At 34.4% G+C, this 461373-nt stretch carries 423 protein-coding genes, 7 tRNA genes, 3 rRNA genes, 3 other RNA genes, 8 riboswitches and 3 other annotated features (2 of these 447 only partly in view); of the genes, 170 read left to right on the top strand and 266 right to left on the bottom strand.

What is annotated here, in order from left to right; all coding sequences use genetic code 11:
* The 4 genes from NBE98_RS09105 to NBE98_RS09090 form a co-directional block, all read left to right on the top strand.
* Positions 1–389, top strand: the 3' portion of a protein-coding gene (locus NBE98_RS09105; protein WP_250814632.1) for a DUF3793 family protein. Its footprint begins 247 nt before the window's first position; the window shows 389 of its 636 coding nt (coding positions 248–636); its start codon lies beyond the left edge, outside the window; it ends in the stop codon at positions 387–389.
* A gap of 111 nt (positions 390–500) precedes the next feature.
* Positions 501–1667 (top strand): iron-containing alcohol dehydrogenase, encoded by a 1167-nt coding sequence (locus NBE98_RS09100; protein ID WP_250814631.1) that lies wholly within the window; start codon positions 501–503, stop codon positions 1665–1667.
* 124 nt (positions 1668–1791) lie between these two features.
* The gene (locus NBE98_RS09095) at positions 1792–3042 is read left to right on the top strand and encodes an MFS transporter (protein WP_250814630.1); all 1251 of its coding nucleotides are present in this window, start codon (positions 1792–1794) and stop codon (positions 3040–3042) included.
* Between the two features lie 98 nt (positions 3043–3140).
* A riboswitch (purine riboswitch) is annotated at positions 3141–3241 on the top strand.
* A 253-nt stretch (positions 3242–3494) separates the two neighbouring features.
* The gene (locus NBE98_RS09090; protein ID WP_250814629.1) at positions 3495–4913 is read left to right on the top strand and encodes an NCS2 family permease; all 1419 of its coding nucleotides are present in this window, start codon (positions 3495–3497) and stop codon (positions 4911–4913) included.
* A gap of 304 nt (positions 4914–5217) precedes the next feature.
* Here NBE98_RS09090 and NBE98_RS09085 read toward each other — a convergent pair whose 3' ends face one another.
* On the bottom strand, positions 5218–5709 hold the full coding sequence (locus NBE98_RS09085) for a QueT transporter family protein (protein WP_250814628.1): 492 nt from the start codon (positions 5707–5709) through the stop codon (positions 5218–5220).
* 219 nt (positions 5710–5928) lie between these two features.
* Here NBE98_RS09085 and NBE98_RS09080 point away from each other — a divergent pair, with 219 nt between their 5' ends.
* The 7 genes from NBE98_RS09080 (at position 5929) to NBE98_RS09050 (ending at position 12617) form a co-directional block, all read left to right on the top strand.
* Positions 5929–6561 carry an HAD family hydrolase gene (locus NBE98_RS09080; protein ID WP_250814627.1) on the top strand — a complete coding sequence of 211 codons (633 nt, stop codon included), beginning with the start codon at positions 5929–5931 and terminating at the stop codon, positions 6559–6561.
* A 153-nt stretch (positions 6562–6714) separates the two neighbouring features.
* On the top strand, positions 6715–6951 hold the full coding sequence (locus NBE98_RS09075; protein WP_250814626.1) for a TIGR04540 family protein: 237 nt from the start codon (positions 6715–6717) through the stop codon (positions 6949–6951).
* Positions 6952–7051: 100 nt separating this feature from the next.
* Positions 7052–8458 carry an NADP-dependent phosphogluconate dehydrogenase gene (gene gndA, locus NBE98_RS09070; RefSeq protein WP_250814625.1) on the top strand — a complete coding sequence of 469 codons (1407 nt, stop codon included), beginning with the start codon at positions 7052–7054 and terminating at the stop codon, positions 8456–8458.
* Between the two features lie 105 nt (positions 8459–8563).
* A riboswitch (Lysine riboswitch) is annotated at positions 8564–8746 on the top strand.
* A gap of 164 nt (positions 8747–8910) precedes the next feature.
* Positions 8911–9756, top strand: a complete 846-nt coding sequence (locus NBE98_RS09065; protein WP_250814624.1) for a transporter substrate-binding domain-containing protein — start codon at positions 8911–8913, stop codon at positions 9754–9756.
* Between the two features lie 50 nt (positions 9757–9806).
* Complete coding sequence (locus NBE98_RS09060; protein WP_250814623.1) at positions 9807–10574, top strand: amino acid ABC transporter permease; 768 nt, start codon at positions 9807–9809, stop codon at positions 10572–10574.
* Between the two features lie 110 nt (positions 10575–10684).
* Positions 10685–11425 carry an amino acid ABC transporter ATP-binding protein gene (locus NBE98_RS09055; RefSeq protein WP_250814622.1) on the top strand — a complete coding sequence of 247 codons (741 nt, stop codon included), beginning with the start codon at positions 10685–10687 and terminating at the stop codon, positions 11423–11425.
* A 151-nt stretch (positions 11426–11576) separates the two neighbouring features.
* Positions 11577–12617, top strand: a complete 1041-nt coding sequence (locus NBE98_RS09050; protein WP_284703617.1) for an HD-GYP domain-containing protein — start codon at positions 11577–11579, stop codon at positions 12615–12617.
* A 65-nt stretch (positions 12618–12682) separates the two neighbouring features.
* Here NBE98_RS09050 and NBE98_RS09045 read toward each other — a convergent pair whose 3' ends face one another.
* Positions 12683–13420, bottom strand: a complete 738-nt coding sequence (locus NBE98_RS09045; protein WP_250814620.1) for an NADPH-dependent oxidoreductase — start codon at positions 13418–13420, stop codon at positions 12683–12685.
* Between the two features lie 153 nt (positions 13421–13573).
* Here NBE98_RS09045 and NBE98_RS09040 point away from each other — a divergent pair, with 153 nt between their 5' ends.
* The 9 genes from NBE98_RS09040 (at position 13574) to NBE98_RS09000 (ending at position 22934) form a co-directional block, all read left to right on the top strand.
* Positions 13574–14599, top strand: a complete 1026-nt coding sequence (locus NBE98_RS09040; RefSeq protein ID WP_250814619.1) for a threonine aldolase family protein — start codon at positions 13574–13576, stop codon at positions 14597–14599.
* 85 nt (positions 14600–14684) lie between these two features.
* Complete coding sequence (locus NBE98_RS09035; protein ID WP_250814618.1) at positions 14685–15395, top strand: pseudouridine synthase; 711 nt, start codon at positions 14685–14687, stop codon at positions 15393–15395.
* Between the two features lie 24 nt (positions 15396–15419).
* A complete protein-coding gene (mnmM, locus tag NBE98_RS09030) occupies positions 15420–15965 on the top strand; it encodes a tRNA 5-(aminomethyl)-2-thiouridylate-methyltransferase MnmM (protein WP_250814617.1) in 546 nt (181 codons plus the stop codon).
* A gap of 115 nt (positions 15966–16080) precedes the next feature.
* On the top strand, positions 16081–16962 hold the full coding sequence (locus tag NBE98_RS09025; RefSeq protein ID WP_250814616.1) for a MurR/RpiR family transcriptional regulator: 882 nt from the start codon (positions 16081–16083) through the stop codon (positions 16960–16962).
* A 190-nt stretch (positions 16963–17152) separates the two neighbouring features.
* Entirely contained in the window at positions 17153–18520 is a 1368-nt protein-coding gene (gdhA, locus tag NBE98_RS09020; protein ID WP_250814615.1) for an NADP-specific glutamate dehydrogenase, read from the top strand.
* A gap of 131 nt (positions 18521–18651) precedes the next feature.
* The gene (locus NBE98_RS09015; RefSeq protein ID WP_250814614.1) at positions 18652–19875 is read left to right on the top strand and encodes a BaiN/RdsA family NAD(P)/FAD-dependent oxidoreductase; all 1224 of its coding nucleotides are present in this window, start codon (positions 18652–18654) and stop codon (positions 19873–19875) included.
* A gap of 2 nt (positions 19876–19877) precedes the next feature.
* Complete coding sequence (gene aroH / locus NBE98_RS09010; protein ID WP_250814613.1) at positions 19878–20240, top strand: chorismate mutase; 363 nt, start codon at positions 19878–19880, stop codon at positions 20238–20240.
* Positions 20241–20304: 64 nt separating this feature from the next.
* Positions 20305–20970: a (d)CMP kinase gene (gene cmk / locus NBE98_RS09005; protein WP_250814612.1), complete on the top strand. Its 666-nt coding sequence runs from the start codon at positions 20305–20307 to the stop codon at positions 20968–20970.
* 50 nt (positions 20971–21020) lie between these two features.
* Positions 21021–22934 carry a bifunctional 4-hydroxy-3-methylbut-2-enyl diphosphate reductase/30S ribosomal protein S1 gene (locus tag NBE98_RS09000; RefSeq protein ID WP_250814611.1) on the top strand — a complete coding sequence of 638 codons (1914 nt, stop codon included), beginning with the start codon at positions 21021–21023 and terminating at the stop codon, positions 22932–22934.
* A gap of 90 nt (positions 22935–23024) precedes the next feature.
* Here NBE98_RS09000 and NBE98_RS08995 read toward each other — a convergent pair.
* The 3 genes from NBE98_RS08995 to NBE98_RS08985 all read right to left on the bottom strand — a co-directional run bounded on the left by NBE98_RS08995 (position 23025) and on the right by NBE98_RS08985 (position 23271).
* Positions 23025–23109: transfer RNA gene (locus NBE98_RS08995), tRNA-Tyr, on the bottom strand.
* Positions 23110–23114: 5 nt separating this feature from the next.
* Positions 23115–23189 (bottom strand) — tRNA-Thr (locus NBE98_RS08990).
* A gap of 5 nt (positions 23190–23194) precedes the next feature.
* A tRNA-Ile gene (locus NBE98_RS08985) sits at positions 23195–23271 on the bottom strand.
* Positions 23272–23449: 178 nt separating this feature from the next.
* On the opposite strand from NBE98_RS08985, the gene NBE98_RS08980 reads away from it, so the two are divergent.
* Positions 23450–24316 (top strand): GNAT family N-acetyltransferase, encoded by an 867-nt coding sequence (locus tag NBE98_RS08980; protein WP_250814610.1) that lies wholly within the window; start codon positions 23450–23452, stop codon positions 24314–24316.
* A 32-nt stretch (positions 24317–24348) separates the two neighbouring features.
* On the opposite strand, the gene NBE98_RS08975 is transcribed toward NBE98_RS08980, so the two are convergent.
* Both NBE98_RS08975 and NBE98_RS08970 read right to left on the bottom strand, forming a co-directional pair.
* Positions 24349–25542, bottom strand: coding sequence for a pyridoxal phosphate-dependent aminotransferase (locus tag NBE98_RS08975; protein WP_250814609.1), 1194 nt, complete (start codon positions 25540–25542; stop codon positions 24349–24351).
* 86 nt (positions 25543–25628) lie between these two features.
* Entirely contained in the window at positions 25629–26813 is a 1185-nt protein-coding gene (locus NBE98_RS08970; RefSeq protein WP_250814608.1) for an aminotransferase-like domain-containing protein, read from the bottom strand.
* Positions 26814–27207: 394 nt separating this feature from the next.
* On the opposite strand from NBE98_RS08970, the gene miaB reads away from it, so the two are divergent.
* From miaB to NBE98_RS08940, 6 genes are all read left to right on the top strand, one after another.
* Positions 27208–28539, top strand: a complete 1332-nt coding sequence (gene miaB / locus NBE98_RS08965) for a tRNA (N6-isopentenyl adenosine(37)-C2)-methylthiotransferase MiaB (RefSeq protein WP_250814607.1) — start codon at positions 27208–27210, stop codon at positions 28537–28539.
* A gap of 58 nt (positions 28540–28597) precedes the next feature.
* Positions 28598–31252, top strand: a complete 2655-nt coding sequence (gene mutS, locus NBE98_RS08960) for a DNA mismatch repair protein MutS (protein ID WP_250814606.1) — start codon at positions 28598–28600, stop codon at positions 31250–31252.
* Between the two features lie 17 nt (positions 31253–31269).
* Positions 31270–33141: a DNA mismatch repair endonuclease MutL gene (gene mutL / locus NBE98_RS08955; RefSeq protein WP_250814605.1), complete on the top strand. Its 1872-nt coding sequence runs from the start codon at positions 31270–31272 to the stop codon at positions 33139–33141.
* Positions 33142–33168: 27 nt separating this feature from the next.
* A complete protein-coding gene (miaA, locus tag NBE98_RS08950) occupies positions 33169–34107 on the top strand; it encodes a tRNA (adenosine(37)-N6)-dimethylallyltransferase MiaA (protein ID WP_250814604.1) in 939 nt (312 codons plus the stop codon).
* A gap of 72 nt (positions 34108–34179) precedes the next feature.
* On the top strand, positions 34180–34425 hold the full coding sequence (gene hfq, locus NBE98_RS08945; RefSeq protein ID WP_250814603.1) for an RNA chaperone Hfq: 246 nt from the start codon (positions 34180–34182) through the stop codon (positions 34423–34425).
* Positions 34426–34524: 99 nt separating this feature from the next.
* Positions 34525–35805, top strand: a complete 1281-nt coding sequence (locus NBE98_RS08940; RefSeq protein WP_250814602.1) for a methionine gamma-lyase family protein — start codon at positions 34525–34527, stop codon at positions 35803–35805.
* A gap of 28 nt (positions 35806–35833) precedes the next feature.
* Here the strand turns inward: NBE98_RS08940 and lexA (NBE98_RS08935) are convergent, their stop codons facing one another.
* Positions 35834–36442 (bottom strand): transcriptional repressor LexA, encoded by a 609-nt coding sequence (gene lexA / locus NBE98_RS08935; RefSeq protein WP_284703616.1) that lies wholly within the window; start codon positions 36440–36442, stop codon positions 35834–35836.
* A gap of 147 nt (positions 36443–36589) precedes the next feature.
* On the opposite strand from lexA (NBE98_RS08935), the gene NBE98_RS08930 reads away from it, so the two are divergent.
* Entirely contained in the window at positions 36590–36958 is a 369-nt protein-coding gene (locus tag NBE98_RS08930; RefSeq protein WP_250814601.1) for a hypothetical protein, read from the top strand.
* Between the two features lie 26 nt (positions 36959–36984).
* Here the strand turns inward: NBE98_RS08930 and NBE98_RS08925 are convergent, their stop codons facing one another.
* The 7 genes from NBE98_RS08925 to glsA form a co-directional block, all read right to left on the bottom strand.
* Positions 36985–37968, bottom strand: coding sequence for a tyrosine recombinase XerC (locus NBE98_RS08925; RefSeq protein ID WP_250817514.1), 984 nt, complete (start codon positions 37966–37968; stop codon positions 36985–36987).
* 897 nt (positions 37969–38865) lie between these two features.
* The gene (locus NBE98_RS08920; protein ID WP_250814600.1) at positions 38866–39588 is read right to left on the bottom strand and encodes a hypothetical protein; all 723 of its coding nucleotides are present in this window, start codon (positions 39586–39588) and stop codon (positions 38866–38868) included.
* A gap of 114 nt (positions 39589–39702) precedes the next feature.
* Positions 39703–40260, bottom strand: a complete 558-nt coding sequence (locus NBE98_RS08915) for a lytic transglycosylase domain-containing protein (protein WP_250814599.1) — start codon at positions 40258–40260, stop codon at positions 39703–39705.
* Positions 40257–40865, bottom strand: coding sequence for a dephospho-CoA kinase (coaE, locus tag NBE98_RS08910; protein ID WP_250814598.1), 609 nt, complete (start codon positions 40863–40865; stop codon positions 40257–40259). Before coaE ends, NBE98_RS08915 begins: the two co-directional genes overlap by 4 nt.
* A gap of 21 nt (positions 40866–40886) precedes the next feature.
* Positions 40887–43517, bottom strand: a complete 2631-nt coding sequence (gene polA, locus NBE98_RS08905; RefSeq protein WP_250814597.1) for a DNA polymerase I — start codon at positions 43515–43517, stop codon at positions 40887–40889.
* A gap of 13 nt (positions 43518–43530) precedes the next feature.
* On the bottom strand, positions 43531–44676 hold the full coding sequence (aroC, locus tag NBE98_RS08900) for a chorismate synthase (RefSeq protein ID WP_250814596.1): 1146 nt from the start codon (positions 44674–44676) through the stop codon (positions 43531–43533).
* A 153-nt stretch (positions 44677–44829) separates the two neighbouring features.
* The gene (gene glsA, locus NBE98_RS08895) at positions 44830–45747 is read right to left on the bottom strand and encodes a glutaminase A (RefSeq protein WP_250814595.1); all 918 of its coding nucleotides are present in this window, start codon (positions 45745–45747) and stop codon (positions 44830–44832) included.
* Between the two features lie 152 nt (positions 45748–45899).
* Here glsA and NBE98_RS08890 point away from each other — a divergent pair.
* Positions 45900–45985, top strand: a tRNA-Leu gene (locus NBE98_RS08890).
* 222 nt (positions 45986–46207) lie between these two features.
* On the opposite strand, the gene NBE98_RS08885 is transcribed toward NBE98_RS08890, so the two are convergent.
* From NBE98_RS08885 to NBE98_RS08860, 8 genes are all read right to left on the bottom strand, one after another.
* Positions 46208–46474, bottom strand: a complete 267-nt coding sequence (locus NBE98_RS08885) for a hypothetical protein (protein WP_250814594.1) — start codon at positions 46472–46474, stop codon at positions 46208–46210.
* A 14-nt stretch (positions 46475–46488) separates the two neighbouring features.
* Positions 46489–46623 (bottom strand): hypothetical protein, encoded by a 135-nt coding sequence (locus NBE98_RS22420; protein ID WP_284703615.1) that lies wholly within the window; start codon positions 46621–46623, stop codon positions 46489–46491.
* On the bottom strand, positions 46616–46756 hold the full coding sequence (locus tag NBE98_RS08880) for a hypothetical protein (RefSeq protein ID WP_250814593.1): 141 nt from the start codon (positions 46754–46756) through the stop codon (positions 46616–46618). The genes NBE98_RS22420 and NBE98_RS08880 overlap by 8 nt, the downstream gene beginning before the upstream one ends.
* A gap of 76 nt (positions 46757–46832) precedes the next feature.
* Positions 46833–46964, bottom strand: coding sequence for a CPC_1213 family protein (locus NBE98_RS22415; protein WP_284703614.1), 132 nt, complete (start codon positions 46962–46964; stop codon positions 46833–46835).
* A gap of 93 nt (positions 46965–47057) precedes the next feature.
* Positions 47058–47219, bottom strand: a complete 162-nt coding sequence (locus NBE98_RS08875) for a hypothetical protein (RefSeq protein ID WP_250814592.1) — start codon at positions 47217–47219, stop codon at positions 47058–47060.
* A gap of 60 nt (positions 47220–47279) precedes the next feature.
* Positions 47280–47684 carry a hypothetical protein gene (locus NBE98_RS08870; protein ID WP_250814591.1) on the bottom strand — a complete coding sequence of 135 codons (405 nt, stop codon included), beginning with the start codon at positions 47682–47684 and terminating at the stop codon, positions 47280–47282.
* A 113-nt stretch (positions 47685–47797) separates the two neighbouring features.
* Positions 47798–47950, bottom strand: coding sequence for a hypothetical protein (locus tag NBE98_RS08865; RefSeq protein ID WP_250814590.1), 153 nt, complete (start codon positions 47948–47950; stop codon positions 47798–47800).
* Positions 47951–47965: 15 nt separating this feature from the next.
* A complete protein-coding gene (locus NBE98_RS08860) occupies positions 47966–48115 on the bottom strand; it encodes a hypothetical protein (protein ID WP_250814589.1) in 150 nt (49 codons plus the stop codon).
* 406 nt (positions 48116–48521) lie between these two features.
* Between NBE98_RS08860 and NBE98_RS08855 the strand changes: the two genes are divergently transcribed.
* The 3 genes from NBE98_RS08855 (at position 48522) to NBE98_RS08845 (ending at position 55282) form a co-directional block, all read left to right on the top strand.
* Positions 48522–49022 (top strand): DUF4883 family protein, encoded by a 501-nt coding sequence (locus NBE98_RS08855; RefSeq protein ID WP_250814588.1) that lies wholly within the window; start codon positions 48522–48524, stop codon positions 49020–49022.
* 105 nt (positions 49023–49127) lie between these two features.
* Positions 49128–54017, top strand: coding sequence for a cytidyltransferase (locus NBE98_RS08850; protein ID WP_250814587.1), 4890 nt, complete (start codon positions 49128–49130; stop codon positions 54015–54017).
* Positions 54014–55282, top strand: a complete 1269-nt coding sequence (locus NBE98_RS08845) for a lactate/malate family dehydrogenase (protein WP_250814586.1) — start codon at positions 54014–54016, stop codon at positions 55280–55282. The genes NBE98_RS08850 and NBE98_RS08845 overlap by 4 nt, the downstream gene beginning before the upstream one ends.
* Before the next feature lie 66 nt (positions 55283–55348).
* Here the strand turns inward: NBE98_RS08845 and NBE98_RS08840 are convergent, their stop codons facing one another.
* The 6 genes from NBE98_RS08840 to NBE98_RS08815 all read right to left on the bottom strand — a co-directional run bounded on the left by NBE98_RS08840 (position 55349) and on the right by NBE98_RS08815 (position 60581).
* Complete coding sequence (locus NBE98_RS08840; RefSeq protein WP_250814585.1) at positions 55349–56758, bottom strand: aminopeptidase; 1410 nt, start codon at positions 56756–56758, stop codon at positions 55349–55351.
* A gap of 162 nt (positions 56759–56920) precedes the next feature.
* Positions 56921–57859 carry a magnesium transporter CorA family protein gene (locus tag NBE98_RS08835; RefSeq protein ID WP_250814584.1) on the bottom strand — a complete coding sequence of 313 codons (939 nt, stop codon included), beginning with the start codon at positions 57857–57859 and terminating at the stop codon, positions 56921–56923.
* Positions 57860–57895: 36 nt separating this feature from the next.
* A complete protein-coding gene (locus NBE98_RS08830) occupies positions 57896–58441 on the bottom strand; it encodes a 5-formyltetrahydrofolate cyclo-ligase (RefSeq protein ID WP_250814583.1) in 546 nt (181 codons plus the stop codon).
* Positions 58442–58446: 5 nt separating this feature from the next.
* Positions 58447–59349, bottom strand: a complete 903-nt coding sequence (hprK, locus tag NBE98_RS08825; protein WP_250814582.1) for an HPr(Ser) kinase/phosphatase — start codon at positions 59347–59349, stop codon at positions 58447–58449.
* Entirely contained in the window at positions 59321–59524 is a 204-nt protein-coding gene (locus NBE98_RS08820) for a DUF896 domain-containing protein (protein ID WP_250814581.1), read from the bottom strand. The genes hprK and NBE98_RS08820 overlap by 29 nt, the downstream gene beginning before the upstream one ends.
* A 19-nt stretch (positions 59525–59543) precedes the next feature.
* A complete protein-coding gene (locus NBE98_RS08815; protein ID WP_250814580.1) occupies positions 59544–60581 on the bottom strand; it encodes an FAD:protein FMN transferase in 1038 nt (345 codons plus the stop codon).
* A gap of 387 nt (positions 60582–60968) precedes the next feature.
* On the opposite strand from NBE98_RS08815, the gene NBE98_RS08810 reads away from it, so the two are divergent.
* The 5 genes from NBE98_RS08810 (at position 60969) to NBE98_RS08790 (ending at position 65297) form a co-directional block, all read left to right on the top strand.
* Positions 60969–62885: an FAD-dependent oxidoreductase gene (locus tag NBE98_RS08810; protein ID WP_250814579.1), complete on the top strand. Its 1917-nt coding sequence runs from the start codon at positions 60969–60971 to the stop codon at positions 62883–62885.
* 32 nt (positions 62886–62917) lie between these two features.
* A complete protein-coding gene (locus NBE98_RS08805) occupies positions 62918–63298 on the top strand; it encodes a NusG domain II-containing protein (protein WP_250814578.1) in 381 nt (126 codons plus the stop codon).
* A 10-nt stretch (positions 63299–63308) separates the two neighbouring features.
* Positions 63309–63851, top strand: a complete 543-nt coding sequence (locus NBE98_RS08800) for a Gx transporter family protein (RefSeq protein ID WP_250814577.1) — start codon at positions 63309–63311, stop codon at positions 63849–63851.
* A complete protein-coding gene (locus NBE98_RS08795; protein ID WP_250814576.1) occupies positions 63852–64817 on the top strand; it encodes a polyprenyl synthetase family protein in 966 nt (321 codons plus the stop codon).
* Positions 64818–65111: 294 nt separating this feature from the next.
* Positions 65112–65297 (top strand): aspartyl-phosphate phosphatase Spo0E family protein, encoded by a 186-nt coding sequence (locus NBE98_RS08790; protein WP_250814575.1) that lies wholly within the window; start codon positions 65112–65114, stop codon positions 65295–65297.
* 61 nt (positions 65298–65358) lie between these two features.
* On the opposite strand, the gene ssrS (NBE98_RS22585) is transcribed toward NBE98_RS08790, so the two are convergent.
* The 5 genes from ssrS (NBE98_RS22585) to helD all read right to left on the bottom strand — a co-directional run bounded on the left by ssrS (NBE98_RS22585) (position 65359) and on the right by helD (position 70018).
* Positions 65359–65560, bottom strand: a non-coding RNA gene (gene ssrS, locus NBE98_RS22585) — 6S RNA.
* Between the two features lie 83 nt (positions 65561–65643).
* Entirely contained in the window at positions 65644–66042 is a 399-nt protein-coding gene (locus NBE98_RS08785; protein ID WP_250814574.1) for a hypothetical protein, read from the bottom strand.
* A 76-nt stretch (positions 66043–66118) separates the two neighbouring features.
* Entirely contained in the window at positions 66119–66370 is a 252-nt protein-coding gene (locus NBE98_RS08780) for a DUF1292 domain-containing protein (protein WP_250814573.1), read from the bottom strand.
* A gap of 45 nt (positions 66371–66415) precedes the next feature.
* A complete protein-coding gene (locus NBE98_RS08775; protein WP_250814572.1) occupies positions 66416–67588 on the bottom strand; it encodes an FprA family A-type flavoprotein in 1173 nt (390 codons plus the stop codon).
* Positions 67589–67726: 138 nt separating this feature from the next.
* On the bottom strand, positions 67727–70018 hold the full coding sequence (gene helD / locus NBE98_RS08770; RefSeq protein ID WP_250814571.1) for an RNA polymerase recycling motor HelD: 2292 nt from the start codon (positions 70016–70018) through the stop codon (positions 67727–67729).
* Positions 70019–70162: 144 nt separating this feature from the next.
* Between helD and NBE98_RS08765 the strand changes: the two genes are divergently transcribed.
* On the top strand, positions 70163–70987 hold the full coding sequence (locus tag NBE98_RS08765; RefSeq protein ID WP_250814570.1) for an SDR family oxidoreductase: 825 nt from the start codon (positions 70163–70165) through the stop codon (positions 70985–70987).
* Positions 70988–71099: 112 nt separating this feature from the next.
* Positions 71100–72239 (top strand): aldo/keto reductase, encoded by a 1140-nt coding sequence (locus tag NBE98_RS08760; protein ID WP_250814569.1) that lies wholly within the window; start codon positions 71100–71102, stop codon positions 72237–72239.
* 47 nt (positions 72240–72286) lie between these two features.
* Here the strand turns inward: NBE98_RS08760 and NBE98_RS08755 are convergent, their stop codons facing one another.
* From NBE98_RS08755 to NBE98_RS08725, 7 genes are all read right to left on the bottom strand, one after another.
* Positions 72287–72817, bottom strand: a complete 531-nt coding sequence (locus NBE98_RS08755; protein ID WP_250814568.1) for an ECF transporter S component — start codon at positions 72815–72817, stop codon at positions 72287–72289.
* A gap of 95 nt (positions 72818–72912) precedes the next feature.
* Positions 72913–73380, bottom strand: a complete 468-nt coding sequence (def, locus tag NBE98_RS08750) for a peptide deformylase (protein ID WP_250814567.1) — start codon at positions 73378–73380, stop codon at positions 72913–72915.
* A 14-nt stretch (positions 73381–73394) separates the two neighbouring features.
* Positions 73395–75098, bottom strand: a complete 1704-nt coding sequence (locus NBE98_RS08745; RefSeq protein ID WP_250814566.1) for a B12-binding domain-containing radical SAM protein — start codon at positions 75096–75098, stop codon at positions 73395–73397.
* Positions 75004–75678, bottom strand: coding sequence for a class I SAM-dependent methyltransferase (locus tag NBE98_RS08740; protein ID WP_250814565.1), 675 nt, complete (start codon positions 75676–75678; stop codon positions 75004–75006). The genes NBE98_RS08745 and NBE98_RS08740 overlap by 95 nt, the downstream gene beginning before the upstream one ends.
* 99 nt (positions 75679–75777) lie before the next feature.
* Complete coding sequence (locus tag NBE98_RS08735; protein ID WP_250817512.1) at positions 75778–76482, bottom strand: zinc dependent phospholipase C family protein; 705 nt, start codon at positions 76480–76482, stop codon at positions 75778–75780.
* 44 nt (positions 76483–76526) lie between these two features.
* Positions 76527–77834, bottom strand: coding sequence for a PQQ-dependent sugar dehydrogenase family protein (locus NBE98_RS08730; RefSeq protein ID WP_250814564.1), 1308 nt, complete (start codon positions 77832–77834; stop codon positions 76527–76529).
* A gap of 65 nt (positions 77835–77899) precedes the next feature.
* Positions 77900–78460, bottom strand: a complete 561-nt coding sequence (locus NBE98_RS08725) for a ferritin-like domain-containing protein (RefSeq protein ID WP_250814563.1) — start codon at positions 78458–78460, stop codon at positions 77900–77902.
* A 246-nt stretch (positions 78461–78706) separates the two neighbouring features.
* On the opposite strand from NBE98_RS08725, the gene NBE98_RS08720 reads away from it, so the two are divergent.
* Complete coding sequence (locus NBE98_RS08720) at positions 78707–79822, top strand: aminopeptidase (protein ID WP_250814562.1); 1116 nt, start codon at positions 78707–78709, stop codon at positions 79820–79822.
* 61 nt (positions 79823–79883) lie between these two features.
* A complete protein-coding gene (spoVB, locus tag NBE98_RS08715) occupies positions 79884–81389 on the top strand; it encodes a stage V sporulation protein B (RefSeq protein WP_250814561.1) in 1506 nt (501 codons plus the stop codon).
* 9 nt (positions 81390–81398) lie between these two features.
* On the opposite strand, the gene NBE98_RS08710 is transcribed toward spoVB, so the two are convergent.
* From NBE98_RS08710 to NBE98_RS08695, 4 genes are all read right to left on the bottom strand, one after another.
* On the bottom strand, positions 81399–83012 hold the full coding sequence (locus NBE98_RS08710; RefSeq protein WP_250814560.1) for a putative polysaccharide biosynthesis protein: 1614 nt from the start codon (positions 83010–83012) through the stop codon (positions 81399–81401).
* A 13-nt stretch (positions 83013–83025) separates the two neighbouring features.
* The gene (locus NBE98_RS08705) at positions 83026–83982 is read right to left on the bottom strand and encodes an RluA family pseudouridine synthase (protein WP_250814559.1); all 957 of its coding nucleotides are present in this window, start codon (positions 83980–83982) and stop codon (positions 83026–83028) included.
* 76 nt (positions 83983–84058) lie between these two features.
* Entirely contained in the window at positions 84059–85231 is a 1173-nt protein-coding gene (locus tag NBE98_RS08700; RefSeq protein ID WP_250814558.1) for a M20 metallopeptidase family protein, read from the bottom strand.
* A gap of 201 nt (positions 85232–85432) precedes the next feature.
* A complete protein-coding gene (locus tag NBE98_RS08695; RefSeq protein WP_250814557.1) occupies positions 85433–87631 on the bottom strand; it encodes an ATP-dependent helicase in 2199 nt (732 codons plus the stop codon).
* A 264-nt stretch (positions 87632–87895) separates the two neighbouring features.
* Here NBE98_RS08695 and NBE98_RS08690 point away from each other — a divergent pair, with 264 nt between their 5' ends.
* Positions 87896–89374, top strand: a complete 1479-nt coding sequence (locus NBE98_RS08690; RefSeq protein WP_250814556.1) for a nicotinate phosphoribosyltransferase — start codon at positions 87896–87898, stop codon at positions 89372–89374.
* A 5-nt stretch (positions 89375–89379) separates the two neighbouring features.
* Positions 89380–89766 (top strand): hypothetical protein, encoded by a 387-nt coding sequence (locus tag NBE98_RS08685; protein ID WP_250814555.1) that lies wholly within the window; start codon positions 89380–89382, stop codon positions 89764–89766.
* Positions 89767–89783: 17 nt separating this feature from the next.
* On the opposite strand, the gene ndk is transcribed toward NBE98_RS08685, so the two are convergent.
* Together ndk and NBE98_RS08675 are read right to left on the bottom strand one after the other, a co-directional pair.
* A complete protein-coding gene (ndk, locus tag NBE98_RS08680) occupies positions 89784–90191 on the bottom strand; it encodes a nucleoside-diphosphate kinase (RefSeq protein ID WP_250814554.1) in 408 nt (135 codons plus the stop codon).
* Between the two features lie 120 nt (positions 90192–90311).
* Positions 90312–90536: a hypothetical protein gene (locus NBE98_RS08675; RefSeq protein ID WP_250814553.1), complete on the bottom strand. Its 225-nt coding sequence runs from the start codon at positions 90534–90536 to the stop codon at positions 90312–90314.
* 188 nt (positions 90537–90724) lie between these two features.
* Here NBE98_RS08675 and NBE98_RS08670 point away from each other — a divergent pair, with 188 nt between their 5' ends.
* Entirely contained in the window at positions 90725–91069 is a 345-nt protein-coding gene (locus NBE98_RS08670) for a hypothetical protein (protein WP_250814552.1), read from the top strand.
* Here the strand turns inward: NBE98_RS08670 and NBE98_RS08665 are convergent.
* Positions 91037–91675 carry an NUDIX hydrolase gene (locus NBE98_RS08665; RefSeq protein WP_250814551.1) on the bottom strand — a complete coding sequence of 213 codons (639 nt, stop codon included), beginning with the start codon at positions 91673–91675 and terminating at the stop codon, positions 91037–91039. The genes NBE98_RS08670 and NBE98_RS08665 overlap by 33 nt on opposite strands.
* A 22-nt stretch (positions 91676–91697) precedes the next feature.
* Complete coding sequence (locus tag NBE98_RS08660) at positions 91698–92597, bottom strand: DMT family transporter (protein ID WP_250814550.1); 900 nt, start codon at positions 92595–92597, stop codon at positions 91698–91700.
* 340 nt (positions 92598–92937) lie between these two features.
* On the opposite strand from NBE98_RS08660, the gene ltaE reads away from it, so the two are divergent.
* Positions 92938–93960, top strand: a complete 1023-nt coding sequence (gene ltaE, locus NBE98_RS08655; RefSeq protein ID WP_250814549.1) for a low-specificity L-threonine aldolase — start codon at positions 92938–92940, stop codon at positions 93958–93960.
* Between the two features lie 43 nt (positions 93961–94003).
* Here the strand turns inward: ltaE and NBE98_RS08650 are convergent, their stop codons facing one another.
* Positions 94004–94558 (bottom strand): hemerythrin domain-containing protein, encoded by a 555-nt coding sequence (locus NBE98_RS08650; RefSeq protein ID WP_250814548.1) that lies wholly within the window; start codon positions 94556–94558, stop codon positions 94004–94006.
* 263 nt (positions 94559–94821) lie between these two features.
* On the opposite strand from NBE98_RS08650, the gene NBE98_RS08645 reads away from it, so the two are divergent.
* Entirely contained in the window at positions 94822–96045 is a 1224-nt protein-coding gene (locus tag NBE98_RS08645; RefSeq protein WP_250814547.1) for a 6-phosphofructokinase, read from the top strand.
* Between the two features lie 35 nt (positions 96046–96080).
* Here the strand turns inward: NBE98_RS08645 and recX are convergent, their stop codons facing one another.
* Both recX and NBE98_RS08635 read right to left on the bottom strand, forming a co-directional pair.
* Positions 96081–96926 (bottom strand): recombination regulator RecX, encoded by an 846-nt coding sequence (recX, locus tag NBE98_RS08640; RefSeq protein ID WP_250814546.1) that lies wholly within the window; start codon positions 96924–96926, stop codon positions 96081–96083.
* 26 nt (positions 96927–96952) lie between these two features.
* Entirely contained in the window at positions 96953–98194 is a 1242-nt protein-coding gene (locus NBE98_RS08635; protein ID WP_250814545.1) for a M16 family metallopeptidase, read from the bottom strand.
* Between the two features lie 394 nt (positions 98195–98588).
* Here NBE98_RS08635 and NBE98_RS08630 point away from each other — a divergent pair, with 394 nt between their 5' ends.
* The gene (locus tag NBE98_RS08630) at positions 98589–98753 is read left to right on the top strand and encodes a hypothetical protein (protein ID WP_250814544.1); all 165 of its coding nucleotides are present in this window, start codon (positions 98589–98591) and stop codon (positions 98751–98753) included.
* Between the two features lie 1028 nt (positions 98754–99781).
* On the opposite strand, the gene NBE98_RS08625 is transcribed toward NBE98_RS08630, so the two are convergent.
* From NBE98_RS08625 to NBE98_RS08305, 65 genes are all read right to left on the bottom strand, one after another.
* The gene (locus tag NBE98_RS08625) at positions 99782–100696 is read right to left on the bottom strand and encodes a toll/interleukin-1 receptor domain-containing protein (protein ID WP_250814543.1); all 915 of its coding nucleotides are present in this window, start codon (positions 100694–100696) and stop codon (positions 99782–99784) included.
* Positions 100629–101744: a hypothetical protein gene (locus tag NBE98_RS08620; RefSeq protein WP_250814542.1), complete on the bottom strand. Its 1116-nt coding sequence runs from the start codon at positions 101742–101744 to the stop codon at positions 100629–100631. The genes NBE98_RS08625 and NBE98_RS08620 overlap by 68 nt, the downstream gene beginning before the upstream one ends.
* Before the next feature lie 298 nt (positions 101745–102042).
* Positions 102043–103206, bottom strand: a complete 1164-nt coding sequence (locus tag NBE98_RS08615; RefSeq protein ID WP_250814541.1) for a helix-turn-helix domain-containing protein — start codon at positions 103204–103206, stop codon at positions 102043–102045.
* Between the two features lie 29 nt (positions 103207–103235).
* On the bottom strand, positions 103236–104012 hold the full coding sequence (locus NBE98_RS08610; RefSeq protein ID WP_250814540.1) for a DUF5986 family protein: 777 nt from the start codon (positions 104010–104012) through the stop codon (positions 103236–103238).
* Positions 104013–104250: 238 nt separating this feature from the next.
* Positions 104251–104700 (bottom strand): hypothetical protein, encoded by a 450-nt coding sequence (locus NBE98_RS08605; protein ID WP_250814539.1) that lies wholly within the window; start codon positions 104698–104700, stop codon positions 104251–104253.
* A 244-nt stretch (positions 104701–104944) separates the two neighbouring features.
* Positions 104945–106540 (bottom strand): recombinase family protein, encoded by a 1596-nt coding sequence (locus NBE98_RS08600; RefSeq protein ID WP_250814538.1) that lies wholly within the window; start codon positions 106538–106540, stop codon positions 104945–104947.
* Positions 106533–106712 (bottom strand): hypothetical protein, encoded by a 180-nt coding sequence (locus NBE98_RS08595; protein ID WP_250814537.1) that lies wholly within the window; start codon positions 106710–106712, stop codon positions 106533–106535. The genes NBE98_RS08600 and NBE98_RS08595 overlap by 8 nt, the downstream gene beginning before the upstream one ends.
* A gap of 128 nt (positions 106713–106840) precedes the next feature.
* Complete coding sequence (locus NBE98_RS08590; protein ID WP_250814536.1) at positions 106841–107179, bottom strand: hypothetical protein; 339 nt, start codon at positions 107177–107179, stop codon at positions 106841–106843.
* 126 nt (positions 107180–107305) lie between these two features.
* A complete protein-coding gene (locus NBE98_RS08585; RefSeq protein WP_250814535.1) occupies positions 107306–110071 on the bottom strand; it encodes a bifunctional DNA primase/polymerase in 2766 nt (921 codons plus the stop codon).
* 20 nt (positions 110072–110091) lie between these two features.
* A complete protein-coding gene (locus tag NBE98_RS08580; protein WP_250814534.1) occupies positions 110092–110781 on the bottom strand; it encodes a hypothetical protein in 690 nt (229 codons plus the stop codon).
* A gap of 92 nt (positions 110782–110873) precedes the next feature.
* Positions 110874–111245: a hypothetical protein gene (locus NBE98_RS08575; protein WP_250814533.1), complete on the bottom strand. Its 372-nt coding sequence runs from the start codon at positions 111243–111245 to the stop codon at positions 110874–110876.
* A 219-nt stretch (positions 111246–111464) separates the two neighbouring features.
* Positions 111465–112301, bottom strand: a complete 837-nt coding sequence (locus NBE98_RS08570; RefSeq protein WP_250814532.1) for a hypothetical protein — start codon at positions 112299–112301, stop codon at positions 111465–111467.
* 283 nt (positions 112302–112584) lie between these two features.
* The gene (locus tag NBE98_RS08565; protein WP_250814531.1) at positions 112585–112893 is read right to left on the bottom strand and encodes a DUF960 family protein; all 309 of its coding nucleotides are present in this window, start codon (positions 112891–112893) and stop codon (positions 112585–112587) included.
* 1 nt (position 112894) lies between these two features.
* Entirely contained in the window at positions 112895–113425 is a 531-nt protein-coding gene (locus NBE98_RS08560) for a JAB domain-containing protein (protein ID WP_349305905.1), read from the bottom strand.
* 17 nt (positions 113426–113442) lie between these two features.
* Positions 113443–113913 carry a phage integrase N-terminal SAM-like domain-containing protein gene (locus tag NBE98_RS08555; RefSeq protein WP_250814530.1) on the bottom strand — a complete coding sequence of 157 codons (471 nt, stop codon included), beginning with the start codon at positions 113911–113913 and terminating at the stop codon, positions 113443–113445.
* A gap of 107 nt (positions 113914–114020) precedes the next feature.
* On the bottom strand, positions 114021–114422 hold the full coding sequence (locus tag NBE98_RS08550; protein WP_250814529.1) for a hypothetical protein: 402 nt from the start codon (positions 114420–114422) through the stop codon (positions 114021–114023).
* A gap of 28 nt (positions 114423–114450) precedes the next feature.
* Positions 114451–114828 (bottom strand): hypothetical protein, encoded by a 378-nt coding sequence (locus NBE98_RS08545; RefSeq protein ID WP_250814528.1) that lies wholly within the window; start codon positions 114826–114828, stop codon positions 114451–114453.
* A gap of 126 nt (positions 114829–114954) precedes the next feature.
* Positions 114955–115320, bottom strand: a complete 366-nt coding sequence (locus NBE98_RS08540) for a hypothetical protein (protein WP_250814527.1) — start codon at positions 115318–115320, stop codon at positions 114955–114957.
* Positions 115321–115464: 144 nt separating this feature from the next.
* On the bottom strand, positions 115465–115638 hold the full coding sequence (locus NBE98_RS08535) for a hypothetical protein (RefSeq protein ID WP_250814526.1): 174 nt from the start codon (positions 115636–115638) through the stop codon (positions 115465–115467).
* Positions 115639–115668: 30 nt separating this feature from the next.
* A complete protein-coding gene (locus NBE98_RS08530; protein ID WP_250814525.1) occupies positions 115669–115890 on the bottom strand; it encodes a hypothetical protein in 222 nt (73 codons plus the stop codon).
* Positions 115891–116081: 191 nt separating this feature from the next.
* On the bottom strand, positions 116082–117218 hold the full coding sequence (locus NBE98_RS08525) for a hypothetical protein (protein WP_250814524.1): 1137 nt from the start codon (positions 117216–117218) through the stop codon (positions 116082–116084).
* Between the two features lie 59 nt (positions 117219–117277).
* On the bottom strand, positions 117278–117658 hold the full coding sequence (locus NBE98_RS08520; RefSeq protein WP_250814523.1) for a hypothetical protein: 381 nt from the start codon (positions 117656–117658) through the stop codon (positions 117278–117280).
* A gap of 117 nt (positions 117659–117775) precedes the next feature.
* Positions 117776–117997, bottom strand: a complete 222-nt coding sequence (locus NBE98_RS08515) for a YdbC family protein (protein WP_250814522.1) — start codon at positions 117995–117997, stop codon at positions 117776–117778.
* Between the two features lie 68 nt (positions 117998–118065).
* A complete protein-coding gene (locus tag NBE98_RS08510; protein ID WP_250814521.1) occupies positions 118066–121086 on the bottom strand; it encodes a type I restriction endonuclease subunit R in 3021 nt (1006 codons plus the stop codon).
* Between the two features lie 16 nt (positions 121087–121102).
* Positions 121103–122371, bottom strand: coding sequence for a restriction endonuclease subunit S (locus NBE98_RS08505; RefSeq protein ID WP_250814520.1), 1269 nt, complete (start codon positions 122369–122371; stop codon positions 121103–121105).
* Positions 122361–123872, bottom strand: coding sequence for a class I SAM-dependent DNA methyltransferase (locus NBE98_RS08500; protein WP_250814519.1), 1512 nt, complete (start codon positions 123870–123872; stop codon positions 122361–122363). The genes NBE98_RS08505 and NBE98_RS08500 overlap by 11 nt, the downstream gene beginning before the upstream one ends.
* 417 nt (positions 123873–124289) lie before the next feature.
* Positions 124290–125747, bottom strand: coding sequence for a hypothetical protein (locus tag NBE98_RS08495; RefSeq protein ID WP_250814518.1), 1458 nt, complete (start codon positions 125745–125747; stop codon positions 124290–124292).
* Between the two features lie 207 nt (positions 125748–125954).
* A complete protein-coding gene (locus NBE98_RS08490; protein ID WP_250814517.1) occupies positions 125955–127121 on the bottom strand; it encodes a GmrSD restriction endonuclease domain-containing protein in 1167 nt (388 codons plus the stop codon).
* 488 nt (positions 127122–127609) lie between these two features.
* A complete protein-coding gene (locus tag NBE98_RS08485; RefSeq protein WP_250814516.1) occupies positions 127610–128713 on the bottom strand; it encodes a YPYG domain-containing protein in 1104 nt (367 codons plus the stop codon).
* A gap of 1173 nt (positions 128714–129886) precedes the next feature.
* Positions 129887–130240, bottom strand: a transfer-messenger RNA (tmRNA) gene (gene ssrA / locus NBE98_RS08480).
* Positions 130241–130391: 151 nt separating this feature from the next.
* Entirely contained in the window at positions 130392–130862 is a 471-nt protein-coding gene (gene smpB / locus NBE98_RS08475) for an SsrA-binding protein SmpB (protein WP_250814515.1), read from the bottom strand.
* Between the two features lie 134 nt (positions 130863–130996).
* Positions 130997–132193 carry a [FeFe] hydrogenase H-cluster maturation GTPase HydF gene (gene hydF / locus NBE98_RS08470; RefSeq protein ID WP_250814514.1) on the bottom strand — a complete coding sequence of 399 codons (1197 nt, stop codon included), beginning with the start codon at positions 132191–132193 and terminating at the stop codon, positions 130997–130999.
* Positions 132186–133562: a [FeFe] hydrogenase H-cluster radical SAM maturase HydG gene (hydG, locus tag NBE98_RS08465; protein ID WP_250814513.1), complete on the bottom strand. Its 1377-nt coding sequence runs from the start codon at positions 133560–133562 to the stop codon at positions 132186–132188. The genes hydF and hydG overlap by 8 nt, the downstream gene beginning before the upstream one ends.
* On the bottom strand, positions 133563–134609 hold the full coding sequence (hydE, locus tag NBE98_RS08460) for a [FeFe] hydrogenase H-cluster radical SAM maturase HydE (protein ID WP_250814512.1): 1047 nt from the start codon (positions 134607–134609) through the stop codon (positions 133563–133565).
* Positions 134609–134863, bottom strand: coding sequence for a TM1266 family iron-only hydrogenase system putative regulator (locus NBE98_RS08455; protein ID WP_250814511.1), 255 nt, complete (start codon positions 134861–134863; stop codon positions 134609–134611). Before NBE98_RS08455 ends, hydE begins: the two co-directional genes overlap by 1 nt.
* A 315-nt stretch (positions 134864–135178) precedes the next feature.
* Complete coding sequence (gene rnr / locus NBE98_RS08450; protein ID WP_250814510.1) at positions 135179–137416, bottom strand: ribonuclease R; 2238 nt, start codon at positions 137414–137416, stop codon at positions 135179–135181.
* Between the two features lie 141 nt (positions 137417–137557).
* Positions 137558–137791, bottom strand: a complete 234-nt coding sequence (secG, locus tag NBE98_RS08445; RefSeq protein ID WP_250814509.1) for a preprotein translocase subunit SecG — start codon at positions 137789–137791, stop codon at positions 137558–137560.
* 98 nt (positions 137792–137889) lie between these two features.
* Entirely contained in the window at positions 137890–139188 is a 1299-nt protein-coding gene (gene eno / locus NBE98_RS08440) for a phosphopyruvate hydratase (RefSeq protein ID WP_250814508.1), read from the bottom strand.
* A 70-nt stretch (positions 139189–139258) separates the two neighbouring features.
* Positions 139259–140791 (bottom strand): 2,3-bisphosphoglycerate-independent phosphoglycerate mutase, encoded by a 1533-nt coding sequence (gene gpmI / locus NBE98_RS08435; protein WP_250814507.1) that lies wholly within the window; start codon positions 140789–140791, stop codon positions 139259–139261.
* A gap of 16 nt (positions 140792–140807) precedes the next feature.
* On the bottom strand, positions 140808–141554 hold the full coding sequence (gene tpiA / locus NBE98_RS08430; RefSeq protein ID WP_250814506.1) for a triose-phosphate isomerase: 747 nt from the start codon (positions 141552–141554) through the stop codon (positions 140808–140810).
* A 71-nt stretch (positions 141555–141625) separates the two neighbouring features.
* Positions 141626–142816, bottom strand: a complete 1191-nt coding sequence (locus NBE98_RS08425; RefSeq protein ID WP_250814505.1) for a phosphoglycerate kinase — start codon at positions 142814–142816, stop codon at positions 141626–141628.
* 123 nt (positions 142817–142939) lie between these two features.
* Positions 142940–143956 (bottom strand): type I glyceraldehyde-3-phosphate dehydrogenase, encoded by a 1017-nt coding sequence (gene gap / locus NBE98_RS08420; RefSeq protein ID WP_250814504.1) that lies wholly within the window; start codon positions 143954–143956, stop codon positions 142940–142942.
* 92 nt (positions 143957–144048) lie between these two features.
* Positions 144049–145083, bottom strand: a complete 1035-nt coding sequence (locus tag NBE98_RS08415) for a sugar-binding transcriptional regulator (protein ID WP_250814503.1) — start codon at positions 145081–145083, stop codon at positions 144049–144051.
* 143 nt (positions 145084–145226) lie between these two features.
* The gene (gene rpoN / locus NBE98_RS08410; protein ID WP_250814502.1) at positions 145227–146594 is read right to left on the bottom strand and encodes an RNA polymerase factor sigma-54; all 1368 of its coding nucleotides are present in this window, start codon (positions 146592–146594) and stop codon (positions 145227–145229) included.
* A 146-nt stretch (positions 146595–146740) separates the two neighbouring features.
* Positions 146741–147676 carry an ABC transporter permease gene (locus NBE98_RS08405; protein ID WP_250814501.1) on the bottom strand — a complete coding sequence of 312 codons (936 nt, stop codon included), beginning with the start codon at positions 147674–147676 and terminating at the stop codon, positions 146741–146743.
* Positions 147676–148737 carry an ABC transporter permease gene (locus NBE98_RS08400; protein ID WP_250814500.1) on the bottom strand — a complete coding sequence of 354 codons (1062 nt, stop codon included), beginning with the start codon at positions 148735–148737 and terminating at the stop codon, positions 147676–147678. Before NBE98_RS08400 ends, NBE98_RS08405 begins: the two co-directional genes overlap by 1 nt.
* A complete protein-coding gene (locus tag NBE98_RS08395; RefSeq protein ID WP_250814499.1) occupies positions 148724–150253 on the bottom strand; it encodes an ABC transporter ATP-binding protein in 1530 nt (509 codons plus the stop codon). Before NBE98_RS08395 ends, NBE98_RS08400 begins: the two co-directional genes overlap by 14 nt.
* A gap of 94 nt (positions 150254–150347) precedes the next feature.
* A complete protein-coding gene (locus NBE98_RS08390) occupies positions 150348–151460 on the bottom strand; it encodes a BMP family lipoprotein (protein ID WP_250814498.1) in 1113 nt (370 codons plus the stop codon).
* A 322-nt stretch (positions 151461–151782) separates the two neighbouring features.
* Complete coding sequence (gene grdD, locus NBE98_RS08385; protein ID WP_250814497.1) at positions 151783–152943, bottom strand: glycine/sarcosine/betaine reductase complex component C subunit alpha; 1161 nt, start codon at positions 152941–152943, stop codon at positions 151783–151785.
* A gap of 28 nt (positions 152944–152971) precedes the next feature.
* The gene (gene grdC, locus NBE98_RS08380; protein WP_250814496.1) at positions 152972–154513 is read right to left on the bottom strand and encodes a glycine/sarcosine/betaine reductase complex component C subunit beta; all 1542 of its coding nucleotides are present in this window, start codon (positions 154511–154513) and stop codon (positions 152972–152974) included.
* Positions 154514–154614: 101 nt separating this feature from the next.
* A complete protein-coding gene (gene grdB / locus NBE98_RS08375; RefSeq protein ID WP_250814495.1) occupies positions 154615–155922 on the bottom strand; it encodes a glycine reductase complex selenoprotein B in 1308 nt (435 codons plus the stop codon).
* A 29-nt stretch (positions 155923–155951) separates the two neighbouring features.
* The gene (gene grdA, locus NBE98_RS08370; protein WP_250814494.1) at positions 155952–156422 is read right to left on the bottom strand and encodes a glycine/sarcosine/betaine reductase complex selenoprotein A; all 471 of its coding nucleotides are present in this window, start codon (positions 156420–156422) and stop codon (positions 155952–155954) included.
* Between the two features lie 62 nt (positions 156423–156484).
* Positions 156485–157771, bottom strand: coding sequence for a glycine/sarcosine/betaine reductase component B subunit (locus NBE98_RS08365; RefSeq protein ID WP_250814493.1), 1287 nt, complete (start codon positions 157769–157771; stop codon positions 156485–156487).
* Positions 157772–157861: 90 nt separating this feature from the next.
* Positions 157862–158194 (bottom strand): thioredoxin family protein, encoded by a 333-nt coding sequence (locus NBE98_RS08360; RefSeq protein WP_250814492.1) that lies wholly within the window; start codon positions 158192–158194, stop codon positions 157862–157864.
* Between the two features lie 121 nt (positions 158195–158315).
* Complete coding sequence (gene trxB / locus NBE98_RS08355) at positions 158316–159254, bottom strand: thioredoxin-disulfide reductase (protein WP_250814491.1); 939 nt, start codon at positions 159252–159254, stop codon at positions 158316–158318.
* A 28-nt stretch (positions 159255–159282) separates the two neighbouring features.
* Positions 159283–159663, bottom strand: a complete 381-nt coding sequence (locus NBE98_RS08350; RefSeq protein WP_250814490.1) for a GrdX family protein — start codon at positions 159661–159663, stop codon at positions 159283–159285.
* Positions 159664–159746: 83 nt separating this feature from the next.
* Positions 159747–159817, bottom strand: a riboswitch (glycine riboswitch).
* Positions 159818–159820: 3 nt separating this feature from the next.
* Positions 159821–160014: riboswitch (glycine riboswitch) on the bottom strand.
* A gap of 150 nt (positions 160015–160164) precedes the next feature.
* Entirely contained in the window at positions 160165–161004 is an 840-nt protein-coding gene (locus tag NBE98_RS08345) for a DegV family protein (RefSeq protein ID WP_250814489.1), read from the bottom strand.
* A gap of 14 nt (positions 161005–161018) precedes the next feature.
* Entirely contained in the window at positions 161019–161486 is a 468-nt protein-coding gene (trmL, locus tag NBE98_RS08340) for a tRNA (uridine(34)/cytosine(34)/5-carboxymethylaminomethyluridine(34)-2'-O)-methyltransferase TrmL (RefSeq protein ID WP_250814488.1), read from the bottom strand.
* 76 nt (positions 161487–161562) lie between these two features.
* Positions 161563–162381: a Cof-type HAD-IIB family hydrolase gene (locus NBE98_RS08335; protein WP_250814487.1), complete on the bottom strand. Its 819-nt coding sequence runs from the start codon at positions 162379–162381 to the stop codon at positions 161563–161565.
* 115 nt (positions 162382–162496) lie between these two features.
* Positions 162497–163525 (bottom strand): N-acetylmuramoyl-L-alanine amidase family protein, encoded by a 1029-nt coding sequence (locus NBE98_RS08330; protein WP_250814486.1) that lies wholly within the window; start codon positions 163523–163525, stop codon positions 162497–162499.
* Positions 163526–163723: 198 nt separating this feature from the next.
* Positions 163724–163806, bottom strand: a tRNA-Leu gene (locus NBE98_RS08325).
* A 5-nt stretch (positions 163807–163811) separates the two neighbouring features.
* Positions 163812–166082: a transglutaminase TgpA family protein gene (locus NBE98_RS08320; RefSeq protein WP_250814485.1), complete on the bottom strand. Its 2271-nt coding sequence runs from the start codon at positions 166080–166082 to the stop codon at positions 163812–163814.
* Positions 166079–167257 (bottom strand): DUF58 domain-containing protein, encoded by a 1179-nt coding sequence (locus NBE98_RS08315; RefSeq protein ID WP_250814484.1) that lies wholly within the window; start codon positions 167255–167257, stop codon positions 166079–166081. Before NBE98_RS08315 ends, NBE98_RS08320 begins: the two co-directional genes overlap by 4 nt.
* A gap of 1 nt (position 167258) precedes the next feature.
* Complete coding sequence (locus tag NBE98_RS08310) at positions 167259–168197, bottom strand: AAA family ATPase (protein WP_250814483.1); 939 nt, start codon at positions 168195–168197, stop codon at positions 167259–167261.
* 152 nt (positions 168198–168349) lie between these two features.
* Positions 168350–169774: a VanW family protein gene (locus tag NBE98_RS08305; protein WP_250814482.1), complete on the bottom strand. Its 1425-nt coding sequence runs from the start codon at positions 169772–169774 to the stop codon at positions 168350–168352.
* Between the two features lie 175 nt (positions 169775–169949).
* On the opposite strand from NBE98_RS08305, the gene NBE98_RS08300 reads away from it, so the two are divergent.
* Positions 169950–170990 carry a M42 family metallopeptidase gene (locus tag NBE98_RS08300; protein ID WP_250814481.1) on the top strand — a complete coding sequence of 347 codons (1041 nt, stop codon included), beginning with the start codon at positions 169950–169952 and terminating at the stop codon, positions 170988–170990.
* 48 nt (positions 170991–171038) lie between these two features.
* Here NBE98_RS08300 and NBE98_RS08295 read toward each other — a convergent pair whose 3' ends face one another.
* Positions 171039–172088: a hypothetical protein gene (locus NBE98_RS08295; RefSeq protein ID WP_250814480.1), complete on the bottom strand. Its 1050-nt coding sequence runs from the start codon at positions 172086–172088 to the stop codon at positions 171039–171041.
* Positions 172089–172388: 300 nt separating this feature from the next.
* Between NBE98_RS08295 and zwf the strand changes: the two genes are divergently transcribed.
* The 5 genes from zwf to NBE98_RS08270 all read left to right on the top strand — a co-directional run bounded on the left by zwf (position 172389) and on the right by NBE98_RS08270 (position 177872).
* A complete protein-coding gene (zwf, locus tag NBE98_RS08290) occupies positions 172389–173891 on the top strand; it encodes a glucose-6-phosphate dehydrogenase (protein ID WP_432432662.1) in 1503 nt (500 codons plus the stop codon).
* Positions 173892–173999: 108 nt separating this feature from the next.
* Complete coding sequence (locus NBE98_RS08285) at positions 174000–174623, top strand: TlpA disulfide reductase family protein (protein WP_250814478.1); 624 nt, start codon at positions 174000–174002, stop codon at positions 174621–174623.
* A 123-nt stretch (positions 174624–174746) separates the two neighbouring features.
* Positions 174747–176537, top strand: a complete 1791-nt coding sequence (locus tag NBE98_RS08280; RefSeq protein ID WP_250814477.1) for a stage V sporulation protein D — start codon at positions 174747–174749, stop codon at positions 176535–176537.
* 17 nt (positions 176538–176554) lie between these two features.
* On the top strand, positions 176555–176773 hold the full coding sequence (locus NBE98_RS08275; protein WP_250814476.1) for a DUF1450 domain-containing protein: 219 nt from the start codon (positions 176555–176557) through the stop codon (positions 176771–176773).
* Positions 176774–176904: 131 nt separating this feature from the next.
* Positions 176905–177035, top strand: a riboswitch (cyclic di-AMP (ydaO/yuaA leader).
* A 3-nt stretch (positions 177036–177038) separates the two neighbouring features.
* Complete coding sequence (locus tag NBE98_RS08270; protein ID WP_250814475.1) at positions 177039–177872, top strand: hypothetical protein; 834 nt, start codon at positions 177039–177041, stop codon at positions 177870–177872.
* 132 nt (positions 177873–178004) lie between these two features.
* Here the strand turns inward: NBE98_RS08270 and NBE98_RS08265 are convergent, their stop codons facing one another.
* From NBE98_RS08265 to NBE98_RS08230, 8 genes are all read right to left on the bottom strand, one after another.
* Positions 178005–179003 (bottom strand): serine hydrolase, encoded by a 999-nt coding sequence (locus NBE98_RS08265; RefSeq protein ID WP_250814474.1) that lies wholly within the window; start codon positions 179001–179003, stop codon positions 178005–178007.
* Positions 179004–179332: 329 nt separating this feature from the next.
* A complete protein-coding gene (locus NBE98_RS08260) occupies positions 179333–179671 on the bottom strand; it encodes an ATP-binding protein (RefSeq protein WP_250814473.1) in 339 nt (112 codons plus the stop codon).
* 81 nt (positions 179672–179752) lie between these two features.
* Positions 179753–180901 carry a tRNA uracil 4-sulfurtransferase ThiI gene (gene thiI / locus NBE98_RS08255; protein WP_250814472.1) on the bottom strand — a complete coding sequence of 383 codons (1149 nt, stop codon included), beginning with the start codon at positions 180899–180901 and terminating at the stop codon, positions 179753–179755.
* Positions 180898–182037 carry a cysteine desulfurase family protein gene (locus tag NBE98_RS08250; protein ID WP_250817508.1) on the bottom strand — a complete coding sequence of 380 codons (1140 nt, stop codon included), beginning with the start codon at positions 182035–182037 and terminating at the stop codon, positions 180898–180900. Before NBE98_RS08250 ends, thiI begins: the two co-directional genes overlap by 4 nt.
* Positions 182037–182807, bottom strand: a complete 771-nt coding sequence (lgt, locus tag NBE98_RS08245; RefSeq protein WP_250814471.1) for a prolipoprotein diacylglyceryl transferase — start codon at positions 182805–182807, stop codon at positions 182037–182039. Before lgt ends, NBE98_RS08250 begins: the two co-directional genes overlap by 1 nt.
* A 173-nt stretch (positions 182808–182980) precedes the next feature.
* Entirely contained in the window at positions 182981–184507 is a 1527-nt protein-coding gene (locus NBE98_RS08240) for a HAMP domain-containing sensor histidine kinase (protein ID WP_250814470.1), read from the bottom strand.
* Positions 184497–185192, bottom strand: a complete 696-nt coding sequence (locus NBE98_RS08235) for a response regulator transcription factor (protein ID WP_250814469.1) — start codon at positions 185190–185192, stop codon at positions 184497–184499. The genes NBE98_RS08240 and NBE98_RS08235 overlap by 11 nt, the downstream gene beginning before the upstream one ends.
* Entirely contained in the window at positions 185138–185836 is a 699-nt protein-coding gene (locus NBE98_RS08230; protein WP_250814468.1) for a phosphatase PAP2 family protein, read from the bottom strand. The genes NBE98_RS08235 and NBE98_RS08230 overlap by 55 nt, the downstream gene beginning before the upstream one ends.
* Before the next feature lie 391 nt (positions 185837–186227).
* Between NBE98_RS08230 and NBE98_RS08225 the strand changes: the two genes are divergently transcribed.
* Entirely contained in the window at positions 186228–187322 is a 1095-nt protein-coding gene (locus NBE98_RS08225; RefSeq protein WP_250814467.1) for a C39 family peptidase, read from the top strand.
* 124 nt (positions 187323–187446) lie between these two features.
* On the opposite strand, the gene NBE98_RS08220 is transcribed toward NBE98_RS08225, so the two are convergent.
* The 7 genes from NBE98_RS08220 to NBE98_RS08190 form a co-directional block, all read right to left on the bottom strand.
* Positions 187447–188385, bottom strand: a complete 939-nt coding sequence (locus NBE98_RS08220) for an ATP-binding cassette domain-containing protein (protein WP_250814466.1) — start codon at positions 188383–188385, stop codon at positions 187447–187449.
* Positions 188378–189421 (bottom strand): ABC transporter ATP-binding protein, encoded by a 1044-nt coding sequence (locus tag NBE98_RS08215; RefSeq protein WP_250814465.1) that lies wholly within the window; start codon positions 189419–189421, stop codon positions 188378–188380. The genes NBE98_RS08220 and NBE98_RS08215 overlap by 8 nt, the downstream gene beginning before the upstream one ends.
* A gap of 18 nt (positions 189422–189439) precedes the next feature.
* Positions 189440–190405: an ABC transporter permease gene (locus NBE98_RS08210; protein WP_250814464.1), complete on the bottom strand. Its 966-nt coding sequence runs from the start codon at positions 190403–190405 to the stop codon at positions 189440–189442.
* On the bottom strand, positions 190405–191349 hold the full coding sequence (locus NBE98_RS08205; RefSeq protein ID WP_250814463.1) for an ABC transporter permease: 945 nt from the start codon (positions 191347–191349) through the stop codon (positions 190405–190407). The genes NBE98_RS08210 and NBE98_RS08205 overlap by 1 nt, the downstream gene beginning before the upstream one ends.
* A 73-nt stretch (positions 191350–191422) precedes the next feature.
* A complete protein-coding gene (locus NBE98_RS08200) occupies positions 191423–193285 on the bottom strand; it encodes a peptide ABC transporter substrate-binding protein (protein ID WP_250814462.1) in 1863 nt (620 codons plus the stop codon).
* Between the two features lie 148 nt (positions 193286–193433).
* Positions 193434–194222 (bottom strand): TPM domain-containing protein, encoded by a 789-nt coding sequence (locus NBE98_RS08195; RefSeq protein WP_250814461.1) that lies wholly within the window; start codon positions 194220–194222, stop codon positions 193434–193436.
* A 3-nt stretch (positions 194223–194225) separates the two neighbouring features.
* Positions 194226–194801, bottom strand: coding sequence for a LemA family protein (locus NBE98_RS08190; RefSeq protein ID WP_250814460.1), 576 nt, complete (start codon positions 194799–194801; stop codon positions 194226–194228).
* Between the two features lie 206 nt (positions 194802–195007).
* Here NBE98_RS08190 and NBE98_RS08185 point away from each other — a divergent pair, with 206 nt between their 5' ends.
* Positions 195008–196015 (top strand): alpha/beta hydrolase, encoded by a 1008-nt coding sequence (locus NBE98_RS08185; RefSeq protein ID WP_250814459.1) that lies wholly within the window; start codon positions 195008–195010, stop codon positions 196013–196015.
* Between the two features lie 90 nt (positions 196016–196105).
* Here NBE98_RS08185 and NBE98_RS08180 read toward each other — a convergent pair whose 3' ends face one another.
* Positions 196106–196939: a TerC/Alx family metal homeostasis membrane protein gene (locus NBE98_RS08180; protein ID WP_250814458.1), complete on the bottom strand. Its 834-nt coding sequence runs from the start codon at positions 196937–196939 to the stop codon at positions 196106–196108.
* Between the two features lie 122 nt (positions 196940–197061).
* The gene (locus NBE98_RS08175; protein ID WP_250814457.1) at positions 197062–197199 is read right to left on the bottom strand and encodes a hypothetical protein; all 138 of its coding nucleotides are present in this window, start codon (positions 197197–197199) and stop codon (positions 197062–197064) included.
* A gap of 224 nt (positions 197200–197423) precedes the next feature.
* On the opposite strand from NBE98_RS08175, the gene NBE98_RS08170 reads away from it, so the two are divergent.
* Positions 197424–197499: transfer RNA gene (locus NBE98_RS08170), tRNA-Ala, on the top strand.
* Positions 197500–197535: 36 nt separating this feature from the next.
* Here the strand turns inward: NBE98_RS08170 and NBE98_RS08165 are convergent.
* Complete coding sequence (locus tag NBE98_RS08165; protein WP_250814456.1) at positions 197536–197778, bottom strand: hypothetical protein; 243 nt, start codon at positions 197776–197778, stop codon at positions 197536–197538.
* A gap of 296 nt (positions 197779–198074) precedes the next feature.
* Here NBE98_RS08165 and NBE98_RS08160 point away from each other — a divergent pair, with 296 nt between their 5' ends.
* Positions 198075–198797, top strand: a complete 723-nt coding sequence (locus tag NBE98_RS08160; RefSeq protein ID WP_250814455.1) for a DUF421 domain-containing protein — start codon at positions 198075–198077, stop codon at positions 198795–198797.
* A 127-nt stretch (positions 198798–198924) separates the two neighbouring features.
* Here NBE98_RS08160 and NBE98_RS08155 read toward each other — a convergent pair whose 3' ends face one another.
* From NBE98_RS08155 to NBE98_RS08125, 7 genes are all read right to left on the bottom strand, one after another.
* On the bottom strand, positions 198925–199419 hold the full coding sequence (locus NBE98_RS08155; protein ID WP_250814454.1) for a GNAT family N-acetyltransferase: 495 nt from the start codon (positions 199417–199419) through the stop codon (positions 198925–198927).
* An 85-nt stretch (positions 199420–199504) separates the two neighbouring features.
* Positions 199505–202441 (bottom strand): DEAD/DEAH box helicase, encoded by a 2937-nt coding sequence (locus NBE98_RS08150; RefSeq protein WP_250814453.1) that lies wholly within the window; start codon positions 202439–202441, stop codon positions 199505–199507.
* Between the two features lie 135 nt (positions 202442–202576).
* Positions 202577–203137, bottom strand: coding sequence for a class I SAM-dependent methyltransferase (locus NBE98_RS08145; protein ID WP_250814452.1), 561 nt, complete (start codon positions 203135–203137; stop codon positions 202577–202579).
* 193 nt (positions 203138–203330) lie between these two features.
* Complete coding sequence (locus NBE98_RS08140; RefSeq protein ID WP_250814451.1) at positions 203331–203960, bottom strand: TVP38/TMEM64 family protein; 630 nt, start codon at positions 203958–203960, stop codon at positions 203331–203333.
* A 362-nt stretch (positions 203961–204322) separates the two neighbouring features.
* Positions 204323–204475, bottom strand: coding sequence for a hypothetical protein (locus NBE98_RS08135; protein ID WP_250814450.1), 153 nt, complete (start codon positions 204473–204475; stop codon positions 204323–204325).
* A gap of 248 nt (positions 204476–204723) precedes the next feature.
* Entirely contained in the window at positions 204724–204921 is a 198-nt protein-coding gene (locus tag NBE98_RS08130) for a cold-shock protein (protein WP_250814449.1), read from the bottom strand.
* Between the two features lie 199 nt (positions 204922–205120).
* Positions 205121–205990, bottom strand: coding sequence for an SDR family oxidoreductase (locus NBE98_RS08125; RefSeq protein WP_250814448.1), 870 nt, complete (start codon positions 205988–205990; stop codon positions 205121–205123).
* Positions 205991–206145: 155 nt separating this feature from the next.
* Here NBE98_RS08125 and NBE98_RS08120 point away from each other — a divergent pair, with 155 nt between their 5' ends.
* The gene (locus NBE98_RS08120) at positions 206146–206313 is read left to right on the top strand and encodes a CDIF630_02480 family spore surface protein (RefSeq protein WP_250814447.1); all 168 of its coding nucleotides are present in this window, start codon (positions 206146–206148) and stop codon (positions 206311–206313) included.
* A gap of 89 nt (positions 206314–206402) precedes the next feature.
* Here NBE98_RS08120 and nifJ read toward each other — a convergent pair whose 3' ends face one another.
* From nifJ to NBE98_RS08105, 3 genes are all read right to left on the bottom strand, one after another.
* A complete protein-coding gene (nifJ, locus tag NBE98_RS08115; protein ID WP_250814446.1) occupies positions 206403–209927 on the bottom strand; it encodes a pyruvate:ferredoxin (flavodoxin) oxidoreductase in 3525 nt (1174 codons plus the stop codon).
* 185 nt (positions 209928–210112) lie between these two features.
* Positions 210113–210664 carry a hypothetical protein gene (locus NBE98_RS08110; RefSeq protein WP_250814445.1) on the bottom strand — a complete coding sequence of 184 codons (552 nt, stop codon included), beginning with the start codon at positions 210662–210664 and terminating at the stop codon, positions 210113–210115.
* A 277-nt stretch (positions 210665–210941) separates the two neighbouring features.
* On the bottom strand, positions 210942–211121 hold the full coding sequence (locus tag NBE98_RS08105) for an alpha/beta-type small acid-soluble spore protein (protein WP_250814444.1): 180 nt from the start codon (positions 211119–211121) through the stop codon (positions 210942–210944).
* A 222-nt stretch (positions 211122–211343) separates the two neighbouring features.
* Here NBE98_RS08105 and NBE98_RS08100 point away from each other — a divergent pair, with 222 nt between their 5' ends.
* The gene (locus tag NBE98_RS08100) at positions 211344–211955 is read left to right on the top strand and encodes a superoxide dismutase (RefSeq protein WP_250814443.1); all 612 of its coding nucleotides are present in this window, start codon (positions 211344–211346) and stop codon (positions 211953–211955) included.
* A 125-nt stretch (positions 211956–212080) separates the two neighbouring features.
* On the opposite strand, the gene NBE98_RS08095 is transcribed toward NBE98_RS08100, so the two are convergent.
* The 3 genes from NBE98_RS08095 to NBE98_RS08085 form a co-directional block, all read right to left on the bottom strand.
* Entirely contained in the window at positions 212081–213514 is a 1434-nt protein-coding gene (locus tag NBE98_RS08095) for an amidase family protein (RefSeq protein ID WP_250814442.1), read from the bottom strand.
* Between the two features lie 267 nt (positions 213515–213781).
* Positions 213782–214060, bottom strand: coding sequence for a hypothetical protein (locus tag NBE98_RS08090; RefSeq protein WP_250814441.1), 279 nt, complete (start codon positions 214058–214060; stop codon positions 213782–213784).
* A 133-nt stretch (positions 214061–214193) separates the two neighbouring features.
* A complete protein-coding gene (locus tag NBE98_RS08085) occupies positions 214194–215456 on the bottom strand; it encodes a D-alanyl-D-alanine carboxypeptidase family protein (RefSeq protein ID WP_250814440.1) in 1263 nt (420 codons plus the stop codon).
* A 168-nt stretch (positions 215457–215624) separates the two neighbouring features.
* Between NBE98_RS08085 and sigY the strand changes: the two genes are divergently transcribed.
* From sigY to NBE98_RS08055, 6 genes are all read left to right on the top strand, one after another.
* Positions 215625–216164 (top strand): RNA polymerase sigma factor SigY, encoded by a 540-nt coding sequence (gene sigY / locus NBE98_RS08080; RefSeq protein ID WP_250814439.1) that lies wholly within the window; start codon positions 215625–215627, stop codon positions 216162–216164.
* Complete coding sequence (locus tag NBE98_RS08075; protein ID WP_250814438.1) at positions 216161–216550, top strand: hypothetical protein; 390 nt, start codon at positions 216161–216163, stop codon at positions 216548–216550. Before sigY ends, NBE98_RS08075 begins: the two co-directional genes overlap by 4 nt.
* Complete coding sequence (locus NBE98_RS08070; RefSeq protein WP_250814437.1) at positions 216547–216771, top strand: sigmaY antisigma factor component; 225 nt, start codon at positions 216547–216549, stop codon at positions 216769–216771. Before NBE98_RS08075 ends, NBE98_RS08070 begins: the two co-directional genes overlap by 4 nt.
* 104 nt (positions 216772–216875) lie before the next feature.
* The gene (locus NBE98_RS08065) at positions 216876–217082 is read left to right on the top strand and encodes a PLD nuclease N-terminal domain-containing protein (protein WP_250814436.1); all 207 of its coding nucleotides are present in this window, start codon (positions 216876–216878) and stop codon (positions 217080–217082) included.
* Position 217083: 1 nt separating this feature from the next.
* On the top strand, positions 217084–218010 hold the full coding sequence (locus tag NBE98_RS08060; protein WP_250817506.1) for an ABC transporter ATP-binding protein: 927 nt from the start codon (positions 217084–217086) through the stop codon (positions 218008–218010).
* Positions 217997–218752 carry a hypothetical protein gene (locus NBE98_RS08055; protein WP_250814435.1) on the top strand — a complete coding sequence of 252 codons (756 nt, stop codon included), beginning with the start codon at positions 217997–217999 and terminating at the stop codon, positions 218750–218752. The genes NBE98_RS08060 and NBE98_RS08055 overlap by 14 nt, the downstream gene beginning before the upstream one ends.
* A 128-nt stretch (positions 218753–218880) precedes the next feature.
* On the opposite strand, the gene NBE98_RS08050 is transcribed toward NBE98_RS08055, so the two are convergent.
* The 3 genes from NBE98_RS08050 to NBE98_RS08040 form a co-directional block, all read right to left on the bottom strand.
* Positions 218881–219747 carry a DMT family transporter gene (locus NBE98_RS08050; protein WP_250814434.1) on the bottom strand — a complete coding sequence of 289 codons (867 nt, stop codon included), beginning with the start codon at positions 219745–219747 and terminating at the stop codon, positions 218881–218883.
* A gap of 267 nt (positions 219748–220014) precedes the next feature.
* Positions 220015–221238 (bottom strand): 6-phosphofructokinase, encoded by a 1224-nt coding sequence (locus NBE98_RS08045; protein ID WP_250814433.1) that lies wholly within the window; start codon positions 221236–221238, stop codon positions 220015–220017.
* A gap of 376 nt (positions 221239–221614) precedes the next feature.
* Entirely contained in the window at positions 221615–222001 is a 387-nt protein-coding gene (locus NBE98_RS08040; protein ID WP_250814432.1) for a hypothetical protein, read from the bottom strand.
* A gap of 167 nt (positions 222002–222168) precedes the next feature.
* On the opposite strand from NBE98_RS08040, the gene nfsA reads away from it, so the two are divergent.
* The 3 genes from nfsA to rpsD all read left to right on the top strand — a co-directional run bounded on the left by nfsA (position 222169) and on the right by rpsD (position 224349).
* Positions 222169–222906: an oxygen-insensitive NADPH nitroreductase gene (nfsA, locus tag NBE98_RS08035; RefSeq protein ID WP_250814431.1), complete on the top strand. Its 738-nt coding sequence runs from the start codon at positions 222169–222171 to the stop codon at positions 222904–222906.
* A gap of 20 nt (positions 222907–222926) precedes the next feature.
* Positions 222927–223658, top strand: a complete 732-nt coding sequence (locus NBE98_RS08030; RefSeq protein WP_250814430.1) for a DUF6062 family protein — start codon at positions 222927–222929, stop codon at positions 223656–223658.
* A 109-nt stretch (positions 223659–223767) separates the two neighbouring features.
* The gene (gene rpsD, locus NBE98_RS08025; protein WP_250814429.1) at positions 223768–224349 is read left to right on the top strand and encodes a 30S ribosomal protein S4; all 582 of its coding nucleotides are present in this window, start codon (positions 223768–223770) and stop codon (positions 224347–224349) included.
* Positions 224350–224397: 48 nt separating this feature from the next.
* Here the strand turns inward: rpsD and NBE98_RS08020 are convergent, their stop codons facing one another.
* Positions 224398–224799 (bottom strand): HNH endonuclease, encoded by a 402-nt coding sequence (locus NBE98_RS08020; protein ID WP_250814428.1) that lies wholly within the window; start codon positions 224797–224799, stop codon positions 224398–224400.
* Between the two features lie 472 nt (positions 224800–225271).
* On the opposite strand from NBE98_RS08020, the gene NBE98_RS08015 reads away from it, so the two are divergent.
* Both NBE98_RS08015 and NBE98_RS08010 read left to right on the top strand, forming a co-directional pair.
* Positions 225272–225829 (top strand): DsbA family oxidoreductase, encoded by a 558-nt coding sequence (locus tag NBE98_RS08015; RefSeq protein WP_349305981.1) that lies wholly within the window; start codon positions 225272–225274, stop codon positions 225827–225829.
* Positions 225830–225846: 17 nt separating this feature from the next.
* Positions 225847–226320, top strand: coding sequence for a rhodanese-like domain-containing protein (locus tag NBE98_RS08010; RefSeq protein WP_250814427.1), 474 nt, complete (start codon positions 225847–225849; stop codon positions 226318–226320).
* A 249-nt stretch (positions 226321–226569) separates the two neighbouring features.
* Here the strand turns inward: NBE98_RS08010 and NBE98_RS08005 are convergent, their stop codons facing one another.
* A complete protein-coding gene (locus NBE98_RS08005) occupies positions 226570–227448 on the bottom strand; it encodes an alpha/beta fold hydrolase (RefSeq protein WP_250814426.1) in 879 nt (292 codons plus the stop codon).
* A gap of 108 nt (positions 227449–227556) precedes the next feature.
* Between NBE98_RS08005 and NBE98_RS08000 the strand changes: the two genes are divergently transcribed.
* Positions 227557–228408 (top strand): YihY/virulence factor BrkB family protein, encoded by an 852-nt coding sequence (locus NBE98_RS08000; RefSeq protein ID WP_250814425.1) that lies wholly within the window; start codon positions 227557–227559, stop codon positions 228406–228408.
* A 44-nt stretch (positions 228409–228452) separates the two neighbouring features.
* Here the strand turns inward: NBE98_RS08000 and NBE98_RS07995 are convergent, their stop codons facing one another.
* The 3 genes from NBE98_RS07995 to NBE98_RS07985 form a co-directional block, all read right to left on the bottom strand.
* The gene (locus NBE98_RS07995) at positions 228453–228626 is read right to left on the bottom strand and encodes a hypothetical protein (protein ID WP_250814424.1); all 174 of its coding nucleotides are present in this window, start codon (positions 228624–228626) and stop codon (positions 228453–228455) included.
* 78 nt (positions 228627–228704) lie between these two features.
* Positions 228705–228974, bottom strand: coding sequence for a DUF1294 domain-containing protein (locus tag NBE98_RS07990; protein WP_250814423.1), 270 nt, complete (start codon positions 228972–228974; stop codon positions 228705–228707).
* 61 nt (positions 228975–229035) lie between these two features.
* A complete protein-coding gene (locus tag NBE98_RS07985) occupies positions 229036–229902 on the bottom strand; it encodes a DMT family transporter (protein ID WP_250814422.1) in 867 nt (288 codons plus the stop codon).
* 81 nt (positions 229903–229983) lie between these two features.
* On the opposite strand from NBE98_RS07985, the gene NBE98_RS07980 reads away from it, so the two are divergent.
* On the top strand, positions 229984–230178 hold the full coding sequence (locus NBE98_RS07980; RefSeq protein WP_250814421.1) for a hypothetical protein: 195 nt from the start codon (positions 229984–229986) through the stop codon (positions 230176–230178).
* A 12-nt stretch (positions 230179–230190) separates the two neighbouring features.
* Here NBE98_RS07980 and NBE98_RS07975 read toward each other — a convergent pair whose 3' ends face one another.
* The 17 genes from NBE98_RS07975 to NBE98_RS07895 all read right to left on the bottom strand — a co-directional run bounded on the left by NBE98_RS07975 (position 230191) and on the right by NBE98_RS07895 (position 251288).
* A complete protein-coding gene (locus NBE98_RS07975) occupies positions 230191–231618 on the bottom strand; it encodes an MFS transporter (RefSeq protein ID WP_250814420.1) in 1428 nt (475 codons plus the stop codon).
* 13 nt (positions 231619–231631) lie between these two features.
* Positions 231632–232687 (bottom strand): tRNA 2-selenouridine(34) synthase MnmH, encoded by a 1056-nt coding sequence (gene mnmH, locus NBE98_RS07970; RefSeq protein ID WP_250814419.1) that lies wholly within the window; start codon positions 232685–232687, stop codon positions 231632–231634.
* A gap of 155 nt (positions 232688–232842) precedes the next feature.
* Positions 232843–234012: an MFS transporter gene (locus NBE98_RS07965; protein WP_250814418.1), complete on the bottom strand. Its 1170-nt coding sequence runs from the start codon at positions 234010–234012 to the stop codon at positions 232843–232845.
* Between the two features lie 332 nt (positions 234013–234344).
* Positions 234345–235313, bottom strand: a complete 969-nt coding sequence (locus NBE98_RS07960; RefSeq protein WP_250814417.1) for a carbohydrate kinase family protein — start codon at positions 235311–235313, stop codon at positions 234345–234347.
* Positions 235314–235498: 185 nt separating this feature from the next.
* Positions 235499–236890 (bottom strand): asparagine--tRNA ligase, encoded by a 1392-nt coding sequence (asnS, locus tag NBE98_RS07955; RefSeq protein WP_250814416.1) that lies wholly within the window; start codon positions 236888–236890, stop codon positions 235499–235501.
* A gap of 92 nt (positions 236891–236982) precedes the next feature.
* Positions 236983–237225, bottom strand: a binding site (T-box leader).
* An 83-nt stretch (positions 237226–237308) separates the two neighbouring features.
* Positions 237309–238031 carry an NAD-dependent protein deacylase gene (locus NBE98_RS07950; RefSeq protein ID WP_250814415.1) on the bottom strand — a complete coding sequence of 241 codons (723 nt, stop codon included), beginning with the start codon at positions 238029–238031 and terminating at the stop codon, positions 237309–237311.
* 140 nt (positions 238032–238171) lie between these two features.
* Entirely contained in the window at positions 238172–238993 is an 822-nt protein-coding gene (locus tag NBE98_RS07945; protein WP_250814414.1) for a GNAT family N-acetyltransferase, read from the bottom strand.
* 90 nt (positions 238994–239083) lie between these two features.
* Positions 239084–239962 (bottom strand): SPL family radical SAM protein, encoded by an 879-nt coding sequence (locus tag NBE98_RS07940; RefSeq protein ID WP_250814413.1) that lies wholly within the window; start codon positions 239960–239962, stop codon positions 239084–239086.
* Positions 239963–240064: 102 nt separating this feature from the next.
* Complete coding sequence (locus NBE98_RS07935; protein WP_250814412.1) at positions 240065–241327, bottom strand: DNA polymerase Y family protein; 1263 nt, start codon at positions 241325–241327, stop codon at positions 240065–240067.
* A gap of 149 nt (positions 241328–241476) precedes the next feature.
* Positions 241477–242337, bottom strand: a complete 861-nt coding sequence (locus tag NBE98_RS07930; protein ID WP_250814411.1) for a damage-control phosphatase ARMT1 family protein — start codon at positions 242335–242337, stop codon at positions 241477–241479.
* A gap of 232 nt (positions 242338–242569) precedes the next feature.
* The gene (pepV, locus tag NBE98_RS07925; protein WP_349305904.1) at positions 242570–243946 is read right to left on the bottom strand and encodes a dipeptidase PepV; all 1377 of its coding nucleotides are present in this window, start codon (positions 243944–243946) and stop codon (positions 242570–242572) included.
* A gap of 148 nt (positions 243947–244094) precedes the next feature.
* Entirely contained in the window at positions 244095–245438 is a 1344-nt protein-coding gene (locus NBE98_RS07920; RefSeq protein ID WP_250814410.1) for an MFS transporter, read from the bottom strand.
* A 140-nt stretch (positions 245439–245578) separates the two neighbouring features.
* Positions 245579–247426: a molecular chaperone HtpG gene (gene htpG / locus NBE98_RS07915; protein ID WP_250814409.1), complete on the bottom strand. Its 1848-nt coding sequence runs from the start codon at positions 247424–247426 to the stop codon at positions 245579–245581.
* Positions 247427–247540: 114 nt separating this feature from the next.
* The gene (locus tag NBE98_RS07910; RefSeq protein WP_250814408.1) at positions 247541–248020 is read right to left on the bottom strand and encodes an LURP-one-related/scramblase family protein; all 480 of its coding nucleotides are present in this window, start codon (positions 248018–248020) and stop codon (positions 247541–247543) included.
* Positions 248021–248087: 67 nt separating this feature from the next.
* Positions 248088–249893, bottom strand: a complete 1806-nt coding sequence (locus tag NBE98_RS07905; protein ID WP_250814407.1) for a MutS family DNA mismatch repair protein — start codon at positions 249891–249893, stop codon at positions 248088–248090.
* A gap of 106 nt (positions 249894–249999) precedes the next feature.
* Complete coding sequence (locus NBE98_RS07900; RefSeq protein ID WP_250814406.1) at positions 250000–250947, bottom strand: metal ABC transporter substrate-binding protein; 948 nt, start codon at positions 250945–250947, stop codon at positions 250000–250002.
* A gap of 116 nt (positions 250948–251063) precedes the next feature.
* Positions 251064–251288 (bottom strand): hypothetical protein, encoded by a 225-nt coding sequence (locus NBE98_RS07895; protein ID WP_250814405.1) that lies wholly within the window; start codon positions 251286–251288, stop codon positions 251064–251066.
* Positions 251289–251461: 173 nt separating this feature from the next.
* Between NBE98_RS07895 and NBE98_RS07890 the strand changes: the two genes are divergently transcribed.
* Complete coding sequence (locus tag NBE98_RS07890) at positions 251462–251719, top strand: hypothetical protein (protein WP_250814404.1); 258 nt, start codon at positions 251462–251464, stop codon at positions 251717–251719.
* Positions 251720–251824: 105 nt separating this feature from the next.
* On the opposite strand, the gene NBE98_RS07885 is transcribed toward NBE98_RS07890, so the two are convergent.
* From NBE98_RS07885 to NBE98_RS07850, 8 genes are all read right to left on the bottom strand, one after another.
* Positions 251825–253255 (bottom strand): Gldg family protein, encoded by a 1431-nt coding sequence (locus NBE98_RS07885; protein WP_250814403.1) that lies wholly within the window; start codon positions 253253–253255, stop codon positions 251825–251827.
* A 16-nt stretch (positions 253256–253271) separates the two neighbouring features.
* Positions 253272–254135, bottom strand: coding sequence for an ABC transporter permease (locus tag NBE98_RS07880; protein WP_250814402.1), 864 nt, complete (start codon positions 254133–254135; stop codon positions 253272–253274).
* A gap of 15 nt (positions 254136–254150) precedes the next feature.
* Entirely contained in the window at positions 254151–255083 is a 933-nt protein-coding gene (locus NBE98_RS07875) for an ABC transporter ATP-binding protein (protein ID WP_250814401.1), read from the bottom strand.
* A 230-nt stretch (positions 255084–255313) separates the two neighbouring features.
* Complete coding sequence (locus NBE98_RS07870) at positions 255314–256057, bottom strand: cell wall hydrolase (protein WP_250814400.1); 744 nt, start codon at positions 256055–256057, stop codon at positions 255314–255316.
* 116 nt (positions 256058–256173) lie between these two features.
* On the bottom strand, positions 256174–256803 hold the full coding sequence (locus NBE98_RS07865) for an SOS response-associated peptidase (protein WP_250814399.1): 630 nt from the start codon (positions 256801–256803) through the stop codon (positions 256174–256176).
* 26 nt (positions 256804–256829) lie between these two features.
* On the bottom strand, positions 256830–259079 hold the full coding sequence (gene clpA, locus NBE98_RS07860; protein ID WP_250814398.1) for an ATP-dependent Clp protease ATP-binding subunit ClpA: 2250 nt from the start codon (positions 259077–259079) through the stop codon (positions 256830–256832).
* A gap of 47 nt (positions 259080–259126) precedes the next feature.
* Positions 259127–259426 (bottom strand): ATP-dependent Clp protease adaptor ClpS, encoded by a 300-nt coding sequence (locus NBE98_RS07855; RefSeq protein WP_250814397.1) that lies wholly within the window; start codon positions 259424–259426, stop codon positions 259127–259129.
* 110 nt (positions 259427–259536) lie between these two features.
* Positions 259537–260838: a DUF362 domain-containing protein gene (locus tag NBE98_RS07850; protein ID WP_250814396.1), complete on the bottom strand. Its 1302-nt coding sequence runs from the start codon at positions 260836–260838 to the stop codon at positions 259537–259539.
* Between the two features lie 134 nt (positions 260839–260972).
* Here NBE98_RS07850 and NBE98_RS07845 point away from each other — a divergent pair, with 134 nt between their 5' ends.
* Complete coding sequence (locus tag NBE98_RS07845) at positions 260973–261149, top strand: hypothetical protein (protein ID WP_250814395.1); 177 nt, start codon at positions 260973–260975, stop codon at positions 261147–261149.
* A 35-nt stretch (positions 261150–261184) separates the two neighbouring features.
* Positions 261185–262372, top strand: a complete 1188-nt coding sequence (locus NBE98_RS07840; RefSeq protein WP_250814394.1) for an anaerobic nitric oxide reductase flavorubredoxin — start codon at positions 261185–261187, stop codon at positions 262370–262372.
* A gap of 145 nt (positions 262373–262517) precedes the next feature.
* Here NBE98_RS07840 and NBE98_RS07835 read toward each other — a convergent pair whose 3' ends face one another.
* Genes NBE98_RS07835 through NBE98_RS07820 form a run of 4 tightly spaced genes read right to left on the bottom strand, consistent with a single transcriptional unit; the run spans position 262518 to position 266244 of the window.
* Positions 262518–262898 (bottom strand): zinc ribbon domain-containing protein, encoded by a 381-nt coding sequence (locus NBE98_RS07835; protein WP_250814393.1) that lies wholly within the window; start codon positions 262896–262898, stop codon positions 262518–262520.
* Positions 262899–262910: 12 nt separating this feature from the next.
* Positions 262911–264293: a vWA domain-containing protein gene (locus tag NBE98_RS07830; RefSeq protein ID WP_250814392.1), complete on the bottom strand. Its 1383-nt coding sequence runs from the start codon at positions 264291–264293 to the stop codon at positions 262911–262913.
* 14 nt (positions 264294–264307) lie between these two features.
* Positions 264308–265438, bottom strand: a complete 1131-nt coding sequence (locus NBE98_RS07825; RefSeq protein WP_250814391.1) for an AAA family ATPase — start codon at positions 265436–265438, stop codon at positions 264308–264310.
* Between the two features lie 29 nt (positions 265439–265467).
* Positions 265468–266244 carry a hypothetical protein gene (locus NBE98_RS07820; RefSeq protein WP_250814390.1) on the bottom strand — a complete coding sequence of 259 codons (777 nt, stop codon included), beginning with the start codon at positions 266242–266244 and terminating at the stop codon, positions 265468–265470.
* A 181-nt stretch (positions 266245–266425) separates the two neighbouring features.
* On the opposite strand from NBE98_RS07820, the gene NBE98_RS07815 reads away from it, so the two are divergent.
* Positions 266426–267343: a hypothetical protein gene (locus NBE98_RS07815; protein WP_250814389.1), complete on the top strand. Its 918-nt coding sequence runs from the start codon at positions 266426–266428 to the stop codon at positions 267341–267343.
* Between the two features lie 34 nt (positions 267344–267377).
* Here the strand turns inward: NBE98_RS07815 and NBE98_RS07810 are convergent, their stop codons facing one another.
* From NBE98_RS07810 to NBE98_RS07775, 8 genes are all read right to left on the bottom strand, one after another.
* Positions 267378–267704: a spore coat protein gene (locus tag NBE98_RS07810; RefSeq protein ID WP_250814388.1), complete on the bottom strand. Its 327-nt coding sequence runs from the start codon at positions 267702–267704 to the stop codon at positions 267378–267380.
* Between the two features lie 14 nt (positions 267705–267718).
* Positions 267719–267988 carry a hypothetical protein gene (locus NBE98_RS07805; protein ID WP_250814387.1) on the bottom strand — a complete coding sequence of 90 codons (270 nt, stop codon included), beginning with the start codon at positions 267986–267988 and terminating at the stop codon, positions 267719–267721.
* Positions 267989–268089: 101 nt separating this feature from the next.
* Entirely contained in the window at positions 268090–268284 is a 195-nt protein-coding gene (locus NBE98_RS07800; RefSeq protein WP_250814386.1) for an alpha/beta-type small acid-soluble spore protein, read from the bottom strand.
* A gap of 157 nt (positions 268285–268441) precedes the next feature.
* Positions 268442–269710, bottom strand: a complete 1269-nt coding sequence (gene murA, locus NBE98_RS07795) for a UDP-N-acetylglucosamine 1-carboxyvinyltransferase (RefSeq protein WP_250814385.1) — start codon at positions 269708–269710, stop codon at positions 268442–268444.
* 260 nt (positions 269711–269970) lie between these two features.
* Positions 269971–271488, bottom strand: a complete 1518-nt coding sequence (lexA, locus tag NBE98_RS07790; RefSeq protein ID WP_250814384.1) for a transcriptional repressor LexA — start codon at positions 271486–271488, stop codon at positions 269971–269973.
* A gap of 18 nt (positions 271489–271506) precedes the next feature.
* A complete protein-coding gene (locus NBE98_RS07785; protein WP_250817501.1) occupies positions 271507–272406 on the bottom strand; it encodes a 3'-5' exonuclease in 900 nt (299 codons plus the stop codon).
* 93 nt (positions 272407–272499) lie between these two features.
* The gene (locus tag NBE98_RS07780) at positions 272500–272712 is read right to left on the bottom strand and encodes a hypothetical protein (RefSeq protein ID WP_250814383.1); all 213 of its coding nucleotides are present in this window, start codon (positions 272710–272712) and stop codon (positions 272500–272502) included.
* Positions 272713–272798: 86 nt separating this feature from the next.
* Positions 272799–273440 carry a lactate utilization protein gene (locus NBE98_RS07775; RefSeq protein WP_250814382.1) on the bottom strand — a complete coding sequence of 214 codons (642 nt, stop codon included), beginning with the start codon at positions 273438–273440 and terminating at the stop codon, positions 272799–272801.
* Between the two features lie 335 nt (positions 273441–273775).
* Here NBE98_RS07775 and rsgA point away from each other — a divergent pair, with 335 nt between their 5' ends.
* Complete coding sequence (rsgA, locus tag NBE98_RS07770) at positions 273776–274849, top strand: ribosome small subunit-dependent GTPase A (protein ID WP_250814381.1); 1074 nt, start codon at positions 273776–273778, stop codon at positions 274847–274849.
* Between the two features lie 323 nt (positions 274850–275172).
* Here rsgA and NBE98_RS07765 read toward each other — a convergent pair whose 3' ends face one another.
* The 8 genes from NBE98_RS07765 to NBE98_RS07730 all read right to left on the bottom strand — a co-directional run bounded on the left by NBE98_RS07765 (position 275173) and on the right by NBE98_RS07730 (position 284301).
* The gene (locus NBE98_RS07765) at positions 275173–275361 is read right to left on the bottom strand and encodes a DUF4177 domain-containing protein (protein ID WP_250814380.1); all 189 of its coding nucleotides are present in this window, start codon (positions 275359–275361) and stop codon (positions 275173–275175) included.
* A gap of 134 nt (positions 275362–275495) precedes the next feature.
* Entirely contained in the window at positions 275496–276269 is a 774-nt protein-coding gene (locus NBE98_RS07760; RefSeq protein WP_250814379.1) for a CPBP family intramembrane glutamic endopeptidase, read from the bottom strand.
* A 464-nt stretch (positions 276270–276733) separates the two neighbouring features.
* Entirely contained in the window at positions 276734–278023 is a 1290-nt protein-coding gene (locus NBE98_RS07755) for an acyl-CoA reductase (protein WP_250814378.1), read from the bottom strand.
* 1 nt (position 278024) lies between these two features.
* A complete protein-coding gene (locus NBE98_RS07750) occupies positions 278025–279146 on the bottom strand; it encodes a LuxE/PaaK family acyltransferase (protein WP_250814377.1) in 1122 nt (373 codons plus the stop codon).
* Between the two features lie 605 nt (positions 279147–279751).
* Positions 279752–280786 (bottom strand): sensor histidine kinase, encoded by a 1035-nt coding sequence (locus tag NBE98_RS07745; protein ID WP_250814376.1) that lies wholly within the window; start codon positions 280784–280786, stop codon positions 279752–279754.
* Positions 280786–281463, bottom strand: a complete 678-nt coding sequence (locus NBE98_RS07740; protein WP_250814375.1) for a response regulator transcription factor — start codon at positions 281461–281463, stop codon at positions 280786–280788. Before NBE98_RS07740 ends, NBE98_RS07745 begins: the two co-directional genes overlap by 1 nt.
* Before the next feature lie 14 nt (positions 281464–281477).
* Entirely contained in the window at positions 281478–283535 is a 2058-nt protein-coding gene (locus tag NBE98_RS07735) for an ABC transporter permease (protein WP_250814374.1), read from the bottom strand.
* Positions 283525–284301, bottom strand: coding sequence for an ABC transporter ATP-binding protein (locus NBE98_RS07730; protein ID WP_490016184.1), 777 nt, complete (start codon positions 284299–284301; stop codon positions 283525–283527). Before NBE98_RS07730 ends, NBE98_RS07735 begins: the two co-directional genes overlap by 11 nt.
* A 293-nt stretch (positions 284302–284594) precedes the next feature.
* Between NBE98_RS07730 and NBE98_RS07725 the strand changes: the two genes are divergently transcribed.
* Positions 284595–285875, top strand: a complete 1281-nt coding sequence (locus tag NBE98_RS07725; protein ID WP_250814372.1) for an FAD-dependent oxidoreductase — start codon at positions 284595–284597, stop codon at positions 285873–285875.
* A gap of 51 nt (positions 285876–285926) precedes the next feature.
* On the opposite strand, the gene NBE98_RS07720 is transcribed toward NBE98_RS07725, so the two are convergent.
* Positions 285927–286379, bottom strand: a complete 453-nt coding sequence (locus tag NBE98_RS07720; RefSeq protein WP_250814371.1) for a CBS domain-containing protein — start codon at positions 286377–286379, stop codon at positions 285927–285929.
* A 158-nt stretch (positions 286380–286537) separates the two neighbouring features.
* Positions 286538–289174 (bottom strand): bifunctional acetaldehyde-CoA/alcohol dehydrogenase, encoded by a 2637-nt coding sequence (adhE, locus tag NBE98_RS07715; protein WP_250814370.1) that lies wholly within the window; start codon positions 289172–289174, stop codon positions 286538–286540.
* Between the two features lie 169 nt (positions 289175–289343).
* Between adhE (NBE98_RS07715) and NBE98_RS07710 the strand changes: the two genes are divergently transcribed.
* Together NBE98_RS07710 and NBE98_RS07705 are read left to right on the top strand one after the other, a co-directional pair.
* The gene (locus NBE98_RS07710) at positions 289344–290501 is read left to right on the top strand and encodes a M20 family metallopeptidase (protein WP_250814369.1); all 1158 of its coding nucleotides are present in this window, start codon (positions 289344–289346) and stop codon (positions 290499–290501) included.
* 55 nt (positions 290502–290556) lie between these two features.
* A complete protein-coding gene (locus tag NBE98_RS07705) occupies positions 290557–291390 on the top strand; it encodes a transporter substrate-binding domain-containing protein (protein ID WP_250814368.1) in 834 nt (277 codons plus the stop codon).
* A 39-nt stretch (positions 291391–291429) separates the two neighbouring features.
* Here NBE98_RS07705 and NBE98_RS07700 read toward each other — a convergent pair whose 3' ends face one another.
* From NBE98_RS07700 to NBE98_RS07685, 4 genes are all read right to left on the bottom strand, one after another.
* Positions 291430–292206 carry a hypothetical protein gene (locus tag NBE98_RS07700; protein WP_250814367.1) on the bottom strand — a complete coding sequence of 259 codons (777 nt, stop codon included), beginning with the start codon at positions 292204–292206 and terminating at the stop codon, positions 291430–291432.
* 125 nt (positions 292207–292331) lie between these two features.
* A complete protein-coding gene (adhE, locus tag NBE98_RS07695; RefSeq protein ID WP_250814366.1) occupies positions 292332–294929 on the bottom strand; it encodes a bifunctional acetaldehyde-CoA/alcohol dehydrogenase in 2598 nt (865 codons plus the stop codon).
* 381 nt (positions 294930–295310) lie between these two features.
* Positions 295311–296228 carry a tetratricopeptide repeat protein gene (locus NBE98_RS07690; RefSeq protein WP_250814365.1) on the bottom strand — a complete coding sequence of 306 codons (918 nt, stop codon included), beginning with the start codon at positions 296226–296228 and terminating at the stop codon, positions 295311–295313.
* Between the two features lie 14 nt (positions 296229–296242).
* The gene (locus NBE98_RS07685; protein ID WP_250814364.1) at positions 296243–296737 is read right to left on the bottom strand and encodes a hypothetical protein; all 495 of its coding nucleotides are present in this window, start codon (positions 296735–296737) and stop codon (positions 296243–296245) included.
* Positions 296738–296858: 121 nt separating this feature from the next.
* Between NBE98_RS07685 and NBE98_RS07680 the strand changes: the two genes are divergently transcribed.
* Positions 296859–297428 (top strand): hypothetical protein, encoded by a 570-nt coding sequence (locus tag NBE98_RS07680; protein ID WP_250814363.1) that lies wholly within the window; start codon positions 296859–296861, stop codon positions 297426–297428.
* Between the two features lie 100 nt (positions 297429–297528).
* On the opposite strand, the gene NBE98_RS07675 is transcribed toward NBE98_RS07680, so the two are convergent.
* The 5 genes from NBE98_RS07675 to NBE98_RS07655 all read right to left on the bottom strand — a co-directional run bounded on the left by NBE98_RS07675 (position 297529) and on the right by NBE98_RS07655 (position 306748).
* Positions 297529–298116: a hypothetical protein gene (locus tag NBE98_RS07675; protein WP_250814362.1), complete on the bottom strand. Its 588-nt coding sequence runs from the start codon at positions 298114–298116 to the stop codon at positions 297529–297531.
* A gap of 146 nt (positions 298117–298262) precedes the next feature.
* The gene (locus tag NBE98_RS07670) at positions 298263–302210 is read right to left on the bottom strand and encodes a 5'-nucleotidase C-terminal domain-containing protein (RefSeq protein ID WP_250814361.1); all 3948 of its coding nucleotides are present in this window, start codon (positions 302208–302210) and stop codon (positions 298263–298265) included.
* Between the two features lie 429 nt (positions 302211–302639).
* Entirely contained in the window at positions 302640–302810 is a 171-nt protein-coding gene (locus tag NBE98_RS07665) for a zinc-ribbon domain-containing protein (RefSeq protein ID WP_250814360.1), read from the bottom strand.
* 201 nt (positions 302811–303011) lie between these two features.
* Entirely contained in the window at positions 303012–304457 is a 1446-nt protein-coding gene (locus tag NBE98_RS07660; RefSeq protein ID WP_250814359.1) for a DEAD/DEAH box helicase, read from the bottom strand.
* Between the two features lie 104 nt (positions 304458–304561).
* Positions 304562–306748 carry a DNA topoisomerase III gene (locus NBE98_RS07655; protein WP_250814358.1) on the bottom strand — a complete coding sequence of 729 codons (2187 nt, stop codon included), beginning with the start codon at positions 306746–306748 and terminating at the stop codon, positions 304562–304564.
* A 144-nt stretch (positions 306749–306892) separates the two neighbouring features.
* Here NBE98_RS07655 and NBE98_RS07650 point away from each other — a divergent pair, with 144 nt between their 5' ends.
* Positions 306893–307765: a DMT family transporter gene (locus tag NBE98_RS07650; RefSeq protein ID WP_250814357.1), complete on the top strand. Its 873-nt coding sequence runs from the start codon at positions 306893–306895 to the stop codon at positions 307763–307765.
* A gap of 27 nt (positions 307766–307792) precedes the next feature.
* On the opposite strand, the gene NBE98_RS07645 is transcribed toward NBE98_RS07650, so the two are convergent.
* The 3 genes from NBE98_RS07645 to msrA form a co-directional block, all read right to left on the bottom strand.
* The gene (locus NBE98_RS07645; RefSeq protein WP_250814356.1) at positions 307793–308404 is read right to left on the bottom strand and encodes a glycerol-3-phosphate acyltransferase; all 612 of its coding nucleotides are present in this window, start codon (positions 308402–308404) and stop codon (positions 307793–307795) included.
* Positions 308405–308418: 14 nt separating this feature from the next.
* Entirely contained in the window at positions 308419–308967 is a 549-nt protein-coding gene (locus NBE98_RS07640; protein ID WP_250814355.1) for a histidine phosphatase family protein, read from the bottom strand.
* Between the two features lie 141 nt (positions 308968–309108).
* A complete protein-coding gene (gene msrA, locus NBE98_RS07635) occupies positions 309109–309657 on the bottom strand; it encodes a peptide-methionine (S)-S-oxide reductase MsrA (protein WP_250814354.1) in 549 nt (182 codons plus the stop codon).
* A 181-nt stretch (positions 309658–309838) separates the two neighbouring features.
* Between msrA and ssrS (NBE98_RS07630) the strand changes: the two genes are divergently transcribed.
* Both ssrS (NBE98_RS07630) and NBE98_RS07625 read left to right on the top strand, forming a co-directional pair.
* Positions 309839–310031: non-coding RNA, 6S RNA (gene ssrS / locus NBE98_RS07630), on the top strand.
* Positions 310032–310133: 102 nt separating this feature from the next.
* Complete coding sequence (locus tag NBE98_RS07625) at positions 310134–310760, top strand: flavodoxin family protein (RefSeq protein WP_250814353.1); 627 nt, start codon at positions 310134–310136, stop codon at positions 310758–310760.
* Between the two features lie 60 nt (positions 310761–310820).
* Here the strand turns inward: NBE98_RS07625 and NBE98_RS07620 are convergent, their stop codons facing one another.
* From NBE98_RS07620 to ric, 6 genes are all read right to left on the bottom strand, one after another.
* A complete protein-coding gene (locus tag NBE98_RS07620; protein ID WP_250814352.1) occupies positions 310821–311186 on the bottom strand; it encodes a DUF2512 family protein in 366 nt (121 codons plus the stop codon).
* Between the two features lie 195 nt (positions 311187–311381).
* Positions 311382–311498 (bottom strand): 5S ribosomal RNA (rrf, locus tag NBE98_RS07615).
* A 53-nt stretch (positions 311499–311551) separates the two neighbouring features.
* Positions 311552–314457: ribosomal RNA gene (locus NBE98_RS07610) — 23S ribosomal RNA — on the bottom strand.
* Between the two features lie 377 nt (positions 314458–314834).
* A 16S ribosomal RNA gene (locus NBE98_RS07605) occupies positions 314835–316337 on the bottom strand.
* Together the 16S, 23S and 5S rRNA genes form the textbook arrangement of a ribosomal RNA operon.
* A gap of 421 nt (positions 316338–316758) precedes the next feature.
* Positions 316759–317901, bottom strand: a complete 1143-nt coding sequence (locus NBE98_RS07600; protein WP_250814351.1) for a pyridoxal-phosphate-dependent aminotransferase family protein — start codon at positions 317899–317901, stop codon at positions 316759–316761.
* A gap of 273 nt (positions 317902–318174) precedes the next feature.
* Positions 318175–318885: an iron-sulfur cluster repair di-iron protein gene (gene ric / locus NBE98_RS07595; protein WP_250814350.1), complete on the bottom strand. Its 711-nt coding sequence runs from the start codon at positions 318883–318885 to the stop codon at positions 318175–318177.
* Between the two features lie 174 nt (positions 318886–319059).
* Between ric and NBE98_RS07590 the strand changes: the two genes are divergently transcribed.
* The gene (locus NBE98_RS07590; RefSeq protein ID WP_250814349.1) at positions 319060–320289 is read left to right on the top strand and encodes an FprA family A-type flavoprotein; all 1230 of its coding nucleotides are present in this window, start codon (positions 319060–319062) and stop codon (positions 320287–320289) included.
* Between the two features lie 84 nt (positions 320290–320373).
* On the opposite strand, the gene NBE98_RS07585 is transcribed toward NBE98_RS07590, so the two are convergent.
* Complete coding sequence (locus NBE98_RS07585; protein ID WP_250814348.1) at positions 320374–321087, bottom strand: Crp/Fnr family transcriptional regulator; 714 nt, start codon at positions 321085–321087, stop codon at positions 320374–320376.
* A gap of 16 nt (positions 321088–321103) precedes the next feature.
* Positions 321104–322372: a helix-turn-helix domain-containing protein gene (locus NBE98_RS07580; protein ID WP_250814347.1), complete on the bottom strand. Its 1269-nt coding sequence runs from the start codon at positions 322370–322372 to the stop codon at positions 321104–321106.
* Positions 322373–322561: 189 nt separating this feature from the next.
* Between NBE98_RS07580 and cls the strand changes: the two genes are divergently transcribed.
* Positions 322562–323998 carry a cardiolipin synthase gene (gene cls / locus NBE98_RS07575; protein ID WP_250814346.1) on the top strand — a complete coding sequence of 479 codons (1437 nt, stop codon included), beginning with the start codon at positions 322562–322564 and terminating at the stop codon, positions 323996–323998.
* A gap of 57 nt (positions 323999–324055) precedes the next feature.
* Here cls and NBE98_RS07570 read toward each other — a convergent pair whose 3' ends face one another.
* Positions 324056–324925 carry a DegV family protein gene (locus NBE98_RS07570; RefSeq protein WP_432432679.1) on the bottom strand — a complete coding sequence of 290 codons (870 nt, stop codon included), beginning with the start codon at positions 324923–324925 and terminating at the stop codon, positions 324056–324058.
* A 169-nt stretch (positions 324926–325094) separates the two neighbouring features.
* On the opposite strand from NBE98_RS07570, the gene NBE98_RS07565 reads away from it, so the two are divergent.
* Positions 325095–325694, top strand: a complete 600-nt coding sequence (locus tag NBE98_RS07565; RefSeq protein ID WP_284703608.1) for a uracil-DNA glycosylase — start codon at positions 325095–325097, stop codon at positions 325692–325694.
* Between the two features lie 72 nt (positions 325695–325766).
* The gene (locus NBE98_RS07560; RefSeq protein WP_250814344.1) at positions 325767–326543 is read left to right on the top strand and encodes a PAS domain-containing protein; all 777 of its coding nucleotides are present in this window, start codon (positions 325767–325769) and stop codon (positions 326541–326543) included.
* Between the two features lie 25 nt (positions 326544–326568).
* Here the strand turns inward: NBE98_RS07560 and NBE98_RS07555 are convergent, their stop codons facing one another.
* The 4 genes from NBE98_RS07555 to NBE98_RS07540 are packed head-to-tail and all read right to left on the bottom strand — an operon-like array spanning position 326569 to position 330045.
* Complete coding sequence (locus NBE98_RS07555) at positions 326569–327015, bottom strand: VanZ family protein (protein WP_250814343.1); 447 nt, start codon at positions 327013–327015, stop codon at positions 326569–326571.
* A gap of 30 nt (positions 327016–327045) precedes the next feature.
* On the bottom strand, positions 327046–327999 hold the full coding sequence (locus NBE98_RS07550; protein ID WP_250814342.1) for a zinc-binding metallopeptidase family protein: 954 nt from the start codon (positions 327997–327999) through the stop codon (positions 327046–327048).
* Positions 328000–328012: 13 nt separating this feature from the next.
* Positions 328013–329014 (bottom strand): M42 family metallopeptidase, encoded by a 1002-nt coding sequence (locus NBE98_RS07545; protein WP_250814341.1) that lies wholly within the window; start codon positions 329012–329014, stop codon positions 328013–328015.
* A complete protein-coding gene (locus NBE98_RS07540) occupies positions 329005–330045 on the bottom strand; it encodes a M42 family metallopeptidase (RefSeq protein WP_250814340.1) in 1041 nt (346 codons plus the stop codon). The genes NBE98_RS07545 and NBE98_RS07540 overlap by 10 nt, the downstream gene beginning before the upstream one ends.
* A gap of 148 nt (positions 330046–330193) precedes the next feature.
* Positions 330194–330442 (top strand) — a binding site (T-box leader).
* Between the two features lie 124 nt (positions 330443–330566).
* Between NBE98_RS07540 and NBE98_RS07535 the strand changes: the two genes are divergently transcribed.
* Complete coding sequence (locus NBE98_RS07535; protein WP_250814339.1) at positions 330567–331073, top strand: tryptophan transporter; 507 nt, start codon at positions 330567–330569, stop codon at positions 331071–331073.
* A 91-nt stretch (positions 331074–331164) separates the two neighbouring features.
* Here NBE98_RS07535 and NBE98_RS07530 read toward each other — a convergent pair whose 3' ends face one another.
* From NBE98_RS07530 to NBE98_RS07515, 4 genes are all read right to left on the bottom strand, one after another.
* A complete protein-coding gene (locus NBE98_RS07530; protein ID WP_250814338.1) occupies positions 331165–332391 on the bottom strand; it encodes an FAD-dependent oxidoreductase in 1227 nt (408 codons plus the stop codon).
* An 80-nt stretch (positions 332392–332471) separates the two neighbouring features.
* Positions 332472–333005, bottom strand: a complete 534-nt coding sequence (locus NBE98_RS07525; protein WP_250814337.1) for a YeeE/YedE thiosulfate transporter family protein — start codon at positions 333003–333005, stop codon at positions 332472–332474.
* A 34-nt stretch (positions 333006–333039) separates the two neighbouring features.
* Positions 333040–333267 carry a sulfurtransferase TusA family protein gene (locus NBE98_RS07520; RefSeq protein WP_250814336.1) on the bottom strand — a complete coding sequence of 76 codons (228 nt, stop codon included), beginning with the start codon at positions 333265–333267 and terminating at the stop codon, positions 333040–333042.
* Positions 333268–333295: 28 nt separating this feature from the next.
* Complete coding sequence (locus NBE98_RS07515) at positions 333296–333958, bottom strand: YeeE/YedE thiosulfate transporter family protein (protein ID WP_250814335.1); 663 nt, start codon at positions 333956–333958, stop codon at positions 333296–333298.
* Between the two features lie 220 nt (positions 333959–334178).
* Between NBE98_RS07515 and NBE98_RS07510 the strand changes: the two genes are divergently transcribed.
* Positions 334179–335087 (top strand): LysR family transcriptional regulator, encoded by a 909-nt coding sequence (locus NBE98_RS07510; protein WP_250814334.1) that lies wholly within the window; start codon positions 334179–334181, stop codon positions 335085–335087.
* On the opposite strand, the gene NBE98_RS07505 is transcribed toward NBE98_RS07510, so the two are convergent.
* Positions 335084–335305, bottom strand: coding sequence for a sulfurtransferase TusA family protein (locus NBE98_RS07505; RefSeq protein ID WP_250814333.1), 222 nt, complete (start codon positions 335303–335305; stop codon positions 335084–335086). The two genes, NBE98_RS07510 and NBE98_RS07505, sit on opposite strands and share 4 nt — an antisense overlap.
* Positions 335289–335450 carry a hypothetical protein gene (locus NBE98_RS07500; RefSeq protein WP_250814332.1) on the bottom strand — a complete coding sequence of 54 codons (162 nt, stop codon included), beginning with the start codon at positions 335448–335450 and terminating at the stop codon, positions 335289–335291. The genes NBE98_RS07505 and NBE98_RS07500 overlap by 17 nt, the downstream gene beginning before the upstream one ends.
* Before the next feature lie 145 nt (positions 335451–335595).
* On the opposite strand from NBE98_RS07500, the gene NBE98_RS07495 reads away from it, so the two are divergent.
* The gene (locus NBE98_RS07495; RefSeq protein ID WP_250814331.1) at positions 335596–336135 is read left to right on the top strand and encodes a hypothetical protein; all 540 of its coding nucleotides are present in this window, start codon (positions 335596–335598) and stop codon (positions 336133–336135) included.
* Positions 336136–336190: 55 nt separating this feature from the next.
* On the opposite strand, the gene NBE98_RS07490 is transcribed toward NBE98_RS07495, so the two are convergent.
* The 5 genes from NBE98_RS07490 to NBE98_RS07470 form a co-directional block, all read right to left on the bottom strand.
* Positions 336191–336904, bottom strand: coding sequence for a hypothetical protein (locus tag NBE98_RS07490; RefSeq protein WP_250814330.1), 714 nt, complete (start codon positions 336902–336904; stop codon positions 336191–336193).
* Between the two features lie 15 nt (positions 336905–336919).
* A complete protein-coding gene (locus NBE98_RS07485; protein WP_250814329.1) occupies positions 336920–337696 on the bottom strand; it encodes a hypothetical protein in 777 nt (258 codons plus the stop codon).
* Between the two features lie 33 nt (positions 337697–337729).
* Positions 337730–338437: an ABC transporter ATP-binding protein gene (locus NBE98_RS07480; protein WP_250814328.1), complete on the bottom strand. Its 708-nt coding sequence runs from the start codon at positions 338435–338437 to the stop codon at positions 337730–337732.
* Between the two features lies 1 nt (position 338438).
* Positions 338439–338816, bottom strand: coding sequence for a GntR family transcriptional regulator (locus NBE98_RS07475; RefSeq protein ID WP_349305902.1), 378 nt, complete (start codon positions 338814–338816; stop codon positions 338439–338441).
* Positions 338817–339045: 229 nt separating this feature from the next.
* Positions 339046–339121: transfer RNA gene (locus NBE98_RS07470), tRNA-Lys, on the bottom strand.
* 185 nt (positions 339122–339306) lie between these two features.
* Here NBE98_RS07470 and NBE98_RS07465 point away from each other — a divergent pair.
* The 30 genes from NBE98_RS07465 to infC all read left to right on the top strand — a co-directional run bounded on the left by NBE98_RS07465 (position 339307) and on the right by infC (position 377626).
* On the top strand, positions 339307–339741 hold the full coding sequence (locus NBE98_RS07465) for an MOSC domain-containing protein (RefSeq protein WP_250814327.1): 435 nt from the start codon (positions 339307–339309) through the stop codon (positions 339739–339741).
* Between the two features lie 178 nt (positions 339742–339919).
* A complete protein-coding gene (locus tag NBE98_RS07460; RefSeq protein ID WP_250814326.1) occupies positions 339920–341695 on the top strand; it encodes a sigma-54 interaction domain-containing protein in 1776 nt (591 codons plus the stop codon).
* Positions 341696–341979: 284 nt separating this feature from the next.
* Positions 341980–343197 carry a diaminopropionate ammonia-lyase gene (gene dpaL, locus NBE98_RS07455; RefSeq protein WP_250814325.1) on the top strand — a complete coding sequence of 406 codons (1218 nt, stop codon included), beginning with the start codon at positions 341980–341982 and terminating at the stop codon, positions 343195–343197.
* A 27-nt stretch (positions 343198–343224) separates the two neighbouring features.
* The gene (locus NBE98_RS07450; RefSeq protein WP_250814324.1) at positions 343225–344412 is read left to right on the top strand and encodes a YgeY family selenium metabolism-linked hydrolase; all 1188 of its coding nucleotides are present in this window, start codon (positions 343225–343227) and stop codon (positions 344410–344412) included.
* Between the two features lie 98 nt (positions 344413–344510).
* A complete protein-coding gene (locus NBE98_RS07445) occupies positions 344511–346094 on the top strand; it encodes an N-acyl-D-amino-acid deacylase family protein (RefSeq protein WP_250814323.1) in 1584 nt (527 codons plus the stop codon).
* Between the two features lie 29 nt (positions 346095–346123).
* Entirely contained in the window at positions 346124–347452 is a 1329-nt protein-coding gene (gene ssnA, locus NBE98_RS07440; protein ID WP_250814322.1) for a putative aminohydrolase SsnA, read from the top strand.
* Positions 347453–347514: 62 nt separating this feature from the next.
* Complete coding sequence (locus NBE98_RS07435; protein WP_250814321.1) at positions 347515–348882, top strand: nucleobase:cation symporter-2 family protein; 1368 nt, start codon at positions 347515–347517, stop codon at positions 348880–348882.
* A 132-nt stretch (positions 348883–349014) separates the two neighbouring features.
* Positions 349015–350403: a dihydropyrimidinase gene (gene hydA, locus NBE98_RS07430; protein ID WP_250814320.1), complete on the top strand. Its 1389-nt coding sequence runs from the start codon at positions 349015–349017 to the stop codon at positions 350401–350403.
* A 37-nt stretch (positions 350404–350440) separates the two neighbouring features.
* On the top strand, positions 350441–353062 hold the full coding sequence (gene xdh / locus NBE98_RS07425; protein ID WP_250814319.1) for a selenium-dependent xanthine dehydrogenase: 2622 nt from the start codon (positions 350441–350443) through the stop codon (positions 353060–353062).
* Between the two features lie 111 nt (positions 353063–353173).
* Positions 353174–353554: a RidA family protein gene (locus NBE98_RS07420; RefSeq protein ID WP_250814318.1), complete on the top strand. Its 381-nt coding sequence runs from the start codon at positions 353174–353176 to the stop codon at positions 353552–353554.
* 279 nt (positions 353555–353833) lie between these two features.
* Positions 353834–354310, top strand: coding sequence for a cyclic pyranopterin monophosphate synthase MoaC (gene moaC, locus NBE98_RS07415; protein ID WP_250814317.1), 477 nt, complete (start codon positions 353834–353836; stop codon positions 354308–354310).
* Positions 354311–354359: 49 nt separating this feature from the next.
* On the top strand, positions 354360–355427 hold the full coding sequence (locus tag NBE98_RS07410; RefSeq protein WP_250814316.1) for an XdhC family protein: 1068 nt from the start codon (positions 354360–354362) through the stop codon (positions 355425–355427).
* Between the two features lie 213 nt (positions 355428–355640).
* Entirely contained in the window at positions 355641–356366 is a 726-nt protein-coding gene (locus tag NBE98_RS07405) for a MurR/RpiR family transcriptional regulator (RefSeq protein WP_250814315.1), read from the top strand.
* 182 nt (positions 356367–356548) lie between these two features.
* Positions 356549–358138 (top strand): PTS transporter subunit EIIC, encoded by a 1590-nt coding sequence (locus tag NBE98_RS07400; protein ID WP_250814314.1) that lies wholly within the window; start codon positions 356549–356551, stop codon positions 358136–358138.
* Positions 358139–358153: 15 nt separating this feature from the next.
* Positions 358154–359482, top strand: a complete 1329-nt coding sequence (locus NBE98_RS07395; protein WP_250814313.1) for a 6-phospho-alpha-glucosidase — start codon at positions 358154–358156, stop codon at positions 359480–359482.
* A 288-nt stretch (positions 359483–359770) separates the two neighbouring features.
* Positions 359771–360718 carry a sugar kinase gene (locus NBE98_RS07390; RefSeq protein WP_250814312.1) on the top strand — a complete coding sequence of 316 codons (948 nt, stop codon included), beginning with the start codon at positions 359771–359773 and terminating at the stop codon, positions 360716–360718.
* A 463-nt stretch (positions 360719–361181) separates the two neighbouring features.
* Positions 361182–362690 carry a sugar ABC transporter ATP-binding protein gene (locus NBE98_RS07385; RefSeq protein ID WP_250814311.1) on the top strand — a complete coding sequence of 503 codons (1509 nt, stop codon included), beginning with the start codon at positions 361182–361184 and terminating at the stop codon, positions 362688–362690.
* A 60-nt stretch (positions 362691–362750) separates the two neighbouring features.
* Entirely contained in the window at positions 362751–363758 is a 1008-nt protein-coding gene (locus NBE98_RS07380; RefSeq protein ID WP_250814310.1) for an ABC transporter permease, read from the top strand.
* 62 nt (positions 363759–363820) lie between these two features.
* On the top strand, positions 363821–364843 hold the full coding sequence (locus NBE98_RS07375) for an ABC transporter substrate-binding protein (protein WP_250814309.1): 1023 nt from the start codon (positions 363821–363823) through the stop codon (positions 364841–364843).
* Positions 364844–364919: 76 nt separating this feature from the next.
* The gene (locus NBE98_RS07370) at positions 364920–365309 is read left to right on the top strand and encodes a hypothetical protein (RefSeq protein ID WP_250814308.1); all 390 of its coding nucleotides are present in this window, start codon (positions 364920–364922) and stop codon (positions 365307–365309) included.
* Between the two features lie 112 nt (positions 365310–365421).
* On the top strand, positions 365422–366873 hold the full coding sequence (locus NBE98_RS07365; protein ID WP_250814307.1) for a tagaturonate reductase: 1452 nt from the start codon (positions 365422–365424) through the stop codon (positions 366871–366873).
* Complete coding sequence (locus NBE98_RS07360) at positions 366870–368357, top strand: UxaA family hydrolase (protein ID WP_250814306.1); 1488 nt, start codon at positions 366870–366872, stop codon at positions 368355–368357. The genes NBE98_RS07365 and NBE98_RS07360 overlap by 4 nt, the downstream gene beginning before the upstream one ends.
* 20 nt (positions 368358–368377) lie before the next feature.
* Positions 368378–369391: a TRAP transporter substrate-binding protein gene (locus NBE98_RS07355; RefSeq protein WP_250814305.1), complete on the top strand. Its 1014-nt coding sequence runs from the start codon at positions 368378–368380 to the stop codon at positions 369389–369391.
* A gap of 63 nt (positions 369392–369454) precedes the next feature.
* Positions 369455–370933, top strand: a complete 1479-nt coding sequence (locus tag NBE98_RS07350; RefSeq protein ID WP_250814304.1) for a sensor histidine kinase — start codon at positions 369455–369457, stop codon at positions 370931–370933.
* The gene (locus NBE98_RS07345) at positions 370911–371675 is read left to right on the top strand and encodes a response regulator transcription factor (protein ID WP_250814303.1); all 765 of its coding nucleotides are present in this window, start codon (positions 370911–370913) and stop codon (positions 371673–371675) included. Before NBE98_RS07350 ends, NBE98_RS07345 begins: the two co-directional genes overlap by 23 nt.
* Positions 371676–371741: 66 nt before the next feature.
* Positions 371742–373148, top strand: coding sequence for a glucuronate isomerase (uxaC, locus tag NBE98_RS07340; RefSeq protein WP_250814302.1), 1407 nt, complete (start codon positions 371742–371744; stop codon positions 373146–373148).
* 18 nt (positions 373149–373166) lie between these two features.
* Positions 373167–374156, top strand: a complete 990-nt coding sequence (locus tag NBE98_RS07335) for a Gfo/Idh/MocA family protein (RefSeq protein ID WP_250814301.1) — start codon at positions 373167–373169, stop codon at positions 374154–374156.
* Positions 374157–374422: 266 nt separating this feature from the next.
* Positions 374423–374513: riboswitch (glycine riboswitch) on the top strand.
* Between the two features lie 128 nt (positions 374514–374641).
* Complete coding sequence (locus tag NBE98_RS07330) at positions 374642–375988, top strand: APC family permease (protein ID WP_250814300.1); 1347 nt, start codon at positions 374642–374644, stop codon at positions 375986–375988.
* Positions 375989–376151: 163 nt separating this feature from the next.
* Positions 376152–376643 carry a hypothetical protein gene (locus tag NBE98_RS07325; protein ID WP_432432678.1) on the top strand — a complete coding sequence of 164 codons (492 nt, stop codon included), beginning with the start codon at positions 376152–376154 and terminating at the stop codon, positions 376641–376643.
* Positions 376644–377080: 437 nt separating this feature from the next.
* On the top strand, positions 377081–377626 hold the full coding sequence (gene infC, locus NBE98_RS07320; protein ID WP_250814298.1) for a translation initiation factor IF-3: 546 nt from the start codon (positions 377081–377083) through the stop codon (positions 377624–377626).
* A 49-nt stretch (positions 377627–377675) separates the two neighbouring features.
* On the opposite strand, the gene NBE98_RS07315 is transcribed toward infC, so the two are convergent.
* Positions 377676–379262 (bottom strand): ABC-F family ATP-binding cassette domain-containing protein, encoded by a 1587-nt coding sequence (locus NBE98_RS07315; protein ID WP_250814297.1) that lies wholly within the window; start codon positions 379260–379262, stop codon positions 377676–377678.
* 228 nt (positions 379263–379490) lie between these two features.
* Between NBE98_RS07315 and NBE98_RS07310 the strand changes: the two genes are divergently transcribed.
* Positions 379491–380783 (top strand): NCS2 family permease, encoded by a 1293-nt coding sequence (locus NBE98_RS07310; RefSeq protein ID WP_250814296.1) that lies wholly within the window; start codon positions 379491–379493, stop codon positions 380781–380783.
* Positions 380784–380874: 91 nt separating this feature from the next.
* Here NBE98_RS07310 and NBE98_RS07305 read toward each other — a convergent pair whose 3' ends face one another.
* Positions 380875–382017 (bottom strand): DEAD/DEAH box helicase, encoded by a 1143-nt coding sequence (locus tag NBE98_RS07305; protein ID WP_250814295.1) that lies wholly within the window; start codon positions 382015–382017, stop codon positions 380875–380877.
* 198 nt (positions 382018–382215) lie between these two features.
* Here NBE98_RS07305 and NBE98_RS07300 point away from each other — a divergent pair, with 198 nt between their 5' ends.
* Positions 382216–383571, top strand: a complete 1356-nt coding sequence (locus tag NBE98_RS07300) for a GntP family permease (protein WP_250814291.1) — start codon at positions 382216–382218, stop codon at positions 383569–383571.
* A 55-nt stretch (positions 383572–383626) separates the two neighbouring features.
* Here the strand turns inward: NBE98_RS07300 and NBE98_RS07295 are convergent, their stop codons facing one another.
* On the bottom strand, positions 383627–383986 hold the full coding sequence (locus NBE98_RS07295; RefSeq protein ID WP_250814289.1) for a DnaA N-terminal domain-containing protein: 360 nt from the start codon (positions 383984–383986) through the stop codon (positions 383627–383629).
* A gap of 532 nt (positions 383987–384518) precedes the next feature.
* Between NBE98_RS07295 and NBE98_RS07290 the strand changes: the two genes are divergently transcribed.
* The 15 genes from NBE98_RS07290 (at position 384519) to NBE98_RS22525 (ending at position 403560) form a co-directional block, all read left to right on the top strand.
* Complete coding sequence (locus NBE98_RS07290; protein ID WP_250814287.1) at positions 384519–385424, top strand: Gfo/Idh/MocA family protein; 906 nt, start codon at positions 384519–384521, stop codon at positions 385422–385424.
* 33 nt (positions 385425–385457) lie between these two features.
* On the top strand, positions 385458–387194 hold the full coding sequence (locus tag NBE98_RS07285; protein WP_250814286.1) for an ABC transporter ATP-binding protein: 1737 nt from the start codon (positions 385458–385460) through the stop codon (positions 387192–387194).
* Positions 387187–389028, top strand: coding sequence for an ABC transporter ATP-binding protein (locus NBE98_RS07280; RefSeq protein ID WP_250814284.1), 1842 nt, complete (start codon positions 387187–387189; stop codon positions 389026–389028). The genes NBE98_RS07285 and NBE98_RS07280 overlap by 8 nt, the downstream gene beginning before the upstream one ends.
* 144 nt (positions 389029–389172) lie before the next feature.
* Complete coding sequence (locus tag NBE98_RS07275) at positions 389173–389667, top strand: DUF2975 domain-containing protein (protein WP_250814279.1); 495 nt, start codon at positions 389173–389175, stop codon at positions 389665–389667.
* Between the two features lie 21 nt (positions 389668–389688).
* On the top strand, positions 389689–389898 hold the full coding sequence (locus tag NBE98_RS07270; RefSeq protein WP_250814273.1) for a helix-turn-helix domain-containing protein: 210 nt from the start codon (positions 389689–389691) through the stop codon (positions 389896–389898).
* A 2-nt stretch (positions 389899–389900) separates the two neighbouring features.
* Entirely contained in the window at positions 389901–391382 is a 1482-nt protein-coding gene (locus NBE98_RS07265; protein ID WP_250814270.1) for a DUF4153 domain-containing protein, read from the top strand.
* A gap of 519 nt (positions 391383–391901) precedes the next feature.
* A complete protein-coding gene (locus tag NBE98_RS07260) occupies positions 391902–392375 on the top strand; it encodes a hypothetical protein (protein ID WP_250814268.1) in 474 nt (157 codons plus the stop codon).
* Positions 392376–392391: 16 nt separating this feature from the next.
* Positions 392392–393183 carry a DnaD domain-containing protein gene (locus tag NBE98_RS07255; RefSeq protein WP_250814263.1) on the top strand — a complete coding sequence of 264 codons (792 nt, stop codon included), beginning with the start codon at positions 392392–392394 and terminating at the stop codon, positions 393181–393183.
* Positions 393184–394470: a replicative DNA helicase gene (gene dnaB, locus NBE98_RS07250; RefSeq protein ID WP_250814260.1), complete on the top strand. Its 1287-nt coding sequence runs from the start codon at positions 393184–393186 to the stop codon at positions 394468–394470. It abuts the gene before it with no gap.
* Between the two features lie 129 nt (positions 394471–394599).
* Positions 394600–395184, top strand: coding sequence for a sigma-70 family RNA polymerase sigma factor (locus tag NBE98_RS07245; RefSeq protein WP_250814256.1), 585 nt, complete (start codon positions 394600–394602; stop codon positions 395182–395184).
* 295 nt (positions 395185–395479) lie between these two features.
* A complete protein-coding gene (locus tag NBE98_RS07240; protein ID WP_250814255.1) occupies positions 395480–397261 on the top strand; it encodes a glycoside hydrolase family 3 protein in 1782 nt (593 codons plus the stop codon).
* Between the two features lie 28 nt (positions 397262–397289).
* A complete protein-coding gene (locus NBE98_RS07235; protein WP_250814253.1) occupies positions 397290–400367 on the top strand; it encodes a glycoside hydrolase family 84 protein in 3078 nt (1025 codons plus the stop codon).
* A gap of 198 nt (positions 400368–400565) precedes the next feature.
* Positions 400566–401414 (top strand): DUF2268 domain-containing putative Zn-dependent protease, encoded by an 849-nt coding sequence (locus NBE98_RS07230; RefSeq protein WP_250814241.1) that lies wholly within the window; start codon positions 400566–400568, stop codon positions 401412–401414.
* Positions 401415–401626: 212 nt separating this feature from the next.
* Positions 401627–402262, top strand: a complete 636-nt coding sequence (locus tag NBE98_RS07225) for a biliverdin-producing heme oxygenase (RefSeq protein ID WP_250814235.1) — start codon at positions 401627–401629, stop codon at positions 402260–402262.
* A gap of 236 nt (positions 402263–402498) precedes the next feature.
* On the top strand, positions 402499–403560 hold the full coding sequence (locus NBE98_RS22525) for a GNAT family N-acetyltransferase (RefSeq protein ID WP_349305900.1): 1062 nt from the start codon (positions 402499–402501) through the stop codon (positions 403558–403560).
* Between the two features lie 231 nt (positions 403561–403791).
* On the opposite strand, the gene NBE98_RS07210 is transcribed toward NBE98_RS22525, so the two are convergent.
* Positions 403792–406368 carry a sigma-54-dependent transcriptional regulator gene (locus NBE98_RS07210; RefSeq protein ID WP_250814232.1) on the bottom strand — a complete coding sequence of 859 codons (2577 nt, stop codon included), beginning with the start codon at positions 406366–406368 and terminating at the stop codon, positions 403792–403794.
* A gap of 180 nt (positions 406369–406548) precedes the next feature.
* On the opposite strand from NBE98_RS07210, the gene NBE98_RS07205 reads away from it, so the two are divergent.
* From NBE98_RS07205 to NBE98_RS07185, 5 genes are all read left to right on the top strand, one after another.
* Complete coding sequence (locus NBE98_RS07205) at positions 406549–406968, top strand: PTS sugar transporter subunit IIA (protein ID WP_250814221.1); 420 nt, start codon at positions 406549–406551, stop codon at positions 406966–406968.
* A gap of 4 nt (positions 406969–406972) precedes the next feature.
* Positions 406973–407440 (top strand): PTS sugar transporter subunit IIB, encoded by a 468-nt coding sequence (locus NBE98_RS07200; protein ID WP_250814217.1) that lies wholly within the window; start codon positions 406973–406975, stop codon positions 407438–407440.
* Between the two features lie 27 nt (positions 407441–407467).
* The gene (locus NBE98_RS07195) at positions 407468–408229 is read left to right on the top strand and encodes a PTS mannose/fructose/sorbose/N-acetylgalactosamine transporter subunit IIC (protein ID WP_250814214.1); all 762 of its coding nucleotides are present in this window, start codon (positions 407468–407470) and stop codon (positions 408227–408229) included.
* Positions 408219–409043, top strand: coding sequence for a PTS system mannose/fructose/sorbose family transporter subunit IID (locus NBE98_RS07190; RefSeq protein WP_250814210.1), 825 nt, complete (start codon positions 408219–408221; stop codon positions 409041–409043). Before NBE98_RS07195 ends, NBE98_RS07190 begins: the two co-directional genes overlap by 11 nt.
* Positions 409044–409146: 103 nt before the next feature.
* Positions 409147–409956 carry a BtpA/SgcQ family protein gene (locus NBE98_RS07185; protein ID WP_250814205.1) on the top strand — a complete coding sequence of 270 codons (810 nt, stop codon included), beginning with the start codon at positions 409147–409149 and terminating at the stop codon, positions 409954–409956.
* A gap of 241 nt (positions 409957–410197) precedes the next feature.
* On the opposite strand, the gene NBE98_RS07180 is transcribed toward NBE98_RS07185, so the two are convergent.
* Positions 410198–411442, bottom strand: a complete 1245-nt coding sequence (locus tag NBE98_RS07180) for a hypothetical protein (RefSeq protein WP_250814195.1) — start codon at positions 411440–411442, stop codon at positions 410198–410200.
* Positions 411443–411636: 194 nt separating this feature from the next.
* On the opposite strand from NBE98_RS07180, the gene NBE98_RS07175 reads away from it, so the two are divergent.
* From NBE98_RS07175 to NBE98_RS07165, 3 genes are all read left to right on the top strand, one after another.
* A complete protein-coding gene (locus NBE98_RS07175) occupies positions 411637–412203 on the top strand; it encodes a TetR/AcrR family transcriptional regulator (protein ID WP_250814193.1) in 567 nt (188 codons plus the stop codon).
* Between the two features lie 11 nt (positions 412204–412214).
* A complete protein-coding gene (locus NBE98_RS07170; RefSeq protein WP_250814191.1) occupies positions 412215–413540 on the top strand; it encodes an alpha/beta hydrolase family protein in 1326 nt (441 codons plus the stop codon).
* A gap of 606 nt (positions 413541–414146) precedes the next feature.
* Positions 414147–415139, top strand: a complete 993-nt coding sequence (locus tag NBE98_RS07165; protein WP_250814189.1) for an ABC transporter substrate-binding protein — start codon at positions 414147–414149, stop codon at positions 415137–415139.
* Positions 415140–415194: 55 nt separating this feature from the next.
* Here the strand turns inward: NBE98_RS07165 and NBE98_RS07160 are convergent, their stop codons facing one another.
* Together NBE98_RS07160 and NBE98_RS07155 are read right to left on the bottom strand one after the other, a co-directional pair.
* The gene (locus tag NBE98_RS07160) at positions 415195–416100 is read right to left on the bottom strand and encodes a phosphohydrolase (RefSeq protein ID WP_250814187.1); all 906 of its coding nucleotides are present in this window, start codon (positions 416098–416100) and stop codon (positions 415195–415197) included.
* 71 nt (positions 416101–416171) lie between these two features.
* Positions 416172–417110 carry a helix-turn-helix transcriptional regulator gene (locus NBE98_RS07155; protein WP_250814186.1) on the bottom strand — a complete coding sequence of 313 codons (939 nt, stop codon included), beginning with the start codon at positions 417108–417110 and terminating at the stop codon, positions 416172–416174.
* 214 nt (positions 417111–417324) lie between these two features.
* Between NBE98_RS07155 and NBE98_RS07150 the strand changes: the two genes are divergently transcribed.
* Together NBE98_RS07150 and NBE98_RS07145 are read left to right on the top strand one after the other, a co-directional pair.
* Positions 417325–418275, top strand: coding sequence for a MerR family transcriptional regulator (locus tag NBE98_RS07150; RefSeq protein ID WP_250814183.1), 951 nt, complete (start codon positions 417325–417327; stop codon positions 418273–418275).
* A gap of 112 nt (positions 418276–418387) precedes the next feature.
* Entirely contained in the window at positions 418388–418582 is a 195-nt protein-coding gene (locus NBE98_RS07145) for a hypothetical protein (RefSeq protein WP_250814181.1), read from the top strand.
* 168 nt (positions 418583–418750) lie between these two features.
* On the opposite strand, the gene NBE98_RS07140 is transcribed toward NBE98_RS07145, so the two are convergent.
* Both NBE98_RS07140 and NBE98_RS07135 read right to left on the bottom strand, forming a co-directional pair.
* Positions 418751–419614, bottom strand: coding sequence for an NAD(P)H-dependent oxidoreductase (locus NBE98_RS07140; protein ID WP_250814179.1), 864 nt, complete (start codon positions 419612–419614; stop codon positions 418751–418753).
* Positions 419615–419649: 35 nt separating this feature from the next.
* Complete coding sequence (locus NBE98_RS07135; protein ID WP_250814177.1) at positions 419650–420555, bottom strand: LysR family transcriptional regulator; 906 nt, start codon at positions 420553–420555, stop codon at positions 419650–419652.
* 316 nt (positions 420556–420871) lie between these two features.
* On the opposite strand from NBE98_RS07135, the gene NBE98_RS07130 reads away from it, so the two are divergent.
* Positions 420872–421735: a DUF2268 domain-containing putative Zn-dependent protease gene (locus NBE98_RS07130; RefSeq protein ID WP_250814175.1), complete on the top strand. Its 864-nt coding sequence runs from the start codon at positions 420872–420874 to the stop codon at positions 421733–421735.
* A gap of 91 nt (positions 421736–421826) precedes the next feature.
* On the opposite strand, the gene NBE98_RS07125 is transcribed toward NBE98_RS07130, so the two are convergent.
* The gene (locus NBE98_RS07125; RefSeq protein WP_250814172.1) at positions 421827–422426 is read right to left on the bottom strand and encodes a metalloprotease family protein; all 600 of its coding nucleotides are present in this window, start codon (positions 422424–422426) and stop codon (positions 421827–421829) included.
* A gap of 345 nt (positions 422427–422771) precedes the next feature.
* Here NBE98_RS07125 and NBE98_RS07120 point away from each other — a divergent pair, with 345 nt between their 5' ends.
* The gene (locus NBE98_RS07120; RefSeq protein ID WP_250814169.1) at positions 422772–423401 is read left to right on the top strand and encodes a non-canonical purine NTP pyrophosphatase; all 630 of its coding nucleotides are present in this window, start codon (positions 422772–422774) and stop codon (positions 423399–423401) included.
* A gap of 66 nt (positions 423402–423467) precedes the next feature.
* Here NBE98_RS07120 and NBE98_RS07115 read toward each other — a convergent pair whose 3' ends face one another.
* The 9 genes from NBE98_RS07115 to NBE98_RS07075 form a co-directional block, all read right to left on the bottom strand.
* The gene (locus tag NBE98_RS07115; protein WP_250814167.1) at positions 423468–424007 is read right to left on the bottom strand and encodes a nitroreductase family protein; all 540 of its coding nucleotides are present in this window, start codon (positions 424005–424007) and stop codon (positions 423468–423470) included.
* 29 nt (positions 424008–424036) lie between these two features.
* Positions 424037–425809 (bottom strand): alanine--tRNA ligase, encoded by a 1773-nt coding sequence (locus NBE98_RS07110; RefSeq protein ID WP_250814164.1) that lies wholly within the window; start codon positions 425807–425809, stop codon positions 424037–424039.
* A gap of 58 nt (positions 425810–425867) precedes the next feature.
* Positions 425868–426124, bottom strand: a binding site (T-box leader).
* A 167-nt stretch (positions 426125–426291) separates the two neighbouring features.
* Positions 426292–426726, bottom strand: coding sequence for a hypothetical protein (locus NBE98_RS07105; RefSeq protein WP_349305899.1), 435 nt, complete (start codon positions 426724–426726; stop codon positions 426292–426294).
* A gap of 268 nt (positions 426727–426994) precedes the next feature.
* Positions 426995–427510: a DUF4358 domain-containing protein gene (locus tag NBE98_RS07100; RefSeq protein ID WP_250814159.1), complete on the bottom strand. Its 516-nt coding sequence runs from the start codon at positions 427508–427510 to the stop codon at positions 426995–426997.
* 102 nt (positions 427511–427612) lie between these two features.
* Complete coding sequence (locus tag NBE98_RS07095) at positions 427613–428461, bottom strand: hypothetical protein (protein WP_250814156.1); 849 nt, start codon at positions 428459–428461, stop codon at positions 427613–427615.
* Between the two features lie 89 nt (positions 428462–428550).
* Positions 428551–429261 carry a class I SAM-dependent methyltransferase gene (locus NBE98_RS07090; protein WP_250814153.1) on the bottom strand — a complete coding sequence of 237 codons (711 nt, stop codon included), beginning with the start codon at positions 429259–429261 and terminating at the stop codon, positions 428551–428553.
* 74 nt (positions 429262–429335) lie between these two features.
* Positions 429336–429518, bottom strand: a complete 183-nt coding sequence (locus NBE98_RS07085) for a hypothetical protein (RefSeq protein ID WP_250814150.1) — start codon at positions 429516–429518, stop codon at positions 429336–429338.
* A 65-nt stretch (positions 429519–429583) separates the two neighbouring features.
* Positions 429584–429772 carry a hypothetical protein gene (locus tag NBE98_RS07080; RefSeq protein WP_250814144.1) on the bottom strand — a complete coding sequence of 63 codons (189 nt, stop codon included), beginning with the start codon at positions 429770–429772 and terminating at the stop codon, positions 429584–429586.
* A gap of 35 nt (positions 429773–429807) precedes the next feature.
* The gene (locus NBE98_RS07075; RefSeq protein WP_250814140.1) at positions 429808–430002 is read right to left on the bottom strand and encodes a hypothetical protein; all 195 of its coding nucleotides are present in this window, start codon (positions 430000–430002) and stop codon (positions 429808–429810) included.
* A gap of 348 nt (positions 430003–430350) precedes the next feature.
* Here NBE98_RS07075 and NBE98_RS07070 point away from each other — a divergent pair, with 348 nt between their 5' ends.
* From NBE98_RS07070 to NBE98_RS07035, 8 genes are all read left to right on the top strand, one after another.
* Complete coding sequence (locus tag NBE98_RS07070; protein ID WP_250814137.1) at positions 430351–430833, top strand: flavodoxin family protein; 483 nt, start codon at positions 430351–430353, stop codon at positions 430831–430833.
* Positions 430830–431471 carry an NAD(P)H-dependent oxidoreductase gene (locus tag NBE98_RS07065; protein WP_250814134.1) on the top strand — a complete coding sequence of 214 codons (642 nt, stop codon included), beginning with the start codon at positions 430830–430832 and terminating at the stop codon, positions 431469–431471. Before NBE98_RS07070 ends, NBE98_RS07065 begins: the two co-directional genes overlap by 4 nt.
* A gap of 44 nt (positions 431472–431515) precedes the next feature.
* The gene (locus NBE98_RS07060) at positions 431516–433045 is read left to right on the top strand and encodes a phytoene desaturase family protein (protein WP_250814129.1); all 1530 of its coding nucleotides are present in this window, start codon (positions 431516–431518) and stop codon (positions 433043–433045) included.
* Positions 433046–433343: 298 nt separating this feature from the next.
* Positions 433344–434771 carry an ABC transporter substrate-binding protein gene (locus NBE98_RS07055; RefSeq protein ID WP_250814123.1) on the top strand — a complete coding sequence of 476 codons (1428 nt, stop codon included), beginning with the start codon at positions 433344–433346 and terminating at the stop codon, positions 434769–434771.
* Positions 434772–434860: 89 nt separating this feature from the next.
* Entirely contained in the window at positions 434861–435829 is a 969-nt protein-coding gene (locus NBE98_RS07050) for a carbohydrate ABC transporter permease (RefSeq protein WP_250814121.1), read from the top strand.
* The gene (locus tag NBE98_RS07045) at positions 435826–436665 is read left to right on the top strand and encodes a carbohydrate ABC transporter permease (protein WP_250814118.1); all 840 of its coding nucleotides are present in this window, start codon (positions 435826–435828) and stop codon (positions 436663–436665) included. Before NBE98_RS07050 ends, NBE98_RS07045 begins: the two co-directional genes overlap by 4 nt.
* Before the next feature lie 106 nt (positions 436666–436771).
* Entirely contained in the window at positions 436772–437788 is a 1017-nt protein-coding gene (locus NBE98_RS07040) for a LacI family DNA-binding transcriptional regulator (protein ID WP_250814115.1), read from the top strand.
* A gap of 74 nt (positions 437789–437862) precedes the next feature.
* On the top strand, positions 437863–439221 hold the full coding sequence (locus NBE98_RS07035) for a GH1 family beta-glucosidase (RefSeq protein WP_250814112.1): 1359 nt from the start codon (positions 437863–437865) through the stop codon (positions 439219–439221).
* Between the two features lie 133 nt (positions 439222–439354).
* Here the strand turns inward: NBE98_RS07035 and NBE98_RS07030 are convergent, their stop codons facing one another.
* Positions 439355–439936, bottom strand: coding sequence for a LysM peptidoglycan-binding domain-containing protein (locus tag NBE98_RS07030; RefSeq protein ID WP_250814100.1), 582 nt, complete (start codon positions 439934–439936; stop codon positions 439355–439357).
* 293 nt (positions 439937–440229) lie between these two features.
* Here NBE98_RS07030 and NBE98_RS07025 point away from each other — a divergent pair, with 293 nt between their 5' ends.
* The 6 genes from NBE98_RS07025 to NBE98_RS07000 all read left to right on the top strand — a co-directional run bounded on the left by NBE98_RS07025 (position 440230) and on the right by NBE98_RS07000 (position 448176).
* Entirely contained in the window at positions 440230–441936 is a 1707-nt protein-coding gene (locus NBE98_RS07025) for an AMP-binding protein (RefSeq protein WP_250814097.1), read from the top strand.
* Entirely contained in the window at positions 441929–442156 is a 228-nt protein-coding gene (locus NBE98_RS07020) for an acyl carrier protein (protein WP_250814095.1), read from the top strand. The genes NBE98_RS07025 and NBE98_RS07020 overlap by 8 nt, the downstream gene beginning before the upstream one ends.
* A 56-nt stretch (positions 442157–442212) precedes the next feature.
* Positions 442213–442701, top strand: a complete 489-nt coding sequence (locus NBE98_RS07015) for a 4'-phosphopantetheinyl transferase family protein (protein ID WP_250814092.1) — start codon at positions 442213–442215, stop codon at positions 442699–442701.
* A 110-nt stretch (positions 442702–442811) separates the two neighbouring features.
* Positions 442812–443516, top strand: coding sequence for an ABC transporter ATP-binding protein (locus NBE98_RS07010; protein WP_250814082.1), 705 nt, complete (start codon positions 442812–442814; stop codon positions 443514–443516).
* Between the two features lies 1 nt (position 443517).
* Entirely contained in the window at positions 443518–446769 is a 3252-nt protein-coding gene (locus NBE98_RS07005; protein WP_250814076.1) for an FtsX-like permease family protein, read from the top strand.
* Between the two features lie 30 nt (positions 446770–446799).
* Positions 446800–448176, top strand: coding sequence for a condensation domain-containing protein (locus NBE98_RS07000; protein WP_250814071.1), 1377 nt, complete (start codon positions 446800–446802; stop codon positions 448174–448176).
* A gap of 68 nt (positions 448177–448244) precedes the next feature.
* On the opposite strand, the gene NBE98_RS22520 is transcribed toward NBE98_RS07000, so the two are convergent.
* From NBE98_RS22520 to NBE98_RS06985, 3 genes are all read right to left on the bottom strand, one after another.
* Entirely contained in the window at positions 448245–449756 is a 1512-nt protein-coding gene (locus NBE98_RS22520; protein ID WP_250814069.1) for a hypothetical protein, read from the bottom strand.
* A 97-nt stretch (positions 449757–449853) separates the two neighbouring features.
* On the bottom strand, positions 449854–450498 hold the full coding sequence (locus NBE98_RS06990; RefSeq protein ID WP_250814066.1) for a class E sortase: 645 nt from the start codon (positions 450496–450498) through the stop codon (positions 449854–449856).
* 153 nt (positions 450499–450651) lie between these two features.
* Positions 450652–451308, bottom strand: a complete 657-nt coding sequence (locus NBE98_RS06985; protein ID WP_250814064.1) for a YpmS family protein — start codon at positions 451306–451308, stop codon at positions 450652–450654.
* 189 nt (positions 451309–451497) lie between these two features.
* On the opposite strand from NBE98_RS06985, the gene NBE98_RS06980 reads away from it, so the two are divergent.
* Complete coding sequence (locus NBE98_RS06980) at positions 451498–451854, top strand: DUF3221 domain-containing protein (protein ID WP_250814061.1); 357 nt, start codon at positions 451498–451500, stop codon at positions 451852–451854.
* Positions 451855–451940: 86 nt separating this feature from the next.
* On the top strand, positions 451941–452627 hold the full coding sequence (locus NBE98_RS06975; RefSeq protein WP_250814059.1) for a copper homeostasis protein CutC: 687 nt from the start codon (positions 451941–451943) through the stop codon (positions 452625–452627).
* Between the two features lie 100 nt (positions 452628–452727).
* Here the strand turns inward: NBE98_RS06975 and NBE98_RS06970 are convergent, their stop codons facing one another.
* A complete protein-coding gene (locus tag NBE98_RS06970; protein ID WP_250814054.1) occupies positions 452728–453909 on the bottom strand; it encodes a DUF5667 domain-containing protein in 1182 nt (393 codons plus the stop codon).
* Positions 453910–454041: 132 nt separating this feature from the next.
* Positions 454042–454130: riboswitch (cyclic di-GMP riboswitch) on the bottom strand.
* 195 nt (positions 454131–454325) lie between these two features.
* Between NBE98_RS06970 and NBE98_RS06965 the strand changes: the two genes are divergently transcribed.
* The 3 genes from NBE98_RS06965 (at position 454326) to NBE98_RS06955 (ending at position 458081) form a co-directional block, all read left to right on the top strand.
* Positions 454326–455924: a sensor histidine kinase gene (locus NBE98_RS06965; protein ID WP_250814052.1), complete on the top strand. Its 1599-nt coding sequence runs from the start codon at positions 454326–454328 to the stop codon at positions 455922–455924.
* A complete protein-coding gene (locus NBE98_RS06960; RefSeq protein WP_250814051.1) occupies positions 455917–456975 on the top strand; it encodes a response regulator transcription factor in 1059 nt (352 codons plus the stop codon). Before NBE98_RS06965 ends, NBE98_RS06960 begins: the two co-directional genes overlap by 8 nt.
* Before the next feature lie 140 nt (positions 456976–457115).
* Positions 457116–458081: an FMN-binding protein gene (locus NBE98_RS06955; protein WP_250814049.1), complete on the top strand. Its 966-nt coding sequence runs from the start codon at positions 457116–457118 to the stop codon at positions 458079–458081.
* A 122-nt stretch (positions 458082–458203) separates the two neighbouring features.
* On the opposite strand, the gene NBE98_RS06950 is transcribed toward NBE98_RS06955, so the two are convergent.
* Both NBE98_RS06950 and NBE98_RS06945 read right to left on the bottom strand, forming a co-directional pair.
* Positions 458204–458668 (bottom strand): DUF3189 family protein, encoded by a 465-nt coding sequence (locus NBE98_RS06950; protein WP_250814044.1) that lies wholly within the window; start codon positions 458666–458668, stop codon positions 458204–458206.
* A gap of 210 nt (positions 458669–458878) precedes the next feature.
* Positions 458879–460534, bottom strand: a complete 1656-nt coding sequence (locus tag NBE98_RS06945) for a GH3 auxin-responsive promoter family protein (protein ID WP_250814042.1) — start codon at positions 460532–460534, stop codon at positions 458879–458881.
* A 169-nt stretch (positions 460535–460703) separates the two neighbouring features.
* Positions 460704–460791: riboswitch (cyclic di-GMP riboswitch) on the top strand.
* Positions 460792–461002: 211 nt separating this feature from the next.
* Between NBE98_RS06945 and NBE98_RS06940 the strand changes: the two genes are divergently transcribed.
* Positions 461003–461373, top strand: partial view of a 3-oxoacyl-[acyl-carrier-protein] synthase III C-terminal domain-containing protein gene (locus NBE98_RS06940; RefSeq protein WP_250814040.1) — the beginning only. The gene runs 634 nt beyond the window's last position; only the first 371 of its 1005 coding nucleotides appear in the window; the start codon lies at positions 461003–461005; its stop codon lies off the right edge, out of view.

The raw sequence follows: 461373 nt of genomic DNA, 5'->3' as shown, positions 1-461373 counted from the left end.
TGTTCTATGATGAAGATAAATTGAACGAAACATTAAAGAAAAAAAACTGTACTAAATTTTTAAATAATTTTGGATATAAGGAAAAAGATAGCCTTATAAATTTTCTTCATGTATTAAAGGCAAGGTATAAAGAAGGGTGTCCTCATGAAGTTGGTCTATTTTTGGATATACCTCTTGATGATGTTCTTGGATTTATAAAGAATGATGGGAAAAATTATTTATACTGCGGCTATTGGAAAGTATATAGTAATGTTGATGGAGCAATGAAAACTTTCAAAAACTATGACTGGTCTAAGAAAGAAGTTATAAATCTTATAGCTGGGGGGAAAAATGCCTTTCAAGTATTTAAGCTATTAGAAGAATATAAGTTTATTGCTGTATGTAATTAGTCACAATTGAAACAACATAAAAAACTGTTTTAACTCATAAGCCTATAAGTATATTAACATTATTCTATGGAAACATAGATGTAGAAATTTATTAGAGGAGTGTGATAATCATTGGAGAATTTTAAATTTTATAATCCTACTAAACTTATATTCGGAAGAGATACTGTTAAAAATATAGGACCAGAAGTCAAAGCTGCTGGAATAAAAAAGGTTTTGCTTCTTTATGGTAAAGGCTCTATATTTAAAAATGGGGTTTATGATAATGCGGCGAATTCATTAAGAGAAAATGGCGTTGATTTTGTTGAGCTGGGAGGTGTCAAAGCAAATCCTGTTTTATCAAAGGTTTATGAAGCAGTTGAAGTCATAAAAAAAGAAGGTGCAGAGGCTATAGTTGCTTTGGGAGGTGGAAGTGTTATTGATACTTCAAAAGCAGTAGCTGCAGGCTATTATTACAGCGGGGACATATGGGATATGTTTGAAGGAAAAGGGCGAGTAGAAAAGGCTCTGCCAATATATACAATACTAACACTTTCAGCCACTGGCTCGGAAATGAATTCTGGAGCAGTTATAACTAAAGAGGAAGAAAAGAAGAAATGGTCCTTTGGATCTCCTTATACATTCCCTAAGGTTTCCATAATTGATCCCACAATACAGTTCTCTCTTCCTAACAATCAAACTGTTAACGGGGCAGTGGATGCCATGAGTCATACCTTTGAACTTTATTTTGATGGGACAAAAAACAGTGATATGCAGGATGAACTTTCAGAGGGTATAATTAGAACAGTGATGAAGCATGTTCAAATATTGCTTGAAAACCCATCAGATTATGCTTCAAGATCAGAACTTGCATGGTGCTCAACACTTGCTTTGAATGGAGTGAATGGCATTGGAAGGAATGGTGGAGATTGGGCATCACACGGAATAGAGCACTCTTTAAGTGCCTTTTATGATATAGCTCACGGTTCAGGACTTGCAATAATATTCCCCGCTTGGATGAAATACGTTTACAAGGAAGATTTAGATAAGTTTGGAAGGTTTGCAGAGAAAATATTTAACATTACCTTAGGTACCCCTGAGGAAAAAGCTTTAAAAGCTATTGAAGACTTAAGGGATTTCTATAAAAAGATAGGAGCTCCCATAAGCCTTAAAGATATAGGGGTTAAAGCCGAAGACCTTGAAAAACTAGCAGACAACGCTGCTATGTCAGCTCCTATGGGAACTTTAAAGAAGCTTCAAAGAGAAGATATTTTTGAGATTTATAAGATAGCCTTGGAATAAACAAAGGGTGGGCAGATGCTCATCCTTTTACTATTTTGCGGTTTTTCATCTTAATTACCAATGGTTGCATGTTTTTTAAATTGATGTATCATTAATATTGTAGTAAATTAAAGGGGATGACAGAGTGAAAAAATTAAGGTTTATAAATACTGTTAAGAATTTTGGAAGCAGCAATTTTCATGCATTAACTCACAAAAACTTTAGATATTTCTGGATTGGACAGTGTGTTTCTCTTATAGGAACCTGGATGCAGAACATAGGTCAGTCCTGGCTTGTATATACCTTAACTGATTCTCCATTTTTGCTAGGTCTTGTGGGAACTATTCAGTTTTTACCCGTAACGATATTTTCTTTGTTTGCTGGAGTTGTTGTTGATAGGTTTCCCAAAAAGAAAATACTTATAATAACACAATCTATATCAATGCTGCTTGCTTTTACACTTTCTTTATTGGTTTTTACCCATACAATCAAGTATCAACATATTCTAGTTCTTGCCTTAATATTAGGTTTTACAAACACTCTAGATATGCCTACTAGGCAGTCTTTTATGGTTGAGGTAGTAGGGAAAAGTGATCTCATGAATGCCATAGCTTTAAATTCTGCTACCTTTAATCTGGCGAGAATACTTGGACCAGCAATAGGTGCTATCGTAATGCAGGGTGTTGGAGCGGCTTGGTGCTTTTTCCTTAATGGATTGAGCTTTGTAGCGGTAATTTATGGCCTTTTGAAAATTGAACCTATAGCATATGTGAGGAAGAAGTCATCTGAAAAGAAGGTATTGCATGAAATATTAGATGGGCTTAAATATATATATAGAACTCCCGTTCTGTTTAAGACGGTACTTATGGTTACTGTTATGGGTATTTTTGCGTTTAACTACAACGTACTTCTTCCAGTGTTTACAAGAACTGTACTTCACAAGGAGGGTGACACATACGGATTTTTGATGTCTGCTTTAGGTATAGGTTCGCTAATTGGAGCTTTAACAGTATCTTTAAGAAGCAAATCTGGACCAAAGATTTCTATAATGTTTTATAGTTCTGTAATAGTATCAATAATGTTAATTCTTACAGGATTAAGCAGCTTGCAGTTTGCAGCAGCCTTGTCTTTAGCTATAACAGGTATATTCAATATAAATTTTTCTACTACAGCAAATTCAACACTTCAAATTAATTCTGAGGATGAATACAGAGGTAGAGTAATGAGTGTTTATGCTCTTGTTTTTGCAGGAAGCACCCCTCTAGGAAACATGTTCTCTGGCACTGCTGCATCTAACCTAGGGGCTTCATGGGCGTTTATCACCAGTGGAATAATAATTTTAGTTTTTATGGTTGTTTTAGCAGGTATGGCTGGTATACAAAGAAGATACAAATGATAAGTGAGAAAAAAACAAAAATGTCGAATAAAAAAATACAAAGCTCAAAAATTGTTCGTGATTGCTATTTACATACGTATAATTTCATGTTATTATAATTACATAATTTAATAACACCTCATATAATCTCGATAATTTGGTTCGGGAGTTTCTACTAGGCAGCCATAACTGCTTGACTATGAGTGAAGGTTTATTGATGTCTTATTTCTATTGGACAAGTAGTCTATTTGATATACTTTTCTTTAAATAGAGTAGCAGATAAACGCATGAATTCACTCAAAATTTTGAAGATTCATGCGTTTTATTTCTTTTTGGATATACATATAATCTAATGTGGACATCTTATTATAAACCGGCGATAGTTATGCTTAGTGGAAGTAAAACAATTCAAGAAGGAGGGAAATTAAATATCAACCTGTTAAAAACCATAAAATTTTAGGGGGAAAAGATAAATGAATGATTTCTTTAAATTGCAAGAGAACAATACCACAATAAAGACAGAAATTATTGCTGGAATTACCACTTTTATAACAATGGCTTACATTATTTTTGTTAATCCGAACATTTTATCTCAGGCTGGAATGAACTCAAAAGGTTTACTTTTTGGAGATGTTGCAAAGGCTGGCTTAACAGTTGGAACTGACCCTATTATAGGGGCTGTATTCGTTGCAACTGTTCTATCTGCAATTATTGGCACGCTAATAATGGGACTTGTAGCTAATGTTCCTTTTGCACAAGCAGCAGGTATGGGCTTGAATGCCTTTTTCACATTCTATGTAGTTGGAACAGCAAAGTATTCTTGGAAGGCAGCATTAGCAGCAGTATTTATTTGTGGTCTTATTAATGTTTTTATCACAGTTACTAAAATTAGAATAGCAATAGTAAATGCAATCCCTGAATCTCTTAAAAATGCAATTGGAGCTGGTATAGGTTTATTTATAGCGTTAATTGGCTTTAAGGAAGCTGGATTGGTTGTATCTGATCCTGCAACTTTAGTTGCCTTTGGAAATGTGAAAGCTCCAACAACACTGCTAGCGTTATTTGGACTAGTTGTTACAGTTGCTCTTATGGTGAAGAATGTTAAAGGGTCTATCCTTATTGGGATAATAATTACAACTATAGCTGGAGTTGTTGCTCAAGTTGGATTTGGTGCAAAGCTTGGATTATTCCTTCCGCAAAACTTTAATATTTTCTCAATGCCTCCAAGCATAAAGCCTACTTTAATGCAGTTAAGTTTCTCAGAGCTATTCACTGCTCAAACAGGAATACTTACAGCAATAACAATAATAGTTTCCTTCAGCTTGGTTGATACTTTTGATACAATAGGTACATTTATTGGAACTGGCGCGAAAACAGGAATGTTTGATGAAAAGAATGATGTGCCTAAGAAAGGGATGTTCCCAAGAAAGATAGATAAAGCTTTGTTTGCTGATGCTACAGCTACTTCGATAGGAGCACTTCTTGGAACAAGTAACGTTACTACTTATGTAGAAAGCGCCGCAGGTATAAGTCAAGGTGGAAGAACTGGTTTAACATCAGTAGTTGTTGCTATATGTTTCTTCTTATCCTTATTCCTTTCACCATTAGTTGGAATTGTTCCAGCTCAGGCTACTGCTCCGGCACTTATCATAGTTGGTGTGCTCATGATAAGTTCGATTATGAAAATTGATTTTGAAAATTTTGAAGAGGCTCTTCCTGCTTTCCTAACTGTAGTTATGATGCCATTTACCTACAGCATAGCTAACGGTATCGCATCTGGCTTTATATTTTATACAGTTGTTAAAATAGTTAGAGGAAAAGCAAAAGAAGTTCACCCAATAATGTATATTTTTGCTGTACTGTTTGTATTCAAATTTGTCCTACAGGTTTAAAATAAAAAAATCCGGCTGTATTTCAGCTGGATTTTTGCTTTAGATGAGGATAATAAAGAAAATATAGGTTTATCCCCAATAGGTTTTGGTGATGCATTTTTAATTTTGTATCCTCGATAAATTAGAAGTACTTCGATTATTAGTATAATAATCAGAGCTATCACTATTTTAGTAAATTTAGACATGGATACCCCCATAAAAATTGATGAAAGAAAATTATTCTTACTTTATTCTATGATAGATATACTAATGCTAGCATATAAAAAACGAAAGCTTCTGAAATGTTCAGAAGCTTTCGTTTTAACTATTTTAAGTAGTTCTTTAGTTTTTCATTTCTTTCAATTAACATAATTAAAGGTAAACCTAATACATAGCAAACTACTAACTCGCCAAAACCCACCTGAATGGCAGGAATAATAAATGGAATATTTGCAGTATAGCTTATTAAAAGTCCTATAATAACAGCATTAACTACTACAGCTGGTAATGGAGCAAGAAACCTTCTTAACTTAAAATTGCTCTTTCCAATGTAATATGTCATTATTGCAGCTATTAAAGTTGCAAGAGAGCCAAAGATCATATCTAATGGACCTATTGGACTTAAAATATTAGATACAATGCAACCTATAAAAAGTCCTAAAACAGAAAAACCTGAGAAAAAAGGTAATATAGTTAGAACTTCTGCAATTCTGAACTGAATTTCACCATAGCTTATAGGTGCTAAAACCATAGTTAAAGCTGCATATACGGCGCCAATCAAACCACCAAATACAATTTTACGAACATTAAACCTCATTTTTAATACCTCCTAGTTTTGTTTAGCGACAGGATGGTTTCGAACTGTCGATATCTCTTTTAGATACCTGTACATTTTAACAGCTTTATCTCCGTTAGTCAATTAATAACTAAGTGGAATTAGAGTTGATAAGTTATGCTGGATACATCCTTGTATTAATTTGATATTAAAGGTATCATAATTATGGATGACATTATAGAGTGTGAAAGGGGAAGAATTATGAATATAGACAGCATAATTTTTGATTTGGATGGTACCTTATGGGATTCCACAGATGGAGTTTTAAAATCTTGGAATACCATAATTGAAAATAATAAGGATATAAATGTTAAACTAACAAAGGAAATTTTAAAGGGAACAATGGGACTTCAAATAATAGATATTGGAAGAAAGCTGTTTCCTAATTTAAGCGATGATAGAATTAAAGAATTGATGAAGGACTGCTGTGAATTAGAGAATGAGTATTTAGAAAAGCATGGTGGAATTCTATATGATAATCTTGAGGAAACTCTTAAGGAATTATCAAGTAACTCTAAGCTGTTTATAGTAAGTAACTGTCAATGTGGTTATATAGAAGTGTTTTTAAAATATCATAACCTTGGCAAATATTTTCTGGATTTTGAGAACCCAGGCAGAACAGGACTTAGTAAGGGTGAAAATATAAAGCTTGTTGTAGAAAGAAATAAGCTGAAAAGTTCAGTTTATGTAGGAGATACAGAAGGAGACTTAAAGGCGGCAAAGTTTGCGGGTATTCCATTTATCTATGCTAGCTATGGCTTTGGCGAGGTAAGCGAATATGATTACTCAATTAAAAGATTTAATGAATTGCTAGAGCTTGTTAAGCAAGAATAATCAGTATTATCAATATAGAAAACGCACTGATTTAATGGTAGTGCGTTTTGTTTTATTCAATAAAAGTTATTAAAAAAGAATATTTGTGTTTGCAATATTTACACAAAAAATGTATCATATTAGTAATAAAGAAACTATAAAAGGAGAACGGACATGAAAGCAGTATATAAAAACCCGAGAGAACTAGCTACAAAGCTAATGGATTTAGTTGATACCTATAGAGAGGGATTAATTACGCAGGAGAAGTTTGAGGAAAGTATTATAGCTATAATTGAGAAAAATGAAGATAGAGTTTATAAAAATGGTTTTATGCCTGTTAAACTTATCAGTATCATAGGAGAGGATAGAAAAGCCGTTATAGATGAGGTATCAAAAAAACTTAACAACTAACTATGCCGCATAATTTATAATCATTAATGCGAATAATATTGTAGATTGCATAGTATAGTACATAATATTCCAAGGAAATTAAAAGAAAGGAGCTTATATAATGAGCAAACAGCAAATAGGAGTAATAGGACTTGCCGTTATGGGGAAGAATCTTGCTCTTAACATAGAGAGCAAAGGGTTTACAGTTTCTGTATATAATCGTTCAAGAGAAAAAACAGATGATTTTATGAGTGAGATAGGGAACAAAAATCTTGTGGGAACTTATTCTATTGAAGAATTTGTAAACTCCATTGAGACTCCAAGAAAGATAATTATGATGGTTAAGGCGGGAAAGGCTGTTGACGATACAATAGAACAACTTAAGCCATTTATATCTAAAGGTGATATTTTAATAGATGGAGGAAATTCATTCTTTGTTGACACAATAAGAAGAAATAAAGAGCTTGAAAAAGAAGGCTACAGGTTCGTCGGAACAGGTGTATCAGGAGGAGAAGAAGGAGCTCTTAAGGGACCGGCTATAATGCCGGGAGGACAGGAAGATGCCTATAGACTTGTGGAACCTATTCTTACAGCTATCTCCGCAAAGGTAGATGGAGAGCCTTGCTGCACCTACATAGGTAGTGATGGAGCGGGACATTATGTCAAAATGGTACATAACGGAATTGAATATGGCGATATGCAGCTTATTTCTGAGGCATATGTCCTTCTTAAAAATGTGATTGGATTATCAGCAAAAGAACTTCATGAGATTTTTGCTGAATGGAACAAGGGTGAGCTTGACAGCTATTTAATAGATATAACTCAGGACATATTTACAAAGTATGATGAAGAAACTGGGAAGCCTATGGTTGATGTTATACTTGATACAGCAGGGCAAAAGGGTACTGGTAAATGGACTAGTCAAAGCGCTTTGGATCTTGGGATTTCAACGCCAACTATTACAGAAGCAGTGTTTGCGCGCTGCATATCTGCCATAAAGAGTGAGCGTACAGCAGCAAGCAAGATATTAAAGGGATCAAAAGTTCCTGATTTTAATCGAGATAAAAACGATCTAATAGAAGCAATAAGAAAGGCTTTATATGCTAGCAAAATTTGTTCCTATGCTCAGGGGTTTGCACTAATGAAAGCAGCTGCTAAAGAATACAACTGGAATTTGAACTACGGTAGTATTGCAATGATATTCAGAGGTGGTTGTATAATAAGAGCTCAATTCCTTCAAAAAATAAAAGATGCTTATGATAGAAACTCTGAACTGGCAAATTTAATGCTTGATCCATACTTTAAGAATATACTTGAAAGTTATCAAGATGCATGGAGAGAGGTTATATGTACCGCCGTTAAATATGGTATTCCAACGCCAGGTTTTTCTAGTGCGTTAGCATACTTCGACAGCTACAGAAGTGAGTTTCTTCCTGCAAATCTTCTTCAAGCTCAAAGAGATTACTTTGGAGCACATACTTTTGAGAGAGTTGATAGAGAAGGGACATTCCATTATAAATGGTTTTAGTCAATGACTTTGAATTGTTTTGTTTTAAAAGTTTCAAAAAAGTGTTGACAGCATTGCTTTAATATAGTAAACTCTAAACATAATTTAATAAGACCTCACTTTTACTAGTGAGGTAGAGGCGCGATGTTTAACAGTCTTTAGTGGAGTTTGAGAAGGTGTTGATACTAAGGAGAAGGAAATATCGCCGAAGCTTGCAATATTCTCAGTGTTGCTTGCTGGGTCTGCAGTTAAGAGCTGCAGGACTGTCTTAATAGGCTACCCGGCTTATTAAGTTGTGCTATCTCATATGGGAAAAGAAGGGTTTAGGTCCAATTTGCGTATTGCGACCTGAGGTATCCTCAGGTCTTTTTTGCGTATAGTTTAAGGCCGCTGGCTCATAAGATAGCGCTATCCTCATAAGGGGATAGCGCTTTTTATTATCAAAATAATACTTATATTTAGGAGGAATAGTAATGAGAAAGAAGTTATCAGTGCTAATTGCAATGTCATTATCAGCAGTAATGCTTTTAGGAGGATGTGGGATAAGTAAATCTGAAAAGGATGCTTCTGCATCTGCACCAAAGCAGGAAACCTTTAAAGTAGGTCTTGAGGCAGGTTATGCACCTTTTAATTGGACACAAATGGATGCGTCAAATGGAGCTGTCAAGATTGAAGGTTCGTCAGAATATGCGGGTGGCTATGATGTTGAAATAGCAAAGAAAATAGCAGAAGGTTTAGGAAAGCAATTAGTAGTAGTTAAAACAGAATGGGATGGTTTAGTTCCAGCTTTAACCTCAGGAAAAATAGATGCAATAGTTGCAGGTATGTCACCAACAGCGGAGCGTAGACAGACTATAGACTTCTCCGACAACTATTATAAATCAAATTTAGTTATGGTAGTTAAGAAAGGTGGAAAGTATGAGGATGCTGCATCAATTCAGGAGTTTAATGGTGCAAAAGTTACTGCTCAATTAAATACCTTCCATTACTCAGTTATAAATCAAATTCAAGATGTAAAGCTGCAGTCAGCAATGGACAATTTTCCGGTTATGAGAGTTGCTCTTGAATCTGGAATGATTGATGGATATGTATCCGAACGTCCAGAAGGTATCAGCGCACAAGCAGCAAACAGCAACTTCAAAATGGTAGAGTTTAAGGAAGGTTTTAAAACTTCCGATGATGATACAGCTATAGCTGTAGGTGTTGCTAAAGGAAGCGATTTAACTGCTAAGATAAATGATACACTAAAGGGAATTACAGAAGATCAGCGTAAAGCAATAATGGATGCTGCGATCAAAAATCAGCCGGCAGCAAATTAAAATAATGTGCTGCATACGCAGTTTTATGAAAACGGAGGTTAATACAAGATATGAGTCTTGATTGGATAATTAAAATAGTTTCAAAAAATTGGCCTATGTTCCTTCGTGGTGCTGGAATGACTCTTCTGGTTGCTATGATAGGTACTATTGTTGGATCTCTAATAGGTTTACTGGTTGGGGTAATTCGTACAGTTCCAATGCCTGAAAGAGGGTTAAAAAAGTATTTTCTAAAATTCATAAATATTATACTTTCTGTTTATATTGAAATATTTAGAGGTACACCAATGATTGTACAAGCGATGGTAATTTATTACGGCTCAAAGCAAGCTTTTGGTCTTGATATGAATAAGCTAACGGCTGCAATCTTTATAGTGTCTATTAATACAGGAGCGTACATGGCTGAAATTGTCCGTGGAGGAATTGTATCAATTGACAAGGGACAGTTTGAAGCGTCACATGCTATAGGTATGAGCCACTTCCAAACTATGATGAATGTAATACTGCCTCAGGTTGTACGAAATATATTGCCAGCTACTGGTAATGAGTTTGTGATAAATATTAAAGATACCTCTGTGCTTAATGTAATTTCTGTATCAGAGCTGTACTTTCAAACAAAATCAGTTGCAGGAATGAACTTCCACTATTTTGAGTCTTTCTTTGTTGCTTGTGTACTTTATTTTGTAATGACCTTTACAGTAACAAGAATACTTCGTTATGTTGAAAGAAAGCTGGATGGTCCTGAAAATTACATTATGTATGCAAACCAAATGCAGGTTGAAACCCCTGAGGATGCAATTAGAAGAACACAAAACGGCTAGGGTAAATTATTATGGAAGAGAATTATAGCTCCGAATTATCTTTAGGGGCAATTGATATGTGGGACTAAGGTTGGAGTTTGGACCTGTCTCTATTAAAAGGAGGAATTTCAATGAGCAAAGTAATTGAAGTGCAGCATTTAAGCAAAGCCTTTGGATCTCATGAGGTACTAAAAGATATAGATTTCTCTGTAAATAAAGGTGAAGTTGTTTCTATTATAGGTTCATCAGGATCAGGAAAATCTACTCTTCTTCGCTGTATAAATCTTTTGGAAAAACCAAGTGGGGGAGAGATAATTTATAACGGAGAAAACATCTTAGATGATAGGCATGATATTCGTGTTTACAGAACAAAGCTAGGTATGGTATTTCAACAGTTTAATCTTTTTAATAATCATGATGTTTTAAGCAACTGTGTGGTTGGTCAAATCAAGGTTCTAAATCGCTCAAGGCAAGTAGCTGAGAAGGTAGCGCTTAACTATCTAAAAGTTGTTGGAATGGAACAATATATAAATGCAAAACCCAAACAGCTTTCTGGAGGACAAAAGCAGCGTGTAGCTATAGCTAGAGCTCTTTCTATGGAGCCGGATGTAATGCTGTTTGATGAACCAACCTCTGCTCTTGATCCAGAAATGGTAGGAGAGGTTTTAAAGGTCATGAAGGAACTTGCAGATTCAGGCCTTACAATGCTTGTAGTTACTCACGAAATGGGATTTGCAAAGGAAGTATCGGATCGAGTGGTATTTATGGATAAGGGAATTATTGCTGAAGAGGGCAGCCCAGAACAAATATTCAACAATCCAAGTCAGGACCGTACAAAGGAGTTTTTAAAGCGTACATTGAATCCGGTTTAAGTAATAGCTTAACATTAACTTTGTTTGTCGATAAATAAATCAATTACGACAAAACTAGTCACCTTTTGATAAAGGAATTATAATTTATATGTTGAAATTATAACTAATAAATCAAATTTTTGTTAGCATATAATTATAGAAGGTGACTAGAATGAAAAAGCTTTTATATGTCCATGAATTAGTTCCGGGTATGATTTCAACTAAGGAAATAGTAGCTAATGGCACTGTCTTAATTGGCAAAGGGGTTCCGATTACTAAATTTGCTATTGGTAAACTACGAGAGAATTATATTTATAATAAAGTTGAGATATATTATGAAGATAATAGTGAACATAGCAATGTAAAAACTGTTGAGGATGTAGAACAAAACTTTAATGAAATAGCTTTTGATATAAAAAGAGTATTTGAAAATATGGATGCTTTAAAACTATCAGAGATTGAAGAAGTAAGGCGTTTTGCAGCCCGAATACAAGATGAGTTGAAGTCAGTTAGTGCAGTTATAAAGAATATTGTGCTTTATGGCAGTGGAGGAGATATTATCTATAGGCATGGTGTTAATGTTGCTGCGCTAAGTACTATACTTGGAAAGTGGATAGGTCTTGGTGGAGCTGAATTGAATCTACTTACCTATGCGTCCATTCTACACGATTTTGGCAAGACTAAAATAGATAAAAATATTTTAAACAAACCAGACTCGCTAGATGATAATGAGTATAAACAAATAAAGTCTCATTCTGTAATAGGTTATAACTATGTAAAGGAAATACCGTTTTTGGACAAATCAGTAAGCTATGGTGTGCTTATGCACCATGAAAGATTGGATGGATCAGGATATCCATTAGGCTTGAAGGATACACAAATACATCAATTTGCAAGGATAATAGCTATTGCAGATGTATTTGATGCAGTAAATTCAGATAGGATATACAAAAAGAGAAAAAGTCCCTTTGAAGCTCTAGAGATAATAAAAAAGGAAAGCTTGGGAAAGTTGGATTATGAGTTTTGCAGTATATTTTTAAATCATATTATTAACTATTATGTAGGTGAAAGCGTATTATTAAATGGTAAAAAAATATGCAAAATAATTAAAATTGATTTAAATGATTTGATGAGACCCCTTCTTCTAGATGATTGTGGCTTTATCGATTTAAAGAATAATAAGGATTTATATATTGAAGCTTTAGTTAATTAGCTAAGACAATATATCCTAAAGAAAAAAGTCTGCTAGACTCATTTAAGCCATAGCAGGCTTTTGTGCTATTTATCGTTTTTGAAGCCTTGAGCTTTAATGCTAGGATAAACCTCCGGAAAATAAACCTGCTTGTAGGTTTCGGAAACTTGCTTGCTCCAGGTTGTAGATTTATCGCCTCTCTCCTTGTAATAATTAATCATTATTTCATCATACTCGTCTATGGCGTCTTTCACATCTTTCATATTATAGTTTTCATAGTGCACATAAGCTTTAAAAGGCATTCTAGGCTTCTTAGCTGACTCGTCTGCAGGATAACCAACAACTAGTCCTGCAATCGGATAGGTATACTCTGGAAGTCCTAGAAGCTTAATAATGTCATAAGGCTTTTTTCTAACCGCTCCAATAGGGACAATTCCAAGACCTAATGATTCAGCTGCGGCTATAGTTCCACCCATAGCTATGCCTGCATCAAAGGTCGCTACCAGAGTACCTTCCACGCTTTCGTGAATTTCTTGTGTTAAGTTATTTTTTTCAGCTGCTATTCTTGTTTTATAAAAATCTGCAACAAATACTAAAAACACTGGAGCTTGGGATATCCAAATTTGATTGCCTGCCAGCTCAGCAATTTTATTTTTTTTATCCTTGTCTCTAATTACAATTATAGAAAGCTGTTGCCCGTTAATAGAAGTAGGCATGGACTGAGCTGACAAAAGTATTTGATCCAGCATTTCCTGAGGAACATCCTTATCTAAATACTTTCTAATAGAACGATGGTTATGTATTGTTTTTAAAGTTTCATTCATTGTAAAGCCTCCAAAATATAGTAAAAAATTTATAACTATTATGTTACTATATTATTATTGATCTAACAATATATACTATACATTTTACAAGCTTTGATAAAATAGTTATAATTAAGTATAATTTTGTTAAATAAAACTTAGGGGTTGATATAAATGTATAGCTTTAAAAACGATTATAGCGAAGGTGCGCACCCAAGGATATTGAGTTCTTTAATAGAATCAAATTTAGAACAACATGAAGGTTATGGAGAAGACAAATACACTAAAGAGGCTATTGAACTTCTTAAAAAAAGAATGGATAACCAACATGTTGATGTTCACCTATTATCCGGTGGTACTCAGGCTAATTTGACAGCTTTATCTGCTTTTTTAAGACCACACGAAGCTGTTATTGCAGCTAATACAGGTCATATACTTGTTCATGAAACAGGTGCTATTGAAGCAACTGGTCATAAAATAATATCCATTGATACTGATGATGGCAAACTGACATCAATGAAGGTTAAGATGGCTTTAGATTATCATACAGACGAACACATGGTAAAACCTAAACTAGTATACATATCAAATCCAACTGAGATTGGATCGATATACACGAAATCTGAGCTCGAAAGCTTAAGCAGCTTCTGTAGAGAAAATAAGCTTATATTATATGTTGATGGAGCAAGGCTTGGTTCGGCACTTTGCTCAGAAGAAAATGATATGACTCTTCCAGAACTTGCAAGCTTAGTGGATGCTTTTTATATTGGTGGAACTAAAAATGGAGCCTTAATAGGAGAGGCTCTTGTAATTTGCTCAGATTGTCTTAAAGAGGATTTTAGATTTCATCTAAAGCAAAAGGGTGCACTACTTGCAAAAGGAAGACTTTTAGGAATACAGTTTTTAGAATTATTTAAGGATGAACTATATTTTGATTTGGCAAGGCATGCTAACAACATGGCTAAGCTTTTAAAAGAGGGTTTATGTAGTGAAGGGTATAAATTTTTAACTCATTCTCCATCAAATCAAATATTTCCTATACTCCCTAACAAGCTTATAGAAAAACTTGAGGAGAGTTATGCTTTTTACATATGGCAAAAGATTGATAAAGATAATTCGGCTATTCGTCTGGTTACTTCTTGGGCAACAGATGAGAAGGACGTATTAGGTTTGATTGAAAGTGTTAAGAATTTTAGATAGAAAAGTTAACAAGTTAACTTTTTATATTTTTATATTTTTATAAAGTTAACTTGTTAATAATAAATAAAAATATACAGGTGATGACATGTTAGAGAGATTGCAAAAATATATGGCAGACTGCGGTGTGGCCTCAAGAAGAAAGTGTGAAGAAATTATATTAGAGGGAAGAGTTAGGGTAAATGATATTGTTGTAAAAGAACTGGGTAGCAAAATAGAAAGAACTAAAGATACGATTACGGTAGATGAAAAGATAATTAGTCCTGAAGAGAAAAAAGTCTACATAGCCCTTAACAAACCTATTGGCTACGTGTCCACAGTTAAGGATGAAAGAGGCAGAAAAACTCTTATAGATTTAGTTAAAGTAGATGAAAGAATATACCCTATAGGCAGGCTGGACTACGACACTTCAGGGCTAATTCTTATGACAAACGATGGAGAGGTATACAATAGAGTTATTCATCCAAGGCAGCAAGTAAATAAAAAATACATAGCAAAGGTAGAGGGAACCCCCACACAGGAAGAAATAGAAAAATTTAAAACTGGAGTAAATATTGGAGACTATATAACTTCAAATGCTGGTTTTAAAATTTTATCCAAGGACAATAACACAACTACTGTGGAAATTATCATCCATGAAGGTAAGAACAGACAAATAAGGAGAATGTGCGAAGCTATAGGTCACCCTGTAATAGACCTAAAAAGAATGTCTGTAGGAAATATTAAACTTGGTGATTTAAAGCTTGGGGAGTGGAGAAACTTAACAAATCAAGAAGTTACCTATTTAAAAAATCTATAAGGTATTACTTAAGGAGTGAATAAATTGTATAATTACGTGGGAGACATTAGTAAACTTGCACAGAATATTGTTGTAAGTTATATGAAAAGCTTTAATGTTGCTGTGGATGCTACCTTAGGTAACGGGCACGATACTGATTTTCTTAGTGATAATTTCAAACGAGTTTTTAGTTTTGACATTCAAAAGAGTGCTATTGATAATTACAGTAGAAAAGAGAAAGAAAATGTTGTGTTGATTCATAACAGTCATGAAAGACTAAGTGACTTTGTAGACTGCAAGGTAGATTGTATTATGTACAATTTAGGTTTCATGCCTGGTGGCGATAAGACTATAACAACCCTTGCTGAATCTACAATTTCCAGCCTTAAGGTGGCCCTTGAACTTTTGAATTGTGGTGGAATTATAACTCTAGCGATTTACCCAGGCCATAAAGAAGGAAGAATAGAAGAAGAAGCAGTTTTAAGCTTTGTTAAAAATCTTTCAAAAAGAGAGTACGGAGTAATGCTTCATTCATTTATAAATAGAAATAACTCCCCTATGCTGCTTATTATTGAAAAAAATACGCTTTAAATCAAAAATATATGAATATCAATTGAAAGTTGTATTGAAAGTGTTTTCAATAGATGGTAAAATGAAATAAATTATTCATTTTTATTCAGATATACAAGAAAGGATTGAAAGTAAATTGGAAGAAAATAAGCAGGATTTGATGCGTACCATACAAATGAAGTTCCCAAGACTTAGTAAAGGACAGAAATTAATAGCTGAATATATCTTAAAGCATTATGACAAGGCTGCCTTCATGACTGCGGCAAAGCTTGGAATTAGCGTTGGAGTAAGTGAATCTACTGTTGTAAGATTTGCAAATGAATTAGGCTTCAGCGGATATCCAAAGCTTCAAAAAGCGCTGCAGGAGCTCATCAAAACGCGCCTTACAACTGTTCAAAGACTTGAGTTATCTAATGATTTTATAAGCGAAGAAAGCGCTTTAAAAGGGGTGTTAAAGTCTGATATGGAAAATATCAGGGCTACTCTTGAGAAAATCAATCAGAAAAACTTTGAAGAAGTGGTAAACAGTATTTTTGGAGCAAAAAAGATATATGTTATCGGACTTAGAAGTTCCACAGCTTTAGCTGAATTTTTAGGATTTTATTTAAATCTAATATTGGACAATGTAAAAATTGTAGGCTATGGTATAAGTGATATTTTTGAGCAAATAATAAACATATCAGAAGATGATTTGCTTATAGGTATAGGTTTTCCTAGATATTCTTCTAGAACAGTTGAGGCGTTAAACTTTGCGCAAAGCAGAGGAGCAAAGGTAGTAGCTCTTACAGACAGTCTTTTATCACCTCTTGCAGCAAAAGCAGATGTAACCTTAATCGCACAGAGTAATATGGCATCCTTTGTAGACTCTCTTGTTGCACCTTTAAGTGTAATCAATGCTTTAATTATAGCTGTGGGTATGAAAGAAAAGCAAAAAATATCAAATACTTTTAATGAATTAGAAAATATTTGGGAAGAATATAAAGTGTATTCATATGTAGAAAAAGAAGAGGATAACTAATATCCTCTTTCCTTTTATAAAATTTTATAAAAAAATTTTATAAAAAAGAAGGAATATTGCAATTTATATAGAATATTATATCTATGTAAGCAACTTAACATTCAATTATTACTACAAATGCAATATTATATTCATTTAGGAACGAATAGAGTTAGTTGCTCTCTGTTCCAATAAAAGGAGGAAATTTAAAATGGTTAATGAAAATTTAAGTCCTAAGGCCTATATTGAACAGGTTATTGAAAACGTTAAGAAGAGAAATGCTAACGAGCCTGAGTTTATTCAAGCTGTAGAAGAGGTTTTAGATTCGCTAGCTCCTGTTCTAGAAAAACATCCTGAATATATCGAAGCAAATCTTCTTGAGAGATTCTGCGAGCCAGAAAGACAAATAATGTTTAGAGTTCCATGGGTAGATGATAATGGTAGAACTCAAGTTAACCGTGGCTTCAGAGTACAGTTTAATGGGGTTATAGGACCTTTCAAGGGAGGACTTAGATTCCATCCATCAGTTTATATTGGAATAATTAAGTTCTTAGGTTTTGAGCAAATATTAAAGAATTCCCTAACTGGACTTCCAATAGGTGGAGGAAAAGGCGGGTCAGACTTCGATCCAAGAGGAAAGTCAGATGCTGAAATAATGAGATTCTGCCAAAGCTTTATGACAGAATTATATAGACATATAGGACCAGATGTAGACGTTCCTGCAGGTGATATCGGTGTTGGAGGAAGAGAAATAGGTTATTTATATGGACAATATAGAAGAATTAGAGGCGCTTTTGAAAACGGTGTCTTAACAGGAAAAGGCTTATCCTATGGTGGAAGCTTAGTAAGACCTGAAGCTACAGGCTTTGGAGTTACTTACTTCTGCAATGAAATGCTTAAGCATGAAGGTGAAAGCTTTGTTGGAAAAACTGTAGCTATATCAGGATTTGGTAACGTTGCTTGGGGTGCTTGCAGAAAGATAGAACAGCTTGGAGGAAAAGTTGTTACTCTATCAGGTCCGGACGGATATATTTACGACCCAGCTGGAGTTACAGGAGAAAAGATAGACTACTTAGCTGAAATGCTTAAAATAAACAAAGGTGCAAGAGTTAAGGATTACGCTGACAAGTATGGTGTAGAGTTCTTCCCAGGACAAAAGCCATGGGGGGTAAAAGCTGATATAGTTATGCCTTGTGCAGTTCAAAACGATATTCAGCTTGAACATGCTAAACAAATAGTTGCTAACGGAACTAAATTTGTTGCTGAAGCTGCAAATATGCCATGTACTAACGAAGCAGTACAGTACTTCCTTGCTAATGGAGTAATAGTAGGACCTGCAAAGGCTGCTAATGCTGGTGGAGTTGCTACTTCTGCTCTTGAAATGTCACAAAACAGCATGAGAATGGCTTGGACAGCTGAAGAAGTTGATGCTAAGCTTCATCAAATAATGATTAACATATACAACAACTGCAAGAATGCTTCAGAAAACTACGGCTTTGGTTACAACCTAGTTGCAGGTGCTAATATAGCTGGTTTTGTAAAGGTTGCAGAAGCAATGCATGCTCAAGGAAACTATTAGAAAGTAATTTTTGTAAAAGAGAGCTTATTGAGGCTCTCTTTTCTATTTTCTAGCACTTTTTAATATTTATTGTTGAATAAATTGTTCTATTATATTAAATTATAATAGTGAATATGAATGGTGGTGATTTATTGTCCAAAGTAATAGTAATTGGCGGAGGACCTGCAGGAATGATGGCTGCAATAGCAGCGTCAGATAAACATGAGGTTATACTGCTAGAAAAAAATGAAAAGCTTGGAAAAAAACTTTTTATAACAGGAAAAGGCAGATGCAATATAACCAATGCTAAAGAGATAAGTGAATTTTTTAATTATATACCAGGAAATCCTTATTTCTTATACAGCGCTTTATATACATACACAAACGAAGATACAATAAAGTTCTTTGAAGATTTAGGCGTTAAGCTCAAAGTAGAAAGAGGCGATAGAGTTTTTCCAACATCAGATAAATCTTCTGATATAATAGGCGCCTTTCAAAGAGAGCTTGAAAGGCGTAAAATTAAAGTTCTGCTAAATTCATCTGTAAAAAAAATGATTTATGAGAATAATAAGATAAAAGCAGTTTTTCTTTCTAATGACAAAATAATTAATGGAGATTACTTCATCTTGTGCACAGGGGGAATGTCATACCCTAGAACTGGATCAACTGGCGAAGGCTTAAGCTTTGCAAAGGAATTAGGACATAATATTGTAACTCCAAGACCATCTTTGATTCCAATAACTTCATCTGAGGATTGGATAAAAGATTTACAAGGATTATCTTTAAAAAATGTTGAATTAAGCATTGTTGATAGTAAAGGAAAGTCTTTGTTTAAGGACTTTGGAGAGATGCTCTTTACTCACTTTGGCATTTCAGGACCTCTTGTTTTAAGCGCTAGCGGAGTAGTTAGAGAAAATTTAAAGCTAAAAGCCGTTATAGATCTTAAGCCTGCTTTAGGTTTTGACGAGCTTGATAAAAGAGTTCAAAGTGATTTTGCAAAGTATTCTAACAAGGATTTTAGAAATTCATTGGATGAATTACTTCCTAAAAAGCTTATTGATGTCGTTGTAAGATTATCAGAAATAGATGAAGACAAAAAGGTTAATTTGATAACCCGGGAAGAAAGAAAAAATCTTGTAAAACTTCTTAAAAACTTCACTTTAAGTATAACCGGTGTAAGACCTATTGAGGAAGCCATTGTAACTTCAGGAGGAATTGATACAAAAGAAATAGATCCATCTACCATGCAGTCAAAGGTTATAGAAAATCTTTATTTTGCTGGTGAGGTTATAGATGTAGACGCTTATACTGGAGGTTATAACATTCAAATTGCGCTTTCAACAGGATTCCTTGCTGGAAGCAGGGTAGGTGAATAAAATTGTTATCAGTAAGAGGAGCTACGACTATTTCTTATAATTCTGAAGCGGAAATCAAAAAAGCTTCCTTAGAATTATTTGAAGAGATGATTAAACAAAATGATATTAATGTCGACGACATTACTTCTATATTCTTTTCCTGCACTCGAGATATAACTAAAGCTTATCCTGGCAAGTACGTAAGGGAGGCTTTTAATCTAAATAGAACTGCTATTATGCATTTCAATGAAATGCATGTGGAAGGTTCTTTAAAGCTTTGCATTAGGGTTTTAATCCTGTTGGACATAAAAGAAAAGAAAGATATAAAATACATATATCTTAATGAAGCTAAAAATTTAAGAAAAGATTTATTTGATATTAAATAAAGGATTTTAGAAATTTATATAGAATTACTATAAGGTTGGTATTTAGCTTATTCGGAAAGGAAGTATGGAATTGAGATTATCAGTAGCTATAGATGGTCCGGCAGGTGCGGGTAAAAGTACTATTGCAAAGATTTTAGCAAAAAGATTTAATCTTATGTATATAAATACTGGTGCAATGTATAGGGCTGTAACTCTAAGGGCAATGGAAGAAAATATTGCTCCAGAGGATAAAGAAAGACTATTAGACTTAGTAGACAGCCTTGATATGCACTTTAAAAATGATGATTTAATACTTAATAATGAGAATATCAGCGAACAGGTTTGCATGCCTTCGATAAGCAATAATGTATCAAATTATGCGGCAATTCCGGAAGTTAGAGAGCGGTTGGTTTATCTTCAACAAAAGATGTCCGAGAAATACAATGTTGTAATGGACGGGAGAGATATTGGAACCGTAGTATTAAAGGATGCGCCTTTTAAGTTTTACTTAACTGCAAGCGCAGAGGAAAGAGCTTCAAGAAGATACAAGGAGTTTTGCGAAAAAGGAATTGAAGTTAATTATGAAGAACTTTTAGAAGATATAAAAAGAAGAGACTACATAGATTCTCACAGAGAAGTTAATCCTTTAACTAAGGCAGAGGATGCTATTGAAATAGATTCTTCTAACTTAACCATTGAGCGGGTTGTAGATAAGATGGCAGACTACATCATTTCAAGGACTAAATTATAAAATATACAATAACGGAGGGAGTAAGGCTATATATCTTATAGCATGGTATTATGGAAGTATTTGTGGCAGACAAAGCAGGTTTTTGTTTTGGAGTTAAAAGAGCAGTAGATGAAGCTATAAAGGTAAAAGAGAATTATGAACAAAGAATATATACACTAGGTCCTCTTATACATAATAAAGATGTTGTTGAATACTTAAAAGGAAATGATATATATCCAATTGAGCTTACAGACATAGAGGATTTGACGGATAAAGATGTTGTAATCATAAGGTCGCATGGTGTTACTCCTCTGGTTTTAGAACAATTAAAAAGCAAAGGTATAAAGGTAGTTGATAATACTTGTCCTTATGTATCAAATATTCAAAGGAAGGTAAAGGAATACTCTGATGCAGGATATTCGGTAGTTATAGTAGGTGACAAGGATCATCCTGAGGTTGTTGGAATAAATGGCTGGTGTGATAACAAGGCTATAATAGCCAAGAGGGGAGAAGATCTTTCAAACTTGACTAGAAGAGTTTGCGTAGTATCACAAACCACAGAAAAGCAACAGAATTGGGAAAGCGTTTTACAAGCTATAGTTAAAAACTGCAAGGAATTTATTGCTTTTAACACTATATGCAATGCAACAGAAGTTAGACAAAAAACAGCAGAAGAGCTTTCAAAGACTGTAGATGCCATGATTATACTTGGCGGCTATAATAGTTCAAATACGACAAAGCTTTTTGAAATATGTAAAGGCAACTGTAAAGATACAATACATGTAGAAAATTTGAGCCAAATACCTGAAAACTTTTTATCGGGTAAAAAAATAAATAAAATAGGCATTACAGCTGGTGCATCTACACCAGATTGGATTATTAAGGAGGCGGTTTTAAAAATGAGCGAACAAAATAATATGGAAATGAATGAGCAACTAGCATTCATGGAGCAAAACCAAGCAAGTATATCCGTAGGTAAAATAGTAAAGGGTACAATAATTTCTGTAAATGAAAAAGCAGCTTATGTAAATATAGGCTACAAATCTGACGGATATCTTCCAAAGGAAGAAGTCACAAAGGATGATTCTATTAAGCTTACTGATATTTTAAAGGCTGGACAAGAAGTTGAAGTTAAAGTTCTAAACAGAGCTAATGAAGATGGATATGTAGTTTTATCCAGAATAGAAATTGAAAGGGAAGCAGCCAGAAAACAACTTAGAGCATCTTTCGAAAATGGAGAGGCTATAAATGTTACTGTAAAGGAAGCTGTTAATGGAGGCTTAGTTGCGAGCTTTAAGGGAGTAAGAGTATTTATTCCGGCTTCACATGTTGAGTTGTTTCATGTTAACAATTTAGAAAAGTATGTTGGACAGGATTTTGAATTGAAGATAATCGAGCTTAAGGAAGAAAGAAGAGGCAGTAAGATAGTTGGATCAAGAAGAGAGTTACTGAAGGGTGAAAAGGACAGAGTTGAAGCTGAAACATGGGGAACAATAGAACAAGGGCAAAAGGTTATTGGAGAAGTTAAGAGACTTACAAGCTTTGGCGCTTTTGTAGATGTAAATGGAGTAGATGGACTTCTACATGTATCCGAGATGTCTTGGGGAAGAGTTAACAAGCCTTCAGACGTTTTAAAAGTTGGAGATAAGATTGAAGTTTACATACTTGAAGCAGATAAAGAAAATAAAAAGCTTTCACTTTCTATAAAGAAGTTAATTGAAAATCCATGGGACAATGTTGAAGAAAAATATCCTGTTGGAAATATAGTTTTAGGCAAAGTTGTACGTTTTGCAGCTTTTGGAGCTTTTGTCGAGCTTGAGTCAGGTGTAGATGCTTTAGTTCACATATCTCAAATAAGCAATAAGAGAATTGAAACTCCTGCATCAGCACTACAAATTGGCCAGCAAGTAAAAGCAAAAATAGTTGAAGTTGACAAAGAAGCTAAGAAAATAGGTTTAAGCATAAAGGAAGTTGAAGAAGTTTAATAAAATAAAAGCATCATCTAGACTTAGATGATGCTTTTGTTTTACACTTTAAAAAATAGAAAATAAAAAAGCAGACAAAACGTCTGCTTTTGGTGGAGGAAGATGGATTCGAACCATCGAAATCACTGATAACAGATTTACAGTCTGCCCCCTTTGGCCGCTCGGGAATTCCTCCAAAAGTGGAGCTGGCAATAGGAATCGAACCTACAACCTGCTGATTACAAGTCAGCTGCTCTACCGTTGAGCCATGCCAGCAAAAATGGTGGACCTTCAGGGACTCGAACCCCGGACCAACCGGTTATGAGCCGGTTGCTCTAACCAACTGAGCTAAAGATCCATATGACATAAGTTATTATATAGCAGCTTGTTTTCTTTGTCAACATTAAGTGCTAAAAAAAATAATAGATAATATAATTTAATAAACAATAAATCTAATATTTGACTAAGTCCTTCATGAGATTTATACTTAAAATGTAAGAATTGGTATTATACTATCATAAATTACGAGGTATTATATGTATAATTGTGTTTCTTTAAGCAAGAAGAACTTAAAACCTGTATTTGAACTAAATAATCAGAGAAACCAATTTAATATGCTTAATGAGGATTTTGAGGAATATTATAATAGTATTACTTTTACCCAGCAATTTTTTGAACATAGACGAATTAAACTATTAATATATGAGAATAATATTGTAGGCTATATTTGGATTACAAAGCAAGATAAAAACAGTTTTATTATAAACTCTATGTACGTGTCTGGGGAAGATGATCTGACTAAAAAATATTCATCACTTTTAGAATGTTTTAACTATAGATCTAAATTTATTTACTGCTGTGAAAGAAATGCTATTAATTATGAGGTTTTATCTAGACTAGGATTTAAAAAGAAAGCAGGAACCTATGAGATGTATGCCGATGTGATTAATTCTGGTACATTATCAAATGATAATGACATAGTATTTGAGCAGTTTATTAAAGGCAAACATGAAGAAACAAGATGTCAGATACAAAATGAAGTTTTTAAGAATGATACACGGATACCTCTTCATAAAGATGATATTTATTATGATGAAATTCAATCCTATTATTTTGAAAAAGGCTCCATACTTTTAAGATTAGGAAATAAATACATAGGATATGGACAAATCATATTTAATGACAGCATTCCTACTATAGTCAATGTAGGAGTTTTAGAAGGCTATAGAGGAAAAGGATATGGCAGAGCTCTCATGTGCCATCTTTTTAAAATCTTAAATGAAGAGGGCGTTTGGGATGTAAAATTAAGGGTGGAAGTGAATAACGAAAGTGCAATAAGTTTATATAAAAGTCTTGGTTTTAGAGTGCAAGGCGAGATGCATACTTGGGAGTATAAAAAATAAATGAGTGATAAGTTCACTCATTTATTTTTGTATTATTTAATGTTCATATATCGTTTTAAAGCTATTGCAAGTATATCCATTGCATCCTTTAAATCTTCAGCTTTTAGGCAGTAGGAAAGTCTTATTTCATTCTTTCCTAATCCTTCAGTGGCATAGAAGCCTTCAGCAGGAGCAAACATAACAGTCTTGTTATCATAGCTGAAATCGGTAAGCATCCATTTAGCAAAGTGATCTGCATCCTCAATAGGAAGCTTAGCCATTATATAAAAGGCTCCTGTTGGCTTTTCGCAAATAACTCCAGGTATTTTTGATAAACCTTCATGCATAATGTTTCTTCTATTTTCATATTCCTGTTTAACTTCATCAAAGTAAGCCTTAGGAGTATTTATTAGGTTTGCAGCGGCCATCTGCTCAATAGTTGGGCAACAGAGTCTTGATTGACAAAGTTTTAGTATTTGATTCATAAGTTCATCATTCTTTGAAGCAACAAGACCTATTCTAGCACCACAGGCACTATAACGTTTTGAAATACTGTCTATAAGAATGATCCTATCAAGTACATCTTCCATATACAATGCAGAGGTGAATTTTAAATCATCATAAACAAATTCTCTATAAACCTCATCTGCAATTATATAAAGGTCATGCTCTTTAGCTATATCTGCAAGCATTCTAATCTCTTCATAAGTATAAACAACACCAGTTGGATTCCCTGGATTTGAAATTAAAATAGCTCTTGTTTTATCAGTGATTTTATTTATTATTGTTTGTTTGTTTGGTAAATGGAAGCCTTCTTCGGCCTTAGTTATAAAAGGTACAACATTAACTCCAGCAATCTCGGAGAAACCATTGTAGTTAGTATAGAAAGGCTCAGGAATGATTATTTCATCTCCTACATCGCATATTGCCATTAAAGCAAATAGTATTGCTTCGCTTCCTCCATTAGTTATCATCAGTTGATTCTTTTCAAAATGTATATTCCATTCTTTATAGTATTGTATAAAGCTATCAATTAAAGCGTCTATACCTTGAGAATTGGCATATTTTAAAACCGATTCATCAAATTTATTTAGCACTTCATAAAAGGTTTCAGGAGTTGCTATGTCAGGTTGACCTATGTTTAAGTGGTAAACCTTTATCCCTTTATTTCTAGCGGTTTCAGCGTAAGGTGTAAGCTTTCTAATGGGTGAAAATTGCATGTCTAGTACTCTTTTTGAGATATTCATTTTTGTCCTCCTTGTGTTACCTGTGGCATAAGAATAAAATATATTTCTTATAGCAACTAATAATTTATATAGCTGCGCAAATTTTATTAATAGTAATTACGCAGTACTTTGCCTAATCTTTTAATACCTTCAACAATTAATTGTTCATTCATGTTTGAATAGTTTAACCTGAAATGGTTTTCATTGCCTCCATTTGGGAAAAATGATCCTCCTGGGACGAAAGCCACTTTTTCTTTTAATGCTTCTTCTAATAATTGAGCAGCATTTAAATCTTTTCTGAGTTCAACCCAAGTAAATAGTCCGCCTTTAGGACATGTATACTTAACTTCAGAAGGGAAGTAGTCCTTAATAGATTGAAGCATAATGTCGCGTCTAATCTTATATATGGTTTTAATTTTAGCAATGTGTTCATCTAAATCATATTGCTGCATAAACATTGCTGTTTCTCTTTGTGCCATACTACTGCACTGCAAGTCAGCGCCTTGCTTTACAATAACATATTTTTGGAGTATTTCAGGATCAGCACACACCCAGCCAACTCTTAGACCAGGGCAGAAAGTCTTAGAGAAAGTGCCTAGATACACTACATATCCTTCAGTATCAAAGCTTTTAATAGAAGGATAAACTTCTCCTTCAAATATAAGTTCTCCATATGGGCAGTCTTCTATAACAGGAATACCATAAATTTTAGCCAACTGCGCAACTCTTTTTCTTCTTTCTACGGACATAGTCTTACCGCTTGGGTTTTGAAAGTCTGGGATTGTATAAATCATTTTGGCTTCTGGGTGAGCTTCCAGTGCTTTTTCAAGTTCATCCACTATCATGCCGTTGTCATCCATTGGTATTTCGATAAACTTAGGCTGATAAGCTTTAAAAGCATTTAAAGCTCCAAGATAGCTTGGACTTTCACATATGATGATATCCCCTTTATCTATAAAAATCTTTGCTGAAAATTCAAGTCCTTGCTGTGAACCGTGTGTTATCATTATATTATCTATGGTGGCACTTACACCTGCTTTAGGCATTCTCTGTCTTGCTATTATTTCTCTTAAAGGTACATAACCTTCGGTTGTACTGTATTGAAGAGCAGCCCTTCCATCTTCTTTTAATACTTTAACACTTACTTCTGCCATTTGCTCGATAGGGAAAAGTTCTGGAGCTGGAAGCCCTCCTGCAAAGGATATTATGTCAGGTCTTTCAGTAAGCTTTAATAGTTCTCTAATTTCGGAAGCTTTTATGCCTGATGTTCTTTCAGAAAAACGTAAATTCATTAAATTGCACCCCCCATGTTTTATACATCATATATTCTACATTTTATTGAAAACTCCTGCTTTCATTATATCAAAAATGAAGCATTAGTTTCAAGATGAATGTGATAATGTTTACAAAAATTCATTTGATAAAAAATTAACCACTTTGCGAACATTGATGAAATATTTCTTTCAGTCTGTTTGTATGAAAATAATACCAACATGTTGTTTGAAATATTTACAATTAAATTATTTATTATTTCACATTGAGATTTAATGATGTAAAAATACTTTAAAATTAATAATAAATTATATATAATAGTAATGTTAATTTATATATTAATATCACTACTTAACTAATATAATAATTTTATAATCAAATTAGATGTTTAGCTTTATACAAAGGAGAAATAGAATGGATAAAATAACAAGCTTAAAATATTTTATTGAAACTTGGGGCTGCCAAATGAATGAAGAAGATTCAGAAAAACTTTCAGGAATGCTTAAGTCACAAGGGTATACGAGAACTGAAACTAAGGAAGAAGCTTCAATTATAATCTTCAACACTTGTTGTGTAAGAGAAAATGCAGAGCTTAAGGTATATGGAAATCTTGGGGCTTTAAAAAGCTTAAAGAAGAAAAATCCTGATTTAATAATAGCTGTCTGCGGGTGTATGATGCAGCAGGAAGGAATGGCTGACAGTATTATAAAGAAATATCCATTTGTGGATATTATATTCGGTACACATAATGCTTACAAGTTTCCTGAATACTTGAACAGAGTTAAGCAGGAGGGAAGATCCGTAATCGAAATAATAAATAAAGAAGAAGGCATTGTTGAGGGACTTCCAGTAGATAGGGAAAGCAACATAAAAGCCTTTGTTACAATAATGTATGGCTGTAACAATTTCTGTACATACTGTATAGTCCCATATGTGAGAGGAAGAGAAAGAAGCAGAAAACCAGAAGAAATTGAGAATGAAATAAAATCTTTGGTAGCGCAGGGCTATAAGGAAGTAACTCTTTTAGGTCAGAATGTTAACTCCTATGGTAAGGGACTTGAAGGAAATATGAGTTTTGCTAGGTTATTAAATAGAATAAATAATATTGAAGGATTAGAAAGAATTAGATTTATGACTTCACACCCAAAAGACTTATCAGATGAACTTATTGAGGCTATAGCAGAGTGTCATAAAGTGTGTAATCATATCCACCTTCCTGTTCAATCTGGTTCTTCTAGAATATTAAAGAAGATGAACAGACAATATGATAGGGAGCAGTACTTAGAGTTAGTTCGTAAAATAAAAAAGGCAGTTCCTGATGTTGCTATCACCACTGATATAATTGTTGGATTCCCAGGAGAAACAGAGGAAGATGCAGAGGAAACTTTAAGCCTTGCAAAGGAAGTTGAGTATGATTCTGCGTTCACTTTCATCTATTCAAAGCGTAAGGGAACTCCTGCGGATGAAATGAAGGAGCAAATTGAAGACGGTGTAAAGCATGAAAGATTCAACAAACTAGTAGCTGTTATAAACGAGTCAAGCGCTAAGAAAAATAAAGAATATAAAGATAGAATTGTCTCAGTTTTAGTAGAAGGTTTTAGTAAAAATGACAGCACTAAGCTTATGGGAAGAACTACTTCTGCTAAGCTTGTCAACTTCACAGGTAGTGAAGATAGCATTGGAAAGATAGTAAATGTTAAGATAACAGAAGCGTTATCTTTCTCTTTAAATGGCGAGCAGGTTTAAACTTTTAAGAAGCTCTTTTAATTAAGAGCTTTTTTTAAAATTGAAAGGAGGTAACATCGTGGCATTAACTCCTATGATGCAGCAGTATCTGCAGGTTAAGGAAAAGTGTAAGGATTGTATTTTATTTTTCAGACTAGGCGATTTTTATGAAATGTTTTTTGAGGATGCTGAAACAGCTTCTAAAGAACTTGAACTCGTGCTAACAGGAAGAGATTGTGGCCTTGAGAAAAGAGCGCCTATGTGCGGTATACCATTTCATTCTGCTAATTCTTATATAAGCAGACTTATAAGCAAGGGCTATAAGGTTGCTATCTGTGAGCAAATGGAAGATCCAAGTGAAGCAAAGGGTATCGTAAAAAGGGATATAATAAGGATAGTGACACCTGGAACTTATACTGATGCAAGCTTTTTAGAAGATACTAAAAATAATTATGTAATGAGCATCTATATAGATAAAAAGTCAAATTATATGGGTATATGTCTAGCTGATATTTCGACTGGAGAGATTTATTGCACAGATTCAGTATTTCAAGAAGCAATTTTAGCTGATGAAATCTCTAAGTTTTCTCCAAAGGAAATCTTGCTTCAGGAAGATATAGATGACAGCATAGCAGCACTAATTAAAGATAGATTTGGCATCCTTTATACAATTAAGAAGGATGAGTTTTATACAACAAATGCAGAATTAAACATGCAGACTAATTTTACTGATATAAACATTAGTGGACTTAATAAAAATATAATTTACTCTGGTAACGGACTAATCAGCTATATAACTGAAACTCAAAAACAGAATTTATGTAATATAAGTAAGCTTGAATACTACAGTATTGAAGAATATTTAAATATAGATATAAATTCAAGAAGGAACTTAGAGCTTACTGAAACATTAAGAGATAAAAGCAAAAAAGGTTCTTTGCTTTGGGTACTTGATAAAACAAGTACGGCTATGGGAGCAAGACAGCTTAGAAGATGGGTAGATCAGCCGCTTATACAAAAGAGTAGGATTACAGATAGGTTAAATGCAGTAGAGGAACTTTCTAAAAAACTTTCATATCAGGAGGATTTGAAAGCAGAACTTTGCAATGTATATGATATAGAGAGAATTGTAGGAAAGGTAGCTTCAAAGGCTGTAAATGCTAAAGAGCTAGTTGCTCTAAAAAATTCATTAGGAAAGATACCATCTATAAGAAATGTCTTAAACAAATTCAATTCATCCTTGCTAAAAAAAATATATGAAGATATGGATGAATTAACTGATTTGTATGAGCTTTTAGATATTTCCATAATCGACAGCCCAGCCTTATCCATAAAAGAAGGTGGAATTATTAAGGAAGGGTATAACATAACAGTTGATGAGCTTAGAGAGGCAAAGGCTCATGGAAAGGAATGGATAGCTTCATTAGAAAGCGACGAACGAGAACATACTGGAATTAAATCGCTAAAGGTTGGATATAATAAGGTTTTTGGATATTACATAGAAATAACCAATGCTAATAAAGGTTTAATTCCAGATGGTAGATATATTAGGAAACAGACTTTATCAAATGCTGAAAGATATATAACTCCAGAACTTAAGGAAGTGGAGGATAAAATATTAGGCGCTGAGGAAAAGCTTACTAACCTTGAGTATGAACTATTTATTTCTGTTAGAGATATGGTAGAATTACGTACTGAAAGGATGAAAAAGACAGCAAAGCTTTTAGCAGAGCTTGATTGCCTACTTTCCTTGTCTATAGTAGCATTGGAAAACAATTACTGCAAGCCAGAAATAACCGATGACGGCATTATAAAAATTCTTGAAGGAAGACATCCAGTAATTGAAAGAATGCTTACAAGTGGCAGTTTTGTATCCAACGACACTACTATAGATACGGATAATCATAGAATGCTTCTTATAACAGGGCCAAACATGGCCGGAAAATCTACTTATATGAGACAGGTTGCACTAATAACTTTAATGGCCCAAATAGGAAGTTTTGTGCCTGCAAAGGCTGCTTCCATATCTGTTTGCGACAGGATATTTACTAGGATAGGAGCTTCTGACGATTTATCTGCGGGAAAAAGTACTTTTATGGTGGAGATGTGGGAAGTTGCTAACATACTTAGCAATGCTACAAGAAGAAGCTTGGTGCTTCTAGATGAGGTTGGAAGAGGAACAAGTACATATGATGGTTTAAGTATAGCATGGGCTGTTATAGAACATATATGCAATTCTCTAAGCCTTAGGTGTAAAACTTTGTTTGCAACGCACTACCATGAGCTAACCAAGCTTGAAGGCACTGTAGATGGAGTTGTAAATTATTCTGTAGCTGTAAAGGAAATTGGAAGTGAAATTGTGTTTCTTAGAAAAATTGTTAGAGGTGGAGCTGACCAGTCTTATGGTATTGAAGTAGCGAGGCTTGCAGGGCTTCCCGAATCTGTTATAATGAGAGCTAAGGAACTCTTAAACTCACTAGAAGAAAAACAGGGAGTTGGGTTAACAGATACTAATTCTATTAAACCTAATTCTAAAGCAACAGCGAAAGATAGTAATGAAGCTATAAAAGAAGCAGCTGTAGATAAGAGAAATAAGCCTAAGCAGGTAAGTTTTGAAGACTTGGAAAAAGATGCATTTATAAATGAAATTAAAAAATTAGATATATTAAATCTTACACCCATGGAAGGATTTAATAAATTATTCCAACTTATAAGCAAAGCTAAGTCTATTTAGCGTATGAAGGTGATAGATTGAAAAGAATTAATTTACTAGACATAGATACATCAAACAAAATCGCAGCTGGTGAAGTTGTGGAAAGACCTTTTTCCGTGGTTAAGGAGCTGGTTGAAAACAGTCTTGATGCAAATTCTAAAAATATAACTGTTGAGATTGCTGATGGCGGGCAAAAGACTATTAAGATTACTGATGATGGTGAAGGTATTCACCCGGAGGATATTGAGAAAGCGTTTCTTCCTCATGCTACAAGCAAAATAAGCCTCATAGAGGACATATACTCAATAAATACCTTTGGCTTTAGAGGAGAGGCTCTCGCAAGCATTGCAGCAGTTTCGAATACAATTTTAAAAACTAGGACTACTGATTTTGATTTTGGAAGTGAGATTTCAATTTCTGGCGGGAAAGTAAATAGTTTAAGAGAATGTGCCTGCAATGTTGGTAGTAGTATAGAGGTTAATGATTTATTTTATAACGTGCCTGCAAGACTCAAATTTATGAAGTCTACCCAGAGGGAAGCGGCCCTTATAATAGACATAGTTGAAAGGCTTGCCCTTGTAAACTCAAATGTATCATTTAAGGTTTACAGCAACAGCAATAAGGCTTTAACAACTTTCTCAAGTAATGATGTTACTGATACCATTCGAGCAATTTACGGTAAATCTGTTTATGAAAATATAATACCTATAGAAAAACATTCTGATATTGCATCAGTTCACGGCTATATAGGCAGCGCTGAAATAAGCAGGGGAAGCAGAAATAATCAAAGTATATTCGTAAATAAGAGATACGTTAAAAATAAGCTTATAACAACAGCAGTAGAAAATGCATTTAAATCCTTTTTAACAATAAACAAGTATCCATTTTTTGTTTTGTTTATTGATATTTTTCCTGAACTTATTGATGTGAATGTTCATCCAACAAAGTCTGAGATAAAATTTAAGGATGAGAGATTTATATTTAAGTTTGTGTTTGATGCTGTACATGAAGCTCTGCGGAAAAGTCTAAAAGACTCTTTTCGTATAGAACCTTTGAATTTAAATGATTTTGAGAGAGAAGAACGTAGTAATCTTAAATCTGTAGTTCAGATTCCTATAGATTTTAAATTAGATGTCAAAGAGCCTGGTATTGATTTTACTTCAAATAATGGTTTTGACAATACTAAAGAATTCATGAAAATTGAAACTAATAGAAATATTTATGGTGAAAGTATAGATACTCTGGAGAATGCTCTTTCTATTAAGGAAGCTTCGTATTCTTTGAATAAAGAACTTTCTGTTTACTTAGAGCAAAGTAAATTTGAAGCTAAACTTCCTGTTTTAAACATAATTGGACAATTTAACGATACATATATTCTTGCTCAAGGTGGAGAGGAGTTGTTTATTATAGATCAGCATGCTGCTCATGAAAAAATACTTTTTGAACAGTATACTGATAGTGTCAATAATAGAAAAGTTGTTGCTCAAATTTTAGCTTCGCCAGTAGTTATTGAGCTAAGCACAGAAGATTTTGTACTTTACTCAGAAAATATCAATATTTTTAAAACTACTGGATTTAATATTGATATTTTTGGACAGAATACTATAAGTATACGAGAGGTTCCTATAATTCTTGGAAACATTGAAATAAAATCTTTATTTTTGAGTATAATTGATAATTTAAAGGCTATGGGAAGTGGAGAGGCAGTAGAAGTGAAGTATAATAAGATTGCAACCCTTTCCTGTAAATCAGCAGTAAAGGCAAAGGATAAACTTTCTACGCTAGAGATGAAAGCGCTTATCGAAAGGCTTAGATTTATCAGAGAACCCTTTACCTGTCCGCATGGAAGACCAACTATTATAAAAATTACATTAACTGAACTTGAAAAGCGATTTAAAAGAATACAATAGAACCTGTAGTATGGAAGGAGAGGCAGTATGAAGGAATTGCTAATCTTGGCGGGTCCAACCGCTGTCGGCAAAACTGCTATTTCTGTTGAACTTGCAAAAAAATTAGAAGGTGAGATTATATCTGTTGATTCTATGCAAATATATAAATACATGGATATAGGTTCTGCTAAGATTGCAAAACAAGAAATGCAGGGCATACCTCATCATTTAATCGATTTTATAGAACCAAATGAGAGCTTTAGTGTTACTGAATTTAAAAAGCATGCAGAGAAAGCAATAGAGGAAATATATGAAAGAAAGCATTTGCCTATGCTGACAGGCGGAACTGGGCTTTACATAAATTCCTTAATTTATAATTATAGCTTTACGGAAGCTCAAAAGGATGAAACCTATAGGAACTATTTAACTTCTCTAGCAGATGAACGTGGAAAGGAATATGTTCATGGCCTATTAAGAGAAATCGACATAGAATCCTATGACAGACTTTATCCGAATGACTTAAAGAGAGTTATAAGGGCTCTTGAGGTCTATAGACTTACGGGTAAAACTATAAGCGAATACAGCAGAAATGAAGATATATACAATATACCTTACAAGGTTTATTATTTTGTTCTAACTATGGATAGAGAAAAACTCTATAATAGAATTAATTTAAGAGTTGATAAAATGATAGAGAACGGACTTATAGACGAAGTTATTAAATTAAAGGAAATGGGATATAATTCTGATATGCAGTCCATGAAAGGGATAGGGTACAAGGAAATTATGTTTTACCTTGACGGTAAGATAACTTTGGAAGAAGCAATAAATATGATTAAACAGGGGTCCAGAAACTATGCTAAAAGACAAATTACCTGGTTTAAAAAAGATGACAGGGTAATTTGGATAAACAAGGATGAATTTAATAATGATGGTGAAATTGTAGAGTATTTGATTCGAAAGTATAAAGAGTTAAAAAACTTATAACAATGAACAAGAGGAATTTTATAAGTTTTATAGAATATTTATCTAATAACATTTTATATGGAGGGGAACTAAATGAACAAAACAGCGAACAATCTTCAGGATATTTTTTTAAATGGGGCAAGGAAAAATAAAATACCTGTAACCATATATCTAACTAATGGATTTCAAATAAGAGGTCATGTGAAAGGTTTTGACAGCTTTACGGTAGTATTAGATGTTGACGGAAAGCAAATGCTCGTATATAAGCATGCGATTTCAACGATAACTCCTTTAAAGCCTATATTGTTTAACAATCAAAGTGGAGAAGATGATATATAATAAGGTTATACAAAAGATAGGTAATTAATTGCCTATTTTTTTTTTATGTGTTAAGATAGTTTAGTAATTTTATTTGCTGCATTTTATGGAGGTTTTTTTATGTTAGATATAACAGCTCAATTTCTAAAAAATAAATATAGAATTAACGATAATGTTTTAGACTTATACGAAAGAGCTCTCGAAGATATTAAAGGGCAATTTGAGTATTATGATAAAATAAGGGAATATAATCAACTGAAAGTTTTAAACGCGCTTCAAGAAGAAAGAATAAGCGATTCACACTTCACAAATTCAAGCGGATATGGCTATGGTGATATAGGAAGAGATGCTTTAGATAGAGTATACGCAAGAATATTTAACTGTGAAAGTGCCTTAGTAAGACCTCATTTTGTCAACGGCACTCATGCTATAGGGGCAGCTTTGTTCGGAAATTTAAGACCTGGAGATACGATGCTCTCTGTTTGCGGGACGCCTTATGATACACTTCATAATATTATTGGCATTAATAAAAATACCAATATTGGTTCTTTGAGAGAATACGGAGTAAAGTATAAGCAAATAGATTTAATAGATGGAAAAATTGATTTTGAGAGCATAAGAACAGAACTTGAGATAGATAAAACTATAAAATTAGTACATATTCAGCGTTCAACAGGATATGGCTGGAGAAAGTCTTTATTAATTTCTGAAGTAGAAGACATAATTAGCTTTGTTAAAACTATAAACCCAGAGGTCATAAGCTTTGTAGATAATTGTTATGGCGAATTTATTGACAAGGTTGAGCCAACAGATGTAGGCGCTGATTTAATAGCAGGATCACTAATTAAAAATATTGGTGGAGGAATTGCGCCAACTGGAGGGTATGTAGCCGGTAAAAGTCAGTATGTAAATCAGGCTTCTTATAGACTCACCATACCTGGAATAGGAGGAGAGTGCGGCTCGACTTTTGGAATTATGAGACTTTTATACCAAGGCTTATTTTTTGCTCCGCATGTATCAATAGAGGCTGTTAAAGGCGCTATCTTTTGTTCTAGGATAATGGAACTAGCGGGTTTTGAAGTACTTCCTAAGTTTGATGATAAAAGAAGTGATATAATTCAATCGGTTAAGTTTAATGATAAAATAAAAATGATAAATTTCTGCAAGGGTATTCAAGCTGGATCTCCTGTAGATTCCTTTGTACAGTGCGAACCATGGGATATGCCTGGGTATGAAGATCAAGTTATTATGGCAGCGGGCGCATTTATTCAAGGAGCATCCATAGAATTATCTGCAGATGCTCCTATAAGAGAACCATATATTGCATATTTGCAGGGAGGTTTAACTTTTGATCATGCAAAGACGGGAATATTGATAGCTCTATCAAAAATATTAAATTAATTAAAAAGAAGGAGAGATCTCCTTCTTTTTAATATGCTCTATATAATCCTGCAAGTTTGCCTATTATTTGGCAATCTTTTACTATAATTGGTTCCATAGTACTATTTTCAGGCTGAAGTCTTATGTAACCATCTTCTTTATAAAATCTTTTCAAGGTTGCTTCATTTTCGATGAGTGCTACAACTATTTCTCCGTTTTCAGCGCTATTAACTTTTTCTATTATAGCAAGATCCCCGTCTAGAATTCCGGCTTCAATCATACTTTCACCGGAAATTTTAAGCATAAACAGTTCTTTATTGCTTCTGATAAAATTTAAAGGTATAGAAAAAGTTTCCTCGATATTTTCTACAGCAAGAATAGGAAGTCCTGCAGTTACTTTACCTACAATTGGTATATCTACAATTTCGCGCTTTGTCACGCTTTCCTTCATGAGCTCTATAGCTCTTGGTTTAGTGGGGTCTCTCTTGATTAGTCCTTTCTTTTCAAGTCTTTCTAAGTGACCATGAACAGTGGAAGTAGACCTAAGTCCCACAGCTTCACATATTTCTCTTACTGATGGCGGATATCCTTTAGCTAATATAAAACTTTTCATAAATTCATAAATTTCTGTTTGCTTATTTCCTTTTACTTCTATCAAAAATTAACACCTCTCATTCGTTAATTAGATTATAGCATACAAATTTACAAATATCAAACTAGTGTTCTATATTTTTGTTGCATTATTAATTTGTTTCTGATATAATTTCTTGAGTATCTGGAAACTAATAGGTGAGGGTGATTTATTTTGAATAAAGCTGATAACAAAATGTTTAATAAAAATGATGATTTATATAGCTGCGATTTAAATTCTTCTAAAAGATGTAATAACTGCTGCAAATGTTTAGAGTTAGAGGGTTATGATATGAAGGCTATAGAAATTGACGACCTTTTTGATAATGATGATTTAGGCGAATATGAAGAGTTAGGTAAACTACATGATGAAGTAAACGAAGTGGATGGAACAGATGAAGAGCTTTGGAACTACATTGATGATATTAAAGATTTGAAGGATTTAATTGAGGAAGACTCTGAACTAAGCTTGCATGAAGAATATCCGGGATTATTCGTGTATAAAAAAGAAAAAGAAAATAAAGACTTAGAGTTAAATGAATAAAAAAGGAGAGAAGGTACTCTCTTTTTTTATTCATTTAGCGGATTTAATTTTACTGCTTCTCTTAGTCTGTCGTCATCCACGTGTGTGTAAATTTGTGTTGTTGAAATATTTTCATGCCCCAGAAGTTTTTGCAAACTCCTTATATCTACATTTCCGTATTTATACATAAGTGTTGCTGCGGTATGTCTTAGCTTATGAGGAGTGTATTTTGTACTATCTAAGCCGGATAATTTGATATATTTTTTTACTATTTTCTCAACAGTTCTTTTATTTATTCTGCATTTTCTTTCGCTTATAAAAAGTGCGTCTCTGTGTTCTTCTTTGATTTCCATTTGTGATCTCTCAATTAAATAGTCCGATATAGCTATAAGTGAAACTTTGTTTAGATACACAGTTCGTTCCTTATTTCCTTTACCAATTATAGTTAAAGTATCTCCTTTAATTCTTGAAACATCAATACCGCATAGTTCAGAAAGTCTAAGACCGCAATTTAAAAATAGTGTAACGATGCAAAAATCTCTTTTACTATATTTTTGGGTATCATCAATAGAGCTTAGGAGACCTTTGCTTTCATCAAGAGTTAAATATATAGGATTTCTTTTGTTTATTTTTGGTATTTCTAAGTCTGACGCGGGATTTTCATATAGAATCCTAGTCTTAGAATATAAATATTTGAAAAATGACTTTATAGAAGCTACTTTTCTTGCTCTAGCATAAGAACTGTTTGATCTAACATTTTCAACATAAGACAAAAATGCATATAAATCAGGAAGTTTTATACTCCTTATAAAATCATCATTAATATCAGTTATATAGATTTCGTCAAAATTTATGTTTGAAGGATACATACCTCGATATAGTTTTAAAAATTTAAAAAACAATGTTAAATCTATCTTATAAGCAGCTGTAGTATTGTTCGATTTTCCTCTAATAACAGATAAGTAATTTAAAAACTCTCTAAGTCGTTCGGGTAGATTTGAATAAATAGAATATGTATAATTACTTGTTATGCTATTCTGAGTAAAGTTGTAATTAGAGCTTAAGTTTGAATTAACATTAAAAACGTTATCATCAGCACCTGGCACATTAGTACTTTTTTCTTTAACGTTATCGATAGAGTAGCTAGTTTTAGTTAAACCGAGTTCTTTAAAAATAATCTGAATCTGCCTTGTGCTAACATTGAAAAGTTTAGCTATCTGGGATGTGGTATAATTATTTTTATAAAGCTTATAAAAGTCTTCAATTACTGATGAATACAACTTATTTTTAAGTTCGTATTTTAAAATGTTTATTGTTTCCTTTTCTTCAGGCTCCAATTGGGTATTATCAATTCTAGTCTTCACGGTGATATCATAGGATACTGAGCAATATCTGTTAACCATAGTAAAACCTCCATCCATAATCTAATTATACCCTATTATATTTCGTTAGTAAAGACAATTTCGCTAAATATACATTTAGCGAAGTATGAAAACGCGAAGTTAGTGTAATAAAAGCTATAAATTTAAATTTCTAGTATAAATTTATACTTATATCATGTTTTGAACTATAATTCCAAATTGTATAGCATAAGTTTTGTTTTTTATTTATTATTGTTGCGAATAAAGTTAACATTATAATAATTTTGAAAACAGGATTGCAAAAGACAACTTCGTAAGAAGCTGCCTAAACCTGTTATTTCCCAAATTAGGTGTAGTAGGTCGAAATGTTTTAATTCGCCCCTATAACCTCTATAATGAGTTTTGGCACATAACCGTAGGATAATTTTATAATAAGCAATAAACTGACTTGTTTTATTTGTTTTTTTTGCATCCTTTATATGATTTATTAATAAATTTATGTTTATGTCTGTTATGATAATAAAAGTAATGACCACTCCTAAAAAGAGTGATCATTACTTTTAAAGTTTAGATAAATATATCGTCACATTCCTCAAAGAATCCATTTTCGTACGGCCTAAAGTTATCTGCTGGGCAATTTGATATAGGCATCATATTATCATAAGCTTTAGTATTACATTTTTCATTGCATTTTGATTTTTTCTTTTTCGACTTAAGATAATGGTTGCAAGGTGGGCTCGATATAGGTTGCTGCATCATAATAGGCATCTGTATCGGCTGAATCACAGGTTGCACTAGCAGTTGCATCTTCGTAGGTTCCATAACAGGTTGTATTTTAAGTTGTAATGTTATAGGTTCCATTTCTATTGAACCCATTTTAGGTTTTATATTTAGCTCCATTGTACTTGGTTCCATCTTAGGTTGAAGATTTAATTCCATACTTTGAGGTTGCATATTAGGCTGAATGTTTAGTTCCATACTTTGAGGCTGCATATTAGGTTGAATATTTAATTCCATATTGTTAGGCTGTATATTTGGCTCAATGCTTACTCCGAAATTCTGGGGCTGAACCTGTGGTTGTATATTGAGTTTAATTGTAGTTGCATCCATTACAGGTTGAATTTTTACCTCTTGAATAGATTGGGGAATGACTTGGGGCATTTGAATTGGCGCTGTTTTATCCATTCTGTACATCATCATAGGGCACATCATTGGGTACTGGCAATCGTCGAACTCCTCTGTTTCATAATCATAATTGTCAAAGTCTTCTGTTGGATAGTTTGTATACATTACTTTCCTCCTATAAATAAAAGCTACATCACTTCATTATATGAAGCTTTCATAATAGTGTTAAATGTTTCATAAAAAATAACCTCTGTTTTCACAGAGGTATTGCTATTAAAATTAAAAGGTGTTTCTATATAAAAATTTATATATATTAAAGAACACCTTCACTCTTTTTACATATTTGTCAGTTTCTTTAAATGGTATATAATGAAGATTTTTACCATCTTTTGAGTGAGTCTCGTCAGCAAGCCATTTCTGTACGTTACCCCTTCCACCATTATAAGCTGCTAAAACTAGATCCATATCTCCGTCAAATTCTTTCTTAAGATTATCTAAATACCAACAGCCCATTCTTATATTATATTCAGGTTCTTGAAGTTGCTCGGCTGAAAAGTTTTCTAGCTTCATTTCCTTAGCGGCCCATTCTCCAGTAGAAGTTGTTATTTGCATAAGGCCAAATGCGTTTTTTGAGGACTTTGCTTTTGGTCTAAAGTTACTTTCAGTTCGTATCACAGCAGCAACTAAATAAGGATTTAAATTATATTTCTGCGAGTAGTTTTGAATATGCGCGGAGTAATATAGAGGAAAGTATAGTCTAGCGATTTTGCCAGCATTTATAAGTAATATCACTAGAATCACTACTACAAAAGAACGTATAAAAATTTTTGTTTTCATATCGTTACCTCAAATTCATATAATTTATTTAAAACGACTTCAAATTGTTCTTTTGTACTCTCAAAATTTCCTCTGTTGTCAATAATGAAATTTGCATAACTTTTCTTCTCATCAAGAGGCATTTGAGCCTTAATCCTATTTAAAATGTCTTCATTGCTTAGTTTGTCTCTGGTAAAAACCCTGCTTATTTGAGTTTGAAGGTCTACCCACACTACTATATTGACATCCATGTCGGTATGGAGCTTAACCTCTATAAGTGTAGGCGCATCGATAACGCATATTTTTTCCCCAGCTTTATTATACTCTTCGATTCTTTTAAATATCTCCTTTATTATAAAAGGGAGAGTTATTTCTTCGAGTTTTTTTCTTAGAGATGTGCATTTAAACACAAGATTTCCGAGCTCTCTTCTTTTTAAATTGCCCTGTTCGTCAAAAATATTTTCTCCAAACTGATGTCCTATTTCCGTTTTAGCTTCAGGATATATATTAAATATTTCTCTTGAAATAATATCGGCATCAATGACGGGTATATTATGCTGCAAAAATAAATTCGATACAGTGCTTTTCCCGCTGCCGATTCCCCCTGTCAATCCTACCTTTAACATAATATCACCACAATCAAAAATCTACTTTGCTTCGTACCAGGTATCTCCAATATTTATATCGACCTCAAGAGGCACTCTTAAGTTAAATACCTGTTCCATTTCTTTTTTTACTATTTCCTGAACTTCATTAATCTCATTCTTGTAAACATTCAATATAAGTTCGTCATGAACCTGAAGGATCAAAGTACTCATAAGATTCCTTTCTGTAAGTTGCTTATGAACATTAACCATAGCAAGCTTTATAATATCTGCTGCACTTCCTTGAATAGGTGTATTCATAGCAAGTCTTATTCCAAGAGCCTTAACCACCTTGTTTGATGAACTGATTTCTGGTATGTATCTTCTTCTGTTCAAAATAGTAGTAACAAAGGATTGGTCCTCTCCTACCCTAACTATGTCTTCCATATATTTTTTCACGTTAGGATATCTTTCGAAATAAGCATCTATATAGTTTTTTGCTTCTTTTTTAGTTACTTTTATATCTTTCGCAAGACTAAAATCCCCTATACCGTATACTATTCCGAAATTAACTGCTTTTGCTCTGCTTCTCATTAACGAGGTTACTTCTTCAATCGGAACTCTGAACACCTCAGAAGCAGTTTTTGTGTGAATGTCGCTGTGGTTTACAAAAGCATCTATTAAGTTTTCATCATCAGCTATGTGTGCAAGCACTCTTAACTCGATTTGAGAATAATCCGCTGATAAGATTACACTATTTTCGTTGTTTGATACAAAAATCTTTCTTATCTCTCTTCCCATTTCATACTTTATAGGTATGTTTTGAAGGTTTGGCTCCGTACTTGAAAGCCTTCCAGTTGTAGTTACAGCTTGATTTAGGCTCGAGTGAATCTTGTTATCAAAATCAATTACATTCTTAAGGCCTTCTACATAGGTTGAATGTAGTTTTGTAAGCTGTCTATAGTAAGTTATCTTATCTATTATAGGATGTTTATCTGAAAGCTCCTCTAAAACCTCTGCATTTGTGGAATAACCCGTCTTAGTTTTTTTAACAACAGGAAGATCAAGCTTTTCAAATAGTATTTTTCCAAGCTGTTTTGGTGATCCTATATTAAATTCATCGCCAGCTAATTCGTAAATTTCCTCTTGTACTTTATCTATTTCACTCCTAAATTTTTTTCCGAGTTCTTCTAGTTTTTCTTTATCTACCTTAAAGCCTTCTGTTTCCATAAAAGCAAGGACTTCTGTTAAAGGTAGCTCAACCTCATAAAAAAGCTTTTCCATGGAAAATTCATGCACTTTCTCTTCTAAAGCTTTTTTAATTTGTGGAAGATATGTAATAAACTTAACGTAAAGTTCTTCACCTTCACCTATTATATCAATTTTTAACAATTCTTGTATAAGTGTTGTTAATTCATACTCTCCCTTTGATGAGTCTATAAGGTAAGCTGCAATTTTTGTATCAAACGCAACTCCTTTCAATTTAATTCCATACTTTCTAAAAACAAGAAAGGTTGATTTATTATCGTGTCCAATTTTCATCAAAGTTTTATCTTCAAAAATAGGTTTTAGGACTTCTACTAAACTCTTTTCATCTTCTTCTTTAAGTTTTTTAAAATCGACCACATAATATTTACCTTGCGAATTTATATAAATTCTATTTATATCTGCTTTCGAATATATATGAAGATTCTCTGTTTCTAAGTACATGAAAAGTTCTTCCTTAATATTTTGTGCAGCTTTATTAAGTTTCTCTATAGTATCTACCGTCTCATACTCTACAAGCGCCTCTTCAGTCCTGCTTGTTGGAGTTTCACTTATCTCCACTTGAGGAAGTTTATCCAAAAGAGACTTAAACTGAAGCCTAAAAAACATTTGTCTTAAAGCAGTTATATCATATCGTTCATTTGACTTAATAGAATCGAGATCTATGTCTATTGGCACATTGGTTATTATCGTAGCAAGCTTTTTGCTAAAGATAGCCTGTTCTCTGTACTCTATAAGATTATTCTTTATCTTTGCACCAGATATGTTGTCAATATTTTGCAGAACATTTTCTACACTTCCATACTGCTGAATAAGTTTATAAGCAGTTTTTTCTCCGATTCCTGGCACTCCAGGGATATTATCAGAGCTATCTCCCATAAGTCCTTTTACATCAATAAACTGAGTAGGGGTAACACCAAACTCTTCTACCATTCTATTGGAATCGTAAATTTCTTTTTCGCTCATTCCTTTTTTGGTTATAACAACCTTTATATTGTCTGAAGCCAGCTGAAGTGCATCCCTGTCTCCTGTTACTATGTATACTTCAATATCCTTTTTCTCTGCAAATTTTGAAAGAGTGCCTATAAGGTCATCAGCCTCAAAGCCATCTATTTCGAATATATTTATAGACATAAGCTCTAAAAGTTCTTTAAGTACTGGAAATTGCTCTCCTAGTTCAGGAGGCATTTTCTTTCTTCCTGCCTTATAGTCCTTGTATTCCTCATGTCTGAAAGTAGGAGCCTTTCTATCAAATGTACAAACTATGTAATTAGGTTTTATTTCTTCTTGCATTTTAAAAAGCATAGCAGTAAATCCGTATAAGGCATTTGTGTGAAGTCCTTCAGCATTTGTGAGAGGCGGCAGAGCGTAAAATGCTCTATTCATAAGACTATGTCCGTCTAATATTATTAATCTTTCTTTTACCATCTAAAATCCTCCATCACTTTGTGTAAACTTCTCTTCTGTAGTCATAAATATTTTTTCTAAGCTCGTTAAAATCATCGCTTGGAAACTTGGTTAATATCTGTTTTAATATTTCATAAGCGCATATATTTTCAATAACTATGGAAGCTGGAACAACACCACATACATCAGAGCGTTCATATCTGTTTAACACATTTTCCTTAGTTTTTAAATTAACCGAACCAATACTTTTCCTAATAGTTGGGATAGGTTTCATATAGGCTTTTAATTCTATATTTTCACCATTAGACACACCTGCTTCTATGCCGCCGGAATTGTTACTGCTTCGCGTTATTTTTCCATCCTTGTAAGCAATTTCATCATTGAAATCACTACCTCTCATAAAACAATTTAAGCCATTGCCAAACTCCACAGCTTTTATTCCCTGAACTGACATAACTGCATAGCTTAATGCTGCATCTAGTTTCTTGTCCCATTGAGTATAGCTCCCTACACCAATAGGAATACCTTTCACGGATATGAAAATACTTCCACCAATAGTGTTTCCACTTTCTTTACAAATATCAATTTCTCTTTTTATTATTTGTTCTGTTTCTTTATTATAGCATCGAACTTCGCTTTGTTCTATTAAATTATAGTTAACATCCTCAAACATATTTACGGCTTCGTCATAAAACTCCCCTATGCTATTTACCTTGCTTCTTATTAGAATTCCAAGTTCTTCAAGCATATTTTTGCACAAGGCACCTACAGCAGTTCTTATAGCAGTTTCCCTTGCTGAAGTTCTTTCAATAACATCTCTAATATCGCCTGTGCCGTATTTAAAGTAGCCAACCATGTCTCCATGGCCAGGCCGTGGAATTTTTATTTTTTTATCTTCCTCTGCTTCGTTGCCTAAAATATCTATCCAGTTTTCATAATCTCTATTAAATATAACCATAGTTATAGGATTGCCAGTAGTTTTAATCCCCCTAAGCCCAGACCAAAACTCAACCTTATCCTGTTCAAGGCTCATCCTTGAGCCCCTCCCGTAGCCTCTTTGTCTTCTCTTAAGTTCTTTATTTATATAATTCATATCTATATTAAAATTAGATGGCAAGCCTTCGATTATAGCTATTAAAGCTTTTCCATGAGATTCTCCAGCATCTAAAAACCTAAGCATAAATATCTCCTCTATTTCTTAATTTATATTAAAAGAAGCCCTTTAAGGCTTCCTCTATTCATTATAAAAGATGGTGAATTTGTTTTAATATAACGTAAATTTTAGAGTTATACATCCTATTGTGCTAACTATCTCTATATAAATTCACAGTATCTAGAATATATTCAAATCAAGCTCTTTCGAAAGCTCAGCTAAAACCTTAATTCCTCCCATGCTATTGCCTTTTGAGTCTAATGCAGGACCTATAACTCCAATTCCCATGCGGCTAGGCACAGCAGCAAGTATACCACCTCCGACACCACTCTTGGAAGGAATACCAACTTCCACAGCAAACTGACCTGAAGCATCATAAAGTCCGCAGGTAACCATTATTGTCTTAACCATTATAGCAGTACTTCTAGAAACCACTCTCTCTCCACTCCAAGGAAGTACACCATCATTTGCAAGCATAGCGCCTATCCTTGCTATATCTTTACAGGTTGCCTCAATAGAGCACTGCTTAAAGTAAACATCTAAGACTTGTTCTACATCCTGCTCAATTACTCCTGTGCTTTTCATAAAGTAAGCAAGAGATCTGTTTCTGTCTCCAGTAGTTTTTTCAGACTTATAAACATCTTCATTTATACTAATACTTGGATTCCCAGTAATTTTCCTTGTAAAATTTAAAATTCTTTTAAAGCAATCTTCTCCATCCTTGCCTGAAATTAAGGAAACTGTTGCTATTGCACCAGCATTTATCATTGGATTTAATGGCTTTTGAGGACTTTTTGTCTCTAAATTTATTATTGAATTAAACGCGTCTGCTGTGGGTTCAACACCAACCTTAGAAAATACTCTTTCTCTTCCATTATCCAGTAGTGCAAGCATTAATGTAATTATTTTTGATATGCTTTGTATTGTAAATTTAGTTTCGTAGTCTCCGCCGTAATATTCCTCTCCATCTAGAGTTATTATCGAAACACCAAGAGTGTCTGAATTCATTTTAGCAAGCTCAGGTATATATGTTGCTAACTTTCCCTTTTGTGTCCAATGTCTATTATTTTCTATAACGCTTTCAAGTAGTTTGTTCATATTATCCTCCAATGCACACTGCAATTGATTACACAGGAAATATTTTATCACTAAATTATTTAAGTATAAAGCACTTAGAAAAATATCTTTTAATAATTTAAAATATGTATTGCATGTTATTGGCTTATATGCTAATATAGTTTATGTGATTCGCCGAAGTGGCGGAATGGCAGACGCACTTGACTCAAAATCAAGCGAGCATCCACTCGTGCGGGTTCGAGTCCCGCCTTCGGCACCAAAATAAATCCACACAATTTGTTGTGTGGATTTATTTTTGTATCAACTTTAAAAACTAAAAAAATTATTAACTTTCTAATTTCTAAAAAATCTTAATAAGGATTACTTAAACTTCTACGTCTTGGACCTTTATCGTCCTTCTCTTCATTAACGCTCACTCTATTAGGCTCTTTGTTTTTAGCTTTATGCTTATTTTCTTTCTTTGTCATAATAAAAACCTCCTTTAATCCCTCTCTTTAGTATCCCTTTTATTGTTTAGTTCATAAACAAAAGGTCTTATCTCAACTTCTTTAATACTACCATTTTCATTATAACCAATTTGCATTGTAGGTTTGTTTATTGTTGTTTCTTTAGTATAGGCAATATTGCTTACATTCCTGTATTCTTTATAATTTCTTATTTCGTCATTAGTAAGTTCTCGACCTTGCATCGAAGTTCTCACCAACATTTCATGTTTTGATTCTTCGTGATGATTTGTAGTTTCTGACATAACACCACCACCCTTTATTTTATTGGCTGTCCATTGAAATTTTCAAACTTTGGAGGAAGTTCTCTATTGCTTTCCTTACCTTTTGGTCTTCCGGTTTCCATTTTCTTATTTTCCTTATTTATTGCTTTATTATTTTCCTTATCACTCATCAAAATCCCCTCTTTCGCCTCTGATTAAACCCTCAGTTTTATGCTTCTCCATCTCAGCCATTTGAATTATTTCCGGCTTAGCTGGATGTTTATTTTCACTCTTAGTGGATTTTTTTGTTTCTCTATGTGACATAATTATAGCCTCCTTTATATGAGAATATATAAGCAGTTAAAGCTTATTATTATACAAAATAATTTAGCGCACAAATTTAATGCTTCATTCCTGGGTCATCAAATACTGCTCTTGAGCTTTCTGCTTGAGGATCATGCTTTATATTTTTCTTCTTAAACCTATCGTCTTGCTTTTTATTATTAACTGTATCTCTCATTTTACTATGCATATTAAACTCCCCTTTCACTAATTAGATTTACCACTCCTATATGATTTATGCTTAATAAATAATAACAAAAAAGAGCCAAAAGGCTCCATTTAATCATTTGTCATTATTGATATTTAATTCTTTATATATATCTTCAAGCGCAGTCTCCATTTCCTTTTCTTCTATTTTATATAAAGACGCTGTTCCATTAACTATATCAGAAGCACCCATATAACCATCTTCTACATTATTTACTTTTTTTTTGTTTTTTGACATAGCTAATCACATCCTTTCAGTTCTATTTTCTCCAAAAGGAAGATTTAAATTCTACAGCTATTATAAATTCTCTTTAACTTTTTTATAGGTCCATTTACTTACCTTAACAAAAATTACAATAAACAAATAAGTACCAAATATAACCAAGAAACCTTTTAACCCAATAGTAGCATCCTTGAGTTCCATGTTTCCTCTACCAGTAATCTTCTGCTGTATTTCCACAGCAAAAACAATAACAAATAAAATGGTAAAAGTATAAATAAAAGAGAGTGCAGATATACTTAACTTTGCAAGAGACTTAAAAACCATGTCAGTTAAAAAGTAGATTACAATACCAATTACTCCAATTACCCAAAAATGCATACCCTTATCTGTAAGCGTAAGACCAAAATGTTTAAATAAAAGTATTAGCATGTCGTGAATGTTGTTTACCATAGCAGCAAGCAGTTTAATAACTTGTCCCAATTTTGTGCACCACCTTAATAATCTATGACTATATTATACTGCAAAATCTACAATATTTCATCCTTGAATCATATAAGCTCCACGTAGTGTCAGAGCTTATATGATTCGCTTTGTTATTCATTTTCATTTTTCATGGCCATTATATTAAAATCTACACCAAATTCATAATTGAATTTACTTTCGAACTCTCTAAGTTTTTTGAGCTGCTGTTCAGATAATTTTGCATACTGAACATTTTCGAAGGCATTAATTTGTTTTTTATCCATAATTACTTATTCCTCCTAATTATTATTTAGTACTGTACTGCAAGCATTGCCTTCAATCTTTTCTTCGTTAATAATACAGAAGTCATCAGACTCCATAATTACTTCTTTTATTGATAGTCTTTTCTTTCGAGTTAAGCCTTCTGATTGCTTTTTCTTATTTTTCATTTTGATTTATACTCCTTTTTGTAAAGACTGTTAATCTGTACTCATTTTATATTTCCTCTATCGTTTCAAAGTTATATTTTCCTTAGAACTGATTTTTATTCTAGTTGTTATAATGAGAAGAGTTTATATAAGCACAATATATTATAATAGTGTCAGCATCTTATTCAATACTTTCTATGTAGTTGATTACCATTACTATAAAAAAATGCACATTATTTTATGCGAATATACACATTGCTACAAATCAAAATGTTGTTCTTATATATAACAGTAATAATGATCAAGTTTTAATCATATCTTATTTTAGGAATATGAAAAACAGGAAGCAATACTAATGTCCAGGAACAGGCAATATAAATGAAGTTTGAATCATGGATTGCAGATGTTTCCATGAAAGGGGGAAGTGATGACAAAGAAGATTATATACATAATTCTTATTTTGTTCTTAGTGTTTATACCTATTACACTAGCAGGCTGCAAAATAAAAATTGGTAGTTATACTGTAAATAATTTTACTATAACTAAAAAGAAACCAAATAATTTTTACTATACGAATAGTCTTGCAAAAAATCTCACACTGGAATCATCTATTAAAATAAAACTCATGGACACAAATTTTTATAAAGAAAAAGACTTGTCAATTGAAGATATTGATACTGTAAGAAACTTTACTAAAGCTCTGAAAAAAAACAATTTCATTGAAAAGCCGAAAGATTTGCCCGAAAAGCCTTTGTATAAACTTTTCTTTACCTTTAATAAAGAAAAATACGTTATTAATGTCTATAGCGAAAAATACATTTCAGTATATCCATGGGATGGAAATTACTCAATGGATTACATAGATATGGAAGGGATACAGCCTCTTTATAATCTTTGCGGTTTATGCAAATACTTAATACCAAGGTAAAATTCACCTTAAGGTTAACTGCCTTAAGGTTTTTTTATTTTGCCCCTATCAAAAAAATCATTGAAGATATATAATTTTAGTAAATATTTCTACTAGGAGGAAAACATGTATAGCATAACTTTTCAAAAACTATACAGTAAACTTACAAGAAAACTTTTAAGCGTTAGATGGCTGGAACGATTAAGCATAGATTTTAATATTATTGAAGAAGCAATTAAAAGCAACTATTTTATTGATAATCTAAACAACATAATAGAAGATAAGGATTACAGCTGTTCAAGAACTTTAAAGTTGTGCGAGAATATGTTAAATAAAATAAGCTACCCTAATACTCCAGAAAACTGGCTCATCTATATTTATCAGTATACTCTTAACAAGTCTTTTCCTGGGGCAGTTAGCATAATTTTATTAGATAGTCTTCAACCAGCCTGCGAACTATACCTAAGAGTTTTAAGGATCTTGTCAGATGCTCAAAAAATCTCTAAGGATAAAACCTGGCAAAGTCTCTATCCTTTATTTTTCTTAAACTCAGAGGAGGAAGAAAACCTTGAGCATCCTGAGGAATATAGAAAATTCATAAAGGCTTTTAAACATAATTTTACATACGAAATGATGAAACTTAATAGTGAGGTTTACGGTTATAATACATTAGATCATATTTGTGGTGTTCACTATCTATCATTATTCTTAGCGAGACAAATGAAATCTATAGGGTTACCTGTTGACTTAGGAAGAGTTTCAGGTGCTGCTGCAGGTCATGATATTGGCAAGTATGGCTGCAGGCCATCAGAGCTAAAAAGGGTGCCGTATCTTCACTATTACTATTCTGATCAGTGGTTTAAACACTACAACATAAATTATATAAGGAATATTGCCTTAAATCATTCAACTTGGGACCTAGAACTTGAAAATTTATCACTTGAATCCTTAATCCTTATTTATTCTGACTTTAGAGTTAAAAATAAAGGCAGCGGCAAGAATGTTCAAATGCATATTTTTTCGCTTAAAGACTCCTTTCAGGTAATTTTTGATAAATTAGATAATGTGGATGAAGCAAAAGAAAAGCGATATAAAAAAGTTTATGAAAAGCTTAAAGATTTTGAGAGTTTTCTTTTAAGTTTAGGAATTAAAACAGAGCTTAATAATGAAGTCACCCCTTCATTATTACATCCCTATAAGCAAAACTATTCCCTAGTCCAGGGGTATGAGATAATTCAAAGTATAAAATTCTTAGCTATTAAGCATAACATCAGCCTTATGTACCAACTTCGTGACGAATACTCCCTTGATATCATACTTGAGCAGGCCAGAAGTGAAAAGGATTGGAAAAACTTTAGAGAATATATAAGAGTTTTTCAGGAATATTCAACTTACCTCACTCAAAATCAAAAACTGCAGACTATTAGGTTTCTGTATGAAAACCTAGTTCATCCAGAAGATGATATAAGAAGGCACTGTGCTGAGCTTTTAGGTAATCTTATAGCAATATATGATGAGGATTATAGAAAGGAAATACCTGAAAATGTAAGACTTGAAGCACCTTCTGTAACAAGTTTTGATTTATTGGAAGAATATATGCAGCTTTTAATTTCTCCTGGGTATAAGGTTATTTCTGCTCATCGATTTTGGATTGGTTACTGCATGAGTATTATGGTTAATTCACTGTTTAAAAACTGCCAAAGAAAATTCGTGGATGGATATAGAAGAATAATTATGAACTTTTTTTCTGAAGGTATTACTAAAAACAGCGAAATACAAGTATTTTTGCTTGAAACTGTTAAAGATATTCCGCTTGAACCCTTAGAAGACAGTTTAAAGACATTATTTAGTTTTGTTATGGCAATGCTAAACAAACATAACAATACTCTAAGACTCAGCGCTTTAGAGGCTTCAAAGGAGCTTGTAAGGAAAATTCCTGAAGATAATTTCTTTTCTTTGCAGCTAAAGCATTATTTAATCAATAAAAGTAAAAAGAGCAGCGTTCCTTCTGAAAACTTACTTAGATACAATCTTGCAAAGTATTTAAAGCTTGAAGAAGCTTCATTAGTATTTTTTCACCATTGCAGACTTGATGATAACAAGATTTCTGACATTTTTTTAAGCAATTTGAAAACTGCTACAGATTGGATAAAGAAGCGAAATCAAATATCATTATTACTACAGTATACCTTAGATAATGTTGAATCTAGCGGTCTTCATACAGCGATTCACTTTTGCAATCTTTTAAAGGTAAGTGCAGTCGAAAATGTAAGAAATACAGCTGGTGCTGCGATATTTAAAATAATGCCTAAGCTTACATTAGCAGAAAGAAACGAAGTTGCTATCGAGCTTTTAAGAGCACTTGAAATTGAAGGGAACAGGTTTACAGAATATATACCCCATTATATAGGGCAAGTTATAATGTGGCTTCAACCTGTAGAACTTAATGAAATTATTGATGATCTTAAAATAAAGATAAAAAACTCCAGTAGCAATGTAAAATCTCTAGTACTTAAAACTATAGGAGTAGCCCTTTCAAACTATACTGACTATAAAAGCCGCTTTGATGAGAGCGAAGAAAACTATAATGAAAGATTAATATCAATGCTAGGAATTCTTTTAAATGGTCTTGGGGATTATCAGTTGCAAGTAAAGCAAACAGCTTTTAGTGTGATAGGTAAAGATATATTTGGAACAAGATTATTAACAATTGAAGATAAATCCAGTATATTTAAACTAATAGCTAAGAAGATACTGACTATGGTTGCAGATACGAAGGAAGAGGAACTTTTGTTTTTAGCAAATTCTGCTGCATTAAATCATATATATAGATTTATTTCAAACTATACTTTTATTAACGGTGATTTAAATATCCCTATCCCTCAAAATATTGCTTTTTTCCCTGGAACCTTCGACCCGTTTTCATTAAGCCATAAGGAAATAGCTAAATTTATAAGAGATAAAGGCTTTGAGGTATATTTATCCTTAGATGAATTTTCATGGTCTAAAAAAACCTTGCCTAACCTCTTAAGGCGTAAAATTATAAATATGTCAATAGCAGATGAACTTAATATCTTTGTATACCCTCAAGGCATGCCAGTAAATATTGCTAACCCAATTGATTTAAAGAAACTAAGAGACAGCTTTGATGGTTCAGAGGTTTACATAGCTGTAGGAAGTGATGTAATATTAAATGCATCATCATACAAGCTACCAAAGTCTGATCACAGCATACACAACTTCAATCACATAGTATTTGAGAGGATTAAAAACAACAAGCTTGATGAGGCGGTTAAAAATATAGATGGAAAGATTGAATGTATTACATTACCTTCAAAATATTTAGAGATAAGTTCTACTCAAATAAGAAATTATATAGATGAAAACAGGGATATATCAAGCCTCATAGATCCTTTAGCTCAGCAGTATATATACGAAAATGGCTTCTATCAAAGAGAGCCGTTGGAAAAAACCTCTATAGCTTCTTTGTGGCTAAAGATTGAGGTAGTTGAAGAAATTAAAGAAGATGTGATTGAAGGTATTTCACACATTACAAGGATAAATAAAGATAAGTTGGAGGATATTATTGGAGATACCCTTGGCAAACCATCAGGGAGATTAGTTCTTTTAAGGGATACTACAAATAATAACGAAGTAGTTGGATTTTCAATGTTTCATTGGGTACGCTCCAGTATGCTTTATAACGAACTTAAGGATACAAAAGTTTCGCAGTATATAAGGGAAACCAGCCTAGGTAGAATGATACTAATTCACGCAATTGGAGTAAAGAACAGCGATAAATACAAATCATTAGAGCAGATTATAATAACTGAAACCTTGGCATTTTGCCTTGCGAGAGATTACCAGTTTGCAATCTTTAAAAATATGATGAAGACACCTTGGTCTGCTACAATCTATGAATTGCTAGAGCTTCAGGGGTGCACTGAAATTTCTTCATCAAATTCAGAAAATCCTACTTATGTAGTTGATATGAGCACACCCTGCGTACTAAATCTTGATATTGAAAATATATTAAAAGAACCATTTAGAAGCAATCCTAAGGTTAAAGCTTCAATATCAGCTACAAGAAAAAGATTGCAAGTGGCCATGACTAAACTATATCCTGGAGAACTTGTATTAAGTTTTGATAGCAAAATGCTACATCAATCTATGATAAGAAAAATATGTGAGGAAAATGGTGTGCCTACAGAAACAGTTACTCCAAAGAGCCTAGGTTCAGCTATGTGTGTTCCGTACGGAGACATATTAGAAAGATATGCTATCCCTAATACAGTTACAAAAGCACTTCATACGGAAAAGTTTTTTGAACCATCCATGAAGGACTTCAGCATAAGGCCATATCCTTTTTATCTTGATTTAGAAACTCAAGTTAAACTGATAAAATCATTTGATAGACCTGTAATTCTAGTTGACAACATACTTCACAAAGGGTACAGAATGAAAGCTCTAGATCCTTTGCTAAAAAAGGAAGGTATAAAAGTTGAAAAAATACTCTGCGGCATCATGTCAGGCCGAGGCAAGGATCTAATGGATATACAAAGTAGAGAAGTAGATAGTGTGTATTTTATACCTAGGCTAAAGCTATGGTTTAACGAAAGCACTTTATACCCTTTTATAGGTGGGGATGCTTTATGGAGAGGAAACTTTCCAGAAAGAAATCTGCTTCCATCTATTAATCTAATACTGCCGTATACTTCACCTGATTTTATAAGAAATTCGTCTTATAGTGCAATTTATAATTTATCTGAAATATGTATTTATAATTCACTTGATATTCTTTCTGTTTTAGAAGATGAATATCATATACTACACGAAAGAAACTTAAACCTACTTAATTTGGGGCAGGTATTCACCGCGCCAAGATGCCCTGATAAGGGAAAAGACATGGACTATGATTTAAGCTTAAGTCCTTCACACTATATAAAGAATGATTTGGAACTTTTAACACGATTTACAAATATATTCAATTCTTTTAATGAAAGGAGCAAACCATGATATACTACAGAATTAACGGTAAAACTGTTTTATCCAAAATACCAAGAGACAGCTATGAAACAATTACAGAAGAGGAAGCCAAAAATAGTCAAGGTGTAATCTACTCGCTAACTAATATTGACCCTAGAAGAAGCAGGAGGAGTTTTTGCGTAACTCACCCTTCTCTTTTGTTTCTTGAAAAGGAGGGTTTGGAGCTTTTAAAAAAATCAGAAGCTTTCCTGGGAAGCTTACCCAAGTGGCTTATAGAAAAAATAAACCATAGAGAAGTGAAGTGCATAAATGCAACATTTCCAAATTGGGAGGAAGTTCTCAAGGAAGAATTTCCTACAAAGTGGAGAATTAACATAATCGGACTTGGAGATGTAGGCGGAAATTTAGCAGCTGGACTAAGACTTGTAGCTGGTGATTTTGTTTCTCGTATAGGAATATATGACATTGATAAAAACAGGATTAAGAGATGGAAGTATGAAGCAGGTCAAACTCTATCCCCTGCTGACAATCTTTTTCATCCCGAAATATATCCTTTAACTGAAGAGGAACTTTTTGATTGCGACATGTTTGTCTTTTGTATATCAGTCGGGGTGCCCGAGGTTGGGAAAGAGCCTGAAGATGTTAGAATAGCTCAATTTGAAGGAAATGCAAAAGTTCTTAAGGCATATTCAAAGCAGGCAAGAAATAAGAACTTTAAAGGTCTATTTATAGTTATGTCAGACCCAGTGGATCTATTAAGTCAAATAGCTTACAATTTCAGCAACATGGATGAAAATGGACATATGGATTTTAAAGGATTGTCTCCTGAACAAATAAGAGCTTATGGTCTTGGCGTTATGCACGGAAGGGCCGCCTACTTTGCTGAAGAAAAAGGAGCTCATCAATACCTTAAGGAAGGTAGATGCTTTGGTCCTCATGGAGAAGGTGTTATAGTTGCAGACAGCATAGAAAACTACAACGAAGAGCTTTCAGATTATCTTACTATTAGAACAAAAAATGCAAACTTAGACGTTCGAACATTTGGTTTTAAGCCATATATTGCCCCAGCTTTTTCCTCTGGAGTGTTCTCTTTTATAGAAACCTTCAAAGGAAATTGGCATTACAGTGCAACCTCAGTGGGAGGAGTTTTTATGGGCTCTCGAAATAGACTTCTATCTTCAGGTATAGAGCTTGAAACATACGATTTTCCGGAAAATCTTTATAAGAAGCTTCAAGACACCTACAATTATCTTTCCGATTGGTATGATAAGCCGATATTTCATAATAGTTTATAGATATTAATGGTATTTTTTAATACGTCAAAAAACAAAACTGCCAGGACTCCCTAGCAGTTTTGTTTTTTATGCTTCTAATAAGAAAGCATGATAAGCTTTAACAGCTTCATATATATCAGCCTTGCTTGCTACTTCCCATGGAGCGTGCATGTTGTGTAGCGCAACACCACAATCTATAACCTGCATGTTATACTCAGCAAGTATATAAGCTATTGTTCCTCCACCGCCCTGATCAACCTTTCCAAGCTCTGCAGTCTGCCAAATAACTCCATGCTTTTCCATTATAGCTCTGAGTTCAGCTATAAATTCTGGATTAGCATCGTTACAGCCACCCTTGCCTCTAGATCCAGTATACTTATTAAATACTATACCTTTGCCAAAGTAAGCAGAATTCTTTCTTTCCATTACTGATGGGAAGTTTGGATCATAAGCTGCACTAACGTCAGATGAAAGCATCTTAGAATTTGCAAGAGCTCTTCTAAGTTTTATTGAATTGTATTGTCCACAAAGATCCATTACTTCTGCAACTACATTTTCAAAGAATTTTGAATGCATTCCAGTTGCTCCAACGCTCCCAATCTCTTCTTTATCAACAAATAAAGCTACACAAGTCTTATCTGTATTTTGAATCTTAACTAAAGCTTCAAAGGAAGTGTATGCACAAACTCTATCATCATGCCCATATGCAAGCACCATGCTTCTGTCAAGCCCATAATCTCTTGCTTTACCAGCTGGCACTATTTCAAGCTCAGCAGAAACAAAATCCTCTTCAACGATTCCATATTTATCGTTAAATATCTTAAGAACATTTGTCTTAACTCTGTCCTTAGCTTCTTTGTCTTCTACAGGCATGCTCCCAACCAATATGTTTAAATCTTCGCCTTCTATACCTTTATCAAGCTTCTTTTGCATTTGATCAGCTGAAAGGTGTATTAAAAGGTCTGAAATTCCTATAACTGGATCATTTTCATCTTCACCGATAACAACATCAACTTTGGTACCATCCTTCTTGACAAAAACACCATGTATAGCTAATGGAATAGTAACCCATTGATATTTTTTTATTCCTCCATAGTAATGTGTTTCCATCATAGCAAGATCGGTATCTTCATATAATGGGTTTTGCTTTAAGTCTAATCTCGGAGAATCAACGTGTGCCCCTAGTATTTTCATACCATTTTCAAATGGTTCTGTTCCAATAACGAACATAGCAAGAGTCTTATCCATATTATTAGCATAAACCTTATCACCTGGCTTTATGGAACCATTTTGTTTAATAACTGTTTCAAGATTTACGTAACCTTCCTTTTCAGCTAAAGTTATGAAATCCTTTACGCATTCTCTTTCAGTCTTACATCTTGACATAAAGTCTTTGTATCTGTCGCTTAATGCAAAAACCTTGACTAAATCCTCTTGTGAGTATTTATCCCAAGCATATTCATACTTCTTGCTTAGATTCAGTTTGTTTTCAGCCATGTGTAATACCCCCTCATATTCATTTTAGAGCAATAAAGATTATAAATTTTTATGCTCTTGTATTAAATTAACATAAGAATGTAAATTGTTAAATCCTTATGTTCTTATATGTATAGAATTTCCTACTTTCTAATTCTACCAAATTGTAAACAAAAAGACAAATCATAACCACTTCTTTTTTTTGAATATATATAATAATCCTAAGGAAATTAATATCATTATCCCAGTAATAACGTAATAACCATGTTCAAGTTCAACAAAGGGAATATTTTTAAAGTTCATCCCGTACATACTTGTTATAAGGTTTAAAGGTAAAAATACACTTGCAATCAAAGTGAAAATTTTCATAAGTTCATTTGTCTTATTAGATATTTCCGATTCAAAGGCTTCCCTAACAAGAGCTAAGTCCTGTACTAAACTTTCTAGTGAAAGCATGAGCTTTTCTATCTTACTGCTTAAATCCTTAAAATAGCTTGCATGATTATGATCAATAATATTATTTTCATTGCTTATAAGACTGTCGCCTATATACCTAAGCGGATTTAAATACTTTCGTATCTTGTAAACTTGTCTTCTAAGGTGTATAAGCTCTTCGAGCTGCTCCTGTCTCGGGCTCCTTAAAATACTTATCTCTATTTTATCGGCCTGAGCTTCCAAATCGGATATAACATCATAATTTCGTAATATTATTCTGTCTAATATGTAGTAGAGCACCATTGAAGCACATGGGCTCTCTTTTAAAAGAAAAGTGTTTTTGCATTCTAAGATATCTTCGATTAAATCTTTAGTTATATTCAAGTCTTCCTTATATACTGTTATTATATAATCCTTGCTTAAAAATATATTAAGTTCTTTAGACATAAGCTCTGAATGGTTATACTGAAGTATATTAAATACAATAAATGTGTACCCAGAAAAAAAGCTAAGTTTAGGGAACTGATCCAAATTTACGCATTCCTGTAAGCTTTCTTCATCTAACGCAAGAATGTCGCGCATTTTATGCAGCTCATCAGCTTTAAGCAATATCCAATAATGACTTTTACCTATTTCAAAATCATACTTTATCTCTTTAAAGCTGTTTAAAATATCTAATATAACCACTGAAGTCACCAGCCTTAACTGTTGTAATATGAAAGCTTAATTAGTAATTAAGTTTTCTATAAAAATATCATGTGCTTCCATTGGAACCTTATCTAATATCTGTATAGAATATGACAATGCAATTTTTAATGCATCTTTTTTAACTTCTTTTAAGAAGCTATCATAATAACCAGCGCCATAGCCAAGTCTTCCTCCGAATTTATCAAAAGCCAAACCAGGTATTAGAATTAAATCTATGGCTTCTGGTGCTATAGATTTCTCAAGATTCTCGGGCTCTAAAACACCGAAGTTGCCTTGATTTAACTCCTCGAGACTATTTATTTTAACTGCCTTCATGCCTTCGGTCCTGTTTATTACTTTAGGTACGCATACTGTCTTATTGTTAGCTAAAGCATGCTCTATAATCTTATGTGTACATACTTCTGAACCAAAGCTTACATATGAAAATAGTATCTTTGCATTGGTGTAGTATTCGCAGTTTATTACTTTTTTATAAATAACTTCATCATACCGGGCTCTTTTCTCGCACGTAATAGAATCTCTAAGCTCCTTCATATGTTCTCTAAGCTCTTTTTTATTCATTTTCATTACCCCAATCCAATCCTGCTATTAATTGTATCAACAGGAGTAACCTTGGAATTTAAGCTGTATCTGTAATTTGCGGCAGCAGCTTCTATTATTACTGCAAGGTTTCTTCCTGGTCTTATAGGGAGCACCATTCTCCTTACCGGAACATTCAGTATGTCTATAAAAGTTTGGTCTATTCCAAGTCTGTCATAGTTTTCTTCATCCTTCCATTGCTCTAGGTAAATTACCATATGGATAGTCTTTTCATTTAAAACTGAACTCAATCCATAAAGAGCTGGAACGTCTATAATTCCCATTCCTCTAACTTCCATCATTCCAGAAGTAATATATGGTGCTTTTCCTTTTAATATTCCATCGATTTCTTTTATATCAACAGCATCATCTGCTACAAGTCTATGTCCCCTCTTAATAAGCTCAAGGGCAGTTTCGCTTTTCCCTATACCACTCTCACCTGTTATAAGCATCCCTATACCGTATACATCTACCAACACACCATGCATCCTAGTTTCAGGTGCTAGCTTGTCATCAAGATAAGTTGTAAGTTTACTTATAAAGCGAGTTGTAATACTATTTGTCCTCACTACCCATCGCTGATATTCCTTTGCAGCTTCAATAAATTCCGAGTGAAGCTCCAAACCTCTACTTACAACTATGCATGGAGTTTCAAATTGGAAAAATTTTTTCAATCTTTTTTTTCTGAGTTCTGGCTGCATAGCATCTAAAAAACTCCACTCAGCCATGCCTACAATTTGAACTCTCCCATTTGCAAAATAGTTATAAAAGCCTGAAAACTGAAGTCCAGGCCTATTTATGTCACTTAATGTTATTTCTCTGCTTTCTTTTCCTTGAACTATTATTTCAAGCTTTAGGTCCTCAATTAAATTTTCTATTGTTACTGCCATTATTATTTCCCTTCATTTCTATAGTTTCAAGTTGTTGTCTGAAATTCCTTTTAACATTGTCTATATATCTTTGTCTGAGCTCCTTTTGCTCTAATTTTTCTTCTTCAGTAAGTCCAACCTCTTGACTCTTTTTATACAAATAATTGATTCTTTTTATTACTTCTTCTATATTCATAGTATTCCCTTCCTTCTGTTTACTTAATAAGCTGAAAGCTAGAGTCTGTAAGCTCAAAATTATCTTTTAGTCCTGGGGTAATATAAATTTTATTGTCTTTAGTGATGAATATTGCATCTACATCCTTTAAGTTCTTAGCGTAATCCATACCTTTTTCTAAACCTAATGCAAATATCTTTGAGAATCCATCACCATCAACAGATTTATTTGTAATTATTGTAACACTTAATAGATTATTATCAACAGGGTATCCTGTATCTTTATCAATTATATGATGATATATTTTATCTCCCTCTTTTATATATCTCTCATAAATTCCAGATGTGACTACAGTCTTGTTAGCCACTTTAACTGTTCCAACATGATTCCCTCTGTTTGTAAAAGGATGTTGTATTCCAATTGTCCATTGTTTTCCATCAGGCCTTTCCCCTAGAGTCATAACATTGCCGCCTAAATTCACTATAGCGTGCTGAACACCATTTTCTTTCAAAACTCTAATAGCTTCATCTGCAGCATAACCCTTTGCTATTCCACCAAGATCAAGCATCATCCCTTCTCTTTTTAACATTACCGTTTTTTCATCTTTACTTATTAATACATCTTTATAATCTACTAATGAAAGCTTAGATTTTATTTCCGTATTATTTGGAACCCTCACATTATCAAAACCTATATTCCACAACTTTACAATAGGACCTATAGTAATATCAAACTTGTTATAAAGACTGCTGAAGTATAGCCCTTTTTCTATAACTTCGAAAGTATCATCAGAAACTTTAACATATTTCTTACCTGCAGCATTGTTAATATCAATTACTTCACTATTATCTTTATTTATAGTCATTTTAGCTTCAATTTCTTTCAATCTATCAAACACCTTATTAAAATTACTATCCGATATATGATCATAAAGTTTAACAGTGCATACAGTTCCAAGAATGGTCTCGGTCTTATCTACTGGCTGTTCTGCTCTATATCTACATCCAGATAGCGCTATAGGTAAAGCTATAATAGAAGCAATCACTATTGATTTATATACTTTAGATTTATTCTTCATTTAAGTTCCTCCGTTTAATTTATGACAAAATATACTTGCTTATTATATCACAATTCATGTATTTTTAAGTAATTTTATGTATAAAATAAGTCGTAAATATATACATCGATAAACTATTAAAACATTTTCATGTTATCAAGTACATACGATAAAATATTTTTTAACAAATTATAAAAGCTAAAATTTATTGCAAACATTATATGAAAACCTTTTTATATGCTATATATTTTGAAAATTTAATAGTTTTTTGATAAATCATTAATAATTTCTAAAAATCTTTGCTATTTACCATGGACATGCATTGAATTTTTGTTTAAAATAATAGATGAAGATAAGTGAACTTGAATAAAAATTTATCAAGCTGATTTTTAGCTGAGGAGGTCTAAAATGGGAGAGGTCAAAAAGATAGTCATACTCGGAACTGGGTATGCAGGTGTTCATGCTGCAAAGCTATTGAGCAAAAAATACAAGAAGAATACAAATGTAGAAATTACATTAATAGGAAAGGATCCTTATCACACTCTAATGACAGAACTTCATGAAGTTGCTGGTGGAAGAGTTGAACAGGACAGCGTACAAATAAGCCTAAAGAGGATATTTAGTGGAAGAAGAGTAAATGTTGTATTAGATGAAGTTACAGCTATTGACTTTGAAAAGAGAACTCTTACTTCAAACACTGAAAAATATAGCTACGATTACCTTGTTTTAGGTACAGGAAGCGAACCAGCCTTCTTCGGAGTGCCTGGAGTTAAGGAAAATGGATTTACTGTTTGGTCTTTAGAGGATGCTCTAAGAATTAGAGAACATGTAGAAAACATGTTTAGAAAAGCTCAAAAAGAAAAAGATGCTTCAAAAAGAAGACGCATGCTTACATTCGTTGTTGCAGGCGCTGGCTTTACTGGAATCGAAACTGTTGGAGAGCTTCTTGAATGGAAGGATAAGCTTTGCAGAAATTACGAAATAGATAAGAAGGAAGTAAGCTTATATGTTGTAGAAGCATTAGATAAGATTCTTCCAATATTAAACGATGGGCTTATAGCTAAGTCTGAAAGATACTTAACTAAACATGGTGTTCAAATATTAAAGAGCTCACCAATAACAAATGTGGAAAAGGAATCCATAACTTTAAAAAATGGAAAGCAAATTGAAACTAATTCACTAATATGGACATGTGGAGTTCAAGCGAGCAAGTTTGCAGCTAATTTGGGCCTTAAAACTGCTAGAGCAGGAAGAGTTCAAACTAACGAGTACATGCAATCTGTAGACTATGGTAATGTGTATGTAGTTGGAGATAACTCTTATATAGAAGAAGAAGGAAAAGGCCTTCCTCAAATAGTTGAAACTGCACTTCAAACTGCAGAAACAGCTGTTCATAACATAGTAGCTGATATGGAAAAAGGTCAAAAGAAAGCACATAAGTCAAACTACCATGGCCTTATGGTTTCAATTGGAAGCAGGTATGCTGTTGCGAGCTTAATGGGTATGTCTATGTCAGGTTTTATTGCAATGGCTATGAAGCACTTAGTAAATCTTCACTATTTATTTGGGGTTGCAGGTTTTAATGCAGTATGGGCATATATAACTCACGAATTCTTTAACATACAAGAAAGACGTTCCATTATTGGAGGTCATGCTTCAACTAAGGCACATGCTTTCTGGCTGTTCCCACTAAGAATATTTATAGGTATTATGTGGCTATTAGAAGGTGCTAAGAAATTCTTTGGTGAAGAAACTTGGAAGGCAGCTACTGAAAGCTTTGGTACTATAAAGAATTTATTTAATGGTATTGGTACTGACAGTTGGTTAAAAACCGGAAATGTAAAGATGCCTTTTGAATGGTTACAAGCTGCCGGAACTTCAGGAGCTTCAGCTGCTGCAGAAGCAACAAGTGGAGCTTCAGCTGCTGCTGGTGCAGCATCATGGCCAACTCCAATAATTAGTGAAATGCCTGGTTTCTTTAAGGCTATCATGAAACTTATGATTCCGAATGCTGATATAGCAGTTTGGTTCCAAAGAATGGTTGTATTTATGGAAATAGGAATGGGATTAGCTTTACTAGCTGGCCTATTTACTTTCCTTGCTAGTGCTGCTTCTGCATTTATGGTAACTAACTTTATATTATCAGCTATGGCTGGATGGGAAATTTTATGGTACTTCTTCGGTTCAATAGCTTTAATGGCTGGAGCTGGAAGAGTTCTTGGTCTTGACTATTATGTCATGCCATGGCTAAAAAGATGGTGGAATAATACATCAATAGCTAGAAAAACTTACTTGTTTGTTGAACATGATTTAACAGAGGACTAATATAATAATTATTGTAAAAGCGAGGATTTCTCATGAAACTAAAACCATTGGATTTTGTTGTAATAGTAGTTTTAGTATTTATAGCATTGGGTTCCTCAGCGGTTGCATTTATCAACTCTCATAAATCCTACAATACTAAATATGTAGAAATTGAAGTTAAAGGGAAGCTTTTCAAAAGGCTTCCCTTAGATAATAGCCGTAATGAGAAAATCCAGATTGAAACAGATTTAGGCAGTAACATTGTAGAAATTACAAATGGTAAAGTCAGGATCTCTGATGCGGATTGTCCTGATAAAATTTGTATCCAGGATGGTTCTATAAGTAAGCCTGGTGATATATTGGTATGTCTTCCCCATAAGGTTGTTGTAAATATTAAAGGACAAAATTCAGAAACTGATGCATTGTCATTTTAATGGAGGCCATATGAAAAAAACACAAAAGTTAACATTTATTGCTGTGCTTGTAGCGCAGGCACTCATACTTTACTTAATTGAAAGAATGCTTCCTATACCATTTATAGCTCCCGGAGCTAAGCTTGGCCTCTCTAATATTATTACTGTAGTCTGCTTATACTTATTTAATCTTAAGGATGCTTTTACTGTAATAGTACTTAGAATTATACTTTCTACCCTATTTGGTGGATCTCTTTCAAGCTTCTTATACAGTATATCTGGAGGACTTTTAAGTCTTATCTCTATGTACTTTATTAAAAGAATTGGAAGGGACAATATAAGTATTATAGGTGTAAGTATAACCGGTGCTTTCTTTCATAACCTAGGACAAATATTAATGGCTGCGGCAGTTATTCGTAATATAAATATTATAGTTTATCTCCCTATTCTATCTGCAGCAGGTATAGGAACAGGTTTTTTTGTAGGCATTACTGCTAGATATTTAATGCTCTACGTTAGAAGACTGCCATTTTACTCAACCGTAAACAATAATAAATCTTTTAAGGGTGATTAAATGAACAGATTTTGGGATAAATATCCTTCCATAAAAATAGAGCTTGAAAAAGTAGTAGCTATTATGAAAGAAAACGCAAAAAACCGTGAAAAGACTATTGAGAATTCTATTCTTGGATTGATAGATTCAGGTGGAAAGTTGTTGAGACCAGGTTTTCTTATAATTTCAGGCAAGTTTGGTGAGTTTAATTCAGATAAGCTATGCAATCTTGCTGCTGTAATGGAAATGCTTCACATGGCTACTTTAGTTCACGATGATATAGTAGATGAAGCAAAGACAAGACGCGGCAAAGAAACAGTCCAATCAAAATACGGTAAAGATTATGCTGTATATATGGGAGATTTATTGTTTTGCAGATGCTTTATGGCATTATCAAATAATACTTCAATGGAAAATATGAAATTGCTTTCTGAAGCGATTTATAATATATGTACTGGAGAAATAGAACAGCTTACTTCTCATTTCTCTCAAGATATTAGTACCAAAAAATATCTAAAGAGAATTGCTGCTAAAACTGCAGAACTTTTTTCTCTCAGCTTCTATGTTGGCGCTTATGAAAGTTCCTGCTCTAACGAAATGATTAATAATTTATCAAAAATTGGATATGATATAGGAATGGCATTTCAAATAATCGATGATATATTAGACTATAACAGCAGCTCTGATATAGTAGGTAAACCGACTGGCAATGATCTTCGTGAAGGTATCTATACTCTTCCATTGATATATGCATTTAAGCAGGATAAAATCCGCTTAACACCACTTTTATCAAAAGATAATTACAGCGATGAAGATATTTCAAAGATAATTAGTATTACAAATGAATTAGGTGGAATAGATAAGGCAAGGGCCTTAGCAAAGAGATATACTGATAGAGCTTTTATAAGAATGGAAAAGCTACCAGATGGCGATAACAAACAGCTGCTTATAGATATTACTCAAAAGCTTTTGTGGAGAGAATATTAATCAAAGAAGATAGTGATAGATGTAATTCACTATCTTTTTATTTTTTCTATACAAAAGTTTGACTTTCTTCGTCAATTCCAGTTATTTACATGTATGTTATTTCAACAGGTTTTCTTAATTTTAAGAACTTATCTTTCCCATTGTTTTGTACAATTTGTTGGAAAAATAGGTATTAATGTAAAAACATATACATTAATGGCTTATGATTATTCTTTAAATATAAGTTAAATCTGGTAAAATATATTTACAGAGAAACTTAAGCATAAAGCTTATTTACAAGCGAGGGAAAATGTTATGGAGCTTAATATGTTACTATTGAGAGAAAAGATAGAACGGCTTAGAAATTTGTTATATAACCTAATAGGCAGCAACAAGCAACTTACAGATAAAACTATAGTGGATTGCAGCCAGGAGTTGGACAAGCTTCTTACCGAATATGAAAGGCATAAAAATAATATTTCACCTCAGGACGCGGCATAAATAAGCTATCCAAAATAATAAGCCACAAGCATATGCTTGTGGCTTTAAATTACTTTGGATATATACTCCCGACATGCCGTTAAACCTATTTGTTCATACCCGCATACTCGCAGGTGGGTTCTGCTCAACTGTTCTCTGCCTACTTCAAAAATCTAACATAGTATAAACCATACTAGGAAGCCTGACATCCTGCAGTGTTGTTGCAAATCCCTGATTGTTACTGTGGTTGAACGTTATAAGTCTTGCGTACATCTCAGGATTAACTGTAATTATATTATAACATTTTAATGAAAATTTTCAACTAGTATAGAGCTGTAAATGTTAACTGCTTTTGAATTTATTATGACTACATTTCTAATTCATCCAAAACCTTCTCAATCTCTACAGCTTTGCCTTTAGGGGAAAATGCCGCTACAAATTCATTATAGTTGTATTCCTCTTCATCAATTTCATAAGAAACAAACTGTGCATCTATATCAAGGTCTTCCATTATTTCTTCTATTACTTCTCCAGCAGTATCTACAGCTATGTCAGACAAATAAGGAAGGAAAAATTCTTCAAACCAAACATTGCTATTTTCTTCATCTTCACTTTCATCATTGGCATATGCCCTAGCTGCTTCTATTTCGTCTTCGTCAAAATCGTAAAAAAACCTAAGTACAATTGAGCCCTCTTTGTATTCAATTTCTTCTACTTGGGATAATTCATTTTTTTCTAATATACCTATTATCGACTTTTTATCCAATGTTTATTCCTCCAACACATATTTATACATATAATTTTAATAGTCTATTTATTTTAATTCCCAATAAGTTAAAAATTTATTCCTGATTATAAAGCAAATTCTTGTATTCTTTATTAACCTTTAAAAATTCTTCATCATCCTCAACTAAATTTAATACTTCCTTGCCCTCTTCTTGATCAACTCTGAATACAAAAGCATCCTCTTCGCTACCTTCTACAGGTGCGAGTATAAGATACTTTTGTTCTTCTATATATATTTCTGCAATAGCTTCAAAGTCAACCTTATTACCATCTTCATCCTTAAATGACATTATCATCTTTTCATCCATTGTATTCTCTCCATTCATTATGCTTTAAAAAAGCACTATTCTCTACTAAAACAGTTCAATAAATTTATTAACAAATTCATCTGCATTTTTAAAGTCTTCCTCATTAGGGACAAAATTAAACCTAAAACCTTGATCTACTGTTTTAAATTTTAAAGATTTTAATCTATCAGTCATCATTTGAACGCTTTCACCACTCCAACCATAGGACCCAAAGGCACCAGCTGCCTTTCCCCTATTAGTAATAGCGCAGACCAAGGAAAGAACATCCCACACTGGTTTAACAGCATCCTGATTTATTGTAGGTGATCCCATTATAATACCTGATGATCTTTCAATTAGATCTACAACACCTTCAAGCCTCATAGATGTAATTTCATGCGCTTCTGCTTTTATATGAATTTCGCTTAATTTTTCAGATAAATACTTAGCCATTCTTTCAGTGTTTCCATACGCTGACACATATAGGATTGCGACCTGTTTTTCTTTTGGAATATCTTGAGTAGCCCAGGCTCTGTAAAGATTCTGATACTTTTCAATATCATCTACATGCACTGGTCCATGGCTTGGTGCAACCATATTGTAATCTAAGCCATCTATCTTTTCTAAAGCGCTTATAACAAATCTCTTAAATGGCCCCATTATTACATCAAAGTAGTATTTCATCTCGTCAAAGTATTCATCGCCTACAATATCTAATATATTACCTGCTGGACAGTAATGGCATCCCATAAAATCACAGGTAAATAGTATATTTTTATCTTCTACATATGTAAATATAGTGTCTGGCCAGTGTAAATTTGGTGCAGATATGAATTTTAGAGTAGTCTCTCCTAGGCTTACAGGTTCTTTAAATTCTTGACTGTTAAAATTGAAGTTTGTTATTTGCTTGCTATACATTATAGCAGCCTTAGATCCTACTACTACAGCCTCAGGATAGTCTTTTATTATCCTTGCTAAAGAACCACTATGGTCTAATTCTGTATGTTGTACTACTATATAGTCTATCTTTCTTTCACCTATTACTTCTTTAATATTTGCTATAAATTCTTCGTAGTAGCCATCTTTTACAGTATCTATCACAGCAACTTTTTCATCAACTATCAAATAAGAATTATAGGTTGTCCCTTTTTTTGTTTCCATTATTATGTCAAATACTCTTAGCTCTGGATTACAAACACCAACCCAATAAATATTATCTTTAAGTTTTACACTTCCCATTTAAATACCTCCTATATATTACAATTACAAACATATTTATAGTTAAAATTTCCTTACCTTTGATATTTTATCACAATACTCGTTTTTTTCAAAGCTTATGCCAAAATTTAAGGGGAAACATTAAGTTTCCCCTTAAATTTATAATATTATACTTGAAAGTGAACCGCTATAAAACACATATTGAAGATGCAGTGCTCTTGTTAGAGCTACATATAAAAGTTTCTTGTCAAGTTCATTATCCTTGTAATTCTCATCATTGCAATTAAATATTATACTGCAATCAAATTCCAATCCTTTTGTCATGTATGAAGGTATAATTATTTTGGCCGGATTAAGAGATTTGTCAGTGTCTTTAATTAAGTCCCATTTACTTTTGCTGTATTTTTTCATTATTTCTTTAATTTGTTTACATTCGTCGTAGGTGCGGCCTATAATTGCCATACTCCTTTTACCTGAGTTTTCAACTTCTTCAGCAATTAAGTCTACTTTTTTTGCAAACTCCTCTTTGTTCTTAAACTCTATAATTTCTGGAGCTTTGCCGTGTCTTAATACTGGCATTGCTGGCTTTAAACTATTATGCTGTTTTTTAAGTACATTATTTGCAAACTGAATTATCTCTACAGTTGACCTATAGCTTTGAGTAAGAGGGGTATAAAGAGCATCTTCATCAAATACATCTTTAATTACCTTGCTCCAATCTTCTATCCCTTTATAATAATATATTCCCTGACCTATATCCCCTACTATTGTTAAAGAATTGTTTCCTACAAGGCTTTTTAAAAGGTACAACTGAAACGGGCTGTAATCTTGTGCCTCATCTATTACTATATGCTGAAACCTGAACTTGTCAGGAACCCCTTCAATTTTAAATTTAAGATAAAGCATGCCTGCTAAGTCATCGCTGTCTATTATGCCTTTATCTTTGTTGTTATTTAGTTCATCTAAAATATATTTTATCAGCTTTTCTGGAACCTTTCCTCCACTGATTTCGTTAAATAAATCATGGTCATTAAAGAGATTAATATAAAGCCTCTCTGTATTAATTTCTCGCCAGGAATCAAAATAGGTATTAAAAGCTTCTTTTGATTTGTTTCTAATATACTCTTTTTTGATATCTCTCTCATCGTAGAGTTCTATGAGCTTTTTTCTTCTTTCCGGACCTTCTTCCATGGTTTTTTTAGCTCTGGCTATCATATATTCAAATGAAAAGTCAATCTTTTCCATTATGTTATTTATCTTTTCTGTTAATTTAAGAAGAAAATATCTTTTAATTTCATCTTTTCTTTTGTTTATTGGAAGATTAGACATATCCTTGCCGTATAATCTTTTTATTTCTTTGCTTTCAAATAGTACGTAACTATCTACTGTTATATCTGGCACATCTATATCCTTCTTCTCTAGATGTCTTACGTACCTGTCCATAAAAATTTTATAAGTCATCATACCTTTAAGCTTACTGCTTCTAGTAATATATTTATTATATTCTTCATCACTTGATTCCAATACCTCTGATAGTTTTTTATCTTTAGTTAACACTTTGCTTTTTATATTGAGAATCTCTAAGCACATTTCCTCAAAGGTTTTTTGCTTAACTTTATCTACTCCTAAATTAGGAAGAACTTCTGATATGTAATCCAAGAACAGCTTGTTAGGTGCTATTACAAGTATATCATCACCAGATAGCTTATCCTTATACTTGTATAATAGATATGCAAGTCTGTGAAGTGCTACAGTAGTTTTTCCTGAGCCAGCAGATCCTTGCACAATTAAAGCACCATTTTTGTCAGCTCTAATAATATCGTTTTGTTCCTTTTGTATTGTTGCTACTACTTCCTTAAGTTTACTACTTACACTTTCTTCTAAATTGACTCGCAGAAATTCATCTATAAGAGCATTACCTTCTACTGCAGTATTATTAAGTATTATTTCGTTTATACCTTCATCAAAAGCATCAGCTAGGTTATTATCTTTCATTAAAAATTTTCTTTTTAATGAAAGTTCCCCATTTATTACACCGATAGGTGCTTTGTAATAAGCTTCACCTTGAGTGCCGCTATAGTAAAGATCAGCGATGGGAGCTCTCCAATCAATAACTATTTCATCTCCAGTGCTGCTGTCTCCTAAACCAAACTTCCCTATGTAAAAGCTTTCTTTTTCTTTTCTGTATTCTCTAAAATCAATTCTAGAAAAATAAGGCTGAGGTAAGGCCTCATTGTAATTGTTAAGATTTTTACGAGTTATTTCATAAAGCTTTTGAGATGTTTCAAGTTCTTCATCATACTTTCCTTTAGCTTGTTTTTTTAGTATAGCTATTTTGGTCTGAAGCTGTGTATCATTATTTTCTATCAAGCCTATTTCTTTTTTAAGCCATTCTTTAGTAGAGTCAAGCTTATCTTTTTCATATTTAAATTCTTTTGCTTCTATAGTCAATTTATCACATCCCTCAGTATATTACACATAAAACATTATTTTATATTTAACACCCATAATTGTCAATATTGTTAATTGATTATTGAACACTCTCATATACTTTATTTATAAGAGTATAAAAAACAGTTTTAAAGGAGGCTATATATGAAGATTTTCATAACTGGTTCAGATGGTAATATAGGGAGATATTTTAGTAAGTACTTTTCCTCGAAACATCAAGTATTTAATTGTAAAACTGATTTTTTAGATATAACTAATAAGGTTAAGTGTATTGAGACTATAAAAAATGCTACACCAGATATAGTTATTCATTGCGCTGCACTTACAAATATTGATTTATGTGAAAGAGATGAAAGCACTGCCTATACTGTAAATACTATAGGAAGCTTAAATATAGCATACTGCTGCAGTATGCTTAATATCCCAATTATATATTTGTCCTGTAATTATGTATATGATGGAAACAAAAGTGGCATTTATTATGAGACTGATTTATGTACCCCAATTAATGTGTATGGCAGGACAAAGCTTGCTGGTGAGCAGCTAATAAGAACTATGTGCAGTAAATATTTTATAATAAGAACATCCTGGGTATTCGGTGGCAAAAACTGCTTTGTTAAGAATATTATCGAAAATAAAGAAGCATCTTTCTTTATAAGTACAACTGAGATCGCCTCACCTACATACATAAAAGATCTGTGCAGTGTTATTGAAACTATCCTGTCTTCAGATATATACGGAATATATAATTGTGTTAATTTAGGTGCCGTAAAAAAATCCTTGATGATTAAAACTAGTTTGAGTTATCTAAAAATTAAAAAGGATATTATTGAAATACCTGAAGAGCATATACCTAATAAAGCACTTCTTCCTAAATGTACAATAATGGATACATCTCTACTTAAAAACTGCTTTAATATAAATATGAGAACTTGGGAAGCTGCGCTTTTGGAATACTTGGATAAATAATTTGTTAAATTTGTTAAATTACTTTTTATTGATCTTATGATGATATATAATAATGTTTGGATGTTTACGTTTAAATTAACGCGACTTCAAATAACAATAGGGGGTAATTATTATGCAGTATAGAAAGTTTGGGAAACATGACTTTGAAGTTTCAGCGCTTGGTTATGGTTGTATGAGGCTTCCATTTGATGATGGCGACGATTCAAAAATAAATGAAGAAGAAGCTATTAAATTAATAAGATATTCTATTGATAATGGTGTAAACTACATAGATACAGCTTACCCATATCATAAGGGAAACAGTGAAGTTATTGTTGGCAAGGCTTTAAAAGATGGCTATAGAGAAAAAGTCAAGATTGCTACAAAATCTCCTGTTTGGCTTGTAAAATCTTATGAGGATTTTGATAAATATTTAGATGAGCAGCTAGCTAAGCTTCAAACAGATCATATAGATATGTATTTGCTTCATGCTCTCGGAAGAGACAGGTGGGAACATTTAAAACAACTTAATGTATTTAAGTTCCTAGAAGAAGCAGTTGAAAGAGGAAAGATAAAGCATGTGGGATTTTCCTTCCATGATGAATTTTCTGTTTTCAAGGAAATAGTTGATGCTTATGACTGGGACTTCTGCCAAATCCAATATAATTACATTGATACTGACTACCAAGCTGGAGAAGAGGGACTTAGATATGCGGCTTCAAAAGGTATGGCGGTTATAATAATGGAACCACTAAAGGGAGGAAAGCTTGCTAAAAACCCTCCTAAAGAAATAAAAGAACTTTGGGCTACTGCTGAAGCTGAAAGAACTCCTGCTGACTGGGCTTTAAGATGGATTTGGAATCACCATGAAGTAACATTAGTATTAAGTGGTATGGGAGCTATAGATCAAATTGTAGAAAACATAAAAATAGCTTCTGATTCATTTCCAAATGCTCTTATGCAAGAAGAAATACTATTAGTTGAAGCTATAAAGAATAGGTATAACGAGCTTATTAAAGTTAACTGTACAGCCTGCAATTACTGCATGCCTTGTCCTTTTGGAGTTAATATACCTAGAAATTTTTCTTTGTTAAATGAGTCTTCAATGTACAACGATGTTAATGGTTATTCATTTTCATATAATAACTTTTTTGCTGAAGAGAACAGAGCAAACAGATGCGCAGAATGCGGCTTATGCGAAACTAAATGCCCTCAGAATCTTCCAATAAGACAGCATCTTAAAGAGGTGCACGCTGTACTTGGACGTGCATAAAATTAAGAGACCAGGCTTTAAAAGCTTCTGGTCTCTTAATTTTATGCTTACATATTTTGATTAGCCAAATCAACTTTTGCTGCCTTTGCGACTGATTTACTTACTACAAATGAGATAACTGCATCTACACTGTGGTGAAGTATGCTTCCAACACCAACAGTAATCACAAGAAAGTTTGATAATGATCCTACGTATTTAACTTGTGCTCCTGCAGCTACAAATCCCAATACTACTAACGCTTCCAAAACTCCATGTATTGGTGCTGTAATTGCAGCAACTTTACCAAAAGAAACTCCTTTTCTTAAAAGCACAGCTCCGATATAACCAACAATAGCATGCATTAATGCTCTTAGCCCAATAACAGGGCCTTTAGTCAATAAAAAACCTAGTGCGGAGCCTAACCCAGTCATTATAGCGGCGCCTGGTCCCAAAAGCATTGATAAAAACATCGGAACATGAGCTGTCAAGGTAGCAGAAAAAGGACCTACTGTAACGCTCATAAACCCGAACACGAATGGAATAATTATTGCCCATGCAGTTAGTAATGCAGTGTAAGTTATTTTTTTTACATCTTTCATTTTTTACTCCCCCTATATACTGGTGTATATACACTAGTATATAGCTTGTATCGTAATTTGTAAATATACAAAACAAAAAAAGAATAGCTTTTATGCTATTCTTCTTCTATTTTATACATCTTTCTAGCTCTGTCCGTGTATAATACTCCATCTAAATGATCTATCTCATGGCAAAAGGCTTTTGCGAGAAGCCCTTCTGCTACATATTCAACCTTCTCACCCTTAATGTTAAGACCATAAACTGTAACCTTTTTGGGTCTTATTACCTTTCCTTCATATCCTGGGTAGCTTAAGCAGCCTTCAATATCCTCATCTTTTCCAATTTTTGCTGCAATTACTGGGTTAAACAACACTATTGGTTCATCATCATCTCTAAGGTCGATTAGTATCACTCTTTTTAAAATTCCTATTTGAGGAGCTGCTAAGCCTATCCCTGTAGTGCTATATAAGGTGTCTTTCATATCTTTGACTAAATTAATCACTTCTTTATCAATATTGTCAACTCTTTTGCTTACTCTCTTCAAAATAGGATTTCCAAACTTTAAAATTTCCTTTACTGCCATATTTCCTCCTGATTTTATAGCTTTAGGATGTCTTTATTAATAATATTAGTTATATCTAATATATTATTAGCCTTATCTTCTTGAAAAATCAAGTAGTAGTTTCCTTCCATAATATCATCGCTGTTAATATACCTTAAAATATCAACTTTAAAAGACTCAAAATGATAGTTCTCAAAAGGTAAGTGCACTATCTTTTTTTTAACAGCTTCCTTAACATCTCTTTCTAGATTTTTATTAATATCTCTAACTAAAAATTCAGGAAGCCACTTCTTTTTGTTAAACATTAAATAATCAAATTTGATGAGTTCTTTTAAAACCTCGCTGGGTTCATATAAAATTTCATTATTAAATTCTAAGAATACCTTGTAATAGTCTATAGAGGATATATTTCTGCTAAAATAGCCTTTATCATAGAAAAAATTACCTAAATTTAGATAGAAATCAAAAGGTGTTTTAAATTTAGGAATAAAATACTTAATTATAGTCTTGAACTTTTGAGAGTTGTAATACTTATCAACCATTTCTTCGACTCTCTTAAGAAGCAGAAGCTTTTCATAGCTTATATGATTAGTTTTAATAACTTCATATGGAGTATATGGTGAATGAACTATTCCCCACCTATCAGCTTCAGCCTCCATCGGGGAACCCTTTAAAACCTTTAAGAAACCTAACTGAATTTCATCAGGTCCTATATTATATACATCATTAAAGGAATTTATAAAGGACTCAAGGGTTTCACCAGGGAGACCGGCTATAAGATCTAGATGCTGCATAATATTATCATACTTTTGAAGTGCAACTACTTGCTTCTTTATCTCATTAAACTTTACAAATCTATTTATATTCTTCAGAATTTTGTCATTTGTTGTCTGAACTCCAACTTCAAATTGAAATCTTCCTTTAGGAGCTTTAGATAAAAGCCTGATTTGATCTTCATTCAATAGATTAGCAGATATTTCAAAATGAAATCCTGTTTCTGTATCCTGCTTCATCAAATACTCCCATATATCCATGGAAAATTTAGTGCTGCAATTAAAAGTTCTGTCTACGAACTTAACAAGTCTCACCTTTTTATCCATTAAGAACGTAAGCTCTTTTTTTACTCTTTCTAATCCTAAAAATCTTACACCGTGTATCGTCGATGAAAGACAGTATTTACAATTAAAGGGGCATCCTCTTGAAGCTTCGTAATATACTATTTTATTGTTTAAATTATCTTCTGGTGTATAAGGAAAAACAAGCTTATCCATGTCTATAAGCTCTCTTTTACCGCCATATAATATGCTGTCGTCATGTTTAACATAAAGTGACCTAATATTGTTAAGTGGTGCTCCACATATTATATTCTCTATAAATTCTCTATAGGGTTCTTCGCCTTCACCTTCAATTAGATAGTCAGCAGAACTATCTCTTAAAGCTGTTTCACTATTGTAGGATACTTCAGGTCCCCCATATAATATTTTAATATTACTATCTATACGCTTAATAAGTACTGACAACTGTTCCACATATGGCATGTTCCATATGTAACAGGAAAATGCAATAATATCAGGTTTTTCATAATATATCTGCTCTACAACTCTTTCCGGTCTATCATTAATAGAAAACTCCATAACTCTACAATCATAATTTAAATCTCTTGTGTAAGCTCTCAGATATCTTACTGCTAAATTGCTGTGAACGAACTTTGAATTTATTGCTACTAAAGCTGTTTTCATGCTTCACGCTTCCTTTCATTTCATTCTGCAAAGTCTTTTGGCTATCTGCAAAACACATTCTATTTCTTGCCTTTATATAGTATACCTTATCATAGTCCTTCAAATCAATTATTTCAAAATACTGTTCAAGAAGCTTTATTGTATTTTCTTTAGAGCAATCTTTTAGTATATTCAAATCCGTAATGTTTATTTCTTTAATAATGTTGTCCGGAAGCAAGGCTTTAATCTTTCCTCTAAACAAACTTGAAAAGCTCTTGTCTATATCCCATATATGGAGTATTCCATCATTCTTTAGAAACTTACTCATATCTTCTATTAGATGTTTTTTACCGGATTTCAGCCATAAATTGCTTAGAGCAAACAGTAATACACAATTATCATAACTGTTATTTTCAATATACTGTTTTTCGTCTTTTCCCTGTATATATTCGACAGTTGCATTTTCGTTCTGAAGCTTATACAAATTATAAATAATGCCATAGTTATTCAGACCTACATCAAGTACGTTACCAGTAAATACTTCATTTTGCATATCTATGTAAATATCTTTACCAACCTTGTATAGATGTTCAAATTTCATATAAATTCCTACCTCTCTGGAATATAATCACTAAGATTAATTCTACAAATAAAAAATAATTCCTCCATATTGTGGAAGAATTATTGTATTTTAATTATCTTATTTATTGTAAATCGTATCATAGTAATCCAGCAAAAGACCAGCCGTAGTATTTTGAGCTTCCTTTATTATTACTGCAGCTATCTTTCCGTATCTTTCTTCTTTATCTTGAACACTTAAATATTTAAGATGAATGTTATTAGCCATTAAAGCATTGTTTCTAATATAATCATCTACAGTCTTATATCTTATAATACCCTTGTCAATTAAAAAGCTGTAATCAGACATAAATTTTTTTATTATCCACATTTCAAAATTTCTATGACTATCTAAAAGTCTATTGTTAACATGATGAGGCACTGTCATATCTTGTATCAGGTGACAAGAAGCACCTAAAAAAAACATAGCCTTATCTGTTTCACCGAACTTCATATACGCAAGAGATTTACTGTAGTATCTTTTACATTCAGTTAATGCATCTGAAAATCCATAAAGTCCTTTCCCTTTACTGAAATGATAAAAATGATTGGAACTCTTAAAATCTTGATCAGCCCATGCCACACCTTCATTTAAAGGGGTTATATTCTCTTTGAAAAATTCATATTCCTTTACATATCCTTCGTTTTTTAAAATAGCTATCGCTTGTAAGTTTAAGAATTTATGTATAATGCAATGAGTTTTGATTATCTTTTTCTTTATAGGATTAACGGTATACATGACGCCTCTTAGAGCGCTACCGTAAGTTTTTTCTATTCTTTCTCTCATGTAAAACACTTTTCCTCCGCAAGTTAATGGATTGCATTAGGTATTTACTTCTCTTTGGACGCATTAAATTTAAAAATTCCTATTACAATACCTATAAGAATTACAGCAAGTAGATAATATATAACTGGTTTGTTTAGTTTTGCAAATTCTCCTAGTCTATTTTTACTAATACTATATAGGATACCCTGAGAATAGTCTAACGCAAATAGATTATTACTTACAAATCGTAGACTAGATATTCTTGTTTCAGCACTAAAGGAGGCCTCATCGCTTAATACTCCAGCTTTAGTAATACTATATATCCTATTATCTCTAGTATCATAAAAATATATACTATCTCTTTCAGATAGCACGCCCTTAGCATCTATATCCAATGCACCTAAGCTTGAAAGCGACTTGTGCGTATAAATTGGTGCAAGAGGATTGGTAGTCGGATGATTGTCTAATATAAAACTAAGCCTAATATTATTTTCTCCCTTAAATCTTGGTGAAGTAACAGGATCACCACCGCTGTAGTCCGGCCATCCGTACCAATGATTTTTCTTGATTTCGTATATATAGTCTACGTCCCCTTTAACCGCTCTTAATCCTCTGTCCTCAATGCCTCCTATTGTGGCAATAAGAGTACCCTCACTATTAAAACTCATTCCGTTAACATTACGTATTCCCCATGCGTATGTGTCCGAACCTCCATTAACAATATTGTAATATATTATTGAAGCATTTCCTGGAAAGTGACCTGAAATAAGTTGTCCAGAAGCATTTTTAGTTCTATAAGGTACAAAAGCACCAGTTTTTTCATTTCCGAAACTTTTTCCACGTATTACTATATCTTTTGCAGGAATATCATAACTAAATGGATTATCTTTAAGCCATGAATTATCACTTCCTACTACTCCTGAATTAGTTGCGGCTCCAATAGATATGTAGAGTTCTTCTCCCTTAACCCTTATAATGCTATCTTTATAGTCGCCGTAATTTGGGAGATTACTAAGTAATACCTTTTGCTCTTTGCTAACTATATCGTAAGCTGATACTTTACTATCGGATATAAAATACAGTTTTTCATCCTTATAGTCTAGGGATTTAATATTAAGGTCTTTGCTTTTTACTACATCATAGCTTTTCCCCTTGCTGTCTACAAACTGAATTCTATCTTTATAGGCTATGTAAAAATTACCTTGATTGTCTGCAGTAAAGTCAACTGCATTTTTAATTCCTTTGTATTTTATAGCTCCATATAGCTTGTCATTTTTCAAATTAATGTTGTTTTCACTATAAGCATTTTTAAAAATCATGAATATACAAACAATAAACCCTGCTGCTATAACAGCTTTTATAATTTTCTTCATACTTCCCCCATTTTTAATAATTGTTCTTATCTATGTATATTTTTAAAAATTGAGGTATATGTGTATTAATTGGATAATAGCACTATATGTTCTTCTTCTACAGACATCAATACTTCTAGCACTTGCTTAATATTGTTATCATCAATAGAATTCATATACTTTCTATAGTACTCAACTGCATGCTTTTCTCTTAGTTTTGCCTGTTCTAATAATTCTAAATCGCTTTTATATTTGTCATACCTTATTTCTGTAAGCTTTGGAAGTTCAGTGAAACTTCCAAGCCTCATATGAATGTTAGCATGTATACGTTCAATTCTCGATAGATGCTTGAACATATTTCTTATATTAATATCCTTTGCTAAGGCTGCTGCTTTATTATAAAAATCAGCATTAAAAAGCTCCAATTTAACAGCGTGGTCTAATATTTTTAAAGATACTTTCTCTAAATCCCCATTCTTTGCATTAATAATATAATTGTTACTTTCAAGTAAGTGCTCTTTTGCAGCACCACAAAATGGACAGAAATTGATGGCTTCACCTTGGTTACATTTTGAAAAGGCGGCGCTATTCACATTTTTATTTATATCATTTATTTCCATACCACAAATACAACATACAAGTTTCATAGAATCATCTCCCTTCTTCACCTAACATTTTACAAAATTACAGTACTATATGCTAGTTGCTATAAAAAAAATTTTGATTTTATTTTTAAATAACTTTTCAATACCAGAAATTTCTGATAGAATTATAATGCAATTGAAAACGTATTTATAAACGTTTCTAATGCAATACTATATCATGTCGTTTAATGAAACTTTATGGCGTTGCATTAAAGTTTCAAAGTTATTTATATAAAGGAGGAAAACATTATGAAGGACCCAAGAATAATAACTTTGGCTAAAAACCTAATTAACTATTCCTGTGAACTTAAAAAAGGAGAAAAAGTTCTTATAGAAGCTGTGGGGCTTGAGACTCCATTGGTTTCCGAACTCGTAAAACAAGCTTATTTAGCAGGTGCAATCCCTTTTGTAACAATAAAGGATAAAGAAGTGGATAGAGCGCTTCTTATGAACTGCTCACAAGAACAACTAGAAATGATGGCTAAGTATGAAGCTTCTAGAATGTCTGATATGGATGCATACATAGGAATTAGAGCAGGAAACAATATGACTGAAACATCTGACGTTCCAGGAGAAAATATGTCCCTTTATATGAAGCACTTCTGGAGTCCAGTACATGGCGGTATTAGAGTTCCGAAAACTAGATGGGTTGTATTGAGGTATCCAAATTATTCCATGGCTCAAGCTGCTGGAACAAGCACGGAAGCTTTTGAAGATTTTTATTTTGATGTGTGCAATTTAGACTACAGCAAGATGTCAAAGGCTATGGATTCTCTTGTTGATCTTATGGAAAGAACTGATAAAGTTCGTATAACAGGTGTTGGTACTGATTTAAGCTTCTCCATAAAGGGAATTCCAGCAATCAAATGTGATGGAAAACTTAATATTCCTGATGGTGAGGTGTATACAGCTCCAATTAAAGATTCCGTTAATGGATGCATTACTTATAATGCACCAGCTGTATACAACGGGTTTACCTATGAAAATATAAAACTAGAATTTAAAGACGGGAAAATAATAGATGCTACCGCAAATGATACTGAAAGAATAAACAAAGTATTTGATACTGACGATGGAGCAAGATTCGTTGGTGAGTTCGCAGTAGGTGTAAATCCATTCATTCTAAAGCCAATGAAGGATACACTATTTGATGAGAAGATAGCAGGCTCTATACATTTTACTCCAGGTGCATCATATGATAATGCCTTCAATGGCAACAAATCCTCAGTTCACTGGGATTTAGTATTTATACAGAGACCTGAATATGGTGGCGGAGAAATCTACTTTGATGATGTGTTAATAAGAAAAGATGGCCTGTTTGTAATAGATGAGCTAAAAGGACTAAATCCAGAAAATCTAAAATAATAGAATATAATTAAAATTCCCCACATAATTATTAATGTTACTAATTATGTGGGGTTGTTTTATGAAAAAAGATAGTTTCTTTAAGGATTCACTGATACTAACTGCTTCTAATCTTACAACAGGAATTTTAGGATTTGTATTCTCTATCATTCTTTCTAAGGAACTTGGACCTGAAGGAATGGGTTTGTATGGCCTTGTAATGCCTATTTATAATCTTTTTATATGCCTTATATGTGGAGGTATGGTCACTGCTATATCTAAGGTTTCTGCAGTCTACTTTAGTAAAAATGATCATAAAAACTTAAACAAGTCAGTGGAGACTGCGTTATTTTTTGATTTTTTATGGAGCTTGATAGTAGCTTCTGTAGTTTTCTTTATAGCTTATTATATAAGTACAAGCATTATAAAGGACTCAAGAACTTTCTATCCTATAAAAATAATAGCTCCTGCCTTAATATTTGTGGCACTGTCTTCAATACTAAAAGGATACTTCTATGGAATATCACAGTTTAAAGTTCCAGCTTTTATTGATATTTTGGAAAAAGCTGTTAGAATTGGTGTTATTGTAACAATAGTTAGTATGCTTAATAATCCAAGTGTAGAAAGTACAGTTATAGTAGCATATATAGCACTATGCATTGGTGAATTTATTAGTTTATTTTTGTTGTATATATATTATAAGCTGAATAAAAGAAAATCCAACTATAGTACTTTCAAAAAAGAAGGCAGAGCACAGCTAATGTTTGATATATTAGTTGTATCAGTGCCATTATGTTTAAACGGTTTTCTTTCTACTGCTTTATCAACTGTTTCAACATTAATTATTCCAAGGAGATTAATAACTGCAGGTCTAGAATATAGCACTGCTCTGTCAATGATAGGGAAGTTTTCTGGTATGGCAATGGCTATAATATATTTCCCTCTTATAATAGTAAATTCTATGGCTACTGTACTTGTTCCAGACTTATCGCAAACTATGGATAAAAATGATTATCTTGCAGTGGAGAATCGTATAACTCAAGTCATGAAGATTGCTTTTTTACTTGGTCTTAGCACCTTAGTCATAAGCATAAGTATACCGAATCAGCTTGGAAGTCTATTCTTTAGTAGAAACGATTTAGGACAGTTTATAAGATTTGCTGCTATAGCTGCACCGATAACCTATACTTCATCTACTACCTTTGGAATATTAAATGGTATAGGAAAGCAAGGGGTAATTTTAAAAAATTCGCTTCTAGTTTCTATTGAAGAAGTTATATTGCTTTATATATTTACAGGAATTCCAAGTATAAATATTTTTGGTTTTGGAATATCACTTATTATAACGTCTATTACTCTATTAGCTTTAAATATATATGAAATAAGAAAATATTGCTACATAACGATATCTATAGGAGAACTTACTATGTACATACTTCTAAGTATACTTGTATATTTTTTATTAAATATTGCAAACAATCTTATACCAAACTCTATATTTACATTAAAATATGTTTTTTTAATTTTCTTTGGATATATTTCATTCTTTTTTTCTATAGCAATAATAAACAAGGAAAGCCAAACTTAGGCTTTCCTTTTATCTTACTCTATTTAATAATGTTTTTGGAATAAATCTTCTAAATCTTGCAGGAACAATTTCCATATCTTTTTTTGTTATTCCACCTATTAGTACTAAAGCGTATATGTATGCAAACATTCCTGCTCCTATTGCAATTATAGTTGAAAGCATTCGATTAAAATAACCTTTATACACAAATCCTATAACATATTCTATATCAAATTGAACTAAATATACTACTACTCCCATAAATGCAGCTGCAATTAGTGGTTTTATAGCAAGTAAAATAAGATTATATTTAATATTTAGGGTTCTTTTTATAACAAAGTTATTTAAGAAGAGTGGTAACAAAAAACCAACCATACTTCCATATACCGCTCCTAATATATTTATCTCTGGTTTGCCAATAAGAATATAGTTTAATATAATTTTCGCTGCGATACCTATAACTATGTATAAGGTTGATATATAAAGTTTTCCTATGCTTTGGAGGATTGTGGATTGAATTTGAACTATTGCCATTAAAACTAAAACCACAGCTCCATATTTCATTAGGATAGCACCTGAAGAGTATTTAGGAAATATGCTATCAAATATCGGACCGCTTAAAACTGCAAGTCCAACAGCAGCAGGCATAGCAATAAGAAAACATGTTTTATATGCGTAGTCTATGCCCTTTTTCACTTCCTCACTGTTATTTACAGCGGCAGCTCCAGATATAACCGGAAGCACCGACGAACATAAAGCCGATATTATTGTTATCGGTACTCCCAGAAGAGTCTGATACTTTCCTAAATAACTATTTTTTATCTTTGCCTGTGAATAGTTAAGCCCTGAAGATGTCAACCTTCCCATTGTTACCTGATTATCTATAACATTCCCAGCGTTCTGCAATCCCCAGTTAACAGTTAAAGGTACAGAATAGTTTATTAATCTTTTAGCTAGTGTTTTATTATGAAGTCTCTTAACTTCTAATTGCAGGTCGGATTTTGATACTTTAAAGGCTTTATTTTTTTCATAGTATCTTATGAGATATACTACAGACGCAAAAGCACCAGCGGTAGTTCCTATAGTTGCACCAGCGCATGCTTCTATTACCCCATATTTAGCCCAAAGTGAAGCAAACAAAAGCGAAAAAACAATATTCATTATCTGCTCAAGTATTTGAGATACCGCAGTGGCTGTCATATTACCTCTACCTTGAAAATAACCTCTGTACGCCGATGCTGCAGAAGTTAATAACACAGCCGGAGACAATGCTGCTAAAGCTAAATATGCATCTGGATTGTTCATCATTGAAGCAAGAGGTTTTGATAATACAGCCATTAATACAGCCATTAAGAAACCAATACCAAGCAGCATTAATCTTGCCATCTTGAAAGCCTTAACTGCATCTCTATAGTTTTTAAAAGCCACAAGTTCAGCCACAAGTTTTGAAATAGCAGAAGTTAAGCCAGTGTTAGTTATTACATAAACAAAGGCAAAAACGCTGTAGGCACCATAATATACACCATATCCCTCGTCGCCAATTATAAATAAAAGCATAGGCACATACAGCAGCGATATGAGTTTAACTACCATACCAGCTGCTGATAATATAGCAAAGCCCTTTGTTGTTGATTGGGTTTTCATAACCTACTCCTTATTAAAATTTAAATACATCATTTTTAATCTTTTTAAATATTGGAGGCAAGCTTTCGCTTATAGTTTTATTCTCCATGTAGGCTAATTTATCTGGGCAATTTTTAAAAATCAACTTGTAAGCATAAAGAAATTGATAGTCAAGACCATACTTATTTGTAAAGAAGCTATTTAATTTTGTATCTCCATATTTATAGTCACCTACAATTGGGTTTCCAAGGTGGGCAAGATGAGCTCTAAGTTGATGACTTCTTCCAGTTATTAAATCTATTTCAATTAGTGAAAAAGTTCCACAGCTTTGAATACTTTTTACTTCCATAGCTATTTTCTTTGTATTAGGCATTTTATTATCAAACACCTTTGAAATATTATCATCCTCATCCTTGGAAATGTAGGCTTCATACAAGCCGTCTTTAATTCTATTTTTAACTAGAGCAGTATAATATTTCTTAATTTTTCTTTCTCGAATCATTTCATTTAAAAGCTTTAAACTTTCAAAGTTCTTCCCAAATATAACAACACCTGAGGTGTTTCTATCTAATCTGTTGCAAGGTGCAGGAGTAAAGGTTACTTCCTTTTCAGGCAAATAGTCTCCCTTATCAAAAAGATAGGATAATACATAATCAGTAAGAGTTGCATCTCCACCTTTTTTATCTGAATGTACAAGCACTCCTGGCCACTTTTCAATTATGGCTATGTTTTCATCCTCATAGGTAATCTTTAAGTGACTATTATCTATGCGGTTAAACTTCTCTTTTTTATTACTGCTGACTATTTCTCTAGTCTCAATGATATCTCCTTCAAGAAGAAAGTACTTTTCCTTTCCTTTCTTGCCGTTTACTTTTATGTCTCCTTTTCTTATAGCTTTATATATAGCGCTTAAGGGTACATCCTTAAGCCATTTTCTAGTGAACTTATCCAGTCTCTGACCTGCTTCGTTCGCACCTATTTCAATTCTCATTTGTTTCACTCCTAAATTACAATGTAGCAACTCATTATACCACTATTATTGCCTAAATCAAGCTTTTTAGTTCTCTTTACCTGGATAAAAAATCATAAGCAGACTTACATTGTATAGCTACCCCTATAGGTAAAGCATCTTCATCAATATCAAAAAGACTTCCATGTGCAGGATGTATTATTCCTTTTTCCTCATTTCTTACACCAAGGAAATAAAAAGCTGCTGGTCTTTCCATTGAAAAGTAAGCAAAGCTCTCAACACCCATACTTGGTTTTTCAAGTTTTTTTATGTTTTCTTCTCCTACAATATCTTTTCCACTGTTTTCAACCAAATCAAGCATCTTGTCATCGTTAAATAAGCATGGATAGCTTTCTTCTATATTGATTTCGCAATTTCCTCTCATAGCTGTACATATTCCTTGAACAATCTCAACTAATCTTTTTTTCACATATTCTCTATGCTCAGTTCTCATAGTTCTGATAATTCCAGATAAGCTAACCTCTTCAGGAATTATATTTTGCGCTGTTCCTCCATGTATACTTCCTATTGTGATTACAGCAGGATCCTGTGGAGGAATCTCTCTGCTTACTATTGTTTGCAGGGATAATATTATATTACTTGCTATAACAATTGGATCGACAGTGTCTTCAGGGTGAGCCCCATGGCCGCCTCTGCCTTTTATCTTTATTGAAAACGGATTTGATGCTGCATTTACTACTCCTCTCTTAATTCCTACCTTCCCTGATGCAATATTTTCATCTACATGAAGACCTAATATTGCATCCACACTAGGATTTTCAAGTATTCCTTCCTTTATCATAAATCTAGCTCCACCAATTGTTTCTTCAGCTGGCTCAAAGAAAAGTTTAACATTTCCTTTGAGCTGATCTTTCATGCTGTTTAAAAGCTTTGCAGCACCAAGTAGTATTGTTGTATGAGCATCATGGCCGCAGGCGTGCATTTTTCCTTTAACCTGTGATGAATATTCCTTTCCTTTTCTATCCTCAAGAGGCAATGCATCTATGTCAGCCCTAAGGCCTATAGTTTTATTTCCATTTCCTTTTATTAAGGCGCATATACCTGTTCCTGCTACTTCTGTATATTCTATACCTTGATTTTCCAAAAATGATTTTATGTATCTTGAAGTTTCATATTCCTCGAAGCCAAGCTCTGGGTGTGAATGAAAGTGTCTTCTCCATGCTATTAGCTGTTCTCTAATTTTTTGAGCTTCATGCAAAAAATCAATCATATATAAAACCTTCCTTTTTACTTATTCTATTTAACAATAACATAATTAACTAAAATATATTTATGAAAATATAGTAAATTTTATTCTTTAAGGTTATAGCTCAGGTTTTTGAAGCTGCAACCTTAGAATATGGCAAATATAATAAAATTATATACCAAGTTTTATCAATGTTCAACAAAATAGAACATTATGGAGTGGTTGCTAACGGACTCTTTTAATAATGCCATGATTATGGAGTATTGTTATGTCGAATTTTCTTATTATATCTTTACCAAAGCTAATTTCAAGGACATTACTGTTTAGCTGGATTATTCTGCCTTTTCCAAAAGAGTTATGTATAATTTCATCGCCTTTTCTGTAAATGCTTTTTAAATCCTCAAAAACATCTAGTGAGCATTCCTTTATAAACCTCGAAGGCTCTTTATGCTTTCCTCTAATGTTTCTAGGTAAACATATGTATAAGTTATCAATTGCACGAGTTACAGCCACATACATAAGTCTTCGCTCTTCTTCAATATCTTGGTCAAGATTGTTTATGTGGGGTAATACCTCTTCTAAACAGTTAATTATAAATACATTTTTAAATTCCATCCCCTTCACACCATGAATAGTGCTTAATATTACTCTATCATCATCTCTATTTTGTCTTAGACTTTTATTTAGTTCCTCCCCTACATACTCAATATGCGCTAAAAAGGTTGTTATGCTGTTATAAGCTGCGGCCGCCTCCTTAAACTCATCTAAAATTTCTTCCAATTCAGAAAGATCAATTTTAAATTTTTGGCTGTATTCCCTTAAATGGTCATGATATCCAATACCAGTTATTATATACTGTATTGCACTTTGAAGGGACATCCTATTAAGGTTATGAATATCCCTTTCAAGACTATCTAAAGTCTTAATTTGGTATATAGGAATATCAGCTAAGGATTTAATAAAATCAAAACAATTTAATCTGATATTGCTAGTGTTAAGTTTTTCAAGACTAACTTTGCTAACATATCTAAAAGGTTTATTTATTATTCTTTTAAAACTATCTGCATCATCCTTTATTATGCTTAACCTTAAATAAGCAGCTAAGTCCTTACATATAAAATGATCAAAAAAATTATATTCTTTTTCTAAAAGTCTAAAGGGAATCTTCTTTCTTATAAAAGCATCAATAAGACTTCTGCTTTCAAGATTTGTTCTAAATAATACAGCACTATCTTTGAAGTTGTAACTTCCAATGCTAACCAATTTCTCAATATTTAAAGCAATACTTTCAGCCTGTGAATTCTCATCATGGTAATTATTAATATCAATAATTTTGATTTCTTTCTTCCATGAAAGCATTTTTTTATCATTTCTTCTACCATTATTCTTTATTAAACTTGCGGCAATATTTACTATGTTTTCAGCGCTCCTATAATTGGTGGACAATTGAAGCTTTTTACCCTCTTCAAAGTGTTTATGAAAGTCTACCATATAATCTGGCCTTGATCCTCTAAATGAATAAATGCACTGATCCTCATCCCCTACTGCAAAAATATTGTTGTAGCTATTTAGGAAATGCAATATTTCTAATTGAATATTATCCGAATCTTGGAACTCATCTACTAGTATGTATTTAAAACCTTTTCTATAATGCTCAGCTATGTTTGAATTTTTTATAAGCATATCTTTAAATCTTAGTTGAATATCGTCAAAATCCAATAATCCTTTTTCTTTTTTGTAATTCTCATAAACATTATAGCAATTTACAAATATTTCCTGGGTAATGCCAGATTTAAAATTTTCTATATTTACTTCGTTGCATTTAAATAAAGAAATCTTGTTTCTTATATCCTTTATTTTATCCTCATTTATATCTTCCATTTGTCTAGCTAAGGTATTTGAGATAATTCTGTAGCTTTCAGAACTATCCATTATTTTTATATTTTCATTGTGCCTTATTAGTAGCTTATAGAAAAGACCATGAAAGGTACCAAAGAATGGAGTGATTCCAGATTTGCTTAAAGCTTGATACCTCTTTTTCATGTTCAATGCAGCAGCCTTTGTAAATGTTATTACAACAATACTATTAGGATTAATTTTATTAAAGCTCAAAATATATTCAAGTCTTGCTTCATCAGATTTAAGCCAGCCTATGGTATTTTCTTTATAATAGTCTTGAAGAAGTTGCAAGTCTTCTTTCTTCAAATCTGGTGGAATAAAGTTGCTTTTGTATATATTCCCAAACTTCGTTAAGTATAATACTTTGTTAATTAAAACAGTAGTTTTACCAGAACCAGGGCATGCTAAAACAAGAACATTCCTATCTATATTAAAAACAGCTTCCTTCTGCTGTTCATCTAGATGACAAAATTGTTTTTCTATAATTAAATCTCTTAAATAACAGTATTGATTTCTTATATCCATTTTCAATCTTTATCCTTTTTAAAGTATTTCTTTATGATTATTGCCATATAATTTTTATTTTACTGAATAAAAACTATTTAATAAGCGCATATAAATAAAAATCTATTGTAATAATTACTTTAGAGGATTAAAATATAAATGTCCATAGCAAAAATTGTATTGTAATTTATTAATAGTGTTAAAGCTTTCACCTAAAAAGTTAAAAAGTTAACTTTTTAGAGTAGATATAGCACTAGCAAGTACATAGCATAGGAGAGAATTATAATGGAATACATAAAAAACTTCAATGTTAGAAACGAAAGAAACCTTACCATGCTTGTAGATTTTTATGAGCTTACAATGGCTAACGGTTATTTAGATAATAATGTAGGAAATAAAATAGCCTACTTTGATATGTTTTTTAGAAGAGTTCCAGACGGCGGTGGGTACTGCATTATGGCTGGAGTCCAACAACTTGTAGAGTATATGTCTAACCTAAAGTTCACGGAAGATGACCTAGAATATTTAGAGCAGAAGGATATTTTTTCAGAAGAATTCATAGACTATTTAAGAAATTTCAAATTTACCTGCGATGTGTGGGCGATACCAGAAGGAAATCCTGTCTTCCCAAATGAGCCGCTAGTATTAGTAAGAGGCCCTGTAATACAGGCACAGTTTGTTGAAACGATGATACTTCTTACGGTCAATCACCAAACTTTAATAGCAACTAAGGCCAATAGAATATGCAGAGCTGCTGAAGGCAAGCCAGTTATGGAATTCGGTTCAAGAAGAGCCCAGGGCTATGATGGTGCAATTTACGGAGCACGTGCTGCTATCATAGGCGGCTGTTCATCATCAGCTTGTACAATTGCTGAAGAGATGTTTGGTATTCCTGCTTCTGGAACTATGGCTCACAGTTGGGTACAGCTATTTTCAAACGAATACGAAGCTTTTGCTGCTTGGGCTAAAACCTATCCAGATAACTGCACTCTTTTAATTGACACTTATAATGTTTTAAAATCTGGTCTACCAAATGCTATAAAGGTTTTTGACCAAATATTAAAGCCTCAAGGACATAGGCCAAAAGGGATTCGAATAGACAGCGGGGACATAACATATTTAACTAAGAAATGTAGAGAAATACTAGATAAAGCTGGGTATGAAGACTGTAAGATAGTTATTTCAAATTCTCTTGATGAGTACATTATAAGAGATGTTCTCAGTCAAGGAGCAAAGGTGGATGCTTTTGGTGTTGGTGAAAGACTTATAACCGCTAAGTCAGAGCCGGTTTTTGGAGGGGTTTACAAGCTTGCTGCTGTAGAAGATGAAAATGTAATAATTCCAAAAATAAAAATTAGTGAGAATGAAGAAAAGATAACTAATCCAGGTTTTAAGAAGATATATAGAATTTTTGAAAAGAAAACTGACAAAGCTATTGCAGACTTAATAACTCTTCATGATGAAACAATAGATGAGTCACTGCCTCTTGAAATATTTAATCCAGTATATACATGGAAGAGAAAGAAACTTAAGAATTATTATGTTAAAGATTTGCTTGTGAGGATTTTTGATAAGGGCGTTCCTGTTTATGAAAGCCCAACTGTTATGGAAATTAAAGATTATGCAAAGCAGGAAACAGAAAAGCTATGGACTGAAGTGTTGAGATTTGAAAACCCTCATACTTTTTATGTTGATTTGTCTACTAAGCTTTGGAAGCTTAAGCAAAGCCTCCTTCACCAATACTCAGATGTTTATGAGGAATAATATTAATGAATAAAAAAGTTAAAATTAGAATATCTGAAGAAGCTTACTATAGATTAATGGATATTTTAAAGGATGGAGATATGTATACTCATATAAGGTTTGCCTATAAGGATGGATGCTGCGGCAGTCCCAATGCAGAACTTCTTTTAGATTATGTTAAACCTGGAGATATTGAGGAGCTTATTGACGAACTTCCTGTAGTGTATGATTCTGAATTTCCACTAAATATCAAAGAAATAACCATAATTTATAGAGAAGGTTCCTTTATGATTAAAACTGAGCTTTTGAACATAACCAATAGAAACTGCTCTAGCTGCAGCTCTGGCTGCGCCGGTAAAGGCAAAAATACTGGTGGATGTTCTGGCTGCAGTAAAAAAGATGGCTGTAATTAGCCATCTTTTTACTTTGCTTAAAGAAGTTCTGGAAACCATATAGATATCTCTCTATTTGCATTTTCAACTGAATCTGAGGCATGAACAAGATTTCTAGTTTTATTATTAGCAAATCTCCCTCTTATGCTTCCATCATCAGATTTTAATGGATCCTTATCACCGTTTATTCTTCTAACCAGTTCTATAATATCTTCTCCCTCTATAACCATAGCACAAAGATTATCTTCTGTTATATAATCAATTACACTATCGAAATAAGGTCTTCCCTTATGGTCTTCATAATGCTTTTGAGCTGTCTCTCTATCAGCTTTAACCATTCTTAAAGCTATTATATTTAAGTCTCTTTTTTCATAAAAGCTTATAATTTCTCCTATAAGCTTCCTTTCAACTCCATCAGGCTTAATAAGTACCAATGTTCTTTGCATAAAACCCTCCTGCGCTCTTAATTTGCCTATAAGTACATAGTTTTAAAGTATATTTTATACATAATATAAAAAAATATACACTTGTGTTAAATTTAACTAAGTGTATATGCTTTTAAATGCTTATATATATTCTTTTTCAATATAATACTTGTCTATTTCTTTTACTTGTACAGTATCCTCCCCAAACAAATCATAAGAAAAGAAGTCTTTAACTTTATTAAATCTAGTACCTGTTATGTTTTTAAATGGACAAACTCCATCATTCTCTTCCCAATTATAAAAAGCACATTCATTAAAACAATCTATCTTATTTTGCGCCGTCGATAAAAAAGAACAAACAGCCATCCCCTAGTCCTCCCCATTCATAAAGCTTTTCTATATTATAATGTAAATTTTCGAAAAAATGAAGAGTTTTTAAAATTATTAATCATTTGTTAATTTTTGCTCAATTAATTTAATATAACTCATAAAATATATACACATGTATGTGGGTATACTATATTTAAATATTAAAATAGAATGGAGGATTTAATATGAATATGACCAGTTCAGCTCTGTCCTACTTATTTATCGCTATAGCTGTTGTAGATCTTGCTTTTGTATTTTATTTCAAAGTACTTGTTATGAACACATCAGACAACAATAGGCATAAAGACAAAATTGTAGGAAATATGAAAGATCCGGAGGATTGGAGAAACCGCAACAACAGAATGTCCTACATATTTTTATTCTGGTGTATTGCATCCTTCGCTGTTTTTATATATCTAAAGTATTTTTTTGGCAGTGGTTTAGTTAACACCATTTACGTTATTGGTTTTTTGGCTGCAATGGTAATTTCTATAGCTTTATTTGGAATCAGAAGGAAGACTGCTGCTTAAGCCTTCCTTTTTAATTGTATCTATAAAACCTTTAATTATCATAGCGGTGAAGCCCCATATAACGTAGTTTTCATATACATAAAAGTACTGTTTTAAGAAACCTCTACTGAATTTATAGCTGCGCCCGCCCTTAACAAGGTGGTACGGAAAATCATCTTTTAAATTTGGACCAATTTCCATTTCATAAAGTTGAGGTTCATTATTCATAAAATAGTTTATAGGAATTTTGAATATATGATCTACCTCATCTTTATTTGGGATAATGCTATTATTATTTAGTTTAGCAATAAAAGGATACATAATGGTTCCATAAGGACTTACAAAGTAATCCATCTCTCCAATGTATTCTATATCTTCAGGTTTTAAATTAAGTTCCTCAACAGCTTCCCTAATTGCGGCTTTCTTAGGACTTTCATCTTTTTCAATCTTTCCGCCTGGCAGGCAAATATCTCCTGGCTGCTGTCTGAGATGAGACGCTCTTACCTCAAATATAATATGTGCTTCTCCTTTTTCCTTAGTCAATAGGAGCATAACTGCAAATTTTTTATGCTCACCGAGAATATCTGTTTTTCTGTTTCTAAAAATATTATCTATCTTGTTAATCATCACTAACCTCTCATATAATTTATTAAACAAGTTCTTCGAACTTAGTTCTATCAAAATGATCTCCAAAACTTACTAAGAATACACCTATGATAATAATTACACAACCTATTATTTGCCATGGTGTTATACTTTCTTTAAGTAACAAATAAGCTGAAATTAGGCTTACTATAGGTTGAAGATTAATATACGTAGATATTACTGTAGCACCAAGATGTTCGAGACAATATATATACATAGCATAGGCAATGCAAGAGCAAAATATTGCTAAGAATAAAAGATTTAAAGAAACCTTGAGTGAAGGTACTGTAATCTTTGAAAAAAATAAAGATGGAGCAAGAAAAATACACCCCCATATTCCCTGATAAGTTGTTACAGTTATACTCTTATATTTTCCTTTAAATTTACTTGTAATGACATTATATACAACCCAGCATAAAGCTGAAATTAAAGCCATGATATCTCCGAGGGTGCCCTTCGAAAATAGACTTATTTTTTCCTTTGAAACTATTATAACAATTATCCCTATGGCACTCAAACCCGCGCCTAGTACTTTCCATATTGTCAGTTTTTCTTTAAATATCATTCTCTGTGAAACTAATGTAAATACTGGAATAGAAGAAATCAAAATAGCTACATTTGATGCTGAAGTATATAACACTGAATAATTTTCAAAGAAAAAATACAGGCTTACTCCAAAAAGACCACCTAAAGCCATTTTTATTCTATCCTCTTTTAGAAGCTTTTCTTCTGGATATTTTATTTTTAATACTATGTATAGAATAACTGATGCTATTAAAAATCGATAAAAGGCAGATAATACAGGCTTAATTTCTTCTACAACAATCTTTATACTAAGATATGATATCCCCCAAACAAGCATTATAAACAATGCTAAAAAGTGCGCAAGTTTTTTTTTCTTCATACTAACACTCTCCTTACTTTATAAAACAATTCAATAAAATAATTATATTATAATTATACTTTTCTGTGTACTTCTACTTTTAAAATTTAGATTTACTAGTGTCAATTTCTTGTTTTGTCCATACAATGTTATTAAAAGATGAATTTGATACTTCCTCTCAATTTGATATAAAATTTCATATAGTTCCTCCCCATTATATACACCCTTACTTAAAGCAGATGACTGGTGGTTTTACCCCCTTTGTAATTTTCCACCAGTCCTTTGCTTTTTTGCTTTAACTTAAAAAAGAATAAAGTTATAATATTAGTATGAACCGCTATAGGAAAGGGAGACGATTAATATGAAATTTATAGATTTAAGAAGCGATACAGTCACTGTTCCAACCCAAGCAATGAAGGATGCAATGTATAATGCTGAGGTAGGGGATGATGTTTATGGTGATGACCCTACGGTAAATGAACTTGAGGCCTTTGCAGCAAAACTAGTTGGAAAAGAAGCTGCTTTGTTTGTTCCAAGTGGAACCTTTGGAAACCAATTAGCTATTATGACTCACTGTAGAAGAGGCGATGAGGTTATCGTGGGTGATGATAGTCACATTGTAATTCACGAAGTTGGAGCTTCAGCCGTTATTGCAGGTGTACAGTTAAGGACATTAAGGAGCAATAAAGGGGCACTTGATCCTGTTGAAGTAGACGCTAAGATCAGAGGAACTGATATACATTTTCCTGAGACAGGGCTTATTTGCTTGGAGAATGCTCATTCCCTAGGTACAGTAATATCTTTAGAAAATATGAGAAGTATTTATGCTGTTGGAAAAAATCATACTATACCAGTACATCTTGATGGAGCAAGGCTGTTTAACGCTGCTGCTGCTCTTGGGGTTAATGCAAAGGAAATAACTAGATATTGTGATACAGTTAACTTCTGTCTGTCAAAAGGCTTGTGTGCGCCCATAGGATCAATCTTAGCTGGAACAAAAGAATTTATAGCAAGAGCTAGAAAGGGTAGAAAGCTAATGGGGGGGGGGCTTAGGCAGGCAGGTTTCCTTGCCGCTGCTGGTCTTGTGGCTCTTAAAGAGATGGTAGGCAGAATCTCTGAAGATCACGCAAATGCAAAATACTTGGCTGAAGAACTATCAAAAATACCTAGCATAAGAGTGAATCTGGAAGATGTCCATATTAATATGGTTTTCTTTAAGGCAATTGAAACAGATAAAGATTTAGATAGATTAGTTCAAGAATTTTATAATAGAGGAATTAAGATAAATCCCCCTGAAGATGGTGAATTTAGATTTGTTACAAACTATTGGATCAGCAAATCTGATATTGATTTTGCTATAAACACTTTAAAAGAACTTCTTTAAACTTAAAAAAGCTGCTAAAGCAAATATGCTTTAACAGCTTTTTTTATAAAAATTTCTTTTCAAACTCTATAATTAGTTTTATATATTTATCCTGAATTCCTCTTTGTGCGGCTTCACTTTCAACATCACTACAGCTCTTTTCCACTTCTTCCATAGCTTCTTTGCTTAAAGCTCTCTTTGCGAAGGTGTAGATAGCTGTATCCTCCTTATCTATATGCCTATTCAGCAAATCAGTATAGCTTATGGCATTAGCTATTACATCAACTCTTGCATCCATATCCCCTTCTTTAAGTTTATGAAGAGCAGTTTCAAGATTTGCCATATAATGTCTTCCCATATCATGCTCAACAAACATTCCTGCTACTGGACCCTTTGCTATCTTTTCTCCAAGCTCATCACCCATTTTTTTAAATAGGATATTCTCTTCCTTGGCATGATGATGTCTATCCGCATAGCTTCTTACAAAATCAATTACTTTGTAAAAATCATCAAAATCAACTTCTTCGTAATTTAAAACCTTTATACACATTACTCTTATCACTTTGAGCATTCTTTTTATATTATTGTGCTCACTTACCATTAATTCTATAGCATCCATTGTAACCCTCCTAAGTTTTTACACATAAAGTTATTATGCTTAATACCTTAAATGTGTAGCTTTATATCATTAGTTTTGTTCTATGTGAGATAAATATTCTCATATTTCAATAAGTAATTCAATAAATTCATAATAATTTTATCAACTTTTTAAATAATTAATATAGAAATAAAAATGTTGAAGTTATGATATGAATATATTACAATTACTATGTAAATAGGAAGTAGTATAGCATATATACTTGATTTGAGAGGAGAAATACAATGAAAAATTGCTTAGTCGCACAATCAGGTGGACCATCCGCTGTAATTAATGCATCATTTATGGGAGTATTAGATCAAGCTATAGAAAGTAAATGCTTTGATAATGTGTATGCTGGTATAAACGGTATTGAAGGAATATTAAATGATAAAATTATAAATTTGTCTCAAATATCCTATGAAAGCCTAAAAGGTATGAAATATACACCCTCTTCAGGGCTTGGCTCATGCAGATATAAAATGAAAGATTACAAAAATGACAGCTCAGAATATGAAAAACTGTTTGATATATTTAACAAATATGAAATCGAGGCTTTCTTTTACATAGGCGGAAATGATTCAATGGATACAGTTAGAGCTTTAACAGAATACACAAAGGAACATGGAATCAGCAACATAAAGATTATGGGAATTCCGAAAACAATAGATAATGACCTTATGGAGACTGATCACACTCCAGGCTTTGGCAGTGCTAGCAAATATATCGCTACTACTGTTTTAGAGTGCTACTTGGATTCATCGGTATACATAAATAATGGCGTATTTATAGTTGAAGCTATGGGTAGGGATACAGGTTGGCTTACAGCTAGTGCTGCACTTGCAAAAATAAATGGAAAACCTGTAGTTGATTTTATATATCTTCCCGAGACAGATTTTGATGAAAAGAAATTCATAAAAGATGTTGCTAATCGCTTCAAAGAGCAGAACAAGGTGTTTATTGTTGCCTCAGAAGGTATTCGATATGCAGATGGGGAATTTGTCGCAAAATCTTCAAGTACTTCACATGATAAATTCGGCCACGCTCAACTCGGCGGAGTATGTGGAACTTTGAAAAACATGATAGTGGAAAGTGGGATAACTTCTCGTGTTAAGACACTTGAGCTTGGAGTAGCTCAAAGAGCTGCTATGCACTGTGCTTCCTCAACTGATATTGAAGAAGCTTACAGTGTTGGAAGAGAAGCTGTTAAATACGCTTCCGATGGTAAATCTGGTTACATGGTTGGTATAAGAAGGCTTCAAAATACTCCATACAAATCCGACACAATATTGGTAGATCCATCGAAAGTGGCAAATCACGTTAAGTATTTCCCTAAGGAATGGATTACTGAAGAAGGAAACTGGATTACTGAAGAAGCAGTTGATTACATATCACCGCTTATACAAGGAACACCTGATATTCCTCTTGAAAATGGCCTTCCGAAATATTCAATAATTCCAATACAATAAAAAAAGACCCTGGGGTCTTTTTTTATTGTATATTATTAAAAATCAATACTGCTAACTATAGACTTTAGCACAGGCTTAATATCTTCCCAGGCATACCCTTTTCTCATTAGGTAGTCAGCAAGTTTTTTGCAAAGCTTTTGTGAATTGCTTTCTGTTTTTATAAGAACAGAGTATCTCTTCTCTGCTAGTCTATTTAATTCTTCAAAATCAATGGTTTTTTCTTCGGTAACACTAATTTCTTTTTCAGAAAACTCAATCTTTGATAATGTTTCATCAATTATATCCTTTTGGTAACCATTTCTAAGCAGATACTCCCAAAGCTTGCTATATATCTTTCTGTTATCTGATTCATTTTTTGATAGTATCTTATATTTTTTTTCAGCTAGTTTAAGAGCTGTATCAAACTGAAAAGAGTTACTTATTTCCTTAAGCTTATCCTCAATTAAAGGCTCACTTATACCTTTCCTTAGAAGCGAATACTTAATTTTATTTTTACCTTGTGATTTTATTTTTTCTTTTATATACAAGGAAACAAACTGTTCATCATTCAGGAAATTATAGCTTTTTAGAAACTGTATTGCACGAGCAATTGCCTTTTCATCGTATTCTTTTTTAATCAGCTTGTCATAAATTTCTTTTTCAGATTTATAGCTTCTTTCTATTTTCTTTAAAGCATCATTTTTGCACTTTAAATAGTTATCCTCATCAACAATTTCCAGAAGTTTTTCAATATTAACTGGATTGTTTGGTTTTAAACCATGTATATATACAAGTTCTGCGCTGCAGGAGAAAGAATATTCTCCATCTATAAAAATGCTAACTCTTTCTTTGTTTCTCTTTTGGATTTCTATCTTTGTGATAATCTTTTCATCATCAGTCATATAAGACCACCTCAATTAAGTTGAAGTTATTTTGGTGATAAAATATGTATAGTAGGGTTGTTAAACACTTTCTTCGCCGCTTCATACATATCCTTGCTTTTTATATCCTCAAGGTTCTTCATGTCGTCAACAAACTCGTATATACTCTCATCTTCCAAACATTGGTGCAAAACATAATTACCAAGATCTGTTGAGTCTTCAAGAGTAGCTGCCACAGCTGTCTTAAGAACCTTTTTCATAAGAATTACAGTATCATCATTAAAATTTATGTCACCACTTTTAATTCTCCCAATGCAGTTATCAATAACATTTAAAGTTTCTTCTACGCTTTCAGGTGCAACTGCAGTATATATATATAACATCTTTACATACTTGGTCATATCAAGATGAGAATATACATCGTAGGCCAAACCTCTATCTTCTCTTAGTTCCCTAAAGAGTATTGAGTTAGCGCTTTCACCAAATTTGTGATTTAATACCTTAAGGGCCAGCTCTTCCTTCTTGCTTAGCCCGTGAAAAGTAAAAGCGTAGATTACTGTACTTTGTTCAATATTTTTCTTTAGGGTTATTTTTTTATCTTCTTTATTATCTTCAACAATAACCTGAACGTCTTCAATGTTCTGCCTGCTCCAGTCGATGAAGTATTTTTCTACCATATTCGATATTTCCATGTGGTCAAATGGGGATACAATGGAAATAAAGCAGTTGTTAGGCGCATAATGCAGTTTATAATAGCTTAAAAGTTGCTGTTTTGTAAATTTTTTAACAGTTTTTTCTTCTCCTAAGGTATCATATTTTAACGGGCTTTTTTCAAAAGCCATTTCATGTATTTTATTAAAACTGTAGTCCTCAATATCATCCTTGCTAGTTCTTAGTTCTGCAAGTATAACTCCCCTTTCCTTTTCTACTTCTTTTTCAGGAAACTTGGAGTTTTTAACCATATCAGAAAGTATCTCAATAGAAGCTTCCAGCTCTTCGCTTAATGCTGTTATATTGTACACTGTGCATGAGTAATCGGTATATGCATTATACTCTCCGCCTCTTTTTTCTAAAGCATCATTTATCTCTTCATTACTTTTATTTAATGTTCCCTTAAAAAGCATATGCTCTATAAAATGTGAAATGCCTCTATCTGCTCCTGTTTCATAAAGGGAGCCTACCTTAAATCCAATATGAATTGAAGCAAGCTGAGTATCTCTCTTTATGCTTATAAGTCTTATACCATTATGTAAAATTTTTATATCAGCATCAAATATTCTCTTATCCATACATACTCCTTTAACATTAATTTTATACGTACTTAACTATTATAATACAATGCTGCTACAAATGTTAAGTTATTTGTATAAATTATCAATTAGCAGATAAATAGCATTTTGTGAATACTAATCTTCCTAAGATTTCTAAAACTAAAATAAGCCCGGCATTTGCCGAGCTATTGTTTATGTAGGTGGTGGAGGCGAAGCACAACTCTTGAAATCCACTTTACTATCTATAAACAAATTTTTTCTGAATAACTTTATTTATGAAAATTTGATTTCTCTAATCCAATCATTATGAATTCTTTAGTTTCATAGGTAGAGCAAAGCTCACCTAGTAAATAACTTTTAACATAAAAACTTATTATCTGTGCAAAATAATTTAAAAGGTGGTGATTATATAATGACTAATAAAAATAGTAACCTTAATTCGAAGCAAAAAGAGATTACTTTAAATTCTACCGGTGAGAATCAAGACACTAACTCAAGCAATTTTAAAAGTGTTGAACGTCTTCCAGAATCATCACGTCCAAGACGAGATGGCCCTGGGGGAGAAGATGGAGATTAATTTGTACTAAGTTAAATAAACAAGTGGTGATATATAAAATATCGTCACTTGTTTATTTAGCTTTTATTATCCTTCCCGAAAGTATTTCCTGCTTCTGTTCTCCACTATTTTTTTAGGATGGTCTATAATATTAGAATAATATTTCATGCACTAGCATGAAGTTTTTGCAAAAACATGAAACCCTATAGTTTGTTTAATAAAGTACGGGGTTTCTCAACAGTCTGACCTGGAAAATATCCGTGTTTTCACTCATTCAAGTCGATTTAACAAAAAATATAGTTCATAGTAGAAATCACCTTTATAACTGGTGCATCCGTAGTCTATAAGAACATTTTCACTGCCTAAAATTCCCCAGGAACTGGTGCAAATGAGATCTTCATAGTATAAGTAAAACCTATCGGCAAGGTAGTTCAGTTCATTGAAGAAGTCAGGTTCATTCTGTATGCTCTTTAGATAAATATATTTTTCTTTAATAGTTTTTGTTAAGGGTGTGGCTCTCTTCATAATCAATAAGCGGGGTTTGCAGCTTATTATAGGGAAAAGATATTTTTTTAATTTTATCGGAGCGTTAGAATATACATGCTGTTCAATCTTATTTTGGTAATATCCTTCTTTATCCTTTGCAAGTTTTAAAACATATTCCTCATTAAGTGCAAAAACCTTTCGGTATATTCCTTATCCTAAGATTTCAAATTTGTTGTAGAAATCTTCTTCTTTCATGTTGTATAGCTCGGTAAAAAGCTCTTGGCTGATACCCAATTTCAATCCTCCAAAAAATGAATATATACTATATCAATATTATTAATATAGTATATTGGGTATAGAAACAATTACTTTCTCATTCTAAAATATTTTGAATAAAGCCTAAACATCAGCATTATATCTTCCTGCTCTCCTGAGTATGTTGGCTGTTGATAATATAATTATATACACAGCAAAAATAGAAAATCCTCGACATTTCTGTCGAGGATATGTATGGTGGAGGCGAAGCACAGTATGCAAAATCCACTTTTATATTGTATCAATTGTTAAGTTTTATCAATGAATGTATTTATTGCTTTTTCAATCTCCTGCTTTACCTCAAAATAAGCTGCATCCGGATCATTCCATGACTTTATTGGTTTCCCATCTTTAGGTACAGCAACCAAGTCTTTTAATTCAGAATTTAACCAATCACATATTCTTAATATAACAGGAATAACAACGGCACTTTTATTTTTATGCCTTTCAAGCGCCATCTTCATTTCCTTTTCAAAACAGTATGGAGATACTAAGAAGTCTGTGCTGACCAATAATAATATGATATCTGCCGTTTTTAAATTTTCTAATATATCTTTTTCTAACTCACTACCGGCAATTAAACATCTGTCATTCCAAGTTTCTACCTTTTTATTTCGCTTTAACATTATTAAAGCTTTATCCAACTCTTTTTTCATACCTTCGTCTTCATGACAATATGATAAGAATACTTTTATCTTCTTTATTCCATTCTCTCTATCATAAGCATTCTCAATATCTACACCCCTTATTCTACTTATGTCAATAATATTACTGTGACCATTAAACTGTGATTTTATATTTTTTTGCTTATGTACTAAAAAGTCATTATTTAGTTTATATAAAAGAGTTGAATGTCGTCTTACACTAATAAAATTGAAAGTACTTTCACATTCCTCACATTCAAATTCATTATCATTTAAACTTGTATCAATAACACACTCCTCGCCACAATTAGGGCATAAAGATACTTGTTTTTGAATAATTAGCCCATTAACATTTAAAAACTTAAAATATTCATTAGCTTCTTCACTTGATATTCCAGAATATCTAGCGAATCTATCATAATCCAAACATTCTAGTTCTTTATTAGATAAACTATCTAGCCATTTCTGCAGTTTTTGATATAACCATTGATTCATATTCCTTATATTTTCTATATCCATATTCAAAATCCTTTACTCCAAAATCTTTATAGAAATGCATATATAAATACTCACAGCTGTTAGTATTATATCTTACTCTTAAATTTCTATCATCCTCAATCCAAATTACCTTAATCTCTGAAATTTTATTTGAATTCTCAATAGGATCCCTTAAAGCCATATATGTTTCTGAAGTATATATAGAGGCTCTATAGTTTTCTCCTTTAACTTTTGCACTAACATTAGTGCCATCACTGAATCTTAAATATGTAACTATACCATCTATTCCCGCCATATCTTCATTATCTATATCTTTACTATTTAATATATCTGTTATTAATAGCTGATCAAAATATCTAGTTATTGAACTTATTATATCAAATACATTATTATCTTTAGCCTTAGATTCTATATTTTTAACATTAATTTTTCCTTTGGCTTCTTGAGCAAAATTTTCAATAAGCTTGCTAAGTTCTACACTTTTTGATGAAATCATTTTATTATAAATCTGCTGATATAACTCTTCAGACATATTATATAATGCAACCTTATGTTTAGTATTAAAAGAATTAAATTGTAAAGTAAACATTTCAGTTACTATATCCATATATTTATTATATAAGTACTCTGGTTTATACTCTTCCTTATATAAACTTGTCTTTGGATAAACCTTGCAAATTGCTATTTTTTTTATTAAATCTATTTCTATTGGAATATAGCTATGCTCATCTATTAAATTGCCTTTAGCATCAAATTTTTTAATAAGATAAGCAAAAATCATTTTTATCTTACTTATTTCATTAGTCTGTAGATTTAATATACTCTTACATGCTACCAATTCTAATCTTTCATCCTCATTACTTAAAAGCGAAGTAGCTATATAATTGAAATTAGAATCTCTATCATATTTTTCACTAATAATATCATCTAATTTATCTTTATATCGTATATCATTATTAAAACCATATAAATTATGAATGTATACATCTTTTTGTTGACCATAAAAAAGTTCTTCGAACAAGTATTTATTTAATGTAGATTTACTAAGGCGTTTCTCATTAATTAGCATCGATATGTACTCATTTAAGTTACTACCGTCTTTAAAGTCTTCTTCATCTAAATCTTTTATAAAGTTTTTTAGCGAAGTTTTGGTTATATTGTTAGTTATTAGACTAGATAAAATAAAAATAATATCTCCCCCTATGATAAAACGATACATGTACTGTTAATTTTACAACATACATAATTATTCTACAACAATGATATTGCAATAGTTTTATTAATAATTTATCAACATGAAAAAAACTTTAATTATACTCTTCACTAAATATATACATTTTCATTTTATATACCTAAATTAAATCTACTTAATCACTTAGTTTACCTTTAATATTTAGGTGATGAACTGGAGTTTCATTAATTATCTTTAAGGTATCCTTAGGTAAATCAAGTAGTATTTCAATTTCGCTAGGTTCAAGGGATAAATTATAATTCTCAGACAATTCATTCATAAACTCTCTTGGTTTTAATACCTTTTGTTCCAACAACATTTGCACTGATGTTCTCAATAGTGAAGGTTGGGCTGTATGAAGTGTGTCATCCAAGGGTTCATTTTTCTTTATTCCCTTCTTTTGCATATTTCTCATTAGTTGTTGATAAGCATTACTATCTATGAGTCCTAGATTATATGAACGTCTAATCATAGCTGAGATTGAAACTTTCCATTTCTTTTTTAACTCAATATAGTAAGCCAGATTATCTGCATATATACCAACATCTTTAATAAATGCATATTTAGGTAGTAAAAAAGCTGAAGCAAATGCATGAGCTTGATTTTCTTTTTCTTTAAATTCATCCTTATTTAAAGTTTCGATATCTTCACTCCACTCATGCAACAGTATGTGTCCAAGTTCATGAGCTATGTCAAAATGGATTCTAGCTGCTGTCCCCTTATTTTTTGAGCATCCAATCAGGTATTTTTCTAATTTATCAATATTAATTAACTGGCTGAAAGCATCAATATCGTCTGTATTTGTTTCAAACATAGTCACAATTATTCCATTTTGTTCAACTAGATATATGATATTATCTATTGGTTTATCTCCAAGATTCCAAAATTTCCTTAATGCGATTGCAGCATCTTCTGGATTATCAAAATTTTCTTGTGGCAAATTGGTAGACGGAAACTCAATATATTCATTTAAGTATCTAAATATCTTTGAAATAAAGTCAACTTTTTGAATTTGCTCGCTCCTATATTTTTTACTTGTTGTAAGTAAAGCTCTAAAATAAGTAGAACCATTCTTAACTGATACTTCATCAGCCTCCAGGAAAAACCTTTTAGGAAACCCTAATACTCTACTCATATTTGCTATCGTAGTTAATTCTGGATTATTCAACTTATTATTTTCATACATGGAAACTGTTTGCCGTTGTAATTCAAGCTTTTCTGCCAACTCTGCAACAGTAAGCCCTCTATATATCCTTGCTGCTTTTAATCTTTCTCCATTAAATGCGGTTTTACTTTTCATTTCTATGCCTCCCCGAATAATTAAATTAATTATTCATTATTCCTGATGTCCTCTTCTTGTACTTTCTTTACATCACCCAGAGCCCCTTGGTCAATTTTATCCTTTGCCTTTTGCTTAAGTTTTAACCCGCTTGATGGATTTATATAAACTGGTTCTACTTCTGCAATTGACTCTGCTACTGAACTTTCATTAACTTCAATATAGTTACTCCAGTCTGACTCTTCAACAACGTTCAAATCACTCTTAATTATACAACATCTTAATGATATTAGCTCATAGTTACTGCTTCTAAACAGTATCACAGCGTGATGCTTTACAATATTATCTGGAATACTCAGGTCCTCAAATATCTTATGTACTATCTGTTGTATTTTTTCTTCGTCAAAATAACTTTGTTGCTGTAGAAAACTTAACTGCCCTTGAGAAGATGTTAAATCTTTATTTAGAGCTTCTGCTAATGCTTGAGCGTAGTGAGCACTTTTTCTTTTAGTAACCTCTTTTCTTAAATCTTCTATACGCTCTTCTCTCATTAAGGTATATAGCATCCCAGTACTTTTTTCAAATATGGGTTTCATTTCCCAGCTGCCACGTTTTGTAGGTTTTGATACATAATGCTCCTCTGGAAAGTTTTTGCTGATATTTCTATTTATGAAATCCCATATTCTATTCGGTGTGCCGTTTCCAGTATCTAATTCATTAATTTTTATATCAAGCTTTATGTCATCTCCAACTGCCTCAGATAAACTTTTAACAACTCTTTTGATAAAGTCTGATGACTTATTAACTAACTCCCCATACCCTTCCATGTAATCATCTCCTATTCCAATATTGATATATTATGTTAATATTGTAGGACATTTTTCTAAATCCGTCAAGTAAGATGTTAGTTTTTCATATTTTTATCGTATGTAGAGTTCTATTTACCTAAACATGTGTTATGAAATTTTTACGATAGACTCCTATTTCGCATAGTCCACCTTTAGTAAAATTAAGAAAGTCCTTATAAAACATCTTCTTTATAGGGACTTCAACTGGACTTAATTATTAAACTAATTTTTTTAACATCTCGCTTATTTCATATTGATTTAATGTATCCATATTTTTCTCTGTTACATTTAACCCCCATTCGGGCGTGCTTTTGCCTTTGGGATAGTCTCTACTTCTAAACAAATCATTGTCTTTTGTTAAATCAACTGCTGGAATTAGGAATATCTTACTTATGCCATTGTTATAAAATAAAATAGTAGCAATAAATAAACTTTCATCTGTTGTATCTATATCTTTTTTCTTAATTTTTATGTATCCTGTACTAGGTTTTCTTATAGATTTCACCTTAAACTTATAATATTTATCCTTTACTTTAGCACATATATTAGCGTCATCTAAGTTATTGTCCATCAAGTCAAGCCCCAGAGTTTTTAGTTTATCCCTAAGAAAAACTTTTGAGTACTTTCCTAGCTCAGTAGTACTCATGCTGAATAAATTACTTTGCAAACTTATCACTCCTCTACCCTATTTTTCAATTAATATTATATCTTTTGAAAGGCACAATCAAATTTGGATTTTTTAATTTGAGCTAAATTTCCCACTATCATTCTTAGTTCATTACCCATATGTCCGTAGCACTTACTTGATTTTTCTTAAATTTTTTGGTATCCCAAATACCCATACCTTAAAGTTACAATTATAAGTATCATAGGTAAGAAACTATCTAATGATTTTAGCAATATATATGTCATTAGGCGATATTTCTATAACGCTTAAAAAGAGTGACCTTTTTTATAGAAGACTTGATTTTGTAAGCTTCATAATCCTTTAAAATATTAAAGACCACGTTGAATATTACTTCAACATGGTCTTTATAAACAATTACCTTTTCAACATAATTCTGAATGAACTTTTTACACTCAGGTATATTTCTTTCCATTACAAATCCTCTGAACATAGAAAACAACTGTTTCACCTGTTCCTCCATTATCTTAGGTGCCTGGCTTCTACTTTCTTGTTCTTTTACAGAGACCTCCAGTTTCGTCTTTCTCTCCTTTAACTCATCCATTTTAGCTTTAAATTCTTCGTGCGCAAATCCTTGCATTATTGCACTTACTATATTATTTATCTGCTTATCTATATCTTCTAATTCTTTTAGCATTACTTCTGTTGATACTTTTTCTTTACTAGCTTGCTCCTGTATATGCAGATTGATTTTTTCTACAAGTATAGGGATTGCATTGTCATTCAAAATATGTTTCTCTAGTTCTGACAAAACAAATTCTTCAATGTATTCTTTTCGTATTTCCTTATTATCACAGTCCCTTTTCTGCGTTCTGCTTCCACACCTATAAGATACATACATAGGCTTATTATTCGGTTTTCTCCTGTTTCCTTGCATTGCTGAACCACATTCACCACAGAATATTAGTCCTGAAAGCAAGTATATTTCCTTTGCCTTGTTTGCTCCAGGAGCCTTTTTTCTTGCCACCATCATTTCCTTTGCTTTTTCGAATGTATCTTTTGACACAATAGCCGGCATTCCGCCATCAACTCTAATTACCTCACTATTATCTTTAAATAGATGACTGTTTCTCTTTCCAAAGACATCCTTTTTAGAACTTTTATTAAAAACATATACTCCTGAATACTTCTCATTATCTAATATGCTATAGATACTATTCTTGCCGAAAGTATTACCTGCTTTTGTCTTCCAATCTTTTTCATTAAGATAATCTATAATATTAGCATAACTGTAACCATTAATATACATATCAAATATCTTTCTTACTATCTCTGCTTCAGCTTCATTTATTATATACTTTTTTTCTACATCTACGTTATATCCCAAAGGAGGTTGTCCACCTGTATGTCTGCATTGATAAGCTGTTTCTTTCATACCTTTCATAACTTCTCTTGCAAGATTGGCAGAATAATATTGTGCCATTCCTTCGATAACCGATTCAAGGATTACTGATTCTGGACTTCCATCTAAGTTTTCTACAATACTGATAAGTTTGATACCGTTAGCTCTTAGTTTACGTTTGTAGATAGCTGAATCATACTTATCTCTTGAAAACCTATCTAACTTATGAACTATTACTGTATTGAATAGTCCTAATGCACTATCCTTTATCATTTGCTGAAACTCAGGTCTTCTATCTGATGTAGCTGATTTGGCTTTATCTGCATATATCTTTACAATTTTTATATTATTTCTCTTAGTGTATTCTTCTATTGCCCTTACCTGAGCATCTATGGACTCATCCCTTTGGTTATCTGATGAATATCTTGCATATATTGCAGCTGTATTCACAGCCTCTAAATCACTTCTACTATTAGGCATTATAAGCTCCCCCTTTTTCAGCAAGATATATTTGTGCTAAAAGTTTAGCTGCTTCATTATAAAATTTAGCATTACTTTCTTCAGATACTTTTTCTGATTTATTTGTTTCGCAAGGTTCATAAATTCTTTTATATAATTTTTCCCTACATATTTTAGATTTTACTGATTGCATATTTTCACCTCCTGTATTTTGTTGCCTTTGACATCGACATTATCAGCAGTGCCGATATTTTAGGAATATTGTATACATATATCCATGTTTTTCCAATACCTCAATATATAATATATATTTTCTGAGACTTATTGGATACATTCAATTACTTCACAAAAGCTCACTATTGGAATCTCATTATCATGGCACAGATTTACTAAAGTATTAATATTAAATATTTCAGCATCTTTTATTGACCATAATAAAACTGCTTCAATATATCCACTTTTAATATCTTCAAATAATTCATGAATCTCGAAGTCTTCTCCGAATTCATCAATATATTCTTCTATTTCAGATGTATGATCGGATAGTTCAAAGCTCAGCCATTGAAGCCTTCCATACCCTGTAGAAAGATTTTCTCCTGTTTTTTTCTTTCTTATATATACTCCTATTCTTTTTTCTATGATTTTTATTAATTCTTTCATACTATCCTGCTCCTTTCTAATCCTAATATTAGTTTTTATATATAGAATACTTCATAATATCTTATTTACCATATACTCTAATCAATTTCACAAGGGCTTGCAGGGCGCAAACCTCTATTTAGCACTTTAGTCGATGATATTCCTGGGAATATGCAACAGACGCACCCTTTTCTTTTCCCTTCCGTTTATCTTAACAGCTTTTTTAGGTAGGTTCTGTGGATTCTCCGACTCCTGAGATTCAGTTTTAATCATTTCAGCCGCAGCTAGGTTCTTCCACATCATTTTAGGAATTATTGATATTCTCCTATTACTCTTCGACAAGAAGCTGTTGACAGCATCATAGGTAATTTGAGGGTATAGATAGTAAAATTCATTGTCGCAATAACCTATGAATTCACCAGTTCCAAATGAAAACTCCGTTTGGTTCGTTCCAACTAAATTTTCAACACGGATCTTTCTGGTGTTGAACATCTCTTTCAAGGCCTCAATAAACACGACCTCAACGTTCTGCTCCTTGATTAACTCAGATTGATTTGCGATTATGTCCTCGAACACCTTCTTCGATGTATTAAGAAGTTCTTCTCGCTTATTTTGGTCTATAACCTCGTTAACATGTGCATACTCCAAGAATACATAAAATGCGACTTCCAAATATGCAGCGGCATCTGACACTCGCCCATGCACATTCGAAGAGTTATAAGAGTGTCTTAGCTCCTCAAATTGAGCTTTTATCTCCTGAGTAAGTCTATCTCCATTATTAATAATAAACCTGATAAAACCTAACATCGATTCCCTTAGCTTAACACTGTTGTGCTGTAGTTCTGTTAAGACATCAAGGTTGATTTCGCTCTTCACTATCTCAAGACCTATATATCGAGCATTAGAAGATTGCCCTAATGGAAGGTCTTCTCCTGTGGCTATCGCCATCCCCCTTGGAATGTAGGTTGCTTGAAGGTCTGTGTTTGAATTCAAGCGACCCCTTCCTGTTCTGTCACCATACATTCTGAGCAGCTTTTCAGCTACTCGTCTCATCAGCATTGCCTCCGAAGGTATTGAGTTAGGGTGGTAATCGTCAACTAGAAGTAGTGAATCCTTGAGACAATGTGCTCTCTTTTCAATGGAGTTTTCCGTATCCCTAAAGCTGGCAGGAGGTGAATTATAAGCGAAATCCCCAAAATGAGACAGAAGCATTTTTGCGATGAAAGTCTTTCTGCTGCCTGTGATTCCATGAAGCCATACAATGAAGTCAGGGCTGAGCCCAGCATCCTTGAAGCACTGAACTAGCGTTGAAAGATATACTACAGCAAGCATTGGGATTGTAACCTTTAGCGATGCCAAGTTTAGTATCTTCAGACTCATTCCAATTGCGCTCTTGATATCAGTGATTTTCGACGGCATCTTGTAAAGACTAAGACCCTTGTCTAACTCAACTTTCACATCTTCTGCCCCAATTGCCCCTCCATAGTGAAGATATACTCTTCTATTTTCCGCAAGATTACACCATCCTGTATGAGTAAAAATCTGTTCCCTCTGCTTCATCCCGCTTATCCTTTGGATTACCTCCCTGACCTTATCCTTATATCCCTGACCAGAGAAAATTATAGCCCCTGAGCCGCACTCCTTAATGAGCCAGTTCATACTTTCATACTCCTCTAGCTTTATATTCTGAGCATTTATCGGCAACCCGTTTTCAAGCAACCCCTCAACACATACGAAGTGCTCCTTCTTAAGTCCATCCGTCTTGATTATTTCCTTCGTTATCCGCAGTATGAAGTTAGCCAATGTAACCTTGGCGCCCTTAAATAGCATGCATAGGTTACCTTTTTCGTCCAGATATATGTCTTTGATGAATCTCAATCTATCGAGATAATAACTGTACTTAGGGTCACTTGGGGGATCTATCTTGGTTACTTCATATAGGAAAGCGGATGGACTATTTTTGATTTTGCCGTCTTCATCCTTAATTATCTTATTAAAACACTTGCCTATATGCTTCCTTCTGCATCCAAAAGTTGTGCATCGTGGTGTTCCACATCCGTCCTCACTGTTGTCTCTTTCCTCTATCAGCTTTTGAATCCTCTCTTCGCTGCGAGTATCGTGCTTGTGGCACATCCTGGAAAAGTGATAGGCAAGCGCCTCATTATCCGAATTCACAAGCAAGCATATAATAAGAAACCAATCGTCCTCGGGAAGACCTTCCTTCATCTGTATCTCCATAGCTTCCTTGAACATTGGACAGTGCTCAGAAAATTTCGTACACTGATATTCTGCAATTTTATCGCTCATCCCCTGCTCTGACATTTCATATGAAAAAGATCGGTTGTTTCCACCTTGTTCTTTTGCTACTGGTTTGCTCTTCCCCGACATAATCTCAAGAAGCCAGTCAGGTGCAGCAGCAATGTCAATTTCATCAGGGCTAAGCCCTTCAATCCATTCATATTGACCACCGTTTTTATGAAATGAGGGGGGCATAATTGTCTGTTGCCCCGTCCCCAGAAAAGCAAGTTCTTTGTGATTTCCCCCCAGAGTGATTTTGAATTTTTTTGTGATTGTGCCAACTGGTGTCTTATACAGAAGCCTCTTTCCTTCCCCCGGCGTCTTGAAAGACCATGTCTTTGGTAAATCACCCTTGGAAATCTCCTCTAATACAGATAGCGCCTCTTCCCCATCTATATCAATGCCAACAATACTGGACCTTTCCCCCAGAGCCAGTCCAAATGAAGGACATAAAGACCCTCTGAACCATCCATCAATAGTATACAGAGTAGTGTTAGTGATATTGGTCCAACCTTTAGTCATTGGAATTTTTCCTTCGCATTCAAATATAGGCATTCCCTTAGAGGCAAGCTCCTTTGCCGCCTTCTTCATCTTTTCAATTACAGCCACATCCATGCTCCCACCTCTTTCAATTATTACTCTTTTATTTTGATTACAGCCACTGGATAGTCACCGTCTGTATAAAACTTCACTTCACCAAAAGTTTTTGATGTTATCCCATCAAAATTCAAGTTAAAGCGTTCAATAACTTCTAATACTAATTGCTTGGCATAGATATGCCCCTTCCCCCCGCTAAAACTAACGTTGAAATAATTTTCATTACCGGGAATATCTTCTGACACAACAACTGAATCTTTCGTGAACCCAATTTGCAGCTTGGTTGGTTTTTTCAACTCTTTCATAACAAAACCAGCAAAGGTGATTCTATTACCATGCTTCTCAGTGCGAACAGCAGTCATAGCGCCAGGTTCACTCCATACTTTTTTCAAGCCCTTGCTCTTGGAAGCTTCAACCTGTGTTAAATCAAAAGTTTCTTCATCAGTTTCTTCATCAGTTTCTTCATCAGTTTCTTCTACTGATTCTGTTCTTTCTTCTGCCTTTGTTCCTTCTACTTCATTTAACTCATTTTTCTCTTCAATGTTTTCTTGACTCTTTACTGAAGTGTCACCATCTTCAAGATTGCAATCGTTCGTTTCTAAAAACTCCTCATTTTTAATCATTCTATTCTCCTCCCCATTGATTTCTATTGTTTCTTTTTTTCTAGCATGAAGTTCCATTTCACTTTTTTCTGCTTCTATAATTTGGTTTTCTTTTACTTTTATCATAGTGATATTCCTCCCTAAAGGCCCTGAGAGCCCTGATTATTTTGCTTAGCATCTCTTCAATTTTATTTTGAATTTTGAATATAGCTCCTTTCTTATATCTCAATCTCTTCTAAATCCTCAGGTTGATATATTCGTTGCTCAGATATTTCCCATGGCTCACTAGCTGTAAAGTTATAAATATTGAGATAACCCTTGTCCATCTGCGTATCGATTGAAACATAGCGGCCTACTAGACTATTTTCATCGAAACTTCCATCGGTCGATTCTAACGAGGTTGCCTCAAGCAATTTTTCAATAAGCATCGTATTATTAGCAAACAGTAGGAATGTCCTGCTCGCTCCAAATTGATTCCTAACGTGTATCTTTAAAGCGTCGCTTTTAGGATATCTGACAACTTCTGCACTATCGATTTTCACATCGTAATTCCCTTCAGTAATTTCTTCATTTCTTTTAAAAGCAAACATAATATCGCTCCTTCAAATTTATTTTTAATCTGTTAAGTTGATGAGTTTACAACTTTCATCAATTTGAAAAAAAGTATTATCCTCCTTTCGTTTGTTGTTATTACTTGTTACAAACATATAATAAAGCATTTAAATATACCTCTCGTAGAAAATAATAAAGCATTTTTTCATCGATTTTTTTCAATGACAAAAAAAGAAAGAATTGATAAAATAGATTATTTATCGATTCTTTCTAACCTTCTCTTCAATTAATCCTAAATCAATTTTATATAAGCTTTTTTCCGCTTTATCTAATCCTCCGTTTATGTTGCCTTTATCATCTTTCTCTCCATTAACTTTTTTATCTATTCCTTTGTTCAAGTATTTTATTCTATTCTTGCCCAATTCATTATAAAATTCTATCATCTTATCATCAGGTAGAGCCATGAACCTTGTATAAAATAAATTTACTTGATCTTTAATAATATTCACCTCTGTTTTGTTTCTTTCAAGCTTTGTTAAACTATAGCAAATATCCGCGATATTATGAGAAATTACTCCCCACTCTCTTTCATCTCCATACTTTTCCCATAAATTCCTTTGTTCAACTATTGTATCATTTACTTTTTCAAGCCATTCTTCTGCCTCTTCCTCTGTTGTATATTGACCCCTAATAATTTTTTGAAAGTAAGGTTCATTTTCATTCTCGCATAAGCTTATCAATAATACTGTTGTAATAACATTATATTCGTATCCTATATAATTTCCTTTTGACTCTTGAATCAAGTTTATTTCTTCATTTAAAAAGTATGGTCCTTTTCTTACTTTCTTTATTCTCTTTATATTCTTTACCATCTTTCTATCATTTGTTTTTTTTCTCTTCTTTATTTTAGTTACTTCTTTTACGTTATTTACCCCATATACCTTTTTTACTTTGTTATGCCACTCAAGTAAGTCTGTTTCGAGCAGAAACTCCATTATTTTATCCAGATGATTTTTCTTCGTTTCATATTCCCATCCTTCATTATTCCACCGAGGTACTAAATCAATAATATCTTTTTTTGTAAAAGTCTTCATTGTTGTTCCTCCAAAGTTTAAAGGTATTGTGTTACAAAAAAATAAAGCCTAATCACAGTTTATATGACTTAGCTTTATTTATTATAAAAATATTATTCAATTTTTAGTTGGAGCTATAGTTAACTCCTGATATTTATTCCTTAATTTTTTTATTATTTAATTGTGCCTTTTTCTAATAATGTACCAACTACGACTAACACCTTACCAACTATTTTTGCTGTCATTTTTACTATTATTTTCACACTCATCTTAAACTCTCCTCTTATACATATTATTTGTATACTTAGTATTCACTGGAAAGCATCATTACGCTATGCTCAGAATCGTCGATTGCATATATCTTAGCATCTATTGGTTCGCTAGCTGAAAATAGATATACTTTCTTATATGGCTCTACCTCCTGTTTATGGATAAGTTCTTGGTTGAAGCCATTATTTGACTTTATGCTTCTAAGTTCAAATACCTGTAAATAATCAATTGTAAACTTTTCTTTTTTCTTTAGTTCGTCTATAAGGCTCCATAATAATAGTCCTAACTGTATACTTATGGTTTCATTTACTCCTTTTGTTATATACCTTTCATTATCAAACATTTTACAAAATTCCCTTCTCTTTCATACTGCAAAATTTATTACCTTGCCCGACTATTATATGGTCTAAAACCTCTATCCCAATTATTTTTCCTGCTTCCTTTATTCTTTTAGTTGCCTCTATATCTTCAGTTGAAGGGTCTGTTATACCGCTTGGATGGTTATGAAAAACTATTACAGATGCAGCATTAGAGAGAACCCCTGTCTTAAATATTTCCCTTGGATGGAAAATTGAGGAATTTAGTGATCCTACACTTACAATGGACACTGAAATAGGTTGATTTTTAGTATCAAGGCAACATACTATTAGCTTCTCTCTATCCGAATCCTCTAAGAATCTTCTTCCAAGCTCTGCAGCATCTGATGGTGTCCCTATTGTTCTTCCTTCATACAAAACACTAGATTCACGCACTATCTTTATTGAAACTACACTAACCCTTTTTGCTGGTATCTTACTTTTCTTATTTTCATTTAGAATTAGCTCCATTTGTTCACTGGCTTCTATTTTTTTCTTTTCATCTAAGTATTTTTTCATATTTTCCTTACTCCTCATTAAAATCTTTTGTTGGACAATAGTATTATTTCATCCGCTTGATTTACTGGTAATTTATCATTTTTGGCTATAACGACTACTCCATCCATATACTTTTTAGTTAGAAGATATATGTTAAACTGCTGAATGCTATTTATCCTCTTATTAATGGTACTTGGTTTTACCTTTTGTTTAACCTGATATTCTATAAAGTCCTTGTATTGGCTAATATTGAACTCTCCAGTAAAAATAACTCCTGAGCTTTCAATAAAAGATATAAAGCTATTAACATCGAAAATGTATGATTTTATAGTTGCTAGTGCCTTATTCCTTTCTTCTAAATCAGTTTTAAATTCTTCTATTATTTTCTTCCCTTCCTTACCTATAATGAACTCTACAGGTAGTCTAGGACTTAGATGGTTTGTCACAGGTGTTAAATTTTCTTCTATTATTTGTTGCTTAATAACACTTTTCTTTTTAGCAGCTGCCATTTTTATTCCCTCCTATTTTAATAAACCTACAATTTACTGATAGCAGTAAGAAAATATATTTTTGAAATAAAATAACACCTACTCTCTTCCTACTTGAGATTAGGTGTTTAAATATAATCGCTTACCCATTCTTCTAATTCATTTTTAAAATCTTCTTTTCTAAAGAAAATACTTAATGCACACTCATTATTGTATAATATGCAAACTGTAACTAAAGTACAACTATCTAGAATCTGTTCATCAACCCATTCAGGCGTAGAACCTAATAATCCATCATCCTCTGGACTGAGTCCTATTTCTTCTAGGTCTGTGATGTTGTCGCCAGCCTCCAGGTACACCATTATACCGCACTCTTTTAGAGAAAATTCTTCTATATCAGTTCCTTCAGGCAGTCCAAGATTCCTGTAGATATTTTTGAAGTGTTCCTCCAGTTCCTCTAGTACCTCTTTGCTCATTACCTGCTTTTCCTTCAAAAGCTCAATGTCTTGTAGTTTCTTAATAATTCTCATTTTTATTCCTCCTCATTTTATTTCTATCTTAGTAGCAGATTTCCATATTTCTGCTATTAAAAACCTCAATTTTTCTATGTTCCCATACATCTTGAAAGTAATCTATAAGTACATCCATTACAGTATCAAAAACAAATTCCTTGGTATACCAAGCTTTTGAAACTGTTGTATATTCTTTTCCATTAGCCATAAGAAATATAATTTCATATTTACCATCGCTAATTTCATCGCCTATTATGGTTACTGACTCACGAATTACCTCTTCTGTTATTCTCCTATAGAAGTCTGCTAACTCGCAACCTATGTTAGAGCCTATTGTGTACTCTTCAAGGTCTTTTATATTCATATCATTAAGTTCACATTCAAGCCTTCTTTTATAGGTATTTAGTAAAAATCCCTTTATCATAGTTTCTCACTCCTTATCGAATCTTCTTTTTATATAAATATTTTTTATTTATTCATTCTATCAATATTACTAACTTTCTTTGAAAAATATATAAAGACCCTTAACCATTTTTTAGGTTAAGAGCCTCTAATCTTCTATGTATCCTTTTATATTGTCAGGTGTTATATTCAGCGGCATTACCACTGTAATACTAAAGTCACTGCTAAGCAAAATAGTTGCGTTTGTAAAAACTTTTCCATTCTCACATCTTATTAAATCAACAAATTCTGGTATAGCATCACACTCTAAATCAATAAAATTCTCCTGTTTAATTAACTCAAACTCATCTTTGTTCTCAACAAGAATAATATATCCTCCTAAATCCCTAACTATATGCCTCTCTGTTCCATAGGCTTCATCTAATAATAAAATTGTCTTTTGAATACTGTTTAGCACCTCATTTGGATATGAGGTTATACTGTTTAAATGTTCTCTCTTAAATATTCTCTTCATTTCAATACCTCCTCACTAATTAGAAAAAGTCAATATCAGCTTACTCTACATACTGATATTGACTTTCATTTACATGTATATAATATATATTTATAAATAGTATTTGTTACATTAAACCACATTTAGCTTATCCTGGATTTTATATTATTGCTTTTGTATTACTTCTGGCAGTAGCCTTATCGACTTGTCTTCTTCTGTTCCTTTTAGTATAGACATATATTGTATTGCTTTTTCAGGCTCAAACTTATCTTCATGAATTAAGTTTAGCATGTCAATAATTAAATCAATTCTTGTTTCCTTATCAAATTTATTATTCAAAACTAATATCTCTTTTTGAGATTATACTCTTTATAATTGTAAGTTTATTTCCTCAACGCTTGCTAGCTCTATATCAATATCTCCCACAAGTGTATATTGATCCTGCTTCTCCCTAATATCGTACATCAACTCGTGCAAATTCTCTTCTGCATATTCTTCAGCTTGCTCTTCACTTTCTGCCTCAATTTCAATTTCTCCAGCATGAGACTCAGTCCAATAAATACCTATCTTAAATTTTTTCTTATTATCCATATTTCAACTCCCTATCCCAAATATTTTATTTTCACTGATATTAAATATTTATATAGTCACTGTTTTTTTATAAATTTTTTTACTAAATCCATGTTTAGTGCAATTAAATGTAATGACTGACTTATAATAAAACATATGCTTAACATGCTTTAATGCAGCTTTAATTTTAATAAGGTAACTTTTCATATAATTTAACTCTTATTTTGTTTATTCTTAGAATTAATTCTTTTTATCTCCTGAAGTCTTTTATCAATATCTACATCTTCACGTGCCATAAAGAGTGTTGTATAGGTTTCATTTGGCGCTGGAATTAAGTTGTAAAACTCAGATAATATAGCTTCACTACCTACTAAATACACAGGTATATTGGCTTTTTCCATAAATGCGCTGTGCCCTTTAAGAAGAACACTCTGGGCTATTAGTCCTATAGTTTCTGGAGTCATATAGTTTAAATCATAAAGTATCTGCGATAATAACAAAGTACTCCCATTTTTGTATCCAGAATCAATATACTTCTCAGCATAACAATATCCATTCGGCTCATTTTTCCACACTTTTTTAATAACTTTTTGGTATGCATTAACTGCTACACTTTTATACCCAAACTTAACTCTCGATATAAATGAGAAAGAATTGTATGCATAGGCATTGGCTAAGGCTTCTTCAATTGGGTCATCCGGATGTTTTCCAATAGCCGTCCCTGTATGATACTTTTTTCTTAAATAATCAATGTAATATGGAACTGCCTCTTCTCTTGAATTAGCAGTTATAATCTCAATTGTAGTTGCTGCACTTTCAACAATATGATGAAAAAATTCGTGATGAAAGATTTCAAACAAAACAAATGACATAACATCCCTTAAGTCAGAAAATAGAAATAATGAGTTACCAAGACGGTTTACAATATTTCTACAGTACTCTAGAAGTTTATCAATATAGATGTATATTCCCCATTCATCAAAAGGTTCAAAATGAAATGGCCGATAAAATGCTATTGCATCTGCCGGCATTCTTTCATAATCTAACCTTACCATAATATCTTTTATATTTTTATAATCATTCCATACCCTGTCTGCATCTATTTCTCTTTTACCTGCGCTTTTCTTGATTTTTTCAAGATTATCCTTTGTAGTTCTTGCTGCCCTATTTACTGGAATACCATAAAGACTAGTTGGTCCTGGTACATTAATATCAGCCACATATGTTTCAATTGAACTACTTAGTCCATTCTCCCACAGAAATCTAATACATGGAATTTCTCTTTGCGGATCTATATTTGTACCCTCTATCCATTTATAAAAAGCAGAATAGTTTTCTATGTGCCCCATATTACCCACTACCTTATTTCAAAATAATCATTACTTTTTAAGATGATACTATTTTCCAATTACATATTTACCCCAAAAGTATTATATTTTCTATTTATTTTTCCACAAGCTTCTTCATGAAATAAATCAGTTGTATTAATAATGGAATAAGGTGAAAGTTCATTAATAAACTTCCTAACATTTTTTTCTATAGGATCTTTAGGATTAAAGAATAATTCTTCACTTTCAAAATCTTCTCCATCTGTTATAAAACCTAAGTCTATTCTTTTTGTGGTTTGTTTTTCTAAGCCATCTTCAAGAATTTCTATTTCTGTTGTTTCTAAATAAACCTGATCTTTTGATTGAATCATTACTACTGAAATAATATCAGGTTTTAAATACTCCCTATATCTTCTTACTAATTTATCATAAAAATTAATAGTACTATAAATTAGATCCATTTATTTTCCACCCCTTTCTTAATACATTATTCTATAAAAAACATTTTTCACCTCTTATTTCTCTAATTAAATATGAAAAACACCAGAAATTAATTCTAGTGTTTTTACATTAGAAGCTTATAGCTCCATTTCATCAAGAATATCTTTTAGCTTCTTCAATTCCTCAACAGATAAAGTAACACCCTTTCCCATCTTCTTATGTTCCGTATCCCAGTCCCTAATATCATACTTAGCCTCTTTATCATTCCAACTTATTAGATTTAATTCTTTCTTCCACCCCTTAGCTGATTCTGAAAGGACTCCTGTAGTTTCTTTTATTTCAAATTTTATGTCTGACATTTATTTATTCACCTCAATAATTAAAATGTGAAATTGAATTTATAAATATAGCTATAGTCCTTAAATTTTTATACTGCTGCGCTCATAAGCTCTGCTTGCTTTATAACTATATTCACAGCGCCATCTGCTTTTTCAGGAGGATATTTGTATTTTCTAAGTAGTCTCTTAACCAGCCTTCTCATGGCAGCTCTTGCTGACTCCTTCCTATCCCAATCTATAGTCTTATTCTTCCTTACCATATCAGTTAATTCATGAGCCATTGCAATTAAGGTTGCATCTTGCATTTCTTCTAGTACTTTAGGATCAGCTACCAATGCTTCATAGAAAGCATATTCTTCTGTTGATAAACCTTTTTCTTCCCCTTCTTTTACAGCGGTTACTATGTCTTTAGATAGATTTAGTAATTCTTCTATTACTTCAGCACTTGTAATCATTCTGTTATTATATTTCTTCATAAGTTCCTTAAGTTTCTTCGAGAATAGCTCTGATTTAACCACATTGCTTCTTTGAAATACTCTTATGTTGCCATTAAGCAGCTTTCTAAGGAGTTCAGCAGCTATATTTTTATGCTTCATATTTTTGATGCTATTCATATATTCCTCAGAAAGTATTGATATTTCAGGATTAGCTTGATTAGTAGCTGCAAATATATTAAATACTCCTTCTTGCTGAATAGCTTGCTCTATTATTACTTCTATTCTTGCATTAACCTCATTAGCCGTAAGCTTACCTCTGTTGGCAACCTTGCAAACACCTGCTTTTACTCCTTTGAAGTATTCTATCTCTTTCTTTTGCTCTTCATTAAGCAAAGCTCTACACAATGTTTCAGCTTGGCTAAGAGCTGTTGCTTCCCTAATAAATAGCTTAGAATCTTCTTCATCAAAGCCTAGTACATAGTTAATACCTTTTAAAAGTACATCTAATCTACCCTTTTCTGAATCTCCAAAGAAAGCTTTATAATCAAAGCCGTAGAAGAAATCTTTCATTATCTCTAACTTTTCTAATGCTATATTTAATGCCTTGCTTACATCAGGTATTTTGTCTTTATCCCTATTAGTGTATTCATTTAATGCATTTTTAAGCTCTGCTGCCATGCCTATATAGTCAACAACAAGGCCTGCTTCTTTATCTTTATATACTCTATTTACTCTAGCAATTGCCTGCATTAGGCTGTGACCCTTCATAGGTTTGTCTACATACATTGTAGCCATGGAGGGAACATCAAAGCCAGTTAGCCACATATCCACTACGATAGCTATCTTCATTTCACTTTTCTCATCCTTGAATTCAATAGCTAAATTTTTTCTATAGTCCTTGTTGCCTATAATATCATGCCAAGCTTCATCATCTTGATTGCTTTCAGTAAGAACTACCTTTACTTTATTAGTCCAGTCTGGCCTTAGATTTAGTATCTCTTTATATAGATTTATAGCTATCTTTCTGCTCATACACACAATCATAGCTTTCCCTGTAAGCACATATTGTCGTTCTTCATAATGCTTTATTATATCACTGGCAAGCATTTCAAGTCTTTGCTTAGAGCCTATTATAGTTTCTATTTTAGATAAGTCCTGTTTAGATTTATCTATAACATACTGTGTGGTTTCCTCAGCTATTTTAGAGTACTCAGTATCTATCTGTTCTAAAACTTCTTCATCAAGCTTTAACCTAGCAGTTCTATTTTCATAGTAAATAGGTACTGTAGCACCATCCTCAACTGCCTGTGTCATATCATATATATCAATATAATCTCCAAATATTTCTCTTGTAGATTTATCATTAAAATCAATTGGCGTCCCTGTAAAGCCTATAAAAGTAGCATTAGGAAGAGCATCCCTCATATTTTTAGCATACCCATACTTCCATTCCCCTGTAGTCCTGTCAAACTTAGCTTCTAAGCCATATTGGGAACGATGAGCCTCATCTGCAATAAATATGATATTGCTTCTTTCAGATAACACATCTGGATTTTCATCAAACTTCTGAATAGTAGTAAATACGACGCCTCCAGCATTTACTCTTAATAGCTCTTTCAGGTGTTCCCTATCCTTAGCTTGCTTAGGTTCTTGCCTAAGTAGCAGCTTTGAGCAAGCTGCAAAGGTAGAATATAATTGATTATCCAAATCATTTCTATCAGTTAATACTACAACTGTAGGATTATTTAATTTTGGATCTGTTACAATCAATCCTGTATAAAATACCATAGAAAAGCTCTTGCCACTTCCTTGGGTATGCCAAACAACCCCTACCTTTTTATCCTTGTTAGCTAAGGCTTCCTTTGTTCTATTAACTGCCTTAGTTACAGCAAAATATTGATGGTAACCAGCCACAATCTTTACGGTATTGCCCTTAACATCTTGAAAAACAATATAGTTTCTAATAATATCCAGTAATCTATCTTTTCTAAATACACCTTCAAGTAGAACATCTATAGGATTAAAATCACCTTTTGGTGCCTCTCCCTCTCTAGATTTCCATACCATATATCTAGTAAAATCAGCTGAAATAGTTCCCATGCTTGCAGTTACTCCATCTGATATTACATTAAAGGCATTATAGTGAAACAATGAAGGTATATCCAACTGATAGTTCTTTATCTGATTATAAGCATTCTCTATAGTAGTATCATCCTTCATTGCATTCTTAAGTTCAAACACAACTAAAGGGATACCATTAACATATATAATTATGTCAGGTCTTTTTGTCTTAAATTCCTTGATAGTATATTGATTTACTACCTTAAAATCATTAACTTTAACATTTTCAAAGTCTATAAGCTTAACTTGAAAGGTTTTTGGTTCATCATTCTTTTTATAAGGTATAAGTACTCCTTCAACCAACAACTTATGAAAGGCTTCATTAATTTCTGCCAGCTTAATAAGACCTAAGCTTCTTACCTGTTTATAAGATTCTTCAAGTATATCCTCTGTTATTCCTTTATTAATACGAGCTACATTCTCAAAGAAGTAATCCTTAAGGATAACCTCGCTGTGGTCCCGCTCAATATCAGGACCATATATATATTCATACTCTAAAGACTCAAACTGCTCTATTATTGCTTTTTCCAAGGTGTCTTCCGTAAATGGCATTGGTATCACCTCACTTTTATAAGTTTATTTCTAGATTGCTTAGGTCTATTTCTCCCGACATTAGCTTAAGTAACAACGTATCTCTCAATTGAGACAACGTTCTGTTTTGTTTAGAGTTTTTTAATATAGTAGTTATCATAGGCGATGCTATGGCACAAAATTCTTTAACCTTAGGATTGTCTTTTGAAAATATATAGAGACTTAATATATCTTTCTGGTTAATTCCTGGTATTGCTGCCTTACAACCTGCTGTATGTAATAAATGTCTTATATACTCAGACTGAAAATGAAAATATGAAAACATATTGAATGCCTTATCTCCAAAATCTAGCAAGAATACATGTTCATTCAATACAAACGAATCATATGGAAAACCCTCGCCAAACATTGAAAAATTAGGCATGAAATATCCCGGTTTCCCTCCATCTTTATAAATAAGGAGTTCGTACCCTGAAACTATTCCTCTTGTCATATTTACTGCGTAATCTACTGGAACATATTTAGTTTTGGAATAATCAAAATATCCTATTCCCTTGATACTTTCTGCGCCAACACTTGGCATACCTGTATCAAATCCACTAACTCCTCCTTTAGGTCGCTTTCCAGTTTCCAATTTAGGTTGTAATTCTTCAACTTTCTTTATCTTCAATTCTCTAGGTATTAACCCATATTCTGTGTCTATAAACTCACTCTCAAAAAAAGGTTCAAATTTTACAAACCACGATGTATATAATGTAGTTGCAAGCTCTACTAAATTATCATTTATCTTATTATTTACTTCTATTTTAGCATCTAAATCAGATAATATCTTAGCAATTGATTCTTGTTCTTCTATTGGTGGTAACATTATTTTTAAACTAGCTAATTCAGTATAGGTTATTTGTGGAAATGTCCCTGACCTAGTTTCTGCTAAAATTTGAAGTCTATTAATAGTATCTTCACCTTTTAGTAACTGAAATAAAAATTCTGTGTTTACATTTTTACTACTTTTCCTTAAAACCATTAGCTTTGTAGAAGCAACATAATCTTCTGCATCAAAATTAATATAGGCAAATCTTTTATTTTGAGGTCTTATTTCACTATATAAAATATCCCCCTTTTGAAAGCTTTTTTTAAACTGACCTTTCAGATCTTTATTATCGACATAAGTATGATTTAAAACTTTTCCCTCTAATACATCTGAAGTATTAATTAAAACAATTTTATCTTTATTAAATTTATGCTTAATAGACACACTCTCTACAATATCACCAAGTTTTACTTCCTCCCAAGCACTAGAACCCATATCCAATTCCTCCTAGACTTTTCCTAATCTCCTCCTCTAAGCGTTTGGATTTAGCAAACAACTCACTAAGCTCGCTTGTCAAGGACTCCATTTTCTCCTCAAAGGGTACTCCATCATCTTCAGTATCTTCTATTCCAACATATCTTCCAGGAGTCAATACATACCCATGTTCATCTATTTCATCTATACTTGTAGATTTGCAAAAACCTTTTATATCCTCATATACATTATCATTTTTCCAATTATGATAGGTGTCGACTATCTTTTTTATATCTTCTGCATCTAGATCTTTAACTCTTCTATCTACCATATGACCTAGATTTCTAGCATCTATGAATAATACTTTGCCCCTAGCGTTTTCTTCCTTACTTTTACGCAGTATCCAAAGTGATACTGGTATGCCTGTAGAATAGAATAATTGTCCTGGCATTGCTACGATACAGTCAACTATATCATCCTTAACCATAGCTGCTCTTATTACACCTTCATTGGATGTATTGGAACTTAATGAACCATTTGCAAGTACTGACCCCATAACTCCATTAGGAGCTAAATGATGTACCATATGCTGCAGCCAAGCGTAATTGGCGTTACCTGTTGGGGGCACACCATACTTCCATCTAACATCCTCTTGTATTTTTTCTCCGCCCCAATCAGATATGTTAAATGGTGGATTAGCCAATATATAGTTAGCCTTTAAGGTTTTATGCAAATCCTCATGGAATGTATCAGCATTATGAGTTCCAAGGTCTGCTTCTATTTGTCTAAGTGCCAAATTCATTTTAGCCAGCTTCCAGGTAGTAGGATTACTTTCTTGTCCATATACGGATATATTATTGATATTACCTTGATGCTCTTTTACAAATGTGGCCGATTGGACGAACATGCCGCCTGAACCACAGCATGGATCATATACTCGTCCTGAGTAGGGTTCTATCATTTCTACTAAAGTACGTACAACGCAGGAAGGTGTGTAGAATTCTCCTCCTAATTTACCTTCAGCACTGGCAAACTTGCTTAGGAAGTATTCATAGACACGTCCAAGCATATCTCTTTCCTTTGCTCTATCACTACCTATATCAAGATTAGTGAATAAGGTTACCAGTTCACCTAGTCTAGTTTTATCAAGTTCTGGTCTTGAATAGTTCTTTGTTAACACACCTTTAAGAGATGGATTCTCTTTTTCGATAAGTTCCATAGCTGTATCTATCTTTTTACCTATATCTACAGAAGTAGCATAAGCCGCAATTTCATTCCAACGTGCCTCTAATGGCACCCAAAATATGTTTTCTGCTGAATATTCATCCTTATCCTCTTCAAAGCCTTCATCTTCTTTTACTAGTTCTTCATATTTTTCTGAGAAAGAATCCGATACATATTTTAAAAATATTAGGCCTAGTACTACATGCTTATATTCTGATGCATCCATGCTTCCTCGAAGCTTGTCTGCTGCTAGCCATAATTTATCTTCAAAACCTATTGTTGTTGTATTTTCTGCCATAATAATATAACCTCCAAGTATTTTAGCGTGTGTATACTTGATTATACCATTTTTCTGGTATTAACTACGATATTATTTTAAACTTTTATGATACTCTACTTTTCAGAAATAGAGAGTTCTTTATTGGTTATCCTTCTTTTTCTTAATCAATGAAAATATAAAATACAATAAAGGGGCATTTGCCCCAAAGTTTGTGATACCATTATATTTCTTTTCTATCTTCAAAATCGTTTTCTAACCATGCATGCTGGAATATATACAATTAACCTTTTCTACAACTTTAATAACCATCTAAGAAAATATAGTAATCCACAAACCTAGGTTATTTGTCGTACGGTTCTGCCTACACCACTGCAAAAAAGTCTACGTTACTTATGGTACGATTCTCCGTATCAGTCTCAAGTGAGGTTTTTTTACTTAACTTATAAGTGGCTTAATAGTGGTTAATAGTTTTTTCATTCTAGCTTCATCCCTCATTCTATCAAGTGGTCCACTGAACTTATTAATTTCATCTATTAATTCTTTAACTGCTGGTGAAGTAATTCTTGTTTCAATTAATGAAATTAATTCCTTATATTTTTTCTTACATAAACTAAATTGTAACTTACTAGCTATATTTTGACCTTCAAAACACAATACAGCTATTGTTAACTGTGATTGATTAAAATCCCCTATTAATTGTTTATATATGCTATCTGCATCCCAACATTCACCATTACCATTAGTTAAAAACGTATCAATTATAGTAGTAACGTAGTCATAATCAACTTGTTTAGGTACTCCATGTGTACCTATTAATCTTTTCAGTTGTCTTGCATGAGTAGGCTCTTTGTAGAAATTATCCATTCCTGAATTATGTGCAAACTTCAAATTTTCTAATGCAATTTTTATTTCAGCAGCTCTTATTGGTTCAGGTAGATACTGTTGTCCATCAACTATTTCTAAAAAATTTCTAGCAAGACTAGCTTGTTCACTATCATTATTTGCCTCAAATCTAGCATATTTTATACCAAATTCATTTTTAATGTTAAAGTCTACTATTTCCCAAACTAGTGGTAATAATAAATGAATATTCTCTCTAACATCTTGATTCGTATCTAATCTTGTGTATATTCCAAAAAATCCGTTAACTAAAGCACTAAGCTTTTCCTTTGGCAAATCTATCATAAATGTGCCTATTTTCCTTGCATCATCACTGGTTATCTTATTACTCTTTATATTACTTAATAGCTTCCTAGTTTCTATTGTTACATTAGATTCTGGTAAGTTTATTACCTCATTTATACACGTTTCTAACCATGATACCAAATTTAACCCTGTTATCTGAACTTGATTTGGATGTGCTGCGCTTGCCCAATTCCTCATATATTTAATATAATCTAAATGCTTATAACCTATATCGGAAATTAAATCAATTTCTTTTGCTGCTAAGATTAATTCACTATCATCTATTTTTACTAAATCTTCTACACCACTTAATTTTTTTCTTCTTTCTGGCGATGATACTGCAACATCGAAAAAATATTCTATATCATATTGGGCAATTCTCTCTCTTAATTGTAATACAGTTTCATCCCATAAATAATTTAAAGCAGCATCAAATAACCCAGAGCTAACTGCTGCTAAAAACTTTGATAAATATAACGCTTGACTTCTTTTCTTTTCATCTAACAACTCTAATGGACTTGCTACATTCACTAAAACTGTTTTTCGTTGTCTCATGTCTACTAACACATTAGTTGATGGCAATCCACAACATTGCAAAAATGTCATCATGTTACTCTCATATTGTGAAATTGCACTTTGTACACTTCCACTATTAGTAATTTCTATTTCTCTACTCTCTATCACTGTTATTTCACTATTGTTACTCATATTCCTTCCTCCATTTTTTATGGTAAAACTTTATATCTTATATCCTTTTACTTATTACTTTTCTTTTACCTATCACACTTCACTCATATATCAATATCTGAATTTAAAATATTTAATCCAACATTTCTTAATGTAAAAGAAGAAGGAGTATCTTGAATCACTTCTTCTTTTTACTACCTATTTACCAAAATTATTTAAAAGTTAATTTTATAAATTTAATAATTTAGTGAACTCATCTCTTCTTGCTGTATTACCCATATTCCCAAAGTCAGTGTTCCTAACCCATTCTACTAGCTCTAATTCTTTTTCAGAATCCAAATTTTTATGATAACCAAAGTATCCAATTAGATATAATATATAGTCAATTCTTTCAATGCTTTCTTGTAACTCATTAGCTTCAATAAAAGATAATGTCTTATCTAACGAATCTAATGTTACCTTAAAAATTTCTCTCAGTTCTTCAGGACTTAATTTTGTTAATATATCTTCTCTTGTATCGGATGGAATTGGTGCATAATTATTACTATGAACACTATTTTTAATCAAAACTTCATATGCAGGATTTAATGCTGCTATTGGGTATGAAACATTTGTTGTATGCGGAGAAAATAGTGCTTCAAAGCCATAGTCACAAATTTTATCCTTAAACGGATATGTGTAATCTAAATAAATATCTAAACCATGTATTTTCAACTTTGCAAATGCCATCTGAAGAGCAGTAACCCTACTTCCCGCATTATTAAGAACTTCAAACCACTTTATCTGTTCATCTTCATTCAAATTTTCAGCTATATTAATAGTATAATTATAGTTTTTTATTTTACTTCTAACTTGTACTAACACAGGAAAAAGAGTACTAAAATTCTCAGCATTCTTTTTTTGAAGATATAATGATAATTTTTCATCTTTTTCATTTAAAAGTATTCCTACTGGTATTTGATTTTCAGTAGGAGCACCTTCAATAATTTTAAATGTTGCTTTAGATACATCTAACACAATGTTTTTAAAATCTTCATGGTCTATATAAGCCTTAAAATTAGTTGAAAGCCTCTGCTGACCGTCTACAACCGATTGATGGTCAGCTTCTATGTTCTCATCTTCAATTAGATTTCTATATAGAAAAGAGATTTGAGGAACTAAATTTCTTTCACTAATTTGATTCATAGATATAGGTGCAACAGGTGCTTTTCCAAACAACTGATACTGAAACAAATCAACAGCTTTTTGCAAAGTCCAACTTAAATCTCTCTGATATAAAGGCAAAGTTATTTTATTTTCCTTTATCTTTTTACACATTTCAAAGATACTCATTTGATGACTTTTTTTAGTAGGATTAAACTCTGCTGCTACCTCTATTTTTTTATTAATCTTCATAATTCCTCCATGCAGCTAGGTCTAGCTGCTACTTATATTTTATTCTTATTTTACAAGTATATCACTGTAAAATCTAATAATCAATATATTTTTAAAGGTAGCTGCTACATTTATAAGAACCTAACAATAAGCAATTATAAGAACCTAACCTTAACACATTAAAACAAATAAAATGTATTATGTAGATCAAATATTTTCATATATAACTTACCACAAAAAGAAGAAGCACCTATATTTAGATAACGGGTTTACTTTAGGGCTGCAAAACCTAAAATTACAGTGACTTTTACAATAGTTTTTGAAATAGAAAAAGCATGATAATTAAATGAAATTATCATGCTTTTTTACATCTCACCATATAGTTGCTGATGAAGAATATAAGAATTTTGTGCAATAGTTATGCTACAAATCGGAATTTTGCAGTGCGCCTATTATGCTCATTTTCTCCCCTATAAAGATAATTATCTTAGAATCATTCGAAATATACATTAATGTACATTAAATTCCTTAACAATTGGATTGTTAGTATTTCCACTAATAATACCTTCCGTAATTGCATCTTTTTTGGTACCGTTCTGGTTGGTTATTGTCACACCAACCTTGAATATCCAGGAACCTTCGGGTGTCTGTTCTTCGTTTCTTAAATCAACAATCCAGTGGCACTCAAATCCGTAGGGATATACAGATTTACCATGATTCTCGAAAGCACTTCTGGCTACATGCTTGTCTAGGTCTTTGGAGCGGTCGAGTGCATCTACCTCTGTTTGACTACGGTTGTTCTTTATTAGTTCAGTGGGAATCATAAGACAAAGAGAAGCGCTACTTCCAGCCTCTATTTCACTTAAATCTCCATCTTTCCCAAACGTTCCTTTTACATTTGAAACAATATATTTACTACCATCATATTTCACATCAAGTGACCCATTGGCAATAGTGCCTAATATATTCTTAAGCATAAGAGAATCGACATGCCATGTTTTCTCATCTTTAACACTCCAAGTACCCCATGAGGTCACATTAAAAAAATAGGACTTTACATTACCAGAAGTATCTGCATAGCTGTGAAATTTTGAAACGTCATAAGTATTCCCATCTGCTTTAAAAACATCTGCTGCATACGAATTGGTTATTGCGACAACTGCAGCACGTTTTGCATTTTCAACAGGAAAAGTCGTCTCAAGCGCTGCCTTTACAGCTTCATCATGTTTGTCCTGCTGAGGAGCTTTCTGCTCTGTTGGACTTGAAGCAGGTGACTCAGGTTTTTTATCTTTTGATGGAAACGTATGATAAGTAATGACTACTTCTACGTCGTTAGAGTACCAAACATCTGGAGAATAACCTTTATCTCCAGAAACCGAAACAGAATCAACTTCGCCATCTTTTGTCAACCAACCTGTAATTAAATCTTCCAACTTTTCTGTTTTAATGTTCTTGAAACCTTTTCCCTTAAAATCATTAACAACCTCTTGGTAACTTCTACCTTTTTGAACACTTGAACCTGACGGTGTTTTTGCTTCACCTTCATGTCCGCCACATCCCACTAATGCAATAACCAAAATACACGCAATAAGAACAATAACTATTCTTTTCATTTTCGTTCCTCCCCCAAGAAATGGTTTTATCGGTATGATGAACAATTGTTAGTCCGTAACTTTTTACTGTTGAACATAATCTTACAATTATTCATTACTATTGTACCTTAACTACAAAAATAATTCCAATATATTCAAAAATTCGTATATTTAACTATAATTTTTACAGTCATTTTTGCATACATTTTTACACTTGCAATAAAACTATTACAGGTGTTTTTCGTGTTGCAAAAGCCTATGCAAAAGTCAGTGTATTTTTACAAAAGTGCCTTTAATCCATCGATTTAAGCCAAAATAAAAGAATGCAAAAATCAATGTAATTTTGCACTCAAAAGTTATTGCATTTTTTGCTTTTGCACCTCTAAAGTAAACCCGTTAATATTTAGATACTTCTTCTTTTTACACAGAGAAATTTTTCTTTGCATCTTTTCTAAGTGAGTTTTCCATATAAAGCTGGAGTAAGAAGGTTTCTATTTTTACTACCTTCTGGTGTTAGTATAATATTGTAGACACGAAAACCCCAACACTCTAAAATATAGAGAAGGGCAGGAAGTGTGTACAATATTATACCAACACCACTTTTAATAGAACATTTTAGATAAGTACTATGGTGAGATTATTTATTTTTAATATTAGTTTACAATCATATCATTAAGCAGTTTCCATTACTTATAGTATGTCTTTTCTAAAATGTATACCCAACTTTAGTAAAAACCTCACTTATTTATGATACGGTTCTCCGCGAAATATTTTCAATTTTTTTAATTTAAACTAACTAACTTTGATAACCCCAAAGTAATAATCCTCCACTTTCGTTTGGTCTTTCCTGTTTTGTCGTCAAACGGGCGTCATAACCTCTTCTTTCACCAAAAAATCCGCACAAAAAAACTCTAGCAAATATTGCTAGAGCCCTTCATTTTGGCGGAGAGAGAGAGAGAGAGAGATTTGAACTCTCGGAAGAGAATAACCCCTTCGCCTGTTTTCGATATATATGTATAAAAATGCTTTTATTGTAATCTAATTTATCTCATTAAACCTCAATTATTGAAGTTAAGTTCAGGATTTGTTTTACAAAGAGAGTACACCATTACTTGTTGTACAGCTTATCCTATGTAATTCCAAACATATTAATAAACAGGTGAAAACCCTCAACATTTCTGTCGAGGGTTTCAATGGTGGAGGCGAGGGGTGTCGAACCCCTGTCCGAAAGCAGACATACCTAAGCATCTCCGAGTGCAGTCCTTATTTTAACATTCCCTCTGTCAGACGCCCAAGGACAGGCTTCTGATTTCAGTAGCTTCATAAATTCCGTTCCTTACTCAAAGCTTTGTAAGGCTCGTTTCACCGCTGTCGACGCCCTATCCTAAGCCGCGGTACTCAAAGGTAGGACGTAGCAGACTAAGCTGCTAAAGCTAAATTATCGTTTGCGTTTATATTTATTCCCATAGTTTTTTAACGCGGGCCCACAGGTTCCCTCGACTCGCTTCCTAGATACCTCTTACCCCCGTCGAAACCAAGTACGCCCCCATATTATATGGAGTACATAGAGAGTATAACGTGTATCTATTATAAGTTATTCAATTTTATTTTCCTCTCTTGCCTCAACTACATTACCTATAATACATTATATCGCAAACTTAATCAACAATAAATATAAGGAAATGTTAACTTATTTTATTTAGTATTTCATTCTTTCCTTCATTTGTCTGTCAATATCTCTCTTGGCAGCCTTCTCCAGCATTGCATCTCTTTTATCATAGTTATGTTTTCCTTTTGCTACTCCAAGAGCTACTTTAACCCTTCCCTTCTTTAAATACAAGGATAACGGAATTAAAGTATAGCCCTGTTGAGCTACAAAACCAGCAAGCTTATCTATCTCGCTTGAATGAAGAAGAAGTTTTCTATCTCTCAAAGGATCCTTGTTAAATATATTTCCCTTTTCGTATGGGCTTATATGCATGTTTCTAACGAAGACTTCTCCATTTCTTACCTCTGCATAACTATCCTTAAGATTTGCTTTGCCTGCTCTGATTGATTTTACTTCAGTGCCTACAAGCTGAATACCAGCTTCATAGGTATCTTCAACAAAATAATCATGCCATGCTTTTCTATTTTCAGCAAGAGTATTGTTGCTCTTGTCCTTTACCATAAAATCACCATCTTTAACGATTATCAGTAGAATATAATTATATTACAAATAGTGGAACAAGTCAACCTTGCAGTGTTAATACACAGCGCATCTTCTTTGAGGATGCCCCTATAAAAAGAGGCGCTGCTCATTTTTTATCTAAGCTCCCTAAAAATTTCTGTAGTTCTTTCAAGTATTCCACTTAAATAAGCAATCACAATTCCATAGTTAGTTATGCTGACATTATTTTCTCTGCAGATATCTATCCTTGTCTGCATTGTCTTTTTATTAAGCATGCAGGAGCCACAGTGTATAATTAAATCGTAATCCTTAAGATTTTCTGGAAAATCATGCCCCATTTTAAAATCATAGTTAAGCTTTATTCCTAAATGCTTATTTAAAAGCATAGGAATCTTAATTCTTCCAATGTCCTCATGGGAATGATTATGGGTGCAGCTTTCAGATATAAGCACTTTTGAATTCTCTGTTAGTTCTTCTATCTTTTTAGCACCTTCAATAAAAACTTTGAGGTCGCCTTTATATCTTGCAAACAGTATTGAAAAACTTGTTAACTTGATATTTTTATTGGTAAGCTCATTTACCTTTTTAAACACTTGGGAATCTGTTACTACAAGATCAATATCTTCTATATCCTCCAATGCAGACTTAAGCTCAGTGTCTCTAACCACATAGCTTTTGATTCCATGGTCTAAGCAGTCTCTAAGAAGTTGAACCTGTGGAAGTATAAGTCTTCCTTTTGGTGCCTCAGAATCAACTGGAACCACCATAATTATTTTTCCATTATGAGCTACTAAATCTCCAATTATGGTCGAATCTTCTTCATCTACTTGAAGCCTTTTTATTAATTCATTTTTTAGTTCCAATATATCTTTTTTTTCTTTAGCTGATACAAATTGAGCATATTCAAATTTTTCTTTTAACTTATGGATGAATTCTGAAGAAACCTTATCAATTTTGTTAATAACCAGCATATGCGGAATACCGTACTTTCTAAATGTATCTACTAAATCTTTGTAATTTGCTTCATCAATATCATCAGCTGGCATAACATAAATGGCAAAGTCCGTTCTCTGAATAATTCTATAAGTTTTCTTAACTCTTAGACTGCCAAGCACTGTTTCATCTTCAAGACCAGCAGTATCTATAAATATAACTGGTCCGAAGGGTATAAGCTCCATAGCTTTACTGACAGGGTCAGTGGTAGTTCCTTTAACTTCAGAAACAATTGAAACTTCCTGACCTATTATTTCATTTAAAAGAGACGATTTACCTGAATTTGTTTTGCCATAAATGGCTATATGCTTTCTGTTTCCGTTCGGCGTGCTAAACATATAAATCTCTCTCTCCATTTTTAATTCTTTCTATGTTGCTTATTACCAAATTTTTAACTTGTTTACTTGTTAACTTTTCAGCTTCTTCCTTAATAAGTTCCTCAGCCTTTTTATAAAGGTCATCATCACCATAGTCCATGACATATTCCATAAGAGTCATCATAGCATTTGGTCCGCAAACATTTTGTATTTGCCCAGACTTAGCGAGCCTCATAAATCTATCGCCAGTTCTTCCGCTTCTATAGCATGCTGTACAATAGCTTGGCAAATGTTTATCATTAATAAGCTCCTTTAGTATTTCAAGAGGACTCCTGTGATCAGCGGTATCAAATTGACCTACAGCCTTATTTTGCTCCTGCTCCTTGTAACCGCCTACACCAGTACAGGAACCAGCACTTATCTGCGATACGCCATATTTGATTAGATACCTTCTAATTTCAGCACTTTCTCTTGTAGAAAGAATTATGCCAGTGTATGGAACAGCAAGCCTTATAATAGCTACAAGTTTTTTAAACATATCATCGTCAACTAGATTTGGATAATCCTCAAGACTCATTCCTTCGGCTTTTTTAAGTCTAGGAACGGAAACTGTATGAAAGCCAACTCCAAACTTTTCTTCTAGATGTTCATTGTGAAGCATTAAGGCAAGTACTTCAAACTTAGGATCTGAAAGTCCGAATAAAATTCCTGCCCCCACATCGTCAATGCCAGCTTCCATTGCCCTGTCAAAAGCTGTAAGGTGATATTCATAGTTGCCTTTTAGACTTTTAGGATGAACTTTATCATAAGTTGGTTTATGATAGGTTTCCTGAAACAAAATGTAAGTACCTATCTTTGCACCCTTTAGTTTTGCATAATTTTCAACAGTTGTTGCTGCAATATTTACGTTTACTCTTCTGATATCCCCATTATCACTTTGGGTAGTATAAATGGCATCTAAAGTCTCAATTATATAATCAATATCGCAATTAACCGGATCCTCCCCTGCTTCCAATGCTAACCTTTTATGTCCCATTTTTTCTAGGAGTTTAACTTCTTCCTGAATTTCTTCTCGTGTAAGCTTTCTTCTTAGAAATTTATTCTCCCTTCTATAACCGCAATAGGTACAGTTGTTAACACAATAGTTGCTTACGTATAAAGGGGCAAATACTACTATTCTGTTGCCGTAGATGGACTCTTTTATTTCTCCTGCTATATTGAACATTTCTGAAAGCTGTTCCTCATCATTTATTTGAAGCAATACAGCAATATCCTTATGAGATAAGCCCTTTTTTAGTTTAGCTTTCTCCAATTTTTCTTTTATATCTTCCTTTGTTGCATTTGCAGCTTCTCTAAGCAGGTCCTCGATATATTCATGATTTATAAACATTTATATACGCCTCCAAACTAAATTGTCACCTCTAGACATATCAACATTAAAACCAGCCTTATTAATCCTCGCTTCTATACATTTTCTACATTCTGCAGCCTCGTCCCCCGTGCATATCTTACCATCATATAAAGCATATTTTTTTCTCACAATTGTAGGCGAAAGATTAGGCATGACAACATTTGCTCCTGCTTTAATCCCCTTTTCTCGTCCAAAATGATCTATACTTCCTAAGGCGGTAGTTGCAGGGAGCAATACGTTAGGCAGCAGCATGCGAGTAATTGCAAGCATGATTTCTGTTGTCTCTACAGTGCCGCCAATGTCCCCAGCTAGTGGGGTATCCTTATGCGGAATGAATGGTCCTATGCCGACCATATGAGGCCCAAGCCCCTTTAAAAACAATAAATCCATTACATAGTCTTCATTAGTTTGACCTGGAAGTCCTATCATAAAACCAGCTCCTACCTGAAAACCTATTTTCTTAAGGTCATGCAGACATTTTTTTCTGCTTTCAAAGCTCATTCCTGGATGCAGCTTTTCGTAAAGCTCTTTTGAAGCAGTTTCGTGCCTCAAAAGATATCTGTCAGCTCCAGCTTCATAAAACCTTCTATAGGATTCATAGCTCCTTTCTCCTATGGAAAGAGTTATTGCAACCTCAGGATATTTTTCTTTAATAGCCTTTACTATGGCTATAATTTTATCATCATTAAAGTAGTCATCCTCACCGCCCTGCAGCACAAATGTTCTGTAACCAAGTTCATAGCCCTCACAGCAAACTTGCATTATTTCTTCATCAGTTAGCCTGTACCTATCTGCTAGCTTGTTGCCTGCTCTAATACCGCAGTACCTACAGTTTCTCTTGCAATAGTTTGTGAACTCTATAAGTCCTCTCATGAAAACCATATCTCCATAAGTTCGCATTCTTGTTTCATGAGCCTTTTCTATCAAGTACTTCTTTGTGTCTTCATTTATGCTGTTTAGTAAGGCTAAAAGTTCTTCATTAGTCAAATTGTTTTGAAAATAAAGCTTATCTATAACAGCTCTCATTATTCAATCTCCTTTTTTGATATAGCTGTCTTAACCAATACATGATTAATATTTCCAAGCTTTCCAGTCAAGCTATTAATGTCATTCAGCTCTCCTAAAATCGTAATGCTAATAACTGCAATATCTTCTTCCTCAAATGGTACTCCCATCCTTCCCTTAACAATCCCCTTAAAGCTTGACACAACTTCGTTAAATTCTTTCTGGCAAATATTAGGTTTTTCTAGTATAGCACTTATTACTGCAATTTTTTTCATATACTTCCTCCCATTGGTAAAGTTTTGCAAAATAAAAAGCCTTCCACACAGGAAAGCTTGATTTGCAAAACAAATACAGCTATAGCCACTCAGCTAAAGCTTAATTGTATCCCCTTCTTTCCTTTCAGATTAGAAATATCTTTTCTGTTAGGTATAAATATTTAAATACAAATAATTGAAGATTTCTCTCTAATTATTTGAAGAACATAATATGTTAATATTTTATCAACTTATTAATATACTTGTCAAACTATTTGTGCAATTTTTAATATTATTTGCAAATAAAAAAGCCGCTCCAAAAGAAGCAGCTTTTTGTTAATCCATATTCTCTTCTAAATTTAGTATGTTGTCACTGTTCAATTGATCTCTTGGTATTATTGGATAAGCTCTTCGTGCCTTAATTTCTATAGTTTCTTCCTCACCATCTTCGCCGGACTGCTGCTCTTCCACAAGCTTGAAATAAATCTCTCTAAATTCAATATCAACTTTGGTTACTTTAATCTTAACTTCGTCACCAAGCCTGTATATCTTTTTAGTGCGTTCTCCAATTAGGCTTAAGCGCTTTTCATCATATACATAATAATCGTCATCAAGATCGCTTATGTGAACTAAGCCTTCTATAGTATTAGGTAGTTCTACGAAGAATCCAAAGTTTGTTACAGAGGAAATTATACCGTCAAATTCCTGACCAATCCTGTCAGACATGTATTCAGCTTTCTTTAAATCGTCAACTTCTCTCTCCGCGTCTTGTGCTACTCTTTCCATTTCAGAAGACTGTTTTGAAGCATACTCAACTTCTTTGTTAAGTCTTACTGTTCTATTTTCATCTATCTGCCCATTTATATATTCCTTGATAATCCTGTGAATTATAAGGTCTGGATATCTTCTTATTGGTGAAGTAAAGTGGCAGTAGTATTTAGCTGCCAAACCAAAGTGACCTTCACACTGTGGCGCATACCTAGCCTGCTTTAGTGATCTAAGCAGCAAAGTACTAACTACGGTTTCTTCCTTCTGACCTTTAATTTTTTCGATTATTTCTTGAAGGGCCTTAGGATGAACTTCTTTGGTCCATTTAACTGCATATCCTAAATTATGAACAAATTCATTAAATATATTTAGCTTTTCAAGGTCTGGGTCTTCGTGAATTCTATATACAAAAGGCATATTTGCCCAGAACATGTGCTCAGCTATAGTTTCATTACAAACAAGCATAAACTCTTCTATCATTCTATTGGCAATTTCTCTTTCATAAGGCTTTACATCAATTGGTTTTCCCTTATCGTTTAAAACTATTTTGCTCTCTTCAAACTCAAAGTCAATAGCCCCTCGACCCATTCTCTTTTTATGTAGTATATTGCAAAGGTCCTCCATAGCCTTAAAATCTTCGTGAAGATACTCATATTTTCTTATAAGCTCTTCATCTCTGTCTTTAAGTATCTTTGTAACATCAGTATAAGTCATTCTTTCACTAGTCTTAATTACACTTTCAACTATTTTATGGTCTAGAACCTTTCCTGATCTATCTATCTCCATAAAGCAGGATAATGCTAATCTATCTACCTTAGGATTTAAGCTACAAATGCCATTTGACAGTTTCTTTGGAAGCATAGGTATAACTCTATCAATCAAATATACAGATGTACCTCTTTTCAAAGCTTCCCTATCTAGAGGGTTTTTCTCTTTTACATAATGAGAAACGTCTGCAATATGTACTCCAAGCCTGTAATTATTGTTTGGAAGCTTCTCAATTGAAACAGCATCATCAAGGTCCTTAGCATCCTCACCATCTATAGTAACCATGCGTAGATCTCTTAAGACCTCACGTCTTGAATATTCTTCCTCTGGTATTTCATTTGGAATATTTTCTGCAAAAGCTTCAACCTTTTGAGGGAATTCCTCAGGAAGGCCATGTTTTTTTATTATTGTAAGTATATCTATTCCCCTGTCACCCTTGCTTCCAAGGATTTCTACAACTCTTCCCTCAGGGTTTCTTCTCTTATCTGGCCATTCAGTAATTTCAACTATAACTACCTGTCCTGTCTTGGCACCATTTCGCTCAGCCTTTGGAATGAATATATCCTGATAAATTCTTCTATCATCTGCCACAACAAAACCAAAATTCTTGCTGTCCTCATATGTACCTATTATTGTCTTATTGCCTCTTTTGATTATTCTGATTATTTCACCTTCGCGTCTTTTACCCTCATTTTCTTCTCTAGTTATTTTTGCAATAACTTTATCACCATGCATGGCACCACCCATAGCACTTATGGGTATAAAAACATCCGGCTCACTAATTTCTGGTATAACAAAACCATAGCCCTTTTGATGCCCCTGTAGCTTTCCAACCACAAGTCCCATTTTTTCAGGTACACCATAATGTTCTGTCCTTGTTTTAATAATTTCTCCATCCTTTTCCATATCATAGATTACATCTTGAAACATCTTGAAATCGCTTTTTTCTATGTTCATAGCATAAGCTAGCTCATATATGGAAATAGGTTTGTAGGATTTTTCTCTCATAAATTCTACAACTGCTTCTCTAATGTTCAATTAAGTCACTTCCTTTCATACATATACCTTATATTATTTTTGGTAATTTTATAAAATATATTCCTAGATTATATGCTATTATAAATAAAGAGTTAAAAATAAAAAAGTACAGCCATATTGACTATACTTTAGTGCTTTGAATTATTTTATTAGGTTTAAAGCTATTACGTCTAAAGCAAATAAAATAGCAGTTAAAACAGTTATTCTAGCCATTACGACTTCCTTTGTTTTAGCCTTATTCTTAGCGTAATATGTATCTGCGCTTCCACCACCAACAAAACCTGATAGTCCATTAGTTTTACTTGGCTGGAGCATTACAGATATTATTAATACTATAGAAATAATTACAAGAGCAACTATAAGAGCAATACGCATATTCATATACCTCCCATAAAGTTATACAATGGTATTTTATCACAAGTGAAGTTATAATACAACCTTAAAAAAGTGAGGCTTAAGAGCCTCACTTTAAATTACTTCTTTATGTTGTAGAAAGCATTGATTCCTCTGTATTGAGCTGAGCTTCCTAATTCTTCTTCAATTCTTAGAAGTTGATTGTATTTAGCAACTCTTTCTGATCTCGCTGGAGCACCAGTCTTTATTTGACCAGCATTTGTAGCTACAACTAGGTCAGCAATTGTTGTATCTTCGGTTTCACCTGATCTATGGGAAACTACTGCTGTATAACCAGCTCTTGCAGCCATTTCTATAGCGTTAAGAGTTTCAGTTAATGTACCTATTTGGTTAAGCTTTATAAGAATTGAGTTTGCAGTACCAGTTTTGATACCTCTTTCAAGTCTTTCAGTGTTAGTAACAAATAAGTCGTCTCCAACTAATTGAATTTTTCCACCTAACTTTTCAGTTAATAGCTTCCAACCTTCCCAATCTTCTTCTGCCATACCATCTTCAATGGAGATTATTGGGTACTTGTTAACTAGCTCAACATAGAAGTCAGCCATTTCAGCTGGAGTAAGAGTCTTTCCTTCTCCGTCTAAGTGATACTTTCCGTCTTCTTTGTAAAGTTCTGAAGATGCAACGTCTAGAGCTATGTATATATCTTTTCCTGGAACATATCCAGCTTTTTCAATAGCTTCTATTATAACAGCGATAGCTTCTTCGTTTGACTTAAGGTTTGGAGCGAATCCTCCCTCATCGCCAACACCAGTTTCATATTTTCTAGCCTTTAAAGCTGATTTTAAGGAATGGTAAACTTCTGCACTCATTCTTAATGCTTCACTGAAGGATGATGCTCCAACTGGCATAACCATGAACTCTTGGAAGTCTACGTTGTTGTCAGCGTGCTTTCCACCGTTGATTATGTTCATCATTGGTACTGGAAGAGCCTTAGCGTTAACTCCACCTATGTATTGGTATAAAGGTAATCCAAGGTAGTTAGCAGCTGCTTGAGCAACAGCTAATGATACACCAAGTATTGCGTTAGCTCCTAATCTTCCCTTGTTTGGTGTTCCGTCTAAATCGATCATTGTTTGATCGATAGCAACTTGATCAAATATGTTCATCCCTATAAGTTCTGGAGCTATAACGTCATTAACGTTAGCAACAGCCTTAAGAACTCCCTTACCATTGTATTGAGTCTTGTCTCCGTCTCTTAATTCAACAGCTTCAAATATACCTGTTGATGCTCCTGATGGAACAGCAGCTCTTCCTATTGTTCCGTCTTCAAGTGTAACTTCAACCTCTACTGTTGGGAAGCATCTTGAGTCTAGAATTTGTCTTGCAACTACATCTACGATGTCTACATGAATTTTCATTTAAAAAACTCCTTTCAAATATGTATATTCTCTGTAGAGAGCATGAGCCCTCTACAGTAGACTAGCAAAATTATTTTATAAGTGACTTTCCAGTCATTTCTGCTGGCACTTCTAGTCCCATAACCTGAAGCATAGTTGGAGCTAAATCAGCAAGTATTCCGCTTCTAAGCTCTTTACCCTTTGCATCATTCGCTATATAAAGCAGTGGAACTGGATCTGTTGTATGAGCAGTCATTGGCTCTCCTGTTGAATAGTCAATCATTTGCTCTGCATTTCCATGGTCGGCAGTTACAAATACAGCACCATCTTTTTCAAGTACTCTTTCTACAACTCTTCCCATACAGTTGTCTACCGTTTCAATTGCTTTAACTGCTGCTTCAAATACACCGGTATGTCCTACCATATCTGGATTTGCATAGTTACAGATTATCATATCATACTCATCAGTGTCAATTCTTCTTATAAGCTCATCTGTAAGCTCGTAAGCACTCATCTCTGGCTTTAAATCATAAGTAGCGACCTTTGGTGAAGCTATAAGTGCTCTATCTTCGCCTTCATTCGGTGCTTCTACACCACCATTAAAGAAAAAGGTAACGTGAGCATATTTTTCTGTTTCTGCTATTCTTAGCTGCTTCTTACCTAATCTGCTTATATACTCTCCTAAAGTATTATTGTATGATTCAGGTTTAAATACCACGGAAACACCTTCCATTGTTTTATCATACTGAGTCATGCAAACGTAATTTAAGTTGAGTGTATCTCTTTCAAAACCATCAAAAACTTTATCATTTATAGCTCTAGTAATCTCTCTAGCTCTATCTGGTCTGAAGTTAAAGAATATTACTGAGTCGCCATTAACTATTTTCGCTGTTGGATCTCCATTTTCAAGTATTACAGTTGGAAGAACAAACTCATCAGTTTTGTTGTCATGGTAGGAGCTTTCAATTGCCTCCATAGCTGAAAGAGCAGTTTCACCTTCACCTAAAACTATAGCATTATAAGCAAGCTGCACTCTTTCCCAACGCTTATCCCTGTCCATAGCATAGTATCTACCAGAGATTGAAGCTATTTTCCCAACTCCAACTTCTTTCATGTAGTCTTCAAGAGCCGCAATGAAGTCCTTAGCTGAACCAGGTTGAACATCTCTTCCGTCAAGGAAAGCATGAACATAAACCTTCTTTAATCCCTTATCCTTGGCAAGCTTTATTAAAGCCTTTAAGTGATCTATATGAGAGTGAACTCCACCATCGGAGAGTAGTCCTAAAAGATGAAGTGAGTTTGAACCTTTTATAGCCTTGTCTATAGCCTCATTTAGCTCAGCTTTTTCAAAGAAATCGCCATCTTCTATCGCCTTAGTTATTCTTGTCAATTCTTGATATATTATTCTTCCTGCACCTATATTTAAGTGACCAACCTCTGAATTACCCATTTGTCCTCTTGGAAGTCCAACATCCATTCCGCTGGCTCCAAGCTGCACATTAGGATATTCATTAAAATACTTGTCAAAGTTAGGCTTCTTTGCTGCAGCTACTGCATTGCCATCTACTTTGTCTGATATTCCGAATCCATCTAGGATCATTAGCATAACTGGTTTCTTTGACATTACATTTCCCCCTTGATTAGAAATTCACTATTGCTGCGAAATCTGCTGCTACAAGGCTCGCTCCCCCAACTAATGCTCCATCTATGTCTGATTTAGCCATTTGCTCTGCTATTGTAGAAGGCTTAACAGAACCACCATACTGTATTCTTGTTTTGTCTGCTACTTCTTTTCCATATACTGAGGCTATAACTTTTCTAATGAAAGCTATAGTTTCGTTAGCTTGGTCTGAAGTTGCAGTTCTGCCTGTTCCTATAGCCCAAATTGGCTCATAAGCAACAACAATATTTTCTACTTGCTCTGGAGTTAAACCTGTTAAATCAAGCTTAATTTGTCTACCTATAACTTCTTCAGTTATATTATTTTCTCTTTCTTCAAGAGACTCACCAACGCAGAGTATTGGAACTATGTTGTGAGCAAAAGCAGCCTTTAGCTTCTTGTTAACTGTTTCATCAGTTTCGTTGAAATATTGTCTTCTTTCGCTGTGTCCTATTATAACATAATCTACACCAACAGCTTCTAGCATATTTGGAGCAATTTCACCTGTAAAAGCTCCTTTATCTTCAAAATGAACGTTTTGAGCTCCTACTTTAATATTCGTTCCTTTAACAGCTTTAACTACAGCGTCTAGCGAAACAAATGTTGGGCAAATTACAATTTCACACTTAGCTTCTTTAACTAAGTCCTTTATTTCTTCAACAAAACTAACTGCTTCATCAATAGTTTTGTGCATTTTCCAGTTTCCAGCGATTATTGGCTTTCTCATATCTAAAAACCTTCCTTCATTTACATTATATCATTTAAAAGCACTTTGTAAACTTTAATTGATAATTATTATTATTTATTGTTAAGCGCAGCTATCCCAGGAAGTTCTTTTCCTTCTAAGAATTCAAGTGAAGCTCCACCACCAGTTGAAATATGAGTCATTTTATCTCCGAAACCTAAGTTGTTAACTGCTGCAGCACTGTCTCCGCCACCAATTATAGTAGTAGCTCCTGAATCGGCCATAGCCTTTGCAACTGCTACTGTACCTGCTGCAAAATTTTTAAATTCAGCAACTCCCATTGGTCCGTTCCATATAACTGTCTTTGCTTCTCTAACGGCATAAGCAAAAAGTTTTTCTGATTTTGGTCCAATATCCAATCCCATGTATCCTTCAGGAACGTTTTGATCTTCTGTTATCTTAGCTTCCACATCAGCGTATTCCGGAGCTATTCTGTTGTCTACAGGAAGAAGCAGTTTAACTCCCTTAGTCTTAGCCTTTTCCATCATTTCTTTAGCATAGTCGAGTCTTTCTTCATCTAAAAGTGACTTGCCTATTTCATAGCCTTGAGCCTTAAAGAAGGTATAAGCCATTCCACCACCTATTATTAAAGTATCTACCTTGTCAAGTAGGTTTTCTATAACTGCTATCTTGTCAACAACCTTTGCTCCACCAAGTATAGCACAGAATGGTCTTGTTGGATTTTGAACTGCCTCTCCAAGGAACTTTAATTCCTTTTGGATTAAGTATCCACAAACAGCTGTATCAACAAATTTCGTAACTCCTACTGTTGAACAGTGAGCTCTGTGAGCTGATCCAAAAGCATCATTTACATAAACATCTGCAATTGAAGCTAAGTCTTGTGAGAAGGAGTCCTCGTTTTTACCTTCTTCTTTTCTAAATCTTGTATTTTCAAGAAGGATAACATCTCCATCTTTAGCTACTGAAACTGCTTTTCTTGCATTGTCTCCAACCACTGTATCATCAGCAGCAAAAACAACCTCTTTATTTAGAAGTTCAGAAAGTCTCATTGCAACTGGAGCAAGTGTAAGACTTGGGTCTGGTCCCTTTGCTTTTCCTAGATGTGAGCAAAGTATAACCTTAGCACCCTTTTCCATTAAATATTTTATAGTTGGAAGAGCTCCGTTTAATCTATTTTCATCAGTTATCTTTCCGTCTTTCATTGGAACGTTGAAATCGCATCTTACAAGAACTCTTTTGCCTTTAACCTGTATATCTTCAATAGTCTTTTTGTTAAAGCTCATTTCACTCTCTCCTTTATACAATAATTTTATATGTATGCATAAATAAAGGCCTGGGTTTATAGCCCTGACTACAAAACCAGCCCTTATTATTAACCTTTAAATTCTTATAACTAAATGCTTAAATTACTTTAAAAAGTTAGCGAAGTGCTTTATAGTTCTAACCATTTGGCTAGTGTATGAGTTTTCGTTGTCATACCATGAAACTGTTTGAACTTGGTATAAATCTTCTGCAATTTTAGTAACCATTGTTTGAGTTGCATCAAATAGAGAACCAAATTTTATTCCAATGATATCAGAAGATACTAATTGCTCTTCAGTGTAACCAAATGATTCATTTGAAGCCGCCTTCATAGCCGCGTTAATTCCTTCAACTGTAACATCTTTTCCTTTAACAACTGAAGTTAAAATTGTAGTTGAACCAGTTGGAACTGGAACTCTTTGTGCTGAACCAATTAATTTTCCGTTTAATTCTGGAATAACTAATCCTATAGCTTTTGCAGCTCCTGTTGAGTTAGGAACAATATTTACAGCAGCAGCTCTAGCACGTCTGAAGTCTCCTCCTCTGTGTGGGCCATCTAGTACCATTTGGTCTCCAGTGTAAGCATGGATTGTTGACATTATACCTGATTGAATTTCAGCATAGTCATTAAGTGCTTTAGCCATTGGAGCTAAGCAGTTAGTTGTACATGAAGCTGCTGAAATTATATTATCATCAGCAGTTAATATATCATGGTTTACATTGTAAACAACTGTTGGAAGATCGTTACCAGCTGGAGCTGAAATAACAACTTTCTTAGCACCTGCATTGATGTGTGCTTGTGATTTTGCTTTAGATACATAGAATCCAGTACACTCAAGTACTACGTCTACATCCAATTCTCCCCATGGAAGTTTTGAAGCATCAGCTGATGCATATATTTTGATTTCTTTTCCATTAACAACTATAGAAGACTCTTTTGCTTCAACTGTTCCTTCGTATCTACCTTGTGAAGAATCATATTTTAATAAGTGTGCTAACATCTTTGGAGCTGTTAAATCGTTGATTGCAACAACATCATATCCTTCTGCTCCAAACATTTGTCTGAATGCAAGACGTCCTATTCTACCAAAACCATTAATTGCTACTTTAACATTTGACATGTAAGTACCTCCTAAAAATATAAATTAAAATATAATTATATATAAAATATAATTTGACAAAAATTTAAAAATATACTAGACACACTGATAGTTTACTCTATTTTATCTAGAATATTAATTATTTTTCTAGCTGCACCTTCATCAGTGATTAAAGTACTGTGAGACAAGTTCTTTTCTATTGCTACTATAGCTTCTGCTTTGCTCTCACCTGCAGCTACTGCAATAAGGTTTCCAATACTCTTTAGCGAATTGCTGTCTACAACAATAGTTGACGTAGAACAAATTATTTCGCCTAGACTATTAAAGTAATTTCCGAAAGCCTCACCTACTGCTCCTAAAGAATTTAGTTCTTGTACCCTCTCAGAAGAGAGACCTCTTCTTTTAGCCATTTCATCCGCTCGTCCTATACCATAAATAAGTATATCTGAGTTTTTTATATTATCTACAATTTCTTTTACATCGCTTTCATTTAATACAGCACTTAATGCAGTAGTAGTTAAATTGTCTGGAATATGTAAAAGCTTGTAGTTGGCTGAAAGTTTGTGTGCCAAACTAGCCGCTAGGTTATTTGCTTGGATCTCTACATTTTTGCCCATGCCGCCTCTTGCAGGTATAACTAGAATATCTTTAAAATTAGTAATTCTTGGGACATTATCAACAACTTCCTTTATTGTAGAGCCCCCTGTAAGAGCAATAATACTTTTATCTCTTATTAGATCCTTAAGTATATTTGCTGCAGCTTTTCCCAATTCTGAAAGAACTGTTTTGTCTTGATCTAAATCTCCTGGAACTATTATAACATTCTTAAGTCCCAACCCTTTTTTTATGTATTCCTCTAAATCAGAGAGGCCCTTAAGTTCATGAATTATGTCCTTAAGCTTATGTATTACCTCCTCACCTTCAGGAGTAATAGTCATTCCTGGAGTGTTTATTTCTATAAGGTTTTGCTCTTTTAGAAAATTAATCTCAGAACGAACTATTCTTTCACCAATTTCAAGGCTGCTTGATAGTGTTCTTCTTCCTATGGGCTGATTGTGATTAATAACCCTGAGTATGTTATATCTTTTAACAAGTAGTTCTAAGGTCTCGGGTACAACTTTCTGAGCTAGTTTTAAAATCTCGCGCAATAGTAACACCTCTTTGGTCATTATACGTCCCGGTCATTCATTTCTTGTCCCACTTATATTATAAATTAAATACTAACTTTTTTAAATTAGTATTTCAAAAAAATATGTTAACAATGTGTAAACAAAACGAAAGAGAGGATATACTAAAACCTCTTTCTTTTACTTGAAGCTTTAATATTCATTTCCTCTCTATATTTTGCTACTGTTCTTCTGGAAATATTCATTCCCTGCTCGTTTAAATAGTCGCAGATAGCCTGATCTGAAAGAGGCTTTGATTTATCTTCTTTATCTATCATTTTTTTAATCTCTTTTTTAATTATAGATGCTGATACATCCTCTGCGCTATTTGCAGAAGATAGCCCCACAGTAAATAAATCTTTTATTTTTATAGTTCCTCTATTTGTATTTATATACTTATCTTTTATAGCTCTGCTTATAGTAGACTCATGCATGCCTATACTTTCAGATATATCTTTAAGCGACATAGGTTTTAAATAGCTTTCACCATATTTAAAGAAATCTTGTTGGATTTCTAGTATTTTTTCTAAAACCTTATATATAGTGCTTTTTCTATGCTCAATACTCTTCATTAAAAATAAAGCGCTATTTATCTTTTCTTTAACGTATTCTACAGCAGCTACATCATTTTCATTTTTTATTATCTCTTTATAAATTTCATTGATATTTAGCTTTGGCACTAAGTTTTCATTCATTAATATATGAAACTCACTACCTATTTCTTTAATATATGCATCAGGAGCTGTATAACTTATTTCATCTCCTGTATAAAATCCGCTTGAGGGTTTTGGCTGAAGGCTTTTGATAATATCCCCATAATATTGGGCTTCTTTAAGCTCAATTCCTAAGCTCTTAGCTATTAGGTTATATCTGTTATCTGCAATATTTTCAAGATGTTTATCAATTATAACACTCAAATAATTATTTAAAACGCCATTTCTTTCTAGCTGTAGTTTTAGGCATTCCCTTAAATCCATTGCAGCAATCCCTATTGGCTCCAAACTTTGAACTATTTTGATTGCTTCCCTAGCAATAGATATTTCAACATTCAGCTGTTTAGAGATATCTTCTTCACTAACCTCTAAGTAACCCCTTTCATCTAGGTTATCAATAATATATTCGCATATGGGAAAAAGGTAATCCTTTACACCTAAATCTATAATCTGTTCTACTAAATCTTGTTTTAAAGATTTTTGTTCGCTTATAAAATTAAAGGGGGATACTTCCTCTTCATCATTTTTTTCATAATGCCTCTGTCCATATTTATCAAAGTCCAAATATTTTATAAACTCTTTATAATCAATTCTATTTTTAAGATTTTCATCATGAGCTTCTTCAGCATATGAAACTTCGAGTACAGGATTTTCCTGCAATTCCTTATCAACATGTTCTTGAAGCTCAAGGCTAGACATTTGGAGAAGCTTAATAGAAAGCTGCATTTGCTGAGTCATAACAAGTTTTTGTTCCTGTGTAAGGTTTAAGTTAAAGTTCATATCCATGTTTCCACCAACCCTATTTTGGCAAATGTGTTATATTACATCTGCTTTATGTATATCCATTATAACACTTATTTAAAAATAAAAATACAGAAAACCATACTTACAAAGTATGGTTTTCTGTAAAATACATTTTACTAATTTTATCGTTTTCCTGGATCATAAGGCTCTCCGGCTGCTCTTGGTCCAGCCATATTCTTTGAGAAAAGTACTAGAGCTATTAAAGTTACCACGTATGGAAACGTATTAAAGAATATATTAGGCATATTCTTTATTCCTTCAAATAATTTAGACATATCTGCTACAGTTTTTGCAAAACCAAAGAAGAAGGCAGCTCCAACGACTCCCCAAGGCTTCCACTTACCAAATATAAGTGCAGCCAAGGCTAAGAAACCTAATCCGTTATAAATAAGAGGTGAAAACTCACCAGCGTATGTTACTATTATGATTCCTCCACCTAGTCCTGCCAAAATACCAGATATAGCAACTCCGATATATCTAATCCTTAAGACATTGATTCCTAATGAGTCTGCAGCTTGAGGATTTTCACCGCAAGCTCTTAATCTCAATCCAAAAGGTCTATAGTATAGGATGTACCAGCTAAGCACAACTATCAGTAAAACTATCCATGTTGTAATATAGGTGCTACTAAAAAACAAAGGTCCTAATACAGGTATTTTAGATAAAACAGGTATATCTGTCTTTATGAAACCTTTTAGAATTTGAATGTTAGCACTGCCGCTTAAAGCTCTTGCCAAGTAAACTGTAATTGCTGAAGAGAGGATATTGATAGCTGTACCACTTACAACCTGATCAGCCCTCATGGTAACGCTTGCAAATGCATGAAGCAGTGAAAATAGACCACCAGCAAATGCTGCTGCTATTAATGCCACTATTGGGGAAACTCCCATCATCTTCATCACAAAAGCTGTGGTAAAGGCACCAACTCCTAATAGGCCTTCAAGACCGATATTTACAACTCCACTTCGTTCACTATATAGACCTCCTAAGGCAATAATAAGCAGCGGTGCAGTATATGTTAATGTTAATGGCAAAATGCTTGTTAAAATATCCCACATTATTTATCACCTGCATTTCTTCTAAATAGTTTTTCAAATCTCTTAACCCAGCCTTCAAGCATTAGGCTAGTAGCCGCAAAGAATATAATTATTGCAATTATAATCGGAACCAGTTCGTTTGGTACTGAGGTAGATGACTGCATAAATAGACGACCTGCATTCATGAAACCAAACAACAGAGCAGCCAATGCTACTCCAAAAGGATTGTTTAATCCAAGCAAAGCAACTGCAATACCATCGTAACCTTGTGATGGGAGCATTCCTATTTTTATATTATCTGCATATCCAATATAGTAAGTAGCCCCTGCAAGTCCTGCTAATGCACCAGCAATCATCATAGAAAGTATCATATTTCTGTTTACTTTCATTCCAGCATACTGGGAAGCATTAACATTAAATCCAACTGCTTTCAATTCATATCCAAATGTAGTTTTCTCTAGTATCCACCAAACTAAAATCACACATATTAACGCCATGAATAAACCAAGATTAACATATGATCCTTCAAACAATTTTGTAAGCCATGGCACTCTTAGTGATGCAGATGGAAGTATTGGCTTTGACTCTGTATTAAATTGACCAGGCATTAGAACTGGAACAAAATAATAAACGCTCCACATAGCTATATAGTTCATCATTATGCTAGTTACAACTTCATGTATTTTAAATTTGGACTTTAAAAAACCCGGCAAGAATGCCCATAATGCTCCAAATAAAATGGCAGCTGCAACTGCTAAAGGCATGTGTATATAAGCAGGCAGGTTCATTCTTACTCCTATAAAACTTGCTGCAAATCCTCCCATAAGCATTTGACCTGGTGCACCGATGTTAAACAAACCTGTTCTGAAAGCAAAAGCAACAGATAAACCTGTTAGTATTAAAGTTGTTGTATTTAATAGTGTATCTCCAAAACGCTTAATGCTTCCAAAAAAGCCTGCTCCTTTTAAAAGAGCTGTATACGCTTGCAGAGGGTTATGTCCTGTAACAAGCATAACTATAGCTCCAGTTATAAATCCAAGCAAAACAGCAAGCAACGGTATTAGAAATTTATTCTTGCGCATGCTCTTTCTTACCTCCTCCTGCCATCATAAGACCTAGCTCGTTTTCATTTGTCTTATCGGCATCTACTATTCCTACGATTTCACCTTCATACATAACTGCTATTCTATCTGATAAGTTAAGAATCTCATCCAACTCCAGCGAGAATAATAATATAGTTTTACCTTTATCACGTTCTTCTATAAGTCTCTTGTGGATGTATTCAATAGCTCCAACGTCAAGACCACGAGTAGGTTGCGCGACTATCATAACTGTTGGAGACTTATCAACCTCTCTAGCTATAATAGACTTTTGCTGATTTCCTCCAGACATGCTTCTGGATTTTGTTATAGGCCCCTGTGCGGAACGAACGTCGAATTGCTCTATAAGATCCTTTGAATAAGCACGTATCTTATCTCTATTCAATATTCCGTTTTTAGAAAAAGGTTCCTTATAGTAGTTTTGTAGAATCATATTATCTTCTAAAGTAAAATCCAGAACTAATCCATGTTTATGCCTGTCTTCAGGAATATGACCTATGCCTTGTTCGCTTCGCTGTCTTACAGAAAGATTTGTGATATCATTACCTTCAATTTGAATTTTTCCTGATTCAGCTTTTCTAAGTCCCGTAATAGCTTCGATTAGTTCGGTTTGTCCATTACCTTCTACACCTGCTATTCCAAGTATTTCACCTGCTCTAACAGATAAGCTTACGTTTTTCACGCTTTTAATTCCTCTATGATTTATTACATTTAAATCTTCTATTTTAAATACTTCTTTTCCTGGGGTTGCAGGTATTTTATCAACCTTAAAGTTTACTCGACGGCCAACCATAAGCTCAGCCATTTTTTCCTCGGATGTCTCCTTGACATCAACGGTTGCAATTGATTTACCCTTACGAATAACCGTACATCTATCTGCTACTGCTTTTATTTCCTTAAGCTTATGAGTAATTACTAATATGGTCTTTCCTTCAGCAGCCATAGCCTTCATAACACCTATGAGTTCATGAATTTCTTGAGGTGTCAATACAGCTGTAGGCTCGTCAAATATCAATATTTCCGCATCTCTATACAGCATTTTTAAAATTTCGACTCTCTGCTGCATACCAACTGTAATATCTTCAATTCTTGAGAAAGGGTCTACACTTAATTTATAACGATTAGATAAGTCCTGAATTTTCTTTGCGGCTGATTGAATATCAATCTTTCCACCTCTTACTGATTCTTTCCCAAGAAGAATGTTTTCTGTTACGGTAAAATTATGAACTAGTTTAAAGTGCTGATGCACCATTCCTATTCCAAGATCATTTGCAACATTAGGATTTGTTATTTTTACTTCCTTGTCTCTTACTTTTATACTTCCACCATCAGGCTGATAGAGACCAAACAGCACCGACATCAATGTAGATTTTCCTGCACCATTTTCTCCAAGCAGTGCATGAATTTCACCTGGTCTAACTTGAAGTGTAATATTATCGTTTGCAACTATACCAGTGAACTCTTTTCTAATGTTTAACATTTCGATAATATAGTCCATGTCTTCTCCTCCATGGTAAATTATAGTTTTAAAAAAGGAAAACAAGCGTTAAGGATAATGCTGTTTTCCTTTTATTTTATTATATCTTATTTTATTATTTTAAGAAAGTAGCTAAGTCTGCTTCAGTTGCTGGAACTTTTATTTTTCCATCAACAACATCTTTTTTAGCTTGATCAACCTTCTTAACTATGTCGTCTGAAAGGTTAGGATTTTTTGCTGGTATTCCAACTGCATTATCCTTTAATCCTAATGTTATAACTTGTCCTCCTGGGAACTTGTTATTTAATTTAGCATCAATATAGTTGAAAGCTGCAACATCTATACCTTTAACTGCTGAAGTTAATGTTACTGACTTACCGCTTGAAATCTTACCTGATTCGTATTGGTCAACGTCAACACCTACAACCCATACATTTTGGCCTTTTTCTGCTCTTTCTTTAGCTTCGTTGAATACTCCAACTCCTACGCCGCCTGCAGCATGGAATATTATGTCTGCGCCTTTGTTGTAAATACCAGCAGCTAAGTTCTTACCACCAGCTACGTTATTAAATGTACCTTCAAATAAGAAATCTATAACTTCTGCCTTAGTTCCAAAAGTTTTGTTTGCATAGCTAACTCCTGCTTTAAATCCCCAACCAAACTTTTCAACTGGTGGTATTTTCATACCTCCTATGAATCCAAGCTTTCCAGTTTTTGTTGATAAAGCAGAAGCAACACCTGCAAGGAATCCAGCTTCATGCTCATTAAAGAATACTGAAACAACATTGTCATGTTTTACAAACTTTCCATCTCCATTATTTGGCTGTCCATCGATAAGTACGAAAGAAGCATCCTTATATTTATCAGCTGCTTCATTTATTGCTGTTTCAAATTTAAACCCTGGAGTAACTACTAGCTTATAGCCAGAGTCTACAAGGTCGCTGATAGCATTCATGTAGTCTGTTTTTTGTTCTCCTGAAGGCTGTAAATATTTTTCTTCTATTGTTTTCTTGTCAGTCTTATACTTTAATATTCCTTCCCAAGTTCCTTGGTTAAAGGATTTATCGTCTATTGTACCTGAGTCAGTAACCATACCAACTTTTGTCAAAGACGCAGGTTTTTTGTCTCCTCCTTGTGATGGTGCTGGTGCTGATGCCTTACAACCTGCAAATAATGTAGTAACTACTGCAACAGCTGCAAGCACAGAAAGAATTCTTTTTTTGCTCATTATAGTTCCCTCCAATAATTTTTGTTTTGGTAACTTAAATTATTCTATAAAATAACTTAAATTCCTTCTTTTTCTGTAAATTTATTTAAAAATAATTTACACTTAATTTAAAATAACTTTAAATATGTATTGCTTACTAAAATTATATTGTAAAGCTATACATAATATACTAAAAAATTTTGTATATTATACATAAACAAAAATAATGTCTAAAAATTAATATACTTCATATTAAATAAAAAAGCAATATAGTAATTTAAAGAGGTAAAGTTTTATAGGTTGTACCTAGAAAATATCTTGGTACAACCTATCTAAATTTTACTTAGCTTAGAAAACCTGCTTCTTTTAATACTTTTCTAGCTTTTTCAGCATCATCTGGATTTACTAGAATTATAGGACCGGTACATCCCATACCGCTTTCTGAGTATATGCCCTGTTTCCATAAGGATCTGCAAGCATTATCAAGCTCAAGAATATCTATGCCTGCAATATCTGAAGTAACAACCTTTTTAGGAGGCATCTTAACTTCTTCTGTATTTTCTATAATTTTATCCTTTGTATTTTTTGATATTATATCTTTTAGCCCAGCAGCATTTGCTTTTTTGAACTCTTCAGCAGCCATATTTAATACTTTATTTTTTGCGCAGGTAGCACAGAATTTTAAGGCTTCACTAATTAGCGTAGCGCCAGAAGCTCTTGAAACTATGTTTATTAGTTTGTCATAGTTTTCTCCTATTCCCGGCCCGTATCCTGCACCAACTGTCTCATAGTCTCCACCTGTTGTAAACGATGAGAAGATTTTAATTAAAAGATTTCCTGTTAAAGAATCGCAAATCATAACATCTGGTGTTCCTGCAAGAAGATCATTTCCTCTCATTACACAGCCGCCATCTGCTCTTAAAGAGTCTGCGAATTCGATAGCATATCCTTTTTCTTTAAGTTCTATAAGTATTCTTTCAACTTTTCTTGCACCATCAAGATTTAATATTCCTACTTTAGGATTTTCTATTCCTATAGCTTTAGCTGCAGCTATACCTGAAATCGCGTTAATTACCATGCCCTCAACTCTGTTAGTTGAAGTAGTTCCTGTAGTTGTGGCTACAATCATATCTCTGCCTCTTCCAGGAGTTACTACTCTTCCTACTGTTGAAACACCAATAGGAAAATCAAAGTGCTGGGTTACACAGCCATCGATTTTACCGCTTTCAAGGAGCTGAACCATTAACTTATGTCCTTCTTCAGCAGTAGCAGCTTCCACAGTCTCTAAAGTAGAAGATGTTTTTGGTCCTATAAGCACAACTTCGAAATCATCGTATTTTTTTCTTGCAAGCTCTGCCGCCTTAACCATTTCCTCTATTCCATGCTCGGAACCAAGAATGGTTAAACCTACTTTAACTTTTCTTCCAAAACTTCCTGACTTAATGCCATCAGCTATCTCGTTAAAAACTTCGGCTATCATTTTTGATGCCATTTCTTTACTCATAATTTCACACCTTCCTTAAAGCCTAAAGTTATTTATTCATTAAGTAAGCTGCAAAATCCTTCATTGCATCTGCAACCATAGACTTAACTTCTTCCTTTGATATACCAGCTTCAGCTTTTACCTCAGAATTACCTGTATTCTTCTCAACAACTATTGAAACACCGTCAAAAAGATTTGTCATTCTTCCAAGGAATAAGCTTCCTTTACCGATTATCATGAAATTATCCATTTTTCCGTTAAGCATGTTTTCTCTGCCGTGTCCTACTATTGGAACTCCTGAAGGAATATGCCCCTGAGTTGGAGCGAACCCTGGATATCCATAAGTAGTAACAAAGGCTGGAAGATCTTTTCTATCTAATTGTCCCTTTTTAACTGCAAGGGCACCAATCATTTTATAGTTCTGTGTTGGTACGTCTCCAGCACCTGCTGGTTCAGTAATGTCTGGTGTCTGCATTTCTGGAGCATATTTATTTATATCTGTAATCTTATAGCCAGCCTTATCAAGAGGTTCAAGAACCAAGGCCTCAAGTACAGCTTGTGGTGATGCACCGTGTCCTATTGTATGTCTTCCTATTATATCAGTTCTAAGTACTGGATTTACTCCGTCGTTTTCACTGATTAATATTGCAAATCCGCCTAAGCAATCCTCTAATACAGGAAGGTTCTTTTTAATATGATCCTTACCATTCATTCCAAGCTTAGCTGTAGCTCCTCCAGCAACTATTGCAACATTCTTGTAAACCCCTGATTTAACAAGAGCTGAAGCTGTAATTAGTGCATGAGTTGGACCTGCGCAAAAGCCTCTCATGTCAGTGCCGGTTGCTCCCTTAAGCCCAGCTACTTCTCCAATTGACTTTGCAACATTGCCTCCGCCTCTTTGATTCATATCTCCAATTGCTTCTTCTGAGCATTCAATTATATATTCTATACTGTTAATATCCATATCCAAGTCCTTAACTAGGTGCATTAAAGCTAGAACACCAGATGCTTTAACAGATAAATTTTCAACCATTATATGTGATGACAAGTTTTTGTCGTGTTCATGAGCACGTCTTACGCATCCTATAAGCTTTCCATTTTCGTAAAGTCCTTCTGCAATATGAGATTCAACTAGCTTTTCGATATCTGCCAATTCTTCTCCTTCACCTAAAGACTCAATCTTTGAATTTATTATTGGATGCTTAGCTAACTTCTCTTTTACAACTGCAGTAAAACCTTTTTCTAATTTTACTAGATCAAATACATCTGAAATTTTAATTAAGCCATAGAATTCGTCTTGAGGCATAATTTCCCCAAACTTTCCAAATCTATTTGATCCTTCTACAGCTTCATTTGTCCAAGGTCTTTTTCTTGATGCTAACTCCTCTGGAGTCATATTTCCAATATACGTCTGGTTAGGTGCATATGCAACAACCTCATTAAAGCTTCTTAAGTGAGAAGGGATTTGCTTTAAATATTCAGATTCTGGGTTAGTTTCTCTTTCAAGTGTTTGTGTTGTTCCATTATGAATTATCATGTCAGGTGTATTAACTAAAACGTAGGACGCCTTTTTAATTACTGGAAAACTCATTTTAAATCCTCCCAATCTATAACTAAATATATGGTTAATAAAAAAGGAGAATTGGAGAATGTTTTTATATTCATTTCTCCAATTCTCCTTTTAAAAGTCTATTAATCTTCGAATACTTTTTGTCCTTCAACTGGAGTTTCTAAAGCTCTTAGTGCTTTAGAAACCAGTTTCTTTCTTAACTCATACTCATCCTTCTTATCTAAGTTAGGGTTTCCAAGTGGGTGAGGTATAGCTATTGTAGGAACTATTCTGTTAGCTCCAACTGTTAAGGATATTGGAACTACTGTACACATATGAACAACAGGTAACCCTGCTCTTTCAATTTCTTTAACAAGCGTTGCACCGCAACGAGTACAAGTTCCTCAGGTGGAGGTTAATATAACTGCTTGAACTCCATCTGCTATAAGTTCCTTAGCAATTTGCTCTCCAAATTTCTTTGAAGAAGCAACAGCAGTTCCATTTCCAACAGTACTATAGAAGTATCTATGAAGTGAGCCTATCTTGCCTTCCTTCTCAAACTCTCTTAACACGTCAACTGGTATGACTCTGTCATTATCAGTATTAGCATATGTTGGGTCATATCCTCCGTGTGCAGTTTCATAGGTTTCAGAAGTTAAGTCCATAACTCCTTCTATATCGTACTTACCAAACTTTGATGCACTGGAAGATTCTATGTGATCTGGGTTTCCCTTAGGTACAGTTCCGCCAGATGTAACTATTGCTATTTTAGCTTTTGTTATATCTGCTACTGGTGGGTTTGGTTCAACTCTATCAAATACAGGCATCTTGAATTCTGTAGTAAAGGCTTCACCTTTAATCTTTCTAACAAGCATATCTACAGCTCTCTTTGAACCTCTTTCAGTTGCAAAGTAGTTCTTTCTTATACCTCTTTCAATGTAACCATCAACATCAGGAGCATCTATTTGTTCCTTATTAGCTAATTTTATAGCAAGGTTAGCTATCTTTGGAAGTGCATCTCTCATTCCTACTGCACTGTTTTTAGTTTCTACTATATATAATTGTTTTTTATACATGTCAGCGCCTGGGTTTTCAATATACATCCCGCTTAAAACAGGTATGTTCAGCTTTTCTTCTACTTCTGTAGCTATAGCACCACAAGCAACTCCATATCTTCCAGCATTAAAAGCAGGTCCTGCTATAAATAAGTCTGGATTATATTTTTTTATCATTTCTATTATTTCAGCTTTTGCTTCAGTCATGTTTTCATTGAAATAAGAGTCTCCACATATAACCGTAGCAACTATTTCAGCGCCTTTTGGTTTTAATAAACCATTTAGACCCATACCAGGTCCTACAAAACCTTCTCTAACCTCTGGTCTTATATCAGCTTTTTCTTCTCCGCCTATTCCAGCGTAAAATTGATTAATATAGTGAACGACACGTATCAAGTGTGCTCCCCCCTCTCGGAGTATTTTATTTAAATTGTGTATTTTGAAAATTGAGTTCTTACAGTTTTAACTTCTTTTACGATAGCATCTACATCAAGAACCATTTCCATCATTCCGCACTGCTCATCATAAACTGCTGCATCGCATTGATCCTTAACTTCTGGCTCAACAACGTGATATACAGCCAATCCTAAAGCTATTCCAGCAAGTGGTCCAGCATAAGTTGGATCTCCTGCAGCTACTGTTTCCGCGGATAATCCTGAAGCCTCAGCCTCAGCTCCACCTATAATTACAACTACATTTTCAGCACCATGCTTTTCAGTAAGGTCTTTAACTCTTTGTTGGATCTCCAGATCCATAGCACCTGCAGCTGTTCAAACGAAGCATTCTGTTGATGCAAATATTACTTCAGCACCAGCTGATTTAGCACAGTCTTCTATAGCTGGTCCTGGAATTCCGTCTCTATCGCCAATGGCAATTACTTTTTTACCCTTTAACATGATATCCTTCCTTTCATAACAAATTATTATTTTGGTGTAATGTATTGTTTGTTATTATAATCTTAGTAACCCTTTGCAGTTAAATAGTTAAAGCCGACTTCTGAAGTTGCTCCAGTAATAACCTGAATTTCTGCGTTAATAGAGCCATCCTCTCTTAAGCTTCCTACATATCCGCCTGCTATTATATTAGCAGCTTCTGGGTGTCCTATAACCTTTTTCATTGCTGGAAGTGTTACTACTTCGTTAGCATTTCCACCCGTTACAACTGCATCTCCTTTTGGAGTTGAGTCTGCAAGTGATTGAGAGCTTCCGTCTCTTCCTGCATATTCATCAGTAACAAGTACTGTCTTTATCCCTTTATCGGTTATCTTGTTGCAGTTCATTACTAAATCTGCATCAGGATTTCCAAAGCCTTCTTCAGAAATTATAACTGCATCAGCTCCTAAGAATTCAACAAGCTTAGCTGTCATATCAGAAGATCTTTGCTTATCAGCAAGATAAACGTTTTCGTTAGTTATAATGCAACCTAAGAAATTGAAGTCCTTTCCATGTCTTTCATAAAGATCTTCAATAATAGGCTGATTTAAGTGAACATACGTTGGGTTCTTATCGCAAGCTGATACGCAGTTACCGCTAACAATTGCACCATCAAATACTTCTGTTGGATAAATGTAAGTAGGTATTATCTTCTTAGCATCTACACCATATACATAAGTGTCGTGTAAAAGGCCTTGAGTTTGAAGCATATATACGTAAACTACCTTCGGAAGCTCTGGGAATTCATTAACCTGTTCAAGTAATGGTTTTGTTTCATATACCTTTACCTCATCTGGTTCTACATCTTTACCAGCTTTTCCTAGGTAGGTTGCAGCCTTGAAGCCTACCATTCTTACAGCCTCTTCATGCTCATGCTGAAGCACTCCATCTTTTGGTTCGCATATAATAACTAGATTGTTAGTTTTTGAGAATGGTGTGTATTTAGCTCCTTCACCACTCATATCTATTATACCCTCTTGGAAACCAACTATTTTACCAGTAGTAACAACAGCTGCTCCTTTGAGCACATGAGTTCTTCCAGAACCAACGGTATCAACCTTGTTTATAAAGCCAGGGAAAATACCACCTTTTCCTTCAACCTTGACTCTTGGCTCAATAACATCTTTTACAGGAATTATTCTAGTTTCCTCACCAGGCTTTGCTAAATCAAAATCAATGGACTGAAGTCTTTCATCTCCACCAATTTCCTTTAATAACTCTTCTTTGTTTACATAAAGAACTCCATTGTCAACTTTAGTTTGTGGTCCAAATTGTATATCCTTTATATAAATTTTCCCAAGTTCTAGACGCAAAGCGGTCACCTCCTATATTTTTAAATTTATATTTAAGACTTAAATCTTTTGTAAGATAGTCCTAATTACCGTAAAATAATTAGTTGATAATTAAAGAGTGTCATAAACTTCCTTAATAAAGTTTTCAACGTCAGATATTGTTTTTAATTTATCTGGTGTAGCTATGTGAGCTCTCTCACCATTCTTGTAGATTATCATAGTTGGAAGTCCTAAAACTTTTTGTGATATAGCAAGTCTTCTAGCACTTGAAGTGTTTAAACTAGCAAACTTTATTTTATCTGAATACCTGTGCTCTAATTCATGAACCCCTGGCATAAGCTCTATGCATATTTCACATTTGTCCCCCCAGAAGTCTACAAATACAGGCTTTTCAGTATAATTAATAACCTCAGCATCAAAATTATCTTTGTTTAATTCTAACATCTTAAAATCCTCCTTGTTTTGTAAAATTTATTATTTATGTATCAATACAACAATATAACAAGTTAAAAAGTTATATTGTTATATTGTTATATTGTTATAATTTTTAACTTGTTATAAAATATTAAACATGAAGCTCATTAAATTCATTTTCAATATAATGCTCTGCATTTGTTGCAGCTATAGCTCCATCAGCAGCAGCAGTAATAACTTGCCTTAGAGATTTTTGTCTTACGTCACCAGCAGCAAAAACTCCTGGTATGTCAGTTCTCATTTCTTCATCTGTTAATATATAACCTGCTTCATCTAATTTTATCTTACCTTTGAAAAGTTCTGTTATTGGAAGATAGCCAACGAATACGAAACAGCCATCAACCTTAAGATCACTTAACTCACCAGTTTTTACATTTTTTATAACAAGACCTTCAAGAATTTCATCACCTTTAGCTTCTTCAACAACTGAATCATATATTATTTCTATCTTAGGATTATTAAATACTTTGTCTTGTATTGATTTAGCTCCTCTAAACTGATCTCTTCTGTGAATGATTGTTACATTTTCTGCAAACTTAGTCAGATATATAGATTCAGTTAAAGCTGAATCCCCTCCTCCAACTACAGCCACATCAAGTTCAGTAAAGAAGTCAGCATCGCAAGTAGCACAGTAAGAAACCCCTTTACCTCTTAGTTCTAACTCATTCTTAAAGCCAGCAAGCCTTGGATAAGCACCTGTAGCTATTATTATTGTTTTAGCTTCATATGTTTCCTTTTGACCTATAACTTTTTTAATCTTTCCGGAGAAGTCAACTTCTATAATCTCATCCTTGGCAAACTTGGTGCCAAATTCTTCAGCTTGTTTTCTCATTCTTTCAATTAAGCTAGGACCTGTGCAGTCTTCTAAAGAACCTGGATAGTTTTCAAGCTCGTCAGTGGTAGCTGTCTGTCCTCCAAACTTAGATCTTTCAATAAGTAAAGTATCCATTTTTGATCTCGCACCATAAAGTCCTGCTGAAAGTCCTGCAGGACCACCGCCTATTATTATAGTATCGTAAATGTGTGGCATAAAAATTCCTCCTTAATATGTGTTAAGCTTATCTTTTTATTGCATTATAAATAATATCAAAATCAATAAGCATAAAATCCTCTAATATTTTTTCAGTCCATTTTGGTAATCCAAAGTCCTTCAAAAACTTTTCAGTTGTACTAATACTGTTTTCTATTAAATCCAAGGATTGCATGTCAATAATATTATTCCTATCCTTCGATATTATAACCGTCCTATATGGTATTTCATTTGGTTTAATACTGCTCACTAGAGGATGTGTTAAAAGTCTGTGATTTAAATGTACGTAATCTCTAGCTTTTCTAAAAACCTCTAAAACGTTTCCATCTATATATTCAAGTTTATAGGTGGTTTCACATTTTTCTTTACACATAGGATTGTTAGTAACTATTATCAGCGGTTCAATCATCACTTTACCTCTCATATCAAATAGGTTTTCTGGAATTTTTTCAAAACAAAAAGACAGAAAACAAAAGCCCTTTGACCCTTGCACTCTGTCTTTATAACCTGAGAGATTTACTCCTTCGGTGCAATGCTTTAAACAAGCATTATGCTTTCCAGAGGTATGTCCACTTCCGGTACTTTTGCCTGAGAGCTTCACAGAATACGGGTTATTCTGCTTATTCCTTCGGCTATCTATATAGTTTAAACTGACAAATCTTTTTTAATTCGATTAGAATGTTGTTATTTCTACATCTTTATCAAGCTTAAGTTAAGATTTGTTTTGTTTTCTATATGGACTATCTCCCGAAAATATCATCCATCCAATATATTATTACCAAGTATTTCATTATTTATTGGAATAAATTTCGTTCTGATAATATTATATATTAAATATTTTAAAAATGCTATAACTTTTTTGAATTTTTAGTAATCAAATTGATAAATTTTTGACGCTAATATTTCAAAATCAATACTCTTCTATAAAGAAAATACCGCAAGCCCCTGTGCCAGAATGTGTCCCAACAACACAGCCAACTTCGCATTCTATAAATTCAGCACATCTTTCAGTCATATTTTCAGTTAAAGCTTCTCTAACATCTTTATTTTCTACCTGTAGAATTATGGAAGTCTCATCTTCCTTAATTCCTTTTTTATCTACATAATCTAAAATTGTTTTTGCTGCTTTTTTGCTTCCTCTAACTTTGTCCATTAAAGCTAATTCCCCATCTTTAATCTCTAATATAAGCCTTATTCCTAAAAGATTCCCTATCATCCCTGCAGTTTTCGAAAGTCTTCCACCTTTAACAAGATTTTCTAAGCTTTCAAAAGCTAAAGCACTTTTAACATGTGGAATAGATTCCAATATCTTTTTTTCAATATCTTTAGCAGCCATGCCTTGATCTTTTAGCTTGCAGGCTTTTAAAACCAGAAGTCCCAAGCCAGAAGTAACATTTAGACTATCTATGACTACTATATCTTCGCTTTCCAACATATCTCTTGCAATACATGCAGATTGGTAGGTTCCACTTAATTTCGATGAAAGATGAATAGATATAATTTTATAACCCTGGTTAATATATCCATTAAAGCAGTCATGAAATCTTTGAGGATTTATCTGAGAAGTAGTTGGGAATACTTCACTGGCTTTCATTTTTTCTAAGAACTCATTAAACTTAATATCTATGCCATCTAAATAGGATTCATCCCCAAAATGTACGGTAAGCGGCAGTACTTCAATATCATATTTTTTTATTATCTCCATAGGCAAATCTGCAGTACTGTCAGTTATTATTTTTATTTTTTCCATCTAACCTTCTCCCTTTATTTCATATTTGGAAAGCTCATTTGTCTCATTGCTTCATAAGCAACTATTGCTACTGTATTAGAAAGATTTAGCGAACGAGTACTTGTCTGAAGCATAGGAACTCTAATTAAGGCTCCATCGTTGCTGTTTCTTATGTATTCTGGAAGCCCAGCAGATTCTTTTCCAAATATAATAAAATCATTTTCATTATATTGCACTTCTGTGTAAAGCTTACTGCCTTTTGTGGTTGAAAAATAAAATGTTCCATTCTTATATTTTTCTTTAAAGGCTTCATAGGATTCATGTATTTCCATATCTAAATACTGCCAGTAATCAAGCCCTGCTCTCTTCAAATGTTTTTCATCAAGGCTAAAACCTAGAGGCTTTATAAGATGAAGCTTTGAGTTTGTAAGCACGCAGGTTCTTGCTATATTGCCGGTATTTTGCGGAATTTCAGGTTCAAATAGTACTATATTTAAGTTCAAGTTAATTGCCTCCTAATGTTAAAATTTACTACAACATATTAATATTATCCTATAAATTTGTTTTAGTAAAGAGAGACTAATTGAGTACAAATTTCTCAATAGCTTTCGCAACACCATCATCATTATTTGTATCAGTAACGTAGTCTGCTATTTCCTTTACTTCATTCTCACCATTTCTCATTGCCACTCCCATTCCTGCATACTGAAGCATGGATATGTCATTTTCATTATCTCCAATACACATAATCTCTTCTCTTTTAAAGTCATAGAACCCAGCTAAAACTTCAACGGCTCTCCCTTTTGAAACTCCACTTACCATAGCTTCAATGTTGTTGCTAGCAGAGCTTACTACCTCCAGTTCCTTTAATTTCAGTAAATCTCGCTTCGCCTTTATAATTTTATCAGAATCCTTATCGATGCAAATACATTTTAAGATCTCATCTTCATATTCCATTAATGTCTTATCCCATTCTTCTATAACTTTAATATTTATCTGATTGTGTTTTGGCAGAGTCTTATTTATTTTTACATAACCATTTTCAGGATCAAATCTTTCCATAAACACTGTATCGCATGTATTAAAGTAAAAAGTTATGTTATGTTTTTTATATACCTCAAGAATTTTTTTAGAGTTTTCATAACCTAATACTGACTTATATATAACCTTGTTTTTATCTTTTTCCCTTATATATGCACCATTTGAAGCTATAACAGGCACTTCTACACCAAGCATATCAGCGTAGAATCTTGCTGAAGTAAACAACCTGCCTGTGCATACAGTAACTTTAACACCCTTCCCATGGGCAAGCTTAATAGCTCTAAGATTTCGCTGGCTCACTTCCCCTCTGCTATTTAAAAGTGTACCATCCATATCTAAACATATTAATTTGAACATTCTTCATTTCCTCCTGTGAATCTGATTTATTATATTTTGATTATAACAAATGTTCTACTTATAAACAAAAAACACGAGAATTACCTCGTGCTTATATTTGACTATATAACTACTTTTATTCAGCAGAAAAATAATTGGAAACACCTTTTGTAATATTTATACCAAAATTTTTCAATACTTCATCTTTCATAAGTTTACTTCTATCCTCATAATTACTTATAAAGCCTAGTTCCAGTAAGACACATGGAACTTCTGAATTTCTTAAAACAGATAAGCTTTCTCTGGCTATTCCTCTATCTTCCCAGTTATCATTTTTAATAAGTTCCTTCTGAATAGTTCGTGCAAGTTTTATTCTTTCATCCTTTTGAAAACCATTAACATCATAATAATAAGCCGAAACTCCCTTATATTTATCTATTTTATTACTATTAATATGAACAGATACAAATAAGTCTGCTGAAGCTTCATTAGCTATTTTAGCAATTTGGTTTAAGTACAAGAGTTCATCCTTTTCTCTTGTTTTTACAACCTTAAAACCGTTAAACATTAGCTCCTCTGATGTGAAATTTACAATTTTAAGAGTTATATCCTTCTCGAAGAGGCCATTATAACTGGCACCTTTGTCTTCCCCGCCATGGCCTGCATCTAGTACCACAGTGGCTCTAAAAGGTTTTTCTTCTTTTGCTATTAGCACAACGATTTTTTTAGCGTCATTGCTGTCTACATTAACAAAGTTATTTTCATTATAGGCCTTTTTTATTTTAATCATTAAGTTATTTGAAGAATCATCATAGTAAATATCTTTGTTTTCAGAGGATTCCTCCACTTTAATGTTCAGCTTTTTTATTTCATCCTTTTTAAGACTTATGTCTATATATTCCTTGCCTTCTTCCCACTTAACCAGTGAGTTATTGCTTTTACAATCTATTATATATTTTTTGAAATACTTGCTTTCTGAGTAAGTTATACTTCCATCCTTATCACCAGCTAATACCTTATAGTTTAAAGCAATCTTTTGTTTTTTAGAAATAGTACTATCGTTCGACAAACGTTTATTAATTGCGAAAATCAAGTTCAAAAACATTAACAAAAAAACAATACACCACAGTCCAAACCTTCTTTTGTTTTTAACTCGTACATTCATAGCTTCCCCTTAAACTCCCCTATTACATGATTATAGCTTGTCTTTTTTTAATAATATAACAACCTATCAAAAAAATCAATTTTTACTAAGCACATATTTTTATTAATTGAACTTTCATTGATTAAATTTCACTGCAGATAAAATCAAATTTAAAATGCCCATGGAGTTTAGTTCCATGGGCATCAACATAATTAAATTTGGTGCGGATAACAGGAGTCGAACCTGCATGGTTTCCCGCCAGAACCTGAAACTGGTGCGTCTGCCAATTCCGCCATATCCGCTAAAATTATTTAAGTCTTATCTTTCTATATAATACCATAATTTTTTTAAAAATCAAAGGTATTTTATTAGAAAAATAATACTTTTTTAACAGATATCTTAGGGTAGGTTGCTGTCTTTTTATGTATTCCTCAATAAAATTGTAATAAGCACTCTTATCGTACTGAACAGGAGCCTTACTGCCATAGTATTCCCTGTAAGCTAACTCAGCTACCTCCTTAATTCTTTCTGACAGATTAGCAGGCATTTTCTCTAGCGCTTCCAATTCGGGTACATATTCAGATTGATTATACCCTATAACTGAAAGTCGATCCAATGAATATTTATATAAGGGAATAATACTCTGATTGTTTATAATAAAAGTTTTCCTTCTAGAATATATCAAAAAAATCACTGTATTTACGAAAACCAAAACAGATAAAAATTTAATAATCTTTAATAGTAATGGTGGAACGACCAAGCCATATTTAGTAACTGATGAAGAATATTCATTACTAGCATCCTGAGGCTTTTTAGGAATATCAATATTAGGTTCCACTTCCTGCACTGGGTCAGGCTTTTGTTCTAGCTCTGCCTCTTTTTCCTCTTGGTGTATTGCTTCAACTGCATAAGGCACCGCATCTACTGTATACCAGATACCTGTATTCGTATCCTCTTTATATAAGACTTCCGTCCAAGCATGAGCATTTTCGTTTCTTACTACATAAAAGTCATTCTCGTCTTTCTCCTGACCCATATTAAAGCCCTCTACATATCTAGCAGGTATGCCAGCTATTCTACACATTATTGTTTCAGCTGTGGCAAAGTAAGTACAATATCCTTTTTTTTCTGTGAAAAGAAAGTAATCCAAGAACTCCTGACCTTCTGGTATAGAGCTAACCTTTAGTGTGTAAGGAAATGCTTTATTTAAATATTCTCTAATTGCTTGAACCTTTTGAAAATTAGTCTTTTTACCTTTTGTAAGGCTACTTACAAGATCATACACCCTTTGACTTATATTATCTGGCACTTGAAGATACTTCTTATAAGAGCTATTATAATGCTCATTATCAGTCTCTCTATATGATTGTGAAGAGTTTCCACTGTTAAGAAGCCTTGCTGCTCTACTATTTAAGTCGTAGAAATATACCGTATAAGGTTTTTCTATTATACCGCTGCTCATAAAAGTAGATGCTTCATCATAGAAAATATAATCCATGTCTAAGTTTACGTTGAAAGAAAGCATTGGGGTAAAAATAGTAGAACTGTTCAATTCTTCAGGATGAATCTCTATTTCATTGGTGGCATCTGCATAGTCTTTGGAAAATAAATCTACAAGCATTGAATCCTCAGGCCTTACTCTTGAAGTATATTTTTTTTCACTCTGACTCCAGGAGTATCCATCGTAAAAATCCTTAACGCTTCCTTTTAAATAGTAAGGCTTATCACTTCTTACTCTAAATGCAACAAGCTTATTTAAAGTTATGGGACCTCCAAGCTTTGTGCTTTCATAGCCTGAAAAAGATAAATCATACTTATACTTCTTTCCCTTTTGTTCTCCATTTTCAGCTCTATTACCAAACTTATTGTAAAATCTGCCTTGAATATCCGATCCATATTTACCTTTATAGCTTTGAGGCAGCAGATTTGAAATTCCCGCAATTATTAGGCTTAAAACAACTGTATATATAATTAGGCTGGTGCCTCTTATTCCAACTTTTATACCGCTTTTGGTTAACTTTTTTGTTTTTTTAACAAATTCATTAATACTGTATGTTACCAGAGTAATAAAAACATAAAGAAAAAGATATTTTTTTATTTCCTCTGTATAACCTAGATACCAAAGTGTTATCAGCATTGTAAGAATAGCTATGATAGTGAAATTAGGAAGACCTCGGGTTGTCAAATACATCATTATATAAGTTAAAACCGGAATAACTATAATGAATATAGGCAAATAGTTATTATAGTCAGTAGCTTTATTTTGTGCAACTAGAGAATTTATAATATTAAAATTCTCTATAATGTATTTACTAAACATAGAGTTTACGTAATCAGTTTTTGAAAAATAATAGAAGATAGTTACAGCAATAATTAATAAAACAACTCCAAGCTTCACTGATTTTTTTCTAACAGAACTAGTAATCCAGCAAAAAAGCATTCCGGTGAGTATCAGTGCTGAAATAAAGCCATAGTTTAAATTTTCTATCTTATAACTTATTTTTGCTAGTGTTACAACAAATAAAATATTTATGTATATTAACAGCATGTAGATTTTATTATTTTTAAGAAAGCTCATTTTCTCACCCTGCTTTCTTTTTTGTTTACAATCTCATTAAAGCTGCAGCAGTCTATACCGACCCTTTTGAGAATGTCTAAATTACTCAAATCATTCAACTCACTAGCACAATAAAATACAGTTATGTTATATCCTCTGTCCTTTAAAACTATAAGGATATCCTTTAGTTCTTTACTCACTCCAATACATATTATGCCTAACCAGCTTAGTTTTGGTATTTTAGTGGAATTTGAATTCAAGAATTTTGCAAAACTTTTCTCACTATCGCTTTTATGAGTGATAAAAAACTCCATAAGCTCTCCAAAATCATCTCTGCTGTCTATTTCAAACCGCCTTTCAATTGAAGCATTTATAAATAGTTTTACCTTTATTCCCTTAAGCTCCATATAATTTACTACTGATACACATAAATCTATTAGCTGTTCTTCAATCATTTCGTTATTGTCATTAAAAAAATTGTCTTTGCTCATATCAAGAAACAGATTGCTCTCTTCGCCTGACACTGTATCCAAATCTCTTACATAAAGCTCTCCATGCTTTGCGCTAACCTTCCAATTAACTCTTTTTAAGTTATCACCCTGATAATACTTTCTTATATCTTTTGTACTATACAAGTCTTCAATTGTAGTTTTGCTGCTAACTGCATTTTTAAAGATGTCACTCCCTTTTATCAAAAATTTATCCAATTCATATATCTTAGGATAAACCTTTACAGGAAAGCTCAAATTCATACTTTTACTCCGTTCAAATACTGAGAATAAATCACTAATACTCAAATTGATTTCTCCAAAATTATATATGCCTCTTGAATTAAACCGTACTATAGTTTTTAGCCACTTGCTTTCATCAATCCCAAGCCATACCGCATCACCGATGTATTTGGGACTTATCTTTGCTAGAGTTTTATTTTTTAAAACCACGTATGGAGCTGGAATAATTCCGTAATTTTTTATAATAGTTGTAAATTCATGATTGTCTCCCGTACAGTATACAGCTTTATTAAATTTTAGCTGCACAATTATATTCTTTGGTTTAAACAGGATGTATAGCAAGCTGATTAAAAAAGTCAGAAGTAGACCATGAAATATCCTATACGGAAGGTTACCTCCCTGAACTAAAGCAAATATATAAGAAAAAAACATAAGTACTATATATTTAATGTTCATCTTAAACATTTTACTTCACCTTTGGCACTGATACAGTTTTTAAAATATCTATAATTACTGAATTACTATCATAATTGCTTGCTCTTGCAAGTGCGGAAACACTCAACCTGTGACTAAGTACTAGTAGAGCATTTTCTCTTACATCCTCTGGGATAACGTAATCTCGTCCATTGATTAATGCAGATGCTTGAGCAACTCTTAGCAGAGCCAGAGAAGCCCTTGTGCTGCTTCCTAGAATTAAATATTTATTATTTCGTGTTGCATCAGCAATGCTTGCTATGTATTCGTTTATTTCATCTGTAACATAAACATTTCTAGCCTGTTTTTGAAGTTCTAATATATCTTCAACCCCTGCAACTCTTCCTATTTCTTCAAGAGGTTGATTGTTTCTATAAATCTTAAGGATATTGGCTTCATCCTTTCTATCTGGGTAGCCAATGCTTACTTTCATTATAAATCTATCCAGTTGAGCCTCGGGAAGTACAAAGGTTCCCTCGCTTTCAATAGGATTTTGGGTAGCTAATACAAAAAATGGTCTGTCAAGATGGTAAGTTGCATTTCCTTCTGAAACCTGCTTTTCTTCCATAACTTCAAGGAGTGCTGACTGAGTTTTAGGAGAGGTTCTGTTAATCTCATCCGCGAGAACAATATTTGCAAATACAGGTCCCTTTCTAAACTCAAATTCCATAGTTTTTTGATTGTATATTGATATTCCTGTTATATCTGAAGGTAATAAATCTGGTGTGAACTGAATTCTGCTGTAGGTTAAACTTAAAGACTTTGACAATGCTTTTACAAGTGTGGTTTTCCCTACCCCTGGTACGTCTTCAATTAATATGTGTCCGTCTGCTATGATTCCCTTCATAATATTATAAATCTCATATCTCTTACCAATTATCACCTTTTCAACATTATAGACAATATTTTTTATTAATTGCTGTGCATCCATAATTTTTACCTCCAGTATAAATTTGAAAATTTTAAATATATAACTAATATTATACTAAAAATAAATTTAATTCTACTATTAACTTTCATATTTTACATAATTTTGTTTATTTAAATATAAATAAAGACAAGCTTAATGCTTGTCTCATATTTCTATTGTTGTGGTGTTTGTTGAGTTTGTTCTGGTGCAGAATTTACTGTTGGAGCAGGTGCTTCAGTTTGAGGTTTCTTCTTTGTCCCCCTCTTAACTAGGCCATCAATCTTCTTATAGGTCTCATCTGAAACTGTTTCTTGACCAACGAATTTGCCATTTTCATATATTTTCTTATAAACTTTAACCTTATAGCCTATTGAAGCCTTTTGAACAGTTTCGGTCTGTCCTTCATACATATTTGGATCATCAACATACTTAATAGTTGGCTCTATTGTACCATAAGTTTCGCTAACTAAATCGTAGGTTTTTGCAGTGAGACTTTTATCTGAATAAACATTAAAAATTAAGGTATTACCTTGCAAATATCCATCTATATATATAGGATACTGAAGAGTATTTTTAAATTTATAGTCGATGTTTCCATAATCAACAGTTGCATCCATACCTAATCCTACATAATGAGATGGCAGTGAGTGATGTCTTCTTTCTGTTGCATTTATATTAGCTCTAATAACCGCATTGTATAAAGTTGAGGAAACTTGGCATATTCCCCCTCCTATTCCTGAGTCTAATTTATTATTTACTATTACTCCTGCTTCTTTGTATCCTCTTGCAGCTGTTCTTTGTCCAACAACATCGTTAAAGCTAAAGGTTTCACCAGGCATAAGAAGTTTTCCACTAATACTTTTGGTTGCTAACCTTATATTTTCAATTCTATTTGCGGTAGAACCAGAAAAGCTTGTACTAAATGTAGAAAATTTTGTATTTACTTTAGAAAGCTGTTCTGCAGTAACTGAAGCCTGTAAAACATCAATAGGAGCTTCCAAATCTAAATCTCCACTTATATCCCCATTTATTTTATTTATTATATCCTTCTCCAGTTTTTCTGCATCAAGCTTTGCACCGTTCTTTTCTGGAGTTACTGAAAACTTCCCAGCGCTAAATGCTAGTGTTGCATTAACAGGTGCTTTGTCTAGTTCCTTCTGCATGCCGGCAACTAATTCTTTAATTGGTTTAGCATCATAAGAAAATTTAAGTTCAATATTTTTAGGTTGTGGTGATTTAACAAGCTTATAGCCTTGAATAAAGTTATGTTCTTTTCCATAGGCAAAGGCTTGGTTAACTGCTTCTTCTATATTGTAGCTAGCATTCAGTTTTGCATAGTCAATAGTATAAAGCTTTTCCCCACCTTTAATAGTAAACTTTTTCTTTAAAATAACATCACCATATTTTTCTTTTAGTATTTTTGCAGCTTCATCCTTTGTTTTTCCCGATAGATTAATATCTTGTATAGCCACCTCAGGGTAAATAACCTTGGAATAATCCTTTACTGCATTATACATGTATCCACCACGCGCACCAACAGCTCCTCCAGTAACAAGAAGCAGTGAAACAACTGTAATCAACATTGTTTTTTTCTTCATATGTATCCCCTCTTTCTATTCACGTTAACATTATACTATAAAATATAATTGTTTTACATATATACTGACGTTTTTTATGTAATTTTGTTCAAAATTTAACTGGGTTATGGTAAAATAATTTCGAAAATATAAAATTAACTGCAAATTAAATATCAATATAGGAAGGTGAAGTTATATGAATTATAACAATGAAAAACTAAAGTATTATCTTGAAAGTATTTTAAACATACCAAGCCCTACAGGTTATACACACAAGATTATGGATTTTATAAAGTCAGAGCTAGATAGTTTAAAAGTTCCATATATCATAACTACAAAAGGTGCATTAATCATAAGCCTTAAAGGGAAGAATGATAGCTATCAAAGAACCTTTTCAGCACATGTAGACACTTTAGGTGCTATGGTTAAGGGAATAAAATCAAGCGGAACTCTTTCATTAACGCCAGTTGGTGGATTTATGATGTCTTCTATTGATGGAGAAAACTGTACTATAGAAACTTTAGATGGAAGAGTTTACACAGGTGCAATACATACCACTAAGCCATCTGTACATATTAGCGGTCAAGAAGCCACTGACCTAAAGAGAGTTCCTGAAAATATGGAAGTTGTGTTAGACGAAAGAATAAGTTCAAAAGCAGATACAGAAGCGTTAGGTATTAATGTTGGTGATTTTATATGCTTTGATGCGAGAACGGTTATAACTGAAAAAGATTTTATTAAGAGCAGACATTTAGACGATAAGGCAAGCGTAGCAGTTCTTTTATATGCAATAAAGCATTTAGCTGAAAACAATATAGGACTTCCTTATACTACAAATTTCTTTATAAGCAATTACGAGGAAGTTGGACATGGAGCTTCAGCATCTATACCTGAAAATACTAAAGAATTTATCTCTGTAGACATGGGTGCTCCTGGCCTTGACCAAAATTCTTCTGAGTTTGATGTCTGCATCTGCGCTAAGGATTCCTCAGGACCTTACGATTTAGAGTTAAGAAAGAAGCTTATAGAAATTTGCAATAAAAACAATATAGGCTACAAAATTGATATATATCCATACTACGGTTCAGATGCCTCAGCTGCTTTAAGAGCTGGATGGGATATGAAAACTGCTTTAATTGGACCTGGAGTATTTTCTTCTCATGCTTATGAAAGAACTCATTTGGATGCTGTTTTAAATACTTTAGATTTAGTAGTTAAATATTCACTAGAAAAATAAAGCATAAAGAGTACCATATGGTACTCTTTATCTATTTATAATTTAAATTTAATTAATTTTGTATTTTACAAGCTCAAAATTCCCCTTATCACTATTATATACCGATAAATACAACGCCTTGTCATCTTTCGACCATTCACTGTCAAAGTATGCAATTCTAGAAACGATTAAAAAATGTTGTTCCCCAGAATTATTTTTTGTATCCTCAGCCCAGCTTTCTATTTCCTTATCCTTATTTTCAAACTCTTCTTTTGTAAGTTTGTATTTGTTTTTTAGATTGCTTAAATCAGCAATGTATATATTGGAGTACTCCTTATCAATAAAAAGCTGTTTCTTTTCCTTTACCTTGCAATAAGGAGTTGTACTTCTCTCAAATTTCGCATAGCTTATATATTTTCCAGAATTAGACCATGAAGCATATTTGCCAGCATCAATAAGCTTGCTTTCTTTGGATTCAATGTTAAATACATAAATATTTTCCTTATTTTCGTAAAGTAGATTTTTGCTGTCCTTAGAAATTACAGGGTTATATCCGTCAACTATTTTCACCTCTGAACCGCCATCTGAAGAAATCTTATAAATAGCTGGCTCCTTTTCAATAAAGCCATGACCATCAGGACTTGGAAGTACAGTTACCTTAAAAAATATAATATCGCCTTCTTGTGTAAAGTTGGGCTTAGCAAAAGACACCTGTGAATCCTCAGAACCTATTAATTTATGTATTTTTCTCGTACTAACTTCCATTTTATATATTCCATCTGTTCTGGCAAAAGCTATTATATTATTGTCTTTTTCATAATATACTGGATTGTAGCAATTCCCAATGGTAGTAAGCTGTATTAAATCATTCTTATTTAAGTCAAACTCATAGATATTATCCCCTGAACTGTATAGAAGCTTTGTGCCATCATAATTCATTGAAGGAGTAAAAAATCCACCCTCTGAGATTGCTTCACCTTTGCTTTGCTCTGAGTTAATGCTTACTGCGCTGGCCTTATTTACAGAATTACGATTTGAACCAAAATTCATATTTATTGTAATTGCAGAATATGTAAGTATAACAGCAATCAAGCTGTATCTAATAAACTTTTTATTCATTAAAGCCACCCGAACTTTCATTTTTGTATTTATCTCTTAGTGTTAGTTTCTATAAAATTTATAATTTTATCCATGCATTCTTTATAATGATTTTCAAACAATTCCTTAAACAATAAATTATGACCATTATATTAAATATAATTTATCACAACAAATAATGATTATTATCTGTTATTATGTTATTATTATTTTATAAAATGATTTAGATATACCATTATTGGGAATTATAATCTTAGATTTTAAGTACAGGAGGAAATTACATGAAGGTCATTTTAATAAAATTTGCTCTTGAGAAAGCGGGTGGTAATTTTGGATCTTAATAACATAGACCTTTCCTGTGTGCTCGTAATATTTGGTGGCACAGGAGATTTAACCCATAGAAAGCTGCTTCCAGCTATATATAACCTGAAACACAGTGGAAAACTGCCAGACAGTTTTGCTGTTGTGTCTATAGGCAGGAAGGACTTAACTGATGAGGCTTACAGAGAGCAAGCCTATGAATCAATAAAAAACTTTTCTCGTTTTAAGGAAATAGACGAAAGGTTGTGGCAGGATATTGCAGGACGCATCTATTACAAGCGTTTTGAATTTGAGGACAGCTCAGGCTATGAGAATCTAAAAGCATTTTTAGAACAATTAGATGTTAAACATAATTCTAAAGGAAATAGAATATTCTATTTGGCAGTTGCCCCTGAATACTTCGGCCTAATTACCGATGAACTTAATAAACAGAATATGGTGGTTAACGGTGATTCCTGGCAGAGGCTTATAATAGAAAAGCCTTTTGGAAGAAATTTATCCTCAGCACAAAAACTTAATAAAAAAATTAAAGAGGTTTTCAGCGAGGACAATACCTATAGAATAGATCACTATTTAGGTAAAGAAATGATACAAAGCCTTATGGTTTTAAGATTTGCCAACTCTATATTTGAACCTTTGTGGAACAACAAATACATAGATAACATACAAATATCCTCCAGTGAAACAGTTGGCGTAGAAAACAGAGGCGGTTACTACGAAACCTCAGGAGCCCTGAAGGACATGGTTCAAAATCATATGCTCCAGCTCCTAACCTTAACTGCTATGGAACCACCAATTAATTTAAACTCAAAATCTATCAGAGATGAAAAAATTAAAATTCTTCGTTCTCTAGAAGAAATAACTCCTAAAAAAATCAGAGAGGATATAGTAAGAGGTCAATATGGTGAAGGTATAATTAATAATAAAAATGTTATCGGATATAGACAAGAAGATAGAGTTTCACCTTCTTCAAACACAGAAACTTTTGTGGCCTTAAAGCTTCATGTTGATAATTTCAGGTGGGCCGGTGTCCCCTTCTACATTAGAACTGGTAAAAGAATGAAGACAAAGTCTACAGAAATTATAATTCAGTTCAAGTCTGTCCCAAAGGTTTTGTATGCAAAGGAATATGAAACATTAAAGCCGAATCTTTTAGTTATTGGAGTTCAGCCTAGAGAAGGAATATATCTAAAATTTAATACTAAAAGACCAGGTACAGAGAATTTTATCATTCCAGTAGATATGGATTTTTGTCAAACCTGCCAGTTTGAAAGCAATACTCCTGAGGCCTATGAAAGACTTATATTTGATGTAATGAATGGTGACAATACTCTCTTTACCAGCTGGGATGAAGTTGAGTATTCCTGGAAATTTGTAGATACAATCTCCTCCCAATGGGGAGACAGCAAATTGGTACTTCCTAATTATGAAGCAGGAAGTTATGGTCCAGTTGAAGCCAACGAACTTCTTACTAAAGATAGCAGGCAATGGTGGAACTTATAGTTCATGGCGACAATATAGCTTTTTAAAAAGTTATATTGCTGCCTGCAAGCAATTTATAGCAGTTAGCATTTTATTTATGCTGCAACAATAATTAATGAGGTGTTGTATTTGAAAAAGAAAATATTAACGGTCTCCTTAGCACTTTTGGTACTAGGAGCAGTTTATACAGTACAAAATTATACAAAAAACATTGGTGATGACAGACAGAATACAAGTACTTCCACTGCTGACAGCAAAACAGCTTCTCAATCACCTGCTGTTTCACAGCTTAAGCCTGAAGCTGTGAAAATAAAATCTGTGGACTTCACTCTCCCTGATTTAGATGGTAAGGCTGTTGCTCTAAGCGATTTTAAAGGCAAAAAGGTTATGCTTAATTTCTTTGCAACTTGGTGCAGACCTTGTTTAGAAGAAATGCCTGACATGGAAAAGCTTTATCAGGAAACTAAAAACAGTGATTTAGTTATCTTAGCTGTAAACCTTGGTGAAGATGCTGAAACCGTTAAAGATTTTATGAAAAAGAACAATTATAATTTTCCTGTGCTTTTGGATCTAAAAGGTACCGCTGCCGACAAATATAGTGTTTCTGCAATACCAACTACTTATTTTTTAGATAAGGATGGTAATATTATCCCTTTTGAAGATTTAATAATAAAAAGAAATGTAACACGAAAACAAGGCGCAATGTCCTTAGATGAAATGAAGACATATATAAAGAGTTTAGACAACAAATAGATTTTTACAAATTTCAAGATAATTTAAAGCAGATAATTTTTTATCTGCTTTTTTAAGTTATAATATACATAAGATTTCAAGCTCGGCAGCATATCAAATACTATAGTATATATGATGAAAGAGGTGAATAGTTTGGCATCAAAAAAGCTTTCTGATAAGCTGGCTAAAAAAAGAAGGCTGGCACTAGTTTATTTTGTTCTACTAGTTTTTTTCTTAGGACTAGCATCACGGTTAGTTTATGTCATGATTTTTGATACAAAAAAGCTAAGACAGGTCGCAGCATCACAATGGACAAGCAAAGACACTCTAAATGCTAAAAGAGGAAATATTTTAGACAGAAATGGGAATAACTTAGCTGTTAGTGCTGACGTATATAGAGTGGATTTTGACTTAACAAGCCTTCGCACCACTCTTAAAGATAAAAAAATTGATAGTGACAAATTTGCATCTGACTTATCTTCTATATTAAGCCTTAAGGAAGAGGATGTCCATAAAGCTTTAAACAGAACTCTCGATAACGATTTGCCAGCCAGCTGGGCTCCACTAAAAAGAAGAGTTGAAAAACCAGAAGCTGATAAAGTTAAGGCTCTAAAAATATTTGGTATATTAGTTACTTCCGATACAAAAAGATTTTATCCAAGTAATAATTTTATCTCTCATGTTATAGGTCATATAGATGATGATGGAAAGGGTGTTTCAGGAGTTGAATCACAGTATGATAAGGAACTTGCTGGGGAAAAAGGTCAGCTTGTTTACACTAGAGATAGTGCCAGTAATCAGCTTTTCTTTGAAGATTCCAGGTACACAAAACCAGTAGATGGAAAAAATGTTATACTAACTATTGACGGGGTTGTTCAAAAGTATGCTGAGGATGCTGCCGATAAAGCTCTTAAAGAAAATAATGCTAAAGGTGTTTCTATTATGATTATGAATCCCAAGAACGGCGAAGTTTTAGCTATGGTAAGTAAGCCAGATTACAATCCTAATGCTCCAAGACAAGGTGCAAAAAATAATGATGAACTTTTTAACATGTGGAAAAACAGACCTGTAACTAATTTATTTGAACCAGGTTCTATATTTAAGGTAATTACAGCCGCTGCTGCCATGGAGTATGATACAAGCAAAGAAGATGATAAATTTATTTGTAATGGAAATTCAAAAATATCTAACAGGATAATTAACTGTTGGGAGCTAGGAGGCCATGGAACTGAAAATTTTGTTGATATCTTAAGAAACTCCTGTAATGTTGGCTTCATGGAAGTTGGGAAGAAACTTGGCAAGGAAAACCTTAATACTTTTATAAAAAAAATGGGCTTTGGTGAAAAGACGGGCATTGATCTGCCCGGAGAGGAAAAAGGCATAGTGTTAAATCCTAGTAAAATGAACGATGTAGATTTAGCAACAGAGTCCTTCGGTCAAAGCATATCAGTAACTCAAGTTCAGTATATGGCTGCATTTAATGCTATTGCTAATGGAGGAACTTGGATAAAGCCTCATATAATGAAAAATATCGCACGCTACGACGATGGTGGTAAACTTGTAATAGATAAATCCTACAGCGATTTTAATAAAAAACAAATTTTAGATACACACTTAACTCAAACTTTAAGAGGATATATGGAAAAGGTTGTTTCTAAGGGTGTTGGTTCAAATGCTTTCATTAAAGAATTAAACATAGGCGGTAAGACAGGAACTGCCCAAAAAGCTGAAAATGGAATTTATAAAGACAAGAAATACATATCCTCTTTTGCAGGTCTTGCTCCATATGAAGATCCAAAAATTACTTTGATTGTAACAGTTGATGAACCGGATGAATCCAAGTATTACGCTGGCCAAACAGCCGCACCTGTGGCAAAAGAGTTATTCAACAATATATTCAATTATTTAGCTATTAATCCTAAAATACTTAACTAGCATTGGAGAAGATATATATGAAAATAAGTTTTTGCGATTTTAATGAATATAAAGATGAAGTAATTAAAATTATAAAAAAAAACTATCCTGAGTTTGAAACGTCAGTTAACAGATGTATCTATAGCTGCGGTGACTGTGCAAGAAAGCCTATCGCAAGAATTAATGGTGAACTTTTAGTAGGTGAAAACACTAATGATTTAGTGCAGAAAATAATTGAATATAGTAAGAATATTTAAAGCTACTGTGGTATAGAATATGCTTCTATACCACAGTATTTATTTTTTCTTAAAATACCTCTTTAAGACTGTAATGAATATATTACCAGTATCATTATTAAAAGGATTGCTTTATAATATGAATTTGTATAAAATAAAATTAGCCTAATGTTTAAACAAACAGCGGAGGAGATTTTTCCCTGGGGTGAATCCATTATATTTTGGTAAGGATGCTCTCGTCCTGAACCCGTCAACTAACTTCGCAGGCCAAAAGAGAGGTGCACCTATGAAAAAATCTATAGCGATAGTTATAAGCTCATATTTTGTTTTGTCTTCAGCAGCTATTTCAATAACAGCATATGAAGCGAGAACTGAGAAGCTTAAAAACAACAGCATAGTCTTAGCATTAAATGAACAGCAGAATAATACATACGAAGAAGAATCAACTAAAACAGTTGAACAATCAAAGCCTATTACTTTAGAAAATAATACTGTTTTAACTGCTACTCTTACACCAGACAATACGAAAGAGCTTCAAACCAAGTCTGCCGCAGCTAATAAGCAAGCACTATCAAGAGGTGGAAGCGGTCTTTCAAAGTCATCTGAGAAATCACCTGAAAAGCCTGCACAAAAAGAAACTGCTCCTTCTAAAGGTTCAGTAGAGCTTTTAGATTGGTGGAAACAGGCCAAAAATGTTTTTAAGATTGGAACTACTGCTGTAGTTCAAGATGTTCGCACAGGAAAAACCTTCAAAATTGTAAGAACAATGGGCTCAAATCACGCAGACTGTGAAGCTGCCAGCAAAGCAGATGCAGATATAATTAAAAGTATTTGGGGTGGATTTTCCTGGGATGTAAGACCAGTGATTGTTAATGTAGGTGGAAGACGATTAGCAGCTTCTATGAGTTCCCTGCCTCATGCAGGTATTGATTCAGCTCCTGCCTTTGCAACGGTCAACAACCGTTCTGAGGGCTATGGTAAAGGTGAAAATCTTGATGTAGTTAAGGGTAACGGTATGAATGGTCATTTTGATGTGCACTTTTTAAACAGTACTCGACACAAAGATGGACAAGTTGACTCAAGGCATCAAGCTGCTATTAAAATTGCAGCAAAAAAATAAGGCATGACGAATGTTATGCTTTTTTTTATTGTAATTAATACTAACCATTTTCAGTGTATAAACCATTTCTTAAATTTTTAATACTCTCTAACTATCCAACTATTAAAATTAGAGAAGGCATTTGCCTTCTCTCTATTTGTGCTCTTGATACAACATTTTATTAATAGTAGCAATAACCTCATTCGCATTGGACAGGCCATCTGTGTATACAGCAATAATATACGGCTTAGGTGCATAAACTATCCCAACATCATTTGCAAAGGACCCATAGTTACCTATCTTATGAGCAACAATCTCCTTTGGCACGTAAGCATCTAACCTGTCATGAAAAACTGTTGTTTTCATAATTCCTATAAGTCTTGTGTAATACTGATTATTGCCTTTATTCTCATAAAGCTGCTTTAAAAATGTTAATCCTTCATTTGGCGTTACTAAATTTTCCACTGGCACTGTATGTCCTACCTTTTGTCCAAAGCGCTTCTTCATCTCAGTTCTGCCTATTCTTCTCATAATCATATTTGTAGCTATATTATCAGAATAAATTATACTATAGTCACTTAAGGTTAAAAGTGGTATAGGATTTGTTTTGTCCTTTCCCTGAAGTATTCCCGTACCTGCTTCATAATCAGCCTGAGTATATTTAAGAGCTTCATTAATATCAACTTTTCCTTCCTTAACCATATCAAAAAGTACCATGTTCATTTGCACTTTAACTGTGCTTGCTGCTGTAAAATACTTGTCACCATTGATTGAAAAGCCTTTTCCATTTTGTATGTCATAATATCCAATTCCTACTTTTGAAACATTTTTGCCAAGGTAGTCTCTAATCTTTTGCTCCAAGCTTTTATCTTTACTACCATTGTTAGGTGAAGTATTAACAGGAGTATCAGCTTCACTTTCAAGCATCTTACTTATATATTTTATTCTTTTCTCATAAGCATGAAACTTTATTTGCTCCATATCCTCCATAAATTTATCATCTGGAGATATGTTGCCGCTTAAATTCAAAGGCATATTTTCAAAAGCAGACTTGTCCTCTTGTTTTCCAAAGTAAATTAAGGCTACTGCTACTGCTGTCATCATAATAAGAATTGCTGCAGTCCGCATTGCTCTTTTAAATTTAAAGTTCAATTCAGAACCCCCTTATATCATAATTACCTTTTGATTCCTACCAGATTATTTACAAAAGTATTATATCATAAATATAATATAAATTTCTCGGTAAAATATGACATTCTATAAAGGTTTTACTTTTTCTTTAAAACTTTATTCTCTTCATAGTAATTATTAAAATACATAAAGCCTTTATTTTCAGTTCCTCATGAATTCTCATGTGCGATTTATCAAGTTCAAAATATTCTACAAAACTTATATTTCCTCCTAAGTCTCTATATCTTTTTATATCTTTTTCATAAGTTTAAGAGCATAGGCAATATAACAATAAACTGGTATCCTTCGCCTTATTTACTTAGAACATTAACAATTCCATTATGCCTTTCTGCAAGGTGCTTAACAAGGCCGAGCCCAATTCCACTACCTTCACTTCTTCTTGCGAGCAGGTTATCTGCCTGCCTAAGGCTTTCAAATATAAGCTGTAGCTTATATTCCTCTATTTCTATATCAGTATCGAATATGATGGAAATGTTTTTATTTGAAGCATAGTCAACAACTGCCTGAACAAAAGCTTCAACGCTTTCAACAATATTGCATCTTCTAATGTTTAGTTGTAAATTGCCTGAATCAATTTTAGTTAAGTCAATTAAGTTATTAATTATCCATAAGTGTGCTTTTAGCCTCATTATTAGCTTTCGCAGCTTCTTTCAGCTTTACTAAAAAAATCTCTGAGATAACTTTTAGTTATTCTCAGAGATGTAAATATACTATAGCTCGTAAGTTTCCATATTTTCGATTGCTTCTTCAACTAATCTATCAACTTCTAAGATACTTTCTGCTTTTCTCATTTTATCTAATGCAGGTTTTGTTTTTGGATGCTTTGGAACAAAAATTGTGCAGCAGTCTTCATATGGAAGTATAGAGGTTTCATAAGTCCCAATTTGCCTGGATATATCCATAATATCTTGCTTATCCATAGCAATAAGAGGTCTAAACATTGGTCTGTCAGCTACATCTGTGCTTACAACCAATCCTTCCATAGTTTGGCTGGCAACTTGACCTATGCTTTCACCTGTAGTTACTGATTGCACATTAAGCTTATCAGCCAGTTTGCAGGCTATTCTTGTCATAAATCTTCTCATTATTATTGTAAGTTCGTCTTCTCTGCACTTATCAATAATTGACATTTGAATGTCAGTAAATGGCACAACGTAAAGCTTTATACTGCCTGTATAATTACTTAGTATAGCAGCTAATTGCTTTACTTTTTCTTTAGCCCTTTCGCTTGTATATGGATGGCTATGGTAATAAACACAGCTCACCTCAACCCCTCTTCTTGCCATCATATATCCTGCAACAGGTGAATCTATACCACCAGAAAGCATGAGCATAGTGCTCCCGTTCATCCCATAAGGAAGCCCGCCAACAGCTTTAACCTTTCTCTGATAAACATAAGCCATTTGCTCTCTTATTTCCACATTTACTATAAACTCAGGTTTATTAATCTTAACAGTTAGTCCCGGAACAATCTTTAAAATATGTGCGCCTATTTCCCTACTAATATCCATGGAATTTCCTGGGAAATTCTTGTTTGCTCTGTTGGTTTCTACTTTAAAAGTTGAAGCTCCACTTTCCTTAATTGCTTCTACGGCCTGTTTCTTTATTTCTTCCATAGAAGGTTCAACTTCAGTAACAATGCTAACTTCTGAAACTCCAAATACCTTCATAACTTTGTCAATTACTTCTTCGAGATCGTCTGAATAAATAAACCATCTTCCCTGATCTACAACAAACTCATAATCAGATCCTTGAAGCACTCTTTTAATATTATCTCTAAGCTTTTTTTCAAATCTGTTTCTATTTAAACCCTTAAGAAATATTTCCGGGGCATATTTTACTAAAACTAGCTTTCTCATTTGCTAACTCTCCTTAAAAATCTTAATGATCTTTCAATAACATCTAATGTGTAATCTATTTCTTCCATAGTATTGCTGCTGTTGAAACTAAATCTTATAGTTCCTTTTATCTCGTTGTCTTTAAGGCCTATTGCCTTAAGAACGTGACTGTCTTTTGTATCCTTCGATGAACATGCTGATCCAGTTGATACATAAATGCCGCCTTCTTCCAATAAATGAAGAAGAACTTCAGCCCTGGCACCTATAAAAGATACGCTCAATACATATGGCGAGAAATCTTCTCCAAGTGGACTATTTACCTTAATGCTATCAACTTTGCATAGTTTATCAATAAAATAGGCTTTTAGCTCAATCACTTTATGAAACTTTTGGGCAATATCATAATAAATAATTTCTGAAGCTTTTGCTAATCCAGCTATAGCAGCAAGATTTTCAGTACCTGAACGAAAGCTTCTTTCCTGACCGCCTCCAAAAATTAAAGGCTTAGGAACCAATCCCTTTCTAATATAAGCAAAACCTACTCCTCTAGGTCCATGAATCTTATGACCGCTTGCAGACAATAAATCAATTTTGCATTTTTGCACATCAATTCTATATTTTCCATAGCTTTGCACAGCATCCACATGAAATTTCACTCTGCTGCTCTTTTCCTTTATAAGCTTGCCTATTTTTTCAATATCTTGTGCTACACCTATTTCGTTGTTTACATGCATTATGCTTACAATGGAGGTGTCTTTTGTGATAGAACTTTCTAGCTCCTCTAAGTTTATTTTACCTCTTTCATCAACTCTTAAATATGTAATTCTAAATCCTGAATTCTCCAGTTCCTTGCACATATTCAATACGCTTGGATGCTCTATATTTGTAGTAATAACATGAGAACCTTCCTTCAGAAAGCCTCGTATTAAAAAATTATTACTTTCGCTTCCTCCTGATGTAAATACAATTTCTTCCTTAGAACAGTTTAGGCTTTTGGCAATAATATCTCTGCTTTCATTCATTTTTTTCTCGGCTTGAAGACCTAGCTTGTGAGCTGAGGATGGGTTACCGTAGTAATTTCTCATAACGTCAGCAACAGCTTCTATAACTTCTTCATACGGTTTTGTAGTAGCACTATTATCTAAATAAACTTCCATCATACCACATCCCTTTTCTTCCTAAAGAATGCAAAGAATAAATAAACAAGCCAAATCACAATTCCACTTAAACTTACTAACTGCGCTACTCTTATTGGCCCCATCATCAGGCTATCAGTTCTTAATCCTTCTATAATAAATCTTCCTACAGAATATAACCCAATATATGTAAAGAAGGTGAGACCATTTTTCGATGTCTTTTTTATTATAACCATAAGTACAGCAAACACGGCTAAATTCCATACAGATTCATATAAAAAGGTGGGATGGTAGTAAGTTCCTTCAATAAACATCCCATTTTGAATAAAACCTGGAAAACGGCTGATAAATTCCTTTGTAACTTCTCCACCGTGAGCTTCCTGATTAAAAAAGTTGCCCCATCTTCCTATAGCCTGCGCTAAAATAATGGATGGCGCTGCAGCGTCTGCATATTTTATAAATTCAAGGTTACTCTTTCTTGCGTAAATGTAAGCTGCTATTAAAGCGAATAGTACACCGCCGTGTATAGCAAGACCGCCTTGTCTTATATTTATTATTTCCCCTAAGTTGCTTGAGTAATAGTCTAAATTGAAGAGAACATAATATAATCTTGCTCCTACTATTGCTGCCGGAAGTGCTATAAGTATTAAGTCCATCATTCTATCATAGCTAATGTGCTTTATCCTGCAGTTATAAGAAGCAAGCAAAATACCTATTACCATTCCAGAGGAAATTAATATTCCATACCATCTTATTGGCAGACCAAATAAATTAAAAGCTATTGGATTCATTTTTTACCTCCCTCTATGCTGTCAATATTTTTATTTTGCATATGTACCTATATATAATAGCATAAATTTGTGAAGATTCTATAATGATAGTATTATAATTATAAAAAATATTAAACAGAGTTATAATAACTATCTTAAAATAATTTAGCCGCAGAAATTTCTGCGGCGTTGTGCTATTGATTAAAATTTACATAAAAGCTTACGATATTATCTCTGCTTTCTGCCCATATCTTTCCACCATGAAGCTCAACTATATTTTTTGCAATTGCAAGACCAAGCCCACTGCCTCCTGTAGAGGAAGACCTTGACTTTTCAAGCCTGTAAAACCTGTCAAATATCTTTGACAATTCTTCTGCATGAATAGTATCTCCATTATTATGGATCGATATTACTATTCCTTTTTCATCTTTTGTAATTCTAATTTTTATTTCACCTGGACTATAGCTATACTTTATAGCATTCACAATTAAATTTTCAAAAACTCTTAGTATTTTATCTATATCTAAGTTAAGTGTAATTTTCTCGCTTGGAAATTCTTTGGCAATTGATACTTGCTTTTCCTCAGCCAAAGGTACAAGTTCCTCAATAAGCTGCTCTAAAAATTCATTTACATTTACAGGTTGCTTGTACAGTTTAATACCTTCGCTGCTTAGCTTTGTATATTCAAACAAATCCTCAATAAGCAACTTTAATTTTTCAGACTTATTAAAGGCAATATTTATATATTCCATAAGTTCTTCTTTGCTGGAATATCGATCATCTTTTATAAGCCCTAAATAGCCCATAATTGATGTTAAAGGTGTTCTGAGATCATGGGACACATTAGTTATAAGTTCATTTTTTGTCCTTTCTGCTCTTCTCTCAGCTTCTATTTGATTTTGGAGCTCGCTTGCCATTAGATTTATACTATCGGCAAGGGCAGCAAGTTCATCATCTCCTGCTTTATTAACTCTGTAATCAAGATTTCCTTTTGAAATTTCTATTATTCCTCTTGCAATTTCTTCAAAGTAAAGCATTCTATTCTTTGTTATCATCATAAATATAATAATAAAAGCCCCACAGGCAATTAAAAGAGCCAAAAAGGAATTCCCTCCTGCCTGGTAGTACTCGATATGGGCCTGAGGTACGGCCTTAACCACCACATAAGCTTTATTATCGCTAAACTGCAAAGGAGCAAAATTCACATATTCTTTTCGTGAATCAACATTGTTTTTAGTTTCAAGGGCATTTTTTATAAGGCTGTAAACATCTATCTGTGTCTCGCTGGCATTTCCAGTTTTGTATAAAACCTTGCCATCAAGGTCTAATACAAGAATTTTCGCATCCTCAATAACCCGTGCTCGGTTTTGTATAATGGTCATAATTTTATCGGAATCATTAACACTAAATTTTCCACGATTAATTTCACTTACTATGGCAGAAGAAAGTGAGGATATTTCACTTATGCTCCCACTATAATCAATTCTTGAGTATCTATTGTTCTTTTTATAATAGGAATTTGCAATACCAAAAACAACTGTTGCTGATAAAAGGCAAACTACAAATGTGACAACAAGCTCTGCCCTTATACTTTTTTTTACTCTTGCCATAACATAGTCATATAATCTGAAAGCAGGCTTAAGTAAAAATTTAAAAGGCCTAAGCAAAAGAAATATAGGTGCGAATAAGATTTTAATAACTTTTGGTATTTTAATTTTCAATCTTGTAGCCTACCCCCCAGACGGTCTTTATATACTTAGGATTTCTCGTGTTTTTTTCTAGCTTTTCCCTTATCTTTCTGATGTGAACCATGACTGTATTTTCAGATTCTAAAAAATCTTCCTTCCAAACTCTTTCATATATCTTTTCAATGCTGAAAACTATTCCTCTGTTTCTTGCTAGCAACTCAAGAATATCAAATTCTCTTGGAGTAAGCTTTATGTCTTTGCCTTCCACTTTTATCTCATGAGTATCCACATTTATAGTCAAATCATCAATTTCAATAACGCCGTCATTTTTAATCATAGGTGTATTAAGCCTTATATACCTTCTAAGCTGTGACTTTACTCTTGCTATAAGTTCTAAAGGGTTAAATGGTTTTGTCATATAATCATCTGCACCTGTAATAAGACCATTTATTTTATCTATATCCTGACTTTTTGCGGAGAGCATTATTATAGGCATATTTTTCTCTGCTCTTATTTTCATACAGGCTTGAATTCCATCAAGCTTAGGCATCATTACATCAAGTATTATAAGATGAATATCTTTTGACTCTAGAATTTCTATGGCTTCAATTCCATCCTCAGCCAATATTGTATTGTATCCTTCATTTTTTAAATATATATTAACTAAATCTCTAATTTCTTTTTCATCATCAACGATAAGAATTGTTTCTTTATCCAACTAAAAACCCTCCCACCATACAACTCAACTACTCTAAATATTACATCAGCATACACAATTCCACCTATAACATCAAAGACAACATGCTGCTTAATAAACACAGTAGAAATAATTATCATAAAAGACGTGATCCAAATCAAAGACATATTAACTTTATTTCTTACATTGCTTGCCATTATTCCTTTAACCATTAAAAAACTTGTTAGCACATGAATGCTTGGGAAACAGTTATAGGGCTGGTCTGCACTATAGATTGAATTTACCATTCTTGTCAGTATATCTCCTTCTAATAGTTCTGGTCTCGGCACCGTTGTCTGAAAGAAATAAAAAGTTATATATGAAGCTATAAGCCCCAATGCGTAGCTTGTTAATGTTTTATAGTAGATATCTCTATCCTTGCAGCATAAATAAAGCATTGTTAAGAATATAAAACCATACCAAATAATATAAGGAATAATAAACGCCTTTACAAATGGTATTGAATTATCCAAAGATATTACAAGACTTTTAGCTCCTCTTTCAGAATTGTTTAACGCTACGTATATTAAATTTAATGGCGCCAAACAAGCCATAGCACTTAATGGTAAAATATTTTCCTTTAATTTTTTATAAACTGCACTTTCTCTTATAATGGCTTTTTCCACGATAAATACCCCCACAAAGATAAATATGTATAATATATAGTAGTTCCCCAACTTCATTTTTACCACAGTAGTATTTTATTCCAATTATAAGCTTTTTGAACAGGGTAAACAACATAAACTTATGTTAATAAAAATTTCTTAATAAAAAGGGCCAAAAATTCTTAAGAATTTCTTAAGTTCGGCAAATAAACAAAAAAACAGCAGCCAGTCAGGGGGACTAACTAGCTGCTTCCTACGTAATATATGGAATTCGAAAAACAATATGTTTTCCATATTTTTATTATGTCCAATAGTAAGTTTTTTAATCATTATATAATTATATTTTAATAAATTCTTTAATATATTTATGTATGATAAGATATAAACCATTTAATTATGAAAGGGAGCAATTATGGATAAGTATGAAAAAAATCTATGGCTGCATAACGCCTTCGAATCCTTCAGTAAAGGTGTTTATAGTGGAACTTCACTTACAAAAGAACATAGAATTGTACTTCACAAAATTAATGACAAATATATAAACAAAGGAGTGTATGTTTCTGAAATAATACACACTGCTGCTTTTGATAATCTTATACTATCCTGGAATGCAGATACACCTGTGGGTACTTATATAGGCATTGAAGCACAAGTACTTATAAATAAACATAATAATCCTCTTTGGTCTGATTGGTTATCCTTTGGAACCTGGAATTCAAACGGCATAAGCTCTTCTGCACCAAAAGCTCTCTCATCAAATGAGCTTGCATATATAGAAACTGATACAATAAAGGTAAAAGGCACATTGGGGGAAACCGCCGGTGCCGTAAGATATAAACTAACCCTGACTACAGAAATTCCAGATAAAACACCTTGTGTTAAGCTCATAGCTGGAACCTATAGAAATTCAAAAGAAAACCCATCAGAATTTAACTTATCTTCCGATTTTGAGCCTGAGCTGATTTATTTAAAGAAAAAGCTAGACGTGCCATGTTTCTCACAAATGCTTCAGGATTCTAAAATAGCTAGTGTTATTTGCAGTCCTACAAGTGTTGCAATGATTTTAAATTATTACGGCTTAAAACTCACACCGATAGAGGTTGCTGGAAAGGTATATGACTTAGAATACAAGGGCTACGGAAATTGGCCGTTTAATACAGCCTTTGCAGGCAGTTTAGGTTTTGAAGCGTATGTGTTAAGCTGCAGTTCAATTAATGATTTAAAAAAGGAAGTATATAAGGGATATCCAGCAGCAGTAAGTGTTAAATACAAAAATAGCGAGAAGGTTGAAGCAAAGCTTCCAATAATTCATGCTGCTCCTATTTCTAAAACCTATGGGCATCTAATTGTAGTTTGTGGTTTTACCGAAGAAGATAATGAAGAATATATAATAGTTAATGACCCAGCTGCTCCAAGCAATGAAAAAGTAAGGGTAAAATATCTTCTAGACGAATTTGAGGAAGCTTGGCAGGCATCAGGTAGAATAGCATATATTATTCATCCTTAAAACTAAATTCTTATAAAATAATATTATATAAATAAAAAATGCTCCCTGAACTAATCTCTCAATGTTCAGAAAGCATTTTTTTATTATTAAGTTCTTTTAGCGTAATTTGTATAAAAATATCTATCTATAGCTGATTTCTATATTTTTCAACTTCTCTAGCATTGGCTAAAATAAAATGTCCTGGTTCTACTTCTACCCAATCTGGAGGTTCCTTTGTATAATCATGGATACTTGGATCATAGATTTCCACAACTCTTTCTCGCTCCGCTCTTGGGTCAGGCAAAGGAATAGCCGAAAGCAATGCTCTTGTATAAGGATGGAGAGGATGACAGAAGAGTTTTTCAGTTTCAGCCAGCTCTACTATTTTACCCTTGTGAATTATAGCAACTCTGTCTGTAATATATCTAACTACTGCCAAATCATGCGCAATAAACATGTAGGTTAACCCTTTTTCCTTCTGCAAATCTGTTAAAAGATTTAAAACCTGAGCTCGTATTGATACATCAAGGGCTGATATAGGCTCATCAGCAATTATAAGCTCAGGTTCCATAACAAGTGACCTAGCTATCCCTATTCTCTGCCTTTGTCCTCCAGAAAACTCATGTGGAAATCTGCTTGAAAACTCAGGTAAAAGACCGACCTCTAAAAGAGCCTGCATAACTTTTTCTTTTCTTTCATCTTCACTTTTATAATTTTTAATATTATATAATCCTTCTGAAACTATATAATCTACCTTTGCTCTCTCATTAAGTGAAGCCATGGGGTCTTGGAAAATCATCTGGATTTTTCTTGTTATCTCTTTATCTAACTTCTTGCTTATCTTTCCTGTTATCCTTTCACCTTTAAAGCATATTTCCCCAGCAGCAGCTTCGTTAATCCTTACTATAGCTCTGCCTATGGTTGTTTTTCCAGAGCCAGATTCTCCAACAAGACCAAAGGTTTCACCCTTATATATCTGAAAGCTTATATCCTTTACTGCTGCAAACATTTTTCTTCTATTTTTCCCAAATTCAACTCTAAGGTTTTTAACATCCAACAGTACTTCCTTAGATACCTTACTCATTCGCTTCACCTTCCTTATACTTATCTAAAAGCTTTTTTATAGCAGCAGGAGGCTCAACCCTTGGTGACCTTGGGTCTAAAAGCCAAGTCTTAGCCTTATGAGTTGGTGAAACTTCAAAATATGGAGGTCGTAATTCAAAATCAACTTTTAACGCTCTAGGGTTTCTTGGTGCAAAAGCATCACCTTTTACTTCATTAAATAAGTTTGGAGGTGTACCCTTAATCGAATACAAATGCTCACCCTTTACACCAAGCTGAGGTAGGGAAGATAACAGCGCCCAAGTATAAGGATGCTGTGGATTATAAAATACTTCTTCAGCAGTTCCAATTTCGATTATGTCTCCTGCGTACATAACTGCGATTCTGTCTGCTACTTTAGCCACAACTCCAAGGTCATGAGTTATATAAATTATTGTTAAGTTATACTTTTTTTGAAGCTTCTTAAGAAGCTGTATTATCTGAGCTTGAATAGTAACATCTAATGCTGTAGTTGGCTCATCACATATTAGTATTTTGGGCCTGCAAGCCACTGCAATAGCAATAACGACCCTCTGCCTCATCCCGCCTGAAAATTCATGAGGATATTGACTGTATCTTATCTCTGGCTCAGAAATTCCTACATCCACTAAGGTCTCTAAGACCACTTTTTTAGCTTCTTCGCCTTTTAGCCCCTGGTGAAGCTCAACTACTTCCTGTATTTGCTTTCCTATGGTTTTTAATGGATTTAATGAGGTCATAGGGTCTTGAAATACCATAGCTATTTCTTTTCCACGTATTTTTAACCACTCTTTTTCCTTTTTATATTTAGATAGTTCTATATCATTATAGTTAATTGTACCTTTGTCAACCCAGCCATTACTGTCCAGAAGCCCAATAAAGGCTTTTGTAAATACAGATTTTCCAGAGCCTGATTCTCCAACAATTGCAAGGCTTTCTCCTTCATAAAGTTCAAGTGATGCTTCTCTAATAGCAGTAAGCACCTGACCTCTTAAGTTAAACCTAATTACTAGATTTTCAACTGATAATATAACGCCCATTATTCGTATCCCTCCTTGCTACACATGATTTCTAGGGTCAGAGGCGTCAGCGAAAGCATTGCCTATAACATAGAAGGATATTGTTATAATGGAAAGTACCACAGCTGGGAATATGAGCTGATACCTTAAGGAAGGCACCATCATTATTACTCTCCCCTCATTTATTAAGTTTCCAAGGGATGGTGTATCAAGTGGGAGTCCCAAACCAATGTAGGTTAGAAAAACTTCCGATCCTATTGCATAAGGAATAGCTAATGCTAATTGGAGCATAATAACTGACACTAAGTATGGCAAAAGATTTTTTAGTATAATTCTATGTACTGGGGTACCAAGGCATCTTGAAGCTAAATTATACTCTCTATCCCTAATCATTACTATTTGGTTTCTAACAAATCTGGCCATGCTAAGCCAATTTGTTATACACATTGCAAAAACCAATGTAAAGACGCTGGGCCTTAAAATATATGCTAAAAGCACCATAACTATTGTTGTTGGAATGTTGTCTAAAACGTTATATACTTCAGTTATTATAGCATCTAACTTTCTAACATATCCCCAAAGGCAGCCTACAGTTATACCTATAACTGCCTTCCATATTCCTGCAAGAAGTCCTATTAAAAGAGATGTCCTAGTGCCACTCCAAATTCTTGCCCAAAGGTCCTGCCCTATAGAATTTGTCCCAAACAAGAATTCACTGTCAGGAACATGATTTCTCAGTTGGATACCAGTAGTTAGATTTGTGTATATCTTTGTTGGCAGCTTTTGATTTGGAATGTACGGCTGAATTAATGTAAAAAAAATCAATACAAGCATTAATATCAATAAGAATGCCGCTACTTTATTTTTAATAAAAACCTTGAAGGTAGACTGCCAGTAAGAATAATTTGAGTATCCTGTTTTCTCGGCCTTCTGAGCGTCATATACTGCGAAATCAAACAAAGAGGAATCAATATTATCTACGGTTTTTTTAAACTTTCCATCCATTACCTTGTCCCTCCCTGCTTTGTAAGTTTAATTCTTGGATCAAACAATGCCATAAGTATATCGCCTAAAAACAATCCAACTATTCCCACTGATGAAAATATTAGAACCAAAGCTTGAACCAGCGGATTATCCTGCCTTTGAATAGTATCAACCAGTAGCCCGCCCATTCCAGGTATCGAATAAAGAGATTCAATATATATTGAGCCTGCAATAGTATATAAAATTGATGCTGGCAGATATTGAGCCATAGGTACAAAGGCATTTCTTAGTACGTGCTTCACCATTATCGTTTTATTATTAAGACCTTTTGCTCTTGCAAGCTTTATATAATCTTTATTTATTTCATCTACCATATACCTTCTCATCCACATCGCATAACCCGCTGTACTCCCTAAGGACATGGATATTACAGGAAGTATCCAACTTGCAGGATTGTTCTTATCAAACAATATAGGTAGCTTTAATATATCTGTTACGTATAGCTGAAGGAATAGATAATACACAGCTGCTGGTACAGCGTTAATAAACACTACATAAGCATTCCCTATCTTGTCCCAAAACTTATTTTTACTCCTTGCCATAAGCACACCTAAACCAATGCCAGCTGCTAAAGAAATCCCTAAGGAACCTAATCCAAAATATACCGAGTAAGCAAGCTTTGGCTTTATTATCTCTGCTACAGGAACATTCGGTCTGTATGTTATAGAAGTACCTAGGTTTCCTTTAACTAAGTTTTTGTAAAAATCCCCCAGTTGCTTATACCAAGGATCTCTAAGCCCTAGACTAGTTAAAATTGCTTCTCGCTGTACTAAGTCCAATTTTTCATAACCTTGTCCAAAATACCCCTCCTCAGGCATAAGCCTCATAAATAAAAATACTAAAGATACTACTATAAAAAGGGTTATAAGGGATTGTCCTAATCTTTTGAAGGTATACTTTAACATATCTTCACCCCATCCTTTATATGAAAGTGAGCAAGAGGCTTACCTCTCCCTCTTGCTCATTAACCTTAAAACTTTATTTTGCTGCTACCTTTAAAGCTTCAGCACGTTCTTTCTGCCAGGTTTCAAAAGCTTTCTTATAGGTATCTGTATTCATTGGCTTCTCCATAATCTTCATACCCTTAAACTTATAGCCTGAAACACCGAATGGAGAGTAGGAAGATTCAAATGGATTTAGATAAGAAGCCATGAAGCCTCCTCCACCTATACCATATGGTATTGAAAAAGCCTGGTCTATAAGGAAAGCTTCTGCTTCTGCAAAAAGATTGTAACGTTTATTCATATCAAGCATTTCTGCCTTTGCTGCATTAACCATATTTTCATATTTGTTTTTGCCGTTGGCTTCTTTGTAACCTTCAGCCATGTCTGCCCAGTTATAGTTGCTCTCTGCTGTAAATGGATCTGTGTAGGTCTGTGGGTCCGCATAGTCTGGCCCCCAGTTGCATTCCATGATAGCATAGTTTCCTGCACGTCTCGTTGCATTTAAAAAACCTGTTGCTGGATATGGTAGAAGAATTATATCTATATAATCTTTTCCAAGAAGGTTTTCAATCTGCTGCTCAACTACTTGACATCTGTTAGTCCATTCATTAGATCCAGTATTATAAGGCATAGGTACCTTTACAGGGAAATTAACCTTGCCTGAAAGCTCGTTCATAGCTTTGCTCTTATACTCCTTAGCCTTATCAGCACCAAAGCTGTCTTGTGATGCAAATTTTGCAAGACTTCCTAATTGAGTATAATCTGCACCTTTTAAGTCAACAAAGTTTTTTGGAGTTATGGTGCTGCTTAATCTTCTTTGTGGTTCATAAGGCTCAGACGTAAGCATTGCAGCATTTCTATCAAAAGCATGGAAAATAGATTTGCGGAAATTCAAATTGTTAACTGCTTTTTTCCAGTTATCTGGCTCATACTTTGCATCAAATTTAGGATTGAAGTTGAATGCGTAGAAATAGGTATAGAAGCTTGTTGATGCTGGTCTTACCATTTCTTTTTTAGTAGAATCCTTCATCCACTCATCAATGGATGAAGATGGTATGCCAGTGTCTGTAATCTGTTTTCTAATAAACAGCTCTGGAGATAATGTTGCTGCTTCCTTATTGTAGCTATAGGTAAGCTTTTTAATAAATACATTGGATTTATCCCAATAAGTATCATTTGCTACAAACACTCTTTGATTCTGAGGTTCAAAAGTTTGAAGTATATATGCTCCGTTGTATAATAGGTTCTTACTATCTGTTCCAAACTTAGCGCCAGCTTCATTTAAGAATTTTCCATTCACAGGAAAGAAGCATACATAGGTAAGCATTGATAAGAAATAAGGTGTAGGATGCTCCAAGGTATATTCAATAACGTATTTATCCTTTGCTTTAACCCCAACCTGAGCGAAATCAGTTAATTCACCCTTGTAATATTTTTCTGCATTCTTTATAACGCTGTAAGCAATGTTTGCCGTGCTTGACTTGTTGTCCTTCTTTAACACATACTTCATAGCCTCAACAAAATCCTGAGCCTCTACCTCTGCATATTCTTTGCCTTCATGAGTTACCCACTTAACGCCTTTTCTTAAATTGAAGGTCCAAGTAAGCCCGTCGCTAGAAACCTTCCAGTCAGTTGCCAAAGATGGTTTAACAACTCCATATTTATCATGCTCTATCAAAGTGTCTACTAAGTTTGCAGCAGCGGCAAATTCATTTTCACTAGCAGTGGTCAAGTAATTTAGAGTTGTAGCTTCACCAGAATATACAGTGGAATATTCTTGTTTCACCTCTACCTTTGGTTTGTCCGTGCTCCCTGTGTTTGACTTCCCTGTGGTGCATCCTGCAAGGATAGAAGCACAAACAGCAGCTGCGGCCATAGATGCAATAAACCTCTTCATATCTTTTCCCCCTTTTATTTAATTTTCCCCTAAATGTAGTTATACTTTATTATATAAAGGCGTTATGCTAAAAATTCGTATAAAAATAAAAAAAGCACGCTTTTGTACTAATTAGCGTGCTTCCTGCTTTACAATACTTATATGAATACTACCATTTTCCAGAAGAGCCTCCACCGCCTGAGGATCCTCCACCAAAGCCTCCAAAGCCGTCAGACCCTCCTCCACCTCTTCTTCTACCTCCCCCAAACATAGAGCTCAAGAAGAAAACTCTGAATAGGAAGCTTGATATCCTACCTCTGAAAAATATTAAATCAAATACTAAAAATCCTATAATCCATAACATGCTAACAGGATTTGAACTTTTCTGATTTACAGTTGTTTCTCTATTAGGGAGAGCAATCCTAGCACTTTTGTTAAGGGTTATATCATATTCCTGTGCAATTTTGTCTGCCAAAACTGAATATGATTCCATCAAAGCTCTGCCGTAATCTCCCTTTCTAAGGTTTGGCAGGGCAATCTCCTGCATTACCCTGTTTGTATAAATATCTGGCACTGCACCCTCCAAGCCTCTTCCTACTTCTACCCTCCAAGTCCTATCCTGCACAGCAAGAATTATAAGAAGACCATTGTCCTTTCCTTTTTGCCCAATTCCCCAAGTTCTAAAAAGTTCATTAGCATAGGATTCTATATCTCTGCCTTGAAGAGAATCTATTGTCACAACTATCTGCTGAACAGAAGTTTTGTCCTCCAATTCTTTACCTACAGACACAATAGAATCTAAAGTTTCAGAATTCAACACCTGAGCGTAATCATTTATATATTTTAAATTTGTAGGCCTTGGTAAACTAGAGGTACTATATGCTAAAATCGAGCTAATGTTCAAAACTATTATTAGAATAGCTGCTGTTTGAAAGTATCTCCATAAAGTTTTCTTCATGGCTTATCTTGTAGTATTAAAGTCAACCTTGGGAACTTCTCTAGCTCCTTCAGCTGCTCTGTAGTATGGTTTTTGTTCAAATCTAAACAAATTTGCAACTATAGTTGTTGGAAATCTTCTAACAGCAGTATTGTAGGCATCAACTGACTTATTATAGTCCTGTCTAGATATTGCAATTCTATTTTCTGTGCCCTCTAAGGCTACGGACAAGTCTCTAAAATTTTGATTTGATTTTAGTTCTGGATATCTTTCCACAACTACTAAAAGCCTTGACAGTGCGCCTGAAAGCTGGTTATCAGCATCAGCTCTTTCCTGAACGCTCTGTGCACCTCCCAGTCTACTTCTAGCGTTTGCAATCTCAGTTAATATATCTTTTTCTTGAGCTGCATACCCTTTTACGGTCTCAACTAAATTAGGTATTAAATCATTTCTTCTTTGAAGATTAACATCTATTGCTGCTTCAGAAGTTTTAACAGATTGCTCAAGGCCAACAAGTTTGTTATAGCTTCCTGCTATCGGAACGATCAATAATATAAGGATACCGACAATTATAAGAATTGTCTTTAAGGTTTTGCTCATTTCTTAACCTCCCTTTATTGAATTCTAAATATAATTTTATGTTATATATTATCTTTTGAAGGAACAAGATTAAATATGCCATTTGAAAAATATAATATGTTTCCAACACTTCCAAAACAAATTTACTTTAAATTTCACAAAACTATTTAATTTTTTTTTTATAATGATACAATAATAATTGTTGAATTTGGGACAAGGGTGATGAGATGGGAATACAAATACAATTTACATCCTTAAAGGATGTTAGACGACCAATAAAAAAGAATAAAACAAGTCTCATATTAAATATTATTGTTTTTATTTTTATTGCTGTTAATTTAGGCGGACTTTATGCAGGTAATGTTTTTTACAAGAAAGCTTTTGAAATAGATACTAAGAAAAGTATTGATCAGTTCGAAGCAAACAAGCAACATTTTAACCTTAATAGGTATAACTCACTTGTTAAAGAAGAAGTAGCAGTTACATCAACTAATAATAGCTACAAACTCTATGGTACTTATATTAAAAATCCAAAACCTTCGAAGGACACTATAATTCTTTTGCATGGTTTAGCTGGCAGTAGATGGTCAATGCTAAAATATGCAGACATGTATTTAGACAAGGGTTTTAATCTTCTAATTTATGATGCAAGAAATCATGGTGATAGTGCTGGTAAGAATGTTACCTATGGATTTTATGAAAAATGGGATTTAGACAGATGGGTTAACTGGCTTTATACTAAAAACAAAGGTGGTGTAATAGGCGTGCATGGTGAATCCATGGGGGCTGCCACAGCTCTTCTTCATTCTGAGTTAAATCAATCAAAAAAAAGAGTAAGCTTTTATATATGCGATAGCTCCTATTCAGATCTGAAGGAATTATTTAAACTAAGGCTTAAAGAAGATTATAAGCTAAAAAGCAAACTAGCTTCAAATGTGCTATTATTTTACGCTGATAAAGTAAATAAGCTTAGAAATCAGTTTAATTTTGAAAAAGCTTCGCCAATAAATGTGATTAAAGAAATAACAACTCCAGTTATGCTTATACACGGAAGCGGAGATAGCTTTGTCCCTTCCAAAATGAGCGAAGATTTGCATGCCAGCAATCCAAGTTCTACGGAACTGTATATTGCTCAAAATTCAAACCATGTTGAGGCCTATTTAAATCATAATGAAGTGTATACAGAGAGAGTTTATAAGTTCATTGATACAATATTAAATAGCGATAAAAAATAAATGCAGCTAAGCTTTAGCTGCATTTATTTTTTGAAAGTCTTTTGCTTTCAGCTTTTTTATTATTAATTCTTCTATAGTTGAATTATAATACTAGGCTCTGTCGTATTTTTTCTCTGGAAAAAATACAGAAAATAATATGCTCATAAATAAAATAATAAAAATTGCTCCTAGAGATACAATCAGGGGAATTTCAATGTTAAAAAATAAAATAAGAAGCTTAAAGCCTGTAAAAATCAATACCATTCCTACTCCATATTTAACATAACAAAAACTATTATTAAGCCTTTCCAATACAAAATACAAACTTCTAAGCCCCAAAATAGCAAATATGTTTGAGGTATACACTATAAAAGGACTAGTTGTTATTGAAAATATAGCTGGGATTGAATCTATAGCAAATAGTATGTCAGAAGCTTCAATAAGTACAAGAATGGCAAATAGTGGAGTAGCATATTTTACTTTACCTATCATCACAAAAAAGCTTTCACCATATATTCTGTTAGTTATTGGAATAATTCGCCCTACTGTTCCTACCACTCTGCTTTTTTCAAAGCTTGGAGCACTATCCTCCTTCATAAGCATTTTAAGACCGCTTATAATAAGCACAGCTCCAAAAATGTGCAATACCCAGTGAAACTTATTTACTATTGTTACACCAAGCATTATAAATATAAACCTTAATACAATAGCTCCAAAAATACCATAGTTGAGAACCCTTCTCCTATACATTGATGGAATTTTGTAGGCTTCAAATATTAGTAAAAACAAAAAGAGATTGTCCATACTTAGGCTGAGTTCAATTACATAACCACCTAAAAATTGAAGTGCACTCTTTGCTCCAAATATTATGTATATTGCAAGATTAAATAACCCGGAAATAAACATCCAAAATATAACCCAAAATAAAGCTTGTCTTGCTTTCACTGTTGTTTCCTCCTATAAATTGAACTATTATTAAATACAATCCTTATATTATTATGATTTCTCAGAAAAAAATAAAACCTGCAGTAGTATATTAAATTACTACTGCAGGTTTTATTAATATATTAGGCGTTAGGGTCACTAATCTTATTTTTATCCATGAATTCGTCCAGCATTCTATTGCTCCTGCTTGATGCAACAAGCAGGGAGAATATAACTGTAACAAAAGGTATAAATATCATTAGTAATATAACAGGTAACATACTTTTCCCTCCAAATACCTTATTTATCCCATGTGTATAACCAAATTTTACCATATATTCTCTAGTTATGTAAATTTAAAGTTTACTTGCACATTCGACAGCCAATATGAGTATAAACTGTATTAAGGTCTAATCCTGCTGCAGATTTAGGATAAAAGCTGATAATTGAATTATTTTAGATTATTGCCATTATTGTTCTGTCATGCTATAATAAAGCTGTTCCTGGGGATATGGCGAAGTTGGGATCGCGCTTGAATGGCATTCAAGAGGCCAGGGGTTCGAATCCCCTTATCTCCACCAAAAAACAGTCTGTAAAGCTAAATACAGACTGTTTTTTTATTTACTGAATGCTTTTATTTTAATACTTATAAGAGAGTTATTTACTCTGACCATATTTTCATTGTGATTATTTGTTTTTTTCACTTCACTTTCATCATTAATAGCTTGGCATTCATCAGCCGAATTCTCATCCATCAGCTTTTCATCAATAGCATTTTTAATATTCATTTTTTTCATTGCTTCAATAGCTATTAAAGCAGCTCCTACTATACTGGCAGCCATTATTAAACCTTTTTTCATAACTATCACTCCTATAAATTAACATACAATAATTTTATGCTTTCATTGCCAATTTAATGAGCATATCTTATTCTGAACTTTTCTTATTATTCATCACCAAATTGCATCAACAATAGCAATTTTAATATAATGCATTAATAAAAAACACTAATTTTATTCACTTGTATTTTGGTTAAGAATTTCCAACTACTTGTAAATCCACTAAGTTTACGGTCCAGCATATATTAGATTGTAATCGGTATACTAATTATTGTGATATAATTCCTTACTTTATTCTTATTTGGAGGTATTCAGATATGCTAAACACTATAATTTATGCAGCAGGTCGTACTGTGGCTGTTTACGTGTTAACTTTGCTGCTAACAAGATTTATGGAAAGAAAACTTATATCTCAGATGACCTTTTTTGATTTCGTGGTAGGCGTTACAATGGGCTCTTTAGCAGCAAATTCAATGATAGATCCAGCAAGTAGTCCTATCTCCTCAGCTTCATCTCTGGTGGTGATTTCTGTTTTGGCAATTTTTTTGAGTTATGCTCATATTAAGAGCTTTAGAATAAGAAAGCTAATAAATTCTGAGCCAGTGACAGTGGTTGATAATGGAATTATAGTTGAAGACAATATGAAAAAGATAAGACTTACTGTTAATGAACTTATGATGAAGCTAAGGGAAAAGAATGCCTTTAGCCTGTCTGATGTGGAATTTGCCATTATGGAAACAGACGGTCAGCTTTCAGTTCTCCCAAAGCCAGAAAAAAAGCCTCTCACTCCATACGATATGAAAGTTCAAGCCACCAGTACGGGGCTTGAGAGAGATATAATTATTGATGGACAGCTATTAAAAGAAAACCTTATCTCTACTGGATTGGACGAAAGGTGGTTGGAATTACAACTTAAGACTCATAACATATATACTGCTTCTGAAGTGTTTTATGCTGGCATGGACAATAATAAGAAGTTATATATTTCAAAGAAAAATGCCGGAAGCAAGGAAACTCATGGTAAGTACGGGCTGGAATAAATTTTCAACTTTAGTTTCTGCCGTGTTTTGAAATATCACAAACACGGCAGAATTTTTTTATCAAAGAAAAAAGTTAACTTTTTAAATTTATGCATTAAGCTATCTTAATTATTTAACAAAATTAAATTTATTGTATTTTCATGTTTAATATTTCACCAGGCAATCCACCTATTTCACACACTTTTATTGATTTAAAACCATTGTTAATTAAAATTTTTCTTGATGCAATATTGTTAGGATCTATAATAGCAGTAATTTCAATTAGCTGCTTCTCTCCTTTTGCTTTTTCAATTAGCATTCTGGCTACTTCGCTACCAATCCCATTTCCCCAATAATCAGGTAATAACATATAACCAAGCTGTGCTTCACTTGAATTCTTTTCTTTAATTTTCAATAAGGCAGAACCAATAAACTTATTAGTATAAGTTTCCATTACCTTAAAGTTACCAAAAACTTCGTGCATTTGGTTGTTATTCAAAACTAATTTAAAATTTTCTAACGCTTCGTCTAACGGAATTGCTCTTTCCGTAATCATTGCCATTACATCTTCGTTGCTGAGCAATTCATAGTATTTATCAAAATCATCAAATGTAAATTTCTCTAGATATATGTTCTTACTCATTTTTTCACGCTCCTTGTTAATGACTATTTGCAAAGCAATAAAATTATTTATGTTAATGTATTATTCCTCACAGCTTTTGATTCTTTCAGTCCCTGTCAAAAAGCTTAAGCAAGTCTTCCCTTGATATAGCACCCATCAAACTTCCGTTCTTGAGCTCTCCAGTAAGAATGTTTCTAATTAATTCCTTCTTTTCCTCCTGCAAGAGAATTATCTTTTCTTCAATAGTTCCTTTTGCCACAAGCTTTACTACCTCAACAACCTGACTTTGACCAATTCTATGAGCCCTGTCTGTAGCTTGATCCTCAACGGCTGGATTCCACCAGGGGTCAAAGTGAATAACCAGGTTTGCTGAAGTTAAATTAAGTCCTATTCCTCCAGCTTTGAGAGATATTAGAAATACCTTTACAGAATCGCTGTTGTTAAATTCTTTAACCCTTATAATTCTTTCCTTTGGTTTTGTCCTTCCGTCCAACTGGTAATATTGAATGGATTCTTCCTTAAGCCTCTGTCCAATATTGTCTAAAACTGAAGCAAACTGCGAAAATAAAATTACCTTCCCATCTGACTTGATATGAGCCTTAACAATCTCTAAGGCAGTTTTAAACTTTGAACTTTCACCCTTATAATCTTCAATTATAAGAGAAGGATCTAGGCATATCTGTCTAAGCTTTGTTAAATAGGAGAATACTTCCATTCTTCCCTCACCCCCAGTCTTTAACAAAGCTTTAGCCTTTTTTGTATAGCTGCTGTATACAGCCTTTTGAGAGTCAGCCATTTCAACTAGAAGCTTCTTTTCTACCTTGTCCGGAAGCTCTTTCATTACCTCTTTTTTAGTTCTTCTCAAAATAAAAGGCTTTATCAGAAGTTTAAGACTTTCTAAATTATCTTCATTATCCTGTATAAATTTTTCTTCAAACTTTTCTCTAGAGTATAAGTATCCAGGCATAATAAAATCAAATATAGACCATAGCTCCACAAGATTGTTCTCAATAGGTGTACCAGTAAGTGCTAATCGTGTACCTGCCTTGATTTCCTTAACAACCTTTGTATTTAAAGCTTCTGCATTCTTTATATTTTGACCCTCATCAATAATTGCAAAGTCAAACTCAATATTGCTGTAAAAATCAATATCCAATCTTAAGGTACCATAAGTAGTCAATATTATATCATAGTCACTTAGACTCTTCATTGTTTCAGTCCTTTCAGTGCCATGTACAATTAAAACCCTTATTTCTGGAGCAAATCTTTTAAGCTCATCCTGCCAGTTATATATTAAAGAAGTAGGACAAACTATTATTGTCTTTTTATTTTTTTCAGACAATATAAAGGCTATAGTCTGAATTGTCTTTCCTAGTCCCATTTCATCCGCTAGTATGCCTCCAAAGCCTAGTTCTTGTATAGTCTTGAGCCATTTAAAGCCCTGAAGCTGATATTCTCTAAGCTTGCCATTAAACCCTTCAGGTACAGCTATATTGCTTGTGCTTATTGTCTTAAGCTTTTTTTCTATTTCCTCAAGCTCATGGCAGTCTTTTATAAACTTATACCCTCTGTTTTTCATATTTTCATACAAAAATAAAGCCTTGCTCTTTGGTAGCCTTACTTTACCATCATGAATATTCTCACTTATACTTAATACTTCAAAAAGTTTAAAGAAGTTTTTTATGTTATCATCCTCAAAATCAATAAAGCACTTTTCTTTTGTTCTGAAAAATTTATTCTTTGCTTTGTATGAGGAAAAGGCCCTGCCAAGCTCATCATTACCCGTATTTTCAATGCTATAGGCAAATTGGAAATATCCGTTTATTGCTTCTAGATCCATCCTTATAGAATCTAAGCTATACACTTTCATATCCTTAAGCCCTTTGCCGAAAGTGACCTTACCAATAGCTTGAAGATTTTCTCCTCTTCTGCTTAAAATACTGAGAAGCTCCTCCTGTCCGCCTGTAAAAATAAACCTGTTCTCAATTCTTGCCAAGCCATATTTTTCAAGACTCATAATAAGCTTTTCTTCATTTTTACTGTCCCATATTAAAGAACTCTTATTATCTTTTAGTATATTAACTTTTCTTCCGCAATAGTTTAAGTATACGTCGCAGAAAATTGTTTCCTTCTCCTCATACATATGAAATTCAGGTCTAACCATTTCAACTGCAAAATTTCTCAAGCTCTCTGAAATATTGATGCTTTTTGAAATACTGCTTAGAAAGTAAACAAGCTTATTATAGTTATTAATATCCCTTTTATAGAAAATCTCCCCGTTGACTTTCAGCTTTTCATATAAAGGTATATATTTCTCAATCTGATTCTTTGAGGGCAAGTAAATCTCATTTTTGAAAAAGTACACATTATTATGTGAGTTTAAAGGTATGGGAAGCTGTTTATGTGTTGTTAAAACAATGCATCTTTTCTCTTCCTTCAAGGTAAAGGTTATAGGTAAGTTTTCCTTAAAAATTGGAGCAGTAATTTCTATATAATCAAACTTAAATCTGACTTTTCTACTATGTATATTATCTAAAAAAGCTTTAAGGTCTTCTTGCTTAATTATGAGTTTATCTCCGCCTGTTAGCAATTGAGCTTCATAATACATGGTGTCTTTTTCTATTTTTCGTACAAGTCTATAGTCTCCTTTAGCTAATGATTTGCGTACTGTATCTTTCTTTATCTCATTACTTTTCTTTCCGATTTCGCTTTTATCCTTGGAAAGAAGGCTTATAAACTTATAAGAAGTAGCTGTTATATGATTGCACATAAATGTGTAGCCGCTTGCTGAAAACTCTCTAAATTCATCACAGGAGCATTCTACTTCCTCCAGCTTGTTCTTCTTTAGATGAAGCTTAATATGGGTATTTAGCTCTTTAAGCTTGTTTTCATCCTTAACCTTTCCGTATATATGATATATATGTTCAAGCTTCTTGCCTTTAAAATAGGTGACAAGTCCTTTTTTAAAGGCTTCTTCCCCTTCTTTTTGCATGGTATTGGAGGCAGTTTTTAGCATTATTTCTTTAAGGTCTATAATATTCACGAAAATCCTCCTTTACTTCTGTAAGGGCGTTTTATCCATTTTCTATGAATTATATTATATAATGAAGCAAATGTAAATATTATGAAGTACTTGATAATGAATATCCGTTTACAATAACTCCAGTGCTCCTTGACTTTAAGAATTCTGACATTTTAAAACATAAGCTGGAGGTATATTAAATACTACTCTTTCTAAGTCAATCTTTTTAAAGTATTCAGCAATAAACTCTCTTTTTAAAAGAGTGTACTGAAAAGTTATAAATAGTCCATCCTTTTTCAATATACTTTTGGTTTTTCCTAATATATTATTAGAAACACTCTTTGGCAAACTTGCAAAAGGTAATCCTGATACTACATAGTCCACTTTTTTAATATTGTATTTTTCCAAATATATATCTACATTTTCAGCAGAATCATTTATTATTAAGATATTTTCATGCCCCTTGTACTTTTCCTTTAGTTGTCTGCAAAATTCTTCACTGTATTCCAGCAGCAGCAATGATGTATTTTGATTCTTTCTTTCTATAAGCTTGTCCGTAAACACTCCAGTACCTGGACCATACTCTACGATGCATTTTGCATTATAAAAGTCAATATCACTTACCATTTTCCTTGCTAATTTTTGCGAACTAGGAGCTACTGCCCCTACAGTCCGTGGCGATTTTAAATATTCTGACAAAAACTTTATTATTCTCATATTAGTACTTCCTCCTCTTTATTAAACCATAAACAGTTGCAGTTCATACACCAGTGTTATCCTATGTATTTAGTATAAAGAGGAAACATTAAGATTCTCTGTTTAAATATCTTAAGAATTCTTAAGACTTTCAAAAATTCAGGAGAATATTTTTATTCAAAAGCCCCGGAAATAGATTTCAGGGGTCTTTCTCTTATATGTCAACTTGACTATTCCATTTTTTATAATTCATATAGCTCACTAGTACTATGATTGCAAGTGCAGCTATAAATACGTATAGAGAATAATTTATACTTATCCCTAAAAAGGTATATAACAAAATAATTGGTGTATCTGCAATAAATATAGTAAGTACATATTTGTATAATGTGATACCGCTTAAAGCTGAAAAGAAACATACTACATCTGAAGGCACTACAGGAGAACACACCCCTAAGGCTAGTAGTTTAACATTATTTTTTTTAATTAAGTTGTATAGCTTAGGATACTTGCTAATAATATTCTTCTGATAGTTCATGCCGATTGTAGCTTTAACAAATACAAACAGCAAAACTTCGCTTGTTAAATTAGCTACTGATACTAAAATGAATGCCTTTGCTGGATTAAATAATATTCCAGCAATTATTATGAAAACAGTGCAGGGGATAAGAGTAAAGATTCTTAGGGATGCTATAAGTAAAAATAATATTGTACTATATCCAGGATAACCTTGCAAAAATTTAGTTATTTTATCCGCTCCATCTATATACAATTGATATTTAAATAACACAGCCAAAATTACTGCCCAAAATAATAAAATTATGCCTTTAAATAATTTATTCATGTTCCACCTCATTGTTTATTAAAGAGTTATAGTCTAGTTCTTTCTACATTATTTATTACTCATAGTTTTATTCTAAATGATAATTATTAAATATTTATAAGAAAAAATCTTAAGACTTCTTAAGACTTTTTAAGCACAAAACAAATATTTTAGCAGCAGCTTCTAGTAGTGAGAGATATTAATTTATATACTGATACAAATTATAAATTCGCAAAAAAACTGCCGCCAGTTCCACAGGCAGCAGTTTTTATATATGTATATATTTAATTTTAAAATACTTCTTTGCAGTTTGTAAACTTAATGTTGTTATGACTATATAATGCTACATAATATATGAACATTAAGTCCTGAAACTTTATTACTTACTTATTTTTAAAATCTAAATAAACTACTTCTTTACATCTTTTGCATATAAGCGCCAAAGTTCCATCGCCACAGTTTCTTATTTCATAATTTGCTGGTTTACTGTCTGTTTTAAGATCTTCTATATTTCCACATTTGCACATTAACTTCATTAAATCTTCCCCCACTCTACAGTCGTGTTTATAATGTATTGTTCACCTGTTTCAAGACGGCTTTACATTTTATTATATTATGAACTTATCCATAGTATTCTTTATTATTTCAATACATTATACCACAAGCAGAATATTTAAATATACACATTCCTAAAACTTGGAGTGTTATATTTTTATATATTTAATATAATGAGAGAAAATATGCAACCCTGCAGATGTATTTCCGCAGGGTTTTTTACTTTTTATTAAATTATTGTTATGTTTTCTGCCTGAGGTCCTTTTTGTCCTTGACCAAGATCGAAGGAAACCTTTTGACCTTCTTCAAGTGTTTTGTATCCGCTTGATTTTATTTGAGAAAAATGTGCAAACACATCTTTTCCATCCTCTGCAGTAATAAATCCATAACCTTTTTCTGAGTTGAACCATTTTACAGTACCATTCATTTTTTATACCTCCTGAATTGAGCATTTCTATATCTCTTTTTAGTAGTTAAGTATTGATATTTTAATACTGCCCTACTATAGTAAGCATGTGCAAATTACATAATTTTATGCTTGTATTGCTTAACTTGAGGAAGCATAAATATTTATTTCATAACCTATCAAACCTAATTTCCAAGGACGAAAAGTTAGTGTCTCTTCCTTATCCATTAACTATTTCCCCGCCGTTAACATGCATTGTCTCACCCGTTATAAAGGTTGAAGCGTCTGAAGCCAAGAATACATAAGCTGGCGCAAGCTCTACAGGCTGCCCTGGCCTACCTAAGTTTGTGGTGCTTCCAAATTTAGAAACCTCTTCTTCAGTAAAGGAAGCAGGGATTAATGGTGTCCATATTGGTCCCGGAGCAACTGCGTTAACCCTTATATTTCGTTTTGACAAAGATATTGCTAGTGATCGGGTAAAGGTTGTTATTGCTCCTTTAGTTGATGAATAATCAATTAATCTTTCATGACCTTTGTAAGCTGTTATGGAGGAAGTATTGATAATAACAGTGCCTTCCTTCATGTGGGGAAGACAAGCTTTTGTCATATAAAACATGGAAAATATATTTGTCTTGAAGGTTCTTTCAAGCTGATCTTTAGTTATATCCTCAACGCTGTTTTGTGCATGCTGTTCAGCGGCATTGTTTACAAGTACATCAATCTTCCCAAAGATGTCTATAATTTTTTTTACTGCATTAAAGCAGAAGCTTTCTTCCCCTATATCCCCAGCAATAGCAATGCATTTTCTCCCCTTGCCTTCAATTACCTTTTTTGTTTCCTCAGCATCTTCATGCTCATCAAGATAAAGCACAGCTATATCAGCGCCTTCCATGGCATAAGCTACTGCAACAGCTCTTCCAATTCCACTGTCTCCGCCAGTTATTACTGCTACCTTTCCTTGAAGTCTATTTGAAGCTTTATAATTTGGATCCTCAAACACAGGTCTAGGGTTCATAAGCTTTTCTAGTCCAGGCTGCTTACCTTGTTTTTGAGGTGGTATTTGTTTAGGAAAGTCCTTTGCTGCATCCATATGTACGTCCTCCTTATAAATTTGGTTATGTTTTAATTCATTTTTATAAACTATAGTATTTAATTTTAAAATTTTATTATTCAAATAAATATCCCTTATAGTTTTTGCTGCTTTGCAGATAATAGTTAGTGAATATAAATGCAGGAGGGATTTTAATGAAAGAACATCATTATAAAGAAAGATTCATGGCAATTCCAATTGAAAATCACGAAACAGCAGCTTGGGCAAATATTGAAAAAACAAAACCTTTATCTAAAGTTAATGTTCCAGATGATTGGATGATTGCAAATGCAAAAGAATATGTAGATGAAAATCAAAAATAATAAAATCTAAAAAAACCCCCGAAATTCGGGGATTTTTTTATGAATATGTTTAACTTCTTAAAATTTTAATGCAAGTATAACATAATCTTTTAATACTGCATATCAGCTAGTCTCTTGTAATTCATGTATCTCTCCTTAGCATTCTTTTCTGAAATGCTGAATAATTCATCAGCTCTTTCAGGGAAAGTATTCATTAAGGATGAGAATCTTATTTCACCTTCTAGGAATTCTCTATAAGAGGTAATTGGTTCCTTAGAATCAAGGGTAAACGGATTCTTGCTTTGATCCTTAAGAAGAGGATTGTATCTGTATAAATGCCAGTAACCTGAGTCTACAGCCTTTCTTTCTTCCTTTATGGAACTTCCCATACCAACTTTGATACCATGGCTTATACATGGAGCATATGCAATTATTAGTGAAGGTCCTGGATATTTTTCTGCTTCAACTATAGTCTTAATTGCGTGGTTCATATTGGCGCCCATAGCTATTTGAGCTACATATACATAACCATAGCTCATTGCCATCATTCCAAGATCCTTCTTTCTTGTGTTCTTACCAGCTGCTGCAAATTTGGCAACTGCTCCGGTTTGTGAAGACTTAGAAGCCTGCCCTCCAGTATTTGAGTATATTTCAGTATCCATAACAAATATATTAACATCTTCTCCAGATGCAAGTACGTGATCAAGCCCACCGTAGCCAATATCGTAAGCCCAACCGTCACCACCTATCATCCAGAAGGATCTCTTTGTCAAGTAATCTTTCTTTTCAAGTATTTCTCTTGCTATCTTGTGATTTGCATATCTTTCATCGCTTAATATTTCAACAACCTTATTAGAAGCAAGTTTTGAACCTTGACCGTCATGAATATTGTCAAGCCAATTTCTAAAGGTTCCTCTAACTTCTTCTGGAAGATCTGATTCCAACCCCTCTTCCATAAGATTTCTAAGTCTGCTTCTTATTTGATTTGCACCAAGATACATGCCATAACCAAATTCAGCATTATCTTCAAACAATGAATTTGCCCAAGATGGGCCCTTACCTTCATGGTTAGTTGTATATGGTATTGATGGAGCACTGGCTCCCCAAATTGATGAGCAGCCTGTAGCGTTAGCTATCATCATTCTTTCGCCGAATAATTGAGTTAAAAGTCTTATATATGGAGTTTCTCCACAGCCTGGGCAAGCGCCGTTGAACTCAAGAAGCGGTCTTACAAATTGGCTTCCCTTTAAAGTATTTCTGTCCAATACATCTTCTTTTGGCTTTAAAGTCATTGCAAATTCCCAGTTTTCTGCCTGCTCTAAAATTTGCTCTTCTAGAGGCTTCATTATAAGAGCCTTTCCAGGTGCTGGACATACATCTGCACAGTTTCCGCAGCCAGTACAGTCAAGAGGTGTAACCTGGATTCTGTATCCAAAGTTTTCAAGTCCTTTTCCTGCTGCCTTCTTAACAAGGAACTTTTCAGGCGCCTTCTTTTGTTCTTCATCATCGACTAAGAACTGTCTTATAGTTGCATGTGGGCATACATAAGCACATTGTCCGCATTGTATGCATTTGTCAATTTGCCACTCAGGCACATTTATTGCTATACCACGCTTCTCGTAGGAAGCTGTTCCAAGCGGGAATGTTCCATCTTCCATACCAACAAATGCACTTGTTGGCAGTTCGTCGCCTTCATGCCTTTCCATTGGTCTTGCAATGTCCTTGATAAAATCTGGCTCTTCCTTAATTTTGCCAATTTCGTCCTTTGCATCTGCCCAGTGTGCTGGAATTTCTATTTTTCTAACTGCTTCCAGCCCTCTATCAACAGCAGCATGGTTCATCTGTACTATTTTTTCGCCCTTCTTACTATAGGTCTTTGATATTGATTCCTTTAGATACCTAACAGCATCTTCTATAGGAATAACATTTGCAAGCTTGAAAAAGGCTGTTTGCATTATCATGTTTATTCTGTTTCCAAGGCCTATTTCTCTAGCTATGGAAATAGCATCAACTATGTAGAAATTTATATTGTTTTTAGCCAAAAATCTCTTCATGTTGGCTGGAAGTTTGTTTTCGAGTTCTGTAGGATCCCACGGGCAGTTAAGTACAAAGCTGCCGCCCTGCTTCAAACCTTTTAATACATCTATGTTATATATGAAAGATCTGTTGTGGCAGGCAACGTAGTCTGCATTAAATACCAGGTATGGCGATCTAATTGGGTACTTGCCAAATCTTAAGTGAGATACTGTGCTTCCGCCAGATTTCTTGCTGTCATAGGAGAAGTAAGCCTGTGCATACAAATTAGTATTATCACCAATTATCTTTATGGCACTCTTATTTGCTCCTACGGTACCATCTGAGCCAAGCCCCCAGAACTTGCAGCTTATTGTCCCTTCTGGAACTGTGCTTATTATTTCATCCTCTGGAAGCGAGGTATTTGTTACATCGTCAACTATTCCTATGGTGAATCTATCCTTAGGCTGCTCATTTTTTAAATTTTTATATACTGCAAGTATTTGTGATGGTCTTGTATCCTTTGAGCCGAGTCCGTATCTTCCACCAACGATAACTGGGCTGTTTTCTCTGTTGTAGAATAATTTAGTTACATCTAAATAAAGGGGCTCACCAAGAGAACCAGGTTCCTTTGTTCTGTCTAAAACTGCTATTTTTTTAACATTCTTAGGTATAGCCTCAAAGAAGTATTTTTCTGAGAAAGGTCTGTACAAGTGAACCTTTATCATGCCTACCTTCTCGCCATTGCCTCTTAAATAATCTATGACTTCACTTATCGTATCGCAGACAGAACCCATAGCTATTATTATATTTTCAGCTTCTGGATCTCCGTAGTAATCAAATGGATGATATTCTCTCCCTGTAATGTTCTTAAATTCTTTCATGTAGTTTTCTACTATATCGGGAACAGCTAGGAAGAATGAATTTGAAACTTCTCTTCCCTGGAAGTATATATCAGGATTTTGTGCTGTGCCTCTAACAACTGGATGATTTGGGCTTAAAGCTCTGTCTCTGAAGGCCTTAATAGCATCATAATCAACCATCTTAGCTAAATCATCATATTCAACAACTTCTATCTTTTGAATTTCGTGTGAAGTTCTGAAACCATCGAAGAAATGTAAAAATGGCACTCTGCCCTTTATAGCGCTTAAATGTGAAATAGCTGCCATATCCATAGCTTCTTGAACATTGGAGGATGCTAAAAGAGCAAAGCCTGTTTGTCTTGTAGCCATCACGTCCTGATGATCTCCAAATATTGATAGCGCATGAGTTGCTATAGCACGGGCGCTTACATGGAATACTGCTGGAAGAAGCTCACCAGCCATTTTGTACATGTTAGGTATCATCAATAGTAGTCCTTGCGCTGCAGTATAGGTTGTAGTCAAAGCACCTGCCTGAAGTGAACCGTGAACTGCTCCTGCTGCTCCTGCTTCTGACTGAAGCTCAACAACTCTAACCTGCTGTCCAAAAATGTTTTTCTTTCCATGGGCAGACCATTCGTCAGCTGCTTCTGCCATAGGCGTTGATGGAGTTATAGGATATATGGCTGCGACATCAGTAAAGGCATAGGAAACATATGCTGCAGCCTGATTTCCATCCATTGTCTTCATATTCTTTTGCATGAAACTAATCCTCCTCATATGTAATATAGAAATATCCTTAATGTTATTTACTCATTTATTATTTGAAAGTTGAGGAATAGTATGCATATTTTTAGCAATATTTCCCTAACTTTTATTTTATTATAAAAAAAGCTGAATGAAACTCTTTTTTATAAGTTTCATTCAGCCTGTTTGTCTCATTTAATCTATGCTCTGTCTTCCAAGAGCATATCTTTAGTATTTACAGGATTTAAAATATATGGCACTTCTATTCCCCTAAGCTTAGAATCATTTTTGCTTTGAACTAAATATTCAACATAAAGATTTCCTGACTTTACTGCTCTGTCAATAGTCTTTTGTGTAATCTCTACGCCAACTATCTTATTGAATCTTTTTTCTTGTATCTGCCTGTCAAACGGAAAGTCATACCTTTGAATTATTATTCTTTCCTTTTCGAAATCTATAGTTGTAACATGCTTTAATTCATAAAACAATATAAGAAATTTGTATACTGCTATTATTAAAAGCAAAAGTAAAATACCTAATACTATGTACACAACAATCATTGAAACAGTTCCTAACATATCTGAGCTTTTAAAAAGAGAATCTGTTATATTATACTTGTCTGCTACATATTTTCTAAGCTTGTCCCCCGCTATGCAGAGAGCGAGTACTATTCCTACTACTAATAGTTTTTTTAGAATTTCTCCAACCAATCCCCTAATATCAGTTTTTAACACTAAGTTTTCTTTTTGCATTTTTTATCCCCCTTGTCTTCCTTGCTAGTACATGACACTTATTAAATGTCATGCCCTTCGTATTACTCATTAGTACGTCATATTTAAAAAATGTCATGCCCCCTGCATTACCTTGTTATGCAAAACAATCATTAAAAAGTTAGTCCGCCTCAAGTGTACTGCTAAACCACTTATATACTATTTCTTGTAAAATATCCCACAATATTATTATATCATAAAAATGTTAAATGCAAAAATATTTTTTAAAAATTCTTGCATTTAACTTTTAATTATCTACCTATTCATTTTTATCAGTTAGTTTATTTTCAAAGCTTTCAATAGCTTCCTTAACCATATTGCCCCCAATTGCTCCTCCATAAGCACCGCATATCTTTGAAGGAACATTGCCCCAATAACCGTCTTCTGGTATTTTTACTCCGTCCTTAATGGCCTCTTCTAACCTATGATTTTCACTCACAGCGGCTCACTCCTTCTTTTTAAGTATCAATATTATTTTAACCACATAGTCTATAAATAGACTTGTTAATAATTTGTAAACTGTAGATAATTATTATTATTTGATATTGATTTCCACTTTGAGGAGTATTATAATAAAACCATCAAATAGAAATTAGAAAAAATTAGATTAAATCACAAAGATAACTATAAATAATGTGTTAAATGAAAGGAAGATTAAAAAATGAAACATCAATTACCAGAGCTAAAATATTCACACAACGCTTTAGAGCCATATATAGATGAGATGACAATGAACATTCATCATGGCAAGCATCATGCTGCTTACGTTAATAATTTAAATGCAGCTTTAGAAAAATATCCAGAGCTTCAAGAAAAGAGCCTAGAGGAGCTTTTAGTTTCACTAGATTCTGTTCCAGAAGATATTAGAGCCGCAGTAAGAAACAATGGCGGCGGCCACTACAATCACTCAATATTCTGGTCAATAATGGCACCAAATGCAGGCGGTTCACCGTCAGGAGAGCTTGCTGAAAAAATAAATGAGAAATTTGGTAGCTTTGATGAATTTAAGGAGTTGTTTGGTAAGGCCGCAGTTGGTCGTTTTGGAAGCGGTTGGGCATGGCTTGTTATATCAAAGTCGGGCTCACTTGAAATAGTATCTACTCCAAATCAAGACAATCCAATATCAGAAGGTCATAAGCCACTATTAGGCTTAGATGTTTGGGAACATGCCTATTATTTAAAGTACCAAAACAGAAGACCTGATTACATCAAGGAATGGTGGAATGTTGTTGACTGGAAGGAAGTTTCAAACAGATACGAATCACTAAAATAGCTAGTTCCATATCATCCCATATCCCTATATATAAAGCCTCAGCTAAGGTGTTAAACCTAGGCTGAGGCCATTTTTTTAAAGAGATTACAAGCTAGCCCTATATGTTATGTTATAAACTATCTTTTCTATAAATTTGGCGGCAACCTTTTCTTTGAGTACTGCTCGTATGAGTAGGCCAATTTTATGAGTATTGGTTCGCTGTAAGGGATGCTAGTGAATGTAATTCCAAAAGGTTCTCCTACCTTGGTATAGCCTGCTGGAACAGTTATTGATGGATATCCTGCTCTTGCTGCTATATCAGCTCCTGCTGTTCCTGGAAAGAGCACTGCATCTAATGAGTATTCGTTTATAGCTTTATCAATACCTTCAGTTTGAGATAGCCTAATATCTTTAATTCTATTATTTATATACTCCGGTTCTGTTAATGTACCTGAGGTTTTATCTGAATCTATTAAAACCTGCTGTCCATATTTTAATGCTGCTTCTGAGTTTTGTATGTTAAAATCGATGATATCTTTTAAGGTTTTGATTTTTGAACTGCTTCTTAAGCTAGACAAATAGGCATTAATATCACTTTTGAACTCATAAAATAATACACTAGCAGAGTCAAAGTCCTTTGCTGTACTAATTTGTACATCCTCTACTATTAAAGCTCCATGTTCAGCCATAAGACTAATAGCGTCCTCCATTAAAGCTCTTTGATCTTCTGTTAGCTCTTCAAAATAATGTTCTCTGGGTATACCTATTCTTGCACCTTGAAGACTATGATAGTCTAGAAACTGAGCATAGTCACTAAGTCCCCTGCCTCTGCTTGTAAAAGTAACAGGATCCTTTACATCACTACCAGTCAGTGCACCTAAAACTATGGCAGCATCCTCAACGGTTCTGCACATCGGCCCTGCGGTATCCTGACTATGGGCTAATGGAATTATTCCATTACGGCTAATTAAACCTACCGTTGGCTTTATTCCAACCAAAGAGTTTTGACAGCTTGGACTTAGAATCGAGCCTGAAGTTTCTGTACCTATTGCAGCGGTACAAAAATTTGCTGCAACTGCAGCACCAGAGCCTGAGCTTGAACCTCCTACATCAAATTTACCAGGGCCATATGGATTTAGTACTTGACCACCTCTTGAACTATAGCCATTCTCCATATTATAGGACATAAAATTAGCAAACTCTGTCATGTTAGTTTTCCCTAGTATTATGGCACCTGCTTCTCTAAGCTTTTTAACAATAAAAGCATCTTCCTCTGCATAGGAGTCAGCAAGGGCCAAAGAACCTGCACTTGTATGCATCTTGTCTCCAGTATTTATATTATCCTTAATAAGTATTGGAATTCCGTATAATGCACCTCTTTGCCCAATAGTTCCCTTTTCATAGTCTAAAACCTCAGCAATATGCAGCGCATCAGGGTTTATCTCAAGAATTGAATTGATTTTCACGCCGCTTTTATCATAGTTAGCTATTCTTTCCATATAATTCATAACAAGTTCTCTGCAGGTTATTTCCCCACTCTGAAGAGCCCTTTGAATTTCTCTAATTCCCATTGCTTCCATAAAATTTCACCTCCATCATAATTATATAATAACTTTTCCATATTCTTACTCTTGTGTCAAGAAATTTTTATTCTAAAAATTATTTTTACTAATATAAATATATTAACTAAGGATAGGAGGGATAAGCATGGCAAAAAATAAAGACAAGAAGGCACCAAAAAAGAACGACAGTAAAAAACCATCCGGTAAGTCCAAAGAAACTTCAAAAAAGAAATAGTATTAATTTATTAAAAGCTGTATCTGATAGCATCAGACACAGCTTTTATATTATAAATTTTTATTACTTTCAAGCATAAGCTCAAATTCTACATTTTGCCCGCCAAATGCCATTTCCTGATGGACATCCATATATCGGGCAGTTTCTATGGGATAAATATCAATTACTGTTTTACCGTATATTTCCTTTGTCGTAATGCCAAGCTTTTTTGCAAGTTTACCTTCCGAAAGCATGATACGTTTTTTTCCAAATTCATCTTTTCTTATTTTAAAAACCATATTTTCAAGCGCATCTAATATTTGCAGAAATTCATTTGGTTCAATATCCATAGAAGTACCCCTATCCTAGAAGTTATGTAATGATATTGTACGATATTTCTACATATAACGCCATAATTTTTGTTTATTTTGTAAATAAAACAGCTAAAAGCTCTAGGAATATAATCCCAGAGCTTTTAGTAAATTAGTAATATCTTTTTGAATTTTTTCTTCTTGAATGCTTTAGCTTTAATATTAATATCATTAAAGCAAGTACTACAATAATAACGCCTAAAGCGGAAACTAGGTAAAGAACTATATTATCCTTTACTATATCTTTTGTTGATATAGTTGTATAAAGATTTATATTCTTAACCGCTTCTCTCTCTTTAACAGCAAGAGTTCCTGCAGGTTTTTCAGAATCAAGCTTCCATACATTAAGCTTTTCTATATTGTACTCTTCTTTTAGTTCTTTCTTATTAACGTCATTATCGTAATAGCTGATGTCATCCTTTACTAGTAAAGGCACTTGTATTGTCTTTTCTGGACCAAAGAATCTAAAAGGCTTGTAGCTTATTGTTTCAGTCTTTAGCGTATCACCGCTTTTATGAAGAATTGCTGGCTTTTGAGTCAAACTCCATTCAACTATCTTCTTCATATCTTCAAAAACAGCAGTATCGTCCTTGCCATAAACTGACTTCATAACTACTCCAACAAGCTTTCTGCCGTCCTTTTCATAGAAGGCTACAAAGGATCTTCCAGCTAGGTCAGTTAAACCTGTCTTACCACCTGCTTGCCATCCAGGCAGCTCTAAAAGCTTGTTTCTATTTTCTATCATCATAGTAACTCCTGTAGAAGTGCTTATAGTGCTTCCCTTCTTTGCAAGAGTTTCTCTTACCCATTCGTTTTTAAAGGCTTCTCTTCCTATAACGCTAAGGTCATATGGAGTTGTATAGTGTTCTGGATGATCCAATCCATTTGGTATTATAAAGTGTGTGTTTTGTAAACCAAGTTTTTTAATTCTATCATTCATGAGTTCAGCAAATTTGTTTGAATCACCGCTAACAGCATCAGCTACCATGTATGCTGAATCGTTGGCAGAATATATTAAAAGTGCATCCATTACATCCTGAGCGCTCATCGTATCTCCAACCTTCATTTTCCCTCTTGCAAGTGTTTTTCCCAGTGAATATTCAGGCTGTATGCTAGCGCTTTGAGAATAAGGTATGGCATCTGTTCTCTTCTTGCTCTCAGCAAATAAAAGACCGGTTAAAAGCTTTGTTGTGCTGGCTGGCCACTGCTTTCCGTCTATGTTATTCGCATAGATAATTTCCTTTGTATCCATGTCTATAACTATACCTGCTTTACCTTCAATCTTTGGCATAGTATTTTCCGCTGCTTTTACATTACCTACGTTTGTTATAAGCATAAGCGAAGCTAGTAATAAGCTTAGTACAGTACGTTTCATTCAGCATCTCTCCATCTTCCGTAATTTTTTATACCTTGTATAGTATAACACTATATACTTTTCTGGACAAGCAATTATAAGTTGTAAAATTTTTCACATAATATATAATGAGGTTAGATTATATTTTAATGAACTTTTTTAAATTAATTGCGTTATAGCTATAGAGAGGTGAGGTTTTTGGAGGAATTTGAGCTTGTGATGAAAGCCAAGCAGGGTAACAAAAGCGCTTTTAATACGCTGCTTACCAATAATTACAGCCTGCTCAAAGGCTATATAATTAAAATGACTGGAAACCCTGAGCTTTCTCAAGATATTATACAGGAAGCAATGCTTAAGGCTGTTGTGAATATTGATAAATTTAAACCTGAAGCAAAGTTTTCTACATGGCTTATAAAGATAGCAACTAATGTTTATATAGATTACTTAAGAAAAAACAAAGCTATAGAACCTATTGAGGAAAACTTAGAAGCTGCTCAAGGCAGCGCTGAGGATATAGCTATTAGCAATATTGAATACAAGGAGGCAATGCATATACTCTTAAGCCTTCCCTATGAAAAAAGAGCGGTGTTTATTCTAAAGCATTATTATGGTTATAAATACGAAGAAATAGCAGAAATACTTAACTGTCCAGTTGGTACAGTAAGATCTAGACTGCACAACACCATAAAACAAATAGTATCAGAATTTGAAAGAAAGGGGCTGATATGATGAACGAAAAAGATGGTTTCCAAGATAAAATTATTGAGGAATACTATAATGAGGATTTAAAGTTTCAAATTCCTATTAACGACGCCTATAAAACAAAAATTGAAGACAGTTTGTCAAAAATGAATCTGTTAGAAGACTTTGATTTTCCACTAGAAGTGAATATTCTTGAGATTGTGGCAAAGGGTCAAGAAATTAGAGATAAAAGAAAAGTAAAATTTGAATTAGTCGGTTTCATATCGGCTTGCTTACTAATAATTTTATCCCTGCTTATAATTGCAATTAACACTAACCCTGCAATATATTTATACATTTATGGGGCAGTTTCACTTTTAATGCCCTTTGTAATTATACCTATTGCTAAAGCATCAAGGAGGGAAGCACAATGATAAAGCGTGATTTGCTGCTTGCTCTTGCCATTGCTGTTCCTATTGTTATTACGCAAGCAAGCTGGATATTTTTAGATGCAAGAAAGAGAAAAGAAAAGCATTACTGGCTTTGGGGACTTTTCGGACTTATAAATGCCCCTCAGTCCCTAATTGTTTATCTTGTTGTAACAAGAATTATAATGGACAAAAGTAAAAAGGATAAGAATAAAAATCCTCTGTAGCTTAAAGCTTGCAGAGGATTTTTAATTTTTTTATTAAGCTTAATGAACTTTTTGCTAAGTCATCCGTTAAAGTTATATAAAACAAAATAAAGGAGAGATTATACATGTTTGCAGATATGACTACAGCAGAAATAATAAAATTATTACTACCATTTCTTATGCTTCAATTAGGACTTATAGTCTTTTGCTTGTACAGGCTTGTAAAAGACCAGGTAAAATACCTTCCTAAGTGGGCTTGGGCACTCATTATAGTTTTTATCAATTTCTTTGGAGCAATAATTTATCTATTTATGGGAAGAGAGCGTGACTAATATGCTTAAGGCTGTTAATTTAACTAAAAAATACGGAAGCCATGAAGTTTTAAAGGGTATATCTTTTGAAATTAAAAAAGGTATGATATATGGCTTCCTTGGACAAAATGGAGCAGGAAAAAGCACAACCATGAATATTTTAACCGGTCTTATAGGCTACAACAATGGCGAGATATATCTAAAAGGAAAACCCCTTAAGGAAGATAAAAGAAAACTTTTAGAAACTGTTGGATACCTTCCACAGCATCCTGTTTTTTATGGCTATATGACCGCACTTGAGTATTTAAATTTTATAGGACAAGTAAATAAAATGTCTCCAAAGGAAATTAAAGAAAGAAGTAAGGAAATTTTGGAAATAGTAAAGCTTACTGATGCTTCTAAAAGAAAAGTTGGAGGCTACTCAGGGGGTATGAAGCAGCGTTTTGGCATGGCTGTTGCCATGTTTAATCATCCTGAAATATTAATTTTAGATGAGCCTACCTCTGCTTTAGACCCAGAAGGCAGAATGGAAGTTTTAGAGCTTATTGAAAAGCTTAAATCTGACGGAACTACTGTATTTCTTTCAACCCACATTTTAAACGACGTTGAAAGAGTTTGCGATGAAGTCAGTATTCTTCACGAAGGAAAAATTGTTATTTCTGAGAATCTAGAAGAGCTTAGAAACAAATATATACAGCCTATTTATGATGTGGAGTTTGAAGAGGAATGCTCAGGAATTAAGAAAAAGCTGCTCCCATTATCCTGGGTACAGAATGTAAGCATAGTTAAAAATCAGGCCTCTATATATGTAAGTGACTTAAGCATAGCAAAACAGGAATTATTAAAAACTCTTGCTGCAGAACAAAATCATATAGTTTCCTTTAATCTAAGAAAAAGCAATTTGGAAGATATATTCTTAAGGCTGGTGAATAAAAATGTGGACCTTTAAAGCGTACTTTAAAAAAGAATTTATTGAATCTGTTAGGCAGTACAAATATTTGATGCTTGCGGCAGGAATTCTGCTCTTTGCTCTCCTTGACCCAATCATGCTGAAGCTTTTGCCGGATATTCTCAAGAGTCAGCTTCCTGCAGATATTAGTGCTCTTTTTGTAACAACTCAAAAAACAGCAGTTCAAGGCTATATAAAAGATTTGAATCAAATTGGTCTTCTGTTTATAATTTTTATTTTCTGCGGAACATTAAGCGATGAAATATACAATCAAAAGCTTGTATTTCCCTACTCAAAAGGTGCAAGACCGGCAAGCGCGGTATTAGCAAAGTTTTTCAACTACATCTTAGCTGTTTGTGTCTTCACCGCCATAGGCTTTTTAGTAAACTATTATTATGTAACAATATTGTTTTCAAAGGATCCCTTGGAAATAGCAAGCCTGCTGCCCTCAATAACTTTGGTGTCCGTTTATTTTATATTTAACGCCTCTCTTGCAATGCTTTTAAGCTCCCTATTTAAAAGAGGCCTTGTAGGAGGCATACTTACTCTTGCTGTAAGCCTGGCTACTTCTGCTTTAGCTGGACTAAAAAATATAGGCAAATTTATTCCTTATAAGCTTGTAAGTCTTGCAAACGGATTTACCTTTGAAAACAGTACTTTTACTATTGTGTTTGTTACCATGTTATCTATAATTTTTATAGCTCTAACCATTTTCAGAATGAGCAAAATAGAAGTCATTTAAGACATAGAGTTATACTATTTAAATACACGAAAAAGCATAAAAACATGCAGTATGAGAGTTAAGCTAGAATTAAAAGCTCTTTCTGCATGTTTTTATGTTATAAGTTTATTTCACTATTATATTATTTTTCATTTTCCCTCTGCCTTGCTAAACAAGTATATGCCTATTATGATTATTGTGCTTCCTATTAAATTGTAATAAGTAGGGAACTCGGAAAATATCAATGCAGCCCAAACAGTTGCAAACACAGGCTCGCCTAAAATGGCTACAGATAAAAAGGTCGGCTTTATATGTTCTAATGCCCAGCTGAAAATACTGTGTCCAAGTATTGTACAGAAAAGTGCCAGACCTAAAAATATTGCAAAATCCTTTAAGGCATAAGGATACAAAGGAGTTCTTGTTATAATGTCTAGTAGCAGCAAAGTTATAGTGCAGCTTAAGTAAACAATAAAGGTGTAGGCAGTAACGCTCAATCTTTTCCTCATTATCCTTCCTATAATCATGTAAAAAGATACAAAAGCTGCCCCTGCTACTGCAAGCATGTCTCCTAAAAACACATTGCTTCCAAGGCCGCTATCTCCTGAGGATATTATGATTCCACCTATCAAAGTAAGAGAAATGCTAAACAGCGCTCTTTTATTAACCTTGTCCTTGAATATAAAATAAGCAAGCACCACAATAAAAATTGGATGTGTGTTAACAAGCACAGCAGAGCTTGCAATAGAAGTGTATTTAATGGAAGTAATCCAGGTTGCAAAATGCAGAGCCAGAAACATTCCGCTCAATGCACATAATAGAAGGCTCTTTCTATCAATATTTTTAAGCTCCTCTCTGTGCTTCATCATAGTTGCAGGTGCAATCATAAGCACTGTAAAAGCAAGCCTATAAGTAGAAATAATAAGTGCAGGTGCTGATGAAGCCTTTATAAGCACAGAAGAAAACGAGACAAATACAACTCCAATTATAACAATCAACTTTGGATTTATTTTTTTCAATTGCAGCCCCCCTAAATTCTAATTACAATTAATTATATCACAGAAAAAAATCTGCTAAAAAAATTTCAGCAGACCTTTGTAATTTGCTATTGATTGTTTAACTGCTGCTGTCTAACCTAGAACAGTTCTCTCTGTAATGACAGACCTTCTTTCAGTAATTTGTACCTATTTCTCTCGCAATAAAAAAAGTTAACAAGTTAACTTTTTTTATTTTTATAAAGATAACTTGTTAACTTTTTACCCTGTGAGGAAAATTGGTAAAATTATTTACTCAACCTTGTTTAAAATTTTAGAAACCCTCGGTGCTCTTATTCTATGTGCTGACTCTAAGCCTGAGCCTAAGAGAGGTCTAACGTAAAATTTAAAGGCATCTGTAACATTATTCGACGCAGCATTGATAAATTCATCCGGCATGTGTTTTGTCTTGCCAGCAACCTCGCTAAGCGGGGTTATCTTATAGTCTACTGAATAATAGCCTGTTCTATGTATGGTTATCGAACCATCTATATTGTGCCAAATGGCAAACTGTGCAGCCTTCTCTCCTACTTCTCTAGCCTCATGCTGGTCTACATCTGAAACACATCCCATAAATGAACGCTGAAGATAACCAAAAGTATCTGAGCGGACTCTCTTTATGTTTAGATGTTTTTTAATATAATTAGCAAGCAGATCTCCCAAGGCGCCTGTTCCTGAAAGCTGAACATTTCCATGAGCATCCCTCTCTACCTCGTCAACAAGCTTTGTTATAATTGGCACACTCTTATCGTCCTTTATCCCTTCTGAAACAGCTATAACGCAGCGGCCATATTTGTCATAAACCTCTTTAACATCTCTTAAATACTTTTCCATATCAAAAGGTCTTTCTGGTAAATAAATTAAGTGTGGTCCGTCATCAGGATACTTTTGAGCTATTGAAGAGGCCGCTGTTAAAAAACCCGCATCTCTTCCCATAACAACGCCTATATAAACTCCTGGAAGAGCTCTGTTGTCTAGGTTGGCCCCAATAAACGCATTTGCAATAAACCTTGCTGCAGAGCCATAGCCTGGAGTATGATCATTTATAAGCAAATCATTATCAATGGTTTTAGGTATATGTATGGCTCTAAACTCATAGTCTGATTTTTTAGCCTGTTCGTTAACAATTCTAACTGTATCTGCAGAATCATTTCCTCCTATGTAAAAAAAGTATCTTACATCATGTGCCTTAAGCACAGAAAAAATCTCTTTGCAGTATTTTTCATCAGGCTTATCTCTGGTTGAGAAAAGCGCTGAGGATGGTGTTATGGCTACCTGCTCCAAATTATGTGTGGTTTCCTGTGTTAAATCAAAAAAATCTTCATTGATTATTCCTGCAACCCCATTAACTGCCCCATAAACCTTGGTTACCTGATTAAATTTTCTTGATTCTAATACTACTCCAACTAAGGATTGATTAATTACTGCTGTCGGTCCGCCTCCTTGGGCTACAACAACCTTTCCTTCCAGTTTCATATCTGTCGCCCCCATTGCTAACATTTTTTATGACTATTAAGCTGCTTTTTCATGCTAACCTTTTAGCCTATGCTAATATTTTACAATACTGATAATATTAACACAATATTATATGTGTAAAATTAAAGAGTCTATATTAAAATTGATTAGTTTAAAAGCAGCAAAATATATAGAATATATTTTCCTAAGCATTTATTAAATGCCTAGAGGTTGTTAGCAAAAAAGCCACGAACCTTGGTGTTTTTCGTTTTCTTGATGCAAAGCTAATTTTACGAAAACACTTGGTTTGTGGCTTTTCTGAAGTTATAACTTCCTGCACAGCTATTAGCTCAGAAAACATATTATATATATTACATTGGTGATTTTAGCATAAATTTTATTCTAATGTATCCATTTGCTCTTTTCTGTTATCTTGTTTCTTTTGAAGATTTTCTAGAGCTTGAGGATCCATATGGTCAGCATTGTGATCTATATAGCCTTGGGAGAAAGTGTAATTCTTCTTCAAGCTTTGAAGCTGATCCTGTGTATCGTTCTTTGTATTGTCGCCGTAAACTATTGCATTTTTTATATCTTCGATTTGATTTTCTCTATCGTGCTGAACTTCATGAGCATGATCCAATCTGTCCGGGTCTCCTATATCTGAGTGCTGTTCCAAGTGTCTTTCAGTTCTTGTCTTATTTTCTACCAAGTTTATTAGTTGATCTACTCTTCTCTCATTTTCACGCTGCTGAGCAGCCTTTTGTGCCTCTTTATTTTGACTCATAAATTACACATCCCTTCTAAAAGTATTCACTATTATTGTTGCATTTTTCTGTTGGTAAAATACTATTTAAAGCTTTCCAAAATTGTTTAACTTTATTTTCATAAAGGCAGCTTTATAGGTTATAATGTTTATATGAATAAATTTGGCAATACCTAGGAGTGAAAATTATGAACGAAACTATAAAACTTTTAAAATCACATAAATCAATAAGAAAATATTTGAACAAAGAAATTGAAAAAGAAAAAGTTAATGAAATTATTAAATGTGCTCAGTCGGCTTCAACCTCAAGTTTTATGCAGGCTTTCAGCATCATAAAAGTTACTGATATGGAGAAGAGAAAAGCTTTGTTTCAGGTTGGCGGAAACCAGAGCTATATTTTAGAATGCCCATTATTTTTAGTTTTTTGCGCTGACTTACACAAGCACGAAACAGCATGTGAGATGAACCATACTAAAATGGCAGAAGGATATACTGAAGCATTTGTAATTGCTACTGTTGATGCTGCACTTGCTGCTCAAAATGCTATGATTGCTGCCGAGTCCTTTGGTCTTGGCGGAGTTTATATTGGAGGCCTTAGAAATAATCCTTATGAGGTTTCTAAAATACTTGAGCTTCCTCAAAACGTTTATGCTGTATTTGGTATGTGCCTTGGTTATCCTGATGATAATCCTGATATGAAAGAAAGACTTCCACTAGAAGCAGTATGTTTTGAAAACAAATACTCCTTTGATGAAAAACTTAATTTAGTGAAAAAGTACGATGAGGAGATCAGCAGTTACTACACTGAAAGGACAAATGGCATCAGAAAAGATACTTGGACTGAGCAGATGGCAAGGCATACAGAAAAACCTTTAAGACCTCATATGAAAGAATTTTTACAAAGCAAAGGCTTTATGAAAAAATAAGCATTGAAAGGATACATAAGATGAAAGAAAAAATCTACGAAATACCTATTTGGGATGCCTATAATATTGAGAACTGCGAGTGTCCCTTGTGCTCCATAGAAAAAAAAAGCGATGATGACTTTATAGGTGCACTATTTACTGAAATGGTTATGGACGTAAGATTAAATCCTCAGCTTGTTAAGGATTATGATTTTTGCCACGAACACTTTGAGAAGCTTTATAGGTTCCCGGATAAATGCGGTTTGGCAGTTTTGACAAACAGAATTCTATACTCTAAACGTGAAGGTTTGAAGCTTTCTGCAACTAATAATCAAGAAGCTAAAAAATCATCCTTTAAGAGCTTTTTTTCAAAGGATAAACAAAATGAAGTCGTAAGTTTCCAAAAGGAGTGCCTTCTATGCTCTCGTCTTGACAGCAGTATGGACAACTACCTTGAAACTATGCTGCAGCTATGGGTTAAGGAGGATAAATTTAAGGATTTGTACAAGACTTCTAGAGGTCTGTGCTTAAAGCACTTTAATGAAGTACTTTCTTTAAGCGATATCCATGTAAAAAACGAAGCTCAGAGAAATGAATTTAAGTCTGTAACACTGGAGCTTCAGGAAAAAAACATGGCTCGTCTTCAAGAGGAACTGGAGTGGTTTATTTCAAAATTTGACTACCGCTTTAAGGATGAACCTTGGAAGACCTCCAAAGATGCCCTTATTAGAACAATTCATAAGCTTATAGGAAATTATAATACAAAAATATAACAAATGATAACAATTCTTATTTACATTTTAAATTCAATGTGCTATTATAGCTATAGGCTGTTGGCGTCAAATTAACCGCAATATAATTAAATTATATTGGAGGATAATAATGGCGAGATATTTAGGACCACGATTTAAAGTAGCAAGACATTTAGGAGTTAATGTGTTTAATCACCCAAAAGCATTACAAAGAGGTGTTAAGCAGCATAAAAAGCTTTCTGAGTACGGGGAGCAGCTTCTAGAAAAGCAAAAGCTTAAGGCATACTACGGTGTGCTTGAAAAGCAGTTTAGAAGATATGTATTTGAAGCACTAAATTCAAAACAAAAATCAGAAGAGGTTTTAATCCAAAACCTTGAAAGAAGACTTGACAACCTAGCCTACAGATTAGGTTTTGCATCGACTCTAAGACAAGCAAGACAGCTTGTAGTTCACGGCCACATTTTAGTAAATGGGAAAAGAATTGATATTCCTTCCTACAAAGTTAATGCTGGTGATACCTTAAGTCTTAGAGAGAAATCAAGAAAAAATGAAATGTTCAGTGAAAACTTTACAAATATAGAAGTAAACTTAAGTTATTTAAGCAAGGATAAAGATAATTTTTCAGGAAAGCTTGAAAAGCTTCCTATTAATGATGATATTCCAGTAACTTTAAAATTCTCAAAGATTTTAGAGTTTTATTCTAAAAATTAAACTACGCCTCAAAGGACAAGGACTGATGCACTGCATCAGTCCTTATTGTTATATAAAATTCAAAATCATCATTTCATAATAATCTTCAAGCATATATTCATTATAAGCCTGTCTCCCCATAAGTCTAAAAATTATATCTTCTTTTTTATAGCCTTCCTTGTGAAGCTTAAGCTCTTTAAAAAATTTCTTTCCTTTAGTTTTATTTAGGTTTAACATATCTGTCAATTCTTCAACAGTATAAAATTCCTTTTCAAGCATTCTCTCTAGTCTACCCTGCAGTTCAAGCTTGTATTCTAAATCCACTTTGCTGTTTTTGTGTGGTCCCTGCTTTCCTCTATGATGCTCTGCACATAAATACTTATAGTTTAAAGGAAAATCCAGTCCCCCTTCATTTTTATGGACTATGTGATGGATATCAGCTTGTCTGCCGCATATTTCACACTTATACAATAACAACCCTCCTAGTTTCTGAAAGATTTCTAACCTTTCTGCTGTTTTTTAAATAGGGCATAAAGTAACCTTCTTGATGCTCCAATTATTTCTATAAGTAGTGAATTCTCTACTATCATTATATCATATTAAACTGAAAATATTGACCAATCTGAAAAATTTCCATAAAAATAATACTTGTTCCATAATTTAAAATATAGTTAGAAAAACAATTTTATTATTTATAATTTTAGCTTATACTATCTACATATATATATAATGCAATAAGGTTCTTACGCTAGTAATGTGACAAAATATCCGATTTTCAAGGATTTTGGGGACATTACTAGTATATTAGGACTTAGCACTATATATATCATAAAAAAATTAAAGACATGGGACTTACAATCCTTATGCGTATAATCTATATAGGAGGTACAATATGAAATACAACATGACTATTTTTTCAGACTATATATGACCCTTTTGTTATATCGGCAAAGGTATTGTCGACGAACTTAAAAAGGAATTTGATATAGAGGACATCTGGCTGCCTCTTGAGATACACCCAGATACCCCTGAAGAAGGAAAGGAACTTACAGCCATGTTCCCAAAGAGCAGGCTTGAGGCAATGACCACTAATCTAAAGAATTACGGCTCTCAATTTGGTTTGGTATTTAATCAATTAAGCCTGCTTTCGAATTCTCATCTTTCGCTTCTTGCAGGTGAATTTGCAAGGGATAACGGCAAATTTCACCAGTATCATGAAACTGCTTTTAAAGCTTACTTTACCTATGGCAAAGATATTGGTAAGGTTGAAGTGATATACAATATTTTAGAAGAGCTTGGTTTAGACATAAATAGTTTCAGCTCTGAAGTTAAGGCTGGCACCTATGAAGGCAAGCTTCAGGAAACTAGTGAGTCAGCACAGTTAAATGGTATTAACAGCACTCCTACTTTTATTATAAACAACAAGTATGCTGTGGTTGGAGCCCAGCCTGTGGAAGCCTTTAAAAAAGCTCTTTTAGAAATGGAAAATGAATCTTTGTAGGTAATGGAGGTTGTGCAATGAAAAGATATAAGATTGCTGCTTTAAGCCTTGTTGTTGCTTCATCCCTATCTGCCTGCTCAAGCGGCAGCAATAATTCAAATAACAAAGCTGCCCCATCTAATGAACCGCAAAACAACACTGGTCAAGCCAGCACCTTAAAACCATCAAATACGCAAAGCACCATCAAAAATGTTACAGTGGAAGATGCAAAAAAGCTCTTGGGCGAACATAAGGATTTAATTGTGTTTGATGTGCGCACAGAAGAAGAATATAAAAGCGGACATCTTAATAATGCAATACTTATCCCTCATGATCAAATAATTAATAGATTCAGCGAAATAGAAAAGTATAAAGACAAACAAGTGCTTGTATACTGCAGAACCGGCAACAGAAGCGCTGTTGCCGTCCAAACTCTTGAAAAGAAAGGCTTTAAAAATATCTATCATATGAATGAAGGCATTACAGCTTGGAAATATGATTTAGTAAAATAAATTGTGCTAGAACTGCCTCTGCAATATATATAAGCTATGCTTACTAAGCTGACTGCTGTGCAAAAAATTTCTAAGTTTAAAAAGCCACAAACTAACTGTTGTTCGAAAATTTGCTTCCATTTTAAGGAAACAACAACTCTAAGGTTTATGGTCTTTTTTGCTAATAACTTCTAACTGCACACTATAGGCTTAGTAAGCATTTTTTATATTTCTTCTGCTTTTAGCACAACTTGCCATAAAGATTTAATTTTACTTTATATCTTCATCAATAAATTTTGTTATCTCGTCTATAACTTTCTCTGGCATCTCCTCCTGAGGCGCATGTCCGCAGCTTGTCATAAGCACCAGCTTTGAGTTTTTAATATCCTTATGAAATCTATGAGCATCAGACACTGGCATCCATTTGTCTTCAGTTCCCCATATTATTAAAGTAGGTACCTTTATTTCCTTTACTTTATTATAGTCAAACTCCGTATAGCTTAAATTTCTTACCAGTTTTATTAAAGATTCAAAGGCTCCTTCTGTTTTCATAGGCTTATAGTAGCCATCCACCATTTCCTTATCAATTATAGTTTCGTTGTAAGTTGCCCAATCAATTATTTTTCTTGCTAATTTTTTTGAAGCGATCTTTTTTAAAAATTTTGCTACAGGTTTATATCTGCTGAGCTTTGATAATAATCCAGTTATCTCTTTGTTATTTTGATATCCTGCAGTATCCATAAGAACTAATGCTTTAACTCTTTGAGAATACTTAATTGTGAAATCCATCACCACTTCTCCACCAAGAGAATTTCCCACAAGTATAGCCTTTTCCATTTTGAAGTAATCCATAAGCTCTAAAACCTGTTTTGAAAAAACATCAATGCTGTATTCTATTTCAGGCTTTTCTGAAAAGCCTGTGCCTTTAAAATCAAATCCGTAAACATGATATTTCTCGCCAAGCTTTGGCAGCACCTTTCTCCAGGTATAAACTGAGGCGGCAATACCATTTGCAAATATTATATTTTCTCCCTGTCCCATTTCTACTATAAAGGTTTCAAAACCGTCAAGCTTTATAAACTTTCCCCACTTTTTAAGAGGATTTTCCTTTAAAAGTTCTTTTTCATTATATATATCTGCTTCTATCATTTCACTCACCTTTGTCCAATCTTAATGTTATAATATTTATATAATATAATCTCCCTTTAATTAATATACTATTTATATTGATAACTTTTGCGATTGGAGGTTTTGGCTTTGACAAGATATAAAAAAAGGAGCTTTATAAGAAGTCTATTCTTCAGATACATAGATGATGAAATTACTGCTATGGCTTCTCAGCTTGCCTACAGCCTGCTGCTATCCTTCTTCCCTTTTCTCATACTTCTTATGACCTTGATAGGTCATAGTTCAATAAGGAGCGAAGAGATTCTAATAGCACTAGGCACAATTCTTCCTAATGATATTATGAAGCTTATAACAAGTACTGTAGTTGATGTGGTAGAAACAAGAAGAAGCGATTTGCTGTCCTTCAGTATGATAACTACCATATGGACTGCTTCTAACGGCTTTAATGCTGTAATAAGAGGTCTTAATCGAGCTTATGACGAAAAGGAAAAGAGACCTTACTGGAAAGTACAGCTAACTGCTATTTTGTGTACTATTGGTCTTATTGTTATAATTGTTGTAGCTTTAGCTTTACTTGTTTTTGGAGAGGTAGGAGTAAGATTGCTTGTGAATAAGCTGCACTTTGCCCCTTCTATTGAATTCATTATAGATTTAGGCAGATATACTATAGGATTACTTGTTATGTTATTTGTATTTACTGCCATGTACAGGTATACTCCTTCTAAGAGGCTTAATTGGCATGAAACTCTTCCAGGAGCGGTATTTACAACTGCTGGCTGGACAATAGTTTCAGTTGGCTTCTCCTACTACGTTAACAATTTTGGAAGCTACTCAAAAATCTATGGCAGTATTGGCGCTGTTATAGCACTAATGTCCTGGCTTTTTATAAGTTCTGTAATAATTCTTATAGGCGGAGAAATAAACGCAACTATAGCTTATAGAAAACTGGACTTAGAAAAACATATGGGAGATAAATATTAAAGAAAAGCCTGCACCCAAAATTAAAGTGCAGGCTTTTCTTCTAATTACATATGTGAACCGTTTTCTTCATTTCTAACAGCTCTTGCCTTAGCATGAGGCTGTGCATCATTTCCTGTATCCTTATAACCGGTTTCTGAATTAAGGCTGTTAAAGTTTTTATCCATCATTGATTGATTTTTAGCATCTTCTATTGGATTTCTTCTCTTATTCTGAGCCATGAGATCATCTCCTTCTAAAAAATTAAAAACTATCCCCTATTGTGTTGCCCAGAAAAAGATTATTTTATACTATGTAGGCTAACTTAAGAAAACTATAAGCTTATATAAAAGATAAAGCTGGACTACTATAATTGCAGGAATTCCATATACAAATTTAAAGTGCCTTGTTTTATGCCTAAACAACTTCATTCCTATTAGTATTCCAGGACCTCCAAAAAGCAGAGCAATAATAAAAAGGTCTTGCTCTGGAACTCTCCAGTAGCCTTTTCTTGCTTTTTTCTTGTCTGAATACATAACAAACACCGCAAATATATTTATTGCCAGCAAATAAAGAAATATAAAAAACATTTTTCTTCCCCCAAAACAAATTTACTATATCTAATTATATGTAACAGACCTTTAAATTTATTTATCTTCTTATAAGGTAAACTGCGTAAAAAACAAGCACAGCTCCAACAATTTGAGTAAAGCTAATATTCTCTCTTAAAACGAAAAAAGATAAAAGCATGGCAGTTGGAGTCTCAATATTTCCTATAATTGATACCTTTAATGATCCAATATGCTTTATTGCAGCATACATTAGCGTTAAAGGAATTATCTCACAGAATACAGCCAATATTGCAGTATAGCCTAAAAGATTTAAGGATACTTGTCCTTTTATTATGAAGGTTGGGAAGCTGTAAACTACTAAGGATATTAAAGAAAACAAGGTAGAGTATGCGTTGATTGCAAGAGGCTTTACATTTTGAAGCTTATCTTCGGAGTAAATATTCATAAATGCATAAAACACTGCTGAAAGAATTCCAAATATTATACCTTTAAATGAGTATTTCAAACCTCCGCTTAAAAGTCCAAGGGCAAGTACACATCCTACAAAGGCTGTTACAAGCGCCAGGGTTTTCATTCTGCTTATTTCTCCCTTTCTAAAAAAGAGAGTATATAAAAATACCATTATTGGATAAGTGTAAAGCAGTATTGTAACCATAGCCATTGGAAGGTAGCTGTAAGCTGAATAGTAAAATACCGTCATACAGCTGTTTCCAACTACTCCAAGCACAAGAAGTCTAAAAAGTTCTTTTTTAGTTACCTTTAAGTCCTCTTTGCTTTTTACAAATAGAATTAAAAACATCAAAGCAACTGCAATTATATACTGAAGAGTTAAAAGACCAATAGCGTCGATTCCCTCCACATAGGCAAGCTTAACTATAAGACCTGCACTACCGAACAAAATAGCTGAAACTATAGAATAAATATAACCTTTTTTCAAATTAATCACCACATAAATTTATTTTTTTATTCAATAAACTATCTTCTAAATCATATACTAAATATTATCATAGTTTTGGGAGGAACAATCTTGTTTAATGCACTGGATTTTAGTGATCCCAATAATATAAACAGCTTCTTAAGCTCCTTGGTGCTTCCAGCTGTAGAAACCTACAAATATAGAAGAGAAGTAAAAACTTTTCTAAAATATACTTACGTAAAAACAAAAAGGATACCAACAAAGATATATAGAAAAATAATAGCAAAGGGTACTAAATTCAAATAGTACCCTTTTCATTTACTGACTCTGTTTTTTTGTCTTTATATACCTGAGGAAAGTCATAGAAATTCCTGCAAGGCATATGACTGCAGCAGTTCTATATACGAAGCCCATGCCGTAGATAAATATATCTTCTCTTCTATCTACAAAGCTAGCCACAGAGTACCCTATCTTATAACTCATTCTATTATACAGCAAGGTTAATGAAAAAGCTATTCCAAATACCATACCCAAGTTTCTTATCAATGCATTGATGCTAGCAGCTATTCCAAGCTTATATCTTGGAACTGAGGACATGACAAGCGAATTGTTTGGAGATTGAAAAAGTCCGTTTCCTGCACCAAGCACAGCAAGCCTCAACATTATAGATATAAAGCTTGAGTTTAAATTCAAAAAGGACATTAAAAGCAGTCCTGCAGCTGTTAATAAAAGACCAAGCATAGTCAATATTTCACTTCCTATTTTATCAGACAAATAACCGCTTACCGGTGCAATAAAAGCTACAGTAATTGGATAAACCATCATTAAAAGCCCAGCTTGGCTTGGGCTGGTTTTCATGGCATTCTGCAAATAAAATGGATGTATTATATTTGTGCAGAAAATTGCTAAAAAGGAAATAAAGGCACAAATTATACTTACGGTAAAAAGCTTATTATGAAATAAGGTAAAATCCAACATAGGATGCTCCACTTTCTTCTCCCAAAAGTAGAAGCCTATCAGGCAAACCACTGACGCTGCGAAGCTTAATAATATATATGCATTCCTCCAGCCTAAGGTTTCGGCACTTAGCATAGCCCAGAACAAAGCTACGATGCTGATTAGAAAAATTACTGCTCCAACCGCATCAAAGCTTTCGTGGCTTTCCTTATGCTCCTTTGGCAAAAGCTTCATGCCCAAAAGGAAAGCAACAGCTCCTATAGGAACATTTATTAAAAATATGGATTCCCAATTAAAAAGTCCAACCATAACTCCTCCTAGGGGTGGTCCAATCATTGTTCCCAGAGCCACGGTTGTACCTGAAAGTCCAAGAGCTCTTCCTCTTTCATTTCCTGGAAAGACGCTTGTTATTATGGCTTGACTGCAGGACATGGTCATTGCTGCTCCAATGGCTTGAACTATCCTAGAAACAATTAGTAAAGTCAGGGTGTTTGAAATTCCACATAAAAGCGAACCAATAGAAAAAATCAGGAAACCGAACTGGTAAACTTGATTTTTTCCCTTTAAATCTGCTATTCTACCAAATATTAAAATGGTTGATGCAATTACGATAAGATAACTTGTTACTACCCACTGAATGGCTCCAAGCGATGCTTCAAGCTTATTAGCCATGGTTGGGAGAGCTACATTTACAATGCTGCTGTCCAAGGTAGACATAAATGGTCCTATCAATACCACAGCAAGTATAAGCCATCTTTTATTGTTTATGTCTTGTTCTGCATGAACCATTATAATACCTCCATTAACTTGAAGAATTCTGCTGATTTTTATTATGGATATATTCTTCCACCCACAGCCTTAAAAATTCACAGCTTTTTTCTACATCTTCTACCTTATGCTTAAGAGAGTATTGGTACTTGCTGATTCCATTCAAATATAGAGGGTCATAATATTTGACCATAAGTTCTTCAGCTACCTTCTGATATTCGCCCTTTCTAACCAATTCAGTGTATTTTTCAATATTCTCCTGGCTTATGTGCTTTCCTAGAAGTTCCAAGGACTCTAATATATCTTCAACTGCATTTTCCGAGCTTAGATACTCTTTTAAAATAAGCTTAGCCCTAAAAGCCAAATCCGCTTCTATAAGCACATGAGTACCATTTACCATGCTATTAAATATATACTCGGGTATTATAATATTTCCTATTTTTCTGCTTTCGCCTTCAACAAAAACATAATCAGATTTCCTGTTTTTAAGCTCTCCATATATGATAGACTCAAACTGCTTTTGGCTGCGAGTATTTCCAAGTCCCACACTTCCAAGAAGTGACCCCCTATGGTTTGCAGCTTCCTCCAAATCCAAAATATTCATACCTTTTTCCTTAAGGCATTTTAAAAGCTCTGTTTTTCCTGTTCCTGTTTTACCTCTAAGAACAATATATTTTACACCTTCATTAACCTTTGGAAGTTCCTCATTTATAAAGCATCTATAGCCTTTATAACCCCCTGAAAGCTTATAGGCGCTAACTCCAAGCGTACCTAAAAGCGAGCAGATGCTTGAGCTTCTCATCCCGCCTCTAGCACAAAAGAGGATAAGCTTGTCATATTTCTTATCCAGCTCTGCCATCTCTTCGTATAGCTTTGGAAGTTTTCTGGAAACTGCCTCAACTCCTAGCTTTTTCGCTTTCTCCGTACTTTCATTTACATATACAGTACCGATATTTTTTCTTTCCTCATCGTCAAAAAGAGGAATATTAACGGCTCCTGGAATTGTTGCTTCCTTATATTCCCCAGGACTTCTAACATCTATTAAAACATAATTGCCATTCAAATCCCTATAATCAACAGTTCTAAACATTTTTCCTCCGTAAATCGAATATTTTCCGCATTTTAGTATAATCCTATTTTTAAATATTGTCAAAAAAACAGAGGTTATACCTTCTGCGCATGTATATATAATTGTATTATATATACATTAACTGTCCCAGAAACGCTAAAAGAACTGGGGTTGGCTTAAGCCTTCCCCAGCTTCCCTTTCATGTATTTCATGCTAACTAAAGTTAGTACAAGCATAGAAACGGTGAGAACTATATGAGTTGTAAAAATATCTGTACTATCCTTCAGTATTCCCATAAAAGGAAAGGCTGCTGCTAAAGTTAAATTTGTAACCAAGCTCTGAAATGACAATATGGTAGCACGTTTGTCTGAAGGAATATGCTTGTTTAAATACTTTGTTGTAACCGGTCTGTATATTCCCCTTGCAGCCTGCTGAAGAAGAATTGCAAAAACGCCAAACCACTGCCTTGTTATGCTCAATATAAAAAAAGAAATTATCATCAAGAACGCCATAAAAGTCAATGTTTTCGGTTTTGTCTTTTCCATAATGTATGCACTTCTTTTAGATATGAAAGCAGCAGTTATATTGAAAAGAAAAAACAAGATTCCAAAATACTTAACTGGTATATTTACAGCTTCCATGTATGGTTGAAAGTACCAGAAACCTGTTCTGTAGAATATAAAAAATATCATGGTGAAAAACACAATAGCTTTAAGTTTTTCATGGTTAAGTACAAAACTCCCACTTTCCTTTATCTGCTGAAAGTAGCTAAGCTTTTTCTCATTCTCATCTTCCTGAATTGGAGCCTCTTTAAAATTAAATGCTATCGCAGTGGTGAGTATCATAATAAACATTGAAGCTATTAATGGGTAGTATATATTTGCTTCATAAAGAAAGCTTGATAGTACTGAACCAATAGCCTGAGCATAAAGTGCAAAAGATCTTGCCTTTCCCTCTATCTTCTGATACTCCTTTTCTCTTCCTAATTGCTTTAAGGAATCATAAATTAGTGCACTATCTGCCCCTGATTTAAAAGCTGAGCCTAAGCTGAAGGTTATTTCTGAAATAGCAAATACAATAAAACCCTTACCTATAACATATAAAAGCAAGCCTAAAGCCCACATTAACGCTCCAAGCATAACACTGTATTTTCGTCCAATCTTGTCTGCCAAAGCCCCTGTAGGTACCTCAAAGAAAAATACTGAAACCGCCGATATGGACTGCAAAAGCATAATTTCAGTAAAGGTTAAACCCTTAGCTGTTAGGAATAAAACTAAAACTGGACCCAAAATCAAAAGCTCTGCAAAAGTAGAATAAAAATAATAAGTTCGAATGTTTCTTTCCATTTTTATACCCCCTTTTTATTAATTTTGGTTTTGTTTTTAAAAAAAGAAACCCCACGTAGTCTCCATTAAAGGTGACTCCGTAGGGTTTTCTCTACGTGTAGGATAACGATGCTTTGTATCCCTGTACCGCTGGCTAAATAGGTACACTCACACATGTATCATACCATATATTTACATATAAATAAATAGTATTTTTCAACAAATTAATATAATGATGTTTATCAGTTTATCTAAAAAATCTAAATTTATGCAGTTTGGCAGGAGCAATCCTTGAAAAACCTAATAGCTGCATAAATAATAAATAGGATACCGAAACCTGCTATAGGCTGCAATTACTTACTAATTAACATATAAATATGTTCTTTTGATGGAATAGAGGAAATAGCTCCTTTTCCAGTTGTAGTTAAAGCACCGCTTGCATTTGCAAATGCAAGTATATTCTCATGGTGCTTTTTTATTATTTCTTTTAAGTTCTGAGCAGTGGTCCTTTTGTCTAGCAACTGATATAATAGCGCTCCGATAAAGGCATCTCCTGCACCAGTAGTATCCTGGACGCTGACAGCATATCCAGTTGATTCGTATATTTCATCCTGTAAATAAAGTGCTGCTCCTTTCGAGCCTTTTGTCAAAATTATGGCTTTTACATCTCCTATGAAAAGCGAGGCTATGGCTTCATTTACATTTGAGGTACCTGTAATAAATTCTAGCTCATCATCAGAAATTTTTACGATATGTGCTAATGGAATAAACTCCAAAATTGTTTTTCTGCATTCCTCAGGGTTATCCCAAAGCGGCAGACGCACATTTGGATCAAAGCTAATAATGCCTCCCCGACACTTGGAAGCTTGAATAACTTTTTTATGGGCTCCCTTCATAGGACTTTCTACCAAGTCCACAGAACAAAAATGTATTATATCACCTTCACTGAACCAATTTTCATTAATGTCAGATTCTGAAAGAAATAAATCAGAAGACGGCTTACGATAAAATAAAAAATCTCTTTCTCCATCTTCTCTAAGTGATACAAAGGCTAGTCCAGTGTTGGCTTTCTTTGTTCTTAAGATTTTATCAGTAGCAACACCGTACTGACTCAATTGCTCTAATAGAAAATCTCCAAAGCTATCCTCGCCTAACATTGTAATTAAAGCAGCCTTCCCTCCGAATTTTGCAACTGCTGCAGCCACATTAGCAGGTGCTCCCCCAGGAACCCTTTCAAAAGCTGTAACATCCTTTAATGCCTTTCCCTTTTGAAGCGGCACAAAATCAATTAAAAGTTCGCCAATTGAAAATAGACTTCCCATCTTTCAGCCTCCTTAACCTAAGTTTTATACTGTTTGAATTAAGCTTACATGCTTTTGTTGTTCCGTACTCAATTCCAAACTGCTTATCTGTTAAAGTACGATCCAGTATCAGCTTTTCCTAGTTAGAATCATAAAAAAGATATGCTGAAACAATACTCAGCATATCTTTTTGTTGCTTAAAATTATTAAAACTCTGAAGTTCCTGTAGTTCTTGGGAATGGAATAACATCTCTTATATTTGTCATTCCTGTTAAATACATAAGTATTCTTTCAAAGCCCAGACCAAACCCTGAGTGAACAGTTTCACCATATTTTCTAAGCTCTAAATACCACCAGTAGTCTTCTTTCTTAAGCCCAAGCTCTTCCATTCTTGCCTCAAGAACGCTAAGTCTTTCTTCTCTTTGGCTTCCACCAATGATTTCACCAACCCCAGGCACAAGAAGATCAGCTGCAGCAACTGTTTTTCCATCATCATTTTGTCTCATATAAAAAGCCTTGATTTCCTTTGGATAATCTGTAACAAATACAGGCTTCTTAAAGTGCTTTTCTGTAATGTATCTCTCATGCTCAGTTTGAAGATCAATACCCCACTTAACTGGGTATTCAAACTTTTCACCGCTCTTTTCAAGAATCTCTACAGCTTCTGTATAAGTTATTCTTCCAAAATCAGAATTAACTACATTGCTTAGTCTATCAAATAAGCCTTTATCGATAAAGCTGTTGAAGAACTCCATTTCTTCTGGAGCATTTTCCATAACATATTTGATTATATACTTAACCATTGCTTCAGCAACTTCCATATCGTCTTTAAGATCCGCAAAAGCCATTTCAGGTTCTATCATCCAGAACTCTGCAGCGTGTCTTGCTGTATTGGAGTTTTCTGCTCTGAAGGTTGGTCCAAAGGTATAAATGTCTCTAAATGCAAGAGCAAAGGTTTCTCCGTTTAGCTGACCGCTAACTGTAAGGTTTGTTTCCTTTCCGAAGAAATCTTGGGCAGTATCTATCTTGCCTTCCTCTGTTTTTGGAATATTGTTTAAATCAAGAGTTGTAACTCTGAACATTTCTCCAGCACCTTCCGCATCGCTTCCAGTTATAATTGGAGTGTGTACATACACAAAGCCCTGTTCTTGGAAGAATTTGTGAATAGCGTAGGCTGCTAAGGAACGTACTCTGAACACCGCTGAAAAAGTGTTGCTTCTAGCTCTTAAGTGAGCTATAGTTCTTAGGTATTCTAGGCTATGTCTCTTCTTTTGAAGAGGATAATCAGAATTAGACATTCCCTCGATTATAATTTTCTTTGCCTTTATTTCAAAAGGCTGTTTAGCCTCTGGAGTAAGCTCCACAAGCCCTTCTACAGTTACAGACGAACTTATAGGCAGCTTTGATACATCCTTATAGTTTTCCATATCGCTTTCAAATACTACCTGAACATTTTTAAAGAAGCTTCCATCGTTTAGCTCTATAAAACCAAAGGCATTAGAAGCTCTTATAGTCCTTACCCATCCTGATATGCTTACTACTTGCCCAGCATGCTTCTCAGTTTCTCTGTAAAGTTGTTTAATTACTACTGATTCCATAATATTTCCTCCTATACTATATCTAAGTATTATTTTTACCACCTTTAGGCAATAATTATGTAAATAAAAAAACCTTCCATTCCACTACAAAGTAATGGGACGAAAGGTTGTATTCGCGGTGCCACCCAAATTGCCGAACAAAATCGGCCAGCTCAAAGAAGTACATATAATACTCTCCAATCTGTAACGCTTTGGCTGCGTCTAAGTCTACTCTCTCAAGGATTTCGGTTAGAAACTCAGAGCTGTTCTTCACCATAAGCTTCATACCAGTCTTCCACCAACGCTGGCTCTCTTTAAATCCACTGTACAGCTACTCTTCTCATCAATGTTTTTAATTATTATATTAATTATATAATATACTACTAATAGCGATATATGTCAACAGTAAAATAACGGTTTTTAAAATTAAAAGAATTCTTTATGTGATATTTTTAAAAACCTCTCCAATGCTGTCCTTTATAATTAAATTTGCCCTGCTGTCATAAGGCGTTCCTGTTTTATTTATTAAAACCAGATTACTGCCTTTGTAATAGGTCACCAGATTAGCCGCAGGATAAACTGAAAGAGAGGTGCCACCTACTATCAAAACCTCAGCTTTTTCTATATATTGAACTGCTCTTTGAAGCACATTCATATTAAGTCCTTCCTCATAAAGCACTACATCAGGCTTTACTACACCGCCGCATCTGCTGCATTTTGGAATATCAGCTGAATTTATGATATAGTCAAGAACAAAAAATTCGTGACAGTTCATACAATAATTCCTGTGAATAGAACCATGAAGTTCTAAAACATTCTTACTTCCTGCCTTTTGATGCAATCCATCAATATTTTGTGTAATTACTGCTTTTAACTTGCCCTGCTTCTCTAGCTTTGCTAAAGCGAGATGTGCATAGTTGGGCTCTGCCTCCTTGTAAATCATTTTGCTTCTGTAGAAATCATAGAAATCCTTTGTATGCTTGGTAAAAAAACTTCTTGAAAGTATTTCTTCAGGAGAATATCTAGTTCCTGAGTCTTTGTTATAAAGGCCGTTTGCGCTTCTAAAATCAGGAATATTTGATTCTGTTGAGACACCTGCACCTCCAAAAAACACTATATTGTCTGATTTGTCAATTATCTCTCTTAAAGCTTTTATGCTCATATGCTCACCTCATTCGTCTAAATAAATTATAACATCCTAACTATATTTTAATACAAGATTATAGTTCAACAATCTTTGTTGCAATATTTCCACAAAATTGAATATAATGCCCTATAAACTAGGGATTCCAGACAGAAACTCTACAAAAACCTAACGATTAAATAATCATCATAGTGTTCAAAGCCTATGGAAATATAGGCTTTTACAGCAGGTGTATTGTTTTTCTTAACGGAAAGAGTAGGCACCTTTCCCTTTGCAATAATTCTTCTGCACAGTTCAGAAACTGTTGCCTTGCAATAGCCTTTTCCCCTTTCCTTCTCAGAGGTATAAACGCTTCCAATCTGATTTATCTCAGGAGTATATGTTTGCACGCAAGCCTGGGCCACCATGGTTCCATCCTTTTCTGCAATTATATATTCCTCTTCTTTTCCCTTTTGAACTAAAGCCTTTTTAACGTCTTCTCTTGTTACCTCCTGCTTGAACCCATTTACACGAGCATCCATAACAAAATCAACTGCATTTTCATTCTCCGCGTTATTTGCATTTACAAAATTCATATCAGCCAATGTAAAGGGTTTCAAGTTCCTGTTTATAAAGTAGGAGCTTTCATCATAGGAGTGAGTTTCTTTAAAGTCTTTAATCTCATCGTACAAGGGTCTTATAATTTTACGCATCCCCAATAAAAACTCGAATTTATTTTCCTTCATAAGCGATGCAAAAAAAGGTATAGCTTCCTCCTCTTCATAGTGCGGTATGCAGCTTCCAAGATTGTAAAAAGGCAATATTCCTTTTAACAGTTCTCCATTAAAAAATCCATAGTAATCTGCACACCTTCTTATTTCTTCCCTATTATCAATGCCAAATTCCTTAATATTTGCATATAAAAATGAGGTCTCAATTTCGTTTCTAGAAAGATACTCCATAATAGTTTTTTCATCAGCTTGTGTAAGCTGCCTAATCATTAATAACCCCTCCATCCGTTTTTAATACATAGTATAGCAATAAACCCTTTTAAACATATAAATCTTAACTACTTTTATTTTCTAATCGGCCTATTCTAATCCTGGCAGCATTAGCTGCTCATGCCTTTTCTTTTCCTCAAATTCATGAAGATAATTAAAAACCTGTTCAATATCACAAGATATGTTATTAGCTTTGCAGATTCTTTTCATCATATTCATTAACTTGCTATTATTAGCACTTGGCAGCTGGTATGCATAACCGTAATCTTCCATGTATCTATCCTTCATCCCTGGAAGCCTCTCATCCAGCTTCTTATAAAAATATTCTCGGTTTCCTTCTCTTAAGGTTAGCCCCATACCAAAGCAGATAATCCCGCGTACTTTTGCCTCTACACAATAATGTAGAATTCCCTGAATATTTTCCTCAGTGTCATTGATAAAGGGCAATATAGGACTTATCCAAACTACTGTAGGTATTCCGCTATCGCGCATTATTCTTAACACCTCAAATCTCTCTCTTGTAGTGCTTACATTAGGCTCAATAATTTTGCACAAGGCCTCATCATAAGTAGTAAGAGTCATCTGGACTACACACTTTGTCTTTTCATTAATCTTTTTTAATAAATCCAAATCCCTTAAAATTCTTGCAGACTTGGTCTGTATCGCCAGTCCAAATCCATAGGAATCAATAAGTTCAATGCACTTTCTTGTATTGCCAAGTTTTTCTTCTAGGTGTATGTACGGATCACTCATTGCCCCAGTACCTATCATGCATTTTTTTCTTTTTCTTCGAAGTGCATCTTCTAAAAGCTTTGGCGCATTGAGCTTCACTTCTATATCTTCAAAATCATGCTTCATCTGATAACATTTGCTTCTTGAATCACAATATATGCAGCCATGTGTGCAACCTCTGTAAATATTTATTCCATTTTGAGGTGATAAGATGCCTTTTACTTCTGTTTCGTGCATAGTCTTCTCCTGCTTCCTAAAATACTTTTTTGCATGTGTATAGTTTAATATTCCATATTGTTACGTAAGATTTTCTATTGCTTTGCTTAACAGCTTTTCTCATTATAGAATGCTGCTCATTAGCTGGTAATCATCCTCTTGTACTCCTCCCATCAAAGGCTTGATTCCTGAGTGAAGAAAAGTACACCTTATAACTGATTTAGAACCAAACTTTAACCTTATGCCGTCTAATGTACTATCCAAAGCACTATTTTTAACGTTCCTCTTATCTTCAAAGAAGGTTGTCTGACAAAATTCATTGGTACACAGCTCCGAAACCCTTACCCCAATTTGCCTAAGAGGTTCACCCTTCCAAAGTTCATCAAACAACTCACAGGCAATGCCAGCTATACTTCTGGTGCTGTCAGTATAGTAGTGAATCTTTCTCTGTCTTCCTGCGCTTGAAAATTCACTTGTACGAAAATGAATGGAAACTAAGCTGCAGCAATTGCTCGAATCTCTAAGTCTCATACCAACTGTCTCGGATAAAGACAATATCACTTTATGAGCTTCGCTTCTTAAAGAAACATCAAAAGCTATAGTAGTTGAGTTTCCTATGCCCTTAATATCAATGTGATTGCTCTTTCTTACCTCGGAAAACTCAATGCCGTTAGCATAGTTCCAAATCATTTGACCATGGCTTTTCAGCTTTTCCTTTAAAAGCTTTAAATCGCAGTTGGCTAAATCTCCTATAGTAAATATGTTTAAGTTATGCAGCTTTGGAAGTGTAGCTCTCCCAACCATAAACAAGTCTTCTACCGGAAGCGGCCACATCTTTTTTTTAATCTCCAGTGGAAACAAGCTTACAACTGCATCAGGCTTTTTTATGTCAGAGGCAACTTTTGCAAGGAGCTTGTTATTTGATATGCCAATGTTTACCGTAAAGCCAAGTTCCTTTTTAATTCTGTCCTTGATTTCATGTGCAAGTTCTACGAAGTTAGGATATAAGTTTTCCATATTTGTAAAGTCTAAAAAGCATTCATCCACCGAAAATCTTTGAATAGTTGGCGTATATTCCTTTAAAAGCTCCACCATTGCATTTGAACATTTCATGTACAAATCATACTTAGGAGGAGAGATATAAAGGTCTGGACACTTCTGAAGAGCTGAATATATAGTCTCACCTGTCTTAATTTTAAATTTTTTTGCAGGCATAGACTTAGCTAAAACTATTCCATGCCTTGTAACGGGATCTCCTCCAACTATGGAGGGTATCTGCCGAATATCCAGAGAAGCGCCCTGCTGAAGCATGTGAACAGCTGTCCATGATAAGTAGGCAGAATTAACATCAATGTGAAATATAACCCTATTGTCATTATTTTTCATGTATTTCATCCCTTTTCCAATACCTATTTTTATTATAATGAACACACGTTCGTACGTCAATAGTATTGTATGTTGGAAAAGAAATGTTTATGTATTGAAAAAGAGCCTTAGACAATTATAATATCTAAGGCATTTTCTTAAGAAATTTATTAGAAACTTGTAAGTACATAGTCCATTTGTTTGCAGCCTATAGCAGAAGCAACTGACTGGCATTTTGCCCTCATGAGATAAAATATTGTCTTATCTTTAATATGGCTTAAGGTTTCAAAATTAGCCTGTCCTTTGCTTATAACAAGGTCTGCTTTATTAAATTCACTATTAAAGCTATCCGAGCAATCTTTCAGTATGGTTCCCTGGGCAGAATGACCATTGTCGATGACTTTAACCAGGTTTGCAACACCTGTGCTTAATGCATCTTTCATAGTTGCATCATTAACTATAGGTCCTCCCTTTACAACATAGGTAACTTTTTCTACAGGAAGGTTCTCAAGTAAAAACTTATCAAATATGATTTCGCCGGAATTGTCAGCAATATAAATGATATTCTTGGATTTTTCTACTGCTTCCCTCAGAGCAGCTGTTCCAGTACCAAAAATATTATGGTTGATGCTTTCCTCCACAGATTTAATAATATCTGATGGCTCAAGCCTCAGTCCAACTGAAAAATCTATAATGTTTCCTGCAATTGCTAATCTGCAGGCCATATCGAATCTATCTTGCGCCTTATCCAGCCATTTTTCTTCAATGATTCTCTCATAGATACCTTCAGCAATTTCATTATACTGTTCCTTCAATCTTAAATACGGATCATGAATACCAGTAATATTCTTAGCATGTTGGTGCATCTTAAAAGCTATTTCAGGAGCTGTTTCGTTAAAATCCATTTCGCTTAGTTCTTTCAAGGATTTTTTTATTATCTCTTCCTGAATTGCTGCGTCTGATGTTGCTTCTTCTGCTATTTCTACTGCTTGTCTAGCAAGACAGTAAATGCATTCGCGTGAAACTTTCATTTATTATCAGCCCTTTCCACCCTCAAAAGATAAAAGTAATTTTGTTATCTCCAAGACATATTTCCTTAACGCAGAAAAAAGTTAACTTTTTAATTTTTAGCTCTGTTAAGTAATATGGTTGAATTGCTCTAGCAATAAGAAAATCCATGGACTAATGATTATTTTTATGATAAGCGTGAAAGTCTACATATCCAGGGATTTTTGTTTCATTTAGCTTTAATTATTAATGTGCTTAATCTCTGGCCAGTTCATACATAGCAGCAGCCATAATCTGTACATTCTTTATCAAGGAGTCAATTGCTATAAATTCATCAGGCTTATGCTCTACTAGGAGCTCGCCCTTAAAAATTGGTCCAAAGGCTACTACATTAGGCATAGCCTTAGCATAGGTTCCACCACCTATGGATATTAGTTCTGCCTTATCCTTTGTCTTTTCCTCATAAACCTTTTGCAGCTTCTTGATAAATTCAGTTTCTGGAGAAACATACAAGCTGCCCTTATAACCTAAATATATTTCCTCTAACTTTCCAAGACTCATTTTTTCTTTAAAGGTATCTATAAAGTCTTCATATTTTTTGGTCACTGGATATCTCATGTTTATTTGCAGGTTTATTTCCTGGCTGTTTCCTGAAATAACTCCAAGATTAAATATAAGCTTGCCGGATATCTCATCCTCCAAATAAATATCCAGGCCTTCGCCATTTAAATACAACCCAATATATTTATTCATAAAATCTAAGAATTCCTTTGTATCTCCTTCAAAGCCTAGCTTACCTAAGAATAATAAAAGATGAGATATAGCATTCTTACCCTTCTCAGGCGTGCTGCCGTGGGCTGAAATTCCATAAGCTTTTACTATAAGAGAATCTTCCTTCTCTTCAAGTTTTATCTCTTCTACACCCTCTGATGCCTTCTTTATATCATCAATTTTACTATGAGGCAGTGTAATAACCGCTTCTGCATAATCAGGTACTACATTTGGAGCAATCCCTCCGTTTATGGAGCTTAGTTTTATTTCTCCCTGCTGCCTAAGCTTTCTCCTATACTTGCCTCCAACTATGCCTTTTTCACCGTTTATTATTGGATATTCAGCATCAGGAGTAAAGCCGCATACTGGAAGCTCTCCAGCATTATCAACATAGTGTTTTACACATTTGCTGCCTGTTTCCTCATTTAGTCCAAAGAATACTCTTATTCTTCTGTTTAAAGGAAGATTTAACTCCTTTATGGCCTTCAAAGCATAAAGAGCTCCTATAGTTGGACCTTTGTCATCAATAGCTCCTCTTCCAAATATCTTGCCGTCATGAATTTCAGCAGCATAAGGAGGATAAGTCCAGCCGTCTCCCTCTGGCACTACATCCAAGTGACCTAAAACTGCTACCATCTCTTCACCTTGTCCATATTCTGCATAGCCTACATAATTGTCCACATTAACAGTTTTAAATCCAAGAGCTTCTGAAAGGCTCAAACAGTGCTCCAAAGCTTTATGTACACCTTCTCCAAAAGGCATGCCCTCTTTTTCTTCATCAAGAACGCTCTTTATTCTTATGGAATCCTGCACACTGCTTATTATATCTTCCTTCATACTAAAAATTTTATCATCAAGCACAAATCATCACTCCACTTCTTAAATTTGATACTTTAATTATACCTAAGTTTTCAGTTTATTACCAATATTTTTACTAAGCCTTCTACTTTTTATCAGTTGCATTAAGAAAAAAGAGACTGTATCAAAATACAGCCTCCTGTTAAAAACATTAGCAATTAACCTTTGCAGCAGCCAACTTCTTTGGCACATTGTCCTTAAGAAATGCATGAGCATAAAGAGCAGTTGCTAAAATCAGCATACCGGACATAAGAAATATTATCTGCATATTCCCAATGGTTATAAAACCTATATTGAAATTTAATCCTTGAAGCATACCCAATATCATTGAGCCTACTATGGTGCTAAGAAATCCAAGCACTCCTCCAAGAGCCGCATTTACCCCAAGATATATAGTTTTGCCTTCCTTTGGAGAAAACAAAAACTGTATATTAAACATGGCCATATTAATACCGCCCCAGGCAATACCGCTTAGTACATGCAGGAAAGGCACTAAAACAGGTGCTGTGGTATTGTTAACAAACAGCCAGCAGGCATGTATAATTCCAAGCATGCCTAAAGAGTACTTTGTACAGGTTATCCAGGATTTATGGTCTGCAAGCTTTCCCCAATAAGGAACTGTTATAATTCTTGCAATAGAGCTTAAAACCCCCATAAGCATGATATAGCTGTAGCTCAGCTTTATACCTGTTACCATGTATACTGCAAAAAATGGACCTGCAATTTGAAGCCCTATATTCCACAGTATGAAAAGCACTATAATAAGCTTGAATTTTGAATCCCTAAGAGGCTTTAAAAATATGTCCCTGAACTTTAACTGAACCCTTGAAACCTCCATTTTGGGCTCCTTTATAGAGGATATGGAGCAGAAGTTTAAAACAGCCATAGCCATAACAAGAAAGCCCATAAAAACAAAACCCATTTTTTCATTTCCAGCCTGTTTAAAAATGTCTAAAACCTTTCCAACAATAAGAGTAATAGCAGTTAAAAATGCTAAAGAATAAGCATCCCTTTTGGCTAAATACTTTCCTCTTATATGCTCTGGCGTTAAGCTAACAAGCCAGTTATTTGCTGGAGGAGTACTGAAGGAAGCCAAAAGATACGCTACTCCATAGGTTCCAGCAAGCGCAGCAAGCCTTGCATTTTGACTATCAAAAGCTAATGGGATAAAAAACATCAATCCCAGAAGAATTCTAAAGCTTATGCACAGCATGCTTACTAAAAATTTTCTTCTTTCCATCTTCTCAAAAACAAGTCCTGAAAATATTTGAATAACTCCCGCAAAAACTGGTATGGCTCCAACTATACCGTTAAACTCGTCTGTAGCTCCCATATAGTTTGCAAGACCTGCTAAAAATGCACCGCTTGTAAGTGAGTATACCCCTACTCCAAAGCAGCACTCGAAAATAAAGAATTTTCTCCCCTTTTCGTAATCCTTCCTATGTAAAGGATTTGAATCAAAATAAACCTTTTCAACTAAAGCCCCTAGCTTCATAGCTTATACCCCGATGAAATAATATTGTTATTTGGTAATAGTATAATATAGACTTTATCATATTACCATAGTTAATTCAAAAATTTAACATACAAAAATAAAGAACTAAGCATATGAAAATAGTGCTTAGTTCTTTACGATTACACAAGCTTTTCAAGTATTTTATTACTTCTTTCAATAAACTTAGCCATTGCTTCAGCGTCAAGCTGCTTGTTGCCTATTAAAGCTAAGTCATAGATGTGCTCGCAGATCATCTTTGCTGTTTCTTTTTTGTTTTCATCCTGGTTCATATCTATTAATGAATTTATTAAATCGCTATTTCTGTTTAAAACCAAGGTTTCTTCATTTGGGAACATGTTCTTTACATCCATGCCTCCAAACATAGCGCTCATTTCCTGCATTCTTCTTGAATGCTCGGAAAGAAGCATTATTGCAGGAATTCTTGTTGCCTTAAGGCTTTCAATCTTTATGTTTAATTTGTCGTTATCTAAGTTTGCCTTAAAGATTTGCTCTAATTCCTTTGAAGCATTTTCATCCTGCCCAACTGCTGTATCCTTTAACACATCTGTTAAATCAGAGTCAATTCTGTTAAACTGCACTCCGTTCTCCTTCATCTCAAGGAAGTTTATGAAGTGACTGTCTATTGCAGAATTTAAAATTATAGCCTCAAGGCTGTTTTCCTTGAACATTCTTATATACTGAGCCTGCTGGTTTTCATCGTTCACATAGAATACCTTATTTTCATGCTTCTCCTTATTGTTTTCAAGGTACTGCTTTAAAGTTAGATATTCTCCATTTGTGGTCTTGAAGATTATTATATCCTTAACCTTATCGTAAAAGCTCTCATCTCTCATACAGCCATATTTGATAAATACATTGATATCTTCCCAGAAGGAATTATATTTGTCTCTTTCCTTCTTAAACATTTCAGTAAGCTTATCTGCAACCTTTTTAGTTATATGCTTTGAAATTTTTATAACGTTAGAATCCTTTTGTAGAAAGCTTCTTGAAACGTTAAGAGGAAGATCAGCGCAGTCGATGACTCCCTTTAATAAAAGCAGGAATTCAGGAATAATTTCCTTTATATTGTCTGCAACAAACACTTGATTGTTGTAAAGCTTAATTTGCCCTTCGCTTGCATCCAGCTCATGCTTTAACTTAGGAAAATATAAAATTCCCTTTAAGTTAAACGGATAATCTACATTTAAGTGAATCCAGAATAAAGGCTCCTTAAAGTCGCGGAACACCTTTTGATAGAAGTCTTTGTATTCTTCGTCTGTGCACTCCTTTGGGTTCTTCATCCAAAGGGGTTGAGTATCGTTTAAAGGCTTTCTTTCTTCCTTTTTTTCTTCTTTTTCATCTTCAAGATATATTTCTGTTGGAAGGAAGGAGCAGTGTTTTTCAATTATCTCTCTTAGCTTAAATTCATCTAAAAATTCTTTTCCTTCTTCGTCAAGGAACAAGGTTACTGTGGTTCCTCTTTCTTTTCTATCTGATTCTCCAATCTCATACTCGGTTCCTCCAGAACAGCTCCACTTAACAGCTTCAGCACCTTCCTGGTAGGACAAAGTGTCTATTTCAACCTTCTCAGCTACCATGAAAGCAGAGTAAAAACCAAGACCAAAATGTCCTATTATCTGATTCTGCTCATCCATCTTGTCCTTGTATTTTGCTAAAAAGTCCTCAGCTCCTGAAAATGCAACCTGATTGATGTACTTTTTAACTTCCTCAGCTGTCATTCCTATACCGTTGTCTGTAAACTTAATAGTGTTGTTATCCTTGTTAAACTGGACTTTAATTTGAAATTTAGTATTATCATCTATCTTTGCCTCTCCAATAGAAGCAAGTCTTTTTAGTTTGCTTATAGCATCGCTGCTGTTGCTTATAAGCTCTCTAACAAAAATGTCCTTGTCAGAATACAACCATTTTTTAATTATAGGAAAAATATTTTCAGTATGAATGGATATGTTCCCATTTTCCTTATACATGAGATTAATCCTCCTTTTTTTCATATGTTTTATCCATTGAATATTTTATACCCGTTAGTTACATATGTCAATATATGGGTAACATAAAAAACAGCTCAACGAGCTGCTTTAAAATTACTTCTTCTTATCATAAAGAATCTGATCTATAACTATTACCATAGCCAGCATAAAAGCCTGATTTTCACTATCTGCAATATCTGCTCCATAAACATCTGAAAGCGTAAACCAGCCCTTGCTTACATAAGCAACCTGACGTCCATTGTTTAATATTTCAAATTCATGAGAGAATATATCTCCTTCTATGGTATAATTACCCATGCTGCTTTCTATAGTAAAACTTGGTCTGAACAAACTAAATTCCTTTTTTACAGAGGCAGCATAATTTCCATCTAAGTATATGTTAAACCTAGGCATAAGATGAAACATCTCCTGCTCTATATATACAAGTTCATTGCCTAATATATCATGAATTTTTAGCTTGTCACCAAAGGAAAACACCTTTCCCCTTACTTCAAAACGAGCATTATCCTCTTCATCTCTTATTGTAAAATTGTCCCCGAAACTGAAAATCCTTTGTCTTATTTTGTATCTCATATTACTCCCCCTTACTTATAGTATTAATTTAATACTTAGTACCCCAACAGCTTTAATATAATATATTCTAATCTTCAAATTCTATGCCAGCCAGCTTCATCAGGTAAACTGCATTTCTGGTAGTGGATACTCCTTCCTTAAGCTTGTAATCAAACTGTATTTCATTATCTTTATAATGCTCTTGAAAATGATAGTTCTTTATCTTAGAATTTTTATTTTCAAGCTCCCCAAGCTCTAAATCATGGGTTGATACAAGTCCCAAGGTGTTCGCCTTGCTCAGCTTATTAATAAGTGTCTCTGCCCCTAGATGCCTGTCAATTGAGTTTGTACCCTTAAATATTTCGTCTAGCAGAAAAAATACAGGCTCCCCTTTATTAACGGCACTAACTATTTCTTTAATTCTTATAATCTCTGCATAGAAAGAGGAAATATTTTTCTCTAAATTGTCGCTGATTCTCATGCAGGTATATATATTCATTATTGAACAGCTGAAGTTTTTAGCACATACAGGAGCACCTGCATAAGCCAAAATTAGATTTATTCCAATAGTCCTTAAATAGGTGCTTTTACCTGACATGTTTGAGCCGGTTATCAAAATTATACTGTGAGGCGCACCCAGCTTTGCGCTGTTGCTTACTCTGCCTTCAGGCAGCAGCGGATGAGCCAGTTCCTTTGCATTTATTTCAAGACCTTCACTTATAAAATCAGGCTTAGTCCAGCATGGATTATCTAACCCTATAATTGCTAAAGAATTAAGAGCCTCAAATTCTCCTATGCATTTAAGCCAATCTTCTACTGAATGGCCATAGGCTCTTTTCCAGCTTTCAAGCTTAACTATAAGATGATAGTCCCATAAAAATAAAATATTTAGCAGAATACTGAAAAAATTATTTCTATCAGAAATCCTGTCTGTAATTTTTATAAGCTTTGTTACAGCACTAGAGGCTTTGATATTATCAGGACTTGTAAGTTTTTCTTTAATTTCCTTAAGCAGAGGAGCTTTAAACCTTTTATCTTCAATTTGCTTAAGGGCTTTATAGTAAGCTCTTATATTTTTTTTATAGTTATAAGCAGTGTCTAAGGCCTCGCTTCTTATTTTTCCTCCAAGCTTTAAGGCTATTAAATCCAGCATTATAAATACAAGTGGAAGGGAATAGCCTATAGAGGGTCTTATAAAATAAAATATGATTGAGGCTATTGTAAATACAGGAAGTATAATAAGTCCTGCCTTGAAATAAAGCTTATCTACTAATTTTTCTCCTTTCGCTGCCCAAGTTATAAGCTCATCTACACTCTGATTTTCTGCGGGAATCCTTCCGCATTCAGCTTCAAGCCTTTGTCTAAAGCCTATGCTTTCAGACAGTTCTTTAATAGCCTGCTGCCTGCAGACTATATCCTGCAGATTTAAGCTTGGATTTGCTAAAAGTTCCTTAAGTCTTCTTCTGCCCATAGGAGTAACTGCAGTGTTTATCCACTGAAATATAGAACTTTTTCCAAATACATCCAAATCATCAGAATAGGGATGTTCTAGGTTCTTAAATTCTTCTCCAGTATCCTGGAACTGCCTCCATTCTCCTTTTAACCTTCTTAGTGAATAACTATTGATATCCAGCAGCTTTTCCGTGAGTCTTTTGCGCTCTATGACTGCATTGTGTTTAAAAATGAGAATAATAAAAGCAATAAGAGTGACAACCATCAGGCTCCAGGAGAAATAAAACTTTTTATAAATATAAAAATATATTGAAAAGCCAATACCAGCTGCAAATATAATTAGTCTAAGCATACTTATAAAATTAATAGTGTCCTTTTGTCTTTTTGTAAGTTTTTCAAGGCTTCTCATTCTCTTTTCATAAATTTCCTTTGAATTTCTCAATACTTTATATCCCCTTTCCATAATCTTCTACTAATTATTATAATAGAATATTTTAACAATAAAAACCCATATCCTTATTATTTTAAGGCTATGGGTCAACTTATACCTATTTTAGGCTGCTATATATCTTCTCTAAATTATCTCTCATACTTTGAACATAGTCCTTATTGTCTTCTCTGCTTTCTATAGTATATATCTTCTCAACCTTAGCTCCTACCTCGTTTGCAATAGTTTTAGAAACTTCTGGACTTGCAAGCTCCTCCATAAATATAACCTTTATATTGTTTGCCTTACCAAAATCAATAAGCTCCTTTAGTTTTTGAGGAGTAGGTTCACCTTCAGCAAATACACTCTCTACACTAGATTGCTTTAGTCCAAAGTCCCTGCAAAGGTATGCAAAAGCAGCGTGACCAGTTACAAAATTTTTATTTGAAAGTCCCTCAAATTTTGTTTTGTACTCATTATAAAGAGCATCCAGCTTTGATGCAAAAGCTTCATAGTTCTTTTCGTAGTAGTCCTTGTTTTCAAGGTCTGCTTTAATTAAAGCCTCCTTTATGTTTTTAGCTTCGTTTTTAGCTTCCTTCAAGCTAAGCCAAATGTGCGGGTCGAAATCCCCATGCTCATGGCTGTCTTCCTTGCTTTCTTCCTCATCCTGGTGGCTGGTTTTTATAAGTTCTGCCCCTTTGGAGGCATCAACTACTTGAAGGTTTTTATTTTCAATTGCAGAAAGAGTCTTCTCAGTCCAGCCTTCCATGCCTAAACCATTATAAACAAAAACCTTGGCTTTCATAATGTTTTCCATATCTCTAGGTTTTGGCTCGAAATCGTGTGGCTCCATTCCCTCAGGGACTATAACTCTAACATCAACTTTATCCCCGCCTACAGCTTCAGCAAACTCCCTTAATGGATTAAAAGACACTACCACAGATATCTTGCCTTCTGCTGCCTTGCTGTTTATTGTACTTTTATCTTCTCCAGCGGAACTGTTTCCGCAGGCTGTAAACACCATTGTTAATACAGCTATTAATGCTGCTGTGAAAAACTTTCTTAACATATATTATCTCCTTATGCAGTTCTGATGCAAATCATTTGCATCTACATATACTATACTTGCATCTGATTTATTTGTCAATGAAAAAATCAAAAGTGGGAGCAAAATCCCACTTTCTACTATTCCCATTCTCCTATATTTTCTACACCATCAAATTGAAGCACAGCCCATTCTATAGCTTCTCTGGCATCTTCAAACTCCTTGTTTGTGTTGCTTACATAAGCATAACCTTCCTTATCATCAATAGATTGAATAAAAAGCTCCAGTTCCTCCCCAGTCATAGTTATCTCTCCACTGTTTTCTAAAGCTTCAGCCATCTCTTCAACAATTAGTTCTTCATCCATTTATAGTTCTCCTTTCAAACTCATGCGTTTATATATGAACTGCAATTTCTATAAAGATAATTTTGCTATATATGTTACATAATATTTGTAAAAATTATGCATGCCTATCATAAAAATAATTATTAGTGGCACAATAAGGAATGTGAACTACTATAAGTGAAAGGATGAGTATCATGAAAGAACATTACAGCGCAATACTAATGTTTGATGCACACAATTGTGCAGTAAAGCAAATAAGCAAAAATACTTATGACCAAATTAAAGATATGCAGGCTAGAGGCCAAAGCGATGAAACAATAGTTAAGAGCCTTACAGAAATAAATACTATGGAAGACAATATTGTTACAAATGGTGTCACAATTGAAGAAGCAGAACAATGCGCAAGAGATGAAGGGCAGGATTATGTTGTACTTCAAGCCTTCACAAGCTAAAAAAATCCGAGGATATCCTCGGATTTTCTATGTGTTAAAGCCTTTAAATCACTTCTTTTTATATAATCCATTTCATAATTTAAAGTTTTAATATAATATGAGCACTCATCTATGTCTCCTTCTTAGCCACACAATAACTCCTGCAGCAAGTATGGCAGCTGGTAATATAATAACTACCATGGCAGAAAAAGACAGCTTTTGAAGATTTGTCATAGTCAAGCTCTCTGAAGTTAAAGTTTTAGGTCTTAGGGTTGTTCCATCCTTCTTATCCTGAAGCCAGTTGAAGGAATTCATAATAAAATCTAGGTTTGCACCATTTGTAGCTTGATTTATATTGGAATTCATAAAGGTTGAACTGCCAACAACTATTAGCTTTGCTATAGCTTTTGTAGTGTTATCTTCATCAGTAATTGCTACGGCTATATTGAAGGGTCCTGTTAAGTCTTTGCCTTCTTTTGTCAAGGTTGTAGTATTTAAATTTGTCTTTGCCCAGGAGTTATCAGAAGTTTTAAGAAGGGATTCAATTTTTACTGTTTCTCTCTTATCCTTTAGTTCTTCAACACCTTGAGCAACAGGAGTAAATATAAGCATATTTTTAGACTTTATATCATTAATAATTTCGTGAGATTGAAGTTCTGGCAAGAGCTCTAATTGGCTTCGTGCAACCCTGTTAGCCTCTCCCTCAACTGCAACTGCATTTTGAAGCTTAATAGCATAGAAGCTTAGAAGCTCCTGAAGATTTGGAAGCACTTCCTTGTTTATGTCAACAAAAAAAGCTGCTCTTCCTCCGTTTTTTAGGAAGCTCTTTATCTTTTCTGCTTCATCTTTAGATATATCTCTTTTTGGTGAATTCACTATAAGCATATCCCCCTTGTTTAAAACGGCATTTCCCTGAAGGAGGTTTATATCCTGAACAGAGTAGTTTTCAACCTGAAGTTGACTTATTACATCCCCACTTAAAGCACTTTCATCATGCCCTGACAAAGTATAAAGGATCTGTTCTTTATCCGAATTAACATATACTATAGCATTAGTAAGCTGCTGCTCTGCTGCGAAGGAATCCACATTTTCCTCGCCATAGCTTCCAACGGTGTAGCCAAAGAAATCATCATAGGAAATAGTTTTAAATCTATTTCCCTGCTCTACAACTATAGTACCTATACCCACATTTTTGCCATCCTTGCTGTACTTTTGAGCAAGCTGTGGCTGCTTAAAAGGATCGTGTTCTTCAAATATAAGTTTTTTTGATGCCGCTTTATATTTATCCATTACTGCAGATATGTTAGGATCTTTTTTCCCTGTTTCAAAAAACAGCATTATTTTTGTATCCTTCTGTAAGTTATTTAAAATTTTACTAGTCTCTTCAGATAAGGTATAAAGCTTATCCTGAGTCAAGTCCTTTTTAATATTAAGCTTTCCCGCTACAAGGTTTACAGCAACTAGAACTGCGAGTACTAGAATGGTTAGAAGCGTTGAATAGCCTCCATACTTAAAATTACTGGTCTTAAAGGACTTTTTTATATTTAATTTCTTCACAATGTTTCACCTCCAATTAGCTCCATCTTCTCTTTTGAATTGCATTTATTGCTAGATATACAAAGGCAATTGAAAAGGTTATATAAAAGACAATAGAACCTAAATCCAAAATACCCATACTGAAGTTTTGAAATCTCTTTGTAAGTGAAATCCATCCAAAGAAATTTGGTATAAAACCTTCAAACAATGCAGCATTTTTTAAATAGATTATTGCAATTACTGCCGCTCCTGCAAGAAGCTCAATAAGTGGAAGAATAATGTTTTTTGTAGAATGATAGGTTATAAAAGCTATAGCAAGAACTATAATTCCAGCAAATACAATTCCCGATTTGCTATCAGCTGGAAAGCTTTGCTGTATCCAATCCAATATCCATATAAATAAAAGCAATCCAAAGGAAGCAACTGCTGAAACCACTTGATTTTCAGTTAGTGAAGATACAAAGGCACCAACAGAGATAAAGGCTGCTCCCATAAGTGCAAAACCTATGTATGTTGCCGCTATTTCACCAACTGGAACTTTTCCATACATGCTTAATATGAGTGGAAATAAAATTGTTACAGCCAGGGTCACAAAAAATAGAGCAACGGAAGCCAAATACTTGCCAACAACTATTTCTCCAATGCTTAAAGGAGAAGTTAAAAGCAGCTGATCTGTCTTTTGATGCTTCTCTTCAGCCAAAAGCTTCATGGTGATTATTGGAACCAACAGTAAAAACACAAAGGTCATGCTGGAAAGCACATTGCTGTATAGTGGACTTGCTGGAATTAAATTATAATTAGCAAAAAATATACCTCCTATAAGCAAAAAAACTCCCATAAACACGTACCCTGTTGCTGAATAAAAATAAGCTTTAAATTCTTTACCTAATATTGCAAGCATTTTTAACCCCTCTTTCTATTGTGTTGTAACCTGTAAGAATACTTCCTCTAACGATAGATCTACAGGCTTCATCATTAGTACAGGAACTTCTGCTTTTGAAAGTTTCCAGAAAATCTGTTCTCTAATATCCATATCCTGTTTTGCTTCAACCAGCAAATCTAAAGTATCTGCCTCAATAGTTCCTTGAAGCTCTACTCTTTGAACACTCTTAATATCCTTAAGCTTTTTAGCTATTTCCTTCCCATCTCCCTTTACTCTAAGCAGTATCTTGCTGCTATAGCTTACTTTTTTAGCAAGCTCTTCTGGAGTCCCACTGGCTACTATTTCCCCTTTATTTATAATTACAACTCTATCGCAAACTGCACTAACTTCTGAGAGTATATGCGAGCTTAAAATAACCGTATGATTTTTCCCTATTTCCTTAATCAGATTTCTAATTTCAATAATTTCCTTTGGATCAAGCCCTACTGTAGGCTCGTCCAAAATTAAAACTTCTGGGTTTCCTATTATAGCTTGGGCTAGCCCAACTCTTTGCTTATAACCCTTTGAAAGATTTCTTATAAGTCTGTTTCTGTAATCAGTCACTTTTACCGTATCACAGACTCCATCAAGAACTTCTTTAATCTTTTTACTCTCTATATTTTTAATTTTACAAACAAATTTTAAATATTCATCTACAGTCATATCCATATAAAGAGGTGGTATTTCGGGTAAGTACCCCATCTTTTTCTTTGCTTTTTTTGGCTCTTTAAGTATATCAATACCATCAACTTGCACAGTTCCTTCCGAAGCACCAATATACCCTGTTATTATATTCATTGTGGTGGATTTTCCAGCTCCATTTGGCCCTAAAAGTCCCAGAATCTCTCCTTTATGGATGGTTAAATTCAATCCACTTAGGACCACGTGCTGGCCATATCGTCTAACTAAATTCTCAATTTCTATCATCGGTAGTGCCTCCTTTTATTGATCTTTGTTTTCTACTTGCACATATTTGAGAATCATTTAATTCTCCAGGAATTATTTTACCACAATAATATGGCAATTTTATGACAATTATATGTTAATATTTGTATTAAAAGTTAAAGTTTTTTATATTTTATTACAGATTTGTAAACTTTAGAAGATATTCTAGTAAATAAAAAACTCCTGCCCTCTAAAGGACAGGAGTATAATAATTAATTATAAAAATCATGACCACCTATTGTTTTGTAAAAATGTCTATTTTGCATTATCCACTGGCTTGTAGCCTTATTAGGATTAACAAACCACATAACATCTGCACCGAAGCTTCTGTGTCCGTTAAGAACCATATCTACAGCTTTCTTTGCACTTTCAGTTGGAGGAATATTTATTCTTCCATCCAGCACTGGAGTGTACTGATACCCCCAGTTTTTGTCCGTAATTACTCCGGTAATTGTATTTGGAAAATTAGAACTTTTAACTCTATTTATAATGGTCGTAGCAACTGCAAGTTGACCTTCTAAGGATTCTCCGCCAGCCTCAGCGCTAACTAGTCTATAAAATAAGTCTCTTTCTTTATTAGCTTGTACATTTACTGAAGCTGCAGCTGGCTTCGAATGAGTCTTAGGCTTTGCCGCTAGTTTAGTTTGGACCTTAGGCTTTACAGTATCAAGTCCGCTTCCACCTCTAGAAACAGCCTGCTTGTCCTTAATTTCTGTTGGATTAGACGCAGCAGCAACAACTTTAGGTTCTTGAATTTCCGGTTTTACATCAGCTAAAATTACACTTTCCATAAGCTGCCTGTTTTCATCTTGAAGAATTTCACTATTTATAGAATATGTTACTATGTCAGGTGTTTTTACATCACCTTTACTGTTAATAAGGTATGTATTGGCTCCAATAGCACTTAACCCAGCTATCAACGTGACTGCTAATGATATTCTTGCCTTCTTATTCATATGCACATTCCTTTCTTTGTTAAGGCTTGTACTTAAATTATATGTGCATATGAAATTGGTAACAACCCACATATCCAACCAATAAGGGTAAAGCCTGGATCAAATTCCTCCAGGCTTTACATTAAGTCTAATATTGACAACTGCTGAATTCCCTCCGCAGGATTTATGTTAAATCGGACTAAATCTTCTGTTTCCAAGGCTTCCTGCACTTCCAGAATTTCCTTTGCAGAGCCAGAAAGCCATTTGTCTTCTTTTTCCTTACCAATAATTACTGGCATTCTATGATGGAGTTTTGACATGTCTTCATTAGCTGAACGAGTTAAAATCACAACTCCAATATATTCCTTATTATACTTGTCTGTAAACAAATCATATATCCCAGCCATGGAAAATAGTTTTTCACCTTTTACCTCTATTTTATACTTAACCTTGCTTTTTCCTGTAGTTTCCCATTCAAAAAAGGCATTAGCTGGTATTATACACCTGTTATTTAAAAAGGCTCTTCTAAAGGTTGGCTTTTCAGAGGCAGTTTCTATTCTCGCATTGATTACTTCTTTATTCATTCCTCTTAATTGAAAGCCCCACCTTAAGAAATCCAAGGTTCTAACTTTGTTGTGAAGTACTACTGGAATATTGGTGCCAGGGAATATTTCTCCCTTAGAAAGCACCATATTTTTAACTTGCCTGACACCGTAGCTTGCAATAATATCCTCTATGTCATTTTCAATGAAAAAACGTCCGCACATTTATAACACCGCTTCCCTTTTTTAGTTTAAAGCTTTTTTATAAATATTTTATCATCAGCCATGTGGATAAAGGCAGTCCCCCCGGTTGAAAGGTCTCCAAACAAAACTTCATCAACAAAGTAAGGCTTTATTTCCTGTTGAACTATTCTGTTTATCTCCCTTGCTCCATAATGTGAGTCAAGGCCTCTCTTAGCTATCCATTTATAGCATTCCTCACTTACCTGAAGGCTTATACCCTTGGATTTAAGTTTTTCATCAAACTGAACTAAAGCTTTTTTAGCAATAAGCACAGCCATATGTTCATCCATTTGATTGAATACGACTATATCATCCAACCTGTTTCTAAACTCTGGTGAAAAAATCCTTTCAACTTCTCTATTTATAGCATCTTCTCTAACATTTCTATTTCCAAAACCTATCATTGACTTTCCAATTTCCTTTGCCCCAGCATTAGAGGTCATGATAAGTATTACGTTTTTAAAATCTGCTTTCTTTCCAGTGTTATCGGTTAAGGTTGCATAGTCCATAAGCTGAAGCAGAACATTTAATACATCAGGATGAACCTTTTCTATTTCGTCTAATAGGAGTACGCAGTGGGGAGTTTTTCTTATTGCATCTGTTAACAGTCCTCCTTCTTCATAGCCTACATACCCAGGAGGAGCACCAATAAGTCTAGCTACTGTGTGCTTTTCCTGATATTCGCTCATATCGAAGCGTATAAGAGGAATTCCAAGGCTTATTGAGAGCTGTCTTGAAAGCTCAGTTTTCCCCACTCCTGTTGGACCAACAAACAGAAGATTGGCTATAGGCTTTTCACCTTCATTAAAGCCTGCCCTAGAGCGCTTAATAGCCTTTACAACAGTATCCACTGCCTTATCCTGACCATATATGCTGCTCTTAAGCTGGCTTTCGAGAGTTCTAAGCTTTTCTACCTCATTAACTGATACGCTTTCCTCTGGAACCTTTCCAATAGAAGCTACTATTTTTTCAATATCTTTTTCTGAGATTTCAAGTTTATCACTTTCATCTTTACAGTGAAGTCTTGCGTAGGCTCCTGCTTCATCAATAACATCAATTGCCTTGTCAGGTAGATGCCTGTCTTGAATATATTTTGAGGATAAATCTACAGCTGCTTTAAGCGCATCATCTGTATAAGAAACATTATGATAAGTTTCATATTTTTCTTTTAAGCCAAGAAGTATTTTGTATGTATCCTCAGTTGAAGTTTCAGGTATTTCAATCTTTTGAAACCTTCTAGATAAAGCTCTATCCTTTTCAAATACCTTCTTATACTCCTCATAGGTAGTAGAGCCTATAACTCTTACAGTACCTCTATCAAGAAAAGGTTTCATTATATTTGAAGCGTCCATAGCACCGCCAGATATGGAACCAGCGCCAATTACTGTATGTATTTCATCAATAAAAACTATAGACTTTTTCTGCTTTACTATTTCATTTAGAAGTTTTTTAACTCTTTCCTCAAAATCTCCCCTGTATTTTGTTCCTGCTAGAAGCCCTCCCATATCCAAGGAATATATTTTATAATCCTTTAGCAAATTTGGCACTTTCCCGGAAACTATAAGCTGCGCTATACCCTCAGTTATAGCAGTTTTGCCAACTCCAGGATCTCCCACATGTATAGGATTGTTTTTAAGTCTTCTGCATAAAACCTGAAGAGTTCTTTCTAAAATGTCTTCCCTTCCTATTAAAGGGTCTAGTTCACTTTTTCTCGCTTTTTCTGTAAGCTCAACTGCAAAATTTGAAAGCATGCTGTTGTCTTTTATGTCCTCGTCCTGCTCATCCTCACTACTGTTGTCCTTTGAAGTTGCTTTTATTTGAGGATAATTTTTTTCCTTAGAATAACCGTGAGTTATATAGTTTAAAATGTCCAGCCTTGTAACACCCTGCTCCTTTAAAAAATAGCTTCCAAAGCTTTCTTCCTCGTCAAAAATTGCAACAAGCATATCTCCAAAGGTTATTATATTCTTTCCACAGGAAAGCACATGATTGGCTGCAGAAGATATTATATCCTGCACTGCCAGTGTTTGAACAGGCTCCTTATTCTCGACCCTTTCAACAAATGCATCTATGTAGCTTTTTATGTCTTCCTTCAGTTTATCAACATCTGCACCACAGTTTTCAATTATATTTTTGCTGTCATCAAAAAACAATGCTGCATACAGAATGTGTTCCGGTGTTATGTACTCATGTTTTTCCGATTTAGCCTCACTATAGGCGGCAATAAAAATTTCGTTTAAAAGTCTGTCAATCTCCATAACTATCTCTCCTGCATTTCTCTAGCGTACACAAAGATTATCAATCTTTATGCCTCTTTCAAGCTTAATTTTAATGGAAATCCCTGTTCTCTAGCTTCAATATGAGCCTGATTAATTTTTGTCCTTGCTATATCATATGAGTATATACCTGCAATTCCAGCTCCTTTTTTATGCACATCCAGCATAATCTTTGTAGCCTCTGCAGCACTTTTGTTGAATACTCCTATTAGAATTTCCACTACAAATTCCATGGTAGTGTAATCGTCGTTGTGCATAATAACCTTATATAATTTAGGTTTTTGAACCTTTGCATCTACTTTTTCCTTAACTACTGTCTTTTCTCCCATGTTAACAACTCCATATATAATTATACTTTCATTGGTTTAACTTTATAATTGAATTTATCATAATTTAACACAAAAAGCCAGTTAGACTTTCATCTGACTGACTTTTATCGCTAACTATTTATATGAAAAGGTATTGTTTGCTCAGAATGATTGAAAAACTCGTCATAAACACAAATTTTTAATGTATGCTCTCCTTTTGAAAGCTTTGGCATTGAAGCCTTGCCCTTAGTATTCAAGCTGGTTAAATCCTCGCTTAATATGCTGTTGTCTATATAATATTCAACCTTTTTCACACTACTTTCAGCTGCCAGCTTAACCCTAAGCTCGTCATCATCTAATTCAAAGCTTAACACTCTAAATCTAGGCGCTACTTTAGTACCTATTTTTTTCGAACCGCTTGGTGGTATCTTAAGAGTGCCAAAATCTTTTCTTACCTCATCTACACTGTTTCCAGCTACTCTGATTTTAGAAACATCCATATTTCCAAATCCGCTGTCGCTTAAGTATCTTAAATAAGCTACAGAACTTGGATCCCAATTCATTACCAGCGCTGCTGTAGTATCAACCGCCACAGCATCTTTTCCTGCCATTACAAGCCTCATGTTCATCTTATCCTGACTGCTGCTGTTTACATAACCTGGCGCAGGTCCGTTCTGGAAGCCTTCAAGACCATCCAGTACTACAAAATCTGCTGGTCTGCAGGCATAATAATCATGAATCCATTTGTGAAGATCTCCATCCTTATTGTCATGAGGTACCATGTTCATTCTTGAGTTATCCGTCTGAGATGCTCCATATATATTAGCTGGAGTAGCTCCTATGCCAAGGTTTTTAATGCCTCCGGTAACTACTGCACTTGCATGACTTTTCAAGCAGGCAATGCTAATTAGTACATCTGCTTCTCTGTATCTTTTGTTCAGATAATATTCTCTGTGCAAAAGACCCTTTGGAAGATTTACTTTAGAAAGGCTTGTTGAATTAAAATCCTGCCAGCCTCCGCTGTCTTCTTCAATTCCTATGAAACCGTCAACTTCTCTTATGTATTCATGGGTATAATTTAGGTTCTTCATCACATCTTCTGTTTTATACTCTGCTGAACCTTCCATTATGTATAGTTTTCCTATGCTGTTCAGCTCCCTAACCATTTCAACTACAGCTTTTGTGACTCTCCAGTCTGCAGTTATTCCATTTTTTTCTTTGTCCAGCGGCTGACCTGTTATGCTATCTTTGCTAACTACCAAATTAGGTTTTATTACTACTGTATCGCCAGGCTTTATCAAATGCTTAAAGCCTCCTGCAAGATTCACTGCCTTTCTAACCATTTCCTTTATGTCAGCATAGGTTATGTCTTTAGCCCAAGCTTTTTCCGATTGTACTATGGCTACCTTTGAATATTTTTCTCTAGAATTCATATGCACACACCCCAATATCATAATAGTTCATAATTTATATTGCCCAAAAATTCCAGCATTATAATATTAATTTATAGTATAAAACTTCTAATAAAACCCAAAATAAAGCTAGAATAACTTTAGGAGGGAAAACTATGAATCCAAAAGAAAAACTTCCATTAGAGTCAAACAATATGAATTCTATAACCTTCAGACCGCAAACAACAAATCCAGTTACAGAAAATGAAATACAATCAGACATAACTTCAAAACAAGCAGGAAATGAAGTAAAAAAAGCTGTAGAAGCCTTTGAGAGAAGCCTTATGGACTAAAAAGGCTTATTTTCTATTATAATGGAGGAAATACAATGAGTTTTAAAATTAGCGACAGAGTTACATGGGTAGGAAAGATTGATTGGGAGTTAAGAACCTTCCATGGCGAGGAATATTCAACTCACAGGGGAAGCTCTTACAATTCATACCTGATAAAAGATGAAAAAACTGTATTAATAGACACTGTATGGGTTCCTTTTTCTGAAGAGTTTGTTGCAAACCTTAAAAATGAAGTAGACTTGAAGAAAATAGACTATATAGTAATAAATCATGCTGAACCAGACCACAGTGGAGCATTGGTAGATTTAATGAGAGAAATACCAGACACGCCAATATACTGCACTAAAAACGGCATGGATATTATTAAAGGCCACTATCATGAAGATTGGAACTTTGTAACGGTTAAAACCGGAGATACATTAGATATTGGAAATAACAAATTAACCTTTATTGAAGCAAGAATGCTTCATTGGCCTGATACCATGTTTACTTACTACAATGGTGAAAATATTTTGTTCAGCAACGATGCCTTTGGCCAGCACTACGCTACTGAATTGATGTACAATGACAAAGCTGACAACTGCGAGCTAATGCAGGAAGCCGTAAAATATTACGCCAACATACTGACACCTTACAGCAGCTTTGTAATAAAGAAAATAGAAGAGGTTCTAAGCTTTAACCTTCCAGTAGATATGATCTGCACCAGCCATGGAGTTATCTGGAGAGACAATCCAACCCAGATAATAACTAAATACCTAGAATGGGCTAAAGACTATAAGGAAAATCAGATAACCTTAGTATACGACAGCATGTGGAACAGCACAAGAAGAATGGCTGAAGCTATCGCTGAAGGTATTAAGGACGCTGATGGAGAAGTTGCAGTAAAAATACTTAACTCAGGAAAATCAGACAAGAACGATATTATTACAGAAGTATTCAAGTCAAAAGCAGTGCTTGTAGGCTCCTGTACTATTAATAACGGTATTCTTTCCTCAACAGCTGCTATTTTGGAAATGATTAGAGGCTTAAGATTTAAGGGTAAGAAGGCTGCTGCTTTTGGAAGCTACGGCTGGGGTGGAGAAAGCGTAAAAATGATTACTGAGGAACTTAAAAAAGGCGGCTTAGAGCTATTAAATGACGGGATAAAAGAAAAGTGGAGTCCTGACGATGAAGGTCTGGAGAGATGCCGCCAATTTGGAAGAGAAATTGTGAGCAAGGTTTAAAAATGTAAGAGTTACAATAAAATTATAGCTGCAAGCGTAAGATATGATTAATGAGTTAAGTACTGTGAATGAAGTTCTAAACTAATAAATCATATTTTATATTTTGCAGCTGCTTTTTAATACCTCATTTTGATATGCTTATCTTTTAAGTCCTGTTTCCGCAGTGAGGACAATACTGAAATTCACTGCTTATAGATCTTCTGCAGTTAGGGCATACTTTTTCTCCGCTGTAGTAAGCTTCGTTATAAACTGAAGTTAAGTCCTCATCTCTAATAGGTATGTTTTGTCCTTCCTCAAGTGCTTTACCAAGCTCATTTGGAATTTGAAAAACATCATTGCAGCACCTAGATACCAGATAATACTTAGCTCCCCAATTGTAAACAGGTATAAAGAACACATGAAAGTAATTATACGCTTTCACAAGCTTGTAGGCAGAATACCTGCCGCAGCTTTTGCAGGTTATGCTGCTCATATCCCTAATTTCTTTTTCTTTCCCCTGCATACCGAAAACTCCAAAGAAAAACATTATATCCCTCCTTTAAAACCATGCCCACTCCATTTGTCTATGCTCTTTTATAGCATCTGGAGCATAGTAATACTCGGTTTTCTGCTCTTTTACATTAGACAATCTCTTTACTACACCATAAGGCTTTTCAAGTGACAATTCCTCGCCTTTGCCTGTAAGCACCCAAATAGTATTTTTGTGAATTGGCTTTACAGTAAGTTCTTCTTCACCTAAACCATCAGTAAAGTATATAAGCACATGGTTTTTCATCCTGTTTTTAATCATATATTCAAACACTGGAGAAAATTTCGTGGCACCCCTAGTGTTAATCTTTTTCTTTACATCTTTAACACTTTTAACCTTATATGCCCTTCTTATGGTACTGTCACATTCCATAATAGTAACCTCGGAAGGATAATTTTTTATAATTGCGAAAACCTCTCCCATAATTTGCTCAAGTTCGCTGTCTGTTATACTTCCGCTTATATCTATAGCCACTGCAATTTGAGCAATATGCCTTGAAAGCCTTCCTCTTAAATCCAGCCTCTCTGGCTGCCTTCTATCTCTTCTTGTAATTGTCTTTTTATAACCTGAAGGAAGGGTGCCCAATAGCTTTTTCAGGTAATCCTTCCAAGTGATTTCAGCTTTTTTAGTTAAGTCTCTTAAAAGCTCATCTATGCTGTCAGGAACTTTTCCTTTTTCAGCGTTTAAAGCCATTTTCTTTACACTTTCCTTTAATAATTCCCCGTCCAGCTGCTGATTTGTGTACCATAGCTCATGAGCTTGAGCGCTGTCGTGCTCCCTTTGTATATAATCCTCCTCAAGATTATTCTGTTCTGCCTCTACTCCCTGCTTCTTGTCCTTCTTAAGCTTTTCTAATGCAGCTTGAATACTTGCTGCATATTGTTCCATTGTCTCAGCTTCCTTAAAGTCCACGTTGTAGGATAATCTTACTTTCTCAATAGTATTAGCCCAATTAGGTAAGTTTACTATATACTGATTTATTGATATATCCATAGCCAAATTAACAGCCAAGCTGCTGTGTTTTCCTCTAAGAGCCTTTGCTCTTATATGATGGCTGCTCATAATATGATATATTTCATGCTTTATAAGTGCCTGCATCTCTAGAAAACTGCATTCTAAAAATATGGCAGGGTTAAAATATATAATAAATGAACTTCCGTTAAATACTGTAGCTGCAGCATCGCTTATGTCATACTTTATTGCCTTTTTAAGCTGTATCAAAAAGTAGGCAAAAAAGCTGTCGGTTCCATTATTCATCAAAGCAAAGCTGCAGTGCTCTATAAGCTTAAAAAACTTATTTTCAAAATCAACAGGCAGCTTACTGGGATTTTCTGCAGTGGATATATGAACAAATAATTCATCCCTAAGCTTTTGAAATCTTTCTCCCTCCATTTTTCATACCACCTTTATCCAAGCTCGTTGTATATTTGAAAGAAGCCATCAATAAAAGAGGACTGCATTAAAAATTCTTGATATAAATCTTCATAATAGCTTTCTCTAATTTCTCTCATAATTGCCAGCTTTAGATCCTGTGGATACAGCTGAAGAAAATCAGAGAAAATCTTTATATCCTTCTCCTTATTGTCACCATTTTTTATATGCTTTAAAAGGTTTCTAGCAGCCATATAAAGTCTTGAATGGCTTTCCTTTTTCACTCTTTCAGCAAGTTCTTCAACTATTATTTCATCACTAAACACATCCTCCGCCTTTATTAGAGGATTTTTATTGCTCTCTAAAAAATGATTAAACTCCTGTGCTATGCTTCCGCCAACATTTCCTTTTACTACATTTAGAAATATTCTTTTAGGCAGCTCAGTTTTCTTTTCTAGATATACTTTATAGGCACTTGAGACTCTTTCCCAGCTTCTTGGCGTTGCCTTAACCATTTCATTTGAGTGAGGAGTATGCAAGTATTCAGGATAGCTTGAAATAAAGCTTAATATATCCTCCTGGATATCTCCTTGCTCCATTCCCCAGGCTAACCAGGACTTCACGTCTGCTTCCATGTCAATCCATACAAATCTATCCTCTTGAGCAGGGTCTAAATCAACAACCTGATAGTCGCTGCTGCTGTACTGCTCATACTTGCTTGACGGATTCATTGCAGCAGCAACCTTAACCAAAGCTGGCAGCCTATATCCATTTATCTCGCGATTAAGTATTATATTCATAAGCTCCTGCTGAACTGTATGCTCGCAGCGGTTAATTTCATCAATAAATAAAAGAACTGTCCTATCAGCGCTGCTTCTTAAGGCTTCGTCTATCTCCTGAAGCTTTGAATGAACCGCGTAAACAGTTCTTTTTTTACTAACCTCTTTTCCATCCACTAAAACAGAGTATTCCTCTACAGTTGGAAGTCCTCCGATTTCACCTTCTTTAAGCATGTTTCCATCTATTACAATGCTATAGTAGCCCTTTTTCTCACAAAGCTTTTTTATTAAAGCAGTTTTTCCTATGCCGCTTTCTCCTATTAAAAGTGGAACCGCCCCACTTTCAAGTACTAGTTCTACTGTTGATAACGCGTCTGTAAAATTCATGTTCATTTCTCCTGTCTCTAAGTCTCTTTCTAAAAACTCAATTTATAATCCACTAAAATTCTTTTTGCTTCCGGGCTGCCATAATTGTAAATAAATTTTATCTTATTTACAGGCAAGGCCTCACACTTTATAAATTTTAGCACATATTCCTTATCTAGCTTTTCTTTGCTAAGCTTTTCCTTTAAAATTTCTTCCACTAAACCTAAATTTATATCCTTTAAATATTTTACCACATCAATATTTATGGTTATAAAATTTAATTTTTCTTCCTCAGTAAGCTCCTTTAAATAAAGTACAGCTTCTGCATTCTGCCTAACTGCTGCTTCTTTTACTTTCATAGATGGAGTTTTTATATATTTGACAGCACCAAAATGCTTTTCCACCGCTAAAATTTGAATATGCTGGGAAGGCTCGTTTATATATTGTACTGCATCCCAATCTTTTTTTACAGCCATCTCCTGTAGCTCCTCTGATGGTTTTTTAATATATTGAACAGCCCATCCTTTCAAGTTCACCGCCTTCTTTAAAACCTCATAGCTTGGATTTTTTATAAATTTTAGTGTATTCCAGGCCTTGTCTACTGCATACAAGCATATTTCCTCAGAAGGATCCTCAATATATTCGATAGCCCATACATTAGATTTAACAGCTTCCCATTTCATATACTCAGAAGGGTTTTTTACATACTTTAGCAGCACTCCGTTTTTCCTTACAGCCTTTAAAAGCATTTCCTCTGTGGGATTTTCTATCAACCTGATGTAATAGGGATCTCTATCTAGAATTTGCAATATTTTATTGTTGTCCATAAATGCCATTACCTCTATTCATAACAATTAATAATCATTATTGATTATATTATAATACAAAATTTGCTTAGTAGAAACCTTTTATTGTAATTTAATAACTACTATTAACAATAATACTATAGTATACTTGTAGTGTAGCTTATGGATACATTTAAAAGCAAGTCAAAAGGAGGAATTTTAGTTGGATAAGGTTTTAGAGCTTAAAATGCAGCTAAAGGATTTTTTATTTGAAGCACTCAAGAAAGAAACTTTTAAGGAAAGTATTACAACACTACTAATTGATGAATTTAAAAACACCCTATACATAAAAAGAAGTGATTTTTTCCAAGGGGAAAATTACAGGGTAGTACGAAACAGTATAAAAATAAATCTTTATAAGAATTTTAAAACTCAGGAATTTAAAGACAGCTTAAATTTATTTGTTGAAAACAACCTAAAAGCCATTGAAGAGTCTAACCGCAGCATAGAAAACATAATTACACCTTCTGTTTTAAATGGAATAAAGGTATATATTTATAACCATAAGGATGATTTGGTTAAAAGCTTAAAAAGCTTTTTAGATAGCCAGGCAATAGATGATAAGATACAGGAGCAGATAAACAATGTGTTAAGTGGAATTAATCCAATGGCCGCAAGGTTTGTTAATGCTGGAAATATATTTTCAAAGTTCAAAGCAGGCATAAATGATTATCTTAATAACCAAAAGAACATTATGGATATACTTAACATGCTGTATGCACAGCTTGACAGCTTTGGCAAAAAGAAGGTTTCCGATTTTACATCCTATTTCCCCGCTGAAAGCAGAAACGCCCTTGTAACTTCTATCTCAAAGGGTATTATGGATAATATTTTATCTGAATCATTTATTGACATGCTTATAGATAAGGGAGAAGCTGTTCTCTTAACAGTTTTAGAATCTCTAAGCAAAAGCGGAGAAAGTGATTCACTAGCTTTAAATAATATTTTAAAGAATTTTGCAATCTGCCTCTATGACAGCATGCTAGGCACAGACAAATTCAATGAACTTATAGATATTGTTTCAAGCAGCCTTGTAGATAACCTTCTTAACCTACCACTTATAAAATTCATAGAAGCATAAATGGAGAGGCTTTCCTCTCCATTCTTTATATTAGCTAACTTTGCTGATTTTGCTGATCTTGATTAATTAGGTTTTGCGCTTCCTGCATATCCTGTTTTATCTGCTGGCCTGGGCTTGCAAAAGCGTTATACCAGCCCTTTTGTATAGCTAAATCCGATAACTGAAAGTGGTCGTTTATGCAGGAATTAAGTTGATTAGTAAGTATTTGCCTAAGCTGCGGATTAGCCGCTTCAGTAACGGCTTTTGCAAGTGCGGTAATATCAGCTTTAGATGCCATAAGCATATCCGATGCCATCTCTTTATCCCCTAAGGAGCTGCTGCTGTTGTCCTCATCACTTAAAATATTGCTAAACCAAGACATTGTAAACCTCCTCCCTATTGCTGCCCAGATTGATCGCCGTTTGAATTGCCGTTTTGATTATTACCTTGAGAATTAAGCTGTGAGCCTAATTGACTGTTAATAAAATTTTGAAGCTCCTGTATCTTAGCTTTCTTTCCATTAAGGCTATTTTGCATAAGCTTTTTAAGCTCTTGGTCTTGAACCATAGAAGAACTAGCGCTTAGCTTCTTGGCTCCTAATATGTTTAAATTTAAAAGTTCATGCAATTCAAGTATTTCATGAGGTGCTACTTGATTGTTATTCACTTTAATCACCCTTCCGTTAAAAAAGAGCCGAAACCCTTGGGCTTCAGCTCTTCCCTTATAATATGGAGTTTTATACTATTAGCCTTCAAGCTATAAGTAGATTATAGGTTCTTTTCGTAAGCTTCAACCATTCTCTTAACCATTTGTCCGCCTATTGATCCAGCTTCTCTTGAAGTTAAGTCTCCATTGTAGCCTTCCTTAAGGTTAACTCCTACTTCTCTAGCTGCTTCCATCTTAAATCTATCTAATCCTGCCTTAGCTTGTGGTACTAAAACTCTGTTATTTCTGCTTGCCATAATTAATTCCTCCCTTTTTTGTTTATTTGTAATTTTGTTATTTGGTGTTGCTTTGTACTATTAATTTGCGCTTTTTTTTAAATAATACTCTATAGAATTATAGGCAAGCTAGCTAACTTTTTTCTTAATTAGTTTTTAAAAACATAATTGTTAATTTTTATTTTCTTTTTGCATCACTATCGTAAAGCATTATATCTGCACCAAGAGAAGTAAAGTCTTTAATAAAATTTTCATAGCCTCTCTCGATATGTTCTATCCCTGTAATATAAGTTGTTCCCTCAGCAGTTAATCCTGCAAGCAAAAGACAAATGCCTGCTCTTACATCTGTTGCCTTAACCCAGTCTCCAACTAAAAATCTTTTTCCAGGAATTACAGCCTTGTTATCTTCAATTTTAATTCTTGCGCCAAGCTTGTTAAGCTCTCTGCAGTGATTGAATCTTCCAGGATAAACCTTGTCTATCACTGTACTCTCTCCATAAGCTTGAATCAGCATAGCTGTCATAGGCTGCTGAAAGTCTGTAGCAAATTCAGGGTACATACCAGCTTCCACATTGATTCCATGAAGCTTGCTGTGTACGCTTCCAGTTATGCTGTCGTAGCCGCAGTTTATGGTCATGCCTGCTTCTCGAAGTTTTTCTATACAGGAGCTTAAATGCTCTGGAACTACGTTTTTTAGCGTTATTCTTCCGCCTGTTGCTCCAGCAGCCATTAAAAATGCACCTGCAATAAGCCTATCAGGAAGCACAGAATGTATACAGCTTTTTAAGCTGGTTACACCTTCAATATATATTGTGTCGCTTCCTGCGCCTTTTATAATGGCACCCATCTTGTTTAATAAATTTGCCAAGTCTTCAATTTCAGGATCTCTGGCCGCGTTGTAAAGCACTGTACTTCCTTTTGCTTTAACAGCTGCCAGTATAACATTTACTGTGGCCCCAAAGCTTAATTTTTCAAAATGTATTTCAGCACCCTTAAGTTCCTCTGCCTCTACTGTGTAGTGATTTGTATAAAATGTGAATTTAGCTCCTAAGGCTTTTAATCCGCTTATATGCTGGTCTATAGGTCTGTAGCCAAAATTATCTCCACCAGGATATCCAATAGAGACTTTTTTAAATTTATGAAGAAGTGCACCTACAAAATAATAAGAAGCCCTAAAGGATGAGGCTTTTTGAGGATCAATATTTGCATTTTTTAATCTTGTAGGGTCTAATATCAAATTATCTTCTTTTTTGGCAATTGAAAGCCCAATATCCTTGCTTATTTCAAAAACCTTTTTAATGTCTAGAATAAAAGGAACGTTTTTAAGTATAATCGGTTCGTCTGCCAGGCAGCAGGCAGGTAGTAGAGCCAATGAACTGTTCTTCGAGCCAGGAATCTTAACTGTACCTTTTAGTGGGGGCGAATATTTCACTTCTAAATATCTCATCTATGTGCTCCTGTAATACAATAGTGTTTATTACCATCATATGTTAGAACACAGAAATAGGACACTCTATGCAGTGAACAATTGCTAAAGTATAAATATGAAGGAAAATTACCGCTGCAATATAAAAAATATGCTTTCCTGAGCTAGCCGCAGCGCTAGTAGTTCTAAGCTTAGAAAAGCCACAAATCAAGTGTTTTCGTAAAACTCGCTTTGCTGGAACAAACGAACAACACTAAAATCTGTGGCTTTTCTAAGGTTGACTAATTGCTAACTCTTTTTATAACTCCCATCGCTATACCAAGTATGGTTGCTTCTCTGTCATGAAGATGAATTGGATCGTATTTGTCGTTTTCAGGCATTAAAATTGGAACATTTTTCTTAAGGCTCAGCCTTTTTAAAGTTGCGCTGCCTTCAAGGTCTACGGCTACAATATCTCCGTTTTGTGCTGTATGCTGCTGTCTTATTACAACCTGGTCACCATCAAAAATATTTGCGCCTATCATACTGTCACCTTTAACCTTTAGAATAAATAAATCTTTAACTCCTTTAACCCAGTATCCTGGAAGGTAGAACTCTGCTTCAAGTTCGCTGCTCATCATAATTGGTTCTCCAGCTGCTATATCGCTGTATACGGGAACCTGCTTAAGCTCGTCTAATGCCAAGCTTTCTTCCTCTAAAACTACATCTGTTATTCTGCTGGAATCTCTTTTAAAATCATATTTTCTATGGTGTCTCAAGTCAAAATATTCAAAGCTGTCCATGGAGTTTTCTTCTATATCAACTTTTGCTTCTAATTCTGTTATCTTTGGTGCTTCCATCACTGCCGCTTCTCCTCTTGATAAATCTGCTTCATACGTTTTCTTCAATAAATAATTCTTTATAGAAGCATTAAATTTTAGAGCTGCCTGCTTTCTTCCTTTTGAAATCCATGCCTTGGAATTGTTATTATCAATTTTATCTATTATAAACATAAGGCTGGAATAGGACTTATTACTTGACAAAGCTCTAATAAAATCTATTTGTGTTTTTGAAAGCTCCTGGCCTTCATCCACTAATATATGAGTGAATTTGTCCATAAAAGTGTGTTTAGCCTGCATAAGTGCTATGTGAGAGATATCCTCACAATCTAAAATACCTCTCTCCTGAAGCTTTGAATTATACATACCTAAAAGCTCAAATATAATTTCTCTATCCTTTGAATTCTTTAAAAGTCTTGCTGGTCCCTCACCTTTTTTGCTCTTTCTACCAATTCTATCAGCCTCTTGATAAGCCTCCAGGCTGTTATAGCCGCAAGCCTTTATCCACTCTAGTTCTTCTTTTAAAAACTTTAAGTAGTTTTCATTAATTATTTTAGCTTTTCCATGCTTAGTTCTAAGCTCTTCGGCACATTCTCCTACTATTTCAAGCCTTTCAGCTTGTTCGTGAATTATTTTAAACCAATTCTTATTCGTATTTGTGTATTCAAAATAGTATCTGTTAATTATATCTCCTAGAGTATATATTTCCACTCTATCAACTGCATTACTAAACAAAGTTATGTAGTCATTCTTTGTGTCGTCCTCCAGCCTGTTATACAGTTCTCTTATATAGTCTCTATTTGTACTGTCCTTAGCAATAATAAGTATTTTATCATCATCATACAGACAGTAATTATTCTTAAGGTAAAGAGTCCTGTATACTGCAGTTGTAGTCTTACCTGTGCTGCTGCTTCCCTTAAGCAAGCTAATAGGTACTGGCTTGCTTTTAACTATTCTGTGTTGTGCTGCGTCTAGCTGCATTGATTTCACCTCTTTTGTCTAATCTATGAGCTTATTGTGATTAAACCTGTCCACCAACTCAATGTACTCTTTATCATTTAACAGTCTATTGTTGTTTATATACACCTTGTCCCCAGCCAAAGTTTGCTTTACTACTACCTTTTGAAGTATCTTGCTGTTGCATCTTTCGCAGTTTCCAAGTCCTATAAATCTCCACTTAAAAAGCTTAAGAGGATATTCAAGGTCAATCTCGTATCCACACTTAGGACATTTAAGCTCAGTTTTGCTCTCTTCAAGAGTAAAATCCTTATAATCTCTTATCATAATAGAAGGCATATTGATTATATCTTTAATTATAAAGCTTTTTACTGCTCTGTCATTATATATTCTTCTAAAAACCTCCGCAGTATAAACGGCATCGTTTAAAGCATCATGAAGCTCCTGTTCAAAAACCTTAACCCTGAGCCTGTTTAAGGCATTCTTAAGGCTTATAGACTTTTTCTCGGCTAAAACCTTAGTGCAGTACTCCTGTAAATCTATGTACTCTTTAAGCCAATCCATTGAGCTGCAGTTATGATAATCTGCATTTCTAATAAGTTCTGCAATATCATCCTTAGCCCAGGAGCATATTATAGAATCTTCTTCTACAAAACCAGCCAGGCCCTCCAGCGCTTCCTTAAAGCTTACACCTTCCTTTAAATCCTCTTCCTTTATACCTGTCATTTCACATATTTTAGGATTTAAAACTTTATATATGGAAGGCTTTACATAGACTTTAAATCTTGCCAGCTCCTTCATAGTTCTGCTAAGCTTTATTGCTCCAATTTCTATAATTTCATTTGGACACTTATACTCTAAAACTTCAGGATTCTCTTCATAGAATGAAGGGTAGCTTTCAGTTATCTCTCTCATATTGTTGAATTCCAGGTCTATTATCACATAGTTCAAAAGTCTCATCCCCTTCATTTAAAAATATCTAAATTATATTATACCAAAAAAAGTGGAGCTAGAGAATGAACTCTAGCTCTAATTTTATAATTTTTTATATAGTAAATGACTTCCAGTATCTTTTTCAAGCTTAACATTATCATATACACCCTTCTGAACCTCTGATTTAAACCTTTTTCCATCCTCAGTATGATTTTCCAAGGCAAAATCATCTTGAACTACATCCTTGTATTCGAAAGGCTTTCCTTTAGGAACCTTGTCTAACTTGTTTAAGCATATATGGCTCTTATCTGTCATAACAATATCCTCCTTTTTATAGGGAATAGTAAAGTTAAAAGGTACACAATATTATTATAAGCAGATTATAAAGCGATTATTTATTTTTAATAACCTAATTGCTTGCCTACTATAATTACCTTTATTCTATCTTTATTTCCTTGTCTGCCTATTACAACATAATTGTTGCATATTCTGCTTGGGCTCTTGCAGTCCATGCATGTTCCTACTTTAGTACATGGATTGCTTAGATTTAACCTTGTATTGTTTGCTGGAGCTGCTATCTGCTTACTTCTTTCTTTAGCAGCATCCAAATCCTTAACTATTTTATTTACACCAACAACAACTATAACCTTGTCAGGCCCATAAATCATAGCTGCAACTCTATTTCCATTGCCATCAACGTTATAAAGCTGTCCATCTTCTGTTAAAGCATTGGTGCTTGTAAAATAAGCATCAGCAAAAAAGCTTTTTCTAAAAATTTCTTTTATATCAGAAGCGTCCAAGCCTTGTGCATATCTGTCAAGAAAATTATAGTTCCCGTTTCTTAAAAGATCAATTACTCCAGCTTCAAACAAGGACATGGAGCCTCCGACAGACACTGTACTACCCTCAGCCACAAGTTCTTTTATTTTTTCAATAACTGCTGCTTCATCTTCCACATAAAAAGCTTCCATATTGTTCTTTTGAAGATTTTCCATTGTTCTTTTTATTCTCTGCTCATATACAAAGCTTAAATTTTTATCCATTTTCATCCCCCGATAACTAAATTAATTTATACTTTACAATTATAACATTTAGAAAAATTTCCATCAAATTAATAATTTTTTTTGGTAGTTTACAAAACAGCAAAAGTGCCATATAATGTTATTATTATTAAAAGAAAATTGGAAGGAGTGGTGTAATATGAAAAACTTAAATATTTTTGCTTTGGATAGTGTAATAACCACTGCTCCCCTATGCTGTTTACTATAGATAGCTTTCTTTAGCTTCTTAAATCTTGTAAATCAGTGCCCGGGAGCAGGAAAAAAAGTTTCCCGGGCATTTTTATGCCCAAATTTAAGAATATAAGGAGAGAAAAGAATTGAACAATATTAATAATTTATATGATTTAGGCTGGAATGAAAGTTTAGATAAAGAATTTAAGGCTTACGAAAATAACTTTACAGTAGGAAGAGTATGTAGTGAATTTAAAAATATTTACAAGCTTATAACTCTTGAAGGTGAAAAATTAGCTTCAGTTACGGGAAAGATGATGTATACTGCTCAAGGCAGGGCAGATTATCCTGCTGTAGGAGATTGGGTTTTAATAGATAAGGCTGATTCAAAAGGTGAAAGGGCTGTTATTCATAAAATCCTACCGAGAAAATCAAAGTTTTCTAGAAAAACAGCAGGTGCTGTTATTGAAGAGCAAATTGTAGCTGCCAATGTAGATTTTTTATTTATCTGCATGTCTTTAAACCAAGACTTTAATGTAAGAAGAATTGAAAGATACACTACCATGGCTTGGGAAAGCGGCGCTGTGCCTATAGTTATCCTTACCAAAGCCGACTTGTGTGAGGATGCTTCTGAAAAAGTTAGAGCTTTGGAGGCTGTTACAATGGGCATTGATATAAAAATTGTAAGCGCTTTAAAGGATTCAGGCATTGATCTAATTAAAAGCTACCTTGCTGCAGGAAAAACAGGAGCTTTTCTCGGTTCTTCCGGAGTTGGGAAATCAACCTTAATAAATAAGCTATTAGGTTATGAAGCTCTTGAAACAATGAGCGTAAGAGAAGATGACGATAAAGGAAGGCATACCACTACACATAGAGAGCTATTTGTTCTTCCTTATGGCGGTATAGTAATAGATACTCCTGGAATGAGAGAATTTCAAATTCTCGACGCAGAGCAAGGAATTGATACAACCTTTGAAGACATTCAGATACTTGCCTCTCAATGCAAATTTTCTGACTGCTCTCATGGCTCTGAGCCTGGCTGTGCAGTAAAAAAAGCTATTGGTGAAGGCAGTTTATCGGAAGGAAGGTTTAATAACTATATTAAGCTTAAGAAGGAAGCTGACTATATTGCAAGAAAGACAGACAGAGCAGCTGCTACTGCTTATACAAATCAAATCAAATCAATTCACAAACAAATGAGAAAGCGCAGCAAAAGCTAATCCTTATTTAGAAATTTAAGCTGCAGCTTTAATAAGCACAGAGAGATATTCCTATCGTTAATCGCTGCAACCTATTTATCTCGCAGGGCAACAAGTTAACAATTTAACTTTATAAAAATATAAAAAGTTAAATTGTTAACTTTTCACTCTGCAATGAAATTGGTTTGAACAAAAATATAAATAATGATTTGAGCTACTATTCTCTCAAAATAATAGTCTGTTATTATAATGTAATATTAAACGAATACTTAAAAACTGTTATGAATTTAATCTGTATCCAATGGCGTGTCCAGGACACGGTTGGTCTCATAATTTATCTTAAATTACTCCTCTTTTTCAAAAACTAAGTCAAATGCCTTAATTTGACCATAACCCCCAAATTCAGTTGGAATGGCAGTAATAAACCTCCAACCTTCCTGACTATACTTATCAATTAACTCTCTATGATCTGAGGTTCTAAAAACTCCTGCAGTTTTAGCAGGAACATATAAATACTTATAAATTTGAATCACACCCTTTTATAATATTTCATAATAATATATATCATATCAATTACATATTTATCCTTTTAACAATATTTTAGCAGCTAGAAGCTTTAATGCATCCGATTCACTAATCATACTTCCTTTAATATTTTCCAGATTCTTTACTGGTAATACTGTTCATTTTGGATATATGCTTTTCTCTTAAATAATATAAACATAGAAGAAAAAATAATTATAACAATAGAAGTACATATCTTGATTGTTAAATCATCAGCAATTATCCATGATGAAGATAATGAGTTTATCGCGCTGTGAAAGAGAATGCAAAGCCATATGCTTTTACTTAATCTGTATATTGACGCCAATGCAAATGACATCCCAAATACCATAACAGTAAAAATTCCAAAGCTTAATTTACTCTGTATGGTGCCTTGTATAAAAAATAGAGGCAAATGCCATACTGCCCAAATACAAGCTGTAATAGAAGTTGAAACGCCAAAAGAGAATCGTTTTTCAAGTGAAGGCTGAAGTATATATCTCCAACCCAATTCCTCTAAGCCACCAAATAAAATCATTACAGGGATAAATAGCACTCCTATATATAATTCAGCTCCCTTTTGAACGCCATGCATCAAAGCAGGAATGCCAAAATAAAGTGCTAAAAAGTCAACTAATAGGGCATAATATTTTGGTTTTTGTTTGATAGCAAAAACTTCACCTATAAACTGCTTTAGCAGTTTTATCTTGCCTGCTTGTTTTAAAACTATATAAGCAATGATAGGTGGTGCATTACCACCTATTACATATAATACCATGCAAAGAGGTGTACCATATTTTAAATATCCAAATTGATTAGCAACTATAATACCTCCCCATGTCATATAAGTCAGAACAAAAGTCCAAATTAAGTAATTTATTGTTACTCGTTTACTCATTTTCCCCTCCTCAAAATAGATATTATTTGCAGCTTATACTTTCATCCTTATTTTATATATCAAAATTCTCCATAAGTTCTACCCTAATTTACAGACATGAAAAACTTCAACCTTTTAATGAATTAAAATGTTTATATTTGCTAAAGCTGATTTATGGATATTCTTTTCATGCAAAATCAGCTTTAACATTTTGTTATAGGACGTGCTGCTTAGGCTTAGCCCCCCTATATACTGCTGTTCTCAACTCTTTGATATATTCTTCTGTACTCGGCATATCTGCTAATACAGCTTCGAGTGCAGGCATATTTCCATGAATATTAGATATAATACAATTCTGTCCATATTATTCTCCTCATTTTTTATAATAAATTCTTCTATGTTAGTGGTACTTGTCTTTATAAAAATTATTTTATACTTATTTTGCAACATGAGTTTTATAATAACTATGAAATGATGGCCTAATGTTATTTCATCCTTCTGTTAACTCTCTTAACGTATCTTTGTAAAGCTAAAACACCATCATGGGGTTCGCCGCTGTAGTTTACAGACATGTACCCACAACTTGACACACGGGTAACACCTGCTGCGTAAAAGATGTTAGACAATTCATCAAGTTCCTCACTGCTGCAGCTTACTCCCACTGTTTGCAGGTGACCCTTGTGAAGTCTCAACATAGCCAATAGCTCTTTTCTTCTTATAGGCATTACCCAAATATTACGAAATAGAGGTGAGGCTTTCAGTTCAGGCTTATAGTCTATCATAACGCCGTAGTCTTTTTCCGCATTTGTTATTAGCCGCTTTTCTTTTAGAATCTCTTCTGTTTTAATAAACTCATGAGTCCAGGTAATCTGTGCTTGTACATCAATTTGCCTGGCTGCTGCAGGGAATTGTTTTCCTAAAGACTTTATGCATTGTGACAGTCTCTCTGCAAATTCATCGATTTCCTTAGGTTTATCAGTTTCGTAAAATACACATTGAGGCGAGCTGCAGTAAAGCTGATCAGTTAGACATATGTCCCGGGCTAAGCCTTCCAAGTCCTTTTCTTCATGTGCATGCTTTGTAAAATATGCAAAGCTTAGTCGGTGTCCCCATTCAATTATTGGCAAGTATGGTGGTGAGAGGTGTCTGATAGCGGTTATAGCCTCATCAGATCCCCAGACAACTACTGCATTTGCCATCTCAATTAGCTGACTAATAACTTCTTTATTTTTAGATGAAATGTCTAAAACATAAATATATGGCTTCAATCTTGGCTCTATTTCTGCCAATCCTAACAATATTCTGGTGGATATGCCTCCTTCATCATCTGGAAGCTTTAAAATATTTATATTTCCAGTCATAAGACCTTCTATTACACTGAAAGCTGAAAGCCCTAAGGCATTTCCTGCTCCAATATGCATTATTACTCCAAGTGGGTAATTGCACTCTTCTATACCGTTCTGAGCTTCCTTCCATGCAAAGGGTTCTTGTCCAAGTTCCGCATGCAGCTTCCTGGTCAGTTCTCCTTTACTCATGCTTTCAACTGTAACGCTTACATATTCCTCTGCAGCCCATTTCTGTATTCCAAGGGACACAAGCTGCTTAACTATCTCCCTTTGGTCTATTTCCTCTGCTAAAGTATGTACTGCTTCAATTACTACTTCCACAGGAAGCCTTGGCAGCAGAAGGTCTTCTTCTATCCTTGCCTTGGCCTCGGATAATCTTTCAATAAAATCAGTCTTTGAAATGGGTTCTCCTCTGTAGATATTATCCATACTAACTCTCCTTCATATATTCAGAAGCAGCAATTGCGCAGCTTCTTGTTTTAGAGGTACCTGCTCTCCCTAGAACTTCAAAATAAGGAGTTGTAATTCCGCAGCCGCAGTATTTTCCATCTCTAAGAACTGCAATATCACCCATTATTATAGAAGATATTGGCACAGAAGAAACAAGAGGACTTATAAAGCTTAGAAAGCCAGGTTCATTGAAACCTAAAGGCTCCAGTGTTTTCACATCACGAATTATAACTCTGCTCCATATTGGTACATGCATATGATGCTTCTCACATTCCGGATAAGCCACACTGTGCTCTACAGCGCTATAGAAGTCACGGCAGTTTTTAGAGGGAATACCCAGATACTGTTCAACCATTTCATACAGTTCCTGCTTGTCTATAGCCATATCGTCAAATTTCTTCCAACCGCCTCCTGTCAGCACAACTGATCTTTTATTAAGTTTTAGCGGCTCCATTCCTGAATCCTTCATCATCTTTAAAAGCATGTATAGATAAGAAGGAAACCCCAGTATGCGTACTGGCATCCTCTGTATATTAAAGCGCTTAAAGGCATTTATAATTCCGAAATAATCAATTTCATATTTATCTCCAAGGGGCCTTAAGGCGAATACTTTTTCCTTTGCTGGAGCAAAGCGTGTCATTCCAAGTGCCACCTTCACGTTGCCCATTTCATTACCCTTCTGTGGCTCATAGCCTAATATGATATAATTAGTAGGGATAATAGAAATAAAACCATGATATTTTATAGCCTTAATGGCCATTTTTGTTCCAAGCCTTAAGGAATCCTTATCAAGGAAAATCTGACTTTTCTGCCCCTGCGTACCAGAGGAAGTAGCATGTATTTCAACTTCGTCCTTTTTAATGCTAAGTACTTCATGGTGCTTAAAAAACTGAGCGGTTATTGGTGGGATTTTTGCACAATCCTCTATGGTTTTAATATCTGAAGCTTTAAAACCCTGTTCACTTAGAAACTTCCCATAAAATTCGCAATTGTCCCTATGGTGCTCTATAGACTCCTTCATCGCCTCCACAAAGAGCTCTTGGCTGCCATTTAGGTCATAGATTTTTTTATAAGAGAATAATTTATCTCTTGCTGTAGCCACTGTGATTCCCCCTTTTTGCCTTATCAGTTGATTTTTTGCACTTAAATATCCTTATTATATCTAGTTTAAAAATCTTTAAGCTTATTCACTTTATTATTAATAATCCATATAATTAAGTTTGTATCTCAGGCTATTTATCATTTTCTTCCTTGCCTGAGAATGTTAAATGAACCACAGCTATTTTGAAATCTGGGCTACTCACTTGGAATAGCTATTCATCATTAATCCTCTTTCGTGTATCCGTAACCTGAGACATTTATACTTATACCCTTCATGCTCTGAATCCTTACTATATTTTTATTTGCAATTGGATTTCAATAGAAAGTGCCTCATGAGCTAGTAGTCTCCACATACTCCATAGCCTTCACAAAAGGTCTGAAATGTTTTACATTGTTTGTATGTATTTACTGTATACTCCATCTTTATTATAACTCAAGCATATTTGAAAACCAATATTTTCTATACCACCAGACAAATAAAGCGCTATATCTAGAGGCATTTTCTCTGGCAGAACGAAAAGTTAACTTGTTAACTTTTCACTCTGCGATGAAAACAGCCTGCAGCTACTACAATTTAATAAAATAAAAATAACGCTGGAGCTTGCATCAAACCTCAGCGTTATTAACTATTGGAAACAACAATTGAATTGCAAAACCTTTTCCATACTCGCCTTCAACTTCAATTTCAATTTGTAAATCGTCGCATAATTTCTTCACCAGATATAAGCCTATTCCAGATGACTTGCTGCGATTAGTATTGTCTCCTGTAAATCCTTTATCAAAAATAAAAGGAAGATCAGAGGTCAACACTCCAAGACCGTTATCTGAAATTTTTAAATAGTACCTGTTCTCTATAGCATCAAGACCAGTTTCTAGGATGATAAAGCTGTCTATCTTTTCGTTGGAGTATTTAACTGCATTAACGAATATTTGCATTAAAATAAATTCAAGAGCCTTATTGTCAGACACAATTGGCACATCCTTCATCCTATAAACAACCTTAATCTCTTTTTCGTTAAGCAGCGACTGAAGTTCCAGCAGTACATCTTCACAGCAGAGAGTTAGAGATATCCTTTCCAAGCGATAGTCAACATGGGATACCTTTAGTCTTGCATAAAATAGTATCTGTTCAACATTGTCACTAATATTGATTCTTGCATGCTCAAGCCTTTGATAGGCAAGCTGGGACATTTCCTCCTTGCGATTTTCCAAAACCAAGGCTGCCAAAGAGATTGGTGTTTTTATCTCATGAACCCATCCTTCGATGAATTCTTCATAATCCAAGGCTTGTAGCTTGGCCTCCTCGAATTGATCGTTTAAGCTGCGCAGCCTATCAGCTAGATACTTTACCTTTTCTTTATGAAGCTCTCCAATAGCTTCTATAAGCTCTGCTTCATGCTCCTTAGAAGGTTCTCTTAAAAAGTTGTAAAAGCTTTTGTCCTGCTTTCCCTGTTTCTTAGAAACAATAAGTACTCCAAACAAAATGCTGATTATGGAAAAAATAATCATGCTTCCTGCTAGGAGTCTAAAGGTTTCTGGATATGCAAGCCAAGCCAGTAAAATAAAAAAGACATTGCTTATACAAAGAAGTAGTATCCAAGGACGGTATTCCTTTATAATATTTAGAAAAGCTCTTAGCATCACTCACTATCTCCTCTAACTAATTGATAGCCAATTCCCCTCACGGTTTTGATTCTATTATGCAGCCCTAGCTGTTCAAGAGTCTTACGCATTCTCGTCATATTAACTTGAAGAATGTTCTCATCCACGTATTGGCTGCTCCCCCACAGCAGGTTAAAAAGCTCTTCTTTTTTTACTGTTGAAGGTGCGGCTTTAAGCAAAGCCTTCATAATGATTCCTTCATTTTCCGATAGTGAAATTGAATTATTATATGCATATAATATATTTGCCTTCTCATCCAGCTGAAAATCACCTGCATCCAAAAGAACCTGCATATTTGCATAAAGATTAATAAGCTTTTGAAGTCTAGCAACCAACCGTTTAGGATGGCAGGGTTTTGTTAAATAATCATCTGCGCCTAAATCTAAGGCATGCAGTTCATCTCTAAGCTGATTACGCGAAGTCAGCACTAATACAGGTCCTATTCCCCGAGCCTTTAGTGCACGGCAAATATCAAAGCCTGAAAGCGTTGGCAAATTTAAATCTAATATAATCAATGAAGGAGAAGCTGAAGCAATATCTTCCAATACAGTACTGAAAGAGGAGATACACTCAACAGAATATCCCTCTTTCTCTAATATGCTTTTAAGCTCTTCACGTAAAAAGACATCGTCCTCCACAATTACTATCTTTTCCACTGTCACTACCCCTATCAAATTTCTTTTAATTTCTTGATTTCTTCATCGCTCTTTCGTTGAATCATACATATATAACAAATTTCAAAAACTACAAATACAATTATAGCAACTGATACTGCTAAAATTATGGTGCTAATTTCTAAATTTGAAGCCTTAGGTATAACAAGAAAGGCTCCTAGCATGGACCACATACCAAACACTGAACTTATTAAGGCTGCCGAAATAACTAAGCCGAAATACCACCAGATTTGAACCCGCGCTGAAGAGCATATAGCTTCAACACTTGCCCCCAGCATAGCCACTGTGGAATATCTGTGTCTTGTGCTTCTTTGCTGCATAAGAAATTTTAAACCTAAAACTGTATTTGCTATAATTAGAAACATAATGCCCAAATAAAAGGTTGTATAGCTTCCTGCCACAATATAAAACAGCTGTCTGCCCATGCTTGAAAGATAGCTTTCATAATCTAAGCCTGATGTACTCAGCAGGTTATCTACCTCATATACAGACTGCATAAGACCTTTTTCCTTAACAAAATCCGAGTCTAAAACCATATTCCACAAAGATGAATCCATAGAACTTCCAGAGAAGGCATTATATATATCGTCCTTAACAATCAAAGCGTATGAAAGAGTGATAGCTCTATCTGCTACAATGCTGCTGGTATATAGTGCAGGTATTAATTTATATTGCTTTTTCCCAATACTAACTGCTGGATTAGCTTTTAAAGCCTCTCTAACTATATCATGAGAATGTGAAAATTCCTCGCTAGAATACATTGCAACTTCATGCTCTCCCAATTCAATAGGAGCCTTGTTATTAGATTTTAGCAATGCATTGTAGCTGGAGAGCGAAATTAAATAAGGCCTGGAAGGAGGAGCCAAATAGCTTAATATATTATCTTTTTCCTGCGAGTTTTTTCCTTTAGAAATCTCTTCTGTAAACTCAGACCAGGAAAACACACTTGCTGTATCTTCTGACTTCTCTGCCTCAGAAGGACGAAAGTGTCCAAGTTTCATAGCATAATAGTCTTTTACATAAGGCTTTAATTTATCAGAATTAAGAACTGAAGCAATTTCTTTTTCCGATGCAGTAAAAGTAAAATCTACTGTTCTTTTGGAGGCTGCACCTCTATTTAATGTTGTGGAAATTCCAAAAGCAAAGCAAACCATTGCCATAAGAATTAACAGTGACGATATAGCAAGGGAACTCCATTGATTTAGAACATTTTCTTGAAGCTGCCTTCCCGTAAAAATAAATAGGCCTGAAGAAGAACTGCTTTTACGTTTTATCCAAGCTCCAATTAAGCTTCCAAGCCCGCGAAAAAGCGTAAAGGTTCCACAAATCCCAAGGACCAATATTAATAAAAACATCCTATAATCAAGGCTGCGCAAATATAAAACCGCCAATACATAAGCTGCGCAAAGCAAAGCTAACCCAATCAATAAACTAATGCTTACCCATACAGCAGGAAGAATTCTCTGTCTTTTTTCCTTTTGCTCCTTCAGCAAGTCTACTGGTTCTTTCCTGCTAAGCTTTAAGCTTAGAATAAACACAGCTAATAATTGAACCATAATGAAGCCGAATACCGTCATTCCAAGCCCAAGCCAGGAGATACGAAACCTGTGTCCGATAATGCCCATTCCAATAATTCTTGAGGTTGCCAAGCTAATTAATTCCGTTAGAAATAAAGAAGCCGGCAAACCAATCAACAAAGCTACTAAGCCATTCCACAAGGTTTCTCCCATAATCATTGCAAAAAGCTTGGTATTTTTCATACCCATCATCAAGTACATGCCAAATTCATGGCTGCGGCATTGCAATTGATATCTGTTAGCAAAATAAACTAGAAAAAACACAAAGAATAGTGAAAGGGCGTAAAGCATTGGAATCATTAGCAAAAGCTTTCCTACTGCGTCACTTTCAATGGTTTTTAAATACACCATAACATCCTGCTCTCCAAGGGAAAGAATCACATAAAAAGCAACAATAGAAATAATCAGCGAGGCAAAATACACCCCGTTTTCTTTTCTAGTCTTACGGCTGTTTGTCTTAATAAAATTAAAGAACATTGCTGCTTCCTCCTCCCAGCTGCGCCATAACAGTTAATATGCGCTCATAAAAGGAGTTCTGAGTTTCACCGGGCATTTTTCTTCTAAGCTCATGAAAAATCACACCATCTTGAATAAATAGAATTCTTGAGCAAAAGCTTGCTGCATTGGCATCATGAGTAACCATCAAAATGGTGGCTGCCTCTGTCTGATTTATAGAGGACAGCTTTTCCATCAGTATTTTTGCATTTTTGGTGTCTAAAGCGCCAGTTGGCTCATCTGCAAGCACAATGCTTGGGTTTGAAATCAATGCTCTTGCTGCAGCAACCCTTTGCTTCTGTCCTCCTGACATTTGAGAAGGAAATTTATTCAACACCTCTTCAATATCAAACTGTTTCGAAAGCTTCTGAAGCTGCAACTCTTGTTTATTAGGATTCTCTCCATGGATAGACAAAGGCAAAATAATATTTTCTCTGGCAGTTAAATTATCTAAAAGCTCAAATTCTTGAAACAAGTAGCCAATTTTACTACCTCTATATTTTGCTAGACGACTTCCATTAAAGGAAGAAATATTTTGACCATTAAGCAGTATTTGTCCAGATGTAGGCTTAAGCATAGTTGCTATACAGTTAAGCAAGGTAGTCTTGCCTGACCCGCTAGCACCCATTATTCCTAGAAACTCACCAGAAAGAACATCAAAGGTAATCCCCTTTAATGCGGCTGTTTCACTTTGCCCTTGTCCATATATTTTGCGTACTTCCTGAACTTGAAGCAGCTTTTCTGAAATTTTCATATTATATCCTCCTCAACTTTTATCACTTAGTTTTCCTTTATTAATACCATACAATAAGAAATTGCCAATTAACACTTACAGTTGTTGTAAGGTTTGTGATGAGAGGAGTAGCTCCTTTATTTAATTCTTGATAATTATTATACCTCATAACCCCTTATATCAGTTAATTTTCTTCTCTTTTAGTAGAAATTATATTTCAAGACTATATGCCGCCGCCAATACTTAGTAACTTATTTGAAAATTCTTTCATATACTAGTATTACATCAATTTTGTTTTGAGGTAAAATATGAAGGTTGTTATTATAGGCGGTGGCTGGGCCGGCTGCGCTGCTGCTATCACAGCTAAAAAAGCCGGTGCTGAAGTTTCCATATATGAAAAAAGCGACTTGCTTCTTGGAGTTGGCAACGTAGGCGGAATAATGAGAAATAACGGAAGATATACCGCTGCAGAAGAGCTGATAAATTTAGGTGCAGGAGATTTAATACAAATTACAGACAGCAATGCCAGACATAAAAACGTGGACTTTCCTGAACATAAGCATGCTACACTGTGTGATGTAAACAGACTTGAACCAGAGGTTCGAAGACATCTGTTAAATTTAGGAATAGAAATTAACCTGACAACTAGAGTGTCTAATGTAGAGATGGAAGACAAAAAAATAAAAGCCTTAAGGCTCTCAGACAATACTAAGGTTGAAGGAGATATGTTCATCGATTGTACTGGCTCAACAGGTGCTATGGATAATTGCGCTAAATACGGCAACGGCTGCGTTATGTGTGTTCTTAGATGTCCTACCTTTGGTCCTAGGGTTAGCATAAGTGCAAAGGCTGGTGTTCAAGATATTGTTGGTCAGAGAGCCAACGGTACCCCTGGCGCTTTTAGCGGCTCCTGCGAGGTTTCCAGAGATAGCATTTCAGAAGAACTGCTAAAGGTATTAGATGAAAAAGGTGTAGCAGTATTGAAAGTGCCAAAGGAAGATATAAATCCGGAGAAGCTAAAACTAAAGGTTTGTCAGCAGTATGCTCTTGATGAATTTGCTGAAAACCTTGTACTGCTTGATACGGGACACATTAAGGTTATGTCACCCTTCTACCCTCTTGAAAAGCTTAGAAAACTTCCTGGCCTTGAAGATGTAAGATTTATGGACCCTTATTCCGGCGGTGTAGGCAACTCCATAAGGTATTTAGCTGCTGCTCCAAGAAACAACGCCTTAAAGGTTGTAGGAGTTGAAAATCTCTTCTGTGCTGGAGAAAAATCCGGTTTCTTTGTAGGTCATACTGAGGCTATGTGTACTGGTTCCTTGGCTGGACATAATGCTGTTAGATACTTTTTAAATCTGCCTCTGCTTGTACTTCCAAATGAAACTGCAATAGGAGATATAATCTACTATTCAAACTACAGACTTACAACCTCTGAAGGCAGAAAAGTAAGGCACACCTTCTCAGGTGCAGAGTATTTTGAAAGAATGAAAAAGCTTGGTTTATACAGCACGGACAATGAAGAAATCAAGAATAGAATCGAAGACTTAGGTCTAACTAATGTTTTTAATAAAAAGTTCATACAATAAAACAAAGTGGAGAGAAATCTCCACTTTAATTATATATTACTATTTCATTTTCTACTTGATAATACTTGCAAATTTATTGTCCATCAAGTCTTCACTAGCGCAGCTTACTGCACAATTGTAGAAGTAGTTTATTATATCGCTTCTCTTAATAATCCCTATAAATATGCCTTCGTCGTCTGTTACAGGCACAAAATTTTGATTGATTGCTAAATTCAACAGACTTTCCATATCCGCATTTATCGAAACTGGTTTATTGTTTGTTCTTCTTTCAATATTTGATACCTTTACGCTGCTGGTATCCTTAATGTTTAGTTCGGGGGTATTCTTAAGCTTCCAAAGCAAGTCACCTTCAGTTATTGTTCCTACATACCTTCCCTTATCATCGATAATTGGAACTGCGGTATACCTATGATACTCCATTCTTTCAAGAACCTGCCTCATTGAGGAGTTTATATTCTCATAGACAACCTCACTTTTAGGTGTAAGAAAAAATGCTATATTCATATCGTATCTTTCTCCTATACCTTTTTTGTTTCAATATTTTTTACATCTCTATTTTAACACATTTCTTTAGAGTTTTGTCCAAAAAGTTTTAAAATTAACAAATACTTTTCACAAAATTTAAGAGCAGTTCATTAGAGAAACTGCTCTCAAAATATTAATTAATGCATTCCTTTTTCAAAGTTTTCTTCGCACTTGCCTGTATCTCCAGGTGTTCCTTCAAAGGCATTTATATACATCTGTTTTATTTCGCAGATTAAAGGATATCTTGGATTTGCTCCAGTACATTGATCATCAAAGGCTGACTCTGCCATCTCATCTAAAGTACCATAGAATTTCTGCTCGGAAACTCCTGCATCCTTTATTGTCTTTGGTATATGAATCTTAGCCTTTAATTCGTCAATAGCCCTAATAAGGTTTTCTATCTTTTCCTCTTCATTAGAGCCGCCTAGTCTTAAATAGTCAGCTATTTGAGCATATCTCCACTTTGCATTTGGATATTTGTATTGTGGGAAAGCTGTTTGCTTTCTTGGGTTGTCTGAGGCATTAAAGCGTATAACTTCGTTTATTAACATTCCATTTGCTATCCCATGGGGTACGTGATGCATTGCACCTAGTTTGTGAGCCATTGAGTGACAAACTCCCAGGAAGGCATTTGCAAAGGCCATACCTGCTATGGTTGAAGCATGTGCCATTTTTTCTCTTGCCTTTACATTTTCAGTTCCTTCATTATAAGCCTGAGGAAGATATTTAAATATTAATCTCATAGCTTCTAGTGCTAATCCGTTGGTATATTCAGACGCCAATACAGAAACATAAGCCTCTATGGCATGAGTTAAAGCATCTATTCCTGAGGCTGCTGTCAGGCTCCTAGGCATTCTCATCATAAGCTCTGCGTCTATTATTGCCATGTCTGGTGTTAGTTCATAGTCTGCTAATGGATACTTGACTCCAGTTTTCTCATCGGTTATTACAGCAAAAGGAGTAACTTCTGAACCAGTTCCTGCTGAGGTTGGTATAGATACCATCATGGCTTTTTCACCCATCTTAGGGAAGGTATATACTCTCTTTCTTATATCCATAAACCTCATTGCCAAATCCTCAAAGCGTACTTCTGGATGCTCGTATAATACCCACATGATTTTTGCGGCATCCATTGGAGAGCCACCGCCTACAGCAACTATTACATCAGGTTTGAAGGTAGCCATTTCGTGAGCGCCCTTTCTTGCTGTAGCTAGTGTTGGATCAGGTTCTACATCAAAGAATATCTTGAATTCAATTCCTATATCCTCAAGCACGTCTGTAACAAGATCAACAAAACCTAAATCAAACAATACCTTGTCTGTTACAATGAAAGCTCTTTTTTTATGCATTTCCTTAAGCTCTCTTAAAGCTATGGGAAGGCATCCAAATTTAAAGTAAATCTTTTCAGGCACTCTAAACCAAAGCATATTTTCTCTCCTCTCAGCCACGCTCTTTATGTTCAGAAGATGTTTAACTCCTACATTTTCCGAAACAGAGTTTCCGCCCCAGGAACCGCAGCCAAGTGTTAGAGAAGGTGCAAGCTTAAAGTTGTATATATCTCCAATAGCCCCTTGTGAAGCAGGCATATTTACGATAGTTCTTCCAGTTTTCATAACAGCTCCAAATCTTTCAATTCTATCTCTTGATTTCAATTGGTCTGTATATAAAACTGAAGTGTGCCCAAAGCCTCCAAGTTCTATAAGCTTAACCGCTATAATCATAGCGTCATCAAAGTTTTTCGCTCTATACATTCCAAGCACAGGAGAAAGCTTTTCATGGGCGAAGGCTTCCTTCAAATCAACTGAATCCACCTCTCCTATAAGTACCTTTGCCGTTTCAGGAACTTCTACTCCAGCCATCCTTGCAATTCTATATGCAGTCTGACCTACTATTTCAGCATTTAAGGAGCCGTTTTCCTTTAATATCACCTTTCTAACCTTGTCAATCTCATCATCCTTTAGTATGTAGGCTCCCCTTTCCTTAAACTCTTCTCTTACCTTTTCGTAAACCTCATCCATAACAATTACAGATTGTTCTGAAGCACAAATAACTCCGTTGTCAAAGGTTTTGGAAAGAAGTATAGAGCTGACTGCCATCTTAAGGTGAGCAGTTTCATCAATAATAGCAGGAGTATTTCCTGCACCTACGCCTATAGCTGGCTTTCCTGAGGAATAGGCTGCTCTAACCAAGCCTGGTCCGCCTGTGGCAAGGATAATGTCGCTTTCCTGCATCAATACATGTGTCATATCAAGAGAAGGTTCATCAATCCAGCTTATAATTCCCTCTGGAGCTCCTGCTTTAACTGCCGCCTCCAGGATAACCTTAGCTGCTGCTATTGTTGATTTTTTAGCTCTTGGATGGGGAGAAAAAATTACAGCGTTTCTTGTTTTAAGAGCTATAAGTGATTTAAAGATAGCTGTGGAAGTTGGATTTGTAGTTGGAATTACTGCTGCTACAACTCCTATTGGTTCAGCAACCTTTTCTATTCCAAAGGATTCATCCCTGCTTATAACTCCACAGGTCTTTTCATCCTTATATTGATTGTATATATACTCGGCAGCAAAATGGTTTTTAATAACTTTATCCTCAACGATACCCATTCCTGTTTCATCCACTGCCATTTTAGCAAGCTCAATTCTAGCATTGTTAGCAGCCATTGCTGCCTGTCTGAATATCTCATCCACCTGCTCCTGACCGTAGGTAGAGTATTTCTTTTGAGCTTCCCGAACTTCCTTAATCCTTAGTATTAATTCATCTACATTTGTAACTGCCATACTTTGCACCTCTCTATTAAAAATTATCCACAGATATATTATGTGTAATAAAATTTTTTTTAAATATTATTAGAATCTAAAATTTACACTTGCATATTTATTACTTTTGTTGCATAATTATTCTATTGAGAGCTAATAATAATACATTTAGTACTTTAAGGAGGTAATTATGAAAGAAAAGATTAAATCAGAAGTTAAAAATCTAATGAAGGAGCTTGAAGATATAAGTAAATATCTTTACGATAACCCGGAGCTTGGTCATAAGGAAGTTAAAGCTGCCGCCCTTCTTGAGAATTTTCTTGAGGATAAAGGTTTTACTATTGAGCATGGAATCTGTGGGTTGCCTACTGCCTTTAAAGCTGTCTACTCAAGCCAAAAGCCAGGTCCAAAAATAGGCTTTCTTTGCGAGTATGACGCTCTCCCTGGCATAGGTCACGGCTGTGGCCACAATATGATTGCAGCCATGGGCGTTGGTGCTGCACTGGGATTAAAAAGTGTTTTAAATACAATCGGAGGAAGCATTATTGTGTTTGGAACACCTGCAGAAGAAACAGATGGAGGAAAAGTAACCCTAGCGGAAAATGGAGCTTTTGACGGCTTAAGCGCAGCAATGCTTGCTCACCCCTCTGCAGTTACAAAAGAAAGCGGCAGAACTTTGGCACTTAATGCTTACAGATTTGAGTTCTTTGGAAAAACAGCTCATGCTGCAGGCTGTCCTGAGAAAGGAATAAATGCGTTAGATGCTGTAATTTCAACCTTCAACAGCATAAATGCGCTAAGACAGCATATTACAAAGACCACTAGAATTCACGGGGTTATAAGCGATGGCGGCAAAGCGCCTAATGTTATTCCAGACTACGCGGCTGCTAATTTTTACGTTAGAGCAGCGACGAAAAAAGAGCTTCAAGAAGTTTCTGCAAAGGTTATAAACTGTGCAAAAGCAGCCGCTCTATCAACAGGAGCTGAATTTAAGCTGTCAACCTTTGAGCTGTCTAATGATGATTTAAAAACCAATGAGGCACTGTCAGCGGCCTTTAGCAGAAATTTAATGCTTTTAGGAGAAACAGAAATTGAAAAAGCAGATGCACCAAGCGGTTCTTCTGACATGGGAAATGTAAGCTACAAGGTTCCTTCAATTCATCCTATGATAGGCATGGGGAAAAAGGACTTGGTTGGACACACAGTAGGCTTTGCTGATTGGACCCAATCTGAGCAGGGTAAAGAAGCGCTTTATAAGGGTGCCTGTGCATTAGCTCTTACAGGCTATGATGTAATAGCTTCTCAAGAGCTTCTTAAGCAAATTCAAGATGAATTTTACAATAATTAATTCTAAATTCATGCATACTTATACATATTTATTAATAATATTAGGGGGTTAAAAAATGTTAAATATAAAAAAAATTGTAGTTTTTATTATCTTTGCTTTAATACTTATTCTACCTGGCTGTTCCAAAAAATCTGACATAACAATGCAAGTTAAGGCTCAGCCTGAAAAGCAGCAAACTGAGGTTGATAAAATAAAACAGTCAGGAAAAATAGTTCTAGGAACAAGTGCCGATTGGCCACCTTCCGAATTTCATAAGGAAATTGACGGGAAAGATACTATTGTAGGTTCCGATATATCAATTGCACAAGAAATTGCTAAAGACCTTGGTGTACAGCTGGAAATTAAGGATATGCGTTTTGATGGGCTTCTTGCAGCTCTTCAAGCTGGAACTGTAGATTTTGTTTTGTCTGGAATGGCACCTACTGAGGAAAGAAAGCAAAGCGTAGATTTCTCCGATATTTATCATAAGGGCGACCAAGGAATTATAATTAAGACTGCTGATAAAAATCAAATAAAAAACCTTGCAGATCTTAAAGGCAAAAAAATTGGAGTTCAAAAAGGTTCAATGCAGGTTAAAATTGCAAAAACTCAAATAGAAAATCCTGATTTAAAGGAATTAGGAAAGGTTTCTGATTTAGTACTTGCATTAAAAACAGGCAAGGTTGATGCTGTGCTTTGCGGTGTTGAAGTAGCAAAGGCCTATGCTAAAAACAATGATGATATAAGCTTAATGGATGTAAAGCTTAAGGCCGAAGCTGAAGGCGCTGCAGTTGCTTTTAAAAAGGGAAACCCTAACTTAATTGCCGAAATCAATAAAACTATAAAGAGATTAACAGAAACAAATACAATTGAAGAGTTTATAGCTGAAGCTCAGAAATTGGCTGAGTAGCTATAAAAATATCTTCCTGCTTTAAACAGGAAGATATTTTTATGCTCCAAAGAAATTAAAACTATTATAAAAATTCAACGATCTTTTAGCGACGATTCTCACGGCTTTATAATCTTCAGAAGTGCAAACAATTAAAGCAACAAAAGTACCTACTACAGGTATCATCTTAGAAACCAAGTTCTTTACTGATCTTCTAACTATGGCTGCCCCTAAATTTTTTAGCAGTCCATATAAAAATTTCTGTGATTCATCTCTTAGAAGCTTTTCCTCAATAACTCTCATTCTCTTATCTTTAAGCTCTTCTTCCTTAAATCCAAAAATAATTTTAAGCGCTCTATAAACTTCAAGATTATTTGCCTTATCTATTGGTCTTCCATAGAGAACTGATAAATCATATAGTAAACATATTTGAAAATAAGCCAAGCAAGTTAATTCCTCAAAAGTAGCATAAGGTGCAGTAAATATTCCTAGTATTCCCCCTGCCGAACCAAGTACAGCCCCAACTGAAATTCCATAATTACAGTAATGGGCAATTAGCTTTCTGGCTATTAAATCTTTGTCTTTAGTTTCATAAGCAGCTTCAAGTGATTCTAATGTTATGCTTTTGCCTCTATTATCTAGAACCTTCTTATAAACATTAGCAAACCATGTACCACTTTTTCTATCATGTCTTGATAATCCATTTATAAGTTCATCCTTTAATTTTTGAATATCCTGCTTAATGTTTGGATTAGCTTTCTTAATTGCTGAAAAAACCTGCACAGCTTCAATTTTTGTTAATACTTCATCTTTGCTTAGTTTACCGCTTCTTTCCATAGCCCCTCCAAAATTAACTTAAAAATCCATATGTACACTATAATTATCGTTATCTTTATGGAAAACTAAAGTAAAAAATGATAATTTTAAAAGACTGCAAGCATAAAGCCTGCAGCCTTTTAAAATTACTCTTCTATATTTCCTTCAAAAGCATTTATATACATTTGCTTAATTTCACTTATCAATGGGTATCTTGGGTTAGCTCCTGTACATTGATCATCAAAAGCCTGCTCAGACATATCATCTAAAGTAGCATAGAACTTTCTTTCTGAAACCCCTGCTTCCTTTATTGTCTTAGGCATTCCAACTGCTGCCTTTAATTCACCAATAGCCTTGATTAGAAGTTCAACCTTTTCTTCTTCAGTGTTTCCACCAAGATTTAGGTAATCAGCAATCTTAGCATATCTAGTCTTTGCAACTGGATATTTGTATTGTGGGAAAGCAGCTTGCTTTCTTGGGTTGTCAACAGCATTAAATCTTATTACTTCATCTATCATAAGAGAATTAGCAACTCCGTGTGGTATGTGGTGTGCCGCCCCTAGCTTATGAGCCATTGAGTGACATACTCCAAGGAAGGCATTAGCAAAGGCCATCCCAGCCATTGTTGAAGCATGAGCCATTTTTTCTCTTGCCTTTATATTTGTAGTTCCTTCGTTGTAGGCACCTGGCAAGTATTTAAATATTAATCTTATAGCTTCTAAAGCCATTCCATTTGTATATTCTGAAGCAAGTACTGAAACATAAGCTTCTAAAGCGTGTGTTAAAGCATCTATACCTGAAGCTGCTGTTAAGCCTCTTGGCATCTTCATCATAAGCTCAGCATCTACTATTGCCATATCTGGAGTTAGCTCGTAGTCAGCAAGTGGATATTTAACTCCTGTCTTCTCATCAGTTATAACTGCAAATGGAGTTACTTCTGAGCCAGTTCCTGCTGAAGTTGGGATAGCAACCATCATTGCCTTCTCTCCCATAGTTGGGAACTTGTAAACTCTCTTTCTTATATCCATAAATCTCATAGCTAAATCTTCAAATCTTACTTCTGGATGCTCATAAAGAACCCACATAATCTTTGCAGCGTCCATTGGTGAACCTCCACCAACAGCAATTATTGTATCTGGTTCAAAGCTCTTCATTTCAGCGGCACCTTTTCTAGCTGTAGCTAGTGTTGGGTCTGGTGCAACATCATAGAATACTTTATAGTCTATTCCTGATTCCTCTAAAACTTTGATAACTACATCAACAAAGCCTAAATCATATAATACCTTATCTGTTACGATGAATGCCTTTTTCTTTCCTAGGTCTTGTAATTCTCTTAAAGCAACTGGCAAGCTGCCATATTTGAAGTAAACTTTTTCTGGAACTCTAAACCAAAGCATGTTCTCTCTCCTCTCAGCTACGTTCTTAATGTTTAGAAGATGCTTAACTCCTACATTCTCTGATACGGAGTTTCCGCCCCAAGAACCGCAGCCAAGTGTTAGTGATGGCGCTAATCTAAAGTTGTATATATCTCCAATAGCACCTTGAGCAGATGGCATATTTATTATTGTTCTACCAGTTTTCATAGTAGCACCGAACTTTTCTACTCTATCCTTGCACTTAACTTGATCAGTATATAAAACTGAAGTATGTCCAAATCCACCAAGTTCAACTAGTCTAGCAGCCTTTTGAAGTGCTTCCTCAAAGCTCTTTACTCTATACATTCCAAGTACTGGTGATAATTTTTCGTGTGAGAAAGCTTCGTCTAATTCTACAGATTCAACCTCACCTATTAATACCTTGGCATACTCTGGCACTATAATTCCTGCCATTTGAGCTATTTTGAAAGCAGATTGTCCAACGATATCAGCATTCAATGCTCCATTTTCCTTTAATATAGTCTTTCTTACCTTATCTAATTCATCGCCCTTTAAAAAGTATGCTCCTCTTTCGATAAATTCATTTCTTACTTCTTCATATACTTCATCCATAACAACAACTGTTTGCTCAGATGCACATATAACTCCGTTGTCGAAGGTCTTTGAAAGAAGTATTGAGCTTACTGCCATTTTTAAGTGAGCTGTTTCATCTATTATAGCAGGTGTATTTCCTGCACCAACACCGATTGCTGGCTTTCCTGATGAGTAAGCTGCCTTAACCATTCCTGGACCACCTGTAGCAAGAATTATGTCTGCATGAGCCATAACTACTTGAGAAAGCTCCACTGTTGGTTCATCTATCCAACCTACTATACCTTCTGGTGCTCCAGCGTTAACAGCTGCTTCTAAAACTATCCTTGCAGCCTCTATTGTAGACTTCTTTGCTCTTGGGTGTGGGGAGAAGATAATACCATTTCTTGTCTTTAAAGCTATTAAAGCTTTGAATATAGCTGTTGAAGTTGGGTTTGTTGTTGGTACTACAGCAGCGATAACCCCTATTGGTTCAGCTACCTTTGCTATACCAAAAGCTTCATCAGTTTCGATAACTCCACAGGTCTTTTCGTCCTTATACTGATTATATATATATTCAGAAGCAAAGTGATTCTTAATAACCTTGTCTTCAACTATTCCCATTCCTGTTTCTTCAACGGCCATCTTAGCAAGCTTTATTCTTGCGTTATTTGCAGCCATAGCAGCTTGTCTAAAAATTTCATCAACTTGTTCTTGTGAATATGTGGCAAACTTTCTTTGAGCCTCTCTAATCTGCTCAATTCTTTGCATTAACTCTTCTACATTTGTCACTTTCATTTTACAGCCTCCTTTTATATTAACTCCTGTGTCAGCTTCCTTATGGAAAGTCTTGACCGCATTGGATAGTTAAATCTTTAACATGATTTTATTTTATACTATATCTATTAAAAAAGCAATAAAGTTTGTTAAAAAAAATACAATTTATTTTTTTTTTTTATCATTCGCTGTTTTGGTGCTAGAACAAGCCATGAACGCTAGAACTGTAAACGTTTGAAGCATCTATAGTAACTTTTTTCCTTATCTATTTTATTTATTTTAATTGCAAAATTTTCAATAAATTGTGATTATTTTAACCATCTTGCAATTAAGAACAGTTTAGGCTCCTTGGTGTAGTTATTTTTTTAACATAGTATACGTAAAAAGAACAGGCTTGACCTATTATTCAAACCTGTTCTTGTATTCATCTAATTGCCTTATAGTATCTAGTTCCTCATCTTCTTTCATGTATTGCTCAAAGAAGTTATTTTGTTCAATTGACTTTATTACATCCTGAAAGGCCTCCTGCAATTTATTCAGGTGTACATAAAAACACGCTCTATTATAATATAAAAAACCTTCCTCAGGATTATTTTCTATTCCTTGGCTAATAATCCTGACAGCTTCCTCAAATTTATTTTCTTCTCTATATATAACTGCTAAGTTTAAAAAACTAAAGGCATATTCCGCATTTTGATTTATTGACTTGTTATAGTATTCTATACTCTCAGCTTCTCTTCCAAGCTTATTTAATACTACGCCCATATTAAACAATGCTTTATAATGTGTCTGATTTAATAAAACAGCCTTTTTAGTATATTCTAAGGCAATCTCATTTTCCTCTAATTCTTCATAAATAACACCTAAATTAACATGGGCCCAAAAATCATTGGGAACTAATTTTATAACTTTTTTATAGTTTTCTATAGCCTTGGCTGTTTCTCCTAGTTCATCGTAGACATTTGCTAGAAAAAAATAAGCTCTATCGTAACCCTCATCCAGTTCTATAGCCTTTTTATAATACTTTACAGCTTCTTTGTATTCTTTCTTCTCATCGTAAAGTACGCCAATTCCATAGTAGGCTCTCGGCTCCTTTATGTCCAGCGATATTACTTCCATAAATTTTTCTTCTGCATCTTTAAATAGTTGAAGCTCTGAATAAAGCAGAGCTATGTCTAGTATTAATTCTATATCAGTCTTTCCAAATTCAGTATTGTACGCTTTGTCATAAAACCTTAGAGCCTTGTCATATTCTTTACCAGCTATAAAGCTGCGTGCTAAATTAATGTAGTTTTCAAACATATAACTATTGTTAGTCATATAAACACCTATTCTTATTGAATATTTAAATCCCGTAGTTTATTTGAAAATTTAAGTGCATCCTCTGGATTATCGTCAACAAGCTTATACAAACTTTCTCCTTCAGGGGCTGGATAATAATAGCTTAAATTATTATCGTCTGAAACATATTCAATTACACCTAGTACTGCAGGCTTCCATCCATTCTCTATTAAAGTTTCAAAAATATTTTCTTTAGTAAGAATCTCAACAGATTCTGGAGTAAAGCTTTTGTTCCATAGATTACTCCAACCTTCATCAAAATTAAATTCCGAAAGCTGCTCAAGACTAATCTTTTCCTCAGTATTAAGCTGCCCCCTCATCTCACTGACTCTTATTTTTCCAAAGCTTTTAATTATGTAGCTGTATTTATATTTGCCCTTAGTTCTAGTATAAAGCTTATCGAATTCCTCTACCTGCCAACCGCTTTTTACAAGCTGTGCATCGGTAAAGGCTGTAGTCATATTAACCTTAAAAAGAATTGCTTTCATCCAAATTCCACCTTCTCACCACAAACAATAAGCATATTATATCATAAAATTTAAAAAAGTATTAACCAATTTAAAGCATATATCATAAAATATAATGTAATCTTTATAAAAGGAGTATGAAATGTACAACGACGATTTCCGTGAATATGATTATTTGGACGAAATTGATAACCAAGATGAGTTCAATGAATTTGACGAAAACAATGAACTTGACGAGTTTATCGAACCTGATGAAATTAGAAATGAATTTGCTGATGAAGATGAGTTTGTAGAATTTATACCACCCTACAGTTGTCCTTATTATCGTCAGCTTTTCCCTGGAGGAGGCTTTACACCACCAAGACCTCCATTTGGACCTCCTGGCGGCGGACCTGGTCAACCCTTTGGCCCTCCTGGCGGACCACAAGGTGGACCTCCCTCTGGACCACCACCTAGCTTTACTCCTTCACAAGCACAAGCTAAAACATTGGGAGCTGGCCCTGGCGGAGTAAGCACTTATGCTGTTGACGCTGGCTCTTTAAGACCTTGCAGGTTTAGATTTGTTTATATATGGCTTAGAAATGGAAACTCCTTCTGGGCATGGCTAACCTTCGTTGGCAGACGTTCTGTATCTGGTTACAGATGGAACGGCAGACGCTGGGTTTACTTCGGAATTGATACTAGAAGAATAGTTGCTTTTGTTTGCTATTAAAAGAAAAAGTTTAATCCCGAACTAACTTTTAGTTCGGGATTTTAAAATTTCATTTGAATATAAATTTAGATAATTTCTTATATAAGTATTCTTTCGATTTCTATATTTCCTTAATTTCATAGAACACTAAGTATTTTTCACCTATAGGGCTATTGTTAACGTCTGTCTTATAGGCGTAACTCCATTCAAGCAGCAAGGTTTTTCCTTCTGTTATGTATCTTTTAAAAATTCTTCTTATCTTCCCTGCATATAAATACAGCTCATTTAGCTCATATTCTTTTAAAAACTTTTCATCTCCAAATATTTTTAGGTCATTCCCATCGTTTATAATTGTTACATTTTTTCTATTATGTGTAACAAGATTCCATAAATCTTTCTCAACAGCCTCAACAACAATATCTGAAGCATTTACTTGAAGAGTGCCGCTTTTCTCTGCTATAAAGTATGGATAATAAACAACCATTCCATTGTATCTATATTTGTTGAAAAAATCCTTAGCAGCTTCTAAAGCCTCTTCTGCTCTTTTTCCTACAACTCTTGGCAAGCTAAAGTCATTACCTTCATATACAGCCATTCTCACTGTCCAAAGATACTTATCGTCCAGCATGGTTGCTTCATCAAATTGTTTCCATGGCACAGCAGGAAGCCCGCTGTCTTTTAGCTCAAAAAACCCTAATAGTTTATTCAAAATTATTCACCACTCAGCAAAAATTAAATTATGTATAAAGTTGCTTAACAATTATATCATAAAAACTTACTACTTATGAGTATAAATTTTTATATGTAAAACAGCCGTACAGGTGAAACCTATACGGCTGTTAAGATTGCTAAAATTTAAGCAGCATTATTTTTTCTTTTTCTTCTGTCTATAAATATTAATGCTACACCAAGCATTACAATAATTGAACCAAGGTTAACCATAACACCCATGTCAATTTGTGATCCTGTTTGTGGAAGATCTGGTGATACAGCTTTTTCCATAACAAAATAATCACTGCAATGATTAGTCTTAAATGTGATGTATCCTTCTGAATCTACTGTAACTTCGCTTATTATTTCATAGGTATTCTTATCTGAATAATACCTATTTACATAAACAGCCTTATTAGCCCATTCCTTGCCTATAAATACTTTTACAGTAGCCTCTCCCGGAAGAGGTCCATCATAGTTAAATGAGAATGGAACTATTGTTACATCCTTTCCAACAACTGCTTTCATCTTTGCTATTTCTTTGTTCTTAAGTTCTTCTGAAACAGTTTTTAAGGATAAATCTATATCCTTTATAAGCTCTGGTTTAATGTCTAAGCCATTAAAGGTCCAACTAATTCCATCCTTTACAAATGTAACATTCTTATCTTGACCTTTTATAGCTTCGAATATTTCCTTAGCAGCAATAGAATTGCCAGTAATATCTACAACAATAGTTGATTGGTTGGATGCAGCTTTTACTGCTTCAACAACTTTTTCAGTTTCATTAGCTATTGCTCCATTATCAGCAGGAGGTGCTGAAGCAATTAAGTAGTCAATTGGAGTAACAGATAATACTTTTCCTTCTGCCTTCAAGTTTCTTAAAGCTTCAACTAGAGCTTCTCTAATTGGAACACCTGTATCCAATTGGTTCCTGCCTGCGCTAAAGTTATATCCATCGCCACCAGTAGCCATAAAATCATTTGTAACTACTGTGTAGTAGGCATCCATATCCATCTTTGTTCCGTCCATTAGGTACATAGCTGATATTCTGTCGCCTTGAGCTTTGTTTATATCATAGTAAACCTTCATACCGCTGAATTGTACCCAGCCTATGCTAGCATTAGCTATTCCATTTTCGATGTTTTTCTTTATATCAGAACCTTTAAGCTCCATCTTGAATAACGTATTGTCGAAAGGCATAACTTCATACATTTTGCCCATTGTTATATCGCCTTTAGCTATGGAAGTTCTCAATCCGCCACCATTTTGTATAGCAATTTGAGTACCAGCTTTAGCCCTCATAACATCTGAAGCCCATTGACCTAGTATTGATACGCCTGCAGCATTTTTATCATGACTTAAATCCTTATCTGTAGTTCCAAGAACTTCATTAAGAATAGGAGCAAGTTCAGTATTATACTTGTCCACTATAGCCTTAACTGAAGCATCAACAGGGAGTTCCTTAACTCTTGTGTATAAATCATCAACAGCAGGAGTAATTTTTACTATTTTGCCATTTTCGTCTTTATATATGCTTAATTTTGCTAAAGATCTTCCATTATAATATCCCTGAACAACTGGAATATTATTAACTACTCCAGCTACACTCTGGTGTGTATGAGCAGATATAACTGCATCTACACCCTTAACAGCTTTAGCAAAATCTGCTGCCTCACCTGTAATTACTTTAGCTTTATCTTGAAGAGCACCAAGGTGGGTTAATGCTATAACAACATCAACTTTCTCAGTTTCCTTCAAATACTTAGCCCACTCATTTCCAGCTGTTACTGGATCTCTAAATTCTATATTCTTAACATTTTCAGGCTTTGTTTTAAATGCAGTTTCAGGAGTAGCCAAACCTATCAAACCTATTTTAACTCCATCTTTTACAACAACCTTGTAAGGTTTAGCCCATGTAACTGGATTTCCTGTAGTTTTGCTATAGATATTTGATGCTAAGAAATCAAAATTTCCATCCTTAGTCCATTCTGAAATCCAATCCAGGCCCCAGTCAAATTCATGATTTCCTATTGCAGAAGCCTCAATACCTATAGTCTTTAACACTTCTGAAACTGGCTTACCATATTTTAAGTTAGACATTGCACTTCCTTGATAAAGGTCTCCACCAGCAACAACTAATGTGTCAGGGTTTGCTGCTCTTACTGCATTAATTGAACCTGCAAGTTTTGCAGCACCAATATCCTTGCTGCTTGATGAAGCTTCCTTCAAAGTACCATGGAAATCGTTAAAGGATACAACATCTATTTTATTCGCTGCTAAAGCCATATCATAGGTAACAGGTGCTACATTTGGAGTTCTTCCATCACCTGAAGTAGGAAGCTTTATTTTTGAAGCATTAATAAGCTTAACAGCCATTTCTCGTTGCTTAGCGTCCCAATTATTACCAACAACCTTCCAGTTATTATTTACTTCTGGCTTTATAACACCATGTTTAACATTTGTAATGTAATCTCCAATAAGTTCTCTTACACCACCTATATCTCCTTTAACATCTTTTTCAAGAAGAACAGGTTTTGCTTCGCCCTTGAAGATACCTCCATCTGCAAGAAGCTGGCTATTAGCTCTATAGTTGTTTACTGCTAAAATGAATTTTTCATCATCTCTAACTAAACTACCATCTAGCCATTTTAGGTTTGTGATTCTGCTTCCTGGAGCTTTTGTTATGTCTACATCGTAAGTAACTCCATCAAACATATCATAATTGTAGCCTCTAATATTTTCATTAAATGATAAAGTCAAGTCACCAGCCTTGTATGTATTATAGTAGGAAGCTGACCATTCCATAAACTTTCTAAGCTGAGCACCAGTAACCTCTAATTTATAAAGTGTATTGTCATACTTGTATATATTAGATACACCAGCTTTAGTAACATCTCCTGCTTTAATATTTGCAGTTGTACTAAACGCAGCTGCTGCTGAAACCTTTGCTCCTGTATAGTGCATTTGAACCTCGTTTATAAGGTCAATCATTGGAGTATCTTGTATTTGAGCAGTAGGAATCCCTTTAACTTCTTCTGCTGGAACTAAATCTCCGCCTTCAAGCTTACCAATTACTGTTCTAGCATCAGCTATAGCAGTTTCATGATAATATTTTAGTTCTTCAGCTAAAGCCTCGTCTACAGGCACAGTTTTGTCTACATTTATCAAGCTAGACTTTACGTCTGTTTTCTTATCAACAACGGAATATTTTCCATCTGCTCCCTTTGTTACCTTGATATCAATTTTTGCTAAATTTGCTCCACCGTTTAAAGGTTCAGTTATAACTGTTCCGTCATCTGACCTATTTTCAGGTATCTTTGAGTGAGCATGTCCAGCAACAATGGCTGAAAATTCAGGAATAGCCTTAGCTATAACATCTGCTCCATCATCATTTTGATACTCTTCAGTTGGACCAACGTGCATAACTGCAACAAGTACATCAACTTGTCCCTTTATAGTGTTTACAACCTTTCTCGCTTCAGTGATTGGGCTTTCTGCTTTAAAGCCTTCAAGGTTTGCAGCATCCCATTTTGTTATGTTAGGATTAGTCATCCCAACTATACCAACTTTTACTCCACCTTTTTCGATGATTTTATACCCTGCTGCAAGTGGAGTTCCGTCTGGCTTATAAACGTTTCCTGCAAGCGCTTTACCTTTAAATTGTGCCATTATTTTTTCAAGTGTTGGAACACCATAGTTAAATTCATGATTTCCTAGTGTCCAAGTATCATATTTCATCTCATTCATCGCTAATATCATTGGATGAACTTTTGTGTCCAGGTCTTTAAGAAAAATTTGATTTGAATTGTCTTGAATGGTATCACCATTATCTACCAATATAGTGTTTGGATTTTGAGCCCTTTGTGCTTTAACAACAGTTGCAAGCTGTGCGAGACTACCATTTAGATTTTCAGAGTCTGTAGCATACACATAAGGCATAAACTTACCATGTAGGTCACTAGTTGCAAGTATTTGAAGATTAACTACATCTTCACCTGCTGCCAGTACCTTAAATGGAGATACATAAGAAAGGACCATAAACATCGTCAAAACCCAAGCCGTCCACTTTTTAAATTTAAAGGATTTGAACAAATTACCTCCCCCTTCTTTTAGACTGCTTGTACAATCTAAAAATGTATTTCTAGCTTAATCAATGACTATTTAACACAAATTAAATTTCATTAATTTACCAGTGCATGTTATATTATACAACTTATTAAAATTTATGTAAATAATGTGTTAATAGAAACAAATTAATAATATTCGTTATTTATCGCTTTCATTTTTTACTTTAAATAAATAGAATTTAACTTAATTTTATAAATACGAATAATAATTTTATATTTAAGTTATTAATTCTAATCTGTTAGAATTATCCTATAGTAAAATAATAATTAGTTTGCAGCAACTAATTATTATCTAGACTTTTGTAGAAAAATAGTAGAAAATAAATAATTTAATAAATATAAATTAAAAAGCCCTGTAAGGTTTAACCTTACAGGGCTGCAACATACAAAAGAATTATCTTCTAAATCCTCTATTGTTGTTTCTTTCAGCTTTTCTAGCTCTTCTACAATCTGGGCATCTTTGTGGTTCGTTCTCGAATCCCTTTTCTTTGTAGAAAGCTTGCTCGCCTTCAGTAAATACGAATTCTTTTTGACAATCTTTGCATACTAAATTCTTATCTGCCATTTCAACATTCCTCCTTTTATAGATTTTGGATTTAAAACAGGTAAACAATGATCTCCTATAAAAGAGGAACTGTTGTTACTATTTAAATCACTTACTGAAAATTATTAATTAACAGTACTCATACATCATAACACACTTTCATATAATATACAACATTTATTTTTTATATAAAATAAATGTTGTATATTTGAAGAAATCCTGCTACTTGTTTGCTTTTTCAACCTTATAACTTTTACCTTTTATAGTCGTAGTTTTAAGCGCATCTAAAACTAAGCTTCCTTTGCCATCTAAAATATCAACATAGGTTACATAATCAAGCACATCGATAATCCCGATATTTTCAGCACTTATTCCCTTAATACTTGTGATAGCGCCTACAATATCTCCAGCTCTTATCTTCTTTTTCTTCCCAGCTCCAATGTATATCTTGGTTATTTGCTTGTCAAGATTTGCGCTTTTTTCTGTCTTAATTTTAGGTTGCTTATTATTCTTTTCTTCGAAAGCCTTTTTAGCTCTTTCTATTTCTTCCTTATAAGGTTCTTCTCCTATTGGTATGCTAAGGCCTATATATTCTTCGATTTCGCTGAGAATTTTATATTCAGAAGGTGCTGCAAGAGTTATTGCCTTTCCTTTGTTTCCTGCTCTCCCTGTTCTGCCTATTCTATGTACATAGCTTTCCTTCTCTACTGGAACATCGTAATTAATAATAAGGCTTAAGCTTTCTACATCGATTCCTCTTGCTGCTACATCTGTTGCAACTAAAAATCTAAATTCTCCTCTTTTAAAGCTCTTCATAATATCTAGTCTATCTCTTTGCTCCATGCCTCCATGAAGTGACTCACAGGCATACCCTCTATCCTTTAGATTATAGGTCAGCTTATCAACATTATCCTTTGTGCTGCAAAATATAATACAGCTATCTGGATTTTCAACATACAAAAGCTTTTGAAGAACTGTCAGTTTCTTGTCCTGCTCAACTTCATACAGCACTTGATTAATTTTTTCAGAAGTAAGGCTTTCAGGAGTAATTTCAATTTTAATTGGATTATTCATATATCTTTGGCATAGGGCTTCTATCTTTTCCTCCAAAGTTGCAGAATAAAGCATAGTTATTCTCTCACCAGGCAAAAGCCTTATTATATCTTCAACCTGATCAATAAATCCCATATTCAGCATTTTATCAGCTTCATCTATGACTAGATACTTAATGCTTTGTACATTTAAATGGCCTCTCTGAATTAAATCAAAGGTTCTTCCAGGAGTACCTACTACAACATGTACCTTTTGCTTTAGGTCTCTTACCTGAACCTCAACAGGCTGTTTTCCAAAAACAGCAGTACACCTTATTCTTTTAAACCTTCCTATGTTCGTTATATCTTCCTTAACCTGCACACAAAGTTCTCTGGTAGGAGTAAGCACTAAAGCCTGAGGTTCCTTAGCATTCCATTCTACACTTTCGCATATGGGAATACCAAAAGCTGCAGTTTTGCCGCTTCCAGTTTGGGCTTTAGCTATTATATCGTGTTTTTCCAGTCCTAATGGAATAACTTCTTTCTGCACTTCAGTAGCTTGTTTAAATCCAAGCAATTTTAGCGCCTTAAGAATTTCATCGCTTAGTCCATAATTTTCAAAATTCATATTGTCCATTTACATCAACCTCGTAATTTAATCTATTTATATAATTGACTAAAACAAAATTTAAAATTCACAAAATAAAGGATAAGATAAATTCACCTTATCCTTCAAAATTATTAAAGCTTTAACTTGGCTAAAGCCTCAGCTAAGGCTGAGTTTAATGGTTCGTCATCGGATTTGTTTTGCTGCTTAAGATATTTTGACACATCTTTCTTTGATACTTTTCCACTATCTGCTTTTTTCCTCTCATTAAATGCAGACAGTTTTTCTCTGTAGCCGCAGCTGCATACAAATATCTGTGCTTCACCTTCTCCTCTAAGCTCAAGTTTTTTATGACATTCAGGACATCTTGCATTAGTTATCTTAGCAACTCCCTTTCTATAACCACACTCCCTGTCCTGGCAAACCAGCATCTTACCTTTCTTCCCATTTACTTCAAGCATATATTTTCCGCATTCTGGACATTTTGTTCTTGTCAAATTATCATGCTTGAATTTTTCCTCGCTGCTCTTTATTTCCTTAACAACCTCTTTGGAGTAGCCTCTCATTTCATTTAAAAACGTATTTTTATTTAATACTCCTTTTGCTATTGCGCCAAGCTTGGTTTCCCACTGAGCAGTAAGCTCTGGAGATTTTAATTCTTCTGGTACCAATTCTAAAAGTTGTTTTCCCTTAGAGGTAATAAAAATATCTTTCCCTTTCTTCTCTAAAAGGAAGCTATTGAAGAGCTTTTCTATAATATCTGCTCTTGTGGCAACAGTACCAAGTCCTCCTGTTTCACCAAGAGTCTTTATTAAATTTTTATCGTTGTTTTCCATGTATCTCGCAGGGTTTTCCATAGCAGATAGTAGTGTTCCCTCATTAAATGGGGCAGGAGGTTTAGTTTCTCCTTTTGTTTGCACCAATGCCTTAATTTTGAGCACATCATTCTTATTTACGTTAGGCAGCAGCTGTTCCTGCATATCTTCCTTTGAATCTTCCTCATCAAAGTTGTTCTCATATACTTCTTTCCAGCCTTGAGATACAACAACCTTTCCTTTAGCTATAAAAAATTCCTCACTTATTTTAACTTTAATAGTAGTTTGCTCGTATTCAAAGGGAGGATATAAAACAGCTAAAAATCTCTTTACTACCAAATCGTATATCTTTCTTTCCTTGTCGTTTAGAGAGCCCAAGGAAACAGACTGTTCGGTTGGTATGATTGCATGGTGGTCTGAAACCTTGCTGTTGTCTACAAAGGATTTACTGGCTTTGATTTGTTCTCTTAAAAGCTTTGCTGCCAGCCTTGAATAAGGTCCAACACTACAGGCTTTTATTCTGTCTTTTAGGGTGTCTACTATATCTGTTGAGATGAACCTTGAATCAGTTCTTGGATATGTAAGAACCTTATGCTGTTCATATAGCTTTTGCATTAGCGACAAAGTTTCTTTTGCAGAATATCCATAAATTCTATTTGCATCCCTTTGAAGTTCTGTCAAATCGTACAGCTGTGGTGAAAAATTCTTTTTATAATCCTTTTCAATCTCAACTACCTCTGCATTTTTGCCTTTTAATGAATTCAGTATATTATCGCACTTATCCTTATCAAAAGTTTTAATATCCTTTGTTTTGCTATCCTGCCAGGTAAACTTTAGGCCTTCTGCAGAAGCAGAAATACCATAAAAGGTTTTGGGTTTGAAATATTTAATCTCTTCCTCTCTCTTTGCTATAATGGCCAAGGTTGGCGTCTGAACCCTTCCGCAGGATAACTGGGCATTAAACTTGCAGGTTAAAGCTCTAGTAGCATTAATACCCACAAGCCAGTCAGCTTCTGCACGCGCCACAGCAGAAGCATATAGATTTTCATAGTCTTTACCATCCCTAAGCTTCATAAAGCCCTCTTTTATAGCTTTATCTGTAACTGAAGAAATCCACAATCTCTTTATTTTCTTTCTTATATTTGCTTTTTCTAGTATCCATCTAGCTACAAGTTCCCCCTCTCGCCCAGCGTCTGTAGCTACAACAATTTCCTCTACATCTTTTCTATTTAAAACTTCCCTTACAACATTGTACTGTCTAGAACTTTCCTTAATAATCACAAGTTTTAATCTCTCTGGAAGCATTGGAAGGTCTTCGAGCCTCCATGCCTTATATTTTTCATCATAGGCCTCTGGATCAGCTAGGGTAACTAAATGTCCCAGCGCCCAAGTAACTATATATTTCTCTCCCTCGAGATAACCATTACCTTGCTTTTTACAGTTTAAGACTCTTGCTATATCTCTGCCAACTGAAGGTTTTTCAGCTAGAACTACTATCTTTGTCATATAAACATTCCTTCTTTCTTTAAACATACAACTTATATTACCACAAATGGATTTATTATAGAATACTTATTCAAAGCTTTAAAAACCTGTAATATTCTGTTACAATAGTTGTGGACAAAATTTTGATAAGCGAGGAGTTTCAAATTGAATAAAGTAAACGGAATTATATATGCTCTATTATCATCTGCTGCTTTTGGTTTTATGCCAATCTTTGCTAAGCTTATGTATAATAGCGGAAGCAATACGCTTACAGTACTTAGCGTTAGATTCTTGCTAGCAGCCTTTATACTCATGATATATTTTCTTATAAAAAGAATAGATTTTAAAGTAAGCAAAACTCAGCTTATTCTTTTGTGCTTAATAGGGGTTGTTGGCTATACTTCTACTGGTTTAACTTTATTTTACTCTTATAATTATGTTTCTGTAGGACTTGCCACTACCATGCACTTTATCTATCCTGCTGTAGTTATAATCTTTAACTATTTTTTCTACAAAGAAGGCTTTACTAAAAATAAAATAACTGCCCTTCTTCTTTCACTGGCTGGAGTATATGTTCTAATAGGTGTAAAAACAGAACATATCCACCTTGGCGGCGCATTTATTGCATTGCTCTCTGGCTTCACCTACGCAGGCTGTGTTATGGGTATGAATCGCAGTGAAGTTAAGGGACTTCCTACTTTAGTAAGTGTCTTCTACTTTTCATTGTCTGCTGGTTTTTCTTTACTTATTTTCACAATTCTTAGCGGAAATTTATATCTTCCTGCTAATATTGTAACTATATCTTCAGGTATTGGAATTTCGCTTATTTCAACGATTGTTTCAATAGGTCTCTTTGTTAAGGCATTAAAGATAATTGGACCTGCTTCTACTTCAATACTGGGAACTTTTGAGCCAATCGTAAGCATAATTATGGGAGTGCTTTTATTTAATGAAAAGGTAACAGTAGCTCTCTTAATAGGCACATTATTAATATTGTCCTCAGTGTTTATACTGGCAAAAGAAAAACAAAGCACTTGATATTTAAATTATCAAGTGCTTTGTTTTTTATTCCTGACCTTTAATTATTCTCTTTATATTTTCCCTATGAGTTATTATTACTAATAATGCAGCTAAGAAGGTGCCAAATTTTATTATTAGGGGGTACTGCATCAAAAACACACCTACTGAGATTACTATAGCACTTGTTATAGACCTTCTAGAGGCTACTGGTGTAATAAGTCTAAGTCCAAAGAAGGCAATAAATCCAATTAAAGCCGGTATAGGGACAATTAAAACCAAAGCTCCAAAGGTTGTAGCAACACCTTTACCCTGACCATTTTTAATAAATGGCATAGTGTCATGCCCAAGTATAGCTGCAAGTGCTGTCAGCATATATACTAAATTTACATCTATAGATATATCTTTGTTGCTAAAAGTTATAACAGCAACTAATACGGGAATAAATCCTTTTAGCACATCTCCTACAGCTGTAGCGATATAAATTAAATATTTTTGTTCTTTAGTATCTGCCGCACGGCTAGCGTTGGTACCGCCAATGTTTCCACTTCCAATCTTTCTTAGGTCCTTTCCCGTAATAGCTTTCACAACCAGTAAAGCTGTAGGTATTGAACCTAACAAAAAAGCGCAAACAAAAATAAAAATAATCATGTAAATCATCTAAAGTTCTCCTACTAATCTTTCTTTTTTGAATCAAATATGTACAGCTTGCCATTGCTTGCTGTTATGAAGCCTTTTCCCTTGAAACCTCTTTTTCTGAGCATTTTCTTTATTTCATATAACGCACCTGCATGACTTACTATTAGAATATTGCTCTCAGGTCTATTTTCAGATATTATTTGTTCTATTATCTCAGTAAGTCTCTTGATGGTTTCTGCTCTTTTTTCAGGCTGTGAAGTATAATGTCTTATCCAAGCAAATCTAGCAAATATGGCCCAAAAATGATACGGCATTTTAAAATTTAAATTTAACCATGAAGCAGTAGGTATCTCTACTAGTTTGTCAGATATTATTATCTCCCCATGATAAATTGTCTTTGCAGTAGTCATTGCTCTTGGCAGGCTGCTGCAATAACATTTTTCCCAATAGCTGTCTACAACAAGTTCGTTTGGAATAACTCCTGCCCTGTCATAATTATAAACATGTTCATTATAGTCTTTTGCTGTCATAAATCTTTTCTTCTTCAAATCAACCTTAAAGTGTCTTACTAACCCAATTCTCATAACTCTCTACATCTCCTAGCAAAAATAAATATTGATTATTACATATTATATAGTTTGCTAATATGATAAGTCTATACTTCTTAAATAATACCATGAAAAATGCATGTGAAGTATAATTAAATCTTCACATGCTTATTTAATTTAATGTTTGTTACCCCAATATTTTTGTATAAACTCATCTCTACCAGACTTTTTTCTATCCTCTACATATTCTAATGGGCTTTTAATATAAAAATCCTGATGGTATTCTTCAGCTGGATAGAAGGCACCTGCTGAAAGTATTTCAGTTACTATTGGTTTTTCAAATCTTCCTGAACCCTCCAATTCTTTCTTAGAAGCTTCTGCTTTAAGTCTTTGATCTTCATTTTCATAAAAAATAGCTGCTCTATAGGAGTATCCTCTGTCTTGGAATTGACCTTCAGCATCTGTTGGGTCAATCTGTCTCCAAAATACCTCTAAAAGTTTTTCATAACTAATAATATTAGGGTCAAAAGCTATTTGTACTGCCTCATAGTGTCCTGTGGTCTGTGATTTTACTTGTTTATATGTAGGGTTCTCTATATGTCCTCCAGTATATCCGCTTCTAGTATCAAGTACACCTTCAAGCTTTTTAAAAGGTGATATCATGCACCAAAAACAACCTCCTGCAAATGTAGCTATTTCATACTTTTGTTCGCTATCTTGTTCCATGCTGTTCCTCCTCATTATGCTTATCTTAATCATTATATTTTATAGAATAGCAAATTTTTATTAGAATTCCAATAACAAAATAATTTTTTATATTTTTGCAATTCATGATTATTTTACTTTTGTATCTTACTTGATTCTTTATACTAAACATGTTATTATATAGTTCCTAGATAGATATAAATTGTTTCTGAAATATTCGTTAAGCTCTTATTTTGAACCTACATTATAACTTTGGGAGTCCGATAATCAGTTGAGGATATGTACTTTCTTGTGAGTCCCCTTTGCGGCATTGATTGCGATAGAGACAGCTATGAGGACACCCCCCTATCGAGAGATAGGTGTCAAAATTAGAGTACCGGTATTTCGGATTTTATATTTAAAAATAAAGTCAGGCATGAGTGATTGTGTCTGGCTTTTGTTTTGCAGTATAATAATATTGTTGAACTATTTTATATGGAATGGGATGGGTGATAACGATGAAGGTACTACTTATTAATGGAAGTCCACGAGCTAAAGGCTGTACATATACTGCCCTATGTGAGATTGCAAGAGAATTGGAGAAAGATAATATCGAAACTGAAATTTTTCATGTTGGAAGCAAACCTATCCGCGGCTGCATGGCATGCGGAGGCTGCTCAAAAAATGATTCCTCAAAATGTGTATTTGACGATGATACTGTAAACATTGCTTTAGAAAAAGCAAAAGAAGCTGATGGTTTTATCTTCGGCTCACCAGTTCATTATGCTGCTGCTTCTGGTCAGATAACTTCATTTTTAGATAGATTCTTCTACGCTGGAAGTGGCTTTCAGTATAAACCTGGTGCAGCAATAGTTAGCTGCCGCCGTGGTGGAGCAACAGCAGCTTTCGAACAGCTTAATAAATATTTTACTATTGCTAATATGCCAATAGTATCCTCTCAGTATTGGAATATGGTTCATGGAAATACTCCTGAAGAGGTGCAACAGGATTTAGAAGGAATGCAGATTATGAGAACCCTAGGTAAGAATATGTCATGGCTTCTAAAATGCATTGAAGCTGGTAAAAATGCAGGTGTACCCTTGCCTGAAAAAGAACCTAGATTAGTTACTAATTTTATAAGATAATATTAAAAGAAGGCAGTAATAAGATGTTTATGCTTCAATCTTATTACTGCCTTCTTTTGCTTATTGTTTAGAATATTGCCGTTTTTTAATAACATTGTTTGCAACGTACTTGTGAAAGAACCATTCTCCTGAGCCAATGACTGCTGCAGCAATCAATGCATCCACAAAGGATATTTCTCTAGTATTCCATAAGAAGTTAAACATATAAATTACAGCTAACGCAAGCCCTATATCAGCTATTGTAGCAGTTGTGTTGTTTGTTGGAGGCAATATTAAAAGATCTCCTATTATGTATGCCAAAATTGTTACAGCCAACGATATTATAAGTATATTGCTTAATGCTAAATTAGTCATCATACCCAATATTACCTCTAATACAAGAGTAACCATTATAAATTTTATAAGTAAATCAGAAATATGTTTCATATTTTTACCTCCATTTATTCGTTTAATAATACGTAAATTAGTTTTCCTATTATTATAATAAATATCCTTTTTCTTTGCATAAACTAAATGTACTCGTCCTACAATCATTATATTGATACACTTATCATAATAAACCTCTTCCACTCAATTTCCCAAGTAAAACAAAAAGCTCTAGATATTCATCTAGAGCTTAATTATTGGCAACTATCTACTCTTCCACTTAGTCTCCCAAGCAGTACCATCGACATCTCAGAGCTTAACTTGCGTGTTCGGTATGGGAACGAGTGTACCCTCTGCATCATCATCACCAATTATGTAGTTAGAAAGAACATTATTCTTTCAAAATTGCACAGATTAAAATATATTTGGTCAAGCCCTCGACCTATTAGTATCAGTCAGCTAAATATGTTACCACACTTACACCTCTGACCTATCAACCTTGTGTTCTTCAAGGGGTCTTACTAGCTTACGCTATGAGAAGTCTTATCTTGAGGTGGGCTTCACGCTTAGATGCTTTCAGCGTTTATCCCGTCCTAACATAGCTACCCAGCCGTGCCACTGGCGTGACAACTGGTGCACCAGAGGTTAGTCCATCCCGGTCCTCTCGTACTAAGGACAGCTCCTCTCAAACTTCTTGCGCCCGCGACGGATAGGGACCGAACTGTCTCACGACGTTCTGAACCCAGCTCGCGTGCCGCTTTAATGGGCGAACAGCCCAACCCTTGGGACCTACTTCAGCCCCAGGATGCGACGAGCCGACATCGAGGTGCCAAACCTCCCCGTCGATGTGGACTCTTGGGGGAGATCAGCCTGTTATCCCCGAGGTAGCTTTTATCCGTTGAGCGATGGCCCTCCCACGAGGAACCACCGGATCACTAAGTCCTACTTTCGTACCTGCTCCACTTGTAAGTGTCGCAGTCAGGCTCCCTTCTGCCTTTACACTCTTCGAGCGATTTCCAACCGCTCTGAGGGAACCTTTGAGCGCCTCCGTTACATTTTAGGAGGCGACCGCCCCAGTCAAACTGCCCACCTAACAATGTCCTGTGACCAGATTCATGGCCGCCAGTTAGAAACTCAGTACTGTCAGGGTGGTATCCCAAGGATGACTCCGCAGGGCCTAACGACCCTGTTTCCCAGTCTCCCACCTATCCTGTACAGACAATACCGAATCTCAATGCTAAGCTACAGTAAAGCTCTACGGGGTCTTTCCGTCCAATCGCGGGTAGCGAGCATCTTCACTCGCAATACAATTTCGCCGGATTCGTTGTTGAGACAGTTCCCAAGTCATTACGCCATTCGTGCGGGTCAGAACTTACCTGACAAGGAATTTCGCTACCTTAGGACCGTTATAGTTACGGCCGCCGTTTACTGGGGCTTAAGTTCATGGCTTCGCCTTACGGCTAACCAATCCCCTTAACCTTCCAGCACCGGGCAGGCGTCAGCCCCTATACATCAGCTTTCGCTTTAGCAGAGACCTGTGTTTTTGCTAAACAGTTGCTTGGGACTATTCTCTGCGGCCACATTGCTGTGGCACCCCTTCTCCCGAAGTTACGGGGTCAATTTGCCGAGTTCCTTAACAACGATTCTTCCGCTGGTCTTAGGATTCTCTCCTCACCTACCTGTGTCGGTTTGCGGTACGGGCACCAATTACCTCGATAGAAGCTTTTCTTGACAGTGTGGAATCAGATACTTCGCTACTTAAATTTCGCTCCCCATCGCACCTCAGCTAATCCAGGCGGATTTGCCTACCTGAATACCTAAATGCTTAGACAGACTAATCCAACAGTCTGCACATCCTATCCTTCTGTGTCACTCCATCTCTAATAACGCCATTGGTGGTATCGGAATATCAACCGATTGTCCATCACCTACGCCTTTCGGCCTCGGCTTAGGTCCCGACTAACCCTGAGCGGACGAGCCTTCCTCAGGAAACCTTAGGTTTTCGACCAATGAGATTCTCACTCATTTCTCGCTACTTATGCCAGCATACTCACTCCTGTACAGTCCACCACTCCTTACGGTATGACTTCTGCCCATACAGGAAGCTCCTCTACCACGTACCTTACGGTACATTCATAGCTTCGGTGGTAAGTTTTAGCCCCGGACATCTTCGGCGCAGGATCTCTCGACTAGTGAGCTATTACGCACTCTTTAAATGAGTGGCTGCTTCTAAGCCAACATCCTAGTTGTCTTAGAAATCCCACATCCTTTTCCACTTAACTTACACTTTGGGACCTTAGCTGATGATCTGGGCTGTTTCCCTTTTGACTACGGATCTTATCACTCGCAGTCTGACTGCCGGGATAAAAGTATATGGCATTCGGAGTTTGATAGGGTTCGGTAATCTAAAAGACCCCTAGCCCATTCAGTGCTCTACCTCCATTACTCAATTACCCGACGCTAGCCCTAAAGCTATTTCGAGGAGAACCAGCTATCTCCGAGTTCGATTGGAATTTCTCCGCTATCCACAGCTCATCCCATGGTTTTTCAACACCAACGTGGTTCGGTCCTCCACGGAATTTTACTTCCGCTTCAACCTGTCCATGGATAGGTCACCCGGTTTCGGGTCTACGACATGCAACTATTTGCCCTATTCAGACTCGGTTTCCCTTCGGCTCCATACCTTAAGTATTTAACCTCGCTACACATCGTAACTCGCTGGCTCGTTCTACAAAAAGCACGCCGTCAGGCTTTAATGCCCTTCGACTGTTTGTAAGCACACGGTTTCAGGTTCTATTTCACTCCCCTCCCGGGGTTCTTTTCACCTTTCCCTCACGGTACTTCTTCACTATCGGTCACTAGGTAGTATTTAGCCTTGGGAGGTGGTCCTCCCTGCTTCCCACAAGGTTTCACGTGTCTCGTGGTACTCTGGATCAGTTCTAAAAGCTTCCACTTTCACTTACGTGGCTATTACACTTTATAGCGGAGCTTTCCAGCTCTCTTCAGTTAGTTCCTGCTTCCATTTATGAACTGTCCGCAACCCCAGCAATAAATTGCTGGTTTGGGCTCTTTCCCTTTCGCTCGCCGCTACTTAGGAAATCGATTTTTCTTTCTCTTCCTTCAGGTACTTAGATGTTTCAGTTCCCTGAGTTACCTTCCTGCACCTATGTATTCAATGCAGGATCCACAGTTTTAACTGTGGGGGTTGCCCCATTCGGAAATCTCCGGATCACAGGCTATTTGCGCCTACCCGAAGCTTATCGCAGCTTATCGCGTCCTTCATCGGCTCCTAGTGCCAAGGCATTCACCATGCGCTCTTCGTAGCTTGACCAATCTAAAATGCTTTACTAAATCTTATGTTGTATCAAGTAATGTTCGGATGTTTTTACCGAACTTTACGCAGATATAATATTAGATTTTGTTGCACTTTTAGAACATGCTTAAATCTATCACTAAACTTAAGACTTTTATTTATGAAGTAATTAAAACGCGAGTAATCATTACTTCATTTGCGAAATTGTATACCCTTTAATTACATATAGTAGTTAGTTTGAGTATAACAATTTGTTATTGTTTAATCTGTGCAATTTTCAAAGAACAATTGAGATTTACCTACAGTCTTTCGACCATTGGTCTCTCAAAATTAAACAGAGATTTAAGGATTTCCAGCTACCAGTTGTTCATTGAACAATCTGGATTTCTCCATAGAAAGGAGGTGATCCAGCCGCAGGTTCTCCTACGGCTACCTTGTTACGACTTCACCCCAATCGCTACCCCCACCTTCGGCCGCTGCCTCCATACGGTTAGCTCACGGACTTCGGGTGTTGGCAACTCTCATGGTGTGACGGGCGGTGTGTACAAGGCCCGGGAACGTATTCACCGCGACATTCTGATTCGCGATTACTAGCAACTCCGGCTTCATGCAGGCGAGTTGCAGCCTGCAATCCGAACTGGGATCGGTTTTATAAGTTTTGCTCCACCTCGCGGTATTGCGTCTCATTGTACCGACCATTGTAGCACGTGTGTAGCCCTAGACATAAGGGGCATGATGATTTGACGTCATCCCCACCTTCCTCCGCGTTAACCGCGGCAGTCTCGCTAGAGTGCTCAACTTAATGGTAGCAACTAACGACAAGGGTTGCGCTCGTTGCGGGACTTAACCCAACATCTCACGACACGAGCTGACGACAACCATGCACCACCTGTCTTCCTGCCCCGAAGGGCTTCCCGCATTACCGGTAATTCAGGAGATGTCAAGTCTAGGTAAGGTTCTTCGCGTTGCTTCGAATTAAACCACATGCTCCGCTGCTTGTGCGGGCCCCCGTCAATTCCTTTGAGTTTTAATCTTGCGATCGTACTCCCCAGGCGGAATACTTATTGTGTTAACTGCGGCACGGAGGTCATGATAACCCCCACACCTAGTATTCATCGTTTACGGCGTGGACTACCAGGGTATCTAATCCTGTTTGCTCCCCACGCTTTCATGCCTCAGCGTCAGTTACGGTCCAGAAAGTCGCCTTCGCCACTGGTGTTCTTCCTAATCTCTACGCATTTCACCGCTACACTAGGAATTCCACTTTCCTCTCCCGCACTCTAGATACCCAGTTTCAAATGCAGTTCCCAAGTTAAGCTCGGGATTTTCACATCTGACTTAAGCATCCGCCTACGCATCCTTTACGCCCAGTAAATCCGGACAACGCTTGCCACCTACGTATTACCGCGGCTGCTGGCACGTAGTTAGCCGTGGCTTCCTCCTCTGGTACCGTCATTATCGTCCCAGAAGACAGAGCTTTACAACCCGAAGGCCTTCTTCACTCACGCGGCGTTGCTGCATCAGGCTTTCGCCCATTGTGCAATATTCCCCACTGCTGCCTCCCGTAGGAGTCTGGACCGTGTCTCAGTTCCAATGTGGCCGTTCACCCTCTCAGGCCGGCTACGCATCGTCGCCTTGGTGAGCCGTTACCTCACCAACTAGCTAATGCGCCGCGGGTCCATCTTGTAGCGGATTGCTCCTTTGATACATTCTTCATGCGAAGCATGTATGTTATGCGGTATTAATCTTCCTTTCGGAAGGCTATCCCCCTCTACAAGGCAGGTTACCCACGTGTTACTCACCCGTCCGCCGCTGGGAACCGAAGTTCCCCGCTCGACTTGCATGTGTTAGGCACGCCGCCAGCGTTCGTCCTGAGCCAGGATCAAACTCTCAATTTAAAAGTTTGAATCTTTTAAGCTCATCGCTTACTTATTTTTAGAAGTTTTTCAACTTCAAAAGAATTGCTGGTCATTTACCTTTATATTCTCTGTTTAATTTTCAAAGACCAATTTGTTCGCCGTCATCTGACAGCTTTTATAGTTTATCACTTGATTTTCATCTTGTCAACATTTTTTTATGTTATTTGAAAATCTCGTTTAATCTTGTGCCGCATCAGCGACGAATAATATCTTACCACATTTATTTTGGCATAATACTGCTTAAAATGTCAAATGTTTAAATCAACTCATTATTTCTCTTGATTACTCAATATACCTTTAAATTACACATATTGATACACCAGGCATAGTATACAAATATGGTGATATCAACTTAAAATCTAAATTTCTAAAGTTGATATCACTATCCCATAAAACAATACTAAATACTATACTCTAAGAATACTTGAGACATATTTCTTTCGAGTTCAACCCCAAAATGATCCAGCGACTTTTGAAGTGAAACTAATGTATAACTTATCTTATCTGCTCTCGCATTTTCACCCATATGACCTATCCTAATAACCTTTCCATTGAGATAGCCAAAAGAACCTGCTATTAATATTCCAAAATTATCAAGCATATAGTCTATTAGTGCTTTATCATCTATTCCATTTGGAACTTCTATTACAGTTACTGTATTGGAATATCCTTCTTTAATATACAGGCTAAGCCCAGCTTTCTCTACAGCAGCTCTAACTGCAGAAGCAATTTTCTCATGCCTTCTTAGTAGGTTATCTTTACCTTCTTCAAGTATATTATCAATAGCTGCTCTAAGTCCCATAATATCGCTTGCTGGCTGAGTGTATGGAAACCACTTTTTATCATAGTAATCCTTCCATACTAGTAAATTACAATAAAATGAAGCTATAGGTGCCTTTCTGTTTTCCATAGCTACAAAAGCATCATCACTAATGCTTAAAAAGGTCAATCCTGGTGGGGCTGATACTGCCTTTTGGGAGCCACCAAGAGCTATATCAATTTTCCAATTATCAACTCTAAATTCTTCACCACCCATAGCTGCAACACTATCTACTACAGTTAATATTCCCTTATCTTTAAGCAAAGGACATATCTTATCTACTTCGTTTAGCACCCCTGAAGGAGTATCACAGTGGACTACTGTAGCGTATTTAAAATTACTGTCCTTCTCTAGGAACTTTTCAAGTGCTTCAACATCTATCTTTCTTTGTCTATCTCCCTTAAAAAATACTGGCTCTCCCCCATACAAGGTAACAAAGTCAGCAAAACCTTCTCCAAAAATCCCATTATCTATAACTAATACCCTATCTCCTTTATCAGTTAAGGAAGCACAAGCTGCTTCAAGGCCAAGTATACCCTCTCCACTTAATATTCTAACTTCATTTTTAGTATTTAAAAAACTCCCTATTCTTTCGCAGGTCTCCTTATAGAAATCATAAAACTGAATATCTAAATCAGGATTTGTGGTTTCAAGTGCCCTTGCAAGTCTTACATTTTCTCTTACCTGAGTTGGTCCTGGTGTCATTATATATGGAACCTTCATTTAAACTGCCCCCTTATCTTTTTAATTAACTAATACTTTATGCAGCACAGCCATTCAAACATATAACCATTTAGCCATTTAACCAGCCATAACAAGCGGTAACTCCGACTAAAAGCATTGCTAGAGGCTATATTCCAATAATCTTATAATTTATTTTCCATAGAAAATTATACTATTAACTTTTACTTTTTTAAACTGTATGGATACATTTTACACAAAGCAAAAGCACTTAAAAACCAGTGCTTTTAAGTGCTTTCTAACTACTCTTAATACTTAATTCTTTGAAAGATCCATTAGTCTTGGAAATAATATATTATTCTCTAAGTGTATATGCTGGAATGTATCATTTTCTAACTCTTCAAGCTTTGCGTAAGTCAGTCTATAAGTGTTGCAGCCATCTGATGGTGCAGTAAAATCATTAGTAACCCTTCTTAATTCCTTAAGAATATCTCCTGCTCCGGTATGCTCATCTTCGAGTTCCTTGGTTATATTAACTGCCCTTTCTAAAGCTTCTCGAGTTTTGTTTTTTTCATACTCTTTAATAGCAGGATATTGAATTGTTTCTTCTTTTATCACATGTGATTCCAATTCCATTTTAAGAGTGTGAAATAGCTTATGCACATGAGAAAGCTCTGGATGGTGTTCTCCATGAACTCTTAATATTTTAGTGACTAGTTCACTTATTCTTGGAAGTTCAACGCCTAAATAAGCATGATATCTATTTACAATATGATCAACTAGTTCTCCAAAAGGAGCTTCTATCCAGTTTCTATCTTCTGTCTTAACATTTTTAAGTTCTTCATATAAATTATTTATTTTATCTAGTATCTCTGGTTCACTTAAACCCTGTTCCTTTATCGCTGATAAGAGTGGTCTATCTCCTCCGCAGCAAAAATCTATTCTATATTCCTTTAATATGTCTGCTGACTTTGGAAACTTAGTTACTATCTCTCCGATTTTTTGTGAGCTATGAAATGTACCCATTTATTTAACCCTCCAATGTAATTTATTTATTTGTTTTAATTATAGACCTCTGAGTTGTATCCAAGCTGTGATTTGAATCAATTTTTAAATTGATTGCAATCATAGTTTATCCAAATAGAAACTTTTATAATTGAGCCATAGTCAAAAACACAAAAATAAAAGGAGAGATTTAATATGTTAAATAAAATAGAAGTAGCTAAAAATTCTTACTGCGTAGGTAAAATTGATGATAGAGATGTTCCATTCCATAGATTAATGCTTACTAAAGGAACAACATACAATGCCTACTTATTAGATACAGATAAAGCAACTTTAATAGATACAGTAGATATATCCTTTGGTATGGAGTTTGTAAAACACTTAGAAACGATAATGGATTTACAAAAGCTTCAATATGTAGTAATCAACCACGTTGAGCCAGACCATGCAGGGGCTATTGGTGCTCTCATGAACAAAGCTAAGAATGCTATCATAGTAACAACAGAACTAGGAAAGAAGTTCTTGATAGGAATGTTTAAAATTAAAGAAGATCGGTTCCATATAATTAGAGATGGAGAAACTCTTGATATTGGAGGAAAAACCCTTCAGTTCTTCGAAACTCCTTTCCTTCATACAGAAGAGACAATGGTTACTTACTGCATTGAAGACAAGATACTTTACCCATGTGACCAGTTTAGTACACACATCGCAAATTATGAACTGTTTAATGACTTAGCAAAAGAAGATATTACAGAGGATTTTAAGGTATACTACAAATTAATCATGCATCCTCATAGACCTTATGTCAGAGCTATGATAGACAAGATAAAAAACCTTGAGATCAACATGATTTGTCCTTCACATGGATATGTACTAAGAAAAGATGTCCAAAAGTATATAGATTTATATGATGAATTGAGCCAAGTAGAATTATCCACAGATAAGAAAGCTCTTATTGTATTCAGTTCAATGACAGGTAATACTTCCAAGGTTGCTCAAGGAATCAAGGAAGGTTTAGTCGAAATGGGCGTTGAAACAAATGTAGTTAATATCAAAAGTGCAGATTTAAACACTATTCTAGACTTGGCAAAGGAAGCTTCAGCAATTATCATCGGAAGCTCTACAAAATATGGCGATATGATAGGAAACATTGAAGATACCATAAAGGAAATTATAAAACTTGACTTGTCTGAAAAGCTTGTAACAGCTTTTGGTTCATATGGTTGGAGCGGCGAAGCTATAGAAATAATAAATGACTATCTAAGAAACACTAATGCAACCCTTCTTGATACTTCTTATATGATAAAGGCTACTGGAGATGATCATATCAAACTGCCACTAAGAGTTAATTTTGCTCCAGAGGAGCAAATGAAAGCTCAATGTGTAGACACTGGAATTGCAATTGGAGAACTTCTAGTAAAATAGGATAAATTTGAATTAAATTGTCTCAGAATAAAAATTCCCCTTTCGGGGAATTTTTCATTTATTTATACTGATGGGTTAGCTTACTTAGCTCATTTCTTCTAATGCCTCAGCATCTTTAATAACAACCTTTTTATTACCAACTAGCTCAATAACCCCTTCTTCTTCCATGGCAGTCAGCTTTCTGCTCATTGTTTCACGGGTTACCCCTATATAATTTGCCATTTCCTCACGGCTAAGCGGAAGATCGATTACTGTACCCTCCTCTTCTTCTCTGCCAAAATCTTTAACAAAGTTTCTTAGAAGAGCAGCTATTCTAGTCTCTATATCTTTGGTGCTTAGAGTTTGAACCAGATTCTCAAGGCTTACCAGTCTATCATGAAGATTTTCAAGAATTCTAAGGCTTATCTCCGGAGTTTTCTTAACTATCTTGTCAAAATCATCCTTAGTTAAAATACAAACACTAACATCCTCAAGAGCCTCCGCATTAAAGTCAACCTTGCCCTTCTTTAAAAGACTTAGATACCCTATAAAATCCCCTTCAGAAAGAATGTATAGTATTTGCTCCTTGCCTTCTTTATTATACTTATATATCTTAATTTTACCCATATTTATAATATAAAACTTATCTGAAACGTCTCCTTCAAAGAAGATAACCTGGCCTTTTTTATACCTTCTTCTTTGAATCATACTCATTACATCAGAAAGCTGCAAGTTATCTAGTACTGAGAAAATTGGTGCTTTTCTTGCGCAGTATTTTCCTGTACATTCAGCACAAGAGAATTGTTCTGTATTTTTCATAGTCCTTCCTTTCTAATCATGATATCATTTGAAGATATTTCTTGCACATCTCTATATCATTTTGTTCTAAATACAATAAAGCTAATTTATTATATATCTTAACAACCTCAGCTTTGTAAGCTTCCTTGTTTTTTAATACATCTAAAAGTTTAATATATGTGCTCTTTAAATTTGTAAAGTCACCTATACAACTGTACCCATCAATTAATTTACGATATGCCTTCATCGTTGTCAATATATCACTAGTTTCTAACGCAAGCTTCAAGCCTTTGTTAGCGAATTTTATGCCTTCTTCATATGATCCGTTTTTTATAAATATAGATGACTTTTGTATATATGTCAAAGACAGATTAAAGACACAGCTATTTTCTGCTGCTTTTTCTGCTTTATCAAGCCACTCAAGGCTTGTATCTAAATCATTCTCTTCGAGATATATTAATCCTATATTGCTATATAAGTGCCAAGCTGCTTCATTATTTTTATCCGAAAGCTCTGCCATAGCATCCATACAAATTTTTAAAGCTTTCTCTTTGTTTTGCTTATACCTATAACAATTAGCCTTTAACACGCTGGCACAAATATACTCTTTAAGTTCTTTTTCTTTATTGCAAAGCTCTAAATATCTTTGTGTGTATTCTAAAGCTTCATCATATTTTTCAAGCTTTTTAAAGTTTGCTGCTATATTATAGATAGCTTCCTTTTCTGCTTTGCTATCTTTATAAAGCATAGCATAGTAATAAGCTCTTCCAAAAAATGAGTTAGCTTCTAAATAATCAAATTTATTAGCCTTACATTCACCAAGCCTGTTAAATAAGTAGGATGTATATGCTTTTTCTTCAGTCTCCTTATACAAGTCCAAGGACATCATATAATTTATAAAGGCTTTTACATAAGCTTTATCTTCAAAATCATAATCACCAAGAACTTTGTGTGCTTGGGCTTCAACCTTAGTTAAGCTATGTTTTCTAGTAATTTGGATGATAACATCAATTTCATCCTTGGTAGGATTATTATTTAATTTATTGAGGCAGTAAACTTCTGCATCCTCAGCTGGAGTTCTTAAAAGGTAAGTCTCGTCAATATTAAAAGCTACTCCTAAGCTTTCTGCTTTCTTGTTAAAGCTTTCAGCAATATGCTTTGCGGTTTCCTTGCTTAAACCTCTCTTACCAGTCTCAATCATACTAATAAAGGCTCTCGTAATATTTTCGTCCTCTAACTCCTGCTGTCTCATGTCAAATTTTTTTCTTAAGCTTCTTATCTTCTCCCCCGTCGTTAAAAAAATCATCACATACTCCCCCAAATTTATATAATTAAATATTGCTTAACTATTTATTGAATTTTATGATAATATTTATATATATAATTTTCATATATTAAAGCTTCAATTTCAAGACCTAAAGTATATTTTGTTTAATCTTTGTAAATAAATGCTTATATAAGGTCATGTTTAAGGAGCTTATTGATAGGAGGCTTTATGGTATTTACATTTAGAAGTTGGCCCTTATGGCTGTTTATTTTATATGCAGTTATATCTGTAATAATTATCATACTAGAAAGAAAACGGCCAGAGAAAACTATTGCCTGGCTTTTAGTTTTTGTATTACTTCCACCCTTTGGTCTAATTCTGTACATATTCCTTGGACGAAACTGGAAGAGACATAAACTCACAGAAGATTTCTCACCATATGTTAGAGATTTAATCTACAGAGTAATAAATAGAATTGAAAACCCTGAGTATATCCCTCTTATAGAATTATTAGCTAAAAATAGCGACTCTCCCCTTTTTGTTGACAATGATATTACACTCTTTAAAAATGGAAACGAAAAATTTAAAAGTTTAAAAGACGAAATAAAAAAAGCAAAGCACCATATACATCTTGAATATTACATAGTCAAAAGTGATGCTATTGGAACTGAGATAAAAGACTTGCTCATTGAAAAAGCTAAGGAAGGCGTCAGTGTAAAATTTATTATTGATAGAGTCGGTTCTATCAAAATGAAAAATAGTGCTATAAGAGAACTTAGGGCAGCAGGTATAGATGTAATTCAGTATTCATATTTTCTTGCCCCTCTTTTAAGAGCTATAAATACTCAGATAAACTATAGAAACCACAGGAAAATTGTAGTTATAGATGGTCACGTAGGCTTTATTGGCGGCATAAATATTGGAGATGAATACTTAGGAAAAGGAAAGCTTGGATACTGGAGAGACACTCACATAATGGTAAAAGGAGATTTTGTTCTAGGACTTCAGGCAGTATTTCTTGATGATTACTTTACTATAAAAAGAATTTCAGGAGACTACTTTTTAAATAAAGATGATTTTAAAAGCTACTTCCCAGAGCCTATAAAATCCAATAAACAAATAATGCAACTGGTTAAAAGTGGACCTGATTCAGAGTTTCCGGCAATAATGCAGGGTGTTTTGAAAATGATAACCATGGCAAAGAAAAATATTTATATTACAACTCCATACTTCGTTCCTACCGAAAGTATTATGGAAGCACTTAAGATGGCAGCGCTAAGTGGGGTAGATGTTAGAATTCTTTTCCCCGGAAGGTACGACCATGTTTTAGTTTACTTGGCTTCCCGGACCTATCTCGCTGAACTTATTCGCTGTGGAGCTAAAGTATATTTTTATAGTAAAGATTCTTTTATTCATTCTAAGGTTATGACAATAGATAGTAAAATTTCTACTATTGGTACAGCTAATATGGACATACGAAGCTATGAACTTAACTATGAAATAAATGCAGTTATTTATGATGATGCTAAGACAAAAGAACTTGAAAATCAGTTTTTTGCAGACCTAGATAAAAGCATAGAAATATCTATTGAAGACTTTGATAATATAACAAGATTCCATAAAATACTTGAGGCAACTGCTAGAGTTTTTTCTGCTCTTTTATAGGATAAAAATAAAACTACTCCACATATCTTTTCAAAAATATGTGGAGTAGTTTTATTTTTATCTATTTTCTCCCAAAAAGAATAGTGCAACTGTTCCTGGCCCTGAGTGAGTACCTATTACGGCACCAATTGGATTTATTATAACGTCTTTAACATTATGTTTTTCTCTTATTAGTTTCTCAAGCAATTTAGCATCTTCTAAACAATCGCCATGGCTTATAAAGATAATCTGATTGTCAGCATTTACTATTCTCTTATCTAACTCCTCAGCTAAAGCTCTGATTGACTTCTTTCTTCCCTTAACCTTCGTTATAGGAATCAATCTTCCTTCATTATCAACATGAAGCACAGGTTTGATATCTAGAAGCGTACCTATGATAGCAGCAGTACTAGATACTCTTCCCCCTCTTTTAAGGTGGTTCAAGTCATCTACCGTAAACCAGTGATTTATTTTAAGCTTGTTGGTCTCTATCCAATTAACTATTTCTTCCTTAGAAGCACCTTGTTTTAGCATTTCAATAGCATAGTAAGCTAACAATCCTTCTCCTAAGGATGCACATTTTGTATCTATAACAGTTATATCTGCATCTTTAAATTCTTCGAGAATCATGTCCTTTGCTATATTCGCACTATTATATGATCCGCTTAAAGCTGAAGAGAATACAGGACAAATAACTGCCTTTCCTTGGCTTACATGCTTCCTAAACTCTTCTGCATAAGCATAAACATTTATTTGAGCAGTTGAAGGCATTTCTCCAGCTCTTACCTCTCTATAAAATTCTTCATAAGGAAGTGTCTCACCTAAATCATCCTTATACTCATTCCCTTTAAAATTCACAGTCATTGATAATAAAGGTACATTATTCTTTTCAACATATTCTTTTGGAAGGTCAGTGCCACAGTCTATGATAATAACTGTTTCCATAATCGCCTCTCCTTTACTAATCTAATTATCTTTAATTTATTGATTAATTCATATTATGGATAAATATAGTATAATATTATCATTGCTTTAATATTCTATCAACTAGTTAATAAATATAATGTTGTTATGGTAAACTAAAGCAAGGAAACTAAATATACGGCGGTGAACTATTATGATAAATATTGACGAAATAAAAAATAGAATCAAAACCATAGCTGAAAACTATAAAGATGAGCCTACTGGCGGCTATATATCCGGTGATGGTCCAATACCCGCAGATATTTTATTTGTTGGCGAGGCTCCTGGAAAAACAGAAGTTGAAGAAGGGAAACCTTTTGTAGGTATGGCCGGAAAAACCTTTGAAGGGTACTTAAAAACTATAGGCTTAACTAGGGATATCGTAAGAATAACTAACACCTGCTTCTTTAGACCTATAACTATAAAGGAAGGTAAAAATGGGAGAACTTCTGTAAGCAACAGACCTCCTAAGCAATCTGAAGTGAATCTATTTAAAGAAGTTCTAGATGATGAAATAGCTTTAGTTAATCCGAAAATTATTGTAACTCTTGGAAATGTTCCTTTAAAAAGATTAACTGAATTTATAAGTATTGGAGAGTGTCATGGAGAGTTATACTTCAATGAAAAGTTAGGAAAACATATTTTCCCTATGTATCATCCATCTTCTTTGACTTATAACCGAAGTGAGGACTTTCATGAAGCCTATGAAGAGGATTGGATAAAACTAAAAGAAGCTTTAAAATCCCTTGAATAATATGTCTTGATTATTTCGACAAAAAAGTGTAAAATTAGACTAATAATAATCTGTAAGGTTTAGGTGTAGTCAATGGAAAACAATTTAAATTTGAAAGCTTTATTAGAGCAAAATAGTCTTAACTCTATTAAAAACGAAGTTTTATTTGTTGTAGATAGTAATGATATAATTACTGATATTGAATCTGCATCAAGCTTTATATTAGGTATAAATCCAGAGGACATGATTGGAAAGAAATTTTCATCTTATTTGATTGATGAGTATATAGATTTTAGCTTTTTTGACTCTATGCTGCCAAAGGATAAAGTTACCCTTACCTTTAAGGCAGAATATTCCTTTACACACGTTGATATAAGCTATCAGCATTTATTAGATGCTGAAAATAATATCATAGGTGCTTATGGTTCAATAGTTGATATTTCCAATTATATAGAGTATAAAAAAAGATTCGATATGATAAACAAGCTTTTAGATAATTCTAAGGATATAGTTTACCAATATCAAATTTTTCCTGAACAAAAGTTTACATACATAAGCAAATCCCTTGAGGCAGTACTAGGTCACAGCTTAGAAACAAATTATAACGATCCTACTCATGTATTCAAGATAACTCATCCTGAAGATCTTGAATTACTTATGAATAAATCAACCGGTAATGTAGATTTTTCAAAGCCTATTATTACTCGCTGGCAACATACTGATGGACATTATATATGGATGGAGGATTATGCTATTCCCTTTTATGATAATAGGGGAAATCTGCTTTCAGTACAAGGTATATGTCGTGATATTAGTCAAAGAGTAGAACTTGAAGAAAAGCTAAACCATTATAAAAGGACGAGTGCTTAATGCACTTTAAAAAGCTAACTGCAAATTAGGCAGTTAGCTTTCTATTTTTACTTATTAAGTTTTTCATAAATATAATAATAAGCCCTGAAAATCCGCCTGAGCTATCAATGAGAACATCCCTAAAAGCTGGTCCCCTTCCTGGTACAAAACTTTGATGAAACTCATCAGAGCAGGCATACAAAAATACTGCAACCATAGAAAACCATAATGCTTTCTTAAAATTTAAGCTTTCACTTAAAGCATTGTAAAAAAGCATATACAGTATTAAGTATTCTGTAAAGTGAGCACCTTTTCTTACTGCAAAATCTGCTAGTGCTCCAAAGTAACCATGTAAGTCTAATCCAAGAAGATTAAAAATATAAATTACAAATTGACTCGTCTCCTCTGATGTATCTCCTGGTTGACTTGAAAAAGTGAAAATCAATATCATCCAAGCAATAACCATCAGCCATTTTATTTTCTTATTTTTCATTGTATAGACCTTTCTAATATTTTTTCTTTATTATATCAAATTCTTCAAAAGTTCTATAGTGTTTTCTATATCACAGGTACAAACCATTTCTGAAATTGAATGATTATACCTGCAAGGTACTGAAACTACTCCTGTCTTTACTCCTGATTTTTCTTTATGAATAGCTCCTCCGTCAGTAATTCTGTTAACTGAAGCATATTGTAGCTTTATACTTTTTTGTTTCGCTGCTGCTTCTAAGCTTTCCTTAATTTCATGATGCATAATTAAGCTTCTATCCATAACTGTTAGCACCGGACCCTCACCAATTTTAATATTGCCTTTACCTCCGATTGAATCTCCTGCTTCTTCAAGATCTACAACTATGCAACGATCTGGCTCGATAGCAAAGGAAGCTGCTCTTGCTCCTCTTCCACCAAGTTCAGCCTGAGAAGAAAAGACGAAATAAGTTTCTTGATTAACATCATTTAATTCCTTTATAAGTCTTAATAAAACATAGCATCCTACTCTATTATCCAAGCCTTGACTTATTATTTTATTATCTATCGCCAATACATTTCCAAGGAAGCAAGCTACGTCTCCTTCTCTAACCTTTTTTAGAGCTTCTTCTCTGCTTGAAACTCCTATATCGATATATAAATCACCTATCTCTGCATTAGACTTACTTGCAGCAACCTTTCCAAAAGTTCCATTCTCGAATCTTACAAGGTTATGTACTATATCTGTTGTATTAAAATTCCCTAAGCTTCCAACTCTAATAAAGCCATTATCTTCGATAAAGCTTGCAATAAGTCCTATTTGATCCATATGGGCACATAGCATTAACTTATCAGTACCCTCTCCAATTTTTACAATTAGGTTTCCCATCTTGTCTTCTTTAATATCACATTTTACATTCTTTAACTCATCTATAATAGTCTTTCTCACTTCCTCTTCATGTCCACTCACACCAAAGCTTGAAAGAACCCTTTTTAACATGTCGTCCATTACTGTAACCTCCCTACTTTATAATTTTTAGATATTCCACAAGAAGCTTAACTGTATTTTCATAGTCACACTTGCTTGCTACTGAGACTGATGAATGAATATACCTGCAGGGTACTGAGATTGTTGCTACCTTAGCACCTTCTCCTGAAGCATGAATGGCATAAGCATCGTTTCCTCCTGCTATAGCTCTTCTAAATTGATATGGTATTCCCTTTTGCTCTGCTAAATTTGTAATTTCCCTGGAAATATCTTGATTGAAAATACTTGTTCTATCCATTATTGAAATAGCAGGACCTTTTCCTACTTCTGTTGCTCTTAGATGCTTGGGAACATTAGACATGTCAGCACAAATTGTACCTTCAAGAACAATTCCTATATCCGCTTTAACACCAAAAGCTGATACAAAAGCTCCTCTCTCTCCCACTTCCTCCTGAACGTTAAACACTCCATATAAATCACAGTCATAGCTTTCTTTAAGAGCTTGGATTAAAACAGAGCACCCCATTCTATCATCAAAAGCTTTCCCTTTATAGAGGCCTTCTCCAAACACTCCAAATTCAGTATCAAACACAGCAAATTCTCCAAGGCTAACTAATTTTTTAGTTTCCTCTTTGGAACTTGAACCAATATCTATACAGCAATCATCATAGGACACAGCTTTTTTTCTTTCCTCAGAACTTTGAAGGTGTATAGGCTTAAATCCTATGACTCCAGGCATTTTGTTCTCTCCAATTAAGACAACCTTCGATGGAAGTAAATTTGCTGCAATTCCGCCTAAAGAATAGAATTTCAAGGTGCCGTCTTCATTGTATCCTGTTACTATAAAGCCTACTTCATCCATATGTGCATCAACAACAACTCTCTTACCCGTCCCTTTTTTATGAACGATTATGTTTCCCATTCTATCAACTTTCAGCTCATCTACGTAATCCTTAACAGCTTGTTTTATTAAATCTCTAACATCTCCCTCATAGCCTGAAGGTCCTGTTGCATTACAGAGTTTTTCTAAAAGCATAATAATTCTTCCACCTCCTCAGATCTCAATTTTTCAATAAACTTAGCCATTATTCTTCCTGTATTTTTTATATCTTCTATGTTCACCATTTCAACTGAGGTATGCATGTACTTTATCGGGATAGAAATAAGAAGTGTAGGAATTCCATCTCCAACCACCTGTATATCCCAAGCATCTGTACCTGTGTCTCCTGGCTCAACTTCAACCTGATATGGAATATTATACTCTTTTGCAATATCCGTAAGCTTTTTTCTAAACTTAGGGTGAATATTAGGACCAATAGAAATAACTGGACCTTCGCCAAGGTAGTTTTCTCTTTCAGTTGCTCCCATTGGCCCACTGTCAAAGGTAACATCAATCGCTATTGCCATAGTAGGATTAACTTCAAAGCTTCCTACTCTTGCTCCTCTATGGCCTACTTCTTCCTGGCAAGACGCTACAAAATAAACATCCAAATCATGAGTTATATTATTAAGTTCCTTAGCACAAGCATACATAGCAGCTATTCCAGCCCTATCATCAACAGACTTGCAAATAACATTGTTGTTTAAGAGTTCGTAAAAATTCCTCTTTAATGTTACATAGTCACCTATGTTTACTAAAGCCTGAAGTTTTTCCTTTGAGAGGCCAGTGTCTATAAGCAAATCATCTGCAGCTATTGCTTTTTTTCTATCTTCTTCACTCATAAGATGAGGCGGTTTTATTCCTATAATGCCAAGTACTTTCTCTTTTCCATGGATATAAACCTCCTGAGATACAAGTGTTTTTGCGTCAATCCCATTGCTCTTGAATTTCAAGAATCCATTCTCGCAAAGCTCTGTTACCATCAAAAATACTTCGTCAGCATGAGCCATAAGCATTATACTTTCTTTTCCCTTGCCCTTCTTATATGCATATATATTATTTAATTTTCCTAAACTCAATTCTCCAAAAGGCTCGAAAGCATCTTTAACAACTGGATAAAGCCAATGCTCTCTTCCACTTGGAGCATGAGAAGTGCAGAGCTTCTTTAAAAACTCTATATCTTTCATACCTTATTACCCCCTTTAGTCACCATTTACTTATATTCTCTATTTTTATTGATATTCCTTTTGTTATTTTATTATTTAGAATTTTTTAAACCTCTTCTTGACACTATTACTTCATCGTAGTAAAATAATAGAAAATAAAGGAAATACCATAAATCCATTGAAAAGGAAGAGTAGCTATACTGTCTAGTTTCAGAGAGCTGAGGAGGGTGTGATCTCAGTGCAATGTCATATAGTGAATGGACCTTACAGGAGTAAGCCGAAATTTTAAGTTAAGCTTAAAAGAGTAGTCCTTAACGGATGCCCACCGTTAAAAGGGATAGGACATGATAGTATCTGAATTGAGATGTGTATTTTTTACACAATTTAGGTGGCAACGCGGATTACCTTCGCCCTATAGTTTTAGGGCGGAGGTTTTTTATTTTGTATTGAAAAGGGGGGATCAGCTATGGTATGAACATTAGATGAATCGGACTGGCAAATAAAATTTATAAGTAATATTTATTTTAAAGGGGATGTAAATTATGAATTTAAAAAAGCTTATAATGAGTTCACTACTTCTAGCCATAGGTATGGTACTTCACCAAATAGTTCCTCCGTTTTTGTTTGGAATGAAACCTGATTTCTTATTAAGTATGATGTTTATTGCAATTACACTTAGTGAAGACTATAAATTAACTCTTCTAATTGGCATAGCAGCTGGCGTGCTTACTGCTGCTACTACTACCTTTCCAGGGGGTCAAATGCCAAATATAATAGATAAACTTATAACCTGCAATGTAGTTTATTTTATCTTAAAAGTTGTAAAGGATAAATTTAATAACCAAATAAAAATGTTCATAATATCTATTATAGGAACATTAATTAGCGGAACTGTTTTTTTAGGCTCAGCATTTGTTATTGCAGGTCTTCCAGCACCATTCTTAGCTTTAATGCTAGCTGTGGTAATTCCAGCAACATTATTTAACTTAGGTGCCTGCATAGTTCTATATAATGCAGCAAGCCTTGCTATGAAAAAAACAAGCTACTAATAAAAAACACGGCAAATGCTGTTTAAACTGAGGATCGTGAGATTCTCTAAAATCGCATTTGCCGTATTATAGATTAGGCTGAGGATTCAAATTATAGTACTGATATTACATTCATTATGCTTTCTTTAGTGATATTCTTATCCTTTGCAACAATCTGCCCATTCTTGGTGTAAATCAAGCTTGGAGCTTCAACTGTTCCTAATCTTGCAGCAAGGCTGGAATTTTTATATACATCTATCTTATTAACCTTAACCGTAGCTGCTAACTCTCTTTCAACCTCTTCAATCGTAGATAAAAAGGCTCTGCACTGCTCATCAATTGGAGACCAAAGATAGATTAGACCCAGTTTCTCCTTTTGCATTATTTCTTCTTCAAATACTTCTGATTCAGCAATATACTTTTCTGCTCCAACTCCAGCTATTGCTCCGTCACCAACTGCAGTAGCAACCTGCTTAAGGAACTTTTCTCTTACGTCTCCTACTGCAAAAACCCCATCTACATTAGTTTCCATGTTTTCATTGGTAATAACGTAGCCTTGTATATTCAGATTTATTTGTCCCTTAAATATCTCTGTATTGGGAACATATCCAATAAATAAGAAGCAGCCATCAACAGGTATATCAATTAGTTCGCCAGTTTTTGTATTCTTAAGGACTACTTTATTTAACCTCTCTTCACCTTCAAAGGAATTAACAATCGTATTCCAAACAAATTCCATTTTAGGGTTTTTCTTTGCCTGCTCTTGAGCTATTTTGTTGGCATCCATTATTCCTTCATCATGAATAACTGATACTATAACCTTTTGGGCAAACTTGGTTAGAAACATTCCCTCTTCAATTGCAGCATCTCCACTTCCTATTATCATAACTGTCTTATCAGTGTAATATGCAGCATCACAGGTCGCACAGAAAGAAATTCCCTTATCATATAAGAAACTTTCTTCATTTAATGCACCAGTTAGTCTTGGCTTGCCTCCTGTTGATATAATAACCGACTTAGCATGATATACAACCCTAAAGGTCTCGACTATTTTATCTTTTCCTTCAAGTTGAACGCTCTTAACATCTGTTAACTTAAAGTTTACCCCAAAGTTTTTAGCCTGCTTGTGAAAAAGATTCATAAGCTCAATTCCGCCTATTCCTTCAGGAAAGCCTGGATAATTAGCTATCTCATTTGTGTAAGTTGCAAGCCCTCCAACTAAAGACTTTTCTATCAAAAGTGTTTTTAATCTTGCTCTTCCGCAGTATATGGCTGAAGTAAGCCCCGAAGCTCCTCCCCCTATAACTATAACGTCATAGTATTCATGTTTTTTTTCCATCCCTAAATCCTCCAATTATATATAAACCTCATTATTTTCACCTTTAAAACATATGGTGGCAAGAAGCCACCATATTAAAACTACATAAAATACTTAACTAAAAGCTTGCTTCCTATCCAAGCACCTAGGAATATAAATATTACATATATCCATCCGTGAAGTGACATACAAGCAACACCACTGAAGAATGCTCCTATATTACAACCAAAGGCAATTCTTGCACCATACCCCATAAGTAGTCCACCTAGTATAGCAGCTACAACTTGTTTCCACGACTTTATTTTCTTAATCTTAAATTGTGATGCTAATAAAGTTGATAGTAAGGCACCAAATATAATGCCCAAGTCTGCAACTGAGAAAGCATCATTCCAAAAACCGCCTGCTAAGCCAGCTGCATTAGCCTTCTGCTGAAAGAAGAACCACTTTTCAGGATGTCCACCTATAGCTTGATAAATCCATGCACCCCAGTTAGTAAGTGAACCTGTTACTCCCCAAGGCTTTCCTATAGCTGAGAACATAGCAATATTTAAAGCTGCTAATATAACCGCACCTGCAGTATAAGTCCAAGGCTCCTTTAGAAATTTTTTGTAATAAACATTATCTTTAATATTCATCCATTTCACCCCCTATATTTGTGTGGCCATAGAACTACTTTGTCTTTTCTATATAGATTTCCCACTCACCGTCATCTATTTCTTCTATATCAACATTGTGTCCTTCTTTTCTAGCCCACTCTGGAACATTTTTCATTGCACAACTATGGTCTATTTCAACTATAAGAACATCTCCAACCTTCATTGTGTCCATTTTTTTTTGAGTTTTAATTAGTGGTACAGGACATGCCTCTCCTAAGCAATCTAGTCTTAATTCTGCCATAATAATTTCCTCCTCTAAATGCAATTAGTTATTGATTATTTTTCTTGCTTCCATACCAATCTGCAATAATGTATAATCCAAATAATAATATAAACTGTAATAATACCGCTGGCACCCATCCTAACACATCTGGCAAATATACTGCCTTGCCTTTTGATATAATATTATTTGTCCACCAACCAAAGTTGTTGGCAGCCCATAGTGAACCTATAACGAAGAATACAAGGGAAAGCATCTGCATTAAGAAGCCTTCTCCAACTCTCATAAGTGTACCTGAAGCACAACCCCCTGCAATAACCATACCTATACCAAACATTGTTGCTCCTATAGCGGTATGTATTCCTGCAGGTGATACATAGCCTGGAACAGGTTGTCCCTTAGAAACTGCTGAATATTGAATTCCTATAAAGCCTACAGTTGCTATGGAAATTGCAATAATAACTGCCTTGGTTAATGATGTGCTCCCAGTTAAAACTGGATCTCTTAGTGATGCAGTAAAGCAAAATCTTGATCTTTGAAGTGTAAACCCTGCAGCTACACCGAGCACCCACATAATTGCTGTCTTTGGAGCTTGGTTAGCTATAAAGAAGCCCATTCCAAAAATTGCAATTAAAAGTGCTGCTCCAAAAGGAATTTGATTAACCTTTTTCTTTTTTGGCCTTGTTGATACTCTAGTTTTAATCTCAGCCATTAATTTCACCCCCGTAAAGTTTGTTAATTAACTAACACCTAACTGCCCATTAAGTGCTTACAAGTCTATTTTACATCGTATTCATATGTTTAAGTTATAAGTTTTTCTGATATAAAATTAACAATGTTAATATTAGTTTTTATTTTGATGGAATATTTCTAACATAAATTATATAATTAAAATAATCAACAGATTGAATTATAAGGAGAAATTTTTAAATATGAACATAACTTACTTAAATTCTTTTATTAAAACCGTAAAGCAAGACAGTATCTCTAAGGCTGCTAAAAATCTTCATATGACTCAATCTGCCTTAAGTCAGCAGCTTCAAGCTCTTGAAAAGTCTCTAAATGCAAAGCTTTTAATCAGAAGCAACAAGGGGGTTAATCTTACCGATGAAGGCGAAATTGTATTAAGTTATGCAGAAGCCTTGGTTAATCTATATGAAAACATGGCAAAAGAGTTAGATCAGTGTAAAAAATCTGAGCTTGAGGAAATAAAAATATCAGCCTGCAATAGCGTAGGTGAATATTTACTGCCTTGTACCTTGCACCTATATAAAAAGAATCATAAAAACGTGAGATTTTCCTTAAAGACTGAGCACAGTAAGAATGTGCTGCAGAATGTTTTAGACTGTAGCTCTGATGTGGGATTTATAGATATAGATTCTGACAGAAAGATTGAGGGAATTGAAAGCTTTAATATATGCAGCAATAATTTGATATTTATATTTTCAAGTAAGTTTAATATAGAAAAGACCTCCATAACCTTAGAGGAAATAGCAGAACTTCCTCTTATAATAGGTTCAGACAGAAGCAGTTTAAGAGGAATTATTGAAAAGCTGTTTACAAGTAATAAAATATCTGTTTGCAATTTAAACATAGAAATGGAACTTGATACCCTAGAATCAATTAAAGCTTCAGTTATTGCAGACCATGGGGTTTCTATTGTACCTTATACTTCTGTAAAAAAAGAAATTCATACTAAAGCCTTAAAAACTCTTCCTATAAAAGATGCAGCACCAAGCTGCAATATTTCAATGGTATATCAAAAGAGCCGAGCAAATCAGCCTCATATAAAAAGTTTTATTTCTTATATTAAAAAGTATGGCAGGGAAACCTTCTGTTAATCTAGCTTTTTAATCCTGATATGCCATATGCCCCCGTCTTCTTCAACAGTAATGTGACAATTATACTTATTAAAAGCGTCTTTTAAGCCCTGTGAAGTACAGCTGTGATCAGTAATGACAGTTAAACTCTCACCGGGTTTTAGTTTTTTATATTGAATTTTAGCTTTAACAACTGGAACTGGACAAATCTCTCCGACACAATCAATGGAACTCTCCATTATTTTCTTCCTTTCCTTCCTCTTTATCAGCATATTTCGTATTATATAGTTCTCCTGTACCAGGAACTAAAGAAGAGGATGCTTCATAAAGCAAGTTTGTAAACCTAGTAAAGCTCATTTTCTTTTTACCCTTTTTATTATTCATAGTACACCTTCCTTATATCCATTTTTACTATTAGGATGTGTAGATTATTAATTATTATTATTCTATTTTTTATTTGCATATCCTTCCTGTAGAACCGAATTAAATCTAAATTCATATATTGATAATTAGAAGTAATATAAAGTGGGTGGAAAAAATAAAAAAAGAACATGGCTATAATCTAAGTAAACTGCAGTTTATCGGTAAAGGGATGCATGGATCTGTTTATAGAATTGATGACTATAAGTGCATAAAAATCTTTAAAAAAAGAGATACTTGCCAAAAGGAAATTGAAACCTTAGCTATGGCCCAAGGGAATAGTTTCTTTCCTAAGCTCTTTGACTTTGGAGAAAATTACATCATTAGGGAATATATAGATGGTATGGAGCTTGATAAATACCTAAAAGACAATCCATTAACTATAAGCCTTAGTGAAAAGATAGTAAAGATATATGAGGCTTTTGGAGACGTAGGATACAAAAGACAAGATACTGCCCTACTTCATATTTTTATAAACTCAATGGGAGAGCTTAGACTAATAGATACTGCCAAGGCAATGTCAATTTCAACAAAATATCCAAAAATAATTTTAGGTGACTTAAAAGCTTTAGGACTTAAAAATACTTTTTTAGACCATGTGAGAGAATTAAGACCAGATCTATATAAATTCTTAACTTTAAAAAAGTAGTGAAAGAAAAAAAGCTGAGTTCTTTACAAAGTTCTCAGCCTTTTTGAATTTATCCTTACGTTATATCAAGCTTTTTATCAAAATATTTTCCTAGGTTGATTATTAATATAATTATAGCAATTATAGTAAGAACGGAAAATAACACTACTGCACCCCAGGCAGTACTCAGCCTAAACCCTTCTTGAACACTCACTTTAATATCTATATATAAACTTTCACCAGTTATTAAGGATGCTATCTTCGCTAATAAACTCATAATAATAATAGTGCTTGTAAATCCTCCTATTGCCTGAATAAAACTATTTCTAGAAACAGCCTTTATTCGCATTGCTAAAAGAAAAACCATTATAATTAAACTATATATAAATAAAAATACAACATACATCATAACATAAAACCAGGTTAGCTGACCTATAAGAGCATTTTGCGATGATACTCTATAAAAAATAGAATTAATTAAGACTAAAGCCACAAAAGTAACTGTTTGAATAACAAGCATTTCTATAACCTTGCTTCCTAAAATCCTGGTTATATTTAAAGGTGTGGTATTTATTAGCGCTCCTCTTTTAAAAGCTAATGTAGCTTCCATAGAATTAACATTTACCATTAAATTTGTAAACACAATAATATTGAACAAGATAAAACTAACCGCTGCTGTAGAAAAGATGCCCATGCCTGATGCTGATGCAACAACAAGTATATAAACTATAACCTCTATAATATGAAGAGCTTTCACCTCTCTTAGTCCGTACTTTATTAAGTTAACCACTGCTCTCTCCACCCCCTAATTATTAAAGGTCATATCTAATTTATCATCCATGGCCTTACTAGCTGTCTTGAATAACATTATAAAAAAGCCTAGCTTGATAGCCATAAATATTGGAGCAACCTTTAAAATTCCATTTCTTACATAAGCCCCAATAAATATATTTAAATAGTCAAACTTTGAATAGTAAAGCAGTCTGATATTGATAACAAGTTTTGGGAATATATTGCCTAAAAAGTTATTTACAATCAAACCTATAAGCGCAACTAAAAATATTAGCATAATACTTATAATTCCTGAACGCTTATAATCCTTAAGCATACTGCTTAATATAGTAAATATACCTAAAATACATATCAAAAGATCTAATAGCAATACAGAACCTATTGAATATACTATCAAGTTTTCTACTTCAAATCTATATTCAGAGTAAAATATATTATTAAATAAACTGCTGTAAAGAATCCCTACAATTATTACAAACCCTTGAATTATACAAAATTCGAATACCTTTGATACCAAATAGTTTATTCCTTTGACAGGTGCTGAAAAATATAATCTTCCAACATCTTTTGTAACCTGCCGCTGAAAGGAAAATAGAACTATTAAAAAATTCACGTAGGCAAAGGTCATCATCATTTCAGGATAAAAAGATATGCTTATGATATTAACTCCCTTTGTACGTTGTAAAAAGGCTAGACTTAATATTCCTAAATCTATAGTAAGCAGTACAACTAGTTCTATAAGATAAGCAACCTTACTGTCTTTAAAATTATATCTTAACAATTTAAACATAATTAAACTCCTTCTCTTTAACTTTCTATACTATTAATTATCAGTTTTTCTGTATAGCTCTCTATAAAGCTTATCCAAGGAAGTCTGTCTTTCCATTCTTATCTCTTCAGTATCACCTTGCAAAATTATACTGCCATCTTTGATAAATACTACCTCATCTAATATTCTTTCTAACTCTGCTATTAAATGAGTGGTTATAATCATAGAAGATTCTTCATCCAAGTTATTAACTATTAATTCTAGTATTTCTTCTCTTGCAATAGGGTCAATACCTGACAGAGGCTCATCTAGGATATAAAGCTTTGCTTTTCTGCTGATAGTTAGAGCTAAACTAAACTTTTCTAGGGTACCTTTTGATAAATTTCTTATTTTATCAGTTTCACTTATACTTAAACTTTTTAAAAGCTCTTTTGCTTTTGTTTTATCAAAATCCCTAAAAAAATCACTGTAAAACTCTAACCCATCACTAACCTTCATCCATGTTAGAAATACATTTTTATCTTGAAGCATAGAAGTTAAAGCTTTAGTCTCTACACCTGCATTTTTTGATTCTATCAACACAGTGCCCTCAGTAGGCTTTAAAAACCCTTCAATTAGATTTAGTAAGGTTGTTTTTCCACTTCCATTAGGACCTAAGATACCCATGACCTTACCTTTTTGCAACGATAAATTTATATCATTTAAGACTATCTTACTACCAAAAGCTTTTTTTAAATTATTAATTTGTAATATAGTTTCCATATTAATTCACCTTCTCATAATTATTATTAATAAACTCTAATGCTTCACCCTTTGTAATACCTAGTTCCTTCATTGTTCTTATAAAATTATTCAAGATGCTCTCGGCACTTTCTTGCTTAAGTATCTTTATAATTCTTATATCCTCTGTTACGTACTTTCCGAGACCTCTTCTAGTATAAATCAATTCTTCATTTTCTAACTCTGTATAAGCTCTTTGAATTGTATTTGGATTAACCATAAGCTCGGTAGCCAGCTCTCTTACAGATAGAAGCTTCTCTCCCATACCCAATTCTCCAGATATAATTCTTCTTTTTATATAGTTCATTATTTGTAAGTAAATAGGTTCTCTATTGTTTAACTGAAAGTCTATTTTTTTCACCTCCAAATGCAACCACTGTATTAGTTAAATAATACACTAGTTGAACTTTTGTTTCAATATCTACAAATGCAATTTAAGCCTAAATTTTGGCTAATAGCCTAGATTAGCTTGTTATTTCTTGAGTTTTCCTAAAATTAAGAATAATTAAAAGGCTGCCATAGTGACAGCCTCCTTATTATATATAAACATCAGATATATCAAAAAAGCATCCTAATAATTAGGATGCTTTTGGTGGCTCACCGGGGAATCGAACCCCGGACACCATGATTAAAAGTCATGTGCTCTACCGACTGAGCTAGTGAACCTCATTCAATATGTAGAATAAATAAAGCTAAGCTTTAGGCTTAGCTTTACCANAAAGCCCTAAATGGGCTTTTACGGGAACTCTGCGAGTGGGAACGAGCGATATAAGAGTTCCCCGGGGCGAAGCCAAAGCCCTAAATGGGCTTTTACGGTGGATTACAGTTATAATGAAAAGAGGCGTATAAAAATGGGACAAATTCATGCAATTTGTATCAGCGAGAAGAAAGGCACAGCAAAATTCAACGTACCAGAAATAGAACTTATTGAAAACTTTGGACTAAAGGGAGATGCTCATGCTGGTAATTGGCATAGACAGGTAAGTTTATTATCCTTTGAAAAGATTGAGGAGTTTAGAGCTAAGGGAATAAACGTAAAGTTTGGAGCCTTTGGAGAAAATATAGTTGTAAGCGATATTGATTTGGCAAAACTGCCTATTGGAACGAAACTAGAAATAGGAAAGGTTCTCTTAGAAGTAACCCAAATAGGAAAGGTATGCCATGACCGTTGTAACATTTATAATACAGTAGGAGATTGCATAATGCCTCGTGAAGGTATATTTGCAAAGGTTTTAATAGGCGGAAATATTAAGATTGGAGATACAGTTGAGGTTTTAAACAGATAATAGCAAACCCTTTTATTCAGGAAAGCGTATAGAATAAAAGGGTTTCCTTTTTTATTACATTGTATTAATAAATTTTAGTTGATAAAATAAAAATAGAATACTTTGAATATGTATTACAATTAATTTTATAAATTGTTACAAAAGAGTTCGAAGCATTTTTTCGAGGAGTGTCATAAATATGGAGTCAATTTTAAAGCAAATTCAAGATACTGTAATTAAATACGCAAACGTAATTTCTCAGGTTATAAATGTAGACGTTGAGATAGTGGATAAAAATCTCGTAAGAATAGCTGGGACAGGTATGTATGAAGATAAAATAAATGAAGATTTAACAAGGGAAGGCATGGTGTACAGCCATGTATTGAGAACTGGTGAACAACACGTAATAGAGAATCCAGGAAATTATTTCTTATGCGAGGAATGTGAAAATAAAAACAATTGTGTTGAAAAGATGCAAATTTGTACTCCTATAAGGTTGGGAGATGAAATAATAGGCGTAATAGGACTTGTTTGTTCAAGCTATGAGCAGAAGGATATACTCATAAAGAATATGGTTTCTTACCGTCCATTCTTAATGCAGATTGCTGATTTTATAAGCTCAAAAGTATACGAACACATGGAGAAGGAAAGAAACAAAGGAATGCTCCATGTGTTGAACCAGGTTATTGATAGCTTTGATAAAGGAGTCTTGGTTATTAATAAGGACAATGAAATTATGCATATGAATCAGCCAGCAGTGAAGCAGTTAAGGGCTTCCCAAACATATTTTAAAAAAATTATAGATATTACTTCTTGTAACGAAAGCATCATGAATGAGGAAGTATTTACTGTTAAATTTGAGAGTAAAAAGATGGAGTTTATGGGTAAGCTAATACCTATTTTTCCTTCTCTTCCACCCTATGATAGAATTTTTGTTTTTAACGAGATAAAGAGGGGGAAGCTAGAGGCTGCAGCCACTTATGTTTGGCAAACTATTAGAACAGAGGACATTATTGCTAAGTCAACCTCAATGGTTCAGGTTAAGGAGAAGATAAAAAAGGTTGCCAACTCAAAATCCACAGTACTCATAAGCGGAGAAAGCGGAACTGGTAAAGAACTTATTGCAAGGGCAATTCATGCGGAAAGCGACAGGTGGAATAAGCCTTTTATTGCGATTAACTGCGGAGCTATACCGGACACCCTTCTTGAAAGCGAATTATTTGGATATGTAAGAGGTGCCTTCAGCGGTGCAGATTCTAATGGAAGAGTAGGAAAATTTGAGCTTGCTAACAAGGGCGTTATTTTTCTTGATGAAATAGGAGATATGCCTTTATATCTTCAAGTAAAAATACTAAGAGTACTGCAGGAAAGAAAGATAGTTAGGATAGGTTCAAACCAATTGATTGATTTAGATATAAGAGTAATTGCAGCAACAAACAAAAATCTTAAGCAGATGGTTGAAGAAGGAAAGTTCAGAGAAGATTTATACTATAGGCTTAATGTTATACCTATTGAAGTGCCCCCTCTTAGAGAACGAGGAGAAGACATTGAAGTGATGGTTTTGAAGATGCTTCAGCGTTACGAGAAAATGTTTAATAACAAGAATTTGAAGGTAGATGAAGAAGCTATGAGTGTGCTTAAAAGCTACACCTGGCCTGGTAACGTGAGAGAGCTTGAAAATGTTATTGAATTTATGGTTAACATGGCGGATGAAAGCGGAGTATTAGATAGGGAAACCCTGCCAATGGGAATATTAAATAGTAAGAATAAAAGTAGAAATTCATTTTGTGCTGTGGTAGAAGATGAAGGAGTTATTGTACCATTAAAGGAAATAGAACAACAGTATATATCAAGGGCATTGGAGTTATATGGAAGTGATGTTAAAGGAAAAAAACTAGCTGCACAAAAATTAGGTATAGGAATTGCAACTTTGTATCGAAAGTTGGAGGAAATGAAACAAGATTTATCGAAATGATAATAAAAATAGAAAAAATCGTTGGTACATGAATAAAAGTTATTTATCAAATTGATAATTAGTATTATTTTGATAAATAAGGATATATAAATTTTTCAGTGTGTAAGGTTTAAGAACATGAAAAAGAGTTCTTAAACCTTTTTTTATGCCCTAAAATGCTTTTAATAGAAGAATTTTTGATGTTTTTTTATCAAAAGTTTTTTAAATAAATTTTCTAATAGCTATGTTTTGGCACGGATGTTGCTTTAATATATTTTAGAAATTTAAGAGAGCGAGGTAGACAAATGAAAAAAAGTATTTTATGGAAAGAAAATGAAATGTCAGTAAAAAAAGAAAAGACTAATATTGATTTTTTAGGTAAAGAAGAAATAAACAAGGCTAGAAAGTTTCACGAAAGCTTTCCTGAGTATACTAAAACTCCACTTGTTAATTTAGATCATTTGGCAAAGGATTTAGGAGTTGGCGGAATTTATATTAAAGATGAATCACATCGGTTTGGTTTAAATGCTTTTAAAGTGCTTGGTGGTTCTTATGCCATGGCTAAATACTTAGCGCAAAAACTTAATAAAGATATTTCAGAGCTTAGCTATGAAAAACTAACTTCAGATGAAATTAGAAAACAACTTGGAGAAATAACTTTCGTTACCGCAACAGACGGAAATCATGGAAGAGGAGTTGCATGGACAGCAAGACAGCTTAAGCAAACATCAGTTGTGTACATGCCAAAAGGTTCTTCGTTTATCCGCCTTAAGAACATTCAAGCTGAAGGTGCAGAAGCTTCTATAACAGATATGAACTATGATGATGCAGTTAGACTTGCGGCTGAAAATGCTGAAAAGCATGGCTGGGTAGTAGTTCAAGATACTGCATGGGATGGCTATGAAGAAATACCAGCTTGGATTATGCAAGGGTATGGAACAATGGCTTCAGAAGCGTTAGAACAGCTTAATGAAATGGGTGTTGAAAGACCAACTCATATTTTTGTACAAGCAGGTGTTGGTTCCTTAGCTGGAGCTGTACAAGGATATTTTGCTTCTGTATTTGGAGATAACTGTCCAACAACTGTTATTGTAGAAGCTGATGAAGCAGCATGTCTTTATAAGTCAGCTTTAGCTAATGATGGTGAGCCAAGAGTAGTAGGCGGAGATATGCCAACTATCATGGCTGGACTAGCTTGTGGTGAGCCAAATACTATTGGCTGGAAGGTATTAAGAGACTACAGCAAAGCCTTTGTATCATGCCCTGACTGGGTAGCTGCAAGAGGAATGAGAGTTCTTGGAAATCCATTAAAGGGAGACAAGAGAGTTATTTCTGGAGAATCAGGAGCGGTAACAGCAGGACTTATATCATCAATAATGACAAGAGATGATATGCAGGAATTGAAGAAGGCATTAAAGCTTGATGAAAATTCAAGAGTATTATTATTCAGTACTGAAGGCGATACTGATCCAATAAGATACAGAGAAATTGCATGGGATGGAGACTTTCCTACTGTAGGATAAGATAAAAAGAAAAGGAGAATGAAAATTATGATGACAAATGAAAGAAGACAAGAATTAACAAAATTATGTCAAGAACTTCTAAGAAGACCTAGCGTTTCAGGTGAAGAAGGCAAAGTAGTTGAAGCTATAACTGCTGCTTTTAAGCAAATGGGATACGATGATTGGTTTGTAGATGGTTACGGAAATGTTATAGGACACATTAAAGGAAAAAAGCCAGGAAAGAAAATATTATTTGATGGACATATAGATACCGTTCCAGTACCAGACGATTCTAAATGGGTACATGCTCCATTTGGAGGAGAAGTAGTTGATGGAAAAATCTATGGACGTGGCGCCTCTGACATGAAGGGTGCTGTAAGTGCTATGATTGCAGCAGTTTCATACTTTGCAGAAGATACAAACAAAGATTTTGCAGGAGACATATATGTAGCTGGAGTTGTTCATGAAGAAATATTTGAAGGCGTTTCTGCTAGAAAAATAAGTGAAAGAATAAATCCAGACTATGTAGTAATAGGAGAAGCATCAGAGCTTAACTTAAAAAGAGGACAAAGAGGACGTGCGGAAATAGTTATCGAAACTTTTGGAAAGCCAGCTCACTCAGCAAATCCTGAAAAAGGAATTAATGCAGTATATAAGATGTCAAAGGTAATTGAGAAGGTTCAGGGCATAGAGCCAGTTGAACAGCCAGTGCTTGGAAAAGGAATATTAGTTCTTACTGATATTAAGTCTTCACCATACCCAGGAGCTTCAGTAGTTCCAGATTACTGCAAAGCTACATTTGACAGAAGACTTTTAGTTGGTGAAACTAAAGAATCTGTATTAGAGCCAGTTCTTAAGCTAGTAGAAGAGTTAAAGAAGGAAGATTCAGAGCTTAATGTAAAAGTTTCTTATGCAGTTGGAGAAGAAAGATGCTTTACTGGAGAAGTAATCCAAGGAGAAAGATTCTTCCCAGGATGGTTATATGAAGAATCAGATGAATTTGTACAAGCTGCATACAAAGGATTAAAAGAAGCAGGAATAAATCCAGAAATTACACACTATTCATTCTGCACAAATGGAAGCCACTATGCAGGTGAAAAGGGAATAAGAACTATAGGATTTGGACCTTCAAAGGAAAACCTAGCTCATACAATAGATGAGTATATTGAACAAGAACAATTATATAAAGGTGCAGAAGGATACTACGGAATATTAAAATCTGTATTCAGCAAGTAGAAATATTTTAAGCCTGAGCTTATACATGCAAATCTATGCGTGTATAAGCCAGGTTTTAGAATTTAACTTCTATTAACTTATGCACAAAGGAGAAAGGTATGAAAATACTAATAAAGAATGGTCTTATAGTAGATGGAACAGGAAAGAAGCCTTTTAAGGGTAATCTTCTTGTTGAAGATAATAAAATTGCTAAAATAGGTGAAATAAAAGATGATAAGGCTGATAGAGTAATCGATGCCAAAGGTTTAGCAGTTGCACCAGGGTTTATCGATACTCACAGCCATTCAGACTTAATGATACTTGTAAATCCATATAACGAAACAAAGATCCGTCAAGGTATTACCACTGAACTTTTAGGACAAGACGGAATATCAATGGCTCCTCTTCCAAAGCAGTATATAAGCTCTTGGAGAAAGAACTTAGCTGGATTAGACGGAGATAGTGATGAAATAGATTGGAACTATGAAACTACAGATAACTATCTTAAGATGATGGAAAACAATGGAGTTGGACTAAATCAAAGCTATCTTGTACCTCATGGTAATATTCGTATGGAGGCAATGGGGCTTGAAGCTAGAGAAGCAACTGATGAAGAAATAAAAAGAATGTGCCACATTACAAGAAGAGAGATGGAGGCTGGAGCTTACGGTCTTTCTACTGGTCTAATATACATTCCATGTGCATATTCTCAAACTAGAGAAATAATTGAAATGTGCAAGGTTGTAGCTGAATATGATGGGATTTTTGTAGTTCACCAAAGAAGTGAAGCAGATACCATACTTGAGTCTATGGAAGAAGTTATAGAAATAGGCAGACAATCAGGAGTAAAAGTTCACTTTTCACACTTTAAGGTATGTGGAAAGAAGAACTGGCAGTATATAGATGGCGTTATAGAATTACTAGAAAAGGCGCAAAAGGAAGGCATTAAGGTTTCCTTTGATCAGTACCCTTATGTTGCAGGAAGCACAATGCTTGGAGTAATTCTTCCACCTTGGGCGCATGCAGGTGGAACAGATAAACTTCTTGAAAGACTTAAAGATGATGAAATGAGACGAAAAATGATTAAAGACATAGAAGAAGGAATACCAGGCTGGGATAACTTCGTAGATTTTGCTGGTCTTGATCAGATAGCTGTAACAAGTGTTAAAACAGATAAGAATGAAGAATTTATAGGCAAGAGCCTTGAAGAAATTGGAGAAATTCAAGGAAAAAATCCTTTAGAAGCTACCTTTGATTTGCTCTATGAAGAGGAAAATGCCGTAGGCATGGTAGATTTCTATGGTCTTGAAGAGCATGTGATTAAATTCCTAAAAAGACCAGAACAAAATGTATGTACAGACGGACTTCTAGCAGGAAAGCCTCATCCAAGAGTATATGGAGCCTTCCCAAGAGTTCTAGGAAAGTATGTCAGAGAAGAAAAAGTTCTTACCCTTGAAGAAGCTATCTTTAAGATGACCAAAAAGCCTGCTGAGGTTTTAGGACTAAAGCAAAGAGGAAGCCTTGAAGCAGGTAATTATGCTGATATAGTAATATTTAATCCTGAAACAATTAGGGATAAGGGAACTTTTGTAGATCCAATTCAGTACCCAGAAGGAATTGATTTCGTAATTATCAATGGTCAAATTGCTATAGACAAAGGAGTCTATAATAAAGTATTGGCAGGAGAGGTATTAAGAAAATAGTATGCTTTCCAGAAAGGAAGTGAAGATTAATGCTTTTAGTGGGCAATGGAAGAGTTATTACTCAAAATGCAGCAAAGCCTCTAATAGAAAACGGTTGTGTAGCTATCGATGGAAATAAAATCGTAGAAGTTGGAAGCTATAATGAACTTAAAAGCAAGTATAAAGATGCGGAATTTATAGATGCAAAAGGCAAAGTTATAATGCCTGGACTTATAAATGCTCATCACCACATATACTCAAGCTTTGCAAGAGGTATGGCCCTTGACGGTGAACCAGGAGCAAACTTTATAGGAATTCTTGAAAAACTTTGGTGGAGACTTGATAAGAAGCTTACATTAGAGGATACAAAATACAGTGCTTATTCAACTCTTATAGATTGCATAAAGAACGGTGTAACTACGGTATTTGATCACCATGCAAGCCCTTTCGCGGCTAAAGACAGCCTGTTTACTATCGGAGAAGTAAGCAAAGAGCTAGGCATAAGAAGCAGCCTTTGTTACGAAGTGTCTGACAGAGATGGAGAAGCTGTTTTAAGAGAAGGAATAGAAGAAAATGTTAACTTCATAAAATATGCTAATACTGACGAGCAGGATATGCTTAAAGGTATGTTTGGACTGCATGCTTCCTTTACATTGTCAGATAAATCCTTGAATGAATGCAAAGAGGCAATGGAAGGGCTTAATGCAGGTTACCATGTTCATACAGCAGAAGGTATAGATGATCTTTATGATTCCTTAAACAAGTACGGAAAGAGAGTAGTACAAAGACTTTTAGACTTTGATATATTAGGTGATAAGTCTATAGCAGTGCACTGCATCCATACCAACGGAATGGAAATGGACATACTTAAGGCTACAAAAACAAATGTAGTTCATAATCCTGAGTCAAATATGGGGAATGCAGTAGGCTGTTCTCCAGTAATTGAAATGATGAGAAGAGGAATTAAAGTTGGTCTAGGAACAGACGGCTATACTTCTGATATGTTCGAATCAATGAAGGTGGCAAATATAATTCACAAGCATCAATTATGTGATCCAAGAGTAGCCTGGGGAGAAGTTCCACAAATGCTCTTTGAAAACAACAGGGATATTGCTAAGGCATACTTTAGCAAACCAGTTGGCGTACTAGAAGCGGGAGCTTATGCTGATGTAATTGTTGTGGATTACAACCCTCATACGCCAATGACAGAGACAAATATAAATGGGCATATACTATTTGGAATGACAGGAAGATGTGTAGACACAACAATAGTAAATGGAAAGATACTAATGAAAAATAGAGAACTTCTTATTATAGATGAAGAAAGAATAATTTCAAAATCAAGAGAAGTAGCAGAAAAACTATGGAAAAGAGTATAAATGAACTAAAAATAAGATTAGCATAACAGCGAAATCTGTTATGTGGAAACGGCGGTAATAAAATGAGTAAGAAAAGTAATACTAAGGTTGCCCCTGTAGATGAGAAGCTTCCTCTAAGTCAGCTTTTAATGTTTGGTTTTCAGCATGTTTTAGTTATGTGTGCTGGCGGAGTAGCAGTTTCGCTTATAATAGGAAACACTTTAGGACTTAGTAGAGAACAAATTGTATTTTTGATTAATGCAGACCTTCTCATGGCAGGTGTTGCAACTTTAATACAAAGCTTAGGCTTAAAAGGATTTGCTGGTGCGAAAGCTCCATTAATTGAAGGAGCAAGCATGGCAGCTGTAGGCTCAATGGTAGCCATAGGGCTTCAATATAAGTCAGATGCTTCCTTGGCCCTTGGCACCATATTTTGCGCTACTTTTGCAGCCGGTTTAATTGGACTTATCATTGCACCATTTTTCGGAAAGCTTTTAAGGTTTTTTCCGAAGGTAGTAACTGGTACGGTTATAACAACAATGGGTATATGCCTTATACCTGTGGCAATTAAATGGTCAGCAAACAATAATCTTACATCACCAGAATCTAAAAATATATTTTTAGCATTATTTGTTTTGGTAACTATCCTTATATTAAATAAGGTGTTAAAAGGAGTTTGGAACAATATAGCTATACTGTTAGGCTTAATTATTGGAACCATAGTAGCTTCAATGTTCCATATGGTTGATTACTCAGGTGTCGTACAAGCAAAGTGGATAAGCTTTGATATGCCTTTTTACTTTGGAAAGTTCAATTTTGATATAACGGCTGTCATATCAATGACGTTGGTTATGATTGTTATAATGACACAAGCTACAGGAAACATAATAGCTCTGCATGAAATAGTAGGAAAGCCTCTAGATGAGAAGACTTTGGTTAGAGGATTAAGAACAGATAACCTAACTACCATGATTGGAGGTATGTTTAATACCTTCCCAAGAACAGCTCTAGGACAAAATATTGGTCTTGTAAATATGACAGGAGTTAAGAGCAGATATACAGGAGCTGCTGCTGGCGCCATACTGCTAGTACTAGGATTCTTTCCGAAATTTGCTGCTTTAGTTGCGGCGATTCCTAATCCAGTTCTAGGAGGAGCAGGTTTTATGATGTTTGGAATGATCATGATAGGCGGAATTAAAACTCTTGGATCTGTTCAGCTTGATGGTACTAAAAATGGAATTATTATAGCGGTAAGCATAGGAATATCAATGATAACATTAATAATTCCAGACTTTTATAAAGGGTTTCCAAGTTGGGTGAATACTATTTTTCAAAGCGGTATGACCACAGGTTGTATAACTGCTATAGTACTTAATTTAGTATTTAATGAGTTTGGAAGCAAAAAGAAGGCTGAACTTGAAGCTGAAAAAGAAGTTGCAGCAGGTGCTTAATATAGCTGCTTGAAAAAGAGTATTTATGATTAGATTGTAGACACAGCGATAAATCCACGCTGCAACATACAAAATATGGTGCAGCTGGCTTAGTCGCTTCTGTATATATAAACAATGAAAGGAGACTATGACATGGGTGTTATTCTCCAAGGTGGTACGGTTGTTACCTCAGAAAAAACTTTAAAAGTAGATGTACTTATAGAAGATGGCAAAATTGCTGAGATGGGTGAGAACATAGAAATTGGAAAGCATAGAGTTATAAAAGCAGAAGGAAACTTCATATTTCCAGGCGGTATAGATCCTCACACTCATTTTGATTTAGATGTGGGAAGCACAGTGACTGCGGATGATTTTGCTACTGGTACAAAGGCTGCCCTTATTGGCGGTACAACTACAATTATAGATTTTGCTACTCAGGATAAAGGAAAGACCTTAAAGGAAGCGGTAAAGGTTTGGCACGGTAAGGCAGATAACAAGTCCTATTGCAATTATGGGTTTCATATGGCTATAACGGACTGGAACAAGACAACAGCTTCTGAAATGGAAGCTATGAAAGAGGAAGGCATAACCTCCTTCAAAATGTATATGGCATATAAGAAAACTCTGCAGGTAGATGACGGAGCCATATATGAAGCTTTGGAAAGATCCAAAGAAGTAGGAGCGCTAATAGGCTTTCATTGCGAAAACGGAGACATAATAGAGCTTCTTGTTAACAAGGCGGTAAGAGAAGGACAAACAGCACCAAAATATCATTCCTTGACAAGACCCGTAAGCTTGGAAAAAGAAGCAATTACAAGAGTTCTTAATATAGCAGAAATAGCTGGTGCTCCTGTGTATGTAGTTCATCTAAGCTCAAAGGCTGGACTTGAGGCTATAAAAGAAGCTAGATTAAGAGGGGTTAAGGTATACGCAGAAACTTGTCCTCAATATCTTCTTTTAAATGACAAGAGCTATGAAGGCACAGAACAAGATGAATTCAATGGTGCTAAGTACGTTATGTCCCCGCCGCTTCGAAAGGAACCAGATCAGGAGGCTTTATGGAAGGGACTTGCAGAAGGGGATATAGAAACAACAGCTACTGACCACTGTTCCTTTAACTATAAAGGACAAAAGGAGCTAGGGAAAAATGATTTTTCGAAAATTCCTAATGGCGGTCCAGGAGTAGAGCACAGAATGGCTCTTCTTTATACAAACGGGGTGGCAGCTGAAAAAATTTCTTTAAATAAATTTGTAGAGATTACCTCTGAAAAAGCTGCAAGGCTTTTTGGAATGTACCCTCAAAAAGGAACCATAAGCTTGGGCAGTGATGCAGATATAGTTATTTGGGATCCAAAATATGAAGGTGTGATTTCCTGTGAAATGCAGCATCAAAATGTAGATTACACACCTTATGAAGGCTTTAAGCAAAGGGGTAGAGTTAAACATGTATTCCTTAATGGCGAATTAGTAGTTGAGGATGGAAAATTAGTTGAAGATATACCAAAGGGAAAGTATGTTTATAGAAAACAGATGAACAATTAGAAAAAATTAACAATTTTACGAGAGAAGGTGAGCTAAAATGTTTATAGTTAATATAAACGGTAAGGAATACCAACATGAAAAAGACATGGCTCTTATGGATTTCCTTCGTGAAGAGCTTGATATAACTTCAGTAAAAGACGGTTGTAAGGAAGGTGCCTGCGGAACTTGTACTGTTCTTATAGATAGCAAGGCAACCCGTGCCTGCATACAAAAGCTCTCAAAACTTGAGGGTAAAAAGGTACAAACTATTGAAGGGTTTACTGAAAGAGAAAGAAAAGTATATTCCTATGCTTTTGCAGCTGCAGGAGCTGTACAGTGCGGTTTCTGTATTCCAGGAATGATTATAGCTGGTAAGGCATTAATAAACCAAAACCCAGATCCAACAAGAGAAGATGTAAAAAATTCTATTCGTACTAATATCTGTCGTTGTACTGGATATGCTAAAATAGAAGATGGAATACTTTTAGCTGCGAAAATGCTTAGAGAAAACTTAGAGGTTCCTGAATTAAAACAAACAGGAAAAGTTGGAGAAAGAGTTTGCCGTGTAGATGCTGTTCCAAAGGCACTAGGCGAGGCAAAGTATGTGGATGATTACAAATTTAAAGGCATGCTCTATGGTAAAAATGTATTTAGCAAGCATGCTCGTGCATTGGTATTATCTATAGATAAAAGCAAGGCTTTAGAGATGCCGGGAGTAGTGGCAGTTTATACTGCAAAAGATATTCCAGGGAATAGATATATAGGCCATTTAGCACAAGATTGGCCAGGAATGATAGACATAGGAGAAGAAACAAAGTGTATCGGTGATACCCTTGCAATGGTTGTTGCTGAAACAAAGGAACAGGCAGTTGCAGCTGCTAAGGCTGTAGAAGTACAATATGAAGTACTAAAGCCAGTTACAAGTCCTAAGGAAGCAGCTGTACCAGGTGCTCCTCAGGTACATGGAGAAGGCCTAAAATTATTTGGAAAGTTTATAATTCCTGAGAACAATTTGTTAAGTCATCAGGAAGTTAAAAGAGGGGATGCAGAAGCTGCTCTTGCAAACTCAAAATATATAGCAGAAGGAACCTTTACTGTTCCACCAACAGAGCATGCCTTCATGGAGCCAGAAACTGCAATTGGACTTCCAGATGGAGACGGAGTTATGGTTATAACTGGCGGACAAGGTATTTATGACGAATACCATGAGATAAGCTCTTATCTTGGTCTTCCTCTTGAAAAGGTAAGAATCCAAAGTGCTATAGTAGGCGGCGGATTTGGCGGCAAGGAAGACATGAGCGTTCAGCATCAGGCAGCTCTTTGTGCTTACTTAACTAAGAGACCTGTTAAAGTATGGCTAAGCCGTCAGGAAAGTATAAATTACCATCCAAAACGTCACGCTATGGAGATATCTGTAAAAATAGGTTGTGATGAAAATGGTATACTTCAAGGAGTTAAGGCTAGACTAACTTCTGATACAGGTGCTTATGCATCATTAGGTGGTCCAGTACTTCAAAGAGCATGTACGCATCTTGGTGGACCATACAACTATCAAAATATAGATGTTGAAGGTAATGCTTATTATACAAACAACCCTCCAGCAGGCGCGTTCCGTGGTTTTGGAGTGACACAATCTGCAGCAGCTGTAGAACCTCTTATAAATGAATTAGCTGAAAAAGTTGGTATTTCAGGCTGGGAGATCCGCTATAGAAATGCAATAAGACCAGGCCAAGTGCTTCCAAATGGTCAGATAGCTGATGAAGGAACTGGTATGGCAGCTACACTTAAAGCAGTAAAAGAAGAATTTGATAAATATGAAAATGATCCAGACTACTTTGTAGGAATAGCCTCTGCTATGAAGAATGCAGGTCTTGGAGTAGGTGTGCCTGATCCAGGTCGCTGCAACTTAAAGGTTGTTAATGGAAGAGTTCATGTAAGATCTTCTGCAGCCGCTATAGGACAGGGATTGCAAACAGTTTTAATGCAAATGGTATGCGAAACTACAGGATTAACTACAGATAAAATTGTCATAGAGAATCCTGATACAAAATATACACCAGATGCTGGTACTACAACAGCTTCTCGTCAAACAGTATTAACTGGAGAGGCAGCACGTGTTGCAGCATCCAAACTAAAGCTTGATTTAGATGCAGAAAAAGCTTTAGAGGAATTAGAAGGCAAAGAATATATTGGAGAATTTGAATTCCCAACTGACCCAATTGGTTCTTCAAAGCCTAACCCAATTAGCCATATATCCTATGGCTATGCAACACAGCTTGTTGTTATTGATAAGGAAGGAAAGCTTGTAAAGGTTGTTGCAAGTCATGATGCCGGCAGGGTAATAAACCCTCTTTCCATTGAAGGACAGATAGAAGGCGGAGTTGCTATGAGCCTTGGTTATGGTCTTACTGAAGACTTCCCTCTAAAGGATGGAGTTCCTCAAGCTAAGCTTGGTACTCTAGGTCTTTTCAGAGCTAATCAAATGCCCCCTGTTGAATGTCATTTTATTGAAAGAAATGATCCTAATGGCGTGGCATACGGAGCTAAAGGCATCGGAGAAATTGCATCTATCGTTGCAGCTCCAGCAGCTCAAAATGCTTACTACAAAAGGGATGGTGTGTTTAGATATAACTATCCTTTAGATAACACCTATTATCGTAAGCCAAAAGCTGCAAAATAACTACTGTTAGAAACTCTGCTCCTTTCTTCACTCTTTCGTCGGAGTTTCCCATTGTTTAAAAGGAGCAGGTTCTATATATATAAATTAAAACTAAATAGGAGGGAAAAAGATATGGATAAAATAGTTGTTAGCACAAATAATGCTCCAGGAGCAATAGGACCTTATTCACAAGCTATTAAAGCTGGTCATTTTGTTTACACTTCAGGTCAGCTTCCAGTAAATCCTGCAACAGGTGAATTGGTTACTGATATTAAAGAAGCAACTGCTCAATCACTTGAAAATGTTAAAGCAATCTTAGAAGAAGCAGGAAGCTCCTTGGATAAGGTAGTAAAAACTTTAGTATTTATTAAAGATATGAATGACTTTGCAGCAATGAATGAAGTTTATGCAAAGTATTTTACAGCAAACCCACCAGCAAGATCCTGTGTTGAAGTTGCAAGACTTCCTAAGGATGCTAAAGTGGAAATCGAAGTTATTGCATTATTAGATTAATCAATTTATATGCAATACTTATACACCAATTACAGTATTAAATAAAAAATTATAAAACAAAATTAAAATACAGGTAAAACAATATAGGTAAAAAATAAAGTACAGGTAAAAATAAAACAAAGCCCAAAAGGCCCTATGATCCTCAGCAAGTCATAGGGCTTAAAATCTATATATTTTAAAGAGATAACAAGGCTGATAAATGAATGATATGAAGTTATTAAGAATGAAAATAATAGTATTTTAGTTTATATAGATAAATAGTTCGAAGGAGGGAAAAACATGGAATTAACGCACATAGATAAAAATGGTGCAGCTAGAATGGTAGACGTGGGGGATAAGCAAAATACTAGTAGAGAAGCTAAAGCTCAGGCAGTAGTGACCATGGAGGAGGAAACTCTGAAGTTGATTGTATCAGGAGGCATTCCAAAGGGAGATGTCTTTTCCTGTGCAAGAATTGCAGGAATTATGGCAGCAAAAAAGACACATGAATTAATACCCATGTGTCACCCGCTGCCTATTGATGGCATTAACCTAGATATTACTGCAGAGGAGCCTAACAGAGTGCGTATCATAAGTACAGTCAAATGCACTTATCGTACGGGAGTTGAAATGGAGGCACTAACTGGAGCTTCGGTTGCAGCTCTTACCGTATATGACATGTGCAAGGCAGTGGACAAGGGAATGGAAATAGGTGAGATAGTTTTGCTAAAAAAGACTGGCGGCAAATCGGGCACCTATGAAAAAAATAAAAACTAAATTAGAAGAAGACGAGATTAGACTATACTGTAGATGAAGGATGAATAATATGTTGGAAGAAGCATACAAAGCATTAGTGAATAATTTAAGCCTAGGTGAAGGTTGTGTAATGCTCACCTATCTAGATCTGCATAATAAGACAGGCGGCACCATATCATCGAAGATAATTTTAGCAAACGAGGAAGTAAAAAATAAATTAATTCCGCTTACAGAACAGATTAATAAGGAAATAGAACTTTGTCTAAGCACTGGGAGGATTCGTATTGTTAATTTGGAAGATGAAAAAGCCTTATTAATAGAGCCTTTTGCGCCCAAACCTCGGCTAATAGTTTTTGGTGGAGGTCATATATCAAAGCCTCTATCAGAGTTTGCAGCAAGAGTAGGCTTTTCTGTTACAATTGTTGACGACAGGCCTTCCTTTGCAAATGCACAGCGTTTCCCTGAGGCTGACGAAGTAATTTGTGAAAGCTTTGAAAAAGTTTTTGATAAAATTACTTTGAAAAGCTCCGATTATGTTGTTGCTGTAACTAGAGGGCACAAGTATGATGGAGTAATACTCAGAAAGGTTCTGAAGCATGAGCTTAGGTATGTGGGCATGATTGGCTCAAAGCGCAGAGCTAAAGGAATGTTGGAGGAATTGCTTGAGGAAGGTTATTCTAAGGAAAAGCTGAATCAGGTTCACTCGCCAATAGGTCTTGATATAGGAGCTGTTACGCCAGATGAAATAGCAGTTTCAATAGTAGCACAGCTTATCAGCTATAAAAATATGAGCTCAGCTTATTCTTCAGCTGATAAATCTATACAACCTGAATTTGATATAGAGGTTGCAGAAAAAATAATTGAAGCAACTGAGGTTCCAAAAGCACTTATAACAGTACTATCCTCAAAGGGTTCTGTACCAAGAAAGGCCAGCGCCAAAATGATAGCCTATATGGATGGAAGAACAGTTGGAAGTATTGGAGGAGGCTGCAGTGAAGCAGAAGTAATAAGAAAGGCAAGAGGACTTATGCTAGATAAAGGCTTCCTTATAGAACATGTAGATATGACTAACGACGTGGCAGAGTCTGAAGGCATGGTATGCGGTGGAGTTATGGAAGTTCTGGTGGAAGTATTTTAGCTTATTAGCTTTTGCATATAGCAATGACTCAATAGTTTAAAATATAAGAAGTTCATCTATGATTTAGGTGGGCTTTTTTTATTTGCAGGCATCTAATTATTTTAAACTTGCGGAAATTGTCTAAATAAAATAACATATATTTATGCTGGTTAAGAACAATATGTTTTGGAATATAAAAAAATTTAAGCAGCAGATAGATGATGGAGGCATAATATGAAGTTTGATATCTACAAAATTGCAGATAATTACAAGTTGACTGAAACGGAAAGAAATATACTTGAATATATACTGAAAAATATTGATGCAGTTTTAAAACAAGGGGTTAGAGAAGTAGCTAATTCAAATTATACTTCTGCGGCTACCATAATTAAATTATCAAAAAAACTAGGATACACTGGCTACATTGATATGGTCTACCGGTTGAACTTTATAATAAAAAATAATAAAAGGAACCAGGAGCGTACTTCTGAAATTACAAGCTTCATAGCTGAAATAGAGAAAGAGAAAATAGATTCATTTATCTCTATGCTTATTAAGCACAGGGAAGATATTATTTTGATAACAGCCACTGGTTTTTCAGATCCAATAGCGGAGTTTTTCTGGAGAAAGATGATGGTGCTGGGCTTTAAATGTATTAAAACAAACTCCTATGGTGTTTACGACACCAATCAAATAGGGGCAGCCATGGTAATCGGAATATCAAAAAGTGGAGAAACAGAAAGCATTACTAAAGTAATAGATTATGCTGCTAAAAATAAGCTCGATATTATTACTTTCACAGGGAAGCCTATAAATTATATGGCTAAGCGTGCAAATCTAAACTTTCATATACTAGACGATAAAGAACTGGATGACAGAAACATTACAGCAAATTACTTCTATGCAAGGGTAATGATTGTGATGGAATATTTATTAGATAAAGTGATGAATAAATTATAGAAAAAAAGGAAACTATCTCAACAGGCTATATTGTTGGGATAGTTTCCTTTTTATAAGTAAACATGTTTACTTTTTGGTCAACAAGTTGCTAAAGCGCTCACAAACGTTAACATCAACAATTTAATATGCTATTATAATCTCACAAAATCAGTTCAAAAGAAAATTAATAAGGGGGACTCTTCATGAAAGACAAAATTGTAAGCAGTATGCAAAAATTTGCTAAATCAATGATTGGACCAGTATTATTTCTGCCAATTGTAGGTATGTTAATTGCATTGACAGCTGTTTTTACAAACACAGCTATTGTTACTAATAAAGGAGTTATTTGGACAATAGGAAAATTCTTTAATGGCATGCTGTCACCAATTATGGGTAACCTAAGTATCCTGTTTTGTGTTGGCATAGCAATGGGAATGGCGCAAAAGAAAAAAGCAGAAGCAGCATTTGTAGCTATTATGTCCTATATATTATTCTTAGGTGCAAACAGCAGGTGGCTGGAGTTATCTGGCAAATTAATTAAAGGAGATACTGCTGGAGCTTTATATGGTACTGGACAAACAATTCAACTTGGATTCCATGTAACAGATATGGGTGTTTTCCTAGGGATGATTCTAGGAATCCTAGTGGCTGTAATTCATAACAGATATGTAGGCACAGAATTTAAAGGCGCTATGGCTCCTTACGGCAACAGCAAACTTGTATTTATTATGATGATACCAGTAGTTGCAGTGTTTAGTGTTTTAGTAACTTATATTTGGCCAACTGTAGCAAGTGGAATAAGTGCTTTAACAGGCTTTATGCAAACTGCAGGAGCTCTGGGAGTATTTATCTATGGATTCTTAAACAGATTTTTAATTCCAACAGGATTACATCACTTAATTTGGTCTCCGTTCCTATACTCTGCGGTAGGTGACCAAATGATTATTAATGGAGAAAATATCATTGGAGCTAAACCTGTATTTCTAGCATTGCTTAATGATCCTGCAATCAAGATGATGCCTGATTCAGCAAGATTCTTAACCTATGGTTTAGTTAAAACCTTTGGAGTAATCGGTGTAGCTTTAGCGTTCTATTTCACTGCAAAGAAAGCAAAACGCAATAACTTAAAAGCTCAGTTAATACCATCAACCTTAACTGCAGTAATTGCAGGAATTACTGAGCCTCTAGAATTTACATTTATTTTTGCAGCTCCATTACTTTGGTTTGTTTACTCTGTCATTGATGGGCTGTTCCAAATGTTTGTCTATTTAATAAACGTAAGAGTGTGCGCAACAAATGGTATTTTAGATTTCCTTGTATTAAACCTGCCAGCAGGTATTGCTAGAACTAACTGGCCTATGTATGTAGTAATGGGGCTAGTAGAAATAGTTGTTATGTTTATAGTATTTAAATTCATGATTGAAAAAATGAACTTAAAAACACCTGGAAGAGAAGATGACGACACAGATTCCGTTGTTGATTTAAATGAAAATGCTTCAAAGGTTAAACAGCAGATGAAAGCAACTCAACAAAACACAGTGAATGACGATAGGGAAAAGGCACTTCAGATTATCAATGCTCTTGGTGGAAAAAAGAACATTATAAATGTAGAGAATTGTTTTTCAAGACTTAGAGTTGATGTAGTAGATAATAGTGTTATTGATGAGAAAGCACTAAAAGCTACTGGAGCTGCTGGTGTTGTTAAAAAAGGAAACAATATTCAAGTTGTTTACGGGCTTTCAATTAATAAGATTAGAACCATTGTAGATGAGGCTCTAGAAACAATAGCTTAAAGGAGGACATAATATATGAACACATTCAAATTAGTAATTGCGGGTGGTGGTAGCACATATACACCAGGAATAGTTAAAAGCTTGCTTACAAAAAAAGAAGATTTTAAAATCTCGGAGCTGAGATTATATGACATAAATGAAGAACGTCAAAATAAAGTTGGAGTCATCGTAAAGCAAGTAGTTGAAATGTTTGATCCAGAGGTTAAGCTTATATTCACAACAAATCCAGAAGAAGCCTTTAAGGATGCGGACTTTATATTTGCTCAAATGCGTGTTGGATTATATAAATTAAGAGAATTAGATGAAAAGATTCCGTTAAAATATAATGTAGTTGGACAAGAAACTTGCGGTCCAGGAGGACTAGCTTATGGGCTAAGAACTATATATCCAATGGTTGAAATGATAGATTTCTGTGAAAAATATGCTAGCAAAGATTATTGGATTGTTAATTACTCTAATCCAGCTGCTATTGTTGCAAAAGCAATGCATAAGCTTAGACCAAAAGCAAGAATTTTAAACATATGCGATATGCCTGTGGCAATCATGAGAAATATGGCTAATATTTTGGATTGCGATAGACATGATATAGAAGCTGATTATTTTGGCTTGAATCACTTTGGGTGGTTCACGAAGATAAGAGTCAAGGGTGAAGATAAAACAGAGGAATTAAAGTCATATGTGAGAGAGCACGGGTATATTCCTCCTGATTCAAGAAGTGAAGTAAGACATAATGATGCCTCCTGGCTTCATACTTTTGACAACGCTAAGCATATAATGAAAATGTTCCCTAAGTATCTTCCAAATACTTATATGCAGTATTATCTACTAGGAGACAGCATCGTTAAAGATGCAGATAAAAACCGTACTAGAGCTAATGAAGTAATGGAAGGAAGAGAAAAGAAAATCTTTGATGCAGTAGATCAATATAATGCTACTGGGGCAATAGATCTTTCACAATTCTTTACAGGAGTACATGGAGAGTTTATAGTTGAGGTAGCTATGAGCTTGACTTTTGACCTGAGAAAGAGACATTTAGTTATGGTTGAAAACAATGGCGCTGTTAAGAATCTGCCAGATGATGCAATGGTAGAAATACCAGCCTACATTACTAAAGATGGACCAGAGCCAATACGTGTAGGTGAAATTCCAACTTTCTATAAAGGCTTAATAGAGCAGCAGGAAGCTTGTGAAAAATTAGTTGTTGAAGCTGCAATTGAAGGCTCCTATGAAAAAGCTCTTATGGCATTTACAATGAATAAAACAATACCATCTGCTTTTGTTGCAAAACAGATATTAGATGATATGATTGAAGCTAATAAGGAATATTGGCCGGAATTAAAGTAAAGATAAAAAGGTAAAGAGTGATTATAAATTATAATCGCTCTTTACCTTTTTATTATGTGAACCTATATAATTTTTGAAAATGTCTTAATTATATTTAGCATGCTTATAAAATGCTTTTACTCCTTTAAAATTTTTTAAAATTAAGAAATTAACAGAATTTTAGAGATTATTCTATCTAAGAGAACCTAAACTAAGTAATTTGTGTTTAGAGAAGCTTTACATTAATACGGTTGTTTCATATAATGAAACTATAGTTCACAATATGAAACGATATAAGGAGTGTTATTCATGGAAGTTGTTACACTTGGAGAAACTATGGTACTTTTCAACCCTGATTCACAGGGACCTTTAAGATATGCACATAATTTTAATATGTCCATAGCAGGGGCTGAATCAAATGTAGCAATAGCTTTAGCAAGGCTTGAACATAATGTTGGATGGATTTCAAGACTTGGTAATGATGAGTTTGGAAGATATATAAAATCTGTCATAAGAGGAGAAGGAGTAGACGTGTCTAGAGTGTCTATTGATGAAACACACCAGACAGGGCTTTTATTTAAAGAGCAGTTTGCTCATGCAAATCCTAACATATACTATTACAGAAAGCATTCTGCAGCTAGCTTTATGGGAGAAAACGACATTGATGAGGGATACATTGCTTCTGCAAAAATTCTTCACATCACAGGCATAACTCTGGCCCTATCTAAAAGCGCAAGAGAAGGTGTATATAAGGCCATAGATATTGCTAAGCAAAATGGCGTACTAGTATCTTTTGATCCAAATATTAGATTAAAGCTTTGGACAATCGAGGAAGCAAAACCTGTGCTGCTGGATGTAGCAAAGCAAGCTGATATTATTTTTCCAGGAATTGATGAAGGCAGACTGCTGCTTGGTTTAGAAGATTACAAAGAAATAACTAAAGCTTTTTTAGATATGGGCTGCAAAATAGTAGCTACAAAAGTTGGAAAAAAAGGTTGCTTTATATCAGATGGCAAGGAAGAAGTTTTTGTTGAAGGTTATGTTATAGAAAAGACTGTTGATACAGTTGGAGCTGGTGATGGCTTCGCTGCAGGATTTTTATCAGGATATTTAAGAAACAAGAGTCTCCATGATTGTGCTAAGCTTGCTAATGCAATAGGTGCAATGGCTACCCTGGTCAAGGGAGATATTGAAGGTTTTCCAACTCTTTCTCAAGTAAATCAATTTATGGGGCTTACTAATTATATTGACAGGTAGTGGTAAGCTGAAGTAAGTGTATAGGTATAATAATATAAGCAAGGGCAGTAGTTTCCATTAAAAACTACTGCCCTTGCTTATATTATTATATTAAAAAAAACTATAAATATGGGTGTTTTATTTGCTTTGCCGTAAGCAGGGGTAACGTCTTCATACGAGTGTCTGAAAGAGGATTGACAAAAAAATATTTATTGTCTGCATGTTTTGATACAACATTTGTGGGTAATAAATACAGCAAGTAAATACATATTGAGGACAAAAAAAAACATATCTAACATTTTTAAAATCCATTATAGTATAGAAAGACAGCAAATGTTTTCATAAAAAGAAGTCCAGGCAATAAGCAATTATCTATTACATTCCATATTTTAACAATCAATTATTCTAATATTTTGTAAACGATAACTTTTGAAATTTTAAATTGATATTGTGATTTTTTTATTAAACGAAAAGAGGTGGAAATATGTCAGAAGAGTTATTTCGAATGGAAGGTATATGCAAATCCTTTCCAGGAGTAAAAGCTTTAGACAATGTTTATCTTTCAGTAAACAAAGGCGAGGTACATGGTCTTGTTGGTGAAAATGGTGCTGGAAAATCAACCTTGATGAAGATTATGTCTGGTGTTTACCGTGCAGATGCCGGTAAGATTTATATTGAAGGTAAAGAAGTAAATATTGATTCTGTCAATAAGGCTCAAGAATTAGGAGTAAGTATTATATTTCAAGAGTTGAATCTATGCCCTCATATGACTGTTGCAGACAACATTTTTATTGGACGACCACCAAGGAAGGGTTTATTTATCAGTGACAAGCAATTGCATGCAGATGCAAAGGAAGTGCTTGACGGGCTAGGTATAGATATAGATTCACGTGCCCTTGTAAATACCTTGAGTGTTGCACAGCAGCAAATGGTTGAAATCGCTAAGGCTATTTCAAGAAACTGCCGTATCTTGGTTCTTGATGAACCTTCTGCAGCTCTTACCGACAAAGAAGTTGACAAGCTGTTTGAGATAATCCGAAACCTTCAAAAGAAGGGGGTAGGTATGGTTTATATCTCACACCGTATGAATGAGTTGGAGCAAATTTGTGAGAGAGTTACAGCCATACGTGATGGTCAATATATTGGAACCCGTAATTATAAAGATATAACAATTGATGAACTTGTAAACATGATAGTAGGACGTACCTTAGAAGATAAGTATCCTAAGTACGATAGAAAAATTGGTGAAGTGCTATTTGAAGCTAGAAATGTTCGTCGTAAAAATATAGTAAGCGTGGACAAGTTGCAGGTACGCAAAGGAGAAATTCTTGGTATTGCAGGACTTATGGGTTCTGGACGTACTGAAATTGCCCGATGCATATTCGGAGCTGATAAAGCAGACACCATGGAATTATTTATGGAAGGAAAAGAGATTAAAGTTAAATCTCCTGGACAAGCCATTGCCCACGGAATAGGTTATGCAACCGAGGATAGAAAGTTTGATGGATTGGCATTAAAGTTGGATGTTGAGTACAATACCAACATGGCTCATTTAAATCAGTTATCTCGTTTTGGGATAATTGATGATAAAGAAGGCCGTAAAAATGCTCAAAAGTATAAAGAAATGCTTCGAACTAAAACCCCTAGCCTTCGTCAGTCAGTTGGAAACCTAAGTGGTGGTAATCAACAGAAAATAGTACTTTCAAAATGGCTTTGTAATAATGTTAAGCTTTTAATTGTTGATGAGCCTACAAGAGGTATAGATGTAGGGGCAAAATATGAAGTATACGAACTATTTAATCGTTTAAGTGACCAGGGAGTTGCTATCATAATGATTTCCTCTGAGTTACCTGAAATCCTTGGTATGAGCGACCGTGTAATGGTAGTTCATGAAGGTACAATAAATGCAGAGTTAGAGACAAAAAAGACAACTCAAGAAGAAATTATGTATTACGCAGCTGGTTATAACAAGCTTGAAAAGAAAGCTAAGTAATTAAATCTCATTTATATTCTTTAATTTAAAATTATATTTCGCTTGTAGGAGGTTGTTATCTTGAATCAGACATTGAATGCCAAACCAAAAGAATCTTCAGCTCATAGATTTAGTGTAAGTACAAAAAGGGCTATGTTATCAGGTACAGCATTAATCGTACTATTCGCAGCATTTGCTATACTAAAGCCTAACCTGTTTCTTGCACCAAGTAACTTGATTAATATAGGTCAGCAGGTTGTAACCTATACTATCATAGGTGTTGGACTTACTTTCTGCGTTATATGCGGAGGTACCGACCTGAGCGCAGGATCGTCCATGGCGTTATCGGGTATTATCGTAACTGTACTGCTCATTGCTGGTGTTCCTTTAATCTTAAGTATTCTTATAGCACTAGTATTCGGTATATTAATGGGAATTGTTAATGGATATTCTATTGAAGTACTTGGAGTTGTACCATTTATCGCAACCCTTGGTACACAGTGGGTATTCCGTGGACTAGCTAACGTACTAGTTGATGGAAAACCTATTTATACAAATGCTATACCAAGTAAATCCGTACAAGATGCATTCTATGTTTTAGGTGGTGGCCGTATAAACGGTGGTCTACCATACAGTGTTATTATAGCAGCTGTATATGCTCTTGTATTATACTTTGTTCTTGCTAAGACTCGTATTGGTCGTCAGATTTATGCTTGCGGTAGTAATCTTGAAGCAGCTAAACTTTCCGGTATAAATGCAGTTGGTACTCGTATGTTTGCATACTGCATGAGTGGTTTCTCAGCGGCTATATGTGGTATCTTAGTTACTTCTCGTATATCTTCTGCACAGCCAATGGCTGGACAAGGATACGAATTGGAAGCTATTGCAGCTGCAGTAGTTGGTGGTGTTTCAAACAACGGTGGTGAAGGTACAATAATCAATACTGTTATCGGTGCACTTATCATGGGTGTTCTAAGAAACGGTTTGAACCTAAATGGTGTTAGTTCATTCTGGCAGCAGATTATAATAGGTGTCATTCTAGTAGGCGCTGTTGCTATGGAAGCTAGACGTCACAAAAAGAGCAAATAAATTAGTAATTAGCGAGTGAAAACTCGCCAATATAAAAATAAAATTTAAGGGAGAGAAATTATATGAAAAAGGCAATTGCAATATTATTAAGTACTGTTATGACTTTAGGTCTTGCAGCTTGCGGTTCAAAGACAGCGAGTACACAAGGAACAGCAGCAGAGAAAAAAGAAGGGCAAAAAACTGTTTACTTCTTAACTAAAATTCTTGGTAATCAATATTGGTCAGTTGTTGAGCAAGGTGCTAAAGACGCTGCTAAAGAATTAGGTGTAAACTTAGTTGTTACTGGTCTTGCAAGTGAAGCAGAAATAGAGAAACAAGTTCAACAGCTTCAAGATGCTGTATCTGCTAAATCAGATGCGATTGTAATTGGGCCTGTAGATAGCACAGCTATGGCTAACCCTGTAACAGATGCTTTTAAATCTAATATTCCTGTTGTGATTGTAGATACTATGATTAACACAGAAAATTATAGTGCTGCACTAATGACTAACAATGTAGAAGCTGGTAAAACAGCAGCAAAAGAAATGATAGCTCGTTTAAAGAACAAAGGTGTATCTGAAACTGCTAAGGCACAAGTTGCTATCCAGATTGGTAACAGTGGATCTCAAACAATAATTGATCGTCTAAAGGGATTTAATGAATATTGGACTGCAAATGCTCCAAAAACTTGGGAAGTATTAAATAAAGACGTAAAAGTAAATGATGGCGATATAACAAAAGCTGTTGGATTTACACAAGACTTCTTAACAACTTATCCTGACTTAAAAGGTGTGTTCGGTGCAAACAACGGTAGTACAGTTGGTTTCGTTACTGGTTTAAAAGAAGCTAAGCGTAATGATGTAGTTATGGTAGGTTTTGACTTCTCTAAAGAAATCGAAACAATGATTAGAGAAGGACAATTTGAAGTTGCTACAATTCTTCAAAAGCAATATATGATGGGTTATGAAGGCGTAAAGACTGCTTTTGATTTAGCAAATGGAAAGAAACCTGCTCAAAAGCTTATCGATACTGGTGTTCAAGTTGTTGATAAAGTAAATATTGATAAAGATGAAGTTAAAGCAGTAATTAACCCTACAAAGAAATAATTAGTGAAAAAATCTCCTGGAAGCAATTGCAGGAGGTTTTTCCATATAAGAAAATTGCAATTATGAGGTGATGGATATGTCAGGTATATTTGGAGATCTATTTAGTTTTAAAAGCAAGGAAGAGAAGGAAAGAAGTTATGAGGCTTATTCCAAACGTATTTTCCCATATGGTGATGATCAAAAAGATCGAATAATGGAACTTCTGTCTGAACTGTTTCCAAAGGAAAATCCAAGATATGTGCTAATGCACTACATTCTTGTTAAACAAGGTGTTACAGGAGAAGATGCTATTGGTTTTGATGAGGCAGCTAACAAAGTAAAACATAGCCCTATTAAAGCTACTCCTGAAATACAAGCTGGAATACATGCTCTTTTAAATGTAGATTTATCCATAGATGAAAACCTTGAATATCCTTCAATCGAGGAACTGAGGGCTGCTTCTAGAAATATTCTCTCTAACTGTTAAAAGGAGCTTAAGGCTTAAAAACTATTATATAGATATCTTAATGGTAGAGGAAGCATAATACTCTACCGTTTCTTTTAAAATGAATAATTCTATCTGCAAAATAGGAGGAAAAATGAAACTTAATAAATCAATTTATGAAGACTATAAAAAATACCCTGAAAGAATTATTCAGTTTGGTGAAGGTAATTTTTTAAGAGCTTTTACTGACTGGATTATTGACAGTATGAACAAAGAATTGAACTTCAATAGTGGTGTTTTAGTAGTTCAGCCAAGAGGAGCTGATAAGGCCATTAAACTCAATGAACAAGACGGATTGTATACTTTATATATAAATGGAATAAAAAACGGACTAGCTGTAAGTGAAAAACAAGTAGTTAATTGTATTACTAGAGCTATTAGTGCTGCCAATCAATATGAAGAGTACTTAAAGGCAGCAGAAAATCCAGAGTTAAGATTTGTGGTTTCAAATACAACAGAAGCAGGAATTGTATTTAATGAAGAAGACAAATTAGAAGATGCACCTCAAAGCAGTTTTCCAGGAAAATTGACTTCATTCTTATATCACAGATATAAGGCTTTTAATGGAGATGTAACTAAAGGGCTAATAATCCTGCCTTGTGAGTTAATAGAAAAAAATGGAGAGAGACTAAAAGAGATAGTTTTAGAGCTTTCAGCACTATGGAAACTAGAGGAAGGCTTTGTAAAGTGGATTAATAAAGCAAATCTATTCTGCAACACCTTAGTTGACAGGATTGTACCTGGATATCCTAAGGATAAAATAGAGCAAATTACAAAAGAATTAGGTTTTGAAGATAGCTTTTTAGTAGAAGCAGAACAGTTTCATCTTTGGGTAATAGAGGGACCTCAGTGGCTTAAAGAGGAATTCCCTGCCCACAAACTCGGCCTAAATGTATTAGTTGTTGATGACCTTACTCCTTACCGTACTAGAAAAGTTAGAATACTAAATGGTGCACACACAGCCATGATGCCCGTAGCATATTTATATGGCCTAGAAACTGTTAGAGATGCTGTGGAAAATGATGATACTGGCAAATATATCAGAGAAGCAATTTTCGATGAAATTATTCCTACATTAAATTCAGAAAAAGAAGGGTTAGAAAGCTTTGCAAAGGATGTATTGGATAGATTTAGAAACCCATATATAAACCACTATTTAATGAGCATATCCCTAAATTCTATGAGTAAGTTTGAAACTAGAGTGTTGCCTTCGATACTGGAATATAAAAATAGCACAGGGAAGCTGCCAGCAAGGTTAACATTTTCTTTAGCAGCACTAATAAGCTTTTATAAAGGTGAAAGAGCTGGAGAAAAAATTACTTTGTCAGATGATAAAGATGTACTAGAATTTATAAGTAATATTTGGGAAGATAATAAGGGAAGCAAAGAAGATTTGCTTAAAGTTGTAAAAGAAGTTTTAGCTCTAAAAAAAGTATGGAAATTAGACTTGAACGACATAGATGGATTAACAGACATGGTTTTTGAACACCTGAATAAAATAGAAAGCCTAGGTATGAAAAAGGCATTACAGGAGATTATATTATGAAGAAATTTATAAAGATAAATGAAAGAGACAATGTGGCTGTAGCTCTTGAGGATTTATCTGCAGGTTCCATAATAGATGAATCCGGAATTCAGCTAAAACTATCAGATGACATTATCAGGGGGCACAAGTTTGCTATAGAGGATATTCAACAAGGAGAAAATATTATAAAGTATGGATTTCCTATAGGTCATTCAGAAAAAAGTATTATAAAAGGCATGCATGTTCATTCTCACAATGTAAAAACTAATTTAGCAGGTTCGGTAGAATATTCATTTAATCAACTATTAAATGAATTAACTAGCCCAAGGTCATCCATAATCTTTAATGGCTATAGACGTGAAAATGGTGATATAGGTATACGAAATGAGTTATGGATAATTCCAACTGTAGGATGTGTAAATGGAATAGCTGAAAAGATACTTGACAGTTTTACTAAAGAAGTTAATGTAAAACATATTGATGCAGTTAAAGTGTTCAAGCATAACTATGGATGTTCTCAATTAGGGGACGATCATATTAACACTAGAACTATTTTAGGTGATATGGCAAAGCATCCAAATGCAGGAGGAGTACTAGTATTAGGACTTGGCTGTGAAAATAATGGAATGAAGGATTTTATTGCCTCCTTAGGTCAGTATAATGAAAAGAGAACTAGGTTCATGATTGCTCAAGAGGTTTCCGATGAAATCAAAGAAGGGGTTAAATTACTGAAAGAGCTTTACGAGAATATGATAAAGGATACTCGTGAGAAAGCTTCCATAAATGAACTGAAAATTGGATTAAAATGTGGAGGTTCTGATGGTTTTTCTGGAATTACAGCAAATCCTCTATTAGGAGCTTTTTCAGATTATTTGATTTCTCAGGGAGGTACAACTGTTCTTACAGAGGTTCCAGAGATGTTTGGCGCTGAAACCCTTCTAATGAATAGAGCTATAAATGAAGAGGTTTTTGATAAGACAGTTAACTTAATAAATGATTTTAAAAGCTACTTTATAGAACACAAGCAGCCAGTTTATGAAAACCCATCTCCAGGAAACAAAGCAGGTGGAATCACTACGCTTGAAGAAAAATCCTTAGGCTGTGTTCAAAAGGGGGGGAAGGCTGCTGTTGTAGATGTTCTAAAGTATGGTGAAGTACTTAAAAAGAAAGGCTTAAACCTTTTAAATGCACCGGGAAACGATTTGGTGGCTGCTACAGCTTTAGGAGCTTCAGGCTGCCACATGGTTTTATTTACAACAGGCAGAGGAACTCCTTTTGGAAGCTTTGTTCCTACAATGAAAATATCAACCAATACACAGCTTTATAAATTGAAGCCTCACTGGATTGATTTTAATGCAGGAATTCTGCTGGAAAATGAGGCTATGAGCAGGGTATTGGAGGATTTTGTTAATTACCTAGTGAAAGTAGCTAATGGAGAACATGTAAATAACGAAAAGAATGATTATAGGGAAATATCAATATTTAAAACCGGAGTAACACTCTAACCAATAAAGGGGACTTTTAAATGTTAAAAAAATTGTTAAGCATTTTTTTGGGTTTAACTCTTTCGTCAATATGGCTAACTGGTTGTACTAACACGTCTATTAAAGATACTGCTAAGACTGAAAAAGCAACAATAATATTTAGACTGGCAGAAAATCAGCCTGAGGATTATCCTACAACTTTAGGTGATAAGGAGTTTGCTCGCTTGGTAAACCAGCGAACTCAGGGAAGAATAAAGATTGAGGTTTATTCAGGAGGACAGCTTGGAAGCGAAGTATCTATTACAGATCAGATTCAATTTGGAGCAGTAGATTTTGCAAGGCTAAGCATTACCACGTTAACTGAACATGAGAAATCAATGTCAGTGTTAATGCTTCCTTATATCTATAGAGATAGAGAGCACATGTTTAAGGTGCTTGAGGGAGATATAGGGGAAAAAGTTTTAACTAAGCTTGAGAAATCTACTGGAATTATGGGGCTGGCATGGCTTGATGCAGGGACAAGAAGTTTTTACAACTCAAAGAAAGAAATTAAAAGTCCAGAGGATATGAAGGGTTTGAAAATCAGAACTCCAGAAACAGGCTTAGTGATAGAACTTGTTAAGGCTATAGGCGCAATTCCTATAGCCATGGCGTACGGTGATGTATACTCAGCACTTAAAACAGGAGTAATTGATGGTGCGGAAAACAATTGGCCTAGCTTTGAGTCTTCAAAGCATTATGAGGTTGCTAAGTTTTTTACCGTGGATGAACATATTAGAATTCCCGAACTTATTGTAGCAAGTTCTAGAGTAATGGAGAAATTATCAACAGAAGATAGAAAAATAGTATCAGAAGCTGCTGCTGAAGCTGCTTTATTAGAAAGAAAAGAATGGATTAAAAGGGAAGAAAGCAGTAGAAAAAAAATGGAGGACTACGGTGTAAAAGTAACTGTTCTTCAATCAAATAATGAATTTAGTCAACAAGCTTTAAAGCTATATGATAAATACGCAGGAGAGTATAAAGACTTAATTAATGAAATCATAAATACAAAGTAATAACTTGATTTGCATTATTAATTATTTTGGCATAGTTCATGGTGAATAAGGGGTACTAGGCATATGAGTAAGAGAAAGAATAAGTCCATTAATAGAAGATTGATAATTACATTTTTAACTATAATAGCCGTAATGACTACCAGCTTTTTATATTCAAACAGTATGAAAAATAACATTGTAAATCAATATAACATCTCTATGAGGACCAATATTAAGTTTAGTGACTTATCTGTAAGTTTGAATAATAGCTGGGTTAATTTCGAATCATATATTAAGTCTCATGATACAGCTAATTATGAGAAATTCGTAGAGAGCAATACAAAGGTAGGAGTTTTGCTTGAAGAATTAGCCCCTTATGCGAACCAGGATGAAAATAGTTCAATTTATCTAAGAACTTTGACAAATATGTTTGAATTATATAAAGAACAAACATATTCAATAATCGCAAAAGAAAAATTAGACATAGAAACCTATGAACAATACCTCAGGCTTGGAAGAATGAACTTTTATATATCTCAGCATTCCAGCAGTTTAACCTCAGCGTACCTTCAATTTACTGATACTTATTACTCAAATATTTTGGATAAATACGAAGTTGTAAATACAAATTTATATTTGCTGCTGATAGTAGCTATAATTATTAATGCCTTTTTATTCTGGGCAGTTAATCGTGATATTCAAAACACTCTAAACAAGCTTTTAGTATCAGTAAATCAATTGTATCATTCAAATTGGAACATACCAGATATTGAAGAGCAGTCATATAAAGAACTTGATAACTTAACAAAAACATTTAATCATATGAAGAATAAGCTAAGGGATTTTATTGAACAGTTAAATCAAAAGGCTGAAATAGAAAAAAATTATCATATGGAAAAGCTTAAGAGTGCAGAAAAAGATAAGCTCATAAAAGACACACAGCTTAAAGCTCTTCAAATGCAAATAAATCCACATTTTCTATTTAACAATTTAAATACAGTAAGCAGAATGGCTATGTTTGAAGAGGCAAATAAAACAGTAGATTTGGTAGGGGCTTTATCTAAAATTTTGAGATTCAATTTAACTAGTGTAGACAAGTTAGTAACTTTAAATGAAGAAATAGAAAATATTAGGGCCTATATACTTATACAGGAAACTAAATTTCAGGGAAGAATTTCCTTTAAGTTTAATATTGAAAAAGAAGTTCAGAAAATAAAAATACCGCCAATGATAGTTCAGCTTTTAGTAGAAAACGCAATAACTCATGGAGTTAGCAGCTTGGAGACAGATGGACTAATAACAATCAGTGCCTTCATAGAAGGAAGATTTTGTGTTGTGATTGTAGAAGACAATGGCGTAGGCATGTCTCAAGATTACAAGAATAATAAAAGAAGCCAAACAAGTACTGGACTTGGTCTGAAAAATATAAGAAAAAGATTAGAACTTTATTATAATAGACAGGACTTGATAGCGATAGAAAGCAAAGAAGGAGAGGGAACAAAAATAACCATTAATATACCTGTGGAAGAAGGTGATATGCATGCTGAAAATGTTGATAGTTGAAGACGAGGACTTTGAAAGAACGGCTTTGAAGTTTATCGTTAATAAATATTTTTCAGATAGAATAGAAGTCGCAGGTGAAGCTTCAAACGGCGAGCAGGCTGTACAAAGCTCTTTAAGTTTAAAACCAGATATTATATTAATGGATATTAACATGCCTATAATGGATGGCCTTAAGGCAAGTGAAAAAATAAAAGAAAACAACAAAGATGCAGAAATAATAATACTTACAGCTTACAATTATTTTGAATATGCCAAACGGGGTATTACTATAGGAGTTTTTGACTATTTGCTAAAGCCCTTCTCTGATGCTGAATTTCTAGATTCCGTTAATAGGGTTATAAAAAAGATTAACGAGAGAGCAAGTATAAATACTTCTGTAGAAGATTCTTCAGAAGAGAAGTCCGATTTAAATAGCAGCAATAATATGGAGATTGTAGAAACTGCAAAGAAGTATATTGAAATGAATTATACAAAGGAAATAAGCTTGGAGGAGATTGCAAGCTATGTTTCTGTCAGTAGTTTTTATTTGAGTAGAGTATTCAGCAAAAAAGTAGGGCTGACCTATAAGGACTACCTCATAAAGCTAAGGATGGAAAAAGCAAAGCAGCTTCTAAGAGAAGGTAAGAAATCCATAAAGGAAGTCTCTATAGAGGTTGGATATTCGGATCAGAATTACTTTAGCAAAGCCTTTAAAAAGTATTATGATAAGTCTCCGAAAGAGTTTAGCTCCCCAAAAGGATAATATAAAAATTTTATATTAATTGTTACTAAAAATATAATTAAAATTTAAAAAGAATAGGTGAAAATTATGAAAAAATTTATGGATGAAAACTTTTTATTATCAAATGAAACAGCGGTAAAGCTTTATCACAACTATGCAAAAGAAATGCCTATTATAGATTACCACTGTCATTTAAGTCCAAAGGAAATTTTTGAGGATAAAAAATTTAAGAATATAACTGAAGCTTGGTTATATGGTGACCACTATAAGTGGAGAGCAATGAGGAGCAATGGTATAGACGAAAAATACATTACTGGAGATTCCAGCGATTTTGAAAAGTTTATGGCATGGGCAAAGACTATCCCAATGACTATAGGTAATCCGCTTTATCACTGGACTCATTTGGAATTACAAAGATACTTTGGGATATATGAAATCTTGAACGAAAAAACTGCTCCTGCAATATGGGAGAAGGTAAACAGTTTGATTACTGGAGAAAACTTCACTGCAAGAGGCTTAATTAAAAGATCCAATGTTAAAGCTTTATGTACAACTGATGATCCAGTAGATTCTCTAGAGTACCATATAAAGCTGAAAGAAGATAAGGATTTTGACGTAAATGTTCTGCCAACTTTAAGACCAGACAAAGGGCTTTTGGTAAATAAAGAAACCTTCCTGCCTTGGGTAAAAAAGCTAGAGCAAGTTACTGATAAAAGCATTGAAAATTATGATGATTTCTTATCGGCGTTTGAAGAAAGAGTTAGATTCTTCCACACAGTTGGCTGCAGATTATCTGACCACGGTCTAGACAGCATAGACTATGCAGAAGCTTCAAAGGAAGAAGTATCAGCAATATTTACAAGGGCTTTAAAAGGTGAAAGCTTTACAAAATTGGAAGAAAGCCAGTTTAGAACATACACATTGCAGTTCTTGGGAAGATTGTATTCTGAATTAGGCTGGACTATGCAGCTCCATATTGCAGCCTTAAGAAACAATAACTCAAAAATGTTTAATAAATTAGGAGCCGATACAGGCTATGATGCTATTAATGATGAACAAATAGCTGACTCTCTTTCAAAGTTTATGAATTCGTTAGAAGCTGAGAATTCTCTTCCTAAGACTATATTATATACTTTAAATCCAAAGGATAACTATGTGCTTGGAACGCTGATGGGCTGCTTCCAAGGAACTAATATTCCAGGAAAGATTCAGTTTGGATCAGCTTGGTGGTTCCTAGATAATAAAGAAGGCATGATAGAACAAATGAAAACACTAGCTAATGTTGGACTATTGAGCCGTTTTGTTGGAATGCTGACGGATTCAAGAAGCTTCTTATCATACACCAGACACGAATACTTTAGAAGAATTCTTTGCAACTTATTAGGTGAATGGGTTGAAAATGGAGAAGTTCCTGAGGATATGGAGCTTTTAGAAACCATTGTTAAAGGTATTTGCTATAATAACGCAAAGCAATACTTCTCACTTCATAGTTAAGTAAGGATAGGTGTCGTGATGAATAAAATGATAAGATGGGGAATAATGGGCACAGGTACTATTGCTAATAACTTTGTTCAAGGCTTAAGTGCTCTTGAAGATGCAGAGCTTTATGCAGTGGCCTCTCGCTCTATAGAAAAAGCAAAAGAATTTGGTGAAAGATATTCCGCGACTAAAGTATATGGAAGCTACGAAGAATTAGTTAAGGATGAAATAGTAGATATAATTTATATTGCTACTCCCAATACAGCTCACAAGAACAATATAATGCTTTGTCTAAATAACGAAAAGCCTGTGCTTTGTGAAAAGCCGTTTACAATCAATGCTAAAGAGGCAGAAGAAGTAATCAAGGTGGCAAAGGAGAAAAATCTATTTTTAATGGAGGCTATGTGGTCTAGATACTTCCCTGTTATGAAGCAGGTAAATTCCTGGCTTGAACAAGGCGTTATAGGAGATTTACGTATGCTTACAGCCGACTTTGGATTCAGAAGGGAAGGACCTTCAGAAGAAAGAAAGGTTAGCCCAGGAAGAGGAGGAGGAGCCCTATTGGACGTGGGCGTATATCCGATTTCCTTTGCTTCTAAGATATTTGGAAGATTTCCTAGCCAGATTACTGGAATCACAAGTCTCTATGAAACAGGAGTAGACCAGCAATCTTCAATGCTTTTAGGGTACGATAAAGGCGAGATGGCTGTTTTATCTTGTGCTATTAATACTCCAACCCCTAAGGAAGCCAGGATTATTGGTAACAAAGGATCTATTTATATACCAGACTTCTCAAGAGCAACTAAAGCAACCTTAAATGTAATAGGAGAAGAACCTGTTACTGTAGAAATTCCTCTTGAGGGGAATGGATATAATTATGAAGCAGCTGCAGCTATGGACTCTTTGCGAAAATCAGAAACAGAAAACAAAATAATGCCTCATGCTGAATCTTTATCCACTATTAGAATAATGGATGAGCTTAGAAGCCAGTGGGGAATCAAGTATCCAACAGAAATTGAATAGATGCCGTATATAATAATTATTAGAGGGGCAGTTGATAAGATAACTGCCTCTTTTGCTGTAAAAGTATTAAATAGTAAAAAATGTCGTAAATAATCGAATATATTGTTAAAAATAATTGACTGGAATTAAAAATTTTTGTAAAATATAAATATAATTTAATAAGTGAATGAAAATTATTGGAGATATCCTTAAGGATAACCGTAGGAGAAAGGAATTAATGCGGCTAAGCGTTTTATTCTGAAGCTTTCAGGTTTTGTACAATAATTTGACACAACCCTGGAGAGACTGCTTAAATGCAGCATCAAAGAAGCAACTTATTATAAGGAAACTTTCAGATAAAAGGACAGGGAGTAAAATAGCGTTATTTTGTGCTGTTTTGCTTTCTGTCCTTTTGCATTGGAATACTGTTCTTTCAATGAGGGAAACTTTGTAATAGGGCAGGTTATTAGGAATCTTCAAATATTTTAGAAGGAAGGGATAAAATTATGGAAGCTCGTAAGCTTGATGACAAGAAATTAAATTCTCCAAAGACCCTAAAAAAAGAAATAGGGCTGATGGAAGCCATAACAGTTGTTATTGGAGTAGTTATCGGCTCCGGAATATTCTTTAAAGCATCATCAGTATTTAAAAATGCAGGAACACCAATGCTTGGAGTTTTAGCGTGGGTAATAGGAGGCATTATTACAATGGCTTCTGCACTTACGGTTGCAGAAATTGCTGCTGCAATTCCAAAGACAGGTGGAGTATTTGTATACCTAAAGGAACTTTACAGTGAAAAGTGGGCTTTCTTGTTTGGATGGGTTCAAGCACTTGTATACGTTCCAGGTGTAGCTGCCGCGTTATCAATAGTATTTGTAACACAAGCTACTTACTTTGTGCCTATGACAGCAGGACAACAAAAGGTTTTAGCTATTTTCATGCTATTATTTATATCATTCTTAAATATTATTTCAACCAAACTTGGCAGTAAGGTTCAATTAATTTCCACAATAGGAAAGCTTATACCTATATTCGTTATCATAGTTTTTGGTCTTATAAAAGGCCAGGTAAACAGCTTTTCAGCACCTGAGGCTGCAACTGCGTCAACAGGACTAGCAGGCTTTGGCGCAGCCATACTAGGTACTTTATGGGCTTACGACGGCTGGGTTGGTGTTGGAAACATGGCTGGCGAACTAAAGAATCCTAAAAAGGATTTGCCTAAATCTATAATAATTGGTTTAGCTGCAACTATAGTGGTTTATATACTTATTAACATAGCAATAGTTAAGATTATGCCTGTTTCAGAGGTTATAGCTTCTCCAAAGGCTGCTTCTGATGCTGCTGTAATACTGTTTGGAAAGGCTGGGGCTGGTCTTGTTTCTGTTGGTATATTAGTATCAATTTTCGGAGCTTTAAATGGCTATTTAATGACAGGCGTTAGAGTGCCTTTTGCCATGGCTCAAGAAAATCTATTTCCTTTTTCAAAATTCTTTGGAAAGATAAGCGACAGATTTGAAACGCCAGTAAATGCTTTTGTGTTCGAAGTGGTATTGGCTGCTCTTTATGTGCTAAGCGGCTCTTTTGAAACCTTAACAAACTTAGCTGTTTTTGTTATGTGGATATTCTTCGTCATGACTGTAGCTGGAATATTCATATTAAGATCAAAGCATAAACACATTGAAAGGCCATATAAAGTTCCTCTTTTCCCTATAATACCTTTTATAGGCATAGCAGGCGGAATTTATATATTAGTAAGTACACTGCTAACTGATACTGCTTACGCAGTTTATGGTTTGATAGTAACTCTTCTTGGACTTCCTGTTTATATTTATATTAACAAAAAAAATAAATAAAACTAGACTATTTAAGCGTTTAAGCTGCTGATAACGAGAAAGGTCAGCAGCTTTTTGCATAAAATTATTGTTATTTATTAAAAATAGTGTTAAACTAATATAATTGATAGAAGCAAAAACAGCATATGTTTTTGCTTAAAGAGGAGATTTTGATTTGAGAAAAATGTATAACATGAAAAGAACAATTTCTATTAGACAGTTCATATCTGAGCTAGGAGAAAACTTTTCTAGCCATATGGAAGAAAGACTATTAGAGCTCGGTGAAAGATGTGTTTTAACAAGAAAAGATATTAATTACAGGCTTGATTTAAAACATATTGAACATGAGCAGCATGAATGTGCTTGTGACTCAGAATCTAAAGGAAGCTCATGCATGAAGGAATATTTATATGGACAATTTGTTGTAGTGGAAGGGGTTTTGTATTTTTCAGAGAAATGCACTGAAAGCCTTACTGCTATGGAAAATCCTAAGGTTAAAGATATTTATGAATCTATAAAAAGTGAAAGTATCATAGAAGAATCCGATATAAAATCAAAAAAGATTGATGACAGCAATATTGATTTTATAGTTGATTCCATTTTAAAGATATGTCCTCCTGTCTCAGAGGCACATTTAGCTATTGTTAGAGGAATGACTTTCCGTTCTGAAAGATAGAATAGATATCATTGACTAAAAAAGAACTTGTGTTTCTTTATAAAGTGTATTATACTTGTATGGTTGCATAAGAATAAAAATTACTAAAATACACAATTCAAATTACAAAATCAGTAGTATTCAAATATTAAAATTATATAGATTAGAAACTAGTTAATATAAATTGGCAATTCGTATAAACTTCAAAAGCATCTTCTAATTTAATCCCTGATTTTAAAATTTTGCTTATGGTGTGTGCTAAATGATACTTGCTGACATATACTATTTTGGTGCAGTATTTTAATTAAATCGGAGGGAAAATGAACGAAGAAAAAGTAATCCTAATTACAGAAGAAGTTATTGAAGAATGCTTAGCTGAATGTCTTGCGGAGTAGCATTTTAAAAAGCTGTCAATACTATATTTGTATTGCTGGCTTTTGTTACATAGCTTGATATATATGAAAAAACAAAATACTTGGAGGTGTTTTAATATTAGTAAAAATGTATTAATGAACGAGGAAATTAGAGAAAGAGAAATTAGGTTAGTAGGGGAAGAGGGCAGCGACATAGTAAAAACAGTTGATGCTTTAAGGCTTGCTAGAGAAAAGGATTTGGATTTGGTTATGATATCTCCAAATTCTACTCCTCCTGTGTGCAGAATAATGGACTATAACAAGTTCATCTATGAGCAGTCTAAAAAGCAGAAGGAAGCCAAAAAGAATCAAAAGGTGGTTGACCTTAAGGAAATCAGACTGAGCCCTGTCATCGAAGACCATGATATAGAAGTCAAGGCGAATAATGCTAGAAGATTCTTGCAAAATGAAGACAAGGTAAAAGTTACTATAAGATTTAGAGGAAGACAAATGGCCAACACTAGCGTGGGCTATACAGTGCTTAAAAATTTTGTAGATAAGCTAGGAGAGTTAGCGGTTGTTGAAAAGCCAGCTAAGCTTGAAGGCAATAATATGATAATGATACTTGCTCCAAAAAAGAGCGAGAAGTAAGATAAAGGACATGCAGATTTCTGCATGTCCTTTTAATATTCTATAAAACTTAGCCTTTAAGTTCAAGGTATTCATCGTAGCTCATTCTCTTGTCCACAGTGCCATCTTCAGTTATTTCAATAATTCTATTTGCAATAGTTTGTATGAACTGGTGGTCGTGAGAAGCAAACAATACAACACTCTTGTAATCCATAAGCCCGTTATTTACAGCTGTTATAGATTCAAGATCCAAGTGGTTTGTTGGTTGGTCCATTATAAGCACATTAGCACTGCTAAGCATCATTTTAGAAAGCATGCAGCGTACTTTTTCTCCTCCAGATAAAACCTTAGCCTCCTTAAGTGCTTCATCACCGGAAAATAACATTCTTCCAAGGAAGCCTCTTAAATAGCTTTCTGATTTTTCATCAGAGAATTGGCGCATCCAATCAACCAGATTTAAATCGCAATCATTAAAGTATTCGGAGTTGTCCTTAGGGAAGTAAGCCTTTGTTATTGTTATTCCCCACTTGAATTCTCCGGTGTCTGGTTCCATCTCTCCTGAAAGTATTTTAAATAATGTAGTTTGAGCTATTTCATTCTCTCCGACAAAAGCAATCTTGTCGCCTTTAGCTATTGTGAAGCTTACATTGTTTAAAACCTTAACGCCATCTATAGTCTTTGAAAGTCTGTCTACAGTTAATATATCGTTACCAACCTCTCTCTCAGGCTTGAAACCTACATAGGGGTAACGTCTGCTGGAAGGTTGAATATCATCAACTGAAATCTTATCAAGAAGCTTCTTTCTTGAAGTAGCTTGCTTTGATTTGGAAGCATTAGCGCTGAAACGAGCTATAAACTCTTGAAGCTGCTTTATCTTTTCTTCCTTCTTCTTGTTTTGATCCTTCATTAATTGTAATGCAAGCTGACTTGATTCGTACCAGAAGTCATAGTTTCCAACATAAAGCTTAATCTTTCCAAAGTCCACGTCAGCCATATGAGTACATACTTTGTTTAAGAAGTGTCTGTCATGGGAAACAACTATAACAGTACCTTCAAAGTTTATTAAGAATTCTTCAAGCCAGTTTATTGACTTTATATCAAGGTGGTTAGTAGGCTCGTCTAGTATTAGGACACCTGGGTTTCCAAAAAGAGCCTGAGCAAGAAGAACTTTAACTTTTTCTCCTCCAGCTAACTCTGACATTTGCTTATAATGCATATCAATGCCAATACCTAAACCTTGAAGCAGTGTAGAAGCTTCAGATTCTGCTTCCCATCCGTTAAGCTCTGCAAATTCACCTTCAAGTTCAGAAGCTTTTATACCATCCTCATCAGTAAAATCAGCCTTAGCATAAAGTGCATCTTTTTCTTTCATTATTTCATAAAGTCTAGCATTACCCATTATAACTGTCTGAAGAACCTCGAATTCATCATAAACGTAGTGGTCCTGCCTTAATACAGACATTCTAACTCCAGGAGCTATGCTAACCTCACCTGTGTTTGCCTCTATTTCACCAGATAAAATCTTTAAAAAGGTACTTTTTCCAGCACCGTTAGCTCCTATAACTCCATAGCAGTTTCCTGGAGTAAATTTTATATTAACATCTTCAAAAAGCTTTTTATCGCCGTATCTCAATCCAACATTAGTTACTGTTATCATTAATTGACCTCCGTAATCATTTATTTGACACACAAGATTAGATTATAACATAAATCTATACATAATGCATTATAAATTTGCTTACAATATTTAAGTATGGTTGGTTGTAAAATTAACACGAACGATGAAAATTTAAAAACAAAAATGTTCGTAAAAACTATTGATTTATGTCGGAAAAGCTGATAATATGTACAAGGGTTACGAAAATAAGCACTAGGAGATGATGAAATGTTCGAAGCATTTTTTAAATTAAAAGAAAATAATACAAATTTTAAAACAGAAGTTCTTGCGGGTATAACAACCTTCATGACTATGGCCTATATATTGGTTGTAAATCCAGGAATTCTTTCTCAGGCAGGAATGGATTTTGGTGCGGTGTTTACTGCAACTGCCTTATCAGCAATAGTAACTACACTTTTATTAGGTTTATACGCAAAGCTTCCTATAGCTGCTGCTCCAGGAATGGGACTTAACGCATTCTTTGCTTTTACAGTTGTTAAAGTTATGGGATACTCTTGGCAGTTTGCGCTAACTGCAGTTTTACTTGAAGGAATTATATTTATATTCTTAACAGTGTTTAATGTTCGAGAGGCGATAATAGATTGTATTCCCTTGAATATTAAAAGAGCAATATCTGTTGGTATAGGACTTTTTATAGCATTTCTAGGTTTTGACAACGCAAAAATTGTTGTTCATCCAGAGAATAGTACAATTGTAGCTTTGGGAAATTTAAAGGATCCATTTACCTTGTTAGCAATAATAGGTATAGTGATAACTGCTATTTTGGTTGCAAGAAAGGTAAGAGGAGCTCTTCTTATCGGCATAATTACAACAACGATAATAGGAATTCCTATGGGAATAACTCAAGTTCCTACAAGTGTAGTGTCTATGCCTCCATCCATTGCAAGTACTTTTATGCAGTTTGAATGGACTCATGTATTTAGTCTGGATATGCTTGTTGTGTTATCTACTTTATTGTTTATGGATTTGTTTGATACTATAGGTACCCTTGTAGGTGTTGCAACAAAAGCTAATATGATAGATGAAAAAGGCAATGTGCCAAGAGCAAAGCAGGCTCTTATGGCGGATGCTATCGGTACATCCTTAGGTGCTGTTTTTGGAACTAGTGCAGTTACAGCCTATGTTGAAAGCGCAGCAGGAGTTGCTGAAGGGGGAAGAACTGGTCTTACAGCAGTATCAACTGCATTCATGTTTATAATAGCATTGTTTATATCCCCTCTGTTTTTAATGATACCTTCACCAGCTACGGCACCAGCCTTAATACTTGTTGGACTATTTATGCTGGAGCCAATAAAGGAAATAGATTTAATAGATTTTACAGAAGCTATACCGGCCTTCATCACTTTGATAACTATGCCTTTAACCTACAGCATTGCAGATGGTATTGCTTTTGGTATGATATCCTATGTGTTAATAAAGCTTGCTACTGGAAGACTTAGAGATATTCATATTGCGACTTACATTATAAGTGCATTGTTCATCCTGAAATTTATAATATAGTTCCATTTAAAAAAGAAAGCTTTAGGTGCTAGCGGCCTAAAGCTTTCTTTTTATACGGTAAATATTTATATGTTTAAGTGTTTTTATATTTCTAGTCTACAGGGTGGATATTGCCTTTAAACACATCTACCTGTTGAATTTCTATATCAAATTCCTTGGCATATCTTCTTAAAGAGCTAACTTCCTTTTCGGTAACGATTGAAATAGCGGTACCTTTCTTTCCAGCTCTTCCTGTTCTTCCTACTCTGTGGAGATAATCCTTTGCTTCAACGGGCAAATCCAGATTGAAGATGTGGGTTATATCTGTAATATCTAAGCCTCTAGCTGCAATATCTGAAGCGACTAAAAGCTGGAGCTTTCCACTTCTAAAGTCCTCCATGGCTTTCTTTCGTTCTTCCTTAGTAGCGCCACCATGGATGCCGTATACTTTAAAGTTATGATGCTGAAGCTTGGAGGTGGTCATATCGGTATCGTAGCTTCTATTTATAAATATTATTGCTTTCTTTGGCTTTTCAGCAGCAACAAGCTTTCTAAGCATCTCCATTTTGTCTCTTTGTTCAACCGCAACATACATATGAGTTATATCAGGATTAACCTGAAGCTTTTCTTCAACTCTTATAAATTCTGGCTCCTTCATTAAAGCCTTTGCGGTATTTAAAGCTTTTTCACTTATGGTTGCAGAAAAGGCCATAAGCTGTCTGTCTCTGAGAGTTGTTTTTATAACATCCTTTACAGCAGCTGAGTTCTTATCGTCTAGAAGTCTATCAGCTTCATCTATAACAATAGTTTTTATTGTATGAGCACTGATTTTTTTCATCTTAATCAATTCAAGAATTCTTCCGGTAGAACCTATGATTATGTGCTGCTTATCCCTAAGCTTTTCAACCTGTCTTTTAATATTTACATCTCCGATAATAGCGGCAGAAGTAACAGGAAGGCCTGAATTCTCAGCCAGCTTCTTGATTTCTTTTTCTATCTGCATAACCAGCTCGTGAGTTGGAGCAAGTATAATGGCTTGCATTTCCTTCTTGGAGGCATCTAGCCTCTGGAATATAGGCAGAAGATAAGCAAGTGTCTTGCCGCTTCCTGTTTGAGATTCTCCTATGATGTCCTTGTTCTCTAGAGCTAAAGGAATTGTTTTGGTTTGTATATCTGTAGGCTCTGTAATTCCTGCTTTATTTAAAGCTTCTATTAAATTTGCGTTTATTCCTGATTCGTTAAATGTTGCACTCATAATAATCTCCTTTGTAAATTGATTCATATGTATAAGAACTATAATATTGTATACTTAGTATAACACTTTGTAAACTTAATTATTGAATTGTTAAATAATGTGCTGCTTTTATATGTAAACTATTCAAATAGTATACTATAATCGAGGTTTTGTACATAAAAATATAGTGACAATGAAAATGAAACAGGGGGTAATATCATGGTTCAAGGTCCAATGTTAGTCGTAGTGCTGGTGCTAGCAATAATTTTTATTGTGCTGGCAACTTCAAAACTTAAGCTTCATCCATTCCTGTCTTTAATTCTTGCTGCTTATGGACTAGCTTTTGCTGCTGGAATGCCAGCAGATAAAGTATCAGGTGTTATAACAAACGGCTTTGGAAACACCTTAACAAGTATAGGGATTGTAATACTAGCAGGGTGTATTATAGGAACAATACTTGAAAAGTCTGGGGCTGCCATTAAAATGGCTGAGGTTATCATCAAGCTTGTTGGCGAAAAAAGACCTACCTTAGCAATGAGTATCATAGGGTACATTGTATCAATACCAGTATTTTGCGATTCCGGCTTTATTATTTTATCCTCTTTAAACAAAACAATTGCTAAAAAGACTAAAACATCCTTAGTAGCTATGTCTGTTGCACTGTCAACTGGCTTGTACGCAACACATACTTTAGTTCCACCAACTCCAGGACCTATAGCTGCAGCTGCTAACTTAAAGCTTGATAACCTTTTGTTAGTAATTGTAATCGGAATGCTTGTAGCAATTCCAGGAGCTATCGTTGGAAATATATTTGCCAATAAGTATGCTTCGAAGTTTGCTCCATCAGCCGAAGCTGCAGTTGATGGAAAGAGCTATGAAGAAGAGTTAAAAAGATATGGAACTCTTCCAAGTGCTTGGAAATCCTTCAGTCCAATAGTTGTGCCAATACTTCTAATGGCTCTTGGATCAGTAGCGAAGTTCCCTGGAAATCCATTTGGAACAGGCTTTGTTCAAAAGCTGTTCTCCTTTGTTGGAACTCCAGTTAATGCTCTTTTAATAGGCGTAGTTTTTGCTTTCTTATTAGCACCAAAGCTAAATGAAGAAACCTTAAGCGGTTGGATAAACATATCGCTTAAAGATGCTGCTTCCATATTAGTTGTTACTGCAGCAGGTGGAGCTCTCGGAGCTGTAATAAAGGAAATAAAGGTAGGAGACTATCTAGGTCAAAGTCTTCAAAGCTTAAACTTAGGTATTTTTGTACCCTTTATAATAGCAGCTGCCTTAAAGACTGCTCAAGGTTCCTCTACTGTTGCACTTGTAACAACCTCAGCTCTAATGCTGCCGCTGCTACCAGCCTTTGGATTTACTACTGAAATAGCAAAGGTTTTAGTAGTTGCTGCAATAGGAGCAGGTTCAATGACTGTTTCCCACGCTAATGACAGCTACTTCTGGGTAGTATCGCAGTTTGGAGGCATGGATGTTAAAACTGCCTACAAAACGCAAACTGTGGCAACCTTGCTTGAAGGTATTGCTGCCATTATAACGGTATTTATTCTTTCCCTAATATTTATATAAAAACAAAAAGAGTAGAGATTGCTAGGTCTCTACTCCTTTTGTACATATCATCTATTTAGAGGGATACTGAAAATTTCTTGGAAGAAAGCATAATCTTCTCTACAGCATCAATAACATTTGTGTTAACATATTCAACATTGTCTGCTTTCTTAAAGGTGTCCGCTATTTGTTCAGCTTCAGTTCTTATTATAAGCTTGGAAAAATTCAGCTCATTTCTGTAAAGCGCTTCTATATCCAGGTAGTATCTATCCTCAATGGTTTCTTTGATGTATGGATTTGGAACGTCAATTATTATATTATTATCTTCCAGTTTTGCATCCTCGGCAAAAGACAACCATGCGGCATACACTACAAGATTATTTTCTTCTTTCAAAATACCGCTTACCTTGTTGTTAATTTCTGCTAGTATTTTCATGAAACCATCCTCCAATTCATTAATTTTTATTTTGAACATTAGTCATCTATATACAATGCAATAAAGTTCTTACGTTAATGATGTCATAAAAAATCCAATCTTCAAGGATTTTTAGGACATCATTAATGTATTAGAATTTTGGCATTGTATCTATATTAATAATATTATGTCCAAATTTATTCAAGTTATGAAATTTGCAATATGTAAAAATGCATCCTTCATAATATATATTATATGGTGTATTATATGCTTTGGTCAACAGAAAAATGAATAATTAAAGGTTTAAAATTGTAAATAATTTGTTAGCATTAAGAATGAATTTGAAACGATGAAGGAAAAATGGTCGTTTTGTAGAATTATCTTCCAAAGTTAAGTGCAAAAATGCAAGAAAACATTCAAATGCCTTCAATTGAGTTAATATAGAAAATTTAATATATTTTACAAGCAGATAGAAATATTAACTGTGATATAATAATGCTATTAGATGGAAAATAAAAAATATATGTTAATGACTTTAGAAAGGGTGACTATAATGAAGATTGGATTAATTGGGCTTGGAGATATTGCCCAAAAAGCATATCTGCCAGTTATAAGCAATAAGGCTGATATTGAGCTTGTACTTTGCACAAGAAACAAACAGGTGCTTGAAAGCTTATCAAAGCAGTATAAAGTTAAGAACACAGCAGAATCAGTTGAGGAGCTTATTAAAGAAAAAGTTGATGCAGCTTTTATTCACTCAGCTACTGAAGTACACGTTGAAATTGCTAAAAAGCTTCTAAATAATGGAGTTCATGTTTATGTGGATAAACCTATGGCATACAGCTTGAAAGACTCTCAAGAAATGGTGAAGCTTGCAGAAGAAAACAAACGCATTTTGATGGTTGGCTTCAACAGGCGATTTGCACCAATGTATAAAAGCTTAAGTGAGCAGCCTGATAGAAACTTAATAATAATGCAAAAAAATAGAACCTTAAATCCTGACAATATAAGAAGATATATTTTTGATGATTTTATACATGTAGTTGATACCCTCAGATTTTTAATGCCTGGAGAAGTAGAAAATATAAATGTTCAAGGACTAAAGAAAGATAACAAACTTTACATCGTTACTCTTCAGCTTTCAAACAAGGAATGTACCGCAGTTGGAATAATGAATAGAGACAGCGGTATCACTGAAGAGGTTTTGGAAGTTATAAATCCAGGAAACAAGTGGGTAGTTAACGATATGGTTACTACCAATCATTACAGCAGCGGAGAGGAAAAGATAGTAAAGTTTAAAGATTGGGATTCCACTTTATACAAAAGAGGCTTCTACAGTGTTGTAGATCACTTCCTTGCTTGTGTTAAAAATAATGAAAAACCACTCCCTGCAGTTGAAGACTCATTAAAAACTCATGAGCTCTGCGAGAAAATAGTAGAAGCACTAGAAAAGCTATAGTGTTCAACTGATAGTTAGAGAAAGGGACATGTTATGGGAAACTATAAAAAATACGTAAAAACCTACTGGAAGCCCTTTTGCATTGCCTTAAGCTTCTTAATGCTTGAGGCGATTGCAGATCTCCTTCAGCCTACTATTATGTCTAAGATAATAGATGTTGGGGTAAAGGGAAAGGATTTAAACTATGTTCTTAAAATGGGCGGATTAATGCTATTAGTTACTGGATTTGGTGCTATTTCAGCAGTAACTAGAAATATTGTATCCAGCAATGTTTCTCAAAAGTTTGGTGCAGAGCTTAGACTTGATCTCTATAAAAGGGTGCAGAGTATGTCTTTTGACAATATAGACAGATTCGAGGCTGCTTCACTAGTAACAAGGCTTACAAATGATGTTACCCAGCTGCAGAACTTTGTACACGGTATGATGAGAATTTTCGTTAAAGCACCAATTGTATGCATTGGAAGTATCATTATGGCCACCTTGCTAAATCCACGGATGGCTGTGATTATCTTTTCAATAGTACCAATAGTTGCTGTTCTAATAAGCTTAAGCATGAAAATAGGATATCCCTACTTCACTAAAGTGCAAAAGGCTCTGGATAAAGTTAATGCAGTAATAAGAGAGTATCTATCCGGAGTAAGAGTTGTTAAGGCCTTTAACAGATTTGACTATGAAACTGAAAGATTTGAAAATGCCAACGAAGGTTTAACAGCCCAATCCACAAAGGCTATGCGAGTTATGGCTGTATTTAATCCTGGCATAACCTTAACTGTAAATTTGGGCATTGTAGTTCTTATGTGGCTCGGCGGTTCAAGAGTTAATAGTGGACAAGTTGAAGTAGGTCAAATAATTGCCTTTTTAAACTATATGACTCAAATTCTTTTTACACTAATTATGATTTCAAATGTGTTTACTATGTTCATTAGGGCAAAAGCTTCTGCTGAAAGAATTGGAGAAGTGTTTAACGAAGAAAGCACCATAAAAGAAGCAGCGGAAACGGAAAACGTGAAAAACTTAAAAGGAAGGGTAGATTTTGAAAACATAAGCTTTTCTTATAGCGGGGCTTCAGGAGAGCCTGTACTTAAAAATATAAGCTTTAGCTGCCTTCCTGGTGAAACTGTAGGTATAATAGGCTCAACAGGCTCTGGAAAGAGCAGTCTTGTGAATCTTGTACCTCGTTTCTATGATACTGCATCAGGTTCAGTGAAATTAAATGGAATAGAAGTTAAAAATTTAAGCCTCAAGGAGCTTAGGGATAAAATAGCACTGGTTCCTCAAAAGACAATGCTATTTACAGGCTCAATAATTGACAATATAAGATGGGGTAAGGAAGCTGCCAGTGAAGAGGAAGTAGCTGAAGCTGCTAAAATAGCCCAAGCTCACGACTTTATATCAAAGTTTCCTGAAGGCTATAATACTCAATTAGGTCAAGGAGGAGTAAACCTTTCTGGAGGTCAAAAGCAGAGGCTCTCCATAGCTCGGGCACTTATCAAAAGGCCAGAGGTTCTAATTCTTGACGATTGTACAAGCGCTGTAGATGTAACTACAGAAACAAAGATAAGAGAAGGCTTAAAGAAATACTCAAAAGATCTAACTACAATAATTATTGCACAGCGTATAACTTCAGTTATGAATGCTGATAAAATAATTGTTTTGGATAACGGACAAATAGCTTCCATGGGAAAACATGAAGAGCTTCTAAAAGCTTCCAAGGTTTATCAGGACATCTTCCGTTCTCAAATAGGGAAGGAGCTGATGCAGAATGTTTAACAGACCAGGCGGCCCAGGGCAAAACAGAGGACCAGGCGGAATGGGAAGAATGGCTCCAGTAGTAAAGCCTAAAAATTTTAAAGGAACTATAAGAAGGCTTTGGAAGTACTTTGGCAAAGAACGTTATCTATTAAGCTTTATATTTTTGCTTGTTTTTATAAGCGCAGCCATAGGACTTTCGGTGCCTAGGCTTGTAGGAAGGGCAATAGATGCAATGTCGCCAGGAAAAGCTTTAGTAGATTTCAGCGCTCTTCAGGTAGTTGTTGGTACTCTAGTTATAGCGTATATAACTGATGTATTTATAAGCTTTCTTCAAGGCTGGCTTATGGCGGGATTATCACAAAGAATAGTTAAAAACCTAAGAAAAACTCTTTTTGCAAAGCTTCAAAAGCTTCCAGTAATATTTTTTGATACAAGAACCCATGGCGAGATAATGAGCAGACTTTCAAACGATGTTGATAATGTAAGCTCTACAATATCTCAATCCACCACTCAGCTCATGTCAAATGCTATAACTATAGTTGGAGCTTTTGTAATGATGCTGAGCATGAGCCCAATACTAACCTTAGCCAGCATAATAACAATTCCTATGGTTTTTGGTCTTACTAAAACTATAGCAAAAAGGACAAAGGTGCTTTTTAAGGAGCAGCAAGCCAATTTAGGAAACCTTAACGGCCATATTGAAGAAACAATATCAGGCATTCATGTGGTAAAAGCCTTTAATCATGAAGCTAAAGTTATAGAACAATTTGAAAGCATGAATTCAAAGCTTTGTCAGGTTGGAATAAGAGCACAGATATGGTCAGGTTACATAATGCCAATTATGAATGTTATAAACAATATAGGTTTTTCAGTAGTTGCCGCCGTTGGAGGAACTCTTGCGGTTAAGGATTTAATAACTGTTGGTACTATAGCAAGCTTTATAAGCTACTCAAGGCAGTTTTCAAGGCCTCTTAATGAGGTAGCAAATATTTTTAATACCCTTCAATCAGCCGTTGCTGGAGCTGAAAGAGTATTTGAAGTATTGGATGAAAAAGAAGAGCCCGAGGATATTAAAGGAGCTAGAGTTCTTGAAAATCCAAGAGGCGAAGTAGTATTTGAAAATGTAACCTTTGGCTATAGGAAAGAAGTACCTGTGCTTAAAAATGTCAGCTTTAAGGCTGAAGCAGGAAAGAGCATAGCTTTAGTTGGGCCAACAGGAGCGGGAAAAACTACTATTGTAAGCCTTTTAACAAGGTTTTACGATGTGACGGAAGGAAGAATCCTAATTGACGGCTATGACATTAGAGAATACACAAGAGACAGCTTAAGAAAATGCTTTGGAATAGTGCTTCAAGATACCTACTTGTTTTCAGGTACTATAAAGGAAAATATAAAATACGGAAAGCTAGACGCAACAGATGAAGAAGTGGAAAAGGCAGCAGCCATGGCTAATGCAGATGTATTTATAAAGAGACTTCCAAAAGGGTATGATACAGTACTATCTGAAAGTGGAAGCAATTTAAGCCAAGGTCAAAGACAGCTTCTAGCAATTTCCAGGGCAATACTTTCAAACACTCCAATACTTATACTAGATGAGGCAACAAGCAGCGTGGATACTCGTACTGAGCTTAACATACAGGAAGCCATGCTAAAGCTCATGGAAGGAAGAACAAGCTTTATTATAGCCCACCGTTTAAGCACCATTCGTGATGCCGATACCATAATGGTTATAGATAAGGGCGGAATTATGGAAAAGGGAAATCATGATAACCTTATTAAAAGCAGAGGGGTTTATCATGACATGTACTATGGGCAATTTAAGAATTTAATAGTTGAAGAAACAGCAAATTAAAAAAGAAGTCTTGATTTAGAGCTATCTACTAATCAAGACTTCTTTTTTAATAAATATTTATTGAAAAACAATAAAATTTTATTGATTTATTTAAAAAGCTGTAGTATGATGAAAATGGAAATGAAATTATGGAGGCAATTGGAGATGAAAGAAAATAAATATAATTCTATGGCGAGATTTTTAATAATTGTAATGAATGTTCTAATGGCTTTTGGAGCTATGCTTACAGTGACAATGATTGCAAGTACAATGGCTCCAAGCGATATTGGAGCATCAAATAGAAGTCACCTTGTGAATGTGCTTCTTCTGCTAATTGGAACAGCTTCTTTAATATTTATACTTTACAGCTTAAGAAAAATACTTAAGTCTGTTATTAAAGAAGGTCCCTTTAACATGTGCAATGTAAAAAGTTTAAAAAATATAGCTACAAGCTGCTTTGTAATAACTGTGTGCTACCTTGTTAACTTTTTCTATAACAACCAATTTAAGAGCTTCAGCTTAATAGATATTGGTCCAACAGGAATTCACACCGACACAGAATTTCTTATCTTTTTCTTTGCTGGCTGCTTTGTTCTAGTATTAGCACAAATATACAAGCAGGCAGTAGAGGTTAAGGAAGAAAATGACTACACAGTTTAGCAGCAAGGGAGGAAATACAATATGGCTATAATAGTTAACTTAGACGTGATGATGGCAAAACGAAAGATATCCCTTAATGAACTAGCTGAAAAAGTTGGCATTACAAATGCCAATCTATCCATACTTAAGACTGGCAAGGCGAAGGCAGTTAGATTCTCTACCTTAGAAGCAATTTGTAAGGAATTAAACTGTCAGCCGGGTGATATTTTAGAATATAGGAGTGATGAATAGTTATGGAAAATGCTTTAATTAAAGAATCCAGAACAAGCGAAGGCTTATACTGCATACTGTTTTCTCTACTGATTGGAATTATATTTGACAGATTGTTTTTTGATAGGGCACCGGGTATATCCTATTTTATATTCATAGCTTTGTGCATAGCCTTTTTTATGTGGTCAATAAGGGATCGTTTAAAGTTTCATAAGAGCTTTGGCTGGTTTTTACTTATACCAATAGCACTGCTTTCCATAAGCTTTGCAGTTCATACTAATGGAGTGCTTAGTGTATTAAATATTTTGATGGTGCCGCTACTTATGGTGGTAAGTTCAATCTTGATAGAAGATCCTAGTCTTGAATGGAATAAAGGCAGCTTTATAGTTGAAATTTTAAGAAAAGGTATTGGAAATGTATTTAATAATTTAAATAAGCCCTTTGTAATTATAGCAAAGTCAGTTAAGAGCACTATGAAAATACAAATAGAGGAAAGTAAAAAACAGATTCTTATAGGAGTCCTTATAGCGCTTCCTTTATTAGCAGTAATAATAATGCTTTTAAGCTCAGCAGACTTGGTCTTCGGCTATTATCTTTCAAATATAACAGAGATTTTTAAGAATATCAGACTGGAAAATTTTATACCCCATGTAGTAATAGTAGCAATAATTACTTTTTATCTGTTTGCTTATATATGGGGTTTTAAAAGCAAGGAACAGGGCAGGAGACAAGCTGTTGAAATGCCAGTAGTATCCTGGGCGCCTATAACTGTAATAACTGTGCTGATAGCTTTAAATATAGTGTACTTGATGTTTACACTTATCCAGTTTTCCTATCTCTATGGAGGTGGAAACATGACTCTTCCAGCTCAATTTACCTATGCAGAATATGCAAGAAGAGGCTTCTTTGAACTGGCAGCAGTAACCTTTATAAATTTTATAATAGTATTAAGCTGTATGAAGTTTATGCAAAAGGACAACAAAGGCTTGCTTAAAGCCTCCAACATTCTTTTGACAATTCTTATAGTATTTACTTTAAACATGATGTACTCAGCTAATTTTAAGCTTACTCTTTACGAAAACAGCTATGGATACACCTTTTTAAGAGTAGCCGTGCACCTTTTCATTCTACTTCTTTTCATATTGTGCATGGTGGTAGCAGCTGGAATTTGGAACAGAAAAATTCCTGTAATTAAAGCTATAATAGTTATTACTGTAGCTATGTATACAATAATAAATTACATTAATATAGATGCTTTTATAGCAAGAAAAAATATTGAACGATATAATGCTACTGGTAAAATTGATGTGAATTATCTAGTTTCACTTTCCTATGAGGCTCTGCCATATACTTTAGAGCTTAGAAATTCAGAGGACAGTTATGTAAGAAAGACCATTGAACAAGTTTTGAAATACAAAAAACAAGACTTGGAAGCTGAAAAATCCTGGAGCGAGTTTAACTTCAGCAGGAGCAGGGCAAGAAAGCTTTTGTCTGCAGAAAAGTAAAAGGGGCTGTCTCAAAATATGTTAGTACAAAAGCAGCTGAAATATATAAAATATGCTGTATGAGCATTTAGCGAAGCCTAGAAGGACTTAGCGAAAGAAAAGCCACAAACCTTAGTGTTGTTCGTTTGTTTGAGGTACGAGTTTTACGAAAACACTTGGTTTGTGGTTTTTCTGAGCTTAGAACTTCTTGCACAGCGGTCAGCTCATTAAGCATATTTTATATATTTCAGCGGTAATTTTATTCTAAACTATATTTTGAGACAGCCCCCATTTTTTTATAAGTAAATGAAGTTCATAGCCTAAGCCATTGATGTTATTGGCTTAGGCTATTTTATGCTTTGAAAAACTTTATTCCAAGCACCAGAGAGCACAAGCCCCTTCCATGCACCTTCAACTATATAAAAAGAAAAAGAATAACAAAAAAATAAAAAATAACAAAAAGAATTTTACATTTTACTGAAAACTTCTTTCAAAGCTGCATATTTATGTTTATCAAATAAAATACAAGGAGTGGTATAGATGTTACATGCAGACTTTGATAATTGTTTCAGTATTCTAAATAAACTAGCCTGTGAAAGAAAAATTCTCTGGAAGATTCACTATGACACCTGCATTGATAAAAATGGAAGCTATCTCTTAAGACTTAACTACAGGGCCTTGATGCCTAAGCTTAAATACTATTATTTTAAAGCTTCTGTGGATTATATGCTTGAGAATACTCATTTAGCTGAGGATTTAGAGGTTTTGGAAGAGTCTTTTAAGGGAAGTAAAAGCTATTTTGATTCTAAGTGGCTGGATGCGGTAAGTTTCAGAGATGAGCTTAAGGTAAAGGACTACTGCATTGCAAGCAGCTATCCTGTGACGTTTTTAAGGGAAGAGAATCTTCGGGAGAAAACTGTATTCAGGTCAGCCGTTATTGATATACATAAGCTTCAGGAAAAGGGCATAGACCTTGGATATTTGCTTTGCGATAACAGAGAAAGAAACATGTAAGGGTGGGGGAATACTTATGGCAAGATACAGAAGCTTGGAAACTACATTTTGGCAGGATAACTTTATAGTAAGGCTGCCCTTAGAGGAAAAGGCATTTTATAGCTATATTCTTACTAATACAAGGACATGCCAGTGCGGCATATATAGCTTTTCTTTAGTGTTTTCAGCGGTTGAATTAGGCTGCAGTGAAGAGAAGATTAGAGAGCTTATAAGTAAGTTTACTGCTTATGGGAAGATACTTTACGATGAAGCCACTGAAGAAATCATGATAATCAATTGGTATAAGTACAATCTTAGTACAAGCATAAAAACCTTAATCTGCGTTAATAAAGAGCTTAAAGCTATTAAAAATAAAGCCTTTGTAAAGAAATTTTACAATCTTTGCAAGAACACTGAATATGATCTGGGAATCATTTTTGAGGGCATAGAAGTAGGTGAGGAAGTAAAGCCTGCGGAGAAATCTGAAGAAGCTGGAATAAAGAAAACTGCTATATCTGAGGTAATTAAACACTTTAGCAGCAATATTCATTTGGCAAGTCCTATAGAGCTTGAGGATTTAAAGTCTTGGTGCGAGAAGCTGCCTTCAGAGGTAGTCCTTATGGCAATTGATGAGGCTGTGAGGAATAATGCTCGAAGTATGAAGTATATAAACGGCATACTAATAAACTGGGTCAGCGAGAATCTAAAGACTGCAGAGGATGTGAGAGCCTATATAAAGGATTGGCAGGCTAAAACTTCTAAAGGTCATAAGCCTAAAGAGGAAATACAGAATTCCAAAGCTTACAAGATAGTGGGGGAGGTGAGCTAAATGAGCGTCAATAAGTTTGTAAATCAAGAGGCAGAGATGGAGGTTTTGGGAAGTGTATTTCTGGATAACAAGGTTTATAAGGATATAATTGATATTTTAACCTCAGAGGACTTTTACAGCACAGCTAACGGGATAATATTTAATGCTATGAAGAGGCTGTATTTAAAGGGGAGCCCTATAGATGCTACCACAGTTGTGGAGGAACTTGGAACAACTCTTGGGGAGGTGGGCGGAGTTACTTATATTGCTCAGCTTGTAAGCTCCAGCATATCTGCAAGCAGAGTAATGGCTCACTGCAGCATAGTAAAAAATAAATCCAGAAGGCGCAGGCTTTTTAAGGCGGCAACTCAGTTTGTTCAGGATATACGAGGCACCGATAAGGAAAATGAGGAGCTTATGGAATATCTCCTAAATGAGTTTAAAGCTGTGGAGTTTTATGAAGCTAAAAGGGACGGAAGCTTAACTGAAGGTTTGGATAAGTATATTAAGCTGCTGGAACAAAGGCAGAAAGGGGACACAGGTGGATATGCTACCGGCTTAAAGCTAATGGACAACTTTTCAGGTGGCTTTCAAAAACAGGATTTAGTTATACTTGCAGCAAGGCCTTCTATGGGAAAGTCTGCTGTGGCGCTTAACATAGCTGCCAACATGGCGGTGGACAACGGGCTTGAGGTAGCTATGTTTCAGCTTGAGATGAGCAAGATATCAACCATTGAAAGGCTTATGGCTAATAGAACTTCAATAGATATGAGCAAGCTTAAAAAAGGAGCTATTGAGGATGAGCAGTGGATGCAGATTGTAGATACCTCCAGCTTTCTTCATGGCTCCAGTCTGAGTATTTATGACGATGTATATACTCTAAAGGAAATACGCTCAGAGTGCAAAAGATTGAAGCTTAAAAGCGGTCTTGATGTGGTTTTTATAGACTATCTTCAGCTTATAGATAACGGAGGCAATCTTAAATCAAGAAATGAAGATGTAAGCGCAATATCAAGGGGACTTAAGCTTCTTGCAAAGGAGCTTGATATTACTGTAGTTGCTCTGTCCCAGCTTTCCAGAGCTCCAGAGACGAGAAACAACAAAAGGCCCTATCTCTCCGACCTTAGGGATTCAGGCTCCATTGAGCAAGATGCCGATATAGTTATGTTTCTTTACAGAGATGACTATTATGATGAGCAAAGCGAGGATGCTGGATTTATAGAAATTATTATTGCAAAGCATAGAAATGGGGAAACAGGGACTATAAAGGCAAAGTGGTATGGAAAGTATCAGAAGGTAGTGGCATAAGCAGCAGTTGAACAGGTAAATATTACAATATGCAGTTGACAAACATATGTTCTGGAGTTAAAATAAATACATACTAATGAACATACGTTCGTAAAATAAAATACATAAGGTATAAAATGGGGGTATTGTATGAATCATAACGAAATAGAAGCATGTGTAATAAGAGCAAAGTCTGGCAGTGAGGAGGATTTTGGCAAGCTTATGAAACAGTTTAGACCTTTTATCTATAAAACTGCCAATAACTCTAACATTAGAAGCTATGATATTGAGGATCTGGTTCAGCTTGGCAATATTGCCTTAATGAAGGCGGTGCTGAAATATAAAATAGGTTCACATACCTTCAGCAGCTATGCCTTTAATTCTATAAAAAATGAAATTAGGTGCGCAGCAAGGATAAATGCTAAAATCGGTAATGAATTAAGCATAAATGCGCCTGTACATAACGCTGATTCTCAGGAAGTGGAATATGTGGATTTCTTGGAGGATCCTGATAATCTTGAAGAGGATTTAATTAAGAGAGAGAGCTTTAAAGAGTTAAAAAAAGCTATAGAACGTCTCTCAGATGAAGAAATTGAGTTTGTTAATTTGACTTATTTTAAAGGAGTTCCGCTAAGAAAATATGCTGAAGATAAAGGAATAGAACATAATAAGGCAATTGCAAGAAAAAGAAAAGTTATTCAGAAGCTTGGTATATATTTGAGGAGGAGTTTATAGATAGCAGTTAGGGCAAAGCTTCGCAGCATTTTTATTTTCCTGGTTCTAAATTCAGAAGTTAAATACAGCTATAATACTATATTACATTAATTGACAGTTATGTATATATTTGATACAATAATATTAAAGTTGCGTGTAACTTCTTAAACAGAAGGCATGAGCAAAAGGGTTTAGATACCTATAATGCTCATGCCTTCTGTTTTTAAGTCTCTACACTTAGGTCATTTCTTAGGAGGTGATAAATGCAATATTGGAACTATTCATATGTAAATTAAATAAAAAGGGAGGATTCCTAATGAAAAGACGTAATCTATTAAAAACATTTTCTGTGGCTTTATCCTTACTCTTAGCAGTACCAGCTATTAATGTTCATGCTGATACTACCGATCCAGTGAAACCAGGTTGGAAAGATGAAAAGGCTCAAAGGGGCTGGATTGAAAGTAAAATTCAACATATGACTCTTGAAGAAAAAGTTGGACAACTATTTATGATCCATGTTTATGGAAAGACACCAACAGATCCTAATTATGAACAAACGAACTTAAATAATAACCGTGGTGCAAAAAACTTTGAAGAAGCAATACAAAAGTACCATATAGGTGGTGTAATCTACTTTAACTGGACTGATAATATTGGTACACCTATTGATTTTGCACAAGTAAATGCTCTTTCTAATGGAATTCAGAAAATAGCTATGGACCAAAGAATGCCTATACCACTGCTTATAGCCACAGACCAGGAAGGTGGAATTGTGGCAAGGGTAACTGAGCCTGCAACAGTATTCCCAGGTAACATGGCCTTGGGCGCAACTCGCTCTGTAGATTATGCAACAAAGATGACCAGCATCATGGGCTCTGAGCTAAGAAAACTAGGCATAAATTTTGACTTGGCTCCTGTGCTTGATGTTAATATAAATCCTGATAATCCAGTTATCGGTGTTCGCTCCATATCAGAAAATGCTGACCTAGTAGCTCAGCTTGGAGCAGCCCAAATAAAGGGTTATCAAAGTCAAAATATTGTAGCTAGTGCTAAACACTTTCCTGGGCATGGGGATACTAATAAAGATTCACATTATGGTCTTCCAATAATAAATCATGATTTACAAACGCTTAATGAAATCGATTTAAAGCCTTTTAAGGCTGCAATAGCTACAGGGATAGATTCAATAATGACAGCTCATATAGTTGTACCTGCTCTAGATAACTCCGGACTTCCTGCAACTCTTTCAAAACCTATATTGACTGACCTTCTTAGAAACAAGCTCGGATATGAAGGAATTATCATTACAGACAGCCTTGGAATGTCTGGAGCTAATGTAGTTCCAGCTGACAGAGTTGCTGCAGAGGCCGTTTTGGCAGGTGCGGATATATTATTAAATCCCCCAGATGTAGATGTTGCCTACAATGGTGTATTAAATGCAGTAAAGAGCGGAGAAATAACTAAGAAGCGTCTTGACGAATCTGTATTTAGAATTCTAAAGGTAAAAATGAAGAACGGATTATTCAGCGATCCTTATGCAGCTACTGAAAAGCTTAACCAGATAGGTACCCCAGAAAACTTAAAGTTTGCTGATGAATTGACAAATAAGAGTATAACATTGATTAAAAATGAAAATAGTATATTGCCGCTTAAGCAAGGGACGAAAGTACTAGTAACAGGTCCAGCTACCGGAAATCCGGCTTTACTATCAGATCAACTTACTAGTAAGGGCTTTACAAGCAGTTCCTATCAAACAAGTGCTACTCCAACTACTGCCCAGATTAATACTGCTAAAACAAAGGCAGATGCTGCTGATGTTGTAATTGTTACTACATATTCCTCCAGTGCAGACATACCTCAGAAAAATCTAGTTGATGCTCTGACAGCTGCCGGAAAGACGGTTATTGTTGCAGCTATGAGAAATCCTTATGACTTAACTGCTTTCCCTCAGGTTAATGGATATGTTACAACCTATGGTAATAAAGCTATCTCAACAAAAGCTTTAGCCAGAGTATTAACTGGTGAGGTTAACCCAACTGGAAAACTTCCCGTGACTATTAGAGGCTTAGTTGATTATGGTTTTGGTCTAGGTTACTAGAAGATTAAAAAAGGAAGTGTAAAAAGGAATGACTAGATCATCAAAAAGGTTTGTAAGCTTTCTCGCAGCAAGTATGATGGTTACAAGCCTAATAAAGTTTAATGTCACATTAGCTGCAGATACCTCAAATTCCTCAGGTCAGTACAAATTAAGCATTTCGCCAACACCTCAACTTGTAAAGCAAAATCCAGGTGGGTTTGAAATTACACCGGAAGTTGGATTAGTAAGCAGCGATAAAACAGATTCCTATGCACTGCAAGTAGTAAAGGAAACACTAAAATCAGCTGGTGTAAAGAAAATAGTAGAAAAAAAGGCAGAAGACCCTCAGGTAAGCAACCAAGTTACAGTTTGGGTAGGAGGTCCGTCTGAGATACCTGGTACTGATAAAATCTTAGGAACCCTTGGTATAGATGGTCCGGATAAACTACCTGCAGAAGGGTATGTACTGGCAGCGGGAAAAGACAGCAAAGGTAATAGAGATATAATTTTGGCAGGAAAGGACAATACAGGTACTTTCTATGCTGCTCAAACCTTAAGACAGATAATAAAGGGCAATACACATAATGTATGGGTTCCAAGTGTTGAAGTGCGCGATTATCCAACTATGCCATACAGAGGTTCAATAGAAGGTTTCTACGGCACTCCTTGGTCACACCAAAACAGACTTGACCAGCTTGACTTCTATGGAAGAATGAAGATGAATACTTATATATACGCACCAAAGGATGATCCATACCACAGAGAAATGTGGAGAGAGCCATATCCAGCAGATAAACTGGCTCAGATTCAGGAACTTGTTAATAAGGCGAAAGAAAATCATGTAGATTTTAATTTTGCTATATCTCCAGGGTTAACTGTGAAATTTTCAAGTAATGAGGATTTTCAAGCACTTGTAAACAAGGCTCAGGCAATGTGGGATATAGGCATAAGAACCTTTTCCATATTGCTTGATGATATTGACCCTAGTTTAAGAGATCCTCAGGATAAGGCAATGTTCGGAAAGGACCCTAATCCTTCAGCTGCAGCTCAGGCTTATCTTCTTAACAGGTTTCAAAATGAGTTCATCAAAACTCATCCAGGTGCAAACCCTCTTGAAACTGTTCCTACAGAGTATTATGTGGCTAAGCATACTCCATACCTGGACAGGATGGCTGAACTTACAGACCCTGAGGTTGTATTTATGTGGACTGGACCTGCTGTAGTGCCTGCGGCCATAACTGCTGATCAGGCAAAAACTATAAAGGAAGTTATGAAGCATCCAGTTTTAATATGGTACAACTACCCTGTTAATGACTACTGCAGAAACCAATTGCTAATGGGCCCTGAAAAGGGATTAGACCCTGCGCTTTCTGACAATGGAATAGTAGGTATAATTTCTAACCCTATGAATGAAGCAGAAGCCTCCAAAATTCCTGTTTTCACAATAGGTGATTATAACTGGAATCCAAAGGCATATAATGCTGATGATTCCTGGATGAGGGCAATCAAAGATTTCGGCCCTAATGTAGCTGATTCTTTGTTCACCTTCTCCGACAGCGCTAGGTCATCTAAATTAAGCAGTCAGGAATCTACTTCATTAAAACCAATTGCTGATGAATTCTGGAATAACTTTAATAGTTCTGATTTGAATTCTCTTAAGAAAACAGCAGCAGCTCTTATAAAGGAATTTGAGAAGGTACAAAAGGCACCTTCAGATTTGCGTAATAACTTTGCAAACAAAGGCTTCCTTGCTGAAACAGACAACTATCTCACAAAGCTTGAGGCTCTTGGAACTTCAGGTATAGCTGCAACTAACATGATGACAGCATTAGCAAATAAGAATACAGAGTCTGCTTGGAAGTACAGAAGTGAAGCCGGAAAAGCATACAGTCAGGCAAAAGCAATTAACCTGGTTATAGGCTCAAAGGTTATAGTGCCTTTTATAGAAAAAGCCTTAAATGAATACGATAAGTGTATAAATATTGGTAGGATAAGAACCTTCTCCACCATTGGAACTTATTCGGATTATAATCTCGACAAAATGGTAGATGGTAATAATAATACATGGTATTGGACAGACAGGAATCCAAAAACAGGGGACTACTTTGGGATAGACCTTGGAAAACCTACTGACATATACACCATACACATTTTAATGGGAAAAGATACAAAGGCAAGTGACTATATGAGAAATGCCATTGTTGAATATTCTCTTGATAATGTTAATTGGACGGCACTAACAGAGAAACAAAGTGTTCCGGATATAACTTTGAACAATATTTCTGTAAAAGCACAATATATAAGATTAAGATGTGCAGAAGGTTATGAACCGTACTGGATACAGGTAAGAGAATTCTCAGTAGGAACAACTAAGCCAGAAGTGACCTCAACACTCTCATCCTTTAACACCTATAAAAACTATACTGCTGATAGAATGACTGATAATGATGCAAACACATTCTATTGGACAGCAAGATCACAAAATACGGGAGACTATTTTGGAGTTGATCTTGGAGAGGTTAAAGATGTTAAGACTGTAAATATACTGATGGGTTCGCCTTGGGGTGACACAGACTATACTAAAAAGGGTGTTGTTGAATATTCCACCGATAATAGCACGTGGACAGCTTTAACAGATAATCTCACTCAAAGGGAAATTTCCTTAGAGGGGCTGGCAATAAAGGCAAGATATTTAAGGTACAAAGCTTTGCAAAACGACTCAGATTGGTTAAAGGTACGTGAGTTCTCAGTAAACCGCAAGGCTGGAGACATAACCATAAGTGGAACTCCTGATGGTCAAACAGGTTTCGGAGTACTGAATATGGCAGACCACAACATTGATACTGCATATAAGGCTGCCAGTGTGCCAACAGCAGAGGATAAACTTATGCTTGACTTCGCAACAGCTAAGCATGTAGAGAAAATATTGATACTCCAGGACTGCGCGGCTATCTCCAACGCAGTTGTTGAAGTCAGAGATAGTAGCAACAATGTGGTACAAATAGGAACTCTCTCACAAGGCTATAACAATTTTACTGTTGGTAAGGACATTAATCAAATTAGTATTAAGTGGGTTGGTAACAGTATAAAACCTGTCATCTATGAGTTAATTCCAACATATGAGTAAATTCTAATAGGTTAACAAGTATTTGGAGCTCATAGCTTTTTAAGCTATGAGCTTTAATAATCATATATATGGCAAAGTTCATAAGGTATTCATGGTATGATAAAAAACTACTTATAACTAAACTTTCCCTATTAAATCCATTTTAAAACTATTACAATTAAACTATACCATTAAATGGAATAGGGTGTGGTAAATAGTATGAAGTTTAAGTTTATAAATACATTAGCTAGTGCCAAAGTATATGTTGAAGCTACTCTGAAAGGTAACTCTAATTTTGATAAGCTTTGGGAAGAAAATATGATTAAACCTTATTGGAGCGAAATTTCTCAGTGGGCACCCTTTGATTGTTCCTTTATGAAACCGAAGCCCATAAAGGACATTGAAGCCCTAAAAAAGCAGCTGGATATTTTTGCTGATATAGATTTCGAAGAGCTTGCTGCCGAATTTACTAGGATTAGCAGTGAGCTTGTGAAGCAGGATGATGATGAAATGGTTATTGCTTTTTATCCTTTAGATGACGAGAATTCCACTGTTAAAAACCTTCAGAACGGCGTAATAGGCGCCAATGTGTTTGGTAATATTCTAATCAATATTAATACTTTAGCTAAAGATTTTGATAAGTGGATACCCTATGTGATGGCCCATGAATACCATCATAGCGTGTGGGGACATAATTGGTATGTCTTAAGAGGAGCTGCGAAAGGCGACTTGCTGGAATATCTAATTAACGAAGGCCAGGCGGATGCATTTGCCTGCAGCCTATATAGCTTTTTAGAACCAAAATGGTTGAGTCCTTTAACCAATTCAGAGGATGAAAGGCTTTGGAGAAAGTACAGCTTGGTATTAGATAGTACCGATAGATCAGTACAGGAAAGGTATATGTTTGGTGATAAGTCTTTAGAAATACCGTGGTGTGCAGGCTATTATTTTGGATATGAAATAATTAAGTCCTTTTTAAAGAATAATCCTGTCATCGGATTTGATAAGCTTATAAACATAGATTCAGATAAAATTTTATCTGGCAGCAGCTATAGCAGAATGCTATAGCTGTTTTTTATAATTTATCACTAGGTAGTGAAAAGAATAGAGAAATTAAAAGGATGCTATAGATAATTAGTAAAAAATACCCATATATACAAATAAAGTTCAAAATACAATTGACAATGATAATAGCGAGTGGTATAACTAAGTTATATTATTAATAGATAATTACTATCAATTAGAATGTTAATAATAATTATAAAATGAGGTGAGTATTTATGGATTTTATGATAGATATAAGAAACAATACCAAAGCATTGCATTTAGCATCTGAAAAAAGTGGTTTTATTAAGAGATTGCTTGAAGGTAAAGCAAGTAAGGAAAGTTACATTGAATATATCTTTAATTTACAGGTTATGTATAAGGCTATAGAGGATTCTCTGGATGAGCATTTAGACCATGAAAGCATTAAATATTTTGCTACGAAAGAATTGTATAGATCTGAATTGATAAAAAAGGATTTAGAAGTTCTGGCTGGTGATAAATTATCAGAAATGAAGTTATTGCCTTCTACAGAAGCATGTGTGGCAAGAATACATGAAGTAAATAAAGAACATCCAGAGCTAATTGTAACCTATGCTTATGTTAGATTTATCGCGGATTTATTTGGTGGAAGAATGTTCCCGGAAATACTAACTAAAAGCTATGGTATTCCTGAAGATGCACTAAACTATTATTTGCAACCCAATATTGGAAGTGTCAGAGATTATGTAATGGAATATCACAAGAATTTCGAGAAGTTAAATTTATCTGAACACATGCAAAACTTATTTGCTATAGAAATAAGCAATGTTTACATTTATAATATAGCTATTTCAAATGAGTTGGATGCAAAGCTATATTCTGCTAAGTAAAACATATTGAAATATTGCTTAAATAAAGAATTATTACAGACAAATTTAATAGGTAGTCAAACGCAAGCTCTTGATTTCAAGGGCTTTGTTTGTTTTCTAAGGAAATTAATGAAGGATATAAAGCTTTGGAGTATTTTTATTTTACATAATTCTAAATTAAGAAGGATTTTTTGCTATAGAACAGAATATACCAGTAGGAAATTAAAATCAAAAGGCAAATATGGGGAGAAAAAATTATGAAAAAAATTATAGAAACCCAAAGAACCTATCTGAGGGAAATGACCCAAAACGATTATGCAGACCTTTGCGAAATACTACAGGACTCCGAAACTATGTATGCCTACGAGCATGCATTTAGCGATGAGGAGGTTCAGAATTGGCTTGATTGGCAGCTCAATAATTATGAAAAACATGGATTTGGCCTTTGGGCAGTGATTGATAAGGATACCGAGGAATTTATAGGTCAGGTGGGGTTAACTGTTCAAAAGGTAGAAGATAAGGAAGAACTAGAAATAGGATACCTTCTTAAGAGGAAGCACTGGCATAAAGGCTATGCTTTAGAGGCTGCCAAGGCTTGCAAAGAATATGCTTTTAACACTCTTAACAAAGATAAGGTTGTAAGCATTATAAGAGATAACAATTACCCATCTCAGCACGTGGCAGAACGGGTAGGAATGAAGATTGAAGGGCAATTTACTAAGCACTACTATAATATGGATATGCCTCACTATGTATATTCTATTGAAAAGGATACAAATGCAAGTATATTTCACAAGATGACAGGTGAGAATATCTACTTTAAAGCACTGGAGATAAAGGATGCTGAAAAGGTACATAAATACGCTTCAGACAAGGATGTTAAGCGCTTTATAGGCTGGAGGCTCATGGCTGCTTTAGAGGAAACTCGTGAACATATAGAAAAAATGATAAAAAATGAGAATGAAGGAACTAGTATATATGCTTCTGTAGTTCTTAAGGGAACTGAGGAAGTTATAGGTACAGCCATGCTTTTTAAATTTGATAAAGAGGCAAGCAAAGCTGAAGTTGGCTATGTTTTTGATAAAGACTGCTGGGGAAAGGGCTATGGAACTGAGACTGTTGCATTGATGAGCAGCTTTGCCTTTGAAACCCTTAAGCTTCATAAGCTCTACGGTAATGTAGTGGATACAAACCTTGGATCAGCCCGTGTGCTTGAAAAGAATGGCTTCGTGTTGGAGGGGCGCTTTAAAGATCACTACTTTATAGAAGGCAAATATTATGATGGCTTGTATTTTGGTAGGATTGAATCCGAGGAATAAAATTGATTTAAAGAAGGTGCTGCGGGCTTTATACTCTGCAGCACCTTTCGATTTTTCTTTATACTTAAGCACCAGGTCAATTAGATTTTCAGCATGAGCATATATTATATCCATTTCCTGTCCGTTATATATCTGGTTTGCTAAGAAGTTCTTAATAAGATACACTAAGCTTAGGAGTAGCAGCTTTAAGATATATTGTAATGATTGAAGGGGTTAGGAAACATTTGAGTTTTATTTTCTTTGTGGTTCTACTACTCTCTCCACATAAGGTAAGAAAATTTCTATAACATAACAAAACTCTGATTCTGGTACTTCGATTCCAAAGCTCTGCTCAATAATCTTGAACCCTTCCTTAATGATAAACAAAAGCTCAGTATTAGCCAGAGCTTCACTTTCATCCTTATAAAACCCCAGCGGCTCTTTTTTTATAACTCTTTCAAGCATGGCTGATGTATGAAACAAGTACTTTATAGTAAGTCCATCATTACTCTTCAGTCCCAAGTTTTGTATTATAAAATTAAAAGATTCCAACAAGAGCTTTATGGCCTTATTAGAGTCTAAAAACGTAAAAGTGTCTACAAGCACGTCTGAATAAACCCTTCTCAAAAAGTTATTATTCTCATATACAAATTCGTTATTTGAAGTTCTCTGCGCTAGAGAAAAGGACTGGAGGTCTACTTCCAGAGCTTCCAGAGTCATTTCAGGAAGTAATGATTTTCTTGTAGCTTCAATAACCATAGGAGTACTTACCATGTCTATAGCCTTTGTAGGTATCTTCAATGTCTCAATAATTTTCTTATCTAATAAAGTTAAAGAACCCATGTCCACAAGAAATATAATACCTTTTGTTGTCTTTATGCTGGACACTAAATTTAGTACCTTGATTTCCATTTCTCTTACGCTCATATCAAGAGGCATATCTAATGCTAAGGCATGATTGACACCTAGAAGCGTGTTGGCTACTGCCGCCATGTCTGTAGCTATAGAATTTCCATGACATATGACAATAACGTTTATTACATTTTTATTGCTCATAGATTTGGTTGAGTGAATAAATAAAGTTAGAACAGCTGCTTCATCTATCGGAACCTGGATTGAGAAATTTTCTTCTATTAATATGCGTATCTTTTCTGCAATCATGAATTCTTCCGGGTGCTGGTTTTTTATTCTTTCAATATTAATCTGTCGGATATACCTGTTCTGCCTGATTCTGTTTATTAGGTTTTCAATGTGCAGCATGAATCCATATAATACATTGGTGTTCTTTTTTATATAATGAATCTCTTCAAGGCTTTCAATGATATTTGATATTTTAAAGTAGGAGAGTTGATCAATAAATTTAAGGATTAGATTTTCATCTAGCTCAGAATTACTTTTTAGCTTGTAAAAGAAGTTTTGAAAATAATCCTCTATAGTATGCTCGAGACTGGTCCAAATATCTGTTTTAGAATAATTCTTAGTGACAAACTCCTGATATTTTTCCTGTATCAAATTATAATAGTCATAGTTATATTTGTCCGAAGAGGTATAAGTAATGCTTTGAGGGCTGATTTCCTTTGGATTATAATAGACGATTTCTTTAACCTGGAAGAGATAGTGGCTTATCTTTTCTTCAATAAGAAATCTGTTTTTGCTGAAATTTTCTAGAAGCACTTTAGGCAGATGTGATACATCTACTTCTATGGTTCTTTTGTTGTGCATTATTTTATCAAGATATGCCTTTGCACATATAATCTGAATTGTACTGTAGAGCTCTCCTATATTTGATTTGAATTCGTGGGACAAGAGACAAAGGAACACATGACGAGTTACTTCCATGGTTTCATTCAGCCTATTACATTCCTTATTAAAAAAGTAGTTCATGATTTCAATCTTCTCATAGATTGGTCTATCGGAAAGTCTGGGTATGTTTATAACAATAGGGATTCGCCTTAGAAAAGATTGAAGCATGGAGGACTCCGGGTCCTCGGTTGTTGCGCAGATGATTAGAACCTTGTTGTTTTGTATAAGCTTAGTATCTCCAAGTCTTCTATACTGGCCTTTGTCTATAAGCTGAAAAAGCATTTCCTGAGCTTCCGAAGGAAGCCTGTGAACCTCGTCTAAAAAGAGTATTCCATTTTGAGCCTTTTCAATTAATCCATCCTTATCCTTATCAGCCCCTGTAAATGCTCCTTTTACATATCCAAAAAGCTGGGAATATATCAATTGAAAGTTATAGCTGTAATCAGCGCAGTTTAAAGTGACTAAAGGCGCACTGCTGCGGTTTTTATCTGTGCTTATAAGAAATTTATGTATGGATTCTACAAAGGTGCTTTTTCCTACCCCTGTTTCGCCTAGAATAAGCATATGAAGCCCATGAGGAGGGTATAAAACTCCGGACTTGGCTTGTTCGATTTGCTGTGTGAGGCTACCATTAAAACCTATAAGACTTTTAAAACTGTCCGAAGAGAATTGAGAATTTTTTATGTTTGAATTTGCTGTAGTACTGTTGGTTAGGTTTTTATCTGTGTTACTATTGACAAACTTCACTAAATCTTCAATGCTGTCGAAGGCTTCAGGAAGATGGCTTTTTTTAAATTTTTCTAATAAAGCAGACTTCTCAAGATACAGAGTAGGTTTGCCTTTTATCTTGATAACCCTGCCTTCCTTAAGCAAAACATTTAGTTCCCTTGACACGTTACTCCTGTCAAAGTTTGATTTTTCAGCGATTACCTGAGTTTCAACACCTGTGATATTTATCGAGTCATTAATAATCTTTTCAGTTAGCGTTTTTATAGTATTATAAATTTTTTCTTTTCTACTACTCATCTAAAAGCTCCTTTATCTAACACACTTTACAATACTATATCTATTATTTTTGACACACATTTATACCTGTGTTAAACCCAGTGTTTTCAAAGACTTTTGAGGGGTTTTTCATGTTGGCATGGTAATTGCTGGAATATATTGTATAACTGACACAATTCAATCGAGAGAGGAAGGATACATTTGAGAAAGATTATAATAGCTTCACATGGAAAGCTAGCACTGGAGCTGGTAAACACATCAAGAATGTTTACTGATTATGAAGATTTAGTGGCATTAGGCATTGAAACGGGAGATGATTTGCAGAAGTTCAAGGAAAAAATGAATGTTGAAATATTTGAGGAACCTTATGAGGAAGTGCTTCTATTAGTGGATTTATTGGGGGGAACACCATTTAATACAGCAATTCAAATAGTGCATGGATATAAAGGAGAAAAGAAAATTGAAATACTGACAGGTGCAAACTTGCCAATGCTTTTGGAAGTGCTTTTAGCACCTGAGGAAGCTTTAATGAACGAACTTAAGAAGACTGCTATTGAGGCAGGCAGACAGGGAATTAAGGACTTTTTCTATGAGATGAGTAAGAAAGATGAGAGGAGGTGAAAAGATGAATATTGTATTAAGCAGAATAGACGAAAGACTAATACACGGTCAGGTCATGACTGCATGGATAGGGTACTCTAAAGCAAATAGAATTTTGATAGTGGATGATGATATATATAAGGATGATTTCATGAAGCAGGTTTTAATATTAGCTGCACCCTCCAATATTAAGCTTGAGGTTTTCAATGTAGAAAAAATGGTTGAGCAGTATCAAAATGATACAAATAATACTCCGGCTATATTGCTTTTCAAGAATCCTTTATATGTATTGAGACTTATTGAAAAGAACATCAAGCTTGGCTCCATTGATTTAGGTAATATAGGGTCCGCACCAATGAGAAACAAGGTATGCAAAAACATATATCTAACTGACCGTGAGAAAGAAATACTTAATAAAATTGATGAAGCTGGTTGCAGGGTAATTGTTAGAATGCTACCAAACGACCCTGTGAAAGAATTAAAGGATTTTTAATCAAATATATAAAAGGAGTTGTGTAGTATGTCATTATTTCTACAGGCACTTATAATTGCTTTAGTAACGTGGTATGTGGCCACTGCAATGCCTATGTTCCTTCGATGGTCATTCTATTTCGGTGCGCCTCTTGTAGCAGGGCTTATTAACGGACTTTTATTTGGTGATGTTGTATATGGACTAAAGGTTGGTGCTAATATTCAAATGGCTTATCTTGGCATGGTAGCCGTAGGGGGAGCGCTTCCTTCTGATATGGCTTTGGCAGGTTATTTAGGAACTGCTTTAGCTATGGCTGTAAAGCTGCCTCCAGAGGCTGCACTTACAGTTGCGGTTCCTCTTGGTGCATTGGGCTTAATATGCTTTAATGCAAAGATGACTTTGAATGCAATCTGGGTACACAAAGCAGAAACCTATGCAAAGGAAGGTAATATAAGGGGAGTAAAAAACATGAATTTGTTCGCATCGCAAGTTTTCCCGATATTAACTTATTTCATTCCTTCATTTATTGCTCTTTATTTTGGTTCTAAAGGTCTTGAAAAAGTATTAACTATAATTCCTACTTCTGTAATAAATGCGTTAAAGGTAACAGGAGGTCTTATTCCTGCACTAGGAATTGGAATGCTCTTAAGCTATCTGTGGAGAAAGGATGCCGCACCATATTTTATTGTAGGATTTATATTATCAGCATATTTAAAGCTTGATGTTATGTCTATCGCTATACTTGGCGGATGTATAGCAGCATTGTATGTTTTCAATTCAAAGAAAAGAGGTGCTGTAAATGAACAATAGTCCTTCAACTAAATTAACAAAAAAGGATTTAGTCAAGACTTGGTGGACATGGATTTGCTTTGGACAGATCTGCTATAACTATGAACGTCTTATGGGCTTAGGGTTCTGCCATACCATGAGCATAATAATCAAAAAGCTTTATAAAACGAAGGAACAAATAAGTGAAGCATTAACAAGACACCTGACCTTCTTCAATACAGAAAATACCTGGGGGTCAATTATAGTAGGAATATCTACTGCCTTGGAGGAAGAAAAGGCAAATGGCAAGGAAGTTGATCCTGAATTAATAAACAATATAAAGACCTCCTTGATGGGACCTATGGCTGGAATAGGAGATTCAGTAACTCAAGGTATAGTAAAGGTTGTTTTGCTTGCAATAGGCGTTGATCTTGCGCTTCAGGGTAATGCACTTGGACCTATACTATTTGTAACTTTATTCACGGTTTATTCTGCCGGTGTAAGTTATTCGCTCTTCTTCTCAGGCTACAGAATGGGTAAGAACGCAGTACTTAAGCTTTTATCCTCAGAAGTAACAAAGTCCTTAACTGATGGCCTCAAGATAATGAGCATGATGGTAGTTGGTGCTTTAGCTTCAACAACAATAGTTGCAAATGTTAGACTTGAATACACCATCAATAAGACAGTATTAAAGATACAGCCTATACTAGATAAGATATTTCCGAAGATGGTACCTCTCAGTATCCTGTTATTAACCTTCTGGCTATTGAGAAAGAAAGGAAAATCACCTACCTTTATATTGCTGGTACTGTTTATATTAGGTTTTGCAGCTACTTATTTAAAAATATTATCATAAAAGACAGGGAGGTTAAAGGTCTAAGTGACCTTTAACGGGCAGTTTGCGAGTGGAAACGAGCGTTCATAAACTACCCAGTGTTTCGACTGAAAGGAGAAATATCATGAGAAATTATATTAAAGAGCATAGAGATACCTTTAAAACTGACAAACCAATCATAGGCTGTGTTCACCTTATGGCGCTGCCGGGAACACCCTATTATGACCCAACCGTATCCTTTAGAGAGCACGTCAAAAGAGCAGCAGGAGAAATAAAAGCTCTCCAGGAAAGCGGATTTGATGCTGTCATATTCGCAAATGAAGGAGACAGACCTTACTTATTTAATGTAGGACCTGAAATAGTTGCAAGCTACGTGAGAATTGTATCTGAACTGCTTCAATATATAACAGTTCCTTATGGCTGTGGAGTCCTCATAGATCCTATTGCAACATTAGCTGTTGCAAAAGCCATCGATGCAAAATTTGTACGAACTTATGTTACAGGAACATACGCAGATATCTTCGGATTCCATGATTTCAAGCCCGGAGACATATATAGATACAAAAAACAAATAGGTGCGGATGACGTTAAAATATACTGCTACTTTGATGCTCATGCAGGAACATCGTTGGATACAAGAGAGCAGACCTCAATGATAGATGCAGGCTTAGCTATAGTAGAACCAGCAGGAGTCCTCATACCAGGACAGAGAGCAGGCCTGGCACCTGACCTAAAAGAAGTTAAAAAGATAAAGGATAGATATCCTAATCACCCAATCCTCATCGCAAGCGGTGTAAATAAAAATAACGTAAAGGAAGCTCTAGAAGTATCAGATGGCTTTGTTATAGGAACAAGTCTTAAGAGAGATGGAGTGCTTTGGAATGAAGTGGATTTTAATAGAGCAAAGGAATTTATTAAGGCTGCGAAAGGTTAATTGAAATGATAAGAATACCGGCTATGGGGTTTTAAGATTATTATCTTCCAAACAATTTCAATAGAATGAAGTTACTACTTTGAATCTTTGCACTAATTCACTTAGTTTTTGAGCAAGTAGAGGTTAATCTTGTACATTTTCAGCAATCTTCTGTATAACATCTGAAACTGCAGCTGTTATTTGATATGGTTTCAAAACTTAAAGCTTATAAGAAAAAAGCATCTGCATTAGCCGATGCTTTTCATTTAACTAAGCTCTTAAGTTTATCTTCAAATTCTTTATAGAAGGAAAGTTTAACTTTAGAATAGGCCTCCAATTCTTTATAAAGCCTGTGGGATATCAGGCTTGGATTTCGCCCAGCTGCCTCCATTATCATTACCAGTGTGCAGGAGGTTATGACTTCCTTCATTAAAGACATAATAGGCGTATCGGATTCATCTGTGGAATTAGCTTTAAATATAAATGAAACAAGGCGCCTAACTTCATTATCAACCACTTCATAATTACTTCTAGTGCTGAATAGAGTTTGATGATTATCTTTTTTATCAACCACCGTATCTTGGAGGTCATCGAGAAGCTGAAGAAAGCTCCCGTATGCAAAGGTAAAATGCATTTCCTTTATATTTAGCTTTCCTTTAACCAGAAAAGCATCTGCAAGAACAGAAGTGCCGCCCTTAAAAAAGCTTATAGGCAGTATTTTATCATAGGCAAGCAGTTCATCCTTATCCTGTTTTATGCTTTCAGTCTGGGCTTCCTGAATAAGCCTTAGACTATGAAAAACCTCAGGAAATCCATCTCTAGAGTACTGGGACTCGATTTTACCTACAAGGGAAAATACCTTTTCTTCAATTACGTTTGCTGGAGTTAATTTTTCCCCATTTAAAACTTTAGACAGTCTTTCATTGAATTTTATCTTGTCTTCACTATTAACCTGAGGGTTGTCAAGAAAATTGTCTGTATAAGGGTACAGCATACTGTAAGCATAAACAGAAGGGGTCAGTTCAAGAGGCAGACCCCAGAAAAGCTGAAGACTGTTCATAATCCACACATTTCGCATGGCCTGAAATATTTCTTCAAACTTTAATTCAGAATCTTCATCTCTTGCACGTGTAATGAATTCCTGGGCTACTTCAAGATAGCCCTGTTCTATAAAAAAGTTTAAAAAAGGTCTGTCAAAAACAAGTTTTCTTTTATCCACTTCCAGCATAAAACCAGTAACAATAGACTTCACCCTTTGCATTTCAGGAGAACTAAAATCAGGCTTGGAGTTTAACTTCTCCTGAAGCTCAGCTCTGTAAGGCTCTAAATCCTGCATAAGTTTTTGGGATAATCCCTTTAGTGCTCTTTTATTTCTAAGCTTTTTTATAAAGGATACTTTCTTAAGCTTTTTTAATTGGGACTTATCACTGCTTAAATATTCATTTGTTGCACAGTTTAGCAGAACTTCAATTGGTATTCTATTCCCGCCCTCAAATATATCTTTCACCCTTAACTTACCTCATTTCAGCTTCTTATAATTCATTATATAAGCTTTATAATTTGATAATGAGTAAATGTTTATATCCATTGAGCAAAAAAATACATTTTTTATATTGACAAGTATAACTAATTTATATATCATATGATATATAACATATGATATATAACAAGTGATATATTGAAGGGAGTAAAGATGATAAAGTGCCACCAAAACAAAAAATAACAAAAGATATGATATTGGAAGCAACCTTTCAGATTACAAGCGAAAGTGGCTTTGATGCTGTAAATGCCAGAAGTCTGGCAAAGATAATCGGTTGCTCCACTCAGCCGATTTTTAGTCAGTATAAAAGTATGCGGGATTTAAAAAAAGATTTTCATAAATATTTAGGTAAATATTTTGATGACTATGCAATTGGCAGGGCAAATCAGGCTGAGAATTTTTCTAATGAGATAGGAAGAGCGTATATCGCCTTTGCTAGAAACGAAAGCAATCTTTTTCAGGTACTGTTTATGTCAGAATGCTTTGGACTTAACGGATTTTCTGATATGTTTGCAGATGAGGGGAATTTGGAAGCGGCAAGGATGATGTCTAAGAAACTGGAGATTAGTCTTGAAGCAGCGAAAAGTCTTTATATGAAGACTTGGATTTTTTTACACGGAATTGCATCTTTGATAGCGACAAAGAGCATAAATCTATCAGATGAAGAAGCTGAAAAAATGCATAGAGAAGCATATCAAGCTTTTCTTTTACAAGTAAAATCAAATTAATGGGGGTAAACATGTTGGGGAGTATTATTTTAGGAATTCTAATTATTGTTGAAATTGTCTTTATGGTGTTGAGTTTTACTAAAAACTCAAATTTAAAAAGGGAAAAGTCTATTATAAGAATTGGTTTATTTGCAATATTCCTTTTGATGGCAATTACTCCGGTTATAGATTGGGGTTTTCAATGGTATATGCTTGGGACGATTCTTGTGATTCAAGCTGTTTTGGGCATATTAGTTCTTGCTTCCAATAAACAAAACGCTGTTCCAAAGAAGTCAAAGGTAATATTAGCTGGTTTAAACAGGATAGTACTTATAATCATGGCATTAGTTCCTACGCTTATATTTCCTCAATATAGTCCAATTAAAACTACAGGTGAATATTCCGTTGGTACTAAAAGCTATACAATAACTGATGAATCAAGACAAGAGTACTTTACAGAAAAAGACGATAAGAGGAAGGTTACTATTCAATACTGGTATCCTGTAAATAAAGAAGCTAGTGGGGATACTGCAGCAAAAAGCAAGTTTCCTTTGGTTATTTTTTCACATGGAGCCTTCGGATATCGTATGAGTAATTACTCTACATATGAGGAACTGGCAAGCAATGGCTATATTGTTTGCAGCATTGATCATCCCTACCATGCTTTTATGACAAAGCAGGAGGATGGAAAGACTATTATAGCTAATATGGATTTTATAAATAGTGCTATGGCTGCTACTAATGGAGATATTAGTGCAGGGGAAACCTATAAACTGCAGCAGGAGTGGATGAAGCTAAGAACAGGCGATATGGCCTTTGTCTTGGACTATATACGAAAAACCGCTGCCTCTAATAATGCTGATGGGCTGTACAAGAGTATGGATTTAGACCATATAGGGCTTATGGGACATTCACTAGGAGGGGCAACAGCAGCTCAGATTGGAAGGACGGATAAAGATATAGATGCCGTTGCTGTAATTGACGGTACCATGCTTGGAGAAATAATAGGTTTCGAAAATGGTAAGGATGTTGTCTCAAATGTACCATATCCAAAGCCAATTATGAACTTCTATAATGAAGAACATTACAAGGATGCTCTTGCAGAAAAAGAGAGCTATCCAAACATGGTTGCAGCCAAGAATGCCCTGGATTCCTACCAAGTGGTTGTTAAGGGCTCAGGTCATATGAATTTTACAGACCTGGCAATTGTATCTCCATTTTTATCAAAAATGCTAGGGGGATTAGGACCTGTGGATTCAAGGTACGCTCTTGAAAAGCTAAATGAAGATTTACTTAAGTTCTTTAATCATTATTTAAAATCCAGTAAAGTTGAAATACCAAGAGAAGTAGTTCAATAATATAAAAGCCGAGGCTTACTAAAATTCAGCCTCGGCTTTTATATTATCTGATGTACCTGCCACCTATTCAATATACCCGTCTCTTCTCCTACATTGCTTAGATATTTGATTAGCAGCAATCATGCAGTTTAATAGCTTTAAAGCCTAATGAAATGCCGTCTAAATACCCTTTTGGAAGTCCATGAAACAAATTTTAGTAGTTATCAATATTTAGAAAATTCATATTGACTTTTTGACTTTATCATGGTAATATTTCAAATAATGAAACTTAACTAAAAGGAGATATTTGCAATGAGAACATTATTAAACAATCAAGTACAATTCTTTTTTAATAGCCAATTTAGATAGGATTTGTACTTATGTTATATAGAGCATAGATACAAATCCTAAGAGTAATGAATCTTTAAGGATTTGTATCTATGTTGGCTGATTTGTTTGTAAAGTTATTCATTGTAACTATATAGAAGCCACATAGATTAGCTATGTGGCTTTATCGTTTTTTTGCCGCATAGAGAAATTTATGTGGCTTTTTTATATGTAATGCATTAATGTATTAGAACTTTTGTATTACATGATTTAAAAATTTTTGCAAGGGGGCTATTAAAAATGACAAAAATTAAATTGACTCAAAAATTAGCTGTTACATTAATGGTAGGAGCTGCACTATTGACAGGGTGTGGTAAAGCAACAGAGGCAAATGGCACAAAGGATAAAGTTAAGATTGGAATAAGTCAAATTGTAGAATTTGCTGCTTTAGATGATAACAGAAAGGGATTTATAAAGGCACTAGAGGATAATGGTTATAAGCAAGGTGTAAATTTAGATGTGGATTATCAAAATGCACAAGGTGATATGTCTACAGCACAAACTATAGCAAAACAATTTGCTTCCAAAAAGAAGGACTTAATTTTTGCAATTGCAACGCCTTCCGCACAGGGAGCCTACAACGCCACTAAAAAAATCCCAGTAATGATAAGTGCAGTAACTGACCCTGTTGCTGCAGGTATTGTTAAAGCCTTAGAAAAACCTGAAACTAATGTATCTGGAACCTCTGACTATTTGCCAGCAGATAAACAATTGGATTTAATTAAAATGTTCGTTCCTAAAGCTAAAAGGATTGGAGTTTTATATAATACCAGCGAGATTAATTCCGAGGTTCAAGTCAATCAACTAAAGGAGTATGCTCAAAAGAACAATTATGAGGTTGTTCCTGTTGGAGTTACAAGCACAAATGAAGTTAATGAAGCTATAAGCAGCTTACTAGGGAAAATTGATGTGCTATATGTTCCAACTGACAATTTAGTAGTTTCTGCTATGCCAATCATAGTTCAAAAAACCTTAGAAAAAAAGATTCCAGTAATAGCCTCAGAAAGCGGCTCTGTAGAAGCTGGTGCCTTAGCCACTCAGGGAATAGACTACTATAAATTAGGCTATAAAACCGGAGAGATGGCTGTCAAGGTTTTAAAAGGTGAGGATATTTCCAAAATGCCTATTTCTAGACCTGAGGAAACACAGATTATTGTAAATGAAGATAGTCTTAAAGCTCTTTCAATAGAAAAAATTGATAATAAGAATATTGTGTATGTAAAATCAAAATAAAAATGATTTAAAGAAGGTGCTGCGGGGAACGTAACTAGACTTGATTTACACAAATCTAGTTACGCTCCCTTCCTTTTTCAACTCTTATAAATGGAAGTTTCTCGCACTGAAACCCAGCAGCCATTTTATGTCCTCCGCCTCCATACTTAGTCGCAATGCATGATACATCAACCGTCCTTGAGTACAGGCTCACAACATGCTGAAAGCCATCAAAAGCGAAGGAAATGAATATGTCATATAGTCCTTCAGGCAGGCTGTCAAAGAAATCAATTCCACTGTAGCCATAATTCACAGCAAAGCATTTGTGTCCTTCAAGTATAGTTTCAAAGCCCAGTCTTAAATAGTGCTTAGCTGCTGCCTTTTCATAGAGGGACAGTAGCTTTCCCTCTTCAATCATCTTCAGTTCAAAGCTGTTATCTTTAGTAAAGCAAGTCCACTTTTTCGACTGCGGTTTAAAATCATAAGCACCGAAGGCAGTGAAAAAATTCTTTGTATCGTCACCATATTTAAAAGCAAGTATATCTGAATCAGAAATTAACTTGGTAAACATGGGCGCATCATCAATCATGGATTTGTCAAAGGGTTTTATATTCCCCTCTCCACTGGCAGTCATGTGTTTTACATAGCAATAGGCAAGCAGGCATGCGGATATTCCGTCATATCTTAGACCCCGTATGTCATGCTCAAAACTTTCATACTTCTCAATTGCAGTCTTATGATGATCTATCCAGGTTACATTATCAGTTATTTTTAAAAGCTCTCTCATTTCCTCTGGGCTTATGGAATAATCTACAATGTAAATCTGTTCCTTTGCCCGTATAATATCTAATGGGAATTTTACTCTGTAGCTTATTTCATAAAATTCAGGAGCATCCTTATAGCTATCATTTACTGCCACACTTGAGGCTACCCAGTATGCTGCACAGAATCCATCTGGATCATCATGATAAAAACATTTCATAATTATAATCCTCCTATTCCTTGGTAACTTTATTATAAGAAAACAACACTGACACATGCTTGTCAGTGTTGTTAATATTTTTCCAGTAAGCCTATGCACATTTTTTTTATGTTATCGATTAAAACCTGAGGCTCAATAATCTTTACCTTTTGATAATTTCGCGTGGCTATTTCCATTACTGTATTTATTTTATCCGTACTAAATTTTACTTTCACCATATCAGCATATTCTAGCGTGTCTGCATTTAAAAAGATTTTATCATTTTTCATTGTCTCAAACAGATTTTTTTCCATTTCCATTACAACAGTAATCTTGGCTTTTTCCATATAAGCTTCATCGAAATACCTAAGAGCAAAAGCCTTTTCATAGCTATCCTCACTAAGTTCAATGGATTTTATCCTGTCTAATCTAAAAAACCTGTCCATTGCTGATAGATGACAATAGGCACCTAGATACCAGCCTCCATTTTCAAACTCCAGACAGTAGGGTGTAATTTTAGTTTTCACAGTCTCATTATTCCTCGGTCTATAATACTCAATAATGAGATTCCTATACTCATCGAAACTTCTTAGAATTATATCCTTAATATCAACCTTACATTCACCAAGATTAATATAATCAATGCTGAATATGATTCTATCAAGCATCTCCATATAGTGATTTTTGCTCTTTTCTTCAAGAATATTTAAAACCTTATACTTAAGAGATTCGTAATCTCCTTTCATATTCGGCACCTTTATTATCTGACCAAGCTTCAAGCATACAAGAAGGTAGAATATTTCATTTTCGTTAAAGGCAATACTCGGAACAAAGAAACTGTCATCTATTTCATAGCCCCCATTAAAACCTTCATAGGAGATAATAGGAACCTTCAATTGGCTTAGCACATCAATATCCCGATAAATAGTTCTCTCGCTAACCTCGAATATTTCGGCTATCTCCCCAGCTGTAATCTTTTTATTTTCCTTTATTACAGATATTATCCCCCATAGCCTGTCAATTTTTTTCATGGCTTCCCCCTTAATTATCAAGTAAAACGATGGCATCAATTGTTAGATATATGCTTTGCTGTAAATATTATACCATAACTTGAGCTTGTTTTTTCAAAACACTATTGACGTTAACGTTAGGTCAAGTGATAACATTAAATTGTAGAGATTGCAATCTAAACACAAAAACATGATTTAAATATAATAATTTTACGAACAGGACAGGAGGCCTCCTATGAATGGACTTCAGAAAATTGGCGATATAGCAATTCAATATAATGTAACAAGCAGAACCTTAAGGTATTACGAAGAAATAGGACTTTTAAGCAGCATAAGGCTGGATAATTCTCAGTACAGATTTTACGATGAGAAGGCGCTGCTAAGGCTTGAACAAATTTTATTCCTAAGAAAGCTTGATTTATCGGTTAAGGACGTTAAAGAAATAGTATCTTCCAAGGATTTGACTGTGCTTCTAAATATTTGCACTCATAAGATAAACTCTCTTGAAAAGGATATTGGGAGCATGGAGAGCTTGAAGTTTATGCTGGAGGAATTCTTAAATCTTTTAAATATGAAGGGCTACAACGCTATGGATGGTGTCAAGCTGTTGCAGCAATCCAACCTTATTGACATTTGCAATTCTAAAAATAAAAAAACTAAACATGAAATTGAAATGGAGGACTTTAGTATGAATAATGATATAAATAAGCTTACAGATTCAGATATAAGGATAATTAAATTAAGACCTATGAAGGTAGCTTACTATCGCGCCGAAAGCACTTCTCCTGAACAGGATGCCTGGAAGGTTATGAGAGAATGGGTTAAGGAAAACAGCCTGGAGGATTTATTTACAACAAGGTATTTTGGCTTTAATAACCCAAGCCCTACACAAGGCAATCCTGTTTATGGCTATGAGGTATGGGTTACTTTAGGAGATAATGCTCCTTCTGAGACTGACGTTATAAATTTTAAAACCTTTGAAGGCGGACTTTATGCTGTAGCTAATACTTCAGGAAATGGTGATGATATTCCTAAAGCATGGGACAGACTTCACAATTGGGTAGAGCAAAGTCAGTACTGCTATGGAGGTCATCAATGTCTTGAAGAAAATCTTATAGTTGATGACAGCTCCTGGGGCCCTGAAAAATTCACCTTGGATTTATATTATCCGCTGAAGCTAAAATAATAAATATTTTATGCACACTTACTCTAGCATTCTTATATTATGATATTACGATATAAGAATATATAATTGTAAATCTCAATATAACGAAGGTTTACAAGTTGGAGGGAGATACATGGATATTTTAAATGCATTTACAGGTGGAAAAGATAATAACTCTAAGGATATTATCTTTGTTATACTTATTCTCGTTTTTGTTATGGGATTTGGAAAAGATACAGGATTTAATTTATTTAATAATGGTGATGGCAGGAGCAGAAAGCATCATCATAAAAGAAGAACTAACACCTGCAGTAGTTCAGGCGGCTGAGGTTTAGGATAATAATCCAATGGTATTGGATTTGTAACTTCAAGTAATGCTGTGAAGCCCAGAGCTTAAATAATACTCTCAAAGGGGGCAGGAACAACCCTCAGTTCATAAATGAAATAATTAAAACAGCTGTCTATACTATTAAGACAGCTGTTTTATATATGCTAACTATTTAAAAAAGGTCTTATCTAAATTTGCTTTTAGAGCATCTCGTAACTGATTTATTTCCTGTTCATACTTTTCAGAGTTGTTCTTTGGAGTTCTGTCGTTTACGAATCTTCCTTTGTTTTCTACTCCCCAAAAGCTTGCTGTATCATCATCCATAACCTTGAAGGCATTCATATATTTTTCCCAGGCAGCGTTGTCTATACCAACACCATCACCTATGTAGCCTCTTCCTCCGCCTAGGAATCCAGCATTCATTATAGTATAGATTGATTTTCCTGTAAGCAGACCCTTTAAGCCCTTATCACTATCCTGATAAGCAAACTTCTTTGCAAAAACCTTTTCCATATAGCCCTTTACTATAGCGTTTGGTGTATCATGCCAGTTTGGGTAGCAGAATACTATGTAATCAGCTTTTTTTACAAACTCCTGCTCCTTTTTTATTTCTGGAGTAGGCTCACCCTTTCCATCCTTTGCATAGTAAAATTCTTCTGCTTGAATTACTGGATTGAACTTTATATTATAAAGATCTCTTAACTCAACCTCTACACCTTTTTCTTCAAAGTGTTTCATAGCGGAGTAAACTAAATCATAGTGAACACTATTTTTTCTTGGGTCTCCTACAACAAATAAAGCTTTTTTCTTATTTGATGAGGTGAAGCCTGAAGGCTTATACTCTTTAACAAGCTTCTCTGGTACAACTGACGCTGAGGTACTTGCATCTACAACAGAGGCTGAAGACTTTGCCTCCGCTTTTTCTTGTGGAGCACTTGTTTGAGGCGTGCTTGCCTGCTTAGTTGCATTACAACCAACCATTGTAACACCCACAACAGCTGCTATTATTAAACCTAAAATCCTTTTGTTCATAATTTTCCTCCAGAATTTAATTTTTGTTCTTGCTCTTAGTTATCATATAACTTTAACCTGTCCAATAAATATGTTAGCTCTTCTTTTAAGAGCTCATTCTGTCTTTTTATCGCAGCACACTTGATGATTATTTGTTTATCATTAATTGGTATTCTTTTTAAGTGAGAATTCATTTCCTTAGGACAATTCCAATCAACGGTTATGCCAAAGGAAGGTAACATTTCTAAGGCCTCCTGGTATATCTTATTCTCATGGGTTATAATAGCTTTAATATCCTTGCTGATTCCTAGATTATTTAATTCATAATCAAAGCTAAACATTCCCATAAATAAATTTGCCTTCTTAACATGAAGCAAGCGGTTCAACTCCTCTTCTGAAACGCTTCTCTTGGAGCTTAGGGGCCATTTGGAGCTTATGTGTGCCTTCATCTCTCCTTTAAACAAGTCCTTCATCTCCAGCCTTTCGCTTGCCAAAAATCTATCAAGCTTCATATACTGAAACTGGCTGTAAAGTATAATGGCTAGGTCTACATCTCTGTTTATAAGCTTTCTTATGGATTCCTCCGCACTACATTGGTATAGCTCAAACTCATAGTTGCTGGCATTAAACCTTCTGCACAGCTCTAAAAATTCTGAATTTATAACTTCACATCCAACAGTAGCAATTTTAATTTTATTTTCATTTGAGTTTTTGGTTAATATACCTTCGATTATTTGAAACTGACTCACTATACTTTTGGCATGGTGGTAGACCTCAACACCAAAGGTTGTTAGAATAACCCCTTTATTAGTCCTCTCAAATATTTTCTTGCCCAATCTATTTTCTAACTCATTTATTTGGGTGCTTAAATTAGGCTGTGAAATAAATAAGTTTGCAGCAGCTCTGGATATGCTACCTGTTTCTACAATCTCAATTACATATTTTAAATGTTCAAAATCCATTTCTAACATATCCTCGCTATACTTTTATTTGTTAAATAAATAACTTTCCTGCGCAAAAAAATCCTAACAAAATGTACTTATGCTGTCTTTCTTATTTTATATACAATACAAGCTATTAGCAAGTAGCTGGCTATTTGCAGAATTAGTAGCTAACGTGTAATTTTTTATATATTTATTTGTTTATAAAAATATATATTCAAATATTTATTTGTTCTCGCTAAATTTAACTCTTGACCTTCACGCCGCGTAATACCTTATCATTAACATTGTAGTAAGTGATATCACAATTCAAATGAAATGATAAGGAGTGATTTTAATGGAAATAATCATACAAGACACTTTAAGTTTATATAAAGAAATGCTCAAGCTTCCTGAAGGTGAAAGGCTTGAATTCTTTACAACTGAATTAATAAAACCCTTCAATCCAATGTTTGGAATAATGCATAGCCCTAAAACTCCTGAAGCTCTTGCCTCTATCCCTCTAACCGGATGTGATTCTGAGATAAAAGAAATGTTAGAGAAACTAGAGAAAGCAGATGCCTGGAACAATGCAAAAGAAACCATGGAGGCTGCAGCAGAACGCTTTGAAAGAGCTGGTATTCCAGTTCCTGAAAAAGTTGTGGTAGGAATCTTCTTAGGAGACCCTAAGCTTTTAGCTATGAGCGAAGGGTATACAGGGGTAGGAGCTATACCGGGCTATATACAAATAATAATTGCGCCTAACGAAAAGAATCTGCCAAAGCTGAATGCTTGTATAGCTCATGAGTTTCATCATAATGTGCTTTTCCATAATGCAAAGTGGAACTTTATGTTTGATGTAACAGTTGGAAAGTATCTCGCTGTTGAAGGCCTGGCTGAAAGCTTTGCAGCAAGCATGTTTGGCGAAGAATTTATAGGGCCATGGGTGACAGGAGTTAAGGGAGAGGATTTAGAAACATCAAGAAGAATAATTTCAAAAGCGCTTGAGGTTACGGGCTTCATGGAGGTAAGAAAATATATCTTTGGAAAGCATCCTATGGTGCCTGAAGCTGATGACCTTGGAATACCTTTCTGCGGAGGCTATGCTGTAGGCTATCATGCAGTGCAGGCCTACCTAAAAAAGACTGGCGATTCAATAGAAAAAGCTACAATTATAGATGGCGATGAAATCATGAAGTTATCAGGTTATTTTGATATTTAAGTAATAAGCTATGCTTAAAATAGTGTTGATAATATATTCTTTTTAAGAAAAGTCATTCAGACTTTTCTTAATCCACATTTTGTAGTCTATATCATTGTTTAGAATAGAAGTAAAAAAAACCGTCTTCGGAACTAAATGCAAAAATATTATTTTTTCTACTTAACCAACAGTAGTTTACAATAGCAATATCACCATAACTACACCATAAATGTAACAATATAAACATTATCCCACTTATTAAATTACCTTTAGTGAGTAATAAGACTGATAATGTTAATAATATCATTGTCAGCAATGGCGTTATGGCAATAATGATATATTCTATATTAGAAACAACAAAGTTATATGTTTTAGTTACTATTACTCCCTTTTCAAAACGAAATTTAACAGTTCGTGAACCCAAGAAAACAAAAACAATAGCATGAAGAAATTCGTGAACAACCATCGAAGGGAGAAATAATATAATCGCCATTCCGAGTTCTTCCATAACAAATTCTAATCTTGGTAGATTTAAAAACACACAAATTAATAGTAAAATCAATGTGGCAATGATGAACGCATAATAAGAATAAGTAACAATACTATTTTTCTTTATATATTCATTTAGAAACAACTTGCCCTCTGATTGTTTGAATTTGTAATAATATTTGTAGTCATTTGATTTCATAATTTCATTTACAGACAATCTCATATCAATCTCCCCAATATCGCTTAAAATGAGCAGGTTTTATTTTTCCTGGCTAAAACAACCTTGTCATAATACGACCTTCAAATCTGTATATATGTCTTAATTATAGCATGTCTACAATAACACATCAATTTTAAACATCCATCTAAAACATAGCCCAGTGCTATAGCTTTTATTAGGTTCTGGATGCATGATATCCTTTAGAACTAATTCATCATTCAGAAGGATTTTTCAAAGCAGCACAGAATATACCAAGGAGAAATTAAAAGGCAAATGAATAAAGCTTTTTACATTAGAAAGCTCTAATGCAACATATAATAACTTTGTTTTAAACTGGGGGAATAACTAATGAAATTACTATACGGAACAACCAATCAAGCAAAGCTTGAGCATATGAGGCAAATATTAGATGATTTAGGTATAGAAATAGTTGGTCTTAAGGATGTAGATTTGCAGCTGGAGGTTGATGAAAGCGGAAATAATCCTTTGGAAAATGCAAGGATAAAAGCATTAGCTTACTATAGAGCCGTTGGCATGCCTACATTCTCCTGTGATTCAGGGTTATATATTGAAGGACTAGAAGAGGATAAGCAGCCAGGCGTTCATGTAAGAAGAGTACAAAACAAATACCTAGACGATGAGGAATTTATTCAATACTATTCCAAGCTTGTGACTGAATTAGGAAAAGAGACAATAGCAAAGTTTAAGAATGCCATATGCCTAGTTATGGATGAAAAAAATATCCTCGAATATGATGGGGATGATATTTCAGATAATTTTATAATGACCTCCAAAATACATGCTAAAAGGATAGAAGGCTTTCCCATGAATTCAATTTCTTTGGATATTGAGACCGGAAGCTACTTTGTTGATGAAGACAGTAACAACAAAAACGAAGAGAAGCTCACAAAAGGCTTTAGAAAGTTTTTTAAATTGGCTATGCTTAAGAATAATGTTGAAAATAAAAGGCAATCTTGATGGATTGCCTTTGACTCGTCGTATAAGAAAATTGCATATTAACACCTTCGATTTATATGCTTAGTATTACCAACATTCATAATGTACTATATCTTCAAGTTTCTTTCTCGGACGAGCTTTAGGGGTTTCGTTGGGATAACCAATAGTTATAACTCCAATAACATATTTATCAGAAGGTATATTTAAAACTGGCCTAATATCTTCTTGTGTAAACTCAGCAACCCAACAGGCTCCTAATCCTAAATTGTTAGCTTGGAGTAACATATATCCTGCTGAAATTGAGGTATCTCTAATTATTCGTTTCACCTCATCTTGGGGACTATTATCATCCAAATATACATCTACATCCTCTTTTATTCTACAACGTACATCTGCAACGCATACAATAAAAACGGGAGCTGTTAACATCCATTTTTGATTGTGAGAAGCCTCCATTACCTTCTGTCTCATTTCTACAGATTTTACTACAATATAACGCCAAGGTTGTGTGTTGTTACCTGATGGAGCAAGTCTTCCACTTTCAAGCAGCTCAATTATTTTTTCATTTTCAACTGGCTTATCAATATACTTTCTTATGCTTCTACGTATTTCAATTTCTTTAATCATTTATTCCCTTCACTTCCTTCAATAATACTTTAGTATCCTATAATTGCTTTAATTCTTCTTACCCCGGAAGAGGAACTCTCCTCCTTTATTATTTTAAAGCTCTTTAGTTCTCCTGTATTTAAAACATGGGGACCTCCACATATTTCCTTTGAATAGCCAGGAATAGTATATACCTTTACAATTTCCCCATACTTGCTATCAAAAACTCCAACAGCCCCTTCTGCCTTAGCAGCTTCTACAGTCTGTTCTGTGCATTCCACATCAATACCTTTCTCTATTGCCTCGTTTACTATTTTTTCAACCTTCTCTAACTCTTCCTTAGTCATCTTTCTGTCAAAGGAAAAATCAAATCTTAGTCTTTCAGCATTAATATTACTTCCCTTTTGGTAAACACTAACCCCTAATACTGTTCGAAGAGCACCATTTAAGAGATGAGTAGCCGTATGCAATTTTGTAGTCTGCTCGCTGTTGTCTGCAAGGCCTCCCTTAAATTTCTCACCTGCACCTTTTCTTGACTTTTCCTGATGCTCCCTGAATTTTTGTTCAAAGACAGATATGTCGACACCTATTTTTCGTTCTGAAGCAAGCTCAACAGTAAATTCAATTGGGAATCCAAATGTATCATACAATTTGAATGCCAAATCTCCACTCAAACTGCTGCCCTCTTCTAAATTAGAAAAATACCTTTCTGCCATTTTCAAACCACTATCTAGGGTTTTAGAGAATAATGTATACTCCTTTTCAAGCTGCTCTAAAATAAAATCTTTATTGCTAACTAATTCAGAATAGATTTCACCATAATTCTCAATGACTACCTTAGCTATATTGCAAATAATATTATTATTTATTCCAAGTTTTTTAATCAAACGGATGGTACGTCTTATTAGTCTTCTTAGAATGTATCCCTGTTCAGAATTTGATGGTCCAATTGCTTTTGGATCTCCTAAAATAAAAGTTGCAGCTCTCATATGCTCGCTGATTATTCGAAAGGCCTGTCTATTTTCCTCTGTATAACTCATGCCTGTTAGACTTTCTATATTTTTCACAATAGGCTGAAACAATTCGGTTTCATATACATTTTTATACCCATTGATAACTGTTAGTACGCGTTCTAGACCCATACCAGTATCAACATTTTTCTGTGAAAGTTCAGAATATGTTCCATCCTCATTTTTATTATATTCCATGAAAACATTATTCCAAATCTCCACATACTTTCCGCATTTGCATGCTGGACCACAATTTTCGCCGCATTTTGCTTTACCCATATCATAGAAAATTTCTGTATCTGGACCGCATGGACCGGTTTTTCCGGCTGGTCCCCACCAGTTCTCGCTTCTATCATAAAAATAAATTTGCTCTTTCTTAAGTCCGTTCTGCATCCATATCTCTGCTGCCTCAGTATCTCTTGGCACTAAGGAATCGCCCTCAAAGACAGTTACAGCAAGTTTATCCACGGGTATTTTTAAATATTTAGTAAGAAATGTATAGCTCATAGTAATTGACTCTTGTTTAAAATAATCACCAAGAGACCAATTGCCCAACATCTCAAAAAATGTTAAATGTGTATCATCACCAACCTCATCGATATCACCGGTCCGAACACATTTTTGAACATTAACCAGTCGTTTTCCCTGCGGGTGTTTTTCTCCTAAAAGATATGGAACGAGTGGATGCATTCCAGCTGTAGTAAATAGTACACTTGGATCATTATCAGGTAATAAAGAGGCTGATCCTATTTCCTTATGCCCACTGTTCTCAAAAAACTCTACATACATTCTTCTTAATTCATTTGCCTTCATATTAATTCTCCTTTACAGTAATAATAAGTAAAAAAGCCCTAAGCTGAATAAACTTTCAGCTTAGGGCGAACTATTTAATCCGTGTTACCACCTAAATTCAGAGATTTCCTCTGCACTCTGCCAGTACGAGACGCTAATATGCAACCTGATACTAGTTTCCTTTTAACGGTAGAAACTCCGAAGAAGCCTACTAAGATTTCTCTTTTCGGTTCATGGCTCAGAGACTGCTTCAATATAGCTTTCGTGAAGACTCACACCTAACTCTTCTCTCTGCGACTACAGCTTACATCTACTCTCTCTCATCAAAGCCTTTGGATTTTTAGTTGTATTAAAATTACCATGGGTGGTATCTTATGTCAATATATTTTTCTGAATTATTACAAAAATATTTGAATAAAAATATCGCCCTTATAATAAACCCGATTAGCGAGTAATAAATTACAGGTGCGCCATAAAAGAAAAGTGTGAATTTCTTTTAATTTCTAAAAGTCATATTTAAAATTTTCCTTTACAAAATTAGCCATAGGGCTATCCTTATCTTTTCGTATATAATCTAAATCATAATCATAGAAATATAAATATGCTATACTCTTTTTTTCAGCAGATACTCCAATCATACCAAATGACTTTGGATATCTTGCTTCATAAGTATCACTTTTGTCTACAACTTTAAAATCATAATTGTTTATTGAAAATTCGTATTCAGGAATATAATATTTAGTTTTATCAAAATCCGAAACAACTTTATGGTCTAAAAACTTATATTTTTTTGTTAATTTTTCTTTTTCCTTTTCATATGTTTGTTCATCATAGTTAACAACAAGGTTTATTGCATCTGTCTCAAATAATATTATCGAAAAATGATTATATTTGTATGATATATCTTGATATTTAGGCAAATCCTCAATAGCAGGCATAAAGTTTTTTGCATGTGCATCAATCTTAGTTCCGTTATTAAGATACTTCTTAATGTTTGTTGTATTTGACTTACTAAAGCCAATAAAAATTAGTATTAAAACACTAATAAATATAAAAAAGTATTTTTTTTTTCATTTTTAATCATTACTCCTAAAATATATTTAATGCATATTTGTTTACAAAGTTACGCTAAACTTAATTAGCAAATCCTTTAAGAACATTATGTCCTAATTGCTAATAAATGTAGCGTTAATTTTAAGAGATTATTTAATTTCTCCTATCATACTTAGTTTTATCTAAATAGAAATCGCTAATTTTATAACCATTGCCTATTCTATCACTTATAGTTAAAATAATATAATTTCTAGTCCTTTGAATAGAGTACCCTTTCATACGTTCATATTCTTCAGTGCTTTCCAATTGGTATTTTTTCAATAATTCACTACAATAAATCTCAAAAGCCTTTTGTATGTCATCGGTACTTTGTGCCCCATTGGCTTCGATAATAGAAAACTCCCTTGCTGTGCCATCTGTGCTGACAAACACTTTTCCTTCCAAAATGTCCGATGCATTTACGCCACGATAATGCTCATGAATATTTGCAATATCAAGTTCTTTCATATCACTGCCATATATAGACGATGACAGCATAAATTGAGAAAATTTATTTATATTAATCCTTTTTCTATTATATTGATTTATGATAATACCAATACAAAGTATAATTATAAGTATGGCAATAGTGCTAAAATAAATTAATTTTTTGCGTGATAAGTTTCTCATGTCTCACTCCTCCTAATATAAATTTTCTTTGTTTAGTTATATATTACTATTATGTCTTATAAGAATATTACGGTTACACTTATAAAACATATTCATAGTAGATTACTTCACTTTTTCCTTTCCATAGGTTAACTTAAATTCTTCAAGAAATTTATATAATATTTTAGAGTCGCCGTTTACATTATTAATTAATAATTGCACTAAATAACTATTATCACCTCTATCATCAAGCAATGATGAAAAATCAAAAGCATAAATAGGCTTTTTTAATCTAAGCAAGTTGCTAAAACGTGCAATTTCAAATGCTAAATAATGCTCGCTAATATCATATTCATTATAAAAATCATTCCAGAAGCCATAATAGGGTGAATTAATTTTGTTATCAAAATCCTTTTTCAATTCTTTCTCTGAATAGCTTACCAGCAAATAAAAATATTCATCTATAAGCTGGAATAAACTGTTCATAGCCTCTCCAACTTCAGCTTCGCTATATATTTTTTCTCTCCAATAGAACTCTAAGCCAATCTCATTCTTTAGAAACTCAGCTTCATTTCTATCATTTTCTTTAATACCAGCCATATCCTCGTGAGATATACTGCTCAACCATATATCACCTTTATCATTAAGAAAAGTTAAATCCTCAGGCAAATATGGGCGCCTCCAATCATAGAGCCCCTTTACTGTTTCCATAATAATTAATTTTGTAGCTTCATTACATTTATAAAAATAAAAAACTGCATCCTGGTTATAGTAATCAATGTTAGGATAATATACTGCTTTTTCTTCGTCTATTTTGTAGGGTTTTAATCTTTTTAGAATCTCAGGTTCAGGGAAATGTATCAATATCTCCTTTTGCATAGATAGTACAAAAGTTTCACACACCTTAAAGGCATAGTCTATTAACATCATATATTCTTTATCTCTTGGTTCTTTGGTTATATTTACAGGCATTACCCTCCCCCTAATGTTTCATAATAAAATACAATTGCGGTATATATGAATACTAAGCAATAAGTGGATACTAACTACTAATATATTATTCAGACCTCACCTACGAAACTTCGAGTATAAAGAGTAATCGTAATATTATCATTTACCTTGTAATTATCAAATAGGCTTGACAGTTCATCAATATATTTTATATCTGTTAATTTATCAAATGTAGATAAGGATCTTCCAATAAAGGTATCTTTAGTATATGAGGATGTTTCTTGAAAAATCTTATATTCAAAGTTATTATTTTTGAAAAAGGGTGAAATAAATTCAAGTTTTTCTTCTTTTCCACCACTTATTCCATTGAAATTAATTTCAAAGTTTTTATTCCTATTTACTGGTCTGCTTATCCAGACCAAAATAACCTTTCCGTTTGGTCTTAATATCCTTTGACATTCCTTTTTAAATTGTTCCATGTCAAACCAATGAAAAGCAGTTCCAACTGTTATGAAATCTACACTTGAATTTTGTAAAGTCGTATTTTCTGCTGTTCCTTTTATAGACATAAAATTTGAAAAACTTGACAAGTCATTTTCCGCTACCCTTCTCATATCATCATTCGGTTCAATGGAATAGACATGGCTACCTTTTAATAATAGTTGATTGCTCAATTTCCCCGTACCTGAACCAACATCGGCAATGAATGAATTAGCAGCTATGCCAACCTTTTCGTACAGATAATCTATAAATTCTTTTGGATATTCGGTACGATATTTTGAATATTTTTCAGCATTAAATGTAAATTTTTCAATATCCATGATACTTCCCCCCAAAAAATTAATAATAAAATATTCCTATTTCGCAATAAAAGAATATGGTGAATTACTTAATTCTAATTTTTATTTCGTTTACTTTTATTATTAACTAAACGTGTCAACTGTGAAAAAAGCAAACAAAAAATCATCGGTATTACTGCGTAACCTGCATTTGCTCTACCATCTGTGTAAAAAATATATATTGCTCCACATAAGGTTAATATTCCAAAAACAACCGCCAAAACTTTTGTTATATTCATTGTTACTGCCTCCTATTCATATATACATAATTTAAGATTGATGAACAATATAAGAATATTCTTCATCAATTATTATTTTTACTCTTCATTTCTTTATATATTTTATCTAACACATAAAGTGAAGGAGTTAGAAAACCCATCATCCACATTGCAAAAACAAAACTACCATTAACGTTACTGCCGTCAATAGTCATCAATAAAGGTAATGAAACACCTATAATTCCACCAAGTATTGATTTTAATATTAGTTTCATAAATCTTCTCCCTTCAATTAATAGATGATAAATTGCTATGACAGATTATTTTTGCTTTTTATATAATCCAGAATACCTCCAACAATAGCCCCTATAGTAATTCCAAGAGATATTCCAAGTACCATATCATCAAATATTGCAGACCCTAAAAAAGACCCCATCCCTACTCCTAAACCGACAAAAATGGGTAGGTATATAACTTCTTCTTTCTTATATTTTTTATTATTCATTGTAGTAAGCGCCTCCAATACTACTTCTTTTTAATATTCAGTTGCATTTTAAGTTAATTATACCGAATATGGATAATTAAGTATATAAAACGATCTTGATTTTCAACACTACTCTTTAACAGAACCCTTAAATTAATTCTAGGTGATAAAGAAGTGGATTTGTAACCATAGCGCTTACAAATGTAATGATGAAAGCTGTAAAATATGGTAATATATTAATAGGGCAGATAGTAAACTGCAAATAGGGGCAGATGATTAATCAATTTAATAGTCGTAATTTTGAGCTGTAAGAATTAATTGTTTTTACAGCTCTTTTTGATGTCAAATTAAAATAGTAGGGGGTTAAAAATGAAAACTGTAATTATTAAAGAATGTGAGAGTATAGGTGCAGCAGATACTTTTACGCTGGACTTGACAGAAAGGAAGGTTAAAGGTTGTATTGGCTGCTGGAGCTGTTGGTGGACAACACCGGGAAGATGTGTTCATAAGGACTTGGATGAATTTTATCACGAGTATATAACAGCTGATAAGGCTGTATATTTCTCGAAGGTTTCAAAGGGCTTTATAAGCAGCAATTTAAAAAGCCTTTTTGATAGAATGCTGCCTCTTTATCTGCCCTATATTTCCTATGATACTGGGGAGTCCATGCATGTAAAGAGATACGACAAGTATCCGGACATCGAATTTTATTATGATGGAGAATTTGAAGACGAAGACAGCAGGAAGATTTTTGTAGACTACGTAAACAGGGTGTTTTATCAGTTTCATTCAAAAAATATTACTATTAAGCCTATCCAAGAATTTGTTTCAGAAGGAGGCAGCCAGATATGAAGACAATAATTTTAAACGGTTCACCTAAAGGAAACTCTAAAAACTGCAATAGCTTAATTTTTGCTGAGCAGTTTGTAAAAGATATGAAGAATCCCTGTGAAATAAGGTGTATAGCCAATAGTGACAAAAGTGAGCTTGCTAAATATATAAAAGATTTTGATACAGTTATTATGATAATGCCTCTTTATATCCATGCTATGCCGGGAATTGTCATGGAGTTTTTTGAGGCTATGGAGCCTGCTGCTGAAGGCAAGTCTATAGGATTTATTATTCAGGCTGGTTTTATGGAAACCTCCCAGGAGAGATTTGTTGTACCCTATTTGGAGAGCTTTGCAAGAAAGCTTAACTACAGCTATCTAGGTACAGTTTGCAAGGGAGAAGCAGCTGCTATATATATGATGCCAAATATGTTTAAAAAGGTACTTAAGATGGTTTCTGATTTAGGTGCTGCCTATGAGGAAAACCATGCTTTTGATAAAGAGCTGGTTAAAAAGCTTGGAAAGCCTTACGAGATAACTCAGCCTCTTCTTGGAATACTTAGGGTGGTTACTAGGTCAGGTATAAACGATGTGTTCTGGCATAGAGAGATGAAAAAGCATAATGCTTATGAGAAAAGACTGGATAGACCTTTTCTATAGTAGGGGGCCTGCAGCTGAATGATTTAATGAAGGAAGGTAATGGAATGCAATATGACTATATTATTATTGGAGCAGGAATGGGAGGGCTAAGTGCTGCAAACTTTCTTGCCAAATATAATAAGAAAGTTTTGGTGCTTGAAAAACATAATATTCCGGGTGGACTGGTAACTTCCTTTCCTAGAAAAGGTGTTCACTTTGATCTTGGCATTCACGGTTTATATGAATTGAAAGAAGGGCAGGCGATTCCTCAGTTTATGGAATTCTGGAAGGCACCTCAGGTGGAAACAGTGGCGCTTAAGGGGGATTTGAAATGCTTCATTGATGGAAAGGAATATGATTTTGAGCATGGAAAGCTGCGTGAGAGCTTTCTGAAGCAGTTTCCAGAAAATAAGGATGAAGTGAATCATATTTTTGATGTTATGGAAACCATTAATACAGAAATGTTTTCTGGAACAGAGGCTCCTGAACCTCCCTATGACATGAACCTGTTTCAGTTAATCAAGTTTGGCATGAACTCAAAGAAACGGATGCCTGCCTTTATGAAATATGGCAATAAAGATGTTAGCAAAATGCTAGACTCCTTTACAGCCGGTGAGGAACTAAAGACAGCCATTTATTCAAAAGCTCCCTATCCAATGGTATTTATGGCCTTTGCCTATCAATGGGGGGTGTACGGCAAAAATTATTATCCTATTAATGGTATGCAGGCAATTCCGGATGCAGCAGTTAAAGGACTTCATGGCCTTGGCGGAGAATTGAAGCTGAATGCCGAAGTGACTGAAATATTGGTTAAGGATAATAGAGCCTATGGAGTAAAAACAAAGGATGGCACAGAATATCATGGTCAAGTTATAAGCAATGCGTCGCCACATTTTACCTATGAATGGATTTCAGATGAAGCGGCAGCTAAGGGAAAAATGAAAAAAGCAATCTCCAAAAGAAAAATATTCGAACCCATAGCGGCTCTGTTCATGTCATTAGATGAGAATAAGTATAACCTTGGTAATTTAGAGGGAATAAGTATTCTTTCTAAAAAGGATTATAAAATGAAGACAAGTGACTATATTCCGGAAACAGCACCCATTGTTATAAATATTTATCCTAGTAGACCGGGGGATGAGTTTAGAGCCTTAGTTGCCTCGGTTCCCATCAGTTATGAATATAATAATAACTGGGAAACTGAAGCCGGTGGAAGCCGTGGTGAAAAATATAAAAAGCTTAAGAAGGAAATTGAGGAAGTTTTGTTGAATCGTATAGAAGAGCAAATGGGCAGGGAGTTTATTGATGCTATTTCCTACCATGAACTTTCTACTCCCCTGACCTACGAAAGATATACTTACAGTAAAAATGGTTCCTTTATGGGATGGTCTATAGAACAGTCAGAGTACGGTAAATATATGAAGCAAAGAACTGATATAAAGAATTTATACTTAGTGGGGCAGTGGGTATTTCCTGGTTTTGGAGTTGCAGGAGTTATGGCTAGCGGCTATTATCTTTCAAAGGAAATTCTGAAAAGCGAAGGAATAGATTTAAAAAAAGATTTTACTGAATACTTTGCCTCTGATAGGTTATAAAAATGCTCCCCATAAACATATACTATAGAGGGAAAAGGAAACCGGTTTCTGAAACTTGTGGTGATAAATTCATTTTTAATATTGAAGAATAGATTAATATAAAGCGTTTTACACCTATAACAATGTTTTTCAATAGGCTGTTAGCAAATTAAGTTGTGAAATATTATGAATATATTGAATAAATTTGCATTTATTAACCAAAAACATATTGTAATAATATAACAACCGTGGTAATATATTTATATAAACAGAAACCGGTTTCTGTAAACGTTACTAATAATTTTATGGGGTGGTATAAATGTTAAAAAGGAAAATGGCATTTGCACTTGCTTGTTTGATGTCCGTTGGCATATTAGCTGGCTGTCAAAAAACTAGTACAAGCACTGCAACAAAACCAACTGACAACACGCCAAAGACATTAAAAATTTGGTCTTTTACTGATGAAGTTAAGACATTTGCTCTTGCTTATCAGAAGGAGCATCCAGAAGTAAAAGTTGAGTATACAATGATTCCTATGACAAATGGGGAATTCCAGACAAAGCTTAAGAGTACTCTTCAATCAGGAGATGTTCCTGATGTAGTATCCTTGGAAATTTCATTTGTAAAAGAGTATGTAGAAAGCACTTTCCTGGCTGATATTTCAGATTTAAATCCATTAATAAAGGATATGAAAACATATCAATACACGCTTGATATAGGAAGCAACGACGGAAAATTAAAGGCTCTTTCATATCAGGCTACCCCTGGAGCAATGTTCTACCGCAGAAGCTTAGCTAAAAAATACTTAGGAACTGACGATCCAGTACAAGTTCAGGCTATGGTTTCAGATATGAATAAGTTTAAAGATGTAGCTAAGAAGATTAAAGATGCTTCAAATGGAGACACTTACATGGTTGCGTCAACAGGCGATTTTGCAAATCTTTATTTTGCTAACCGTCAGAAGCCATGGGTTGAAAATGATAAGCTTGTTATCGATCCTAAAGTAAATGATCTTCTTGATATGGCTAAGGAGTTCAGACAAAATGGTTATGAAGCTCAGGCTACTCAATGGCAAGAGGGCTGGTTTGCTGGAATGAACGATTCCTTAGTGGATCCTGCTACTAAAAAGTCTAAACAAGTATTCTCATACTTGCTTCCAACCTGGGGACTTCCATATGTATTGATGCAAAATGGAATTCCAAAGGATAACGCTGACAAGACTGCTAAGGTTGGTAAGGACACTACTGGTGACTGGGCATGTATTAGTGGACCAATGCCTTATTTCTGGGGCGGTACTTATGTAGGTGCAATAAAAAATGCTAAGAACCTTGATACAGCTAAGGATTTCATAAAGTTTATGACTTTAAATGAAACTACCCTTAAGAATTGGGCAACTGGTGTTTATAATAATGCTTACCTTAAGGCAATTGATAATACAATTGGAGATACACTTGGCCAAGGACCTGGCGACTTCGTATCCAGCCAAAAGGTTGTAGAATCAATAGTTTCATCCTTTGATAATTCAGATTCAAGCAAATTTATAGGCGGACAGAATTCCTATAAGGCATTCCAGGCAGCAGCACCATCAATAAATGCAAAGCTTATACAAGCTTCTGATGATGCAATTCAAAGAGCTTTAAATGACCCAATGGCAAACTATGCTTCGGGTAAAGGAACTAAAGAAGAAACAATTAAAGCGTTTAAAGAGGCTGTAAAGAATGCATTGCCTGATATAAAGGTGGATTAGCTTAACCTGAACTAATAAAATCTGCGGTTTCTTTATAGCCGCAGATTTTATTAATAACTTGTTATTTAATATGAAAGGATGTGATTGCAGTGTCAGTGAGTGATGTTAATATAAAGAGACGTAAAGGGAAATTAGAAAAAAATTATTACGGTTATTTATTTACAGCTCCATTTATAATTGGGTTTCTTGTATTCTCCTTTTATCCTCTTATATATACATTCTATTTAAGCATTACAAATACTACTTTGATGAGTGAAACCTCTAAGATTGTGGGACTAGACAACTTCAAACAATTATTTGAAGATAAATTCTTTATGCAATCATTAAAAAATACATGGAAGATTTGGCTTCTAAACTTTATACCACAGATTGGCATAGCCATGCTTCTATCAATATGGTTTACTAACAATAGGTTAAAGATGAAAGGTGTTGGTATTTTTCGTGCTATTTACTATTTGCCAAACCTTTTGATGCCTGCAACAATAGCAGTATTATTCTTTAACTTTTTCTCAATGTACGGACCTGTTAATCAGCTTTTCAGTCAAGCTATAGATTATTTTAGAAGTACTGGATGGACACAAGGAATTGTAATATTTGTGCAGTGGTGGATGTGGTTTGGCTCTACACTTATAGTATTAATGGCAGGTATGACGTCTATATCTCCTTCATACTACGAGTCTGCAACGGTAGACGGAGCAACGGCAGCTCAGATGTTCACAAAAATAACACTGCCTCTTTTAAAACCAATTCTGGTTTATACCTTAGTTACATCTCTTGTAGGCGGTATGCAAATGTTTGATATACCATATATGCTGACAGATGGGCGTGGTTCTCCAAGTGGTTCTATAATGACAATGAGCATACTTATGTATATGAAGTTCTCCAGCACCAAAGGTCATATAGGAGCTGCTGCAAGCGTGGGAGTTGTGATGTTTATAATTACATGTGTATGTGCCTTTGCAATAGTAAGGCTCCTGCGTGATAAGGATTCCACGGGTACTGGAGTATCCTCGAAAGTAAAAAGCAGAGAGCTTAAGAAGGGGGCTGCAGGAGTATGAATTACACTTTTAGAACGAGATTAATGCGTGTCTTCATCTATATATTTCTAGTGATTCTAGCGGTAATGTGTATATTGCCAATGTGGATTCTGCTGGTAAATGCAACACGAACAACGCCGGAAATACAACAGGGTATAAGCCTGGTGCCTGGTTCAAATTTTGCTGCCAATTGGAGAAACCTTACCAATAGAGGTTTTAGTATTTCAAATGGCTTTAAAAACAGTGTGACAATCTCTTTAGGTGTTACAGTTCTTACTGTATATTTCTCAATGATGTTTGCTTATGGAATTCAAGTATATAATTTCTTCTACAAAAAATTCCTGTATGGTTTGATAATTGTGCTTGTTCTTGTACCAACACAGGTTTCTATTATAGGCTTTTATAGATACATGTCTGTACTTAAGCTTACAAATAGTTATATACCTCTTATACTACCGGCTATTGCTGCGCCAGGGTCCATATTTCTTGCAGTTCAGTACATGCAATCGGTGGTTGTTAGGGACTTGATTGATGCCGCCAGAATAGATGGCTGTGGTGAGCTTGCAATATTCCATAAAATAATGCTTCCGATAGCAAAACCAGGTGCATTTACAATGGGAATATTTGCTTTCGTTGGGTCTTGGAATAACTTCTTTTTGCCATTTATTATGCTTAATAAGATTGAAAAGTACACACTGCCAATGCTTGTGCAGACCTTGAGAGGGGATACCTATAGAACAGACTATGGAAGTATATATGTAGGTCTTGCTGTATCTATTGTGCCAATAATAATTGTGTATGCTATATTCTCAAAATATATTGTAAGCGGAATCGCTATGGGAGCGGTAAAAGAATAGGTTTGGGCAGAGAGGCAGATTTTAAATACCAGTTGCTCAATTGAAATGAAATTTTGGATAGGGTATAATTACCAATAGATAAGAATAAAGAAACGAGGTAGGAGCAATGGTAACTATTTATGATATTGCTAAGTTAGCAGGTTGTTCGCCTGCAACAGTTTCCAAGGCTTTTAATAATTATAGCAGTGTAAAAGACAGCACGTATAAAAAAATAATGGAAGTATCTGAAAGTCTGAGCTATACCCCAAATACAAATGCCAGAGCTCTGACTACAAAGAAGACCTGGCTTATAGGGGTGATTTTTTCTGAGGATACAGGAGCAGGTATAACACATCCTCATTTCGGTGAAATACTGCAGAACTTCAAGATGAGGGCTGCAGAATATGGGTATGATGTACTGTTTGTAAGTAAGCATATAGGAAACAAAGAAGCTTCCTATCTTGAACACTGTAAATACAGAGGTTTAGAGGGAGTACTTTTAGCCATGGACAGAAATCATGCTGATGAAATTCAAAATGTGCTGTCTAGTGATGTAAAATGTGTTTCTGTAGAGGACATATACCCTAATACTCATACTGTAATAGCCGATTATCGTATGGGAACTATGCAGGCATTGGAATATCTCTATTTACTTGGACATAGGAAAATAGCTCATGTAGCATGTCCGCTTACTAGTGTGGCTGGACGTGAAAGATATGGTGCATACTTGGAGTTTTTAAATTCTAAGGGTATCGAATTTAATCCAAAGTATATTATAGAAACAGATGCATTTGCACCCGAGGAAGGCAGCAAGGCTGCTGTGAAGCTTCTTCAACAATGTTGGGATGACTTACCTACTGCTATATTTATGGCCTATGATGATATTGCTTTTTCTGCAATATCAACTATCCAATCACAGGGCTTCCGTGTTCCTGAGGATATATCTGTGGTTGGCTTTGATAATTTAAAAGTATCAGGCTATATGTCCCCAGCACTTACCACAGTGCATCAGGATAGGGCAACAATTGGACAAAAGGCAGCTGATAAGTTAATCCAGCTTATTGAGAATAAGCCTATGGAGGATGCTTTGGAGGTTCGTATTCCAACAAAACTTATAGTGCGAAACAGCTGTACGCGGGTATAGCATGAGGCAGGCTGCTTTCACAGACTTAGGGTTTTCCAAGTAGATAGGTTAATAATAGTGAGGGAGATTTTATTATGAGTTTTTCAAAGGATTTTATTTGGGGAGCTGCAACCTCATCCTATCAAATTGAAGGTGCAGCCTATGAAGATGGTAGAGGATTAACAGTATGGGATGATTTTTGTAACACTAAGGGAAAGGTGTTTAGTGGACAAAATGGTGATATAGCCTGTGATCACTATCACAGGTACAAAGAAGACGTTAATATAATGGAATCCATAGGTTTACAAGCCTATAGGTTTTCTATCGCATGGTCAAGAATTCTTCCAGAGGGTATAGGTGAGATAAATGAAAAAGGTTTGGACTTTTATGACAAGCTGGTGGACGAACTTTTAGAAAAAGGAATTACTCCTTATGCCACTTTATTTCACTGGGATTTGCCCTTTGCGCTTCATCGTCTTGGGGGCTGGCAGAACCCTGAGAGTCCAAAATGGTTTGCTAATTATGCCAAAATCGTTGCGCAAAGACTTGGTGACAGAGTAAAAAACTTTATCACTATTAATGAGCCTCAGTGTTTTGTGGGCCTAGGACATGTAACCGGTGAGCATGCGCCAGGCAATATTATGTCTATAAAATCAACTTTAGAGATGGCTCACAACGTTATGCTGGCACATGGTTATGCAGTGCAGGCAATACGAAGCGTGGTTAAGGATGCTAAGGTCGGATATGCCCCAACCAGCAGCGCAGCTTATCCTGCTTCTGATTCAAAAGAGGATATCGATGCAGCAAGAGAGGCTTATTTTCAGGTGCAGCCAGACCCAAATAATTACTTATGGAGCGTTACATGGTGGAGCGACCCTGTTATGCTTGGAGCTTATCCTAAAGATGGCTTGAAGCTTTATGAAAAAGATTTGCCTAAAATAGGGCAGAATGATTTGAAGATAATGTCACAGCCCTTGGACTTTTATGGGCAAAATATATACAATGGTTCCGCTGTCAGAGCAGGAAAAAATGGCTTTGAGTGGGTTGAAAGACCAATTGGCTACGACAGAACAGCAATAGGCTGGCCAGTAACGCCTGAAGCCTTATACTGGGCACCGAAATTTTTATATGAACGCTATAAAAAGCCTATTGTTATTACCGAAAATGGCATGTCAGCTCATGACGTAGTTTCAGTGGATGGAAAGGTTCATGATCCAAATAGAATAGATTTTATGTATCGTTATATTGGTGAGATGAAAAAGGCTGTTGAAGCTGGAGTTGATATTGAAGCTTATTTTGCATGGTCTTTAACAGATAACTTTGAATGGGCGAAGGGCTACTCAGAACGTTTTGGAATGGTGTATGTAGACTTTGAAACCCAGAAGAGAACTATTAAGGATTCTGGTTACTGGTATAAGGAATTGATACAGTCTAACGGAGAGATAATAAGATAGCATATTTAGTATTAGAAAGATTTAATAAAACAAAAAGACTAATTGCAAGAATGATTATAATAATGCTTTGCAATTAGTCTTTTTTATATTCCAGTATAATATAAAATGAGGTAGTGACCACAGTACGGCACTTTTACTGCTGTGCCTGGCAATTTCCACCAAGGATTATACCTTCTAAGACACCTGCACCTGATGCGCCAGTTCTTGAATTATAAGGACGTATTACTACTCTTGAGTTTGGCAAAATTGATGCAGCAGTAGGAAGGTCTATCCTGACAGACCAGGTTGGAGGGTCTTCTGGAGTAGCAAATAGCTGATTTCCAAAGCCTCCGATGGTGGGTATAAATATTTCACCTGTATAACTGTCAAAGCTGCCGAATACAGTAGGCTGCGGCAATGTTGCCATAAAGCTAACTGATTGACCACCTCTGGGGCCAAAGTTTACATAAGCTGTTCCACCTGTTCCAAAGGGTACGCGTCCTCTGGGTCGTAAGAGGGTACAACAGGGGTAAGGTATGAACCCCGGAACGCAAAGTACATCCCCTACATATAGTATGTTTAGATTTGGAATATGAGGGTTGTTTACTGCAAGTGCTTCTATTCTTACTCTGAACATTTGTGCAAGGTTAAAGAAAGTGTCTCCCGGAAGTACAGTATATCGTCCAAGAAATGCTGGGGGACAAGACTTTGGGACTCTAGGCAGCTGCCTATACATAAAGGCTACCTCCAAACAATTGATTCTTTATTACAGCTTCATGGGATAAAAGGCAATTTTATATCTTTAAAGGACTTATAATCATAATATGATATAAGGTAATAAAGTGTTATGGTATCTCGCATAATTACTTTGATAAAGTAAAAATGAAACGCTGTGGACATAGGCTCTACAGCGTTTTTTACGACTTTTTAAAATAGAGAACACAATTTATTTATTTTGGAATATAAGCTGCTATAAATAAATATAATTATTGCATGATAGAATCGCAGTAATTAAAAGGGATGTGAGTTATGGGTAAAAGGTTTTATGAAACAGAAAAATTAAGGGATATTAGAGTTTTACTAAAGCGAGGAGCCAGGCTCTATTCAGATAGAATTGCCTATAAGGAAGTAGGACCTAAGAAGCAGATTTATGAATACAAATACAGCCAACTAGAAAGTGATGTAGATGCTTTAGGTACTAAACTCCTTCAAATGGGAATGAAGGGGTATCACATAGCCGTTTTAGGTGAAAATTCTTACGCTTGGGTTGTAAGTTACCTTACTGTAGTAAACGGGGTAGGTGTAGTAATTCCTATGGACAAGGAGCTAACAGATGAAGATATTTGTAAGCTTATTGTGCAAAGTGATACAGATGCGATTATATGCTCTGATACCTTTGCTCAATCTGTGAAAAATATCCTTTCAGCATGTCCAAATGTTAAACACTGCATTGTGATGAACCCTAAAAAGGAATATCCTGAGTTTTTTAACATGAAAGACCTCACTAATGAAGGAAAAGAACTAATTGAAAAAGGAAGTAGAGAATATTTGGACGCTGATATTGATGTAGAGGCTGTCTGTGAAATAGTTTTTACTTCAGGAACAACGGGTGCGAATAAGGGAGTCATGCTTAGTCATAAGAGCATAATGGCTGTGGTGCATGGAGCATTATCTCTTATTGATGCAAGAGGAATAAGCTTTTCAGTACTTCCAATAAACCACACTTATGAATGCAGCTGTCATATCCTGGGAGGGATATATAGCGGCATAACAGTATGCTTTAATGATAGTTTGAAAAGAGTAGTAGATAATATGAAGCTTTTTAAACCAAATATGACTCTTATGGTACCGCTATTTGTAGAGTCTATGTATAAAAAAATTTGGAAGGAAGCTGAAAAGAACAATTTGGATAAGCATCTTAGATACGGAATAAAGGTTAGTAATTTAATTAGAAAGATAGGAATAGATGCAAGGCGGCTCTTTTTTAAGCCTGTTTTAAAAAGCTTTGGAGGGAATTTAAACCAGATTGTGTGCGGGGGAGCTCCTTTAAGAGAGGAGATTATCAAAGGCCTAAGTGATTTCGGTATAGAAATACTCAATGGATATGGAATTACTGAGTGCGGACCGCTGGTATCTACTAACTCCTTTATAAAGAAAAAGCCAGGTTCAGTAGGACGCATTATCCCGGATTGCCAGGTTCGAATTTATGATCCTCAGAAGAGGGGGTATGGAGAAATCCAAGTTAAAGGCGACAATGTTATGCTGGGATATTATAAAGATGAGGAGAATACAAAGTTATCTTTTACTGAGGATGGTTGGCTTAAGACCGGTGATCTAGGTTATATTGATAAGCATAATTTTCTGTATATTAATGGAAGAGAAAAAAATTTAATAATCTTGTCTAATGGTAAAAATGTTCATCCAGAGGAGATAGAGGATATAATCACTGAAAAACTAAACTATGTAAAGGAAGTAGTTGTATATGCACCTTCTTCGGTGGATGATTTTTCAGAGTGTATTAATGCAGCGGTATACATTGATGAAGAATTTCTTACTTCAAATGGTATAGCTAGCGCCAGAGACAAGCTTAACAATGATATTAGACTCCTAAATAGAAATCTTCCTGCATATAAAAGGATAGCAGATGTTTTTATAAGTGAGTCGGAATTTGAAAAAACAACTACTAAAAAAATAAAAAGAGCATTGATCTTAGAAAGGAGTCTGGAACATGCTTAACTTGATTAGAAGAACAGTTATTGAGTTTGTAGATGTAGATGAAGAAACCATTACAGAAGAAACACATTTTATAAGGGACCTTCACTTAACCTCCTATGATATTGTAAGTATTATTGGAAGGATTGAAGATGATTTAGGTGTAGAAATTCCGGATAGAGAAATACGTGATTTAGAAACTGTTGGTGACTTAATTAAATACTTAAACAACAAAATACATTGATTTATAGAGCGTTTCTTAGAAAATCATCTGATAAAACAGTTAGTAATGAGATTCACATGTTAGGAAGGAAGCTAGTAGCTCATGGACTTCTGATAGAAAAAGGAATAAAGTACAGCAGTGAGACTGTAGTTAAAAATCCATGGGGTAAACCAAGCCTTAAAAACTATCCTAATATCTATTATAATATCAGCCACAGTATGGAGCTTGCAGCCTGTATTATTTCTGACACAAATATTGTAGGTATTGATGTAGAAAAGATTCGAGAGTTTAGCTCACATGCTGCAAGAAGAGTATGCAGCAGTGAAGAACTGAATAGAGTCTATTTAAGCAATGATTCAAAGAGAGAATTCTTCCGTTATTGGACATTAAAGGAGAGCTACATCAAAGCTATAGGTAAAGGAATTTCATATCCTATGAGAAATGTTAATTTTAATATTCAAGCAAATGGAGAAATTTTGTGTAATATACCTGATTGCAGCTTTTTATTGCTGGAGGATATAGAGAACTATATTACAGCGATTTGTTATTTATATAGATTCAATTAGTAAATCGCTATTTAATGGAGTAAAATAGCCATGCTTCTACGATTTATACGAGGATTAAATAGATGACTTACTTTGATATATCTTAGAGAACGCTAGGAAGGGAGTGAAATATGGATAATTTTATTGAGTTTCGGAATGTTAAGAAAATCTATAAGATGGGTGAGGTGGAAATAGAAGCTCTTGCAGGGGTTGATTTTTCAATTAATAAGGGTGAGTTTGTTATAATTGCAGGTGCTAGCGGTGCAGGAAAAAGTACTATCTTAAACATCCTCGGTGGAATGGATAGTCTGACCTCAGGGGATATATTTGTTGATGGAGCAGTTATTAGTAAGTATAATTCAAAGGAACTAATAACATATCGTCGTCATGACGTGGGCTTTGTGTTTCAATTTTATAATTTAGTTCCTAACCTTACGGCAAAGGAAAATGTAGAATTAGCATCACAGATAAGCAAAAATCCTTTGGATATTGATCAGGTTATTGCTGACGTGGGACTTGAAGACAGAAAAATTAACTTTCCTGCACAGCTATCTGGCGGCGAGCAGCAGAGGGTGGCTATTGCTAGAGCATTAGCTAAAAACCCTAAGCTTTTATTATGTGATGAACCAACAGGAGCATTGGATTATAAAACAGGAAAGGCTATTTTGAAGCTGCTGCAGGATACGTGTAGAAACACAGGAACTACAGTAGTTATTATTACCCACAACTTGGCACTTACATCAATAGGCAACAGAGTTATAAAAGTAAAGAGCGGAAAAATTGATTCTATTACAGTGAATGAAACCCCAATGGATGTTGAAAGGGTGGAATGGTAATATGAGTACTGCATTATGGAAGGATTTTATTCGTGAAATTCGTAAATCCTTCAGCCGGTTTATTTCTATTTTTGCCATAGTATTTATTGGGGTTGCATTCTTTTCAGGGGTTAAGTCTACTGCACCAATCATGAAGCATTCAATGGATTTGTATTATGATGAGTATAATCTTATGGATATTCGTGTTTTATCCACTCTGGGTATCACGAAAGATGACGTTGATGCTATTAGAAAAGTAGAGGGCGTAGATATCGTACAGCCAGGATATTTTACCGATGTAGTAACTACAATCAATTCAAATGAATTTGTATTTAAAATTCATAGTATGCTGTCATCAAGCTCACAAGAATCAGGCAAGAATAATCTTAATCGTTTCAAGTTAATCGAAGGAAGGTTTCCAGAAAAATCTGGCGAGTGTGTAATTGAGAATTCTACGTTAATCAACTTAGGACTTTCTATTGGAGATACCATCAAGGTTAGCTCAGGAAAAGCAGAAGCGATAAATAAGGGAACTTTGGCTACTGATGAATTTACTATAGTAGGTAAAGCAATAACTCCATATTACTTATCCTATGAAAAAGGTTCTTCTGAAATCGGGAGTGGAAAAGTAAATTTTTTCATGGTGATTTTAGAATCTGACTTTACAATGCCTGTTTATACTGAGGCTCTAGTTACAGTTAAGGGGTCAAAGCCTCTAAATTCTTATGATAAGGAATATGGGGAGCTTGTATCCAAAGTGGTTACACCTCTTGAAAATCTAGGAACTGATAGAAGTGTAATTAGACTTGAAGAAATTAAGAAAATGGCTATGGAAGAGCTTGAAAAAGGTAAAAAGGAATATGAGCAGCAAAAACAGCTTTATACAGATGAGATGAAGAAGGCAGAAGAAAAGCTTAATAATGCCCAAGTAGAGCTTGTTGAAGGTGAAGCTGAACTTGCTACAGAGAAGAAAAATTTTGAAGCAAATTATAAAGAAGCTTCAAAACAGATTGCTGATGGCGAGAAGCAATTAGCCCAGGGCGAAAAAGAATATGCACAGGGGATGGCTGAATATAAAAAGAGCATGGAGGAACACGGAGAAGATTTAGAGAGACTTAATAATTTAAATAATGAGGTTAATTCACTAAACAGCGACGCCTATAAGCAGCTTGAGACTTTAAATAAAAGGCTTGAAGATCCTAACCTGTCTGAGGAAGATAGAAAATCAACCTTAGAACTTATAGCACTTTACAAGAGCTTTCTTGGTATTACAGATGAAGGTGTAAAGGCTGTTAATGGTATGAATGATTTAGGGCAGGGCTCAGTAAAAAATGCTGAGGCACAGCTTAAAAGAGCTAGAAAGGAATTAGATAAAAGCGCTGCCGACCTTGCCAATGCAAAATATAAATTGGCAAAGGGAAAGAGAGAAGCTGATGCAAAGTTTGCTGCAGCTGAAAAAGATTTAGAGGCTGGCTGGCAAGAATACGAAACAGGAAAAGCTGAATATGAAAAGCAAAAGCTTGAAGGAGAAAAGAAGCTTGAAGAAGCGAGAGAAAAAATCATACGTGCTGAAAATGAAATAGAAAGAATTTCAAAGCCTCAGTGGTATGTATTAGATCGTGATTCTCATTACAGCTTTGTTGATTATGGAAAAACAGCAGATAGAATAGATGCTATAGCAAAGGTGTTTCCAGTGTTTTTCTTCTTGGTAGCAAGTCTTGTATGCCTTACTACTATGACAAGGATGGTAGATGAGCAAAGAGGAGTTATAGGCACTTACAAAGCGCTTGGATATACTAATGGTTCAATAGCTTTAAAATTTGTACTTTATGCTGCAATTGCAAGCTTACTTGGAGGAGGATTAGGGGTTATTCTTGGAATGAAGATTTTCCCTTCCGTTATCTATAAGTCTTGGTCTATGATGTATACTCTTCCACCCATAAAGACAGTAGTACAGGTACCGTTAATTGGTATAAGTATAATTATAGGACTTTTGGTAACAACTCTTTCTGCCTTTGGAGCTTGTTATAAGGAATTAAGAGAAACTCCATCATTACTCATGAGACCAAAAGCACCTAAGATTGGTAAGAAGATTCTTATGGAAAGAATTGATGTACTTTGGAGAAGATTAAGCTTTTCACAAAAGGTTACAGCACGAAATATATTTAGATACAAAAAGAGATTCTTTATGACCATAATAGGCATTGCTGGCTGTTCAGCACTTTTACTTGCTGGATATGGTTTAAGTGATTCTATAAGTCAAATAGTCAATAAGCAGTATAAGGAAATATTTAAATATAGTTTAAATATGAAATATAAAGCCACTGCTACAGAAGACGAGAAGCAGAGTGTTTCAAATATCCTTGATGGAGACAGTAAAGTAGAAACCTACTTAAGAGACACTGAAATTAATGCTAAGGTAAGAAGTGACAAAGATGATATTTCTGTTACATTAATAATTCCAACTGATAATGAAAAATTTAAGGATTATATCACTTTGAGAGAAAGAAGCAGCCAGAGGTCAATTAATATTCCGGACAAAGGAATAATTATAAATGAGAAGCTGGCTAAGGAACTGAAGGTTAATATTGGAGATGCAATAGAATTAGATAACAGTGATGGAGCTCGTAAAAAGGTTACCGTTTCTGGAATCACAGAAAATTATGTATTCCATTATGCATACATGTCAGCAGATTATTATGAAGAAATATTTAGACTTAAACCTAAAACTAACAGTTTAATGATCAAGCTTAAGGAAACAAATGCAGAAGCGGAAAGTGCACTGGGAAGCACATTAATTAAGAATCAAAGCGTTGCATCCGTTGTATTTTATTCTGCTGCAGCTGATACCTTTGAAGATACAGTAAAAATACTAAACAGCATTGTTGTAGTAATTATTATATCTGCAGGATTATTGGCCTTTGTAGTTCTTTACAATCTGACTAATATAAACATAGGTGAAAGAATTAGGGAGATTGCTACCATTAAGGTACTTGGATTTTATAACAAAGAAGTTTCAGCTTATGTGTATAGAGAAAATATAATACTGTCTATTATAGGCTCTATTACTGGACTTTTTGTAGGGATAATTCTCCACAGATTTATCATGGTTTCTATTGAACAGGATGGTGTTATGTTTGGAAATCACGTAGATGGACTGAGTTTTCTGTATGCTTTCTTCATTACATTAATCTTTGTTGTACTGGTAAATATTTTCATGTATAGAAGACTGAAGAATATACCAATGGTTGAGTCTCTAAAATCAGTAGAGTAGAAAAGTTCAATTTTATACTAGGGGGTTTATATGGAAATAAAGTATTATGACTTAACTTCAGCTCAGCAGCTGTTATTCTTCAGCCAAAAGTATACAATCCGTAAACAAGTAAATAATGTTTGTACCTCAGCGGTGTTAGATGCAGAACTTGATTTTAATGTGCTTAGAAAAGCTGTACAAAAGGCCTATGAAAGAAATGATGCATTAAGGGTTCACATAGTAAAGCTTGGAAAAGAAATGAAGCAGTATTTTGCTGAGTATGAGGAGCCTAATATAGAGTATCTTGACTTTAGTGGAAAGACCTTAGAAAAGATGGAAAAGAAGCTTCATAAAATTGCTAAAAAGCGAATTACTGTTTTCGGCAAACAAATGAGCAAGGTATATATGCTCAGGACCTATGACGGAAAATGTGGCTTGTATTTTGTAGTAAGCCACATGATTATGGACTCCTGGGCAATAACTACATTTTTTAAGGATGTTTTATCTATTTATAATTCAATGGTAAAGGGCACTGAAATGCCTAAACCTATAAATTCCTATGAAGACCTGTTAATTAAGGAATTAAACTACAGAAATACAGCATCTTATAAGAGAAGTAGAGAGTTTTTTGAAAAAATGTTTACTGAGGATGAGCCAATATATACAAGTATAAATGGATATGAGGTACTAGAAAAATGCCGCAAGAAAAAGAAAAATCTAAGCTTAAGGTATGCATTTTCAGGGCTTGACAGTCTTATTTTTACAAAGGCTAGAAATACTATGCTGCAAGTTCCTAAGGAACTGGTGCAGAAAATGGAAAGCTTCTGTGAAGCTAATAAGCTTACAATGCAATCTTTGGTTCTTTTAGCTATCAGGAGTTATTTTTCAAAGATAAATAGAAATGAGAAGGATATTAGTTTGCATACTGTAGTGGCAAGAAGAGGCAGCATAGCTGAAAAGAATGCAGGAGGAACCAGAGTTCATTTTTTGCCCTTTAGAACAATTATTGAAGAAAGTGATACCTTTAAAGAAGCCTGTGAAACTATAAGTGAAAAGCAAAATTCAATTTATAGACACGCAGATATGGACCCACTTGAAGTTATGGGTATGTGGAAAAAGGCATATAATATACCTCAAGCAGGAACTTATCTTGGTGCATCAATAACCTTTCAGCCAGTAAAACTGGTATCTCCGGACGGAATTAATATTGAAACCAAGTGGTACAGTAATGGAACTGCATCTCAACCAATATATTTCACAGTCATGGATGGAGATGGAACAGGAGCATTGAAAATGTACTATGAATATCAAACTAGTAAGGTTTCTACTGATACTATAACGAGAATGCATTCTTACATGCTAAAGGTGCTGGAGGAAGGGGTAACTAAGGAAGACATTACCATAGGAGATATATTAAAACTTGAATAAGATAAATAATGGACTCTTTATAAGCCTCAACAGCATATAAAGAGTCCATTATTTATACAATCTTTACTCTAATGATTTTTTCTATATATCTTAATAAACATTCCTGCTCCTAAGGTTAAAATTCCAAGCATTAATACTAGAAGCTCAGTTTCAATTATTCCCCCTGTAACAGGAAGCTCTCCTGAATTGTCAGCGGAAGGATTTTGAGGGTTCTGAGCAGGAGGATTTTCAGTAGGTGGATCTTCCGGTTTTTCAGCAGGAGGGTTTTCCGTGCCTGCAGGTTTAATAGCTGTTTCCCAAACTGCAGTGTTATTATCCAGCTTAGCTTCTTCTGTGATAGTTTCAGCTTTGAAAGAAGCGGCTACCTTCATGCTGCTCTCTTCAAAGGGGTTATTAACCTTTACTTTAAGAACTACAGCTTTCTTTTCACCTGCAGCAACCTTTCCTAGGTCATATACATATTTACCGTTTTCAAGTTTCCATCCAGAATTATCATCGTTAAGGAAACTTGTTCCCTTAGGAAGCTGAGTAAATATCTTCACGCCTTCTGCAGTTGCCTTATCTATATTCTCTACATTGATATTATATTGAATTACATCTCCAGGCTTAGCATCTTTAATTGCACTCAATGAAATCTTTAAATCTGCTTTAGCTGGCTCCACAGGTTTTGTGTAGCTTGCTGTAGAAGTTCTGCCTTGACCATCTGGACCTTTAACATACCAAACTAGCTTCTCTGAGCTAAACTGCGGCTTAAATACATCCTTTACTCTGCCAGGTTCAAAAACTAGAGGAGCTTTTGCGTCATTGATAACAGTTCCTGATATTATTTTTGAATTCTCTTCAGTGAGGGTTATTCTAAAATTATTATCGTTCTGATAGCCCCAGTGAGCTGTAGGAATACCATTTTGCACTGTGACAGTTTCAAGAACTGGACTTATTTTTCCTGCGGCACCAGTCTTGATTTTTATTGATTTTTTTTCTACTGGGATTTTTACTTTTATATCTGTCATATGCTTTTTTATCTCTGGTGGGGTATCTTCGCAGGGTAGGAATTCTGATAGAGTGGTCAAACAATATTCCTTATTAAATAATTCTTCAAGCTTATTAGGGTCTTGTGTTTTTAAATAGTTCTCATGTTGGTTGTTTTCAATTCTTAAGGTATAGGTAATAGTATAGCTAGGACTTTTAGGATTGTACTTTTTCTCAACCCTTATTATTTCCCCATTTTTACCTATTGGCTTATTATATTCTTTTCCATCTAGTGATATAAGCTTAAGATTAAATCCAGATGGAAGCGGAGAAATTAATTTATCAACTACATAATACTTAATTTCTGGCATGGAGTGTTCAGTTTGCATAGTTTTCAGTTCAGGATACTTAGTATCTATACCGTGAGTGTCAACAACAAGCTTAACAGTTATATCTTTATATTCTCCAGGTTTAACAGTAACTTCTGATATTTGAGTTGATCCATTCTTTTCGTATATCTTTTTATCTACATTGCAGCCTGTAAAAATAAATATGAGCAAAAATGGTAAAAAAAGAGCTAAAAGTTTTTTTGATCTTTTAATGATGAGCACCTCCTAATAATAATTCATAGAGTTCAACTAGCGATGATTTAGTAATAAAGCTACATTCACCTCCAGATAGTTCTAGTATGTAAGTTATGTTATTGAATCAGAGCTGAATTATATTAGATAGTTTTGCTCTCACTACAATTCTTTGTGCTGATGACCTTAGTGGATGACATGAAGTCAGGGTAAGGGCTGAGTATTCTGTTTCATGGGTAACTGACCAATCGTTATTTTTAATAATAAAGACCTTTTCAACCTTGTATATATAATTGGTATTATTAAAACTTAAGCTTATTTCATCTCCTTCAACAAGTTCATTCACTTTCTTAAACCAAGCTCCATAGGTCGTTCTATGTCCTGCAATGCACACATTACCTCCGTCCTTATCTGGGAGAGGGCTTATTTCATACAAACCAGGGCCTTTTTTTAGCAGCTCAGTACTAGTTCCTTCTACAATAGCTGCATCAACTTTAAGTTTTGGAATGGATATTTTCATCATGCCGCTTTTATACTGACTTCGATTAAAAGTTTCTTTTGTAGGCTTAATATCTTGAGGGTTTGGTTTTTGAGTATATATGAAATCATCTTTAGAATCATTAATAATTATAGGGTTTTCCTCACCTAAGAACTTTTGTTGATAGTTCCATAGATAATATATTCGAAAGGAAGCTGCAATGATAGTACTTATTCCGATAAAAATTAGAAGATTTATAAATATTTTCCTTGGATGTTTTCTTATTCTGACCATTCATCAAATGTCTCCTATAATACTCATAATTTTATTTATGATAGATAATTTTTAAATAGAACAATAAACAAATGATAATGCTCAAGATAATGCAAACAGCACCCTGTAAAGAATACAGGGTGCTGTTTGCTCACAAATTATATGAAGTTTTTCCTAAGATCGAGTCATTAATTTTAATACTTTAAGAAAATCATCCATACTGTTAAATTGGAATTCAAGATCTGCTGTAAGCTTGTTATTTTCAATTTTAACAGTGCTAATTTTAATGATATTCTTTAATTCACTTAGTTCATTGTATTCAAGCGTAATTTCTCCAGATGAAGGGTGAACAGTAATAGAGTCAAAGTTTTTTTTGCTCATTCTATTCAGAACTGTTTCATTGCTAAGGCTCAGCCTTCCAAGTTTTGAGGAGTTAAGGATAAGTGTTATATTGCCGTTCTTTACTACAGGCTTAACATTAGAGCTTACTTCATAAGGTATAAACTTCAATGCCTCTTGAGTTAAAAACATATTGATGCTGTCACCGGAAAACTCTAAATCTAAAGCCTTAATGTTTTCACTTTTATTAAGGTTTGAAGCAATAATATTTTTCAAATCTTTCTCTGACAAGCTTATACTAATAGTTAATTTTCTGTTTGTTAAAGAAAATCTTTGCGGCATGTTTCTCATAATTTGAGCTTTTATATCCACAGTAGTGGAAGTGTTGATTTCTGGATATTCATGTTTTGGATAGATAAGAGTAAAATACATAATTGCAGCTGCTACAATTATAGCAATAAATATAATTGTACCTTTTATAAAGCCTTTCAAATTATATCACCTCATTTTGATGGATACTTACTATACTACTACTTAAAGAGTATTATTGACAGTTAATACATATTACAATTATTCTAAGTTCTTTATATATTAGGTTAACTAATATATTATGTTACTCGTATATAAAATAGAGTGAGTACTCTATTGAATTAAAATAAATGATTAGGAGAGGATTACTTTATGAGGAAAATAGTAATACTGTTATTCTGCTTTATTTTTGTTTTAGGTTTTGCAGGGTGTAGTAAGGAGTTTAATAGTAAGTTAGGTATAAGAGGAGAAATAAAAAAAGTATCTAAAAATGATAAAGGAATGATAACAAGTATATTTGTAGAAGGTAAAATTGAACAGGACGCAGAATATGATAAGGCAAGTATTTATATTACTGAGAAAACTAAAATTTTTGAAGGAGATGGAAAGAAAAAACTAGAACTAAGTTCATTAAAAGAAGGTATGAAAGTAGAAGTGGACTTTGAAGGACCTATAAGAGAATCTTATCCTATACAAGTAGATGCAAAAGCTATAAGGGTTTTAAACTAATAATATTTGAAAGGTCTCAAAACTTAAAAGCATCTGCATTAGTCCATGCTTTTTTGATTTTTAAGTAACAGGAGAGGAGCAAGTAAATGATAGAAATAATAGCAACAACTCTAGAGGATGTAAAAAGAATTGAAGCAAGTGGCGCTGATAGAATAGAGCTTATTAGCGGCTTTTCGGAAGGTGGACTTACACCAAGCTATGCGCTTATCAAAAGGGCAGTACAAAGCGTTAACATACCCATAAATGTAATGATAAGGCCTCATGCTAAATCCTTTGTATATACAGAGGAAGAACTTCAGCTTATGCTTGAAGATATTCTTATTGCAAAGGAACTTAAGGCTAATGGTGTGGTATTTGGAGTTTTAAATAATCAAAATAAAATCTGCAGGCCTTCCTTGGAAAAGCTGTTAAAAGCCTGCGATGGCATTGATGTAACCTTTCACAGAGCAATTGATGAGCTTTCTGATCCTGCAGCTGGTATAGAAATTTTAGCTGAGTACAAGCAAATTACAAACGTGCTTACTTCAGGTGGGAAGGGTAATATAGTTCATAATATCCCTATTATTAAAGCAATGAAAGAAAAGGCAAAACATATTAATATAATGGCTGGAGGCGGCTTGGACTTTCATAATATTAATGAGGTTATGAAAAATACTAAGGTACCTCAGTACCATTTTGGAACCGCAGTAAGATATGGCAAGTCAGTTTTTGGAGACGTGGATGGCGAAAAGCTGAGATTGCTCATTAACACTATGTCAGAGTCAATTATATAAGTGAATCAGTGAAATGAAGAAGGGGTAAGGCTTTTGAAGCAGTAAGGGAGCGTAAATAGATTCGTATGTAACAAATCTATCTGCGCTCCCTCTGCATAAGCTATTTCTTCTTAGATTTTTCCTCAGTTTTCTTGGTTTCTTCTTTAGACTTTTCTTGGGTATTCTTTATTTCTTCCTTTACTTTTTCTTCAGCCTTTTTTGCTTGCTCTTTTACAGCTTCTTCAGATTTTTTCTCGGCTTCAAGCTTCTTTTCTTCTTGCTTTTTAGCTTCTTCTTTTTTTGCAGCTTCTTTCTCGGCTTGCTTTATAGCCTTTTCTGCTTTATTTTCAGCTGCAGCAGCCTTTTCCTCTACTTTAGCAATTTTCTCGTTTGATTTTTCAATCTGATTTTTAGCTGATTCAATTTTTTTATCAGTATCTTCAACAAGTTTCTTTACTGTATCTTTTGATAAATTAGCGGAAGTCTTCAGAGTCTCAAGTTCAGTTTTTAATGCTTCAGCGGTCTGGATTTTTTCTTCAGCTGCCTTAATGGCTTCCTCATCGCCGCTTATCTTTGCTGCTTCAAGTTCACTCTTTGCAGCATCCACCTGATCCTTAGCTGCAGAAACTGCTTCTTTTGCCGCCTTAGCACCATTGACAATTGCTGCTGTTTTGTTCTGTTGGCTTAGTGCATTTTCTAGGCCTTTTCTCGCTTGCTCTGGAGCCTTTGCAAGCACAGATTTTAATACTTGTTCACTTTTTTTATAGTATTCATCAAGAGTTTCAAGAGCCTGCTCAGCTTGACCTTGCTCTTCAATTGCTTTATCAATATGATCTGCAGCTTCGTTAAGCATTTCTAAATATTCCTCTGCAGCTTCATTTGCTAGTTCTTCCTCACCTTCGTTTACCATAACAGCAGCTTCTGCTGCTCTCTCAGCTGCGAGCTCTGCTTTGATAGATGCAAGCTTTTCTTCGCTTTGAGTGATAGCAATCTTAAGCTGTTCTATTGCACGTTCTAGGTCATAGAATATTGAATCAGGAAGTATCCCAGCAGAATCTTCAATTTGTTTCTCATCTATGGCAGTTTCATCTTCACCTGATACTACCGGTTGAGTTTGTTCCCCTGATTCGGTTGAAACCTCCTCTGGTGATACCTCTGTTTCGGATGTGCTTGTGTCCTCAGCTGCAGTAGCAGTAACTTCAGTTGATGCTTGGCTTGTATCTAATGTTCCTGAAGCATGTACGTTGCTGGACATTCCTACTAAAGCAGCCAGCAGAGCAATTACAATAAAGCTCTTTTTCATAAGTTTATTCCTCCCCATCAATTTAGTTATTTTTTAGATGATTTTATCCCGAAAATAATCTAAATTACGCCTGAAGGTAAAAAAATACCCAAACCTCATAAAAGGTTGGGTATTTTATATATTTCCAAACCTTTCGGCAGCTGGCTGACATAGTATACAAGCATACTTTAGCCCCTATAGCTTTGCGTCATTAGCTTTCACTAACTTTGCCTTTATCGAGTTTTATCATCTTATATAATATTATAGTTACTGCAAATCAAAAAAACAAGATGCAGGCTTTTGGGTTTTTCGTATTTGCAGAGTTATTTTATAAAATAGCTTTTACTCATGCATTAGAGAAGAGGCTGCTAATCTCACATACTGTTGTGTTGAATAGCGAAATATAAGATGGTAGAATAGTGGCGAAAGGAGAGAATATGAACCAACATAATAGTTTTAATAATTCAAGTTTATATAAAAGTGTAGTTTCAATTCTTTTAGGCTTTCTAGGTTTTGTGGGAATATTTTATTCCAGCAGATTTGACTTTAACGGCTTTTCAATAAATTTTACCTGGAGTATTGCACTTCCGCTGCTAGTGGCTCTTGCCTGGGGTATTAAATATGGAATCTTAAGTATTACCTTGGGTCTTGTTGCGCTATATCCCTTTATACTAGGAAGATATAATGGGTGGGCTTCCATGGTTGCAGTGATTTCCTTATATTTATGGATAATAATACATGGCTATGGAGGACAAAAGAGACTTCAGGTAAAGAAGTTTTACTATAACATTTATTTTCTTCAGCTTATTCATATAGTCATCAGAATGCTTTTGTATGTAACTCTTTTTGAATCTCTAATTAAATTAAACAGTAGTTTTCCTCCCTTTTGGAACTTACAGGCATACTGCAAGGTGGAAACAGGAATAGTTGTGCTGTTTGCAGTAAAAGGAATTATTGTAGAATCCATACTTGTGGCACTTTGTGATGCTCTTCTTTTGCTTCCTTTTGTACGAAAAATATTTGGGCTTAGAGTATCAAGAGGTGCAAAATACAACACTAGAATTATGATGGCAATTGTAGCCTTTGGTCTAGGCTTCAGTCTTATTATTCTAGGAATTCAAAACTATATAATTGATAAAATTCATCCTCTGTACTGGCTTATAAATACAAATGAAAAAACAAGACTTACTTTTTTTCTTGCGGTTATATTCTTTTTTATAATGGGAGGAATAACTTTAAGGTTTGTTCAGAGGATGTTTGAAACACAGGAAGAGATAAAAACTCTTAATGATGAGCTGGAGCAGCGTGTTCAGGACAGAACCTGTCAGCTTCAAAATGCAGTTAATGAGCTTGAAGGCTTTGCTTATACTATTTCCCATGACCTTAAGGCTCCACTTAGGGCAATAGATATGTACAGCAGCTTCATAAAAGAAGATTACGGAGCTTCACTGAATGCTGAAGCAGGGGAAATGGTTGAAGGCATACAAAAAACCAGCAGAGAAATGATAGGCTTAATTAGTAGGCTGTTGGATTACTCAATAACTTCAAAGACTAGTCTTTCTAAAGAAAGGGTAGATGCTAAACATATTATTGGAGAAGTATGGCAGCAGTTTAAGGTTATGAACCCAAATAGAAAAATGGAATTAATTATTGAAGGAGACCTTCCAGAAATATATGTAGACAAGGTGCTTTTTAAACAGGTTATTGTAAATATTATCTCAAATGCAGTCAAATTTACTAAGCATAGGGAACTTGCAGTAATCACAGTAGGCTGCCTCAAAGAAAGGGATGAATATATATTTTCTATTAAGGATAATGGAGCAGGCTTTGATATGAAGTATTCAAGCAAACTTTTTAATGTGTTTCAAAGGCTTCATAGGAAGCAGGAGTTTGAAGGAACAGGCATAGGACTTGCTGCTGTTAAAAAGATAATACAAAAACATGGTGGAAGAGTTTGGATAGAGGGCAAGGTAAATGAAGGGGCTGGAGTGTACTTTACAATACCACTAACAGAGGACGAGGTGGAAAATGCTTAAGGTAATGCTTGTAGATGATATAGAAATAATGAGAAAACAAATAAAAAGATTGTCTATATGGAAAGAAAACTCAGACTTTGTTATTGTATCTGAGGCAGGAGATGGACAGGAGGCACTTGAAAAGCTTCAGGCAGAACCTGTTGAGCTTCTTATAACAGACATAAGCATGCCAGTAGTAAATGGAATTGAACTTTTAAGAGAAGCTAAAGAAAAAAGCTTGGCTTCCTGCGTTGTGTTTCTAACTGAGCACAGTGAGTTTAGTTTTGCAAAGGAAGCCATTAAACACGGAGTATTTGATTACCTTGTCAAGCCTGTTAATGAGGAAGAATTAAAAGAACTTTTAAAAAAAGTTAAAAAGTATATTGAAGAAAAAAATGCTGGTGTGAAAAATCTTGTGTATTCTGAAAGTAAATTAGAGTCTATTGTTAAAGCCATATCAGAAGGGGATGCAGCTCTTAGAGAAAATATAGAGGTTGTGATTAAAGATACCTTCGCCGCATCAAACGAGGATGTAAAGGCTGCAGCACTTGTTTTGCAGAAAATTTATGGTGAAATTTATATGAGAGTAAAAGCAAATAATAAGTGGTTGGATAAACTTATTGACGAAAAAGAACTTTCTGATATAAGCTTAACAAGGTGTGACAGCCTTGACTTGATAAACACAAAGCTGATAGAAAGAATTGAACTTTTGGTTTCAGTAATAAACAAGTTTATCTTATCTTCTAAGAAGAGTCCGCTTATAAAGGAAATATGCACTTATATTATTAACAATATGGAAAAAGAAATAAACATGACCAGGATTTCAGAAGCATTATTTCTTACTAAAAATCATATAGGAGATATATTTAAGCAGGAAACGGGTATGACCGTTGGTGAATATATAACTATGATAAAAATGGAAAGAGCAAAGCTTTTACTAACTAAAGAAGACTTAAAAAGCTACGAAGCAGCTCATAAGCTTTGTTATAACAATGCTGAGTATTTTGCAAAGCTGTTTAAAAAACACACAGGACTTTCTCCTATGGAATTTAAATATTCAACGCAGCAATAAAAGCTCATCTTTCTATCCGTGTTTTATGGGGGTAGAATCCTTAATAATTACATTCAATTTATGAAGACATTTTTGTATGATAAATACATAACAAACATGTCTTTTTTTTAACAACTAAATTGAATGGGAGAAGTGTTAAAATGGCATTTAGAAAATCAAGATTAGTAACCGGATTAATTATTACAATTATAGCAGCTACAATTACAGGATGTGCTCCAAAGCAGCCAGTAAACAATCAAAATGCAGATAAAGCAGAGACTGCTTCAAAGCCAACAGAAAGTTCAGAGGGAGCAGCTAAAAACACAAAGCTTGAGTGGAGTATTCAGCCTAAGCTTGGAATAACAAAGGGAGACTACTATAAGATTGAAGAGCGCTTTAGACAAGGGCACCTTGGCACATTAGAAGCCGTGAAAAATGATGGGAAGATAGTTCTTGTTGAGTTTAACGAGAGAACTCGTCCAAATTATTACCACCGTTATTATCAAGATGTGCCAAAGCGTATGTCAGAATATAACTTCACTATGGGTGAGAAAAAAGGTGCTGCATGGATTCAAGGAGTTCTTAAGGCAGAGAAGCAAATGCTTGAAAAGCAAAGCTTGACAACTGAGGTAGACACAGTGTCAGGAGCTTCAAACAGCGTAAAGCAGTCAATGGTTCCATTAGCTCAAAAATTAGCACCAGCACTTGAGAAAGCATCAAACGAGAAGTATTACAGCATCGCTGAAAAGCTTGATGGAGGACTAACTGGTCTTCTTAAAGTAGTTGTAAAAGACAAGAAAATAGTTTCTGTTAGATACGATGAGATTTTTGCTGATTCACCAGATGAGATAAAAGATCCAGCCTTAAAGAAGTACTACAGACAGTCAAAGTATGAAAGTGTTGAGTACGAAGAGCCTTCAAGAATAGGCTTCAACGTTCAAATGGATGAACTAAACAAGGTTGCTGTGCAAACACAAAACATGCTAGATATATCCAAAATGCCTGCAATAGGAAGCACAGGAGACTATGCAGCAAGCGGCTACACTACTAGAAATACAGCTTGGGATAACTACCTGAGTCTTGCTGAAAAGCTATTAAAAGAAATGAAGGCTGACGGAAGCCTTTAATAATAGAAGCACTTGGTCTGACTATAATGTGCCCCCTTTATAGAAACAGTTTCGTTATTGTAACTGTCTAATATAAAGGGGGCATATCAGCAGCAGAACGTTATAGTCTTTTGATGATCCATCTATATATGTTTCCTCATGTACTCCTTTGTGGTTTTAACCAAATCTACCATCTGAGGATAGGCATCTATGACTGCTTTTGCAGCAATAGGTCTTCCAAAGGAAACCAGGTTAAGTCCCCTCGAGCTAAGACCTCCGAGTCTCATTAAATTATTGACTGTTGGAGAGGTATCAGCGAGAAAAAAACCATCCATGCTCCCATTGAAGGTTTGATACATATCTGATATGGCAGGTATCACGAATCTCTTGCTTCGCATTCTGCATAAAGTGTATACCTTAGCTCCAAATTCGTCTGTTCCTATATATATTAAGCGGCCATAATCAGTTTTTGTTATCTTATCAAAGGTAGGCAAGCTCAATATTTGTTCTATTTCAGGAAATCTATCTGTGGGAAGCTTATTTATATGTATATTGGCGCAAACGCAAGACGAATGTGTTCCACCAACATCATGATAAATAACAATCATAACTACCACCCCAATTTCATAAGCTGTAATCAGTATGTGCATAAACCTTATTATATATTCTGAGGGCAGTTTTATATGTTTTTAAGTACTTACAGCTAGCCGTTTAATCTCTCACATAGTGGCAGGGGCTGGCAGATTTTTAATGCCTTTAGGATTATTTAAATAGAGTAAAAGCCTCAAATAGATATACTATTTGAGGCTTTTACTTTGTTAGTATTTAATATTTCTGTCTAGCAAATCAATTATCTCTCTATCAGTTACAACTCTAGGCATCTTAAACTGATTTTTTGAAACCCCCTTAGCTATTTTCATTTTCTTTATCAGCATGAAGGTACCTTCCTTAACTAATTTAACCTGTGCCTCAGCGAGTTTGCGCTTGCTCCTTTGTCTACCATAAGCAATATTTATCTTGGAGAGTTCCTTATCCATTAGACTGCTTATACTTTTTATATTGCTATTTTTCAAGGAGTCCTTTGCTTCAATATAAAATACGTATCTTCCAGGAGAAATGCTGTTGTCCGGAGTTACAGTATAATCTGAAAAGCTTGCTCCAAGGTTTTTAAAGATATTTGAAAGAGCATTGAGTACATGTTCTTCCGTAGTTTTTTCAGATACCATGTTTAATAATTGATTTTTTCTATACAAAAACTCAATTTCAGGGCTTTGATTATAAAAATCTACAACCTTAATAACATCGCCTATCCTATATCTGTATAAGCCTGCTTGATTTGTGGCAACAACTTCATATTCTGAGCCTAGCCTTAGCTCGTTTAGATTTTTTGTTGATGGCTGCTCCTTATCTAAATCTTCAACAGGTATAAACTCAAAAAAAGCCACCCTTGGAATAACTACGTATCTCTGCTTGTTTATATATCTATTTACACCTACAGCAGCTTCGGTGGCAGAATAAACGCTGGAGTAAACAGGTATATTTCCGCTGTACTCAGCTACCTTATCATCATATATAGAAAAATTTGCTCCAGTAACACTTGCTATATATATTAATTTCGGCCATATCCTTTTAGCGATGCCCTTAAAGCCTTTTTTAAACTCCTTCTCCAAAAAGTCAGCTCTCCCTGCATCAGGCGATATTTTTTTAAGTAGTACTTTTCGGTCAGCTTCTGATAATCCAATATTCCTGCTAATAGTTCCTTTTCGGATATCTCTCACCAGCTCTTCGGAGTGTTTTTCCAAATGTCTGAACATATCTAGAACAGAAGAAATAAAAATTCCGTTTATATACATAAGATTTCGCTCTTTAATTGCAAACAGAAGGTGAAGATACAGGGTATCAATGCCTTTCCCTAGATTCATCACCTCTACAGGAGTAGTCCAAATAAATGGTATCATCCATTTTATAGATCTCATACCTCCGGAAGTTCCTGCACATATTGGTTTTCCGCCTTGAGTATATCCCGCTATAACCATATCGGTTAGTGATAAGCCTTTGCCATAGGACCAGCTGCTTTTAAAATTATTATAAAGAATTCTCTGTATAAGCATGCTCATTACTTCAGATACAGCAGAAAGTGAACTCTTCGTGACTGGGATATATTTTTGTTTGCCTGTAGTTCCAGAGGACATTCCATAGAATTTTACTTCTTCCGCTACCAAGATGTTTTCCTCACCTGAGCACATTCTGCTAATATATTGTTCATAGTCCTTGTAAGTGCATAGAGGAACTTTCTTTTTATAATCCTCCACGCTGTGAATATTTGAGAAGTTATATTTTTTTCCAAATTCAGTGCTGCAATTTCTTGAAAGAGTTTTATTAAGTACTTCAGTATTTCGGCTAAAAGCATTTTCAGTATCTTTGTTAAATTTTTTCTCTGAGAATTTAGACACTTTTACAAAGGAATAGGACATCGCTTTGCCTAGTATGTTCGTACTAAAACATCTCCTTTTTATTAATCACTTATCATTATATGTACGGAAGCTGAAATTTGTGAAGAAATACTATTAGGAAACTCTTATAAGATATACACTTGGACTTTATGGAAAATTGTGCTATAATATGATGCGAATTGAAAAAACGTGCCGATAATAGCAAACCCATCGAAAGGCGGGGACGCAAAGCCGTGGGTCTAAAGGATGCATAATCCTATGATTGCCAGGTTGCCGAAGTACATAAATAAAAAAATACCAAGGGCGACGTTTAATCATAGTCTACCTTGGTATTTTTTGAGTTCTTATTTATGGCTTTCAAAAGTACTCGGCAGATTATATATGTAAATGGAGGTGAGTCTATATCAACATCTTAGACAATCAGTTTACATCATTTAAAAGACTAAAAATCTGCAACAAAAATAAGGAGTAAAGTTTGGAGGCGTTTTAATGTTTAGAAATGTATACATAAAAGGTGTAGGAAGCTATCACCCTAAAAGAATAGTTGATAATGAATATTATGCCAATCACTTTAGGAAATACGGTATGGAAGAGCATGCTATTGGTTTAATGGAGAAGGTTGGAAGAGAGACAAGAACTCTTGCAGAAGAAAATGAGACAAGCATAACGATGGGCGTTGAAGCTGCAAAAAAGGCTCTAAAAAAAGCGAAGCTTGAGCCTAAGGATATTGATGCAATTATTTCTGTTTCAGATACTCCAGAATACCTGACTCCATGCTGTGCATTAATACTAAAAAATATGCTTCAGGCTAAGAGTGTTACAAATGTATTTGATATAAACAATGATTGCATTGGTATGAT

Source organism: Clostridium swellfunianum, assembly GCF_023656515.1.
Classification (GTDB): Bacteria; Bacillota; Clostridia; order Clostridiales; family Clostridiaceae; genus Clostridium_AT; species Clostridium_AT swellfunianum.
The sequence above is the reverse complement of the archived record's forward strand: the minus strand, read 5'-3'. Positions and strand labels throughout refer to the sequence as shown.

Coding starts and splice junctions, on each gene's coding strand:
- NBE98_RS08040 (WP_250814432.1), bottom strand. CDS start 222,001: ATGAGTCAAAATAAAGAGGCACAAAAGGCTGCTCAGCAGCGTGAAAAT.
- NBE98_RS08295 (WP_250814480.1), bottom strand. CDS start 172,088: ATGAATAAAAAGTTTATTAGATACAGCTTGATTGCTGTTATACTTACA.
- NBE98_RS09000 (WP_250814611.1), top strand. CDS start 21,021: ATGGAAGTATTTGTGGCAGACAAAGCAGGTTTTTGTTTTGGAGTTAAA.
- NBE98_RS07830 (WP_250814392.1), bottom strand. CDS start 264,293: ATGGAGGGAGAAAGATTTCAAAAGCTTAGGGATGAATTATTTGTTCAT.
- NBE98_RS07060 (WP_250814129.1), top strand. CDS start 431,516: ATGCAATATGACTATATTATTATTGGAGCAGGAATGGGAGGGCTAAGT.
- NBE98_RS08580 (WP_250814534.1), bottom strand. CDS start 110,781: ATGATAAAAGTAAAAGAAAACCAAATTATAGAAGCAGAAAAAAGTGAA.
- NBE98_RS09050 (WP_284703617.1), top strand. CDS start 11,577: ATGAAAAAGCTTTTATATGTCCATGAATTAGTTCCGGGTATGATTTCA.
- NBE98_RS07410 (WP_250814316.1), top strand. CDS start 354,360: ATGTTGGAAGAAGCATACAAAGCATTAGTGAATAATTTAAGCCTAGGT.
- NBE98_RS07565 (WP_284703608.1), top strand. CDS start 325,095: ATGATAAATATTGACGAAATAAAAAATAGAATCAAAACCATAGCTGAA.
- NBE98_RS07235 (WP_250814253.1), top strand. CDS start 397,290: ATGACTAGATCATCAAAAAGGTTTGTAAGCTTTCTCGCAGCAAGTATG.
- msrA (WP_250814354.1), bottom strand. CDS start 309,657: ATGGAACAAGATAGCGAACAAAAGTATGAAATAGCTACATTTGCAGGA.
- NBE98_RS07095 (WP_250814156.1), bottom strand. CDS start 428,461: ATGCCTGTAAATATAACCAAAGAACCAAGAGATAAAGAATATATGATG.
- NBE98_RS08070 (WP_250814437.1), top strand. CDS start 216,547: ATGATAAAGCGTGATTTGCTGCTTGCTCTTGCCATTGCTGTTCCTATT.
- NBE98_RS08395 (WP_250814499.1), bottom strand. CDS start 150,253: ATGGACTATATTATCGAAATGTTAAACATTAGAAAAGAGTTCACTGGT.
- coaE (WP_250814598.1), bottom strand. CDS start 40,865: ATGTTAAAGGTAGGATTGACAGGGGGAATCGGCAGCGGGAAAAGCACT.
- NBE98_RS07230 (WP_250814241.1), top strand. CDS start 400,566: ATGAAGTTTAAGTTTATAAATACATTAGCTAGTGCCAAAGTATATGTT.
- mnmH (WP_250814419.1), bottom strand. CDS start 232,687: ATGTTTAGAACTGTTGATTATAGGGATTTGAATGGCAATTATGTTTTA.
- NBE98_RS07120 (WP_250814169.1), top strand. CDS start 422,772: ATGAAATTACTATACGGAACAACCAATCAAGCAAAGCTTGAGCATATG.
- NBE98_RS07310 (WP_250814296.1), top strand. CDS start 379,491: ATGTTCGAAGCATTTTTTAAATTAAAAGAAAATAATACAAATTTTAAA.
- NBE98_RS08200 (WP_250814462.1), bottom strand. CDS start 193,285: ATGAAGAGGTTTATTGCATCTATGGCCGCAGCTGCTGTTTGTGCTTCT.
- NBE98_RS08330 (WP_250814486.1), bottom strand. CDS start 163,525: ATGAATGTACGAGTTAAAAACAAAAGAAGGTTTGGACTGTGGTGTATT.
- NBE98_RS07240 (WP_250814255.1), top strand. CDS start 395,480: ATGAAAAGACGTAATCTATTAAAAACATTTTCTGTGGCTTTATCCTTA.
- NBE98_RS07920 (WP_250814410.1), bottom strand. CDS start 245,438: ATGAAGCTAGGGGCTTTAGTTGAAAAGGTTTATTTTGATTCAAATCCT.
- NBE98_RS07445 (WP_250814323.1), top strand. CDS start 344,511: ATGAAAATACTAATAAAGAATGGTCTTATAGTAGATGGAACAGGAAAG.
- NBE98_RS08300 (WP_250814481.1), top strand. CDS start 169,950: ATGAATTATAACAATGAAAAACTAAAGTATTATCTTGAAAGTATTTTA.
- NBE98_RS08615 (WP_250814541.1), bottom strand. CDS start 103,206: ATGAAAAGTAAAACCGCATTTAATGGAGAAAGATTAAAAGCAGCAAGG.
- NBE98_RS07335 (WP_250814301.1), top strand. CDS start 373,167: ATGAATAAAATGATAAGATGGGGAATAATGGGCACAGGTACTATTGCT.
- NBE98_RS08565 (WP_250814531.1), bottom strand. CDS start 112,893: ATGTTTGATAATGAAAGGTATATAACAAAAGGAGTAAATGAAACCATA.
- NBE98_RS08675 (WP_250814553.1), bottom strand. CDS start 90,536: ATGGCTGTTTGTTCTTTTTTATCGACGGCGCAAAATAAGATAGATTGT.
- uxaC (WP_250814302.1), top strand. CDS start 371,742: ATGAAAAAATTTATGGATGAAAACTTTTTATTATCAAATGAAACAGCG.
- NBE98_RS07165 (WP_250814189.1), top strand. CDS start 414,147: ATGACAAAAATTAAATTGACTCAAAAATTAGCTGTTACATTAATGGTA.
- NBE98_RS07085 (WP_250814150.1), bottom strand. CDS start 429,518: ATGAATATAACAAAAGTTTTGGCGGTTGTTTTTGGAATATTAACCTTA.
- NBE98_RS07350 (WP_250814304.1), top strand. CDS start 369,455: ATGAGTAAGAGAAAGAATAAGTCCATTAATAGAAGATTGATAATTACA.
- NBE98_RS08530 (WP_250814525.1), bottom strand. CDS start 115,890: ATGGATAATAAGAAAAAATTTAAGATAGGTATTTATTGGACTGAGTCT.
- NBE98_RS07365 (WP_250814307.1), top strand. CDS start 365,422: ATGAAACTTAATAAATCAATTTATGAAGACTATAAAAAATACCCTGAA.
- NBE98_RS08610 (WP_250814540.1), bottom strand. CDS start 104,012: ATGGAAGGGTATGGGGAGTTAGTTAATAAGTCATCAGACTTTATCAAA.
- NBE98_RS08425 (WP_250814505.1), bottom strand. CDS start 142,816: ATGAGCTTTAACAAAAAGACTATTGAAGATATACAGGTTAAAGGCAAA.
- NBE98_RS08570 (WP_250814532.1), bottom strand. CDS start 112,301: ATGAAGACTTTTACAAAAAAAGATATTATTGATTTAGTACCTCGGTGG.
- def (WP_250814567.1), bottom strand. CDS start 73,380: ATGGCAGTAAAGGAAATTTTAAAGTTTGGAAATCCTATTTTGAAGAGA.
- NBE98_RS08540 (WP_250814527.1), bottom strand. CDS start 115,320: ATGAAGAGAATATTTAAGAGAGAACATTTAAACAGTATAACCTCATAT.
- NBE98_RS06980 (WP_250814061.1), top strand. CDS start 451,498: ATGAGGAAAATAGTAATACTGTTATTCTGCTTTATTTTTGTTTTAGGT.
- NBE98_RS08815 (WP_250814580.1), bottom strand. CDS start 60,581: ATGAAGAATAAATCTAAAGTATATAAATCAATAGTGATTGCTTCTATT.
- ssnA (WP_250814322.1), top strand. CDS start 346,124: ATGCTTTTAGTGGGCAATGGAAGAGTTATTACTCAAAATGCAGCAAAG.
- NBE98_RS08155 (WP_250814454.1), bottom strand. CDS start 199,419: ATGAGTAAGAACATATATCTAGAGAAATTTACATTTGATGATTTTGAT.
- NBE98_RS08865 (WP_250814590.1), bottom strand. CDS start 47,950: ATGGATAAAAAACAAATTAATGCCTTCGAAAATGTTCAGTATGCAAAA.
- NBE98_RS07625 (WP_250814353.1), top strand. CDS start 310,134: ATGAAGGTACTACTTATTAATGGAAGTCCACGAGCTAAAGGCTGTACA.
- NBE98_RS22415 (WP_284703614.1), bottom strand. CDS start 46,964: ATGCATAGTAAAATGAGAGATACAGTTAATAATAAAAAGCAAGACGAT.
- NBE98_RS07945 (WP_250814414.1), bottom strand. CDS start 238,993: ATGATTAGGCAGCTTACACAAGCTGATGAAAAAACTATTATGGAGTAT.
- NBE98_RS07655 (WP_250814358.1), bottom strand. CDS start 306,748: ATGACAAAGATAGTAGTTCTAGCTGAAAAACCTTCAGTTGGCAGAGAT.
- NBE98_RS07005 (WP_250814076.1), top strand. CDS start 443,518: ATGAGTACTGCATTATGGAAGGATTTTATTCGTGAAATTCGTAAATCC.
- NBE98_RS08100 (WP_250814443.1), top strand. CDS start 211,344: ATGAAACATCAATTACCAGAGCTAAAATATTCACACAACGCTTTAGAG.
- NBE98_RS07225 (WP_250814235.1), top strand. CDS start 401,627: ATGGATTTTATGATAGATATAAGAAACAATACCAAAGCATTGCATTTA.
- NBE98_RS08320 (WP_250814485.1), bottom strand. CDS start 166,082: ATGAGCTTTCTTAAAAATAATAAAATCTACATGCTGTTAATATACATA.
- NBE98_RS08795 (WP_250814576.1), top strand. CDS start 63,852: ATGAACAGATTTTGGGATAAATATCCTTCCATAAAAATAGAGCTTGAA.
- gdhA (WP_250814615.1), top strand. CDS start 17,153: ATGGTTAATGAAAATTTAAGTCCTAAGGCCTATATTGAACAGGTTATT.
- NBE98_RS08685 (WP_250814555.1), top strand. CDS start 89,380: ATGAATAAAAAAGTTAAAATTAGAATATCTGAAGAAGCTTACTATAGA.
- NBE98_RS07580 (WP_250814347.1), bottom strand. CDS start 322,372: ATGATTTTTTTAACGACGGGGGAGAAGATAAGAAGCTTAAGAAAAAAA.
- NBE98_RS07825 (WP_250814391.1), bottom strand. CDS start 265,438: ATGAATTTTACAGACGCGTTATCAACAGTAGAACTAGTACTTGAAAGT.
- NBE98_RS09040 (WP_250814619.1), top strand. CDS start 13,574: ATGTATAGCTTTAAAAACGATTATAGCGAAGGTGCGCACCCAAGGATA.
- NBE98_RS08670 (WP_250814552.1), top strand. CDS start 90,725: ATGAATATGACCAGTTCAGCTCTGTCCTACTTATTTATCGCTATAGCT.
- NBE98_RS06960 (WP_250814051.1), top strand. CDS start 455,917: ATGCTTAAGGTAATGCTTGTAGATGATATAGAAATAATGAGAAAACAA.
- NBE98_RS07150 (WP_250814183.1), top strand. CDS start 417,325: ATGAATGGACTTCAGAAAATTGGCGATATAGCAATTCAATATAATGTA.
- NBE98_RS07525 (WP_250814337.1), bottom strand. CDS start 333,005: ATGAATATTAAAGATAATGTTTATTACAAAAAATTTCTAAAGGAGCCT.
- NBE98_RS07405 (WP_250814315.1), top strand. CDS start 355,641: ATGAAGTTTGATATCTACAAAATTGCAGATAATTACAAGTTGACTGAA.
- NBE98_RS07290 (WP_250814287.1), top strand. CDS start 384,519: ATGAAGATTGGATTAATTGGGCTTGGAGATATTGCCCAAAAAGCATAT.
- NBE98_RS08090 (WP_250814441.1), bottom strand. CDS start 214,060: ATGGATATTGAACCAAATGAATTTCTGCAAATATTAGATGCGCTTGAA.
- NBE98_RS08360 (WP_250814492.1), bottom strand. CDS start 158,194: ATGTTAGAATTAAACAAAGATAATTTTGATGCTGAGGTTATTAATTAT.
- cmk (WP_250814612.1), top strand. CDS start 20,305: ATGGAATTGAGATTATCAGTAGCTATAGATGGTCCGGCAGGTGCGGGT.
- NBE98_RS07360 (WP_250814306.1), top strand. CDS start 366,870: ATGAAGAAATTTATAAAGATAAATGAAAGAGACAATGTGGCTGTAGCT.
- gpmI (WP_250814507.1), bottom strand. CDS start 140,791: ATGTCAAAGAAACCAGTTATGCTAATGATCCTAGATGGATTCGGAATA.
- NBE98_RS07395 (WP_250814313.1), top strand. CDS start 358,154: ATGAACACATTCAAATTAGTAATTGCGGGTGGTGGTAGCACATATACA.
- NBE98_RS08125 (WP_250814448.1), bottom strand. CDS start 205,990: ATGGATGCAGCAAAGGACTTTCCTAAACAAATACCACCTCAAAAACAA.
- NBE98_RS08270 (WP_250814475.1), top strand. CDS start 177,039: ATGAAAAAATCTATAGCGATAGTTATAAGCTCATATTTTGTTTTGTCT.
- hfq (WP_250814603.1), top strand. CDS start 34,180: ATGAACAAAACAGCGAACAATCTTCAGGATATTTTTTTAAATGGGGCA.
- NBE98_RS07160 (WP_250814187.1), bottom strand. CDS start 416,100: ATGAAATGTTTTTATCATGATGATCCAGATGGATTCTGTGCAGCATAC.
- NBE98_RS07275 (WP_250814279.1), top strand. CDS start 389,173: ATGAAAGAAAATAAATATAATTCTATGGCGAGATTTTTAATAATTGTA.
- NBE98_RS08755 (WP_250814568.1), bottom strand. CDS start 72,817: ATGAAAGATGTAAAAAAAATAACTTACACTGCATTACTAACTGCATGG.
- NBE98_RS08055 (WP_250814435.1), top strand. CDS start 217,997: ATGTGGACCTTTAAAGCGTACTTTAAAAAAGAATTTATTGAATCTGTT.
- lexA (WP_250814384.1), bottom strand. CDS start 271,488: ATGCAGCTAGACGCAGCACAACACAGAATAGTTAAAAGCAAGCCAGTA.
- gndA (WP_250814625.1), top strand. CDS start 7,052: ATGAGCAAACAGCAAATAGGAGTAATAGGACTTGCCGTTATGGGGAAG.
- NBE98_RS07390 (WP_250814312.1), top strand. CDS start 359,771: ATGGAAGTTGTTACACTTGGAGAAACTATGGTACTTTTCAACCCTGAT.
- NBE98_RS09055 (WP_250814622.1), top strand. CDS start 10,685: ATGAGCAAAGTAATTGAAGTGCAGCATTTAAGCAAAGCCTTTGGATCT.
- NBE98_RS09075 (WP_250814626.1), top strand. CDS start 6,715: ATGAAAGCAGTATATAAAAACCCGAGAGAACTAGCTACAAAGCTAATG.
- dnaB (WP_250814260.1), top strand. CDS start 393,184: ATGAGCGTCAATAAGTTTGTAAATCAAGAGGCAGAGATGGAGGTTTTG.
- NBE98_RS08260 (WP_250814473.1), bottom strand. CDS start 179,671: ATGAGGCTAAAAGCACACTTATGGATAATTAATAACTTAATTGACTTA.
- clpA (WP_250814398.1), bottom strand. CDS start 259,079: ATGGAGATTGACAGACTTTTAAACGAAATTTTTATTGCCGCCTATAGT.
- NBE98_RS07890 (WP_250814404.1), top strand. CDS start 251,462: ATGAAAGAACATTACAGCGCAATACTAATGTTTGATGCACACAATTGT.
- NBE98_RS08850 (WP_250814587.1), top strand. CDS start 49,128: ATGTATAGCATAACTTTTCAAAAACTATACAGTAAACTTACAAGAAAA.
- NBE98_RS07665 (WP_250814360.1), bottom strand. CDS start 302,810: ATGGCAGATAAGAATTTAGTATGCAAAGATTGTCAAAAAGAATTCGTA.
- NBE98_RS08975 (WP_250814609.1), bottom strand. CDS start 25,542: ATGAATATCTCAAAAAGAGTACTAGACATGCAATTTTCACCCATTAGA.
- ltaE (WP_250814549.1), top strand. CDS start 92,938: ATGAAATTTATAGATTTAAGAAGCGATACAGTCACTGTTCCAACCCAA.
- NBE98_RS08110 (WP_250814445.1), bottom strand. CDS start 210,664: ATGCAAAAAGAAAACTTAGTGTTAAAAACTGATATTAGGGGATTGGTT.
- NBE98_RS06945 (WP_250814042.1), bottom strand. CDS start 460,534: ATGTCCTATTCCTTTGTAAAAGTGTCTAAATTCTCAGAGAAAAAATTT.
- NBE98_RS08350 (WP_250814490.1), bottom strand. CDS start 159,663: ATGATTGAACCGCTGATAATAGTTACTAACAATCCTATGTGTAAAGAA.
- NBE98_RS08940 (WP_250814602.1), top strand. CDS start 34,525: ATGTTAGATATAACAGCTCAATTTCTAAAAAATAAATATAGAATTAAC.
- NBE98_RS07735 (WP_250814374.1), bottom strand. CDS start 283,535: ATGTTCTTTAATTTTATTAAGACAAACAGCCGTAAGACTAGAAAAGAA.
- NBE98_RS07940 (WP_250814413.1), bottom strand. CDS start 239,962: ATGCACGAAACAGAAGTAAAAGGCATCTTATCACCTCAAAATGGAATA.
- NBE98_RS08560 (WP_349305905.1), bottom strand. CDS start 113,425: ATGAAAAAATACTTAGATGAAAAGAAAAAAATAGAAGCCAGTGAACAA.
- NBE98_RS07780 (WP_250814383.1), bottom strand. CDS start 272,712: ATGACAGATAAGAGCCATATATGCTTAAACAAGTTAGACAAGGTTCCT.
- NBE98_RS07245 (WP_250814256.1), top strand. CDS start 394,600: ATGAATCATAACGAAATAGAAGCATGTGTAATAAGAGCAAAGTCTGGC.
- NBE98_RS07270 (WP_250814273.1), top strand. CDS start 389,689: ATGGCTATAATAGTTAACTTAGACGTGATGATGGCAAAACGAAAGATA.
- NBE98_RS07450 (WP_250814324.1), top strand. CDS start 343,225: ATGATGACAAATGAAAGAAGACAAGAATTAACAAAATTATGTCAAGAA.
- NBE98_RS06955 (WP_250814049.1), top strand. CDS start 457,116: ATGGCATTTAGAAAATCAAGATTAGTAACCGGATTAATTATTACAATT.
- NBE98_RS08820 (WP_250814581.1), bottom strand. CDS start 59,524: ATGAATATAGAAGAAGTAATAAAAAGAATCAATTATTTGTATAAAAAG.
- NBE98_RS08095 (WP_250814442.1), bottom strand. CDS start 213,514: ATGGAAGCAATGGGAATTAGAGAAATTCAAAGGGCTCTTCAGAGTGGG.
- NBE98_RS08855 (WP_250814588.1), top strand. CDS start 48,522: ATGACAAAGAAGATTATATACATAATTCTTATTTTGTTCTTAGTGTTT.
- NBE98_RS07590 (WP_250814349.1), top strand. CDS start 319,060: ATGTTAAATAAAATAGAAGTAGCTAAAAATTCTTACTGCGTAGGTAAA.
- NBE98_RS07755 (WP_250814378.1), bottom strand. CDS start 278,023: ATGGATAATATCTACAGAGGAGAACCCATTTCAAAGACTGATTTTATT.
- nifJ (WP_250814446.1), bottom strand. CDS start 209,927: ATGCAAAAGAATATGAAGACAATGGATGGAAATCAGGCTGCAGCATAT.
- NBE98_RS07880 (WP_250814402.1), bottom strand. CDS start 254,135: ATGCTTGCAATATTAGGTAAAGAATTTAAAGCTTATTTTTATTCAGCA.
- grdC (WP_250814496.1), bottom strand. CDS start 154,513: ATGAGTTTTCCAGTAATTAAAAAGGCGTCCTACGTTTTAGTTAATACA.
- aroC (WP_250814596.1), bottom strand. CDS start 44,676: ATGCTTAGGTTTTTAGATGCTGGAGAATCTCATGGAAAAGCTTTAATA.
- NBE98_RS08495 (WP_250814518.1), bottom strand. CDS start 125,747: ATGAGTAACAATAGTGAAATAACAGTGATAGAGAGTAGAGAAATAGAA.
- NBE98_RS07555 (WP_250814343.1), bottom strand. CDS start 327,015: ATGAAAAATAAGAAAATAAAATGGCTGATGGTTATTGCTTGGATGATA.
- NBE98_RS08160 (WP_250814455.1), top strand. CDS start 198,075: ATGCTAAACACTATAATTTATGCAGCAGGTCGTACTGTGGCTGTTTAC.
- NBE98_RS08140 (WP_250814451.1), bottom strand. CDS start 203,960: ATGAATAAATTATTTAAAGGCATAATTTTATTATTTTGGGCAGTAATT.
- NBE98_RS08205 (WP_250814463.1), bottom strand. CDS start 191,349: ATGTTAAAGTATACCTTCAAAAGATTAGGACAATCCCTTATAACCCTT.
- NBE98_RS08085 (WP_250814440.1), bottom strand. CDS start 215,456: ATGAAACGTACTGTACTAAGCTTATTACTAGCTTCGCTTATGCTTATA.
- NBE98_RS08500 (WP_250814519.1), bottom strand. CDS start 123,872: ATGGCAGAAAATACAACAACAATAGGTTTTGAAGATAAATTATGGCTA.
- NBE98_RS07035 (WP_250814112.1), top strand. CDS start 437,863: ATGAGTTTTTCAAAGGATTTTATTTGGGGAGCTGCAACCTCATCCTAT.
- cls (WP_250814346.1), top strand. CDS start 322,562: ATGGTATTTACATTTAGAAGTTGGCCCTTATGGCTGTTTATTTTATAT.
- NBE98_RS08390 (WP_250814498.1), bottom strand. CDS start 151,460: ATGAGCAAAAAAAGAATTCTTTCTGTGCTTGCAGCTGTTGCAGTAGTT.
- NBE98_RS08525 (WP_250814524.1), bottom strand. CDS start 117,218: ATGGGGCACATAGAAAACTATTCTGCTTTTTATAAATGGATAGAGGGT.
- NBE98_RS08875 (WP_250814592.1), bottom strand. CDS start 47,219: ATGTCAAAAAACAAAAAAAAAGTAAATAATGTAGAAGATGGTTATATG.
- trxB (WP_250814491.1), bottom strand. CDS start 159,254: ATGCCACACATTTACGATACTATAATAATAGGCGGTGGTCCTGCAGGA.
- NBE98_RS08845 (WP_250814586.1), top strand. CDS start 54,014: ATGATATACTACAGAATTAACGGTAAAACTGTTTTATCCAAAATACCA.
- NBE98_RS07370 (WP_250814308.1), top strand. CDS start 364,920: ATGTCAGGTATATTTGGAGATCTATTTAGTTTTAAAAGCAAGGAAGAG.
- NBE98_RS07040 (WP_250814115.1), top strand. CDS start 436,772: ATGGTAACTATTTATGATATTGCTAAGTTAGCAGGTTGTTCGCCTGCA.
- NBE98_RS08660 (WP_250814550.1), bottom strand. CDS start 92,597: ATGAAGAAAAAAAAACTTGCGCACTTTTTAGCATTGTTTATAATGCTT.
- NBE98_RS07975 (WP_250814420.1), bottom strand. CDS start 231,618: ATGGTTCATGCAGAACAAGACATAAACAATAAAAGATGGCTTATACTT.
- NBE98_RS08650 (WP_250814548.1), bottom strand. CDS start 94,558: ATGGATGCTATAGAATTAATGGTAAGTGAGCACAATAATATAAAAAGA.
- NBE98_RS09080 (WP_250814627.1), top strand. CDS start 5,929: ATGAATATAGACAGCATAATTTTTGATTTGGATGGTACCTTATGGGAT.
- miaB (WP_250814607.1), top strand. CDS start 27,208: ATGGATAAAATAACAAGCTTAAAATATTTTATTGAAACTTGGGGCTGC.
- NBE98_RS08735 (WP_250817512.1), bottom strand. CDS start 76,482: ATGAGAGAAAGAATAGAAAAAACTTACGGTAGCGCTCTAAGAGGCGTC.
- NBE98_RS07285 (WP_250814286.1), top strand. CDS start 385,458: ATGGGAAACTATAAAAAATACGTAAAAACCTACTGGAAGCCCTTTTGC.
- NBE98_RS08030 (WP_250814430.1), top strand. CDS start 222,927: ATGAAAGAAAAAATCTACGAAATACCTATTTGGGATGCCTATAATATT.
- NBE98_RS07000 (WP_250814071.1), top strand. CDS start 446,800: ATGGAAATAAAGTATTATGACTTAACTTCAGCTCAGCAGCTGTTATTC.
- NBE98_RS08705 (WP_250814559.1), bottom strand. CDS start 83,982: ATGAGAATTGAAATAGGTGCGAACGAAGCAGGTCAGAGACTGGATAAG.
- NBE98_RS07305 (WP_250814295.1), bottom strand. CDS start 382,017: ATGAGTGCAACATTTAACGAATCAGGAATAAACGCAAATTTAATAGAA.
- NBE98_RS07025 (WP_250814097.1), top strand. CDS start 440,230: ATGGGTAAAAGGTTTTATGAAACAGAAAAATTAAGGGATATTAGAGTT.
- NBE98_RS06965 (WP_250814052.1), top strand. CDS start 454,326: ATGAACCAACATAATAGTTTTAATAATTCAAGTTTATATAAAAGTGTA.
- NBE98_RS07480 (WP_250814328.1), bottom strand. CDS start 338,437: ATGGAAACTATATTACAAATTAATAATTTAAAAAAAGCTTTTGGTAGT.
- NBE98_RS07055 (WP_250814123.1), top strand. CDS start 433,344: ATGTTAAAAAGGAAAATGGCATTTGCACTTGCTTGTTTGATGTCCGTT.
- NBE98_RS08550 (WP_250814529.1), bottom strand. CDS start 114,422: ATGAGAATTATTAAGAAACTACAAGACATTGAGCTTTTGAAGGAAAAG.
- NBE98_RS07070 (WP_250814137.1), top strand. CDS start 430,351: ATGAAAACTGTAATTATTAAAGAATGTGAGAGTATAGGTGCAGCAGAT.
- NBE98_RS07355 (WP_250814305.1), top strand. CDS start 368,378: ATGTTAAAAAAATTGTTAAGCATTTTTTTGGGTTTAACTCTTTCGTCA.
- NBE98_RS07690 (WP_250814365.1), bottom strand. CDS start 296,228: ATGACTAACAATAGTTATATGTTTGAAAACTACATTAATTTAGCACGC.
- adhE (WP_250814370.1), bottom strand. CDS start 289,174: ATGGCAGTTACAAATGTAGATGAATTAATACTAAGGATTAAGGAAGTT.
- NBE98_RS08575 (WP_250814533.1), bottom strand. CDS start 111,245: ATGTTTGCTTTTAAAAGAAATGAAGAAATTACTGAAGGGAATTACGAT.
- NBE98_RS08485 (WP_250814516.1), bottom strand. CDS start 128,713: ATGAAAAGAATAGTTATTGTTCTTATTGCGTGTATTTTGGTTATTGCA.
- NBE98_RS07965 (WP_250814418.1), bottom strand. CDS start 234,012: ATGGAAAGAAACATTCGAACTTATTATTTTTATTCTACTTTTGCAGAG.
- adhE (WP_250814366.1), bottom strand. CDS start 294,929: ATGAAAGTGACAAATGTAGAAGAGTTAATGCAAAGAATTGAGCAGATT.
- NBE98_RS07950 (WP_250814415.1), bottom strand. CDS start 238,031: ATGAGCATAAAAGCTTTAAGAGAGATAATTGACAAATCAGACAATATA.
- NBE98_RS07585 (WP_250814348.1), bottom strand. CDS start 321,087: ATGAAAAATACAGAACAATTCTCTTGTGCTGAATGTACAGGAAAATAC.
- NBE98_RS07420 (WP_250814318.1), top strand. CDS start 353,174: ATGGATAAAATAGTTGTTAGCACAAATAATGCTCCAGGAGCAATAGGA.
- NBE98_RS07835 (WP_250814393.1), bottom strand. CDS start 262,898: ATGTTTTTCTTTGGAGTTTTCGGTATGCAGGGGAAAGAAAAAGAAATT.
- NBE98_RS07265 (WP_250814270.1), top strand. CDS start 389,901: ATGGAAAATGCTTTAATTAAAGAATCCAGAACAAGCGAAGGCTTATAC.
- NBE98_RS07640 (WP_250814355.1), bottom strand. CDS start 308,967: ATGAGAATTGGGTTAGTAAGACACTTTAAGGTTGATTTGAAGAAGAAA.
- spoVB (WP_250814561.1), top strand. CDS start 79,884: ATGAAAAAAGATAGTTTCTTTAAGGATTCACTGATACTAACTGCTTCT.
- NBE98_RS08800 (WP_250814577.1), top strand. CDS start 63,309: ATGAAAAAAACACAAAAGTTAACATTTATTGCTGTGCTTGTAGCGCAG.
- NBE98_RS08590 (WP_250814536.1), bottom strand. CDS start 107,179: ATGAAAGAATTAATAAAAATCATAGAAAAAAGAATAGGAGTATATATA.
- NBE98_RS08885 (WP_250814594.1), bottom strand. CDS start 46,474: ATGTCAGAAACTACAAATCATCACGAAGAATCAAAACATGAAATGTTG.
- NBE98_RS08600 (WP_250814538.1), bottom strand. CDS start 106,540: ATGCCTAATAGTAGAAGTGATTTAGAGGCTGTGAATACAGCTGCAATA.
- NBE98_RS07900 (WP_250814406.1), bottom strand. CDS start 250,947: ATGTTAAGAAAGTTTTTCACAGCAGCATTAATAGCTGTATTAACAATG.
- NBE98_RS07065 (WP_250814134.1), top strand. CDS start 430,830: ATGAAGACAATAATTTTAAACGGTTCACCTAAAGGAAACTCTAAAAAC.
- NBE98_RS08065 (WP_250814436.1), top strand. CDS start 216,876: ATGTTTGCAGATATGACTACAGCAGAAATAATAAAATTATTACTACCA.
- NBE98_RS08490 (WP_250814517.1), bottom strand. CDS start 127,121: ATGAAGATTAATAAAAAAATAGAGGTAGCAGCAGAGTTTAATCCTACT.
- NBE98_RS07560 (WP_250814344.1), top strand. CDS start 325,767: ATGGAAAACAATTTAAATTTGAAAGCTTTATTAGAGCAAAATAGTCTT.
- NBE98_RS08690 (WP_250814556.1), top strand. CDS start 87,896: ATGGAATACATAAAAAACTTCAATGTTAGAAACGAAAGAAACCTTACC.
- NBE98_RS07550 (WP_250814342.1), bottom strand. CDS start 327,999: ATGGACGACATGTTAAAAAGGGTTCTTTCAAGCTTTGGTGTGAGTGGA.
- NBE98_RS08840 (WP_250814585.1), bottom strand. CDS start 56,758: ATGGCTGAAAACAAACTGAATCTAAGCAAGAAGTATGAATATGCTTGG.
- htpG (WP_250814409.1), bottom strand. CDS start 247,426: ATGTATAAGGAAAATGGGAACATATCCATTCATACTGAAAATATTTTT.
- NBE98_RS07325 (WP_432432678.1), top strand. CDS start 376,152: ATGTATAACATGAAAAGAACAATTTCTATTAGACAGTTCATATCTGAG.
- NBE98_RS07660 (WP_250814359.1), bottom strand. CDS start 304,457: ATGGACAATATGAATTTTGAAAATTATGGACTAAGCGATGAAATTCTT.
- NBE98_RS08075 (WP_250814438.1), top strand. CDS start 216,161: ATGATGAACGAAAAAGATGGTTTCCAAGATAAAATTATTGAGGAATAC.
- NBE98_RS08165 (WP_250814456.1), bottom strand. CDS start 197,778: ATGAAAAAAGGTTTAATAATGGCTGCCAGTATAGTAGGAGCTGCTTTA.
- NBE98_RS06975 (WP_250814059.1), top strand. CDS start 451,941: ATGATAGAAATAATAGCAACAACTCTAGAGGATGTAAAAAGAATTGAA.
- NBE98_RS07045 (WP_250814118.1), top strand. CDS start 435,826: ATGAATTACACTTTTAGAACGAGATTAATGCGTGTCTTCATCTATATA.
- NBE98_RS07515 (WP_250814335.1), bottom strand. CDS start 333,958: ATGGCTGAGATTAAAACTAGAGTATCAACAAGGCCAAAAAAGAAAAAG.
- NBE98_RS08555 (WP_250814530.1), bottom strand. CDS start 113,913: ATGGCAGCTGCTAAAAAGAAAAGTGTTATTAAGCAACAAATAATAGAA.
- NBE98_RS07010 (WP_250814082.1), top strand. CDS start 442,812: ATGGATAATTTTATTGAGTTTCGGAATGTTAAGAAAATCTATAAGATG.
- NBE98_RS08145 (WP_250814452.1), bottom strand. CDS start 203,137: ATGAGAATAATAAAGTTTTTGTCAGAATATTTAAAATCGCCACGGACT.
- NBE98_RS07540 (WP_250814340.1), bottom strand. CDS start 330,045: ATGAAAGATATAGAGTTTTTAAAGAAGCTCTGCACTTCTCATGCTCCA.
- NBE98_RS07995 (WP_250814424.1), bottom strand. CDS start 228,626: ATGGCTCAGAATAAGAGAAGAAATCCAATAGAAGATGCTAAAAATCAA.
- recX (WP_250814546.1), bottom strand. CDS start 96,926: ATGACTGATGATGAAAAGATTATCACAAAGATAGAAATCCAAAAGAGA.
- ric (WP_250814350.1), bottom strand. CDS start 318,885: ATGGGTACATTTCATAGCTCACAAAAAATCGGAGAGATAGTAACTAAG.
- NBE98_RS07545 (WP_250814341.1), bottom strand. CDS start 329,014: ATGCTTTTAGAAAAACTCTGTAATGCAACAGGACCTTCAGGCTATGAG.
- NBE98_RS07990 (WP_250814423.1), bottom strand. CDS start 228,974: ATGTTTTTTATATTTCTTTATTTGCTGGCAATAAATATATTTGCGGTG.
- NBE98_RS07725 (WP_250814372.1), top strand. CDS start 284,595: ATGAAGGTTGTTATTATAGGCGGTGGCTGGGCCGGCTGCGCTGCTGCT.
- NBE98_RS08760 (WP_250814569.1), top strand. CDS start 71,100: ATGCAGTATAGAAAGTTTGGGAAACATGACTTTGAAGTTTCAGCGCTT.
- NBE98_RS07460 (WP_250814326.1), top strand. CDS start 339,920: ATGGAGTCAATTTTAAAGCAAATTCAAGATACTGTAATTAAATACGCA.
- NBE98_RS07530 (WP_250814338.1), bottom strand. CDS start 332,391: ATGGAAAAAAAACATGAATACTATGACGTTATAGTTATAGGGGGAGGA.
- NBE98_RS22525 (WP_349305900.1), top strand. CDS start 402,499: ATGAAAAAAATTATAGAAACCCAAAGAACCTATCTGAGGGAAATGACC.
- NBE98_RS07685 (WP_250814364.1), bottom strand. CDS start 296,737: ATGAAAGCAATTCTTTTTAAGGTTAATATGACTACAGCCTTTACCGAT.
- NBE98_RS07810 (WP_250814388.1), bottom strand. CDS start 267,704: ATGTCTTGGTTTAGCAATATTTTAAGTGATGAGGACAACAGCAGCAGC.
- NBE98_RS08635 (WP_250814545.1), bottom strand. CDS start 98,194: ATGGATAAGAGAATATTTGATGCTGATATAAAAATTTTACATAATGGT.
- NBE98_RS07910 (WP_250814408.1), bottom strand. CDS start 248,020: ATGAGATACAAAATAAGACAAAGGATTTTCAGTTTCGGGGACAATTTT.
- NBE98_RS07520 (WP_250814336.1), bottom strand. CDS start 333,267: ATGGCAGAATTAAGACTAGATTGCTTAGGAGAGGCATGTCCTGTACCA.
- NBE98_RS08765 (WP_250814570.1), top strand. CDS start 70,163: ATGAAGATTTTCATAACTGGTTCAGATGGTAATATAGGGAGATATTTT.
- NBE98_RS08250 (WP_250817508.1), bottom strand. CDS start 182,037: ATGGAAGTTTATTTAGATAATAGTGCTACTACAAAACCGTATGAAGAA.
- NBE98_RS08665 (WP_250814551.1), bottom strand. CDS start 91,675: ATGATTAACAAGATAGATAATATTTTTAGAAACAGAAAAACAGATATT.
- NBE98_RS07100 (WP_250814159.1), bottom strand. CDS start 427,510: ATGAGAAACTTATCACGCAAAAAATTAATTTATTTTAGCACTATTGCC.
- NBE98_RS07505 (WP_250814333.1), bottom strand. CDS start 335,305: ATGGAGAGTTCCATTGATTGTGTCGGAGAGATTTGTCCAGTTCCAGTT.
- NBE98_RS07140 (WP_250814179.1), bottom strand. CDS start 419,614: ATGAACAAAAGGATTTTAGGTTTAATAATAGCAGCTGTTGTGGGTGTT.
- NBE98_RS06990 (WP_250814066.1), bottom strand. CDS start 450,498: ATGGTCAGAATAAGAAAACATCCAAGGAAAATATTTATAAATCTTCTA.
- miaA (WP_250814604.1), top strand. CDS start 33,169: ATGAAGGAATTGCTAATCTTGGCGGGTCCAACCGCTGTCGGCAAAACT.
- NBE98_RS07130 (WP_250814175.1), top strand. CDS start 420,872: ATGGAAATAATCATACAAGACACTTTAAGTTTATATAAAGAAATGCTC.
- NBE98_RS07135 (WP_250814177.1), bottom strand. CDS start 420,555: ATGGATTTTGAACATTTAAAATATGTAATTGAGATTGTAGAAACAGGT.
- NBE98_RS08585 (WP_250814535.1), bottom strand. CDS start 110,071: ATGGATGTGGCTGTAATTGAAAAGATGAAGAAGGCGGCAAAGGAGCTT.
- NBE98_RS08310 (WP_250814483.1), bottom strand. CDS start 168,197: ATGGATGCACAGCAATTAATAAAAAATATTGTCTATAATGTTGAAAAG.
- NBE98_RS07125 (WP_250814172.1), bottom strand. CDS start 422,426: ATGAGATTGTCTGTAAATGAAATTATGAAATCAAATGACTACAAATAT.
- NBE98_RS07600 (WP_250814351.1), bottom strand. CDS start 317,901: ATGAAGGTTCCATATATAATGACACCAGGACCAACTCAGGTAAGAGAA.
- NBE98_RS07850 (WP_250814396.1), bottom strand. CDS start 260,838: ATGAATTCTAGAGAAAAATATTCAAAGGTAGCCATAGTACAATCGGAA.
- hydG (WP_250814513.1), bottom strand. CDS start 133,562: ATGTTTATAAATCATGAATATATCGAGGACCTGCTTAGAGAAGCTGCA.
- NBE98_RS08545 (WP_250814528.1), bottom strand. CDS start 114,828: ATGATAAAGGGATTTTTACTAAATACCTATAAAAGAAGGCTTGAATGT.
- NBE98_RS08510 (WP_250814521.1), bottom strand. CDS start 121,086: ATGCCATTTACGGAAGACACCTTGGAAAAAGCAATAATAGAGCAGTTT.
- NBE98_RS08175 (WP_250814457.1), bottom strand. CDS start 197,199: ATGTTACCTGTTATATTACTAATGATATTTATACCTTTTGTTACAGTT.
- NBE98_RS08970 (WP_250814608.1), bottom strand. CDS start 26,813: ATGAATTTACGTTTTTCTGAAAGAACATCAGGCATAAAAGCTTCCGAA.
- NBE98_RS08010 (WP_250814427.1), top strand. CDS start 225,847: ATGAAAAGATATAAGATTGCTGCTTTAAGCCTTGTTGTTGCTTCATCC.
- NBE98_RS07870 (WP_250814400.1), bottom strand. CDS start 256,057: ATGAATAAGAAGGCAAGAATATCATTAGCAGTCACGTTGATAGCTGGG.
- NBE98_RS08700 (WP_250814558.1), bottom strand. CDS start 85,231: ATGATTGATTTTTTGCATGAAGCTCAAAAAATTAGAGAACAGCTAATA.
- NBE98_RS07465 (WP_250814327.1), top strand. CDS start 339,307: ATGGGACAAATTCATGCAATTTGTATCAGCGAGAAGAAAGGCACAGCA.
- NBE98_RS08710 (WP_250814560.1), bottom strand. CDS start 83,012: ATGAAAACCCAATCAACAACAAAGGGCTTTGCTATATTATCAGCAGCT.
- NBE98_RS08740 (WP_250814565.1), bottom strand. CDS start 75,678: ATGAAATTTGAACATCTATACAAGGTTGGTAAAGATATTTACATAGAT.
- NBE98_RS08220 (WP_250814466.1), bottom strand. CDS start 188,385: ATGAGTAAGGTATCTAAGGAAGTACTGTTGGATGTTAAAAACCTTAGA.
- NBE98_RS07720 (WP_250814371.1), bottom strand. CDS start 286,379: ATGAATATAGCATTTTTTCTTACACCTAAAAGTGAGGTTGTCTATGAG.
- NBE98_RS08225 (WP_250814467.1), top strand. CDS start 186,228: ATGGATAAGTATGAAAAAAATCTATGGCTGCATAACGCCTTCGAATCC.
- rpoN (WP_250814502.1), bottom strand. CDS start 146,594: ATGAACTTTAACTTAAACCTTACACAGGAACAAAAACTTGTTATGACT.
- NBE98_RS07115 (WP_250814167.1), bottom strand. CDS start 424,007: ATGATTAAAGAAATTGAAATACGTAGAAGCATAAGAAAGTATATTGAT.
- NBE98_RS07710 (WP_250814369.1), top strand. CDS start 289,344: ATGAAAGAAAAGATTAAATCAGAAGTTAAAAATCTAATGAAGGAGCTT.
- NBE98_RS08505 (WP_250814520.1), bottom strand. CDS start 122,371: ATGGGTTCTAGTGCTTGGGAGGAAGTAAAACTTGGTGATATTGTAGAG.
- secG (WP_250814509.1), bottom strand. CDS start 137,791: ATGCGTATTGCTCTTATAGTTGCTCTTGTAATTATTTCTATAGTATTA.
- NBE98_RS08135 (WP_250814450.1), bottom strand. CDS start 204,475: ATGAAGTTAATGTGCAAATGTGGAAATATAGAAGATCTTAAAACAGAC.
- NBE98_RS09045 (WP_250814620.1), bottom strand. CDS start 13,420: ATGAATGAAACTTTAAAAACAATACATAACCATCGTTCTATTAGAAAG.
- NBE98_RS07315 (WP_250814297.1), bottom strand. CDS start 379,262: ATGATAACAGTAACTAATGTTGGATTGAGATACGGCGATAAAAAGCTT.
- NBE98_RS07105 (WP_349305899.1), bottom strand. CDS start 426,726: ATGCCTGCTATTGAGGATTTGCCTAAATATCAAGATATATCATACAAA.
- thiI (WP_250814472.1), bottom strand. CDS start 180,901: ATGAGAAAGCTAGTTTTAGTAAAATATGCCCCGGAAATATTTCTTAAG.
- NBE98_RS07145 (WP_250814181.1), top strand. CDS start 418,388: ATGGATATTTTAAATGCATTTACAGGTGGAAAAGATAATAACTCTAAG.
- NBE98_RS07620 (WP_250814352.1), bottom strand. CDS start 311,186: ATGAAACATATTTCTGATTTACTTATAAAATTTATAATGGTTACTCTT.
- NBE98_RS09035 (WP_250814618.1), top strand. CDS start 14,685: ATGTTAGAGAGATTGCAAAAATATATGGCAGACTGCGGTGTGGCCTCA.
- NBE98_RS22420 (WP_284703615.1), bottom strand. CDS start 46,623: ATGAGTGATAAGGAAAATAATAAAGCAATAAATAAGGAAAATAAGAAA.
- glsA (WP_250814595.1), bottom strand. CDS start 45,747: ATGAACAAACTACTTGAAAGCGTTATAGAAAATAATAGACATTGGACA.
- NBE98_RS07760 (WP_250814379.1), bottom strand. CDS start 276,269: ATGAGTAAACGAGTAACAATAAATTACTTAATTTGGACTTTTGTTCTG.
- NBE98_RS08275 (WP_250814476.1), top strand. CDS start 176,555: ATGAAAATAAGTTTTTGCGATTTTAATGAATATAAAGATGAAGTAATT.
- NBE98_RS08045 (WP_250814433.1), bottom strand. CDS start 221,238: ATGAAACTGGAAGGAAAGGTTGTTGTAGCCCAAGGAGGCGGACCGACA.
- lgt (WP_250814471.1), bottom strand. CDS start 182,807: ATGAATCCAATAGCTTTTAATTTATTTGGTCTGCCAATAAGATGGTAT.
- NBE98_RS07875 (WP_250814401.1), bottom strand. CDS start 255,083: ATGATAGAAATTGAGAATTTAGTTAGACGATATGGCCAGCACGTGGTC.
- NBE98_RS07510 (WP_250814334.1), top strand. CDS start 334,179: ATGAACATAACTTACTTAAATTCTTTTATTAAAACCGTAAAGCAAGAC.
- NBE98_RS08190 (WP_250814460.1), bottom strand. CDS start 194,801: ATGAGCAAAACCTTAAAGACAATTCTTATAATTGTCGGTATCCTTATA.
- murA (WP_250814385.1), bottom strand. CDS start 269,710: ATGAGATATTTAGAAGTGAAATATTCGCCCCCACTAAAAGGTACAGTT.
- NBE98_RS06950 (WP_250814044.1), bottom strand. CDS start 458,668: ATGATTGTTATTTATCATGATGTTGGTGGAACACATTCGTCTTGCGTT.
- NBE98_RS08120 (WP_250814447.1), top strand. CDS start 206,146: ATGAAAGAACATCATTATAAAGAAAGATTCATGGCAATTCCAATTGAA.
- NBE98_RS07200 (WP_250814217.1), top strand. CDS start 406,973: ATGAATATTGTATTAAGCAGAATAGACGAAAGACTAATACACGGTCAG.
- NBE98_RS08215 (WP_250814465.1), bottom strand. CDS start 189,421: ATGGGCGTTATATTATCAGTTGAAAATCTAGTAATTAGGTTTAACTTA.
- NBE98_RS08335 (WP_250814487.1), bottom strand. CDS start 162,381: ATGTTCAAATTAATATGTTTAGATATGGATGGTACACTTTTAAATAGC.
- NBE98_RS07840 (WP_250814394.1), top strand. CDS start 261,185: ATGAGTTTTAAAATTAGCGACAGAGTTACATGGGTAGGAAAGATTGAT.
- NBE98_RS07820 (WP_250814390.1), bottom strand. CDS start 266,244: ATGGACAACAATAAAATATTGCAAATTCTAGATAGAGATCCCTATTAC.
- NBE98_RS07930 (WP_250814411.1), bottom strand. CDS start 242,337: ATGAAAGTTTCACGCGAATGCATTTACTGTCTTGCTAGACAAGCAGTA.
- hydE (WP_250814512.1), bottom strand. CDS start 134,609: ATGAGAGCTGTTATAGATAAGCTTTATTTTCAAAACAATTTGACTAAT.
- NBE98_RS07745 (WP_250814376.1), bottom strand. CDS start 280,786: ATGCTAAGAGCTTTTCTAAATATTATAAAGGAATACCGTCCTTGGATA.
- hprK (WP_250814582.1), bottom strand. CDS start 59,349: ATGGCAGTAACAATAGAAAATTTAATTGAGGACCTAAAGCTTGAAATA.
- NBE98_RS07935 (WP_250814412.1), bottom strand. CDS start 241,327: ATGAAAAATAATGACAATAGGGTTATATTTCACATTGATGTTAATTCT.
- NBE98_RS06970 (WP_250814054.1), bottom strand. CDS start 453,909: ATGAAAAAGAGCTTTATTGTAATTGCTCTGCTGGCTGCTTTAGTAGGA.
- NBE98_RS07190 (WP_250814210.1), top strand. CDS start 408,219: ATGAACAATAGTCCTTCAACTAAATTAACAAAAAAGGATTTAGTCAAG.
- NBE98_RS07260 (WP_250814268.1), top strand. CDS start 391,902: ATGTTACATGCAGACTTTGATAATTGTTTCAGTATTCTAAATAAACTA.
- NBE98_RS08210 (WP_250814464.1), bottom strand. CDS start 190,405: ATGGATGGAAAGTTTAAAAAAACCGTAGATAATATTGATTCCTCTTTG.
- NBE98_RS08730 (WP_250814564.1), bottom strand. CDS start 77,834: ATGAAGAAAATTATAAAAGCTGTTATAGCAGCAGGGTTTATTGTTTGT.
- NBE98_RS07300 (WP_250814291.1), top strand. CDS start 382,216: ATGGTTCAAGGTCCAATGTTAGTCGTAGTGCTGGTGCTAGCAATAATT.
- gap (WP_250814504.1), bottom strand. CDS start 143,956: ATGTCAAATGTTAAAGTAGCAATTAATGGTTTTGGTAGAATAGGACGT.
- NBE98_RS08780 (WP_250814573.1), bottom strand. CDS start 66,370: ATGGATGAAAAGATGATAATGTCATTTAAGGATGAAGATGGTAATAAG.
- NBE98_RS07855 (WP_250814397.1), bottom strand. CDS start 259,426: ATGGGAGAAAAGACAGTAGTTAAGGAAAAAGTAGATGCAAAGGTTCAA.
- NBE98_RS09085 (WP_250814628.1), bottom strand. CDS start 5,709: ATGAGGTTTAATGTTCGTAAAATTGTATTTGGTGGTTTGATTGGCGCC.
- NBE98_RS07170 (WP_250814191.1), top strand. CDS start 412,215: ATGTTGGGGAGTATTATTTTAGGAATTCTAATTATTGTTGAAATTGTC.
- NBE98_RS08725 (WP_250814563.1), bottom strand. CDS start 78,460: ATGAAACTTGTATGTTGTATTTGTGGTATGGAAATAAATGATATAAAT.
- NBE98_RS08520 (WP_250814523.1), bottom strand. CDS start 117,658: ATGGATCTAATTTATAGTACTATTAATTTTTATGATAAATTAGTAAGA.
- NBE98_RS07535 (WP_250814339.1), top strand. CDS start 330,567: ATGAATTTAAAAAAGCTTATAATGAGTTCACTACTTCTAGCCATAGGT.
- NBE98_RS07400 (WP_250814314.1), top strand. CDS start 356,549: ATGAAAGACAAAATTGTAAGCAGTATGCAAAAATTTGCTAAATCAATG.
- NBE98_RS08830 (WP_250814583.1), bottom strand. CDS start 58,441: ATGAATAAAAAAGAGCTTAGAGAACATATGAAGGAGCTTAGAGATTCT.
- NBE98_RS07255 (WP_250814263.1), top strand. CDS start 392,392: ATGGCAAGATACAGAAGCTTGGAAACTACATTTTGGCAGGATAACTTT.
- NBE98_RS07895 (WP_250814405.1), bottom strand. CDS start 251,288: ATGGATGAAGAACTAATTGTTGAAGAGATGGCTGAAGCTTTAGAAAAC.
- rpsD (WP_250814429.1), top strand. CDS start 223,768: ATGGCGAGATATTTAGGACCACGATTTAAAGTAGCAAGACATTTAGGA.
- NBE98_RS08980 (WP_250814610.1), top strand. CDS start 23,450: ATGTATAATTGTGTTTCTTTAAGCAAGAAGAACTTAAAACCTGTATTT.
- NBE98_RS07110 (WP_250814164.1), bottom strand. CDS start 425,809: ATGAAGGCAAATGAATTAAGAAGAATGTATGTAGAGTTTTTTGAGAAC.
- NBE98_RS08775 (WP_250814572.1), bottom strand. CDS start 67,588: ATGGGAAGTGTAAAACTTAAAGATAATATTTATTGGGTTGGTGTTTGT.
- NBE98_RS07865 (WP_250814399.1), bottom strand. CDS start 256,803: ATGTGCGGACGTTTTTTCATTGAAAATGACATAGAGGATATTATTGCA.
- NBE98_RS07435 (WP_250814321.1), top strand. CDS start 347,515: ATGAGTAAGAAAAGTAATACTAAGGTTGCCCCTGTAGATGAGAAGCTT.
- NBE98_RS07700 (WP_250814367.1), bottom strand. CDS start 292,206: ATGGAAAGAAGCGGTAAACTAAGCAAAGATGAAGTATTAACAAAAATT.
- NBE98_RS09065 (WP_250814624.1), top strand. CDS start 8,911: ATGAGAAAGAAGTTATCAGTGCTAATTGCAATGTCATTATCAGCAGTA.
- infC (WP_250814298.1), top strand. CDS start 377,081: ATGAAAAAACAAAATACTTGGAGGTGTTTTAATATTAGTAAAAATGTA.
- NBE98_RS08645 (WP_250814547.1), top strand. CDS start 94,822: ATGAAAAATTGCTTAGTCGCACAATCAGGTGGACCATCCGCTGTAATT.
- NBE98_RS07195 (WP_250814214.1), top strand. CDS start 407,468: ATGTCATTATTTCTACAGGCACTTATAATTGCTTTAGTAACGTGGTAT.
- NBE98_RS08720 (WP_250814562.1), top strand. CDS start 78,707: ATGAAGGACCCAAGAATAATAACTTTGGCTAAAAACCTAATTAACTAT.
- NBE98_RS07680 (WP_250814363.1), top strand. CDS start 296,859: ATGTACAACGACGATTTCCGTGAATATGATTATTTGGACGAAATTGAT.
- NBE98_RS08915 (WP_250814599.1), bottom strand. CDS start 40,260: ATGAAAACAAAAATTTTTATACGTTCTTTTGTAGTAGTGATTCTAGTG.
- NBE98_RS07185 (WP_250814205.1), top strand. CDS start 409,147: ATGAGAAATTATATTAAAGAGCATAGAGATACCTTTAAAACTGACAAA.
- NBE98_RS07155 (WP_250814186.1), bottom strand. CDS start 417,110: ATGAAAAAAATTGACAGGCTATGGGGGATAATATCTGTAATAAAGGAA.
- NBE98_RS07375 (WP_250814309.1), top strand. CDS start 363,821: ATGAAAAAGGCAATTGCAATATTATTAAGTACTGTTATGACTTTAGGT.
- NBE98_RS07295 (WP_250814289.1), bottom strand. CDS start 383,986: ATGAAAATACTAGCAGAAATTAACAACAAGGTAAGCGGTATTTTGAAA.
- hydA (WP_250814320.1), top strand. CDS start 349,015: ATGGGTGTTATTCTCCAAGGTGGTACGGTTGTTACCTCAGAAAAAACT.
- NBE98_RS08195 (WP_250814461.1), bottom strand. CDS start 194,222: ATGAAGAAAACTTTATGGAGATACTTTCAAACAGCAGCTATTCTAATA.
- NBE98_RS07080 (WP_250814144.1), bottom strand. CDS start 429,772: ATGAAACTAATATTAAAATCAATACTTGGTGGAATTATAGGTGTTTCA.
- NBE98_RS07330 (WP_250814300.1), top strand. CDS start 374,642: ATGGAAGCTCGTAAGCTTGATGACAAGAAATTAAATTCTCCAAAGACC.
- NBE98_RS07385 (WP_250814311.1), top strand. CDS start 361,182: ATGTCAGAAGAGTTATTTCGAATGGAAGGTATATGCAAATCCTTTCCA.
- NBE98_RS08185 (WP_250814459.1), top strand. CDS start 195,008: ATGGGAATACAAATACAATTTACATCCTTAAAGGATGTTAGACGACCA.
- NBE98_RS08405 (WP_250814501.1), bottom strand. CDS start 147,676: ATGTGGGATATTTTAACAAGCATTTTGCCATTAACATTAACATATACT.
- NBE98_RS08455 (WP_250814511.1), bottom strand. CDS start 134,863: ATGAAAAAAATTGCAGTAATAAGTGCTATACTAGAAAAACCTAATATT.
- moaC (WP_250814317.1), top strand. CDS start 353,834: ATGGAATTAACGCACATAGATAAAAATGGTGCAGCTAGAATGGTAGAC.
- NBE98_RS08810 (WP_250814579.1), top strand. CDS start 60,969: ATGGGAGAGGTCAAAAAGATAGTCATACTCGGAACTGGGTATGCAGGT.
- NBE98_RS07775 (WP_250814382.1), bottom strand. CDS start 273,440: ATGGATAAAAATTTAAGCTTTGTATATGAGCAGAGAATAAAAAGAACA.
- NBE98_RS07800 (WP_250814386.1), bottom strand. CDS start 268,284: ATGGCAAGCAGAAATAACAGAGTTTTAGTACCACAAGCTAAGGCAGGA.
- NBE98_RS08625 (WP_250814543.1), bottom strand. CDS start 100,696: ATGGATATAGAAAATATAAGGAATATGAATCAATGGTTATATCAAAAA.
- NBE98_RS07280 (WP_250814284.1), top strand. CDS start 387,187: ATGTTTAACAGACCAGGCGGCCCAGGGCAAAACAGAGGACCAGGCGGA.
- NBE98_RS08805 (WP_250814578.1), top strand. CDS start 62,918: ATGAAACTAAAACCATTGGATTTTGTTGTAATAGTAGTTTTAGTATTT.
- NBE98_RS08515 (WP_250814522.1), bottom strand. CDS start 117,997: ATGTCAGACATAAAATTTGAAATAAAAGAAACTACAGGAGTCCTTTCA.
- NBE98_RS07345 (WP_250814303.1), top strand. CDS start 370,911: ATGCTGAAAATGTTGATAGTTGAAGACGAGGACTTTGAAAGAACGGCT.
- polA (WP_250814597.1), bottom strand. CDS start 43,517: ATGGTAAAAGAAAGATTAATAATATTAGACGGACATAGTCTTATGAAT.
- NBE98_RS08745 (WP_250814566.1), bottom strand. CDS start 75,098: ATGAAAACAGCTTTAGTAGCAATAAATTCAAAGTTCGTTCACAGCAAT.
- NBE98_RS08630 (WP_250814544.1), top strand. CDS start 98,589: ATGACTAATAAAAATAGTAACCTTAATTCGAAGCAAAAAGAGATTACT.
- asnS (WP_250814416.1), bottom strand. CDS start 236,890: ATGGAATCAGTAGTAATTAAACAACTTTACAGAGAAACTGAGAAGCAT.
- eno (WP_250814508.1), bottom strand. CDS start 139,188: ATGAAAATTCATGTAGACATCGTAGATGTAGTTGCAAGACAAATTCTA.
- grdD (WP_250814497.1), bottom strand. CDS start 152,943: ATGAGTAAAGAAATGGCATCAAAAATGATAGCCGAAGTTTTTAACGAG.
- NBE98_RS08860 (WP_250814589.1), bottom strand. CDS start 48,115: ATGAAAAATAAGAAAAAGCAATCAGAAGGCTTAACTCGAAAGAAAAGA.
- NBE98_RS07020 (WP_250814095.1), top strand. CDS start 441,929: ATGCTTAACTTGATTAGAAGAACAGTTATTGAGTTTGTAGATGTAGAT.
- xdh (WP_250814319.1), top strand. CDS start 350,441: ATGTTTATAGTTAATATAAACGGTAAGGAATACCAACATGAAAAAGAC.
- NBE98_RS08305 (WP_250814482.1), bottom strand. CDS start 169,774: ATGAAGAAAAAAACAATGTTGATTACAGTTGTTTCACTGCTTCTTGTT.
- NBE98_RS08790 (WP_250814575.1), top strand. CDS start 65,112: ATGGAGCTTAATATGTTACTATTGAGAGAAAAGATAGAACGGCTTAGA.
- NBE98_RS08920 (WP_250814600.1), bottom strand. CDS start 39,588: ATGTATACAAACTATCCAACAGAAGACTTTGACAATTATGATTATGAA.
- NBE98_RS07960 (WP_250814417.1), bottom strand. CDS start 235,313: ATGGGAAGTCTATTTTCAATTGGCGAACTTTTAATTGATTTTGTGCCG.
- NBE98_RS08315 (WP_250814484.1), bottom strand. CDS start 167,257: ATGTTTAAGATGAACATTAAATATATAGTACTTATGTTTTTTTCTTAT.
- NBE98_RS09060 (WP_250814623.1), top strand. CDS start 9,807: ATGAGTCTTGATTGGATAATTAAAATAGTTTCAAAAAATTGGCCTATG.
- NBE98_RS08005 (WP_250814426.1), bottom strand. CDS start 227,448: ATGATAGAAGCAGATATATATAATGAAAAAGAACTTTTAAAGGAAAAT.
- NBE98_RS07090 (WP_250814153.1), bottom strand. CDS start 429,261: ATGGATATTGAAAAATTTACATTTAATGCTGAAAAATATTCAAAATAT.
- NBE98_RS08595 (WP_250814537.1), bottom strand. CDS start 106,712: ATGCAATCAGTAAAATCTAAAATATGTAGGGAAAAATTATATAAAAGA.
- smpB (WP_250814515.1), bottom strand. CDS start 130,862: ATGGTAAAGGACAAGAGCAACAATACTCTTGCTGAAAATAGAAAAGCA.
- ndk (WP_250814554.1), bottom strand. CDS start 90,191: ATGCAAAGAACATTGGTACTTATTAAGCCTGATGGAGTTGAAAGGAAG.
- NBE98_RS07500 (WP_250814332.1), bottom strand. CDS start 335,450: ATGAATAATAAAAAGGGTAAAAAGAAAATGAGCTTTACTAGGTTTACA.
- NBE98_RS09090 (WP_250814629.1), top strand. CDS start 3,495: ATGAATGATTTCTTTAAATTGCAAGAGAACAATACCACAATAAAGACA.
- nfsA (WP_250814431.1), top strand. CDS start 222,169: ATGAACGAAACTATAAAACTTTTAAAATCACATAAATCAATAAGAAAA.
- NBE98_RS07015 (WP_250814092.1), top strand. CDS start 442,213: ATGTTAGGAAGGAAGCTAGTAGCTCATGGACTTCTGATAGAAAAAGGA.
- NBE98_RS07030 (WP_250814100.1), bottom strand. CDS start 439,936: ATGTATAGGCAGCTGCCTAGAGTCCCAAAGTCTTGTCCCCCAGCATTT.
- NBE98_RS07645 (WP_250814356.1), bottom strand. CDS start 308,404: ATGATTTACATGATTATTTTTATTTTTGTTTGCGCTTTTTTGTTAGGT.
- NBE98_RS07845 (WP_250814395.1), top strand. CDS start 260,973: ATGAATCCAAAAGAAAAACTTCCATTAGAGTCAAACAATATGAATTCT.
- NBE98_RS07210 (WP_250814232.1), bottom strand. CDS start 406,368: ATGAGTAGTAGAAAAGAAAAAATTTATAATACTATAAAAACGCTAACT.
- dpaL (WP_250814325.1), top strand. CDS start 341,980: ATGAAAAAAAGTATTTTATGGAAAGAAAATGAAATGTCAGTAAAAAAA.
- hydF (WP_250814514.1), bottom strand. CDS start 132,193: ATGTTTAGCACGCCGAACGGAAACAGAAAGCATATAGCCATTTATGGC.
- NBE98_RS07075 (WP_250814140.1), bottom strand. CDS start 430,002: ATGAATAATAAAAAATATAAGAAAGAAGAAGTTATATACCTACCCATT.
- NBE98_RS08620 (WP_250814542.1), bottom strand. CDS start 101,744: ATGCTAATTAATGAGAAACGCCTTAGTAAATCTACATTAAATAAATAC.
- NBE98_RS08130 (WP_250814449.1), bottom strand. CDS start 204,921: ATGAATGGTACTGTAAAATGGTTCAACTCAGAAAAAGGTTATGGATTT.
- NBE98_RS08880 (WP_250814593.1), bottom strand. CDS start 46,756: ATGTCACATAGAGAAACAAAAAAATCCACTAAGAGTGAAAATAAACAT.
- NBE98_RS08400 (WP_250814500.1), bottom strand. CDS start 148,737: ATGCGCAAGAATAAATTTCTAATACCGTTGCTTGCTGTTTTGCTTGGA.
- NBE98_RS08060 (WP_250817506.1), top strand. CDS start 217,084: ATGCTTAAGGCTGTTAATTTAACTAAAAAATACGGAAGCCATGAAGTT.
- NBE98_RS07705 (WP_250814368.1), top strand. CDS start 290,557: ATGTTAAATATAAAAAAAATTGTAGTTTTTATTATCTTTGCTTTAATA.
- NBE98_RS08345 (WP_250814489.1), bottom strand. CDS start 161,004: ATGGAAAAAATAAAAATAATAACTGACAGTACTGCAGATTTGCCTATG.
- tpiA (WP_250814506.1), bottom strand. CDS start 141,554: ATGAGAAAGCCAATAATCGCTGGAAACTGGAAAATGCACAAAACTATT.
- NBE98_RS07485 (WP_250814329.1), bottom strand. CDS start 337,696: ATGTTTAAATTGTTAAGATATAATTTTAAAGACAGTAAGGTTGCTTAT.
- NBE98_RS08695 (WP_250814557.1), bottom strand. CDS start 87,631: ATGGATATAAGAAATCAATACTGTTATTTAAGAGATTTAATTATAGAA.